Below are 410,000 nucleotides of genomic sequence, written 5' to 3'. Positions count from 1 at the left end.
CTGAGGATGTGTAGCAATACACGTGGTAGCGGAGCGTTCCGTAAGCTGATGAAGGGAGACCCGTGAGGGCTCCTGGAGGTATCGGAAGTGCGAATGTTGACATGAGTAACGATAAAGAGGGTGAGAGACCCTCTCGCCGAAAGACCAAGGGTTCCTGCTTAAAGTTAATCTGAGCAGGGTTAGCCGGCCCCTAAGGCGAGGCAGAAATGCGTAGTCGATGGGAACCACGTTAATATTCGTGGGCCTGGTGGTAGTGACGGATTGCACAAGTTGTTCATTCTTATTGGATTGGATGGGCAGCGGAGCGGTTCCAGGAAATAGCTCCACCGTATAGACCGTACCCGAAACCGACACAGGTGGTCAGGTAGAGTATACCAAGGCGCTTGAGAGAACTATGTTGAAGGAACTCGGCAAATTGCACGCGTAACTTCGGAAGAAGCGTGACCCCATGGTAGGCAACTATTATGGGGTGGCACAGACCAGGGGGTAGCGACTGTTTATCAAAAACACAGGGCTCTGCGAAGTCGCAAGACGACGTATAGGGTCTGACGCCTGCCCGGTGCTGGAAGGTTAAGAGGAGAGGTGCAAGCTTTGAATCGAAGCCCCAGTAAACGGCGGCCGTAACTATAACGGTCCTAAGGTAGCGAAATTCCTTGTCGGGTAAGTTCCGACCTGCACGAATGGCGTAACGACTTCCCCGCTGTCTCCAACATAGACTCAGTGAAATTGAATTCCCCGTGAAGATGCGGGGTTCCTGCGGTCAGACGGAAAGACCCCGTGCACCTTTACTATAGCTTTACACTGGCATTCGTGTCGGCATGTGTAGGATAGGTGGTAGGCTTTGAAGCGGGGACGCCAGTTTCCGTGGAGCCATCCTTGAAATACCACCCTTATCGTCATGGATGTCTAACCGCGGCCCGTCATCCGGGTCCGGGACAGTGTATGGTGGGTAGTTTGACTGGGGCGGTCGCCTCCGAAAGAGTAACGGAGGCGCGCGATGGTGGGCTCAGACCGGTCGGAAATCGGTCGTCGAGTGCAATGGCATAAGCCCGCCTGACTGCGAGACTGACAAGTCGAGCAGAGACGAAAGTCGGTCATAGTGATCCGGTGGTCCCGCGTGGAAGGGCCATCGCTCAACGGATAAAAGGTACGCCGGGGATAACAGGCTGATGACCCCCAAGAGTCCATATCGACGGGGTTGTTTGGCACCTCGATGTCGGCTCATCGCATCCTGGGGCTGGAGCAGGTCCCAAGGGTTTGGCTGTTCGCCAATTAAAGCGGTACGTGAGCTGGGTTCAGAACGTCGTGAGACAGTTCGGTCCCTATCTGCCGTGGGTGTAGGAATATTGACAGGATCTGTCCCTAGTACGAGAGGACCGGGATGGACATATCTCTGGTGGACCTGTTGTCCTGCCAAGGGCATAGCAGGGTAGCTACATATGGACGGGATAACCGCTGAAGGCATCTAAGCGGGAAACCCACCTGAAAACGAGTATTCCCTATCAGAGCCGTGGAAGACGACCACGTTGATAGGCCGGGTGTGGAAGTGCGGCAACGCATGAAGCTTACCGGTACTAATAGCTCGATTGGCTTGATCGTTCTCATTGACTATGCTCATCTCAAGGCGACCGCAAAGCGGTCGTCCTGACAAGGCGAAGGCGCCAGCCTTTGCCCGGTCCCGGCGAACACGAAGTGTTCGTCCGGTTGGAGCTCTAAAACGTGTTCAAAAACGAAGTCATAGCACTTCACCAGCTTCTCAAAACATATAGTTGCGCTTTGCCGACCTGGTGGTTATGGCGGGGTGGCTGCACCCGTTCCCTTTCCGAACACGGCCGTGAAACGCCCCTGCGCCCATGGTACTTCGTCTTAAGACGCGGGAGAGTAGGTCGCTGCCAGGTCTGCAAAACGCAACTGATGTAAAACAATCTTCTCATCACAAACTCTGCGGCCCATGCCGAACAAAAAGGGCCGCTCACAAGCGGCCTTTTGTGTTACAATACATCAGCAAATCTCAATGATTTGCTCTGGCGCGGGGTGGAGCAGCCCGGTAGCTCGTCAGGCTCATAACCTGAAGGCCGCAGGTTCAAATCCTGCCCCCGCAACCAATCCTTCCCTTAGATACTCCCAAGCCCCTGCCATGCAGGGGCTTTTTGTGTTGCCAGAAGAGAGCAATATCGCTGGCGCGAAGACTTCATCTTCGCTGGCGACGGTAGCTCCTCGTCCTGCGGACCATAACCTGAAGGCCGCAGGTTCAAATCCTGCCCCCGCAACCAAACAAATAGCCGCCTTCAGGGCGGCTTTTTGTTTGGTAACGGGTCGAGGGTTTAATGCCTAATCAGGGGCCCGCAAGAAGGCAAAGCCGACGCAGCGGGACAGAAAACTACAAAGCCTGCCCCCGAAACCAAATCCTTCCTTTTAAAGATCAGCATCTACCTTCTTATCGCTGGCGGAAAAGCTTCGCTTTCCCTGGCGATGGTAGCTCCTCGTTCGCAGAGCTCACCATAACCTGAAGGGTGAGCGGTCGATCGGGCCCGCCCGATAAAACAGTCCACTGAACTGTTTAAGACCCAACGGGGCAAAGCCTCAAACCGAAACCAAATTCCCAATAATACGCAAAAGCCCGCCTCGTGCGGGCTTTTTGCGTTTTTGCTTACCGGTAGGATGAACCATGCCTTCGCCCCGATAGGTGAAGCGTGCATAGCCTTCGGATCAACCCATTTATCGGTTCTTAAACAAAGAATGACAGCTTAGCTCCAATCGGTGGTGGGGATGCGGTCGTGGTAAGTGGTTTGATGTCGCGGGTTCGCATTCAGACGAAGGTGCTCGTACTATTGGCGCCATTCGTCTTTAGCCTATGCGCAGTGGGGCTGACGGGATACTACGCGTCCAGCCTTCTCGAGGGACGGATGGAGATCTCCAACCATGTTTTGCAATCCCTGAACGGGTTCAAACATGTTTCTTCCAGCATGACCGGCTTTCTGATGAAGCCGTCGCAGGAAGCCCGAGACACAGCACTTGCGGACGCCCGTAAGCAACTGGAAAACCTGAAGCAGACGATCGAGAGGCTAAGGCCGACGACCGATGTGGGGCTTCTTGACCAGGCGCTTGATCAGTCGCAAATCATCCCGCAAAAGATCGAAGCGATCTGGCAAATCGAAACGGGACAGCAGAAAATTCTCAGTGATGTGGACGCTGCTTCCGCGGCACTTCTTGACCTGCAAGGGCAGGTTGGCAAGCGCTCGTTCATGCTGATGGCCAGTGCGAAAAAGATGGAAAATACCAACAAGAGCGGCCTGAGCAATTCCGTCTCCATCAGCGCCGCCGCCAGTGTCGCGACAAAACTTCGCAATGACTATACGAACGCGACGACGCCGGCTGACAAAGTTGGCCTGCTAGCCAAATATGGGCCTGATTTGCAGAAGGCAAAGGAGCAGCTTTCGCCTGCTGTAGCGACCGAAGCCCTCGCCGCACAGTATGCCGCTGCTGTGGATGCCATCGCCAACGCTTCGAAGGTGTCGCCTGACACTTTGGATGTCCCAGCAACGGATACCGCCGTCGCCAATCTTGCTGCAACTGGCGACAGTCTCAAGACGATTGGCGACGATCTGATGCGGACCTCCGTGCTTGCGCTTGCTGCGTCGGACAAGGATATCTCTCAGGCCACGAATGTCGGCAACGAACTGCGCGCCATCGTTAACAGCAATAACGAGATCCGCGTCGGCTTCGCCGAGCTCGCCGGAAATCCAGACGACGCGCGAGTGAAGAAAGTCCAGCAGTCGATCTACATGTATCAGACCGAGCTCGGCCGTCTCGCCGGCGTGGTGAACGACGATCCCCTCTTTGTCGAAATTCCGAAGAAGGCTCAACCCGTCCTCGACCTGCTCGCGGCAAACGCGGCAGCGCTCTCAGAAGGTGCGGCGCGCAAGCTAGGTGAGTTCGACAGCGCTGCGGGGCAGATCGACAACACCTGGAACCTGCTTGCTCAATTCGCCGAGACGCAGAGGCAAAATGCTGGGCAGGATCGTCAACAGGCCAATAGAATATCTGGCGGCGCCATTGTCATCGGCATCCTGATTGCTATGACCGCGGGTGCCGCGCTGGTCGTCACCCTGAAGGGACCGATCACCCAGATTACCGCAGCGATGCGCAAGATCGCAGAGGGAAGGCTCGATACCGCAATCACCGGCGAGGCACGGGGCGACGAAATCGGGGAAATGGCCCGTGCACTTTCCGTCTTCAAACAAAATGCGCTATCGAATGTCGAGATGGAACAACAGGCAGAGATCGCGCGTAGCGATGCGGAATCCGAGCGCGCCCGCAACGAATTCGAGCGCCGTAGCGCCAAGGTCCAGGTTGATGCCGCAATCGAGGCGCTTGCAGAAGGGCTCACGCGGCTGTCGCGCGGGGAGTTGAATTTTTCCATCGATAAGCTCTTTGCCCCCGAACTCGACCGGATCCGCACCGATTTCAACATGTCGGTCGCAGGTCTCAGGGAGACGCTCTGTGATATTCGCGAGACCTCTTCCCTCATCAGCGACAATGGCCGCCAGATGGCGGAAGCCGTTGATGACCTAGCCAGCCGAACGGAAAAGCAGGCGGCCGCACTTGAGGAAACCGCAGCGGCAGTGGAGGAGATTTCTTCCGCCGTCAACACCTCTTCAGGACGGGCAGCAGCAGCGCTTGCGCTTGTCCAACGCGCCAAACAGGGCGCCGACGCCTCGGCTTCAGTGGTCCAAAACGCGGTTTCGGCCATGGGACGGATTGAGGACGCGTCGGGCAAGATCGTGCAGATCGTCAGCGCTATCGACTCCATCGCTTTCCAGACCAATCTCTTGGCTCTAAATGCGGGCGTCGAAGCGGCAAGAGCGGGTGAGGCCGGCAAGGGCTTCGCTGTCGTCGCACAGGAGGTGCGGGAGCTGGCGCAGCGATCGGCGCGCGCAGCCAAGGAAATCGGCGAGCTCATCAACAATTCCGTCCGCGAGGTTGCGTCCGGCTCCGAATTCGTCGGCCGCACCGGCGATGCGCTGATGGAGATTTCCAGCGAGATCGTCCACATCGTCGGTCATATCGAGCTCATCGCCTCGTCAAGCCGCGACCAAGCGACGACACTCCATTCGATCAACGCATCGGTGAACGATATTGATCGTATGACGCAGCAAAATGCAGCGATGGTGGAAGAGACGAATGCTGCCACCCGACAGCTATCGTCCGAGGCGCTTGCACTCACCGACATGATTGCACGCTTTCGGCTTGAAGGCCACGAGAGCCCGGCTTCAAGAGGGTACGAGGCTGCGGCATGACGGCAGCATGTATTCGCAGAACCTGTTAACTTGCTTTGAGATGCATGGTTTCCGATCACGAGGCTGATGAGTGATACGTTTTCCTTGATCAGTTTTCAGGCGCACGATAGTTGCTAAAATAGCAATATTCTAATATACGTGGAGCCGGCGTTTTAATATTTTCGTAGCCGCAAGCAACGTCCCTCCAATTGGCGGGCGTTTATTATCCTTTTCAGCAGGGCGTTCGATTTCATGAAGTAGATTAGAGATTTATAGGGGGGAGGAATAATGCGAAAGTGGGCATCTTCTCTACTGACGGCTCCGCATGGACGGCGTCGTCTTCTGTTTGGTATCTCGGGATTGCCAGCGCTCTGCGCAGTGGTGCTCTTTGCTGGTGTCGCGTCCGCGCAGGCGCCGACTGAAGAGCAGCGCAATGCGATCAGGGCGGAATGTCGATCCGATTTCATAGCACAATGTTCAGGGGTGACGCCGGGAGGTATCGAGGCGCTCACTTGTCTGCAACAGCATAATGCCACACTGTCAGCGGGCTGCCGGAAGGCGGTGTCGGCGGTGAGCAAACCCAAGTCGACATCCGCGGAGCCGGTCCCGGCGCCGCCCGCAACTACCGGGGTGACGGCGCCAGCGCCAGCGCCGGCGACGGGCACACCGGCGCATCAGCCGACCCAGGCGCAGCGCAACGCCGTCAAATCGGCCTGCCAACGGGATTTCATGGCGCAATGCTCCGGCGTCACACCGGGCGGCACCGAGGCACTCAGCTGCTTGCAGCAGCACAATGCCGCTCTTTCGGCGCCATGTCAGCAAGCCGTTGCGGCCTTGGGCGGATCTACCGGGGGAGGATCAGCAGGATCAACCCCAGCCGGCGGCGGTGCCGCGGCGACGGTTGCGACCACACCTGCTCCCCGGGCCATGATGCCGGCCTTCTCGCCGCGCGAGGAATTGATGGTCCTGCGTGAAACCTGCGGATCGGATTTTCGAGCCCTGTGCCGGATGGTGCCTCTGGGCGGAGGGCGGGGTATCGCTTGCCTGCGGGACAATCTGCAACGCGTGTCGCCTGCCTGTCACAGGGTGCTGACCTCGGGACTTTAGTGGCTGTTCGAATCCCCGCTGTGAAGAGCCACCCCGAACGGCAACCTGCCTGCGCACCAAACCGTAGGTGATCGCGCGACGGGCCGTCGTGACTGCCCTACTGAACCTTCGATATCTCCGTTTCCGCCAGGCCTGCGGTCTTTGTGCGCCCTTTCCAATATTCCTCGAGGCGCTGCAACAGGACGTAGAAGGACGGGACAAAGAGCACGGCGAGGCAGGTCGAGGCGATCATGCCGCTGAAGACCGATATGCCGATAGATTTGCGGGCGGATGCGCCGGCGCCAGTCGCCAGCACGAGCGGCAGGACGCCGAGGATAAAGGCGAAGGACGTCATCAAAATTGGCCGGAAACGCAAGCGGGCGGCCTCGACGGCCGCATCCAGTATTTCCATGCCTTCCGCCCGCCTTTCCCTAGCATATTCGACGATGAGGATGGCATTCTTCGATGCAAGCGCGATCAGCAGGATAAGGCCGATCTGCGTATAAAGGTTGTTGGCAACGCCGGCTGCCATAAGCGCTGCCACTGTGCCAAGGAGGGCGAGCGGCACGGCGAGAAGGACTGCCAGCGGCAAGATCCAGCTTTCATACTGGCCTGCGAGCACGAAATAGACGAGGAGCATGGCGAGCGCGAAGATGAAATAGATCTGCCCGCCCACGGCCTTCTCCTGATAGGACAGCGCCGTCCATTCGAAGCCTGTGCCCGGTGGCAGTGTCTGATCGGCAATCTGCTCCATGACGTCGAGCGACTGGCCGGAACTGAAGCCTGCGGCAGGCCCGCCAACGATCGTTGCAGACGGGTAGAGATTGTAGAGGCTGATCAGAGATGGGCCTTGTGTCGCGGTGACATCGACGACCGTGCCGAGCGGCACCATCGTGCCGTCACCGGCCTTGACCTTCAGATTGCGGATGTCTTCGGCGCTGACCCGGAAATCGGAAGCGGCTTGCGCATAGACCTGGAAGGTCCGGCCAAATTTGTTGAACTGGGTGACATAGCTCGATCCGACGTAACTGGAGAGAGCCGAGAAAACCTGGCCCACGGTAACCCCTAGCGTCTCCGCCTTGATCCGGTCGACAGAGACTGCGAGTTGCGGCACGTTCGAGCGAAAAGGCGTGCTCAGCCTTTGCAGGGATGACTGAGCACCGCCGTTCTTGACGATCGTGTCGGCAATCGATTGCAGCAGCGGGTAGTCGGAAATGCCGTTCCTGATCTCGACCTGCATGGTAAAGCCACTGGCATTGCCGACGCCCTGGATCGGAGGTGGCACGACCACCAGCGTCTTGGCGGCGAGCACGCTTTGCAGCGTGCCGTTCAAATGCTGGTAGATCGACAGCAGATCCTGCCCCTTTTCCTTGCCGCGCTCGTCCCAATCCTTCAGCACGACATAGGCGACGCCGGCATTCTGCAGACTGGCATTGTTGTCGAGAACGGAGATGCCGCTGATGGTCAGCACCTGATCGACGCCAGGCGTGGCTTCGGCGATCTTGCCGACCTCTTCCATCACCGCGTCGGTGCGCTCCTTCGATGCGCCGTCGGGCAGCTGCGCACTGATCAGCACATAGCCTTGATCCTCGATGGGCAGAAACGCAGTCGGCAGACGGGCGAGCCCCCAGACGGCGACACCGATCAGCGCAAGTGCTGCTATGACCATGATACCGCTGTGGCGGGTCATCGATCCGATCAGCCCGGCATAGCTGCGTTCACCCCTGTCGTAGACCTTGTTGAAGCCGCGATAGAAGATGTTGCGTTTCTCTGGCGGGACTGGTGGCCGCAGCCAAAGGGCACATTGCGTCGGTTTCAGCGTGACGGCATTGATGGCGCTGATCAGTGCCGTGGCGGCGATGACGAGGGCGAACTGCCGGTAGAGCTGTCCGGTCAGGCCGGGCAGGAAGGCGGCCGGAATGAAAACGGCCATCAGCACCAGCGTAATGCCGATGACCGGGCCAAGCAGCTCCTCCATCGCCTTTTCGGCCGCCTTTCGGCCGGACATGCCGGCCTCGATGTGTCGGGCGACCCCTTCGACAATGACGATGGCATCATCAACGACGATACCGATGGCGAGAACGATGGCAAACAGCGTCGACAGGTTGACGGTGAAACCCAATGCTGCCATGGCCGCGAAGGCGCCGATGATGGTGACCGGAACGGTGGTCGCCGGCACGAGCATCGCCCGCCAATCCTGCAGGAACACGAGAATGACGATGAGAACGAGAATGCCGGCCTCGATCAAGGTGACGTAAACCTCGTCGATGGAGGCCTCGACGAATTTTGTCGTGTCGAACGGCACGTGATATTCGAGGCCCGGCGGGAAGCTCTTCGAGAGCTCCTGCATTTTCGTGTTCACCACCTGCGCCACCGCGATGGCATTTGCCTCCGGCAGCTGAAAAATGCCGATGCCGGCAGCCGGCCGGCCGTTCTGCATGAAGGACTGACTGTAAGTCTGGGCGCCGAGTTCGACGCGGCCGATATCGCGGATCCGGGTAACACGGCCGCCCTGTCCGCTCTCGACCTTGACGACGATGTTTTCGTAGTCGGCCGCCTCGTTCAATCGGCCATTGACGTTCAGCGTGTATTGGAAGACCTGTCCCTTCGGTACCGGCGGAATGCCGATCTGGCCGGCGGCCACCTCCTGGCTTTGCTGCTGCACGACGCTGACCACATCCTGCGGCGTCAGGCCGCGCGCCTGCAGCAGGTTCGGATCCATCCAGATGCGCATGGCATATTGGCCGGCCCCGAACACGGTGACATTGCCGACACCCGGCAGGCGGGCGAGTTCATTCTGAAGATTGATGACGGCGTAGTTCGACAAGAACAGGCTGTCATAGCGGCTGTCGGGCGAGGTCAGGCTGACGAAGCCGAGGATCGCCGTCGACTTCTTTTGCGTCGTCACGCCCTGAAGCTGCACCGCTTCGGGAAGCGATGACATTGCTATGGCGACGCGGTTTTGCACCAGAACCTGGGCCTGGTCCGGATCCGTTCCGATGGCAAAGGTCACGGTCAGGGAATAGGTGCCGTCGCTTGCGCTCGTCGACTGCATATAGAGCATGTCCTGCACGCCGTTGACCTGTTGTTCGATCGGCAGCGCGACGGTATCGACGAGGGTCTGTGCGCTGGCGCCCGGGAAGCGCGTCGTCACCTGCACCGTTGGCGGAACGACATTCGGATATTGCGCCACAGGCAGCTGGAACAGCGCCACCGCGCCGATGAGCACGAAAACCAACGCCAGAACATTGGCGAGTATCGGTCGCTCGATGAAGAAACGCGAGATCATGCTGTTGTCCTTAGACGTTCAGATGAAGCATGGCGGCGGATTCATTGCGTGGTGGTCTTGGCCTTGGCATCGCCGGCGGAAGCTGCCGGCGGGTTCATTTCTATTTTCTCGGGCGCGATCTTGCCGCCGGGGATGGCCTGCTGGATACCTTGCGTCACGACCCAGTCGGCCGGATCGAGGCCGGAGTCGATGACACGGAGCGCACCTTCGCGCTGGCCGGTCTTGACCTGCTTCTGCTCGATGACGTCATCCTTGCCTAGAACGAGCAGGTAGCTGCCCAGCTGGTTCGTTCCGATGGCGTCGTCGCGCACCAGCAGAGCCTTGTCGTTGTGGCCGACCGGCACCCGGACGCGCACGAAGAGACCAGGCAGCATGGCGTGGTCCTTGTTATCGAAGAGGGCGCGCACCTGAAGCGTGCCTGTAGAGGCATCGAGCTGCGGCGAGACGTAGTCGAGATGTCCCTTATGCGGGTAGCCTTCCTCGGTCTGCAGGCCGAGTTCTGCCGGAATGCTCGGAAGATCCGTCTGCTTGAAGGTGCGCCCCTGCCTTGCCAGGGTTTCCTTGATCATCAGCACCTGGGTTTCGCTGACGTTGAAATAGGCATAAAGCGGATCGGTCTGAACGATGCTGGCGAGTTTGGTGGGACCGGATACGCCGACAAGCGCGCCGATATCGACGAGGTGATCGGTGACGGTGCCGTCGAACGGGGCAAGCACCTCCGTATATCCGAGGTTGATCGTCGCAAGATCGAGATTGGCCTGGGCATTGAGGATGGATGCATTCGCCTCGTCGAGCGTCGCTTTGGCGCTGTCAACCGCGGTCTGGGTGGTGACCTGTTGCTTCGACAGATTGAGCTGCCGGTCGTATTCCTGCTTCGCGCCGACCTGGGACGCTTGTTGCGAGGCGAGCGATGCCTTGGCCTGATCCAGTTGTGCCTGATAAGTGTTGCGCTCAATTCCGAAGAGCTTGGTGCCCTTCATCACCGTCATGCCGTCCTGGTAATCGATCGATTGGACGTAGCCTTGGACGCGCGCCTCGATATCGACGGAGTTGAGCGGCGCCGTGTTGCCGGTGAGTTCGAAATAGAGCGTTACCGGTTGCTGGACCGGCTGGGCGATACGAACCGGAGGTGGAGGAGGGGCAACGTAGGTGTTGCCGCTTTCCTCACAGCCAGCGAGAATTGCCATGCCGGCAAGCATCACGGACAGGTGCAGACCCTGATACAATCTCACACGCATTGCCGCCGCCCCGATGTTTACGAGCCTACTGCATAATTCATAGAATCAAATCGGTTTTTTGAATTATGCAGCAATTTCAATGATCTACTGCGTCCTTTGCGCGTCTGAAAAGACGCGCGGCGCTGTAGTCTTCATGCGTGCCTCGGTGGAGACGACCCCTCTCCGAAAAGTTCCGGCATGCGATATTATGTCGCGGCATTGCTAAAAATTGCAATAGCTGCTGGTGCACAATTAAACTGTGAGCTCGTCCATCGATGGACAAGATGACGCGGCTAGAGCCTTTCCGGGTTAGATTGAAGCATTCTGTTGGCTCAAACGGAGTCGGATGGTCGACCGGCCGGCGCGCGTCGTAGCCCAGCTCTACGGCCAAGCCGGCCGGTCGATCAGCCGGCCCGTTTCAGCCAACCCGAAGGGCCGGGCATCTTTGCGCCAGGATCAAAGGCGATCGGCTCGGACGTACCAAGGGTATGCCCTTCGCCAATCGCCTTTGCCCTGACGAAAACCTGCTCCGGCAGAATGCTTCAATCTAACCCGGAAAGGCTCTAGGGTTTCCCCAGCCGTTCGATGGCAAACTGTAATGGTGCATCCGAAACACGGATCAGCCCGACATATGGGTTGGCCATATCCGAAACCAGGAAGATGGCGCCGGCGACGGACAGGGCGCAGACGAGCAGAATTGACAGCACTGTCGGATTGGCCGGCGCCTGCAGCCCGAAGGTCGCAAAGAGCAGCGAGAGCCAACAGACGAGAACGGTCAGAAAGGCCCAGGGCAAACCCTCTTTGCCGGATTCGACCAACAGCCAGTGGGTTTCGGCCAACATGCCGCTCACTTCCAGCGCACGCGCCTGGAGAGAGTGCTGCACGGCATCCCTCGGCGCCAGGGATCGAAGGTCGGCCTGAACCGCCTCGATATCCTGATATTCCCCCGGCGCATTGCCGGATGTCTCGTCGGTGGTTTCGGCAGTCCAGCCACGGCTCAGCCGTTTCTCGATGAGTTCACGCAGCAATTGACGCGCCTTGTTGGTTTCCGGCCCGTATTGCGCCATGACGCGGTCAAGCAGGAGTACCCGTGCCGCCGCCGTTCTCATTTCCACTTCGGCGGTGTCATAGGACGACTTGGCGGATGCGATCAGAAGGCCGAGAGCCAGAGCCGACAGCGTTCCCACCACGGCGGTCGCCAGCCTGATGACGTCCTTGGATTCTGCATTGAGATGGTGATCAGGCAAGCGGCAGCGCACCAGCAATCCTATCGATGTTGCCATCGACAGAAAAACAAATACAAGCCCGCCAACCAACAGTGAGCCCAAGTCCGGTCTCCGTATTGCCACGTAAGTCCTGCAGCCACCTTGCAAGCTGCGCAATAGCTCCCGTCATCATAGCGGAAGACGGACCAAGCACGGAACTCTTTACTTTCCTGATCTTGCGCGGCCGCAATCGGGCGGGTTTCATTGCTGGAAAATGAGCAGCACGTAAGCCAGGAAAAGCACCAGATGGACAGCACCTTGCATGAGGTGCGTGCGGCCGCTGGCAAAGGTGATGATGCTGACGGCCAGAGTGAGTAGGAGCATGACCAGGTCTCCATGTTCCAGGCCGAGCGTCACCGGGTGCCCGTAAAGACGGCTGATGACAAGCATTGCCGGCACGGTTAGCCCGATCGTCGACAATACCGAACCAAGAAAGATGTTGACGGCGCGCTGAAGATTGTTGGCGACGGACGCGCGCACGGCGCTGATTGCCTCGGGTGTCGCGACAAGGATGGCCATGACGACACCGCCAAATGCGGTTGGGGCATGCAGGGTTTCGATAATGTAATCGATCGGCCGCGCAAGCTGTTCGACCAGAAAGACGACGGGACCCATATAGGCGAAAAGCAGAATGGCATGAGGCCAGACCGGCCCGCGGGGAGGAGCATGTTCACTATGATGCTCGTGGCGATTGCTGTCGTCGGCGAAATAATCATGATGGCGGCCGGCCTGAAGAAACAGAAAGGTGGCGTAAAGGCCGACCGAGATAATGCCCAGGATCAGTTGCCGCGGTGCCGATGGATGTTGTCCGTCCGGGCCTGCAAGAAATGTCGGCATCACCAGGCTCAGGGTCGCCAGCGGCACGATGACGCCGAGATAGGCGTTGGCGCCCTGCAGGTTATGCTGTTGTTCCGGTCGCCGCCACGCACCCAGCAGTAATGACAGGCCGACCATGCCGTTCAGGATGATCATGACGACCGCAAACAGCGTGTCGCGCGCAAGCGTGGGATTGTTCTCGCCATGGATCATGACGGCCGATATCGCCATCACCTCGATCGAGGTGATGGCGAGCGTCAGTATGAGCGTACCGTAAGGCTCCTTCAGCCGCTCCGCCAGATGATCCGCATGCCGCACGACCGACAGAGCGGAGCCTAGGACGACGGCAAATAGCCAGATGAAAACGACAGTGAACCAAAGCGGATCGGCAAGCCGGCCGAAGAGCTGCTCCTGGAAGGCAAGAAACGTCAGGCTGGTCACGACGCTGACGCCGAGGAACCATTCCTCGCGCACCAGGCTGGTTGCGCCGACGGCGCGCAATGCCGGACCCTCCGTCATCGAAACCATCCGCCTTCTGGCAAATGCCGCTGCAATGCGATCATCAACACCATTGTCTCCGCCCGCTGTTCCCCTGCCCGTCCCATGAGCAGGCGCAGACGAGGCTGCCTCAAGGCGAACCGAAGCTCAAGCCAGATCGTAGATCACTGATTAAAACTTGCAGGGTTCTGTCGTTCATCACCCACGGATCTAGACAAAAGAGCAGTCGCCGACGGTCGATCGCGCCGCGCCTTGCGTTATTCGCGGCCGGTCGCCGGGATTGCAGCACCGGTGACAACGGCTGCGGCCGGCGAAATCAGGAAGGCAATGAGGCGGGCGATCGATTGCGGCGATACCCAGCCGTCCGTCTTCGCATCGGGCATGGCCGCGTGGTTCTCGGGCGTGTCGATCGTCCCGGGCAGGATGCAGTTGGCGGTGATGCGATCGTCGCGGCATTCGGCAGCGATCGCCTCGGTCAGCCGGATGACGGCGGCTTTAGAGGCGGCGTAAGCGGCCTGCTTGGCGCCAGCCTTCAGGCCGGGCGCGGCGGCGACATGAACGATGCGGCCGTAGCCGGCGGCCTTCATGGTCGGGAGAACCGCGGCACTGATTGTCAGGGCAGTGCGGGCGTTTGCGGTCATCATCGTCTCCCACTGCGCGGGTGCCTCCGGCCCGACCAGCCCCATCTGGAAGCCACCGACGGTGTTGACCAATGCGCTCACGCCGCCAAAGCGCTTGACGGCCCGAGCGACGGCGGCGGCGCAGGAAGCATAATCGGTGAGATCCGTTCCGGCGATCGACAGAAACTCCGTGGAGGCAGGAAGATCGCCGGCCAAGGCTTCCAGCTCATGGCTCGAACGGTTCATGCAGACGAGTTTCGCGCCGGCGCCGGCAAGCTCGCGGACAACGGCGCTGCCGAGGTTGCCGCCGGCTCCGGTGACGATCACGGCTTTCTGGTCTTTCATGGCAATCGATCTCCTGACGGTGCCCGCGCTGGACGGTGCCGCGCATTGTTGATCCAGGCTGTGCGGCAGCGCAAGCCCGCCGCCCAGATGTTTGCAAAACGGCCCGCGAAGCTATCCGCAGGCCGTTCGTCTTTGATCGCCTGTCGGACCAGCTTTCAATGATATTTCGCCCGTTCGCGGTCGAGGATGACAGGCGCGTCGAGGCCGGCGATGGGACGGGTGACATCGGCCGGGATGTCGCCGGTGAGCTGCAGGTCGAGATAGCGGGCACAGCAGACCCGCAGGAAAGACGTGAAGTTGCCGAGATCGTGGCCGGCATCGATCGATTCATGATGCAGCCGGGTGATCAGCTGGACGACATTCATGCCGTCGCGGCGGGCGATTTCCTCCAGCTTCGCCCAGAAGAAGTTCTCCAGCCTGACGCTGGTGACCATGCCGTCGATGCGCAGCGATCGGGTGGCGCTTTCCCAGAGCCGAGCATCCGCCTTGATAAACAGTTCACACATATCGTCCTCCCCGGTGCCGCCCTCCTCAGGCGGCGTTGGTTTCGAGCAGTGCTGCGGCATCGAGCACGGCCATGAACTGGCGCAGCCACGACGGATGCGCCGGCCAAGCGGGCGCCGTGACCAGATTGCCGTCCGAGACTGCATCGCTGATAGCGATGTCGGCATAAATGCCGCCGGCAAGTTCGACCTCCGGCCGGCAGGCGGGATAGGCCGAGCAGGTGCGGCCCTTCAGCACGCCAGCGGCGGCGAGCAGTTGCGCGCCATGGCAGATGGCGGCGACGGGTTTTCCTGCGTCGAAGAAGTGCCGGACGAATTTGAGGACATCGGCATTGAGGCGAAGATATTCTGGCGCGCGGCCGCCGGGGATGACGAGGGCATCGTAATCTTCGGCCCGCACACTCTCGAAAGTGGCGTTCAGCGCAAAATTATGGCCGCGCTTTTCGGAATAGGTCTGGTCGCCTTCGAAATCGTGGATGGCGGTGGCGACGGTCTCGCCAGCGTTCTTGCCGGGGCAGACGGCATGGACCGTATAGCCGCAGGCGAGCAGTGTCTGGAACGGCACCATCGTTTCGTAATCTTCGGTGAAATCACCTGTTATCATCAGGATCTTTGAGGCTGGCATCGTTTCCTCCCTTTGAAACCAACTGGCGGAGCTTAGCAAAGAGCTGTGGAGAGCAGGTACTATGGGAATACTACAGGCGAAATTCCCACCGGTCGAACGACAGCCTCAGACCGCCCTGACCTTCACATCAGGCACTGCGCAGGCCTCGCCGCCGCCGAAGAGGCGGGAGCGGGTGAGGAAGCGCTTCTCGCGGCCATTGTCGAGCGAGAACATGCCGCCGCGGCCGGGCACGACGTCGATGATCAGCTGCGTATGCTTCCACGCCTCGAACTGGCCGGCGCTGATATAAACAGGTACGCCGCCGATCTCGCCGAGCTTGACGTCACTGTCGCCGATCATGAATTCGTTGGCCGGATAACACATCGGCGAGGAGCCGTCGCAGCAGCCGCCGGACTGGTGGAAGAGGATATCGGGATGATCGCGCTTGATTTCTGCGATCAGATCGAGAGCTGCGTCGGTTGCGAGAACACGCGGTTCGCCGTTGACGGTGGTTTCCATCACTCTTCCTCCAAAGTTTCGGGAGGAGAATTCCCCTCCCCAACCCCTCCCCACAAGGGGGAGGGACTTATAATGCCGCTCCGACAGCTCACCACGCCGAAGTTTCGGCAAGAAGATATGTCTTTTTAGAACGAGGCAGTTCAACGGGTTAAGCCCCTCCCCCTTGTGGGGAGGGGTTGGGGAGGGGGTTGAGACCCTCCCACCATGCCGAAGCATCTCAGAAGAAGCCGAGTGCCTTCGGGCTGTAGCTCACCAGCATGTTCTTGGTCTGCTGGTAGTGGTCGAGCATCATCTTATGGGTTTCACGGCCGATGCCCGACTGCTTGTAGCCGCCGAAGGCGGCATGGGCCGGGTAGGCGTGGTAGCAGTTGGTCCAGACGCGGCCGGCCTGGATCTCGCGGCCGAAACGGTAGCAGCGATTGGCATCGCGGCTCCAGACGCCGGCGCCGAGGCCGTAGAGCGTGTCGTTAGCGATTTCGAGCGCTTCCTTCTCGTTCTTGAAGGTCGTCACCGAAACCACCGGCCCGAAGATTTCCTCCTGGAACACGCGCATCTTGTTGTGACCCTTGAAGATCGTCGGCTTGACATAGTAGCCGTTCGCCAGCTCGCCGCCGAGATCGTTGCGCGAGCCGCCGGTCAGCACTTCCGCGCCTTCCTGCTTGCCGATGTCGAGATAGGCGAGGATCTTTTCCAGCTGCTCGGTCGAGGCCTGGGCGCCGATCATCGTTGCGCTATCGAGCGGGTTGCCCTGCTTGATCGCCTCAACGCGTTTGACGGCCTTTTCCATGAAACGGTCGTAGATCGATTCCTGGACGAGGGCGCGGCTCGGGCAGGTGCAGACTTCGCCCTGGTTCAAGGCAAACATCGCAAAGCCTTCGAACGCCTTGTCGAGGAAGTCGTCGTCTTCCGCCATCACGTCGGCGAAGAAGATGTTCGGCGATTTGCCGCCGAGCTCCAGCGTCACCGGAATGAGGTTCTGGCTGGCATATTGCATGATAAGCCGGCCTGTCGTCGTCTCGCCGGTGAAGGCGATCTTAGCGACGCGCGGGCTGGTCGCCAGCGGCTTGCCGGCTTCGAGGCCGAAACCGTTGACGATGTTGAGGACCCCTGCCGGCAGGAGATCGCCGACGAGTTCAGCCCAGACCAGGATCGAGGCCGGGGTCTGCTCGGCGGGTTTCAGTACGACGCAATTGCCGGCGGCAAGTGCGGGCGCCAGCTTCCAGGTGGCCATCAGGATCGGGAAGTTCCACGGAATGATCTGGCCGACGACGCCGAGCGGCTCATGGAAGTGATAGGCGACAGTGTCGTGGTCAATCTCGCCGATCGAACCTTCCTGGGCGCGAATGCAGGAGGCGAAATAACGGAAATGGTCGATCGCCAGCGGAATGTCGGCCGCCATGGTTTCACGGATCGGCTTGCCATTGTCCCAGGTCTCAGCCTGGGCGAGCAATTCAAGCTTGTCTTCCATGCGCTGGGCGATCTTCATGAGGATATTGGAGCGCTCGGCAACCGAGGTGCGACCCCATTTTTCCTTTGCCGCATGAGCGGCGTCGAGTGCGAGGTTAATGTCCTTTTCATTGGAGCGGGGAATGTCGCAGAGCTTGCCGCCGGTGACGGGCGTGAGGTTTTCGAAGTATTTTCCCTCGACCGGCTCGCGCCATTCGCCGCCGATATAGTTGCCGTATTTCAGCTTGAACGGCGACTCGACGATTTTCTGATGAAGCATGTCATCCTCCCTTGATGATCCAGGTTCCCAAGCGAACCAGTGGGAGGAAAATGAGCATGTTTTGGCGGAGGGACTAGGGCGGGTCTTCCATACCGCAGTGCACAGTGTCGCAGACCTGCGACAGCATCGGTCACGATTGCTCCAGGAGCGGGACCTTTACACCGATCAGTGGAGATCGAGCTTTTTCATCTTCCTGTGCAGCGTGGCACGGCTGATGCCGAGTGCGATCGCTGCCTGCGAGACATTGCCGCCGGCGCGCGACAACGCCCGCAAGAGTGCCGCCTTCTCCGCCTCGACGATCTCATCCTGCTGGGAGACGCCAGCCTCGTGCAGGGCATCGGCCGCCGGAATGCCGGCGGCGATGCGCTTGTCGTCCAGCTGCAACGCGATGCGGGCGGCGCGCGTTGCGCCGAGCACCAGATCGTGCCTGTCGACGGCGAGCAGGGCGGCAGCGGAATTGGCTCCGGCCGGGACCATCAGGAAACGGGCGCCGGCAAAGGCCGAGCGGAAAAGGTTGAGTTCGATGCGCATCGCCGCATCGCGCACGGTCTGCGTCAGGATCGCCAGCGTCATCTCGTTGACGTCTTCGCGGCATGCGGAGATGTCGAGGGCTGCTGCCACCTGCCCATGATGATCGCGGATCGGCGCTGTCGTGCAGCTGAGGCTGGTGTTCGAGCTGAAAAAATGCTGATCGCGGAAGATGGCGACGGCACGCTCGTCGGCAAGTGCGGTGCCGATGCCGTTGGTGCCGATGCTGGCCTCGGTCCAGACCGAGCCGGTCCAGAGGCCGAGTTCGCGGAATTCCTTGTCGTCTCCGGCAGCGCCCCGGCGTTCCAGCGCGATGCCGTTCTTGTCGGTCAGAAGCAGGCAGCAGCCGGCCCTGCCAACGGTGGTAAAGAGACGATCGAGCTCTTCCGTGGCGCTGGCAATCAGCTGTTCGGACTGCTCGCGCGCGCGGCGGAATTCCTGGTCGGTCAGGCGCAGTGGAGCCCGCTGGTCCTCGGGGGCGAGCTGGTGCATGGTCATGCACCGCCGCCATGAGGCGACGACAGGGGAACTCGCCGCCGCAGAATCGCGCTGGGCAGATGTGTAGACGTGCTCGGCGTGCGCTGAGTGTTCGTGCATCGGCTCCTCCCATCGAATTTCAGCACATTCTGATAGAAAAATGGCTGGTTTGCAATCGGCCGGCGCTGGCGGGCGTCAGCGTGCGGCGCTTCCTGACGAAAGTGACGGAAATCACATTTCGGTGTTTGGGTGGCCATGGTGTAACAAAAGACCCTCTTTCTCGTAGTTCTTTGCAGAAGCAAGGTTTGCCAGACGAGGAGATCCGACCATGCTGAACAGACGATTGTTGCTGACGGGCGCCGCTTTTGGGGCGCTCGCGGTTCACTTGGACTTAGCCGGCAAGGCGATCGCCGCCGAGACGTTTGCGGTGACCCACACCGACGAGGAATGGCGCAAGCTGCTGACGCCGGATCAATATGTCATCCTGCGCCAGGCGGGGACGGAACAGCCCTTCACCAGTGCCTTGCTGCATGAGGAGCGAAAGGGCAATTTCGTCTGCGCTGGCTGCGATCAGGACCTCTTTTCCTCGACCACCAAATTCGACAGCGGCACCGGCTGGCCGAGCTTCTGGGCGCCGCTCGAAAAAGCCGTCGGCACCACGAACGACACGACTTACGGCATGGTGCGCAACGCCGTGCACTGCAGCCGCTGCGGTGGGCATCTCGGCCATGTCTTCGATGATGGCCCGAAGCCAACCGGGCTTCGCTACTGCATGAATGGGCTCGCCATGACATTCCGTCCGGCCTCGGCCTGACTGAGGGATGATCTCACGCGGTGCTGATGACTGCCTGCGCCTAGCGCTGCAACCAGGCTTCGATACCACGGGCTGCCGTCCGGCCGGTCGCCAGGCAGGCGGTGAGGAGATAGCCGCCGGTCGGCGCTTCCCAGTCGAGCATCTCACCGGCGACGAAGGTGCCGGGCAGTGCCTTCAACATGTAGCTGTCGTTGATGCTGCTCCAGCGGATGCCGCCGGCCGAGGAGATCGCTTCGGCGATCGGGCGGGTTTCGATCACCGGCACCGGCAGGGCCTTGATCATGCCGGCGAGACGCTCCGGAACGGTTCGGTCGCGCTCGGGAGCGAGTTCGCGCAGCAGCGCCGCCTTGACGCCGTCGAGGCCGGCGCCCTTGCGCAGGCGGTTCGAAAAACTTGATTTGGCGTCCTGCCGTGCAAGGTCGCGGCTCAGCCTGTCGATGGTGCGGCCGGGTGCAAGGTCGAGCGTCAGGGCAGCGCTGCCGTGGATCAGCAGCCGATCGCGGAGGCTGGCGGTGTGGGCATAGATCAGGCTGCCCTCGATGCCGCTCTCGGTGATGACGAATTCGCCGGGAAACGTGCCGGCCTCGGATGTTGCGGTGACCGATTTTACCGGCTCGCCGGCGAAACGCTCGCTGAAGTTCCCGCTCCATCCGACGACGAAGCCGCAATTGGCGGGTTGAAAAATGTGAATTTCCACACCCCTGCCGACCAGCCAAGGCACCCAGGCAGCATCGGAGCCGAGGCGCGGCCAGCTTGCGCCGCCGAGCGCGAGCAGGGCCGCGTCGCAATGGACGATGCTGCGCCCTTCGGGCGTTTCGAAAACATAGCCGTCTTCGGCAAAACCGGTCCAGCGGTGGCGGGTGCGCAGCGTGGCGCCCTGTGCCTCCAGCCGCCTGAGCCAGGCGCGCAGCAAAGGCGAGGCCTTCATCACCTTCGGAAAAACCCGGCCGGACGAGCCGATGAAGGTTTCCGTCCCGAGCTCGCTTGCCCAATTCCTGATATCATCAGGGGTAAACGCATCAAGAGCGGGGCGCAGGCGGGCGGAAGCCGCGGCGAAGCGCGTGGTGAAACGGGCATAATCCTCGGAATGGGTAATGTTGAGACCGGACTTGCCGGCCAGCAGGAACTTGCGGGCAAAGGTCGGCATGGCGTCGTAGACCGTCACCGCATGACCGGAACGGGAAAGCAGTTCGGCAGCCGCGAGACCCGCCGGGCCGCCGCCGATGATCGCAATCCGCTTCTGGTTCATTGATGTCTTCGCCCGATTGTATCTGCGTTCAGTTTTGGCGCGGGCGCGGATCGCCTGCAAGGGCAGAGATCAGTGGTGCGGATGCGTGCACTGGCCGTGATCGGCGAGCACTTCGATGACGCGGCATTGGTCGACGCGGCCGTGGCCGCAGCCTTCCACCATGGTTTCCAGCTCGGCCTTCAGCGCCATCAGGCTGCGGATGCGCTGCTCGACCTCAATGAGGCGGGCCTTGGCGATGGCGTCGGCCGAGGCGCAGGACTGGTGAGGATCGTCCTGCAGGGTGAGCAGCGTGCGGATCGCGTCGATCTCGAAACCGAGTTCGCGGGCGTGGCGGATGAAAGCGAGACGGCTGATATCGGCGGGCTCGAAGGAGCGCTGGTTGCCCTCGCTGCGGCTCGGGGCGGCGAGCAGGCCAATGCTTTCATAATAGCGCACCGTCGGCACCTTGACGCCGCTTTGGCGCGCGGCTTCGCCAATGGTGATCTTTTTCATGATTTTCCTCTTGCACCTCTAGTCGCTAGAGGATGTAGGAGAGATGCTTCTGTTTGACAAGGAAGCGGATGATGGCTGAGAGCGAGACACGATACCGGGTTGGCGGCATGGATTGCGCCGCCTGCGCAACCAAGATCGATACGGCGGTCAGACGCGTGGCGGGTGTCGCCGATGTTTCCGTCTCGGTGATGGCGGGCACGATGACCGTGCGGCACGATGGCAGCAGCGATCTCAAGGTGATCGAGAAGAAGGTGACGGGGCTCGGCTATTCCGTCGCGCCGCTTGCCGGAAACGCTGCGCCTGCGCATACTCAGGGCTCACAGCATCGTCACGATCATGGACATGGCTGCGGCGATCACGCGGGCCATGACGACGATCATGCGGTACATGATCATGAAGGTCATAGCCATGACCATCCCCACGATCATGGCGAGAAGGAAATCGAGGGGTTGCACGGGCACGATCATGCGCCGATGGCCGGTCCCTGGTGGCAGAGCAGGAAGGGCCGGCTGACCATCCTTTCGGGTGGAGCACTCGTTGCCGCCTACACCGTCGGCCATCTCGTGCCGGCGATCGCGTCCTACGCCTTCATCGTCGCCATGCTGATCGGGCTGGTGCCGATCGCGCGGCGCGCCATCATGGCCGCCTTCTCAGGCACACCGTTTTCGATCGAGATGCTGATGACGATCGCCGCCGTCGGCGCCGTTATCATCAATGCCGGCGAAGAGGCGGCGACCGTTGTGTTCCTGTTCCTCGTTGGCGAGCTGCTGGAAGGGGTGGCAGCGGGCAAGGCGCGCGAAAGCATCCAGTCGCTGACGGCGCTGGTGCCGAAGACCTCGCTGCTCGAAGACAATGGGCAGACACGGGAGGTGCCGGCGGAAAGCCTTTCGGTCGGGGCCATCATCATGGTTCGTCCTGGCGATCGGATCTCGGCGGACGGCATCATCCTCTCAGGCGAGAGCGCGATCGACGAGGCGCCGGTGACGGGCGAGAGCACGCCAGTGCGTAAGGGCGTCGATGCCGTCGTTTTTGCCGGCACGGTGAATGGCGATGTGGTGCTTAGGGTTCGCGTTACGGCGGCCGCGGCCGACAATACCATCGCCCGCGTCGTCAAGCTGGTGGAGGAGGCGCAGGAATCGAAGGCGCCGACCGAGCGCTTCATCGATCGGTTCTCGCGCTATTACACGCCCGGCGTGGTCGTGGTCGCAGCGCTGGTTGCGGTCGTTCCGCCGCTGCTGTTCGCAGGGCCATGGGGCGAATGGGTCTATAAGGGCCTTGCGATCCTTTTGATCGGCTGCCCCTGCGCGCTCGTCATCTCAACGCCGGCGGCGATCGCTGCCTCGCTTTCATCCGGTGCGCGGCGCGGGCTGCTGATGAAGGGCGGCGCGGTGCTGGAGACGCTCGGCAAGGTGACGATGGTCGCCTTCGACAAAACAGGCACGCTGACGGAAGGCAAGCCTCAGGTGACTGACATCATTTCCTTTGGTCTGACCGAGGCGCAGGTGCTGTCGCGCGCGGCGGTGCTGGAACAGGGTTCCAGCCATCCGCTGGCGCTGGCGATCCTCAACCGCGCCAAGGCGGACGGCGTTCCCGTGCCGCCGGCCTTCGAGCTGGAAGCGCTGCCGGGCAAGGGCGTCAGCGGCAAAGTCGGTGGTGAGACGCTGGACCTCTTGTCGCCGCCCGCCGCCCGCGAGCGCGGGACGCTCAGTGCTGAACAGGATGCACGCATCTCGGCGTTGAACGACGAGGGCAACAGCGTGTCGGTGCTGCTCGTCAACGGTGTTGTGGCCGGCCTTATCGCCATGCGCGACGAGCCGCGTCAGGATGCCGAGGCCGGGCTCGCTGCCCTCAAATCAGCAGGCGTCAAGGCTATCATGCTGACCGGCGACAACAAGCGGACGGCAGCAGCCGTTGCCGGCATGCTCGGCATCGACTGGCGCGGCGAGATGATGCCGGAGGACAAGCAGCGGGTCGTCGGCGAATTGAAGCGCCAAGGCTTCATCGTCGCCAAGATCGGCGACGGCATCAACGATGCTCCGGCGCTGGCCGCTGCCGATATCGGTATCGCTATGGGCGGCGGCACCGATGTGGCGCTGGAGACGGCGGATGCCGCCGTGCTGCACGGACGCGTTGGCGACGTGGCGCGGATGATCGAACTTTCCAAACTCACGATGCGCAACATCCTGCAGAATATCACCATCGCACTCGGGCTAAAGGCGGTGTTTCTGGTGACGACGATCGCCGGCATTACCGGGCTCTGGCCAGCGATCCTCGCCGATACCGGCGCCACCGTGCTGGTGACGATCAACGCGCTCAGGCTGCTTCGAATAAAAATATGAATGTCGTTTCGGGGAGCCGGCTTCTGCCGGCTCTTTTCTGACGGGTTCTCCACAGCGCTTTTCCGTTAACGCTTCGTTATCCACATCATACACAGTCACGGCGATTCGCTGCCGCCATTGCTGCGCTGCCACAACAACTTGTTGACGTCATCAGCGATTCGCGTACCATATCTAGTGTTCGAGGTTCCGTCGATTCGTGAGGATCGGCGGCTAAGACGGGAATACGGTGCGTTTCGCCATCATGGCGCGGCAATGCCGGAGCTGCCCCCGCAACTGTAAGCGGCGAGCAACTGTCCGATTTCAGGTCACTGGAGCATGATGCTCCGGGAAGGCTGGGGCAGGGTGCTTTGACCCGTGAGCCAGGAGACCTGCCTCGAACGAAACGTCCACGGGCGGGGTGTCCGGAAGGTCGCGTTGCATGGCTGCGGGGAATCTCCGCATCGCGTTTCGCAGGCCCGAGCCTCCGCCCCCGAAACCTTCGCATTGAGCCACTTCGGGGTGAAGTCATGTCAGTATCTCAGTTCAGGCCGCCACCCGCTAGAGGTAGAGGGCGGATCACGCCCAGCGGCTGAACGAGCCGCATCGCTGCAAAATACAGAGTGTTTTCGACGGATATCGCGAGATTTCCGATCGATGTCCTGCGTCCCAATCGCGTCGTCACGAGGAATATCATGACCATCACCGTCTACAGCAAGCCTGCCTGCGTCCAATGCACTGCCACCTACCGCGCCCTCGACCGGTTGGGCGTCGATTATGACATCGTCGATATTTCGCAGAATGCCGAAGCGCTCGATCGGGTCCGCAGCCTCGGCTACATGCAGGCGCCCGTCGTCATCGCCGGCGAGCAGCATTGGGCCGGCTTCCGTCCCGACATGATCAGCGCACTTTCCTGAGGAAAGGCGATGGCTCTGATCGTCTATTATTCCAGCCGGTCCGAGAACACCCATCGGTTCGTCGCCAAGCTCGGACTGCGCGCGGCGCGCATTCCGCCAAATGGCGCAGACGCGTTCCATATCCGCGAACCCTTCGTGCTGATCGTGCCGACCTATAGCGGCGACGGCGGCAAGGGCGCCGTTCCCAAGCAGGTGATCCGTTTCCTCAACGATACGGAAAACCGAGGACACATCCGCGGCGTGATTGCCGCGGGCAACAGCAATTTCGGCGAAACATACGGGCTCGCCGGCGACGTGATCTCAAAGAAGTGCCAGGTGCCTTACCTCTACAGGTTCGAACTGCTGGGCACAGAAGCGGATGTCGCCAACGTCAAACACGGAATGGAACGGTTTTGGACACGGGAATTCTCGAACGCCCTTTGAAAGCAGCGGAAACGCTCGACTACCACGCGCTGAATGCGATGCTGAACCTCTATGACGATCAGGGGCGGATCCAGCTCGACAAGGATCGAATGGCGGCCAAGCAGTATTTCCTGCAGCATGTGAACCAGAACACGGTGTTCTTTCACAATCTCCGGGAAAAGCTCGATTACCTCGTGACCGAGGGCTATTACGAGCAGGAGGTTCTCGACCAGTATTCCTTCAATTTCGTGCGGGATCTGTTCGACCAGGCCTATGCCAAGAAGTTCCGTTTCCCGACCTTCCTCGGCGCCTTCAAATATTACACCAGCTATACGCTGAAGACCTTCGACGGAAAGCGCTATCTCGAGCGCTATGAGGACCGCATCTGCATGGTGGCCCTGGCCTTGGCGCGCGGCGACGAGAGCCTTGCCCGCGACATGGTCGACGAGATCATTTCCGGCCGCTTCCAGCCGGCGACGCCGACCTTCCTCAATGCCGGTAAGAAGCAGCGCGGCGAACTGGTTTCCTGCTTCCTGCTGCGCGTCGAGGACAATATGGAATCGATCGGCCGGTCGATCAATTCGGCGCTGCAATTGTCGAAGCGCGGCGGCGGCGTGGCGCTGTCGCTGACGAATATCCGCGAGGCAGGCGCGCCGATCAAGCATATCGAGAACCAGTCCTCGGGCATCATCCCTGTCATGAAGCTGCTCGAAGACAGTTTTTCCTATGCCAACCAGCTCGGCGCACGGCAGGGCGCGGGGGCCGTCTATCTCAATGCCCATCACCCCGACATCATGCGCTTTCTCGACACCAAGCGCGAAAATGCCGACGAGAAGATCCGCATCAAGACGCTGTCGCTCGGCGTCGTCGTGCCCGATATCACCTTCGAACTCGCGAGGAACAACGAGGACATGTACCTGTTCTCGCCCTATGACGTGGAGCGCGTCTATGGCGTGCCCTTCACCGAGATTTCGGTGACGGAAAAGTACCGCGAGATGGCTGACGACGCCCGCATCTCCAAGAAGAAGATCAAGGCACGCGAATTCTTCCAGGTGCTTGCCGAAATCCAGTTCGAGAGCGGCTATCCCTACATCATGTTCGAGGACACGGTGAACCGGGCAAACCCGATCGCCGGACGTGTTTCGATGAGCAATCTATGCTCGGAAATCCTGCAGGTGAGTGAGGCGAGCGAATATAACGACGACCTCTCCTACAAACATCTCGGCAAGGACATCTCCTGTAATCTCGGCTCGCTGAACATCGCGGCAGCGATGGATTCGGTCGATTTCGGCAAGACGATCGAGACCTCGATCCGGGCGTTGAGTGCTGTTTCCGACATGAGCCACATCTCCTCAGTCCCTTCGATCGAGAAGGGCAATGACGAGAGCCATGCGATCGGCCTCGGCCAGATGAATCTGCACGGCTACCTCGCCCGCGAACGCATCTTCTATGGCTCCGAGGAAGGCGTCGATTTCACCAACATCTATTTCTACACGGTGACCTACTACGCGATCCGCGCCTCGAATCTTTTGGCGGTCGAACGCGGCGCGAGCTTCAAGGGCTTCGAGAACTCGAAATATGCCTCCGGCGACTATTTCGACAAATATACCGACCGGCTCTGGGAGCCTGCGACGGAGAGGGTCAAGGCGCTGTTCGAGACGTCAGGCATTCACATTCCGACGCAGGAAGATTGGGTGGCGTTGAAGAAGGCGGTGATGGCCTCCGGCCTCTATAACCAGAACCTGCAAGCAGTGCCGCCGACAGGCTCGATCTCTTATATCAATCACTCGACCTCCTCGATCCATCCGATCGTCTCGAAGATCGAGATCCGCAAGGAAGGCAAGATCGGCCGCGTCTATTATCCGGCGCCGTTCATGACCAACGACAATCTCGATTATTATCAGGATGCCTACGAGATCGGGCCGGAGAAGATCATCGACACCTATGCGGCGGCGACCCAGCATGTCGACCAGGGCCTGTCACTGACCTTGTTCTTCCGCGACACGGCAACGACGCGCGACATCAACAAGGCGCAGATCCATGCCTGGAAGAAGGGCATCAAGACGATCTACTACATCCGCCTTCGCCAGATGGCGCTGTCCGGCACCGAGGTGCAGGGCTGCGTGTCTTGTACGCTGTGATTTGATATTTCGCTCCGGAGCATTTGCCCCTCACCCTAGCCCTCTCCCCGTTCTGACGGGGAGAGGGGACTTGCCACACGAACCGGCAATAAAGACGGAAAAGGGTGCGGCATATCCCCTTCGCCCCGCTGGCGGGGGTCCGAAGGACGGGTCGAGACCAGTGGCTCGACCCAGGCAACGGTGCCGGCAGGCGGATGAGGGGCAGATCCGGACACATTTCTCAAGAGGGAACACAATGAACATGCAATTGAAGCCGGCCAGCCGCGTGCGCGCCGTCAACTGGAACCGCATCGAGGACGACAAGGATCTCGAAGTCTGGAACCGGCTCACCGGCAATTTCTGGCTGCCGGAAAAGGTGCCGCTTTCCAACGACATTCCCTCCTGGGCGACGCTGACGGCGGCCGAGCAGCAGCTGACCATCCGCGTTTTCACCGGATTGACGCTGCTCGACACGATCCAGAACGGCGTCGGTTCCATCCGGCTGATGGAGGATGCAGCGACGTCGCATGAAGAGGCGGTGCTTTCCAACGTCTCCTTCATGGAGGCCGTGCATGCACGCTCCTATTCCTCGATCTTCTCGACACTGTGCTCGACGCCCGATGTCGACGATGCCTATCGCTGGTCGGAGGAGAACGAATTCCTGCAGCGGAAATCGGCGTTGATCATGGAGCAGTACCGCTCCGGCGATCCGTTGAAAAAGAAGGTCGCGAGCGTCTTCCTCGAAAGCTTCCTGTTTTATTCGGGCTTCTACCTGCCGATGTACTGGTCGAGCCGCGCCAAGCTCACCAACACGGCCGACATGATCCGGCTGATTATCCGCGACGAGGCGGTGCACGGCTATTATATCGGCTACAAGTTCCAGCGCGGGTTGGAGCGGCTCGGCGACGAGCGGAAGCAGGAGATCAAGGATTTCGCCTTCGAACTGCTGCTCGAACTCTACGACAACGAGGCGAAATATACCGAAGCGCTGTATGACGGCGTCGGGCTGACCGAGGACGTCAAGAAATTCCTGCACTACAATGCCAACAAGGCGCTGATGAATCTGGGCTATGAGGCACTTTTCCCGGCCGAGGCCTGCAAGGTCAATCCGGCGATCCTGTCGGCACTTTCGCCGAATGCCGACGAGAACCACGACTTCTTCTCCGGCTCCGGTTCCTCCTATGTGATCGGCAAGGCGGTGGCGACCGAGGACGAGGACTGGGATTTCTGAGGCTTGATCGCAGTCTGCCTCTTATCATTTGCTCCCTCATCGCCCACATTTAGCGGAAACTAAATTCGGTCCTCGCCGATGATGTGGCGTAGCGGGAGTTTTTGATGTCGTCTTTTTTGAACAAGGCCGGGACTGCCGTCGAAGCGGAAGAAGGCGTCTGGCCGATCCGCAGAAGACGGATTCTCGACTGGCTGGTGAACGATACGCGCGGCGAGCGGTTCATCGACAATATCCTGGTGGACATGTGCGAGAAGCTGCGGGCGGCAGGCGTGCCGGTGGCGCGGGTGACATTGCATTTCAGGACGAACCATCCGCAATGGATCGGCGCCCGCATCCTCTGGAAGGAAGGCCTGGCGGAGGCGAAGATCAACACTTTCGCCTATGGTGTCGAAAATACGCCGGAGTTCCTGAAGAGCCCCGTCAACGCGATCCATCAGGGTTCGGAGGAGGTGCGTAGACAGCTGGAAGGCACAGCCGACGGCGACGAGGATTCATTCTATCAGGAACTGCGCGATGACGGCCTCACAGAGTATATCGCCTGGCCCCTCGAGCATACTTTCGGCAAACGGCATGTCGCGACATTTTCGACCAGCCGGCCGGGCGGTTTTACGAGCGAGCATGTCGATTTCCTGCGTGATCTGCTGCCGGCCTTGACGCTCGTCAGCGAAATCCGGCTGAAGAACATCATGGCGCGCACGCTGCTGCAGACCTATGTCGGACCGCATGCGAGCGAACAGATCCTGTCGGGCGTCACGACGCGCGGCAGCGGCGCGACTGTCGGTGCGGCAATCATGATCTGCGACCTGCGCGACTTTACGGCGATCTCCGATCTCTGGCCGCGCGACGATGTCATCCATCTGCTCAACGATTATTTCGACGCCATGTCAGATCCCATCGAGCGGCATGGCGGAGAGATCCTGAAGTTCATGGGTGACGGATTGCTGGCGATCTTCCCGTTAGCCAAGGAAACGGCCTGCCTCGATCTGCTGCAGGCGATCCGCGAAGGGCAGGCGTTGATGGCGCAATTGAACCAGCAATATGCGGGCAACGGACGCGAACCGCTGCGCTACGGCGTCGGGGTGCATGTCGGCGACGTCATGTACGGCAATATCGGCTCGCGCCGGCGGCTGGATTTCACCGTCATCGGCCCGGCGGTCAATGTCGCCTCGCGACTGGAAACCCTGACCAAGGAGGTCAAGCGTCCGGTGCTCTTGTCGCGGGCCTTTGTCGAAATGGCGGGCTGCGCGAAGGACATGGATAGTCTCGGCACCTTCCCGCTGCGCGGGCTTGGAGAGCCCGTCGATGTTTTCGCCTTTCCGGAGCACGTCGCTGCATGATTTTCAGCGCAGGCGGGCTCATACGCCTCGCTTGTTTCCCCAGAGCAGCACGTGCAATTGCGGCAGTACGCGGACTTCAAACCATTGGTCGGCCGTCACCCTTTCGACAAGCCAGTGCATCCGATCCATCACGCCGTCGATATCAATGCGTGCGTCATCGTTATCGGGCGGCGGCGGCGTATGATTGCCTGGCTGAAGGAACAACGGAATTTGGGGATAGCGCTGACCCGCCTGTTGGGCGAATTCGTAGTCGGCATCGTCGAAGACAACAATCTTCAATGCGACCTCCGGTCCGCCGGCGGCCAGTTGCAGGCAGTTATCCACCTGATCCCAATCCGTCAGCATTCCGCTCGATGGCGGTTTGGGGCTGACGACCAGGACGTCGAGATCGCGAAACCAGCTCTGGGCTATGCTTCCCTGTGTTTCCAGGGCAAAACGATATCCTCGCGAATGGCCAAGCTCGATCAGCGGCCTTAAGGGCTGTATCGCCGGATTGCCTCCGGAAAGGGAAACCGTCAGTGGTTTGCCCCCGGAGAGTTCCGTGACCTTATGCCAGACCGCCTCAGTGGACATGGGAATCCATTGATTCCGGAAGGCGCTATCGACGGCGTGAAGGCTGTCGCACCAGGAACACCGGTAGTCACAGCCGCCTGTCCTCACGAACACCGTCGGCAGCCCGATCAAGGCGCCTTCACCCTGTATGGTCGGGCCAAAGATCTCGCTGACGCGAATGGTCCCGGCGCTCACGGCCTGTACTCCGCCCAGGTTTTCGGCGTCTCGCTTACGCGAACGGACGATGTTTCCGGGAAGTGCTGCTTGCACCAGTCGTAGAAGTGCCTCGCCAGGAACTCGGAGGTGACTTTTGAATGGCCGAAGACGTCGTTCAGGTGACGATGGTCGAAAGTTTCGTCGATGTAGCGCTTGAGCGGCGAGAGGTCGTGATAGTCACGGACGAAGCCATCATCATTCAGGCTTTCCGCAGCCAGCTCGACGACGACGACGTAGTTGTGACCGTGGAGCCGAGCACATTGATGGTCGGCAGGCAGGTGATCCAATTGATGGGAGGCGGAGAGATGAAACTCCTTGGTGATGCGGTACATCAATGCACCTCCGTGGCCGAGTATCGCGACACGGCCGCTCTCCAGAAATCCTGGTCTTCGTATTCCGTGGGATCGGGGACGCCGGCAAGATGGAAAGCTTCACGGCGTTCCACGCAGGTTCCGCAGCGCCCGCAGTGGAGCTCGCCGCCCTTGTAGCAGGACCAGGTCTCCGAGAACGGCGTGCCGTGTTTTTCGCCGTCAACCACGATCGCCGCTTTGGAAGCGTCGACATAGGGTGCAAGCAGTTTCACGTTGGCATAACCGTCCAGCGCTTCGTTTTGCATATGCTGGAAGGCATCGATGAAGCCCGGCCGGCAGTCCGGATAAATGAAGTGGTCGCCGCCATGCACAGCGACGGCAACGGCATCTGCTTTTTGCGCGGCCGCCAAACCGAACGCGATTGCCAGCATGATCGCATTGCGGTTGGGCACGACGGTGGCTTTCATGGTCTCCTCGGCGTAGTGGCCATCCGGAACCTCGACATTGTCGGTCAGGGCCGATCCGCTGAGATGACCGCCGATGCTGGCGATGTCGATAATATGATAGGGAACGGCGAGGCGTGAGGCACATCTGGCGGCGAAGTCGAGTTCCTTGCGATGCCGTTGGCCGTAGTCGAAGGATACGAGACCGATAAGCTGTTGTTCCGCTGCTACCTTGTGGGCAAGCGTAACGGAGTCCAGTCCGCCGGAGCAGACAACGATGGTTTTCATATTTTGGATCCCTTGTTTTGACCGGGTGGGCTGCGACCGGATTGCGCGGTGCTTCTAGGACAAATCACGCGCCATAGAAACAGTTTTGAAGCGTCAGCGTCATTAAGGGATGAGATGACGTTGATTTCACGCCGGTTTTCGTCGCTTCGAGGTTTGATGTCAACCCGAGGTCGTCTAACCGATCGGAAAGTTGATCTGCGGCGGCAGCAGGAGTTGCAGATCCTCGGCATCCGGATTGTTGATGCGCTGCAGCAGCATGCGTCCCAAATCCTCGCCGGCCGCCGTCAGGTCCTCGTGGATCGTGTCGACCTTCGGCTGCAGCTGGGTGAGAAGGCGGGACGTCTCCTTGGCGACGATATCGTAATCGACCGCCAGTATGCGGCCGGCATCGCTCATGCCGCTGATGACGGCGAGCGCCGAAACTTCGCCGGGACAGATGAAGCCATCCGGAGCATCTGGCGCGGCGGCGCGGCTGCGGATGAAGTCACGCAGCACGTCTGCCGGTGTATCGAGATCGACCGCCTCGGGAACCTCATAGGCGATGCCTGCCTCCCGCACCGCCGTCATGAAGCCGTGCAGGATATGCTGGCAGAAGGTCAGCCGCTTCGGCGGCAGGATCACCGCCACCTTTCTGCGGCCTTTGGCGATCAGCCGGCGCGCCGCCTCATAGGCAAAGGTGAAATTGTCGTAGTCGACATAGGGGTGCGGCGTCGAAAATTCAGTGCGGCCATGACAGATGAAGGGAAAGCCGGTTTCGAGCAGCAGGCGGACGCGCGCATCGAGCGGTTCGGTGCGCGTGAAGATCAGCCCGTCGGCGAGGTGGTTGCGGATGATATATTCGGCGGCCTCGATATCGGTCGTCGACAGGAAGTTCGGGGCGACGACCAGATGGTATGAGGTCTCCTTCAGCGCCTTGGCGATGCCGTACATGATCGAGGTGCTGAAACCGACCACTTCCTCGTGCGAATCGAGCAGTATGGCGATGACGTTGGTGCGGCCTGTCTTCAGGCGCTGCGCGGCCCGGTCAGGGAGATAGCCGATTTCGCGGGCGATGCGATGCACCCGTTGGCGGGTCTCGAGTGAAATCTGCGGCGCATCGGAAAGCGCCCGTGACACCGTCGTCACCGCAAGGCCGGCGATCGTGGCGATCGTTCGCAAGGTCGGCTTGCCGCGCTTATGCGTTATATCGAGATTTTCGCCGCGCTGCGGCCGGGACGGTTCGGTCACCCTTGGCTTTCCATGCTGGAATTGCCGATACCATAACACGATGAATCCGGCGCGCAATAAACGAATGAAAACGTTTTAAATTTTAACGTTTTGTTAATCACGAATTAAAGATGACTTATATTCAGTAGCTTAGGGGAATAGCCGTGTTTTTCTCGGGAGTCGAGAAAGGGCTTGACGACCAAAGATTTATAACGTTTTAAATTAGCAACCGCGCGGAGGAGCGCGGCCGTATGCTGACCGCTGCAATGGCGGGGAGCATCAGGCGGCAGGGAGGTCCCGCCGCCGATTTGCAAACGGGAGGAAATTCATGAACAAGTTTTTGAGCTCGGCAGCTGTTGCTGTCGTGATGATGGCTGGCCTCAGTGCTGCCCACGCAGCCGACGTCAAGGAAGTGCAGATGCTGCACTGGTGGACATCGGGCGGCGAGGCGGCGGCACTGAACGTTCTGAAGCAGGATCTTTCGAAGGAAGGTTTTGCCTGGAAGGATGTGCCGGTTGCCGGCGGTGGCGGCGATGCGGCGATGACGGCGCTGAAGGCGATGGTTGCGGCCGGCACCTATCCGACAGCCTCGCAGATGCTGGGCTATACCGTGCTCGATTATGCTCAGGCCGGGGTCATGGGCGATCTGACGGAGACGGCGAAGAAGGAAGGCTGGGACAAGTCGGTTCCGGCAGCGCTGCAGAAGTTCTCGGTCTATGACGGCAAGTGGGTCGCAGCCCCCGTCAACGTCCACTCGGTCAACTGGCTGTGGATCAACAAGGCTGTGATGGACAAGATCGGCGGCACCCAGCCGAAGACCTTCGACGAGCTGATCGCCCTGCTCGACAAGGCGAAGGCCGCAGGCGTCATCCCGCTGGCTCTCGGCGGCCAGAACTGGCAGGAGGCGACGATGTTCGATTCCATCGTGCTGTCGACCGGCGGGCCGGAGTTCTACAAGAAGGCCTTCAACGACCTCGACGAGGAATCGCTGAAGTCCGACACGATGAAGAAGTCGTTCGACAATCTGGCGACGATCATCAAATATGTCGACCCGAACTTCTCGGGCCGCGACTGGAACCTGGCAACCGCCATGGTCATCAAGGGTGACGCGCTAGTGCAGGTGATGGGCGACTGGGCCAAGGGCGAATTCGTCGCCGCCAAGAAGACGCCGGATACCGACTTCCTGTGCTACCGCTTCCCCGGCACCGACGGCAGCGTCGTCTACAACTCCGACATGTTCGGCATGTTCAACGTTCCCGACGACCGCAAGGCGGCCCAGGTGGCGCTGGCGACCGCAACGCTGTCGAAGAGCTTCCAGTCGGCCTTCAACGTCGTCAAGGGTTCGGTGCCGGCTCGTACCGACGTTCCCGATACCGACTTCGATGCTTGCGGCAAGAAGGGCATCGCCGACCTGAAGGCAGCCAACGAAGGCGGCACGCTGTTCGGCTCGCTGGCACAGGGCTACGGCGCTCCTCCGGCGATCGCCAATGCCTACAAGGATGTCGTCTCGAAGTTCGTCCACGGCCAGATCAAGACCTCCGACGAAGCCGTCAAGCAGCTCGTCCAGGCGATCGACGACGCCCGCTGAGATCACGTGTGATGACAAATGCTTCCCCGCCTGCTGGCGGGGAAGCTTCAGGCTCCACGCCGATCATGCCCCGACAATTATGCGGGGATGATCATGCGGGGCCGATTGCCCGGACGATCATGCAGGCAGGAGATGACATTCCATGAGCACCGTTGCGACCACCGATCCGGTTCTAACGCCGAGGCAATCGACGGGGATCTCGTTGAGGGGCCGGCTGCAGGATGCGCTGCCGAAGATCGTGCTGGCGCCGAGCTTCGTCATCACCATCATCTTCGTCTACGGCTTCATCGTCTGGACGGCCTATCTGTCGTTCACCAATTCCAAGACATTCCCCTCCTATGCGCTGACCGGAGCACGCGCCTATCAACGGCTGTGGCGCTGGACCTTCGAGAGCGATCCGCCGTCTTCCTGGTATACCTCGATCACCAACATGGCGATCTTCGGCTTCCTCTATATCGGCATCTGCCTGGCGCTCGGTCTGTTCCTCGCCATCCTGCTCGACCAGAAGATCCGCGGTGAGAGCGTGTTGCGGCCGATCTTCCTCTATCCGATGGCGCTCTCCTTCATCGTCACCGGCGTTGCCTGGAAATGGTTCCTCGATCCCGGCCTCGGGCTGGAACAGACGCTGCACCACTTCGGCTGGACGAGCTTCCACTTCGACTGGATCAAGAACAAGGACTTCGTCATCTACACCGTCGTCATTGCCGGCGTCTGGCAGGCGTCGGGCTTCGTCATGGCGATGTTCCTGGCGGGACTGCGCGGTATCGACGGCGAGATCATGAAGGCCGCCCAGATCGATGGCGCGTCTGCCTTCCAGCTCTATCGGCGCATCGTCATTCCGCTGCTGCGGCCGATCTTTCTCTCCGCCTTCATCGTGCTCGCCCATATGGCGATCAAGTCCTATGACCTGGTGGTGGCGCTGACCTCCGGCGGCCCCGGCGGCTCGGCCTGGCTGCCGTCCAACTTCATGTATGAATACACCTTCAAGCGCAACGAGATGGCCGTCGGCTCGGCCAGCGCCATCATCATGCTGATGACGATCTCGGCGATCATCGTTCCCTATCTCTATTCCGAACTGAAGGAGAAGGCGCGATGAGCAGCGTGACCTCTCCGACAGCAATCTCGCAGAACAGCACCAACACCCGCTGGATCGGCCGCACCGTCATCTACGGCCTGCTGCTGATCTTCGCCGTCCTCTACCTGATGCCGCTCTTCGTCATGCTGACGACCTCGTTCAAGACCATGGACGAGATCCAGAACGGCAACATGCTGGCGCTGCCGCAATCGCCGACCTTCGACCCCTGGATCAAGGCCTGGGGCGAGACCTGCGTCGGGCTCACCTGCGCCGGCATCAAGGGCTACTTCTGGAACTCGATCAAGATGGTGGTGCCGGCTGTGGCGATCTCCACCATCATGGGCGCGCTGAACGGCTATGTGCTGACCAAATGGCGCTTTCCCGGCCACACGCTGGTGTTCGGGCTGATGCTGTTTGCCTGCTTCATCCCGTTCCAGTCGGTGCTGCTGCCGATGGCAACGATCCTCGGCAGTCTCGGCCGCTTCGGCATGACGTTGCAGAATGCCACGGGCTGGAACTTCGGCTTCGGCAATCCGACCGTCAATCTGGTCTTCGTGCATGTCGTCTATGGCCTCGGCTTCACGACGCTGTTCTTCCGCAATTTCTACGAGGCCTTTCCGACCGAGCTGGTCAGGGCCGCCCAGGTCGATGGCGCCAGCTTCTTCCAGATCTTCCGCCGCATCATGCTGCCGAACTCGCTGCCGATCATCGTCGTCACGGTGATCTACCAGTTCACCAATATCTGGAACGACTTCCTGTTTGCCTCGGCTTACGCCGGCACCGGTGACACCATGCCGATGACGGTGGCGCTGAACAATGTCGTCAACACCTCGACGGGCGTCGTCGAATACAATGTCAACATGGCGGCGGCGATGATCGCCGCCGTGCCGACGCTCATCGTCTATATCCTCGCCGGCCGCTACTTCGTGCGCGGTCTGATGGCGGGCGCTGTCAAAGGGTAATCCATGGCCTTCCTCGAAATCTCCGGTCTCAAAAAGCGCTTCGGCGCAGTCGACATTCTCAAGGGGATCGACCTCGAACTCGAAAAGGGCGGCTTTCTCGTGCTGGTCGGCCCATCCGGCTGCGGCAAGTCCACCCTGCTCAACACCATTGCCGGGCTGGAGACGATCACCTCAGGCGATATCAAGATCGACGGGCGCGACATCAGCGGCCTGCATCCCTCCAAGCGCGACATCGCCATGGTGTTCCAGTCCTATGCGCTCTATCCGAACATGACGGTGGCGGGCAACATCGCCTTCGGCATGGAGATCCGCGGTGTGCCGAAGGAGGAGCGCGCCAGGGCGATCGCCCAAGTCTCCGACATGCTGCAGATCGGCCATCTGCTCGACCGCAAGCCGAGCCAGCTCTCCGGCGGCCAGCGCCAGCGTGTCGCCATGGGAAGGGCGCTGGTGCGCAATCCGCAGGTCTTCCTGTTCGACGAACCGCTCTCCAATCTCGACGCCAAGCTGCGCGTCGACATGCGCACCGAGATCAAGCGGCTGCATCAGCGCATGGGCACCACCTTCGTCTATGTCACCCACGACCAGATCGAGGCGATGACGCTGGCGACCAAGATCGCCGTACTGAAGGATGGCGTGCTGCAGCAGTTCGGCACGCCGGCCGAGATCTATAACAGCCCCTCCAACATCTTCGTCGCCGCCTTCATGGGCTCGCCGGCGATGAACCTGCTCAACGCCACCGTCGAGAACGGCGCCGGCGGCCTCGAAGTCTCGCTGGAGCGGCCGAATGCCGCCCCGCTCCGACTGCCCGTCATCTCAGGCAATGACGGCCTGACCGCCTATACCGGCAGACAGGTGATCTTCGGCATCCGGCCGGAGGCCTTGACCGATCCCGATGGCGCCGACCGCAAGGCGCGCTCGCTGACCGAGGGCGATTGCCTGATCGAGGTGGTCGAACCGGCCGGCTCCGATACCTTCGCCGTCACCAAGCTCGGCGGTAAATCCGTCGTCGCCCGCCTGCGCGCCGATACCGGCATCGCGCCAGGACAAAACACCCGCCTCGCATTCAATCTCGATAAGGCCGTCTTCTTCGATCCCAGTAGCCAGCTCAGGATCGGGTGAGGGCCGTTGGAGCGCCGCGCGTCTAGAAAGACGCACTAAGGACGCTCTAACAGTTTGAGTTTGCGCATAATTCCTTTCCGAAAATCGATTTCGATTTTCGGGGTTATGCGCTAGGCAGCCGTCACGCCGAGCGTCACCGACGCAAAACGCGTGGAAACCGCTTCGATAGTGATCTCGCCGGTGAACCCGGTCGCCTCCAGCCAGAAACCGGCGGTGCCGCCCTGCAGCGGGACATTGGTCGGGCCGACGATCCTAGCCGGGCCGTGAACCTTCAGCGAAATGCTGTCGTTCAAGAAAGGCAGGCGCTGGCCGCGCTGGTCGAGGGCGCGGATGATGACCCGCGTGCTGTCGCGTTCACGGGCCTTCAGCGTCGAGCTGTCGGCAACGACTTCCAGAGTCGTCGGCAACGGATCGGCCACCAGCGTCAGGCTGGCCACCGGCTCGCCGCCGATATAGCCGGTGAAGGTGCCGTCGATCCATTCGAGACCCCAGGTGCCGAGCTCATCGGCGGTAAAGTGCCGATGGTCGAGCACGACGGGCGGGTGCGGCAGATGCGGGTAGTTCTCGCGATCCGGACCGATGCGCTTGGAAAGCCCGCCATATTGCAGTTCCACCTCGTCGCAATTGGTCAGGATGATCAGCGGCAGCACGCCGCCGATATTGCGTTCGCCGCGCGCCCAGAAGGTCACCGGCTTCATGACGATCTCCTCGGAAGGGTCGCACTGGCTGATATAGGCATAGGCCGCGAATTTCGGCTCGCGGAACATGTCCATCACGCCGTGATAGCAGATGCGGTCGCCGGAGCCGAAATCCTTGTGGGTGTTGTAATCGAACATGCACCAGCCGATGGCGCCGGAGATATCAGGATCGCCATGGGCGGCATTCAGCACTTCCAGGTGCCGGCGCACATGCTCGGCCTGGCGCTGCTCCTGGTCATAGATCTTCGTCGGGTGCATGTGGCCGTTGAACTCGGTGATCAGGTACGGCACCTTGTGCGATAGTCCGGTATTTTCCTGCTGGGCGCGCAGGGCGGTGCGCGGTCGGTTGGCGCCCGGCAGCTCTTCATTGCCGAGGATGAAGTCGTTCATCGTGTAGACGTCTTCGAGCAGCTCGCTCTCGGTGAGATAACGCACGCCGCCGGTCTGGCGGGTACTGTCGAGTTCACGGGCGAGGCGATTGGTCTTGGCGTAGAAATCGTGATTATCCTGCGATTCGTTGATGCGCACGCCCCAGATGATGATCGAGGGGTGGTTCCAGTCGCGCTCAATCATGCGGCGGACGTTCTCGATCGATTCCTGCTGCCAGTCGGCATCGCCGATATGCTGCCAGCCGGGGATCTCCTCGAAAACCAGCAGGCCGATTGCGTCGCATCGATCGAGGAACCATTTCGACTGCGGATAATGCGAAGTGCGGACAATATTGCACTTCAGCACCGTCTTCATGATGTCGGCGTCACGCTCCTGGGCAGAGCGGCCGGCGGCATAACCGACATAAGGGAAGGCCTGGTGGCGGTTGAGGCCGCGCAGCTTCAATGGCTTGCCGTTGAGGAGGAAACCTTCCGGCGTGAATTCGGCGGTGCGGAAGCCGAACCGGGTGGAAATACGGTCGGAGCCGTGTTCGGTCCTGAGCTCGACGGTGACGTCATAGAGCGTGGGATCGGTGATGTCCCAGAGGGCGATGCCGGTGAGGCCGCCAAAGGAGAGCGTGGTGCGGCTGCCGATCGTTTCGGTCGCGGCAGTGGCGACCACCGTGCCGTCGGCCTGTTTCAGCGTGGCAGTGACGGTCGCCGAGAAGCTGCGGCCCTCGGGATTGGCGATGTCGACGCGGATGGTCGCCGATTTCTCCGGGCGAAGAACGTCAGTGGTTTCGATCTTGAGATTGCGGATCGAGACCGGGTCGGTGACCTTCAGCCAGACATCGCGGTAGATGCCGGCATAGGTCAGATAATCGATGCGGCCGCCGAAAGGCGGAATGTCAGGGTTCTCGCTGCCGTCGATCTTGACGGTGACGAGGTTCTCGCCCTTGACGAGCTTGCCGGTGAGGCGGGCCTCGAAGGGCGTGTATCCGTCCTTATAGGCAATGATTTCTTCGCCGTTCAGATAGACGACGCTGTCGGCCATGGCGGCATCGAAGACGAGCGAAACCTCGCGGCCCTCGAATTCCGGCAGCCAGCGCAGCACCTTCTGATAGGTGAAGGCGCGCTGATAGCTGGTCTCGTCGAAATAGCTGAAGGGCAGTTCGACGGCGGTATGCGGCAGGCTGACCGACTTGGCGGCATCGAAAGCTTCGAGCAAACGCTGGCCGAAGCCCTCATGGAAACTCCAGCCTTCGTTGAAGGAAACGACGGAACGCATTTCAGGCTCTCCAGGTTACGACATCAGGGACATTGCGGCGCCTCTCGGCGCGTGAAAATCTGGTCATCGGTATTCCTCCTGGACGCAATGGATGAGCGAGCCGCTAAAATACGTCACATCGAATTCGATTCATGCGACGCGCTTTAGCTTTTTTCATGCATGTCGTCACCCCGCAACCGCTGTGCACTTCCAGGCAACATGCTTCAGGCGGTCGAGCCCCAGCGGGCGGTGCAGGTGAGCGTGATGCTGTGCGGGCCTTCGATCTCGGCGTCATGCCGTTCGATCAATTCGACGACGGCATCGATGAAGGCGACGTGGTTCAGGCTCAGTGTGGTCAGGTCGTTGCAATCCCAGGCAGCCATGGCGATGCCGTCCTGGCCGACGATGGCGATATCATCAGGGGTGTTCTTGCCGAGCACCCGGCGGGCCGCATCGCGTGCGCCGATCGCCATGACGTCGTTGCCGCAGATGATGGCGTCGACCTTATCCCGGTGCAGCAGGAGCACGGCTTCCTTGAAGCCGGAATCATAGGAGTAGTCACCGAAGGCCTGTGCCTCGAAAGCAAGTCCGCGCTTGGCTAGCGCATCGACGAACCATTTTCGCCGGAGCTTGTCGATCCAGCTTGAATTGGTGCCGGAAAGGTAGGCAAAACGCTTCTTGCCGTCGCGGACGATCTTATCGACGATCTCGTCGGCCGCCTCAGCGCCGTCGATGCGGATGCTGGAGACGTTTTCGTTGTCGAGCGGCTCGAAGGAGACGATGATCGGCTTCGTCGTGTGGAAGATGTCGACCGCATCTTGCATCGACACCATGTCGGAGAAGACGACGACGTGATCGACCTGATAGGTGGATGCAAGGCGCATCAGTTGCAGCCGGTCGGAATGATCGGCGCAGCAGAGGATGATCGGCAGCAATTGTCTGGCCTGCAGGCGGTGGACGAGAAGCTGTTGCTCCTCAGCCTCGCAAGGGTTGCCGATCGCATTGACGACGAGGGCGACGAGCCGCGAGCGCTGGTTGTTCAGCGAGCGGGCGATCGCGTTCGGCTGGTAGCCATGTTCACGGGCGACGGCGAGGATGCGGTCACGCGTGGCGCTGCCGATGCGCGAATCCGGCGAGAAGGCGCGGGAAATGGTGGCGGAAGAGACGCCGGCGAGTTTCGCCAGTTCCTTCGAAGTGATCCGCCGTCTGTTCATTCCGCTCATCTTCAGCGCCTATTGGGCGACGATCCTGACGGAAGCGCCGTCGGCCGCTGCCGATTCCTTGATTGCATCCCATAGCCTAGCGAATCTGAGGCCCATTTCAACGGAGCCGGAGTTTTCCATCTTTCCCTCGCGAATGGCGAGGAAATTCTTCATCGGGTTGCCGAGAATCTCGGCTTCCTCGCGCGGCTCGGCGATCCGCCCGATACTGATCTCGCGCCAGCCACCCCAGGCGTCGATGCGCACGATCGCCTTCGAATAGAAGAAGGTGATGTAGGAAGCGCAGCCCGGAGGTCCTTCGCCGGCGGCCGTCAATGTCGCCAGCGCGCCGTTCTTCAGCCGGGCGCAGACGGCCGTGGTGATATCGACCTGTCTGCCGTGGTTGTTCATATAGGCGGACACACTGTCGAAGTCCGAATTGGCGAGCAGGCAGACGGTGTTCATCATATGGGCGCCGGTATCGAACATGAAGCCGCCGCCGGAGATGTCAGGCTGCTGCTTCCAATGGCCGTCGTAATTGGACGACCAGCTTTCCCAGATCATGCCCGATATGGCGATCAACTCGCCGAATTCGCCGGTGAGGGCCCGCCGGCGCGTGTCGAGCACCAGCGGCGACAGGCCGCCCTGGAAGGCGGTGACGATGGTGACGCCGCTATTTTTCTGTGCGGCGATCAGCCTCTCGGCCTCAGCAACCGTCGTCACCATCGGCTTTTCCAGGAAGAGATCGAGGTCAGCCTCGGCGACGGCAGTTGCCTGCTCGGCATGGAAGGCATGCGGGGTCGAGACGTAGACGATGTCGAGTTCGCCCCGGCATTCCGCGAGCATCTGGCGATAATCCTCGAAGCTCCTCGGTTCTGGTGCGCCGGCGGCGAGGCAGACGTCGATCAGGCGCTGGCGCGACGCCGCCGTGGTGTCGGCGAGAGCAGCGAATTCGATCTCCGGCATCTTGACCCAGCTCTCGGCATATTCCGCCGCCTTCAAGCCAGCGCCGATGACGCCGAGGCGCAATTTCTCAGACATGAAATTCCTCCCTGAATACATTGTGCACACGATTACACAAACTGTATGGCGATGGCAATATCTAAATAAATAAGCAATATCAGTATATTAAATCTCTTGTTCGAATCTTTTCAAAACCGTCTTGTCAGCATTTGGAATGCGTGTACATTTTCACGACCGGTGCTGGAGGGCGCCGTGTCTCTACAAAAGGGAGGACTTCCGTTGAAGAAAATGGTTCTTGGCGGCCTATGCGCCATTCTGCTGAGCGCGGTTTCGACGCTGGCACAGGCAGAAACAATCCGAATTGCAAATCATGGTCAGGCCGGCATCGACGCGATGAAGTCGACGGTCGAGCGGATCGAAAAGAAATATGGCGTCACCGTCGAGGTCATCGAATATCCGGCGCCCGACAAGGACTACCTGACGAAACTCCTGACCGAGCTCGGCGCCGGCAACGCGCCCGACCTGTTCTCCATCCCGACGACGGCTGCGGTCGCCGACATGGTGGAAGCCGGTTACCTCGCGCCTGTTACCAAGGAGTTCAAGGCCTGGGACGGCTACGCCAACCTCTATGACGTCGCCAAGGAGCTTGCCGTCAGCCCGGATGGTGAAACCTATGTGATGCCGTTCATGCTCGGCATTCAGGAAATCTATTACCGCAAGGACGTTCTCGAAAAAGCCGGCATCTCCACCGAACAGCCGAAGACCTGGCAGGAACTTCTCGACCGCGCGGCCGAGATCAAGCAGAAGACCGGCGCCTACGGCCTACTCTTTCCGGCCGGCGTTTCCTGGGGAAGCGGTGCCTTCGACGAAGGTTTCCAGCATCTGCTCGTCGGTTCCAAGACGCCGCAGTTGGTCGATGCCGACGGCAAGCTCGATCTGAATGGCGAAGGCATCAAGGATGTCTTCAACGTCTACAAGGAACTGATCGACAAGGATCTGATGCCGACGCAGCCGCTGCTCGGACCCGAGCCCTGGGTCGTGCCGAAGTACCAGATGTTCCCGGAAGGCAAGCTCGCCGCGACTACCTGCGGCTCCTGGTGCTATATTTTCGACTGGGGTCGCGAAAGCAAGAACCCGATCCCTGACGTGACGAAGGTGGTCGGCACCTGGACGGTTCCCGGCCAGAGCAGCGGCCAGTATGTGCTTGCCAATCTCGCTGCGCCGTGGGCCGTCAATTCCAAGTCGGCCAATACCGAACTGGCAATCAAGGCGCTGATGGAGATCGGCTCGATCGAGACGCAGGTTTCCTACGCCGCCCGCATCGGCAACATCCCCGCCAGCAAGGATGCGGCTGACAATGCCGAGTTCCAGAAGCTGACGGAACTGGTTCCGATCCATGCTGCGGCCGGGAACGGCGTGTTCCTGAAGCAGGCCTCTGGTTTCGGTACGGTCTCGGAAGGGGTCGCGCGGGCCACCGAAGCGCTGCTGCGCAAGGAAACCGATGCCGCCGGCGCCCAGAAGATCCTTGTCGACTACGTCAAGGAAACGCTCGGCGACGACATGGTCAAGTAAGCTCCGGCACCCTCTCTTCCGCCACGACGGGGACGCGGCGCCAACGCCCGCGTCTTCCCGCTTTCATTCGATAAGCCGGTTCCATCGATAAGGTTTGTGAGCTTCCATGGCCCGAAACTCTCATGAAAAGCGCGCCGAGCGGCAATGGCTGCTGATCCTGCTGCCCTCGCTGGTGCTGCTTCTGGCCTTCGTCATCTATCCGGCCCTCTATTCGATCTATCTGAGCTTCACCAATGAGGCGCTGACCGGGGCTGCGGCCCTTCGGCCCCGTTTCGTCGGTTTCAGGAACTATACGCGGCTCTTCAACGACGCGAAGTTCTGGAATTCGCTGTTCGTCACCTTCGTCTTCGTCATCGGTTCGGCGGTGATCGGCCAGTTCGTGCTCGGCCTGATCTCGGCAATTGCGCTGCGCCGGCCGATCCGCTTTCGGCGGGTGTTCTCGTCGATCATCCTGTTGCCGAACGCGGCCCCTGAAGTCGTCGCCGGTTTCATGTGGATCTCGATGCTGGCGGGCGGCGACAATGCCACACTCAGCCGCATCGTCAGCTTCTTCGGCATCACGCCGGCCGACTGGCTGCAGGTCTTCCCGCTGTCGATGATCATTGTCGTCAACACCTGGCGCGGCATCGCAACGGCGATGATCCTATTAACGGCCGGCCTCAGCACCATTCCAGCGGAGATCTACGAGGCGGCCCGCATGGACGGCGCGACACCGTCGCAGATGTTCCGACGCATCACCCTGCCGCTGATGATGCCGACGATCCTGCTCTATATGCTGATCTCGGCCGTCTCCACCATCGCCGTCTTCGGTCTCGTCTATGCGCTGACGCGCGGCGGGCCGGGCGGGGCGACCGAGGTCGTCAGCATCTATATCTACAACCAGTCCTTCACGGCGTTCCAGCTGGGCTATGGTGCTGCGGTCGCCGTCGTCGCGCTCGTCATCTCACTGATATTAGGTATCGCCTATGTCCGGGCCATGAAGGTGGAGGTCTGACATGGCCGTCGTTTCCCCGAGCGAAACTGCAAACAAAGGTCGGTCCGACCTCATCGCCTATGCGACGCTGTCGCTGATCTCGATCTTCTGCGCGGTACCTTTCTTCTGGGTGCTGCTTGCCTCTCTCGACGGCAATGCGCAGCTCTTCCTGCATTGGCCGGAGCAGTGGACCTTCGCCAACTATATCAGGGTCTTCACCAAGGAAGACGGGGCGAAGTGGCTGTTCAATTCGCTCTTCGTGGTCGCTAGCGCGACGCTGCTCGTCATGGTGCTTTCGGGGCTCGGCGGTTATGCGCTGTCGCGCACCCGGGCCTGGTGGAAGCTGCCTTTCCTCTACGCAATCCTGCTCATCCGGGTGCTGCCGCCGACGGCGCTGGTCGTGCCGCTCTATAAATTCCTGCTGACGTTGAACAATGCGGAAGCGGCGGTGCTCAGGCCGATCTTCGGCAGCTATACGCGTGACATCATGCGCTGGACTGGCTTCATCGACGGGTATCTTGGGCTGATCCTGGTGCTTGCGACAATGCAATTGCCGCTGGCGCTCTGGATCATGAAGACCTTCTTCGATGGGCTGCCGAGGGACTACGAGGAGGCGGCGCTGATGGATGGGGCAACACTCACCCAGCGCATCCGCCGGGTGCTGATCCCGCTGGCGCTGCCGGGGCTGGCTGCGGCCGGGCTTTTCGCCTTCATGTCGGCCTGGGGCGATTTCCTGCTGCCGCTGATCCTCCTGTCGTCGCCGGAGCTGCAGACGCTGCCGCTCGGTCTCTTCCGCGCCTTCCTGCGCATCAACGAGATCGATTACGGCCTGCTGACCGCGCTGGCATTCATCTATCTGCTGCCCGCCGTCGTCGCCTTCGGTTTTGCGCGGCGCTTCCTCGTCCAGACGTTTTCGGGCGGCGTGAAGGGCTGAGATCAAGAAAGAGAAACAGATGATCAATCTCAGAAACGTTCGCAAATTCTACGGCGCGCTCGAGGTCATCAAGGGCGTCGACATTACCGTGGAAGACGGAGAATTCGCGGTTTTCGTCGGCCCCTCCGGCTGCGGCAAGTCCACGCTGCTGCGGATGATCGCCGGCCTCGAAGGCATCGATGACGGCGACCTTATCCTCAACGGCAAACGCATCAACGACGTGCCGCCCGACAAGCGCGGCATTGCCATGGTGTTCCAGTCCTATGCGCTCTATCCGCATATGAGCGTTGCCGAAAACATTGGCTTCTCGCTCAGCCTGAAGAAGGTGCCGGAGGCGGAAATCCGCCGGCAGGTGGAAGGTGTCGCCGAAATCCTGCAGCTCACCGACTACCTCGACCGCCGCCCGGCCGCCCTTTCCGGCGGCCAGCGCCAGCGCGTGGCGATCGGCCGCGCCATCATCAAGAAACCGGCGCTGATCCTGTTCGACGAACCGCTGTCGAACCTCGATTCGGCGCTGCGCGTGCAGATGCGCGCCGAGCTGCAACGCCTGCACCGCGAGCTGAAGGCGACGGTCGTCTACGTCACGCACGACCAGGTGGAGGCGATGACGATGGCGGACCGCATCGTCGTGCTGAACAAGGGCGTCGTCGCTCAACAGGGCGCGCCGATGGATCTCTACCATCAGCCGGACAACGAATTTGTCGCAACCTTCATCGGCTCGCCAAAGATGAACGTGCTGCCGATGACGGCGACGCGCCGGGATGGCGGCAAGGTGCATCTGGAAAGCCCGCTCGGCCTTTCCATCGACCTTTCAGACGGCAATGGCGCCGTGCAGCAGGGCGAGGCGAAGCTCGGCATTCGGCCGGAACATCTGAAGCTCGCACCCCAAGGGCAGGGTGATTTTTCGGCCGAGGTCGTCATCGTCGAGCGTTTGGGCGTGGAGACCTATCTGACAGTCGGTTCGCAGCAGCAGCCGATTGTCGTACGCGCCGAAGGCGATATCGCGGTGCGGCCGGGCGATCGTGTGTCGCTGACTGCCGAGCGCGCCGGTTGCCATCTGTTTGATTCCGCCGGCCGGGTAATCCGTTCGGCAACCGCTTGAAACACATCGAGGAATGACATGACAATCAAGGTCACGATCTGGAACGAAGGGCGCCACGAGCAGGTCCACAAGGAAGTTCAGGATATCTATCCTGATCGTATCGACGGAGCGATCGCTGCCGGTATCGCCCACCCCGATTTCGAGGTCCGCCGCGGTACGCTAGACGATCCGGATGAAGGGCTGCCGGATTCCGTGCTCAATGATACCGACGTGCTGCTCTGGTGGGGGCATATGGCGCATGAGGAGGTCAGCGACGGGCTGATCGACCGCGTGCAGCAGCGCGTGCTGAAGGGCATGGGCCTGCTGGTCCTGCATTCCGGCCATCATTCCAAGCTCTTCCGCCGGCTGATGGGGACCAATGCCAACCTTTCCTGGCGCGAGACGCCTGATGGCGACCTGGAGCGCGTCTGGGTGGTCAATCCCTCGCATCCTATCGCCGAGGGGCTGCCGCCCTATTTCGAGGTCAATGCCTCGGAAATGTACGGCGAACCCTTCGACATTCCGCAGCCGGACGAGCTGGTGTTCATCTCCTGGTATTCCGGCGGCGAGGTGTTCCGCAGCGGCTGCACCTTCCAGCGCGGGCGTGGGCGCATCTTCTTCTTCAGCCCCGGCCACGAGACCTACCCGATCTATCACGACAAGACCGTGCATAAGGTGATCTCGAACGGCATCCGCTGGGCGCGGCAGAAACACACCGATGGCCGCATTCTGGAAAACTGGCACCGGGCCGAGCCGCTGCACGGGCGTCCCGACAAAGCGAAGGCCTGATCTATGGATATTGTGCGCCGGTCGTCTTGATATAGATCGAATAGACCGAACGTGTCGCGGTGATGAAGAGCCGGTTTTTCTTGGGGCCGCCGAAGGTGAGGTTGGACACCGTCTGCGGCACCCTGATCTTGCCGAGCAGGGTTCCGTCGGGCGAAAAGCAGTGCACGCCGTCGGAGGCACTCGTCCAGAGATTGCCGGCGACATCGAAACGAAAACCGTCGGGATGGCCGACATCGAGGCTACAGAAGTAGCGGCTGTTGGCAAGCCCCTTGCCGTCGGTGACGTCGAAAACGCGGATATGGCGCGGCACTTCATGTTTTGCGGAGCCGGAATCGGCAATATAAAGCTTCGTCTCATCGGGCGAGAACGCAAGGCCGTTCGGCTGGATGAAATCCTCGACGACGGCGTCGATCGCGCCGCTTGCCGGGTCGATCCGGTAGACATTGCGCGTCGACTGCTCGGGTTCGGCCTTGTGGCCCTCGTAATCCGACAGGATGCCGTAGGTCGGATCGGTGAACCAGACCCCGCCGTCGGAGTGCACGACGACGTCGTTCGGCGAGTTCAGCCGTTTGCCCTGATAGCTGTCGGCGAGAACGGTGATGGTGCCGTCCGTCTCGGTGCGGGTGACACGGCGGCCGCCATGTTCGCAGGAGACCAGCCGGCCCTGCCGGTCGCGGGTATTGCCATTGACGTAGCTGGAGGGTGAGCGGAAGACGGAGACCGTCCCATCCGGTGTCCAGCGCATCATGCGTTCATTCGGGATATCGCTCCAGAGAAGGCAGTTCAGGTCGGAAAACCAGACCGGGCCTTCCGTCCAGCGGCAGCCGGAATAAAGCTCCTCGAGGCCGGCGCTGCCGATGACCATTGCACCGAAGCGTTCGTCGCGGATCTCATAAATCGGATTGTCGCCCATGCCAGTTTCCTCCCTGAATGCTGCCGTTCTTTTCCTAGCGGCAAAAAGCTGGAGGTGCCAGAGCCCGGCGATGGAAATGCCGGGCTCCGGTTTCGTATAGCCTTTCCTGGTCAGCTTGAAGCATTCTGTTGGCTCAAACGGAGTCGAATGATCGACCGGCCGGCGCGCGTCGTAGCCAAGCTCTACGGCCAAGCCGGCCGGTCGATCAGCCGGCCCGTTTCAGCCAACCCGAAGGGCCGGGCATCTTTCCGCCAGGATCAGAGGCGATCGGCTCGGACGTACCAAGAGGTATGCCCTTCGCCAATCGCCTCTGCCCTGACGAAAACCTGCTCCGGCAGAATGCTGCAATCTGACCAGGAAAGGCTCTAGAGGGCGGCGACCGGATGCGGCGAGCCGTCGTAAGCGCCCCAGATCGACTGGTCGAAGCAGATGACCGAGCCGGTCATCAGGCCGGATTCGGAAGACGACAGGTAAGCGCAGGCGCGCGCCACCTCGTGCGGATCGACGAGACGGCCGAAGGGCTGGCTTGCCGCCGCCTTCTCCAGCCAGTCGGCCGGTGCGCCGTGATATTCGCGCTGAATGCGGTCCTCGCCTTCAGAGGCCATCCAACCGATGTTCAGACCATTGACGCGGATGCGGTTGCGCAGGAGCGCATAGGCGGTGTTCTTCGTCAGCGTTTCCAGCGCGCCCTTGGAGGCGCAATAGGCGGCGATGAAGGGCTGGCCGGCTTTGGCCGACATCGAGCCGATGTTGACGATCGTACCCTCGATCTTTTCGCGGCGCATGACCTTCACCGCTTCCTGCATCAGGAAAAACGGCGCGCGAACATTGACGGCGAACATTGCGTCGAAGAGTTCCGGGCTGGTGTCGAGGATGGTGCCGCGATCGGTGATGGCGGCGGCATTGACCAGCGCATCGACACGACCGAAGGTCTCGTCGCAGGCGCGCACGACATTCTGTGCATCCTCGACCTTGCCGAGGTCGGACTTGACGTAGACGATCCTGGTGCCGGTCGCAGCCGAAATCTCCGCCGCCTTCGCCTTGCCCTTGGCTTCGTTGCGGCCGCAGATGACGATGCCTTTTGCACCGCGTTCGGCGAAGAGGCGGGCGATCGTCGCGCCCAATCCTTGCGTGCCGCCGGTGACGATGGCGATCTTGCCGTCAAGGCGGCCGTGGTCTGTGCTCATGTGGTTCCTCCATTGCGATGATGTGCGAATGGCCTCCCGCGGGTGCGGGAGGCTTTTATGTCAGTGCGGATGCAACAGGCTCGAGCTCCAAATCAGCTCAGCTTCTTCTGCGCCTGCTCGGCAAGTGCTGCCGTAAAGAGTTCATCGCTCCAGCCTTCCTTCAGCGCCTCATGCATCAGTTGCGCTTGTGTTTTCGGCGCCAGTCCGCCAAGCGGCGGGTCGCGGTCGAGGTTGGTCGGGAAGGAGTAGCCCTCGGCGCAGGCGGCGACGGCGTTGGCGATTTCGTCAGGCGAGAGCCTGCCCAGCAAGGCCTTCAAAGCGGGAAACAGCCTGGCGCTCATCTTCTCGCGGTTGACGGTTTCCATCGCCCGGCCGAAGGCGGAGGAGACCTGCAGGAGGTTGGCGACGCGCTTGATGTCGGCCGAGCGGTTGGTGCCGGCGGCATGGAAAAGGGCGGGATTGAAGAAGACGAGGTCGCCTTTTTCGAGCGGCAGCTGGACATGGTTGGTCTCGAAATAATCCAGGAACTCCTGCCGCTTCAGCGCGAGGTAACCCGGCACATAGGTCTGGCTGTGCGGCAGGAAGAGTGTCGGGCCGCTTTCGAGAGGCATGTCGCAATGGGCGACCGCACCCTGCAATGTCAGCACCGGCGAGAGCCGGTGCACATGCGCCGGGAATTGTTCGATCACCTTCGACGACTGAAAGCCGAGATGATAGTCGCGATGCGCCGACTGCGCCGAACCGCCCGGATTGACGCGGTTGACCTGCGCCGTCATCTGGTAGCTTGGGCCGAGCCAGGCTTCGCTGGCCAGCGCGATGATGGCGTTGCCGTAATATTCGGCGAAATTTGCCGGATCGGCGAGGCAATGTTTTTCCAGCGAGTTCCAGATACGGTCGTTGGCACCAGGCTTGGCGAAGTGATCGCCGCCGCCGGTCGAAGTGCGGTGCTGTTCCTCGATGATCGCATCGAAGATCGTGCTGGCGCGGTCGATGATGCCGGTGTCTTCGTAAGCGCGCTTGAACACGACGACACCAGGACCTTCGCCGAAGGCATCGCAGATTTCCGCCAGCACGGCGCGTCGGCCTTCTGGCGTTGCGGCCGTCGTCATCACCTTGCGGCTATCATAGATCAGCACGTTTTTTTCGACCGCAGACGCCGAGGGGTAATCGGCAAGTGCCGTCGTCTTTTCCGCAAGGGCGCGAAACTCATCGAGATCGCATGCGTCTTCGCTCAGCCAGACGCGGTCGGCGCGCAGTTTCTGCTGGTTGTCGGTTTTCATGGTGGGCTCCTCCGTCTTTCCAATGGAGGCACTATACGCCGCGATGCCAGGTGATATAGATCAGAACTCCATCAAAAAACCATCAGACCGATCGCATGGCACACCTCTTTCTCGTCAAGGATATTGCCTTCCAGGCAGGGCTCAGCACTGCGACCGTCGACCGGGTGCTGAACGGCAGGCCGGGCGTGCGCCGGCAGACCGAGATGCGGGTGAAGGCGGCGATCGCGGAGCTGGAGAAGCAGCAGGCCGGGGCGATGGGCAGCGGGCGGGTGCTGGCGATCGATATCGTCATGGAGACACCGCAGCGTTTCAGCGATGCGGTGCGCGCCGCCTTCGAGGCGGAGATGGCGACCTTTCTGCCGGGCGTCTTCCGCTGTCGCTTCCATTTTGCCGAGGTGATGAAGCCGGCCGAGCTGGCGCAGCTTCTCGATCGCATCCGGCTGCGTGGCACGCACGGCATCGTACTCAAGGCGCCTGACGTCACCGAGGTGGCTGCCGCCGTCGCGCGGGCGGATGCGACCGGCATTCCGGTCGTGACGCTGGTGACCGACCTGCCGAATTCGGCCCGCATCGCCTATGCCGGCGCCGACAACCGGGCAGCGGGAGAGACCGCCGCCTATCTGATCGGCGAATTTCTCGGGGCTGGCGGCGGCAAGGTGCTGGTGACCCTGTCGAGCGGACGCTTCCGTGGCGAGGAGGAGCGCGAAATCGGCTTTCGCCGCGTCATCCGCGCCCGTTATCCCGACATCGGCATTACCGAAATCAGCGAGGGGCACGGCACCGATGCTGCGACGGGAACGCTTGCCGCGGCAGCGCTTGCCGCCGATCCCACCATCAACGCCGTCTATTCGATCGGCGGCGGCAACCGGGCGGTGCTTGCGGCCTTCGACGCGGCCAAACGCCCCGTCCGCGTTTTCGTCGCCCATGATCTCGACGCGGATAATCGCGCCCTGCTTGCGGCGCGTCGGATCGGCTTCGTGCTGCATCATGATCTCAGAACCGATGCGCGTTCGGCCTTCCGGGCGATCATGAGCCGCGCGACTGCCTTGCCGCGCGCGGTTACGCCCTCGCTTTCATCAGTCGAAATCGTCACGCCCTACAATATGCCCGCGGCCGATTGAGCCAATTGGCTTTCCTTCGATGCCGAATTCGGGCTACAGCTTTGACACGAGTGAAGGTGAGTGGGCATGGATTACAGCGACGTCAGCACGATTGCAGCCTGGATCACGGAGCAGGGACTGAAAGGCGTTTCGGAAGCCGAACTCATGACCGGTTTCTGCTCGGCTTGCCGGGACGCCGGCCTACCGCTCGACCGCGGTCTGGCGCTGATGGATACGCTGCATCCGGTGCATGAGGGCCGCGCCTTCCGCTGGGACAGCATCGAGGAAATCCAGACCGAATTCGAATATGGTCCGACAATCTCGGGGGAGGCGGCGTCGAACTGGCAGCGTTCGGCCTTCTATCATCTTTGGTCTCGCAACGAGCGGGAGATACGCCGGCGTCTCGGCTTCGGCGATCCGATCGATTTCTCCATGCTCGATACGATCGCTGAAGCCGGTCACACGGATTTCGTGGCGATGATGCATCGTTTTTCCGAGGCCGGCACGATCGGCGAGATGGATTGCTTCTTCTCGCATTTCGCGACGAAACATCCTGAGGGCTTTTCCGATCACGACCTCGCCATCCTGCGCAAGCTGGTGCCGGTGTTGGGGCTGGCGATCAAATGTATCGCGCTCGGGCGTATCGCCCGCACAATCGCCGAGGTCTATCTCGGCGAGGACGCCGCGCGCCAGGTGATGGAAGGCAAGATCAGCCGCGGCAAATCGGAACGGATTTCCGCTGCACTCTGGTTTTCCGACCTGCTGAACTACACCAAGATCTCCGACAGCGTGCCGCCGGAGGAGATCATCCCGCTGCTCAACGACTATAGCGAGGCGGTGATCACGGCGGTCCACGAGTCCGGCGGCAACGTGCTGAAGCTGATCGGCGACGGTGTGCTCGCCATCTTTAAGGGCGAGGTGCCGGCGGAGACATGTCGTGCGGCGCTGAGTGCCGAATCGTTGCTGCGGGAAAAGCTGACCACGCTGAATGCCGCGCGTGCGGCCGACGGCCGGGCGACGACCGACGTCTATATCGGCCTGCATATCGGCGATGTCTTCTACGGCAATATCGGGAGCCAGGACCGGTTGGACTTCACCGTCATCGGACCTGCCGTCAACGAGGTCAGCCGGATCGCCTCGATGTGTCGTTCCGTCGATCTCAACCTGTTGATCTCCTCCGATTTCGCCGCGGTGATACCGGAGCAGCAGCGTACCGCACTCGCCTGCGTCGGACGCTATGCGTTGCGCGGCGTGCAGCGCGCGCAGGAACTCTACACCCTCGACAGTGCCCGGCTGAACGGCTGAGTTCCTGACTGCAAGGGCTATCGCAACAGGCCCTGGCCGCCGTCGATCCAGATCGGCGTACCGGTGATGTGTCGGGCGCGCTCGGAGGCGAGGAAAAGGATTGTTTCGGCGACATCTTCGCTCTTGCCTGTCTTGCCGCCGGCAATCGGAATATCCCCCTCAAGCCAGATGACCGGAACCTCCGTCTCCTCGCGGTGGCGGCTGTCGGTATTGGCGCCGATATTGGTCTCGATCTCGCCGGGGCAGACGGCATTGACGCGGATGCCGTGTCGGCCGAGTTCGAGGGCGAGCTGCTGGACCATGGCGACCTGGCCGGCCTTGGTTGCGGTGTAGGCGGTGGCACCGGGCGTGGTGAAGGTGCGGGTGCCGTTGATCGAGGAGACGACGATGATCGAACCGCCATGGCGCTTCAGATGCGGAACCGTCAGATGCAGGGTGAGATAGGTGCCGCGCAGATTGACGGCGATGGTCTTGTCCCATTCATCCGGCTTCAGATCGTCGATCGGCGCCCAGACACCGTTGATCCCAGCATTGGCGACAACGATGTCGAGGCCGCCGAAGGTGTCGGTCAGTTGCGCGACGGCGCCCCGCATTTGAGCTTCGTCGCTGGTATCTGCCGTCAGCGCGATCGACTGGCCGCTGGCGGCCTTGATCTCGGCGCAGGTCTTTTCGACCTCGTCGGCGGTGCGGCTCAATGCTGCGACCCTTGCCCCCTCGGCAGCGAGCCGCAAAGCGGCCGCTTTGCCGATGCCGGAACCGGCGCCTGTTACCAATGCGATCTTTCCCTTCAGCTCCATGGGCGGGCTCTCCTTGCCGTTTTGCCGGTAGGCCAATGTTCGGCACGGCTCTTGGTTCCGAAGGAGAGCAGGTCGCTAGAGCGCGGTGCTAGAGCCTCCTGAGGAGGGTGTGGCTCAGCGCCCATCTCTCCGGCCCGTGGACGGCGGCAAAGAGCAGACCGGCGAGGAAGGTAAAGTGATCGATGAAGAAGCCGAACTCGGCCTGGTTCTGTTGCCAATGGGACGGACCGTGGAAGGCGAAAGCGAGGAAGATCACATAGATGGCTGCGAGCAGGCTGGCCTCGGTGAAGAAGGCTCCTGATATGAAAGCGAGCGCCAGCGCGATCTCGAAGAAGGCGGCGATCCAGGTAAGGAATGTCGCCATCGGAAAGCCCGCGGCAGTGATATAGCCCGCCGTTGCGCCGATATCGGCGAACTTGAAGCCGGCGGCCATGAAGAAGACGAAGCTGAAGATGATGCGGGCGACGATGATTGCGATTGCTCTGGCCATCCTGAAATCTCCTCTTTGAGCTTCCACTATGACGGACGGGACACGCGATATCCTACACGGGGAATGAAAAAGGGCCGCTCGCGCGACCCTATCACTTTGAGTTGCGCATAATCCTTTCCGAAAATCGGCTCCGATTTTCGGGGTTATGCGCTTTCACCACTCGGCGAAGCTGCCGTCGGCATGCCGCCAGATCGGGTTGCGCCAGCGGTGGCCCTCCTTGGCGCGTTCGATGACATAGGCCTCGTCGACCTCGATGCCGAGACCCGGACCCTGCGGGATCGAGACGAAACCATCGGCATACTGGAACACCTCCTTGTTGGAGATGTAGTCGAGGATGTCGTTGCCCTTGTTGTAGTGGATGCCGAGGCTCTGTTCCTGGATGAAGGCATTGTAGCTGACGGCATCGACCTGCAGGCAGGCGGCAAGCGCGATCGGACCCAGTGGGCAATGCGGCGCCAGCGCCACGTCATAGGCTTCGGCCATCGCCGCGATCTTGCGGCATTCGGTGATGCCGCCGGCATGGGAGAGATCCGGCTGGATGATGTCGACATAACCGTCGGAGAGAACCTGCTTGAAGTCCCAACGCGAAAAGAGGCGTTCACCCAGCGCAATCGGCGTCGAGGTGTGGTTGACGATATCGCGCAGCGCTTCCTTGTTTTCGGAAAGCACCGGCTCTTCGATGAACATCAGCTTGTAGGGATCGAGCTCCTTGGCGAGAACCTTCGCCATCGGCTTGTGGACGCGGCCGTGGAAATCGACGCCGATGCCGATATGCGGGCCGATCGCCTCGCGGATAGCGGCGATGGTCTCGACCGCCTTCTCCACCTTTTCGTTGGTGTCGACGATCTGCATTTCCTCGCAGCCATTGAGCTTGATCGCTTTGAAACCGCGGGCCACCACTTCCTTGGCATTGTTGGCGACATCCGAGGGACGGTCGCCGCCGATCCAGGAATAGACTTTGATGCGATCACGGAGCTGGCCGCCGAGCAGGGAATGGATCGGCTGGCCGAGCGCCTTGCCCTTGATGTCCCACAGCGCCTGGTCGATGCCCGAGATTGCGCTCATGTGGACGGCGCCGCCGCGATAGAAGCCGCCGCGATACATCACGGTCCAGTGGTCTTCGATCAGGAAAGGATCCTTGCCGATCAGGTAGTCTTCCAGCTCATGGACGGCGGCCTGAACGGTGAGCGCACGGCCTTCGACGACCGGCTCGCCCCAGCCGACGATGCCTTCATCGGTCTCGACCTTCAAAAACAGCCAGCGCGGGGGAACGATATAGGTGGTGAGTTTGGTGATCTTCATCGCTGTTCTTTCAGTCTCTTCCCGGGTTTGCGATCGGCGGCGCGTCCGCAGATTTGTCGTGATCGGTCATTTCGTTCTGCCGATCGCTTTTTCGGCGGCGGCAAGATCGCGCACTGCAAGATCGAGCATGCGGTTGGCGCATTCGCGGGCGCCCGCCTTGTCGCGCATGCGCAGGGCCTCGACCAGCTGGCCGTGAACGAGCACCGCATCCTCGCGATTCTCGACGCCGATATTGGAGGCATGCAGCGCATATTTCAGTGCCGCGTGAATGGCGCTCGACAGGCGGCGGAAGACCTGATTGTGGCTGGCGGTGAGCAGCACCGTGTGGAACATGACGTCGGCATCGGTAAAGCTTTCCGGGTCGCGAGCGCTGTCGCGCATCTGCCGCCAGGCATTGTCGAGATCGGCGATCTCCTGGGCGCTGGCGCGCTCGGCGGCATATTCGGCGGCTGCCGGCTCGATGGTGCGGCGGGCCTCGAGAATGCAGCCGAGCAGGTCGAAATCCTTGATATAGGGACCCATCCATTCAAGCACGTCAGCGTCCAGGATATTCCAATCGTCCTTGTCGCAAACGGTGGTTCCGATGCGTGGCTTACCGCGGACGAGGCCTTTGGATTCCAGCACTTTCAGCGATTCGCGAATGACGGTGCGGCTGACGCCGTAGAGCTCGCAGAGATCGTTCTCGCGGGGCAGCGGTGAGCCCGCGGGATAGCGGTCCGCACAGATATCCTGAGCGATCGCCGCCGTGACGTTGCGGCGTACGCGCGGGCGGCGCTCGATGCGGCGGCTTTCGGCCCCGCTCTGTCGCTCGATTGTTTCCAACTCACCTCTCCGCTCTGTCTCGCGTGCGAAGCAATCGAACCTGATTATCCGAATTCGATCCGCTTTGCGACGCTTCCTCCCGGCATCTCGTCAATAATCCTATTATTCCAATCATCATACATTGGCAATTGACTGGTATGATGATTTATCATAATTCAATGGACGTTGCCTGGGAGGCAGCTGCTCGGTTTTTGAGAGTTTAGGGAGAGAGACATGCGCTTGTTCAAAGCAGCCATTCTGGCTGGCACTTTCGCCATTCTGGCGGCCGGCTCGGCATTTTCCGCGGACGTCAAGATAGGGTTCATCGTCAAGCAGCCCGAGGAGCCTTGGTTCCAGGACGAATGGAAATTCGCCGACCAGGCCGCCAAGGAAAAAGGCTTCACCGTCGTCAAGATCGGCGCCGAAGACGGCGAGAAGGTCCAGTCGGCGATCGATAATCTCGGTGCCCAGGGTGCGCAGGGCTTCATCATCTGCACGCCCGATGTCAAGCTCGGCCCCGGCATTGTCGCCAAGGCCGAAGCCAACCAGCTGAAGCTGATGACGGTCGACGACCGCCTCGTCAGCGCCGACGGCAAGCCGCTGGAAGACGTGCCGCATATGGGCATTTCAGCCACCAAGATCGGCGAGACCGTCGGCCAGGCGATCGTCGACGAAATCAAGAAGCGCGGCTGGGACATGAAGAATGTCGGCGCCGTGCGGGTCTCCTATGACCAGCTGCCGACCGCCGTCGACCGCGTCGAAGGCGCGATGTCGGTGCTGAAGGCCGCCGGCTTCCCGGCCGAAAACATCTATGATGCGCCACAGGCGAAGACGGATACGGAAGCGGCGCTCAACGCGGCAACCACCGTTTTCAACAAACATGCCGACGTGAAATACTGGGTCGCCTTCGGCCTCAACGACGAAGCCGTCCTCGGCGCCGTCCGTGCTTCCGAATCGGTCGGCATTCCGGCGGCCAACGTCATCGGTGTCGGCATCGGCGGTGCGGAATCGGCGATCAACGAGTTCAAGAAGCCGGCGGCGACGGGCTTCTTCGGCACCGTCATCATCTCGCCGAAGCGTCACGGCTATGAGACGGCGCTCAACATGTATGACTGGATCGCCAACGACAAGGAGCCGGCAAAGCTGACGTTGACCTCCGGTTCCCTGGCACTGCGCGGCGATTTTGAAAAGGTCCGCAAGGATCTTGGCATCGAGTGATCGTCCTTCCAAGATGATGTCGTCCGGCGGCCGCCTAGCGTGCCGCCGGGTCCTTCTCGGTGGAGCAATGATGGCTTTCCTCGAATTCAGCAATATCTCCAAGGGTTATCCCGGCGTGCAGGCGCTGGCGAATGTGTCCTTCACTGTCGAGAAGGGTGCCGTCCACGGCTTGATGGGTGAAAACGGCGCCGGTAAATCGACGCTGATCCGGGTACTGTCCGGCGATCAGGCCGCCGATGCCGGCAACATCCTCATCGACGGCGAGGAGCAGAGATACGGGTCCGTCCGCGACGCCTTCCATGCCGGCGTCATCGTCATCCATCAGGAACTGCAACTCGTTCCGGAGTTGACCGTCGCCGAAAATCTCTGGCTCGGACGCTTTCCGGCCAAGGGCGGCGTCATCCATACGAAAGTGCTGATCGAGACGGTGCGGTCGAAGCTCGAGGAGATAGGCATCGATGTCGATCCGTCGGCCAAGGTCGCCTCGCTTTCGATCGGTGCGCGGCAGATGGTCGAGATCGCCAAGGCCGTCATGCTCGATGCACGGGTGATCGCGCTCGACGAGCCGACCTCCTCGCTTTCCTCGCGCGAAAGCGAAATCCTGTTTTCGCTCATCGACAGGCTGAAGGCGCAGGGAACGGTCATTCTCTACGTCTCGCATCGTCTCGATGAGATCTTTCGTCTTTGCGACAGCCTGACGGTGCTGCGCGACGGCAAGCTTGCCGCCCACCATCCTCAGATCGCCGAAACCACGCGCGAGCAGATCATCTCGGAAATGGTCGGACGCGAGATCAGCAATGTCTGGGGATGGCGCGAACGTCCGTTCGGCGGCATTCGGCTGGAGGTCAACGGCCTGTCGGGGCCGAGGCTGCGCCATCCGATCAGCTTTTCCGTCCGCGAGGGCGAAATCCTCGGTTTCTTCGGCCTGATCGGCGCTGGCCGTAGCGAGATGGCGCGGCTGCTTTACGGCGCCGATGCCAGGCATCAGGGCCAGGTGACCATCGACGGCGTTGCCGTTTCGCCGAACAATCCGAAAGCGGCGATCAATGCCGGCATGGTGCTTTGCCCCGAGGACCGCAAGTTCGACGGCATCGTCCAGGGCCGATCGATCGAAGAAAATATCGCGATCTCGTCACGCCGGCACTTTTCGCCCTTCGGCATTCTGAGCCCGAGACAAGAGGCGGCGCTGGCAGATCGGTTCATCGCCAAGCTTCGGGTGCGAACACCGTCGCGCAAGCAGGACATCATCAATCTATCGGGCGGCAACCAGCAGAAGGTCATTCTCGGCCGCTGGCTGTCCGAGCAGGGGATCAAGGTGCTGGTCATCGACGAGCCGACGCGCGGCATCGATGTCGGGGCGAAATCGGAAATCTACGAAATTCTCTATGAGCTTGCGGCCGGCGGCATGGCGATCGTGGTGATCTCCAGCGAGTTGCCCGAAGTCATGGGCATCTCCGATCGCATCATGGTGATGTGCCAGGGCAGGGTGGCGGCCAACGTCGCCCGTCCGGATTTCGACGAGCGCAGCATCCTGACGGCAGCGCTTCCCGACAAGAATGCCGCAGGCACCCTTTAGAATTGGGAATACGGACGATGAATTCGTTGAAAAAAATTCTCCTCGGCGAACAAGGGCTGGTGGTGATCTTTGCTGCCGCCTTCGTGATCGTCTCGCTCTTCGTTCCGAACTTCCTGACCGAGCGAAACATGCTGGGGCTGCTGCAGTCGGTCGTCACGATCGGCATCGTTGCCTGCACGATGATGTTCTGCCTGGCGTCGCGCGATTTCGACCTTTCGGTCGGATCGATCGTCGCCTTCTCCGGCATGATCGCGGTGATGGTCTCGAATGCGACGGGCTCCATTCCCGTCGGGCTGCTCGCCGCCCTGCTTTGCGGCGCTATCGTTGGTTTCGTCAATGGTATCGTCATTGCCCGCTTTCGCATCAATGCGCTGATCACCACGCTTGCGACCATGCAGATCGTGCGCGGGCTGGCGCTGATCGCTTCCGATGGCCGCGCCGTCGGCATCAATGATCCCGCTTTCTACCAGCTTGCCCTGTCGCGATTTCTCACCGTGCCGACGCCGATCTGGATCATGCTGATCCTTTTCATTCTCTTCGGTTTCGTGCTCAACCGCACCGTCTTCGGCAAGAACACCCTGGCGATCGGCGGCAATCCCGAGGCCTCGCGGCTTGCCGGTGTCAATGTCGTCAACATGCGGGTCTGGATCTTTGCGCTGCAGGGGCTTGTCTGCGGCATAGCCGGAATTCTGCTTGCCTCCCGCATCACCTCCGGCCAGCCGAATGCGGCGACAGGGCTTGAGCTTTCGGTGATTTCGGCCTGCGTTCTTGGCGGCGTTTCGCTGGCCGGCGGCCGGGCGGCGATGAGCGGCGTCATTGTCGGCGTGCTGATTATGGGCATCGCCGAAAACGTCATGAACCTCTTGAATATCCAGGCGTTCTATCAGTATGTGGTACGCGGGCTGATCCTGCTGATCGCAGTGTTGCTCGACAATTTGAGGTCTTCGGCTGCGGGACGGCGCGGATGAACCAGGGACAAACCGGCGATGACATCGAACTGAGGCACGGCGATCTCGCCGTCCGGGTCAGCCGTCGGGGTGCTGCCGTCACCGCCGCGACCTATCGAGGCATGCCCTTTCTCGTGGCGGCCGGCGGCCCTGAAGGAATGATGGCGAATTTCGCGATGGTGCCGTTCGGCAACCGCGTGGAAGGCAATATCATGTCCTTTGCCGGACGCGACTATGCCTTCCAGCCGAATACTTCCGATCCGCTCTATCGGCACGGCGACGGCTGGCTCAGCCTCTGGCAGCTTGAAGACTCCAGCCCGGAGCATGCGCAGTTCTGCTTTTCCCGGAGCGCCGACGGGGTTTCACCCTATGCCTATCTTACCCGGCAGGAGATCCGTCTCGTCGGCGATGCGTTGGTGCTGACACTTTCCGTGGAAAACCGCGGCGAAACCGCTCTTCCCTTCGGGCTCGGTCAGCATCCCTTCTTCGCGCGCACGCCAAAGACGCGACTGACGATTGCGGCCGATCGCTATTGGAGCGAGCGGCCGGACCATCTTCCGGAGATGCCTGGCCCTGTGCCGCACTATTTCGATTTCAGATCCGAAAAGCTTTTGCCGCAGAGATGGATGAACAATGCCTTCGAGGGTTGGAATGGGCGGGCTGCAATGGCCTGGCCGGAACTTGGAATCCAGGCGGCGCTGGAAGCCGACGGTGCGCTCGATCGCTTCATGCTGTATATGCCGGTCAACCGGAGCGACTTCTTCTGCCTCGAACCGATGAGCCATCTGCCGAACGGCCACCATCTGCCTGATTTCGGTGGGCTCGCGCCGCTTGCGCCGGGGGAGGCGCTTGCCGGCACGGTGACGATCCTGATGTCGGCGCTGCCGGTTCGGTCGGAGGAGGGATAGATGGGCGGCCGTCTGCAAGGCAAGAACATCCTGATAACAGGTGCTGCGCAGGGTATCGGGCTTGCGATGGCGAAGGCTTTCATGCGGGAGGATGCCGCCGTCTTCCTCGTTGATCGCGATGCGGCGCTGCTGGCGCGGGCGGCGAAAGAGCTCCAGAGCAGTGGTGGCCGGCTTGGTTATCTGCCGGCCGATATTACCGATGCCGGGACGATCACGACATTGGTCGCTCAGGCGAATGAAGAAATCGGACAGCTGAACGCGCTCGTCAACAATGCCGGGGTGAATGTCTTTGCCGAACCGCTCGAGACGACGGACGAGGAATGGAACCGCTGCTTCGACATCAATTTGAAGGGCGCATGGAACTGCTGCAAGGCGGTGCTGCCGGGCCTGATCGAACAGGGCGGCGGCGTTATCCTCAACATCGCCTCGACGCACGCTTTCACCATCATCCCGCACACATTTCCCTATCCGCTGGCAAAACACGCCCTGCTCGGAATGACGAAATCCTTGGGGCTCGAATATGCCGCCCGCAATATCCGCGTGAACGCGCTGGCGCCGGGCTATGTCTCGACGCAGAAGGTGATCGATTACTGGAACGGCTTTCCCGATCCGGAGGCGGCAAAGGCCGAAACGATGAAACTGCATCCCGGCGGTCGCATCGCGACGCCGGAGGAGATTGCCATGGCGGCCGTGTTCATGATCTCCGACGAGTGCCCGTTCATCAATGCCACCTGCCTGACGATCGACGGCGGCCTCAGCGTGCTGCAGCATCCTGCCTGAAGGGCTTCGATCCCGCTATTTTTACAAGCCTGTCGTCTTCTCGGGATAGAGCATTATATTGCCCATCGGGAAGGCTATCTGATCTCCCGCAGGCACGGAGCGGCCCCCGCCGCTTTCTGGAAACAGTTGGAGCATGATGTTGTCCGAAAACCGCGCACGCTTTTCGACATCATGCTCTGAAAGCACAATCGAAAACAGGAGGACGGCATGCAGATCAATCGCACGGCTTCGGCTCATTGGACCGGTGGCCTCAAGGACGGAAAAGGCCTGATCTCGACGCAGAGCGGCGCCCTGAAGGATTACCCCTACGGCTTTGCGAGCCGCTTCGAAGGTGTTGCCGGCACCAACCCGGAAGAACTGATCGGTGCCGCCCATGCCGGCTGCTTCACCATGGCGCTGTCGTTGATCCTCGGTGAAGCCGGCTTTACCGCCGAGCATATGGAAACCTCCGCCAAGGTGACGCTCGAAAGCGTCGAGGGCGGTTTTGCCATTACCGCCATCCATCTCTCGCTCTCCGGCCGTATTCCCGGTGCCGATGAGGCGACCTTCACCGAACTCGCCAACAAGGCAAAGGCCGGCTGCCCGGTTTCGAAGGCGCTCGCCTCCGTTCCGATCACACTCGACGTCAAGGTCGTCTGACCCGTCACTCCATTGACGAAGTGCCGCGCGCTTCTCGCCGCGGCACTTTCCATTTTGCTGCCCCCATCGTCAGGGTCCGCCTATTCCGACGTCATCGGCTGTCGGACAGGCCTTCTCACCATTCATCGAGTTATCGCTTCCGCCGGGCTCGTCCGGCGAGACCTTGTGCTGCGCCTCAGTATATTGACAAGTAACGTCTGATATTTTATGACTGACGAAATTCGAAAATCGTCAGTCATAATTCGGGTCTCGAAAATCATGAACGACATCGCGGAAAATACGCTCGACATCACGCGGCAGGAGAATGTCACGCGCATTCTGGATGCAGCCGAGCGGCTGTTTCGGCACTATGGCTACAGCAAGACGACGGTGGCCGACATTGCCCGCGATCTCGGCATGTCGCCGGCCAATATTTATCGTTTCTTCGCCTCCAAGGTCGAAATTCACCAGGCGCTCTGCGGGCGCATGCTCGCCACCGCCTATCAAATCGCTTACGACATCCGCCATCAGCCGATCAGCGCCAGCGAGCGGCTGCGCCGCTATGTCGAGACCCAGCACCAGTTGACGCTGGATCTGATGCTCGACGAGATGAAGGTGCACGAGATGATCATCGTCGCGATCGATCGCGACTGGCACGTCATCGAAAAACACATCGATCGCATTCATGATCTCATCGCCGAAATCATTGCCGAAGGCATTGCAGCCGGCGAGTTCGCCGAGCAGGACCCGGTCGTTGCGTCGCGCTGCTTCGGCGCGGCGACGAACACGCTCTGCCATCCGCAGATGGTGGCGCAATGTCTTGCCAAAACGAACCGCGCGAGCGTCGACGAACTGATCGACTACGTGATCAGGGCGCTGAAGAAATAATGGACGGCAGCCGCCGCCGAAACCCCAAACGATCCAGGAGTGCGGAAGATGTTTTCGCTCAAGACCCTCAGCCATCGCATGCCGTCCGTCTCCACTCTCGTGCTCTTCGGCGCCATCGGCATCGGCGTTTCCGCCTGCTCGGAAGAGAAGGCCGAGGTCAAGCAAGTCATCCGGCCGGTGAAGGTCGTCGAGATCGCCAAGGCCGGCGACACCCGCAAGCTCGACTATTCGGGCTCGGTCAAGGCGCGCACCGAGATGAACCTCGGATTTCGCGTCGCCGGCAAGATCACCGAACGCCTCGTCGATATCGGAGACAAGGTGAAGCCAGGCGACGTGCTCGCTCGGATGGACTCCACCGATTACCAGCTGGCGGTCAAGACGGCGGAAGCCAATCTCGCAGCCGCTGAAAAGGGCGTCGAAACCGCCGATCTCGTGAACAAGCGCAATCAGCAGCTGTTCGACAAGAATGTTTCGCCGAAATCCCAGCTCGAGCAAGCGTCGCTCAGTTACGATCAGGCCGTTTCAAGCCGCGATGCCGCCGTCTCGGCGCTCGATCAGGCGAAGAACCAGGTGAGTTATGCGGAGCTGAAGGCCGACCACAACGGGATTGTCACGACGATCAATGCCGATGTCGGCCAGGTCGTTGCGTCGGGCACTCCCGTCGTCGCCGTTGCCGTCGACGGCGAAAAGGAAGTGCAGATTGCGGTTCCAGAAAACGACATTGCCGAATTCAAGCCGGGCAAGACAGTCAAGGCCAGCTTCTGGGCTGACGACAGGCTGGTGCTCGACGGCAAGGTGCGCGAGGTTTCCGGCAGCGCCGACCAGCAGTCGCGTACCTTTGCGGTTCGGGTGAGCCTGCCGAACGATCCGCAGGTGTTGCTCGGCATGACGGCGACGATAGAGGCCGATGTTAGCAACGGCAACAGCTATGTCTCGATCCCGCTCAGCGCCCTGGCTGAAAAGGACGGCAAGCAGATGGTCTGGACCGTCGACCGCGACACGGCGACCGTGCACGGCCGTGACATCAAGGTTGCCGACTTCACCGGCGACGGCGTGCATGTGACCGAGGGTCTCGATACCGGCGATCTCGTCGTTTCGGCCGGCGCGCAGTTCATGAGCGAAAACCTGAAGGTGAAGGTGCCGGACCAGCAATCGGCCCTGGCCGCCACGGACCAGACCGTCCGCTGATCGCGCCATAGGATAGGGACAAAGACCATGGACGCCACCACCGAGAAGCGGCCCTTCAATCTGTCGCGCTGGGCAATCGGACATCCGAGCATCGCCCGTTTCCTCTTCGGGCTAATCATCATCACCGGCGTGCTCGGCCTGATGCGCATGGGCCAGCGCGAGGACCCCGAATTCACCTTCCGCGTCATGGTCGTTCAGGCGATCTGGCCAGGTGCTTCCATCCAGGAAATGGAAGACCAGGTCGTCAACAAGATCGAGCGCAAGCTGCAGGAAACGCCGCATATCGACTGGGTCAAGTCCTATACGCGGGCGGGCAGTGCGATCATCACCCTGCAGGTCAAGGGCGACACGAATTCGCAAGAAGTGGCGGATGCCTTCTACCAGGTGCGCAAGAAGGTCGGCGACATCTCCAACGAGCTGCCGCAGGGCCTGCTCGGCCCCTATTTCAACGACGAGTTCGGCGACACCTTCATCACGCTGCATTCGATCAGCGGCGACGGCTATTCCTATCCGGAACTGAAGAAATTCGCGATCCAGGCGCGCGACATGCTGTTGACGACGCCGGGCGTCGAAAAGGCCGTCATCATCGGCGACCAGCCTGAGAAGATCTATATCGACGTCTCGTCCAAGGCGCTCTCCGAGCGCGGCCTGACGATCCTCGATCTGCAGAACGCCATCAAGGGCCAAAACAATGTCGATCCGGCAGGCTCGGTCGATACCGGCCTGCGCTCGGTGCGCATATCGGTCGAAGGCGACGTGAAGAAGGCGGCCGATATCCGCGAGCTGCGCCTTCGCGCCGGCGGCCAGGTAACGCGCCTCGGCGATATCGCCACCGTCAGTTCCGGGCTCGAAGATCCCTACCAGCGCAAGTACCGTTTCAACGGCCACGACAGCGTTCAGGTCGGCGTCGTGATGGCCAAGGGCTTCAACGTGACCGATGTCGGCAAGGGCGTGGAGGCGACCTATCAGCGCTTCGAGGAGGCGCTGCCCTATGGCGTCGCCGTCGATCAGATCGCCAACCAGCCCGACGTGGTGACGGATGCGGTCAGCGAATTCATGCATGCGCTCGGCGAAGCTCTCATCATCGTGCTCGTCGTCTCGTTCGTGTCGATCGGCTGGCGATCGGGCCTCGTCATCGCCATCGCCATTCCGCTGGTGCTGGCTGCCACCTTTGCGCTGATGTACGAACTCGGCATCGATCTGCAGCGCATCTCACTCGGCGCGCTGATCATCGCGCTCGGCCTGCTTGTCGACGATGCGATGATCGTCGTCGAGATGATGGAGCGAAAGCTGGAGGAGGGGCTCGTCAAGATCGACGCGGCAAGCTTCGCTTATTCCTCGACTGCCTTCCCGATGTTGACGGGCACGCTGATAACCACGGCCGGCTTCATTCCGGTCGGCTTCGCCGCCTCGACGGCCGGCGAATATGTGCGCTCGCTGTTCTACGTCGTCGGCATCGCGCTTGTCACCTCGTGGTTCGTCGCGGTCTACTTCACGCCGTGGCTCGGCTATATGATCCTCAAGCAGCGCCATCACGCCGGCGAGCATCACGACGCCTTCGACACCGGCTTCTATCGCCGGCTGCGCGGCACGGTCGGCTGGGCGGTGCGCCACCGCGTCATCGTGCTGCTGCTGACGCTCGGCACCTTCGTCACCAGCCTCTGGGCCTTCCAGTTCATTCCGCAGAATTTCTTCCCGCAATCCTCGCGGCCGGAAATCCTCGTCGATCTCTGGCTGCCCGAGGGCACCAGCATCAAGGAAGTCGAGGTGCAGGCAAAGGCACTCGAAACCAAGATGATGGATGATCCCGACAAGCGGTTTATCGCCACCTATATCGGCGAAGGCGCGCCGCGCTTCTTCCTGCCGCTCGACCAGCAGCTGCGCAATCCGAACTTCGCCCAGCTGCTCGTCATGGCCAATGACGAACCGGCGCGCGAGCGGCTGATCGTCAAGCTGCGGACGATCCTTGCGGAAGACTTCCCCGATATTCGCGGCAAGGTCGACCGCCTCTTCCTTGGTCCGCCGACCGGCTGGCCGGTGCAGATGCGCGTGATGGGGCCCGACCGTCAGGAAGTCAGGGAGATCGCCGATCAGGTAAAGGCGCGCTTCCAGGCCAATCCGGAGCTCGGCGCCATCCATGACGATTGGCTGGAAGAGGTGCCGGCGATGAAGCTGGTGATCGACCAGGATCGCGCCCGGGCACTCGGCGTCACCTCGCAGCGTGTCCGCCAGATGTTGCAGACCGCCATGTCAGGGACTGCGCTCGACGATTTCCGCGATGGCGAGGAGACGGTTTCGATCGTCGCCCGCGAGCCGGATGCCAACCGCTCGCTGCTGTCGGCAGTCAACTCGGTCTATGTGCCGACGGATTTCGGCGGCTTCGTACCGGTCTCGCAGGTCGCCAAGGTCGTGCCCGTCATGGAGCAGGGCATCGAATGGCGGCGCAACAGGCTGCCGACAATCACCGTGCGCGCCACGCTGCCTGACGATGTGCAGCCGAACGACGTGGTGATGAAGATGTATGCCGACATGAAGGATCTGCGCGACAGCCTGCCGGCCGGCTACAAGGTCGAAATCCAGGGCGGCGCCGAGGATGCGGCGGAAAGCCAGATGTCGATCGCCGCCAAGGCGCCGATCATGCTCGCCGTCATCATCCTACTGCTGATGGTGCAACTGCAGCATTTCGGCAAGGCGATGCTGGTGCTCGCCACCGGACCGCTCGGGATCATCGGTGCGGCGGCCGCATTGCTGATCAGCGGCGCGCCTTTCGGCTTCGTGGCGATCCTCGGCGTTATCGCGCTGCTCGGCATCATCATGCGCAATTCGATCATCCTGGTCGATCAGATCGACCAGGATATCAAGGCCGGCATGCACCGGCAGGAGGCGATTGTCGGCGCGGCCGTGCGACGTTTCCGGCCGATAATGCTGACGGCGCTGACCGCCGTTCTGGCTCTCATCCCGATCTCGCGCGGTGTTTTCTGGGGTCCGCTCGCCTACGCGATGATGGGCGGCATCCTGGTTGCGACCGTGCTCACCATTCTGGTTCTGCCCGCCGGTTACGCTCTTTTCTTCGGCCGGGAGCCGAAGGCTAAGGACGAGCCGGGCGAGCATGCCGACGCCATCCAGGAAGAGGCGGATGACAGACATCCGCCGGCGTTGGCAGCAGAGTGAGGACGGCGCGGCGAAAGCCGCGCCGTTTTCCTTGGCTACAGGTCCTCGTGCGCCGATTCCATTGCCGCCTCGAAAAAGCTAAGCTGCCAAAGCATGCCGGGATACCAACCGCGATCCCGGCCACTCAGCGACGAGGCAGAGCACGACCATGGCCGATTACCATCTGGAAGCAAGCTGGAGCCCGATCGAGGGCAGTTTCGGGCGCCTCACCTTCATGCTTTTCAATCTTTCGACCGAGCCGCTGTCCGGCTTCTCGCTCGCCTATACGTCAGAGACGCGGGTTGCCGACAAACATGTCTGCGACGGCGGCAGCCTCAAGCGGCGGGTCGCGCATTTCCATGAATTCCTGCCGCCCGAAGACCTGAGCGTGCCGCCCGGTGGGCGCTGGCGCTTCACTGTCGAGGGACTGACCAGGGAGCCGAAACATGTCACGGCCGGCGTCAAGTCGGCCTATCTGACACTTGGCGACGGACGCCACTTTCCTGTTGGTTTCGGCGATCTCATGCTCGAAGGCCGGGATGGTGGCGTGGCGCCGCCGCTTCTGCCGCCGGGCCGGGCCGAGGAACCTTATTCGCTACTGCCCTGGCCGCTGGCGCTCGGGTTGAAGGCGGGAGAGCTGCCGGTCGTGCTTTATCCGGCCGAGCGGACGCGCCCTGATGCGGTCAAGGCGCTCTCGCTGATTCTGGAGCTCTACCAGCGGCTCTACCCGGCCGACAATATGCCGTTTTCCCTCGGTGCCGTCGAAGGCGGGCGGGGCATTCGTTTCGTCACCGAATCGTCGATCGCCGCCTTCGCTTACGAATTGCGTTTTACCGCGCATGAGATCGTGCTTTCGAGTGCGGATGCCGCCGGGCGGCATTACGGGCTGATCAGCCTGGCGCAACTGCTGCACGGCGCCCGCGCCGATCCCGAGCGCTTCAAATTCCCCAATTTCGGCGCGATCGCCGACCAGCCGCGTTATGACTGGCGCGGCTGCCATCTCGATGTGTCCAGGCAGTTCTATCCGGTGGCAGACGTCGTGCGGCTGATCGATATTCTCGCCTGGAACAAGCTCAACATCTTCCACTGGCATCTGACCGATGACGAAGCGTGGCGGCTGGAGATCAAGGCCTATCCCGCGCTGACGGAGATCGGCGCCCGGCGCGGGCCGGATGAAGTGCTCGTGCCGCAGCTCGGCGACGGGGCGCAAACGCGCTCCGGTCATTACACGCAGGAGGATGCCAAGCGGATCGTTGCGCATGCAGCCTCGCTGCATATCGAGGTACTGCCGGAAATCGATATTCCGGGCCACAGCATGGCGACGCTGTTCTCGCTGCCCGAGCTCGTCGACGGCCAGGAGGCGCCGGATAGTTACCGCTCGGTGCAGGGTTATCCGAACAACGCCCTCAATCCGGCGGTGGAATTCACCTATGAATTTCTCGGTAAGGTGTTCGACGAGATGGTGACGCTGTTTCCCGGCGAATATCTCCATATCGGCGGCGACGAAGTGGCGCACGGCTCCTGGCTTTCCTCGCCGCTCTGCAAGACGCTGATGGAGAGGGAGAAACTTGCCGGCACTGCCGAGCTGCAATCCTATTTCCTGAAACGTATCAAAGCCATGCTGTCGGATCGCGGCAAGAAACTCGTCGGCTGGAACGAGGTTTCGCATGGCGGCGGCGTCGACCGCGACGGCACGCTGCTGATGGCCTGGGAAAAGCCCGCCGTCGGCATCGAGCTGGCACAGGAGGGCTACGACGTGGTGATGACGCCGGGCCAGGCCTATTATCTCGACATGGCGCAAGCGGAAGCCTGGGGCGAGCCCGGCGCGAGCTGGGCGGGCTTCAGCCTGCCGGAACACACCTACGCTTACGAGGCCGAGGGCGAGCTGCCGGCGGCGCTGCAGGAGAAGATGCGCGGCATCCAGGCCTGCATCTGGACTGAAAATTTCCTCTCGCGTGCCTATTTCAACCGGCTGGTTTTCCCGCGTCTCCCAGCGGTCGCCGAGGCTGCTTGGACGCCTTCTGCGCGCAAGGACTGGGATCGGTTCGCAGCGATCGTGCGGATGTGGCCGGTGCTTTAAGCCGCCGTCTCGGCCTTCAGCCCCAAAAGCGCTGCGCCGATCAGGCCGGGTTCGATGCGGCATTCGCTGCGCACCACCAGCGGGCGATCGAACTTGCGCAGGATGCGGGCGCGCACGGCGTGGTCGAGCTCGGCAAGCAGCGGCTCGACATTGGAAAGCCCGCCTCCGACCGGCACAATGGTCGCTCCGGTGATGTTGATCGTCAGCGCCAAGGGCGAGGCGACGAGATCGACATAGACGTCGATCGTCCTTGTCGCCTTTTCCTCCCCACGCCCCCACTGAGCGATGATCTCCTCGCTGGAAAGGTCGAGATCGTGCAGCGTCTGGTGCAGCCGCTCCAGGCCGCGGGCACCGCCGACGGTGTCGACGCAGCCCCTCTGGCCGCAGCCGCAGGCATAGGCGGGAATGGCGACGGGCGGATTGCCGGCCGCAGATGCGATGATCGGCCCATGACCCCATTCGCCGGCAAAGCCGCCGGCATCGTTGACGAGGCGCCCGTCGGCAACCAGGCCGCCGCCGACGCCGGTGCCGAGGATGGCGCCGAAGACGATGCGGTGGCCGCGGCCGGCGCCGAGACCGGCTTCGGCCATCGCGAAACAGTCGGCGTCGTTGGCGATCAGCACCGGCAGGCCGAGCTCGACTTCGAGATCGGCGCCAAGCGTACGGTGGTGGATGCAGGGAATGTTGGCGCAGATCAGGCGCTGCGTATCGGGATCGACGACGCCGGCGATGGAGAGGGCGATGCGGCTCGGCTGTTCGCCGGTTTCGGCGATGATGTCGCGCAGGGTCTCGACGAACGCGGCAAAATCATCCTTGGGCGTCGGGCGGCGGCCGAGGGGAAGGATGTCTATCTCGGAGTGGGCGATGCCGCCCTTGATAGCGGTGCCGCCGATGTCGAATGAAATGATCATTGCCACTCTGCCGTTTTTCTGGTCTCCCACCGTCTGCTTGCATTGTTGGCGGGGAATTTCAAGCGCTCATTCGGCGGTGGTGTCGCCGGCTTTAGGGTCGTGTCGTGTGCTACCCCGTCTGTTCTGCTTGACATCTCTCCCGCAGGTGGGGAGATCGGATAGGCGCGACGGTTTTCCGTCTTTCATTCCGTCATGGCAAGACGTTGGAGAAATCCGGTGAGCCCAAGCCCATCGGCTTCGATCGCGGCCGCAATTTCTAACCCCACAAGTCATTCAATTGGCATATTGCATCGCCAGAATCCGGCCCTACACTTTTATCAACTGCCGGACCCACGACCATAGATACGAGAGAAAACAGTACCATCCGAAGACCACGTCCCAAAGGCCGCCGCCTTTCATCCATTTTGCGGCAGATGGCCGCCGACCAGAGCCGCGAACGGATCTCGATAGGCGATCTGTTCGATACTATGGGTGACAGGGCGATCAGCGCGTTGATGCTGATCTTCGCGCTGCCGAATGCCTTTCCCACTCCGCCGGGCACCTCGGCAGTGCTCGGGGCGCCATTGGTCTTCCTGGCAGTGCAACTGACCTTCGGGCTGAAACCCTGGCTACCGAAGGTGATTGCCAACCGTTCGATGCGGCGGGAGGATTTCGAGACCATTGTCGGCCGCATCCATCGCTGGCTCGCCTGGGCCGAACGCATGCTGAAACCGCGGCTTGCGATCTTCGCCGAACCGCCGGCGGAATATCTTGCCGGGGCGGCATGCCTGCTGCTGTCGATCGTGCTGCTGCTGCCGGTCCCGCTCGGCAACATCCTGCCGGCGGTCACGATCTCGGTCTTCGCCTTCGGCATATTGGGCCGTGACGGGCTCTTCGCGCTCATCGGCTTCGTGATGACGGCCGTGTCGCTCGTCGTCGCCGGCGGGGTGATTTACGGTCTCGTGAAGGCGGCGATCTATCTCGTCGTGCAATGGTTTGCCTGAGCGGGTTTGCCGGAGTGATGGCGGTTATTTAGCGGTCCACTTTGCAACAGGCTCGACATTTGCCGGAATTTTGTTTTGATCTGGCGATACAGACTCAGATCATGTTCGGCGGCGGCACGCCGGCTCACTTCGCGCGGTAGGCAGTAAATGGTAAAAAGATCCGAGACCCCTGCACGGCTCGACGATGCGGCGCGTGCCGGCTGGCTCTATTACGTCGCCGGGCGCACGCAGGACGAAATCGCCGCTGCGATGGGCATCTCGCGGCAATCGGCGCAGCGGCTGGTGTCGCTGGCGGTCGCCGAGCGCCTGATCAAGGTGCGGCTCGATCATCCGATCGCCGCCTGCCTGGAGCTCGGCAGTCAGCTGCGGCGGAAATTCGGGTTGAAACATGTGGAAGTGGTGCCGAGCGATCCCGCATCGTCGTCGACGACGGTCGGTATCGCCGAGGCGGCCGCGGCCGAGATCGAGCGGTGGCTGAAACGGCCGGAGCCGATCGTGCTCGCCATCGGTACCGGCCGCACGCTGAAGGCGGCCGTCGACCAGCTTCCGGCGATCGAATGTCCCAATCACCGCATCGTTTCGCTGACCGGCAATATCGCCCCGGACGGATCGGCGGCCTATTACAACGTCATCTTCAGCATGGCCGATGCGGTGAAGGCGCGGCACTATCCGATGCCGCTGCCGGTGCTCGTCACCTCGGCGGAGGAGCGGGAGCTGCTGCATGGCCAACAGCTGGTGCGCTCGACGCTGAATATGAGTGCGCAAGCCGATGTCACCTTCGTCGGCATCGGCGAGCTCGGCATCGATGGGCCGCTCTGCGTCGACGGGTTTCTCGAGAAGGACGAGATGATGGAGCTGATGCGCGGGGGTGCTGTCGGCGAGATCTGCGGCTGGATCTTCGATGTCGATGGCAGGTTGATCGACAACCCGATCAACGAGCGCGTCGCGTCGGCGCCGATCCCGTCCCGCGACGCGTCGATGGTCATTGGGCTGGCCAAGGGCAAGCGCAAGTTCAAGGCGATCAGGGCTGCGGTTGTCGGCCATCAAATCAACGCTCTGATCACCGACGAAGAGACGGCTGAGTTTTTGCTCAGGAGCTGAGCAAAAAATATTCTCGTTAAATCAATAGGATGACCATCGCCTTCGGCACCGCAGCAACGATTGTCGATTGACATTCCTTATTGTTTATTGAGTAATTGCCCATGAGCGAAGCGAATGCTCACACCCCATCTTCTGGGAGGAAGATTATGACATTGAGAACTTTTCTGCTGGGCGCCTGCTCAGCACTGGCGTTTGCCGGTATGGCTTCGGCCGAAACGCTGACAATCGCGACCGTGAATAACGGCGACATGATCCGGATGCAGAAGCTGACGGATGATTTCAAGGCGAAGAACCCCGGTATCGACCTTGAATGGGTAACCCTGGAAGAAAACGTGCTGCGCCAGAAGGTCACGACCGATATCGCGACCAAGGGCGGCCAGTACGACGTTCTGACGATCGGCACCTATGAAGTTCCGATCTGGGCAAAACAGGACTGGTTGCTGCCGCTCGACAATCTCGGCGCCAATTACGACGTCGACGACTTGCTGCCGGCAATTCGCAGCGGCCTGACTGTGGACGGCAAGCTCTATGCTTCGCCGTTCTATGGTGAAAGCTCGATGGTCATGTACCGTAAGGACCTGTTCGAAGCTGCCGGCCTGAAAATGCCCGACGCGCCGACCTGGGACTTCGTTGCCGACGCTGCCCGCAAGATCACCAACAAGGACAAGGAAATCTACGGCATCTGCCTTCGCGGCAAGGCCGGCTGGGGCGAGAACATGGCCTTCTTGACGGCCATGTCCAATTCCTTCGGCGCACGCTGGTTTGACGAGAAGTGGAAGCCGCAGTTCGATCAGCCGGAATGGAAGGACACGCTCGACTTCTACGTCAAGCTGATGAAGGACGCCGGCCCTCCGGGCGCCTCCTCCAACGGCTTCAACGAGAACCTGGCGCTCTTCCAGACCGGTAAGTGCGGCATGTGGATCGATGCAACGGTTGCCGCTTCCTTCGTCGCCGATCCGAAGCAGTCGCAGGTCGCCGACAAGGTCGGCTTCGCGCTCGCCCCGGACAAGGGCCTCGGCAAGCGCGGCAACTGGCTCTGGGCCTGGAGCCTCGCCATCCCGGCAGGGACCCAGAAGGCCGAAGCTGCTGAGAAGTTCGTTGCCTGGGCAACCAGCAAGGAATACAGCAACCTCGTCGCCGAGAAGGAAGGTTGGCTGAACGCACCTCCGGGCACCCGCAAATCGCTCTATGCGAATGCGGACTACCAGAAGGCGGCTTCGTTCGCCAAGATGACGCTCGACTCGATCGAGTCGGCCGATCCGACCAAGCCGACCGTCAAGCCGGTTCCCTATGTCGGCGTCCAGTTCGTGGCGATCCCGGAATTCCAGGGCATCGGCACGGCGGTGGGCCAGCAGTTCTCCGCAGCTCTTGCCGGCCAGCTCTCGGTCGACCAGGCCCTGCAGGCAGCGCAGCAACTGACCACTCGCGAAATGACCAAGGCCGGCTACATAAAATAAAACCTCCTGAGCAAGAGGCGGATCCTTGACAATCCGCCTCTCTGGGCCGCCGATTGCCCGAACTGCATCGGCGGCCGCTTTTTTCCAGACAAAGCTGCCTTGCGGCCGCTCCCCGCTTCAGTCCAGATCGGTGATTGCCATGGCAACGTTACACACCCGCTCCTCCGCGCGCCTGATGATCGCGCCCTCCGTGCTGCTGCTTTTTGCGTGGATGATCGTCCCGCTGGCGATGACGATCTATTTCTCGCTGCTGAACTACAATCTGCTCAGCCCCGGCATGGAGAGCTTCGTCGGTTTCCTGAACTACGAATATTTCCTGTCGGATCCGGCCTTCTTCGCCGCGCTGATCAACACGCTGCTGCTTGTTGCCGGCGTGTTGCTGATCACCGTCATCGGCGGCATCGCCTTTGCGCTGCTGCTCGACCAGCCGATGTACGGCCAGGGCATCGTGCGCATCCTGGTGATTGCACCGTTCTTCGTCATGCCGACGGTGGCAGCACTGGTCTGGAAGAATATGTTCATGAACCCGGTCAACGGGTTGTTTGCGCATCTTGCCAAGGCGCTCGGCCTGCAGCCGATCGACTGGCTGGCGAATGCGCCGCTGTTTTCCGTCATTCTGATCGTCGCCTGGCAATGGCTGCCGTTTGCCACCCTCATCATGCTGACGGCGCTGCAGTCGCTCGACGAGGAGCAGAAGGAAGCCTCCGAGATGGACGGCGCCGGACCGATCTCGAAGTTCATCTACATCATCCTTCCGCACATGGCGCGCGCCATCACCGTGGTGATCCTGATCCAGACGATCTTCCTGCTTTCGGTCTTTGCCGAAATCCTCGTCACCACCAATGGCGGGCCGGGCACCGACAGCACCAACCTCACCTATCTCGTCTATGCCCAGGCGCTGCTGCAGTTCGATATCGGTGGGGCATCGGCCGGTGGTATCGTGGCTGTTATCCTCGCCAATATCGTCGCGATCTTCCTCGTGCGCCTCGTCGGCAAGAATCTGGAGGCTTGAGATGGCCAGAAAAGTCACAACCAAGCGCAAGCTCATCGTCACCGCGATCGCCTGGACGCTCGGCATCCTGATCTTCTTCCCGATTCTCTGGACGTTTCTCACCAGCTTCAAGTCGGAAGCCGATGCCATCGCCTCGCCGCCGCAGTTCCTGTTCTTCCACTGGACGACGGAGAACTACGCGGAGGTGCAGAGCCGGTCGAACTATCTCAGCCACTTCATGAACTCGGTGATCATCTCCTTCGGCTCGACGCTGATCGGCCTGATCATCGCCATTCCGGCCGCCTGGGCGATGGCGTTTTCGCCGACCAAGCGGACCAAGGACGTGCTGATGTGGATGCTGTCGACCAAGATGATGCCGCCGGTCGGCGCGCTGATCCCGATCTATCTGATGTTCCGCAATTTTGGCCTACTCGACACGCGCACCGGCCTGGTGATCGTGCTGACGCTGATCAACCTGCCGATTATCGTCTGGATGCTCTACACCTACTTCAAGGAAATCCCCGGCGAGATCCTCGAGGCGGCGCGTATGGATGGGGCGTCGCTGATGAAGGAGATCGTCTACGTGCTGACGCCGATGGCCGTGCCCGGCATTGCCTCGACACTGCTTTTGAACATCATCCTTGCCTGGAACGAGGCGTTCTGGACGCTCAATCTCACCGCCTCGAAGGCGGCGCCGCTGACGGCCTTCATCGCTTCCTATTCCAGCCCCGAGGGTCTGTTTTACGCCAAGCTCTCGGCGGCATCGACGATGGCGATCGCGCCGATCCTGATCCTTGGCTGGTTCAGTCAGAAACAACTCGTCCGCGGCCTGACCTTCGGCGCTGTGAAATAACATAAAAGGGAGAGAAACATGGGCAGCATTACCCTTCAGAAGGTTTCCAAGGTCTTCGGCGAAGCCAAGGTCATCCCTTCGATCGATCTCGACATCAAGGACGGCGAGTTCGTCGTCTTCGTCGGTCCGTCGGGCTGCGGCAAGTCCACGCTGCTCAGGCTGATCGCCGGGCTCGAGGACGTCTCCGGCGGCAAGATCGTCATCGACGGCAGGGACGCCACCGAAAAGGCGCCGTCCGAGCGCGGCCTTGCCATGGTGTTCCAGTCCTATGCGCTTTATCCGCATATGAGCGTGCGCAACAACATCGCTTTCCCGCTGAAGATGGCGGGCATCGACAAGGCGGAGATCGACCGCAAGGTCAGCGATGCCGCCCGGGTGCTTAACCTCACCGACTATCTCGAGCGCAAGCCGCGCCAGCTGTCGGGCGGCCAGCGCCAGCGCGTGGCGATCGGCCGCGCCATCGTGCGCCAACCTTCGGCCTTCCTGTTCGACGAACCGCTGTCGAACCTCGATGCGGCGCTACGCGTCAACATGCGCCTCGAAATCAGCGAGTTACATCAGCAACTGAAGACGACGATGGTCTACGTCACCCACGACCAGGTCGAGGCGATGACCATGGCCGACAAGATCGTCGTCCTGAACCGGGGCAATATCGAGCAGGTCGGATCGCCGCTCGAACTCTACAGCCGTCCCCTGAACCTCTTCGTCGCCGGCTTCATCGGATCGCCGAAGATGAACTTCATCACCGGCCAAAACGCCGCCGCGCTCAATGCTCATACCATCGGCGTCCGGCCCGAACATGTGCTGCTGTCGATGGAAAGCGGCGACTGGAAGGGCAGGGTCGTGGTCGCCGAACATCTTGGTTCCGACACTTTCCTGCATATCGATGCCGATGGCATCGGCATGCTGACGGCGCGCGGCAGCGGCGATTTCGCCGCCAAAGCGGGCGATACGGTCTTCCTGACGCCGGACCGTTCGCGTATTCATAAATTCAACGAAGGCGGTCTTGCCATCTGAGGCAGCCGGCCGGGCCGGAGGGCAGGCATGCGAGCCGGACGATGGCGCCCGGCCGTCTCGGCAAGACCTTCAAGAGGACTGAAACATGACGTGCAAACTATCGCTGGCAACGCTTTCGGATGTGGCGCGCACTGCTGCCATCCCTGGATATGACAGGGCGTCGCTGAAGGCCGGCATCGTGCACTTCGGCGTCGGCAATTTCCACCGTGCCCATCAGGCGATCTATCTCGACGATCTCTTCAACGCGGGCACGGATCACGACTGGGCGATCGTCGGCGCCGGCGTGCTGCCGTCGGATGCGGCGATGCGCGAAAAGCTTGCGGCGCAGGATTTCCTGACGACGGTGGTCGAACAGGACAACAACAAGACGGCGGCGCGCGTCACCGCACCGATGATCGACATCCTGCCGGTCGGCGATGCCGCTGCGATCATCGCCAGGCTTGCCGATCCCGAAATCCGCATCGTTTCGATGACGATTACCGAGGGCGGTTATTTCATCGATGCCTCAGGCACGTTCAATCCGGCCCATCCGGCCATTGCCGCAGACGGAGAGAACCCCAACGCGCCGAAGACGGTGTTCGGCCTGATCGTCGCCGGCCTGAAGGCGCGCAAGGACAAGGGCATCGGACCTTTCACCGTCATGTCCTGCGACAACATTCCCCATAATGGCATCGTCACCGCCAATGCCGTCGTCGGCACGGCGGCACTTTCGGATCCTGCCTTTGCCGACTGGATCCGGGCGAATGTCGCCTTCCCGAACGCCATGGTCGACCGAATCACGCCGGCGACCAGCCAGCGCGAGATCGATTTCCTCAGGGACAATTTCCAGATCGAGGACAGTTGGCCGGTTTATTGCGAGGAATTCAAGCAATGGGTGCTCGAGGATAAGTTCACCGCCGGCCGGCCGGCGCTGGAAAAGGTCGGCGTCACCTTCGTTGCCGATGTCACGCCTTACGAGCATATGAAGATCCGCATCCTCAACGGCGGGCATGCCGCGATCGCCTATCCGGCGGCGCTGATGGACATTCACTTCGTGCATGATTCCATGGAAGACCCGCTGATCCGCGCCTTCCTCGCCAAACTCGAGAAAGACGAGATCATTCCGATCGTGCCGCCGGTGCCGAACACGTCGCTGACGGATTATTTCGCGCTGATCGAACATCGCCTGCTCAATCCGAAGATTGCCGACACCATTCCGCGGCTGGCGCAGGACGGCTCGAACCGCCAACCGAAATTCATCCTGCCGTCGACGCTCAACAATTTGAGTCAGGGCAGGGACGTCGTCGGTCTGGCGCTGGTTTCGGCACTCTGGTGCCGTTATTTCGCCGGCAAGACCGACAGCGGCAAGGATATCGTCTTCAACGACGCGAGCGCAGAGCGCCTGCATGCGGCAGCGCTGAAAGCCAAGGACGATCCATCGGCCTTCCTCGTCTTCGACGATATTTTCGGCGAAGTGGCAAAATCCGAACTTTTCCGCAAGCGTTTTGCCCATGCTCTCAAAACCCTGTGGGAAAAGGGCACGCGGGAGACGCTGCAGCTCTATCTCGACGGCAAGCTCGCAGTGTAAGAAATTCGGTGGCGGTCTCTACTGCCGCCATTCATCCGGCCTTGCGAGTGAAGCGGGACGGTAACGCGTCCGAATTGAACTCAGGTTGGGTCTTGCATGGCTGATGCTGAAACACGGCTGGTGATCTTCGATTGCGATGGCGTACTCGTCGACAGCGAGCCGATCTCGATCAGCGTGCTCGTCGGGGCAATGAACGATCTCGGCGTCTCGATCACCGAGGACCAGGCCTATGAGCGTTTTCTCGGCCGCAGCCTGTCGACCCTCATCGATACGCTGGAAACCGAATTCAACGTCCATGCCGACGAGGAATTCCTCGAGCGTATCCGCATCGAACTCTACGCTCGTTTTCGCACGGAACTGAAGCCGATCGACGGTATCGCCGCGGCGATCGACAGGCTGGGCGTTCGCTGCTGCGTTGCCTCCTCCAGCCAGATGGAGCGAATCCGGTTGTCGCTGTCGGTGACCGGGCTTCTCGACAGGCTGCCCGACATCTTCAGCGCAACGATGGTCAAGCGCGGCAAGCCGGCGCCCGATCTCTTCCTGCATGCGGCGCGTGAAATGCAGGTCGAGCCGGCTCATTGCCTTGTCGTCGAAGACAGCCCGGCCGGCATTGCCGCCGCCAAGGCAGCAGGCATGACGGTCTTTGCCTTCACCGGCGGATCACACGCCAATTTCACCGGATATCGTGCCGAACTCGACCGCCTTTCGCCTGATGTGGTGTTTGACGCCATGCCGGATTTGATACACCTTGTCCGCAACCATAAGCTGGACGGGACCAAGACTTGATGCGTGATCATGTGGTTGCGGTGGATATCGGCACGGGCAGCGCGCGCGCCGGCGTCTTCGATGTACGCGGCCGTCTGCTCGCCAAGGCCGAGCATCCGATCGTGATGAACCGGCCACGCGAAAACCATGCCGAGCATGATTCCGAAGACATCTGGTCGGCCGCCTGCACGGCAGTGCGCAGGGCGGTGGAGCAATCCGGCATCGCCGCCGCCTCGGTCGGAGCGATTGGCTTCGACGCCACCTGCTCGCTCGTCGTCCGTGACATCGAGGGCCGGCAGCTCAGCGTTTCCACAGGCGGCGACCGGCGTTTCGACACGATCGTCTGGCTCGATCACCGGGCGCTGAAGGAAGCCGATTTCTGCACGGCGACGGAGCACAGGGTGCTCGAACATTCCGGCCACGTGATGTCGCCGGAAATGGAAATGCCGAAGCTGATGTGGCTGAAGAAAAAGCTGCCCGCCACATGGGAAACGGCCGGCTACTTCTTCGATCTCGCCGATTTCATGACGTGGAAATCGACCGGATCGGCCGCCCGTTCGCGCTGCACGCTGACGGCGAAATGGAACTATCTCGCCCATCTCGAAAAGGGCTGGCAGCAGGATTTCCTGGAGCGGATCGGCCTCGAGGACCTTCAGGCGCGCGGCCACCTGCCGGATGAGACCACGCCTGTCGGAGACAGCGTCGGCCGGCTGACTGAGGAAGCGGCAGAAGCGCTGGGGCTGACTGTGGACTGCCGTGTCGCTGCCGGGATGATCGACGCCTATGCCGGCGCACTCGGCGCGCTCGGCGGCTATGCCGCTGATCCTGTCAAACGCGAGCACCAGCTGGCGCTGATTGCCGGCACATCGAGCTGCATCGTTACGTTCTCGCGGGAGCGCAAGCCGAGCCATGGCATGTGGGGTCCCTATTACGAGGCTGTCTTCCCGCAATCCTGGCTGGTGGAGGCCGGGCAATCGGCGACCGGCGCGCTGCTCGACCACATCGTGCGCATGCATGCGGCCGGCGGCGAGCCAACGGCGGCGCTGCATCAGAGGATCGTCGCGCGGATCGCCGAATTGCGGGCCGAGGAGGGCGATGCCTTCGGTGCGCGGATCTTCGTGCTGCCGGATTTCCATGGCAACCGCTCGCCACTCGCCGATCCGCATGCGGTCGGCGTCGTCAGTGGACTGACGCTCGATACGTCCTTCGACGGGCTCTGCGCGCTTTATTGGCGCTCTGCGGTGGGCATTGCGCTCGGCATCCGCCATATTCTGGAAATGATGAAGCAATACGGTTACATGACCGATACGCTGCATATCGCCGGCGGGCATGTGAAGAACCCGGTGCTGATGGAGCTTTATAGCGATGCGACCGGCTGCAAGGTCGTGGTGCCGAAGATGAACGAGGCAGTGCTGCTCGGCACGGCGATCGCAGCATCCGTCGCCTGCGGCCTGTACAAGGATCTGGCGGCGGCCGGCGAGGCGATGTATCCGGGCGCCGACGAACGGCTTCCCGACAAGGCGAAGCAGGCGCTCTACGACCGCGACTACCGCCGACTTCTCGCCATGCACCGGCACCGCGCCGAATTGGAAACGATGCAATAGAGCGCCGCGCGGCGCTCCATCACTTTGAATCTGCGCATGATCCTTTTAAAATTAGTGGTTCGCCGTCTCGCCGAGCACGGTCGCGAACTCCATCATGCGGCGGCGGCGAAGTGCCGCCTCTTCTCCGACTTGGAGGATGACGGATTCCGACAGGCAATCGAGCAGCGCGATCAGCGGCGGAAGATTGTCGAGATCGGGTGCACGAGCGGGCGGCAGAGGCAGCATGACGTTCGACTGGTCCGCCATCCAGTCCGCTTGCTGCGGCGAAATCAGCACGACCTTATAGCCGTAGCGCCGCGCCGTTCTGGCAAGCAGCCGCGCCTTGGCGAAGCGGCGACAATCGATGATGACGAGCAGTGCGTCGTCGACCGCCAGCCGGGCGAAGAGTTCCGCAAAACGGTTGTCGGCGGCGTCGAGCGTGCGCACGCCGTCGCGGGCTTGTGTCAGCCGCTGGCAGAAATGATTGGCCAGGCTTGCGAGCCGCGCATGCGTGGCGATCGACACTTCGCGGGCAGTGCTGATCAAGCCGACGGCTTCCGACCAGTGCGGCTGCGCCGTCAGATGATAGATATGATGGAGGGCCTGGATCTGTTCGGCAACCAGCACGGCCAGCGGTTTGCCCTCCGCGGCGTCGGCATGCAGCTCGCTCATGGCGCTCTGTAATTGCGCCGGCGATGTCGTCACGGTCTCGCGAATCTCCACCTTGACGCTGTCCAATCCCTGATAACCGAGCGAGCGCAGAAAGCGCCCGACGGTCATCGGCGAGAGATCCAGCCTGTCGGCAACGGACGCAGCCGTCTCGAATGGCAGGTCGTTCAGATGTTCGGTGAAATATTTCGCGATACGGCGCTCGGCGGGTGTGCCGGTTTTTGCGTATTGCCTGAGTTTTTGCACAAAGTCTTCCACGGCAGCCTCCCCATCTTCCTCAGAGGCGTTCCGTGGATGCGCTGTTGCGACCCCTTGTCTTTGCAACTATTTCGGAAGCTGCTTCTCAGGCCCGTGCGTATTTCATGTATGCCACAATATTATATTAGTATTTGGTTTTCGACAAGTTTTCTATTACTGAATGCAATTTTATTCTCTCTTGTCGGTGGCCCGCATCTTCCCTACATCTTCGGCGCAACCGGAGACGCCTGAGACATGATTCTTGACGCCGCTCGACTTTCGCTCGCCAATCTGTTCGCATCGGAAACACGCTCTGTCTTCTGGAAGGTGCTCGGCCTGACGGTTCTCGTGCTTGTCGGCCTCTGGTTCGCGCTGCGCGGGGCCTTCATGGCCTTTCTCTTTCCCTGGCTCACGAGCTTCTTTCCCGATATGCCGGATTGGGCGGGGTGGTTCGCTCTCATCTTCGCAATTTTTGCCGGAATCGGCCTTGCTCTCATGCTGGCGCTGCTGCTGTCGCCGGTGACGGCGCTGATTGCCGGCCTGTTTCTCGACGACGTCGCCGAGGTCATCGAAAAGCGCGACTATCCCAAGGACGCGCCGGGCACCGCCATGCCGCTCGGTCCGGCGATGGTAAGCTCGATCAAGTTTCTCGGTGTGGTGATTCTCGGCAATATCCTGGCATTGCTGCTGCTGTTCATACCCGGCGTCAATCTGGTCGCGTTCTTTCTGGTGAACGGCTATCTGCTCGGACGGGAATTCTTCGAATTCGCCGCCATGCGCTTCCGTTCGCCGGATGAGGCGCGGCTCTTCCGCGCCAAGCATGCCTCCACCGTCTTTCTCGGCGGGCTGATGATCGTCCTTTTCCTGGCGATCCCGATCGTCAATCTTCTGACGCCGCTTTTTGCCGCCGGTATGATGGTGCATCTGCACAAGTTGGTTTCCGCTAAGGACACCGGTTTGCGTGCCTAAGACTCAAGCGGGCAGGGCGGAGGTGTCGTACATCGCCGCGAATTCGGCGCTCGGCGGGATCGGCTTGATGATGTCGATCAGCACGCCGTTCGGATCGGCGGTGATGAAATGCCGCTGGCCGAAATCCTCGTCGCGGATTTCTCTCAGAATTGGCAGGCCGGCGCTCCGGCAGGCTGCATAGATCGCATCGACATCGCCGACCTCGAAATTGAGGAGAAGGCCGGACACCCTGCCGCGGGCTATGGCCGGGATGGTCTCGTGGCTGCCGTCAAGGATGGCAAGCGCGATATGCTCCTCCTCTGCCGATTGCAGGTGAACATACCAGTCGCTTTCGAACAGAGCTTTGAAGCCGAAATGCGTGCAATAGAAGCTGGCGGTGCCGGCAACGTCGTCGGTCATCATGACAGGATAATAGCTCGTCGATTTCATCTCGTTTTCCTCCTTTTTTACATACAATCTGTATGTTTTTGTCTATTAACATACATTCTGTTTGTATGTAAAGAGGTGTGCATGGGCCGCAGCAATCGCGAGAGAACGGAGCAGACGAGACAGGCACTGATCGATGCCGGTCGACGTCTCTTCGTCGAAAAAGGTTATGCCGAAACCGCGACGCCGGAGATCGTCGCGGCGGCGGGAGTGACGCGTGGTGCGCTCTACCATCATTTTGAAGACAAGAAGGCGCTTTTTAGGGCGGTTATCGAATGCGAGGCGAAAGCGGTGACCGCGGCGATCGAGGCGCGTTCGGCGTCCTACGACGCGCCGCGTGCCATGCTGATCGCCGGTGCCTCGGCCTATTTCGATGCGATGATGGGGCAAGGGCGCACGCAGCTGCTGCTGATCGAGGCACCTGCCGTTCTCGGCCCGCTGGCGAGTGCGGCGATCGATGCAGAGAATGCGGAAGCGACGCTGCGGGCAGGGCTTGCAGCGATGCTTCCAGAGGCCGGCGCCATGCTCGAACCGCTGACGTCGCTGCTATCGGCGGCCTTCGATCGCGCGGCGATCGCGATCGAGGCGGGCGCTGAAAGGCGGCATTACGAGCAGGCGATCGCAGTCCTACTCGACGGCCTCGCCGATCACCTGCGGCGGTAGCTCGACCAGCGGCGCCGGCACATCCCAACTCTTCTCCGGCGATTTGCAGAGGTCGGCGATGATACAGCGCTCGCATTCGGGGCGGCGCGCCTTGCAGGTATAGCGACCGTGCAGGATCAGCCAGTGATGGGCGTGATAGAGGTAATGGCTCGGGATCACCTTCATCAGCCGCGCCTCGACCTCGTCTGGTGTCTTGCCGGGGGCAAGCCTGGTGCGATTGGCGATGCGGAAGATGTGTGTGTCGACGGCCATCGTCGCCTGGCCGAAGGCCATGGAAAGCACGACATTGGCGGTCTTGCGGCCGACGCCCGGCAACCTCACCAGTTCGTCGCGCGTTTCCGGCACCTTGCCGCCGAATTGGTCGATCAGCATCTGCGAGAGCGCGATGACGTTTTTCGCCTTGTTGCGGTAGAGGCCGATCGTCCTGATGTAATCGCGCAGCCGCTCCTCGCCGAGATCGAGCATCTTTTCCGGCGTATCGGCAACCTTGAAGAGCGCGCGCGTCGCCTTGTTGACGCCAACATCGGTCGCTTGCGCTGAAAGCGCGACGGCGACGACGAGCGTGAAGGGGTTGGTGTGCTCGAGCTCGCCCCTCGGTTGCGGCCGCTGCACCGAGAAGCGGCGGAATATCTCCTCGCGTTCGGTCAGCGAATAGGCCGTGCGCACCGCTGCCGCCGGTTTGCGGCGGGCAATCACATTCGTGCCCTGCGGCGTCTTGGTAACGGATTTGAGTTTCGGATTCGCCATGGAAACTCTATACTCAGCAGCCATGATGGAAAGCAACGCCGACAGCTTCAATGAGCAGCCTGTTTTCGCTGCCGAGCTCTTTCCCCACCGGTCGCTCGGCCGCCGGGGCTTCAAGGTGCTGCTTGCCCTATCCGGTGCCGTCTGCTTGCTTTACGGCACGTTCTTCATCGCGACGGGGGCCTGGCCGATCGGCTTCTTCTTCGGACTGGATTTCCTGCTTCTCTACGGCGCTTTCTGGCTGAATTACCGCTCCGGGAAAGCGCACGAACAGGTGACGGTGTCACGTACGGACGTGTCGGTGCGCAAGTTTGCGCCATCAGGACGGATGGTGGAGCATCATTTCAATCCGTTCTGGGCACGCTTCCTCGTTCGCCGGCACCAGGAGATCGGCATCCTTTCCATGCATATCTTCGGCGAGGGCCGGCGCACGGATATCGGCTCCTTCCTCAATCCCGACGATCGCGAAAGCTTCGCCAAAGCCTTCAAGGGAGCGCTGGCGACGGTCAAGCAGCGGATCTGAACCTATCCGGCGGATGCGCAAGAATCGGGTGGTTTGCTCACCCCCACTTGACTATCTCCTTGTTACAAGGAGAAAGACGATGAATATGATTGCCAACCTGCAGACAGACATCACGCCTGACGGCCCTGATTATGACATTGTCCGTCGGGTGATCGAACTCATCACCGAGGATTACCGCGACCAGCCTTCGCTGGAGGCGATCGCGGCGCGGCTCAACCAGTCGCCGACCCAGCTGCAGAAGACCTTCACCCGCTGGGCAGGACTATCGCCCAAGGGCTTCCTGCAAGCGGTGACGCTCGACCACGCCAAGCGGCTGCTGCGCAAGGAAGACATGCCGCTGCTCGAGACCTCGATCGAGGTCGGCCTTTCCGGGCCGAGCCGGCTGCATGATCTTTTCGTCACCCATGAGGCGATGTCGCCCGGTGAATGGAAGGCCAAGGGCGGCGGTCTCATCATCCGCTACGGCTTCCACATTTGCCCCTTCGGCGTGGCGCTGATCATGGTGACCGACCGCGGCCTTGCCGGCCTTGCCTTCAGCGATTCCGGCGACGAGAGGGCCTGCCTCGAGGATATGACCTGCCGCTGGCCGAACGCCGAATATGTCGAAGACCTGCAGGCGACGGTCCCCTATGCCGCCCGGATCTTCGAGCCCGGCAAATGGTCCTCGGACCAGCCGCTGCGTGTCGTGCTGATCGGCACGGACTTCCAGGTACGCGTCTGGCAGAGCCTGCTGAAGATCCCGTTCGGCAAGGCCGTCACCTATTCCGATATCGCCAACGATATCGGCAGCCCGACGGCGCAGCGCGCCGTGGGTGCGGCGGTCGGGGCAAACCCGATCTCCTTCGTGGTGCCCTGCCATCGGGCGCTCGGCAAGAACGGCGCACTGACGGGCTACCATTGGGGCCTCACCCGCAAGCGGGCGATGCTCGGTTGGGAATCGGCGCACGCCTGAGGGGCCTGCCGCAATTAGTCGAAGTCAAAATTGTTGATCCGGGCGATAATGTCGTCGTCCAGATTCAATAGGGCTTCGGCGATGTCGATGTGACCTTTCGCGACTGCTTGGGCTGCGCCTGCCGAGAGGAGCGTCGATCTGCTCCAGGTTTCATGGCGGTGCAAGCTGACGCAGTCAGTCATCGATGTGATCGCGTGGTGGTAGGCCTCTTCCAGATCAGCAGGTATTTCCGGTCCCCGCCCGGTCATCCGGGCAATTTCGATGCTTGCCGGCAGTTGGTAGAAAGAGAAGTCGATCGGTGCCGTCGTCGCAAGCCCGATCCTGACGATATGAGGGACCGCCGCGTATGAAGCAGTGTAGACGTCGCCTTGATGACAGAGGCTTGACCATAGGCTGAACCAAGGTTCCGCATCGGGAGACAAGTCCGGTCCGGCCGGCAAGTCCAATGCTCTCAGCAGTGCCGGAGTATCGGCTGCCGGGCCATAGCAATGGCTCAACTCACCCCAACGCTTGTTGTCAAGTGGGAGCATGTGTTTCTATTCCGCCAATTCCAGCAATGCCCGGGCAGCACTTTCATCGGTGATCAGCGTGTTGCAGCCGATGCGCTTGATCGTCGCACGGATTGCCACGGCCCGATGGGCGCCACCGGAGGAGAGCACGATGTGCTTTGCCTCCTTCAGCGTGTCGAGATCGACGGACATCACGCGCCGATTGATCGAGTGGTCGACCGAATTGCCGTCCCTGTCGAGGAAGTTGAACATGGTGTCACAGACGCAGCCGGCATCGATCAACTCCTGCAGCTCGGCCTTCGAGATCCAGCCCTCCGACAGCGAGGTCGAATGCGGGCCGATATCGCCGCAGCTGACGATCGCCAGATCAAGATTTTCGGCGAGACGGTAGATCGTGTCCAGCCCGCATTTCTCGATGAGGTTGCGCTTGGTCTCGATGGAGTCGACCAGAAGCGGCGCCAGGAACATGTAGCATTCGGCGCCGAGCTGGTTAGCCAGCCGCCAGGTGTAATCGATCGGGTTCGTCTGATGCACGGCGACGATGCCGCCCAGCAGCGAGACGACCTTGCAATTGGCGCGGCGCGGCGGCCGGAAGCTCGACAGCGAGGCGGTCATGGTACGGCCCCAGCCGACACCGATGGTGTAGTCGTCCGGAATGGCTTCGGAGAGGAACTGGCCAAGCGCCAGGCCGACATTTCTCGCCAGCGAATTGACGTCGCCATTGACCGGCGCAGGGACGACGATCGCCTCGTCGAGGCCATAGGCACGCTCCAGCTTCACCGAGAGTTCAACGCAGTCGCCGATCGAATCGTTGATCCAGATCTGGACTTCGCTGCGTTTCATCGCCTCGTCGAGCAGGCGGATCACCGTGGTGCGGCTGATGCCGAGCTGTTCGGCGACGTCCTTCTGGGTAAGGCCCTCGTTGTAATAGAGCCATGCCGCCCTGAGCCGTAGCGAGGATGCCTCCGAATAGGCCGTGTGCGTGCCGCGTTTGAGCTTGACCACATCTCCTCCGCACGATTTCCTGCCCTAGATCCCTCATGGGATGAAAGGCCTTAGCGACGCTTTTGTTGCCGGGGGATAATGACGGGTGTGACACTTATGTCAATTGAAATGCACAAATGTCCTTGACTTTTCGCAAGGCGAATGGCGATAGTCCGGGTGACACAAGTCGTTCTTGTCCGTCCGAGGAGGACATAGTGCGGGCATGCCGAAAGTCACGACCGGCCTTCCAGCCGCAAGCGGTATCGCTTGCGTTTGAGCAGCCGTTCGTTTGCGGCCGGAACACGGCCACTGTCCTTCACGTTTATGAATCATCCGTGACGGATGCGCGCATTTTCGCCTGCAGCATGCAAACAACCTGTCGGTAGATCACCTTTGCCCGGCGGAACTCGCGCCGGTCGCAGCCCAAGTTCAACAAGGATTATTGACCATGACATCCAAGCTTGACCAACTCCGCGAGATTACCACCGTGGTCGCCGATACCGGCGACATCGAAGCCGTCGCCCGCCTGAAGCCGGTCGATTGCACGACGAACCCGAGCATCGTGCTCAAGGCCCTCGGCACGCCGATGTTTGCCGACGCCATCAAGGAAGCCGTTACCTGGGGCAAGAAACAGGGCGGCAATCCCGAAGCCGTTTCTTCCGCCGTCGCCGATCGTCTCGCCATCTCCGTCGGCGCAGCCCTGGTGAAGCTCGTCCCGGGCCGCGTCTCGACCGAAGTCGACGCCGATCTTTCCTTCGATACCGAGGCTTCGCTTGCCAAGGCGCGCGCAATCATTGCCGCCTACAAGGATCGCGGTATCGACCAGGACCGCATCCTCATCAAACTCGCTTCCACCTGGGAAGGCATCCGCGCCGCCGAAGTGCTGCAGAAGGAAGGCATTGACTGCAACCTCACGCTTCTCTTCAGCAAGGCCCAGGCGATCGCCTGCGCCGACGCCAAAGTGTTCCTGATCTCGCCCTTCGTCGGCCGCATCCTCGACTGGTACAAGAAGTCGACCGGCAAGGACTATACGCCTGAGGAAGATCCGGGCGTCATCTCCGTCCGTGAAATCTACAACTACTACAAGGCAAACGACATCAAGACGATCGTCATGGGCGCCTCCTTCCGCAGCGCCGGCGAAATCGAAGCCCTTGCCGGCTGCGACCGCCTGACCATCAGCCCGAACCTGCTCGACGAGCTCGCCAAGGATGAAGGCAAGCTGGAGCGCAAGCTCTCGCCGGAGAGCCGCAAGCCGGATCCGAAGGTCTCCGTCGACGAGAAGACCTTCCGCTGGATGATGAACGAAGACGCGATGGCGACGGAAAAACTCGCCGAAGGCATCCGCGCCTTCGCCAAGGATCTCGGAACGCTGCGCACCATGGTGCAGAAGGAACTGCAGCTCGCCGCCGCCTGATAAGGCTCGGCCACAATCGGAGGCGCGGCTGCCGGCTGGCAGGCGCGCCTTTTTCATGCTGTTATCAAGGGCATATGCTGTCGGAGACCGATATGGCGGATGAGGAACGGGCAAATTCGCTTGCAGCATTTGCCTACAAGCATGCGAGCTTCATCTTTGCCGTTGTTGCCGGACTGGTGGTCTTCTTGGCGCTGACCTCACGCGAAGTCAGCGCCGGCAATATCCTGTTCGGCTGGAATGTCAGCGCCGGCGTTTTTGTCGCGCTCAGCTGGCGCAAGATGCTGCGGGCGACGGTTGAAAGCATCCGGAAACGTTCGGAGGATCTCGATTTCTCCGACACCGTCCTGCTGGCTCTGTCGATCGGTGCCGCACTTGCCAGCATTGCCGGGATCGGCCTCGAGCTTCATTCGATCAAGGAGGCGGCACCTGACGTCGCGCTGGCGCGGGCAGGTGTTGCGGTTCTGACGATCCTGATTTCCTGGATCTTCCTGCATACACTCTTCACCATCCACTATGCCCATTATTTCTATGGCGGGGCGGACGAGGAGGGTGGGCTGAAGTTTCCGGACGGGATCGAAGAGCCCGGCTACTGGGATTTCCTCTATTTCTCCTTCACCATCGGCGTTGCCGCACAGACGGCGGATGTCGCGGTCAGTTCGACCAGCATGCGCAAGCTGACGCTGCTGCATGCCGTGCTGTCGTTCCTGTTCAATACGACGATCCTGGCGCTTGCGATAAATGTCGGGGCGAGCCTGCTATAATGCGCCTTGCCTTGAGCGGGCTAACCACCTGCTCTTCAAATCGGAGGGTATGATGGAAAGCGCCTCAAGCCGGCCCCGACTGGCCGATCTCATTCTTCTCCTCGGCAGGCTTCTGCTGTCGCTGATCTTCCTGCACGAAGCTTGGTCGCTCGCGGCAGATATCACCGCGACTTTCGACATTTTCGCAAAACTGGGGCTGTCGGCGCCGGTCGCGCTTGCCACCATTGCCCTGCAGATCGGCGCCGGCCTTTCCGTCGCGACAGGCTTCCTCAGCCGGCTTGGGGCATTGGCGCTGGCGCTCTTCTGCCTGGCGACCGCCTTGCTCTTTCACACGAATTTTGCCAGCCAGAACGAACTGCTGCACTTCGAGAAGGACCTGGCGATTGCCGGCGGCATGTTCGTGCTCGCGGTTTCGGGTGCGGGATCGATATCGATCGACAAGCTGCTGAGAAAGCGAACGAACAAAATGCCTCCCTGGCTCAGGGCGGTATTGTCGTGAATGCCCCCGAAATCCGAAGACCTTCGGTGCTGAATTTGATGAATTTTGCGGGCGCTCCCTGGCGCAATAAAACCGAATAAAACCGAACAAACAGAAGCGTCGATGCGGGCTACACTTTTGGCGACAGGTCAGGAGTGTGCCAGTGATGTCTTCCGCGCAAAACAATCAGCAAAAGCCAATTCTCGTCTTTCTCGGAAAAGACGCTGCCTGCGATATCGTCTCGAAATTGAATGAGAACGGATATGTCGCGGCGGCTGTGTCCTCGGTGCCGGAACTTTTCGACGCCTTGCGTTCGGGCCGATATTTTCTGGCCGTAACGATGCGGTCGGATATCGACATGGTCCGAAACATCAAGCCGATACCGATCATCAATCTGGAGGTGTTTTTCCATGCCGTCCAGCCGGCCACGAAGGCGGTTCACTCCTCGAAGGAATTCGACAGCGATGCATTTCTGAGAAGGATCTCGGCCCTTACCGAGTCAAGGACAGGCAGAATTGCTGCAGTCCAGAGAGCCCCTGCTGCGAACGAGACGGTGATTGCAGGCACGGCGAAGGCATCCCGGTGGCGTGCCGCCACCTCCCTTCTTTTAAGCCGCCGCGCTGCGCCCAGCGCAGAACGAGCCGATTAGAGGTGACCGAATTCCCGTCGCCGACGGACCGGTCTTCGCCTGATTCAGATCCCGATGACCCGGCCCCGTCTCTCCGGCCGGCCACGCTGCGCCTCGTTCCGGACGATTCCTATGAGCATATTTCTACCGGGTTTCGGCGGCTTGAAAACGTCATTCCGAGACCGGAGCTTTTTACGTGGTGCGGATGTCTTCTCATGTTTCAGTTGCTCGGTGCAGCATCGGCAAGCGGATATATCATCACGGCATTGTTCCTGCTGGTGGCGATCGGTCGTCTCGCCAGACGCGCTCTCGATAAGCTCACCGCAGGGCTCCAGAAGCGCTCGGCGTTGAAATTTTATACGACGGCGGTCGTCTCTCTGGTGTTCTTTTGCCTGCTGGTCGTCCGGATGTGTTTCATCGCCACGGTCATCATTGACAGCGCCATCCTAGGTGACAAGGTGGAAATCAGCGGCGATCCCGAAAGCCAGTTTTGACGCCGGACTCCGCATTGGCAGTCCCGCAACATATCTCAACATTATCGAATATAGCATTGCACGATACTTGATATCCTGAAGGCGGAGACCGCGTCGGCGCGGCGACCGATATCGTGTGGTGTCTGATTGACTGCGGAGATTAGCCGCCGCGATTGACAGTCGACGAGGCCGCCTGACCGAGACACGGTGAACGTGGTAATTTCGCGCCAAGGGCATCTCCCGGCAAGAGAACGAATGACGATGGCATATGAAATGGCAGCTCCCAATCAGGCTCATATCCTCATCGTCGAAGACGATCCCGCCATCGCGGATATGCTGGTGGATCTTGTCCGAAGCAGCGGCTTCGAGGCCTCGTCGGTGGAAAGCGGCGCGGCTATGGATCGAATGATGGTGCGACAGCAATTCGATCTCATCGTCCTCGATGCGATGTTGCCGGGCGAGGACGGTTTCAGCATCTGCAGGCGGCTTCGTGCGGCGTGCTCGGTGCCAATCCTGATGTTGACGGCGCTCCAGGAGGATATCGACCGCATTCTCGGCCTGGAGCTCGGAGCCGACGACTATGTCACGAAACCATTCAACTCCCGCGAGCTTCTGGCCCGGATCAAGAGTATTCTCCGCAGGGCGTCATATGCGCATCATCAGGAGGAAGCACTTGGACCGATGATGTTCTCGGGATGGCGCATCGATCCAAAAAGCCGTCAACTCCACGACGCCGACGGCGCGCAGGTTTCCATGACAACCGCGGAGTTCGATATCCTCCTGGCCTTCTGCTGCAATCCCAACAAGGTTTTGACGCGCGAACAGCTGTTGTCGATGACACATGCCGGATCGGCGGGGCCGGTCGAGCGCAGCATCGACGCCCATATCAGCCGGGTCAGGCAAAAGATCGAACCAAATCTGAAAGATCCGACGTTCATAAAGACGGTGCGGCTGGGCGGTTATCTCTTCGCATCCAAGGTAGAGCGTCTCCCTTGAGAAATTTTCGGCGCGCTTCGATCCAAAGCCAGATCCTCATATTGGCGACCTTGCTTGTCGTGCTCGTTTCCGTCGCGGCAACCGCCATGGAGCCCTATATCTACGGCCGTCATGATCGTGGGTTTCAAAACGGCCTGTTTGCTGCCAGAGCGGCAATGGTCGCGGAGCAATTTGCCCAGGCAAGTTCAGCGCAGGACGAAGTCACCGTTCTCAAGAGAGCAGCGGCACTCGGCGTTGGGGTCGAAAAATTGTCCCTGGAGCAGCCACTTGCCGGCAAACAGCAGATGGTATCTCCCAGCGAATTGGTGGCGCGTATCAACACAATGCTTGCCGACAATATTTTTGCGGCATTTCATCGCTTCGTCATCGGTCAATCGCACCCAGATGTCCTGACTGTCGGAATTGACGACAAGCGCGCCCTCGTCTTTCAACTGCCGGTTTTTCCCAGCTATGTCTGGTTTGTTCCGGCCGCCGTGAGCGGGTTTTTGAAAATCGTCATCCCATTGGTGCTGCTTGCATATTTCAGCAGCTGGCTTATCACCGAGCCTCTGAGGCGCTTTGCCGCCGCCGCAAAGCGAGCAAGCATCGAGGGCAGTTGGGAAAAGCCTTTCGAACCGGACGGCGCAGCCGAGATTCGAAGTCTGGCGGAATCGCTGAACGTCATGAGCGATCGAATCCAGAGCATGGCGGAGGATCGAACAAGAATGCTGAGTGGCGTGGGGCATGATCTCAGGACGCCTCTGACGAGATTGCGGATGCGTGCCGAGCGTTCTGGCGAGCCCGAGCTTCGCGGCCTGATGCTGGCCGATATCGCCACCTTGAGTTTCATGATCGACGAGTGCCTGGCCTATTTCAAAGACGCGTCCACTGCGGAGACTGATCGAAAGGTCGATATCTCAAGCCTGCTGCAGACGATTGCGACAGACTTCTCCGACATGGGCGTCGATGTAGGCTTCACCGGTTCGCGGCGGCTGGCGTTTGTCTGCAAACCTCAGGCCCTGACTCGGGCAATCACGAATCTGGTCGACAATGCGTCTCGTTATGCAAAGCAAGTCGAAATCGATCTGCAAGAGAGCGACGATGGCGGGATCAAAATATCGGTGGGCGACAATGGTCCTGGTTTGACCGATGAGGCCAAGGCAAAAGTTCTGGAGCCGTTCTTCAAAGTGGATAAATCCCGCCAGATCGGTGCCCAGGGCGGCTCCGGGCTTGGGCTCGGCCTTCCGATCGCCAAAGGAATTGTCACCAAAGCGCATAATGGACAGTTGACGTTGCTGGACAGGACGCCAACCGGCCTGGTCGTCGTGATCGATCTTCCCGCCCCTCAGGCGAGCCAGCCCGAAGGCGCGCCGCCGATCCCTTCGTCACAATGACTTATTGCCCGGCCGTCGCGTCATCACGCGTCGCGCTGCCCGGAGCGAACACGGCTCACGAACATTTCCACATATCATGGCAAACACAGCAACATTCGAATTCCATAAAACCGCTGCCAGCAGATGCCATTCGGTATTTCCAAAGCTGGAGCCAAGTCATTGATAAAAACTTTGAAAGTCGGCGCCGCACTGATGCTCGCCTGTTCGAGCGTTGCCGCATGCACGGCCCCTGACCCCACGGTTTATTCCGGGCTGGCTTCGGCATCGCAGCTCCAGCCGAACAGCGAGGATAAGACCGGCCGCGTACCGTATCGCTATCAGACTAAAGTCAACTGGAGCCAGTACAGCAGGATCATCGTCGATCCCGTTGCCGTCTATAACGGTCCCGACAACCAGTTCGGCAAGGTCTTAGAAAAAGACAAAGCATTCCTTGCCAATTACATGCAGGTTCAATTCACGGAAAAATTGAAGACGCGCTTTGCTGTCGTCAGCACGCCTGCTCCAGCGACTCTCAGATTGCATCTGACGCTGACGGGCGCCAAGGCAACGACCGCGGTCCTCGGAACGGTCACGCGCATCGACGTCGCAGGCGGATTGTATAACACCGTCCAGGCCGTTCGCGGCCGGGAAGGCTCGATGATCGGCTCGGTGAATTATGCCGTGGAGATCTATGACGCTGCGAGCAATCGCCTCCTGTCTTCCTATGTCACCAAGCAATATCCCAACGCGATGAATATCGGCGCAAGCTTCACGGCGATGGATGCCTCCATGGTGGGCATCCGCAAAGGTGCCGATGCTCTGCTTGCCGAGTTGAAATAGGCCGCAGGGCTTAAAGGGCCTGTGGCGACAACAGACGGCGGGGGCCGCAAGCGCAAGGCGCAGCGGCCCCCGCGACCGCTCACAGGATCGCCTGGCCGGCCATCAGCGCAAGGACAAGGAAGATCAGGAAGATCAGCAGCGCGATGCCGAAGAGAACGCGTGCGATTGTCGCGGTCGCTGCGGAGACGCCGGAGAAACCGAAGAAGCCGGCGATGATCGAAATGACAAAAAATATCAGAGCCCATTTCAGCATGACATCATCCTTTGCGTTTGCTTGGGAAAGACGCGGCAACCGGGAAAATGTTCCAGATCGCTTGAATGGAATGGCGATCTCTGGGGAGCACCCTCCCGGTGCTACCGATGGGCATTGCGTCGAATTTCGTACCCTTGCCTTTCCTGCCGGTCAGCCGTGATTGATCATCACGTGGCGTACGGCGGTGTAGTCCTCCAGTGCGTAGACCGACATGTCCTTGCCGTAGCCCGACTGTTTGAGGCCGCCATGCGGCATCTCGTTGGTCAGCATGAAATGGGTGTTGATCCAGGTGCAGCCATATTGCAGGCGGGCGGCTGTCTTCATGCCGCGGCCGATATCCTTGGTCCAGACGGAGGAGGCCAGGCCGTAGTCGCTGTCGTTTGCCCAGGCAACGGCGTCGTCGGCATCGGAAAAGCGGGTGACCGAGACGACCGGGCCGAAGACCTCGCGCCGGACGATCTCGTCGTCCTGCAGGGCGCCTGCAATGACCGTCGGCGTGAAGAAGAAACCCTTGTCGCCGGAAACCTTGCCGCCGGCGGTGATCTCCATGTGCTTGTGTTCGGAAGCGCGGGCGACGAAGCTTTCGACGCGGTCGCGCTGGCGCTTGGAGATCAGCGGGCCGATCTCGTTTTCGGTATCGTCGGCCTGGTTGAAGCGGATACTCGAGACGGCTGAGGAGAGGTCGGCGACGAAATTGTCGTAGACCCTGGCATCGGCATAGATGCGGCAGGCGGCGGTGCAGTCCTGGCCGGCATTGTAATAGCCGAAGGTGCGGATGCCGGCGACGACCGCATCAATATCGGCATCATCGAAGACAATGACCGGGGCCTTGCCGCCGAGTTCCAGGTGGGTGCGCTTGACCGTCTTGGCCGCGGCCTGCAGTACCTTCTTGCCGGTTGCGATATCGCCGGTGATCGAGACCATGCCGATCTTGGCGTGATTGATCAGGGCGTTGCCGACACTTTCACCACGGCCGAGGATGACGTTGACGACGCCTTCGGGAAGGATTTCGGAGAGCAGCTTCGCCATTTTCAGCGCCGTCAGCGGCGTCTGCTCCGAGGGCTTGAAGACGACGGTATTGCCGCCGGCGATCGCTGGCGCCAGCTTCCAGGCCATCATCATCAGCGGATAGTTCCACGGCGCGATCGAGCCGACAATGCCGATCGGATCGCGGCGGATCATCGAGGTGTGGCCGGGCAGGTATTCGCCGGCCGCCGGTGCGTGCAGGTTGCGCACGGCGCCCGCAAAAAAGCGATAACAATCGACGATCGCCGGGATTTCGTCGTTCAGCACCGCATTGATCGGCTTGCCGCAGTTCAGCGCCTCCAGTGCGGCAAAGCCGGCGGCATCCTTTTCGATTGCATCGGCGATCTTCAACAGGTAGCCGGAGCGCTCGCCGGGCGTTGTCTGTGACCAGCTCGTGAAGGCTTTCTCGGCGGCGTCGACTGCAGCGTCAACCTGGGAAAGCGACGCTTCGGCAAGGTCCAGCACCGTCTCGCCCGTCTTGGGGTTCAGGACGTGCTCTTCCGTTTCCGTGCCTTTTTCAAAGCGGGAACCGATCAGCATTTGGATATCCATGATGTTCTCCCTTTTTATTTACCGGCGCCGGCGATCTGGTCGCCATCGCGGGTGAGGTAATAGGCTGCCAGGATCGGCAGGAAGGTGACGAGCACGACGACCATGGCGACCACATTGGTGACAGGGCGCTGGCGCGGGCGGATGAGTTCTTCGAGCATCCAGATCGGCAAGGTCGATTGCTGGCCACCGGTGAAGGTGGTGACGATGACCTCGTCGAAAGACAGCGCGAAGGCAAGCATGCCGCCGGCAAGAAGGGCGGTGCCGATATTCGGCAGGATGACATGACGGAAGGTCTGGAAGCCGTCGGCGCCGAGATCCATCGAGGCCTCGATCAGCGAACCGGAGGTGCGGCGGAAGCGGGCGACCGCATTGTTGTAGACGACGACGACGCAGAAAGTGGCGTGGCCGAGCACGATGGTCCAGACCGAAAACGGGATGTCGAACAGGCTGAAGGCGGAGCGGAGCGCAATGCCGGTGATGATGCCGGGAAGGGCGATCGGCAGGATGACCAGCAGCGAGATCGCCTCGCGGCCGAAGAACTTCGTCTGGCTGACGGCTGCAGCACAGAGCGTGCCGAGGACCAGCGCGATCGCCGTGGCGATGACGGCGACCTGCACGGAAAGCCCGAGCGCCGACCAGACGTCCGGCCGGTTCCAGGCGACCTCGAACCATTGCAGCGTCAGGCCAGGCGGCGGCCATTGATAGCTCTTCTCCTCCGTCGTGAAGGCATAGACGAAGATCAGCAGGATCGGCAGATGCAGGAAGAGCAGCCCGCCGGCTGCGGCGACCTTCAGCGCAAGTGGCGATGTCTTGAGGTCAGAGCGCATCGAAAGCTCCCTGTTTCTTGGCGAGCCAGAGATAGAGCGCCATGATGACGATCGGCACGACGGAAAAGGCGGCAGCAAGCGGCACGTTGCCGGCCGTTCCCTGCTGGGTATAGACCGCCTGGCCGATGAAGAGCCTGGACGAGCCGATGATCTGCGGGATGATATAATCGCCCAATGTCAGCGAGAAGGTGAAGATCGAGCCGGCGACGATGCCGGGCAGGGCGAGCGGCAGCAGCACCGTTCGGAAGGTCTGGCGCGGCGTGGCGCCGAGATCCGACGAGGCCTCGATCAGGTTGCCGGGCACACGCTCGAGGGCTGCCTGCGTCGGCAGGATCATATAGGGGAGCCAGATATAGACGAAGACGATGAAGGTGCCGAGGTAGCTGACCGAGAGCGAATTGCCGCCGATGACGGGCAGGTTCAGGATGCCGTCGAGCAGCCAGGAGAGATAGAGCTTCTCGAAGATCCAGGTGAGGATGCCTTCCTTGGCGAGGATCAGCTTCCAGGCGTAGATCTTGACGAGATAGCTCGACCAGAGCGGCAGCATGATGCCGAGATAGAAAAGCGCCTTCCATTTGCCTTGCGCATAACGCGCCGTGTAGTAGGCGATCGGGAAGGCGATCAAGGCGGAAGCGACGGTCACTAGTGCCGCCATGACGAAAGTGCGGATGATAATGTCGAAATTCGTCGGGCTCAGAAGCTGCGCATAGGTCGCAAGGGTGAATTCGTAATTCACCAGGCCTGAGAAATCGTCGATCGAAAAGAAACTCTGCAGAAGCAGGGCGAGCAGCGAACCGATATAGATGATGCCGAGCCAGAGCAGCGGCGGCGTCAGCATCAGGAAGAGCAGCAGTTTCGGGTGCCGCCAGAAGGCATCGGACAGCCGGCCGAAGAGGCCGCCGCGCCCCGGAAGAATCGATGTCGCCTCATTGGTGGTGATGAAGATCGCCGTCATGCCGCGTCATCCATGTAGTGGATATCGTCGGGCTGCCAGGCAAGGCGTATGCCGGCGCCGACGACAGGCACATCTGCGCCCGCCGGCAGCATCACATGCAGCCGCGCCCCCCGGAGGCCAACGGTGAGGCGCGTGGCTGCGCCGAGGAAGCTCGCATTGTCGACCTGCGCCGCGACACCGTCGCCTGCCAGCCGGATTGCTTCGGGACGGAGGCTTGCCCAGCGTCTTTCGCCGCCGAGTGAGGCCATCAGATCAGGTGCGATGACGTTCGACGAGCCGACGAAATCGGCGACGAAGCGGTTCTTCGGGCGGCGGTAGATATCCTGCGGCGTGCCCTCCTGGACGATATTGCCGTCGTTGAAGACGGCGACGCGATCGGCCATGGACAGCGCCTCACCCTGATCGTGGGTGACGAAGACGAAGGTGATGCCGAGTGCGCGCTGCAGGCTCTTCAGCTCCTCCTGCATCTGTTCGCGGAGCTTCAGGTCGAGCGCGCCGAGCGGCTCGTCGAGCAGCAGCACCTTCGGCTTGTTGACCAGTGCGCGGGCGAGCGCCACGCGCTGGCGCTGACCACCGGACAGCTGGCCGGGGCGGCGGGCGCCGTAACCCGGCAGCTTGACGAGCTCGAGGGCATCGCCTGCCGCTTTCATCCGCTCCGCCTTGCCGACGCCTTTGACCATCAGCCCGTAGGCGACATTGTCGAGGATGTTGAGATGCGGGAAGAGCGCGTAGTCCTGGAATACGGTGTTGACGTTGCGGCGATAGGGCGGAACGCCGTCGGCCGTCTCGCCGAAGATCTGGATATGGCCCGCGGTCGGCTGCTCGAAGCCGGCGATCAATCGCAGGCACGTCGTCTTGCCGGAGCCGGACGGCCCGAGCATGGCAAAGAATTCGCCGGGCGCGATCTCGAGATCGACGCCGTCGACGGCGCGAACCTGGCCGAAATGGCGTGATACCTGCTGGAAACGGACGGCGGGTGTCATGAGGGCTCCGGCTTCTTTGCTTTTAGAGAGGCTGCGGTCTTGGTTCATATGACTCCGCCCAAACCCCTCCCCACAAGGGGGAGGGGCTTAATCTGCCGTACCCCTTTCGCAAATACCTTGGCGTTTCGGCAGGAATTCGGCGGTGCCATTCAAGGCCCCTCCCCCTTGTGGGGAGGGGTTGGGGAGGGGACTTTACCCAAGCGGATCGGCCCGGTTTACCGCCCGCCGATCACGCCGATATAATCAGACACCCAACGATGGTACGGCACGCATTCGCTCTGCGTGGTGCATTTGGCGACCGGGGTCTTCCAGAACTTGATCTTGTCGAAGTGATCGAAGCCGTTGGTGGCGCAACCGCTGTCGCCTATCAGCTCGTTGCCCTTGCAGGCAGCGGGAACGGAGGGCACGGCGCCGAACCAGGCGGCGGCGTCGCCCTGGACCTTGGCCTTCAGCGAATGTTCCATCCACATATAGGCGCAGTTCGGATGTTCGCTGTCGGCATGCAGCATGGTGGTGTCGGCCCAGCCGGTGACGCCTTCATCCGGAAAAGTGGAGGCGATCTTCTGCTTGTCGGCTTGCAGCAGGTTCACCTGGAAGGGCCAGGAGCCGGAGGCGACGACGCCTTCGTTCTTGAAATCGTCGATCTGGATCATCGCGTCGTGCCAGTAGCGGGAGACGAGCTTGCGCTGGCCGCGCAGCAGGTCGAGGGCGGCCTTGTACTGGTCCTCGTTCAGCTCGTAGGGATCCTTGATGCCGAGATCCGGCTTATGGGCCATCAGATACATAGCGGCATCGGCGATGTAGATAGCGCCGTCATAGGCCTGGACGCGGCCCTTGTTGGACTTGCCGTCGGGCAGCGTCTGCTCTTCGAAGACGACGTTCCAGCTGGTCGGCGCCTTGTCCTTGAAGGCATCGGTATTGTACATCAGCACGTTCGGCCCCCAGAGATAGGGCACGCCGTAATGCACGCCGCCGACCGTATACCACGGTCCGTTCTGCAGACGCTCGTCGACGGTCTTGAAGCTCGGGATCAGGTCGGTGTTGATCGGCTGGACACGCTTGCCGGCGATAAGGCGGAGCGAGGCGTCGCCCGATGCCGTGACGAGATCGAAGCCGCCTTCGTTCATCAGCGACACCATTTCATCCGAGGTGGCGGCGGTCTTGACTGAAACCTTGCAGCCGGTCTCCTTTTCGAAATCGGTGACCCAGTCGTAGTTCTTGTCGGTTTCGCCGCGTTCGATATAGCCGGCCCAGGCGACGATGCTGACCGCACCTTCGCCTTTGCCCAGAGCCTTCAGCGGTTCGGCGGCGATTCCCTGCGTCGCGAAGCTGAGGCAAGCGAGCGCTGCCGTGCAGGATTTCAACAGATTCGTCATCATCCGTCTCCCGGTTTGCCACTTTTGTGGCGGTTTGTTCCCGGATGAAAAGGTGACGCGAAAAAGCCGCTTTCGCAAATTCATTTATCAGAAAGGCGATATCGGAAATTCCGATATCATCGGATTCGGCCGGAGCGCAAGCTTTCGGCGATGCCGACGAAGTCGCGCGCCGCCTGCGGCAGGCTGGAGCCCTTGCGCCAGACCATGCCGACCTGGACGACCGGCAGCGAACCGGAGACGTCGCGGCTCTCGATGCGGTCGCCTTCCAGCGACCATGGACGGTAGACAAGATCGGGAAGCAGGGCCACGCCGGCGCCTGTCGCAACCAAACTGCGCACCGCCTCCACCGAGCGGGTGCGGAAGGCGACATGCGGGCGGGCGCCGAGGGCTGAGAGCAGCTTGCCGGTATTCTCCTCGATTTCGTCGACCGTCAGCATGATCAGCGGTTCGCGGGCGATGTCGGCGACCGAGATGATGTCGGCCGATACCAGCGGATGGCCCATCGGCAGCCATAGTCGATAGGGCGAGGTCTCCAAGATCTCCGCCTGCAGCGCCATCCGGTCGCGCAGATTTGATATCACCATCACGGCGACATCGAGTTCGCCGCCGACCAGGAGATGTTCGAGGTAACCACCATTGTCCTCGATGGCGCTGACCTCGATATCAGGACAGGCGCGCCGGTATCGCGCCAGCAGGTCGGAGAGCACGTAGCCGGCGACAAGCGAGGTGACGCCGATGTTCAGCGTGCCGGAGAGGGCGCTTTGCTGGCCGGAAAAGCTGGTCCGCGCATCGGAGACGGAGGCCAGGATCTTCGTCGCGTGGCGCAGGAACTGGTGGCCGTTATGGGTGATGGTCAGGCCGCGCGGATGGCGCTCGAAGAGCGCGACGCCGAGGTCGGTTTCGAGCTCCTTCAGCGCTTCCGTCACCGAGGATTGAGAGATCGAAAGGTTCTGTGCGGCGCGCGTCACCGAACCTTGTTCGGCGACGGCGACGAAATATTGAACCTGGCGAAGCGTGAAGGCCATGGGGGTTTAGAGCATGGCGGAACAGGCTGTGGCAAGCGGCCCGGAAAGCGGACCTTTTTTGGTGTTTTCTCAAAATGGCGCAGGCTTCACACGCCCACTTAAACTTTCGGAAACGTCATTTCTTTAGCGTTCTTAGCACTTGTCCTGCGTTGGAGTTTCAGATGGCGGAGCAGTTGGCGTGAAGGCCTTACTGCGCATCTTCCGGCCTTCCCGGAAATTGGCAATCATCATCGGTGGAGTCGCTCTTCTCATGGGCGTTTCCGGCGGTGCGGCGGTCTATGTCGGCAAGGACAGGCTGATCGGTGCCGCCGGTGGTGGATACGGGCTCGAATGCAGCGACGTCAACCTGGTGACGATCCGGAAGCAGGACCACGTCTGGGTACGCAAATACATCAAAACCGAACCGACCGACGGGATGACGCGCGTCAAGACTGCGCTTCGTGTCGCTCAGGCCGTCTATGCCGCGCAGAAGCCGGATCTGGTCCAGGTGGTGGTGCTCGACGAAAACGGACCGACGTTACGCGCCGACATTCGCGGCCGGGCGATCGGCGCCGATGTCGTCTATATCCCGCATCCCGACAAGACCGTTCCCGGCCTCGACGACAAGGCCTATACAGCGCGCTACTATGACGGCAAGGCCAGTGAAAATGGGCTGTTCTTCGGCGAGCGGATAGAGATGCCGTTCGACGAGGTCGCCATGATCAGCGCCGCCTTCAAGGACCCCGAGGATTGCGTCGACCCGGTCGCGGTTGGCTCCACGAAGGGTGAGGGCAAGGCAGCAGGCGGTGGACACGGCGCAGCACCGGAGACCAAGGATCCGTCTGCTCAGGAGCAGGCTGCCAAGGATGCAGCCACTCCAGCGGAAGACGCTCCCGCAGAAGAACCGCAGGCCAAGAGCGGGCACTAAACCCAAAAAGCATCAGGCGGCAGGCCTGATATTTTCCCTCATCAGCGAGGCGTCGCGCGCCGGCGGCTGGCCGAAGAAACGTGCATATTCCCTGGTGAATTGCGAGACGCTTTCGTAGCCCACCGAATAGGCGACCGAGGAGGCGTTTCCGGATTGGGAAATCAGAAGCTGGCGGGCCTGCAGCAGGCGGATACGCTTTTGGAACTGGATCGGGCTCATCGCCGTCACAGCCTTGAAATGGCGATGAAAGGCCGAGACGCTCATGGCGGTGAGGGCGGCGAGTTTTTCGACCTCGACCGCTTCGGCATAATGCTCGCGAACCCAGCGAATGGCGAGCCGTATCCGCGACAGGGCGCTATCGGGTGCTGCGATATCCCGCAGCATCCAGCCCTGCGGTCCTTGCAGCACGCGATAGAGGATTTCGCGTTCGTAGGCCGGGGCAAGGGCAGGGATATCCTGCGGGCGCTCCATGAGTTGCAGCATCCTCAGCCAGGCACCCGGAAGTTCCGGCGTCATGCGACAGACGGAATAGCCACCGCTTTGTCCCTCCTGATAGGATTGCGGCGGAAGATCCAGGAGAAGCGCTGCGACCTTTACAGGATCGAGCGATAGGCTGACGCCGATATAGGGCCGGTCGGGACCTGCCTGCTGCACCATGCCCGTCGCCGGCACATCGATCGATATCACGAAGTAGCTCGCTGGATCGTAATAATAATCCTGCCCGGCGATCGTCAGCGTCTTGCTGCCATCAAGGATCAGGTTGACCATTGGCTCATAAACGGCGCCGAGCTTGTGTTCGGGGATCTCCCCCTTGACCATCAGTATGCCGGGTATGCCGGTTTCCGTCGGGCGGTTTTCAGCGTGGGCCGTCAAGCGGCGCATCTCTTCGAGCATTGTTTGCATGGCGAAATCCTGCCCCAGCAAGTGACACGGCACAAGGCAAAAGCAGGAATAGGCAAGAACGAGGCAGTTTCCGGCGGAGTGTAGGCCGGCTGTTTCCCATAGCTTCCGGCCATCGAAGCAAAGGAGACAGAGATGAAAATCGCAATCATTACCGGCGGCAGCCGTGGCATTGGTCAATCGGCAGCGCAGGAATGCGCAAGGCGCGGCATGGGTGTCATCCTCACCTATAACAGCCACAAGCCAGGTGCGGATGAAGTCATCGCCGCGATCAAGGCAGACGGTGGTCAAGCTTTTGCGCTTGCCCTCGATGTCGGTGATGCCGACAGCTTTCCGGCCTTCGTGGCGGAGGTGAAACGGCTGCTTTCCACTTATTGGGGCCGGGATGCGTTCGATTGCCTCGTCAACAATGCCGGTTTCGGCATGTTCAATCTCATGGAGATGGTGACGACGGGCCAGTTCGACGCTCTGATGAATGTCCACCTGAAAGGGCCGTTCTTCCTGACGCAGGCATTGCTGCCGCTGATGGTCGATGGCGGCGTGATCCTCAATGTAACGAGCGCTTCCGTTCGCGTCGCAACAGCAGGTGTTGCACCCTATGCAGCCCTCAAGTCCGGACTTGAGACGTTGACCCGCTATCAGGCGAAGGAGTTCGGCGATCGCAGGATCCGCGCCAATGCTATCTCGCCCGGTCCTATCCGCACCAATCTTGCCGACGCTGCGCTGGACAAGAACCCGGAATTCGCCGCGTTGCTTGCCTCACAGACGGCTCTCGGCCGTATCGGCGAAGCCGAGGATGTCGGCCGCGTCATCGCCATGCTCGCGTCCGACGACGGCGCATGGATCAATGCGCAGACAATCGAGGTCGCCGGCGGCTACATGATCTGAGTGTGACGACGAACGCGGTCATAACAAAAACCAACGAAATACCAGTCTGCTTAAAACAAAACGGAGCGTCCTTTCGGGCGCTCCGTTTCTTCATTTTAAGGAATGTGGTTCTCAGTCGGCTTTGTTGCGGCGGGCCGGGAAGAGGATGACGTCGCGGATCGACGGCGCGTTGGTCAGAAGCATGATGAGACGGTCGACGCCGATGCCGAGGCCACCTGCCGGCGGCATGCCCTGGTCGATGGCGTCGAGGAATTCCTCATCCAACTGCTTTTCCTTTTCGCCGCGGGCATGCGCCTGTTCGAGCTGCTCGACCATGCGGCGGCGCTGCTCCTCGGGATCGTTCAGCTCCGAGAAGGCGTTGCCGAGTTCCCAGGCGTTGCAATAGGTCTCGAAGCGCTCGACCAGGCGCGGCTCGCCCGGCACTTCCTTGGCGAAGGGCGAAATGTCCTTCGGGAAATGCGTGACATGCGACGGCTGGATCAGCGTGGATTCGACCTTTTCCTCGAAGATGAAGGCGAGGCATTCGCCCCAAGTCCAATCCTTCTCGACCGCAAAGCCGGCAGCCTTGGCGGCGGCGCGCGCCTCTTCATCGGTCTTGATGGCGAGGAAGTCGATGCCGGTCGCTTCCTTGACGGCGTCGGGCATCGGGACGCGCTTGAACGGACCCTTGAAGGACATGGTCTTGTCGCCGAAGGGGAATTCCGTCGCACCGTGAATGGAGAGTGCCAAGCTCTCGAACAGCCGCTCGACGAGGTCCATGATGTCCTCATAATCGGCATAGGCCCAGTAACACTCCATCATGGTGAATTCGGGATTGTGCCGGGTGGAGACTCCTTCGTTGCGGAAGTTCCGGTTGATCTCGAACACCTTGTCGGTCAGCCCCGAGACCAGCGTGCGCTTGAGGAACAGTTCCGGTGCGATGCGCAGGTACATGTCGAGTTTGAGCGTGTTGTGATGCGTCTTGAACGGCTCGGCGGTGGCGCCGCCATAGACCGAATGCAGCATCGGCGTCTCGACTTCCATGAAGCCGTCATTTTCCATGAAGCGGCGGATGCCGGAGAGGATCTTCGAGCGCTGCTGGAAGCGGAGCTTCGAATCCTCGTTGGTCATGATGTCGAGATGGCGCTTGCGATAGCGCAACTCGATGTCGGAGAGGCCGTGCCACTTTTCCGGCATCGGCAGCAGCGACTTCGTCAGCATGGTGATTGTCTGCGCGTTGATCGTCAGCTCGCCGCGCTTGGTGCGGCGCACGATGCCGGTGACGCCGATGATGTCGCCGATGTCGATCATCGGCAGCAGGGCGCGGGCTTCTTCCGGGGTCGTGTCCTTGTGACTGAAAATCTGGATCTTGCCGCCGGCATCGTGGATGTCCATGAACATGCCGGAGTTGCGCGACGAGTAGACGCGGCCGGCGACGATGACGACATCCTGCGTCTCGACGTCAGATTCCAGGTTCTCATATTTCGCGATGAGCTCGGCATTGGTCATCGTGCGGTGGAAATGCGCCGGATAGACCTCGCCGATCTGCTCGCGCAGCAGCTTCAGCTTCTGGGTGCGCACTTCCGTCGCGTCGGAGGAAAGGGTGTTTTCGGTCTTGTTGTCAGCCATTGTCGAAATCCTCTGACTGTTCTTACTTCGAGCCGACGAGGGCGGCGACCGCCTGCGAGGCGAGCTTCAGGCGCTGACGCACAACGGACCGGCCGAGGATCGCCATGGAATCGAAGAGCGGCAGCGAGCGCGACGAGCCGGACACGGCGACGAAGAGCGGCGAGACCACGACCTTCAGCTTCTTGCCCATGCGGTCGGCGATCGCGCGCAGCTCCGCCTCGATCGTCTCGACATTCCATTCCAGGATCTTTTCGAGATCCGGCTGAACGGTGTTGAGGATCTCCAGGATCTCTTCCGGCGGCGACTTGATCTTGGCGAAGTCGGAAGGCTGCAGGCCGAGATCGGACTTCAGCAGGAAGCCGGCAAGATCGGGCAACTCACCGAGCTTGGAAATGCGTGTCTGCGACAGGCGCAGACCTTCCTTCAGGCGGTCGTTTTCCATCGCCCAAGTCAGCACACGCGCCTGGAATTCCTCCTCGGAGAGCTTCTCGCGGATCCAGCGGCCGTTCAGCCAGTCGAGCTTCTGAATGTCGAAGATCGCACCGGCCTTGGAGAGGTTTGCCGGGTCGAACTTCTCGGAGAGCTCGTCCATACCAAGGAGCTCTTCGCCCTCGGCGATCTGGATGAAGAACAGGCCGAGGAAGTTCATCAGCGCTTCCGGGATATAGCCGAGCGCGGAGTAATAGGAGATCGAGGTCGGGTTCTTGCGCTTCGACAGCTTCGACTTGTCGGCATTGCGCATCAGCGACAGATGCATGAAGACCGGCTGATCCCAGTCGAAATAGCGATAAAGCAGGATGTGCTTCGGCACCGAAGCCAGCCATTCCTCGCCGCGCGCCACATGGGTGATCTTCATCAGATGGTCGTCGATGACGTTGGCCATGTGATAGGTCGGCATGCCGTCGGCCTTGACGAGCACCTGCATGTCGACCGAATCCCACGGAATGGAGACATCGCCGTAGACGCCGTCGGTGAAGTCGCATGAGCCTTCGGCAGGAATCTTCATGCGGATGACGGTCGTCTCGCCGGCGGCAATGCGCGAGGTGACTTCCTCGGCCGTGAGGTTGAGGCAGAGACCATCGTACTTCGGCGGCTTGCCGGCGGCGCGCTGGGTTTCGCGCATCTGCTCCAGCCGCGCGGGTGTGCAGAAACAGCGGAAGGCATGGCCCTTATCCAGCAATTCCTGCCCGTAAGGCTGGTACATTTCCTTGCGGTCGGACTGGCGATAGGGGCCGTAGGGGCCGCCGATATCAGGGCCTTCCTTCCATTCCAGCCCGCACCATTTCAGCGCGTCCAACACCTTCGTTTCGAATTCCGGGGTCGAGCGTGTCGCATCGGTATCCTCGATGCGCAGGATGAACTCGCCGCCATGCTTCTTGGCGAAAAGGTAGTTGAAAAGAGCGATGTAAGCGGTGCCGACATGCGGCTCGCCGGTCGGCGAGGGAGCGATGCGGACGCGGACGCCGGTGGCTGTCCCGGAAACTGTCATTGTGTGTGCCCGTCAATGAATGCCGGACGGCTTTCATGGGAAAGCGACGTACGGCCGGAAGGATGCAGATAGCTTCATCGGCAAACCGGCCGGAAAAAGGGCATAAGCCCGCACTATCCGCCGATCGTCCGTTCGGCTGGCCTTAGGCCATATTCAACCGGGCGCGTCAAGAAAAACACGCCAGGAACGGCCTGATGGCAATGCGTGAGGGCGCGCCGGTTCCGCCGCGCCCTCCTGCCCAAGCCTCAATGCGCGGCGTCGCGTTTTCGCTTGCGGGCGTTGCGCGCGAACATGTTCAGCACCTCGACCAGCGCCGAGAAGGCCATGGCGGCGTAGACGTAGCCCTTCGGCACATGGAAGCCCATGCCTTCGGCGATCAGCGTCGTGCCGATCATCAGCAGGAAGGCGAGCGCCAGCATGACGATCGTCGGGTTCCTCTCGATGAAGTTGGCAAGCGGGGTCGCGGCGACAAGCATGACGGTGACTGCGGCGACGACGGCGACCACCATGATCGGCAGATGTGGCGTCATGCCGACGGCGGTGATGATGCTGTCGACGGAGAAGACGAGGTCGAGCAGAAGGATCTGGCCGATGGCCGATGCAAAGCCTGTCGTGGCCGAACTTGCGATGAAGTCCTCGCCGTGATCTTCCGGATCGACGCTGTGGTGGATTTCCTTGGTGGCCTTCCAGACGAGGAACAGACCGCCGGCAATCAGGATCAGATCCTTCCAGGAGAAACCGTGGCCGAAGGCTTCAAACAGCGGTTCGGTCAGCTGCACGATCCAGGCGATGGTGCCGAGCAGGGCGAGACGCATGACGAGCGCAAGACCGATGCCGATCTTGCGGGCCTTCTCGCGGTGCTCGGGCGGCAGTTTGTTGGTGAGAATGGAAATGAAGATCAGGTTGTCGATCCCGAGAACGACTTCCATCACCACCAGCGTGATGAGCGCCACCCAGGCGGCCGGATCCTGAATGAGCGTCATGATTTCCTGCATCAGCATATATCCCTTTTGCGCCACATGAGTAATGACGCTCGCAATGTAATGTCGCCGGCCTGCCAGGCAAGCGCCGCAAGGGGGTATACGAAACCGATGTGACTTTTATTCCCTGGAACAGGATTTAAGGCCGGGTCGGCCTTAAAATTGAATCTTGATTAAAGAGTTAGAGCATGATGTCGTCCGAAAACCGCTCGCACTTTTCGGCATTATGCTCTGATCGGCAACCAGATTTCGGTGACGCCCATGCCGGTATAGGGGTCGAAGCGCTCGTCGTAGCGTTCGAACATGTCGGGTGTCTCGCTGTGCTCTAGGCCCGAGGTCGGCCACCATGCGCCAAAAATGCGGTTCATCGTCGCCGGAATGCCGGAGACGTGGCCGCGATGGGCAAAGACGACGTAGCGCTGGCCTGGAAGCTTGAGCGTTGCAAAATCCGCCGGCAGATCACCCGCATCGGAGATCTCGACCGCGGCCATATAGCGGAATTTCTCCGCTTCTCCGTCGATATGCGTACAGATGCCGTAGGCGACATTGCCTTTCTGACCGGAGATATGTCCGAAATGGGCATTGAATTTCTGCCAGAGAGAGGGGATGGCGGCATTGCCGCCATAGGGGTAGATCTCCTGCAGGCCGGCAAACAGCATCGGTTGGAGGGTTTCGAAACGGGGCGGTTCGAGGTCGTTGAGGTGGGCGGGGTCCATTCTGATCGGCTCCAGCAAGACAAGGTTACAGGCGTGCCCCTGTCTGCGCACCGCATCCGGCGTCATGCCGAACTGGTCGCGGAAGGCACGGGTGAAGGCCTCGTGCGAGCCGTAGCCCGCGCAAAGCGCAACCTCGAGAATGGTGGATGAGCTGCCGACCAGTGTGGGCACGGCGCGGCTGAGGCGCCGCCCTCTTATATAGCCGCTGATCGAGTAGCCGGTGACGAGCCCGAAGACGCGCGACAGATGGTAGCGCGACAATCCGGCTGCTTCCGATATCTCTTCCAGCGATATATCGCTTTCGAAATGGCTCTCGATGAACCAGATCGCCCGTCCGACAGCGCTCATCCTTATTCTCCTACAGCGCCGCGCGTCTTTTCCAGGCGCGCAAAGGACGCTGTAACACTTTGAAGTGCTGCATAATTTTATCCTTAAATCGATTCCGATTTAAGGAATTATGCAGTGTTGCGACTCTTCCTTAAAGAAAAGTCGGCAGCCGGATTTGATCGCTATTGCGGGATTTTGGCCGACGGAACGCGGCAGTCAAGGATGCGGTCAGGCGGTCTCGTGCCGGCGCGCGCCATAGGCGGCCATGAAGACCCGGATCGCGCCGCGGATGACGCGCTCGATTTCGTCACGGGACGGCGGCTCTTCCATGCTTCCGAACAGGCGGAGCTTGAAGAAACTACCGCTGGCGAGATCGAGGAACTGGCCGGCGGCCAGATCGATGTCGTCGATCTCAAACCTGCCTTCGGCGATGTGGCGTTCCAGGAAGTCGCGCATGATGGTGCGCAGGTTTTCCGGACCCTTGAAGAAGCGTTGACAGAGCACCGGCATGCGGTCGCGAACGCCGAGAACGGTGCGCATCGCGCTGATGACCTTTTCATCGGTCATATGGGTGACGAAGCTTATCCCGAATTCGTACAGGCCGGCTTCGGGATCGTCATGTTCGGCAAGCGCCGTGCGCACGGCCGCCACGAAGGCGGCGCGCTCGGTCTCGATCATCGCCGAAAACAGCTCTTCCTTGTTGGTGAAATAGACGTAGAGCGTTCCCTTGGAGACGCCGGCCTCACGCGTCACGTCGTTCATGCTGGCGGCGTCGAAACCCATCTTCATGAAAACGCGCTTGGCGCCGGCGAGGATCTGCTGGCGCTTGGCCGGATCTTCGCCTGCGGCAAATCGGCCTCCGGCAGCGGGAGGACTGAATACGGCGGCGTGGTCGGGTTTCAGCGTCATGTCCTCTTAACCGTGTTGACGGTTTCGCTTTTTCTTTAAAAGAAATCGAACCGATTGGTTCTATACATCTTGATATGACGATAAAACAGGTTTAAGTCAACTGAACCGAACCGTTCAGTTCGATTATTTACTCCAGATCGGTAAAGTGGCTATGTCGAGCAACCAGAAGAGCAACGTCGCGCGGATCGTCAGCGAAAACGCCGAGACCGAAGAGGTAAAGGCGGATGTCGCGGCCGTAGAAGCCCCGACGGCAGAAGCCCGCGAACTTCCCTCTGCTCCCGCGCAGTCGGCGCCGGCTTCGGTCGCCGCCGCACCCGCGGCTGCGAAGAAGCGCCGCAGCCCGGTGCTGCCGATCGTCGTGCTTGCCCTTCTCGCAGGCGGCGGCTGGTATGGTTACGAATGGTGGACGAACGGCCGCTTCATGGTGTCGACCGACGACGCCTATATCGAAGGCGATATCGCAACGATTTCGCCGAAGGTCACGGGCTACGTCGCGAAGGTGAACGTTGTCGCCAACCAGGAAGTCAAAGCGGGCGACGTGCTTGCCACGCTTGATAACGGCGACTATCAGAACGCCCTCGATTTGGCCCAGGCCCAGATCGTCACCGAACAGCTTTCGCTGCAGCGTATCGACGCGCAGATCGAAGGCGCGAATGCGAGCCTGGTGCAGGCGCAGGCGCAGAAGGTGGCACTCGAAGCGGCCGTTCGCGGTGCCGAGATTACTCAGAAGCGCCAGAGCGACCTTCAGGCGAAGTCGGTCGGCACCGCCGCCGATCTCGACAACGCCAATATCGCCCTCGACCAGGCCAAGGCCAATCTTGCCGGCGGCGATGCCAACATCACCGCTGCACAGGCCAACATCACCATTCTCCAGGCCCAGCGCAAGGAAGCCGAAGGCTCGGTCCGTTCGCTGGAAATCTCACGCGACAAGGCCGTTCGCGACCTTTCCTTCACCGTGCTCAAGGCGCCTTATGACGGCATTGTCGGCAACCGCTCCGTCCAGGAAGGCGACCTCGTCTCTCCCGGCCAGCGCCTGATGGCACTCGTTCCGGTGCGCCAGCTCTACATCGACGCCAATTTCAAGGAAACGCAGATCCAGCATCTGGTGCCGGGCTCGAAGGTCAACGTCCAGGTCGATGCCTATAGCGATCATCCGATCGTGGGCACCGTCGAATCGATCTCACCGGCTTCCGGCTCGGTCTTTTCGATGCTGCCGCCGGAAAACGCCACGGGCAATTTCACCAAGGTGATCCAGCGCGTGCCTGTGCGCATCGCGCTGCCGCAGGAAGCGCTCGACAGCGGGCGGCTGCGCGCGGGCCTGAGCGTCGTCGTCGACGTCGACACCCGTACGGCGCCGAGCAAGTAAGCCTTCAGGAAAGGCGGAGGTGGTCTGATGGCCGGGAGCGCGACAGCAACAGCGGGGACGATTCCGGCGGCACCCGCCCATGCCGACGAACGCATGGATCCGAAGAAGCTTATCGCCTTCTTCGCGATGGTGCTCGGCATGTTCATGTCGATCCTCGACATCCAGATCGTCTCGGCTTCTCTTGCCGAAATCCAGGCCGGCCTTTCTGCAGGCAGCGACGAGGTCGGCTGGGTGCAGACGGCCTATCTGATCGCCGAAGTGATCATGATCCCACTTTCGGGCACGTTGGCGCGCATCATCTCGACGCGTTATCTCTTCGCAATCTCGGCTGCCGGCTTCACCATGGCGAGCGCGCTGGCGGCGACGGCCACCAATATCGATCAGATGATCGTTTACCGCGTCATCCAGGGCTTCATCGGCGGCGGCATGATTCCGTCGGTCTTCGCGGCCGCCTTCACCATCTTCCCGCCGTCGAAGCGTAGCATCGTCTCGCCGATCATCGGCCTGATCGCGACGCTGGCGCCGACCATCGGCCCGACCGTCGGCGGTTATCTCAGCCATGCCTTTTCCTGGCACTGGCTGTTCCTCGTCAACATCGTTCCCGGTATCATCGTCACCATCGTCACCTGGAACTTCATCGATTTCGACAAGCCGGAACTGTCGCTCTTCAAGAAGTTCGACTGGTGGGGTCTGATCTCGATGGGCGTCTTCCTCGGCGCGCTGGAATATGTGCTCGAAGAGGGCAATTCGAACGACTGGTTCAACGACAGCTCGATCGCCATCGCAGCGGTTGCCTCCGGCGTTGCGGCCATCGTCTTTTTCTATCGCGCCTTCACGGTGGATTTCCCGGTCGTCGACCTCAAGGCCTTTTCGAACCGGAATTTCTCCTTCGGCTCGGTGTTTTCCTTCGTCATGGGCATCGGCCTTTATGGCCTCACCTATATCTATCCTGTTTATCTCGGGCGCATCCGCGGCTATGATTCATTGATGATCGGCGAGACGATGTTCGTCTCCGGGCTGGCGATGTTCTTCACCGCGCCGATCGCTGGGCGGCTGTCGACCAAGATGGACCTGCGGTTGATGATGGTGATCGGCTTCGTCAGCTTCGCCGCCGGCACCTTCATCATGATGCATCTGACGGCGGATTGGGATTTCTACGAACTCTTCATCCCGCAGATCCTGCGCGGCTTCGGGCTGATGATGTGCATGGTGCCGATCAACAACATCGCGCTCGGCACGATGCCGCCCTCGCGCATCCGCGGCGCGTCCGGCCTGTTCAACCTGACCCGAAACCTCGGCGGCGCCGTCGGCCTTGCCGTCATCAATACCGTGCTCACCAACCGGCAGGACGTGCATTATGAGCGGCTGCGGGAGAATATGGATTGGGGCAACCCGGCGGCGATCGACCAGATGAACAACATGGCCGCCAATTTCAACACCTATGGCATGGATGGCGCCTCGGTTGCGATCAAGCAGATGGTCGGGCTTGCCACCAAACAGGCGATCATCCTTTCCTTCAGCGACGTGTTCCTGATCCTGACCGCGCTTTTCCTCGCGATGATCCTCGGTGTCGCCATGATCAAGAAACCCGCGCCGCAAGGCGGGGGAGGCGGTGGCGGCCACTGACCTCCGGCCTGCCGCCCCTTGAAAAGGCCCTCTTCGGAGGGCCTTTTTGTTGCCGTCTTCCGGCCGCTGTGGCATCAGGCGGATGACTGTGGGCCGGGTCGGAAAACCGACGTGGAAACCGGCCTGTCAGATTTTTTGATTTACGTACATCAAAATTGGCGCTAATGGTCTCGTCAGGAGGAATGATGAGGCCAACCGTTCACGATATCGCCGCTGCCGCCGGTGTCAGTCTCGCGACTGTCGACCGGGTTCTCAACCAGCGGCCCGGTGTGCGCCACGTCACGCGGGAAAAGGTCGAGACCGCGATCCGCGAACTCGGTTATGTCAGAGACGTCGCCGCCGCCAATCTTGCCAAGGGGCGCACCTATCCGCTGGTCTTCATCCTTCCGGCCAGCGATAATTCCTTCATGCACGGGCTCAATGCCGAAATCCGTCAGGCGATCCTCCGCTCGTCGGCCGAGCGTACCGATATCCGCACCATCGAGGTGCCGGCCTTCGATCCCGCCGCCCTCGTCGCCGTGCTTGAAGGGCTTTCCCGGGAAAAGCCCTGCGGCATTGCGCTGGTTGCGACCGATGCGCCTGACGTGCGCGCCGCCGTCGACAGGCTGGTGCGCGAGCGCTTTCCCGTCGTCACCCTGGTTTCCGATCTCACGGGGTCGCTGCGCCATCACTATGCCGGCGTCGACAATATCGCAGCCGGCCGCACAGCCGCCCGCCTGCTCGGACGATTCCTCGGGCCGCGAAAGGGCGAAATAGCCGTGCTCGCCGGTTCCATGCTGGTGCGCGACCATCGCGAGCGGCTGGAGGGCTTCACCGCTGTCATGGCCGAGGAATTTCCGGATCTTGCGATCCTGCCGGTTCTCGAAGGCCGCGACGACCCGGAGGTCGCCCACAGGCTTGTTGCCGACGCGCTCGGGAATGCCGACATCATCGGCGTCTACAGCCTCGGCGCCGGCAATCGCGGCCTGATCCGGGCGCTGAAGGAGAAGGCCGTCGATCGCGTACTGACTGTCATTGCCCACGAGTTGACCGCCCATACGCGCGCAGCACTGATCGACAATACGATCGATGCGATCCTCAACCAGGATGCCGGCCATGAGGTGCGCAGCGCGATCCGCGTACTGAAAGCCAAGGCGGACGGGCTTGCCGTCATCGAAGCGCAGGAGCGCATCCGCCTCGACATATTCCTGAAAGACAATCTGCCGTAACGGCAAAGGGAGAAATACCACATGTATCTGGGTCTCGATCTCGGAACCTCCGGCGTCAAGGCGATGCTGATCGACGGTGATCAGAAGATCATCGGCTCTGCCAATGGTTCGCTCGACGTCTCGCGTCCGCATTCCGGCTGGTCGGAACAGGAGCCGGCCCACTGGGTACGCGCCACGGAAGAGGCTGTCGCCGGCCTCAAGGCAAAACATCCGAAGGAGTTGGCGGCGGTCAAGGGCATCGGCCTTTCCGGCCAGATGCATGGCGCAACGCTCATCGATGCCACTGATAAGGTGCTGCGCCCCTGCATCCTTTGGAACGACACCCGCAGCTACGTCGAGGCCGCGGCACTCGATGCCGATCCGCGCTTTCGCGCGCTGACCGGCAATATCGTCTTTCCCGGTTTCACGGCACCGAAGCTCGCCTGGGTCGCAAAACATGAGCCCGATGTCTTCGGCAAGATCGCCAAGGTGCTGTTGCCGAAGGACTATCTGCGTCTCTGGCTGACCGGCGACTATATCTCTGAAATGTCGGATTCGGCCGGCACCTCCTGGCTCAACACCGGCAAGCGTGCCTGGTCGTCGGAACTGCTGGCCGCCACCAAGCTTTCCGAGGAACAGATGCCGGCGCTTGTCGAAGGCACCGAGCAGGCCGGCAAGCTGCGGTCCGAACTGGCGGCGCAATGGGGCATATCAGGCGATGTCGTCATTGCCGGCGGTGCCGGCGACAATGCGGCTTCGGCCTGCGGCATGGGCACGGTCAGCGACGGCGCCGCCTTCGTCTCGCTCGGCACATCAGGTGTGCTTTTTGCTGCCAACGCTTCCTATTTGCCGAAGCCGGAAAGCGCCGTGCATGCCTTCTGCCACGCGCTGCCGAACACCTGGCACCAGATGGGCGTCATCCTGTCGGCCACCGATGCGCTGAACTGGCATTCTGGTGTAACCGGCAAGTCGGCCGCCGATCTCACCGGCGAACTCGGCGAGACGCTGAAGGCGCCCACCGGCGTCACTTTCCTGCCCTATCTCTCCGGCGAGCGCACGCCGCACAATGATGCCGTCATCCGTGGCGCCTTCATCGGCCTCGAACACGAAAGCAGCCGTGTCGTTCTTACACAAGCGGTGCTCGAAGGCGTCGCCTTCGCCATTCGCGACAATCTCGAAGCGCTGCGTTCGGCCGGCACCGGCATATCCCGGGTCACGGCGATCGGCGGCGGTTCACGCTCGCGTTACTGGCTGGCGTCGATCGCGACCGCGCTCGGCGTTCCGGTCGACCTGCCGGCTGACGGCGATTTCGGCGCGGCCTTCGGGGCAGCCCGCCTCGGCCTGATCGCAGCAACGGGGGCAGATCCCATTGCCGTCTGCACGCCGCCGGTGACGGCAGGCACGATCGAGCCTGTGGCGGCGCTAAGCGGCGCTTATGAGGATGCCTACAAGCGCTACCGAGCGCTTTACCCGGCGATCAAGTCGCTGGCGCATTGAGAACTGGAGCCAGCGGCCCCCTCATCCGCCTGCCGGAACCGACCGGGGTCGAGCCACGGGTCTCAACCCGTCCTTCGGACCCCCGAGGGGAGAAGAGGTTCGCAGCGGCGCCTCATTCCCCTTCTCCCCTGGGGGAGAAGGTGGCCCGAAGGGTCGGATGAGGGGGCTGCACGGCACGAACGATAGACTGAATTACGAACCCAAGGAGAACCAAAATGAGCACCGGATTTTTCGGCGATATCCAGAAAGTCAAATACGAGGGCCCTGACAGCACCAATCCGCTGGCCTTCCGCCATTACCAGCCGGACGAGATCGTCATGGGCAAGCGCATGGAAGACCATCTGCGCTTTGCAGTGGCCTATTGGCACACCTTCACCTGGCCGGGTGGCGATCCCTTCGGCGGGCAGACCTTCCTGCGTCCCTGGTTCGAGGACACGATGAAGGCCGCCAAGCTCAAGGCCGACGTCGCCTTCGAATTCTTCTCGCTGCTCGGCTCGCCCTACTATTGCTTCCATGACGCCGACGTGCGTCCGGAAGGCAAGACTTTTGCCGAGAACACTAAAAACCTCAACGAGATCGTCGATTATTTCGCCGAGAAGCAGGCCGCAACCGGCACCAAGCTGCTTTGGGGCACGGCGAACCTCTTCTCCCACCGCCGCTATATGTCGGGCGCTGCGACCAATCCGGATCCCGATGTCTTTGCTTTCGCAGCCGCGACGGTAAAGACCTGCATCGATGCCACGCAGAAGCTCGGCGGCGAAAACTACGTGCTCTGGGGCGGCCGCGAAGGTTACGAGACGCTGCTCAACACCGATATCGGCCGCGAGCTCGACCAGCTCGGCCGCTTCCTCAACCTCGTCGTCGAATACAAGCACAAGATCGGCTACAAGGGCACGATCCTGATCGAGCCGAAGCCGCAGGAGCCGACCAAGCACCAGTATGACTATGACGTTGCGACCGTCTATGGCTTCCTCAAGAAGCACGGCCTTGAAAACGAGGTGAAGCTCAATATCGAGCAGGGCCACGCGATCCTTGCCGGCCACTCCTTCGAGCACGAGCTGGCGCTTGCCAATGCGCTCGGCATCTTCGGCTCGATCGACATGAACCGCAACGACTACCAGTCCGGCTGGGATACCGACCAGTTCCCGAACAATGTTCCCGAAATGGCGCTCGCTTATTACCATGTTCTGGCTGGCGGCGGCTTCAAGACCGGCGGCACCAACTTCGACTCGAAGCTGCGCCGTCAGTCTCTCGACCCGGCGGATCTGCTGATCGGCCATATCGGCGGCATGGATTGCTGCGCCCGCGGCCTGAAGGCCGCTGCCAAGATGATCGAGGACAAGGCTCTGTCGCAGCCGCTCGCCGATCGGTATGCCGGCTGGGAATCCGCCGAGGCGCAGAAGCTCTTCCGCGGCGAGTATTCGCTGGATGAGATCACCCACTATGTCGAGAGCCACGACGTGAACCCGCAGCCGAGATCCGGCAAGCAGGAACTGCTGGAGAACGTCGTCAACCGTTACGTTTGATAAAGCGCGCCGGCGGCCATTGGTCGCCGGCGCATTTGCCGGCTAGAGCATGATGCCGAAAAGTGTGCGCGGTTTTCGGACGACATCATGCTCTACTTCTTTGATTTAGATCAGGATTCAGATTTTAGGCCGATCGGGCTTAAAATCATCCTGATCTAAATGCGCCTTAAGCGCTCAGTGATACGGGTTCAACGTTTCGACCAGCTGCGCGACGGCGCCGAGACGGAGTTTCGAACCACCAGATCCGGCCGCAGCAGGATTTCCGTTTCGGTTGGCCGGCCATCGGACAGAAGTTCCAGCAGCAGCGCCATCGCCTGCTTGCCGATCGCCGTTCTCGGCTGGCGGATCGTGGTCAGCGGTGGGGATATGAAGACGGCCTGCGGCACGTCGTCGAAACCGGTCACCGAGAAATCCCGCGGAATATCATAACCTCGTGCGCCGAGCCCGACCATGACGCCGATCGCCGTCTGGTCGTTGACGCACATGAAGGCGGTTGGAAGCGTGTCGCGCATGAAAAGCTGTTCGACCGCATGCCGCCCGCTTTCGATCGTGCCGTCACCTTCCAGCACGATCCTGGTGTCGGGCGGGATGCCTGCGGCATCGAGACCGGCATCGTAACCCATGCGGCGTCTCGTATAGGCAAGCCGGGTGCGTGAATCGCCGATGAAGGCGATCTTGCGATGCCCTTCAGCCAGCAGCAGGTCCACCGCTTTCCGAGCGCCTTCGGTATCGTCGACGCCGACATAGGGAATGCCGCCGTTGAAGACGGGCTCGAAAACGCCGACGCTCGGCGGCAGCCGCGCGGTCATCGTCTGATGCCCGAAGGGCAGGATGCCGGTGAAGAGGATCAATCCAGCCGCCTGGTTGGAATTGAAGAATTTCAGATATTCCAGGCCGCGCTGGGCATCGTTCTGGGTGTGGCCAATCAGGATGCCGTAGCCGTGCGCGCGCGCTTCGTTCTCCAGCCCGACGAGAATATTGGAGAAATTGGGATCGCCAATATCGGGCGCCACGACAAGGATCATATTGGAGCGGCCGAGCCTCAGGCTGCGCGCCATGGCATTGGTGGTATAGCCGGTGATGGCGATCGCCTGGTTGACCTTGAGGCGGGTGGAGTTGGCGACCTTCTCCGGCATGTGGATTGCCCGGGAAACCGTCGCGATAGAGACCTCGGCGATCCGGGCGACGTCTTCGATGGTTGCGGGCGTGGAATTCGACACTGAGCTCTGCCTTGGGCTGTCTTCGCCGCGACACTACACAGACTTGTCGAGAGGTCAAAGGCAGGCTTCAACTGATCTGTGTAAATCAACGATGTAAACCTTTACACGATGTATGTAAAGGTTTACATAAGGCTTCTGAGTGGACGGAGAGCCGCTTTGGGGAGGACCAGATGACCGTGGAGACCGCCGACACCGCACCCGTGGTGCTGTCCGCCAGGCGCATATGCAAATCCTTCAGTGGAGTGCAGGTCCTTTTCAGCGTGAACTTCGATCTCCGCGCCGGCGAAATCCATGCGCTGATGGGTGAAAACGGCGCCGGCAAATCCACGCTTGTCAAGGTATTGTCGGGTTTCGAGCAGCCCAGTTCCGGCGAAATCCTGCTTGATGGCAAGCCCGTCGTCCTGCCGCCCAACGGCGACGCCGAGGCGCTCGGCATCGTCATCATTCACCAGGAATTCAACCTCGCAGAACATCTGACCGTGACGGAGAGCCTCTTCCTCGGGCGCGAAGTCACGCATTTCGGCATGCTCGACCGTAAATATATGCGGTCGGAGACACGCAAGGTTCTCGACGTGCTCGGTTCGCATGTCGATGAGAATGCGCTGATCAGCACGCTTTCCATCGCCGACAAGCAGATGGTCGAAATCGCCAAGGCGATCAGCCGCGATGCGCGGGTGGTGTTCATGGACGAGCCGACCGCGGTGCTGTCGCGGGAAGAGACCAATATGCTGTTCAAACAGGTTCGCAAGCTTCGCGACCAGGGGACCAGCTTCGTCTTCGTGTCCCACAAGCTCGACGAGGTGATGGAGTTGACCGATCGTGTCACGGTGCTGCGCGACGGCCAGTGGATCAAGACTTCGCCGACGTCGGTTCTGGACGGGGAATCGATCGCTCAGCTGATGGTAGGCCGCGAACTCTCCAGCCTCTATCCCGCCAAGGTCGAGCCTGATGTCGACGAGGAGGTCGTCCTCAGGGTCGCTTCGGTATCAACGGGTTATGTGAAGGATGCGAGCTTCGAGGTGCGCAAGGGCGAGATCATCGGGTTTTCCGGCATGATCGGCTCCGGCCGCACCGAACTGATGGAAGCGATCGCCGGGTTGCGGACCCGTCTCGAGGGCGAGGTGGTCATCAAGGGGGAAACTGTTCCCTCCGGCGACGTCCATGCCGCCAATCGCTGCGGGCTCGCCTACATGACCAAGGACCGCAAGTCGAAAGGCCTGCTGCTGCGCTCCGGCATGGTGACCAATCTGACACTGCAATCGCTCGGAAGGCACGCTCGTCACGGCTATCTCAGCCCGGGCAGCGAGGCGGCCGCGATGGCAAAGGCCAAGCGCCGCTTCGATATCAGGGTTCGTGACGGCAATATCGTCGCCGGCCGGATGTCGGGGGGGAACCAGCAGAAGCTGCTGCTCGCCAAGGTCATGGAGACCGAACCTCAGATCATCATCATCGACGAGCCGACGCGCGGCATCGATGTCGGCACCAAGCAGCAGATCTATCATTTCATCTCGGCCCTCGCCCGGGACGGCCGGTCGATCATCGTCGTGTCCTCGGAGATGCCGGAGGTCATCGGCCTCTGCACCAGAGTGGCGGTGATGCGCGAAGGGCGTATCGTCGGCGTGCTCGAGGGAGACGAGATTTCCGAGCAGGAGATCATGCGTTACGCCGCCGGGCTCAAGAGGAAGGCGGCCGCCTGAAGGCTGAAGCAGGGCTTTGCCGATCAGGACGACAGATAAAATGCCCAGAAAATATGGGACGGGAGGTTGATTTTGGAAATGAGTGTCAACGAGGAGACCAGGGAAATCCGGCGCCGATCCTGGCGGGATGTCGACCTGCGTGCGGTCGCTCCCTTCGTCGCCCTGGCGCTGCTGCTGATCGTCGGAGCCTTGGTCAATCCCAATTTCATCGGCATCACCAACCTTGCCAATGTCGCGACGCGCAGCGCTTTCATCGCCATCATCGCGGTCGGTGCGACCTTCGTGATATCAGCAGGCGATCTCGACTTGTCTGTCGGCTCGATGGTGGCCTTCGTCGCCAGCCTGATGATCCTGCTGATGAATTCGGGCGCCATCGAAAACCCGGCTTTGATGCTGACGGTCGCCGCCGTCTTCACGATCGTCGCCGGCGCGCTTTGCGGCCTGGCGAACGGCCTGATCACGACGGTCGGCAGGATCGAGCCCTTCATTGCGACGCTCGGCACGATGGGCATCTATCGCGGCCTGACGACCTGGCTGTCGCAGGGCGGTGCGATCACGCTTCGCTCAGCCGATATCCAGACGCTCTATCGCCCTGCTTATTTCGGCAATGTCGCCGGCATACCCGTGCCGATCGTGGTGATCCTGGCAGTGACGGCGGTTGCGGCCTTCATCCTCTATCGCACCCGCTACGGGCGCCACGTTGTTGCGGTTGGATCAAACAGCGATGTCGCCCGCTATTCCGGTATCGCGGTCAACCGTGTGCGGACGATCGCCTTCGTCATCCAGGGATTGTGCGTCGCCATTGCCGTGCTGCTCTATGTTCCCCGTCTCGGCTCGACGTCGGCGACGACGGGCATCCTATGGGAGTTGCAGGCGATCACGGCCGTCGTCGTCGGCGGCACGGCCCTCAAAGGCGGCGCGGGCAGGGTCTGGGGCACGATCTGCGGCGCCTTCATTCTCGAACTGGTCGGCAACATCATGCTGCTTTCGAATTTCATCAGCGAGTATCTGATCGGCGCCATCCAGGGTGCGATCATCATCATCGCCATGTTCGTCCAGCGCTCGCTGGTGCGCAAATCATGACTTGATCGGGCTTACAGGGCGTCCGGTCCCGTATGGAAAAGTCCCTGAAATTATTGGGAGGAAATAGCATGCGTAAATTGATGTTGGGCCTGACGGTTGCGGCGGTGACGTTCGCCGGCGCCGCTCACGCCCAGGACAAGAAATTCACGATCGGCGTGTCCATTCCGGCCGCCGACCACGGTTGGACATCGGGCGTGGTGTTCCATGCCGAACGCGTCGCCAAGCTGCTGATGGCCGAACATCCCGGTCTCAACGTCATCGTCAAGACCTCGCCGGACGCCGCAAGCCAGGCCAATGCCGTGCAGGATCTCGATACGCAGGGCATCGACGCCCTCGTCATCCTGCCGTCGGATCCGGATCCGCTCGTCAACGCCATCAAGGAAGTCAAGGGCAAGGGCAAGTTCGTCGCCCTCGTCGACCGTGCGCCGAGCAACAACGACAATTCCGTGCGCGATCTCTATGTCGCCGGCAACAACCCGGCTCTCGGCGAAGTCGCCGGCAAGTACATCAAGGACACCACTCCGGACGCCGAAGTGGTCATCATCCGCGGTCTGCCGATCCCGATCGACCAGCAGCGCCAGGACGGCTTCGACAAGGGCATTGCCGGCTCGAACGTCAAGGTTCTCGACCGCCAGTACGGCAACTGGAACCGCGACGATGCCTTCAAGGTCATGCAGGACTACCTGACCAAGTATCAGAAGATCGACGTCGTATGGTGCCAGGACGACGACATGGCCGTCGGCGTTCTGCAGGCGATCGAGCAGGCCAAGCGCACCGACATCAAGTATGTCGTCGCCGGCGCCGGCTCCAAGGACATGGTCAAGAAGGTCATGGACGGCGATAAGCTGATCCCGGTCGACGTCCTCTATCCGCCGGCAATGGTCGGCACAGCGATGGAACTGACGGCGGCGGCACTTTATGATCAGGTTCCGGTTCACGGCAGCTACATCCTCGACGCGACGCTCGTCACCAAGGACAATGCCAAGGACTTCTACTTCCCGGATTCTCCGTTCTGATCCATCGACTGGAGACATGCGCCCATTCGTAAGGATGGGCGCATTTTTTATGCTTCCAATAGAGCGGGTGGCCGAAAATGCTGCACGTACCTCTTGCCCGCCAAAGCCCATCATGATTAGCTCGCCGCCATATCGCATCTGGCTTCGCGCCAAATCACGAGCCAAGGGCGAGGAGGCGCCTTGCTCCCGCCAAATTGCGTGCTACAACACTTCAGAAACGTTTACGGCCGATATTCAGGGAGGAATCTGACATGAAGACGATCAAGGGCCCCGGCCTTTTCCTTGGCCAGTTCGCGGGCGATACTGCTCCTTTCAACTCGTGGGACGCGATCACCAAATGGGCGGCCGACATCGGTTACAAGGGCGTCCAGGTGCCGACCTGGGCCAGCCAGCTGATCGATCTGAAGAAGGCTGCCACGTCCAAGGATTATTGCGACGAATTCGCCGGCAAGGCGCGTGAAAACGGCATCGAGATCACCGAACTCTCCACTCATCTGCAAGGACAGCTCGTCGCCGTTCACCCGGCCTATGACGAAGCCTTCGACGGGTTTGCTGCACCGGAGGTGCGCGGCAATCCGAAGGCGCGTCAGGAATGGGCGGTCGAGCAGGTCAAGATGGCACTGACGGCATCCAAAAACCTCGGTCTCAAGGCGCATGCGACCTTTTCCGGCGCGCTTGCCTGGCCCTTCATCTATCCCTGGCCGCAGCGTCCTGCCGGTCTGGTCGAGACTGCCTTCGACGAACTCGCCCGCCGCTGGACGCCGATCCTCAACCATGCGGACGAGAACGGTATCGACGTCTGCTACGAGATCCATCCGGGCGAGGACCTGCATGACGGCATCACCTTCGAGATGTTCCTGGAGCGGGTGAAGAACCATCCGCGCGCCAACATGCTCTACGATCCCTCGCACTACGTCCTGCAGTGCCTCGATTATCTCGACAACATCGACATCTACAAAGACCGCATCAAGATGTTCCACGTCAAGGATGCTGAGTTCAATCCGACCGGGCGCCAGGGCGTCTACGGTGGCTATCAGGGCTGGGTCGAACGCGCCGGCCGGTTCCGTTCGCTTGGCGACGGCCAGGTCGATTTCGGCGCGGTGTTCTCGAAGATGACGGCGAATAATTTCGATGGCTGGGCCGTGGTCGAATGGGAATGCGCGCTGAAGCATCCGGAGGACGGCGCCCGCGAAGGCGCCGAATTCGTTGCCGCCCATATCATCCGCGTGACCGAGAAAGCCTTCGACGATTTCGCCGGCAGCGGCACGGACCAGGCGGCGAACCGGCGGATGCTGGGGCTCTAGGTTTCTATTCCCTTCTCCCCAGCGGGGAGAAGATGCCCGTCAGGGCAGATGAGGGGGATGAGGAGCGATAGCGACGAATGCCTTGAGCGACAAGCGAAAGGCATATCTACCGCGAAGCCCCCTCATCCGACCCTTCGGGCCACCGACCGGGGTTGAGCCACGGGGCTCAACCCGTCCTTTGAACCCCCCAGGGGAGAAGGGAAGAAAAATTGAGGAGGAATCAATGGCAATCGAAGCATCATCCGAACAGACACGCGAGCCGCGCATCCGGCTCGGCATGGTGGGCGGCGGCGCGGGCGCGTTCATCGGCGCGGTGCACCGTATCGCGGCCCGCATCGACGATCAGTACGATCTCATCGCCGGCGCGCTGTCGGCTTCGCCCGAAAAGGCGATCGCATCCGGCCGCGACCTCGGCCTCGATCCGTCGCGGACCTATTCCAGCTATCGCGAGATGGCGATCCGCGAGGCGAAGCTGAAGAATGGCATCGAGGCGGTGGCGATCGTCACGCCGAACCATGTTCACTACGATGCAGCCAAGGAATTCCTGAAGCGCGGCATTCATGTCATCTGCGACAAGCCGCTGACATCCAACCTTGCCGATGCGAAGAAGCTGAAGAAGATCGCCGACGAGAGTGGGGCACTCTTCGTGCTGACGCATAATTACACCGGCTATCCGATGGTCCGCCAGGCGCGGGAGATGATCGCGAATGGTGAACTCGGCGACATCCGCGTCGTCCAGGCCGAATATCCGCAAGACTGGCTGACGGAAGCGGTCGAGCAAACCGGCCAGAAACAGGCTGCCTGGCGCACCGATCCGGCGCAGTCCGGCGTCGGCGGCTCGACCGGCGATATCGGCACCCATGCCTATAATCTCGCCGCCTTCATCACTGGCCTGGAGCTCGACAGCCTCGCCGCCGATCTCGATAGCTTCGTTCCCGGCCGCCGGCTGGACGATAATGCGCATGTCATGCTGCGCTTCAAGGCGAAGGGTTCGGAGAAGCCGGCCAAGGGCATGCTCTGGTGCAGCCAGGTTGCGCCCGGCCATGAAAACGGCCTGATGGTGCGTGTCTACGGCACCAAGGGCGGGCTGGAATGGACCCAGAAGGACCCGAACTACTTGTGGTACACGCCTTTCGGCGAGCCGAAGCGGCTGATCACCCGCGGCGGCGCCGGTTCAGGCGCGGCTGCCGGCCGTGTCACGCGCGTGCCATCAGGGCATCCGGAAGGTTATCTCGAAGCCTTTGCAACGATCTATACGGAAGCCGCGCATGCGATAAACGCCCGCAAGAAGGGCAAGGCCGTCGACAAGGCGGTGGTCTATCCCACAGTCGATGACGGCGTGAAGGGTGTGGCCTTCGTGGAAGCCTGCGTCGCGTCTTCGAAGAGGAACGGCGCCTGGATCAAAGTCTGAATTTAACGATCTCGGTTGCCCCATGAAAAACGCCGAGGCGATCTACTGCATAATTCCTTAAATCGGAATCGATTTAAGGACAAAATTATGCAGTAATTCTAAGCGCTACAGCGCCTTTGCGCGTCTGAAAAGACGCGCGGCGCTGTAGAGTCGCCTCGGCGTTTTGTTTTATTTTGATCAGACCGCAGCAGTGCGGCCACGCTTCAGCAGGTTGTCGACGCTCAACGGTCCGGCACCTGCCGCCACCAGATAAAGAAACACGAAGCAGAACAGGATCGCCGCGACGCCGCCGTTCTGGGCGGGGTAGATGCCCTTCGATGCATGTGCGATGAAATAGGCGACGGCCATCAGGCCGGAGAGCACGAAGGCGGCGATACGGGTCTGGAATCCGACAAGCACCAGGAACCCGAAGGTGAGTTCGAGCAGGCCGGCAATCCAGGGCAGCGAGCCTGCGGGCGGCACGCTTGCCGCAGCCGGAAAATGCAGGATCTTCTGTGTTCCATAGCTGAAAAGTACAAGTGACGAGACAATGCGCAACAGGCTCAGCAGATGAGGCTGCAGCGAATGGACCGAAGAGAGCATTGGATCCCTTTCATATTTGTGATGCCATTTCCCGTGTAAGGATCGCGGTCTCAACGGCCAAATCACGACTGCTGACATTGCCGTTATGAGGGCGGCAGCGCGGCGAGGGAGCGGCGCTGCAGCTGTTCTGTTTTTCCTCCTGCAACGTTGCAGTTTTTCTTCCGGCCAGCCTGTACTTTGCCTTCAGGCTTGGCTAAATCCGGCGCAAACGGCTCAACCTGAGAGATAGGATTTCCAGATGATCGATCCGAAGAAACTCGCGGAGCGCTTTCCCGGCGACTTCATTTTCGGCGTTGCCACCGCTGCCTTCCAGATCGAAGGCGCCAGCAAAGCTGATGGCCGCAAGCCATCCATCTGGGATGCTTTCTGCAATATGCCTGGCCGCGTCCATAATCGCGATAACGGCGATGTTGCCTGCGATCACTACAATCGCCTGGAACAGGACCTCGATCTCATCAAGGAGATGGGTGTCGAAGCCTACCGGTTCTCGATTGCCTGGCCGCGCATTATCCCGGACGGCACGGGTCCGGTGAACGAGGCCGGCCTCGATTTCTACGACCGGCTGGTCGACGGCTGCAAGGCGCGCGGTATCAAGACCTTCGCGACGCTCTACCACTGGGATCTGCCTCTGTTGCTCGCCGGCGAGGGCGGGTGGACCGCGCGCTCGACCGCCTATGCGTTTCAGCGCTATGCCAAGACGGTGATGAACCGCCTTGGCGATCGCCTCGACCGGGTCGCGACCTTCAACGAACCCTGGTGCATCGTCTGGCTCAGCCACCTCTACGGCATCCATGCTCCGGGCGAGCGCAACATGCAGGCTGCCCTTCACGCCATGCATTACATGAACCTTGCCCACGGCCTCGGCGTCGAGGCGATCCGCTCGGAAGCGCCCAATGTGCCGGTCGGCCTCGTGCTCAATGCCGCCTCGATCATTCCCGGCTCCGACAGCCCGGCCGACCTTGCCGCGGGCGAGCGGGCGCATCAGTTCCACAACGGCGCTTTCTTCGATCCCGTCTTCAAGGGTGAATATCCGAAGGAATTCGTCGCGGCGCTCGGCGACCGCATGCCTGTCATCGAGGATGGCGACCTGAAGCTCATCAGCCAGAAACTCGATTGGTGGGGCCTGAACTATTATAAGCCCGAACGCGTCACCGACGATGCCGAACGCAAAGGCGATTTCCCCTGGACGGTGGAGGCGCCGCCGGCAAGCGACGTCAAGACCGATATCGGCTGGGAAATCTATGCGCCGGGCCTGAAGCTCTCGATCGAGGATCTCTACCGCCGCTACGAACTGCCGGAATGCTACATCACCGAGAACGGCGCCTGCGACAACACCGATGTCATCGACGGCGAGGTCGACGATACGATGCGCCTCGACTATGTCGGAGATCACCTCGAAATCGTTGCCGGCCTCATCAAGGACGGCTATCCCCTACGCGGCTATTTCGCCTGGAGCCTGATGGATAATTTCGAATGGGCGGAAGGCTACCGCATGCGCTTCGGCCTGGTCCATGTCGATTATGAAACCCAGCTGCGCACGGTGAAGAAGAGCGGCAAGTGGTATCGCCAACTCGCGGCGCAATTCCCGAAGGGCAATCACAAGGCGGTTTAGCGCAGTTGCCTCGCGGGCACTTGAGAGAGGCACCTGTCTGACGCTTATCGCGAGCATCTGGGGGCGCGGACTTCCGGCCGGCATGGCAAGCTGACGTTGCTTGCCAGCATTTTCGCGACGACCGGAGGCAGGCAGAAAAATAGATCGCGAGAGGCCTGCAACAGGCGGTTGCTTAAACGTTTTTGAACCCTTGACTGGCAAAGTCCAACGGTCAGGGAGTCGTAATGCAGACAGCCGGAAAGTCGCAGAGCAAGGGATCGGGAATAGGCCGTCACATCACCGTCACCGGCGTGCTTTTCTCCTTCGCAGTCATCGTCGCCGTCGTCACCATCATGGTGCTGACGGCGCTGGAACGCGTGGCCGAAAATTCCAATGTTCTCGATGACGAGCGCTCGCGCGAAACGACGGTCGGTGCATTGAAGACCTTCGAGGATCAGCTCGGCGCGACGCTCGACGATTACGCCGCCTGGGATGACGCTGCCGTCAACGTCTACGCGGCCGACGGTATGGCCTGGACGGTGAGCAACTACGGCGAGATGTCGGTCAACAGCTCGCTGTTCGACATGGCGATCGTCATCGATGGCGAGAAGAAGGCGATCATGGCCTATCGCGACGGCAAACCGATGGAGGAGCCGCTCACAGATTTCTTCGCGCCTTCGCTCTGGACCCTCTTCGACACGGTAAAGGCGGCCGGCCCGGCCGATCGTCCTCAGGCGATCGGTTTCGTCACCACCAAGCGGGGCATTGCCGCCGTCGGTGTGGCATTGGTGCGGAAAAAGTCCGGTGCGCTGGATGTGCCCGCCGGCCAGCAGCGCTATCTCGTTTTCGCCCGCCATCTCGATGACGACAGGGTGACCGCTCTCGGCCAGACCTATGTCATCGGCGGGCTGAGGCTGGCGCCGCCGAGTTTTGCGGCCGACTATCTTGTGCCGATCGTCGATCCGACGGGGGCAACGCTCGGCAAGCTGGTTTGGATCTCGCGTTCACCCGGCGATATCGGCTATGCACAGGTGCGGCCGATGGTCATCCAGGCGCTCGGCCTCGTCGGGTTGTTCTTCGTCGTGCTGCTGGTCATCGGCTGGCTTGCCGGCCGCCGCCTGAAGGCGGAGGAAAACAGCGCTCGCGAGGAGGCGCTGCGCGACAGGCTGAGCGGGCTTTCCAATCGTGATGGCCTCGGGCTGGCCGTCGATCGTTTTGTCGTCGAGGCACGCCAGACCAAGCGCAACGTGCTCCTCCTCTATCTCGACCTCGATGGCTTCAAGGAAGTCAATGACAGCTATGGCCATGGCACCGGCGACCAGTTGATCCGTGCGGTCGCGGCCGGGCTCGCTGTGCTCATTCCGCAGGGTGCCGTTCTCGCCCGCATCGGCGGCGATGAATTTGCCATCGCCTTTCTCTCCGACAGTGAGAATGCCGCCGCACTACAGCTTGCCGAGCAGATTCTCGATTTTCTTGTCGAGCCGCTGGAGATCGGTCGCCGTGTCGTTGTCGTCGGGGCAAGCATCGGCATTGCCATGTCGCCTTCCGGGACGATCGGGCGTGAGGAGCTGGTGCGCCGTTCCGACCTTGCCATGTACAAGGCGAAGGAAGCCGGCCGCGCGCGCATGACCCTCTACGATCCGTCGATGGACACCGATCGAGAGCAGCGCAACGCGCTGGAGCTCGATCTCCGGATCGCCATCGAAAGCGGCGACCTGACGCTGGCCTACCAGCCGCTGATCGATGCGGCGACGCATGCGATGACCGGCGTCGAAGCACTGGTGCGCTGGAACCGTCCGGGCCATGGCCCTGTTTCGCCCGAGCTGTTCATCCCGATCGCCGAGACCAGCGGCCTCATCGAATCGCTCGGTCTGTTCGTACTGCGCAAGGCCTGTGAGACGGCCAAACAATGGCCGGAACTCAACGTCTCGGTTAACGTCTCGCCCGGCCAGTTCCGCAATCCTGCCTTTACCGACTATGTGCGCTACGTACTGAAACAGACGGAGATCGAGGCCGGCCGCATCACGCTTGAGATCACCGAAGGCTACATGATTCAGAATCCGCAGCGCACCCGCCAGTCGATCGAACGGCTGAAGGGGCTGGGGGTCAAGGTGGCGCTCGACGATTTCGGTTCCGGCTTCTCGTCGATCGGTTATCTCAGGCAGTTCGGCTTCGACCGCATCAAGATCGACCGCTCGCTGGTCATGGGCGTCAACGACAAACGCCAGCGCGAGATGCTGCAGGCGACGGTGGCGCTCGCCCGCTCGCTCGACATTCCGGTGACGGCCGAAGGCATCGAGACCGAGGAGCAGGCGATAGCCATGCGCCTCTTCGGCTGCGACTGCCTGCAGGGCTATTTGTTCGGCAAGCCCGTGATATCAGAGCTTATCACCGAGATGCTGCACGAGCGACGTGAAGCGGAGCCGGCAGCCCGGCGTCGCATCGACGCAGCCTGATCTTCAGAAAGCAAAGTTGATCCACACAGAAATCTGGCTCAGCTACCGATATGTCGTTGGCCGCGCCTTCTTGCGAGCGCGATCTGGTGCTGACGCTGACGGTAACGCAGCCGGTCTTCTTCCGTGCGGGTGTGGTAGCAGTGGCTGCAGGAAACGCCTTCCTCGTAGAGCGGCGAGATCATTTCCTCGGCGGTGATCGGGTTGCGGCAAGCGTGGCAGAGCCGGTGTTCGCCTTGCTTCAGCCCGTGCTCGACGGATACACGCTCGTCGAAGACGAAGCAGGCGCCATCCCAGAGACTCTCCTCCTGCGGCACTTCCTCCAGATATTTCAGGATGCCGCCCTTCAGATGATAGACCTCGTCGAAGCCCTCAGCCTTCATGAAGGCGGTGGCCTTCTCGCAGCGTATGCCGCCGGTGCAGTACATGGCGACCTTCGGCTTATTGTGCAGACCGGGATTTGCGCGCACCCAATCGGGAAATTCGCGGAACGTCTTGGTCTTTGGGTCGAGCGCGCCGCGAAAAGTGCCGATTGCTGTCTCGTAGTCATTGCGGGTGTCGATGACGATCGTATCGGGATCGGAAATCAGCGCGTTCCAGTCCTTGGCCGCCACATAGGTGCCGACCACCTTGTTGGGGTCGATATCTTCGACGCCCATGGTGACGATTTCCTTCTTCAGCTTCACCTTCATGCGCAGGAAGGGCATTTTCGAGGCGTGGCTTTCCTTGTGCTCGAGGCCCGAAAATTCCGGCTGGGCGCGCAGGAAGGCAAGCACGGCGTGAATGCCGGCATCCGGGCCCGCGATCGTGCCGTTGATGCCTTCATGCGCCAGAAGCAGCGTTCCCTTGACGCCGTTCTCCTCGCAAAGCGTCTGCAACGGCGCCTGCAGGTCGGCAAAGCGCGGCACAGAAACGAAATGATAGAGTGCGGCCACGAGGAACGGGCTGGTGTGTGTCGGGCTGTCGGTCATGGGGCGGAAATACAGAAAATCGGCGGGCCGCGCAATTGCCTTCGCCGGCGGCGGCCTTCTCTCAGTTTCCGGCCATCAGCCAGAGAAGCTCGATGCGCTGGGCTTCCTCGTCGGCATCATCGGCGAAGACGGCTTCGGCTTTGATCAGCGCTTGCCGCCGGTCCTCCTGCTGGCGGAAGATGATGATGTCGAGCAGATGCGCCAGGTCGTCATTGCGGGTGAAGAGCTGTGGTTCGGCCTCGACCAGTTCGGAGAGTACGGTCAGATCGTGAATGTGGCCGAGATCCTCGACGAGTTCCTTGGCCGCATCGCGCTTGGCCTTCATCGCGCCCGGCCAGACGTCGCGCAGAAGGGCATGGTAGAGCCGATAGTCGTAGGTGCGTTTGCGCAGATCGTGGAAATCGTCGGCCGATGCCCCGCCGTGGCAGGCCGCAAGCGCCGCCTTGGCCTTCCGTGCGGTGCGGCGCCAGCTTTTTGCCAGCATGCGGGCATTCTTGCGGTGTCCGCCATCAAAGGAGACGGCGTCCAAGGCGGCGATCGCCTGCTTCAGAACGCCGGAGGTTTCCGCCAGCCGCTGTTCCAGGCCGCTTTCGGCTTCCGCCATCCAGTCACGGCGCCCTTCGAGAATGGTGACGATGCGGCCGAGCGCCTCGCTCTCCTCGTTCTCGCGGGCTGCATGCTGCAGATATTGGGCGGTGCCGATAAGGGCGGCAGCGTCGCGGATCGCCGAAAGCGAGCGTGCGGCATCGCGCAGCCTTGCGTTTTCGCGGCGCTGGAAATCCGGCACGTCGCGGGCCACGAGACGGTAGAGCGAGCGTAGTCGTTTCAGATTCTTGCGGAATGAATGGATCGCCTCATGCGCGCCATCCGGGCGTTCATCGAGGATGGTGACGGCGTGTTCCAGCTGCTTGGTCGCGACGCTACGGAACGCCTCGGTGAAATCGGCGTCAGGCCGAATGCGATAGGCCATGCCTGTCGTGCCCGTATTCTGTGGCAAGGGCCTGGTTAGAGTAACGGAAATCTCCGGTCACTTCGCGTCCGAGCCAGGTGGGCAGGGCGGGATCATCGGTTTCCGACGTCATTTCCACCTCGGCGATCACCAGTCCCCGATGCTCGCCGGTAAACACGTCGACTTCCCAAACGAAGTCCTCATGCGGAACGCGGTAGCGCGTTTTCTCGATGACGACGCCGATCGCGTTGCGCAACAGCTCTTCGGCATCGGCGATCGGGATGTCGTATTCGAATTCGTCACGGGTGATGGTGCTGCGGCCGATCTTGATCGTCAGTCTCGCCTTCCTGCCGTCGAGTATGCGCACTCGCACGGAACGGTCGTCCATCGAGGCGATGTAACCCTGCCGGAGGACGGACTTCGTCTCGACAGCGGCACGCCATCCATCGCTGCGTACAAGGAACTTCCGCTCGATCTCTTTCGCCATACCAGTGAACCTTTTGTGACGATTGCGGCACGGTAGCCCAATTTCCACCCATTTCATACCCTTCTCGGCATGTGGTCCGGTTTTATCTCGACAAGGTTCCGCGAGGGCGTTATTCGGGGTCCGAATTCAATCGTTTTAAGGAGGTCGCGCGACCATGGGCGAGAAAACAGAGAAGCTCCTTTCCATCCTGAAACTCCAGCCTGTCGTTCCGGTCTTGATCGTCGACGATGCGAAATCGGCGGTTCTGCTGGCCCGGGCGCTCGTCGCGGGCGGCCTGAAGGCGATCGAGATCACCATGCGCACGCCGGCGGCACTCGAGGCCGTGCGTGCCGTCGCCGCCGAGGTCGAAGGAGCCGAAGTCGGCGCCGGCACGATCCTCAATGTCGCCCATTGGGAAGCCGCCGTCGAGGCTGGGTCGAAGTTCATCGTCAGCCCGGGCACGACGCAGGAACTGCTCGATGCCGCCGCCGATTCCGACGTGCCGCTGCTTCCGGGGGCCGCGACCGCCAGTGAAGTCATGGCGTTGCGCGAGGAAGGCTACCAGGTGCTGAAATTCTTCCCGGCGGAGCAGGCCGGCGGCGCCGCTTATCTCAAGGCGCTGTCCTCGCCGCTTGCTGGCACCTTGTTCTGCCCGACCGGCGGCATCTCGCTGAAGAACGCCAATGATTATCTCTCGCTGCCGAACGTCATCTGCGTCGGCGGTTCGTGGGTGGCGCCGAAGGAACTGGTCGCGGCCGGCGACTGGGCTGGCATCACCAGGCTCGCGGCAGAGGCTGCCGCATTGAAGGCCTGAGTTTCGGCAGGGGCGGGTGAGCCTGACGGCTCAATCCCGCTCCCCATATTTGTATTTCAGCCGTCGCAAACCTATGTTCCCTCCAGCTTCAACAGGGAGATGACGAGGAATGTTCGACGCAAAAAAGCTTCTCGACCAGTTCTTGGGTTCGCAGGTGCCAGGTCTCGGCGGTTCGGTCCGCGACAGGGCGGGCGATGCCGTGCAGACGGCCAGGAATAATCCGATGAAGACCGGCGCGATTGCCGCCGCGCTGCTCGGCACCAAGACCGGTCGTGGTATTGCCGGTAATGCACTGGCGATCGGCGGTCTTGCCGCGATTGCCGGCCTCGGCTACCAGGCCTACAAGAATTATCAGGCCGGGCAGGCGCCCGCTGCCCCTTCCGATGCACCGTCCGCCAATAATCCGGTGCTCCTGCCGCCGCCCGTCGAATCCGGTTTCGGACCAGCGTCGCCCGCCGGCAGCAATGAATTCGTGCTGGTGCTGATCCGCGCGATGATCGCCGCCGCCAAGGCCGACGGCCACATCGACGATGCCGAACGCGCCCTCATCATGGATAAGGTCAAGGCCGCCGATGTCAGCGGCGAGGCCGCGGCCTTCATCGAGCATGAACTCGCTTCGCCGACGGATATCGATGCGTTCGTTGCCGCCGCGACGACGGAAGAACAACGCGTCGAGCTTTACACCGCCTCGCGGCTCACCATCGACCCGGATTCGCGCGCCGAGCGCGGTTATCTCGATCTGCTTGCCGGCCGCCTCGGCCTTGCCGACCAGCTGGTCGACCATATCGAGGCGACGGTGTCCTCCGCCAAGGTGACCTTGTCACAGTGACATCTAAAGCATGTCGCGCAAAAGTGTGCAGCGGTTTTGCGACAACGACATGCGTGGAAATAAGGGCCTAAAGCGCGATGCGCTTTAGGCCGGTTGCCTTTGTCGGGCGGCTGGCCTATCCACTCTTCCGAAAAGGGGAGTGACCATGCGCGATCTTGCAAATTTCAAGGGCTGCCCGGCGCCGAAGCCGGTCACGCTGAAGGGCCGTTTCGTTACCGTAGAGCCCTATCGGCGCGCCGAACATCTCGAGGCGCTGTGGGACGGGCTCGGCGGCATGGGCATCAATCCCCTGCTTCTCTATTTCGCCCAGGACGATTTCTCCGGTATCGACGATTTCGCCAACTGGCTGGAAACCGTCTACACCAAGTCCGGCTGGCTTACCCACATCTTTCGCGACAACGCCACCGGCAAGATTGTCGGCATGGCGAATTACATGCGCGCCGACCCGGCAAACGGCGTCGTCGAGATCGGCGGGGTGGCGCACGGGGCCGAGATGAAGCGGTCGCCGCTGTCGACCGAGGTGCACTACCTGATGGCCAAGCATGTCTTCGAGGATCTCGGCTACCGCCGCTACGAATGGAAATGCGACAATAACAACGAGGCAAGCAAGACGACGGCTGCGCGTTACGGCTTCAGCTTCGAAGGGGTCTTCCGCCAGCACATGATCTCCAAGCATCGCAACCGCGATACCGCCTGGTTCTCGATGATCGATGCCGAATGGCCGATGATCAACGATGCCTTCGAAGCCTGGCTTTCGCCGGAGAATTTCGACGCCGAGGGCAACCAGATCCGCCGCCTGCAGGACATCCGCACCGATCTTGAAAAGGAAAGACTCGCGTGAGCCCGGAAAGCCGCTCGCAGGCGACCGCCGCCGGCATCATCCTGCTTAGCGCCGCCCTCGTCATCTATTTCCTGCCGACCATCGTGCTGTGGATCGGCAATTTCTCGCCGACGCTGGCGATTGTCGTCGGCGTCTGCCTGATCATGGCGTTTTTCGCAGTCTTCTGGCTGCGGGCGCGCTACCAGCGCCGCCGGGGAAAATAATTTTATCCCTGCAGCGAGGCCCCGAGCAGCAGGGCGCCCATCAGCATGACGAGCACGGCGCCGAGGATTTCGATGGCGTTGCCGACCCAGATCGAGGTGGTCGAGCCGCGTCCGGAGAGGCGGACGGCCGCGCTCTTGGCAGTAACGGCAAGTGTGGCAAGCAGGGAAACGGTGATCGCCGTGCCGAGCGACATGGCGGCGACCGAAAGCACGCCGCCGAGATAGAGCCCGTTCAGCAGTGAGAAGGTCATGACCAGCAATGCGCCGGAACAGGGGCGCAGACCGACGGCTACGATCGCCGACCAGGCCTCGCTGGCGCTGAACCTGTCGCCGCCGAGCAAGGCCGGATCGGGCACATGGGCATTGCCGCAGGTCTCGCAGACCATGCCGGGAACGAAGGTATGGCCGGCTTCGACAGGCTGCGCCTTGCCGTTGAAGGCATAGGCTTGGCGTTCGGCCGCATTGTCCTTCCAGTCGAGCATCATGCTGACCGGACCGGCAGGCGTCGCCATCAGCCGGCGGCGCGGCATGTTGCCCACCAGCGAGCGCAGTTTGCGGAACAGCAGCCAGCCGCCGAAAAGGATGACCATGACGAAGCTTGCGACCTCCATTGCGTGGGTCGCCGCCGTCAGCGTAATGCCGGTGCCGCGCAGCACCAGCCAGGCGCCGCCGACCAGCGCCACCGCCACCACGCCCTGAACGAAGGCAGAAATGAAGGAAATCACCACGCCGCGCTTCAGCTCGACCTCGTTGGCGATCATGTAGGAGGAGATGACCGCCTTGCCGTGTCCGGGGCCGGCGGCATGGAAGACGCCATAGGCGAAGGAGAGGCCGATCAGCGAAGCCAGCTGCCAGGGGTCTTGGCGCATCGCCTTCAAGGCGCCGGTCAGCGCCCGATAGAAAGCCTGCTGCTCGTAATTGACGTAGAGAAATAGCGGCGCAAACGGCCCGCCGGTCGGCTGGAAGCTTGGTTCCGCCGTGCCGATGCCGAGCGGCGATTGCGCATGGGCGAGGCTTGCCGCCGTCACCAGCGCGAGGACGGCGGCGGAAAAGATGAGGGGAAGGCGTTTCGTCAGCATGTGACCTCCAGCCGGGTGGCGAAGAGTTTGGACATGTTGGTGCCGGTGGGATCGTTGAAGAAGGCGTCCGTCAGCGACTGTTTGTTTTGCGAGATCACCTCGTCGGCATCCGGCCGCACCACCTGATGTTTGCAGGCCTTGAAGCCGTCTCCGACGATCGCCAGCTCGTTGTCGGTGGGAAAATCGATCGAGGTGTAGAGCGTCGGGTCGTAGACGCCGAAGGTGAGCCTGCCCTTCAGCGGCATCTTCTCCACCGGCTTCACCGCGAAGAACATCAGCAGCTGGCCATCCTTGTAGTCGACATGGATGATGTCGGGCTTCTGGACGGTGATGTTCTTCCCGTTGATCGTCAGGTTCATGTAGTAGTCGTAGTCAGCAAGAGACTTCTTGACCGTGTTGCCGACGTCGGTCAGCTCGTTCGGTTCCAGCTTCAGGTCGGTGTTCTTGTCGAAATCCATGACCACGGAGGAGGAAAAGACCTCGTCGAAGCGCCAGACATTGCGCAGTTCCTCGACACTGCCGTCCTTGCCGGCCACGACTTCGAGGCGGGCCTCGATGAAGATGTGCGGATGGGCAAAGGCGGCGGCCGGCGCCAGCGAAAGAAGCGCGGCCATCAGTATCGTTGAATGTTTCATCTATCCCGCTGCCCTGTTCGCTGCCCCAGACTTCTTGCCAGAAATTGGGACGGAATTGGGACCGGACTCCGTATCGGATTCGTGGGGCCACACGTTGAAGCGGGGCGGAATGTCGCATCGCTGCGCAGGTGCGCCGCCCTACGGATGCTTCTTGAACCAGTTGTGCAGGTAATCGACGAAGATCCTTACCTTGGCCGGCAGGTAGCGCCGGTGCGGGTAGACGGCATAGATGCCGCGGTCGGTCGGGGTGTAATCGTTGAACAGGGTCACCAGTTCGCCGCTCTCGATCGGCTTGCGGGCGATGAAATCCGGGATGAAGGCTACGCCGATGCCGGCAAGTGCCGCGCGTAATGTCGCATGCGGGCTGTTGACCTCTATCGGTCCGGAAACGGCGACGGCAAACGAGGTGTTGTCGGGATTGTGGAAGCGGATGCTCGCCTGGGTGCGCGCATTGGTATCGACGATGAAGGGGACGCTGGAAAGGGCCGTTGGGTGATCGAGATCGGGATAACGCTCGAGAAATTCAGGGGTGGCGCAGATATGGATGCGGAAATCCGAGATCTTGCGGGCGATCATGCCGGAATCTTCGAGCTTGGTGATGCGGATCGCCACGTCGAAACCTTCTTCGATCAGGTCGACGAACCGGTCGTCGGCGGCGATCTCCAGCGAAAGGTCCGGGTTCTCCTTGGCGAAATCGATCAGCGACTGGCCGACATCGGCATCGACGAAGGTGCGCGGCACGGAAATGCGAAGCCGTCCTTTGAGCTGTGCATTGTTCTCACGCACGAGATCGGCGAGGTTGTCGATCTCCTTCAGGATATCGGAGGCGGTGCGGTAATAGGTGTGGCCGGCTTCGGTCATGGAGAACTGCCGGGTGGTGCGGTTGAGCAGCAGCGCGCCGAGCTCATCCTCCAGTTCACGCACATATTTAGAGAGCAGCGCCTTTGAGCGGCCGGTGCGCCGTGCCGCGGCGGAGAAGCCTTCGGCCTCGACGACATCGATGAAGGCGCGTATGCGGGTCAAGGTATCCATGGCACCCCTCAGCTGTTTCGGAATATTGAACAAATTGCTTCCTATTGTTCAATTATTTTTTTGGCCCGAGATCAAAAAATCGCTTGATTATGAAGGCGAATATTCTTATTTCCCACTCAGCCCAAAGTCGCACGTGCCCATGGGTGTCCGCCGAACCCTCGAATTGGTGAGGAAATCGGTAAGGTACCTGGAATTAACCCCTCCAGTCGCTATTCCGGCCAACCGGAAAATGCGAGGACGCCTGAAGCAACGACGGTGCGGGCCTTTTTGTTCTCTCCCTGCTTTCCATCAGCGGGGGTTACTGAAGAGGCACACCATCATTGCCGGAAGTGCGGTTGGGATTCTCCCTCCAATCCATGGCAGACAAAGCCGAACTTACACCGCACCGCGGCGTTGGTTCACGATCTGCGCATCGAGCGCTTGCTATGGTTCCGGGGTCTCCACCGGCTGGTTCCAATGCGAGCTATCGTATGCCCTTTGTCCTCCGGTTCAAACCGGAGCTCTGGAATTGGAAGAGGGAATCGATATGACCACCCAGCGCATCCGCGACTTTCTCGCAACCCGACGTCCCGATGGTCCCTGCCTCGTGGTTGACCTCGACGTCGTTCGCGACAATTTCCACGCCTTCCGTCACGCCATGCCGGACAGCGCCATCTACTACGCCGTCAAGGCCAACCCGGCCCCGGAAGTGCTGAAGCTGCTTGCAGGCCTCGGCTCCAATTTCGATTGCGCGTCCGTTGCCGAAATCGAAATGGCGCTCGAAGCCGGTGCAACCGCCGCCCGCATCTCCTACGGCAACACGATCAAGAAGGAACGTGACGTTGCCCGCGCGCATGCGCTCGGCGTCAGCCTCTTTGCGGTCGACAGCCACGAGGAAGTCGAGAAGATCTCGCGCGCCGCTCCCGGCGCCCGTGTCTTCTGCCGCGTGCTGACCGATGGTGAAGGCGCTGAATGGCCGCTGTCGCGCAAGTTCGGCTGCGTTCCCCAGATGGCTGTCGACGTTCTCGTCTACGCCCATCAGCTTGGCCTGCAGTCCTATGGCGTCTCGTTCCATGTCGGTTCGCAGATGACCAAGGTCGATGCCTGGGATTCGGCACTCGCCGATGCCAAGCGCGTCTTCGTATCGCTTGCCAAGCAGGGCATCCACCTGCAGATGGTCAACATGGGCGGCGGCTTCCCGACCAAGTACCTGCGTGACGTTCCGTCCGCAGAAGCTTACGGCAAGTCGATCTACCAGGCGCTGCGCACGCATTTCGGCAACCAGATCCCGCAGACGATCATCGAGCCGGGCCGCGGCATGGTCGGCAATGCCGGTGTCATCAAGGCGGAAGTCGTTCTGATTTCGAAGAAGTCGGACAATGACGATGCCCGCTGGGTCTTCCTCGACATCGGCAAGTTCGGCGGTCTCGCCGAGACGATGGACGAAGCCATCCGCTATCCGATCCGCACGGAACACGATGGTGACGAGATGGAGCCCTGCGTCATTGCCGGTCCGACCTGCGATTCGGCCGACGTGCTCTACGAGAAGAACCTCTATCCGCTGCCGATCTCCCTTTCGATCGGCGACGAGGTCCTGATCGAAGGCACCGGCGCCTATACGACGACCTATTCGGCGGTCGCTTTCAACGGTTTCGACCCGTTGAAGGCCTACGTCATCTAAGGTCGTTTCCGCCGGCCCCGTAACCAGCCGGGGCGGCAACTTCACAATTTTCCTTCATCGCCGCTGATAACGGTATTGGGTACGGGAGGCCAAGATGGCCGCTGTTCTTGATTCTGTCCGCGCATTCTTTGCGCCTACCACTTTCGCCATCGACGCCGAAAATCCTTCGGATGTCGTTGCGCGTGAAAACCTGCTCGACCGCGTCATGGGACCAGATCGCCGCAAGAAGTCGTCGGAGAAGATCCGCCGCAGCCGCGTTCCGGCCGAGGGCCTTGCGCTCGTCGCGCGCGATCGCGACGGCCATGTCATCGGCACGGTGCGGCTTTGGAACATCGAGGCCGGCGTCAATGACGAAGGCACGCCGATCAATGCGCTGCTGCTCGGACCGCTCGCCATTGCGCCGCATCACGGCGGCAAGGGCATCGGCTCGGCGCTGATGCGCGCGGCGATCCTCGAAGCGAAGAAGCGTAGGCACGGTGCCGTCCTGCTCGTCGGCGATGCTGCCTATTACGAGCGCTTCGGCTTCTTTGCCGAAAAGGCTCGCCATCTTGTCATGCCGGGTCCGTTCGAACGCTCGCGCTTTCTGGCGCTCGAATTGACGGAAGGCTGGCTCGACGGCGCGGCCGGCATGATCGTCGCCTCGGGACGCATGCTGGCCGGTGCCCCGGTTCGCCGCGCAGCCTAGCGCATCGATTCTGAAAGAAGCGCGGCGCTGTAAGGCTGCGCCGACCGGCCGGCCAGGTTGGGAACTTTTCCCCCGGCTGGTAATATCCGCGCCGTTTGACCACCCAGGCAGGCGGGCTTGGTGTGGTTGCGGCGCGGATTGTATTTCTGGCATCAAGTTTCGAGAAGGCGCCGGCGCACGCGGAAACACAATCGCGTGAAAAGTGGCGCCGGCATGCGAACATATCGCGGCGATATCCTATCTTGCGCCACATGATCCGCATTCTCTCCCTTCTGCTTCTCCTCTGCCTGCCGCTTGACGCAACGGGGCCGGCTGCTGCCCAGAGCACGGCTTCCGCCGTCGGCGGGCTTGGTCCGCGTCTCGATCGCGTGGCGAGCGACCCCGCGATGCGGCCTTTGAAGACGGTCATTGTCGCTCGCGACGGACGCGTGCTCAGCGAACGTGGGTTTCGTGGTCATTCGCCCTCGGAATCGACCAATATCAAATCCGCTTCGAAGTCGATCATCTCGGCGCTGGTCGGTATCGCTATCGACAAAGGCCTGCTCATTGGGCCGGATCAGAAGATCGCGCCGATCCTGAAGGCCGATCTCCCTGTAACGCCCGACCCGCGCATCAACGACATCACCATCGGCAATCTTCTCTCGATGCAGGCTGGGCTCGATCGCATGTCGGGGCCGAACTACGGCCGCTGGGTCTCCTCGCGCAACTGGGTGCGCTTTGCGCTGTCGCAGCCTTTCGTCGATCAGCCCGGTGGTGAGATGCTCTATTCCACCGCATCCACGCATCTGCTGTCTGCCATTCTCACCAAGGTCGGCCGGCGGCCGACGCTGGTGTTGGCGCGCGAATGGCTGGGTCCTGTCGACGGTTTCCGCATTGGCGCATGGGAGCGCGATCCGCAGGGCATCTATCTCGGCGGCAATCAGATGGCGATGAGCGCCCGGTCGCTGCTTGCCTTCGGCGAACTCTACCGTAGCGGCGGCAAGACCGCCGACGGCCGCCAGATCGTCCCCGCCGACTGGATCGCCCAGTCGTGGCAGCAGCGCACCAACTCGCGCTTCTCAGGCGATGAATATGGCTATGGCTGGTTCACGCGGCAGATCGGCGGCGAGCAGGTGCATTTCGCCTGGGGTTATGGCGGGCAGATGCTCTACATCGTGCCGTCGCTCGATCTCACCGTCGTCATGACCTCGGAAGAGAGCGGTCCGTCTGCCCGAAACGGCTACAGGGACTTGCTGCACGGTCTGTTGGCGGACATCATCGGCTCGGTGCGGGCCGCTTGACGACAGCGCCGCGCGTCTTTGAGTTGCGCAAAGGGTCTGTCGCATTTTGAACTATGCAGCAGGGAAAAACCGGCGATCGTTAAATTCTTAGCGAAGGCTCCAATCAAACCGCAAAACGCTTCCTGTAAGTTCCGCGAGAATTTCGGGAAAGCGCCATGCTGCTGGATCTCAGGACAATCTATTTCATTGTTGCCGTGAGCTGTTTCGTGCTGGGCATTCTCCAGCTTGCAGCCTATGCGACCGGTCGCTTCGAGAGGTGGCCGCTCTGGTGGGGCTTGAGCAACCTTCTTGTCGGCGTCGGTTCGTTTCTCGTCGCGCTACGCAATCTCGTTCCCACCTCTGTCTCGATCGACGGCGGCAATATCGTCACCATCGCCGGCTACATGCTGATGTTCTTTGCCATACGGGTGTTTTCGGGACGAGCGCTCGACCAGCGCACTTTCTGGCTTGCCATCTTCGTCGTCAGCGTTCCTGTCGCGCTTATTGTCCGCGATCCCTCGGCAGTCTCGGCGAGGCTCCTCTACGTCTCCGTCATCTGCTGCCTCTGCGATCTTGCCGTCGCAAGGGAGGCAATCATCATTGCCCGGTGCGAGAAGCTGTATTCGGCAGCGCTGCTTGTCGGCCTCTACGCCTGCACTGCCGCGATTTTTGCGGTTCGCAGCATTCTCGCGGCGACCGGTGAGATTGGCGGGCCGGATCCTTTCGGCGGCAGTGCAGTTCACAGCTGGATGGCGGTATCGGCGGTCGCGTTCATCATGCTGCGCAGCATGGCGATGGTGCTGATGGCCGCCGAGCGCAGCCGAAATCAGCTGACGGAACTCGCTCACCACGATCCGCTGACCGGCGCCCTCAATCGCGGCGGCCTTGCCCAGCATCTGCCGGCGCTCGGCTTCCAGCCGGTATCGCTGCTGATCATCGATATCGACCATTTCAAGCAGCTGAACGACAGGCATGGCCATGCCGCCGGCGACGATATCCTGCGGCTTTTCGCCAGTGTTTCGAGAAGCATCATGCGCTCCGACGACCTGCTCGCCCGTCAAGGTGGGGATGAGTTCCTGGCGGTGCTGAAAAATGCTTCCCGGCAGGATGCGGTGATTATTGCCGAACGCATCCGTCTCGCCTTCGCCGCTGCCGTCCTGCAGCGACCGGATCTGGCGATCTTTCCGACGCTGAGCATCGGCGTTGCCGCGCGCGCGGAAAGCGGCGGAGATTTCGAACGGCTGATGCAGAAGGCGGACGAGGCGCTCTATCGTTCGAAGCGTGAAGGCCGCAACCGCGTCGAGGCCTTCAGCGAAAATCAGCAAGCCGCCTAGGATCGGGCGAATTCCCTATTCAGGACAGCTCTAGATATTCTGATCCATCGTCTCGGCCGGGATTTCGTCGACGCGGTGGACGCGCACGAGCGTCGCCGGCACGCCGGCGACCGTGCAATGCGTGGGAACCGACTTGAGCACGACGCTGCCGGCGGCGACTTTGCTGAAGGCGCCGATTTCGATATTGCCGAGGATCTTGGCGCCCGCGCCGATCATCACGCCGTGGCGGATCTTCGGGTGGCGGTCGCCGGTCTCCTTGCCGGTGCCGCCGAGCGTGACGTTCTGCAGGATCGACACTTCATCCTCGATGACCGCTGTTTCGCCGATGACGATGCCCGAACCGTGGTCGAGCATGATGGACGCGCCGATCCGCGCCGCCGGATGGATATCCGGGCCAAAGACCAGCGAAACGAGATTGGCGAGCCAACTGGCGATCTCCGGACGGCCGGCGGTCCAGAGCGCATGGGCGATGCGATGCGTCTGCAGCGCATGAAAGCCCTTGAGATTGAGAAGCGCGTGCAGAAATGTCGTGCAGGCCGGATCGCGCTCGCGCACGGCGATGAGATCGGCCTCGACCTTTCGCATGATATCGCCATCAAGTGTGGACAGGATGAGATCGAACAGATCACCCGTTTCCACCTGCGCCACGGAGAGCCGCGCGGCCAGCACGCGGGCGATGATCTCATCGTTGCCAGCGGTGTCCGTTACCTGAGCGGCAAGCAGCCGCCGCAATATCGGCTCGCGTGCGGCAAGCTCAACGGCCTCGGCGCGGATCACGGTCCAGACGGATGCGTCGCCCAAAGCCTGCGGCTGTTGTTCGGTCAAACCGAGGCCGGTCGATTTCGACATTCTCGTTTCCTCTATCAGCCAAGGTGGCGCGCAAAGCGCTTCCTGCTCGTGCTTCATGTTTCGCCCGGGCAAGGCGTTTGGCAAGCCCCGATATCCTATGGCCTTGGGTCCGATAGCATATTCTAGCCGGATGGCTGCAGGCGAGCAGTCAGCTCCGGAAGCAGGCGCCAATGATAGAGTACATCAGGCTCCCGTTCTTCGTTGTCGGCGCCATCGGTCTCCTCCTCGGCGATAAAACCGTGCCGTTCGTAGAAAGCGCGAGCGCCCGCATTGCGCTGAAACGTCCAGAGCCTGATCTCGTTCATCTCCTCCTTGGCGCAGCCAAGGAGGGAGGAGCCGATGCCCATGCCCTGGAACCCGGGGAGAACGTAAAGCTGCTCTATCCAGTTGTCGCCATAGGCGATGACACCTACGAGCCGGTTGCCCATGGCAGCGCCGAGGATCGAGCAATTCGGTAGCAGATGCATGCGCCAATACTGCTCCTCTTCCTCGGGCGTATGGACATCCGGCAGCCAGGGCAGCCGCTGCCACAGGGCGACACGTCTGATTTCGGCCGCGGCTTGCATGTGATTGGCCGTGAGCGCCACGATTTCGGATTCCGTCAAGGCGTCGTCCATCGCCGGCAACGGGCCTCAAGCCGAAATATCGACGACGCCGCAGTCGCCGGCTTCGGAGCCGAAGGCGAGCAGCTTGCCGTTTTTGCTCCAACTCATCGCCGTGATCGCGCCCTTGCCGGGTCGGCGCAGGAGCGCTTCCTTGCTGTCGGTGATGCGCACAGCCAGGATCATGCCGTCGATGAAGCCGATGGCGAGGATGTCTTCGAGCGGATGGAACTTCACCGCGGTCGCCATGATATTGGCGCGGGTGCCGAGCTCCATCGGCGCCTTGCCCATCGGCCCGTCCTTGCCCTGGAAGGGCCAGACGATTGCCGCAGGCGCGCCTGAAGACGCGAGCCACTTGCCCTTGACCGACCAGGAGAGCGATTTCACCTTGGCGGGGTAGCCGGTCATGCGCATGTGGCGAGCTTCGGTACCGGGCTTGATGTCGAGCTTCCAGCCGTGCAGTGCGTTTTCCTGCATCGAGGTGACGAGGAAATTGCCATCAGGCGAGAAGGTGACGCCGGTATGCGCACCCTTCCATTCCAGGTCGACCGGCTTGGCGTTCATACCGATCCAGTGCAGCGACACGCCGTTGTAGCGCGCCGCCGCGATGCGTAGGCCCTTCGGCGCAAAGGCAAGGCCTTCGACCGTGCGCTCTTCGGCGAATTCCTTGGTCGTGCCGTCGGCAAGGCGCACCAGTGAACTCTTGCCGTAGGAATAGGCAACGGCACCCTGCGGGCCGGCTGCGACCTGCGAAATCCACTTGCGCGGCGCGGTCGCGATCTCGCTGACGCTGCCGTCGGCGGCAATGCGCAGCACCTTGCCGTCCTCGCCGCCCGAGATCAGGCTCTCGCTATAGGGATCGCGGATCGCGGTGAGCATGCCCTGGTGGGCTTCGGAAACCCTGTCGCCGCCGTCCAGCCGGTGGAATGTACCGTTTGCGCTTGCGAAGAAGGGAACATCACCTAAAAATTCGACGGCCAGAACGTGGCCGTCGAGATCAAGCGGTGCAACTGTCGGCATCAGGCGGCTGCCTCGCAGGCCTTGAAGGAGGCTTCGAGCTTCTCGCGGTCAAGTTCGCGGCCGATGAAGACGAGACGGCTCTCGTGCTTTTCGCCTTCCTTCCACGGCCGCTGGTGGTCGCCCTCGATGATCATGTGCACGCCCTGAACGACGTAACGCTCGGGATCGTCTTTGAAGGCGATGATGCCCTTAAGACGCAGGATATTTGGCCCCTGCGTCTGGGTGACCTTCTGGATCCAGGGGAAGAAGCGCTCCGGGTTCATCTCTGCGCCGCGCAGCGACACCGACTGCACCGTCACATCGTGGATCGCCGACATCGCGCCATGTTGATGGGCGCCATGGTGATGATGGTCGTGGCCGTGGTCACCATGCTGATGATCATGGTCATGATGGTGGTGGTCGTGATCGCAATCGGGGCCGCAGACATGGTCGTCATGGCCGTGCTCGAGGAAATGCGGATCGTTTTCGAGCGCGCGCTCCAGGTTGAAGGCGCCCTGATCGAGCACGCGGGCGAGGTCGACGCCGGAGCGGCTGGTCTTGTAAACTCGGGCGGCCGGGTTGATGGCGCGGACGATATCCTCGATCACATCAAGTTCTTCCGGGGTCACCAGGTCGCTCTTGTTGATGATGACGACGTCGGCGAAGGCGATCTGGTCCTCGGCCTCGCGGCTGTCCTTCAGGCGCAGCGGCAGGTGCTTGGCATCGACGAGGGCGACGACGGCGTCGAGTTCGGTCTTGGCGCGCACATCGTCATCCATGAAGAAGGTCTGGGCGACTGGCACCGGATCGGCAAGGCCCGTCGTCTCGACGATGATGCCGTCGAAGCGGCCGGGGCGGCGCATCAGGCCTTCGACAACGCGGATCAGGTCGCCGCGCACCGTGCAGCAGACACAGCCATTGTTCATCTCGTAGATTTCTTCGTCCGACTCGACGATCAGGTCGTTGTCGATGCCGATTTCGCCGAATTCATTGACGATGACCGCATATTTCTTGCCGTGATTTTCGGAGAGAATGCGGTTGAGCAATGTCGTCTTGCCGGCGCCAAGATAACCGGTGAGCACGGTAACGGGAATGGGCTTCAGGGTGGAGATCGCGTCGGTCATGAGAACCTCTAGGATTTAGGCGTGCGGCCGAGCGGCTTGGGATCGGCTGCTTGAACGGTTGGTCTCATATAATGGCTTGAGCGCGGCAGTTCAAAGGGTTTTATAATGTTATAAGATCACGTCGTCTGGCCGGTGCAGATGCCCCCATAGTCACCGCAGTTGCGCGACATCGAATGCATCGACGTCACTCAGCAATTCCACCAGTCCTTTTACCGCATGGGCAATCAGCGCCTCGCCTTTCTCTACTGTGGCGGCGGCGGCGTTTCCCGCCACGCCTTCAGCATTGAGGTCCGACATCTTCCAGCCGAAGGCGTGCGGCCCGTAGGCGCGCAGATGCTTGAAACGCTCGGCGAATTCCGTCTGCCGCGAGGAAAAGTTCGCCGCCTTCGCCATATCAACCTTGTCGGGATGAAGCGCCAGCATCACCGATGTCTCGATATCGCCGCCATGGATGCCGATCGCCTTTTCCTCCGGCGTGACCACGCCATCCGGCAGGCCGAAACGGGTCCAGCTCGTTGCCACGGCCAGCATGGCGAAGCGGAGCCGCGCCTCGGTCGCGACAATGGTCACGATGGGCGAATTGCCGCCATGGGCGTTCAGCATCACCAATTTGCGGATGCCCTGCTTTGCCAGCCCCTCGGCGATGCCGAGCCAGCGGTTTACCGCTTCGTCGAAGGCAAGCGTCTTCGTTCCTTCAACATCCATATGCTCTATGGAATAGCCGACAGATTCGGCGGGCAGGAAGGTGACCGGCAGGCCGGCAGGCAAGGCTATCTTCAATCGTCCGGCGATGCCTTCGGCAATCAGGGTGTCGGTTTCGAAGGGCAGGTGAGGGCCGTGCTGTTCATGGGCGCCGAGCGGCAGCACGGCGATCAGATGGCGCCCGTCAGGTGTAGAGGCCGGGTTGCTGTCCTCGAAGCGCGGCGAAGGTGTCATCATCCGGTCGTTGCCTCTTGTTTATGACGAGATCCTGAGCAATGTCATATCGCAGCGGCGCCGGGGCTTAAAGATCAAAGGGATGGCTATGGGAAAGAAGCACAAGGACGGCAAAAAGAACAAGTCCAAGAAGAAGGATCAGACCGAGTATACGCTCGTCGATCTCTCTCCGGCTCTGACCCAGGCGGCACGTTCCATGCGGACGGTGCTCTCGCGCAACCTGCTCGAAAGCGGCCTCTATGCCGGCCAGGATGGCGTCATCCTCTCGCTTGCCGAGAGCGACGGCATGACGGCCGGCGGCCTTGCCCAGAAGCTCGGCGTCAAAGCGCCGACGATGACGCGCACCATCGGCCGCATGGAAGCGCAGGGCTTTCTCGAGCGTAAGCCCGATGCGGAGGATGCGCGCCTCACCAAGGTCTATCTCACCGAACTCGGCCGCGGCAGCGTGCAAGGGATCGAGATGGCGGCCTCGGCCTGCGACAAGTTGGCGACGCAGGAGTTCTCCGAGAAGGAAATTCGCAATCTCGTCCGATTGCTGAAGGCGATCGATGCCAATCTGCAGGCCGAAGCCATTCATATCGAAGAACCGGACGAAGACTGAAATTTCCCCGAAAGACGAATTGCTTCCATCGATTAAATCTTTTAATTAAACATTTTAAGGGCCGCGCCGGTGTGACGGCGGGGTCTTGACTGCCTTGCGTGCTGCCTGGAGGAGGACACGTGGTTCAGAAGATCAAGCTTTCGACAATCGCCGAAACGCTCGGCATTTCTACGGCGACCGTATCGCTTGCCTTACGCGACAGTCCGCTCGTCGCCGGCAATACCCGGGAGAAGATCAAGGAACAGGCGCGCGCGCTCGGCTATATCTACAATCGCCGTGCCGCCAGCCTTCGGACCTCGCGCTCCGGCATCATCGGCGTCGTCGTGCACGACATCATGAACCCGTTCTATGGCGAGATCCTGAAGGCGATCGAAAGCGAGCTTGATCGCAGCCGCCACACCTTCATCCTTTCCAACCATTACGACAATGTCGAGAAGCAGCGCACCTTCATCGAGACGCTGCTGCAGCTCGGTGGCGACGGCGTCATCATGTCGCCGGCGATCGGTACTCCGCCTGAAGACGTGCAGCTGGCAGAAGACAACGGCATGCCGGCGATCCTCGTCGCCCGCTCGATGGAAGGGCAGGACCTGCCGACCTATCGCGGTGACGACAGCTACGGCATCTCGCTTGCCACCAACCACCTGATCGGCCTTGGTCATCGCTCGATCGCCATGATCGGCGGCACGGACCAGACATCCACCGGCCGCGACCGTTACCAGGGCTATGTCAATTCGCTGCGCAAGGCCGGCATCGAGGTCGATCCGAACTTGCGCATTCCCGGTCCGCGCTCGAAACAGGGCGGTTTCGAGGCGGCCGTGCATTTCCTTTCGCTGCCGCAGAAGCCGACCGCGGCCGTCTGCTGGAACGATCTCGTAGCGATCGGCCTGATGAACGGCATTGCGCGCGCGGGCCTGGTGCCGGGACGCGATATTTCCGTCACCGGCTACGACGATCTCGAGGAGGCCTCGATCGCTACGCCTGCGCTAACGACCGTCTGGAACGGTCAGGCCGAGGTCGGGCGCCTGGCCGCTCGGGCGCTGCTCGATCGCCTTGCCGGCAGCCATGAGCCTGATGGCATGCATCTGATCAAACCGGAAATGCGCATTCGCCAGTCCACCAGTCCCCATCGGCCGCGCGCCTGAACCGACCGCCATATCCAAGAGGAAAAGCCATGTCCCGCATCGCCATTCTCGTTCCTGGGAAGATACACGAGCGTGTTCTCGAAAGGTTGAAGGATCGGTTTGAGATTATCGCCGTCCCACGCGAGGAGAAGCTTGCGCTGGACGGCGAGACTGCCGGCCGTATCCGCGGCGTCGCCGTGTCCGGCTCCTTCCCAGGCGCCTGGATAGACCAGCTGCCGCATGCCGAAGTGATCGCCAATTTCGGTGTCGGTTATGACGGCGTCGATGTGAAACATGCCGCCGAAAAAGGCATTGTCGTCACCAATACGCCTGATGTGCTGAACGACGAGGTCGCCGATACGGCGATCGGCCTGCTGCTGAACACGGTTCGCGAGTTGCCGCGGGCCGAAGCGTGGCTGCGTGCCGGCAACTGGAAGCCGGGAACGGCCTATCCGCTGTCGCGCTTCTCGCTCAAGGGCCGCCATATCGGGCTTTACGGCCTTGGCCGCATCGGGCTCGAAATCGCCAAGCGGCTGGAGCCGTTCAAGGTGAAGATCAGTTATCACACACGTTCGCGCCACGCCGATGTGTCCTACGATTATCACCCGACGTTGAAGGGGCTGGCGGAAGCGGTGGATACGCTGATCGCCATCGTTCCGAAGACGCCGCAGACACACAAGACGATCGATGCGGATATTCTGGCAGCACTCGGCCCAAACGGCATTCTCGTCAACGTCGGCCGTGGCTGGACGGTGGACGAGGCGGCGCTGAGTGCCGCTCTTGCCTCCGGCGCGCTCGGTGCTGCCGGCCTCGACGTTTTCTATGAAGAGCCGACCGTGCCGGCCGACCTGCTGGGGCCGACCAACGCCGTGCTGCTGCCGCACGTCGCCTCCGCGTCCGTGCCGACACGCAATGCAATGGCCGATCTCGTTGCCGACAATCTCATCGCCTGGTTCGATAAGGGTGCGGCGCTGACGCCGGTGCCGGAGACGCCGCAGAAGGTTTAGAGCGCCGTGCGTCCTTTCGGACGCACAAAGGACGCTCTAACACTTTGAAATCTGCGCATCGTGCTTTCCGAAAATCGATTCCGATTTTCGGGCCGATGCGCTAGGCGCGTCGGATAGAATTCTGCGCCTGGCTCAACCACGAACGCGACGACGATCACCGTTGATTGATGTTTCCACGCCCGGTGGGTCTGGTGGTCACGCGATCGCCTGCGCCGGGATGACCGGCCGCTTGGCGGCGGCATAGGCGCGGACGGCGTCGCCGAAAGCAGCGAACAGCTGGTTCGAAGACTTGTCGGTTTCAGCCCAATATTCCGGATGCCATTGCACGCCGACGGCGAAAGCCTTGGCGTCGATGACGGAAACGGCCTCCACCGTGCCGTCCTCGGCGATCGCTTCCACCTGCAGGCGTGGGGCGGTTCTGGCAATTGCCTGGCGATGCAGGGAATTCACGCGGATCTCGCCCGGTCCGAGAATGGCTGCGATGCAGGAGCCTTCCTTGACGTGGACGGTCTGGCGAATGGCGTACATGCCGTCCCGGTCGACGCCTTCTGGCCGGCGATGGTCCCAGATGCCGGGCTGCTCCTGAATCTCGCTTGCCAGCGAGCCGCCGAGGGCGACATTCAGCTCCTGGATGCCGCGGCAGATGGCGAGCAGCGGGATGGCGCGGTCAATGGCGCGGCGGATGAGCGGCAGGCTGGTGGCGTCGCGGGCGGGGTCGAAGGGGCCGTCCTTGTCATTCGCCTCGGCACCGTAGAGCAAGGGATGAACATTGCTGGCCGAACCGGAGACCAGCAGACCGTCGACGCGGTCGAGGATCGCGTCGGTATCGTAGCCCTCCTCGAAAGCGGGGATGATGAAGGCCATGACACCGGATGCGTTCAATGCGGCGCGCAGATATTGATGCTGCACGGCATGCCAGGTCGCGCCGTCGAAGCTACGGATATCGGCAGGAATGGCAACGATCGGTTTCGTCATATCAGCCCCGGTGAAAATCTTTATTCTCGTCGTTTCTTCCGCCTGAACGGCCGTCAAGTCAACGCTTGGCTGCATTAGGCAGCCAAATTGCGACGGAGGCGGCGCCCTGCCTTTCCGGTTTACCGCTAAGCCGCTGATTCTGATGGATACGTGCGCGTTGCCTTATTGCCGTCTTGATGCCAAAGGCTAATAGACTAAAGCTTGAATCGCGGCCCCCGCCATGCTTAGGTTTGCCCTTGCTGCGGGTGGGGGTGAAGATCGCCGCGCAGTACCATCTATACGGGAGGTTTTTGATGGATCGTCGTTCGTTTTTCAAGAAGGCGGGAACCGCCGGCGCCGGTGCGGTTGCCGCAACGGCATTGGCTGCGCCTGCGATCGCGCAGGAGAATCCGAAGATCGCGTGGCGCATGACGTCGTCGTTTCCGAAGAGCTTGGATACGATCTATGGCGGCGCCGAGGATATCGCCAAGCATGTTGCCGCGGCGACGGATGGCAATTTCACGATCCAGCCCTTTGCGGCCGGTGAAATCGTGCCGGGCCTGCAGGCCGTCGATGCCGTTGCCGCCGGCACGGTCGAGGCAGCCCATACCACCTCCTATTATTTCGTCGGCAAGGACCCGACCTATGCCATCGGGACGGCCATTCCGTTCGGGCTGAACAGCCGTCTGACCAATGCCTGGTACTATGAAGGCAACGGCAACAAGCTGATGAACGAGTTTTATGCCACACAGGGAATGTATGCGCTGCCGGCCGGCAATACCGGTGCGCAGATGGGCGGCTGGTTCCGCAAGGAAATCAACACGCTCGATGACCTTAAGGGCGTCAAGATGCGCATTGCCGGCCTTGCCGGTCGCGTCATGGAGAAGGTCGGCGTCATCCCGCAGCAGATCGCCGGCGGCGATATCTATCCGGCGTTGGAAAAAGGCACGATCGATGCGGCGGAATTCGTCGGCCCCTATGACGACCTGAAGCTCGGCTTCCACAAGGTGGCGAAGTACTACTATTATCCGGGCTGGTGGGAAGGTGGCCCGACGGTGCATGGGTTCTTCAATCTCGAAAAATGGAGCAGCCTGCCCAAGCATTATCAGGCAGCGCTGACCGACGCCTGCGCCTTCGCCAATACCAACATGCTGGCGAAGTACGACACGAAGAACCCGACGGCGCTGAAGCAGCTCGTGGCGGAAGGCGCGACGCTGCGCCCGTTCAGCCAGGAGATCATGGAAGCCTGCTTCCAGGCGGCGACGGGCATCTACAGCGAAATTTCGGGCACGAACCAGTATTTCAAGAAGATCTATGACGACCAGACCGCCTTCAAGCGGGATGCCTATCTGTGGATGCAGCTGTCGGAATACACCTTCGATACGTTCATGATGATTCAGCAGCGGGCCGGAAAGCTTTAAGCTTTCCGCCGTCGACGCTTCAGACGAGCGCAATAACAAAACCCCGGATCTCCATCCGGGGTTTTGCTTTTTGCTGGACTAGAGCCTTTCCGGGTTAGATTGCAGCATTCTGTTGGCTCAAACGGAGTCGGCCGGTCGATCAGCCGGCCCGTTTCAGCCAACCCCCCGCAGATTTGCCTCGCAAATGGGCCGGGCATCTTTCCGCCAGGGCAAAGGCGATCAGCTCGGACGTACCTTGGGGTATGCCCGTCGCCAATCGCCTTTGCCCTGACGAAAACCTGCTCCGGCAGAATGCTGCAATCTAATCCGGAAAGGCTCTATTTGGCCGGTGGCGGCGGTGCTCCCGGCAGGCCGTTCAGTGGCGGCAGGGTCAGGCCGGGGATCTGCGGTGAGCCATTGCCGCCGCCGCCCAGCGGTGGCAGGCCGAGCTGGCCGCCGAAGCCCGGGACTTCGATCTTGATCGAGTTCGGGTCGACCTTCGGGCCGTGATCCAGCCAATAGGTTACCGATTGCGGCCAGAAGATCACGATCGCCACCAGGATCAGCTGCATGCCGACCCAGGGGAGCGCGCCCATGTAGATATCCGAGGTCTTGACGTCCTTGCTGGCGATTGAGCGCAGATAGAAGAGCGCGAAGCCGAAGGGCGGATGCATGAAGCTCGTCTGCATGTTGACGCAGATCAGGACGCCGAACCAGATCAGGTCGATGCCGAGACTGGAGGCGACGGGTGCGAGCATCGGGATGACGATGAAGGCGATCTCGAAGAAATCGAGGAAGAAGGCGAGCACGAAGATGAAGATGTTGACGAAGATCAGGAAACCGACCGGCCCGCCGGGAATGCCCGACAGCATGTGCTCGATCCAGCGCGAGCCGTCCATGCCCTGGAAGACCAGGCTGAAACAGGTGGAGCCGATCAGGATCATCACCACCATGGATGTAATGTGTGTGGTCGATGCCATTGCTTCGCGGATCAGCGGCCAGGTGAGGCGGCGATTCATGGCGGCAAGCACAATGGCGCCGACGACGCCGAGCGCGCCTGCTTCCGTCGGCGTTGCAAGACCCATGAAGATCGTGCCGAGCACGAGGAAGATCAGCACGATCGAGGGCACCATGCCCATCAGCACCTTCACGAGCAGAGCCCAATTGAAATCGCCGCGCACCTCTTTCGGCAGCGGCGGCATCGATTTCGGCCGAATAATCGACATCACCAGGATGAAGAGCACGAAGATCGTCACCTGCAGGATCGAGGGGCCGATCGCGCCGAGATACATGTCGCCGACCGACCTGCCGAGCTGATCGGCGAGAACGACGAGCACGAGCGAGGGCGGGATGACCTGGGTGATCGTGCCCGAGGCGGCGATGACGCCGGTGGCAAGGCGCGGATTGTAGCCATAGCGCAGCATGATCGGCAGCGAGATCATCCCCATGGTGATCACGGAAGCGGCCACCGTGCCGGTGATCGCTCCGAGCACGGCGCCGACGAGGATGACGGCATAGGCAAGCCCGCCGGGTATACCACCGAAGAGTTTGCCGGTGCCCTCGAGCAGGTCCTCGGCCAACCCGCAGCGCTCCAGCACCGCACCCATGAAGGTGAAGAAGGGAATGGCGAGCAGAAGGTCGTTGGAAAGGATGCCGAAGAAGCGCAGCGGCAGAGCCTGCAGAAAGACCTCGCCGAAATGGCCGGTGACGATGCCGATGATGGCGAAAAACAAGCCGACGGCGGCGAGCGAAAAGGCGACCGGAAAGCCGTAGAGCATGAAGATGATCATGCCCAGGAACATGGCCGGCGGGATGATGCCGAAATCAAACAAGTCCGTTTCTCCCAGCCCGCGTTACTGCAGCGGCTTTTCGTATTTCGTATCGATGCTGATATGGCCGGTGAGGGCTGCGATCCGCTTGACCAGCTCGGAAACGCCCTGAAGGGAAAGCAGTGCGAAGCCGGCGACGAGGATCAGCTTGACGGGCCAACGGATCAGTCCGCCGGCGTTGCCCGATATTTCCCCCTGATGGTAGGAGAGCGTGAAGAAAGGCCAGCACAGCCAGGTGAGATAGAGGCATGCGGGAAGGAGGAAGACAATGAGGCCGACGATGTCGATCCAGATCTTCGCCCTGTCGGAAACCGAACCATAGATCAGGTCGACGCGGACATGCTCATTGTTGCGCAGCGCATGCGAGGCGCCGAGCATGACGACGAAGGCGAAGAGATACCACTGAATCTCCAGCCAGCCGTTCGAACTGTAGTTGAAGGCGTAGCGGACGATGGCGTTTCCGGCGCTGATCAGGCAGCAGAACAGCACCATATATTCGGAAAGTTTGCCCATGAACTGACTGATCGAGTCAATCAGCCGGCTTGCGGCCAGAAGTACCGACATTCGCCTCCCCTTGTTCTTGTCCCACCGGTTTTCCGGCAGTTTTTCCTCTTGCAATCGATGTAGACCACGGCCTTTGAAATTGGAAGGATAAATGCCTCGCGTTGGAGTATAGTCTTAGACGCATCGGCCCCGCCGTAGGGCCGTCAAATATTTCAACAACCCAGGCGTGGATAAATTATTTCGGTAATCTCGCCGGTAGGCTGCATTAACTCGCGTAAGCTGTGCGGTTCACCCTGTGGTTTTAGAAAATTTGACCAAATGTTTGATTCCATTGAAATCAATTTTTAAAAGGTTGGGCCTAGAATTCCCGCGCACAGGGAAAGTGTGGATGAAGCCAGATAACCCGAACAGGGTCCCTATAGATGTGTATCTGTCGTTTGTGAGTTCCCTTTCCGGGAACCGCATGACGCTGCTTGCTGGCGTGATCGTGCATGTCGCGACATGCCTTGCCGTTGCTGCCAAGACCCAGTCCTTCGTCTATATCCTGCTGGCGGCCGCCTTCCTCCTGGTCTTCTGCGTTCGCATGGTCATCTTCCGGCAGTTCGACCGCGTTGACAAGGAGAGCCTGTCGCACGCCGGAATCGAGCGTTGGGAGCGGATCCTGGTTGCCGGTGCTGCCTGCACCACCACCCTGCTTGGCATCGCCAGCGGCTACGCCATCTTCGTCGTCCATGATTCCTTTGCGGAACTTGCCTGCATTGCGGTTACCATGGCGACCATGGTTTCCGTTGTCGGCCGCAATTATGGTTCGCGCCTGGCGGTTGACCTCCAGACCTTTTCCTGCTGTCTGCCGATGATTGTCTGCAGCCTGTTGGCGCTCGATTTTTATCGTGGCTTGTTGTCGATCTTCCTCATTCCCTTCTGGCTGACGACGCGTGCCATGGCGAACGGCGTGCGCGAGTTCCTCTATGAGAATGTCATCGCGCGCCGGGAAATCACCATCATCGCCGACCGCTTCGATACGGCGCTCAACAACATGCCGCATGGCCTAGTCATGGTCGATGCCGAAAACCGCATCCAGGTCGTCAATCGCAAGGCCTGCGAGCTTTTGAAGATCGGTGCGCCGGATCGGTTGAAGGACCGCGATCTCGGCGCCGTGCTACGCTACGGCGCGCGCTACAGCTTCATGGACGCCTCGCAGCCGGAGCTCATCCTGCGCCAGCTCACCCAAGTCGCCGAAGGCAACCTGTCGCGCACGCTCATCCATTTCCCCGAGGGCCTGTCGCTCGAATTCTCCGCCAGCCGCAGGGCCGACGGCGGCGCCGTGCTGATCTTCGAGGACGTGTCGAGCCGGGTGAAGGCGGAGCAGAAGATCATGCACATGGTCCGCTTCGATGCGCTGACCGGCCTGCCGAACCGAGAATATTTCGGGCAGCTGGTGCAGGATTATCTCGCCAAACATCAAAGGAAGTCCGGGCCACTCGGCTTCATGGTTCTCGATATCGACGAGTTCAAACATGTCAACGACATGCGCGGCCACGTTACAGGCGACCACCTGCTTTGCGCCATCGCCGCCCGCATCAAGCAGGCGTCCGGCAACGCCATCCTCGGCCGGTTGATGGGAGACCAGTTCATCCTGTTCTTCCCGCATGCGAAGGAACAGGCCTCGCTCGACGTCGAGATCCGCCGCGTGCACGCCGCAATCCAGGGCAACTACGCAGTCGACGAGCTGACCTTCCTGGTTTCGCTCAGCGCCGGCTACGCGATCCTCGAGAGTGCTGCGTTTGCGATGGACGAATGGAGCGTCAAGGCGGATCTGGCGCTGTTCGAAAGCAAGTCGCGCTTCAAGGGCGGCATTTCCGGCTTCGAGCGGGAGATGGATGGCCGCTATATCGAGCAGCAGAAGCTGAAAGCGGATTTGCGCGACGCGGTCTCGGCGCAGGCGCTGCATCTTGCCTTCCAGCCGATGTTCCGGTCCGACGGCTCGCGGATCGAATGCGCCGAAGCGTTGGCGCGCTGGGTGCATCCGGAGAAGGGCTCGATCCCGCCCGACGTCTTCATCCGGCTCGCCGAAGATATGGGCATCATCTCCGACATCACCCGTTTCGTGTTGTTCAAGGCGTGCAGCGAATGCATGAACTGGCCGGAACATATCGCCGTCTCGGTGAACCTTTCGGCGCGGGATCTGCGCGATGCCGATATTCTCGCGGTGGTCGCCGAAGCGCTTGCCCATTCCGGTCTCGACGCGGCGCGGCTGCATCTCGAAGTCACCGAAAGCTGCCTGATCGACGAGCCGGCGGCTGTGCGCGCCATCCTGGCCGAGCTCAGGGCTCGCGGCATCACCATCGCCATCGACGATTTCGGTACCGGCTTCTCCAGCCTCAGCTACCTCGACACACTGCCGCTCGATATCGTCAAGATCGATCGCTCCTTCGTGCGCAACATCGTCGAAGATAACCGCCGCTTGAAGCTGCTGCGCGGCACGGTCCATCTCGCCCGTGAACTGGGCCTGAAGATCGTCATTGAAGGTGTCGAAACCGAGGAGCAGCTCGCACTGCTCAACAAGCACCGCAGCGCCGATCTTGTTCAGGGTTACGTTTTCTCGCCGCCGGTGCCTTCCCAGAATATCCCGCTGTTGCAGCAGGGCATCGGCCGCCGCGTCGTACAACGCCGCCGCAACAAGGTCGCCTGAGCGGTCTCAACAGACAGTTTCCCCCGTGAAAAGCGCGTGCCGCGTTAACCTTAACGATTTAAAAACAAGGGAAATTATCGGATTTCCTTGCCTAAATTTCGCTGGCGTATGATTAATGATCCGTTAACGAGCGGATCGAGAAATGTCAGAGACACTGTTCAAGCGTAGCGATTTCAGCACAAAAATTTTGGAAGTTTTGGATCATGTCGAGTATCGCCGCGTCGAAAGCAGCGAAGACATGGAGCAGGTGGAACGGTTGCGCTACAAGGCCTACAAGGCCCATGACGTGCTGGCGCTTGCCCCGAAAGGGCTGCTTGATGACAGCGATTTCGACAGCCACGCCTATATCTTCGGTCTGTATTATTATGGGGAACTGGTCAGTACGATCCGGGTTCATTATGTGACACCGGAACATCGCCTCAGTCAGTCCGGTGGCGCCTTTCCCGAGGCGATGGATGACCTTCTGGATGCGGGGCTGACCCTGATCGATCCGGCGCGTTTCGCGGCCGACCCCGAGCTCACCGCCGATCTGCCGTGGGTTCCCTATCTGACGCTGAGGCCGACCATCGTGGCGGCGGCGTATTTCCGTGCGGACCGCGTTCTTCAATTCGTTCGGCCGCCGCATGCGGCCTTCTACAAGCGGGTCTTCTATGCCGATACGGTCGTGCCCGGCCGGCTGGCGAAGAATTACGGGATCGACATGACGCTGATGGCGACGAATGTGATCGAGGTCGGGCGAAAGCTGTTGACGCGCTATCCCTTCTTCATCTCGAGCGCCAGCGAGCAGCGCATGATGTTTTCGCGCAATCCCAACGACACCCTGCCGCCGCTCACCATCATTCCGACGGCGCGTTTCGTGCCGCAAGGCGAACTCGGCACCGACCTGCCGCTGTAATTTACCCTGTTCCCGACGGAGAGACGATCTCCGCCGGGCAGAGGAGGGCGATGGACGGCAGGCGATATCAGCCGTCCTTCAGGTCCGTCCAGGCCTCTGACATCGCGGTTGCCACGCGCGCCTGCGGCATTCTCATGCATTGCGCTTTCGCCTGTCATTGTGTAATCCCTGCAAGAAGGGATTTCCCTCGCTCAGGCTAGGGAATCGAGCAGCGCAGAGGCATTTCAGGGAGACGATATTTATGGCCGAACATCATACCGGACCGGTCGAGACCGGCGCGCCGATGGATTATAAAGAACATGAACAGACCTACGACATGTTCATCGCCAGCGCGAAATACGGCTCGATGCTGCTCATCGTCCTCCTGCTTGCGATGACCGCTGGTTTCTTCGGCGGCGCCGGCCTTCTCGGTGGCCTCTTCGTCTTCATCATTCTTCTCGCAGCCGGCATCTTCCTGTTCCGCTGATCGCGTAGATTCAGAGGGTCAGAGCGGTCCTTTGTGCGTCCGAAAGGACGCACGGCACTCTGAGGGAAGGAGAGCTTCTCCGAAGCTTTTTGAATGAGGTGCTTGGCCTGCGCAGGGAAACCTGCGGCGGTCTGGCTGACCCGGAGGAGGGGGCAGTTGGGCAATATCGTTTTCGTTGCAAGGGAAGTCACGGGCGAGGAGACACGCGTCGCCGCCTCCGCCGAGACCGTGAAGAAGATGAAGAGTTTCGGCTTCGACGTCGTCGTTGAAGCCGGTGCCGGTGCGGCTTCGCGGATTCCGGATGGGGATTTCGAGGCCGCCGGTGCCAGGATCGGCAGTTTTGCGGATGCAGCCTTGGCCGATGTCGTGCTGAAGGTGCGTCGGCCCAGCGGATCGGAAATCTCCGGCTATAAAAGCGGTGCCGTGATCATTGCCATCATGGACCCCTACGGCAATGACGAAGCGATCGCGGCACTGGCAAGTGCCGGGCTTTCGGCTTTCGCGATGGAGTTGATGCCGCGCATTACCCGCGCCCAGTCCATGGACGTGCTGTCGTCCCAGGCCAATCTTGCCGGTTACCAGGCCGTCATCGAGGCGGCGGCGGTTTATGACCGCGCCATGCCGATGATGATGACGGCGGCTGGCACCGTCCCGGCCGCCAAAGTCTTCGTCATGGGCGCCGGCGTCGCCGGTCTTCAGGCGATCGCGACCGCGCGCCGTCTCGGCGCCGCGGTCTCGGCCACCGACGTTCGCCCCGCTGCCAAGGAGCAGGTCGCCTCGCTCGGCGCCAAGTTCATCGCCGTCGAGGACGAAGAGTTCAAGGCGGCGGAAACGGCCGGCGGCTATGCCAAGGAAATGTCTGCCGACTATCAGGCGAAACAGGCGGCTCTGGTTGCCGAACACATCGCCAAGCAGGATATCGTCATCACCACCGCGCTGATCCCCGGTCGTGCGGCGCCGCGGCTCGTTTCGCGCGCCATGCTTGCCTCGATGAAGTCGGGTGCGGTCGCCGTCGACCTCGCGGTCGAGCGCGGCGGCAATATCGAGGGCGTCGTCCCCGGCGAGGTCGCCGATGTCGAAGGCGTCAGCGTGATCGGTTTCGCCAACATGCCGGGCCGGGTTGCGGCCAGCGCCTCGGCGCTCTACGCCAAGAACCTCGTGACCTTCCTCGAGACCATGGTCAACAAGGAAACGCGGAGCGTCGTCGTCAATCTTGACGACGAACTCGTCAAGGCGACGATGCTGACCTATGCCGGGGACGTGGTTCATCCCGCCTTCGGCGGCGCGAAGAAGGGAGACATCTGATGGCCAGTGAAGCAATGGACAGGGCGCTGGAGCAGCTCGACCATGCGGTGACCGCCGTGATCACGGCGGCTGCCCAGGCACCGGAAGCGGCAAGTGCTGCGACTGGCGGGGCGATCGATCCCTTCGTCTTCCAGCTCGCCATCTTCGTCTTGTCGATCTTCGTCGGTTATTACGTCGTATGGTCGGTGACGCCGGCGCTGCATACGCCGCTGATGGCCGTCACCAATGCGATCTCCTCCGTCATCGTCGTCGGCGCGCTTCTGGCGGTCGGCATCTCGACCAGCGGCCTTGCGACCGGTTTCGGTTTCGTCGCCCTGGTGCTCGTCTCGGTGAACATCTTCGGCGGTTTCCTCGTCACGCAGCGGATGCTTTCGATGTACCGCAAGAAGGATCGGTGAGGGACTGATGACCAATATCGCAGCCTTCCTCTACCTCGTCTCCGGCGTGCTCTTCATCCTGGCGCTGCGCGGCCTGTCGCATCCGGCTACCAGCCGCAAGGGCAATCTCTACGGCATGATCGGCATGGGCATCGCGATCCTGACGACGCTGGTGCTGGCGACGCCTGACTTCGGCGGCTTCGTGCTGATCATCCTTGGGCTTGCCATCGGTGGCAGTGTCGGCGCCTATGTCGCCCGCACCATACCCATGACCTCGATGCCGCAGCTCGTCGCGGGTTTCCATTCGCTGGTCGGCCTTGCCGCGGTGCTGGTCGCGGCCTCCGCGCTCTACACGCCGGCTTCCTTCGGCATCGGTGAGATCGGTCACATCCACACCGAGGCGCGCGTCGAGATGGCGCTCGGCGTGGCGATCGGCGCGCTGACTTTCACCGGTTCGATCATTGCCTTTCTGAAGCTCGACGGGCGCATGTCCGGTAAGCCGATTCTGTTGCCCTACCGGCATGTGATCAATGCGAGCCTGCTGCTGCTGATCGTGCTCTTCATCATCGGGCTGGCCGCCACCGAGAGCCATTTCGACTTCTGGGCCGTCGTCGCGCTGTCGCTGGCGCTCGGCGTTCTGCTGATCGTGCCGATCGGCGGGGCCGATATGCCGGTCGTCGTGTCGATGCTGAACTCTTATTCAGGCTGGGCGGCGGCCGGCATCGGCTTCACGCTCGGCAATCTGGCGCTGATCATCACGGGCGCGCTCGTCGGCTCGTCCGGCGCGATCCTCTCCTACATCATGTGCAAGGGTATGAACCGTTCCTTCGTCTCCGTCATCCTCGGCGGTTTCGGCGGTGAGACGGCGTCCGGCGGACCAGACACGTCAGACAGGACGGTCAAGCTCGGCTCGGCCGAGGATGCGGCCTATCTGATGGCCAATGCATCGAAGGTTATCATCGTGCCGGGATATGGCATGGCGGTCGCCCAGGCCCAGCATGCGCTGCGCGAGCTCGCGGACAATCTCAAGAAGAACGGCGTCGAGGTAAAATATGCGATCCACCCGGTCGCAGGACGTATGCCTGGGCACATGAACGTGTTGCTCGCCGAAGCGAATGTTCCCTATGACGAGGTTTTCGAGCTCGAGGACATCAATTCGGAATTCGCCCAGGCCGACGTTGCCTATGTCATCGGTGCCAATGACGTGACCAATCCGGCGGCGCGCGACGACAAGACCTCGCCGATCTACGGCATGCCGATTCTCGACGTCGACCGGGCAAAGACCTGCCTCTTCGTCAAGCGCTCGCTCGGCTCGGGTTATGCCGGCATCGACAATACGCTGTTCTATAAGGACGGCACGATGATGCTGCTCGGTGATGCGAAGAAGATGACCGAGGATATCAACAAGGCGCTCGCGCACTGATCGCTGCAGCCGCCCTTCGGGCGGCTGTTTGATTCACGTAAGCAGGCAACTGCTGTCTACCTTGGCTGACGTGGCTGCTGTCGTCAGGTCTCGCCCGGCACGAGCGTCATCTTCTCGACGCCGATCGCCAGGTTCAAACCTTCCTGCGCCTGGACGTTCAACGGCTGCAGCATGAAGGCCTTGTCGGTGCCGCCGGCGATGACCTTGGCGCCGGCGCCCGCACCGATGCTCGCATCGGCGCCGATCCCGTAATATTCGCCGGCAAGGGCGAATTGCGGGATATCCGTGCCGGTCTTTGCCAGCACCTGCCAGATCATGACGCTCTTGCCGGTCTGGCCGATATCAAGGCCGAATTTCTCGATTTTGCCGGCATAGACTGCCTTGGCGCCGCCGGCCGCCGACGTATAAGTGCAGATGAGGCTCTTCTGCGAGGTGACGATCAGACCTTGGCCGCCATCCGATCCGCAGACCAGCCGGCCAAGCGTGACATAGTTTTCCGCGCCCGCCGGGCTCGCCCAGGCAACGGCCGTCAGTGCCGCGGCTGCGATCATCGTTTGCTTGAACATGGTCTTTCTCCTTTGGAACGACCTGTCCGAAACGGGTGGAGATAGCGATTGTTCCGGGCGCAGTTTCAAAGTGATAGAGCGTCCTTAGCGCGTCTTAAGAGACGCGCCGCGCTCTATTCCCGCTCCAGCGTGGCGCGCTGCGCCGTCAGTACCCATAACAGGCCTTCGGGCCGGAAATCGATCTCAACCGTGCCGCGGAAGGCGGAGGCGGCATGAGCCTTGATAACGGTCGTGCCGAAGCCCGAGCGCGATGGCTGGGTGACAGGCGGGCCGCCGCGTTCCTCCCAGGTGAAGCGGAGCAGGGCATCCGGTTTGTCTTCCTCGCTGACGTCGCGCCACTCGAAGCGGACACGGCCTTGCGGTACGGAGAGCGCCCCGTATTTCACCGAATTGGTGGCGAGTTCATGCAAGGCGAGGCCGAGATTCTGCACTGCATCCGGCTTCAGCACGAAGTTTTTGCCGCTGATGTCGATCTGTTCGCGCGATTGCGGGAATGCGTGCAAATGGATGTCGACGACCCGCCGCAGCGATACGCCTCCCCATTGTTCGCTGGTCAGGAGCTCGATCGAGCGCACCAACCCCTCAAGGCGGTCGGCGACGGCGGCGCGGAAGGTCTCGACGCTGTCCGACTGCTTGGCCAGCTGGCGCATCATTGCCTGAGCAAGCGTCAGAAGATTCTTGGTGCGGTGGACGAGCTCGTGCATGACGAAACGCAGCCGGTCTTCGGTCTGGCTGCGGTCGAAAGAGGCATTCGAAAGGGCAATCGCCACCTGGTTCGCCTCGATGACGCTGGTCTCGACCGGTGAGACGATATGACCTTCGCCCATGCGGTTTGCCATGTCGGCGATATCGCGGATGGTGGTGCGCACCTGTCTTGCGACGGCATAGGCGCCCAGCACGGCGACCAGCACCAGTGCCACGCCGCCGATGATGAGGAAACGCCAGGTGCTGAGGATCGAAGCCTGGGCAATCGGTCCCCAGATCACTGTCTTCCACGACCAACCGGGAATCTGGGCATAACCGAGGAGCATGTGCGGCAGGATCGTCTCGTCCTCGAAGACGCCGCGGGACACGGTGAGCGCCGGCAGAATGCGCGGATCGAAGGGCGTACCGGGTTCAAGATTAGCGGGGCCGCTGGCTGCGACGACGTGGCCGCTCTCGTCGATGACGGCGGCCGACCAGCCAGAGGCAAGACCTTCGGTGGTCACGAGCTTGCCCAGATCCTTCGCGTTTTGCGTGATGATAAGGGCTGCGACCGGATCATTCTTCCGTGGCAGGGTGACGTTATAGACCCATTCGCCGCTGGTCCGGCCGCGAAAGACGTCGGAGGCCTCGATGCGACCGGAAGCCATGACCGCTTCGAGGGCAGGGATGTTCGCCGTCTTGCCAAGCGGCGTGCCGAATGCCCGACGCGTGTTCAGTAGTTGCTGGCCGCTGCTGTCGACGGCGATGACGAAAAGCGTATTGTCTCTGAGGGCCGTTTCCGTGCGCTCATGGAAGGAAGCGAGATTGCCGTTTTCAAGCTCCGGCGAACTCGAAAGCAGCCGCAGTGTCGTCGCCATGTCCTGAAGCTGGCGGTCGATGATCCGTGAAAGGGCAAGCGCATCCTGGGCCGTCTCGCGCTTCAGCGTCGAACGCTGATTGTCCTCCAGCTGCAGCAGAAGCAGCGCCACGAAGGCGAAGATCGGCAGTGCGATCGCCACGGCCATGGCGACGAGGTAGGTGCCGATCGAAGCCTTGGGAAAGAACAGCGTGACGATTTTCATCTGCTACGCCACATCGGATAATTCCTTAAATCGGAATCGATTTAAGGATAAAGTCATGCAGCAACTCAAAGGGCTATAGCGTTCTTTGCGCGTCTGAAAGGACGCGCGGCGCTGCAATGCGCGTGGCCCGCAACGGTTTTCGCCTGCGGCCAGGAAAGCAAAGATCCGCATCTTTCGCAAACCGCCCTCAACACGTGTTCGAACATCCGATAGCGGACTATCGAAGCAGGTCCATGTTAGGGGGAGCAAGAGCAGGTTGCAACACACTATGACAGGCCATCGACGATGATGGACGCTTTTTCGGCTTCTCTTTGCAAGGCGGTGCGGTCGGCTTTGCGGCAGCGTCGCTTCCTCCGCCCAGGTTAGCACGCTATCACCTCGATAATATCGGGCGGCCGGAAGATTCGCTTGAATCATCAATGCTTTGGCCGACATCTCCGATGGGCGGCGCGACCGGCAAGAGGCCGTTGCGGGCCGCCCGATGATGTCCTTAGCCGGCTGGGGCGACGCCGACGCGAGCAAGGCCGTCACGGGCCGGCTGGTACTTCGGATCGAGGCCGATCGCGTGACGATAGGAGCGGGCAGCCTTCGCCTTGTCGCCGCGGCGTTCGTAGACGAGCGCCTGGTTGGCCCAGGATTCGGCGATGTTGCCGTTAAGCTCGATCGCATGGTTGAAATCGGCAAAGGCGTTGTCGTCGTCGTTCAGCGCGATATAGGAAATGCCGCGGCCATTATAGGGCTCGGCCGAATTCGGGGCGAGCGAGATCGCTTTCGAGAAATCGTCGATCGCCTTGTCCTGCTGATTGCGCTTCTGATAGATCAGGCCACGATTGTGATAGGCGCGGCCATCGGTAGTGCCGAGTTGGATCGCCTTGTCGAAATCGTTGAAAGCCTGATCATCCTGGCCGGCCATGCGATAGACATTGCCGCGGCCGATATAGGCGACGTCGTAGCTCGGATTGATCTGCAGGGCGGCATTGTAATCGGAAATCGCCTGGGCCTGCTGGCCCATGTTGCGATAAACGAGAGCGCGGTTGGCGTAAGCCTGGAAAAACCGCGGATTGATCTGTAATGCCGTGTTGAAATCGTTCAGCGCCGGGCGGAACTGGCCGGCGCGGCCATAGGCGGAACCACGGACGTTGTAACCTTCGGGATCCCTCGGATTGGCGTTGATGACCGCCGTCAGCGACGCGATGTTCTCTTCCGAGCCCTGCGCCTTGTCGATGCGGATCACGGCATCCGTGGTATTGGTCGTCTCACAGCCGGCGAGGCCGAACATTGCCGCCAGCGCCAGAGCGGGCAGGAATGCCGTTTTCTGCAAACGCAGAGCGCGGGACGGATTAAAGGTATTGACAGCCATTCGGGCTCGCTTTCCCCATACGGCATATCCGGTGCGCGGATATGCGATCTCTCAGCGGCAAACTAAAAAAGGCGGCGGCGAACCGATCGCCCCCGCCACAATGCATCTGAAAACGTCGAAATAACGACGGAAACGCTCAGCGTGCTGCGACCACACCTTCGCGTTGGGCGCGCTTGCGGGCCAGCTTGCGAACGCGACGAACAGCCTCGGCCTTTTCGCGAGCACGCTTCTGCGACGGCTTCTCGTAATAGTCGCGCATCTTCATTTCGCGGAAAATGCCTTCGCGCTGCATCTTTTTCTTGAGAGCGCGGAGAGCCTGATCAACATTGTTATCGCGGACAAGTACCTGCACGAGAATCACGTTCCTTTGGTTGGTTGATGCCGGAGGCGGCGCAGCGGCCTGAGGCAAAATAATTACGTTCGCGCGGCAGGAGCCTTGCGATTGGTGACGCGAAATAGCAGATTGGGTAGGGGAAGTCCAGATGGGGATGGGAGGCGGGCGGAAAAATCATGCTTCGCCTAATCCAGTCATGATCCGGCCGGTTCGGGCGCAGCTTCGTCCAGCGCGGCGATTGCCTCCTTGAGAGCCGTCCTGACCCTTGGGCGATCGGCGTGCTCCGGCGTCGACGATTTCGTTCACTAGCGCATAGGTTTCGTAGCTCAGGATGCTGAAAAGACAGCGCCCGGGATGCATCTGCGAATGGCGTTTGGACCGAAAGCGGCGTAGCCTGTCTGCCAGCAGGTGCGGGCCGTTCTGTCGGCCGTCGGAGGGACAGCCGGTGAGATCATGACGCGCGTGCAGCAAATCGGTGTCGTTATCGGCCTGGCGATCGTGGCTATGCTGACGCTCCTCCGGGCAGGCGATCCTGGGATTTTCAAGCTGATCCGCGGCGTGACGTTCGACGAGTATCAGCGACTGGTTCCCAGGACCTTCGAGCCGATGCCGGTCCGCGTGATCGACATCGACGAGACGTCGTTGCGCGAATTCGGCCAGTGGCCGTGGCCGCGGGACCGGATGGCTCTGCTGGTAGACCGGCTTTCGGAGATGGGTGCCTCGGCCATCGCCTTCGATGTTCTCTTCGCCGAGCCGGACCGGCTGTCGCCGCGCAATGTTGTGCGCGACGTTGCCGGTGTGGATCCGTCCTTGGCCGAGAAGCTGCCCGACAATGACGAGATATTCGCCCGTTCAATTGCCGGAAAACCCGTCGTGCTCGGCTTCGGTCTTTCCAACGAGGGCAACTATCGGCCGCCGGTCAAGGCGGGCTTCGCCTTCACCGGCGAAAGCCCCGTCTCGGCTCCGCCCTATCTCGGCGCCTCGACGCCGCTCAGACCGCAATTGGAGGCCAATGCGGCGGGGCTCGGCCATATCAGCCTCAATCCCGGCAACCCCTCGCCGGTGGTGCGGGCGGTGCCACTGTTCCTGACAGACGGCGAGCAGCTCTATCCTAATCTCGCAATCGAGGCCCTGCGCGTCGCACAGGGGGCATCGACCTATGTGCTATCGGGAGCGCCCGATCGCGTCGGCATCATGACATCGGCAAAGATCGGCGATTTCGTCGTGCCGCTGACGGCAGCAGGCGAACTCTGGCTCTATGTCAGCCCCGACCGAGCGGAACGTTATATATCCGCCCGTCAGGTGCTCGCGGCCGAAGGGGCCTCTCCCGAGGTCGCGGCCGCCATCGACGGCAGCATCGTCTTCGTCGGCACATCGGCAGCCGGCCTGCAGGACATCCGCGTCACTGCGCTTGGCGAGAACGTTCCCGGCGTTTCGCTGCATGCGCAGGCCGTCGAGCAGATCCTCTCCGGCCATTTCCTGTCGCGGCCCGACTGGGCCGACGGGCTGGAAATCCTGACGATCGCGGTGGTCGGATGCCTGCTCGTCGTGGTGACGACCTTCGTCAGCCCCGCCGTCGCTCTAATCTGTGGCCTGCTGATCACGGCCATGGCGCTGGTGGCGTCCTGGCTGTCGTTTCTTTATGCAGGACTTCTCTTCGATCCGCTGGCTCCGATCGTCAGCGGATCGATCATTCATTTTGCCGCGACCTCGTTCCGGATCCTGGTGATCGACAGGGAGCGGCGCGCGGTGCGGCGCGCCTTCGGGCATTATCTTTCTCCATCGCTGCTCCACCGCATCGAGCATACCCCCGATGCTTTGCGCCTCGGCGGCGACGATCGCGAACTGACGGTGATGTTTGTCGACGTCAGGAGCTTTACGGAGATCAGCGAGCGGCTGGCGCCGACAGATGTCGTCGCGTTCCTGAACACGTTGCTCGATGCGCTGAGCCGCCATGTGGTGGCCCATGAAGGCACGCTCGACAAGTTCATCGGCGATTCGATCATGGCGTTCTGGAATGCGCCTGTCGATGTGGCCGATCATGAAACCAAGGCCGTTCGCGCAGCACTTGCCATGCGCGAAACGCTGGCCGAATTGAACGCCGGCGACGCCTTCGGCTTCGGGCCAGGACAAGAGGTCGGGATCGGCATCGGCATCCATACCGGCCTTGCCTGCGTCGGCAATATGGGCGCCAAGACGCGCTTCAACTATTCGGCGGTTGGTGATGCCGTCAACGTCGCGGCGCGGCTGGAATCATGCTGCAAAGAGGTCGGCTTCGATATTCTGATATCCGACAGCACGGCAAGGTCGGTGCGGGGAATGGCGCTGATCGAGGCCGGTGCCATCCCGCTCAAGGGCAAGAGCAGCCGAACGCAGATCCTCGCCGTCGTCGGCGCCGAGCGCGTTGCAGCATCTGCCGAGTTTGCAGCGCTTGTTGTCGTTCACCAGCAACTGATGCAGGCCCTGCTTTCGCATTCAAAGAACACCCGCAAGCTTATCGGCACGGCAAAGCTCCGGGCGGCGCAGGTGATCGGCGGTTTGGCGGAATTCTATCAGCGGATCTCCGGCAGGACCGATCATTTTCGCGAGGTGGCTGATCGCTTCGAGAAGAGCGCGGCCGACTGAAGGCGTCAGCGGTTCCGATTGAAACTCCGGCCCTTGTCGTGGTTGCGATCCCTGCCGTGATCTCGATCACGATCCTTATCGTGATCACGATCTCCGCCATGGTCGCGGTCGTGTCCTCGATGATCCCGGTCATTCCCGTGATTCTGGCTGTGATTTCCCGGCCTGTCGTTTCCATCATGCTTGTCGGGCCTATCCGGCCTGTCGTGATGTGGCCTATCATGGTGCGGTTTGTCGTGATGCGGCTTATCGGGCTTGTGTGGCCGTTCCTTTTGCGGCTCGGCCTGTTTCGGCGGCGGATCTTGTTTCTGTGGATCGGGCGAAGCCGGAGGCGGGGGCCGGTTCCTGTCCCTTCTTTCCGGCGCGGCTGACGCCATATTGCAGCCGCCGAGCATGCCGATGCCGCCTGCAAGCCGCTGATTGCCGGAGAGGAAGGGCAGGGCGTGCTGATTTCCGAGTGTCGCGAGGATGCTGGGATCGACCCGGCGTGCCGCCGACATATCGCCGTTCGGCTTGGCCACCACACAATCGCAGCGCTGCTGCAATTGCCGGCAGCCGCCCGGGCCGCAGAAACGGGCAGCGCCATTCAACAGCACGACGGCGGTCGTGCCATCCGGGCCGACGTAGAAATCGAAAGCGGTGCCGCGCACGCCGATCGTGCCGGCCGGCGTCAGGATCTGGTAGGCCGAGGAGTTGGAATTGCCGCTGACCCAGCGGAATGTGCCCTTTGCTGCCCTGATCGTCAGTTTCTTGACCGATTGGGAATCATCGAAGACATATTTGTCGATCACGACCGACGAACCCCAGCCCACCGCGAGCTTCGTGCCGTCACGAAACACGAATTGGCCAAGCCCCGACGGTGATGTCTTGATGCGCTCGTTGCGATGGACGCTGGTGTCGACCTCGATCGGCCCGCTCTGTCCCGTCACCTGCGTCTTGATGACGACGGCCTGGCCAACCGGCTCGGCGGCGAGCGCCGGCCATGCGCCGCTTAACGCGATGCAAAGCATCGCGATTGATACTGAGCGCCAACCCCACATGATACACGTACCCCGGGAACGTGCGATTGTTAACATTTTAGCAATTGCTTGTCTTCTCACCCTCTTGGGTTAGGGGCGGTCCGGCGGCTCAGCGGAAATGCAGACGCTTGCGTCATCCGCCTGGAACGGCATTCTCGTCAGCGTGTCGAAAGCAAAGCTCTCGCGCGTCGCAAAAGAACCGTTGTGCCGCATTTGGATTTGCGATTTGTATGAGCGCGGAGAACAAGCCCTTTCCCGAAGGAGAAGAAGGCGGATGCGGAAATATTCGGTTTTTGCCGTGGCACGGGAGGCCCTTCGCGGCCACAAGGGCTGGGAGAAGCAGTGGACTTCGCCTGAGCCGCGCGCCGAATACGACGTCGTCATCATTGGCGGCGGCGGCCACGGGCTGGGCGCTGCCTACTATCTCGCCAAGGAGCACGGCATCACCAATGTGGCGGTGATCGAGAAGGGCTGGCTCGGCGGCGGCAATACCGGGCGCAACACCACCATCATCCGCTCGAACTATCTCTACGAAGAGAGCATGCACATTTACGAGCATTCGATGAAGCTCTGGGAAGGGCTTTCCCAGGAGCTCAACTACAATGTGATGTATTCGCCGCGCGGCGTGATGATGCTTTCGCACAATATTCACGACCAGCAGTCCTTCAAGCGGCATATCCATGCCAACCGGCTCTACGGCATCGACAATGAATGGCTGACGCCGGAGCAGGCGAGGGCCTATTGTCCGCCGCTCGATATCTCGGCCAGCGCGCGCTACCCGATCAACGGCGCAGCACTGCAGCGGCGCGGCGGCACGGCCAGGCACGACGCGGTCGCCTGGGGTTATGCGCGGGCGGCCTCAGACCGCGGGGTGCACATCATCCAGAATTGTGAAGTGACCGGCATCCGGCGCGGTCCGGACGGACAGGTGACCGGGGTCGAGACCTCGCGTGGCTTCATCGGCGCCAGAAAGATCGCCGTCTCGGCGGCCGGCCATACGACAACAATCATGCAGATGGCTGGTGTGCGCGTGCCGCTGCAATCGAGCCCTCTGCAGGCGCTGGTCTCCGAGCCGCTGAAGCCGATCTTTCCCTGCGTCGTCATGTCGAACACGGTGCATGCCTATATCTCCCAGTCCGACAAGGGAGAGCTGGTCATCGGCGCCGGCACCGACCAGTATAATTCCTATTCCCAGACCGGCGGGCTGCAGATCATCACGCACACGCTCGACGCTATCTGCGAGCTCTTCCCGATGTTCCGGCGCGTCAAGATGATGCGGCAATGGGGCGGCATCGTCGACAATACGCCGGATCGTTCGGCGATCCAGTCGAAGACGCCGGTTCCCGGGCTTTACGTCAATTGCGGCTGGGGCACCGGCGGCTTCAAGGCGACGCCGGGCTCGGCCAATCTCTTCGCGCATCTGATTGCCCGCGACGAGCCGCACAAATTCAATGCCGGGCTGACGCTGGATCGTTTCCGCAGTGGCCGGCTGATCGACGAGGCGGCGGCGGCGGCGGTGGCACACTGATGTGGACGGCGGCTCTCCTGACGATCGGGATCAGTGGCGCGGCAATGCCGGCCGGTGACGTCTTTCCCGGCGTCGGAGATTTCCGCCTGCAGAAGATCCACAGGGTTGCCGGCGAAAGCGAATGGCCCTTCGTTGCCGAGAGCGGCACGCTGCTTTGCGCGATGATCCTGCGCCAACCAGCCGTTTATTTCGTGCCTGAGGTCGGCGGAACGCCGGGACGTGCCTTCGTGATCGACAACGATATCGCCAAGATGGCTTTTGCGAATATCGGCATGACCGATGTGCTGGAGCCCTATGACAATTTCGAACAGCTTCTCAAGCGCCTCATTCCCTATGTGACGATGGGAAAGCGTCTCTGCAATCAACCTCCGGGAACCAATGTTTCCGGGTCGGAACTCTAAGACGGGTAACACATGCTGCTGATCTATTGCCCCTACTGTCAGGAAGAGCGCTCCGAGCTCGAATTCCGTGGCGCAGGTGACGCGCATATCGCGCGGCCCGCCGATATCGCCTCGATTTCGGACGAGGAATTCGAGTCTTATTTCTTTATCCGCGACAATCCGAAGGGGCTGATCTTCGAGCGCTGGCGGCATATTCACGGCTGCGGGCGCTTCTTCAACGCGGCGCGCGATACGGTGAGCGACAAGTTCATCATGACCTACAAGGCGGGGGAGCCAAAGCCTGAGATCGGTGCGGCGGCCAAGCAGCATGGGCCTGTCGAGACATATGAAGCCGTGGAAGGAGAGGCGCAATGAGCGGCGTGAACCGTATCGCAGGCAAGGGGCGCCTGACACCGGCCAGGACCGCGCGCTTCAGCTTCGACGGCAAGAGTTATACGGCGCTCGAAGGTGATACCGTCGCCTCGGCGCTGATCGCCAACGGCGTGCATCTCATCGGCCGTTCGTTCAAATATCACCGGGCCCGCGGTATTCTGTCGGCAGGGGCCGAAGAGCCGAACGCGCTGATCGACGTTTCCCGCGATACGGCGCGCAAGCAGCCGAACGTGCGCGCCACCGTGCAGGAAGTCTTCGACGGCATGATCGTCAGCTCGCAAAACCGCTGGCCCTCGCTTGCCTTCGACGTCGGTGCGGTCAACAACCTGATGTCGCCGTTCTTTGCCGCTGGTTTCTACTACAAGACCTTCATGTGGCCGCGCGCCGCCTGGAAACACGTCTACGAACCGCTCATCCGTCGTGCCGCCGGCCTCGGCGTCGCACCGACGGAGGAGGATCCGGACCATTATGCCAGCCGCTATGCCCATTGCGACGTGCTGGTGGTCGGCGCCGGTGTTGCCGGGCTTTCGGCGGCGCTGGCTGCGGCCGAGACCGGCGCCCGCGTGATCCTTTGCGACGAGCAGGCGGAAGCGGGCGGGGCATTGCGCTACGATGCCGGCGTGAGGATCGACGGACAGGACGGCAATAGCTGGGCACAGAAGGCCGTGGCGCGACTGAAGGCGATGGATAATGTCGAAGTGCTCACCCGCACGACCGCCTTCGGCTACTACAACCACAATTTCGTCGGTCTTGCCGAGCGCGTCACCGATCATATTGCCAAGCCTTCCCGCGATCTGCCGCGCGAGCGGCTTTGGCAGGTCCGGGCCAAGCGGGTGATCCTTGCCACCGGCGCGATCGAGCGGCACATGGTGTTTCCGAACAACGACCGGCCGGGCATCATGCTCGCCTCGGCGGGGCGGATGTATCTCAATCATTACGGCGTTGCGGTCGGGGCCAAAGTCGGCATCTACACGGCGCACGACTCGGCCTATGAGGCGGCTTTCGACCTGAAACGATCCGGTGTTTCGATCGCCGCCATCGTCGATTGCAGGCAGACGCCGGGAGCGGCGGTGCTGGAGGAGGCGCGTACGCTCGGCATCGATGTTCTGGCCGGCCAATCGGTCGTCAACACCTCGGGACGGCTGCGCATCTCGTCGATGACGGTGGCGCGCAACGGCGGCGGTTCGCCGCGCAAGATCGCGGTCGATGCGCTGCTGGTTTCGGCCGGCTGGACGCCGTCCGTCCATCTGTTCTCGCAGTCGCGCGGCAAAGTGGCCTTCGATGCCGAAAGCCAGCGTTTCCTGCCCGGCTCCTATGCGCAGGACTGCCTCTCGGTCGGCGCGTGCAACGGCACCGACGACCTGCAGCGGACGATCGAGGAGTCGCTTGCCGCCGGCGAACTGATGGCGCAGGCCACCGGCAGAAGCAGTGGCGAGAAGATCGCAATTTCGGCCGAACAGGCCTATGACTGGACGGGCGGCATGATTGGTGCTGCCGAAGGCGCCGGGCCGAAGACCAACGCCAAGGCCTTTATCGATTTCCAGCATGACGTCTGCGCCAAGGATATCCGCCTTGCCGTGCGCGAGGGCATGCATTCGATCGAGCATATCAAGCGCTTCACGACCAACGGCATGGCCTCGGACCAGGGCAAGCTCTCCAACATGCATGGCCTGGCGATTGCCGCTGAAATGCTCGGCAAGGAAATCCCGCAGGTCGGCCTCACCACCTTCCGTGCGCCCTATACGCCGGTTACCTACGGTACGCTGATCGGTCATTCGCGCGGAGAGCTGTTCGATCCGACGCGCAAGACGCCGCTGCATGCCTGGGAAGAAGCCCATGGCGCGGTCTTCGAGGATGTCGGCAACTGGAAGCGTGCCTGGTTCTATCCGCAGGCCGGCGAGACCATGCATCAGGCGGTGGCTCGCGAATGCCGGACGGCACGCGAGGCGGCCGGTATCTTCGACGCCTCGACGCTCGGCAAGATCGAGGTGGTGGGGCCGGATGCGGCGGAATTTCTCAACCTCATCTACACCAATGCCTGGGACACGCTGAAGCCCGGCAAGGCCCGCTACGGTATCATGACCCGCGAGGACGGTTTCGTTTATGACGACGGCGTTGTCGGACGCCTGGCGGACGACCGTTTCCATGTGACGACGACCACCGGCGGCGCGCCGCGTGTTCTCCATCACATGGAAGATTACCTGCAGACGGAATTCCCGCATCTGAAGGTATGGCTGACTTCGGTGACCGAACAATGGGCTGTCATCGCCGTGCAGGGACCGAAGGCGCGCGAGATCGTCGCGCCGCTGGTCGAAGGGCTCGATCTTTCGAACGAGGCCTTCCCGCATATGAGCGTTGCCGAGTGCACGGTTTGCGGCGTGCCGGCGCGGCTCTTCCGCGTCTCTTTCACCGGTGAAACCGGCTTCGAAATCAATGTGCCGGCCGATTACGGCCAGTCGGTTCTCGAAGCGGTCTGGGCCAATGCTGAGCCGCTCGGCGCCTGCGTCTACGGCACGGAGACGATGCACGTTCTTCGCGCCGAGAAGGGTTACATCATCGTCGGGCAGGATACCGATGGGACGGTGACCCCCGATGACGCCGGACTTTCCTGGGCGGTTTCGAAGAAAAAGACGGATTTCGTCGGCATCCGCGGGTTGAAGCGGCCGGATCTCGTCAAGGACGGGCGCAAACAGCTCGTCGGCCTCGTCACCAAGGACCCGAAGCTGGTGCTCGAAGAAGGCGCGCAGATCGTCGCGAGCCCGAACGAGCCGAAGCCGATGACCATGCTCGGCCACGTCACATCAGCCTATTGGTCGGACAATTGCGGCAGGTCGATTGCCTTCGCGCTCGTCGCCGGCGGCCGGGCGCGGATGGGCGAAACGCTCTATGTGCCGATGCCGGACCGGACGATCGCCGTAGACGTGACGGATCTGGTATTCTTTGACAAGGAAGGGGGGCGCATCCATGGCTGATGTCGCAATTCGCAAACCGGCGCTGGCCGGACGTCTCGGCGGCTCCGCAGCGGTGCGGTTGACGACCGCACCCACGGCCAGCCGGGTGGCGCTACGCGCGCCGGCGGAATCGCTCTCGGCACTTTCTTCTGCTCTCGGCCTGACGCTGCCGGATGCTCCGAAGACATCCGGCCGGGCCGGCGCCCGATCGGCGCTCTGGATTGGCCCGGACGAGTGGCTGGTGATCGATGAGGCCGGCGCCGGTCTGATGGCTGCACTTTCCGCCGCCGGTACGCTGCATTCGGCGACCGACGTTTCCCACCGCAATGTCGCGATCATCGTTTCGGGACCGGGTGCCGAGGCGACGCTTTCGGGCGGCTGCCCACAGGATCTGTCGCTTTCTTCCTTTCCGGTCGGCGCCGCATCGCGCACGGTCTTCGGCAAGGCGGAAATCGTGCTTTTCCGTACGGAAGAAGACACGTTCCGGGTGGAGTGCTGGCGGTCGTTTTCGGATTATGTCTTCGGGCTGCTGAACGAGGCGGCTGAAGACGCTGGGCACTGAGTCTCAGCAAATCGCGGGCGTGCGCTCATTCAAGGGGTAAGCGAATGCTGCACCATGTCTCCCTCGGTGTTTCCGATATCGAGCGGTCGGCGGCATTTTACGATGCCGCCCTTGCCGCGCTCGGCTATATCAGGGTCTGGGACGATATCAGGCCAGGGCAAACAGGGGAGGCAATCGGCTACGGCCTTCCCGGCGGCGGGGACAAGCTGGCGATCAAGCATCGCCCGGACGGCCAGCGTGCGCCCGGCCCGGGTTTTCATCTGGCGTTTGCCGCGCCGAACCGCCAGGCAGTCGATCAGTTTTATGCGGCGGCAATCGCGCATGGCGGCAGCGACAATGGCCGTCCCGGCCTGCGGTCTCATTACGGTGAGCACTATTATGCGGCGTTCGTCATGGATCCCGACGGACATGCTCTCGAAGCCGTGTTCAATTCGGCCGAATAACAAAGCGATTTTGCTCAGATGTCCGCGGGACGGTCCTTCGGGTCGAATTGGATGATGGTGATCCATTTTGCCGTCAGTGCCGGCTTCTTCTCGTTTTCGATCTCGATCGTAACGTCATAGGTGGTCATCAGCATGCCGGCGCCGCGGAAGCGGGCTTCGGAAAGCAGGAAGCGACCGCGAACGCGGGCGCCGCTTTTCACCGGCGTCATGAAGCGGACGCGATCGAAGCCGTAATTGATGCCAAGAGTCTGCTCGCGCACTTTCGGCAGGCAGTTGTAGTTCATCGTCGACAGCAGAGACAGGGTCAGGAAGCCATGGGCGATGGTGCCGCCGAAGGGGCTTTCGGCCGCCGCGCGTGCGGGATCAACGTGGATGAACTGATGGTCGTCAGTCGCCGACGCGAAGGCGTCGATCATCGTCTGGTCGACGGTGACCCAATCCGAAAGGCCCGTTTCCATGCCGATCAATCCCCGCACGTCGGAGAGTGAAATTTCCGTGACCATGAATTCCTCGTGAAATAAGCCGCCGCGGCAAAGCCTTATCGTGCATTTGTGACGATTGCGACAAGGATTTGCGTGCGGGACGGGAGGCGGTCAATTTTCTACGAAAAAGGCAATCGAGCGTGGCTCGACGGTTGCACGGCCACCGGTTTTCTTCGCTCCATCCGGGGTCAACTGGCGCCAGCCCGGTTCGCTCTGAGAAGGCAGCGTGAAAAATTGGCGGCTCCCCGAGCGATTGAAAAGCACACCAAGCCTGGTCTGCCTGCCGCGAGAGGAGCGGTCACCGGTCGATAACAGCATGCCGAGGGTGGAGAGCGACGGCGTCTCCCATTCGGCAACGCTCATCGGTTCGCCGGAAAGCGAAATCCATTCGACATCGCCATTTCCCGCCAGGAAGCCCGTTTCGGAGAAAACGGTGAAACGGCGACGTAACCCTGCAACGAAGGCGGTATGGGCGATGAGACCCTCGTCCAACGCCTTCCAGTCCAGCCAGGTGATCTCGTTGTCCTGGCAATAGGCGTTGTTGTTGCCGTGCTGGCTGCGGCCGCCCTCGTCGCCCGCCGTCAGCATGATGCTGCCGCGGGTGGCAAAAAGCGTTGAGATCAGCGCCATCACATCGTCCCGGCGACGCTTGCGGATCGTCGGATAGACGGTTTCCCCCTCGACGCCGTTGTTCCAGGAATGATTCTCGTTATGGCCGTCGCGATTGTGTTCGCCGTTGGCGTCGTTGTGCTTTGCGGCATAGGAGACGAGATCGATCAGCGTGAAGCCGTCATGGGCGGCGAGAAAATTGACGCTGCGCGTCTCGTTGCCGTCGTTGCGGGAGAAGATGTCGGAGGAGCCGGCAAGTGCGGTTGCCAGCGCGCCGGTCTTCCAATCGTCGCCGCGCCAGTAGCAGCGCAGATCATCGCGAACCCGGTCGTTCCATTCAAGGAAGGGCGGCGGGAAATTGCCGAGCTGGTAACCGCCCGGGCCGATATCCCAGGGTTCGGCGATCATGATCCGGTCGGCAAGCACATCGTCGGAGAGGATCGAGGCCAGTGTTCCGTCGCGTTCGAAGCCCGTCGCGGTGCGGCCGAGTACCGGGGCGAGATCGAAGCGAAAACCGTCGACGCCGGCGTTGAGCACGAAATGGCGTAGGCTGTCGATGACGAGGCGGCGAACCTCAGGATGATCGCAGGCGAGCGTGTTGCCGGTGCCTGTGTCGTTGACGAGTTCGCCCGGGCAATTCTGGGCGTGGCGATAATAATGCAGGTTGTCGAGGCCGCGCAGCGACAGCGTCGCGCCGTAACGGTCGCTCTCGCCGGTATGGTTGAAGACGAGGTCGAGGATGACGGCGATGCCTTCGGCATGGAGGGCCGCGACCGTCTGGCGCAACTCGGTCATGCCGCCAGGCACGAGCCGCGGGTCGAGCGCCATGAAGGCGACGGGATTGTAGCCCCAGCCGTTGGTGAGGCCGAGCGGCGGAAGGTGGCGTTCGTCGATCCAGGCGGTGATCGGCATCAGTTCGACGGCATCGACACCGATCCGCTTCAGATGTGCGACGACGGAGGGATGGGCAAGCGCTGCGACCGTGCCGCGCTCAGCCTCCGGCACGTCGGGATGGAGAATGGTGAAGGGCCGTACCGCCACCTCATAGATAAAGCCGCCCGGTTTGAAGAGCGGCTTGCTGATCGCGGCTCGGGTATCGGTGGTGACAATCGCCTTCGGCATCAGATCCTGGCTGTCCTCGCCATAGATGCCGAGGCGGGGATCGTAGCGGAACGGCCTATCGATCTCCTTGGCGTAGGGATCGATCAGCAGTTTGGAGGGATCGAACCAGAGGCCGTTATCGGGCGCATAAATACCGTCGGCGCGATAGCCGTAGCGCGCGCCCGCCTTCAATCCGTCGACAAACAGTCGATGGATGTGGTTGCTGTCGCGCGCCATCGGCAGGCGCGCGAATTCCCTGTTGCCGTCATCCTCGAAGAGGCAGAGTTCGATCTGTGCGGCATGATGCGACCATACGGCAAATTCGACGCCGGTCTCGAAGACGATCGCGCCGGCTTGCGCCGAACTGTTCCCCCGCATGTTCCCCCCGGATCAGGTGATCACGGTTGGCGCATCGCGTCCCGTGCGTTCACGAATGCTGGCTATGCTTTCGGCGGCGGCGATCAGATCGGCGAGCGCTTCTTGCGTTTCGATGTTGTGACGAGTCGAATCCGGCTCGTAGCGCTCGATATAGACGCGCAAGGTTGCGCCAGACGTGCCGGTGCCGGACAGGCGGAAGACGACGCGGGAGCCGCCTTCGAAGAGCACGCGGATGCCTTGATGCTCGCTCACCGATTTGTCGATCGGATCGTGATAGGCGAAGTCGTCGGCCTTCTCGACCTTCAGGTTGCCGAAGCTCTTGCCGGGCAGGGTGGGAAGCTGGCTGCGCAGATTGTCCACCAAGCCGTTCGCCGCATCGGTGTCGAGGCCTTCATAATCATGGCGCGAATAATAGTTGCGGCCGTAGGTCTGCCAATGCTGGGTGACGATATCGGCGACGCTCTCGCCGCGCACTGCAAGAATGTTCAGCCACAGCAGCACGGCCCAGAGGCCATCCTTTTCGCGGACGTGGCTGGAGCCGGTGCCGGAGCTTTCCTCACCACAGATCGTCGCCATGCCGGCGTCGAGTAGGTTGCCGAAGAACTTCCAGCCGGTCGGCGTTTCGTACATGCCGATGCCGCGCTTTTCGGCGACGCGGTCGGCAGCACCCGATGTCGGCATCGAGCGGGCGATGCCGGCGAGCCCGCCGGAATAGCCGGGGGCGAGATTGGCGTTGGCGGCAAGGATCGCCAGGCTGTCGGACGGCGTGACGAAGATGCCGCGGCCGATGATCAGATTGCGGTCGCCGTCGCCGTCGGAAGCTGCGCCGAAATCGGGCGCGTCATCGCCCATCATTTCATCGAAGAGTTCCTTGCAGTGCACCGGGTTCGGGTCCGGATGATGGCCGCCGAAATCCGGCAGCGGCATGAAGTTGCGCACCGAGCCCGAGGGAGCGCCGAGACGATTTTCGAAGATTTCCTTGGCATAGGGGCCAGTGACGGCGCTCATCCCATCGAAGGCAATGCGGAAGCCGAGGCTGATCAGATTGCGGATGGCGCCGAAATCGAACAGCTCTTCCATCAGCGCGGCATAGTCCTCGACCGGATCGATAACCGAGAGGATCGTGCCGCCGGGAAGCTCGTCCTTGCCGATGCGGTCGAGATTGACGTCGGCGAAATCGGCGATCTTGTAGCTGTCGATCGTCTTGGAGCGCGCATAGATAGCGTCGGTGATCTTTTCCGGCGCCGGGCCGCCATTGTTGATGTTGTATTTGATGCCGAAGTCTTCGGTCGGGCCGCCGGGGTTGTGGCTTGCGGAGAGGATGATGCCACCGAAAGCCTTGTATTTGCGGATGATGTGGGAAGCGGCCGGCGTCGACAGGATGCCGCCCTTGCCGACCATGACCTTGCCGAAGCCATTGGCCGCGGCCATCTTGACCGCCTTCTGGATGACCTCGCGATTGTAGTAGCGTCCGTCGCCGCCGATGACGAGGCACTTGCCCTGATAGCCTTCCAGCGAATCGAAGATCGACTGGATGAAGTTCTCTGCATAGTTCGGCTGCTGGAAGACCGGAACCTTCTTGCGCAGGCCCGACGTGCCGGGTTTCTGGTCCAGATAGGGCGTGGTGGAGACGGACTTGATCATTTTAGGTCACATGCCTTTCGAGACGAGGCTTGAATAGAGGGCAGCGTAGCGTTCGGCGCTCTTCTCCCAGGAGACATCCGATTTCATGCCCTGCTTTTGCAATTGGGTCCAGAGTTTTCGGTCCTGATAAAAATGCATCGCACGGCGGATTGCCTGTAGCATGCCTGTTTCTGTCACGGGGGCAAATTGTATGCCGGTTGCGACTTTCGCTGCAAGTGCGGCGTGATTGGCGTCGATCACGGTGTCATTCAACCCGCCGGTGCGGGCCACGATCGGCACGCAGCCGTAACGCAGGCCGTAAAGCTGGGTCAGGCCGCAGGGTTCGAAGCGCGAGGGGATGACGATCGCATCGCAGCCGGCCTGCATCAGGTGCGACATCGGCTCGTTGTAGCCGATCGAAACGCCGATGCGGCCGGGATGGCGGCTGGCGGAGGCGAGCAGAGCGCCTTCAAGGGCGGCTTCGCCGGAGCCGAGCACGACGAGCTTGCCGCCCATGGCGACGATCTCATCGGCGATGTTGGCGACGACATCCATGCCCTTCTGCCAGGTGAGACGGCTGATGACGCAGAAGATCGGGGCGTCGTCATTGTCGAGGTGGAAGAATTCGGCGATCGAGCGACGGTTCTCCTCGCGGTTCTTCAGCGTCGTCGAGCCGTAGTGGGTGTGGACGACAGGATCGGTCGCCGGGTTCCAGATATCGGTGTCGATGCCGTTGACGATGCCGTGCAGATCGTCGATGCGGCTGGCGATGACGCCCTCGAGCCCCATGCCGAATTCCGACGTCAGAATCTCATCGGCATAGGTCGGGCTGACTGTCGTGATCGCATGGGCGGTCTTAAGGCCGCCCTTGAGAAAGCCGATAGTGCCGTAATATTCGATGCTTTCGGTGGCGAAGGCATGGGCAGGCAGGCGCAGGCCGGCAAAGATCTCGGAACCGAACTGGCCCTGGAAGGCGATGTTGTGGATGGTCAGAACGCTCGGCAGTTCCGGCGTCGGATAATAACGCATATAGACGGACGTCAGCGCCGCCTGCCAGTCGTGAGTGTGGACGAGATCCGGCTTCCAGCCGGGCAGCAGACCGGCGGCGATCTCGGAGGCGGCGAGCGACAGGGCGGCAAAACGACGCCAGTTGTCGGGATAGTCCTTGCCGAGCGGATCGAGATAGGGTCCGCCCGGCCTGTCGTAATAGGCCGGGGCATCGAGGATGAGCAGATCGAGGCCCTCGTGCTGGACCTCGAGTACGGTCGCCCGTTCACCGAGCAGGTCGGGGAATTCGAGCCTGACGACCGCGTCGCGAATGACCTTCATGACGGCGGGATAGCCGGGTAGAAGGGTCTTGGTCTCGACCCCGAAGGCTTTCAGAGCAATCGGCAGGGCGCCGGACACATCGGCCAGACCCCCTGTCTTGATCAAAGGGAAGACTTCGGACGAAACCGAAAGAACTTTCATAAGTCAGATATCCAGCTTGTCGATCATCGGTTGCGTGATCAGGCAGATGCCGCTTTCCGTCCGCCGGAAGCGCTTGGCATCGAGCTCGGGATCCTCGCCGACGACCAGACCTTCCGGAATGACGACACCATGGTCGATCACCACATTCTTGAGCTGCGCGCGCCGTCCGACCTTCACGTTCGGCAGGACGACCGCTCCTTCCAACTTGGAGAAGGAGTTGGCCCTGACGCCCGTGAAGAGCAGGCTGTTGTTGAGCATGGCGCCTGAAATGATGCAATCGCCTGACACAACTGAGGAGGTGGCCGAGCCGCGGCGATCCTCGTCGTCATGGACGAATTTCGCCGGCGGGGTAATCTCGGCATAGGTCCAGATCGGCCAGGACTTGTCGTAGATATCGAGCTCCGGAACGATCGCTGTCAGGTCGATATTGGCCTGCCAATAGGCGTCGATCGTGCCGACGTCGCGCCAGTAGGGCTCGTGCTCGAAATCCGAACGGACGCAGGACTTGGCGAAGCGGTGGGCGACCGCCTTACCGTTCTTGACGATATAGGGGATGATGTCCTTGCCGAAGTCGCGGCTCGAGGTCGGATCGGCGGCGTCGCGGCGCAGCGCATCGAGCAGGAACTTGGTGTGGAAGACGTAGATGCCCATCGAGGCGAGGGCGAAATCCGGCTTGTCGGGAATGGGCGGCGGATCGGCCGGTTTCTCGACGAAGGCGATGATCTCGTCCTTCTCGTTGACATGCATGACGCCGAAGCCGACCGCTTCCATGCGCGGCACTTCCAAGCAGCCGATGGTGACGTCGGCGCCGGAATCGACGTGCTGCTGCAGCATCCATTCATAGTCCATCTTATAGACGTGGTCGCCGGCAAGAATGACCATGTATTCGACGCCGTAATCCTGGATGATGTCGATGTTCTGATAGACGGCATCGGCCGTGCCTTCATACCATTGCGTCTCGGAGACGCGCTGGCTGGCCGGCAGGATATCGAAGCTTTCGTTGCGCTCGGGGCGGAAGAAGTTCCAGCCGCGTTGCATGTGGCGGATCAGCGAATGCGCCTTGTATTGCGTGGCAACGCCGATACGGCGAATGCCGGAATTCAGGGCATTCGACAGGGCGAAATCGATGATGCGGGCCTTGCCGCCGAAATAGACGGCCGGCTTGGCACGCCGGTCGGTGAGTTCCTTGAGACGGCTTCCTCTACCGCCCGCCAGAACATAAGCCATTGCATCGCGGGCAAGTGGCTGAACGCGCTTTTCTACCATTTTCTCCTCCCACCAGTCACTAATTTTCAGGTTCAAGCATGATTGTCGCCAAGGGCGGCAAGGTAATCGAGCAGGTGATGTTGCCGCCGGCATCGACGGCCTGCACGCGCCCGCCATTGCCCTTGCCGCTGCCGCCGTAGATGTCGGCATCGGTGTTCAGGATTTCCCGCCAGCGACCTGCGGACGGCAGGCGGATCGAGTAATTCTCGCGATAGACAGGGGTGAAATTGGTGATGACGGCGACCGGCTTCTGGCCCGGCGCCTTGCGCAGCCAGGCAAAGACGGAATTCTGGTGGTCGTCGGCGACCAGCCATTCGAAACCTTCGCCCTCGCAGTCACGCTCATGCAGCGCCGGCTTGCTGCGATAGGTGAAATTGAGGTCACGCACCAGGCGCCGGATGCCCTCGTGCATGCGATACTGAAGCAGGTTCCAGTCGAGTGCCTTCTCTTCGCTCCACTCGCTCCACTGGGCGAATTCCTGGCCCATGAACAGCAGCTTCTTGCCGGGATAGCCCCACATATAGGCGTAGTAGGCACGCAGATTGGCGAATTTCTGCCAGTCGTCGCCCGGCATCTTGGCGATCAGCGAGCCTTTTCCATGGACAACCTCGTCATGCGAGAGCGGCAGGACGAAATTTTCCGAATAGGCGTAGAGCAGGCCGAAGGTGAGTTCGTTGTGATGGTGGCCGCGATAGATAGGATCGCGGCTCATGTAGCTCAGCGTGTCGTGCATGAAGCCCATGTTCCACTTGAAGCCAAAACCGAGGCCGCCTTCATGCACGGGCTGCGAGACTTTCGGCCAGGAGGTCGATTCCTCGGCGATGGTCATGACGTTGGAATTTTTGCCATAGATGCGGATGTTGAGATCCTGCAGAAAACGGACCGCTTCGAGGTTCTCGTTGCCGCCATATTCGTTCGGGATCCACTCGCCGTGCTTGCGCGAATAATCGAGGTAGAGCATCGAAGCGACGGCATCGACACGCAGACCGTCGAGGTGGAATTTTTCGGCCCAGTAGAGCGCGTTGTTAACGAGATAGGAAACGACCTCGGTGCGGCCGAAATTGTAGATCGCCGTGCTCCAGTCCGGGTGGAAGCCCTTGCGCGGATCTTCGTGCTCGTAGAGCGCCGTGCCGTCGAACCAGCCGAGACCGTGTTCGTCGGTCGGAAAATGCGCCGGCACCCAGTCGAGGATGACGCCGATGCCGACCTTGTGGCAGCCGTTGACGAAACGGGCAAAACCCTCCGGCTCGCCGAAACGAGCGGTCGGCGCATAGAGGCCGGTCGTCTGGTAACCCCAAGAGGGGTCGTAGGGATACTCGGTGATCGGCAGGAATTCGATATGGGTGAAGCCCATGTCGGCGCAATAGGGGATGAGGCTGGAGGCGAGCTCGTCCCAGGACAGCATCGTGCCGTCCTGCCGGCGTTGCCAGGAGGCGGCATGCACCTCGTAGATCGAGATCGGCTGGCGGCGCTTGTCGGTCTCGCGCCAGTGCTTCAGATGGGCCTCGTCTTCCCACTCCTGCTCCAGCTCGGCGGCGGTGATCGAGGCGGTCTTCGGTCGGAGCTCGCTGCGCCGCGCAAAGGGATCTGCCTTTAGCGGCAGCAATACGCCGTCCTGGCCGCGGATCTCGAACTTGTAGGCAACGCCGATCGGTACGTCAGGGGCAAAGATTTCCCAGATGCCGCTGTCGGCACGGAAGCGCATCACGTGGCGGCGGCCGTCCCAATTGTTGAAATCACCGACGACGGAGACGCGCTGTGCGTTCGGCGCCCAGACGGCAAAATGGATGCCCTGGGCGCCGTCGTGCTTGATGAGGTGGGCGCCCATCTTGTCGAACAGGCGCAGATGCGAACCCTGGCGGGCGAAATAATCGTCCATCGGTCCGAGCACCGGACCGAAGCTGTAGGGATCGGTGACTGCCCATTCGGCATCGCCGCGCCGGGCGCGGTAACGCACCGGCTGGAGCTTTGTGAGGGAAACCGGGCCGGCAAAGACGCCGTCGGCATGGAGCTGCTTCAGTTCGCCGATGACGCCGCCATCGAGCGTCATGGCGGTCACCTCTTCGGCGCCCTGGATGAAGCACCGGGCGACGAAGGTGTCGCCGGCCTGGTGCAAACCGAGGACGGCAAACGGATTGGAATGCGAGCCGGCAAGGATTGCCGTGATTTCATCTGCCGAAATTTCCCAGGAAAGCTTTACTTCAGGGACGGTCTTCGGCGTTTTCATCCGGCTCTCCAGATTTCGTCTGCATATTGCCTGATGGTACGGTCGGAAGAGAACCAGCCCATCCGCGCCGTATTGTTGATCGTCTTGGTGTACCAGGCGGACTGGTTGGTCCAGATCTGGTCGACCTCGCGCTGGGCCTGGGCGTAGGCGTCGAAATCGGCTGCGACCATGAACCAATCGTGCGAATAGATGCCATCGATCAGCGATGTATAGCGATTGCGGTCATCGGGCGAGAAGACGCCGGAGCCGATGGCGGCAAGCGCCTGGGCGAGTTCGCGCGATCCCTCGATGATGGCGCGCGGATTGTGGCCATCGCTGCGGACTTTCGACACCTCGTCGGCCTTGAGACCGAAGATGACGATGTTGTCCTCGCCAACATTGTCGCGCATCTCGACATTGGCGCCATCGAGCGTGCCGATCGTCAGCGCGCCATTGAGGCCGAATTTCATGTTGCCGGTGCCGGATGCTTCCATGCCGGCGGTCGAGATCTGCTCCGAGAGGTCGGCGGCCGGAACCATGACTTCGGCAAGCGAGACATTGTAGTTCGGGACGAAGACGATCTTCAGCAGGCCGCGCACCGACGGGTCGTTGTTGATCGTGCGGGAGACGTCGTTGATCAGCTTGATGATGAGCTTGGCATTGTAATAACTCGGCGCCGCCTTGCCGGCGAAGAGTTTCACGCGCGGCACCCAGTCGAGCTCGGGATGCGAGCGGATCTGGTCGTAGAGCGCGACGGCCTCGATGATATTAAGCAGCTGGCGCTTGTATTCATGGATGCGCTTGATCTGGATGTCGAACATCGCCGACGGATCGAGCTTCACGCCCATGCGGCTGGCGACGAGGTTGGAGAGTGCCACCTTGTTGGCGCGCTTTACCGCTGCAAACTTCTGCTGGAAAGCCGGATCGGAAGAATGCACGTCGAGCGCACGCAGCTTTTCGGCATCATCGAGGAATTCGTCGCCGATGGCCTCGCGGATCAGGCCGGTGAGACCGGGATTGCACTGCTGCAGCCAGCGGCGCGGCGTGATGCCGTTGGTCTTGTTGTTGATGCGGTTAGGATAGAGCTTGTGCAGGTCGGCGAAGACCGTGACCTTCATCAGGTCGGTGTGCAGGGCCGAAACGCCGTTGATCGAATGCGAGCCGACGAAAGCGAGGTTGCCCATGCGCACGCGGCGGTCGCCGCTTTCATCGATCAGCGAGATCGAGCGGATTTCCCCATCGGAGAAGTTCTTGCCCTTGCGGGCGTCGATCAGGATCTTGGCATTGATCGCATAGATGATCTGCATGTGGCGCGGCAGCAGACGCTCGAACAGTGGCACCGCCCAGCTTTCCAACGCTTCGGGCAGAAGCGTGTGGTTGGTGTAGGAGAAGGTTTGGCGGGTAATTTCCCAGGCCTGGTCGAAATCCATCCCGTGTACGTCACAGAGTAGACGCACGAGTTCGGCGACCGAGACGGCGGGGTGAGTGTCGTTCAGCTGGATCGCCACCTTGTCCGGCAGCGAGGTGAAATCGTCGTATTGCTGCAGATGGCGGCGCAGGATGTCCTGCAGCGAGGCCGACGAGAAGAAGAATTCCTGGCGCAGACGCAGTTCCTGGCCGGCCGGGGTGGCGTCGGCAGGATAGAGAACCCGGGTCAGGCTTTCGGCCTTGTTGCTTTCGCGCAGAGCGCCGATGTGGTCGCCGGCGTTGAAGGCATCGAGCAGGATCGGATCGATCGGTTGCGCCGACCAGAGGCGCAGCGTGTTGACGCGCTTGCCGCGCCAGCCGACGGCCGGCGTGTCGAAGGCGGCGGCGATGACGCGCTCGGCCGGTTTCCAGACGTAGCGCGGCTGGTCGTCATGGGTGGTGATGAATTCGACGGCGCCGCCGAAGCCGATTTCATAGGCGCTTTCGCGGCGTTCGAATTCCCAAGGATTGCCGTGGGCGAGCCAGTTTTCCGGCAGTTCCACCTGCCAGCCGTCGGCCAACTGCTGGCGGAAGAGGCCGTGGACATAGCGGATGCCGTAGCCGTAGGCCGGGACGTCGACCGTTGCCATGCTCTCCATGAAACAGGCAGCCAGACGGCCGAGGCCGCCGTTACCGAGTGCGGCGTCCGGCTCCAGGCCGGCGATGACGTTGACGTCGACGCCGAGCGAGGCGAGTGCATCGCGCACCTCCTCCATCAGGCCGAGGTTCGAAACGGCGTCGCGCATCAGCCGGCCGATCAGGAATTCGAGAGAAAGATAATAGACGCGCTTAGCGCCGGTCGCATAAACCTCGCGGGTGGAAGCCATCCACCTGTCGATGATGCGGTCGCGCACCACCAGGATCGTCGCGGTCAGCCAGTCATGCGGCTTTGCCACCTTGGCATCCTTGCCGATGCGGTAGGTCAGACGTTCGATAATTTCTTCAGCGAGAATTTCCGGCCTTGAACTGCGAGGGGCGGGGGAGGGGATGATCGGCTTGGAAACAGTGTTCATCGTCAGGTCTCGCCAATTTTAATTTTGTTTCAGGATGTTATGCCTGATTCAATCAATTTGTCGCTTGCGCAGCCGACAGTTTATGCATCGTTACTAAGCACTTGCAACAAAGGATTTGGACAAACGAAAAATTTGCGAAACCTTCATATTCACGCGGGTCGAGGGGCTTGATTTCAATCGCTTTTCCCGATCTGATGCGCCGAACGAGCACAACGAAAAGCCGCACCGGTTTGTTCCGGCGCGGCTTTTCGTTTCCCATTTCTCTGGGCGTTGTATCAGTTCGTCAGACGCGTGACCTGATTGGATGCTTTCATGCCGATTTCCTTGAATGCCTTCAGGAGCGCCGTCATGTCGCCAGCGGGAAAATAGTTGCCCGGCGCTGTCGCGCAATAGCTCAGCAGAGCCTGGCCACGCGCCGGCGCCATAAAGGCAATCGTATAGACCTGCATCTTGGCGTCGCGCGCCTTGTCGCACCACGTCTTCGTTTCGGTGTCGGCGGAGGTATAGTTGTTGTCTCCGTCCGTCATGAAGACGATGTATTTTGTCGGAACCTGTCCCGTCTTGTCCACGTGCGCCTTGTCTTCGGCCGCGTCGGCAAGCTTATTATAGGCCGTCTTGAATGCCTCGCCAGAGTCCGTACCGTCGGTCGCCGTCAGCTTGTTGACATATTTGGTGACGTGGGCCGTTCCCCAATCCAGCGCTTTCGCTTTCTGCATCTCGATATTGTAGGAAACGGCACCCGTGCGGACATATTCCTTTTCGGGATCGACTGCGTCGAGTTCGCCCGTCAGCGTGCCGACGGCAAGCTTTAGGGCTTCGATTTTGGTGTAGTAGTGAGGACGCGTATCGGTGCAGGTCTTCTTCTTGGTTACGTTGCCGTATCTGTCTTTTTCGCTGCAGTCGTAATTGTATTCTTCCGTAGGATCTGACGCGTTGACCGTCGCGGTATCCTCGCCCATTGAGCCGGATCTGTCGAGGACGAGGAACATCGAGACGGAGCCTTGGGTTTGCGAATTGCCGCTGGTCGTCGTGCTCGACGTTGAAATGTTCTGCGTCGTGAACCCGATCGTCTGCATCAGCGGATTGACCGCGATGTTGTAGTCGGGCGAAACCGTCACTTGATAGGATGTCGACTTGCCCGATGTCGTTGTCCGGACATCGACGCCCGTCGTGCTCTTGATATCGATGCCGCTCTGCAGGTAATTCGCCATTTGTCCGGCGACGAAATCCCGCGCGAAGGCCTCGGCCTGCGAGGTTTGGATCGTGCCGTTTGCCAGGGCGGTCGCGGTTGCCAGCGCGGCAGAATCGGCGGCTTCCTGCAATTGCTGTTTCGAGAGCAATAGGTCGCCCACCTGGATCGCCATGCCGGCAGCACCAAAGAGGACGGGCAATACGATCGCCGTCATTATACCGAAATTACCGCCACGGTCGCCAAGCATGCGACGCAGGCAGGGATGCAAAAAGGAGGTGCTCATCATGTTCACCCGTGTAGGAGGCCCTGTGCGGTGATATTAGGCACGCTCCTCCTTTCCGCTGTCCTTACGGCGTCAATACAATTTTAACGAATCGTCGGATTTTTCCAGTTTTGGGATTATTTCAGTGGGATCACGTCGACCGCCTGGACGGCGCGTTGGCCGCCATAACTTTTCAATACGCCGATGACGGGAACGACGTCGGAATAGTCCCGGCCATAGGCGACCACGATGTGGTCTGTGCCGGCGGGGATGTCGTTGGTCGGGTCGAGCTCGATCCAGCCGTTCGTCTCGCCGCACCAGATCCTGACCCAGGCATGCATGGCGTCCGCCCCTTCCAGCCGTTCCTTGCCGGGCGGCGGGATGGTGCGCAGGAAGCCGGAGACGTAGCCGGCCGGAATGCCGAGGCTTCTAAGCGCCAGGATCATGATGTGGGTGAAATCCTGGCAGACGCCGCGCTTCAATCTGAACGCCTCGAGCGGCGTCGTGTCCACCGTTGTCGCGTCAGGATCGTAGGTGAAATCCTTGTTGATCCGGCTACAGAGCGCATGGGCGATCTGCATCGCCGTCAGATCAGGCACGGCCCAGCTTTGCGCATAGTCGGCGATCTCGCGGGCTTGGGTCAGGCGCGGGCTGTCGCCAAGGAAATGGTGCGGCGAATCCGGCGCCAGCGACCAGATTCCGGCGACCTCCTCCGGCAGGTCGGCAAGCAGCGGCGAGAAATCGGCGGCGATCGGCTGGCTTTCCACCTGCACGCGGGCCTGCATGCGAATGTCGAGCGTCTCGTGCGGCGCGCGCAGCATGAAGGAGGTGGTGGGATGATGGAAGAAATCGACGAAATGCGACTGCTCGTCCGGCGTCGGCGAGATGGTGATCGAGCCGGCGACCAGGCGCTGTCGATTGGTCAGCGACAGCGGCATCAGGCGCATGACGTGGCGAGCGCCGGAGGCCGGCACGTCGTAGATGTAACCCATGCGGAGGGAGAGATCGTAGAGCATCGCCGTCACCCGAGATAGGTTTGGGCGAGCAGATCGGAAAGCTGCTCCAATTCGCGTTCTAGCCGTTGATAGACCTCGGCCCCCATACCCTCCGGCGTCATCACCGCCAGGCCGGAATGGAGCCGCATCGCTTCGCGGTAGAAGGGCGACATCTGGCCGTTGATCAGGGCATTCGGCAACTGCTCGACTTCATGGTGGATCTCGTTCACCTGGAAAAGGACCGAGCGGGGATTGAGAGGGTCGAGCGCCAGCAGGTCGGTGACGGTCAGCCGCGCCGTGTTGACGTTGTAGCGGCGGCGATGGGTCATGACGCTGTCGCCGATTTCGAGCAGCATGTCGAGCGCGCCGTCGGGCGCTTCCGGGCCGGACATGTGGCCGAGCAGGCGCGTCATGTGCAGGCCGCGCTCGATATAGCGGCCGAGCGAGAGGAAGCGCCAGCCGGTGAAGCGGTACATGTTCTCGTGCACGAGACCGGCGAAGCCCGCGAGCTTGCGCAGAAGGATCGTCATCGCATGGCTGGCGTCGTCGCCGGCAGCGACGGTGACGTGAAAGCGGCGGGCGGTTTTGGCGAGATCGTTGAGTGCCAGCCAGCCGTCCGGGGAGAAACGGTCGCGGATGTTGCTCGCCGAATAAACGGCGCTGTCGATGTTGCGCAAGAGCGTTTCCGGCACGGGTTCGGCGGTATCGATATCGACGGCCGTGAGATACTCGGAGACATCGGCGAGCAGCGGCTGGCTCGGATCGGCAGCTTCGGCGTAACGCGCATGCCAGGCGCGCAGGATGCGCAGCGCCCCTTCGGCACGTTCGATGTAACGGCCGAGCCAGAACAAATTGTCGGCTGCCCGGCTTGGCAGGCTGCCCGGCATGTTGCGGGTAAAGCTGCCCTCGGCCGGCAGCAGCGTGTGGCGCTCGACCGGCTTGTCGCTGACGATCCAGACGTCGGCGGCCGCTCCGCCCGACTGCATGGCGATCGCCGCGACATCGGCGCCGGAGCCGATACGGGCAAAGCCGCCGGGCATGATCTGCCAGCCGTTTGCCGTGCGGGCGGCAAAGACGCGCAGCGACATCGGCCGCGGCACGAGCTTGCCGTCCACCCAGGCGGGCGTCGTCGACAGCGTGACGACCTCCTGGCCGACCAGTTTCGGGCCGTCCGAACTCAGCCAGTCGGTGATGGAATCCTTGGCGGTCGCACGCAGCGACGAGCCGAGCACGGACTCGCCGTTGTCGTCGAAGAAGGGTGCTCGGGAATAGGCCGGGCCGATCACCATCTTCTCGATGTTCTTTGCGACGTGCTCGCGCTCTTCCTTCTGGCCACACCACCAGGTAGCGATCGAGGGCAATTGCAGATCTTCCCCCAGCAGACGGTGGCAGATGGTCGGCATGAAGGCCAGAAGCGCCCGGGTTTCGAGAACGCCGGTGCCGAGCGCATTGACGATGGTGAGGCTTTCGGCGCGCAGCGCTTCCACCAGGCCGGGCGTGCCGATATGCGAATTCTGGTTCAGCTCCAGCGGGTCGGCAAAGGCCGAATCGAGACGGCGCCAGAGCACCCCGATCGGCTTCAGGCCGGCAACGGTGCGCACCATGACGCGGCCCTTCACGACAGTGAGGTCCTCGCCTTCGAGCAGCATGAGACCGAGATAGCGGGCGATGTAGGCGTGCTCGTAATAGGTCTCGTTGGCCGGGCCGGGCGTCAGCACGGCGATGCGGTCGTCGCCCGAATGTTTCATACCCTGTAGTGCGTCGCGGAAGGCGCCGAAGAAGGAGGCGAGGCGGTGGACCGGGGTTTCGGCGTAGATATCCGAGAAGGCCCGGGTCGTCGCGACGCGGCTTTCCAGCGCGAAACCGGCGCCAGACGGTGCCTGCGTCCTGTCGGCCAGCACCCACCAGTTGCCGTCAGGTCCGCGGCCGATCTCGAAGGCGCAGAAATGCAGATAATGGCCGGAGCCCGGCCGGATACCGGCGAGCGGGCGCTGGAATTCGGGATTGGCGGCCATCAGCGCCGGCGGCAGGACCCCTTCCTCCACCAGCCGGTTGTCGCCGTAAATATCGGCAACGATCGCCTCCAGCAGGTCGGCGCGCTGGACGAGCCCCGCCGACAGCGTCTTCCATTCGCGCTCGTCGATCAGCACCGGGATATGCGAAATCGGCCAGGCGCGTTCGCCGGTGCCCTTGCTGCCATAGGCGCGGTAGAAGACGCCGGCATCGCGCAGGTAGCGGTCGGCGCGGGCAAAACGCTCGGCGAGATCCTTTTCCGGCATTGCGCTCAGATGCGAGAGGAAATTCTGCCAGACGGGGCGGACTGCGCCTTTGTTGTCGACCATCTCGTCAGCGGTGCCAGGAAGCGACGCATAGCCGAAGGCCGCACCCTTGGCGATGCGGACCTCTGCCTCTCCCCTGCGCTCCGCTGCCGGCCTCTTACCCATCAAAACTGAACCCCAACCCCCGGCCCTAACCCTCGGCCTTAAATTCCGGCGGGCCGCCTCAGATCCAGCGTCAGCGGGAATTCAAGCGAACCCGTCTCGGCGTGCGGGATATAACCGCCCGCCGTATGTCCCCACGGCTCGAAGCGGGCGAGCCGCCTTGCTTCCGCTTCGTTGCCGTTGACCGGGAAGGTGTCATAGGTCCGGCCGCCCGGATGGGCAACATGATAGATGCAGCCGCCGATCGAACGCTTCGACCATGTATCATAAATGTCAAACGTCAAAGGCGTGTTGATCGGCAGGACAGGATGCAGACCGGAGGATGGCTGCCACGCCTTGTAACGGACGCCGGCGACCGACACGCCAGCGGTGCCGGTCGGCGTCAGCGGCAGGGTGCGGCCATTGCAGGTGACGGTATAACGCGCGGTATTGCTGGTTTCGAGCCGCACCTGAAGGCGTTCGACGGAGCTGTCGACGTATCGGACGGTGCCGCCCGGCGCGCCTTCCTCGCCCATGACATGCCAAGGCTCCAGCGCCTGGCGCAGTTCGAGCTTCGAGCCCTCGTATTCGACTTCGCCGCAGAAGGGGAAGCGGAATTCGAGCTGGGCCTTGAACCATTCCGGGCTGACGTCGAAGCCGTTTTGGCGAAGGTCGGCGAGCACGTCGAGGAAATCGGTCCAGACGAAATGCGGCAGCATGAAACGGTCGTGCAGGGTCGTGCCCCAGCGGACGAAGTTGCCGTCGACCGGGTTGACCCAAAAACGAGCGATCAGCGCGCGCACCAGCAATTGCTGGGCAAGCGACATGCGCGCATTCGGCGGCATCTCGAAGCCGCGGAACTCGATGAGGCCGAGCCGTCCGGTCGGGCCGTCGGGCGAGAACAGCTTATCGATGCAGATCTCGGCACGGTGGGTATTGCCGGTGACGTCGGTCAAAAGGTTACGGAACAGGCGGTCAACGAGCCAGGGCAGCGGTTGCTGGCCGCTGCCGGGGGCAGCGATCTGCGCCATGGCGATCTCCAGCTCATAGAGGCTGTCGTGACGAGCCTCGTCGATGCGCGGCGCCTGGCTGGTCGGGCCGATGAACATGCCGGAGAAGAGATAGGAGAGAGAGGGATGACGCTGCCAGTGGAGGACGACGCTCTTCAACAGATCGGGACGGCGCAGGAAGGGGCTGTTGTTCGGATTGGCCGCGCCTACGACGACATGGTTGCCGCCGCCGGTGCCGGTGTGGCGACCGTCGATCATGAACTTGTCGGCGCCGAGCCGGGTGGCGCGCGCTTCCTCGTAGATCGCGGTCGTAATGTCGACGCAGTCCTTCCAGTTCGAGGCCGGATGAATGTTGACCTCAATGACGCCGGGATCCGGGGCGACGCGGATGACGTTGATGCGCTCGTCCTGCGGCGGCGGATAACCTTCGATATGGACGGGAAGCTTGAGTTCGGCTGCGGCGTTTTCGGCTGCGGCGATCAGCTCGAGATAATCCTCGATGCGCTCGACCGGCGGCATGAAGATGCAGAGCCTGCCGTCGCGCGGCTCGACCGACATGGCGGTGCGCACGGCACCGCGGAGTTCGCCGAGCGTCTGTTCGACACGGCCGCGATTGCTCTCATCGGCATGGAAAGAGGCTTCCGGCATGGCGCGGCCGGCCGGTACAAAGACATCAGGCAGCGGTTCGCGCGGGATCGTCGGATCGGCGGGGTGGATATAGGGGTAACGCGCCGGGGCAACATAGGGCAACGTGCCGAGCGGCAGGCGGTAACCGATCGGACTGTCGCCCGGGACGAGGAAGATCTTGCCGCGGCGGGTGCGCCATTTCTCGCTGACCCAGACTCGGCTTTCCGCTGCCTTGGCGTTCCATGCCTGGACCGGAAGAATGTAGCCGGTCGCGACGGTCAGGCCGCGGGCGAAGACGCGGGCGATGCGGTTGCGTTCCTCAGGATCCTTCAGCTTCGAATTCGCCGGATCGACATTTTCGGGAAGGTTGCCTTCCTTGATGATCCAGTCGGCCGGATCTTCATAGGCCGGCTGCACCATGTCAGGCTTGATCGCCAGCTCCTTGGCGATCGCCGTCAGGAGCTTTTCGGCATCCTCGGCGGTAACGCCGGTATCCTTGCCTTCGGCGGCGACCAGATCGAGGTTCTGCCAGACCGGCTTGCCGTCGCGGCGCCAGTAGAGCGAGAAGGTCCAGCGCGGCAGGCTTTCGCCCGGATACCATTTGCCCTGGCCGTAATGCAGGAAACCACCGGGGGCGAAGCGTTCTTGCAGCTTGCGGATCAGGACGTCGGCCTTTTCGCGCTTGGTCGGGCCGACGGCGGCGGTGTTCCACTCCTCGGACTGGAAATCGTCGATCGAAACGAAGGTCGGTTCGCCGCCCATCGTCAGATGCACGTCCTCGGCTTCGAGGACACGATCGACCTTCTCGCCGAGTTCGTTGAGTTCGTCCCAGCTCTCATCGGAGAAGGGCTTGGTGATGCGCGGGTGCTCGGCGACGCGCGATACCTTCATGTCGAAGGCGAATTCGGTTTCGGCCTCGCCGAAATAACCGCCGGAAATCGGAGCGGCATTTCGGAAATGCGGTGTGGCGGCAAGCGGGATGTGGCTTTCCCCGGTCAGCAGGCCGGAGGTCGGATCGAGACCGACCCAGCCGGCACCAGGCAGATAGACCTCAGCCCAGGCATGCAGGTCGGTGAAATCGACTTCGGTGCCGGAGGGTCCGTCAAGCGCCTTCAGGTCCGGCGTCAGCTGGATGAGGTAGCCGGAGACGAAGCGGGCGGCGAGGCCGAGATGGCGAAGGATCTGGACGAGCAGCCAGCTGGTGTCGCGGCAGGAACCCTTGGCGCTTTCCAGCGTCTCCTCCGGCGTCTGCACGCCGGTTTCCATGCGGATGACATAGCCGATCTGCCGCTGCAGGCGGGCATTCAGGCCGACGACCATGTCCACCGTCGGCTGGTCGGGCGACCAGTCGAGCGTCGGCAGCAGCGCCTTGAGGCGCGGACCGGCCGGCTCCGGCGTCATGTAGATCGACAGATCCTCCTGGATCGTTTCGGGGTATCCGAACGGCCACTTGGTTGCCTCTTCCTCGACGAAGAAGTCGAACGGATTGTAGACCGTCATGTCGGCGACGAGATCGACCTCGATCTTGAACTCGGTCACCGGATCCGGAAAGACGTAGCGGGCAAGGTAGTTGCCGTAGGGGTCCTGCTGCAGATTGACGAAATGGTTGGAAGGCGTGACCTTCAGCGAGTGGCTGAGCACCCGTGTCTTCGAATGCGAGGCAGGTTTCAGTCTGATGATCTGTGGGCCGAGGCGAACCGGCTTGTCATAGATGTAATGCGTCAGATGATAGATGCTGGCTTTGATCGACATATTTCTCTTTTTATCCGGCTCGCATCGTCGTGCGGCTTGCTGTTCCCGAGATCAGTGTGTGCAATGCAGCGAAAGAAAGCAAGGCGGAAAGGTCTACAGCGCCGCGCGTCGTTTTAGACGCGCAAAGGACGCAGTCGCATTTTGAATTGCCAAAGGCTTTTACGCTGCCTTGGCAAAGGTAACCGCCGCCTTCAGGCCCTTACCGCCTGTGCCCGGCTCCAGCGTCAGCGCGGCATTGAAAAGATTGGCGATTTCTTCGACGATCGGCAGGCCGAGGCCAGCACCGGGCGCACCGGACTCATTGCCGCGCGAAAAACGCCGGCGCACTGCTTCCAGCTTCTCGCGCGGAATACCGGGGCCATTGTCCTCGACTTCGAGGCGGACCGTCTCTGACGCGGCGATGATGCGGACGGTGACCTCAGCTCCCTTACCGGCATAGGCGATGGCATTGCCGGCAAGATTGCGCAGCATTTCGCCGATCAGCAGCGGCTCGGCGCGGACCATCGCCGGGCTCTCGCCCTCGAAGCCGAGATCGATGCCGGCAACAGCGGCCGTCGGGATCTGTTCGCCGGTGATCTCCTGGGCAATGGCGGCGAGATCGATGGCGGAGGCGGTGAGCGCCTCCTTGGCGGTGGCGGCGTCAATCTTGGCCATCAGGAGAAGCTGGGCGATGATGCGTTCGGCATGTGCCACCGCCTGGTCGCCCTTCAGTGCCGCCGCTTGGGCCTCGTCGAGCGAGCCGGCACGGGCGGAAAGGGCGAGCTGAGTGCGGATGATCGCCAGCGGGGTGCGCAGCTGATGGCTGGCATTGCCGGTGAAATGGCGGAGCGCATCGAGCGCCGATTGCAGGCGGACCATGAAGGAGTTCACCGTATCGACGAGCGGTTCGACCTCGCTCGGCACGGTCTGCTCAATCGGATGCAGGTCATCGGGGCTGCGTTCGCCGATGGCGTCGCCGAGCTTGTAGAGCGGGCGCAGAGCCACCGTGACCGAGATCCAGACGATGACGGCAGCGCCCGCGATCATGAAGGCGAGACGGAGTGCGGAGCGGACGAGGATCGCCTGCGCCAGCTGCCGGCGAGCGATGGTGGTTTCGGCGACCGTCACCACGAAGGGCACAGAGCGGATGCCTGTCGAGGCGGAGCGTTCGAGTGTGGCGATTCGGATCGGCTCGCCGCGGAAGCTATCGTCGGCGAAGGCGGCGGCATCGCCCGGCGTCTTCTTGAGGACCGGCAGGGACTGGTAGCCGGTGATGAATTGGCCCGGCGGGCCGTCGACGCGGTAGAAGACGCGATCCTGCGCGGCCGAGGTCAGCATCTCCAGTGCGACATAGGGGATATCGACCTGCAGCGTGCCGTCCTCGGCGACGACGACGCGCTCGGCGATCGCCAGCGCGGAACCGGCGAGCACGCGGTCGGAGACGATATTGGAGGTCTGGACCGCCTCGCGATAGGTATCGGCAAGTGCCAGCGTACCGATGACGGCTGTCGAGACGAGCAGCCAGAAGAGCAGCCGGCGCCGGAGGGAATAGGCGGCTTTCATGAGGCCTCGGGCAGCTTGTCGAGATAATAGCCGATGCCGCGCGCGGTCTTGACGGTCAGGCCGTGCGGCGACAGGCGCTTACGCAGGCGGCTGACATATTGCTCGATGGCGTTTGCGGAAATGTCGTCGTCGAAGGCGGTCAGCGATTGAATGATCGCTTCCTTGGCGACGACCTTGCCGGCCCGCATGAAGAGGATTTCGAGCAGACCGAGCTCGCGAGCAGGAATATCGAGCGGAGTGGCGCCTGCTGAAAAGGTGCGGGAATTGAGATCGAAGGAGATGCCGCCGAAGCTGACCGTCGCCGAGCGCAGCCCGGCCTGGCGGCGCAGCAGCACGCGCACCCGGGCCTCGAATTCGGCAATGTCGAAGGGCTTGATCAGATAATCGTCGGCGCCGAGATCGAGCCCCTTCACCCGCTCTTCCGGCGTGCCGCGCGCGGTCAGGATGAGAACGGCGGCCTGATTCTGCCGGGCGCGCATGGCGCGCAGCACGTCGAGACCGTCCATCTCCGGCAGGTTGAGGTCGAGGATCACCAGATCGAAATTTTCCGCGGCGATGACCGCATTGGCAGACGCACCATCATGCACGACATCAACGGCATGGCCCGTGCCGCGCAAGATCGCCGACAGGCCGTCGGCCAGCGCGATATTGTCTTCGGTGAGCAGGATGCGCACAGATGTCCCCCTGTTTTCATAGGAGATTACAGAGGTGCTGTAGCGATGTCACAGCGATTTTGAAGATTGGGTGAACGCCGGGAAAGACCGGCGTTAGCTTCCGGTCCTTTCGATCCGTTCGCGCTGCATCATTGCGGCGGTGAGCAACTTCCGGAAGCGGGGATCGTCGCGGATGTTGTCGAGATCGGAATCATTGTCGAACCATTTGATATGGTAGACGGAGCTGTTCGGCAGCAGCTTCTCCAGCAGATCGATCGCCTGGTCGACGTCGCCGAGAACGGAATAGACGCAGGCGAGATTATACTGCGCGACGATGTCGTCGGGATCGATGGCGATCGCACGCGCCGCCCAGTCGCGTGCCCTTGTCGCATCGCCCATATGGGCAAGCGCCAGCGCGCCGCGATGGGCGGGGCCGGAATTTTCCGGATTGAGGTTCAGGGCGCGTTCGGCGCGCAGCAGGCCGAGGCGCGCCCAGTTTTCCGTGTCCAACACCCGGCCGAGCGAGCGGTAGGCCGACATCAGGTGGATCGGCGAGACGTAGTCGTCCGGACGGATTGCGGCGGCGCGGGTGAAATATTGCACCGATTCGGCAAAGTTGCCGTGCATGAAGAAGAACCGGGCATAATGGAAATTCGCCTCGAAGAGGTTCGGGTCGAGCGCCAGGGCACGTTCGAAGGCCGCCGCCGCCCTATCGTCATAGCCGCTCTGATGCAAAGCGAGACCATGAGAGGCGTGGGCTTCGGGAAGGTCGGGATCAAGCGCCAGGGCACGGGCGCTCATCTCGAGGATGCGCCTCAGCGGCACGTCGTCAGGTGCCCAGTCGCGGATCGCCGCGTCGCAATCGGCGATGCCGGCATAGGCGCGGGCATAATCCGGATCGAGCTCGACCGCCTTGCAGAACATGCGCCTTGCGAGCTGGAGATAGGATTTGGTCCAGGTGTGGGAGAGCTGGCGGCCCCTGAGATAGTAGGTATAGGCCTCGACATTGGCGGTCGGCTCAGTCGCGATCGCCTTCTTCTCTTCCGGTAGCAGGCGCACCTTCAACTGGCCGACGATCGCATGGGTGATCTCGTCCTGGATGGCAAAGATGTCAGTCATATCGCGGTCGTAACGCTCGGCCCAGAGATGGTCGCCATTGGCGGTATCGATCAGCTGACCGGAAATGCGCACGCGATTGCCGACGATGCGTACACTTCCCTCGAGCACGTAGCGCACGCCAAGCTCCTGGGCGAGCCGCTTCACCTTCACCGATATGCCCTTATAGGTGAAGATGGTATTGCGCGGCACGACGTGCAGGCTGGAGATCTTGGAAAGATCGGTGATGATATCTTCGGTAATGCCGTCGGAGAAATAATCCTGATCGGCATCGCCGCTCATATTGGTGAAGGGCAGCACCGCGATGAAGCAGGTATTGCGATTCTGCGCGACCAATCTGGCGGAGGAAGGCGGCGCCAAGCTGACGGTATAGACCTGAACAGGCTGCCTGATGTTCTTCAGTATATGTTCGCCGATGAATTCGAAGCCAAGATTGAGGCGCGAGCCGACTTGGTCACGCACCGAGGCCGACACGGCGATGCCGCCCGGCGCTGCGATACGCTCAAGCCTGGCGGCGAGATTGACCCCATCTCCGAATATGTCGCCGTTCTCGACCACGACGTCGCCGAGATTGATGCCGATGCGGAATTCGACGCGCTCGTCCTTGGGCACGTTCTCGTTACGGGCGGCCATGCTGCGCTGGATCTCGGCGGCACAGGCCACCGCATTCACCACGCTCTGGAATTCGGCAAGGATGCCATCGCCGGTGAGTTTAACGATCCGGCCCTTGTAGTCTGAAATACGAATGTCGACCAGCTCGCAGCGATGGCGGTTCAGCGCCTGCAACGTGCCGGATTCATCGATGCCCATCAGCCGGCTGTAGCCGACGACGTCTGCAGCGAGAATAGCGCTCAGTCGTCGTTCCATGACCCCTCCCATGGATCTTCCCAGTTTAGTCTAACTTTTTATAGAGTTTTTGTCGCATAGAGTCGTCCCCCGAAATAAGAAATTCGGGCGGTCTCGACGTTTTAACGCGGCAGCGCGACCATATAACGTCGTCGATCTTCATCAATACTCTAAATGGGTGAAGGATGGAGCCAGTCACTAATCCTTTGTGATGAAAAGGCAATTTGCTTCGGAGAAAAACCCAGTGTTCTGCCTTGGCCGATACTTCCCGTGTCGGCATCATAAAACCGATCGCCGAACGATTTAAGGCTTGAGCCGGACCCAGGGGCATGGCTTGGAAGACGAATCGCCAGGGTATCCAACGCGGTATGCAATGTGATTCGCGGTTGCTTCGGCGATTGTCGTGAGGCCAGCGAAAGGTATTGTGGTGACGTGTCATGGCTGACGGAGATTTTGGATGACGGATTTGGCCCGGAATTTTCTGGAGTTTCACGACATTCCGGAGGCCGGGCTGCGGTCGATCATCGGTCGCGCCGGTGAGCTTGCCAAAGCCTGGGATGAGCGCACGATGCCGCAGAGCCTTGCGGGCAAACGCGTCGCGCTGATTGTCGATGACGGCGGCTGGCGCAATACGACCGCCTTCGATCTCGGCATCCAGGCGATGGGCGGTATTTGCGTGCATGTGCCGATCGGCTTCAATGCCAGGGAGGAAACCGGCGATCTCTCGGGTTATCTCGGCAACTGGTTCGACATGCTGGTGATCCGCACGAAGGAGTTTGCGACATTGAAGGCGGTGGCGGCAGCCTCGCCGGTCCCTGTCATCAACGCGCGCACACGCTCCAACCATCCCTGCGAGACGCTCGGCGACCTTGCCTATATCAACAGCCGGCGCGGCTTGATCGATGGGTTGAAGGTCGTTGGCGTGGCGGCGGACGCAAATATCCTCCGCTCCTGGGCCGAAGCGTCGATCGCATTGCCGATCGAGGTGGTGCAGGTCTATCCCGAACACTGGCACATCAGCGACGCCGCGTTGCTCAATGGACGCTTCCGCGTGAGCACCGATATGGGCGAGCTATCGAATGCCGACGTCGTCACCACCGATTCATGGCCGGGCGATGCCGCCTCGGACGCGCTCGCCGGCTACCGGATCGGGGCCGATGTGCTCGATCGTTTGCGGGAGGATGCGATCTTTCTGCCGTGCCCGCCGGTTCGGCGCGGCCAGGAGGTGACGGCGGAGGCGATGGCGCATCCGCTCTGCCAAAGCCGCGTCGCCAAGGCCTTTCTGTTGCATGCGCAAAATGCGCTGATGGAGTGGGTCGCGACCTAGAGCGATTCAGCTTTTAACGGAAGCGCAGAACCGCTCTATCCTTTTGTCTTTACGCAATTCCCGGCAAAAGCGCTTCGCGCTTTGCCTGGGAAAACCGCTACACACTTTTCCTGCCTCGTTGAGCGATGGCGTTGGATATGATTTTGCCATCTTGGCTCTTGCGTGCTGTGTTGAGAACATCCATCGGATGCGATGGCCCTTTCGGTGCGGCGTCGCAGCCAGGTCCGGACCTCGGTTTCAAGGCTGTCGCGACTGGCGATGCGGCGGTCAAGACATTGGCGGCACAGGAAGCGGATCTCGATCTCGACCATATTGAGCCAATTGGCGTGCTTGGGCGTGTAGTGGAACTCCAGACGTCGCAAAATCCGGCGCTCCTCGGCGGCTGGGAAGGTCTGATAGACGGCGGAGGTCGTGTGGGTTGATAGGTTATCCATCATGACACGAACCTTGTCGGCGCCGGGATAGTCGACGTCGACAAGGCGCGCATGCAGATGGCCAAGTCCTCATTGGCGCGGCGGCACCGCCGTCTTCTGGAGCCCATCGGCAACATTCCACCAGCCGAAGCTGAAGAACGATACTACGTCATGCTGGACGCGCCAGCCATGGCCGCATAACTTAAACCAAACGGTCTCCGGCAAACCCGGGCGGTTCCCCTTGAACGAGAGAACACACAATGCTTGGTTTCCTACGACGCAAAGCAGAGCCGGACCCATCACCCAAAATTCTGCGGGTTCCGTCGAAAAAGTTCAACGCCGCTGTGGGTGCTGCTATGGCGGCCATTCATGAGTTAGAGGAGATCACGACACGCGCAAAGTCTCGGATGAGCGATCAAAAGAGACCAATCGGGCAAGGAGACCTTGAGGAAGTCCTACGAATGCTGTCCGATGCAAAGCGGCGAATTGATAGTGAAATGGAAGATGAAATAGCAAAATCTGACGATCAAGGTGACACTGAATGGAACAAGGACGGATATGATCTACTTGTGGCTCCAACTTTTCGAATGGCCAACTCACCCCAGGAAATAATTGATCTTACGTTGAGAGCTTCAGACGGTGGCGCTAAGAGTGCCCGATTGGTGTATCAACTGGTAATTGCAGAGATGGATGTTGCTGTTGCGCGTTATTATGTGACGCTAAACACAGGCATCAAAACTGAATAGGAGCAAACCAGCTCAAATGTGGTTTGGATGCATAGGGGACACCTAGGTCGCGAAGTTGGGTCGCCTAGTAGTAAAGTGCTCCCCGACCCCAAATGCCACTCAGCCCGCCCGCGTTCGCCCAGAGAATGGCTTCCTCCGTCGGCCCAATCCCGCTCCTTGAGCTCCCGGATGGCGATGGACGCCTTGTCGGCCAATGCAGTGAGTTTGTCGATCAGGGTATCTGCTCGATCGTTTGTCGGAGGGTGCGATCTCCCTGCCGTGCCCGCCGGTTCGGCGCGGCGAGGAGGTAACGGCGGGGGCGATGGAACATCCGCTCTGCCGAAGCCGTATCGCCAAGGCTTTTCTGCTGCATGCGCAGAATGCGCTGATGGAGTGGGTCGCTGCCTAGTCCGGCGCCCTTGCTCCTCTGGGCGCGCTCAGGCATTGTTGCGGCATGAGGAGAGTTTTCATCTTGCTGCTGGCGTTCTGGCCGGGCTTCGCGCTCGCCGATCAGGCCTTCTATCCGGCGAAGTCGGGCAATGCCGATGCGCCGGTGCTGACGGTTTATTCCTCGCTCGACGAGCCCCTGGCGCAGCCGATGATCCGGGGTTTCCTGGACGCCAATCCCGATATCGCAGTCAAATATGAGGACATGCTGACCGGCGACATCTACGACCGGATCGTCAGGGAGACGGATGCCGGCAAGAAGACGGCGGATTTCGCCTTCTCCTCGGCGATGGACCTGCAGGTGAAGCTTTCCAATGACGGATATGCTCAGGTCAGCAACCTGCCGATGAGCGGTGCATGGCCGAAATGGGCGAACTGGCGCAACACCGCCTATGCGCTCACCTTCGAGCCGGCGGTGTTCGTCTATCACAAGCCGAGCTTTGCGCATGAGCCGGTGCCGAGCTCGCGGGCTGAATTCGTCGATTATCTGAAACGCAAGGGCAACGACGTCTATGGGCGGATTGGCACCTACGATATCGAGCGCTCGGGCGTCGGCTTTCTTTTCATGGCGCGCGACCAGGAGCAGTTCGGCGACATCTGGTCGGTGATCGGGGCGATGGGGGCTGCCGGCGTCAAGCTTTATTCGACGAGTTCGGCGATCCTCGAACGCGTTGCCGACGGGCGCTTCGTGCTCGGCTACAATATTCTCGGCTCCTATGCGGCCGACTGGGCGTCGCGCTATCCCGATGTCGGCATCGTGCTGCCGAAGGATTATACCGTGGTGATGTCGCGGATCGGGCTGGTGCCGCAGGCCGCCGCCGATCCGGAACTCGGTCGGCGTTACCTTACCTTCTTCATGTCGAGGGAAGGGCAGACGATCCTGGCGCGCGAGCTGCAGATCCCGGCGGTCAGCCCCGAGGTGGCAGGCGAGAATACCGCCAATACGCTGCAGGAACTGCTCGGCGCCCAACTGCGGCCGGTGCCGGTCAGCCCCGGATTGATGGTCTATCTCGACCAGGTGAAGCGGGCGCGGCTGATCGCGCATTGGAACGAGGTTCTGCGGATGCAGTGAAGGCGCTTTCGGTGGGCTTTGCCCTCCTTATAGAGCTTTGGATCGCTCCGCCTGTAGCTCTCGCCAGATGAGGCTCGCGGCCATACTTCGCGGCGACTAGAAGTACTGGCCATGCGGCAGCGAAGAACCGGGATTTAGACCGGCAACTGCCAATTACGGCAAAAAAGTGTCGTGTCCTTCTGGATATCTCACCGATGTCAGCTAAATGACAGGTTGTTGTGGTCGCTTTGGCTACTTCTTCTCCGTGGAGGCGGAGAGCTGAAGCCTTGGGAGGTATTCCGCTCGTCATTCAGGACGCTTGCGTCCGCTGGCAGCCATTCCTCCTGATTCCCTTGAGAATAACAGGCGGTCTGCTCAGCCGCCGACGGAGGACACATCGTGAAGCATACGTTCATTGCAACCCTTCTTGCAGCGACTATCGCGCTGCCGGCCTATGCGGCCGATTACACCATCATCGCGCCGGCCGCTCCCGGCGGCGGCTGGGACCAGACGGCCCGTTCGCTGCAGACCGCGCTGCAGCAGGAGAAGATCTCCGGCAACGTGCAGGTCCAGAACGTTCCGGGCGCCGGCGGCACCATCGGCCTTGCGCAGTTCAGCAGCCAGGCTGCCGGCAACCCGAATTCGCTGATTGTCGGCGGCTATGTCATGGTCGGCGCGATCCTCACTAACAAGTCGCCGGTGACGCTCAAGGATGTCACGCCGATCGCTCGTCTGACCGGCGAGTATGAGGCCGTCGTCGTTCCTGCCGCGTCCGAGATCAAAACCATGGCCGACCTGGTCGCGGCGCTGAAGAAGGATCCGGGTGCGGTTTCCTGGGGCGGCGGCTCTGCCGGCGGCACCGACCACATCGCCGTCGGCCTGATCGCCAAGGCTTCCGGCGTCGACCCGACCAAGATCAACTATGTCGCCTTTTCCGGCGGCGGTGAAGCGCTCGCCGCCATTCTCGGCGGCCAGGTCACGGCTGGCGTCTCGAGCTATAGCGAATTCGAATCGCAGGTGAAGTCGGGCACGCTCCGTCTTCTCGCCGTATCCAGCGACAAGCGTATCGACGGCGTCGATGCGCCGACGCTGAAGGAAGCCGGCACCGACGTCACCATTCAGAACTGGCGCATGGTTGCCGCTGCTCCCGGCCTGTCGGCAGAGCAGGTGGCAAGCGTCACCGCCGATTTCGAGAAACTGCACAGCTCCGCCACCTGGCAGGAAACCCTGAAGACCAAGGGCTGGGCCGACACCTATCTGTCCGGCGACGCCTTCAAGGCGCAGCTCGAAAAGGATGTCTCGGCCACTGAAGGCATTCTCAAAGATATCGGACTTGTTCAATGAGCGAGGATAGCCCCTCCTCGGCAACCGAACGCCGCCCTGATTGGGCGGCGTTCATCATTGCCGTTTTCCTCTTCGTCGTCGCCGGCGTGATGGCCTGGGATGCCTTGCATCTGAAAACGATTGCGCAGTACGACCGCATCGGTCCGGCGACTGTGCCTCAAGTGGTGGCACTCGGCCTCTTCTGTCTCGGGATCTGGACCGCCTTCGAAGCCTGGCGCGGCGATTTTCCCGAACGTGACCGGCAGGAAGTCGCACCCGTCATCTGGATCGTCGCCGGTCTTGCCTGCCAGATGCTGCTTTTGCGCGTCGCCGGCTTCTCGATCGCGACCGGCATCCTCTTCGCGCTGACGGCACGCGGCTTCGGCAAGCGTAAGCTCTGGATCTCGCTGCCGCTTGGCATCGTCCTCAGCTTTGTCGTCTGGGCGATCTTCTCGCAGCTGCTGCAACTGACGCTGCCGGCCGGCCCGCTCGAACATCTGTTCTTCTGACCGCGCGGACGCGCTGTCAGCTCTTTTGATTTTGCGCGGCGCCTGACCCCGAAATCGGATGGTCGGGAAGGCCGCTTGGGACACCAAGATGAGCACATTCGAATTCCTATGGCAGGGTATCCTGGTTGCGATGCAGCCGATGAACCTGGTTTATGCGCTGGTCGGCGTGACGCTGGGCACCGCCGTCGGCGTGCTTCCCGGCATCGGCCCGGCACTCACCGTGGCGCTGCTGTTGCCCGTCACCTACAAACTCGATCCCGGCGGCTCGCTGATCATGTTCGCCGGCATTTATTACGGCGGCATGTATGGCGGTTCGACGACCTCGATCCTGCTCAACACGCCGGGTGAAAGCGCCTCGATCGTCACCGCGCTCGAGGGCAACAAGATGGCGCGCGCCGGGCGCGGCGGACCGGCGCTGGCGACGGCGGCGATCGGCTCCTTCGTCGCCGGCCTGATCGCGACGCTCGGGCTTGCCTTCATCGCGCCTTACATCGTCAAGCTGGCGCTGGTCTTCGGGCCGCGCGAATATTTCGCGCTGATGGTGCTTGCCTTCGTTACCGTCTCCTCGGCTTTCGGCGATTCGGCGCTCAGGGGCCTGACCTCGCTGTTTATCGGCTTTGCGCTCGCCATGGTCGGCATCGACCAGCAGACGGGGCAGGCCAGGCTTTCCTTCGGCATTCCCGACCTGCTCGATGGTGTCGAGGTGACGACGCTTGCCGTGGCGATGTTTGCGATCGGCGAGACGCTTTATATCGCCGCGCAGGGCAACCGGATCGCGGAGAAGATCGAGGCGGTCAAGGGTTCGCTCTGGATGACCGCTGAGGACTGGTCGCGCTCGTGGAAGCCGTGGCTGCGCGGCACGCTGATCGGTTTCCCGATCGGCGCGATGCCGGCGGGCGGCGCCGAAATCGGCACTTTCCTCTCCTATGCGACCGAAAAGCGGCTGGCGAAAAACCCGGAAGAGTTCGGCCATGGCGCGATCGAAGGGGTGGCCGGTCCCGAGGCAGCAAACAACGCATCGGCCGCCGGCACCCTGGTGCCGCTTCTGACGCTCGGCCTGCCGACGACGGCGACAGCGGCGATCATGCTTGCCGGCTTCCAGCAGTACGGCTTGCAGCCGGGGCCGCTGCTGTTTGCCACCAATCCGCAGCTTGTCTGGGGACTGATCGCCAGCCTGCTCATCGCCAATGCGATGCTTTTGGTGCTGAACCTGCCGATGATCGGGCTCTGGGTAAAGCTGCTGACAATCCCGAAGCCATGGCTCTATGCCGGTATCCTGCTGTTTGCGACGCTTGGGACAATCGGTGCCAATCCATCCGTGTTCGAGCTCGGCATGCTGCTCACTTTTGGCCTGCTCGGCTATGTGATGCGGCTGTTCGGCTATCCGATCGCGCCTACCGTCGTCGGCCTGATCCTCGGCCCGCTTGCCGAACAGCAGCTGCGCCGAGCGCTGGCGATCAGCCAGGGCGACGTCACGACGCTTGTGATGTCGCCGATCGCGGCAGGCTTGCTCATCGTTGCAGCCGCCGCCTTCCTCATCCCGCTGATCCTGCGGCTGCGCGGCAGAGGTCAGGTGCTGTCGCAACTTGCGGCAAACGAAGACTAAAATAAGAAGACGATCCACCCCTCCCTCGGGGCCGGCCATGGAGACATGTGCCGGCCTGCTGTTTATGCATGGCTGAGGTGATTTTCTGAGCATTGTGGAGGTCTATGCGTGACGCCATCTATGGACAGTCAATCATAGAGCAAGAGGAAAAGGACAATGTCCGCACTTCGCAATTCAATCCGTACTGGCTTCTTTGGCCGCGCATTCGCCGTCCTTGGGGCTGCAAACGCTGTCAGCGCCGCTGTCGAAGCAGGCCGTCGCCCGCGCGCCAATGATCTCACGAAGCTCGGCATCGACCCGGCCTCCTTCGGTCAGGTCTCCCGCTAACACCTTCAAGCCATGCATGAATGAATTAGCCCGCAACCGGATGGTCGCGGGCTTTATTTTTATCCCTACGGATGCAGCAGCGCGGCGCGCTGTGACACCCGATGTCAGGCGTGAAGCTCCTCCTGCCTGATGCCATGACCCTCCACCTTTTCGCGCCTGTTGTGGCGGATGGATGACCAGAGGGACAGGCCGATCAAGGCCGCGCCGCCGAGGCCGGTGATGACTTCGGGGATGTGCACCATGGTCTGCGCATACATGATCACCGAGAGGATCAGGATGGCATAGAAGGCGCCATGTTCGAGATAGCGGTATTCGGCAAGTGTTCCCTTCTCCACCAGCATGATCGTCATCGAGCGCACATACATGGCGCCGATGCCGAGGCCGATGGCGATGACGAAGAGGTTCTGCGTCAGCGCAAAGGCGCCGATGACGCCGTCGAAGGAGAAGCTGGCGTCCAGCACTTCTAGATAGATGAAGGCGCCGAGGCCACCCTTGGCGGCAGCGCTCATCGTCTGCTGCGAGGCATCGAGCAGCCCGCCGACCACCTCGACCGCGAGGAAGGTGAGCAGGCCGTAGATGGCGCAATGGACGAAGACAGTGGCTTCCTCGCCGCCGATCAGCCAGGAGAAAACCAGCATCAGCGCCAGCACGAAGGCGATCTCGATACCCTTGATGGTGGCGGAACGCGCCATCATCTTTTCAAGGCCGCCGATCCAGTGCACCTGCTTCTCGTGATTGAAGAAATAGTTGAGGCCGACCATCATCAGGAAGGTGCCGCCGAAGGCTGCGATCGGCAGATGTGCGTCGTTCATGATGCGGGCATATTCGGCCGGCTCGCGTGCGGCAAGCACCAGAGCATCCCAGGGGCCGATCTGTGCCGCGATCGCGACGATCGCCAGCGGGAAGACGATGCGCATACCGAAGACGGCAATGATGATGCCCCAGGTGAGGAAGCGCTTCTGCCAGACCGGCGTCATCTCCTTCAGCTTGTTGGCGTTGACGATGGCATTGTCGAAGGAAAGCGATATCTCCAGCACTGCAAGTACCGTGCAGATGAAGAAGACGGTCGCCATGCCGCCGATCGTGCCGGTCGTCTGCCAGCCGAGCACGGCGCCGAGAACGAGGCCGAGGGCAGTGACGATGAAAGCCCAGCGAAAATAGCTGAGCGAGGATTTGGAGGTCACAGTCTGGTTCATGGCCGCACCTCGCGGCCGCAAATCGTGTCGAAGAGGGTGGACAAATTAGAAAGACGCCGCACGCCACAATGGGCACGCGGGTCAGGCATGGTGAGCTTGTTCATCGATGAAAAATCCGCCGGCTAAGCTGCAGGCGGTACCGACATCACGAGAGCGCCGTAAAAACTCTCGCCAGAGGGGCCCGGCACCAAAGTTCCCCCGTCAGCCGATGTCTGGAAGGCTGCGGGATAGGTTCTAGGTAATGGGCTTCGCGGGCCAGTCAAGGCCGACAGGCGTGCCGAGATTGGGTAATTTTTTTGGAACCATCCTGATGCCCGCCCGTTAGGCCCTGGTTGAGCTTAAAAAAGGAGGCCGATGATGCACACTTCGACCCATCTTCCCGACAAACGCACGGAGGCGTCCGACCGCATGAAGCGGTCGAAGCCGAACCGCATGCAGAAGGCGCAGGTGCTGCCGCCGCATCATGTCGACTTGACGCTTACGCCCGGCGTCTACCACGACATTCACGTGCCGGCCCATGTTACCGGCGCCGATCTTTCCAAGGGTGGCCCCGACATCAAGGGCAATGCAGAGACCAAGAAATAACGGCTATTCCGGAAGCCCTTGGGCGATGACAGTAGATTTGAAACAGGGTGAGAAACATATGACGATCAACTTTGTGCCCCGCGAAATCTTCATCCGGCACGAAAATGAATGGAAGGCCGTACGCGAGGCGGCGGACGAACGCATCAATATCGGCAAACGCCAGAAGCCGCTCTCCGCCATCGGCGGCACCGTGTCGGTTGGTAAAAGCGATCCTTCGGCTACACGCGCTGAATGGCCAACAGCCGAGTGACCCACAGAAGGGCACGCCGACAACACGAGCGCCCGGCATGATGCCGGGCGCTTTGCTTTTCTATTTCTGTTCATCGCGATCGACACGCTGTCCGGAATTAAAGCCGAACCGCTGTTCGAGTTTGCCGAAGGCGAAGAGTACGCAGATGGCGACGATCGTCGTGAAGAAGGCGAGCGGCCAATAGCCGAAGCCCATGGCGAGGCCGATCGCGCCGGAGAGCCACATGCCGGCGCCCGTCGTCAGCCCGTGCACCCGACCTCTTGCAAAGACGATCATGCCGGCGGCAAGGAAGGCGACGCCGGCAGTCACGGCTTCGATGACGCGCAGCGGATCGATGCGCACCTGCTCGTCATCGGTAAAACCCGGCATGTGCACGGCCTCGATCGAGATGATGGCGAAGAGGGCAGCGGCAAGACTAATCAGAATATGGGTGCGGAAGCCCGCCGGGCGGTCGCGTGCCTCGCGTTCGAAGCCGATCAGCCCGCCGAAGACGATGGCGCCGAAGAGGCGGGCGAAGATGACGGGATAGTGGATACGCGACGCCGGTATTATGTCGGCGATGATGAGATCCATGGATTTTTCCCCAGAATAGATGGAATTTTTCGCTGGCTAACGTCTGAGCGCGGAATTTGTTCAGCTTTTTTCCCTCATGCGTTTCGGCCGTCCCGTTGGTCTCTCCGGTCCGCGCCGGCGCTTGCATGTCATTGGAGGGAAAGTTCGGCGCACCAGGCATCATCCTGTCGCCGCGCCAACCTTTCGGAAAGGATTGGGCAGCGATAATCCCGGCCTCACGGGAATCGGACAGATGGCCAAGACAGCGACACGCGGCCGCCGCAAGGCGCCGGCCAGAGGAAAGAGCAAAGCGCGCAGCAGCGGTGGCGGATTGCTGCCCTGGGCGGTGATCGGCATTGCCGCGATCGGCGGCATCGTCGCCCACGACCATTGGAAGCGCATCCAGCCGATGCTTGCAAGGCAATCGACATCGATCACGCGGGAAACGGCGGAGCCGAGGCCCGTCGTCAGGAAGGACGTGCCGCCGAAGCAGGTGGCGCTTGCCGCACCCACGCCGAAAGTCGCAGCGCCGCTGCGACAGTCGCAATCGCTGCCGCCGGCCACGATCCCGACGCCGATGATCCAGCCGATAAAGGCAGTGCCGTCACCGGCCTCTCCGGCCGTTTCGGAAACCGGGACGGTTGCCTTCGGCTATTGCGGGCAGGGCGCCCATATCAATTGCGTCAGCGACGGCGGCGTCTTCTGGTACAAGGGCGAAAAGATCGTGATTGCCGACATGGCAAGCCCGGTGGTCGACCAAGCGCGCTGTGACGGCGAGCGCCGAGTGGCCTTTGCCGCCAAGTCGCGGCTGCTGGCGCTTCTGAACGCCGGACCCTTCACCATGAATGCCGCGGGCAAGAGCGAGCCCTCTGGCGCGCCGCGCGTCATCTCGCGCGACGGGCGCTCTTTCGGCGCGCAGCTGATCAACGAGGGACTGGCACGCAAGCCAGGGGCCGCCGGCGGCGCCTGGTGCGCCTGACAGCAATTCAAAATGCTAGAGCGTCCTTTGCGCGTCTGAAAAGACGCGCGGCGCTGTAGAGCATTTCCATTCTCGAATGCATGGAAAAGCTCTCTTTGTTTTCACGCGATTCAGGACGAAAAACCGCTGCGCAGTTTTGCAGGGATTGCTCTGGCTACTTACCCTTCTTCACCAGCTTGCCGCCGGTGCGGAAGCTGCCGGTAAACGAGGAATCTTTGCTTTCGGCGGTGCATTCGATCGCGATCGGCTTGCCGGCATAGGGATTGCCGAAGGTACAGAAGCCGGCGACCTTGACCTCTCCGGTCATCTTGTTGCCGACACCCGTGGTGACGAGGCTGAGCGGCAGGCGGGCATTACCGTTGGAGGCAGGCTTGATGCCGCTGCCGTCGCCTTGGAAGCCGAGCGCCTTGCCGTCCGAGGTGAAGATGAAGGTCACCAAGCCATTGGCCAGCGTGACGCTGGCAAGCTCGTTCTTGCAGCCCTTGGTGGCGTCGAATTTGGCAACGACCAGCTTGGCGCATTTGCCGGAAAGGGTAATGACGCCGGGCGCACCGGGAAAGGTCTCGACGGGCGCGGCCGGCGCGGCAGAGGCCGGCAAGGCAAGGGCGGCGGAAAAAATTGCGGCGGCTGCCGATGCGAAAAGTCTCATTCTCTGTCTCAACCCCATCTGTCTGCGACGGCGAATCGGCCGTGCACTGGATAGCCAGGCATTGGCACTCTTCTGTGACTTATTTTGGTCCTACCCGGCGGATGCTCGACATCAAACAAGGCGTTAGGGACTTTTGAAGTCGTCCCAGAGGATCGCTGCCCCAGCCGCAAATATCGTGATCGGGATCAGCCAAAGCTTGATGCTGATGGGCTCGACGACATGAAACTGCATATAACCGAAACCGAGGAGGCCAGCCCCAACCAGGGCGACGCCGAGGATGATGGATATCGCTTTCCGTGTCCGCGTCCTTTGCGTCATACGTCCCTCAATTTGCCACGTGTGGGGCTATCCCACAGCCAATTGAATCCGGCCCGGATCATGGCCCGGGCCAATCATGTGCAAACCCTCGCTCCGCAAAGTGCCGGATCTGGAGCGCGGGCCAGCCTCAAGAATTAGAAAATCCCCAAGGCGGGGATTTCTCAACAATGTCAGGGGGATCGGATGGTGGGCGTGACAGGGATTGAACCTGTGACCCCTACGATGTCAACGTAGTGCTCTCCCGCTGAGCTACACGCCCATCCGATGGCGGCGCATAGATCACAAAACCTTCGGAGCCGTCAATAGGCTTTTTTCAGTTTTGTGACGCGCCGCCTGACAAGCCTTACGCGGCAAGCATCTTGTTGACCTCGTCGACGAGATCGCGAAGGTGAAAAGGCTTGGAAAGCACCTTGGCATCCTTCGGCGCCTTCGAATCAGGGTTCAGCGCCACAGCGGCAAAACCGGTGATGAACATCACTTTCAGGTCGGGGTCGAGCTCGGTGGCGCGGCGCGCCAGCTCGATGCCGTCCATCTCGGGCATGACGATATCGGTGAGCAGCAAGGAAAACGGCTCCTCGCGCAGCCGGTCATAGGCGCTGGCGCCATTGTCATAGGAAAGGACCTTGTAGCCGGCCTTTTCGAGCGCCTTCACCAGGAAGCGGCGCATGTCGTTGTCGTCTTCGGCGAGAAGTATCTTCTGAGTCATCAATCCAGACCGCGATCCATAGGTTTTTGGTGGGCTGCCAGCCGTTTACACTAGTCTTTATCCGGTAAACAACCGGTGAATTGCCTGTGCGTGACCGCCATCCCTCCTACATAGTATGGACTTGCGGCCGGGCAACTGGCAACATAGGCCAAGCAGTCAGTTCATGACATGGTAAAGAGGGCCGAAAGTGCCGGAAATACGCGAATACGAGCTTTTTGAGGTTCATGAGCCCGTGTCGCAGACCATTCCCTTCGTCTACAACTCCCCCCATAGCGGCCGCATTTATCCACCGGAATTTATTGCCCAGTCCAGGCTCGAGGGCATAGCCATCCGCCGTTCCGAGGATCACTATGTCGACGAACTCTTCGGCTCGGCCGTAGCACTCGGCGCGCCGCTGCTGGCAGCCAACTTTCCGCGCGCCTATCTCGACGTCAATCGCGAGCCCTACGAGCTCGATCCGCGGATGTTCGACGGGCTGCTGCCGCCCTATGCCAACGTCAATTCGCTCAGGGTCGCCGGCGGGCTCGGTACCATTCCGCGCATCGTCGCCGAGAACATGGAGATCTATGCGCGGCGCCTGCCGGTGCAGGAGGGGCTCGACCGCGTCGAAGCGGTCTACAAGCCCTATCATTCGGCGCTTCGCCGGCTGATCGCGCGAACGCATGTGCAGTTCGGCTTCGGCGTGCTGATCGACTGCCACTCGATGCCCGGCAATGTGCGCGTTGCCGGCAGCACGGCGCGACCCGATTTCATCATCGGTGATCGCTACGGCACCAGCGCTTCGGCTGAACTCTCGCGCGCGGCCATCGCCATCCTCGAGGAAATGGGCTTTGCGGCGATACGCAACAAGCCCTATGCCGGCGGCTTCATCACCGAACATTACGGCCGACCTTCGCGCGGACTGCACGCGCTGCAGATCGAGGTGAACCGGGCGATCTATGTCGACGAGCTGACTCTGGAGAAGCGCGAGGATTTCGCCGCAGTGGCTGATGCCGTCACGGACTTCATGCAGCAAATGGCGGAATATGTCGAGAAATTTGCCGGCGAGCGGGCGCTGGCCGCCGAATAGCTCTCTTTTTCGATACCGCTGACCTCTGGCCTTCGTCTTCCCGGCCAAAAAAAACCGCGCTTGTGAGCGCGGCTAAGTCTAGGGAGGAAACACCCAAGGAGGGTATTTACAGTCAGAAGACTGTACTGAGGACGGTACTATTGCATTGCACAAATGTCAAGCAATATATTGCGCTGCGATATCTTTGGGCAGTTAGATCCAGATTGCCTACTGCGTTTGCATTCCCGTTGCTTTTCGCTATGAAAAGCGCCATTCCCGCCAGCCAAACGGATAAATCATGCTTCCTGACCGTTCGTTCTTCAACCGCCTGGCGGAGGCCGCCCGAGCCGAGACGCTGCCGCGCTTCCGTTCCGGCCTCGATGTCACGAACAAGCTTTCCTCCGGTTTCGACCCGGTGACGGAGGGCGACCGGGCGGCCGAACTCGCCATCCGGGCGCTGATCGAGGAGAGTTTCCCCGGTCACGGCATTCTCGGCGAGGAGCACGGCAATGTCGGGCTCGACCGCGAATATGTCTGGGTGATCGATCCGATCGACGGCACGCGCGCCTTCATCTCCGGCGTGCCGGTATGGGGAACGCTGATCGGCCTGCAGCAGGCGGGCCGGGCGATCATGGGCATGATCGAGCAACCCTTTACCGGCGAGCGTTATTTCGCCGACCAGAACGGCTCGATCTATACCGGGCCGGAGGGCGAGCGGCGGCTGGCGACGCGCCAGTGCGACACGCTTTCGAACGCCATCCTGTTCACTACCTCGCCGCATCTCTTTGCCGGCGAGGAGATGGAGAAATACCGCGAGATTGAGAGCCAGGTACGGCTCTTTCGCTACGGCTGCGACTGCTATGCCTATGCGCTGCTTGCCGCCGGCCATATCGATCTGGTCGTCGAAAACAGCCTGAAACCCTATGACGTCGGCGGCATCATCCCCGTCATCGAGGGGGCGGGCGGCATCATCACCACCTGGGACGGCGGACGGCCGGAAAACGGCGGCTCGATTATCGCTGCCGGCAGCCGCGCAGTCTACGAACAGGCTATCGCCATCCTGCAGCGCTGATCCCAGGGTCAGCAGCGCTGATCCCCCGGTCGGCAAAGCCGATCCGGCTCACGTGCCGAGGGCGGCGACGTCCTGGTTTTCTTCGGCATCGCTGCCGGGAATGAATGCGTGGAAGGCGGCAAGGGCGGCGGCACGGTAGATATCCCGTTCCTGGAAGATCTCGTGCCGGGCGCCGTTGATCGGCACCAGTTGGCCGGCGCGGAAATAACGTGAAAGCCGCTCCTGCGCCGTGTAGGGCACGACCCCGTCGCGCGTCGGCGCGATGACGATGGTCGGGATGGTGATCGAGAAGAGATGATAGGGGGAGGTGACCCGGTCCATCGTGCGGAAAGCCTCGATCAGCCAGCGGGCCGTCGGCGGCCCGAGCGTCAATTCCGGATGAGCCTTCATCATTGCGACATTGCGCTCGAAGCGGTGTTCGTCCGAGGTCAGCGGGTTGTCGCTGAAGTTCGGCTCCTTCGGTTTCGAGGTCAGCGGCAGGAAGCCGAGGCCGACGGCAGCCAGCGTGCCGGCCAGAGCGCGGATGACACGCGGCGAGGCCGACTGGCCGGTCAGGCCGATGAAGGGCGCCGACAGCACCATGCGATCGATACGGGTGGTGAGATAGGGCGCAGCCGACAGCGCGATCAGGCCGCCTGTGGAATGCGCGAGCAGATAGAAGGGCAGGCGGGTATCCGGAAGCACCACCTTTTCGAGGAAGGTGTCGAGATCACGCTCGTAATCGGCAAAGCGGCGGATGTGGCCATGGTTGCGGCTCTTCAGGAGCCGGGGCGAGCCGCCCTGGCCGCGCATATCGAAGGTCGCGACCCAGAGTCCTTTGGCCGTCAGATCGCGGATCGTCTCGAAATATTTCTCGATATATTCGTTTCGGCCGTGCAGGATGACGACGGTGCCCTTGGCAATCTGGCCGCTCGAGCGGAAGACGGCGTATCGCAGCTGCTGGCCGTCATGGGTTTCGAAGAACCCTTCCGTGCGGTTTTCCGGGGCGGGATTATCGGGCGTCGAATAGAGAACCTGATCCATGACTTTGCCAATGCGCCGCTGCTGACTGCTTCGCATCAGGGATAGCGCATGGCATCCGGCTTGGAAAGCGGTGGGGGAAAAGGGCCGGCAGGAGCATGAGGGTGCTCGCGGCCGGCCGAAGTTGAGGCTGAAGAAGAAGGGACGATGCACTTCAGCCATCGGGACCAGATTTCACCCGACGCCTAAATTCCTAAGTGAATGCGCCTGAACGTGCTCCGAACCTGTCGTTCATGCGGGGTTCACGGGCCGATCAAGGCGATTGCAAAAAGGTCTTGAACTCCTCGAATCCCATCACCATCTCCTTTCTGCGGGTGCCGAACAGGGCCTGCGCAACCGTCCCAAGGCCGCCAAAGATGGGGTCTCAGGGGCATTTCATCGCAACACGTCGCTTCCACAGGAGGACATCATGCGTCACGTAGACTTCTCTCCCCTTTATCGTTCGACCGTCGGTTTCGACCGGCTCTTCACCATGCTCGACAGCCTTGCCCAGCCGGAGCAGGCGCAGACCTATCCGCCCTATAATATCGAGCGCACCGGTGAAAACACCTATCGCATCACCATGGCCGTTGCCGGTTTCGACGAGACCGAACTTTCGATCGAAGCCCATGCCCTTGTGCTGTCCGTGAAGGGTGAAAAGAACGAGGAACCTGCCGAAAGCGGCGAGTTCCTCTACCGCGGCATTGCCAAGCGCGCCTTCGAGCGCCGCTTCCAGCTTGCCGATCATGTCGAGGTGACCGCCGCTTCGCTGAAGAACGGCCTGCTTCACATCGACCTTCTGCGCAATATTCCCGAGGCCATGAAGCCCCGCAAGATCGCAATTGCTGCAGAACCGGTCGAGGCTCCGAAGGCCATCGAGGCGCAGATCATCAACGGCTAATCAGATCCTTATCGGATAAAACGAACGGCGCTCCATCGGGGCGCCGTTTTCTATTTCGGCTTAAAGCGCGTCGCGATCTTTCAGATTCGCTTCTCGCGCTTTCGCATTTTATTTACGCATGTCGTTATCGCAAAACCGCTGAACAGTTTTGCGCGACATGCTTCATGCCGGGCTGGTTGCCTCGTCGATTTCCTTGTCCGTTGCACGGCGGGCCGCGGCGGCGGCGTATTTCTGGGCGATGACGGCGCAGACCATCAGCTGGATCTGGTGGAACAGCATCAGCGGCAGCACGATCGCGCCGATCGACTGGCCGGCGAAGATGACGTTCGCCATCGGCACGCCGCTTGCGAGGCTCTTCTTCGAGCCGCAGAAGGTGATGGTGATCTGGTCGGCCTTGTTGAAGCCCAGCCAGCGGCTGCCGAACATCGTCAGCACCAGGACAATCGCCAGCAGGACCATGTCGGCGACGATGACGACTGCGATATCGGCAATCGAGAAGGTGTGCCACAGGCCCTCGACCACCGCCGTGCTGAAGGCGAGATAGACGACCATCAGGATCGAGCCGCGGTCGACAGGCATCAGGATCTTCTTCTTGGCGCGGATCCAGTCGCCGATCCAGGGCTGCAAGATCTGGCCGACGATGAAGGGGGCGAGCAGCTGCAGCAGGATCTGCTGCAATGCGTCGAAGGAGAAGCCGCCATGGCCGCCGACGGAAAACAGCAGGCCGACGAGCAGTGGCGTCAGGAACATGCCGAAGATGTTGGATGCCGAGGCCGAGCAGATGGCGGCAGGCACGTTGCCGCCGGCCATCGACGTAAAGGCGATCGACGACTGCACCGTCGACGGCAGCAGGCAGAGGAAGAGGATGCCGAGATAGAGTGGTTGCGGCAGGATCGTGTCGGGGATCAGCCCGAGTGCCATGCCGAGCAACGGGAAGATGCCGAAGGTCGTCAGCAGGATGACGATATGCAGGCGCCAGTGCAGCAAGCCTGCGATGACCACGTCGCGCGACAGGCGGGCGCCATGCAGGAAGAACAGCAGCGCGATGGCAAGATCGGTGGCGATACCGAAATGATCCGCGAATGTGCCGCGCGCCGGCAACACCGAGGCGAGGATGACGGTGCAGACGAGCAGGATGGTGAATGTATCGGGCAGAAAGCGGCGCATGACGATCTCGCGGCTTGATAAAACAGTCATTGTTCTGTCGTCCATTATGATCCAGGATGCAAGAAATAACAGTTATCGAGAAGCTGGATCATGTTAGACCTTTCGCAATTGCGCAGTTTCGTCGCCGTCGAGCAGATGGGCAGTTTCACGCTCGCCGCAGAAAGGCTCGGCCTCGGGCAGTCGACGGTCAGTCAGCACATCCAGCGGCTGGAGGCAGCACTCGGGCGCAGGCTGCTGGCGCGCGACACCCATAAGGTGATGTTGACCGGCGATGGCGAGGCGCTGCTGTCGCATGCGCGCGCCATGCTTTCGATCGAGGGACAGGTGCAGTCGCTGTTTAAGAATAACAGCCTGCGTGGCAGTCTGCGGCTCGGCGTGTCGGAGGATTTCGTCACTAGCCAGTTGCCGGCGGTGCTGGAGGATTTCGTTCGTTCGCACCCCTCGGTCGACCTGGAACTGACGGTGGCGCTGTCCGGCGTTCTTTACGAGATGCAGGACAATGGCGAGATCGATCTGGTGCTTGCCAAGCGCCGGCTCGGCGATGCGCGCGGAAAACTCGTCTATCGCGAGCCACTCGTCTGGCTGGCGCGCGATCCCGAGCGTGTGCTTGCCTCCGGCCCCCTGCCGCTGATCGCCTTTCCGCCGCCGAGCGTCACACGGGTGATCGCGCTCGAAGCACTCGGGCGAAACGGGGTGCCGTGGCGGATCGTCTGTACCTGCGGCAGCCTGAGCGGGTTGACGGCGGCGGCGCGGGCCGGGATGGGCGTGCTGGTGCAGCCGCGCAGCATGGCGCCGTCCGGTCTGAAGGAGATTGCGGTGGGAAAACTGCCGGTGCTGGAGGATGTGGAATTCGTGCTGGTGCCGCGCAAGGGCGCGGACCAGGCACTGGTCTCGGCACTGTCCGAGGATATTCTGCAAAAGGTGAGGGGATTGCGGTCGGCGTGAATCCTTGCCCGTTACCGAAAGGCCTGCCGGCCCGGCAGCCCTTTCCGGCAGGCGATCAGGCGGCCAGGCACTTCAAGAAGCCATCGACATCCGCTTCGGTGGTCGCGAAGCTGGTGACGAGGCGGATCAGGGTTTCGCTTTCGGAAACGAGCTCGGGCGTTGCCGCCGGGACCGGCCATTCGTAAAACTTCGCGCCCTTTTCCTCCGCAATTTTCACGGCACTCTTGCTGACGACGGCAAAGACTTCGTTGGATGCGGTCGGCCAGGCGAGGCGGGCGGAGTTGCTCGTGCCGATGCCGGCGCGCAGCCGGTCGGCCATGCCGTTCGAATGGCGGGCGAGATCGAGCCAGAGGCCATCTTCGAAATAGGCATCGAACTGGGCGGCGATGAAACGCGACTTGGAGAAGAGCTGGGCAGCGCGTTTGCGGATGAAGGGCATTTCCCGGGCTCGATCCGGATTGAAGAAGACGATCGCTTCGGCACACCAGCAGCCGTTCTTGGTGCCGCCGAAGGACAGCATGTCGACGCCGCGCTTCCAGGTCATTTCGGCCGGGGTGGCGCCGAGTGCGACCAGGGCGTTGGCAAAGCGGGCACCATCCATGTGGAGCGGCAGATTGCGCTTCCTTGATATGGCGGCGATCTCGCCGATCTCCGGCAAGGAATAGACGGTGCCGATCTCAGTCGCCTGGGTGATGGTCACCGCGCTGGCGCGGCCATGATGGACGGCGTCTTCGGGAAAGCTTGCGATCTTCGCCGAAAGCTTCGCCGGATCGATCTTGCCGGCTTCGCCGTCAATGGCAACGAGACGGGCAGCGCCGGAGAAAAATTCCGGCGCGCCGCATTCATCCTCGATCACATGGGCCTCCGAATGGCAGAAGGTGATGCCGCCGGGCCGCTGGACGCTTGCCAGCGACAGGGAGTTGGCGGCCGTGCCGGTGGCGACGAAGAAAACCGAAACCTCGCGCTCGAAGATCTCGGAAAAACGGGCCTCGACCTTCCTGTCGAGATCGCCGGCGCCATAGGCGGCGGCAAAGCCGGTCGATTCCGTCAGCAGACGTTCGGCAATGGATTTGTGGGCGCCGGCCCAATTATCGGAAGCAAAGAACATGGGGGAAACCGTTGGAAAGGAAGGGGTTGGCAAAGTCCGCAGCGGACATTACGCCAAAGCTTCACAGGATCAAGGTTGTCGCCCGCGACACATCACGGAAATTGAACTACGCAATCAATAAACAAAATAATACGTCTCCGCGTAATTTTATTGCGCGATCGCCGCTACCCAGGCAATCTTCCGTCGCAAATTGACGTTTTTTAACGGAGCGCTCTTGCAGAGCCGAATGCTTTCTGGCATAGAACTGATGAATTAGGACAGTGTTGCTGTCCTATTTTGGCCTTTGTGACCGAAGAGACGCCGAAAGCCCTGGAACAGACCGGCTTTCACGCTATAGTTCTTCCGAGCGTCAAGCCTCAAGGGGCGGCGCGCGGAGGCGAATGGCAGGCGCGGAACGCGACGGTTTGCTTTCCTTCAAAGCAGATGTCTGCGGCCGATCTTCACAATGCAACAGCGCTGTCATGCGCCGAACCTATCTTCGGGTTGCGGCGCTGGACGAAAAGCCGCCCGCGGCTCCGCGGGCTTCGACAGGAGGAAAGATGATGACGAAGACGCCATCCATGGAAGTTGACCGGTTTGCTGCTGCTAATCTGCGCGCGACGGCCAATATGTCCAAATCCGCCTCCGGCCTGCCGAAGAAGCAGGGCCTCTACGATCCGCGCAACGAACATGATGCCTGCGGCGTCGGCTTCGTCGCCCATATGAAGGGCCAGAAGTCGCACCAGATCGTCAAGGATGGCCTGTTCATCCTCGAGAACCTGACGCATCGCGGCGCCGTCGGCGCCGATCCGCTGATGGGTGACGGGGCCGGCATCCTGGTGCAGATCCCCGACCGTTTCTTCCGCGAGGAGATGGCCGAGCAGGGCATCACCCTGCCGCCGGTCGGCGAATATGGTGTCGGCCATATCTTCATGCCGCGCGATGAAAAGCAGATCGAGCACTTCAAGAAGGTGATCAAGGACGTCATCACCGAGGAAGGTCAGGTCTTCATCGGCTTCCGCGACGTGCCGGTCGACAATTCCTCGCTCTCCAAGGCGCCGGCCATTGCCGCAACCGAGCCGCATCATGTGCAGGTCTTCATCGGCGCCGGCGAGGATGCCGAAAACAACGACGAGTTCGAGCGCCGGCTGTTCACGCTGCGCAAGGTAATCTCCAACCGCATCTATGACGAGTTCGACGGCGAGGAGAGCAATTTCTATCCGGTGTCGCTGTCGTCGGCGACGGTGGTCTACAAGGGCATGTTCCTGGCCTATCAGGTCGGCGTCTATTACAAGGACCTGTCGGATCCGCGTTTCGAAAGCGCGGTCGCTCTGGTGCATCAGCGCTTCTCGACCAACACCTTCCCGTCGTGGAAGCTCGCACATCCCTACCGCATGGTTGCCCATAACGGCGAGATCAACACGCTGCGCGGCAACGTCAACTGGATGGCGGCGCGCCAGGCGTCGGTCTCCTCGCCGCTGTTTGGCGAGGACATCTCCAAGCTCTGGCCGATCTCCTACGAGGGACAGTCGGACACGGCCTGCTTCGACAATGCGCTCGAATTCCTGGTGCGCGGCGGTTATTCGATGGCGCATGCGGTAATGATGCTGATCCCGGAAGCCTGGGCCGGCAACCAGTCGATGGCCACCGAACGCAAGGCTTTCTACGAATATCATGCGGCGCTGATGGAGCCGTGGGACGGGCCGGCCGCGGTCGCCTTCACCGACGGCAAGCAGATCGGCGCGACGCTCGACCGCAACGGACTGCGGCCGGCGCGCTACCTCGTCACCAATGACGATCGCGTCATCATGGCGTCCGAAGCCGGCGTGCTGCCGGTTCCGGAAGAGATCATCATCCAGAAGTGGCGCCTGCAGCCGGGCAAGATGCTGCTGATCGACATGGAAGAAGGCCGTATCATCTCAGACGACGAGGTGAAGTCGCAACTGGCGACGGCCCATCCCTATCGCAGCTGGCTCAACCGCACGCAGCTCATCCTCGAAGACTTGAAGCCGGTGGAACCGCGGGCGCTGCGCCGCGACGTGTCGCTGCTCGACCGCCAGCAGGCCTTCGGCTACACGCTCGAGGATACCCGCATCCTGATGTCGCCGATGGCGACGACGGGCCAGGAGGCGATCGGTTCGATGGGCACGGATACGCCGATCTCGGCCATGTCGGAAAAGTCGAAGCTGCTCTACACCTATTTCAAGCAGAACTTCGCGCAGGTCACCAACCCGCCGATCGACCCGATCCGCGAGGAACTGGTGATGAGCCTGGTTTCCTTCATCGGGCCGCGGCCGAACATTCTCGACCATGAGGGCGCGGCCAACGCCAAGCGGCTCGAAGTGCGCCAGCCGATCCTGACCAATGGCGATCTCGAAAAGATCCGCTCGATCGGCCATACGGAAGACCGTTTCGACACCAAGACGCTCGATTTCACCTATGATATCGAGCGCGGCGCCGAAGGTATGCCCGAGATGCTCGACCGGCTCTGCGAGCGCGCGGAAGCGGCCGTCAAGGGCGGCTATAACATCATCGTGCTCTCCGACCGCCAGATCGGGCCGGACCGGATCGCGATTCCCGCATTGCTCGCTACAGCTGCCGTGCATCACCACCTGATCCGCAAGGGGCTTCGTACCTCGGTCGGTCTCGTCGTCGAGACCGGCGAACCGCGCGAGGTCCATCATTTCTGCCTACTCGCCGGCTACGGCGCCGAGGCGATCAACCCGTATCTCGCCTTCGACACGCTGCTCGACATGCATGCCAAGGGCGAATTCCCGAAGGAAGTGGATGCCACCGAAATCGTCTACCGCTACATCAAGGCGGTCGGCAAAGGCATCCTCAAGGTAATGTCGAAGATGGGTATCTCGACCTATCAGTCCTATTGCGGCGCACAGATCTTCGATGCGATCGGCCTGCAGTCGGAGTTCATCGACAAGTATTTCTTCGGAACCGCGACCATGATCGAAGGCGTTGGCCTCGAGGCAATCGCCGCTGAGACCGTCGCCCGCCACACCGCGGCCTTCGGCGCCGACCCGATCCTGGCGACGACGCTCGATATCGGCGGCGAGTATGCCTATCGCATGCGCGGCGAAAGCCATGCCTGGACGCCCGATGCGGTCGCCGCCCTTCAGCATGCCGTGCGCGGCAATGCCGAGGACCGTTACCAGGAATTCGCCGAGATGGTGAACAACTCGGCGCTGCGCATGAACACGATCCGCGGGCTCTTCAAGATGAAGAGCGCCGAGGCACTCGGCCGCACACCAGTATCGATCGACGAGGTCGAGCCGGCGGTCGATATCGTCAAGCGTTTCTCGACGGGGGCGATGTCCTTCGGCTCGATTTCCAGGGAGGCGCATACGACCCTGGCGATCGCCATGAACCGGATCGGCGGCAAGTCGAACACCGGTGAGGGCGGCGAGGAATCCGACCGCTATATGCCGCTGGCCGATGGTTCGATGAACCCGGAACGTTCGGCGATCAAGCAGATCGCCTCGGGCCGCTTCGGCGTCACCACCGAATATCTCGTCAATGCCGACGTGCTGCAGATCAAGGTCGCGCAAGGCGCCAAGCCTGGTGAAGGCGGCCAGCTGCCGGGTCACAAGGTTGACGCGACGGTTGCCAAGACCCGCCATTCGACACCTGGTGTCGGCCTCATTTCGCCGCCGCCGCATCACGACATCTATTCGATCGAAGATCTGGCGCAGCTGATCTACGATCTGAAGAACGTCAACCCGACCGCGGATGTCTCGGTCAAGCTGGTCTCGGAAGTCGGCGTCGGCACGGTCGCCGCCGGCGTCGCCAAGGCGCGCGCCGACCATATCACGGTCGCCGGCTTCGACGGCGGTACGGGTGCGTCGCCGCTGACGTCGCTCAAACATGCCGGCAGCCCTTGGGAAATCGGCCTTGCCGAGACTCAGCAGACGCTGGTGCTGAACGGGCTGCGTTCGCGCGTCGCCCTGCAGGTGGACGGCGGGCTGAAGACAGGCCGCGACGTCATCATCGGGGCGCTGCTTGGAGCCGACGAGTTCGGCTTTGCCACCGCGCCGCTGATTGCCGCCGGCTGCATCATGATGCGCAAGTGCCATCTCAACACCTGTCCTGTTGGTGTGGCGACCCAGGATCCGGTGCTGCGCAAGCGCTTCAAAGGCGCGCCGGAGCATGTCATCAACTATTTCTTCTTCGTCGCGAACGAGGTGCGCGAAATCCTCGCCTCGCTCGGCTTCACCCGGCTTGACGAGATCATCGGCGCCTCGGAGCTGCTGGAGAAGGACGAGATGCTGTCGCACTGGAAGGCCAAGGGCCTCGACTTCAGCCGCATCTTCCACAAGGTTGACGCTCCCAAGGAAGAGACCTTCTGGACGAGCCGGCAGAAGCACCCGATCGACGACATTCTCGACCGCGTGCTGATCGAACAGGCGCAGCCGGCACTGACGGCCAAGACACCCGTCGCCTTCGAGGTCGGCATCAAGAACGTCGACCGTTCGGTGGGCGCGATGCTTTCTGGCGAGGTCGCCAAGCGTTATCGCCATCGCGGTCTGAAGGAAGACACGATCAACGTGACACTTCGCGGCACCGCAGGTCAGAGCTTCGGCGCCTTCCTGGCGCGCGGCGTCACCTTCAACCTGATCGGCGACGGCAACGACTATGTCGGCAAGGGGCTTTCAGGCGGCAAGATCATCATCCGGCCGCCGGAGAATTCGAGGATCGTGGCCGAGGACTCCATCATCGTCGGCAACACCGTGCTTTATGGTGCGACCGAGGGCGAGTGCTATTTCCGCGGTGTGGCGGGCGAACGTTTCGCCGTGCGCAATTCGGGCGCGATCGCCATCGTCGAGGGTGTCGGCGACCATGGCTGCGAATACATGACCGGCGGCGTCGTCGTCGTGCTCGGCGCCACGGGCCGCAACTTTGCAGCCGGCATGTCCGGCGGTGTCGCCTACGTGCTCGATGAAACCGGTGATTTCGCCAGCCGCTGCAACATGGCAATGGTCGAGCTCGAGCCGGTGCCTGAGGAGGACGACATGCTGGAAAAGCTGCATCATCACGGCGGTGATCTCATGCACAAGGGACGCGTCGACGTCTCTGGCGACATGACGCGCCATGACGAGGAGCGCCTTTACCAGCTGATCTCCAACCATCTGCATTATACGGGCTCGGCCCGCGCCACTGAGATCCTCGACAACTGGGCCGACTACCGCCCGAAATTCCGCAAGGTCATGCCGGTTGAATACCGGCGTGCGCTCGAGGAAATGGAGCGCAGCCGGATGGGCATCGCGGCGGAATGAATTGCACCGGGACATCCGTCACCAGCTGACTGCAGGTGACGGGTGACGAAAATATCTCGATGACTTGTGACGATTACGCCGACGGCGAAAGCTGTTCAGATCGCCGGATGTCTTCCAGGGGATATGGTCCAATGACGGTCAAGACAAGCAACTTGCCCCGGGTACCGGGACTGACGATAGACAGATTGGCTGCGGTGAGGCGGTCATGAGGGTAAGGGACGAAGATATGGGTAAGGTAACAGGGTTTCTGGAAATCGACCGGCAGGTGGCGAAGTACCAGCCGGCGTCGGATCGTATCCGTCATTTCCGTGAGTTCACGATCCCGATGTCGGACCCGGAAGTGCAGAAACAGGCAGCCCGCTGCATGGACTGTGGCATCCCCTATTGCCACGGCCCGACCGGCTGTCCTGTTCACAACCAGATTCCCGATTGGAATGACCTCGTCTACAACAACAACTGGGAAGCGGCGATCCAGAACCTACACTCGACCAACAACTTTCCTGAGTTCACCGGTCGTGTCTGCCCGGCGCCCTGCGAGGAAGCCTGCACGTTGAATCTCGAGGATGCGCCGGTCGCCATCAAGACGGTCGAACAGGCAATTGCCGACAAGGCCTATGAACTCGGCTTCATCCGGCCGCAGCCGGCCACGGTCCATACCGGCAAGAAGGTTGCCGTCATCGGCTCCGGCCCCGCCGGCATGGCGGCCGCCCAGCAGCTCGGCCGCGCCGGCCACGAGGTGCATCTCTACGAGCGCGAGACCAAGCCGGGCGGACTGCTGCGTTACGGCATTCCCGATTTCAAGATGGAGAAGAACTTCATCGACCGCCGCGTCGAGCAGATGAAGGGTGAGGGCGTCACCTTCCATTGCGGCGTCAATATCGGCGTCGACGTCAAGGTCGAGCAGTTGCTCGCCGATCACGACGCCGTGCTTTACTGCGGCGGCTCCGAGACGCCGCGCGAGGCGGGCATTCCGGGCACCGACCTTGCGGGCGTGCATGATGCGATGCCCTATCTGGTGCAGCAGAACCGCCGGGTCGGGCGTGAAAACATCGACAGCGTCGGCTGGCCGTCGGATCCGATCCTTGCCGGCGCCAAACATATCGTCGTCGTCGGCGGCGGCGATACGGCTTCGGACTGCGTCGGCACGGCGTTCCGCCAGGGGGCCGTCAGGGTCACCCAGCTCGACATCCGGCCGCAGCCGCCGGAAAAGGAAGACAAACTTGCCGTCTGGCCCTTCTGGGCGACGAAGATGCGCACCTCCTCCTCGCAGGCCGAGGGCGCGGTGCGTGAATTCCAGGTGGCCACTCTTGAATTCGTCGGCGAAGACGGCGTGCTGACCGGCGTCAAGTGCTGTGAGGTCGACGAGCGCCGGCGGCCGGTTCCGGGCACGGAATTCGTCATCCGGGCCGATCTCGCCTTCATCGCCATCGGCTTCCGTGGCCCGTTCACCGGCAGCGTGCTGAAGGAGCTCGACGGCAAGCTGACGCTCAACACCGACAAGCGCGGCTCGACCAACGTCGTCGCCAACGACCGCGACTACAAGACTTCGATCGACAAGTTCTGGACGGCGGGTGACGTGCGCCGCGGCCAGTCGCTGGTGGTCTGGGCGATCCGTGAAGGCCGGCAGGCAGCGCGCGCCATCGACGAGGATCTAATGGGCTCGACCGTCCTGCCGAACTGACCGTCGGCTGCACACCCTCTCGAAGACACGAAACTCCGCCCCTCCGGCGGAGTTTTTTCTTGGCGCGCCGCGCTGTGGTGCGACCGCTTGACGCGGAGGCCTTGCGCCGCAAGCCTCAGGCAATGTCGGGAAGCGAGATTTTCGCCGGACGCGGGCTGAGAAGCAGCCAGCGGCGACCGAAGCGGAGGTGCCCCGCCGTTTTGGCCACAGCGCATTTCACCGTCGGCCGCGACGCAAGGCCGCGAATGATCGACAAGGATTTTCAAATGGTTTCCGCACTTGACAGCACGCGGCTGGTTTCGGCCCAATATGCCCTGAAAAACCTTCGCGGCTCCGACGACAGCGCGCAGGATATGCAGAGTTCGTCGGCCGCCAGCATTCTGAGCAGCTACGGGCTCGATCCGAGCTCTTCCTCGCTTCTTTCCAACCAGGCCCTTTCCGGGCTGCTCGATACGCTTTCGGCCCAAAGCGACACGTCTGATGAGTCCGACACAACGGGTGATGGCGCCGACGTCACCAGCGCCTCCTTCATGTCTATGCTGAAGCAGCAGCTGCAGGATGCGGCTGCGGCCGAGGGCGAGAGCGGCAAGGCCCATGACATGCTGGCCGCCCTCGAAGCGGGCACGCTGACCATCACCGATCCGACACAGGGCGTATCGATCAACGCCTGGGATGTCGCCGATGTCGACGAGGCGGACACGGAGAGCAAGGCCGGCCAGGATATCGATGTCAGCGGCTGGAGCGACTTCCTCGATGCGCATCTGGAGCGTGGCGCCAACGGCGCCTTCGTCAAGGAAAACGGCAGCTACGTCGACCAGACGAACGACAGCAATGCTTTTTTTGGCTTGATCGGCGCGAACTACTATTATCTGAGCTGGCCGCAGGCGACGGCGACGGCGAAGTAAACGGGACGAAGTGGAGGGCAGCCTCGCGCAGCCTTTATTTGACCGAGACTTCGGCCGGCGCCTTTGCGGCAGGCAGGCGGTAATCGTCAACGCGGCCGGGAGGTGCTGGCGTCATTTCGCCCTGCTCGACCAGCTGGTCGCGCGGCGACCGCGTCAAAGCCACAGGCGGCGGCCTGGCGCCGAGAAGCTCGGCGCCGCCGTCGAGATTGGGATCGGAGAGGCTGATCGGCACGGTATGTTCGACCGGATTGGCGGGAAGGCCGAGGCCGGGCAGATTGCTGGAGTCGAGGCGGACCAGATCCGGGCTCGCCTGGGTGCCGAGAAGACGCCGGGCCGGTTTTTCCACATAGAAGGCAAGCTTGCGCCGGCCAGCCTGAGTAAGGTTGATGCCATCGGAGGTGCGCAGGCGCACCTGCTGGCCGTTCACATCCGAACCGGTGACGATGAAGTTGCCGTTTTCGTCGACGAAACCATCCCAGATATCGACGAATTCACCGCCGACGCTTTCGACCTGGTTGCGGTAGAGCTGGTTCATCTGAACGGCATCGGCCGTCATCGAATCGGATTCGAAGGCGGGAAGACCGACCCAGAGCAGCGGGATCTTGCGGTCGGTGACCTCCTTGCCGAAGGAAAGCACGCGGCGGCGGTATTCGGTGAACCAGCCATCGGTGCGGAATTTTTCCTTGGCGGTGTCGGTCACCATCTGCTGGCGGTCGTTGGCACCGATCATGACGACGACCATTGCCGGCTTCAGCTCGTCGATCATCTTCGGCAGCTGTTCCGGCCAGTCATAATAATCGTCGCGGACAAGACCCGATGAGACGTTGCCGCGGGCTTCGACGACGACACCCGGCGAGGTCTCGAAGGCGGCCGTGAGGCCGTCGCCGAGGCCGCTGGCCAGAAAATCGCCGACGATCAGGATCTTTCGGGCGTCGCCAAGTTTCTGTACGGCCGGCTCCTCCTCGACGGGAGCGCGGACCGGCGGCGCAGTGCGGGTATTGACGATGGCTTTCTGCGCTGGCGGGCGTTTGCGCTGCTGGCGTCGCGGCTGCTGGACGTCAGGGGCCTGCGGGCCGTCGTCGAGATAGCGCCGGCCAAGGAAGAAATCGAAGATCGACCGGCGCTGATAGCGCTGCTCCTGGGCTTCGGCGACATGCACCGGCGCAGACACGCCAAGGCATAGCGAAGCCGCCGCCAAGGCGAGCACGAGCCAACGGATTTTACGGGTCCGATCAATTTTCTTCGTCATGGGCAGTTCCGCATCTGCCGGCATCTTGCACGCAGGGCAGGCCAGCGTCCACTCCCACTAATATCTAGGTCACGGTTCTGCCGCTTCCAATGCTGGTTCGCCAAAACCGTGCGCCAGGACGGGGCGACCTGCATGAGACAAAGACTTGAAGCGCCCTGCATGATTCCCGAACCGACGCAAACTCTAGAGCATGATGCCGAAAAGTGTGCGCGGTTTTCGGACGACATCATGCTCTACTTCTTTGATTTAGATCAGGATTCAGATTTTAGGCCGATCGGGCCTAAAATCATCCTGATCTAGCGACGAAGTGCGTTCAGAAGCGGCAGCGAGGGCTCGCCGTCCGGCTGCATGCCGATGCGAGACTGCACGGCTGATATCGCCGCCTTCGAACCCGAGCCGAAATTGCCGTCCACCTCGCCATTGTAATAGCCGAGCGTCTTGAGACGCGTCTGCAGCTCGAATTTCTCGGTGATGTCGAGTGCGCCGTTCGGGCGCGGCCAACGCTGCTGCATCCCGCCGTAGCCGGCGATCTGGTCGGCAAGCAGGCCGACGGCAAGCGCGTAGCTGTCCGAGGCATTGTAGTTCTTGATGGTGAAGAAGTTGGCGGTCATCAGGAAGCCTGGGCCGCCAGCTCCGGCCGGCATCTTCAGCATGGCCTTGGTGGCGCTCTCGCGGAAGGCCTTGCCGTTCGGGCGGGTCAGGCCGAGTGCCGCCCATTGGGCCAGTGTATGGGTCTTGCCGGCCTGCTTGGCGGCCGCTGCGGGAACGACGACCTCATAGCCCCAGGTCTTGCCGGTATCCCAGCCGTTCTTCATCAGGAGATTGGCCGAGGTCGCCAGTGCGTCGGGGATCGAGTTCCAGATATCGCGATGGCCGTTGCCGTCGGCATCGACAGCATAAAGCAGGTAGCTTGTCGGGATGAACTGGGTGTGGCCCATGGCGCCGGCCCAGGAGCCGGTCATCTTGCGTGCCGGCACATCGCCGTTCTGCAGGATCTTCAGCGCGGCGACCAACTGCTTCTTGGCGAATTTGGCGCGGCTCGGATCGGCATAGGCAAGCGTGGCCAGGGCGCGCGGCACGTAGTGCAGCCGGTCGTCCTTGTCGAGAACCGCGCCGTAATTCGATTCCATCGACCAGATGGCCAGCAAAATGGTCTTGTCGACGCCGAAACGCTGCTCGATCGCAGCGAGCGTCCTTGCGTGTTTGGCGGCCATCTCGCGGCCGATTTTGACCGTATAGGGGTTGACGCGGGAATCGACATAGTCCCAGATCTTCGAGGTGAATTCCGGCTGGTAGGCCGCCTTTTCGAGCACGGTCGGATCGGGCTCGCTCACCCCGGAAAAGGCCTTTTGATAGGTTGCCTTACTGATGCCACTCTGAGCGGCAGTCTGGTAAAAATCCGCGATCCATTTCTGGAAGCGGGAATCAGCTTTCGCGTTGTCGGGGACCAGTGCCACCTGGGCAGCGACAATGAGGGCGAGAGCAAGACCACGAAGGGAGTTTTTGTGATTCTGGGTCATCGACAGTCGTATCCGTCATCTTCAGTTTCTGGTGCAGCGGGGCATCATTTCCGCCCAGACCCGAGACTACAGGAACGGAGTCAACAAATTCTTTACCATGGCGATCCGCTGCGGTCACCATTTGCAAAACAGTAGCAATTCTATACTAGTTAAAGCTAAAAAAACTCCATTTCCAAAGCGATATGATCGAAGCAGGAGGCCGGGTGTGGCTCAACACAACAAAGTTCGTAAAGCAGTATTTCCGGTTGCCGGGTTGGGAACGCGATTCCTTCCGGCGACAAAGGCTGTTCCGAAGGAAATGTTGACCGTCGTCGACAAGCCAATCATTCAATATGTCGTCGACGAGGCGATCGAAGCCGGGATCGAACATCTGGTCTTCGTCACCGGACGCAACAAGCACGTCATCGAAGATTATTTCGACATTCATTTCGAGCTGGAACAGACGCTGCGCGAGCGCGCCAAGAAGGCGGAAATTACCCTTCTCGCCCAGCAATTGCCGAAGGCCGGCACGGTGAGCTTCACTCGTCAGCAGGAGCCTCTCGGCCTCGGCCACGCCGTGTGGTGCGCCCGCGAGATCGTCGGCGACGAGCCCTTCGCACTGCTGCTGCCCGATATGATCATGAAGGGCGACAAGGGCTGCATGAAGGGCATGATCGACCTCTATGCCCAGAGCGGCGGCAATATCATCGCCGTCGAGGAATGCGCGCCGGACCAGGCGCATAAATACGGCATCGTCGGCGTCGGCGAGGCGATCGGCGACGGCTTTCGCATCACCGGAATGGTGGAAAAGCCTGCCAAGGGGACGGCGCCTTCCAACTTCTTCATCAACGGCCGCTATATCCTGCAGCCGGAGATCTTCAAGATCCTCGAAACCCAGGAGCGCGGCGCCGGCAACGAGATCCAGCTCACCGACGGCATGCTGAAGCTGCTGAAGGAACAGGATTTCGCCGGTTACCACTTCCGCGGCGCGACTTACGACTGCGGCGCCAAGGACGGCTTCATCCTGGCAAACGTCGCCTTCGCCCTCGAACGCGACGATATCCGCCCCTCCGTCGAAGGCGGCTTCAGGGAATTGCTTGCGGGCCTGAAATAAGTCGTAGATTCAATGTGATAGAGCGCCGCGTGTCCTAAGGGATACGCGGCGCTCTATTTTCCGACATTCTTAGCGTTTCAGCTTGAGACCGACGCCGGCTCGCCATTGCTGCGAGTCGCTGCCTTCCTTGCGCGTCGTCAACTCGTAGCCGAGCGTGCTGGTCAGATCGAGATAGCGGTTGATGTTCCAGGTCAGGCCGGTCGCGGCGGTATAGACGAGCTCGTCGTTGATGGTGCTGTCCGTGGGATAATCGCGCCATATCACCCCGCCGATCATCGTCCCGACCAGGTTGTCGCGCAGCTGGTGGGTGACCGTCGTCGTCAGCGCGTGTGAGACGTAGCCGCTTTCGCCTGCCGTGGTCGAGGGTTGGATGCTCGTCTGCAGGTCGAGATTGACATCGGTGCCGCGGATCGGCGACCAGAGCAGGCTCGCATCGAGCGTGGCGGTATCGATCGAGGACAGGCGGCTGTCTTCGAAATCTGCCATCTCGTAGCCGACGCCGACTTCACCCTTCAGCTTTTCACCGAGATCGACCTCGACGCCTGCCTTGGCGCCATAGCTATGGCCGGAGCGCTCGTAACCGGCGGAGTCGCGGGTTTCGTCATAGACCGAACGGCCGATCGTCGCCTCGATGAAGGGGATGAGCGCGGGAGACAGTTCGTAGCCGACGCGGCCGCGCAGCGTGCCCGTCGTCTGGTTACGGTCGCTGAGGGCGACGGTGGTGCCGTTGGCAAGTTTGGCATCCGAATAGATCGAGCGGGTCAGTGCCAGTGCCGTCGTGCCGCGCAGGATGCCGAAATCGCGTTGGACGGAGGCGCCGGCCGAAAATTCCTGCACGTCCGACTGTTGCGCGGCGTCGGCGATGGCGTCGGGATCGTCCGTATCCTCACGGTAGAAATTATAACCGGCGGTCAGGTGCGCGGTCGTATCGTCGGGAAGATCCAGCCTGAGATCGCCGTTGACTTTAAAGGAAGGCTGCTCCTCGCCCTCGCCGCTGATATTCCTCTGCCAGGCGCCTTCCGAGGTGACGGTCAGTTGGTGCCGGCCCCAGTCGGAAGTCAGTGTCGCTGCCGCATCCGTTTCGAGAAAGGCGCGCCGTTGCCTGGTATTGCCGTCCTTGGTGGTCTCCGTATTGATGCTCTGGGTGACGCTCGGGCGGAGCACGAAAGTGCCGATCGGAATTCCTGGCGTTTCCTCCGTCGAGGCGCTCTCGGCAGCCCTGCGGCGCGGCAGCGTCTCATCGCTCGGCGCCTCGCGGGTGTTCAGCCGGCGTATGTCCTCGTCGAGGATGGAGCCGGTAATGTCGTCGCCGGCTTGTGTATCCGGTATGGCCGGCCGCTGCTGGGCATCGTCCGCGTTCGCGGTCGCGCCGTTTGCCGCAGGAGTGGCGTTATCGCTGGTCTCGTCATCGAAACCGGCGGCGGATGCGGCATTGTTAGTGGCGCGGTTATCCTGGGAGGCAGCGGAGCGACCGGTTGCCGGCTGCGACGAGGCGGACTGCGCGAAGGCTGCTGTCTGGCTGAGAAGCAGGCCACCCAGCACGGCAAAGGAGACGGCACGGCTCATGGCGCGGAGCGGCGTCACACTGCTCGTCTGTTTTGGCTGGCCCATGCAATTCGCGCCTGACATGCTTTCGGTTCTTACCCAAAGGTAAAGCCTTGTGGTTAACCATTCGTTGCCGGCGGCGGGCGCTGTTCACAATTCGGAAAGAGTGCGGGTCGGAAAGACTGCGGGTCGGAAAGAGTGCGGGGTGGACTTGGAAAGTGAAAAGGTCTAACGCAACTTCATGAACAGAAGAGCGATCAACCTCGTTGAAAACAGCGTGCTCGAATCGGCAAAACGCACGATAGAGACCGAAAGACGCGGTCTTGAAGCGCTCGAACAGGCTTTTGACAATGGCTTGGCCGGTCCTTTCACACGGGCGGTCGAAGTGATCAGCGACATCTCCGGGCGCGTCATCGTCACCGGCGTCGGCAAGAGCGGGCATATCGGCGCCAAGCTCGCGGCGACATTCGCTTCGACCGGAACGCCTGCCTTTTTCGTGCATGCGGCGGAGGCCAATCACGGCGATCTCGGCATGATCGCGCGCGACGACGTCGTGCTGGCGATTTCCAAAGGTGGCGAAAGCGCCGAGCTCAAGAGCATCATTTCCTTCACGCGGCGCTTCTCCATTCCGCTGATCGCGATCACCTGCAGCGAAGGCTCCTCGCTCGCCGCCGCCGCCGATATCGTCCTTCTGATGCCGAATGAACAGGAGGCCTGCCCCAATGGGCTGGCGCCGACGACCTCGACGCTGATGCAGCTTGCCATCGGCGACGCGCTGGCGGTGGCGCTCCTGGAGGCGCGCGGCTTTACCGCCACGGATTTCCACGTCTTCCATCCGGGCGGCAAGCTGGGCGCGAGCCTGATGCATGTCGCCGATGTCATGCATACCGGCGAGCGGCTGCCGCTCGTTGCCAAGGGTACACCGATGCCGGAGGCGATCACGGTGCTGTCGCGCAAGCACTTCGGCTGCGTCGGCGTGCTTGATGAGGATGGGCGGCTCTGCGGCATCGTCACCGAAGGCGACATGGCGCGCAACCTGACGCGCAATCTTGCCGAGCTTACCGTCGACGACATCATGACGCGGACGCCGAAGACGGTGAAGCCGACGGTGCTGGCGACCGCGGCCCTGGCGCTGCTCAACCAGCATCATATCGGCGCGCTGATCGTCATCGACGACGACCGCCGGCCGGTCGGGCTGGTGCATTTCCACGACCTGCTGCGGATCGGCGTCGCCTGATCAGGTTCGTTTGTTCAGAGTTATTTGATCAGACCGGCTCGACCGTCAGGTCGCGGCCGTTGCTCGAAACCACTTTCACCTGTGTTCCGACGGGCAGGTCGGGTCCCATCACCTGCCATAGCGTATCGTCGAGACGGATGCGGCCGCGGCCTTCGCGGATCGGTTCGTGCAGTGTTGCGGTGCGGCCGACGAGGCTGGCGCCGCGCTGATTGAGAAAGGGCTCGTCGGTCGTGGCATTGCGCAGTGTCAGCCGGCGGCCGGCGAAGGTCGCGGCAACGGCGAAAAGCGCAAAAAGGATTGCCTGCAACTCCCAGACCCAGAAGGCGCTGTCCCAGAAAAGCAGCGACAGCGCGCCGACGATCAAGGCGGCAAGGCCAATCCAAACCAGGAAGAAGCCGGGAACGATCATTTCCGCGGCGAGCAGCACGAGGCCCGCGACCCACCAGCTCCACGGACCGAGTTCGGCGACGATCTTCGCCAGCATGGCTTAACGCTCCTGCTCGGGATTGAAGGGATTGGGGGTCGATGGATTGATCGGCGGTGTCGAGCGCGCCGGTGCGGGACGTGGACGCGGCGGCACAGGCAGCGGCGTTGACGGGCCGTTACCGGCATCGCCGAAGACTTCGCGGGCAATGGCGCCGATACCACCGAGCGAGCTCAGGATGGAAGAGGCTTCCATTGGCATCATCACGATCTTGGAATTGGGCGCCGAACCGATCGAGGTGAGCGCCTCGGTATATTTCTGAGCGACGAAATAGTTGATCGCCTGAATATCGCCGGCGGCGATCGCTTCCGAAACCATCTTCGTCGCCTTGGCTTCGGCCTCGGCCAGGCGTTCGCGGGCTTCGGCGTTGCGGAAGGCAGCCTCGCGCTGGCCTTCGGCCTGCAGGATGGCGGATTGCTTTGCGCCTTCGGCCCTCAGAATCTGCGCATTGCGCGAGCCTTCGGCCTCCAGTACCTGGGCGCGCTTCTCGCGCTCGGCCTTCATCTGGCGGGCCATCGCATCGACGAGGTCGCGCGGCGGCTGAATGTCCTTGATCTCGACGCGGGTGACCTTGATGCCCCAGGGATGCACGGCTTCGTCGACGACGCGCAACAGCCGGTCGTTGATCGCATCGCGGTTGGAGAGCAGTTCGTCGAGATCCATCGAACCCATGACCGAGCGGATGTTGGTCATGGTGAGATTGAGGATGGCGTTTTCGAGGTTGGAGACCTGATAGGCAGCCTGGGCGGCGTTCAGCACCTGATAGAAGGAGACCGCATCGGCCGAAACCGAGGCATTATCCTTGGTGATCACCTCCTGGGTCGGCACGTTCAGCACCTGCTCCATCACATTCAACTTGGCGCCGACGCGCTCGATGAAGGGGGTGATGAGGTTGAGGCCTGGCTCCAGCGTGCGGGTATAACGCCCGAAGCGCTCGATCGTATAGCGGTAGCCCTGCGGCACGGTCTTGATCCCGGCAAAGAGCACCAGGATGACGAAGATGACCAGCACGATCACGACGATGTCGAAGCCGCCGAACAGCATGAAAAATTCCTCCTATCGGCGCATTCGCGCCCACCTACACCACTGATGTGGTGAGTTAGCATGTTCTTTGCGAGGAGGAAATGACGCACGCCTGCCGCACCTTCCAAGCGAAAGGAGGGTAAGGTCCGTCGGGTCGTCGCCGACTATCCGTGCGGCGTAATTTTCTGAAGATGGTTTCCTAGATCCAGCCCTGCAATTCGCGGCGGACGACCTTTTCCAGCACCTTCATGCCGTCCTCGCCATCGTTGAGGCAGGGGATATGCGCGAACTTCTCGCCGCCGTTTTCGTGGAAGGAGTGGGCGGCCTGTTCGGCGATCTCCTCCAGCGTCTCCAGACAGTCGGAGACGAAGCCGGGATTGATGACGGCGATGCGTTTGACGCCGTCCTTGGCGAGCTTCTCCACCGTCTTGTCGGTGTAAGGCTGCAGCCATTCCTCCGGCCCGAAGCGGGACTGGAAGGTCACCATGAAGTTTTCTTTGGTGAGCCCGAGCCGCTCGCGCAGCAGCCGGCCGGTCTTCTGGCATTGACAGTAGTAGGGATCGCCCTGCTTGAAATAGGACATCGGTATGCCGTGGAAGGAGGCGAGCAGCATCTCGGGCTTCCAGTCGAGGGTCGAAAGATGCCTCTCGACGGATGTGGCGAGCGCTTCGATATAAGTCTCGTCGTCATGATAGGCGGGAACGGTGCGTAGCGCCGGCTGCCAGCGCATCGAGAGCAGCTTCTGGAAGGCCTTGTCGTTGACGGTGGCGGTCGTCGCCGCCGCATATTGCGGATAGAGCGGGAAGAGCACAATCCGGTCGCAGCCTTCTTCTTTCAGCGCGTCGATGCGCGAGGCGATCGACGGCGTGCCGTAGCGCATCGCCCAGTCTACCTTGACGTTATCAAGATCCTTCAGGCGCTCGGCTATCAGTTCCGACTGGTTGCGGGTGTAGGTGCGCAGATAACTTTCGTTCTTCTCCTTGTTCCAGATCAGCTCATAGGCCTTACCGACCTTCTGCGGGCGGGTGTTGAGCACGATGCCGAACAGGATCGGATACCACTTCCAGGGCGACCATTCGATGACGCGGCGATCGGTCAGGAATTCCCTGAGATAGCGGCGCATCGAGGTATAATCAGTGCCGTCAGGCGTGCCGAGATTGACCAGCAGCACACCGACCTTACCAAATTTGACGGCCGGATGATCGGCCGGGCGGAGTGAAATATCTGCTGTCATTCTGGCCCCAACGTTCATTTGTCCCGTCGGCTCATACGCAGCCTGGAGATCGTGGTTCACCCTATAGAAAGAAAAGCCGGCCCGGGAAACCCCGGACCGGCCAGTGGCATCGAGACAAATCGTCTTACTTGGCGGGGACTTCGATCTCCTTGCCGACCGTCAAGTGCCGCGGGTTCGGCTTGCCATTGGCATCCGAAAGCTTCCGCCACAGCGTGCCGTCGCCATAGAAGGTCACGGCGAGATCCCAGAAGGTGTCGCCCGCGGCGATGACGTGGGTGGAAGGCGTCGTCGCGGCAGGTGTGGAGGCTGCCGGTGCGGGTGCCGGTTCCGCAGTGGGTGCAGGAGCCGGTGCTGTTGGGGCCGGGGCAGCAGGTGCGGGAGCCGGCTCGGTGGATGGAGCAGGAGCAGCCGGTGCAGGGCTGGGTTCGGTAGATGGGGTCGGAGCAGCAGGTGCGGCAGGCGCCGACTCGGAAGCGGAGGGTGCAGGCGCTGCCTGCGCCAGTTCCGTGACGCGGCCATCCGTGTAGGGCTTGTAGGGTGAATGCGCGGCGACGTATTCGGCCGTCACGTCGGCAAGATCCGGGCCGAAATCATAGGCGTTCTGGCCTTCCTTGAAGATCGTATAGCCGTCGCCGCCGCCCCGCATGAAGTTGTTGGTGGCGACCTTGTAGGTCTTAGCCGGGTCGATCGGAGCGAAATTGTCGCCGTCCTTCACCTGAACGTCGCTGACACGGCTGTCGACGGGCTTCGACTGGTCGAAGGAGAACTTCAGGCCGGCGACCTGCGGGAAGCGGCCGGCGCCCTGGTCGATCTGGCTGACGCCGTTTTCGAGCGCCTTGACGACGTTTGCGCCGGTCAGCTCAAACGTAGCGAGCGTGTTCTGGAAAGGCAGGACGGTGATGACCTCGCCCTGGGTGATCTCGCCGCCGTCGATCGACGCACGCAGGCCGCCGCCGTTCTGAACGGCAATGGTGACGCCCTGGTTTTTAGTGCGATCGAGCATGGCGTCTGCCACCAGATTGCCCATCGAGCATTCCTTGACGCGGCAGACCTTGCGGTCGCCTTCGATCGGGCTTTCGGAAGAGCCGATCACCTTTTTGCGCAGGTCCTCGATCGGTTTTGCCAGTTCGGCGATACGGGTGAGGACGGCCGGATCGGGGGTGAAGGTGGAATCGATCACGATCGGATCGCCCTTGGCATCCTTGACGACGCCGCTATCGTCGAAATTGACGACGAGATCGCCGAGATACTTGCTGTAGGAGGCAGCCTGGACGACCGGCACCTTGTAGCCGCCGGGATTGTCGACCATCGTCGGATACGGACCTTCAGCCTTGGGGTCGGTATTGGAGAGCAGGCTGTGGGAGTGGCCTCCGACGACGACATCGACATCGGGGATCTTGGCGATCAGGGCGAGATCGCGGGGATAACCGACATGGGTCAGCGCGATGATCTTGTTGACGCCCTGACCCTTCAGATCCTGAACGGCTGAAGTAATGCTCTGGACGTCATCTGCGATCGTGACGTTCGGGCCGGGGGAGGAAAGCTCTGCCGTATCATTGGTGACGGCGCCGACGATGCCGATCTTCTGGCCGCCGACATCGAGCACCAGCGAGGGCTTGATGCGGTCGCCGAGCTTGGAGGCTGCGGTCGCCTTGACGTTCGCCGTCACGACAGGGAACTGCACCTTGTCAAGGAAGGTCGCGAGCCCGTCTTCGCTGTCGTCGAATTCATGGTTGCCGACGGTCATGGCGTCGAACTTCATCAGGTTCAGGAATTCGGCTTCGGCTGCCCCCTTGTAGGTCGTGTAGAAGAGCGAGCCCTGGAAATTGTCGCCGGCATTGAGGAGGAGGACGTTCTTGCCGGATAGCGCCTGACGGCGCTGGTCGATCGCGGTCTTCAGGCGGGCCGCACCACCGAAGCATTCCTTCTTGCCTTCCTCCTCGGCCGAGCAGGTGGAGTCGAATTTGTTGATCGATTCGATGCGCGAATGGAAATCGTTGATATGAAGAATATTGAGTTCGTAATCCGCAAAGGCGGCGCCCGCGCTCAGCGCTAGCATGGACGCGGTCAAAAGACCGAAGCTGAAAGACTTCGTCATCCCTGTTCTCCTGATTGAGGCGAAAGATCCCCCTGATCCTCGCCGATCCCTTTTATCGTGCGCCGGGGCGGTTTCCCGGCCTGCGGATGTTCCATCAGACGATGCACGACCGCAAGAGAAAGCTGGGCCAGGCGAGGCGCTTTCCAAGGGGGCAGGGGAAAAAAGCCGAGTTCCTATCCCAGGCATTCGCCGTCGGCGGCGTTTCGATAAAGTTCGTGCACGGCCTCGGCAATATTCGGAACCGTGGCGAGCGCGATGATCAAGCAGAGAACGGAAACGAGGCGATGAAAGCGCCGGCCGGCCCGATAGGCAAGGAGCGCGCCTGCGCCATAGATCAGGACGGCAGGCACGGCGAAGATCAGCACCTGCAGCGGCCCGTCGCAATCGGGAGCGGCGATGCCCTGGGCACGATAGACATTGGCCGGCGAAACGACCGCAAGTGCCGCAAGCGGCATGGCGAGCAGCAGGACGAGATAAGAGGCGAGGGCCCGCATGGTGTGCTTAGTCTAGCCTATCGCCGCATCTTTCAGCCGCGGCGGGAAAGCGTGAACTGTGCGCCGGAATCGGAGGTGCAATTGAGCTGGCTCGGGTTGACGAGGGCGCAATTGACCTTGGACTGGGTCTTGCGCACCAGCGAGGTCATGTTGATCTCGACCAGGGTCGGTGAGGTATTGATATAGGTGCCCGAGGCAAGAAGCTGGTTGCTATCGGTGGTGCGGGTGGTGAAGCTACCGCCCTGGAAGGTGGAAACGATGCCGTTCGGATCGCTCCAGTTGCCTTCGACGCCAGTGGCGGCGGGCGCGGTTGCAACCGGCAAGCGACGCGGCTCTGATGAAACGCAGGCGGCAAGAGCGGCCGCTGCACCGACAAGAACGAGACCAGTTCTGATTTTCATAAGGCTACTCCCGGCGAATCGGCGCGGCGGACAGCCGCCAAGTTCGGGCAAAACATGGCGCGCGCCCGGCGTGAAGGCAAGCCTTGGTGGGGCGGCGAGCGGCATTTAGACAGCCGGCGTTACAAAAATGCCCGCCTTGCGGCGGGCATTGTCAAAGCCGTGCAGACAATCTCAGCGAACGAGAATGTTCCTGAACTGCCACGGATCCTTGGTGTCGATATCCTCGGGGAAGAGGCCCGGGCGGCCGTCCAGCGGAGTCCAATCGGTATAGTGGCCCTCGACCGGGCCGAGATAGGGCATCTGCACTTCGAGGCAGCGCTTGTAATCGATCTCGTCGGCTTCGACGATGCCGGCATTCGGGTTTTCCAGCGCCCAGACCATGCCGGCGAGAACGGCGGAGGTCACCTGCAGGCCGGTGGCGTTCTGATAGGGCGCGATGCTGCGGGTTTCTTCCAGCGACAGGCGCGAGCCATACCAGTAGGCATTCCTCTCGTGGCCGTAGAGCAGGACGCCGAGTTCGTCGATGCCATCTTCTAATTCGTCCTCGTCGAGAACGTGATGGACCGGCTGCGGCGTACCGCCATTGCCGAACATCTCGTGCAGCGAGAGCACGGCGTCGTTGGCCGGATGGTAGGCATAGTGGCAGGTCGGGCGGAAGGTCACTTCGCCGTCCTTGTCGCGGACCGTGAAAAAGTCGGCGATCGAGATCGACTCGTTGTGGGTGACGAGGAAGCCATATTGCGGGCCGGGCGTCGGGCACCAGGTGCGCACGCGGGTGTTGGCGCCCGGCTGCTCCAGGTAGATCGCCGCCTTGTTGCCCTTCTTGTGCTTCTTGGCGTTTTTCGGCATCCACTCTTCATGCGTGCCCCAGCCGAGTTCAGCCGGCTGCAGGCCTTCAGAGATGAAGCCTTCGACAGACCAGGTGTTCCAGAAGACGTTGAGCGGCTTCGGATGCTTGGTGCGCTGGGTGTCGCGCTCGGCGATGTGAATGCCCTTGACGCCGACCTTCTTCATCAGCTTTGCCCAGCCTTCGCGATCATGCTGGTCCGGCTCCTCGAACTTGAGGCCGATGTCGTTGGCGAGGTTGACGAGCGCCTGCTTGACGAACCAGGAGACCATGCCCGGATTGGCGCCGCAGGTGGAGACGGCGGTGGCGCCGCCCGGGTTCTTCGCCTTTTCCTTGCGCATGGTTTCGCGCAGCGCATAGTTGGTGCGGTCGGCATTGCTCATGCCCTTGTCGAAATAGAAGCCGAGCCAGGGCTCGACGACGGTGTCGACATAGGGAACGTCGAGTTTACGGCAGAGCTTGATGATGTCGAGCGAGGAGGTGTCGACCGAGAGGTTGACGCAGAAACCCTGACCTTCGCCTTCCGTCAGCAGCGGCTTCAGCAGTTCCTTGTAATTGTCCTTGGTGACATATTCCTTGATATGGCGAACGCCGTGCTTCTTCAGGATCTCCATGTCGGAGGGCTCTTCACGAGGGTCGATGACGACCATCCGGCTCTTGTCGAATTTGAAATGGCGCTCGATCAGGGGCAGGGTGCCGCGGCCGATGGAGCCAAAGCCGATCATTACGATCGGACCGGTAATTTCGGCATATACCGGATAATTCTGTTCCGTCATTCTTTTCTCCTGTGGAAGGCGACGAAGGCGTTCAGCCCGAAGAATTGTTTTGAAATTGCCGCAGAGAGTGCGAGGTGACCGGCTCTAACCATAAAACGACGTCACAATAAAGAGCATTGACGGGGAAAGGCCAAATATCGAGCGGCGATAGGGCCGGCGAGGCTGCCCTGGGATCGGCAGCCCGCATCGATTGGCTTAACCAATGACGGTGCCCTGGTGGAAGAGCATGCGCCAGTGCCCCTCCTCTTCCAGCCGCCAGATGGAACTGCGCAGCGTCCGCCTTTTGCTTCCGTCGGTGTCTGTGTAAATGGCGCGGTAGGTGACGAGCGCGATGTGCTCCGCAAGTCTTTGGGTTTCGAAATGCTCGCCGCGGGACGTTCCCGTCCGTTGCTCGGCCAAAAGACTGGGCACAATGACGTCGAAGGTATAGAGCCGTCCGGAACTGCCGATTTCACGGAAATCGCGCGAGAGCAGCGTAGTCAGCATCTCCCGCGAGGCGCGAACCGATGGCTCGAAGAGTTTTTCCTCGAGCTCTTTCAGATGGGCGGCGAGATCATTCATGATCGGCTCCTGTCAATTCAGCGCTTCAGGGTTTCCAGCCCTTCGACCGCGGTCGTTACGGCAAGCTCGGTGATGTCGTATTCGGCGACGCCGTGGATGGTGAAGGGATCGGCGGCGACATAGGTCTCGATCGCAGCGCGATCGCCGATTGCGAGGATCACGCCGCCGGTGCGCGGCACCTTGCGGCCGGAAGCGAGGAACCAGCCCTTGGCAAACCCTCCTTCACCCAGGCCATGTGCGGTTCCATGTGCCTGTCGGCTTCATCGTTGGGTTTCACATAGGTGAGCGAGAGAATGAACATGGTCAGCTCCTGATGAGGTTTGCGCGGATCAGGCCGCGCAGCGAATTGCCGATATAGAGCGTGCCGGCATTGAGATCGGCAGGCGTGATGCGGCCGACGCGGGCCTTGCGGTTGCAGATCAATTCGGTGCGCAGCACACCGGCGAGCAGGCCGCAGGAGATCGGCGGAGTGCGCAGAACGCCGGTTCCGTCGTCCAGGAAGATCGAGGTGATGGTGCCATCGCAGACTTCATTGCGTTCATTCAAAAGGATGACTTCATCGGCCTCATCAGGCCTATATTCGGCCCGTGCGGCCTCGTAGACGGCACGGCGCGTGGTCTTGACGCGCAGCAGCCTGTCGGCGGAATTCAGACGGGTTTCGGCGAGGCGGACGGTCCAGGTGGTATCGGGCGCCAGGGGCACGAAAGCGGCGCTCGTCACCTCGATGCGGCCTTGCGCGTCGAAGGTCAGGCGGACGCGCAGCGGACCGGCAGCACCCGCAACGGCTTCGTCGAGCCTTGCTACCGCCTCGACCGGTTGCGGGAAGCCAAGGCGACGGGCGGAGCGGGAAAGCCGGGCGAGATGCAGACGCAGTCGGATGAAACCCTCGCCGGGCTGCCAGCGCAGCGTCTCGATCAACGAAAAATCGATCATCGCGCAATCCATTGGTCGCCGACAGCGAAGCGGGCTTTGAGCAGGCATTCCTCATATTCGGCCTCGGCGGTCGAATCGAAGACGATGCCGCCGCCGACATTGAAGACGGCCCTGCCGCCCTGAAAAAGCGTGATCGTGCGGATGGCGACGGAAAAACGCATGGCGCCGGTGGGTGAGATCATGCCGATCGCGCCGCAATAGGCGTCGCGCGGGACATCCTCGAGCGCATGGAGGATTTCCATTGCCCGCATCTTTGGCGCGCCGGTGATCGAACCACAGGGGAAGAGCGCGGAGAAGATGTCGCAGATCGAAAGATCGGGACGGAGCCTTGCCTGGACATGGCTCACCATCTGGTGGACGGTCGGATAGGTCTCGATGTCGAAGAGCTTCGGGACGTCGAGTGTGCCGACCTCGGTGATGCGGGAGATATCGTTGCGCAGGAGATCGACGATCATACGGTTTTCCGCTTGCGTCTTGATATCGCTGCGCATGGCCTCGATGATTTCGGCATCCTCGGCGGCAGTGGTGCCGCGTTTTGCCGTGCCCTTCATCGGATGGGTCTCGATCCAGCCCTCTTCATCGGTGCGGAAGAAAAGTTCGGGCGACCGCGAAAGGATGACCGGGCCGCCGAGATCGACCAGCGCGCCGTATTTGACCGGCTGGCGTTCGATCAGCGACCAAAAGGCGGCACGAGGGTCGCCGTTCCAGTGAGCCTCGACCGGCATGGTGAGGTTCGCCTGATAGGCGTCGCCGAGCCGCAGGTGCTGGTGGAGGCGGTCGAAGCGCTCTTTATATATAGGGAAATCCCAGGCAGCTTTCGGGGCGGTGAGGAATTCCTCGTTTTCGAGGCGCTGTTTTGGCTGGGCAAGCGGATGCGTATCGGCCTGCGGAGCGTCGAAGACGCCGAAACAGATGAGCGGGGTCTCGCGATGTTCCCCGGCGAAGGGAGCAAGTTTTTCCTCGAAGAGGTATCCGGCCTCATAGGCCATGTAACCGGCAAGCCATTTGCCTGCGGCCTTGGCCTCTTCCATCCGGGCAAGGCCTGCAAAGAACTCGGCGCGCGTCCTGGCAACGATGATCTCAGCCGGCTCTGCGAAAAGCATCACCTGTCCGGTCGCGTCGTCGCGGAAGAGAATATAGGGGTCAGACATGGTCGCGCCGCATCTTGCCTGGTTATCCGATGCTTGCGCCGGTTTTGTTCTCTGCGGTGCCGGGTGATGCGAAACTCGTGTTCTCGCGGCGGCAAGCCGAGACCTCGGCAATATCCGCCCTCATTCCTGTGCTTGTCAGAGGAATCCAGCCACGGCGCGTACGCGCCGTGAATAACTCATTTCCGACCGATAAACAGTCCCCGGCGCCCAAGGACTTGGGCGCGCTGGACTCCTGTGACAAGCACAGGAATGAGGGAGAGGGGGCTGCCGTCATGGTTCCTCATGGACGTTGCAGAATGCGGTTGGTAGATCAAACGTTACAATGCCGATCATGCCCCCCGCTTGTTTCAAGTCTTGGCCGGGGCGTCAGCCCCTATCCAACGCTTCCAACTCATCGATCAGCCCTTCGATCATCGACAGGCCCTGGCTCCAGAACGACGGATCGGTGGCGTCGAGGCCAAAAGGCTTCAGCAGTTCCGAGTGATGCTTGGTGCCGCCGGCCCTCAGCAGTTCGAAATACTTCTCCTGAAAGCCCTTCTCGGCTTTCTGGTAGACGGCATAGAGCGAATTTACCAGGCAATCGCCAAAGGCATAGGCGTAGACATAGAAGGGCGAGTGGATGAAATGGGGGATATAGGCCCAATAGGTCTCGTACCCTTCAGAAATGCTGATCGCCGGCCCGAGGCTTTCCGACTGGACGGAGAGCCAGAGTTCGCCGATGTCGTCAGCTGTGAGTTCGCCAGCTTTACGAGCGGTGTGGAGCTTGCGCTCGAATTCGTAGAAGGCGATCTGGCGCACGACCGTGTTGATCATATCCTCGACCTTCTGGGCGAGCATCGCCTTGCGCTCGCGCGTATCGGTGGTCTTTTGCAGAAGCGCGCGGAAGGTCAGCATCTCGCCGAAGACGGAAGCGGTTTCGGCAAGCGTCAGCGGCGTCTGGCACATCAGCGCTCCCTGCGCGCCGGCGAGAACCTGATGCACGCCGTGCCCGAGTTCATGGGCAAGCGTCATTACATCGCGCGGCTTGCCCATATAATTGACGAGCACATAGGGATGGGCCGAGGGAACCGTCGGATGCGCGAAGGCGCCGGGCGCCTTGCCGGCACGAACCGGAGCATCGATCCACTGTTCGTCGAAGAACCGCCTGGCGATATCAGCCATCTCGGGGGAAAAATTGCCATAGGCCGATAGCACGGTGTCCTTCGCCTCCGGCCACGAGATGATGGCGCTGGAGGTTTCCGGAAGCGGCGCGTTGCGGTCCCAGAAATTCATCTGCTCCATGCCAAGCCATTTCGCCTTCATCTTGTAATAGCGATGCGAAAGGCGGGGATAGGCTTCGCGGACGGCTGCGGCCAGCGCATCGACGACCTCGCGCTCGACGCGGTTTGCCAGGTGTCGGCTGTCGGCGATGTCCTCGAAGCCGCGCCAGCGGTCGGCGATCTCCTTATCCTTGGCAAGCGTGTTGGTGATCAGCGTAAAGGTGCGGATACTCGCCTTGAAGGTTTCGGCGAGCGCCATGGCTGCCTTGCGGCGCACTTCCGGATCCTTTTCCTGCAGCTTGTTCAGCGCCACTTCGAGCGGCACTTTCTCGCCATCGATCTCGTAGCGAAGTTCCGCCATGGTTTCGTCGAAGAGGCGGTTGAAGGCTGCGGCTGATGTCATCGACTTCTCAAGGAAGAGCTGTTCCAGCCTATCGTCGAGCTGGTAGGGCTTGTCCTTCCTGAGGTCGAGCAGCCAAGGGCGATAATGTCCGGCGGCGGGATCATTCGCCATGCAGGCGTCGATCACCGCGTCGTCGATGCGGTTGAGTTCCAGCGCGAAGAACAGGAGATGACCGGAAAATTCGGTGATCTTGGCCTGTACGTCGCCGTAGAGCTTGCCGTTTGTCGGGTTGGTGGTATCGGAGAAATAAGTGAGGCCGGCAAAGGAGCCGAGGCGGCCGATGATGTCGTCCAGCGCCTCATATTCCTTCAGGGCCGCGCCGATGCCCTCGGCGCCGGTCTTCGCCGTCGCCTCCGTGAGTGTGCCCTTCCACTTTTCTTCAAAGGCGATCGCGGCCTTGCCGGCTTTTTCCATGTCGGCGACGAAGGCGGTGGAGGTGGCGGAGGGATAAAGATCCTGCAGCTTCCAGACCGGCAGAACGCCGAGCGCCGGATCGGCGGCCCCAGCTGGCGCTGCTGCCGATAGAAGAAGGCCGGCGTGCGGGAGCTTGATTTTCATGGGCGCATTCCTCTCCACATTCATAACAGACTGCTTGTCTAAGCGCGCTAAGGCCCGGCATCAAGGGGCTTTCGGCGCATGAAAGGCCTCGCTTCGGCACGAAATCGACCCGTTGCAATCGTTAAAATGCAATTATTTCTCAAAACTGGATGTTCAAGCCTTGCTGTCAGAGTGCGCTTTATGGTTTCGCATGAAGTGAGGCGACAATGACCGGTTACAATGAGCTCAAGGGAGCAGGGCAAATCCTCGTGGTCGAGGACGACCCCGTGCAGCGCCGCCTGCTCAAGAACGCAATCGAGCGTCACGGCCATGTCGTGCACCAGGCGGAAAATGGCCGTATCGGCCTGGAAATGGTCAAACGCGACAGCGGCCTTTTCAACGTCATCGTGCTCGACCTGATGATGCCGGAGATGACCGGCCTCGAATTCCTCGATGCGCTTCACGAATTCGGCACGCAGATCCCTGTCATCGTGCAGACGGGGCAGGGCGGCATCGAAACGGTGGTGCAGGCCATGCGCGCCGGCGCCTTCGATTTCGTCGTCAAGCCGGTCTCGCCCGAACGCATCGCCACTTCGATCTCGAACGCGATGAAGCTCGACCAGCGCGAAGTCAAGGCGCGCGCCGGACGCCGGTCGCGCTCAGGTTCGGTTGGCTTCGACGATATCGTCTCGGCAAGCCCGGCGATGCTCCGCGTCATCGATCTCGCCCAGCGGGCGGCTCAGTCCAACATTCCCGTCGTGCTCGAAGGCGAATCCGGCGTCGGCAAGGAGCTGGTGGCGCGCGCCATCCAATCGGGCGGCGACCGCTCGAACAAGCCCTTCGTCACCGTCAATTGCGGGGCGATCCCGCATAATCTGGTCGAGAGCATTCTCTTCGGTCACGAGAAGGGCGCGTTTACCGGCGCGACCGAGCGCCACATCGGCAAATTCATGGAAGCCGACGGCGGCACCATCTTCCTTGACGAGATCGGCGACCTGCCGCTCGAAGTGCAGGTGAAACTCTTGCGCGCCGTCCAGCAGGGCGAGATTGAGACCGTCGGTGCGCGCACCGCGCACAAGGTCAATGTCCGGCTGATCTCGGCGACCAACAAGGATCTGATCGAGGAGGTCAAGAACGGCCATTTCCGCGAGGATCTCTACTATCGCCTCAACGTCTTCCCGATCACCATTCCGGCGTTGCGCAAACGCAAGGAAGATATTCCGCATCTGGTGCGCGTCTTTGCCGACCGCTTCTCCAGCGATCAGAAGAACGGCCGCCGCATGACGGTGAATGCCGGCACGCTGGCTTTGCTGACCGCCTATGACTGGCCGGGCAATATCCGCCAGCTCGAAAACGCGATCTTCCGCGCAGTCGTCCTGGCCGAAGGGCCGGAGCTGACCGAGGCTGATTTCCCGCAGATCGCCGCCCAGCTTCCGGAATATGACGTGGTGGATCACCTGGCCCTCGTTGCCGACAATACCGGCCTCGATCCCGACAACGGCTATGGCGAGGACTTCAGGGCGTCGATGTCGGGGGAGGTACACCACCACCGCCTGTCCGAGGCCTCGGAAAACGCGATTGCCAGCGTCAATCCTGCCGGAGACGTGCGCAAACTTGCCGATGTCGAGGAGGAACTCATCCGATTCGCACTCAAATTCTATCGCGGGCAGATGAGTCAAGTAGCGCGCAAGCTCGGTATCGGCCGATCCACACTTTATCGCAAGCTCAAGGACTACGGCATAGACCCTGACAATCCCCAGAAAGATGCGGCTTAAGCGCTTTTCATTAAGATTAAGGCAACCACGTTTTGTTACTAGTCATAAACCACTTGTTAGTGGCGCGTTCACTATGTAAAGAAAAGGTTGATCATGTGTGGCATTTTTGCCATCGTGTGACCGCATTTGACAGTCATCTGAGACAGTACGGGACATTGTCTGTCTGACGGGGATCGAGTTGCCGAATCTGAATGGGAATTCCAAGCCTTCGCGCTTGAGCTGGCGTTTGTTGTGCGCCGACATTTGCGGAAAGGCAATAAGGACGGTAGCGGCCGCCCTTCTTGCGCTCGCGGTTTCCTCACCGGTATTCGTTGGTACGCCTTCGCAGGCAGCGGGCGACACCCGCAGCCTCAAGCTCTATTTCATTCATACCGGCGAAAAAGCCGTCATCACCTATAAGCGTAACGGCAAGTTCGACCCCAAGGGTCTAGAGCAGCTGAACCGCTTCCTGCGCGACTGGCGCAAGAACCAGCCGACGAAGATGGACCCGCGCCTGTTCGACCTGATCTGGGAAGTCTATCGCCAGAGCGGTTCGAGGGACTACATCAACGTTGTCTGCGGTTTCCGTTCGCCAGGAACCAACGAGCTGCTGCGCGGCCGCTCGCGCAATTCCGGCGTCGCCGAAAAGAGCCAGCATATGCTTGGCAAGGCGATGGACTTCTTCATTCCCGACGTTAAGCTGGCGACGTTGCGCGGCATCGGCATGAAGATGCAGGTCGGCGGCGTCGGCTTCTATCCGAAATCGGGCTCGCCCTTCGTGCATATGGATGTCGGTGGCGTTCGCGCCTGGCCGCGCATGAGCCGCGACGAGCTTGTCCGGCTCTTCCCGAACGGTAATACCATCCATATTCCGGCCGATGGCAAGCCGCTACCGGGCTACCAGCAGGCGATGGCCGACTATAAGCGCCGCGCCAGCGGCACGCAGATCCAGATCGCCAGCGCTTCCGAATCGGCGCCAAAGCACAAGACGTTGTTTGCCGCGCTCTTTGGCGGCGGAGCGGACGAGCAAGAAGACGAGTCGGATGATTCCACCCCTGTTGCCGTCGCCAAGGCGACGCCGCCGAAGGCCGAGCCTGCTCCCGCCGAGCCGCAACAGACCGAAGTCGCCGATCTGAACGCGCCGGTGCCGCAGGTTCGCCCCGCATTCAGCAACCAGCCGGCGGCCAGCGAAGTGGCGAGTGCACTCGTCGCGCCGCCTTCGGGTAATGCCGCACAGCAGGCTCTTGCGGCGGCCCTTCCGGCCGATCAGGCCCAGCCGCAGCAGTTCGCCGATCTCAGCGCCTACAGCATTCCGGTTCCCTCGCTTCTCGGCCAGCGCCGCGCGCCTGGCGACGCCGAGGTTGCAGCGACCGATCCCGTGCTGACGGGTGCGAATGGACTGCCGGTTCCGACGCCGATCGAACGCCCTTCCGTTGCCGAGAACCTTCTTGCCGCGGCCGATGCCGATCCGGAAGCAGAGGCCGACGAAGCCGATCAGGACGCGCTGTCTCCTGCCGTTGCCGATGCGCTCGACCAGCAGCGGAACGAGGGGGAAAGCCAGATCGCGTCGAAGGCTCCGCCGCAGACGGTCGAGCAGGCGATCAACGCCGCGATGACGCAAAAGGCGCCTGCCGCAACAAAGCCGCCGCTCGAACTCGCGGCATTGGCGCCGATGACCAAATCGGCAAGCTTTGGCGACGGCTTCGACGAACCGGCTGTCGAAAGCGCCGTGGCGCAGGGGCTTCCCGCCAAGGGTGGTCGCCCGACGCATAAGGAAGCCGCGGCAGCGGATGCCAGCCGCACGACGGTGCGCACCGAGCCGAAGCTGACGGAAAAGATGATCTCGCAGTGGGCGCTCACCAATGCGCGCCTCGAAATGGCCTCCAAGCTGGTCAAGGCGCCGCGGTTCGTCAGCCAGACGATGCGCGCCCAGCCGACCGCCGTCTATGCCGAGGGCTTCAACGTCAAAACCGCTTCGGTCGACCCGGCCCGCTTCAGCGGCACGGCTGTGAACTTCATGGAAGTGCGCAAGTTCAACACGAACTGAGCCTGCCAATCGAGGAAATGTCGAAAACCGCGGGAGGGAGCGATCCGGCGGTTTTTCTTTTTTATTTCGATCCGGCAAGCTGGCTGTTTAGGCAGTTGTTTTCACCGCAAAAGAAAAGCCGCCGGGAGGCCGGCGGCTTGTCGACATCGGTAATGCCGGAAGGATCAGCCTTCCGGCGGCGACTCGATCATGCCGAGCGCGAGCAGGTAGGTGTCGAGGATTGCTTCCTCTTCCATGCGCTCCTGCTCGTCCTTCTTGCGCAGCGCCACGACCTTCTTCAGGATCTTGGTATCGAAGCCCATTCCCTTGGCTTCGCCATAGACGTCCTTGATGTCGTCGGCGATGGTCTTCTTTTCTTCTTCCAGCCGTTCAATGCGCTCGATGAAAGCGCGAAGCTGATCGCGGGCGACGCCATGAGCATCAGACATCGTGTTCTCCTGGTTTTTTGGTGATCAATTTTGGATGCCAGTGACTGCCGCGAAGCGGCGTCACGGTCAAGCCTGTTCGGGGCCAGCCAAGCTATTTGTGTGGGTTGTTCAGTTCAAAAGCAGCCTTTTGCACAGGCGAGGCTTCGTTCTGGTGAAGATTCTTCCAATCCTCATAGGACATGCCATAGACCATTTCGCGCGATTCGTCCCTGGTAACCGGGACACCTTCGGCCTCTGCGGCTTCGCGATACCAGTTCGACAGGCAGTTGCGGCAGAACCCGGCCAGATTCATCAGATCGATGTTCTGAACGTCGCTGCGTTCGCGAAGATGTGCGACGAGGCGGCGGAAGGCGGCAGCTTCGAATTCGGTCTGTTGTTCCTTGCTGAGCGCGGTCATCTTGCTTCCTTTCTTTCAATAGGGGCCGGTGCGTGACAGATGAACGTCGTATCCGTGCAAGGCGGGATCGGCATTCATCGCCGCAAAGATCGGCGCCAGGCGTTCGGCCCATGCTGATATGCCGGTCTCGTCTCCGATCAGGTCTTGGCGCACCTCGAGCAGCGCATGCGGAATGCCTTTGATCATGCAATGGCGGTACATGGTATCGCCCTTCAGTGCGCCGTCATAGGGTTCGTTGTCGCCGACGGCGAGATCGGGGTCGGCGCGCAGCATGTCGAGCAGCGGGCCGACGGCGCGATGGTCGCTGTCCCAGAGCACGGCGGCGTGCCAGGGACGGGGAATGCCTTTCCAGGCCGGCGTGAAGGAATGCAGCGACAGCACCAGCGGCGCTCTGCCGGTGGCATTCGCCACGCTGTCGATCGTTGCGGCCACAGCGTCGTGATAGGGGCGATGGAAGGTTTCGATGCGGTAGTCCCATTCCTGCGGCGTGATCGGATGATTGCCTGATATGACGGCGCCGTCGGAGATCTTCATGATCAGCGTCGGATCGTCTTCGCCGCGATTCGGATCGATCAGCAGACGCGAAAAGCTGCCGAGCACGGCTGGAACGCCGAGTTTCGCCGAAAGCTGTCGCGTCAGGCCCTCGATGCCGATGTCATAGGCGATGTGGCGGTCGAAGGCCGCGTCGGGCAGTCCGAGCCGGCCATATCGCGCGGGAAGGCGGTTCATCGCGTGATCTGCGAGGATCACCATGCCTTTGTCATGTTTGCCGGATAGGATTTCGAAGGATTGGAAGTCGTCCATCAGGGAATTGCCGTTTGTCATTGCGCCGTTGGGCGCAGTGATCGCATGCACCTGCGGCAGGTTCAAGCGCGGCAGGGTGGGGAGAGGTTGAGTCGGACCCTCGACGGTGGTTATGAAAGGAAATATAATCGATTAGCATTGCGTTGACTTTCGCTTGACGGCGGCGCAAGAAGACACGGATACGAATAACCGTGGAGCTATTTGGGAGCCGTGTTGATCCAAGCCGCGCCAAGTTTCCTCACGCGGTCCGGACCGCTGGTCCGTCTCGCTCTGTTCGCTCTTGCAGCCGCCATGCCGTTTTTCATCGCAGATGCCGCACGCGCCGATTTTCGCGTCTGCAATGGAACACAAAATCTCGTCGGCGTCGCGATCGGATACCGGGCCAAGGATGGCTGGGTGACGGAGGGCTGGTGGCAGGTGCCGGCAACGACCTGCGCTACGCTGATCGAGGGAGAATTGCAGTCGCGTTATTATTACCTCTACGCAGAGGACGCCGCCCGGGGAGGACGATGGACGGGTGACGTGCAGATGTGCGTGGCGGAAAATGAATTCAAGATCTCGGGTGTGCAGGATTGTTATGCCCGCGGTTACCAGAAGATGGGATTCAAGGAATATGATACGGGCCGCCAGGGTAGCTGGATGGTTCAACTCTCCGACACCCCAGGGACGCAAGAAAGCCAGAATTGATGAAGCGTAATCGCAAAGTTAAAATCCTCGCCACCCTCGGGCCAGCCTCCTCCGAGGAATCGATGATCGAGAAGCTGCACCAGGCTGGTGCCGATGTCTTCCGCATCAACATGAGCCATGCGAGCCACGACATGATGCGTATGCTCATCCAGCGCATCCGCTCGGTCGAGGCGCGCTCCGGCCGGCCGATCGGCATTCTCGCCGACCTGCAGGGACCGAAACTGCGTGTCGGCAAGTTCGTCGACGGCAAGGTGGATCTGAAGCCCGGCCAGACCTTCACGCTCGACAACAACGAAGCCCTCGGCGACCAGAACCGCGTCTATCTGCCGCACCCCGAGATCCTAGAGTCGGTACAGCCCGGCCACCGCCTACTGATCGATGACGGCAAGCTCGCCCTGCGCGCAGAAAAATGCGACGGCAAGAGCATCGTCACGACTGTTATTTCGGGCACGCGCATCTCCGACCGCAAGGGCGTCAGCCTTCCCGACACGCTGCTCGGCGTCGGCGCGCTGACGGACAAGGACCGCGCCGATCTCGACGCAGTGCTTGCCACCGACGATGTCGACTGGGTGGCGCTTTCCTTCGTCCAGCGTCCCGACGACCTTGCCGAAGTGCGCAAGATCGCCCGCGGCCGCGTCGGCCTGATGTCGAAGATCGAAAAGCCGCAAGCTCTTGAGCGCATCGAGGAAATCATCGAGCTTTCCGATGCATTGATGGTCGCGCGCGGTGATCTCGGCGTCGAAATGCCGCTCGAATCGGTTCCTGGCATCCAGAAGCAGCTGATCCGTGCCTGCCGCCGTTCGGGCAAGCCGGTGGTCGTTGCCACGCAGATGCTGGAATCGATGATTTCAGCGCCGGTGCCGACACGCGCCGAAGTTTCCGACGTCGCGACCGCCGTTTTTGAAGGTGCGGATGCCGTCATGCTCTCGGCCGAATCGGCCTCGGGCGACTATCCCGTCGAAGCTGTGACGACGATGGCGTCGATTGCCACCGCCATCGAGCGCGAGCCGCATTATCCCGGCATCATCTATGCCCAGCGTGCCCAGCCGGAAGCGACCGGCGCCGATGCGATCTCGCTGGCCGCCCGTCAGATCGCCGAAACGCTGAAGCTGTCGGCGATCGTCTGTTACACCTCGTCGGGCACGACAGGCCTTCGTGCCTCGCGCGAGCGTCCGCAGGTGCCGATCCTGGCGCTGTCGCCGATCATCAAGACGGCGCGCCGTCTTGCCGTTGTCTGGGGCCTGCATTGCGTCGTCACCCATGACGCGACCGATCTCGACGATATGGTCAACCGCGCCTGCCGGATCGTCGCGGACGAAGGCTTCGGCAAGCCGGGCGATCGCATCATCATCTCGGCCGGTGTGCCGCTCGGCACGCCCGGCGCCACCAACATGATCCGCATCGCCTATATCGGCTCCGACGGCCAGAGCGGCGTCTGATCCAATCGCATGCCTTCGAAAGTCCGCTGCCCGAAGAGGCGGCGGGCTTTTTCGTTGACGGACTGGCATTGCCAAGCTTGGCGACGCATGCAAGTTTCGCTCCCTGGAGCTGGACATGCTCCGGGTTCGGAGGAGCATCATGGATATCGTCACGCTTCTGGCTTTTGCAGCCGTTTCTTTTGTCGGCATCGCGACGCCCGGGCCAACGGTGCTGTTGGCGCTGACCAACGGTTCTCGGCATGGCCTGCGCCGGGCAGTTGCCGGCATGATCGGCGCGGTGCTGTCCGATTTCGTGCTGATCGGCGCCGTCGCGATCGGGCTCGGTGCGCTGCTCGCTGCATCGGAATTCTGGTTCTCGATGCTGAAATGGGCGGGTGCCGCCTATCTCGCTTTTCTCGGCATCATGCTGCTGCGTTCGAAGGGCACGATCGATGCGGCTTTGAAGTCCGGAGCGCCTGCGGGCGCGACTTCGCCCTTCTCGATCGGGCTGAAGAGCTTCATGGTCGCGGCGACCAATCCGAAGGGCTACCTGTTCTTCTCGGCCTTTCTGCCGCAGTTCATCGACCCGACCCTGCCGCAGGCAACGCAATACACGTTGCTCGCGCTGGTCTTTGCCGCGCTCGATTTCCTCATCATGTTCGGCTACGCCTTCTTCGGTTCGCAGGCCGTGCGTTTCCTCAAAACCTCCAGCGCCATGTGGCTGGAGCGGGCCTGCGGTGGCGCGCTGCTGGCGCTTGCCGGCTCGCTTGCATTCTATCGCCGGGCAACCGCTTGAGGTCAGGGTCGAGCCAGGGATAGATGGCCGACGCGATAGGCCTGCGTCTGCTCGCCGATCTCGGGAATTTCTCGCCACAGTCTGAAGCGTACCCGCGTCCAGGTCGTAGGTTCGAAGCCGGAGACGGAGGCGAGTGCCCTGCCCGTCGCAACGTCGGCTCCAGCCTCCGCGCTTTCGGCCTGGCGGATGTCGGCGAGCGGCGCATAAGGCTCTGTCTGCAGGACATCGCGTGTGGCGAACTTGGCTGAGGCGATATCAGGCGAGATTTCTGCCTGCCAGACGATCCAGGTCCTCACCTGTGGCCAGCCGAAGGCGCTGGTGAGAGCCTCGAAACCTGGGCCGCAGAGGAATTCGCTTGCTCCTTCCGGCCTCTGCCAGAGATAGAAGGGCGCATAGAGATTGTCGCGGTTGCCGAACTCCCCCTTGCGGGCGCTGAGATAGGCTTTGAAGCCGAGATCGGGGAAGCCGTCGAGCAGCGGACCCTTGTCGCGGATGCGGCGGTCGATGATCGACATGTCGTAGTCCGCGGGCAGGGGGAAGCTGTACTGCATGGTCATCATGACCGTGTCTCCACCGGTTGCAGCCATTCGACGACGCTGCCGTTTTCCTTCGGCTGGATACTGATATAGCTGAAGGGGCTGTCATCGGCCGCGCCATGCCAGTGACGCTCGCCGAGCGCAAACCAGACGGCATCGCCGGGACGCAATGCTTCGATCGGGCCGCCCTCGGTCTGCGCCAACCCATGGCCCGAAAGCACATAGAGCAACTGGCCTCTGGGATGGGTGTGCCAACGGGTGATGGTGCCGGGTTCGAGCGTGGCGCGCATTGCGGTGTTCTCACCATCGGCGCTGCCTTCGAGCAGCATCTCGACCCAGAAAGGCGAGGTTGCGACGCCCTCCGGCGAGCGGACCGCCCTGCCAGGGCGTCTGATGGTCATGGTCTTCGGGTTCGAAGCGATCATTGCCGGCCTCCAGCCACACGAAGCCGCCAGTCTGGGTCTGTCATCTGGGCAATGCCATTGCCGAAGGACCAGTCTTCCGGTGTGCTGGTGCTGATGACGATCATTACGTCCTCCGGCCGGAGGCCCGGCGATTGCGCCAGGAGATCGGCGTGCCGCCGATAGAGCGCTGCCTTCATCTCGCCGGTGCGAGGCCTGCCGATCGTGATCGAGATGTAGACGAAGTCGTCCGAGCGCGGGCCGGCAAGATAGCTGCGATCGAAGATCAACTCGCGCTCGTCATGCTGGTGGATGGCCTGGAAGCGGTCGTTTTCGGGCACGTCGAAGGTCTCGACCAGGGCGTGCTGGATGTTGTCGGCCAGTGCCATGAGGTAGTCCGGCGACTTGCCTTTACGAAGGGAAATGCGAACGAAGGGCATCGGAATCTCCATGGTTCAGGCCGTCGGTCGGCCTTGACAGCAGAACCATCGCACGGCACGATGATGCTGAAAATCAGAATTTTATGGATGAATGATCCTGAAAAATAGGACTATTTAATGCGACGGACGATCTTCGATCTCGAAGTGCTTCGAACCTTTTCGACCGGCATGGAACTCGGCAATTTCGCCAAGGCGGCCGAGCGGCTCGGGCGTTCGACCTCTGCAGTGAGTGCGCAGCTGAAGAAGCTGGAGGAGCAGGCGGGCACGCCGATCTTCCGCAAGGCGGGGCGCGGGCTGGCGCTGACCGATGCCGGCGAGACGATGCTCGGTTATGCCAGGCGGCTGCTGGAGCTCAACGACGAGGCGGCTGCCGCCGTTAACAGCGTCGAGCTGGAAGGCTGGGTGCGGCTCGGCCTGCAGGAGGATTTCGGCGAAACCCTGCTGCCTGATGTGCTCGGCCGCTTTGCGCGTGCCCACCCGAAGGTTCGGATCGAAGCGCGGGTGGTACGCAATGCCGAACTGCTGGAGCGCGTCACATCGGGCAAGCTCGATCTGGCGCTTGCCTGGAGCGACGGCACGCTGACGGCGCATTGCGAGCGGATCGGCGAAGTGCCGATGCGCTGGATCGGACCTGCCGAGGGGCAGCCGGCCTGGCAAGCCGCAAGCGGCGAGCCGATGCCGCTCGCTTCGCTGGAGGCGCCATGCCTGCTGCGCAGTGCAGCGACCAAGGCACTTGATGAGGCGGGCATTTCCTGGCGGCTCGCCTTCGTCAGTCCCAGTCTCGGCGGTCTTTGGGCTGCGACGGCGGCTGGCCTCGGTCTCACCATCCGCACGCCGGTTGGCCTGCCGGCGAAGGTCCGGCCGCTGGCGCCGGGGGCGATCGGCTTGCCGGATTTGCCGAAGCTCGGCCTGGTCCTGCATCGGGCGGAAGCCGAACCGCAGCCGGCTGCGGCCCGGCTTGCCGAACTCGTGCTGCAGTCGGTGCATGGCGCGTTGCGCGGGGTGGTGGCCTGACATCTCCGCATTGACCCGTCGGACGCGTGGCTGTAGCTTTGGGCCGCTATGAAGACGTTCACCCTCAATATCGCTTCGGTCTTCTTCTTGAGCCGCTGAGGCTCTGCCTTCGGGCATCAGAAGATGGGGCCGCTGACCAGCCTTTGCGGCTGGCGCGTTGCCGTGAAACGTAACCACCCTGCGTCTGGCCAAGGAAAGAGCCGGCAGGATTGGCGATAGAGAGAGATTTCATGACATCAGATGTTTATCCGGCGGCACTGAGTGCTGCGCAGATCGAGCAATTCATCGACGACGGTTTCGTCAGGATCGACGACGCTTTTCCCCTCGCATTGGCCAAGGAAGCTCGAGCCATCATGTGGCGCGACATTCCCTTCGATGCGGATGATCCAAGGACGTGGACGCAGCCAGTCGTGCGGCTTGCCGGCTATGGCGGCGGGCCATTCGAGAAAGCCGTCAATACGCCGGTGTTGCATTCGGCCTTCGACCAGCTCGTCGGCAAGGGTCGCTGGGAGCCGCGCAGCGGGCTTGGCAGTTTCCCGGTCCGCTTTCCCCATCCCGATGATCCCGGCGATGCCGGTTGGCATGTCGATCTGAGCTTTGCCGGCGAGGATTCCAATCGGGATGAGCAGCGGGACTTTTCCGCCTGGCGGGTGAATATCACCTCGCGCGGGCGGGCGTTGCTGATGCTCTTCCTGTTCTCGGATGTCGGGGAACAGGATGCGCCGACCCGCATCCGCGTCGGTTCGCACAAGGATATTGCCCGCCTTCTTGAGCCAGCGGGCGAGTCGGGAATGGCCTATCTTAGGTTGGAGCACGTCGGGGAAGACCGGCCGCTGGCCTTGGCGACAGGGCGGGCGGGTACCGTCTATCTATGCCATCCGTTTCTCATCCACGCAGCGCAGATGCATCGCGGCAAGCAGCCGCGTTTCATGGCGCAGCCCGGCCTTGCACCTTCCGAACCCATTCGGCTCGAACGGGAGGACGGTGCCTATTCAGCGGTCGAGACGGCAATACGCCGGGCGCTTCAGGAGCGGTAACGAGAACAGGATGCATCCTGCCGCCTACAGCGCTGCGCGTCTTTTCAGACGCGCAAAGGACGCTGTAGCACTTTGAATTGCTGCATAATTTTACCCTTAAATCGATTCCGATTTAAGGAATTATGCAGCAGGCCGGGTGCATCACATCTGCAGTTCCTGCAGGGCGGCGCGCCGAATTGCCTGCGGCGGCTGACCGAAAGCGCGAAGGAAGGCGCGGCGCATGCGCTCGCGATCGGCAAAGCCGGTTTCGCGGGCAACGACATCGATCGGGTGGCGGCCCTGCTCCATCATCAGCCGGGCCGCTTCCAGCCTCAGGTTCTCGACGGCCTTCGCCGGCGACTGCCCGGTTTCGTCGCGGAAGGCGCGGCTGAACTGACGGGGGCTGAGATGGGCGACTTCCGCCAACTCCTCCACCGAAAGCGCCGATTTCAGATTGCTGCGGGCGTGGGCGAGCGCCTTTTGGATCCGGTCCGATTTTGGCTCCAGTTCCAGAAGGGCTGAGAATTGCGACTGGCCGCCGGCGCGGCGATGATAGACGACGAGCTTGCGGGAAACGGCGCGCGCCACCTCGAAACCATGATCCTTCTCGACCATCGCCAAAGCCAGGTCGAGACCGGCCGTCATGCCTGCCGAGGTCCAGATGGAACCGTCGATGATGAAGATCCGGTCCTCTTCCATCTTTATCTTGGGATAGCGGCTTTGCAGCTCGCGAGAGACATACCAGTGCGTCGTCGCGCGGCGGCCGTCGAGGATGCCGGCTTCGGCAAGAAAGAAGGCGCCGGTGCAGATCGACGCCAAGCGACGTGTGGCGGGCAGGGCGGCACGAATGAAGTCGGCTTCTGCGGCATTCGGCAGCCTGATATCGGGCGCGCCCGCCACGATCAGGGTGTCGAGGGCCGGGGTGCCGAAGGCCTCCGTCTCCATCATCATGCCAAGCGAGTTGGCAACCGGCCCGCCATTTTCGGAGAGGTAGCGGATCTCGTAAACCTTTTCCTCGAGTTCGAGATTGGCGAATTCGAAGGCGGAGACGGCCGCCAGGCTCATTATCTGAAAGCCGGGATAGAGCAGAAAGCCGATTTGCTGCATGATCGTCGCGTCCTGAAAAGGAATGTCCTGAAAGGTGGTATATATGGCATTCAGGACGCGCACAATCGCGCGTAAGACTCTCCTCAAGCGCAAGGCATTGGGCCGGCGCGCACGCAAGGAGACGGATCATGACACAGGACCATAAGGGTACGGCACTGGTAACAGGCGCATCCTCGGGCATCGGCGCAGTCTATGCCCACAGGCTGGCGAAGCAGGGCTACAATCTCATTCTCGTTGCCCGCAACGGCGAACGGTTGAAGACGCTGGCAAGCCGGCTGACCGATGAGACCGGCCGGACGGTCGAGACTGTCGTTGCCGATCTCGGCAACCGGGCCGATCTCGGCCGCATCGAAGGGGTGTTGAAGGAAGACCGGAGCATCACGCTGCTGGTCAACAATGCCGGTGTCGGTGGAACGGCGCCGCTGCTTTCCGCCGATGTCGACAAGATGCAGGAGATGATCGAGCTCAACGTCACGGCGCTGACGCGGCTGACCTATGCCGCCGTGCCGGGTTTCGCTACACGCGGCGGCGGCACGATCATCAATATTGCGTCCATCGTCGCGATCGCGCCGGAGCTGCTGAACGGTGTTTACGGCGGTACGAAGGCCTTCGTGCTCGCCTTCAGCCAGTCGCTGAAGCACGAATTGGCGGAGAAGAACATTCGCGTGCAGGCCGTGCTGCCCGGCGCCACCGCCACGGAATTCTGGGACATCGCCGGCACGCCGGTTGAACATTTGCCGAATGAGATCGTAATGTCGGCAGAAAATATGGTCGATGCGTCGCTCGCAGGTCTTGAGCAGGGCGAATTTGCAACGATCCCCTCGCTTGAGGATGCAGGCCTGCTTGCCGCCTACGAGCAGGCGCGTCAGGCATTGATGCCGAATCTCTCGCGCACCGCGCCGGCGAAACGCTACAAGGTCGCGTAATTGTAAAAGATAGAAACCATCCGCGGCTGCTGCTGCGGATGGTCGACGGCGTTCACTTGCACGATGTTCAGCCGAAACGTTCCAGAGCCATGGCGAAGATATCGGGATCGACATTGCCGCCGGAGGTGACCACGACGGCTGTGTCGCTTTCCAGGGCATCGCCATGGAAGAGGGCGGCGGCGAGCGCCACGGCGCCGCCGGGCTCGACGACGATCTTCAATCGCGAGAAGGCAAGCGCCATGGCCCGCAGCGCCTCCTCGTCGGTGACGACGATGCCGGCGCCGGCGAGGCGCTTGAGGATCGGGAAGGTGATGTTGCCCGGCTGCGGCGTGACGATCGCATCGCAGATCGAGCCCGATACCGCCGCGTTGCGTTCGATCTTGCCGGAGGCGAGCGAGCGGGTCGTGTCGTCGAAATCCCTGGGCTCGCAGGGACGGACGCGAAAGCCGGGGGAGCTGGCTTCGAGGGCCAGCGCAATGCCGGAGGTCAATCCGCCGCCGCCGCAGGGAACGAGGACTTCGGCGGATGTCACGCCTTCCTCCCCAGCCTGCTCGGAGATTTCGAGACCGGTCGTGCCCTGACCGGCGATGACGAGCGGTTCGTCGAAGGGCTTGATCAGCGTCAGGCCGCGCTCGGCCGAAAGTCTCGCGCCGATCTCGTCGCGATCCTCGTTGACGCGGTCGTAGAGCACCACTTCAGCGCCGAAGGCGCGGGTGTTGGCGATCTTCAGCTTCGGCGCATCGCTCGGCATGATGATGACGGAGGGCACGCCGTGCAGCTTGGCCGCAAGCGCAACGCCCTGGGCGTGGTTGCCGGAGGAAAAGGCGATGACGCCCTTCGAGCGTACCGCAGCATCGAGGCCGGAGACGGCCGACCAGCCGCCGCGAAACTTGAACGAGCCGGAATGCTGCAGGCATTCCGCTTTCACGAACAGACGCCGGCCGGCAATCTCATTCAAAAAAGGAGAGGAGAGAAGCGGCGTGCGCCTTGCATGACCGCGCAGACGGGCGCGAGCTGCGACAATCATTTCAATGCTAGCCATCCGGGAATCTTTCTGCTTGCGGGTTCGCCCATGCATAGGGCGCGGCAAGCCAATTGTGAACGGCGACTTTGTCACGGTGACATGAATGGTGCCACCGCTGCTTCTTGAGCCGCGTTGCGCTTTCCGCCGACTGTTTGATCAGGCGATCTCGAAGCGTCAGTAGCCGCTTGCCGACCCTTCCGCTGCGCGGCTATCCATGGCGCCATTGTAGCGGGCGCCACCGCCCTTTTCGATTGCCGCAAGGCTTTTGCCGCCGACGAGGATGCCTGCGGCCTGGCCCCATTGCGGCGCGTCATTGCCGCCATCGAAGCTGTAGCCCATGGCGGCAAGCGTCTTTTCGGTATCGGGCGAGAGTGCATAGGGTTCGAGAAAGACCTTGTCGGGCTGCCATTGGTGGTGGACACGCGGGGCGTTGACCGCCTGACTGATATCCATGCCGAAATCGACGACATTGAGGATCGCTTCCAATGTGATGGTGATGATGCGCGAGCCGCCGGGGCTGCCGATCACCATGAATGGTTTGCCGTCCCGGGTGACGATCGTCGGGCTCATCGAGGAAAGCGGCGTCTTCTTCGGGGCGATGGCATTGGCTTCGCCCTGCACCAATCCGTAGAGGTTCGGCACACCGGGCTTGGAGGTGAAATCGTCCATCTCGTTGTTGAGTAGGACACCCGTGCCGGGCGCGACGACCGCGGCGCCGAAGGAGCCGTTCAGCGTATAGGTGACGGCGACCGCATTGCCCTCGTCGTCGACGATCGAATAATGCGTCGTCTCGGTGCTTTCCTTGCCGCCGAGCGGTTTCAGGTTCGCCGAGGCGCCGGCCCTGTAGGGATCGATCTTGGCGGCAATTTCCGAGGCATATTTCTTGTCGAGCAGTTTCTCGACCGGGTTCTCGACGAAATCAGGATCGCCGAGCGCTGCATTGCGGTCGACATAGGCGTAGCGCATGGCCTCGACCATGATGTGCACGGTTTCGGCCGAGTTATAGCCGAGATAGGAGAGCGGATAACCTTCGAGAACGTTGAGGATCTCGCAGATGATGACGCCGCCGGAAGACGGCGGTGGCGAGGAAATGATGTCGTAGCCGCGGTAATTGCACTCGATCGGCTTCAATTCCCGCACGGCATATTGCTCGAAATCCTCCTTGGCGAGGATGCCGCCCTTGGCCTGGCTCGCCTTGACGATCGCCTCGGCGGGGGCGGCCTTGTAGAAGGCGTCGGGGCCTTTTTCGGAAATGCCTGCCAGGACTGCGGCAAGGTCCGGCTGCTGGAGTTTTTCGCCGGATGCATAGGGTTTACCATCAGGTTTCAGGAAGATCTTCGCCGCCGCCTCATCCTTGGCGAGGCGCTTGGCGTTGCCGGCGAAACTTGCGGCGTCGCCCTGTTCCAGCGTGAAACCTTCCTTGGCGAAGCGAAGTGCCGGCGCGATCAGTTCTTCGCGCGACTTGCTGCCGTATTTCTCGCGCGCGGTCTCGAAGCCCATGACGGAGCCCGGCACGCCAACGGCAAGATAGCCGTCGAGGCTGGCGCGCGGCACGATATCGCCCTTGGCATCGAGATACATAGTCTTCGTTGCGGCAAGCGGCGCGCGTTCGCGAAAATCGAGGAAGGTCTTCGTGCCGTCCTTCAGGCGGATGGTCATGAAGCCGCCACCGCCGAGATTGCCGGCCGAGGGATAGACCACCGCCAGCGCATAACCGACGGCGACCGCCGCATCGACGGCGTTACCGCCGCTTTTCAGCACGTCGACGCCGACATCGGTCGCCAGATGCTGGGCGGTGACGACCATGCCGTGCTCGGCTTCGACGGGCGCAGGCGAGGCGGCGAAAGCCGAGGTCAGGCTCAGCGACAAAGCTGATATGACGGAGATCGTCCCGATATGCAGGCGGCCCATGATTTCCCCTCCTATGGACAATGATGGAAAAACATATGGGACTGCGGCAGCCCGAGGCAATGCAAGGGGTTGGCTTTTATGTGAGGAGCTCGGCGAGTTTCCGGTTGGTGTCGTCGTCATCGAGCGGCGTATAGACGATGAGTTTCATTTCCGGCCGGCTGGTCAGTGTTAGGCCGGTATGTTCGAAGGACATGCGGCCCTTGACGGGATGGTTGATGCGCTTGATGCCGGATAGCGGACTGACGACCTCATGGCGCTGCCACCAATCACGAAATTCAGGGCTTGACTGTTTCAGCAGCGTGATCAGCCGATCGAAATCCGGATCGCCGGCATAACGCGCACTGTCGGCGCGAAACATCGCCAGCGAGACGCGGGCAACTGCTTCCCAGTCGACGAGCAGCTTGCGATGCGCGGGGTCGGCAAAGAGGCGATGCATGGTATTGCGCTCGTCGCGGTCGAGCGTGTCGTAACCGCCGAACAGCACCTCGGCGGCACGGTTCCAGGCGAGCACGTCCCACCGGCGGCCGAGCACATAGGCCGGCTGGTGTGTCAGGTTGGCGAGCATGCGCTGCAGCGGCTCGTCGACACATTCGGGTGCGGACGAGATTGCCTGAGGCACTTGCCGATTGTTGAGGATGAAGAGATGCCGGCGCTCGGCCTCGTCGAGGCGCAGCGCATCGGCAAGGGCGTTGAGCACCTGAATGGAGGGCCGGATGTCGCGGCCCTGTTCCAGCCAGGTGTACCAGGTGGTGCCGACGCCGGCGAGCATGGCGAGCTCCTCGCGGCGGAGACCCGGCGTGCGTCGGCGAAACCCCTCCGGCAGGCCAACTTCGGAGGGCGTCAGCCGCTCGCGACGGGAACGCAGAAAGGCTGCGAATTCACGGCGGCGGGCATCGAATGTATCGGGTCTCTGGTCCATGGGAGCGATTATATCAGTATCAATACCAGGATAAAACTGGAACTGTTTGCCGTTTCCAGGCCGCGCATGATGCCGGTGCCGCGGGTGATTGAAACGCCCGCGGCTCGATCAATTCAAGGAGCAGCATCATGTCTTCGCAGCATGTGGTCGTCATCGGCGGTTCTTCCGGCATCGGCCTTGCCACGGCGAAATTACTGTTGAAACAGGGGTATACCGTTACCATTGCGGGCCGCGACGGCGAAAAGCTTGCCGCGGCGACGGCATCGCTCGCGGGCGAACTGCGCAGCCTCGTGCTCGATGCGGCGGAGCTCTCCGGTCTCGGGGAGGCTTTTTCCCAGATCGGCGCATTCGGTCATCTCGTGCTGGCGATGGGCAGCGGTCACGGTGCCGGACCCTTCGTGACGCTCGACATGGCGGATCTGCTTGCCGGGTTTCAGACCAAGCTCATCCCGCATGCCGCGGCAGCCCAGGCGGCACTGCCGCTGCTGCAGCCGGGCGGCAGCATCACCTTCGTTTCGGCGGTCAGCGCGCAAGCTGCGATGCCTGGCACGGCTGGACTTGCGGCCGTCAATGCCGGCATCGAGGCGATGGTGCCGGTGCTTGCCGCCGAATTGAAGCCGCTGCGCGTCAACGGCGTTTCCCCCGGGGTCGTCGATACGCCGTGGTGGAATTTCCTGCCGCCCGAGCAGCGCGACAGCGTCTTTGCGGATTTCGCCGGCCGCACGCCGGTCGGCCGTGTCGGCAGGCCGGAGGATATCGCGGAGGCGATTGCCTTCCTGATCGGAAACGGATTTATGAGTGGCCATGTCATCACCTGCGATGGTGGCGTCAGTCTCGGCGCCTGAGGCAGGTTTCGGACGATGCTGACAAAATTATGCAGCATTCAAAGTGCTACGGCGTCCTCGGCGCCTCTGAAAAGACGTGGGGTCCTGTCGGCCCCAACGATGGTACGGCTGCGGCCGTCCGATCGCGTGAGGCCGCGGCAAGCCTCTCTTCGGCCCTGCGGGCGATCGCCTGCAGGTCGCGCGGCTTGCCTGATATCTTCTCCATGGCGGCGATGGCGACATCGGTTGCGAGGTAATCCGGCTTGTGGCCGACGCCGCGAACGGTGATGAGTTCGGAGCCTGATATATCGCGGGCAAGGCCGCGCGAGTGCAGGTGTTCCCAGACGATCTCGTCGCTGTCGCCTGTTATGATGACGGTCGGAGCGGTGATCTGCGAATAGAGCAGCGACTGCTCCTTCACATAGGCAAGCAGTCGTTTGAAATCGTCGGCATTGTTCTGGAACGCGCTGGGACGCAGTACCAGCGACGGACCGGTTTTTTCGATGTAGTCGGCCGGGCGCGGATTGGGGCGGAATACATTCAGCGTGCCCCGCTCCAGCCGGCTGAGCCCAAGCGGCACGACGATTGCGTGGTTGAAGAGCCAGCCGACGATCGGCACGGTTGCCAGGTGATAGTACCAGTCGATGCCGCCTGGCCATGGATGAGTGGCGGGCGCGAGGAAGAGCAGGCCGGCGGTTTTGTCAGGATGGCGCAGGCCGAAGGCGGCGGTGATCGCGCCGCCGAAGGAATGGCCGACGATGATCGCCTTTTCGATGCCGCGCTTCTCCATCAGTCTGGCGATTGCATCGGCCTGGCCGGAGGGGACGGCGTTCTCAGGACCGCCGCGTTCGGAATAGCCATGACCGGGGCGATCGACGAACAGCATTTCCGCCCGGCCTTCGAGTGCGGCGCGGAAGGCCACGACCTGGTCGAGCAGATTGCCGCTGGCGCCGTGAATGAAGACCAGAGCCGGCAGATCCGAATTTTCTGGCGGCGGGACGTGGACCGCATTCATGCGGTAGCCGCCGATATCGGTCAGTTCGCCGATATTCGGATAGGCGTGTTCAAATTGCCGCGCCTTATAAGTGGAGTAACCGATGGCGGCGGCGAGCGGGGCGAGAAGAGCGGAAACTTCTGCAAGCATGATCTCAACAAGCGGTAATTGCGGGATGACCTGCGAGCGGGCACCGCATCGTTCCCGCTCTATTCTAAAATTGCGCGGCACGATCCGACGTCAAGGCCGCCGTCCGGAATCAGGTGCGGTTGCCGGCGAGTTTTTCCGCAAGTGTGTTGGCCTGTTCTTGCGCGGTGCGTTCGGCGGGATAGATATCGAGAAAACGCTCCCACGCCTTCAAGGTCAGCTGATCGTTACCGGAATTGCTGAGGATCGCCGCCATGCCGGAGAGCGCGCCGAAATGACGCGGCTCGAGATCGAGTACACGTTCGATGTCGGACATCGACTTGCGATAATTTCCCATGACGAAATTCAGCGTGGCGCGGCGGTTCCAGCTTTCGGCATAATCGGGCTTCAGCGCGATCGCCTCGTCGAGGAAATCGAGGGCGGCGGGGTTGCGCTTTTCCTCGATCGCCTTGTCGGCCCACTGCATCAGCAGATTGACGGTGGCACTGCCCGAATCGTTCCATTCCATGCGGATTTCATTGGCGATGCCACTGGCTTTTTCGGGATCGCGTTCACGCTTCAGCTGGCTGAAGAGCTGGTCGAGGTGCTGCTTCGGCGAATTGTTGGCATCCGCCTGCTCGACGATGACGTCCTTTTTCGCGACGGCAGCCGACTTTTCCGCGGCGGCGGCCGGAAAGGAGGGGGTAAGGAGAATGAGGGCGAGCGGCAGCGCCGCTGATGTCAAAGCAAAAAAGCGCATGGCGGACATATTAGCCCGCCAGCGCCGAAGATCAAACAAATTTGACGTGATCACCGCAGCGACCCACCGGATATATCTGCCGGCGCAAGCGCACGCGGCAGGGCGATCCGGACGCGCGAAATCAGCCCTGACGAGCCTTGAAGCGCGGGTTCAGCTTGTTGATGATGTACATGCGGCCCTTGCGGCGAACCAGACGGTTGTCACGGTGACGAGCCTTGAGCGACTTGAGCGAATTCTTAATCTTCATTTTTTTGATCCGCGATCTCTATGGGGAATTCACATTCGCCCGTATCTTTAACAATCAAAAGCGCGCCATCGGGCGCGCTGTTTAGGTGGGGGAGCAGATACCCCGTCACCTTTTCCGTGTCAACCACATGAAGGTGTTTTTCCCAAGGCGCAGAGGTGTTTTCTCAGGTCCAAACCGGCGATTTCGGCGTCACGGTGGTGACATGACCCATCTTGCGGCCGGGGCGCCACTCGGTCTTGCCGTAGAGATGAACCAGCGTGTCGGGGCGCCGCAGCCAGTCGGGAACGGCAAGGATATCGTCGCCGATCAGGTTCTGCATGACGCAGTCGGAATGTCGCTCGGCATTGCCAAGCGGCAGGCCGGTGACGGCGCGGATATGCTGCTCGAACTGGCTGACGACGCAGGCGGCTTCCGTCCAGTGACCGGAGTTGTGGACGCGCGGCGCCATCTCGTTGGCGATCAGACCGCCATCGGCAAGCACAAAGAATTCGATGCCGATGACGCCGACATAGTTCAATGCGGCAAGGATTTTCTCGGCCGATTTCCGCGCGGCGTCCGCCGTCGGCGCCGAGATCGCGGCGGGAACCGTCGAGGTGTGGAGGATGCCGTTGCGGTGGACATTCTCGGCGGGATCGAAGCAGACGACCGTACCGTCGGTGGCGCGGGCGGCGATGATCGAGACTTCACGCTCGAAGGCGACGAAGCTTTCGAGAATGAGCGGCACGCCGCCAAGTGCTGCATAGGTGCCATCCGGGCTGTCGGCCGCCGAGCGGAAAACCTTCTGGCCCTTGCCGTCATAACCGAGACGGCGGGTCTTCAGCACGCCCTGGCCGCCGAAATCCTTCAGCGCCGTTTCGAGATCGGCCTGGCTGTGGATCGCATGGAAGCGTGCAGTGGTTATGCCGCAGCCGTTGAGAAAGCGTTTTTCGACGAGACGGTCCTGGGCGGCTTCCAGCGCCTTCGGCGGCGGATAGACCGACACGCTCGCCGAGAGCTTTTCGGCGGCTGCGACAGGCACGTTTTCGAATTCGTAGGTGACGACATCGCAGATATCGGCGAGTTCGGCGAGTGCCGCCGGATCGTCATAGGCAGCGGTAATCTGCCGGTTGGCGAGCTGGGCGGCCGGGCAGTCCGCCTGCGGCTCGAGGATGACCGTGCGAAAATTCAACCTGGCGGCGGCAATCGCCAGCATGCGGCCGAGCTGGCCGCCGCCGATAATGCCGATCGTTGTTGCCGTCATAGGTCGTCCATCGGGTATTCGGCGACGGCAGCACTCTGGCGCTCGCGCCATTCGTCGAGCCGGTCGGCAATTTCTTCGTCGGAAAGGGCAAGTACGGCGGCAGCGAGAAGGGCGGCGTTGACCGCACCAGCCTTGCCGATGGCGAGCGTGCCGACCGGAATACCGGCCGGCATCTGTACGATGGAAAGGAGGCTGTCCTGGCCGGACAGGGCTTTCGACTGGACCGGCACGCCGAAAACTGGCAGCGGTGTCAGCGAGGCGGTCATGCCCGGCAGATGGGCAGCGCCGCCGGCGCCGGCGATGATGACCTTGAAGCCCTCCGCGCGTGCGCCCTTGGCGAAATTGACCAGCCGGTCGACTGTACGGTGCGCCGAAATGATGCGCGCGTCATAGGGAATTTCCAGCGCCTCCAGCGTGTCGGCGGCGTTTTTCATGGTCTCCCAGTCGGACTGGCTGCCCATGATGATGGCGACGGGTGGTCTGTCTGTCATCGTTGCTGCTATTCCCTCTCAGGCGATGATGTCAGGGATGATCTGATCTTCCAGCCTGGAGAGCCTGTCCTTGATGACGAGCTTCTTCTTTTTCATGCGCTGGATCCGCAGAGCGTCGCATCCGGTCTGGATCATGGCGTTGATCGCGGCGTCGAAATCCTCGTGCTCCTGGCGCAAGCGCGCCACTATGAGCCTGATTTCCGCCTGTTCCTGATCGGCCATATACATTCCCCGTTATCGTCCCTGGACCTTGTCCGATCTGCCGATGATTTCCGCAAGCTCCTATCATCAAATACAGGTAACGGCTAGTTAGTCTTGATCATGAAATTGCCATCCAGTCTTCATCTTTTGGCCTTCGACAAGCCTTCAAAAATGTGTCACAGTCCCGCCCGTTGACACCTTGATCCCCGACGATGTTGGCCGGGGAGGGTAAGAGGAAGGAAGGGTCATATGACTGTTCAAGCTCATCTTGAGTCACTCCAGAAAAAGCATGTCGCTCTCGAGGAGGAGTTGCACGCGCTCAGAACATCTCCCTCTATTTCCGATACGGCACTTGCCGATTGCAAGCGTCGCAAGTTGCGCATCAAGGACGAGATTCAGCGTCTTAAGTCATCCGTCCACTAATCTTCCCAAGGATCGCCGGACGATCATCTTGCGCAACAAGGTAAATCCATCCATTCCACCAAAAATCAGCAAGAACCGGTGATTTGACACCAGATTTGCGCCAGCCCGATGCATCCGGCATCGTGGCTGGCGCTTTTGGGTCCGCCACGTCTCACATCGCGTTCTTATGATTCACATCGTATTCCCAGATCGCATGGGAACATGCATCAGGCCCAGAACTGATCCAGCCACAAATTGAGCTTGTCGAAGCCGCGGTTGTTGACCGCGTAGATACGTTTGGTGCCTTCCGAGGTCACGGAGACGAGATTGCTGTCGAGAAGCGCCTTCAGGTGCTGCGAAACAGCAGGACGGCTGATCGGCAGGCCTTCGGCGAGCTCATTGACGGTCCGGGGCGCGCGACGCAATTCCTCCAGCAGAAACCGCCGGTTCGGATCGGCAATCGCAGAGAAGGGGTCCGTGTTCGACATGGCGGGAACGCTACGTCAAACCGGCCGCGCCAGCAAGGAAATTGTGCATTGCAGCGTGTCACTGCATAATTCCTAAAATCGGAGTCGATTTCAGGAATTATGCAGCCGTTCAAAGTGCCACAGCGTCCTTTGCGCCTCTCGAAAGATGTGCGGCGCTGTATGGCTTCTACCAGCCAAGGCCCTCGCCTACGATCAGGAAGGCGGCGATCAGCGCCATCGCATACATGAAGGGATAGAAGATCTGTGGCCTCATCCGGCGCACGCACCAGGCGCCGGCGATGGTGGCGAGCGGGGCGAAGGGCAGAAGCGTCGCGGAGGTCGCAAGGTTCTGGGTGTCGAGCTGGCCGAGCGCGAAATAGGGGATCAGCTTGATGGCGTTGAGGATTGCGAAGAAGCGCACGCTGGTGCCGGTATATTCGCGCGGCTGCAATTTGAGCGGCAGGGCATAGATCTGGAAGGGCGCACCGCCGGCATGAGCGACGAAGCTGCCGTAACCGGAAAATGTCCCCCAGAGGCCGGCGGCCACCGGCCGCTGGCCGCGCGGCGGGATCACCTTGCCGGCGCCCGGGCCGAAACTGTTCCAGAAATAGCGCAGGCAGAAGAGGATGGTCACCGCGCCGATGACGATGCGCAGCATGTTGCCCGGAACCAGCGCCGAGGTCGCCCAGCCCAGCGCGATACCGAAGATCGCGCCCGGCAGCATGATTTTCAGCGTCGCCCAGTCGCCATGTTTGCGCCAGATGACGAGCGAGATCATGTCCATGAAGACCAGGATCGGCAGCAGGATGGCCGCTGCCTCGACGGGCGAGACGACGAGGGCGAGAAAGGGCAGGCCGATCAGCGACAAAGCGTCGCCCATGCCGCCCTTTGCGAGGCCCACCAGCAGAACGGCGGGCACGGCGGCGTAGTAGAATGACAGATCCTGCGGCATGCTTTCGACGTCCTCCTCTTGCCAGCCTCGTCTAACGGAACTACTCACACAAAACGAGTGCGGATCCCTCATTTCGAAGGGGAATTCGCAGGAAACGGAAAGACCCCATGACCGAACCGGAAAACCGCTGCCGCCTTGTGCTCATCGTGCCCGATATCGCCGATGCAGATGAACAGGCAAAGATCGTCGCCGACGCGCTGAAGGGCGGCGATGTCGCCTCGGTGATCGTGCCGCAATACGGGCTCGACGACGGCACCTTCCAGAAACATGCGGAAAAGCTGGTGCCATTGATCCAGGATGCTGGAGCAGCCGCGCTGATATCAGGCGACAGCCGTGTCGCAGGCCGGGCAAAGGCCGATGGCCTGCACCTTTCCAGCAATGCAGAGGCGCTTTCGGAAGCGATCGACAAACATGCGCCGAAGCTGATCGTCGGCGGCGGCAACGCGGCCGACCGGCACCATGCGCTGGAGATCGGCGAAGTCAGGCCGGACTATATCTTCTTCGGCAAGCTCGACGGCGATATCAAGCCGGAGGCGCATCCGAAGAACCTTGCGCTCGGCGAATGGTGGGCCTCGATGATCGAGATTCCCTGCATCGTCATGGGCGGCACCGATCCGGCCTCGGCGCTCGCCGTCGCCGAAACCGGAGCGGAGTTTGTGGCGCTGCGGCTGGCGGTCTTCGCCGAGCCTGCCCGGGCGCCGTCTGTCGTTGCCGAAATCAATGCGTTGCTTGACGAAAAAGCGCCACGGTTTGAGGATTGAAATCGCGCTCATGCCGATCCCGCCCGCCCGCCTTTTGAAATATATCCTTGCCAGCATGGCCGCCCTCGTTGCGGCCGGGCCGAATGTTGCCTTGGCGCAGGCGCCGGACAGCGTCATCAGCCAGCCGGGCACGGGGCCGGCTACGACCTTCCGCACCGACCGGCCTTCCAGGCCGGGTGTGCAACCCTCCGATGGTGTCGGCGTATTCGACCGCATGGGCGCGAACCTGCCGGATCTGCCGCCGGAGAAGGATTACAAGGGGCCGATCGACGAGGCCTATGGCGCCTTCCAGCGCGGTTATTACCTGACGGCGATGGACAAGGCGCTGCCGCGCGCCCAGCTCGGCGATCCGGCGGCGCAGACGCTGATCGGCGAAATCCTCTCGCAGGGCCTCGGCGTCAAGAAGGACGTCAAGAACGCCGCCTTCTGGTACGGCAAGGCGGCCGAAGGCGGCGACGGGGCGGCGATGTTCAAATATGCACTGATCCTGATGGAAGGCGAGGGCGTGCCGCGTGACAAGGTCAAGGCCGACGACTACATGCACAAGGCGGCCGAGGCCGGCAATCCTTCGGCGGAATTCAACTGGGCGCAGCTTCTCATCGCCGACAATCCCGGCGAGAAGGGACTGAAGCTCGCGCTGCCGTTCTACGAGAAATCGGCCGAGCAGGGCATTGCCGATTCGCAATATGCCGTGGCGCAGATCTATGCGACGCTGAAGGACCTGCCGGAAGAAAAGACGAAGCTCGCCCGCGAGTGGATGGCGCGCGCGGCGCGCGCCGGTTTCGACACGGCCCAGCTCGATCTCGGCATCTGGCTCGTCAACGGCGTCGGCGGGCCGAAGGATTACGTCAAGGGCTTCGAATGGCTGAAACTTGCCGCCAATGGCGGCAATGTCGCCGCGCAGAACAAGCTCGCCCATCTCTATATCAACGCGATCGGCACGGCGCCCAATCCGATCGAGGCGGCGAAGTGGTACGTGCTGTCGCGCCGGGCCGGGCTCGCCGATCCGGCGCTCGAGGATTTCTATCTCGGCATCGAGGACAATCAGCAAAAGGCGGCGATCGATGCCGCCAACAAATTCCGACGGCGATAGCGGCCGTATTCTAATTTAGAAAAGCGCGTCGGCGAAGAGGTCTTCATCGTTTTCGGCTTTGACGTTTTCGGCGGGAGCGGAGGTGCTGTCCTCGCTTGCCGGAATGATGCCGCGATGAATGCTGCGCTCCTGGACCATCGTATAGTGCTTGAAGATCTTGCGGTCGAGCGGCGCGATCGTCTCAGCGAGATCGGAGATATCGGCGACATCGGTGCCGGCGACGCCTTCGAGCAGATCGGCGCAGCCGGCAAGGACTTCGCCCAGATTATGCTGGAAATCGAGCTTGCCGATCAGCAGGCTGATCTTGGTGGCGACCTCGCGACCGTTCTCGGCGAGCACCTTCAACTCGTTTTCCATCACGTTGGCTGCAGAGCGGATGTTGCCGACGGCCGAGGTCAGGCTTTCTCCGAGATTTCCGGCTCCGGCATCGGTGGCGGGGGCGACGCGCCCGGCCGCGGCTTCGAGCGCCGGCAGGCCGTTGACGATGGCGTCGGCGGAATCGTCGAGCTTGCCGGCGAAGATGCGCAGCTCGGCGGTGACGACGTTGATCGACTTGCCTTCCTCGCCGAGCCGGCTGCAGCGCAGGTTGGTATTCAAAGCCATATAGTGAATGTCGGTCTTGACGGCGCGGATGTTGCCGATCGCTTCGGAGAGCTTGGCCGCCGTGCCGATCGTGGACTGGCTCACCTGATCGGCCTGGCGGCTTGCCGTATCGACCTGCTTGACGATTTCATGGGCGGCCGAAACGCTGGATTCCAGCGCGCGCATGAAGTTGCCGCCGGCCTCGCCGCTCTGACCGCTCATCTGATCGCGCAGCTTGAGAATCTCCCGCATGTCGTGATCGAAACTTGCGATCGTCTTGACGACGTTCTCGGAATCCCGCTGGAAATTTGCACACATGTCGCTCATCTGCGCCGCCGTCAGATGGTGAATGACGTTCTGGAGGCGCTGGCGCGCGCCGGCGTCGAGTCTGGCGCCATCCTCACCGGCAAAGAAATCTTCAAGCAGCGAAAAAGTAGCCTGCACATGCTCGATGCGCTGGCGAGTGATATCGCCGATCTGCAGGGCAGACAGGGTCGAGGCGACCTTGCTCTGGACGGCGCGGGCAATCGCGCCGACCTCGCGGGCGATGACGCCGAGATCCTTGCGATGGCCGGCGATCTTGGCGGCATCATCGCGCAGGGCTCCGGCGACGGCAGGAACGGTATCGGCATAGCCCTTCGAAACGCTGGCGCCAAAGGAGGCGGCGAGCTTGACCTCCTTGTCGAGACTGTCGAGATGCGTGGCAAAACGGTTGACCTCATCGGTACCGGAATAGATGCGCTCTAGGATCTCCTGGGCGAAGCCGGCGAATTCGGCAAGGCCGGCACCGGTAATCTTCACGGTCACCGCGAAGGTTCTGAGATAACGCATCGTCTCCTGCATGTCGGCGACGTGCTTGCGCAGTTCCCTGCCGGTATGCGCCAGCGAGACGAGCGCCTGCTGCCGGTTTTCCTCGGTGACGGGCAGCGCCATCAGGCTCTCCACCGTGGCGCGGAGATCGGCGCTGGTGTCGCTCGCCTCCTTGTTGTCGAGCGTCGTGGTGACGCTCTCGAGCGAGTTCAACAGACGGTTGAGCACATCCATCACCGAGAGCAGCACGGTGCCGCCTTCGAGGAAACGTTCCTCGACCTGGCTACGAGCAGATTCCAGGGTCTGGCTTATGTCCCGTCCTGATGAGTAGGCTGCAGCGTTCGGCGATACCAGAGCGTGTGCCACTTTTATACCTTTTCTTAAAATCCAGGCAATTCGAACTCTATTTTTACGGGCAGGATGGAAACGTCCGGTAAACGCGCCGGACTCGCCAGCGTTGTGATTAACGAAAGATGTTGATGGCCTGTCGGGGAAAGCCTAACGCTCGGATTGATGATTCAACTTATTGTTTTAATTTTACTTATTTCTAAATTTTGAGAAAAAAATACAACTTATCCCGGATGAGAATTGGGAGTCTGGGAATGCGCTATACGGCAGTTTCCTACAACCGCTGTTTACCCCGCATTAACGCTGCCGTGAGAGTCCTTTTAGGGTCGTCAAGTATTTTCTGGCCCAGGAGGCTGCATTGGATACTCAGAAACAATATTACGAATCTATAAATTTGCCGGACGTGCTCAGCATTCGCAACGTGTCCGAACTATATTCCAAGTTTACCGATGAATTTCATAGCAATGATACAATCATCATCAGCATTCCCGAGGGCGCAGAAGCGGATCTTAGTTTTGTTCAACTCATCGAATCCTCGCGCCGCCAAGCAAAGGCCAAGGGAAAGACCTTCAAGCTTTCTTCGCCGGCCAGTGGCTCGGTCCTGAAGGTACTTGAGCGTGCAGGTTTCATCGAATCCTTCGATCACGAAGACGCAAATTTCTGGTTGCATAAAGAGGTGACGTTATGAGTGCAAAGATCCTGACTGTCGACGATTCCGCCAGCATTCGTCTGACCACCAAGGTCACGCTGACCAATGCTGGCTATAGCGTCACCGAGGCGGTCAACGGGGCAGAGGGCCTCGCGACAGCCAAGGGCAGCAGCTTCGATCTGATCGTGACCGATCTCAACATGCCTGTCATGGATGGTCTGACGATGATCGAGGAACTGCGCAAGCTGCCGGCGCAGGCCGGCGTTCCGATCATCTTCCTGACGACGGAATCGGACGCCGATCTCAAGGCGCGCGCCAAGGCCGCCGGCGCGACGGGCTGGTTGACCAAGCCGTTCGACCCGGAAAGCCTGGTGAAGATCGTGAAGAAGGTTCTCGGACGATGAGTACGCTCGATCCGGTCGCCGTCTTCCGCACGGAAGCTGCCGAATGCCTCGAAGCGATCGAGGCTGGTCTTCTCGACCTGACCCACCAGCTCGACAACAAGGATCTCGTCGATGCCGTGTTCCGCGGCCTCCACACGCTCAAGGGCTCCGGTGCGATGTTCGGTTTCGAGGCGCTCGCCGCCTTCACCCATCATTGCGAAACAGCCTTCGATCGCGTCCGCAAGGGCGAGGTCGCGGCGACCAGCGAACTCGTCGCCGCCGTTCTCGCCGCCCAGGACCATATGCGAGCCCTGGTCGATCAGCCGGACGCCGATCACGGCGATACCGGGCATAAGCTTCTGGCACAGTTGCAAGCTGCCGTCGGCGGCAAGGAAGCAGTGCCGGCCGCTGTTGCCGCACCCGCGGCCGTGCGCGAGACCCCGGCGAAGAAGAAGAGCAGCTGGCGCATCCGCTTCAGCCTGCCTGCCAATTCGATGGCCAACGGCACCAACCCGCTCGGCCTGCTGGACGAGCTGCGCGATCTCGGCGAATGCACCGTGCGCGCCAACTCCTCGGCCATTCCGCCCCTCGACGCGCTGGCTCCGACGGAACTCCACATTTCCTGGGACGTGACGCTGACCAGCGAGCAAGACCGCTCAGCGATCGACGACGTCTTCATCTTCGTGCTTGATGATATGGAACTCAGCGTCGAGGAGATCGGCGGTACGGCAGCGGCAACCGCCGCTCCGGTTGAGGAAAAGGCCGCAACTGCCCCTGTCGCCGCGGTATCGGCGGCTTCGCCGACCAGCGTCCCGGAATTCCGTCCTGTCGAGGCGGTTCCGGCCAAGCGCGAGGCGCCCGCCGCCATCAGCCAGGCGAAGGCGGCCGAGAATGTCCGCGTTCCGGCCGAACGTCTCGATGAGCTGATGGACCGTGTCGGCGAGCTCGTCATCGCGCAATCGCGCCTCAGCCAGCTGGCCAGTGCCAGCGCCGATATCGCGCTGCGCTCCGTCTCGGAAGAAATCGAACGCCTCTCCGGCGAATTGCGCGACACGATGATGGTGCTGCGCATGGTGCCGGTCGCCACCCTGTTCTCCCGTTTTCGCCGCCTCATTCACGATCTCGCCCGCGAAACCGGCAAGGTGATCGAACTGGTGACGGAGGGCGAGAGCACCGAAGTCGACAAAACCGTCATCGAGCGTCTGGCCGATCCGCTTGTGCATCTGGTGCGCAACTCGATCGATCACGGCCTCGAAACGCCCGCCGACCGCCTTGCCTCCGGCAAGACCGAAGCCGGCACGGTGACGCTTTCGGCCCGCCAGGCCGGCGGCGAGGTGATCATCTCGATCAAGGATGACGGCCGCGGCATCAATCGTGAACGCGTTCGCGCCAAAGCGGAATCCTCCGGTCTCATCCAGCCCGGTCAGCCGCTTTCCGACTCCGAGCTGCTGCAACTAATCTTCGCCCCCGGCTTCTCGACGGCCGCGGCAATCACCAATCTCTCCGGCCGCGGGGTCGGCATGGACGTGGTGAAGAAGACGGTCGAAGCGCTCCGCGGCGCGATCGATATCGTCAGCCTGCCGGGACAAGGTTCGGAAGTGTCGCTGCGCATTCCGCTGACGCTCGCCATCATCGACGGCCTGCTGGTGCGGGTCGGCTCCGGCCGCTACGTCATCCCGCTCTCGGCAGTCGAGGAATGCCTCGAACTGTCGCTCGAGGAAGATCTCCGCTCGCGCGGCCGCAGCTTCATCTCGCTGCGCGACAGCCTGGTGCCGTTCCTGCGCCTGCGCGACCTCTTCCGCACCGGCACTAAGCCCGACGTGCATCAGAAGGTCGTCGTCATCTCGACCGGCACGGAGCGCGTCGGCCTCGTCGTCGACCAGATCATCGGCGACCACCAGACGGTCATCAAGTCGATGTCGAAACTGCACAATAACGTCGCGACCTTTTCGGGCGCCACCATTCTCGGCGACGGCAGCGTCGCTCTCATTCTCGACGTTGGGCACCTGGTTGCCGCGGGTCAGCAACAGGAGGCGCAATTGCGTGTAGCAGGATGAGTGCAACAGCAGCAGCCGAACGGTTCGACAAGCACTGGAGCTATGCCGAGGAAGTCGAGGTCCTGACCTTCGATCTCAACGGCGAAACCTTCGCGCTGGAAGCGGTTATCGTCCAGGAAATCCTGGACCTGCTTCCTGAGACCGCGGTGCCGGGCAGTCAGCCCTTCGTCGCCAGCGTCATCAACTTCCGCGGTAAGGTCATTCCGCTCGCCGATCTGCGTCTCGCCTTCGGGATGGAAGCAGCAGAGGCGACGATCGACAGCCGCTTCATCGTCATCGAGATCGACCTACAGGGCGAGCAGACGCTCGTCGGCCTCAGAACCGACAAGGTGAACGAGGTGACGACACTTGCAAAGTCCGCGAGCGAAGCCCCGCCCAGCATCGGCATGCGTTGGCGCGCCGACTACATCAACTGCCTGGTGAAGAGGGGCGGAGAATTCATCATTCTCCCCAATCTGCAGGCGATCTTTTCATCGAGGCACGATGCGGCGGGAGCCGTCAATTGACGCTGGATGAATTCAACGAGGGGTTTGGACGATGCGACTGACAATAAAGACGAAACTGGTGACCGCGTTCACCTTCATCATTCTGATGCTCGTAGGCACCGCCGCTTACGGTATCTTCAGCCTTGGATCGCTGAACGACACGATCGATAAGCTTCTTGCCGGCCCGGCAGCCCGCCTCGATCTCGCGCAGCAGATCAACATTGCCCAGCTCGAGGCCATCCGCCAGCAGAAGAACCTGCTCACCGCCCGCAGCGCAGACGAGACGGCCGGCGCGGTCGCGAAGGGCAATCAGGCCCGCAAGGAGTTCACCGACGCCTTCAACCAGGTGCTGGCGCTGGCGACGGAAGAAGGCAAGGCGCGCTGGGCGCGCATCGCCGAACTTTCCAAGACCTTCAATGCGGCCGACGATCAGATCCGTGACTATGTGAAGGCCGGTAATGCCGAAGGCGCAAATACCGTCTCTGTTACGACGGCGCGGGCCGCTGCCAACGATATCGACGCGACGCTCAGCGAAATCCTGGCACTTGAAAAGCAGCGCATGAAGGCTGCCGACGACGGCGCCGAAGCGCAGTACACGACGACACGCACAATGATGGTTGCGGTCGCAGCCGTCGCCCTGCTGATTGCCGCCCTCACCGCCTTCTGGATCGCCAGCACGATCAGCAAGGGCCTCGGCCGTGCCAACACCGTGGTGCGCGAAGTGTCGGAAGGCGATCTGACCAAGATGGCCGACATCACCAGCCATGACGAAATCGGCGAACTTCTGGGCAACGTCAATATCATGATCGAACGTCTGCGCGGCGTCGTTGCCGACGCACTGTCGGCCGCCGACAACGTCTCTTCCGGAAGCCAGCAACTTTCGGCGAGTTCGGAACAGGTATCGCAGGGCGCCACCGAACAGGCGGCGTCGGCCGAAGAGGCTTCCGCCTCGATGGAGCAGATGGCCGCCAACATCAAGCAGAACGCCGATAACGCCGCCCAGACCGAAAAGATCGCCCGCCAGTCCGCCAAGGACGCGGAGATGAGCGGTGAAGCGGTGACGCGTGCTGTCGACGCCATGCGCACGATCGCCCAGAAGATCGGCATCGTCCAGGAAATCGCCCGCCAGACCGATCTCTTGGCTCTCAACGCTGCCGTGGAAGCGGCTCGTGCGGGAGAACACGGCAAGGGCTTTGCGGTGGTCGCTTCGGAAGTGCGCAAGCTTGCCGAACGCAGCCAGTCGGCGGCTGCCGAAATCAGCTCGATGTCGAGCGACACGGTCAAAGCTGCCGCCGATGCCGGCGATATGCTCGGCCGGCTGGTGCCCGATATCCGCAAGACGGCGGAACTGGTCTCCGAGATCAGTGCGGCCTGCCGCGAACAGGATATCGGCGCCTCGCAGATCAATGAAGCGATCCAGCAGCTCGACAAGGTGACGCAACAGAATGCCGGCGCTTCCGAGCAGATGTCGGCAACCTCCGAGGAGCTCGCCTCCCAGGCAGAGGAACTGCAGACGTCAATCGCCTTCTTCAAGGTCGATACGGCAGGCAACGGACGGTCCGGCGCCCACAAAGCGCAGCCAAAGGCTTCGGCCAAGGCGCTCAAGGCCCCGGCCGCTGGCCGCAAGCCCGGCCTGCAGGCTCACAGCCAAGGCCGCGGCCAGACGGTTTCGGCTCAACAGCAGCGCCTCAAGGGCTTTGCTCTCGATATGTCGATGGGCGGTCCAGACGCCAGCGACGACGACTTTAGGGAGAGCGCATAAGCGCTCCCCCGGGGAAAGCGCGTGAGCGTTTCGCCTCAATGTGATCCCTCGGGCTGCTCCGGCGGCCTGAGGCGAGAACATCCCCCAACGCATGTAGGCGTTGGCGCTGCGATGGATAGATGTCCGGCTGCCGGGAAGTGAATTTAGTCGCTTTTCCCCGTTTCAGCACATCACTTTCCAAGCTTGACGTCCCGCCAAGGGGACATGTCTCTCCATTCGTTTTGACCGCAAATCGGGGGTATCACATGCGTTTCACCATTAAACTCAAACTGGGTCTTGCCTTTGGCATCATGACGCTGCTGCTGATCGGCATCGCGGTTTATGGAAGCCTGAGCCTCGGCACCTTGAACGAGGCGAGCGGCAAGATGATCGACGGCTCTGTGCGCCGCCTGGAACTGGCGCTGAACGCCAATATTGCCGAAGTCAACGCCATCCGCGCTCAGAAGAACGCTCTGCTTTCCACCGATCCTGACGCGGCTGCCGGCTTCTACAAGGAAGCCGACCAGAATTTGCAGGTCATGTTCGATGCCGTCGATGCCGGCCTTGCGATCGCCTTGCCGGAAGGCAAACCCCATTGGGAGAAGCTGCGGACGGTCGGCGGGAAATTCCGTGAAAAATCCGCCGAGCTGCAGCAGCTTGACGCCAAGGGCGACAAGGCCGGCGCGCTGGCGCTTTCACTCGGCGACCTCCGGGCGATGACCGGCGACATGGGCGATGCGATCTCCGCCCTTACCGAGATCCAGCGCAAGGGCATGCAGGCGACCAACCAATCGAACACCAATCTCTACACCTCAACGAAGCTGATCCTCACCACTGCTTCCGGCATCGCAGTGCTCATCGCGCTCGGTGCTGCGCTCTGGATCACGCTTGGAATCAACAATGGCTTGAGGAAGATCACGACCGTCGTAAACGCCGTCGCAATCGGCGATCTCAACCAGAAGGTCGATGTCAAGACCAATGACGAGATCAAGGATCTCATCAATACGGTCAATGCCATGACTGCCAATCTGCGTGCCACGGCAGCACTTGCCGACCAGATCGCCATGGGTGACCTCAGCACCGATGCCAAGCCGCTTTCGGACAAGGATGCGCTCGGCATCGCGATGCAGAGCATGATCTCCAACCTGCGGACCACCGCCGGCATCGCCGATCAGATCGCAAACGGTGACCTGACGGTGTCTCCAAAGCCGCTCTCCGACAAGGATGCGCTGGGCATCGCGCTCGAACAGATGGTCGAACGCCTGCGCGGCGTCGTTGCCGATGCGATATCGGCCGCCGAGAACGTCTCTTCCGGCAGCCAGGAACTTTCGGCAAGCTCCGAGCAGGTGTCGCAGGGCGCCACGGAGCAGGCGGCTTCCGCCGAAGAGGCTTCCGCCTCGATGGAAGAGATGGCCTCCAACATCAAGCAGAACGCCGACAATGCCGCCCAGACCGAAAAGATCGCCCGTCAGTCGGCGAAGGATGCGGAAGCCAGCGGCGAGGCTGTCTCCCGCGCTGTCGACGCGATGCGCACGATTGCCCAGAAGATCGGCATCGTCCAGGAAATCGCCCGCCAGACCGATCTTCTCGCCCTCAACGCTGCCGTGGAAGCGGCTCGTGCGGGTGAGCACGGCAAGGGTTTCGCAGTCGTTGCATCCGAAGTGCGCAAGCTTGCTGAACGCAGCCAGTCGGCTGCCGCCGAGATCAGCTCGATGTCGAGCGATACGGTGACGGCGGCCCAGGAAGCGGGCGAAATGCTCGGCCGGCTGGTGCCCGATATCCGCAAGACGGCCGAGCTGGTTTCCGAGATCAGTGCCGCCTGCCGCGAACAGGATATCGGGGCGGCCCAGATCAACGAGGCGATCCAGCAGCTCGACAAGGTGACGCAGCAGAATGCCGGCGCCTCCGAGCAGATGTCGGCAACCTCGGAGGAACTCGCCTCCCAGGCTGAAGAGCTGCAGACGTCGATTGCCTTCTTCAGGGTCGACATGGCAGGCGGTCGCCGCGAGCGTGCGCCGGCTGCAAAACTCACCGTCCGCAACCGGCCTCCCGCCGCACCTCGCAAACCGGCTGGCAAGGCGCCGGCCAATACGGTGGCCGGCCAGCAGGCCCGCGTGAAGGGTTTTGCCCTCGACATGTCGATGGGCGGTCCCGACACGGTCGACGAGGAATTCCGGGAGAGCGCATAGCGCTCCCCTGGGGAAAGCGCTTAAGCGCTATCGCGTCGCACTCGTCGCGGGCCAGCTAATGCGCCCGCGAGGCATGCTTCCGGCGCCTGCGGTTGTCGGCACGGAGATCCGTGGGCAGTCTTCGTCCGCCGGAAGGTTTTGCTGCATGACGCAGCGCCAAGGAATAGCCGGTTCACACTTATTACGTCGCTCTCACAAAGGATATTGAGATGCGTATCACGATCAAGCTTAAGCTCGCGGCCGCGTTCGGCTTCGTCATTTTGTTGCTGGTGGGCAGCGCGGTGTATGGGATCATCAGCCTCAGCACACTGAACGACGCCGTCGGCAACCTTGTCGCGGGTCCTGCAAAAAGCCTGGAACTGGCCCTGGAAGCAAAAGCTGCGGAGCTCAGTGCCATTCGCTGGCAGAAGAATGCCCTTCTGGAAATGGATCCCGAAGTGGCCAGGAAGAACTACCAGAACTCGGCGAAGAGCATGGACGAAATGCTGGCCTATGCGGTGAGTGGCCAACAGCTTGCAACTGTCGACGGCAAGCCCACGTGGGATAGGCTGATCGAACTGGCCAAGCGTTTCACCGAGGGCTCCCACAAAGTCGCCTCCATCCAGGAAAGTGGTGACAGGGCAGGGGCCAATGCCCTGTCGTCGGGAGAGGTTCGCGCCCTCGTTACGGAACTGGAAGACGTCTTCGCGGCGCTCGTTGCGCAGCAGCAGAAGTCAATGGCGCAGGCCGATGACGATACCGAAACCCTTTATGGTTCCACCAGGAACCTGCTGATCGGCATCGCCGTCGGCGCCTCCGTCATCGCTTTTGCCGCCGCATTGTGGATCGCCCTCGGCATCAACAGCGGCCTGCGTAAGATCATGAACGTCGCCAACGCCGTCGCCACCGGCGACCTGAACCAGAAGGCCGAGATCAACAGCAACGACGAGATCAAGGACCTGGTGAACACGATCAACGTCATGACGGATAATCTTCGCAGCACTGCTGGTATCGCCAGCCAGATCTCGAACGGCGACTTGACCGTGTCGCCGAAGCCGCTTTCTGACAAGGACATGCTGGGCATTGCGCTCGAGCAGATGGTCGAGCGTCTGCGCGGTGTCGTCTCTGATGCGGCGGCTGCCGCAGAAAATGTTTCGGCCGGCAGCCAGGAACTGTCCTCGAGCTCCGAGCAGGTATCGCAGGGCGCCACCGAACAGGCGGCTTCGGCCGAAGAGGCTTCCGCCTCGATGGAAGAGATGGCCGCCAACATCAAGCAGAACGCCGATAACGCCGCCCAGACCGAAAAGATCGCCCGCCAGTCGGCCAAGGATGCTGAAGCCAGCGGGGACGCGGTGACGCGCGCCGTACAGGCGATGCGGACCATTGCCGAGAAGATCGGTATCGTCCAGGAAATCGCCCGCCAAACCGATCTCTTGGCTCTCAATGCCGCCGTCGAAGCTGCTCGTGCAGGCGAACACGGCAAGGGCTTTGCGGTGGTGGCTTCGGAAGTGCGCAAGCTTGCCGAACGCAGCCAGTCGGCTGCTGCCGAAATCAGCTCGATGTCGGGCGATACCGTCAAGGCCGCTCAGGAAGCGGGCGACATGCTTGGCCGGCTGGTGCCGGATATCCGCAAGACGGCGGAACTGGTCTCCGAGATCAGCGCCGCCTGCCGCGAACAGGATGTCGGCGCTTCGCAGATCAACGAAGCGATCCAGCAGCTCGACAAGGTGACGCAGCAGAATGCCGGCGCCTCCGAGCAGATGTCCGCAACCTCGGAAGAGCTCGCGACTCAAGCGGAAGAATTGCAGGCCTCGATCGCCTTCTTCAAGGTCGATACTGCAGGCAACCGCCAGTCCCGCACGCCGGCCGCCAGGATGACGGTTCGCAGCCCGGCTCCGGCCGCCGGCCGCAAGCCTGCACCCAAGAAGCCGGCCGCCAACAGCGTCGCCGGCCAGCAGGCGCGGGCGAAAGGCTTCGCTCTCGATCTCTCCATGGGCGGTCCCGATGACGGAGACGCCGAATTCAAGGAAAGCGCATGATCATGGCCACGACATCTTTGGAAGCGCAATTCGTGACCTTCAGCCTCGGCGAGGAGATTTTCGCCGTGCCGGTTGAGGTGGTACGGGAAATCCTCGACTATGCGGAAGCTTTCAAGATTCCGAATGGTCCCGACTATCTGCTCGGCCTGCGCGACGTGCGCGGGCAGGGCGTGCCGACGATCGATCTTCGCTTGAAGCTCGGCATGACGAAGACCGTGCCGACGCCGCACACGCGGGTGCTCGTCCTCGACGTGCCGATGGAAAACCGGCTGCTGACGCTTGGCCTCGTCGCCGATCGCGTCTTCGAAGTCACGCCATTCCGGCACGAGCAGATCGAGGCGGCGCCTGATATCGGCGTGCGCTGGCGCTCGGACTATATCGCCGGCGTCGTTCGCCGTGAAAACGGCTTCGTCGTCATCATCGACCTTGCACGGTTGCTGTCGCGCGAGGACGCCTCGGTACTGCAATCGGCGGCCTGACCCGCGCATCAACTCGGAGTACTGCATTCTATGAGTATGGCAGCAGCGGTGGAAACCCAATTGCCGGGCGACCGGATCAGCAAGCGCAATTTCGATAAGCTTGCCCGGTTCATCTACGATTATAGCGGCATCAAGATGCCGCCGACCAAGCTGACGATGCTCGAAGGGCGGTTGAGGCGCCGCCTTCGCGCAACCAACCATGCGACCTTCGACGATTATTGCGATTTCCTGTTCAATCATGACGGCCTCGACCAGGAAACCGTCTACCTGATCGACGTGGTGACGACGAATAAGACCGACTTCTTCCGCGAAGCCAAGCATTTCGACTATCTGCAGACGGTAGCGCTGCCAATGATTGTCAATAGCGGCGTTCGGACCATCCGCACCTGGAGTTCGGCCTGCTCGACGGGAGCGGAACCCTACACGATGGCGATGGTGCTGGCGGAATTCGCCGAAGGCCGCAACGACGTCTCCTACAGCGTTCTGGCGACCGACCTTTCCACTGATGTGCTGCAGACGGCGCGCCGGGGCATCTACCCGGAAGATTTGATCGCGCCTGTGCCGCGCGATCTGCAGCGCAAATACGTGCTGACAGCCAAGCAGCCGGGTCGGCGGGAGGTGCGTATCACGCCGAAACTGCGCAGCAAGATCGGTTTTGCCCGCATGAATCTGATGGACGAGAAATACGCGATCGGCGAGTTGATGAACGTCATCTTCTGCCGCAACGTGCTAATCTACTTTGACAAGCAGACTCAGGCCGGTGTTCTCAACCGCCTCTGTGCCTGCCTGGCGAAGGGCGGCTACATGTTCATCGGCCATTCTGAATCAATCACCGGCTTCGATCTGCCGTTGAAGCAGGTCTCGAATACGGTGTTTCAGCGTATCTAAAGCGCATTGCGTCATCCCAAAACCGCTGCGCACTTCTGGACGGCATGCATTAGGGGCATTCATGGCTAAGAAAATCCGCGTTCTCATCATCGACGATTCCGCCAGTATCCGCCAAACGCTGACCCATGTGCTGGAGCAGGATCCCGATATCGAGATCATGGCGGTGGCATCCGACCCCTTCATGGCGGCGCGGAAACTGCAGGAGGAGATCCCCGATGTCATCACGCTCGATGTGGAGATGCCGCGCATGGACGGCATCACCTTCCTGCGCAAGCTGATGTCGCAGCGGCCGATCCCCGTCGTGATGTGCTCGTCGCTGACGGAGGCGGGATCGGAAACGCTGCTCCAGGCGCTGGAGGCCGGCGCCGTCGACGTCATCCTGAAATCGAAGATCGGGGCTGCCGACAGCCTTTCCGACGATGCGATGCGTATTCGCGAAGTCGTCAAGAGCGCCTCGCATGCACGGCTTTCCAACGTGCGCCGCGCCGCCGGAACCATTCGCTCGGCTTCGGCGGAAGGGCCGGCCAAGAAGCTGACGGCGGATGTGATGCTGCCGCCACCGACGGGGCGGGCCATGGCGAAGACAACGGAGATGGTCGTCTGCGTCGGCGCCTCCACCGGTGGCACCGAAGCGCTGCGCGAGTTCCTGGAGGAACTGCCGGCCAACGCGCCTGGCATGGTGATCGTCCAGCATATGCCGGAGAAATTCACCGCCGCCTTCGCCAAGCGGCTGAACGGGCTTTGCGAAGTCGAGGTCAAGGAAGCCGTCGATGGCGATCCGGTGCTGCGCGGCCATGTGCTGATCGCACCAGGCGACAAGCACATGCTGCTCGAGCGCCAGGGTGCGCGCTACTATGTCAGCGTCAAGACCGGGCCGCTGGTGTCGCGACACCGGCCTTCCGTCGACGTGCTCTTCCGCTCGGCGGCGCGCTCGGCCGGCTCGAACGCCATGGGTATCATCATGACCGGCATGGGCGACGACGGCGCGCGCGGCATGCTGGAAATGCATCAGGCCGGCGCCTACACGGTGGCGCAGGACGAGGCGAGTTCAGTCGTTTTCGGCATGCCGAAGGAGGCGATCGCCAAAGGCGGCGTCGACCGTATCCTGCCGCTCGATCAGATCGCTCGCGAAGTTTTGATAACGCAGCAGAAGTTTTAAGTCGGTTTCAACGGAACCGGCTGAAGCCGGCGGTATCGCAGGATGCCGCCGGTTTTTGGTTACAGCCCTGCAAATTCCCTATTCAGGCGAGATAACCGCCGTCGATCGTCAGGCTGGCGCCGGTGACGAAAGCGGCCTCGGCACTGGCGAGATAGGCGGCGAGGCCGGCGATCTCGCGGTCCTCACCCAGGCGGCCAAGTGCCATCAGCGGCTTGAGGCGCTGATGATCGTCCTCATTGGGGTTCATGTCGGTCGCCGTCGGGCCGGGCTGGATGTTGTTGACGGTGATGCCGCGTGGGCCGAGATCGCGGGCGAGGCCGCGGGTCATCGAGGCGATTGCGCCCTTCGTCATGCTGTAGACTGCGGAGGTTGGAAAGCCGCTGCGATCGGCGGTGACGCTGCCGATGGTGATGACGCGGCCGCCTTCCTTCATGTGTCTTGCCGCTGCCTGGATGCCGACGAAGGCAGCGCGGACGTTGACGGCGAACATCCGGTCGAAATCTTCGAGCGAATAGTCGTCGAGCGGGTTGAGGATGAGAATGCCGGCATTGCTGACGAGAATGTCGAGACCGCCAAAATGCCCGGCTGTCAACGCGACGGCATCCTGTACGGCCTTCGCATCGGCACTGTCGGCCCGGATCGCCAGCGCCCTGCCGCCAGCAGCCTCCAGCTCGGCGACGATCGCCTTCGCCTTGTGCTCCGAGCTGGAATAGGTGAAGGCGACGGCGGCGCCATCAGCGGCGAGCCTTCGGACGATAGCGGCACCGATGCCGCGCGAGCCGCCGGTGACGAGGGCGATCTTGGTGGAAAGGGGTTGAGACATGCAGGTTTCCTTTGTTTCTGGATTGATCAGTCTAGAATTGCTCATGGAAAGGTCAGTTCGGAGTTGTCCGTTCGTCAGCGGAGGCTTCTGATTGCCATGTGTGCGATACCGCGGAGCGTCTCGGATTGGGCGCCGTTTCGGGCGCTGACTTTCATGCCCGACAGCGTAGCGCCGAGAAACGGAATGGCGTCGGCGATATCGATCTCTGTTGCGAGTTCTCCGCTCCTGCGAGCCTCAGCGAGAAGGCTTTCGATCGCCGCGTGAAGCGCGCGGCCGGCGCTGTCCGTAAGAGCTGCGACCTCGGCATCGGAGCGGCCGAATTCACAGATGGCGCTGACACCGAGGCAGCCGCGCCGGGCCTCGGCAGCGGGACGCGAGGCGAAAGCGACAAGAGCACCTTCCAGCGCCTCGATCGGCCGACCGTCGTGGCGAAGATCGGCGATGATCTTATCGATGCTCTCCACATTGTAGCGCTTCAGCGCTTCCAGATAGAGACCGCGCTTGTCGCCGAAGGTGTCGTACATGCTTTGGCGGCTGATCTTCATCGCCGTCAGCAATTCCTCGGTTGAGGTGCCTTCATAGCCATGCTCGGTAAATACGCCGATGGCGGCATGAAGGGCGGTGTCGCGATCGAATTCCTTGTGTCGTGCCATGACCAGGCTTCTACTCTTATTGGACTGGTCTGTCCAGAATAAAATGAATAGTTTCCGACGCCGCAGGGCAGCCATGCGTGCGTCCCCTTGAAATTTCCCTGATTTTGTGGTCTTGAGGCCGCCAATCTTCGCAGCGCTGCCTGTCATGCATGGTCAGGGACACTTCCCGCCCCTGGCAGCGCGCGCGCCCCGTATCAGTCCCAAGGAAAAATGCGCCGATGGCCCGTTCAGCTCTTCTCAATGTCATGGTTCAGGCTGCCCTCAAGGCAGGAAAGTCGCTGGGGCGTGATTTCGGCGAAGTGCAGAACCTGCAGGTTTCCGTGAAAGGACCGGGCGACTTCGTTTCCACCGCCGACCGCAAGGCCGAAAAGATCGTCAGGGAAGAGCTGCTCAAGGCGCGTCCGACCTATGGCTTCCTCGGCGAGGAAAGCGAGGAAATCAAGGGCACCGACGGCGCGCATCGCTGGATCGTCGACCCGCTCGACGGCACGACGAACTTTTTGCACGGCATCCCGGCCTTCGCTGTCTCGATCGCGCTCGAACGCAATGGCGAGATCGTCGCCGCCGTCGTCTTCAATCCGGCGACCGACGAACTCTATACCGCCGAGCGCGGCGGCGGCGCCTTCCTCAATGACCGGCGCCTGCGCGTCGCTGCGCGCCGGGCGCTGTCGGATTGCGTCATCGGCTGTGGCGTGCCGGCGCTTGGCAAGCGCAATCACGGCAAGTTCCTGGTCGAGCTTCGTCACGTGATGGGCGAAGTGGCAGGCATCCGCCGCCTGGGTTCGCCGACGCTTGATCTCGCCTATGTCGCGGCCGGGCGTTTCGACGGTTTCTGGGAAGCGGAACTGGCGCCCTGGGACGTGGCGGCCGGCATCCTGCTCATCCGTGAAGCCGGCGGTTTCGCGACCGACTGGGAGGGTGGCGCGACGATGCTGGAGAGCGGCACAATCGTCGCCGGCAACGAGATCATCCACAAGGCGCTGATCGAAGTCGTCAAGCGGCCGGTTCCCGCCAAGTGACCGAACGAAAATCTGGCTGTTGTAAAGTCACGGTTTTCTCCCCGGCATACTTCAATTCGGCACAATGTTGTTCTAGTCTCCGCCAGCAGGGAATCCGGAGGCTGCGTAACCTATGGAAAATGTGAATGTGGCGGAGATCGGCTCCACCGAAAAGACGACGGGCATTTATGCCAACAGGCTTTCGAGCCCCATGCCCTTCCTCTGGACGATGCTGCTTTTCCTCGTGATCGTCGGTTTTATCGCCGCTATCCTCTTCCGCCAGACGCAGACCGCCTTCATGCACAATCCGGGCCTCAACGGCCTGATCGTCGGCGTTCTCGCGGTCGGAATCATCCTTGTTTTCAACCATGTACTGGCGCTTCGCCCCGAGGTGCGTTGGTTTAATTCCTTCCGCGCCGCCGGCAGCGTCGACAAGGTCAACCGCAATCCGCGGCTGCTTGCGCCCATGCGGGCGCTGCTCGGCAGCCGCAAGTCCTCAGCGTCGCTGTCGACGACGGCGCTGCGCTCGATCCTCGATTCGATTGCCAGCCGCCTCGACGAATCGCGCGACGTTTCACGCTACCTGATCGGCCTCTTGGTCTTCCTCGGCCTGCTCGGCACCTTCTGGGGCCTCATCGGCACGATTGGTTCGATCAGCATTGTCATCCAGTCGCTCGATGCCGGCTCGAACGGCACGGGGGACGTGCTCTCGGCGCTGAAGGAAGGGCTTTCCACGCCGCTTTCGGGCATGGGCCAGGCCTTCTCCTCCTCGCTGCTCGGCCTTTCCGGTTCGCTCATTCTCGGCTTCCTCGACCTGCAGGCCGGCCGCGCGCAAAACCGCTTCTATATGGAGCTGGAAAACTGGCTCTCCTCGGTCACGGATGTCGGCTCCGATCATCTTGCCCCGGCTCTCGACGCCGTTGCCGGCGCTTCGTCGGACGACATGCGCGCGCTCTCCGATTATCTGCGCAAGGTCTCGGAAGAGGGTGGTGCCGGCAGCCAGCGCTCCGTCGCCGCCATGGCGAGCCTTGCCGAAGGCATTCAAGGCCTCGTCAAGAACATGCGCAACGAGCAGCAGATGCTGCGCGACTGGATCGAGGCACAGCAGGACGAGGCGAAGGCGATGCGCCGCACGCTCGACCGGCTTGCCGAACGCATCGGCGTGCAGGAGCGCGCAGGCGAGAGGGGCGAGCGTTTGCGCGACCGCGCCAGCCAGGCAGAAAAGAGCGAGGGCAAGTAAGCCATGGCTCTAGCCCGCAACCGGCGCCGCGAACGCACGGTCGATTATTGGCCGGGCTTCGTCGACGCGCTGTCGACGCTGCTCATCTCCATCATGTTCCTGCTGACGGTCTTCGTCGTCGGGCAGTTCATACTCAGCCGTGAGATCACCGGACGCGATGAGGTGCTCAATCGTCTTAACAGCCAGATCAACGAGCTGACGCAGCTTCTTGCGCTGGAAAAGGGCAGCAACCAGGATCTCCAGGATTCGGTCGCCAATCTGCAGGCCTCGCTTGCCAGCGCCGAAGGCGACCGGTCGCGGCTGCAAGCGCTGCTGAGTGCCGGTTCGGGCGGTCAGGATGCGGCGCAGAAGCGGATCGGCTCGATGACGCAGGAGCTCGACGAGCAGAAGCAGGTGAGCGAACGAGCGCTCAGCCAGGTCGAACTGCTAAACCAGCAGATCGCAGCGCTTCGCAGCCAGATTGCCGCCGTCGAAGCAGCCCTTCAGGCGTCGGAGGATAAAGACCGGGTCTCGCAGACCAAGATCGCCGACCTCGGCAGCCGCCTCAACGTGGCGCTTGCCGCCCGTGTCCAGGAGCTGAACCGTTACCGTTCCGACTTCTTCGGCCGTCTGCGGGAGATCCTCTCGGACCGCGAAAATATCCGCATCGTCGGCGACCGGTTCGTCTTCCAGTCGGAAGTGCTGTTTCCCTCGGGCGGCGCCGATCTCAACCCGGAAGGGCAGACCGAGATGGCGAAGCTTGCTAGCGCCCTTCTCGATCTCGCCAAGGAAATTCCGCCCGAGATCAACTGGGTGCTGCGCGTCGATGGCCATACCGACAATGTGCCGCTTGGCGGAACGGGCCGCTATCGCGACAATTGGGAACTCTCCTCGGCGCGCGCGATTTCGGTCGTCAAATTCCTGATTGCACAGGGCGTACCGGCCGACCGGCTGGTTGCCGCAGGCTTCGGCGAGTTCCAACCAATCGCGCCTGGCGATACGCCGGATGCGCGCTCTACCAACCGCCGCATCGAGCTGAAGCTGACCGAGAAGTGATTAACTTGATATCGCCTGCCGCGCGTCCCTTAGCCGGACGGCGAGAAAATCGCGCACGGCGGCGCTGTCGCTGAGGCCGATCGCCGTCATATAGCTATCGGCTGCCGCGGTATGATCACCGGCCTGAGCCAGGAGAAAGGCACGCACCGCCCAGTAGGGCTGGTAGCTTGCGATGTCTCGCGGATCGAGCTTGTCGAGCCGCTCCAGGCCGGCAGTGGCGCTGAACGCCCTGCCGATCACCGCAGCCTGGCTGACATGCGCACCCAGCGTCGGCTTCATCATCACCAGCGCCGCGTAGAGTGTCGTCAGCGCCTGCCAGTCGGTCGTTCCCGACAGCCGGCGCGCCGCATGCACGGATTGGATCGCTGCCTGGCACTGGAAGGGACCGAAACGGTCGAAGCTGCCGGCCTTGCGCAGCAGCGCATCCGCCTCGGCAATCATGATCGCGTTCCACGCGGTCGTATCCTGCTCGTCCAGCGGCACATATCGGCCGCTATCGTCGCGCCGGGCGCTGCGGCGGGCTTCGCAGTGAAGCATCAGCGAGAGCAGGCCGATCGCTTCCGGTTCGTCCGGCAGCACTGCCAGAAGCGCACGGCCGAGCCAGATCGCCTCGCCGGCGAGCGAATGGCGTTCGTTCTCTCCGTCAAGACCGTCCCAGCCGAGACCGTAAGCCGCGTAGATCGCCGAAAGCACCGCGGCCAGCCGCCCGGGTAAGGCGGGGCGAGGCGGGACGGCGAAGGGAATGCCGGCATCGCGGATCTTCACCTTGGCCCGCACCAGCCGCTGGCTCATCGTTTCTGGCGAAACGACGAAGGTCCGTGCGATGGTTCTCGCCTCGATGCCGAGAACGGTCTGCAGCATCAGCGCCGTATGCACGGAGCTGTCGATGGCTGGGTGAGTGCAGGCAAAGAGCAGCTTCAGCCGCTCATCGGGAAAGACGGCGTTGCCGGCCGCGTTCATGCGTTCCTCCGCCTCCTCGAAGGCGACCGATATCGTCGTTTGCGCATTGGCCTCGACGGTGCGGTGGCGGGCAGCCTGCATGAGGTTGCGGCGGGCAGCCACCAACAGCCAGGCTTCCGGATTGCCGGGAACGCCGCGCTCCGGCCAGACGCGAAGCGCCGAAGCCAGCGCTTCCGACAATGCGTCTTCTGCCGCCGGCACGTCGCGCGAGCGGGCGGCGAGAAAGGCGATCAGCTTGCCGTAGGACTGACGCGCCACCTTTTCGGCAGCGCGTCTGGCATCGGGCGGCATGACTGCCTCACATCTGCAGGCGCGGGCGCACCTCGACCGACCCCTTGTCGGAGATCGGAACGCGGATTGCCCATTCGAGCGCGGTGTCCATGTCGGGGACGTCGATCAGATAGAAGCCGCCGAGCTGTTGCTTGCCGTCCGGATATGGCCCGTCCTGCACATCATGGTCCTCGCCTTTGCGGCGCACGATCGTGCCGGTCTCCGGGCCTGTCAGCCCGGCGCCGCCAGTCATGATCCCTGCCTGGGCGAGTGCCTGGCTGTAGGCGACCCAGCCGTCGCGATAGGCGGGATCGCTACGGCGGGCGAAATCCTCGGCGGCTTCGCGAATGATGAGAGCATATTGCATGGAAAACTCCTGATCTCGTTGCTGACGTTGATCCGGGCATCCCGATGTCGGGGATCGAGATCCCGAAAGCCATGAAGCCCGGCGGAGCGGCGCGGCCGTTCCGAAACAATGAGGCGCGGCCACCGGTCGTTTCGACATGGCTTTCAAAAAAATATGCTAAAAAGAAAAATGGCGCCCGAAATCGCAAGCAAGCGAGCCGAGCTCAAGGGCGCCGGCGCTGCTTACGGGCGCGAAAGGGCAGGGCGGCAATCACGCCGCCGCTGCCGGTCTGCTCAGGATTCGGCCTTCGTCTGATCGACGATTTCGGCACTTGGCGTGTTCTTCTTGATGGATTCGATTGCACTCATGGCGGACGCCTTCGCCTTGTAGCCCTCTGACGAGAACATAGCTTCCCCGTTCGATGCTTTGAAGCGGAAGCGGAACTCGCCGGCCTTATCCTTATAGACTTCGAATTTATACATAGATGTCTCCCGAAATCCCAAAACGCTGAATTGCAACCATCAGCTTAGCGGAGGCTAGATCAAAATGGCGAGCTTTTCCACTGCCTTAATCAGGATTGGGTTGCTTAGCGTCCAATTGTCACCGTTTCCATTGGACGCAAGCGAATGAGGGGGCGCCAGCGCCTATGCCGAGAACAGGATGATTTCAGCCCGGGTCGGCCTAAAATCTGAATCCTGTTCTCATTTAAAGAATAGAGCATGATGTCATCCGAAAGCCGCTCACACTTTTCGGCATCATGCTCGGCATCACTCCATCTGGATGTTGGCGCCCTTGACGACCGGTCCCCATTTGGCGAGTTCGGCCTTCACATGGGCGGCGAGTTCTTCCGGCGTCGAGCCGACGATGGTGGCGCTGAATTCCTTCATGCGTTCAGCGACAGCTGGGTCGGCGAGAGCCTTTTTAGCCGAGGCGTTGAGGCGCATCACCACTTCGTTCGGCGTCTTGGCCGGGGCGAAAAGCGCGTTCCAGGTATAGGTCTCGTAACCTGGAATGCCTGACTCGGCGACGGTCGGCACGTCGGGGAAGGACGGCGCACGCTCGGCCGTGGTCACCGCCAGCGCCCGCAGAGTACCGGCCTTGATGTGGCTCGACGAGGAGGGCAGGTTGTCGAACATGATCGACACCTGGTTGCCGATGACGTCGTTCAATGCCGGACCGGCGCCCTTATAGGGGATGTGCTGCATGCTGACGCCGGCCATGGACTTGAAGAGTTCACCGGAAAGATGCAACGGCGTGCCGTTGCCCGATGAGGCGTAGCTGTATTTGTCTGGCTCGGCCTTCAGCAGCGCGACCAGCTCCTGCACGGTCTTTGCCGGCAGTTCCGGATTGACGACCAGCACATTCGGCACGACGACGAGCAGCGAGATCGGTGCGAAATCCTTTTCTGCATCATATGGCGTCGATTTCAGGATCAGCGGATTGAGGGCGTGGGTCGCGACTGTGCCCATCAGGATGGTGTAACCGTCCGGTTCTGCGCGGGCGACGTTACCGGCGCCGAGATTGCCGCCGGCGCCGGCGACGTTCTGGACGATCACTTGTTGGCCGAGATCCTCCGACATCTTCTGCGCGACGATGCGGGCGACGACATCGGTCGAGCCGCCGGCCGCGAAGGGGACGACCATGGTGATCGTACGATCGGGAAAATCCGCAGCGGTGGCAGACGCGCCGACGGCAAGGGCCGCAAGCACACCGAAACCGAGCGCAAGGCCCGCACGTCGCGTCATATCGGAAAGCGCCATTCCTATCTCCTCCCAAGGATTTCAGCAGCAATATCCCCACCCCGGGGAATGAAGAGGTTAGGGCAGGACGCGCGAAAGACAACCGCAGAGAGGCGCGGCGGGTTCAGACTTTAGTCGCTGTTGGCTGGAGAAGTGCGCCCTGGCTATTTCGCGGCGGCGAGCACGTCCTCATTGGCGGCGTCGAATTGCAGCCGCGCCAGCCGCGCATAGATGCCGCCATGGCGGATCAGGCTCTGATGCGTGCCCTCTTCGACGACCCGGCCCTGATCCATGACGAGAATGCGGTCGGCCTTCAGCACGGTTGCCAGGCGATGAGCGATGACGAGCGTCGTGCGGCCGTCCACCAGGCCGTCGAGCGCCTTCTGCACCAGGGTCTCGCTTTCGGCGTCAAGCGCCGAGGTCGCCTCGTCGAGCAGCAGCACCGGCGCGTTCTTCAGGATGGCGCGGGCGATGGCGATGCGCTGGCGCTGGCCGCCTGACAGAGTGATGCCGCGTTCGCCGACCTCGGTCTCGTAGCCCTGGTCCAGCCGGGCGATGAATTCGTCGGCCTGCGCGGCAAGGGCTGCGGCGCGGACTTCGTCACGCGAGGCACCGGGACGGCCGAAGGCGATGTTGTCATGGATCGAGGCGGCAAAGATGGTGACGTCCTGCGGCACGATGGCGATGCGCTGGCGCAGTTCGTCGGGCGTCGTCAGCTGGGCATCGACACCATCGATCTTCACGCTGCCCTGCTGCGGATCGTAGAAGCGCAGCAGCAGTGAAAAGACGGTGCTTTTACCGGCACCGGAAGGGCCGACGATGGCGACGGTCTCACCCGGCGTGATCGCGAAGCTTAAGGCATGCAGCGCCGATTTTCCGGGGCGCGAGGGATAGGCAAAATGCACGCCTGAGAATTCGACGCGGCCGCGGCTGGGCGAAGGAAGCGGCTCAGGGCTGGCGGGGGCGGTGATCGGCGAGACCTCGTCGAGAAGCTCGGTCAGCCGGTCGGCAGCGCCGGCTGCCTGCGAGAGTTCACCCCAGACCTCCGACAGCGCGCCCAGCGAACCGGCGGAGATGACGGCATAGAGCAGGAATTGGCCGAGCGTGCCGGCCGAGAGCGTGCCGGCAAGCACGCTGTGGGCGCCCACCCAGAGAACGGCGACGACGCTGCCGAAGATCAGCGTGATGGCGATCCCCGTCAGCAGCGCGCGCGAGCGGATGGCGGCGCGGGCGGCCTCATAGGCGGATTCGACGGCGGTGCCGTAACGCGTTGCTGCGGCGTCTTCGCCGTTGAAGGCCTGGACGGTGCGGGTCGCGGCGATCGTCTCGTTGGCGAAGGCGGAGGCCTCGGCGAGCGTGTCCTGGGCTGCGCGTGAGCGTTTGCGCACCGAGCGGCCGAAGGCGACCAGCGGGAAGACGATCAGCGGGATCGCTCCGATGACGAGGCTCGAAAGCTTCGGCGAGGTGACGATCATCATGCCCATGGCGCCGATACAGAGGATGAGGTTCCTCAGCGCCACCGAGGCGGTGGCGCCGACGGCGGACTTGATCTGCGTCGTATCGGCGGTCAGCCGCGAGACGATCTCGCCGGACTGGTTGACGTCGAAGAAGGAGGGCGACAGCCGCGTCACATGGGCAAAGACGTCGCGGCGAAGATCGGCGACGATGCGCTCGCCGATGGTGATGACGAAATAATAGCGCAGCGCGCTGGCGACCGCGAGTACGATGGCCATGACCATCAGCATGGCGAAGTAGCTGTTGATGAAGCGGCCGTCCGACTGGGTGAAGCCGTGGTCGATCATGCGGCGCACGGCGAGCGGCAGCGCCAGCGAGGTGATGGCGGCAAGCGCCAGCGACATCAGCGCACCAGCCACCAGGCCGCGGTAACGCATGACATAGGGTGTCAGCCTGCCGAGCGGTCGCAGCGATCGCTTCTTGTTTACCTCAGCCCGTGCCTGCTCTGCCAAATCGTCTCCGATCGCCCGCAGGACCCGCGCAATGCGGCCTGTTGGCTCTTGTTATCTAGGCGTCCTTCATGTATAGGCACCGCATCCTAATGGGAAGCCGTAGCCATCCGACTGCGGCTTCATTTATTCAATCGGTTCGTTGGCCGCAACTGCATGCGGCAAATTGAACTCCGGTATCGCAGGAAGATTGTTATGAAGGCAGGCATCCATCCCGAATATCACATGATCAAGGTGGTCATGACCGATGGCACTGAGTACGAAACCCGCTCGACCTGGGGTTCGGAAGGCGCTGTCATGAACCTCGAAATCGATTCCAAGTCGCATCCGGCCTGGACCGGCGGCAACCAGCAGCTCATGGACCGCGGTGGCCGCGTTTCCAAGTTCAACAAGCGTTTCGGCGGCCTCGGCCTCTAATCGCTTCTGCTCGACGGAATTCGAAGAGAGCCCGGTTTTGCCGGGCTTTTTTGCGTTGGCAATGGCTTACAGTGCCGCGCGTCTTTTCGTACGCGCAAAGGACGTTTCAGCAATGCCGATGTTCAGCGGCAAACAAAAAACCGGCCGCGTAAGACGCAGCCGGTTCATATCGAATTCTTGCAGATCTGGTCAGTTGTTGCCGAAGGCGGTCTGCAGCAGGGACAGCTGGGCCTGGACGCTGTTCTGATTATCATGAACGATCACTGCTTCGGACGGGCGGTAGATCTCGCGGTCAAGCAGGGCAATGCGGTTCTGCAGACGCAACGAGCGTTCGACCAAGTCGCGGAAGGATTCCGGCAGATCACCCCAGCCGGGTGCGGCGCGGTCGACGTTAAAGCCGTCGAGGCGAACCTTGTTCTTTTCGGCCAGCACCTGGTCACGGGACATTTCGCCATTGTTGACGGCGCGCTGCAACAGCAGCCAGGAAGCCATCTGCATCAGGCGGGTGGTGAGACGCATCGATTCCGCGGCGTAGAGAACCGAGGCCATCCGCGGCAGAACCTTGGAGGCGGCGCGGCCCTGGCCGTCGAGATAGGCGGCAGTCTCTTCGACCAGCGACATGCCTTCCGCGTAAAGTGCCTTGAACTGCGAGGATGCAGCGGCGCGGCCTGCAAAACTGATCGTGTTCAATCCAACTTCCGACATCGCAATAGTCCCTGTTCGCACGCAGCTACATATATTCAGGTAACGCCGGCACCGACGGAAAAGTTTCCAGGCCCGGTCTTTATGACTTTAAGATGGTATCATTAGCCCAAATGCGCAAGCCGTTTCTTAAGAAAGGGTTAATCTCCACAGTTTCGTGGAAGTGCGCCGGCCATAGGAAAAAGAAGAGCCGCAAACGCGGCTCTCAAGGTAAAACAGGGAGAAAAATCAGACCAATTCACCGCTTGGAAAACTGTCTGAGATCCAGAGGAAATCCGGATAAATATAGTAATACCTTATAAAGCTTAATATTTTATTAACATTGTGCTGAATTAAGACTTGGGGCTAGCTGTTTTATCCGCCCATAGCCTTGTTTTTCGGAGTTTTTAGCGGATCACGAGCGGAAGAAGCTTTCCGCTGCCTGCCGCCCGGAGGCCTTGCGACCGGCCTCGGCCTCGAGGCGTGCGATCTCCGTCTTCAGCAATTCCACCCGCCCCTTCAATTCGTCGACCGAAAGCATGGAGAGATCCGCGCCGATCTCATGGGCGACTTTCTTCTGCGGCCGCTCGTCATCGATGAAGCTCATGGTTCGTCCTCCGTTCGCTGCGCACTTTTGCTGGAATTGTTCTAGCCGAACTTTACAGCAGGATCGCCGCTTTCGGGAGACTTTTCCGTTTCGGGAGGTTTGCCGGCGCCGCGATCGGCAAGCGACATGCTTTGCGGTGTCAGCATCTGCGAGGTGCCGGTCGGGATCGTCGTGTAGGCGTCGCGGTCGCTGGCCGGCACGGCGGCGCGGATGCGGCTCCTGATGATGGCGTAAACGGTGATCAGCACATGGGCGATGGCGGTGACGAGGAAAAGCGCATGCGGGGTGATCGCCGACATGACGGGACCGCTGAGCGTCGGGCCGATCATCGTGCCGATGCCGTAAAGCAGCAGCAAGCCGCCGGAGACCTTGACGAAATCCTCCGAGGCCGCGAAGTCGTTCGCGTGGGCGACGGCGATCGGATAGAGCGTATTCGCCACCGCGCCGTAGAGGACCACAAGCCCGATCAGCAAGGCGGGGGACGTCGGGTGGAGCAGAAAGATCAGCAAGCCGGCAAGGGCGGCGATGCCCGACATGGCGGCGAGCACGTAGCGCCGGTCGATGCGGTCGGAAAGCCGGCCGGCCGGCAGCTGCATCACCGCCCCGGCGAAGATGGTGGCGCTCATCATGACGGCGATGTTGGTGTCGGACAGGCCGGCGCCGGCGCCGAAGACGGCGCCGAGCGTGCCGTAGGCGCCGTTGGCGATGCCGACGAGCAGGATGCCGAGGCAGGAGACCGGCGAGTTGCGATAGAGCGCCGGCAGGTCGAGGCGCACCGCCTTCAGCGGCTGCGGCGAAGCAGCGGTCGACAGCGTCGTCGGCAGCATGGCGATGCAATAGAAGATGCCGCAGATCATGAACAGAACCGGCGTGCGCACATCCTCGAGCGGGATCATCATCTGGCCGCCGACGACGCCAAGTAGTGTGATGCCGATATAGAGCGAGAAGATCATGCCGCGGCTCTCGTTGCTGGCGCGCTCGTTCAGCCAGCTTTCGATGATCATCGACGTACCGGCAGTGGAGAAGCCGGTGACGGCGCGCAGGACCACCCACCAGACCGGATCGATGATGATACCGCTGACCAGCGCGATGATGGCGATGATCGAGATGAAGCCCGAAAAGGCACGCACATGGCCGACGCGGCGCACGATCTTCGGCGCAACCAGGCAACCGATGACGAAGCCCCCGGCCCATGAGGTGCCGAGCAGGCCGAGCGTCGTCGTTGCGTAGCCTTCGAGATTGCCGCGGACGGGGAGCAGGATGCCCTGCAGGCCGTTGCCCATGAAAAGGAAGAGCGTGCCAAAGAGCAACGCGGCGACGGACAGCAGATTTCTCTTCATTTCCCCAGACTCGGTCTTAGCGATTTGCAATGGACATAAGGCAAGACCTGCCTCAGCCCAGCCTCAAGATGATTGATTGTGCCCCGGAATATCTTTACGGCGTGTCGAGATCCTCTTGTTCGCGCGGAAAAATGTCCGTCCTGTGACATTCCGAAAAACGGAAAAAATAAAGCATGACAAAGCTGATAGCCTTGCTGCTCATCCTTGCCATGGCGATACAGGTGATCAAGCCGCTCGGGCTTCCCGGCCTCAGGCGGCGGATGGATTTCTGGAAGCTCGCGCTGATCGCTTTCGCGGTCTGGGCAGTGGCTCTGCTTTCGCGCGATTTCCTGATGTAATCCTTGGATTATATGTAACCCGGGGATTACGGCCGACCTGCGACCGTCAGTCCTGCAAACTGATTTCTCCGCGCATGACGGAAACGCAGCCTCCCGAGATGACCACATCGGTGACGATGCCGTCGGATTTCGCGACATCAAGAGTGATGACGCTGCGGCGGCCCATTTCGACGCCCTGTTCAATGGTGATGCGGGCGTTCATGTCGGCCTCCGGCGCAAGCGAGACGAGATAGGCGCCAAGCGCAGCTGACGCGCTGCCCGTTGCCGGATCTTCGGGCACGTTATCGAGTGGCGCGAACATGCGGGCGCGAATACTCCATGGATTTTCGGCTGTCCTCACGTAGACGAAGAGCGAGAAGTCGTGGCCGCTGGTCGTCTGGCGGCCGGCAGCTGCCTGAAACCCGGCAAGGTTGGGGCGGGCGGCGGCCAGCGCTCCAAGCCCGTTCAACTCGGCGACGGCGAAGTTCAGCCCGACCGAGACAAAGACCGGTGCATGGGTGGTGTTGACGATGGCGCCGGGGTCGAGCGAGACACAGCCGGCGACGGTTTCCGCGGCTATGGTGTCGCCGATCGTCAGCGGCTGCGGCGCGCGGATGGCGGCAGCAGCAACCCTTCCGCCCTCGCGTTTCAGGCTGACTTCGACGATGCCGGCCTTTTCCTCGAAACGCAGCGTATCGCCGACTGGCTTGCCGAAGATCTCCGCCTGTTGGCCGATCACATAGGCTGTGCCGACATTCGGATGGCCGGCAAAGGGTATTTCCATCGTCGGGGTGAAGATGCGCACGCGGGCGGAATTTTGCGGGTCTTCCGGCGGCAGGACGAAGGTGACTTCGGAATAATTGAACTCGGTGGCGATCTTTTGCATCGCCGCGTCGCTCAGACCGCGCGCATCGGAAATGACGGCAAGCGGATTGCCCTCGAAGCGGGTGGAGGTGAAGACATCGACGGTGACGTAGGAGAGGGTGTTCATGGCGGCTCCTGTTGTGACAGGGCGCTATGAGTAGTCACGGTTTTCGAGGGAACGAAGCGGTTTCTTGTCGCCGTGACAATCGGAGGAAAAGAAACGGCGGAGAGGGCAGGAAGCTGCGTTCGCCGCTCCCTGCCCAACGTTCAAGGCTCCAAAAACTCAGGCGGCCTTTTCCAGGTCCTTCTTCCAGTTGCCCTTGGCGGCGAGGCTGTTCATCTCGGCGCGGTGGGTGAATTCGCGCTGGCCGGCAGCGACGTTTTCCTGCTTGCCGTTCCAGGCCTTGAGCGCGCTGTCCTGCAGGGCGCGGCCGTAGGAGAAGGTGACGAACCAGGGCAGGTCGCCGCTGGCATTGATCGCCGAAAGATGGGCTGTCGCTTCTTCGGTCGTCTGGCCGCCGGATAGGAAGGCGATGCCCGGAACAGCGGGCGGAACGGTCGCCTTCAGCACCTTGACGGTGCGCTCGGCAACTTCCGCGACCGAGGCCTTGCGGGCGTTCTTGCCGTCGATCACCATGTTCGGCTTCAGGATCATGCCTTCGAGGTTGACGCGGGCATCGGCCAGTTCTTCGAAGACGATGCGCAGCGTGGATTCGGTCACTTCGGCGCAGCGGTCGATATTGTGGTCGCCCGGTTTGCCGTCCATCAGGCATTCCGGCTCGACGATCGGAACGATCCCGGCCTCTTGGCAAAGTGCGGCATAACGAGCAAGCGCCTGAGCGTTGGCGCGGACGGAGCCGCGGGTCGGCAAGGTTGACGAGATGGCGATGACGCCGCGCCACTTGGCGAAGCGGGCGCCGGCTTCATAATATCTGGCAAGGCGCTCGCCGAGACCGTCGAGGCCCTCAGTGATGGTTTCAGCCGGATATTTGGCCATCGGCTTGGCGCCGGTATCGACCTTGATGCCGGGAATGGCGCCGGCGGCGCGGATGATATCGACGAAGGGCGTACCGTCCGCCGCCTTCTGGAACAGCGTCTCCTCGAAGAGGATGACGCCGGAGATATATTTCTTCATCGCCTCGTCGGAGCGGAAGAGCATTTCGCGATAGTCGCGCCGGCTGGTTTCGGTCGATTCGAGATTGATCGCGTCGAAACGCTTCTTGATGGTGGAGGTCGATTCATCGGCGGCGAGCAGCCCCCGGCCGCCCGTAACCATCTGCACTGCAATGTCTTCCAGTCGTTCGCTCATTTCGTTCTCTCCACAACAATAAATATCGGCACTTCAGGAATATAGAACGCGGATAACAGAAGTTTATAGGGAGGAAAATGGAAGGCTAAGTCATTGAAACGATTGAATTCAATTCAATCGTTTGAAAGTTGGGATTTTTTTCGTCCTCTGAGCAAAAGACCGCGGAAGCTGTTTTTTCTTCCACGGTCTATCCACATGTAAAATCTGCGAAATCAATCTTGGCAACTATCTAGCAGCGTTGAGGACGGCGACACCGGGAAGCTCTTTGCCTTCCATCCATTCGAGGAAGGCGCCGCCGGCGGTCGAGACGTAGGTGAAATCGTCGGCAACGCCGGCATGGTTGAGCGCCGAGACGGTGTCGCCACCGCCGGCAACGGAGGTGAGCTTGCCGGCTACCGTGCGCCCAGCGGCGTATTTCGCAGCAGCGACCGTTGCGGCATCGAAGGGTTCGATCTCGAAGGCGCCGAGCGGGCCGTTCCAGACCAGGGTTGCGGCACGCTCGATCCAGGCGTTGATGGCCTCGATGGATTTCGGGCCGACATCGAGCACCATGGCATCGGCGGGAATGGCGTTGATATCGACAGTCTCGTTGGCGGCGCCCGCCTTGAACTCGCGGGCAATCACGCCATCCTCGGGCAGGATGATGGCGCAGCCGGCGGTGGCGGCCTCGATCATGATCTGCTTGGCGGTTTCGGCGAGATCATGTTCGCAGAGCGACTTGCCGACATTGGTGCCGCGGGCGGCGATGAAGGTATTGGCCATGCCACCACCGATAACGAGCGCATCGACCTTCTTCACGAGGTTCATCAACAGGTCGATCTTGGTGGAGACCTTGGCGCCGCCGACGATCGCAACAACAGGGCGAGCCGGTTCGCCGAGGCCCTTTTCCAGCGCCTCCAGCTCGGCCTGCATGGTGCGGCCGGCATAGGCCGGCAGGTGGTGGGCAAGGCCTTCGGTCGAGGCATGGGCGCGGTGGGCGGCCGAAAAGGCGTCGTTGACGTAGATATCGCCGTTGGCGGCAAGCGTCTTGGTGAAGTTGGAGTCGTTGTTTTCCTCGCCCTTGTGGAAGCGGGTGTTTTCCAAAAGCAGAATATCGCCGTCATTCATCGCGGCAACGGCGGAGGCGGCGGCTTCGCCGATGCAGTCGGAGGCCGTCAGCACGGCATGATCAAGCACTTCCTCGACGGAAGGGGCGATCAGCGACAGCGACAGATCCGGCGACGGGCCATCCTTCGGCCGGCCGAAATGGGCCAGCAGGATCACCTTGGCACCCTTTTCGGACAATTCGAGGATGGTCGGCGCCACACGTTCGATGCGCGTCACATCGGTGACCTTGCCGTCTTTCACCGGGACGTTGAGGTCGACGCGGACGAGAACGCGCTTGCCGCGGATGTCGGAGAGATCGTCGAGGGTCTTGAAAGAAGGCATGGGGAGGATCCTGTCGTGGTTGGCGAAAGTTGCGCCGAACATAGCAAGGATCATTCGAGACGCAAGGCGTTCAGCGGCCGTTTTCGCGTGTGCCTTCGTCGCGTCCGGCCGGTGGTTTCGGGGGGCTTTCGGAGGCTGCGGTTTCCCGGTTCCGGCGTCCATTCAGCCGGTCGCGGATGCGCTGGGTAATGTCCTTGAGATTGAGGAAGATCGGCAGCGTAATTGCCGGTTCGACTGCTTCGAGCGACATGCCGACGGAGGTGATGTGATCGTGCTCGTCGAGATCGCGGACGATGAGGATGATCGAGCCGAGGCGGACGCGGTCGGCATAGTCGGCCTTGCCGCCGAGGCGCTGCCGCATCAATTCGGCGATCGTCAGGCCCCTTTCGGATTCGTTGAGCAGGCCGGGGCCATAGGCAGCATCGAGATCGGCGGCGGGGCGGGCGGGGGAGAGCGCGAAGGCCCCGAAGAATTCGGCATCGTCGTCATCGACAGGCGCCCGGCTGGCGAAGAGCCGGTCAAGCAGGCGGGAATAGCTCGGCACGATGAAGAGATAGACGAGATCGTGCTCGCGCAGCCGCCCGGCATATTGGTAGCGCATGGACTTGCCGTCGCGGATGACGAGCGACGGGGTCGCCCAGCGCGGAATGCGCTCGCCGCGCAGTACCGGGCTATCCTTGATGACGCGGTAGGAGAGCAGTTCGTGGTTGGCCGCGCCCGGCAGGTCGACCTCGACCTTGTCGACGGCGCCGATGCGCGGCGGAATGATGAGGCCGAGCTTCTTGGCGACGGGCTTGATTGTCCAGCCCTGGAGGAGCAGCGAGACCAGCACGATGATGAAGGCGGTATTGAAATAGATCTGGCCGTTCTCAAGCCCGCCGAGGATCGGCATGATGGCAAGCAGGATGGAGACGGCGCCGCGCAGGCCGACCCAGGCAACGAAGCCGATTTCCTGCTGCGTGTAATCGAAGGGAAGCAGCGACAGCCAGATCGCCAACGGCCGGGCGACGAAGATCAGGAAGAGGGCGAGCAGGATGGCCGGCACGATGATGACAGGAAATTGCGATGGCGTGGCGAGCAGGCCGAGCACCAGGAACATGATGATCTGCGCCAGCCAGGTCATGCCGTCCTGGAAGCGCTTGATGGTGCCGATCGCCTGCATCTTGCGGTTTCCGGCGTAGATGCCGGCGACATAGACGGCGAGGAAGCCGCTGCCGCCAACCGCGCCGGTGAAGGAAAAGACGAGAAGAGCGAGCGCCAGCACAAAGATCGGTGTCAGGCCGCGATCGGTATCGAGCCTGCTGACGATCAGCACGATCATCATGCCGCCGAGCAGGCCGAGAATGACGCCGAGGCCCATCTGCTGCACGAACATGGCGAGCATGCCGATATTGATGCCGGCATAACGCTCGCCGCTCGCCAGCACCTCGACGAGGGCGATGGTGAGGAAGATCGCCATCGGGTCGTTGGTGCCGGATTCGACCTCCAGCGTCGAGCGCACCTTGTCGCGGATGTTGATGCCGCCGATGCGCAGCAGGAAGAAGACGGCGGCGGCATCGGTCGATGCGACGATCGAGCCGAGCAACAGGCCTTCCAGCCAGGTGAAATTCAAAAGCCACATGGCGGCGAAGGCAAAGAGCGAGGCGGTGATCAGCACGCCGACCGAGGCGAGCGCCAGAGAGGGCACGGCCGCGAGCCGAAAGGCCTGCATCGGCGTGCCGAAGCCGGAATCGAAGAGGATCACGGCCAGCGCAATGGAGCCGAGAATATAGGCGAGATAATTATTGCTGAACTCGATGCCGAGACCATCGACGCCGGCAGCAAGGCCGATCATCAGGAAGAGCAGCAGCAGGGGGGCGCCGAAGCGGAAGGCGAGCAGGCTCGAAAAAGCGGCAAGAAGCACGAGCGCCGTCGAAACCAGCACCACGATATAGAACGCTTCCATGCCCACCCCTTTCAATCGACTGCTTCGCGAACACAGCCACCCCCGGCCGATCCGCCTTTATTCAACCCCTCCATCAGGCGCTGCGATCCGTCAGTAAACGGCAAAACGTCAGAGAAGGGTAGGCCTTGCGGCTTAACCTCGTCGCGATGCTGCTTCATGCTGCTGAACGGCTGCCGGACGGCCAACCGACACGGAATGCTACGGGAGAAATTCTCTATAAAGAATGTATAGGAAAATCAGGCGAGAGCAGGGCAAAAGAGACAGGCACGGATTTTTCCTGCCCGTATCTGCGAATGGCAACAGAATAAGACACCCTCCTCCTTTCATGCGGCCCGTTTGCCTTGTCCAATGACGGGAAGAATGGATTGCAGGCGCCTATGCGAAGAGCGTGGAAATGAACGCTGAGATTTTTCGATATCGGGTGGAAATGCCGGCCGCCTAGCGAGAGCAGCCGGCTGTAGTTTTGTGCCAGAAGCGGCCGGCCCTTGCTCTGCTATCCCAACACTGCCTGAAATATGACGATGGCGAGAAACGAGAGGCCAATGAGGGCGGCGACCCAGATGACCAGACGATTGGCCTTCGCCAACACGGCAGGTCTGACGTCCCGCTTGGGGTGAAACCGTTGCCGCCGTTTGAGGGTGGTGTGGGACAAGCGTTTTTGTGCCTCTGCCATTTATCACCTCCACTTGGCTCACTTTGGCCATTGTGCAGCGCTGCGTATTTGCTCAATCTAGCACGCTTGGCCAGCGGATTACCAATCCGTGCAGAGACGCCGATCGAATTCGAACCCCGAGGCAGCCTCAACTGCACCGCCATCCTGTCCTGAGAACGGCGCCATATCGAACCCGGTGCGGATCGTTAGTCAGTCTTCTGTGTCCTCGCCCTCGTCGGTCAGATCCGCGACCGGGACCAGGAAAACGACGAACTCGTCCTCGATGGTCCGTTCGGGATCGTCGTCGAATTCATAGGCATGCTCGACTTCGCTTGCTTCCTCGGTGGTCGCCTTGCGCAGGCTCAGGGCCGCTTTGCGGTCCCAGAGAGGCTTGCCTTCGGATTCCAGGACGGTCAGATCGTCGCGAAAGTCTTCCGCCTCGAAGAAATGCGTCGCTTCCTCGTGATTTTCCGAGCGGAAACTGGCAACGGCGCGGCCGGCGATTTCAACAGTAAAGTAATCCATCCATCTCTCTCATTTTCATGCGGGCGTCAGTGCTGCCGCACGGTATTGGCGTGGCCGCGCCTGGCCGGTGGCCAATGCGCGAGGAAACTGGGCATTTCGAATGTCCAGGGTGACGTATTCTAGCAGATCTCATCCGGGCAATGGACGAAAAGATGCCAGAGTGGGGAAAGCTGGTTTCGTTCGGAAGGCACGGCAACAAAAAGCGGCCCGGTTTCCCGGGCCGCTAGCATGTCGATGCCTCAAGAGCGCTCAGATGAGCTTGGCGAAAGCGACTGCCGTGTCGGACATGCGGCTGGAGAAGCCCCACTCGTTGTCGTACCAGGACAGGACGCGCACGAAGTTGCCTTCCATGACCTTGGTCTGATCGGTCGCGAGGATCGAGGAGTGGCTGTCGTGGTTGAAGTCACGGGAGACGAGCGGCTCGTCGGTGTAGCCGAGGATGCCCTTCAGCTTGCCGTTGGCAGCAGCCATGATGGCTTCGTTGATTTCACCAACGCTGGTCGCCTTCTTGGCGACGAACTTGAAGTCGACGACGGAAACGTTCGGAGTCGGAACGCGGATCGAGGTGCCGTCGAGTTTACCCTTCAGATGCGGCAGAACGAGGCCGACTGCCTTGGCTGCACCCGTCGAGGTCGGGATCATGGAAAGGGCGGCCGCGCGGGCGCGATACAAGTCCTTGTGCATCGTGTCGAGCGTCGGCTGGTCGCCGGTGTAGGAGTGGATGGTCGTCATGAAGCCGTGGTCAATGCCGACGGCGTCGTCGAGAACCTTCACAACCGGCACCAGGCAGTTGGTGGTGCAGGACGCGTTGGAGATGACCAAGTGCTCCTTGGTGAGCTGATCATGGTTGACGCCGAAGACGACCGTCAGGTCAGCGCCGTCGGCGGGCGCCGAGACGATGACGCGCTTGGCGCCGGCCGTCAGGTGAGCGGCAGCCTTGTCGCGGGCGGTGAAGATGCCGGTGCATTCCATCGCGATGTCGACGCCGAGTTCGCGGTGCGGGAGGGTGGCCGGATCCTTGATCGCCGTGACCTTGATCGGCTTGCCGTTGCCGACGATGATCGAGTCACCCTCGACCTTCACCGTTGCCGGGAACCGGCCGTGGATCGAGTCATAGCGCAGCAGGTGGGCGTTGGTTTCAACCGGGCCGAGATCGTTGATGGCGACGACTTCGATGTCGGTGCGGCCGGATTCGACGATGGCGCGAAGGACGTTGCGGCCGATGCGGCCGAAACCGTTGATGGCAACCTTGACTGTCATGTTCATTCACTCCCGATAGAGTAGGGCCCGATAGTGAGGGCCTGGAATTGAGGAGATGGAGAGCGCCTCATGGCGCCCTCATTAAAGCTTTGCTTCCGCGGCTGCAACGACGGCGTCGGCGGTGATGCCGAAATGCTTATAAACTTCCTTGACCGGGCCGGAAGCGCCGAAGCTCTTCATGCCGATGAAGGTGCCTTCCGGTCCGATGAACGCATCCCAGCCTTCGCGAACGGCGGCTTCGACGGCGATCTTGACTGGCGAGTTGCCGAGGATTTCCTTGCGATAGGCTTCCGGCTGCTCGAAGAACAGTTCGGTGCAGGGAACCGATACGACGCGGACGGTGACGCCCTTGGCTTCGAGTGCCGTACGGGCTGCAACGGCGATTTCGACTTCGGAGCCGGAGGCGAAGATCGTCACCTTGGCGTCGGCATTGCCGGCGAGCACATAGGCACCCTGTTCGCACAGGTTCTTTTCGCTGTATTCGGTACGGGCTGCGAGCAGGTTCTGGCGCGTCAGAGCAAGGCCCGAAGGACGGTTGTGCGTCTTGATGGCGATCTGCCAGCATTCCGCCGTTTCCGTGGCGTCGGCCGGACGGAAGACCATCAGGTTCGGGATGGCGCGCAGGCCGGCGAGCTGTTCGACCGGCTGGTGCGTCGGGCCATCTTCGCCGACGCCGATCGAGTCATGCGTCAGGACGTGAATGACGCGGATGCCCATCAGCGAGGCGAGACGGATCGGCGGGCGGCAATAATCCGAGAAGATCAGGAAGCCGCCGCTGTAGGGGATGAGGCCGCCATGCAGCGCAATGCCGTTCATGGCAGACGCCATGCCATGCTCGCGAATGCCCCAATGCATGTAACGACCGGCGAAATCCGTCGGGGTGATCGAATGCATCTGGCTGGTCTTGGTGTTGTTCGACGGCGTCAGGTCGGCGGAGCCCCCGAGCGTTTCCGGTAGGAAGCCGTTGATGACCTCGAGCGCGTCTTCCGAGGCCTTGCGGGTCGCAACCGTCGGCTTGGTCTCGGCGAGCTTCTTCTTATATGCGCTGATCGCGGCGTCGAAGCCTTCCGGCAGCCCGCCTGCCATGCGGCGGGTGAACTCGGCCCTGGCCGGAGCCTTGGCGAGGCCGTCTTCCCAGCTCTTGACGAGGTCGACGGAGCGGGCGCCGGCAGCACGCCAGCTATCAAGCACGTCCGACGGGATGACGAAGGCTTCGGCTTCCCAGTTCAGCGCCTTGCGGGTGGCTGCGATTTCTTCGGCGCCGAGCGGGTTGCCGTGGACCTTGTGGGTGCCCTGCTTGTTCGGGGCGCCGAAGCCGATGATCGTCTTGCAGGCGATGAAGGTCGGGCGGTCGGACTTGTGAGCAGCTTCGATCGCGTCGGCGATCGCGGCCTGATCGTGACCGTCGATCTCGATCGTGTTCCAGTGTACGGCCTTGAAGCGGGCGATCTGATCGGTGGAATCCGACAGCGACACGGCGCCGTCGATGGTGATCGAGTTGTTGTCCCAAAACAGAACGAGCTTGTTGAGCTTCAGGTGGCCGGCGAGCGCGATGGCTTCGTGGCTGATGCCCTCCATCAGGCAGCCGTCGCCGCAGATAGCATAGGTATAGTGATCCTGGAGATCGGAGCCGAACTCCTCGCGCAGCTTGCGTTCGGCAATCGCCATGCCGACGGAATTGGCAATGCCCTGGCCGAGCGGACCGGTCGTCGTTTCGATGCCGGTGGCATGACCGTATTCCGGGTGGCCGGCGGTCTTCGAACCGAGCTGGCGGAACTGCTTCAGATCTTCGATCGTCATGTCAGGATAGCCGGTCAGATACAGCACCGAATAGAGCAGCATCGAGCCATGGCCGGCCGACAGCACGAAGCGATCGCGGTTCGGCCAGTGCGGCTTCTTCGGATCGAACTTCAGATATTTGGTGAACAGGACCGTTGCCACGTCGGCCATGCCCATCGGCATGCCCGGGTGGCCGGAGTTCGCCTTTTCAACGGCGTCCATGGCAAGAAAACGGATCGCATTCGCCATCCGGTCGTGTTGTTCGGGAGAGGTCATGGCTTTTCCGCAAGTTCCGGGTGTCGGGGGATGGCCTCGAGCCTCCAAGACCATCGAGTGAAAGCGGCAGAGACATAGCAGTTGGGACGGGCAAGTCAATAAATGGCAGGTCAAATCCGGGCGGGAAGCGGCGATTTTTGACATTTGATCACGCGATTGTACAAATGACGAAATCGATGTGTAAAACGCTCATCCACAGGATAGGCCGGTGGGCAAGTGACAGGATTTATTGACGGGCCGTTAGCGAGCTGCATATCCTTTTGAAATCGCAGGATCGGCGCGGCGTGCCGATTCGCGGATCCTGCGCGGGAATCGGAAAGACATGATGCCCACAGGCAAAACCATGGAAGCAGCGCTCAACGAATTGAGACAGGCGATATCGAGCCTCGAAAACGCCGTCGACATGCGCGTCGAACGGCAGCGCGAGCAGGGCGAGATCGAGGGCGAGGTGCGGCGTGTGCACGCCGACCGCTCGCGCCTGGCGCAGGAGCTCGACCAGGCCGAATTCCGCGCCAACCGGCTGGAAGAGGTTAATCGCGAGGTATCGCGGCGGCTGGTGACGGCCATGGAAACGATCCGCGCAGTTCTGGATCGCTGATAGGAAGAGTTTGGCATGGCGCAGGTGACGGTAACGATCGACGGCAAGGCCTATCGCATGGCCTGCGAGGAAGGGCAGGAGGATCACCTGACCGATCTCGCCACCCGTTTCGACCGCTATGTCGGCCATCTCAAGGATCAGTTCGGCGAAATCGGCGATCTGAGGATCACCGTCATGGCCGGCATCATGATCACGGACGAGATTGCCGAGTTGACGCGCCGCGTCGCCGGATTGGAGTCCGAGCTCGAGACGCTGCGCGGCAATCGCGATACGGTGCTTGCAGCCACCGCCCGGACCGAGGAAAATCTTGCCGCAGCGCTGAGCGAAGTGTCGAGCCGCATCCGCGGCATCACCGACAAGCTGAATGGCCGGTCCGCCCCCGAACTCAATTGATCCTAGAGCCTTTCCTGGTCAGATTGAAGCATTCTGTTGGCTCAAACGGAGTCGGATGGTCGACCGGCCGGCGCGTGTCGTAGCCCGGCTCTACGGCCAAGCCGGCCGGTCGATCAGCCGGCCCGTTTCAGCCAACCCGAAGGGCCGGGCATCTTTCCGCCAGGCCAAAGGCGATCGGCTCGGACGTACCAAGAGGTATGCCCTTCGCCAATCGCCTCTGCCCTGACGAAAACCTGCTCCGGCAGAATGCTTCAATCTGACCAGGAAAGGCTCTAATTAAATAGGGGCGGCCTTCCGTCGCCACTGGCGCGGCAGCGCAAACAACCTTATATATCGCCATGCGGTCTGCGCCTCTCGACAGGAACCACAATCCCTGGGGCCATACTCGATCCAAAGGGAGCTGTCCCTGGCCAGGCCCGTGGGCCTGGACACACGGCGCCCACCTACGTTTGTAGGCACCCAGGATCGTAAACATCCATCGGTGGTCGTGGATCGCACCCTTTCCTTCCATTTTCAGCGAAGACGCCGGATATGGCGGGCGAACGCGGGTTGCCCGTTCGCCCTTCTTCAGCGCGTCCGTTACTTCTTCAGACCTGGAAGGGTGACCTGGAAGACCTGGAACATTGTGTCGACGTCGGCACCGCCGTCGGCCTTGTAGGCGGCACCCACCTGGAAACCATCCTGCGTCAAAAAGTCGTTGTCATTGGCGACGAACAGGAAGTAGTCGTCCGGCAGGTTCGGGTTGAGAACGCTCGCCAGACCCATGGCTTCCCATTTTTCCGACAGATTGTTCTTGTCGTTCGGCGCGCCGTTGTGCAGGCCGAAGCGGGCGAGGTCGACCTTGTCGTTGAGGTCGATGAAGGGTATCAGCGTCGCCGGCGTCAGCGAGGGATCGATGACGCCCTTCGGCGCGATCGGCTTGCCGTCATCGAAATTGCTGCCGGCAATGTCGGTCGCGGCGGAAACGTCGACGATGTCGACCTTGCGGTAGAGCGAGGTGTCGCCCTTCAGGCCCTGGCCGTTGCCGCTGTCACGGGCGAGCATCAGGAAGGTCTTGTCGGACAGGGCGACGATTTCGCTCTCGGCGGCGATCATCGTCTTGTCCTTGGCGTCCTTGAAGACCGGCAGCGGCACGACATATTCGTGCATCAGTTTCAGGTGATCGGGATCGGCGGCGTCATAGATCAGCGCGCGGGTATTCTGCCGGGTCGAGCCGGAATCGCCGCCGTCCTGGCGGGCAGCCGATTGCAGCACAGCGATGATGAACTTACCATCAGGCGTCATCGCCATGCCTTCGAGACCCTGGTTGTTCTGGCGGCCGGTCTCCGGATCTTTCGGGTCCGGAGCGGAGGCGCCGGGGCCGGGATTGTTGGAGGCAAAGCTCAACGCGCCCTTGCGCATCGGCAAAAGCGCCTTCGGCGGCTGGGTGGCGGAGAGCAGGTGGCCGTCAGCGGAGAAGTGATAGATATAAGGACCATATTCGTCGCTGACGAACATGCTGCCGTCGGCCATGCGGATGATGGCTTCATTGTCGAGCGCGATCTTGCCGTTCGTCGCCTGCGGCAGCGGCGGAAAATCACCGGCAGCGGGGCGGACGCCGGATTCCGGGTCGAGACCGGTCATGTCGCCGCCCCTGTCGTCGACGAAGAGTGTGGAATCGACGAGCCTTGCGTCGACGCCCGACTGTTCCTTGCCAACCTCGGGTGCCGCACCCGGAGCGGTCGGCGTCAGGCCGATCGAGATGGTGTTCAGACGTGGCCGGTAATCAACGGTGCCGACGGCGTTGTAACCGCGGTCGGGCAACAGGTAGAGCGTGCCCTTGTAGCCGGCGCCGTCGCGGCTCCAGGCGGCGGGATCGATCGCCATGCCCGAGCCGGAACCGAAGGTCTCGCCGAATTTGTCACGCTGGTTGGCCGGAATGCGGCCGATGCCCACCAGGCCCTTGTTGACGAAGGTGAGGCCGCCGACGGTGGCGGAATTCTCGGCCATTGCGACGACTGGCACGGCGGCGGATGCCGCGAGAACCGCGGCGAAAAGCCGCGCTGTGTAAGGTCTGACATTCTTCATGGAAATACCCTCTCGGTCAAAAGCGCTCTCGAAACGGCTTCCGCCCGCAGGCTGGACACCGCTTCAAATGACACCCCGGCCTGGATTCGATTTCCCGATGGCGCAACACGCCCTGGATTTCGTCGCCCATATCCCCGGCAGACGGTCTATGACGGGATCGTGATATCTGGATGACACTTCTCAGCGAAAGCGTCATGCTGGAGAGGAAGTCGGGCTTTCGCGTGTCCGCATTGCAGCTCGCTGCTCTATCCGACCGGGTAAGGCCCTTCGGCGAAGACCTCATCGTGGTAGCCCTTGGAGCCGACATTCAGCGCCAAAGGGCTTCGCCACTCCCTGTTGTCGCGCAGGCAATCGAGCACGAAACGGAAATCATATCGCGGCTGCCAGCCGAGTTCCCGCCTTGCGCGTTCGTTGACATAGACACGGTCGAGCGAAGGAAACATCTTCCAGCCGCGTGATGCGTAAAGGGCGCCTGCACCCTGGAACAGTCGTTCGACGACGTGAGGCGCGTCGCGCCGGATCGCGGCGAGATCATTTGCCGAAAACGGCGTCGTGGCGGAGATGATGTAGCGGCCAAAGCCGATCGCCGGCGCCTTTTCGAGCGCCAGCAGATGGGCGCCGACCACGTCGCTGATATCGACGCGGCGGTGAAGAAGCTCATTGGCCTGGGCGTTCTCTGCCAAATAGCCGTTGCGAATGTCAGGATCGTCGTCATTTTCGGGAAAGAAACGCGAAGTCCTGAGAATGGCGACCGGCAGGCCGGATTTGCGGGCGAAGAGTTCGCACAGACCTTCGGCGGCGAGTTTCGTCACGCCGTAGATGTTTTTCGCGACGGGAAGCACGTCCTCGGTCACCCATGCCGCCGGTTCGCCGGCAGCCGGCGTCAATGCCGCACCGAAGGTGCTGGTGGTGCTGGTGAAGACGAAGCTTGCGACGCCTGCGGTGGTCGCCTCTTCGAGCAGGTGCAGAGTGCCGGCGATATTGGTGTCGAGGAAATCATAATTGCCGTGGGTCGCCACATGCGGTTTGTGCAGCGTCGCGGCATGGATGACGTGGCTGATGCCCGACATCACCTGGCGGACGAAGGCGCGATCACTGATCGAGCCGACCATGTCGGTAAAAGCCGAGGGCTTGATATCGATGCCGCGCACCCAGCGGCTTTCCGCCCTCAAGGTCTGCATCAGCGCCTCGCCGAGATGGCCGGCACTTCCCGTCACCAGTATCGTCATCACATCGTCTCCTGACCGTTCGGCGGCGGACGCTATAAAGACTAAGGTTTTCAGGCAACGCATAAATTATGCATGGGCGTGCAGGAAAGCTTGAGGCTCAGCCGATGGTCGTGACGAGGCGGCCGGCGCTGCCATCGGAAAGCATGATCCTTTCCCAGGTCATGCGGCCGGCGGCGATCGGCAGCAGCGCATTGCCGTTGGCGCCGGTATCAAGCGTCAGCGACGAGAGCCTGCCCGCATGCCAGCCGCGCTCCTCCAGCGACTGCTCGGCGGCGGCGATCTCGGCGGAGGCGTAGGAGAATAGAGAGCGGCCGAGAAAGGCGCCGAGCGGCGCCCGCCACTCCGCGTGCCGCGGGCGAGAGGTGGCGAGCAGCCGGTGGGTGCGGTCGCAGATCAGATGCACCGGCCGGACGGAATCCTCGACCAGCCGCTTCAGCGCCGCATCGACTGCTGCATGTGGCGGCGAGGCGAAAATCCGTTCCAGCTTGATAGCCTGTTCGGGCGAAAGGGCGAGCTTATCGCGCTCCCAGCGTGAGATCGTCGCCTGGTTGACGCCGAGGAGTTCGGCGAGATGTTCCTGCTTCATGCTCCGCAGCAGCCGCATGCGGCGTATGCCGGCTCCGGATATCGTCATCCGTCTGATCCCGTGTCGTTTTTTGCAGCATAGGGCTTCGGCGGGGCGGGCGGCAAGGCGGTTTGACGCCGGGTCATTATTCGGGCTGACCTTCCAGGTCGCCTTTCAGCCGGTCGAGGATAGAGAGCGCATGGCCGGCATAGGCGCTGATCCAGCGGTCATAGATGTGCTTGATCGGCAGGCTGTTCAGATGGTTCCAGCGCTCGCGGCCTTCCTTCCTGGCGATGACCAGATCGGCCTCTTCCAGTACCTTCAGATGCAGCATCACCGTGCAGCGATCCATCTCCGGAAACATCTCGCAAAGGGTCCCTGTGGTTCGGGGGCCATCCTTGAGCAGATCGAGGATTTCGCGGCGGCGATGATGCGCCAGCGCCTTGAAGACTGGGTCGTCGGTTGATTCGCTTGACATGTTATGTTTTTATAACATAATGACGCCAAGTACAACGGAACAGGCACAATGGAGAAGAGGAGAAGTGTCATGTCTCTCGGAATCCGCGTTTCCGGCCGCATCGGCCGTCCCGTCGCAGAGGTGTTCGATGCCGTCGTCAATCCGAAGAAGCTCAGCAGCTATTTCACCACGATCGGCGGAGCGAGCGCGCCGCTCGTGAAGGGCACGACGGTGACCTGGTGGAAGGATGCGCCGGTCGAGGTCGTCGAACTGGTGCCGGAAAGCCGCATCGTGCTGCGCTGGGATGGCGGCACTGGCGAAGACGAGGCGAAGTACAAGACGCTGGTCGAGATGAACTTCAAGCCGCTGGAAGACGGCGGCACGCTGGTGACGATCGCCGAGACCGGCTGGCGCGAAGACGATTCCGGCCGGCGCGGCACCTATCTCAACTGCGAAGGCTGGACGCAGATGCTTTGCTGCATGAAGGCTTTCGTCGAATACGGCATCAATCTGCGCGAGGGCATGTTCCTCAGCGAGATGAAGGGTGAGCCGGCCAGCGCGCCTGATATTTAACGATACGTCGATCTCGGGGAGGTCGGCGGTGCAATCGTCGCATTCGCCGAAATCACCGAGACTTTGCTTGCCTGTCACACTGCGGGTGCTAATTTCCGGATTCGATACTTCATTTCGGTTTCCAGGAGATTCATTATGCAGCTTGGCATGGTTGGTTTGGGCCGCATGGGCAATTATATGGTCCAGCGCCTGATGCGGGGCGGTCACGAATGCGTCGTTTACGACGCCAGGCCGGAAAGCGTTGCCGAGCTCGCGGGCCTCGGTGCGACCGGCAGCGCTTCGCTCGCGGAATTCGTCTCGAAGCTCACCCATCCACGCGCGATCTGGCTGATGCTGCCGGCGGCGATCGTCGACAAGGTGCTGGCGAGCCTAGTGCCGCTGCTTGAGAATGGCGATATCATCATCGACGGCGGAAACTCCTATTACCATGACGACATCCGCCGCGGCGCCGACCTCATCACCAAGGGCATCCACTATGTCGATGTCGGCACAAGCGGCGGCGTCTTCGGCCTCGAGCGCGGTTATTGCCTGATGATCGGCGGCGAGAAGGGCATCGTCGAACACCTTTCCCCGATCTTCGCGACGCTGGCGCCCGGCGTCGGCAAGACGGAAGCCTCGCCCAACCGGAGCGTCGAAGCGGCTGCGGCCAGCACCGCCGAGCAGGGTTACCTGCATTGCGGCCCGCATGGCGCCGGGCATTTCGTCAAGATGGTGCATAACGGCATCGAATACGGCCTGATGGCCGCCTATGCCGAAGGTATCAATATTCTGAAACATGCCAATATCGGCGCCGCCTCGCACGAGGCCGATGCGGAAACCGCACCGCTCGCCCATCCGGAACATTTCCAATATGATTTCAACCTGCAGGATGTCGCCGAAGTCTGGCGCCGCGGCAGTGTCATCACCTCCTGGCTGCTCGATCTTACGGCCGATGCGCTACATGCCGATCCCGCACTTTCGAAATATGCAGGCCGCGTCTCGGACAGCGGCGAAGGCCGCTGGACGATCATGGCGGCAATCGACGAAAGCGTGCCGACGCCGGTGCTGAGCGCTGCGCTCTACGGTCGCTTCTCCTCGCGCGACAATGACGAATTCGCCAACAAGGTGCTGTCGGCGATGCGCGCGGGCTTCGGCGGCCACGTGGAAAAACCGGCCGTGAAATCCTGAAGGCGAGCGACTTCACTCACCGTTCCGACAAAGCCATCATTCTGAAATCGAGCGCGGCGTTTCGTTTCGAAGAGGCGGCGACGTTGACCTTTCCTAGCCATCAGTATGGTTTTCCTACTGCTTGCTGGCGGCAACGGTCGCGAGTATCCATTGCAAAATGTCGGCGCTGCTCTGCACAAGCGACCGACATTTCATTGGAGGCGGTCATGGAGCGTGGCATGGCAAGGGGCTTGAAGGCCGTCATATTCGGCATGCTGACATTGCTCGCGCTTTTTTCGGCGGTTTCGCCTGGCTTTGCCCAGACGTCGCCGGCGCAGGTGTCGGCCGCGGCCGCCCCGCCGGCCGAGGTGCGTCAGATGATGGAGCTGATGCAGACTCCTCAGGTCAAACAATGGATGTCGACGCAAATGGCGGCAGCACCCGCGAGCGATTCGGCGGCCGGCGACCAGATGTCGGTGCTGTCAGGTCTGCTCCAGCATGCCCGTCGGCACGTCTCGATGGTCTCCGATGCAGCGATGACACTGCCCTCGCAGGTCGGCCATGCTTCTTCGCTGTTTTTCGGCGAGATCGCCGCCATCGGCTGGCCACGCATGATAGCGCAGTTTCTGGCGATTTTCCTGCTCGGCACCATCGTCGAGCGCATTGCCCGCTATGCCTTCCGCCGCCGTCGCCAGGCGGCGCAGATGGCGGGCATGCATCTCGCCCCGCGCGTCATTCCGGCGCTGATCTTTGCGATGGCGACGGCACTTGCTCTTCTCAGCGTCAGCTGGCCGCCGGTCAGCCAGAGCATCGCGATCGTTTGCGTTGTCGCGCTCGTGGTCCAGCGCTTCACCATCTGCCTTGGTGGCGTGCTGGTCGATCTCATCGGGCTGGCGCGAGCCGAGGAAGAACGACAGGAGATCACCGCTCCGATCATGCCGGCGCGTGACGTCGCATTCTTCTGGTATCGGCGCTGTGCAACCTTCGTCATCTATTTCATTTTCGGCTGGGCGGTGATCCAGTCGATGGAGCCGCTCGGCTATTCTGCGAGCGTGCGGCTCCTCGTCGGCTATATCCTTGGCATCGGCCTATTGTTGATTGCGATCGAGGCGGTCTGGTCGCGGCCGCACAAGGACGAGAAGCGTGGTCACGGGACCTCCTGGGCGCTCACCGTCTATTTCCTGTTGCTCTGGAGCCTCTGGGTCGCAGGCTTCAACTGGCTGCTCTGGCTCGGCATTTACGTGTTGCTGCTGCCGCGCGTGCTTGCCGTCTCGACGATTGCGGTAAAATCGCTGCAGCAGACCGAAGCGAGCTTCCTTGCCACGCGGCCCATTGCAGCCGTGCTGCTCGACCGTGGCGTGCGGGCGCTGATCATTGCCGTTGCCGCCATCTGGCTTGGGCATATGCTCGGCGTCGGTGCCGATACGATGGCGGCCGGCGAAACGATGATCGACAAGATCGCGCGCGGCGTGATCGGCGGCATCGTCATCCTGCTTGCCGCCGATCTGCTCTGGCATGTCGTCAAGGCCTATATCGACGGCAAGCTGCTTGAATCATCCGTGGATGGCGGAGCAACGGATGAGGAGAAGGCCAAACGCGCGCGGATACAGACGCTGTTGCCGATCTTCCGCAATATCCTTGCCGTCGTCATTGCCGTCATCGCCGTTCTGATGGTGCTCTCCGGCCTCGGTATCGAAATCGGGCCGCTGATTGCCGGCGCCGGTGTCGTCGGCGTTGCGGTCGGTTTCGGCGCGCAGACGATCGTCAAGGACGTCATCAGCGGCATGTTCTATCTCTGGGACGATGCCTTCCGCATCGGCGAATATATCGAAAGCGGCAGCCACAAGGGCGTGGTCGAGGCCTTCAGCCTGCGTTCGGTGAAGCTCAGACATCATCGCGGGCCGCTGACGACGGTGCCGTTCGGTGAACTCGGCGCAGTGAAGAACCTCAATCGCGACTGGACGATCGACAAGATCAGCCTCAACGTCAAATACGACACCGATCTCGTCAAGGCGAAGAAGGTGATCAAGCAGATCGGCCAGACGCTGCTCGAAAATCCGGAATTCGGCCCTCATATCATCGAGACTCTGAAGATGAAGGGTGTCGAGCAGTTCGGCGAATTCGCCATCGAAATCCGGCTGTCGATGATGACGAAGCCCGGCGAGCAATTCGTCATCCGCCGCAATGCGCTGGCGATGATTCGTAATGCCTTCCAGGAAAACGGTATCGAATTCGCCGTGCCGACGGTGCAGGTGGCGGGCGACCGCGACGCGGAGGTGGATGCTGCCGTCGCACGATACGCCGCGCATGCGCGGGCGGGCGCCGAACCGGCGGCATGAACCGCTTCACATCGCGCCGGCTGCTGCTATCAGCAGGCCGCCGATGATCGCCAGGTTGGTTTTCCAGGTATTGATCGCGCTGTCGCGCGCCGTTCCCTGCATGTCCCAGAAATTCAGCAGCATGACGGTGGCCGCCAGCGTGAAGACGATGAGACCGAATGCCGCTGCCGCGACAAAAAGGCCGAGCATCAGCAGGATGCCGGCGACGATCTGGAACATGCTGCCCAAGACCAGCACCCATTTCGCAAAAGGGAGGCCGCGGGCTTCGATCGCCTCGGTCAGCGGCACGATGACGAAAAAATGATGAACGCCGCCAGCGACATAGAGGCCGCCGAGCAGCAGGCGGCCGAGAGCAAGCATCACCAAGGCCGAACCATCCTGCATATCGAACCTTTCTCTCGCGTCTCAACTCTCCATCGAGCGCAAGGCTCTGCCGAAGCTTACGAAAATGCAATGTGCTGCGCCGCTCGCCTGCGCAAATTCGCCCCAATTGAGGATGATTGAGGCGCAGGCGGCGGGGCTGGGGTAGCAGCGGCATAGCTTCATAGAGCTTATATGCCTTTCATGTTACGTCATCTGAAATGATTCCCGCCAAGCTGGCAGTTGCAGCAGGGTACGAGAATGTCGGGGCACGGCAATTTGGAAGAGATTGAAGAAGCGGACGGGTTTTCTTTTGGCGGTCTATTCAGACGGTACAGAACGCCGCTGCTGGCAGCCGCATCACTGGTGGTCTTCTGCCTCGTCGGTTACGCCATCATGCAGCTCACCAACGAGGTGCGCTATGACGACGTCGTCGGTGCGCTCGCCGCCACCAGGCCGAGCTCGATCCTGCTTGCGTTGTTCTTCACGGCGCTCAGTTTCCTCGCACTGATCTTCTACGATCTCAACGCCATCGAATATATCGGCAAGAAGCTGCCCTTTCCGCATGTCGCGCTGACGGCGTTCAGTGCCTATGCCGTCGGCAATACCGCCGGTTTCGGCGCCCTGTCTGGGGGGGCGATTCGCTACCGCGCCTATACGCGCCTCGGGCTCTCGCCGGAGGATATCGGACGCATCATCGCCTTCGTCACGCTGTCCTTCGGATTGGGGCTTGCGGGCGTCGCGGCAATCGCCCTCATCGTCATCGCCGACGAGATCGGCCCGCTCGTCGGCATCAGCCCCTTCCTTCTTCGGCTGATCGCCGGTTCGATCGTCGCCATTCTGGGCGCGGTGATGATCATCGGCCGTGACGGGCGCGTGCTCGATCTTGGCCCTGTGGCAATCCGCCTGCCGGATTCGCGTACCTGGTCGCGGCAGTTCCTCGTCACAGCCTTCGATATCGCCGCCTCGGCGTCGGTGCTCTATGTGCTGCTGCCGCAGACAGCCATCGGCTGGCCGGTCTTCCTCGCCGTCTATGCGATCGCCGTCGGTCTCGGCGTGCTCAGCCATGTTCCGGCCGGGCTCGGCGTGTTCGAGACCGTGATCATCGCCTCGCTCGGCAGCGCGGTGAACATCGATGCCGTGCTCGGATCGCTGGTGCTCTACCGGCTGGTCTACCATGTGCTGCCGCTGCTGATCGCCGTGCTCGCGGTCTCGGCGGCGGAGCTGCGTCGTTTCGTCGACCATCCGGCGGCCTCCAGCATGCGGCGCATCGGCGGACGGCTGATGCCGCAGCTGCTGTCGGCTCTCGCGCTGCTGCTCGGCGTCATGCTGGTGTTTTCGAGCGTCACGCCGACGCCGGACCAGAACCTCGAATTCCTCTCCAACTATCTGCCACTGCCGATGGTCGAAGGGGCGCATTTCCTCTCCAGCCTGTTGGGGCTGGCACTCGTCGTCGCCGCGCGCGGCCTCGGCCAGCGGCTCGACGGCGCCTGGTGGGTCGCCGTGTTCTCGGCGCTTGCCGCGCTGACCTTGTCGCTGCTGAAGGCGATCGCGCTTGTCGAAGCGGCTTTTCTTGCCTTCCTCATCTTCGGGCTCTTCGTCAGCCGCCGGCTCTTTACCCGCCAGGCCTCGCTGCTCAACCAGGCGCTGACGGCGTCCTGGCTGATGGCGATCGCCGTGATCGTCGTCGGGGCTGTCGTCATCCTGCTCTTCGTCTATCGCGACGTCGAATACAGCAACCAGCTCTGGTGGCAGTTCGAATTCACCGCCGAGGCGCCGCGCGGGCTGCGCGCCGTGCTCGGCATCACCATCATTTCGTCGGCGATCGCCGTCTTCAGCCTGCTCCGACCGGCGAGCTTCCGGCCGGAGCAGGCGACGGACGAGGCGCTGGCGCGTGCCGTCGAGATCGTCATGAAGCAGGGCAATGCCGATGCCAATCTTGTGCGCATGGGCGACAAGAGCATCATGTTCTCGGAAAACGGCGATGCCTTCATCATGTATGGCCGGCAGGGCCGCTCCTGGATCGCGCTGTTCGATCCGGTCGGCGACCATCGCGCCGTGCAGGAACTCGTCTGGCGTTTCGTCGAAGCGGCGCGCGCCGCCGGCTGCCGGGCCGTGTTCTATCAGATATCGCCGGCGCTGCTGTCCCATTGCGCCGATGCCGGCCTGCGCGCCTTCAAGCTCGGCGAACTGGCGGTGGCCGATCTCAGGACCTTCGAGATGAAGGGCGGCAAATGGGCAAACCTTCGCCAGACGGCAAGCCGCGCCCAGCGCGACGGGCTGGAATTCGCCGTCGTCGAACCGCAGGACTTGTCTTCGGTCATCGATGATCTTGCCGCGGTTTCGACGGCCTGGCTCGAGCATCACAATGCCAAGGAAAAGGGCTTCTCGCTCGGCGCGTTCGATTTCGATTATGTCTCCTCGCAGCCGGTCGGCATCCTGAAAAAGGACGGCAGGATCGTCGCCTTCGCCAATATCCTCGTGACCGAATCCAGACAGGAGGGCACGATCGATCTCATGCGCTTCTCGCCGGACGCGCCGAAGGGCTCGATGGACTTTCTCTTCGTGCAGATCATGGAATATCTGCGAGGGCAGGGTTTCACCCACTTCAATCTCGGCATGGCGCCTCTCTCCGGCATGTCGAAACGCGAGGCGGCGCCCGTCTGGGACCGCATCGGCAGCACCGTCTTCGAACACGGCGAGCGCTTCTATAACTTCAAAGGCCTTCGGGCATTCAAATCCAAGTTTCATCCGCACTGGCAACCGCGCTATCTTGCGGTCTCAGGAGGGGGCAATCCGATGATCGCGTTGATGGACGCGACATTTCTGATTGGGGGCGGATTGAAAGGGGTAGTGAGAAAATGATCAGAACAATCCTTCTTGCCACGGCATGCGCCTGCATGCTCGCGGCCGCACCGGCTGACGCCGCCGAAGAGACCACGCAGAGTTTCGAAACCGGGCTCATCCCGTCGCCGCACATCTTCCTGCCGGAAGGGGAGGTGAAGGGCACGGTGATGCTGATCTCGGATGCCGCCGGCTGGGGCGATTATGAGAAGGGCGAAGCCGACAGGTTGGTCGCCGAAGGCGCCGTTGTCATCGGCGTCGACTTTCCATCCTATATCCAGGCGCTCGGCCAGTACGACGTCAGCCTCAACGACGGCTGTGTCTACATGGTGTCGGACATCGAATCGCTGAGCCAGCAGGTGCAGCGCGCGACCGGCAACAACGCCTATCACCTGCCGATCGTCGCCGGTATCGGCGAGGGCGGGGCCTTGGCGCTGGCGATCGCCGCGCAAACGCCGGATGCGACGATCGGCCAGACACTTGCCGTTAATCCGGCCGCCGGCATTCCGCTTGCCAAGGAGCTTTGCACGCCGGCGTCCAAGCAGGTGGTCGGCGAACGCACGGTCTATGGCCTCAGCGACGGCATCCTGCCGGACCCGATCGTTACCGTCTTCACGCCTGAGGCCAACAAGGATGGTCGGGCGCATGCCGAGGCGCTGAAGAAGGCCCATGACGCGATCGAGATCCGCGATTCCACCGACGATGCGCAGACGGCGTTTGCCGATACGCTCGACGATCTCGTCACCGCCTCCGGCGCCTTCGGCAACCCGCTCGGCCTGCCGCTGGCGGTGCTCGAGGCAACGCCGGCCTTCGATACGATGGCGGTGATCTATTCCGGCGACGGCGGCTGGCGCGACATCGACAAGGAGGTCGGCGGCACGCTGCAGAAGGAAGGTATTCCGGTCGTCGGCGTCGATTCGCTCCACTATTTCTGGAAGGAGCGCAAGCCGGAGGAGACAGCTGCCGATCTTTCGAAGATCATCGATTTCTACCGCAAGCAGTGGAAGGTGAAGCATGTCCTGCTCGTCGGTTATTCCTTCGGCGCCGATGTCGTGCCCGCCACCTACCAGCTCCTCAAGCCAGCCGAAAAGTCGGCGGTGGCGCAATTGTCGCTGCTGTCGCTTTCGCACCAAGTCGACTACGTCATCTCTGTTCTCGGCTGGCTCGGCCAGAAGACGGAAGGGGCGGGAGGCGATCCTGTCGGCGATCTGAAGAACATCGATCCGAAGCTCGTGCAATGCATCTACGGCAAGGACGACGATGACGATGTTGCCTGTCCGGCGCTGAAGGATAGCGGCGCCGAGGTCATCGAACTGCCCGGCGATCATCACTTCGACGAGAATTACGATCTTCTCACCAAGACAATCATCGACGGGCTGAAGAAGCGGCTGCAGAATTAATGCATGTCGCCCAAAACTGTGCAGCGGTTTTGGGACCACGACAGGCATCAAATAGAGACTTAAAACACTCGCGGCCCGCAGGACGCGCTAACGCATCAGCGTTTCTTCGCTCCAGCCGAGCGTGGCGAGTTCGCCGCCACGGAACCGGGCATCGTCGGCAACGATGAATTCGTCGAGTTGCGGCGGAGCGACGCTGGTGCCGGAGAGCATCGCATGCACCTGCCCGCGATGATGGGTCTGATGCTGGAAGAGGTGGCCGAGCACGTCCTCCATCCGCTCTTCTTGAATGCGGTCGCCGCGATGGAGGCTGATGGTCGAGATGAGTCTCTCCGGCGTCAGGGCCTCGCAAAGTGCCGTCAGGCGCTGATCGACCTTCGCCTGCGCCTCTGTCAGCGAGGAAACGTCATCGAACGGTTCGTCGACCTCGAAGGCCTTGAGCCCGAGCGTGCCGCCTTCCAGGCCGTCGACATAGAACCAGTCGACCGTGATGATATGGTTCAAGGTTTCCTTGATCGAGGGGAAGAAACTGGTGCGCGGCGCTTCGAATTCGCTGGGCTTCAGTGTCGCGCAGGCCTGAAGCAGCCGGCGGTTGGCAAGGGCGTTGTTGTAGGCAAGTTTGCGAAATGGCCTGACAGGATCGAAGGTCGGCATCGGCGCATCTCCTCTTTAAAGGCTTTTGGCGACAGCACCGCCACCTTTTAAGGCGCGCAAAGGGCGCTGTAACACCTTGAATTGCCTGCGTCAGTCTTTGCCGTCGAGATCGCCGTCCCGCCAGACGAGATGACGCGGCACAACGGGAAGGGTTTCGATTTCATCGGCGATGAAATAGGGCGGGATGTCGAGTGCGGACAGGGCATTACGCGTTGCCGGCACCCATTTGAACTCGAGATGGTTGTCGCCGTCCTCGACCCGATGGATGATCTCGCCGGACAAGAAGGGGAATTCTGGCGGAATCTCCATCAGATAATAGAGGCCGAGTTCATGCCAGTCGCGCTGTTCGTAGCGGAAAAAATTCTCGACGATCCAGAGCAGGCGATGGACGGTCACCTCTACGCCCAGTTCCTCCACTATCTCCCGTTTCAGCGTTTGCTCCGACGTCTCGCCGATTTCCGCCCTGCCGCCCGGAAAGGTCCAGAAGGGCTCATGCACGGCGCGATGGACGAGCACGTGGCCGTCACGAAAGCCGAGGCCGGCGATGCGATAGTTGAAACGCTCAGCGCCCGCATTCAGGCGGATGAGAGTGCGCTTGGCCATGCCATTCTATCCAAGATCGATCACGACAATTTCCGGCGGCACGCCGAAGCGCACCGGCGCGATGGAGCAGCCGAGGCCACCGGAGACGATGATATTACGCCCCTCCTCGATCATATGACCATAGGCGTAGCGGTTGCCGTAGCGCGAGGGCACGATAGGCGAACGGCCGAGCAAACGGATCTGTCCGCCATGCGTGTGACCCGATAGCGTCAGCGACACACGCTCCGGCACGCGCGGAAAGATATCGGGTTCATGGGCAAGCAGGATGACCGGCGCATCGTCCGTCACCTGAGCCATCGTTCCCTCGAGATCGTCGAGGCCGAGCATCTGCGTGCGGCCCCACTTCCGGCCCGGCAGAAGCGCTAGCTGATCTTCGAGGCCTGCGAGCCAAAAGCCGCTGCCATCCTTTTCGAGCCGGACGGCGCGGTTGCCATAGACCGGGATGCCGACGTCGGCGAAGGCTCGGTGTCCGAATGTTTCCATCCCGCCGTTCTTCTGGGCGGTCCTGTCCTCCCACCAATCGTGGTTGCCCATGACCGCATGGACGCCGAGAGGGGCCTGCAAGGTGGCGAGCGCCTTCGACCATTGGCTCGAATGCACGTACTGCGTCACCATGTTCATGCCGGCGGCGTAATCGCCGAGCAGGACGGTGACGTCGCCTTCGAGTTCATTCGCCGTGTGGCAGATCGCGGCAATGCGGCTTGCCGACATCCAGGGTTCGCAGGCATGGAGATCGGCGAGCGCGACGACGCGTAGCTTGAGCCCTGGCGTCCATCCCGGCGGCGTCAGCTGGTAGCGGGTGATGGCGAGCCGCGCGAGCGGTTCATAAGCAAAGGCATAACCACCGAGCGACATGACGCCGGCGAAACCGCCGCCGAGAACCTTCAAAAATCCGCGGCGGGTGATCACTCAGTTGTCCTCCTGGAACAGCCGGAACTGCGCAGCCTCCATATCCTTTGGCGGTTGCATTCCCAGATGTTTCCACGCGATTGCGGTCAGAACACGGCCGCGTGGCGTGCGCTGAATGAAACCCTGCTGGATCATGTAGGGCTCGATGATGTCCTCGATCGCGTCGCGCGGCTCGGAAAGGCCGGCGGCAATGGTTTCGATGCCGACCGGGCCGCCGCCGAAATTGACCGCGATCATGTTGAGGTAACGTTTGTCGAGCTGGTCGAAGCCGACATTGTCGACCAGCAGGCGGGTCAGCGCCTCGTCGGCGATCTCGCGGGTGACGGCTTCTGCCCTTGCCACCTCGGCAAAGTCGCGCACGCGCCGCAACAGCCGGCCGGCGATGCGCGGAGTGCCACGGGCGCGTCTTGCGATCTCGCGGGCGCCCTCCTCGGTGATCGGCAGGTTCATCAGCCGCGCGCCGCGGCGCACGATCAGCTCCAGCTCCTCGACGGTATAGAAACTCAGGCGCACCGGAATGCCAAAGCGGTCGCGCAGCGGCGTCGTCAACAGGCCGAGGCGGGTTGTGGCCGCCACCAGCGTGAATTTCGACAGGTCGATCTTCACCGAGCGAGCGGCAGGGCCTTCCCCGATGATGAGGTCGAGCTGGAAATCTTCCATGGCCGGATAGAGGATTTCCTCGACGGCGGGATTGAGGCGATGGATTTCGTCGATGAAGAGCACGTCGCGCTCCTCGAGATTGGTGAGCAGGGCAGCGAGATCGCCGGCCTTGGCGATCACCGGGCCCGACGTCGAGCGAAAGTTGACGCCGAGCTCTTTGGCCATAATCTGCGCCAGCGTCGTCTTGCCGAGGCCGGGCGGACCGACGAAGAGCACATGGTCCAGCGCTTCGCCGCGGTTTTTCGCCGCCTCGATGAAGACCTTGAGATTGGCGCGCGCCTCCGCCTGGCCGGTGAACTCGTCCAGCGATTGCGGGCGCAACGTGATATCAAGGTCTTCGCCCCGCTTTTCCGGCGATATCAGGCGGGCGGGTTCGCTCATGCTCTCATTCCGTTTTGAATCCTGTCACACCAATACACCAAAAAACGGCTGCCTCGACATCCCATCATCGGTTTTGCGGCTTTTCACCGCGCCAGTTCCTTCAATCCCAGCCTGATCAGCTTGGCGCTGTCGGCGTTATCACCCGCCGTCTTCATTGCCGCGGCAACCGCATTGGCGGCCTGGTCGCGGGAATAGCCGAGGTTGGTCAATGCGGACACCGCATCGGCGACCGGTGCTGCCGCGACGCCTTCACCGAGTTCCTGCTTGAGAGCGATATTGATTGCTTCCCCGGCAAAGGCAGGCGCCCGGTTCTTGAGCTCGGTGACGAGGCGCATCGCCACTTTCGGACCGACGCCCGGCGCGCGGGAGACGGCAGTGCGGTCCTGCAGGGCGATCGCATTAGCCAGTTCGCCTGGGGTCAACGTCGAGAGCACGGCGAGCGCCACCTTGGCGCCGACGCCCTGGACGCTTTGGAGCAGGTTGAACCATTCCCGCTCTAGCGCGGTCATGAAGCCAAAGAGCTTCAACTGATCCTCGCGCACATAGGTCTCGATGAACAGCACGCAGGCCTCGCCAGCCGAGCCAAGCTTCGACAGGGTGCGGGCCGAGCAATGGGCGACGTAGCAGACGCCGTGCACATCGACGAGCACATAGTCTTCGCCGATCTCGTCTATGGTGCCTTTCAGCTTGCCGATCATGGGTCGCGGTCTCTCAAGGATGCGTTTCGGGAGAAATGATGTCCAACTCAGGGAAATAGGAGCGGTAGCGCGCGCCATCGCGCGTCAGAAGGCGGTGCGATCGAACGAGGGCGTGCGCCCCGATGAAAAAATCCGGCAGGGTGCGATCGCGCAGGCCGCCGTTTCTCCGGTACTGCGCGTGGGCCATGCCGGCCCGGTACGCGGCGGGAAACGGCAGGGCCTCGCGGATCAGGTTCAGCCGCGACAGGAGAAATGCAAGGGTTTCCTCGCGCGGGGTCATGCTTGCCAACTCCGCCCAGACGACCGGTGTCATGATGAATTGCGAATCCGGACGCAGTATGCTCAACGCCCGTGCGGACCATTCCCTGAAAGGATTATCCGGCCCGAAAATATCGATGAAGATGTTCGTATCAACGAGGACTGAGGTCATCACGTGGTCCCCTCAACCATTCCATGAATTCATCGGTCGTCATGCCGCTGGTGTCGAGGGTCCCGCTCATACTGCCGAGCCAGGATTCAAAATCGTCCTGTGATGGCTCTATCCTGCTGGATAGGACAACGAGGCGGGCACCCTTTTCATCGGCAACGAAATCCACCTCGGATCCCGGGCCGATCTTCAAACGGTCTCGGATGTCCTTGGGAATGGTCACCTGGCCTTTTTCCGTCACGCGCATGGTAATACCTCCGAGGTATTACTTATCATCGAATGGGAACAAGTCAAGAACAGATTAGCCAGCCAGCGCCTGCCGCATCCGGTTGCTGCCGCGATTATGCGCATGGCAGATGGCGATCGCCAGGGCGTCGGCGGCGTCGTTGCCCTTGAATTCGACCTTCGGCATCAGGATCTTCAACATCATGTGGATCTGCTGCTTTTCGCCATGGCCGACGCCGATGACGGCCTTCTTCACGGCGTTCGGGGCATATTCGGAGACCGGCAACCCGGCGCGCGCCGGCACCAGCATGGCGATGCCGCGGGCCTGGCCAAGCTTCAGGGTCGCCACCGCATCCTTGTTGACGAAGGTTTGCTCGACGGCGGCCTCATCCGGCTTATAGCTGTGGACGATCTCCGCCAGGCCGTCGTGCAATTGGCAAAGGCGGGAGGCAAGGTCCATGTCTCCATCGGAGGTCACGGTTCCGGATGCCACAAACCGCAGGGAATTGCCTGATGTCTCGATGATTCCCCAGCCGGTGCGGCGAAGACCGGGATCGATGCCGACGATGCGAATCGTATTTTGCATGGTTCAACCTATAGCGATTGCGAAATAACTGCCATCGATATGTGAACAAAACAAAAACATTCCTGGATTTCGGCCCCGCCATTTACCGCGAATTAAAACAGATGCCTGAATTCTAGTCACCGAATACGAGAGAGGCTGCTTTTCGCGAAGATTTAAGCCTCCGATGTTCTGTTTATAGGTCAGTTGATCAGGCATGCGCTGCGTGCCCGCGCTTGGCAGGCGCGTTCAGAAGGGGTTCGTCGTACATGGCTCGGAGATTTCAATCCCTTTCCTTTAAGGTCATCGCCACATTCATTCTGCTGACCGTGCTGTCGATCGCGGTCATCGATGTGCTTGCCTATTTCGCCAGCAGCCGCATTTCCGACGAGCAGGCGCTGAAGGCCAAGGAAAGCGTGCTGATCTTTCGCGGCGACATGCTGCAGGACCAGCTGACGCAGCTTGAAAACCAGGCCAACTCCATCGCGCGCATCGAGGCGCTGCAGATGTCGATCACCAACCTGAAGAGCGGCTGGAAGACCATCGAGAAGACCGCGGGCGATGCCCGTGCCGAGCTGAAGAAGGTTTTCATAGTAGGCAACCCCAACCCCGCCGACCAACGCGAGAAGCTCATCAAGCCGGAAGGGCCGAGCGGCTTTTATTATTCGAGCCACGAGAAGACGCAGGGTGAAGTTGCCCGCGACCTCGAGGATACCGCCTTCAGCGATCTGCTGATCGTCGATCTCGAAGGTACCGTGCTCTATTCCTATAAGAAGGAAGACGATTTCGCCGAAAACCTGAAGTCGGACGCCTGGAAGGCGACCGGTGCCGGCATCGCTTTCGCCAAGGCGATCGAGAATACCGCCAGGGCGACCGATGACGCCGCGCCGACAGGCTTTTCCGGCCTTCGCGTCGATGCCGGCAGCGGCAAGTCGGCGATCTTCTATGCCGTGCCGATCGTCAAGCTTGGAGCGGCCAAGGGCATCATTCTCTTCAAGGTGCGGGACGAGATCGTCACCGGCATCCTTGCCAAGGGCATCGTCCAGGGCAGCACGGCACGGGCGGCGATCGTCTCCGGCGATGGCTCCGCCGTCGGCCTCGACGCGAGCGGCAAGCTTGCAACGCTCGATGCGACACCCTTCACCTTCATCAAGAGCGCGCTTGCCAGTTCGGCGATGACGGTGGCCGACTTCGGCCGGACGGACGGCGCGGCCCGCGCCTATGTCCGCGGCATCGACTATCGCGGCGATCGCTTCCTCGTGGTCGAAAGCGTGCTTCTGAGCGAGCTTAATGCCGGCTCGATCGAGATCGCCACTCTGCTGACGATGATCGGCATCGGTGTGCTCGTCGTCATGGCGATCGCGACCGGCCTCATCACCAATTTCTTGTTTTCGCCGCTTGCACGGCTTGCCGGCGTCACCCGCGATGTCGCCGACGGCAAGCTCGACAGCGAGATCGGCAGCCTGAACCGCAAGGACGAGATCGGCACGATGGCCAACGCGCTCGACCGCTTCCGCCACTCGCTGATCGAAAGCCGCGAGCTCGAAGCCGCGAGCGAAGAGACGCGCCTGCAGGCCGAGCACGACCGCCAGCAGAATCTGGCCGAGCGTGAGGCCGAGGCGAAGACGCTGCAGCAGGTGGTCGAGGCGCTCGACGAGGGTCTGCATCATCTGGCGAATGGCGATCTCGCCTATCAGATCGATACCCGCTTCCCGAACGAGCTTGAAAGCCTGCGCGTCAATTTCAACGAGGCGCTGGCGACGCTCAGCGAAACCATGACGGCGATCGGCGGTAACTCGATGGCGGTGCGCGCCGGCTCCGAGGAGATGCGCACCGGTGCCGACGAACTTGCCGGGCGCACCGAGCGCCAGGCCGGCTCGATCACCGAGACCGCGAATGCGATCAGCGCCATCACCCAGTCGGTCCGCCAGCAGATCGCGCGGGCCGAACAGGCCGAGCGCATCGCCCGCGACGCCAAGAAGGAGACGACCGGCTCCGGCCAGATCATGCGCGAGACGATCGCGGCGATGGAGGCGATCCAGGCCTCCTCGCGCCAGATCAACACGATCATCTCGGTCATCGACGACATCGCCTTCCAGACCAACCTCCTGGCACTTAATGCAGGCGTCGAGGCGGCGCGCGCCGGTGAATCCGGCAAGGGCTTCGCCGTCGTCGCCATGGAAGTGCGCGAGCTGGCCCAGCGTTCGTCGAGTGCCGCAAAGGAAATCTCCAGCCTGCTGCAGAAATCGACGCATGAGGTCGAAAGCGGCGTTACGCTTGTGGAAAAAGCGGGCGTTGCGCTGACGGGCATCGGTGCCCATGTCGAGGCGATCAACGGGCAGATCAACGAGATCATGAGTGCGACCCGCGAGGAGGCCAATACGCTGCGCGAGATCAATAGCGCCGTTGCCGAACTCGACGCGATGACGCAGCAGAACGCCTCGATGGTCGAAGAGACGACGGCGGCGATCCACCGGCTGGCGACGGAAGCCCTGGAAATGGACCGCCAGCTCGGCAATTTCACGCTGCCGCCCGGCCACCACCAGCCGATCGCCGAGGTGCATGTGCTGCGCCGTCACCGATAAATTATCGCTTGTGACATTGCAGAAGGGTCGCGCTCGCGCGACCTTTTTGTTTGCGCGGATGGTTTGGAATGGCGCGGGCGCGAACCTACATAGACGGCATCGTTCAACTGCCCGGCAGGTTTCCCATGGTTCCCTTCTCCATACTCGACCTTTCCCCCGTTGCCGAAGGCAGCACCGTGCGCCAGTCCCTCGAGGCCTCGGCGCGGATGGCTCTAAAGGCCGAGGAATTTGGTTACAAGCGCTTCTGGCTTGCCGAACATCACGGCATGCCGGGGATCGCCAGTGCTGCCACATCAGTCGTCATCGGCCATGTCGGAGCTGCGACGAAGCGCATCCGCATCGGCTCCGGCGGCATCATGCTGCCCAATCATTCGCCACTGGTCATCGCCGAGCAGTTCGGCACGCTGGAGGCGCTCTTCCCCGGCCGCATCGATCTCGGCCTCGGGCGCGCGCCGGGAACGGATATGCGTACGGCACAGGCGCTGCGGCGTAATCTCGAGGCCGGTGCAAACAGCTTCCCGAACGACGTGGTGGAACTGCAGCAACTCCTCGATACGCCGGTCGAGAACCAGGCGATCCTCGCGGTTCCCGGCAATGGCTCGCATATCCCGATCTGGCTACTCGGCTCCAGTCTCTACAGCGCTCAGCTCGCCGGCATGCTGGGACTTCCCTATGCCTTCGCCTCGCATTTCGCGCCCGACATGCTGCTCGATGCGATCGCGATCTACCGCGACCGCTTCCAGCCCTCGGCGACGCTCGCCAAGCCGCATGTGATGGTCGGCGTGATGGGCGCGGTGGCGGCGACGGACGAGGAGGCACGCTATCATTTCACCTCTGCCCAGCAGCAGTTCGTCAATCTGCGCCGCAATGTCCGCGGGCCGTTCCCGCGTCCGGTGGCCGATATGGGGGACTTCTGGTCGCCGATGGAGAAGATGAATGTCGAACACACGCTGCGTTATGCCGTGGTAGGGTCGCCGAAGACGGCGGAGGCGAAACTGACGGAGTTTCTACAGGAAACGCAGACCGACGAGGTGATCATCTCGATGCCGATCCACGACATCGAGGCGCGGCTGACATCGGTGGAACTTTTCGCGGGGCTGGGAAATTTCATGCGAGCCGCCGCGTAAGGCGTCACTCTGACGCGCCACCTTTCCGGCAAGAAAAAACCCGGCGCTGCCGCCGGGTTTTTATTGGACACCTACCTGCGGAGATCAGGCCGAGAGCTTTGCCAGCACTTCTTCCGAGACCTCGAAGTTGGAATAGACGTTCTGAACGTCGTCATCATCTTCCAAGCTGTCGATAAGTTTCAGCAGCGACTGAGCTTTTTCCTCGTCTACCGGCACGTTGTTCTGGGCGCGCCAGACGGCCTTGACGGTTTCGGCTTCGCCGAGGCTCGATTCCAGCGCTTTCGCCACTTCGCCGAGGGCTTCGAAGCCGCAGGTGATGTAGTGGCCGTCTTCGTCGGTCTCGACGTCATCGGCGCCGGCTTCGATCGCGGCTTCCATCACCTTGTCGGCATCGCCGACGGAAAGCTTGTAGGTGATTTCGCCGACATGGTCGAAGGAGAAGGAAACAGAACCGGTTTCGCCGAGAGCGCCGCCGGCCTTGGTGAAGCTCGAGCGGACGTTGGAGGCGGTGCGGTTGCGATTGTCGGTCAGGGCCTCGACGATGATCGCCGTGCCGCCGGGGCCGTAGCCTTCGTAACGGACTGCGTCGTAGTTCTCGCCGTCGGCGCCGGCTGCCTTCTTGATGGCGCGGTCGATATTGTCCTTCGGCATGGACTGGGCCTTGGCGTTCTGGATCGCCAGGCGAAGGCGGGCGTTCATCGTCGGGTCGGGCAGGCCGGCCTTGGCGGCAACGGTGATTTCGCGCGCAAGCTTGGAGAACATTTTCGACCGCACGGCATCCTGACGGCCTTTGCGGTGCATGATGTTTTTAAACTGTGAATGGCCAGCCATGGCACCCCTGTTCACGTCTCATTGTTCGGAATGGGCCGCCTTATAAGAGCGAAACGGCACCCGTTCAAGGAAAAAGCAGTTCGGAACAAAGGCGAGGGGATGACGTTTCAACCGAACTCCATCCAACGGAAAGGAACGATCATGGCAAGTCTCAGCGAGGCGCAGGAACATCCAGCACGTCAGCTCTGGGATCAGGTCAACGATGTTCATGCCGGCATGCTCGGAATTTCCGGACTGGACATGCACATGCAGCCGATGGCGCCGCATGCCGATCCCACCACCAACACCATCTGGTTCTACACCAAGACCGACGCCGACATCGTGCGCGCCATCAAGCCCGGCAGCCGCGCGCATTTCTGCGTTATCGGCAAGGATCACGACTATCACGCCTGCCTCGCCGGTGTGATCGAGGTGCATCCTGACCCCTCCAAGATCGAGGAATATTGGAGTTCGATCGTCGCGGCCTGGTATGACGGCGGCAAGAAGGACCCCAAGCTCACCATGCTGTCCCTCCATGTCGACGATGCCGAGATCTGGGTTTCCACAGGCAACAAGCTGAAATTCGGCTGGGAGATCGCCAAAGCCAATCTCGACGACGACAAGATGCCGGATGTCGGCATCAAGCGTCACCTGCAGTTCGCTTGACGTGCAGTGCCCCTGCATAATTCGTTAAATCGGAATCGATTTAAGGATAAAATTATGCAGCAATTCAAAGTGCTACAGCGTCCTTTGCGCGCCTGAAAAGACGCGCGGCGCTGTAGAAGGAAAACCTCCGGGCCTTTTTACCGCAAACCCTTCATCACATAGATCAGCGGTTTTTTCGGCAGCGTGCGCATCGAGACGGTGATACTGTCATCGGGCGCATTGGCGACGTCGAAATCCTTGCCGAACATCGAGACGAAGGCTTCGACTGGCGGGCCGCGCCGGTGCATTGGTAGGATCAACGACGAGCGTAGCCGCTTGATGACGCGGCTCATGCTGTCGGCGCCCATCGTCAGGCCACCATCGACGGGGACCATGACAACGTCGAGGCGGCCGATCTCGGTATAATGGGCGTCCGTCAGCTCGTAATGCAGGTGGCCGAGATGGCCGATGCAGAGGCCGGCGATCTCGAAGATGAAGATGGAATTGCCGTTCTCATGCGCGCCGCCGAGGCCATAGCTGAAGCGGATATCCGTGGGGACGTTGCGGATATAAGCATCGCCGACGACGAGATTGATGTTGGCCTTCTCTCCCGAAACATCGCTCCACTCATGCAGCATGTGCTTGATGCCGGGATCGGGGGTCAGGGTGTAGTGGGTCGTGTGCGCCTTGTTCATGGTCACGACATCGGGCGGCGTCGCCGGCCGGTACCAGCCATTATAGTCGGTTGCGATAACGATGCCGCCGGGCGTATCGATCTCGAAGGTGGAGTGGCCGAGGAAGGTGAGTTTGACGTCCTCGCCCTCGGAGACGGCAGGCATCAGCGGCGGAGCGCCGGAAAAGCTTGCGAAGGTCACCTTGGGGATGGTTTGCGCGATCGCCTGGCACTGGCTGACCGGTGGCCGCTGCTCTTGTGCCCCGGCAAGATTCGGCGCGGCGAAGGTCGCAAGGCATGCGATAGCGAGGACAAGATATCGCGGCTTCATGCCACCCCTCCGGCGCTCTATCACTTTTAACCCTGAAATCGATCCGATTTCAGGGTTATGCGCGTGTGGCCGGAGGATGCGGCATGAGGTCGCATCGGTCCAGACGGATGATGCTCACAATTGCGTGTTGGTGGGGTGGGCTACCGCCAAAACTCCGGCACGGTCTCAGCCAGCCGCGGTCCGAGCCGGAGCGGTGCGATCTTTTCTGCAAGTCCTGTCGTATCCGAGATCTCCACGCCGACACCACAGATCGTCGCCGGTCCGTTCGCGGCTTCCATACGGCCCTTCGGCATCTTGGAGATGAAGCGGTTCAGCGGCTCCTCCTTGTCCATGCCGAGAGAGGAGTCGTAGTCGCCGCACATGCCGGCATCCGACATATAGGCGGTGCCGCCGTTCAGGATCTGTGCGTCGGCCGTCGGCACATGCGTGTGGGTGCCGACGACGAAGCTGGCGCGGCCGTCGACGAAATGGCCGAAACATTGCTTCTCGCTGGTCGCCTCCGCATGAAAATCGAAGATGATCGCATCGGCCTGTTCCTTCAGCGGGCAGGCGGCGAGGATGACCTCTGCCGATTTGAAGGGGTCGTCGAGTTCGGGATGCATGAAAACCCGGCCCATGACGTTGGCGACGAGCACGCGCGCACCATTCCTGGCATAGAAAAGACCGGATCCGCGGCCGGGCGTGCCTTGCGGATAGTTGGCGGGACGCAGGAACTGATCGTGCCGGCCGGCAAAAGCGACGGCTTCCTTCTGGTCCCAGACGTGATTGCCTGTCGTCACCACATCGGCGCCGGCATTGATCGTTTCCAGAAAAATGTCCTCGGTGATGCCGAAGCCGCCGGCGGCATTCTCGCCGTTGACGATGACGAAATCCAGCTTGAGGTCTGAAACCAGGCCGGGAAGACGGTCCCAGACCGCCGTGCGTCCCGTCTTGCCGACCATGTCACCCAGAAAAAGCAGCCGCATTCCCTATCCAATCCAAGAGGCAAAAAAGCGAAGGCCGCTTTCTGTCAGGATGGCATCCAGGCTTATGTCGTGCGGCTCAGCGGGCACATGTGCCACTTCCTGGCAGTCGAATGCAATGCCGATCAGCTTCGGATGCAGGCCTTTTTGCCTTAGCCGGCTGATGGCACGGTCGTAGTGGCCGGCGCCGTAGCCGATGCGGTGGCCGCGGGCATCGAAGGCCGAAAGCGGCACCAGCATGATCTCGGGGTCAAGAATGGCGGCATCGGCGCCGGGGCCGACCGTCCCGAAGCCGGTATCGACCAGCGGCGCACCTTCCGCCAGCTCGCGAAAGACGATGGTCTGCCGATCGAGGATCGCCGGCACGCAGAGCCGCGCCCCGCGCACGGCAAAGCGCGCCATCAGCGGCCTGAGATCGGCTTCCGAACGGATCGGCAGAAAGCCGGAGATGATCGTACCCAGTGCAAAACCGACGGCCTCGCCGGCATGTTCGGCCATTGCGAGACTTTTGGAGGCGCGTTTCTCGGCGGGGATGGCGTCGCGTGCGGACAGCCGTTCGTTGCGCAACTGCGCTTTCAATTCTCTAGAGGTCATTCGATCTGCCGGTTCTGAGATATTTACCCGAGCATAGACGGCTGGATGTCCGATGCAAATGCCGGATGCGACGGTATCACGCGCGTTTGACGCCTCGGCCGCCGGCGGCTGCGAGCGTCAGACGACGATGCTTGTCGGTATTGTCGCCGTGGCGATGGAGAAGCCTGCCATATCAGGAATGGCATTGGCTCCGGGCTGCCGGTCCTGCTGCCGCAACTCGCGCATCGCCTTGTCGAGCACTTGCTTGAGTTCGCGCACCACCGCCTTGAACTCTTCCATCGTTTCGCGATCATCGGCCGAAATGCCCGAGAATTTCGGGGCATCCTCGGCGACGCTCGCATAGGCGTTGCGGGCGTTGGTGGCGGCGTCCGGTTCCTGCGAGCCGGTCTCGCCGGCCGCAGTTTCTCCTGCGGTATCCGTCAGCGCCGCATCGGCCCCGCTGATTGCGACGGCCGCTGCACCCGTGGTTGCATCCATCGAAACCGCTGTTGCCGGGCTGCCGGTCGCGACTGATGATGCGAATTCGGAGGCGGCGGTGCCGACCTTGCGCGCCAGTTCGGCGGCCAGACGGGCGACCACCTCAGGAGCCATGTTGGAGCTGCGCAGCATCTCCAACTGCTGCTTTGCCTCTTCGAGCTTGCGTTGCGCCTTCGCCTTGGCCTCGTCTCCCGAGTTCGCCAAGGTCTGGCGCATCTGCTGCAGCGCCTGGGTGGCGCGTTGCAGCTTCAGCACGCCTTGATCGGTCTCGCTTCCGGCGGCTGAAATGGCTGCCGTCGAAGACGTGCCGCGCAAGATGATGGAGGCAGACGTGGTTGCGACCTGCATGGACAATCCCCCGATTTTTGATTCGGGCCCCCGATTGCAATTCGGGGCATTCTGCAACGTCAGGCTTGCGTGGACCTGTGTCTTGGGGATTTAGGCAGCGCAGCGGCCAGCTGCTGCATCGTCTCCTCGAATAGAGGCGCTCCGCCGGGTGCCCAGCCGAGCGTGCGGATTTTAGCAGTGCTCATGGGATTGAGTGCGGCCCTGTCGGGAGGGGGCGGCAGCGCGTGCCGACAGCCCGTCTCGCGACGGATGGGTGAAAGGATATCGCGCGTGTCGACCGAGATGTCCGAGACGTTGAAGACCTCGCCGGAGATGCGGGTGCTTTCCGTTTCCAGCATCAGCCTCACCGCCCGACCGAGGTCGCGGCCGTGAACTTCCGTTCCCCGACGGGCAACAACCGGCCGGCCGGCGAGGTAATCGGCGATGAGGCCGTCCCATTTGTTCGGCGAGAGATCGCCATAGACGCCGGTTGCCCTCAGGCTGACGCCGGCAAAACCCGGCGTGGAGAGGTGGTCAAGCGCGCGTTCGGCATCGAGCTTGACCTGGCCGTAAAGTGTTTCGGGCTTGGCCAGCATCGTCTCCGTCAGTTCGGTTCCCTCGGGATGTTCGCCATAGGCGGCGCGGCTGGACAGAAAGACGCAGCGGCGTGTGCCGGCGCGTTTGGCAGCTTCGAAAAGCCGGACGGTGCCGTCGAGGTTCAACCTGTGGAAGGTCTTCGGATCGTCGCCCTCGCCGCCACGATATTTGCCCGGAACATGGCTGAAGGCGGCGTGGACGAAGAAATAGGCGTCGTCGAAGACGTCGATCTGATCCTTGTCGGGGTCGAGCGAAAGCGCTGCGAACTCGACCGGGCGGGAGAAGAGGCGCGGCAGCGGCGCGCGGCGCCCGCCGACGATCACCTGATATCCGGCGGCCAGCAGTTCCTCGACGACATACCGGCCGACGAGACCCGTTCCACCCGATACCAGTACCTTCATGCTGTCCCTTCCGGATTGTCCAGCGCCGTGATCTCAGGCACATCGCCGCCATCGTGGAAACGGTGCCACAGATCGATCAAAGGTTGTAGTCGCGCTGCCTTGGGATGATCCTTTTCCCACGGTTTTTCATACTGGTAATGCAGGATCGAAATGCTCTTCCAGTCCCAAAGGTCCGGCATGGTGAACCATACATATTGCAGCATGTTGAAATAAACCGGCAGGCCGTGCCAATCCGGGAAGAACGTCTCGAGAAAGGTCTGATCGGTGCGCCGCCAGAAGGCGTCCGGCCTGTCGAGCCTTTCGAGCATGTGCCGGAATGTGTCATGCGAGGGCGTGGCGACGAAGACGCCGGAATTCATGCGGCGGAAGTCGGCGAGGCTTTCGTAGACATTGGGGGCGGCGGAAAATTCCGGATAGAGGAAGAGCCTGTCGACGTTCTTCAGCACGAGGGCGTCGGCATCGATGAAGACGCAGCGCTGGTATTCGACGAGCTGCCAGAGCCTGAGTTTGCAGAAATTGTCGAGCGGCGAATGGAAATCCGGCTTGCGGCCCTTGGTGAAAGGGGCTGCCGAATGGAGCTGGCCACGCGCATGGCGTTCGTTGAAGGCCGCAGACAGCGGCAGGTGCTCGACCTCAATCAGGCGGCAGTCGAGCGCCTTCAGGGGCACGAGTGCGGCTGCATCGACGCCGCCGGTGTGGAGAATGATGATGTCAGCCCCGGTGCCGGTTCGGCGCAGGGAGCGGGCAAGTGCAGTCGCGCCCATGGCATAGTCGGCATTGGTGACAAGGGTGACGTAGGCGAAGCGATGAGGCGTTTGCGTGGTTACGTTCGCCATTGCCGCACTTCCTTGTTCCTGTCCTTGGTCAGGCCCAAGGACAGGGCAGAGGGGGGCTCACACTGTATGCCCTCTCCTTCCCACATAAACTGACTTGGTAAGGGAGTCTCTATGGAGCCTTCCATTATGAACACGCCCGCGCTCACGAGACGGATTTCAGCCGCTTGCCTTCCGGATCGTGATTGATCGTCGCGGCGATGTCCTTAGTCCAGGCGGAGACGGCCGGAACGCGCGCGCGGTCGACGCGATAGGCGAATTTCTTGGCGACGTCGACGATTTCGCCGAGCAGGCCTGCTTCCAGCGTGATCGGCTCGAGGCCGAGATCGCGGAACTTTTCGTTCCGGACGATCAGCTCGTTCTCGGCGGCTTCCTTGCGCGGGTTGGGCAGCCAGGCAATCTTGGCGCCGCTCATCCTGGCGATCATCTCGGCGAGGTCGCGCACCCGGTGGGTTTCGGTCATCTGGTTGAAGATCTCGACGCGGGCGCCGCGGGCCGGCGGGTTTTTCAGCGCCAGCTCGATGCAGCGCACCGAATCCTGGATGTGGATGAAGGCGCGGGTCTGGCCGCCGGTACCGTGCACCGTCAACGGATAGCCGATCGCCGCCTGGATGAGAAAGCGGTTGAGCACCGTGCCGTAGTCGCCGTCATAGTCGAAACGGTTGATCAGCTGCGCATGGCGGCGCGTCTGCTCGGTATGCGTGCCCCAGACGATGCCCTGGTGCAGGTCGGTGACCCTCAGGCCGTCATTCCTAGCATAGAACTGGAAGAGAAGCTGATCCAGGCACTTGGTCATGTGATAGATCGAGCCGGGATTGGAGGGGTAGAGGATCTCCTGGTTGACCGTCTCGCCGCCTGCGGTTTCGATGCCGACCGGCAGGTAACCTTCGGGAATCGCGGCGCCGACCGTCGAATAGCCGTAGACGCCCATGGTGCCGAGATGGATGAGATGGGCATCGAGATTGAGTTCCGTCAGCGCGTTCAGCAGGTTGTGCGTGGCGCTGACATTGTTGTTGACGGTGTAGTTCTTGTGGCGGTCGCTCTTCATCGAATAGGGCGCGGCCCGCTGCTCGGCGAAATGGATGACGGCATCCGGGCGATGTTCGGAAAGCCAGTTCTTCAGGAGTTCGTAATCCTTGGCGAGATCGATCAGATTGAAGTGGATGCGGCGTCCGGTTTCGGCATGCCAGATGCGGGTGCGCTCCTGGATCGAATCCATCGGAGTCAGCGACTGAACGCCGAGTTCGGTGTCGATCCAGCGGCGCGAGAGATTGTCGAGGATATGGATGTCGTGCCCGGCATCGGAGAGATGCAGCGACGTTGGCCAGCCAATGAAACCGTCTCCGCCCATAACCGCAATCTTCATCGCATCGTCTCCTGATTGGTCGCTCGTTGTCGGGAATAGTTAGGAATTGTGACAGTTATTCAATGCTTGCCTGCCGGGCATTCAATGCTTGCCTGCCGGGAAGCGTTGCGCCAAAGAGGGCACCTCAGTTTGGAGAAAATTATGACGGAACGCCCTTTTTCCATTTCGGGAGAGCTGACGGAGGCCGGACACCGGCTCGTGCAGCGGGTCTATTATGAAGATACGGACTTTTCCGGCCTGGTCTATCACGCCCGCTACCTGCATTTCCTGGAGCGTGGCCGTACCGATTATCTGCGCTGCCTCGGCGTTGAGCAGCGCGAGCTCGTCAGCGCCGACGAGGAGGGGCTGGTTTTCGTCGTCCACCGCATGGAGATCGACTTCAAGAGCCCGGCGCGCATGGACGATGTGCTGACGATCCTGACGCATACGGAAAAAGCCGGCGGCGCCAAGATGGTGCTCAATCAGCAGATCCGCTCGGGCGAGACGCTGCTGATCGCCGCCAAGGTGATCATCGCCGTCATCAACGCCCGGGGGCGACCGAGGCGGCTACCGGAAACATTGGCGGTGAAATTCCTGGAGGGCAGCACGCCGTTGTAGTCAGAATCGCCTGAAATTCAGGTCTTGTCAGAACTTGAGTTTTATGTGAAGGAATTCTCGCGCCGCAGGATGAGCGCTCTTTCGGCAGCCGGACCTTGCTCCGGTCAAGTAATCCATGGAACGAAATCTTCCAAACACAGGCTTACTGTCACAGTCCGGCACTAACGATCTATTAACCATAATAGTGTCTTACTGGGAAAGTCAGAGTTTGTGCGGTGCACGCCTTCCTTTGACCAAATTTGACGGCAAGAAGGCGGAAGATGAGCTTGGAAGTTTGACCAGGGCTTTGGGCGGCGGCCGCCGGACACTTCTTGCGAGATCAGTTTGTGCCGCCCGGTCTAGCGCCGGGCGTTTGGATTCGGGGATTTTGGACCAATGGAACAAGTAGGATTGGCAGCAGCAACGACGGACGTCAGCCTCTGGTCGCTTTTCATGCAGGCCGGCATTGTCGTCAAGCTCGTCATGCTCGGGCTCATCGCAGCCTCGGTATGGACGTGGGCGATCGTCATCGACAAATACCTTGCCTATGGCCGCGCGCGGCGCCAGTTCGACAAGTTCGAGCAGGTGTTCTGGTCGGGCCAGTCGCTGGAAGAACTCTATCGCTCGCTGTCGGAACGCAGCAATACCGGGCTGGCGGCAATCTTCGTGGCCGCGATGCGCGAGTGGAAGAAATCCTTCGAACGCGGCGCCCGCTCGCCGATCGGCCTGCAGATGCGTATCGATCGTGCGATGGACGTGACGCTCGCCCGTGAAACCGAATTTCTCGGCGCCCGCCTTGGATCGCTCGCGACCATCGGCTCGGCCGGGCCGTTCATCGGTCTCTTCGGCACGGTCGTCGGCATCATGACTTCGTTCCAGGCGATCGCCGGTTCGAAGTCGACCAACCTTGCGGTGGTTGCGCCCGGTATCGCCGAAGCGCTGCTTGCCACCGCGATCGGCCTCGTCGCCGCTATCCCGGCAGTTATCGCCTATAACAAGTTCTCTGCCGATGCCGGCAAGCTTTCGGGCCGCATGGAAGGTTTCGCGGATGAATTCTCCGCCATACTTTCGCGCCAGATCGACGAGAAACTGCAGCCGCGCGCTGCCGCTCAGTAACCAACGGAGTATTCTGACATGGGTATGGCTGTTGGAGGCAATGGCGGCGGGGGCGGCGGACGCCGCCGTCGTGGCGGTCGGAACAGGGCCGTAATTTCCGAAATCAACGTGACGCCGCTCGTCGACGTCATGCTGGTGCTTTTGATCATCTTCATGGTCGCGGCACCGATGATGACCGTCGGCGTGCCGATCGACCTGCCGGAAACGCAGGCCAAGGCGCTGAATTCCGAGACACAGCCGATCACCATTTCCGTCAAGAATGACGGCGAGGTGTTCCTGCAGGAAACGCCGATCCCGGCCGCGGAGATCGCCGCCAAGCTCGAGGCGATCGCCACGACCGGCTATAACGAACGTATCTTCGTGCGCGGCGATGCGACCGCGCCTTATGGCGTCATCGCCGATGTCATGGCCCGTATTCAGGGCGCAGGCTTCAAGAATATCGGCCTCGTGACGCAGCAGAAGAAGGACCAATAGCGCGCAAAATGAAGGCCAGTGTCATCACATCTGCTGTTTTGCACGGCCTGGTGCTCACCTGGGCGATGGTATCGCTCGGCGCTCCGGAATCCTTCAAGGTAGAGGATTTCGAGGCGATGCCGGTCGATCTGGTGCCGGTGGAATCCATTACCCAGATGCAGCAAGGCGACAAGAAGGCTCCGAAGAAGGAGATTTCCGCGCCCGTGCCGACGACGCGGCCGCCGATCGCGCAACCGGCGGAGAACGCCGGAGACAACAATGTCGACCTGAAGACGCCGCCGGTGCCGAACGCCAAGCCGAGCAATAGCGAAGCTGCCGCGGCGAATTCGAGCGAAAAGCCGATGCCGAAGACCGATCCGAAGCCGAATGATGTCAAGGACATCGTCAAGGAGGAAACGGAAGTCGAGCAGCCGAAAGAAGTGGCTTCCATTCCGCCGCCGAAGCCCGTCGAAGTGACGCCGCCGAAGCCGGAGGAAAAACCGCCGGAAGAGCAGGCCAAGCCGGAGGAACCGCCGAAGCCCGACGCCGAGGCGTTGCCGGACAATGTGCCGACCCCAGTCGCCAAGCCACAGGTAAAGCCGCCGGAACCGCAGAAGCCCGCCGAAAAGCCTCCGGAAAAGACCCCGGACCAGCCGAAGACCGCCGACGTGCCGACCGACAAGAAGAAGGCGGACAAGAAGCAGGAAACGGCGAAATCTGCTTCGGCGATGAAGAGCGACTTCAATGCCGACGAGGTTGCGGCGTTGCTGAACAAGACCGACCCTTCCGCTGGCGGCGCCAAGCGTTCGACGCAGGAGGCATCGCTCGGTGCGAAGAAGAGCAACGGTGGTTCCAAGCTCAGCCAGAGCGAAGAAGATGCGGTGCGCGGCTTGATCGAGGGCAATTGGCTTGTCACCCCGGGGATGGAAGGCCTTTCCGGCATGGTCATCAAGGTGCACATGAAACTCGACAAGGATGGTAATATTATTGGTCAGCCAGAAGTCGAATCATCGGGCGGCAGTAGCAGCGATGCCACACGCCGTGCGTTGGAAGGCGGGGCCTATAGAGCTGTCATGAAGTCCGCCCCTTTCTCGATGCTTCCGAAGGACAAGTATGAGGCTTGGAATGAGTTCGACCTGAATTTCGATCCGAGTTCTATGGGAATCTAGATGCTGACGGATCTGTCCCATGGCAACAAGTCTTTTGCAGCCGCCAGCATGCTTGGAGCGATTCTGGCTTGTGCGCCTGAGGCGTTAGCACAGTCGGTCGACGCGGCGACCTACAAGAAGTCAGCCATGGATTTACAGCACGCAATTGCTTCCTCCTTCAATGTTCCTCCCGGGCAGGCGAGGGGCGGCAGAGTTGTGATCACCGTCCATCTGCGGCTCGACAAGAATGGGGCGATCGTTGGTTCACCCGAGGTAACAGCCTCGGGCGGCAAAGAAGCTGCTCGAGAAGGCCTGTCGGCTGCGGCTCTCCGGGCGGTACAGCGCTCGTCGCCATTCCCGATGCCCCCGAAAGAAAAATACGAATCCTGGAACGAGGTCGTCCTGCACTTTGAATCCGGCGATCCGACTCCATAGATGCTGAAAGGCTGTTTGGTATGACAAAGTGTTCCTTTTTCCGCGCCATTTTGGTTGCAGTGGGTCTGATGACCGCTGCCGTCTTTGCAACGCCGGCCAACGCGCTGGTCACCCTCGACATCCGAAAAGGCAATGTCCAGCCGATGCCGATTGCGGTGACTGACTTCCAGGGCGACATGGGGGCGCAGGTCTCGCAAGTCATCGCCGCCGACTTGCAGCGGTCCGGTCTCTTCGCACCCATCAACAAAACCGCCTTCATCGAGAAGATTTCTAATCCCGACGCTTCGCCGCGCTTCGAGGACTGGAAGGTCATCAACGCACAGGCGCTGGTTACCGGCCGGGTTACCAAGGAAGCGGATGGCCGTCTTCGCGCCGAATTCCGGCTGTGGGACCCGTTCGCCGGGCAGCAGATGACCGGTCAGCAGTTCTATACGCAGCCGGAGAACTGGCGCCGTGTGGCTCACATCATCGCCGATGCGATCTACAAGCAGATCACTGGTGAGGAAGGTTATTTCGACACCCGTGTCGTCTTCGTCTCCGAATCCGGCACCAAGCAGCAGCGCAAGCGCCAGCTGGCGATCATGGATCAGGATGGCTTCAACGTGCGGATGCTGACGGATGGCAGCGATCTCGTGCTGACGCCGCGCTTCTCGCCGAGCCGGCAGGAAGTCACTTACATGTCCTTTGCCAACCAGCAGCCGCGGGTCTATCTGCTTCAGCTGGAAACCGGGCAGCGCGAGGTCGTCGGCAATTTCCCCGGCATGACATTCTCGCCGCGCTTTTCGCCTGATGGTCAAAAGGTGATCATGAGCCTGCAGCAGGATGCCAATTCCAACATCTATACGATGGACCTGCGCTCGCGCACGACGACGCGGTTGACCTCGACGGCGGCGATCGACACGTCGCCCTCCTATTCGCCTGACGGCGCACGCGTCAGCTTCGAAAGCGACCGCGGCGGAAAGCCGCAGATCTACGTGATGAATGCCGATGGCTCGGGCCAGACCCGTATTTCCTTCGGCGACGGCTCTTATTCGACGCCGGTCTGGTCGCCGCGCGGCGATCTCATCGCCTTCACCAAACAGGCTGGCGGCAAGTTCTCGATCGGCGTAATGAAGCCGGATGGGTCCGGCGAGCGCATCCTGACGACCGGCTTCCATAATGAGGGCCCGACCTGGGCGCCGAACGGCCGTGTGCTGATGTTCTTCCGCCAGGCGGCGGGGTCGGGCGGTCCGCAGCTCTATTCGATCGATCTGACCGGTTACAACGAGCAGCTCGTGAAGACGCCGACCTACGGCTCCGACCCCGCCTGGTCGCCGCTTATGGAGTAGGCGATGCGCTGCTGCCTTCTTGTCGCCCCAAAGTCATGAAACCGAGCGGCCAAGGGACAAAGTAGCAAATTGTTAACCATAATCTTTGAGGGGCGGTTAACCGAGTGCGGTTACTGTCCGGAAACCCTGATGAAATCGCAAGGAGACCGGCCATGAGCCGAATTCATACCCCGGCAATGAGCCGCATGCAGAATTTCGCCCGCAACCCCGTCATGATCGCGCTTATCGCCGGCCTCGCGCTCGCAAGCTGCGCCAAGAAGCCGCCGAACAGCGCCGGCGACCTCGGCCTCGGCAGCGGTGCTGGCGGCGCTGCAACGCCGGGCTCGGCCCAGGACTTCACGGTCAATGTCGGCGACCGCATCTTCTTCGATACCGACTCCTCGTCGATCCGCGCCGATGCCTCGCAGACGCTCGACCGTCAGGCCCAGTGGCTCGGCCGCTACCCGAATTACCAGATCACCGTCGAAGGCCATGCCGACGAACGCGGCACGCGCGAATACAATCTCGCGCTCGGCGCCCGCCGTGCGGCTGCCGCCAAGGACTATCTCGCTTCGCGCGGCGTCCCGGCGCAGCGCCTGAAGACGATTTCCTACGGCAAGGAACGTCCGGTCGCCGTCTGCGACGATATTTCCTGCTGGTCGCAGAACCGCCGCGCGGTTACCGTGCTTGGCGGCGCCGGCATGTAATTGCCGAGCAACAATTCGCTTTTTCGAAAGGCGGTCCCGCGTGGGGCCGCCTTTTCTTTTTGACCACACTTTGGCCAGACTCCGTTGCTTTTTGAAAGCAATTGGAAAAATCTCCTGTTCGTGCCATCGAGGTGCGAAGAATCACTGGGACAGGACGATACATATGAAGAAATTTGTCGTGGCAGGCATGCTCTGCCTCGCGGCTGTGACCGGAAGCGAACGGGTGGCCTATTCGGCCTCCTTCTTCGGGCTACATCTCGGCGGCCGATCCGCGGAAAACCAGGCGGCGGCGCCCGTCATCAAGGTGCAGAGCGGCGATGCAGAGGTCCGCGTGCAGCAGCTCGAAGAGCAGTTGCGGCAGCTGAACGGCCGGATCGAAGAGATGAGCTTTCAGCTTCTGCAGATGCAGGAGACGATCCGCAAGCAGCAGGAAGACAATGAATTCCGCTTCCAGCAGCTCGAAAAGACCGGTGCCGGCGGCGGCGCCAAGGCCCCTGTCAAGAAGAGCGAGACCGATGCCGCTCCGGCAGCCTCCGGCGGCGACGATATCGCCAAGGTGATCCAAGCACCGCAGGGAGCCGAAACGGCTCCCTCCACCAGCGTGCCTGAGAATAGCGGTCTTGGCCAGCCGCCGAAGGAGCTCGGCTCGATCGATTTCGATCAGAACGGCAATCCGATCGGCGGAAGTGTCGACGAAAATGCCACGATCGGTTCCGGGCCGATCCCCGATGCCAACACCAAAACGCCGCAGCAGACCGCCTCGCTCGGCAGCGAGGCCGACCAGTACAAGGCCGCTTATGGCCACGTGCTATCCGGTGATTACAGCACGGCCGAGCAGGAATTCACGCAGTACATCACCCACTACCCGAGCAGCGCGCGGGCAGCGGACGCCAATTTCTGGCTCGGCGAAGCGCTCTATTCGCAGGGCAAGTACAATGAGGCGGCCAAGACCTTCCTCAATGCGCATCAGAAATACGGCACATCGGAAAAGGCGCCGGAAATGCTGTTGAAGCTCGGCATGTCGCTTGCCGCCCTCGACAATACCGAGACGGCCTGCGCGACGCTGCGCGAAGTGTCGAAGCGTTATCCGAAGGCCTCTCGCGCCGTCATAAGCAAGGTTGCGAGCGAACAGAAGCGCCTCGCCTGCTAAGGTCTTCCGGAATGTCTCCGGAAGCCGCATCGCCTCAACTGGCGATCCTCCAGTTTCTCACGTCGCTTCAAAGCCCCGCGCGCATTCTCGTCGCGATATCAGGCGGCAGCGATTCCACCGGCCTGCTTCTCCTCCTCGATGAAGCCGTGAAGGCCGCGCCCCATCTCAAGATTTCCCTTTACGCTGCAACCGTCGATCATGCGTTGCGCGCCGGTTCCGCAGACGAGGCGCGCGAAGTCGCAGCCCTCTGTGCATCGCTCGGTATTGCCCACACCATCATGATCTGGCAGGGCGACAAGCCGAAAACCGGCATCATGGCTGCGGCCCGCGAGGCACGTTATGGCTTGCTTGCCACCGCCGCCAAAGAGTTCAAAGCCGATCTCATCGTCACGGGGCATACGTTCGACGATCAGCGCGAAACGCTGCAGATGCGTGGGATGCGAACAGAGCAGGTTTCGACCGGTATTGCGGATGCGGTGCTCTTTGACCGGAGTTTCTGGATTTTACGGCCGCTTCTTTTTTCCACCCGGGCAGATATCCGCGCTTTCCTGAAAGAGCGGGGCGTGCCGTGGATCGACGATCCCAGCAACGAGGATACGACGTACGAGCGCGTGCGGATGCGCCGGCAGCTTTCGGTCGATGCAGGTGTCGAGAGGACTATCCAAGCGGCCTGCGAAGAGCGACCGGCTCTATCGTCAAAAGGAGCCGAATGGCTGGATCGTCATTTCCGGCTTCACGGCGGCCTGCTCGGGCAGGTGATGCCTGACGGGTTGAGGCAGGATCGGGCAGTTCTCAATTATGCACTCGGCCGTCTGGCAGCTGTTTTCGGTGGGCAGCCGTTTGCGCCGGGGAGGGTGCAAATGGAGCGTGTCCTCGCATTTGTCACCGGCAGTGAGCCCGGACGGATGACCGCTGGCAGGGTGGTGTTCGATCTCAGGCGTGACGGGCTTTATCTGGCGCGCGAGAGCCGGGGGATATTGCCTTTGCTATTGCAGCCGGGAGAGGCTGGGGTTTGGGACGGAAGGTTTTATGCGCGCAATGGTTTGTCCACATCGATAGCGGTCGAGGCCGCCACTCTATACGCCCCCTCATTCCTGTCCTCGGACTTGACCCGAGAGTTGTCAGAGGAATCCAGCGCGCCCAAGTCCTTGGGCGCGAACGACACTTCACGTTTTATTGAGTCAATCACCGCGCAGACGCGCGGTGGCTGGATTCCTGTGACAAGCACAGGAATGAGAGGGCGTATGCATCACCTTCCCAAGGCGGCATGGAAGCGCGCCGTCGCCTCCGCGCCAGTTTTATCTGCCGAAGGAAACCTTTTAACTGAGGAATGCGCCCGCATGGTCGAACTAACACCCTATTTCGCACCCTTCGACCGCTTTTTGACACGATTTGACTTCATCTTTGCCAACAGGCTTTCGGCGGTTTTCGCGACGGCGCCCTATGCGAGGCTGCCTTTAAGAAGTATTGACGGAAAAACCATCTGACCTGGGGTGTTGCCTTGGCAATCGCACGGCGCAACCCTATGTTAGATACGAATAAGACGGTCGCCATGAGGCGGCCGTTCCATGCTGGGGAGTTCAATGAACCCTAACTTACGTAATTTCGCCTTGTGGGCGATCATAGCGCTTCTGCTGATCGCCCTTTTCAGTATGTTTCAGACGGCGCCGGCGCAGACGGGCTCCCGCGAAATCCCTTATTCGCAGTTTCTGCGTGAGGTCGATGCGGGCCGCGTGAAGGATGTCGTGGTCACGGGCAACCGTCTCTCCGGAAGCTATGTTGAAAATGGCACCACCTTTCAGACCTATTCGCCTGTGATCGACGACAGTCTGCTCGATCGCCTGCAGTCGAAGAACGTCCTGGTTTCCGCCCGTCCTGAAACGGACGGCTCTTCGGGTTTCCTCAGCTATCTCGGCACGCTTTTGCCGATGCTTCTGATTCTCGGCGTCTGGCTGTTCTTCATGCGGCAGATGCAGGGCGGCTCACGCGGGGCGATGGGCTTCGGCAAGTCCAAGGCCAAGCTGCTCACCGAAGCGCATGGCCGCGTGACTTTCGAAGACGTTGCCGGTGTCGACGAGGCCAAGCAGGATCTCGAGGAAATCGTCGAATTCCTGCGTGATCCGCAGAAGTTCCAGCGTCTCGGTGGCAAGATCCCGCGCGGCGTGCTGCTCGTCGGTCCTCCGGGCACCGGCAAGACGCTGCTCGCCCGCTCGGTCGCCGGCGAAGCCAACGTGCCCTTCTTCACCATTTCGGGCTCCGACTTTGTCGAAATGTTCGTCGGCGTCGGCGCAAGCCGGGTGCGCGATATGTTCGAGCAGGCGAAGAAGAACGCGCCCTGCATCATCTTCATCGACGAAATCGATGCCGTCGGCCGCCATCGCGGCGCCGGTCTCGGCGGCGGCAATGACGAACGCGAGCAGACGCTGAACCAGTTGCTGGTCGAAATGGACGGCTTCGAGGCGAATGAAGGCGTGATCCTGATCGCCGCTACCAACCGTCCCGACGTTCTCGACCCGGCGCTGCTGCGTCCCGGCCGTTTCGACCGTCAGGTCGTGGTGCCGAACCCCGACATCGTCGGCCGCGAACGCATTCTCAAGGTGCATGCCCGCAACGTTCCGCTGGCGCCGAATGTCGATCTCAAGATCCTCGCCCGCGGTACGCCCGGTTTCTCCGGCGCCGACCTGATGAACCTCGTCAACGAAGCCGCCCTCATGGCGGCCCGCCGCAACAAGCGCGTCGTCACCATGCAGGAATTCGAGGACGCCAAGGACAAGATCATGATGGGCGCCGAGCGCCGTTCCTCGGCGATGACCGAGGCGGAAAAGAAGCTCACCGCTTACCATGAGGCCGGACACGCCATGACCGCGCTCAATGTGGCCGTCGCCGATCCGCTGCACAAGGCGACGATCATTCCGCGCGGCCGTGCGCTCGGCATGGTCATGCAGCTTCCCGAGGGCGACCGCTACTCGATGAGCTACAAGTGGATGGTCTCACGCCTCTGCATCATGATGGGCGGCCGCGTTGCCGAAGAGCTCACCTTCGGCAAGGAAAACATCACTTCGGGTGCCTCTTCCGACATCGAACAGGCCACGAAGCTTGCCCGCGCCATGGTCACGCAGTGGGGCTTTTCCGATCAGCTCGGTCAGGTCGCCTATGGCGAGAACCAGCAGGAAGTCTTCCTCGGCCACTCGGTTTCGCAGTCGAAGAATGTTTCGGAAGCAACCGCGCAGAAGATCGACAATGAAGTGCGCCGCCTGATCGACGAAGCCTATACGCAGGCCCGCACGATCCTGACGGAAAAGCACGACGAATTCGTCGCGCTTGCCGAAGGTCTGCTCGAATACGAGACACTGACCGGCGAAGAGATCAAGGCGCTGATCCGCGGCGAAAAGCCTTCCCGCGATCTCGGTGATGATTCGCCGCCAAGCCGCGGCTCAGCCGTTCCGAAGGCCGGCGCACGGCCTGCCACCAAGGGTGACGAGCCCGAAGGCGGCCTCGAACCGCAGCCGCATTGAACAGCGGCACTACCTTGAACAAGGCCGGATTTCCGAAGTGGGAGATCCGGCCTTTTCCATTGGTAACGGGATATAATCATTTTTCTTGCTAATTTACGTGCCGTTCGCCGCATTTTGTGGCATTCCGCTGAATTGAGGCAAGCATGAATCACGCTGCTGGATTGACGACATTCCACTGAAGCCGGATTCGCTTGGAACGGTGCGCTGCCTTGAATGGCGCGCGGAAAGCACAGGAGTGCAGATGAAAAGACGCTATTTCGGTACGGACGGCATTCGCGGCCAATCCAACGTCTTCCCGATGACGCCGGATCTCGCCATGCGGGTCGGCATTGCCGCCGGCACGATCTTCCGCCGCGGCAACCACCGCCACCGCGTCGTCATCGGCAAGGATACGCGCCTTTCCGGCTATATGCTGGAGAACGCCATGGTCGCCGGCTTCACGGCCGCAGGCCTCGATGCCTTTATTCTCGGCCCGATCCCGACACCAGCTGTTGCCATGCTGACACGCTCGCTGCGTGCCGATCTCGGCGTGATGATCTCCGCTTCGCACAATCCTTACGAGGATAACGGCATCAAGCTCTTCGGCCCTGACGGCTACAAGCTTTCAGACGACATCGAGGCCGAGATCGAGGATCTGCTCGAAAAGGACCTGAACGCGCAGCTTGCCAAATCCGACGATATCGGCCGCGCCAAGCGCGTCGACGGCGTGCATGACCGCTATATAGAACATGCCAAGCGCACGCTGCCGCGCGACGTGACGCTGCAGGGCCTGAGGATCGCCATCGATTGCGCCAATGGGGCTGCCTACAAGGTGGCACCGGCCGTGCTCTGGGAGCTCGGCGCCGAGGTCGTCACCATCGGCAACGAGCCGAACGGCACCAACATCAATCTCAATTGCGGTTCCACCAGCCCCGTCGCGTTGCAGAAGAAGGTCGACGAGGTGCGCGCCGATATCGGCATCGCCCTCGATGGCGATGCGGACCGCGTCATCATCGTCGACGAGAACGGCTCGATCGTCGACGGCGACCAGCTGATGGCCGTCATCGCCGAGAGCTGGGCCGAGAGCCAGCAGCTGCGCGGCAATGGTATCGTTGCGACCGTCATGTCCAATCTCGGCCTCGAGCGTTTCCTCGATGACAAGGGTCTCGGCCTTGCCCGGACTAAGGTCGGTGACCGCTACGTCGTCGAGCATATGCGCCAGCACAACTACAATGTCGGCGGCGAGCAGTCCGGCCACATCGTGCTTTCGGATTACGGCACGACCGGCGACGGTCTTGTCGCGGCGCTGCAGATCCTGGCCGCGGTCAAGCGCACCGGAAGAACTGTCAGCGAGGTCTGCCGCCGCTTCGAGCCGGTGCCGCAGCTGCTGCGCAATGTCCGCATCAGCGGTGGAAAGCCGCTGGAGGATATCCAGGTGCAGAAGGCGATCGCCGACGCCGAAGCTGAACTCGCCAGGAACGGCCGCCTCGTCATCCGCCCCTCGGGCACCGAGCCGCTGATCCGCGTCATGGCCGAGGGTGACGACCGAGCCCAGATCGAGCGCATCGTCAACGAACTGATCGGCACGATCTCGAACGTCCGGACCGCCGCCTGATTTTTTCGGGACGAAACGTCAAAAGCCGGTACGCAAGTGCCGGCTTTTCGTTATTGGCGCCTTCGGTTAGAAGATCCACTCCGGATCGACTTCCCGCCGGAACCGTTTCCGCCGTTTCGAAGACAAGAGGTCAGTGACTTGCCAGCTTGGCTTCCGGTAGGGAGCGAGCCTCGGCAGCCGCAGCATCTCGGCGCGCAGTGAGCACTGAGACGGCATCCACGGAAATTTGCCGATGCCTCGGTGACAGCGCTGTCAACCTCCACACGCGGATGCTACACGGCGGCGTTTGCATTCAAAGGAAATATCATGAAAAAATTGGTGCGCCTGCTGCTGACGATCGCTCTCGCATCCGTCGTCTTTACCGGTTTCCGCTGGTATCGCTACATTACGAATACCGACAGCCCTTACGATGAAGTCGGCATCACGCTCAACAATGCCATGCCAGGCCCGATCAATGCCTGGGGCTGCGCCAAGCTCAAAACGACCTTTGGCACTTCCTTGCCACCGTACGGCTGCGCCGCCGAAAACGCGACGCAATGGAAGTAACGGCAGGATTCGCCGAGTGAAGCCGACCGACTTGATGGCGAAGGAAACCGACTTGGCGATTTGACGGGGCGGGGTTGTTGGCGTTGCGGCTGGCGGTCTTCGGCAATTCCGGGGCTGCCAGCCTTTGGCCGAGCTTCACTATATCGAGGAACTTGCCGCCAATCTCTCTCTTAACGTTTCTTCCTATTTATAGTTAAGCAGCTTTTAACGTTTCCAATTCATTATCCATACGAAGCGTACCAGATTGGCGGCGATTGAGCCTGCCGACGCAACGAGATTTTGGAGTGGGATCCATGAAAAGAAGCTTGTCCGGCATCTTCGCCGCATTGTTGATCGCGACAAACGCCTATTCCGCGGACCTCGCCCCTGCCGAGCCTATCCCGGAGCAGCCGCCTGAGGTGACGGTCACCGAAGCGACCGGCTGGTACCTGCGCGGCGATGTCGGCTATGCCTTCACCGATCTGCGCGGCGCCCGCTATTTCCAGGGCAGCAACGCCACGGAAGTCGATTTCGACGACGCCGACCTGGACGACGCATGGACAGTCGGCGGCGGTGTCGGTTATCAGATCAACAGCTATCTGCGCACCGATCTGACCTTCGACTATCTTACCCAGGCGGATTTCAAGGGCTCGACAGTCGGGCAGTGCGGCTTCCCGCTGGTGGATTGCACCTCGAGCGACCGCTCCTCGCTGACCGCCTATACGCTGCTCGCCAACGCCTATGTCGATCTCGGCACCTACGGCTACGTCACGCCTTATGTCGGCGCCGGTATCGGCGGTTCCTACGTCAAGTGGAAGAACCTGCGCAACGTCGCCTGCGCCGATGACGGCAGCTTCTGCGACGACCAGGTCACCCATGGCGGCAAGGGCAACTGGCGCTTCACTTACGCCCTGATGGCCGGCGCCTCAATCGACGTGACCTGCAACATCAAGGCCGATGTCGGCTACCGCTACCTGCATATCGATGGCGGCAACATGTTCGGCTATGCCGAAAATGGCGGCCCGGGCCGCGACAAGGGTCTCACCGCCCACGAAGCCCGAGTCGGCGCCCGCTATCTCTTCGGCGGCTGCGCCCAGGCGAGCTACGAACCGCCGCCGGAAATCCCGCTGCAGCAGCCGATCTACAAGTAAGTCCGATCTCACTTACATCAGAAGCCGCCCTCCACAGGGCGGCTTTTCGTATTGCGGCCCTACCGCCCTGCGTCAAAATATGTTCCCCCCGCGACACTTCGATCTTGACTATGACGCGCCGGATCCATACACACGGCGGCGGGACACCCTTCCCCAACGAAGGGCTTTCTATCTGAGAGGATAGCATCATGGCGAAGACCGCAAAGCCGGACATCCGTCCGCACAATACCCATTTTTCTTCTGGCCCCTGCTCGAAGCGCCCCGGTTGGTCGCTCGAAGCCCTTTCCGACGCGGCCCTTGGCCGTTCGCACCGCGCGAAGGTCGGCAAGGCCAAGCTCAAGCAGGCCATCGACCTTACCCGTGAAATTCTCGAAGTGCCGGCGGATTACCGAATCGGCATCGTTCCGGCATCCGACACCGGCGCCGTCGAAATGGCGCTCTGGTCGCTGCTCGGCGAACGCGGCGTCGATATGCTCGCCTGGGAAAGCTTCGGCGCCGGCTGGGTCACCGATGTCGTCAAGCAGCTGAAGCTCAAGGATGTGCGCAAGCTCGAAGCCGGTTACGGCGAGCTTCCCGATCTCTCCGCCGTCGATTTCGACCGTGATGTCGTCTTCACCTGGAACGGCACCACCTCGGGCGTGCGCGTGCCGAACGCCGATTTCATCCCTGATAACCGCAAGGGCCTGACGATCTGCGACGCCACCTCGGCCGCTTTCGCACAGGAACTCGATTTCGCCAAGCTCGACGTCGTCACCTTCTCCTGGCAGAAGGTTCTGGGCGGCGAGGGTGCCCACGGTGTCATCATTCTTTCGCCGCGCGCCGTCGAGCGTCTGGTCACCTACACCCCGGCCTGGCCGCTGCCGAAGATCTTCCGCATGACCTCGGGCGGCAAGCTGACGGAAGGCATCTTCCAGGGCGAGACGATCAACACGCCGTCGATGCTCTGCGTCGAAGACTATATCGATGCGCTTGTCTGGGCCAAGCAACTCGGCGGCCTCAAGGGGCTGATCGCGCGTGCCGATGCCAATGCCAAGGTCATCCACGATTTCGTTGCGGCAAACGACTGGATCGCCAATCTCGCCGTCAAGGCGGAGACGGCCTCCAACACCTCCGTCTGCCTGAAGATCGTCGACAAGGACATCGCAGCGCTTGACGACGACGGCCAGGCGAATTTCGCCAAGGGTCTGGTCGGCCTGCTGGAAAAGGAAGGTGTCGCCTATGACGTCGGCCATTACCGCGACGCGCCATCCGGCCTGCGCATCTGGGCCGGCGCCACGATCGAGGCATCCGACATGCAGAAGCTGATGCCCTGGCTTTCCTGGGCCTTCGAAACGCAGAAGGCGCAGTTGACCCAGGCTGCTGCCTGAGGCGATCGCATCCGGCTCCGCCACAGGGCGGAGCCCAGCATTCCCGATTTTATTCATCGCTGAACACTTTTGAAGGAGGCCCTCATGGCACCTCGCGTTCTCGTATCCGACGAATTGTCGGAAACCGCCGTCCAGATTTTTCGCGACCGCGGCGTCGAAGTCGATTTCGAACCGCAGCTCGGCAAGGACAAAGACCGTCTGCTCGAAGTCATCGGCAAGTATGATGGCCTGGCCATCCGCTCCGCCACCAAGGTGACGGAAAAGATCATCGAGGGGGCGACGAACCTCAAGGTCGTCGGCCGTGCCGGCATAGGCGTCGACAATGTCGATATCCCGGCCGCCTCGCGCCGCGGCATCATCGTCATGAACACGCCCTTCGGCAACTCGATCACTACGGCCGAACACGCGATCGCGCTGATGTTCGCCGTCGCCCGCCAGCTACCGGCAGCCGATACCTCGACGCAGGCCGGCAAGTGGGAGAAGTCGAAGTTCATGGGTGTCGAGATCACGGGCAAGACGCTCGGCGTCATCGGCGCCGGCAATATCGGCTCGATCGTCTGCGCCCGCGCCATCGGCCTGAAGATGCACGTCGTCGCCTACGATCCGTTCCTCTCCAAGGAGCGCGCCGAGGAGATGGGCGTCACCAAGGTCGAGCTGGAAGAGCTTTTCGCCCGCGCCGACTTCATCACGCTGCATGTGCCGATGACCGACAAGACGCGGGGCATCCTCAACAAGGAAGCGCTGGCAAAGACCAAGCCCGGCGTGCGCATCATCAACTGCGCCCGCGGCGGCCTGGTCGATGAGGCAGCGCTTGCCGAAGCGATCAAGTCCGGCCATGTCGCGGGTGCCGCCTTCGACGTGTTCGAGGTCGAGCCCGCCAAGGAAAGCCCGCTCTTCGGCCTGCCGAACGTCGTCTGCACGCCGCATCTCGGCGCCTCGACGACCGAGGCGCAGGAGAACGTCGCTTTGCAGGTGGCCGAACAGATGGCGGATTACCTCGTCAATGGTGCGGTTTCCAACGCCATCAACATGCCGTCGATCACGGCTGAGGAAGCGCCGATCCTGAAGCCCTTCATCCGTCTTGCCGACGTTCTCGGCGCCTTCGTCGGCCAAGTCACCGAAGAGCCGATCAAGGAAATCGAAATCCTCTATGACGGCATCACCGCCAACATGAACACCCGGGCGCTGACGAGCGCCGCGCTCGCCGGCCTCATCCGCCCGCAGGTCGCCGACGTCAACATGGTTTCGGCGCCGATCATGATCAAGGAAAAGGGCATCGTGCTTTCCGAGGTCAAGCGCGACAAGACAGGCGTCTTCGACGGCTATATCAAGCTGACGGTGACCACCGAAAGCATGACACGCTCGGTCGCCGGCACGGTGTTTTCGGACGGCAAGCCGCGCTTCATCCAGATCAAGGGTATCAACCTTGATGCCGATGTCGGCTCGCACATGATCTACATCACCAATACCGATGTTCCCGGCATGATCGGCTTCATCGGCACGACGCTTGGTGCTGCCGGCGTCAACATCGCCAACTTCCAGCTCGGCCGTGACAAGCAGGGCGGCGACGCCATCGCGCTGCTCTATGTCGATGGTAAGGTTGATGACGCCGTGCTTGCTGAGTTGACCGCCCACCAGGCGGTTCGCCAGGCAAAGCCGCTGACCTTCAATATCGACTGAGTTTCCTTCTCTGGATCTCGATCAAGGAAGAACGAAAAACCCGGCGCGGGAAACGGCGCCGGGTTTTTTCCGTGTCAGGAACCAATGAATTTAATGGTGCCGTCGTTTCCGGCGGAGGATTTTGCCGAAACGGGCGACATCGTCTTCAGCCTTCGTGCGGTGAAGGAAGGCGAGCCTGCTGCCGTCGAGACCCTGGAAGAATTCGTCCCAGGAAATCTCTTCCTGCGTTTCAGAGGAAAAATCGACGCGGACGGTTTCGCTGTCCGGTGCGTTCTTGATCCGGGCGGGATGGCCGCCGCGCTCCTCGATCCAGTGTCTGATCCTGCTGTAATCCGTCGTCGTGCCGAACCTGCCCATGAAACCCTCCTCAGCAATTCGATTGCGACTTCGATGCCCAAGAACGTACGATCGAGCGAATTGTTCCATGGTGCCTCAAATATTTTATCGAGGACCGAGATCGCGATGGCAAACCGCCGCTTTTGCACATTCTGAAGGCGAAAGCCTAAAGTTTAACCCTGAGTATGATTCTGATTTTATTCAACTTTTCCCAGTATATCCCTGTCATCGGCATCAACCGCACGCGAATTTCCATGGCCCCCTTGCAGAAGACCGAGCAGACCGAAGCACCGAATGACGACTTCCGGTCATTGTTTGCAACGCATCCGTCGCCGATGTGGGTCTATGATCCGGTATCGCTGCGCTTTCTCATCGTCAACGAAGCGGCGGCAGCACTTTACGGCTATGGCGCGGACGAGTACCGGCGCATGACGGTTCTGGATATCCGCCCTGAGCATGAGCGGGAACGGATGAGTGACGCCGTCAGCGGCCGTACCGACATGGAAAAGGCGGAACGCTGGGTTCACCTCAAGGCAAGCGGCGAGACCTTCGAAGTGCTGACCTATGGCCGAGAAGTGCGTTTCGAGGGCCGGGCCGCAATCCTGGCGATCGTGCAGGATCGCAGCGAGGTCAACGCCGCCAGACGCCAGATGAGCGATACGCGCTCGCTTCTCGACAGCATCGTCGACAACCTGCCGGTCGGCGTCTTCGTCAAGGACATGGAAGCGGACGGGCTTTACGTTCTCTTCAACGAGGCCTGCGGCGACATCGTCGGCATGAGGGCGGAACACGTGGTCGGCCGAACCGATCGGTCGCTGTTTCCCCCCAGTCAGACAGACGCCTTTCGCGAGCAGGACCGCCGGGCCTTCGAAGCCAATGCGGCGATCAGCTTCGAGGAGACGATGCAGCGCGCCGATGGCGTGCCGCGCATCCTGCGCACCGTCAAACGCGCCCTGCCGACGCCGGAGGGCCATGCGCCGCGTTATCTGCTCGGCATCTCGCAGGACGTGACGGAGGAGCGCGCCGTCGAGGCAAAGCTTGCCCATCTCGCCACGCGTGATCCGCTCACCGGCCTGCCGAACCGGGCGGCATTTTCCGAACATATCAACCAGCGGGCGGTCGAAGCGACCGCCGACAGCGCGATCGCGCTGCTCTATATCGACGTCGATCACTTCAAGCATATCAACGACAGCAAGGGACATGCCGCCGGCGACGCGCTGCTTTGTCAGGTGTCGGAGCGGCTGCTTCAGCTGGCGGGGGAGGGTGATCTCGTCGCCCGCCTCGGCGGCGACGAATTCGCCGTCGTACTGGAGCTCGACGAACCGGAGCGGGCAGGGCGTTTTGCGCAGCGGCTGCTGCAAACTCTTAGCCATGCCTTCGATCTCGACGGTGCCCGGGAGCATGTCACCTGTAGCGTCGGCATTGCCTTGGCGCCCGACCATGCCGGCGACGCGGATGTGCTGATGCGGCATGCGGATCTGGCGCTCTATGCCGCCAAGGAGAGCGGACGCTCGATTTACCGTTTCTACGAGACGGAGATGCGGCTTGCCGCCCAACGCCGGCACGTCATGACCGCCGAGCTGTGGGAAGCGCTGGAGAAGCGCCAGTTCGAGCTGCACTATCAGCCGATCGTGCAGCTCGACAATGACGGCATCGGCGGCTTCGAGGCGTTGATCCGCTGGCGCCATCCCGAGCGCGGGCTGGTGGCGCCGATGGAATTCATTCCGCTCGCCGAGGAAACCGGCCTTATCGTGCCGATCGGCGACTGGGTGATCCGGGAAGCCTGCCGCGCGGCGGGCGGCTGGCCCGTGCATCTGAGGATCGCCGTCAATCTCTCCGTCAGCCAGTTTCGGCATGCGAGCCTGCTTTCGACAGTGGTCGCGGCGCTCGACGAGACGGGTCTCACTGCCGACCGCCTTGAAATCGAAATCACCGAGTCCGTATTCTTGACTGATGCCGACCAAAGCTTGCCGCGGCTCCGCGCATTGAAGGCGCTCGGCGTCCGCATCGCCATCGATGATTTCGGCACCGGTTATTCGTCGCTGAGTTATCTCAGGTCCTTCCCCTTCGACAAGATCAAGCTCGACCGCAGTTTCGTTTCGGGCATCGAGACTGATGCCGGCAATCTCGCCATCGTGCGCGCCGTCGTCGGCATCGGCTCCGGCTTTAACGCGACGACGCTGGCCGAAGGGATCGAGACGGAAGAGCAGTTGCAGAAGCTGCGCGCGGAGGGCTTCAGTGAGGTGCAGGGTTATCTGCTCGGCCGGCCGATGCCGCAGCACGAGGCGGAGGCGCTGATCGACGGCCGTGCGCTGAAGGCCGCTTCGTCTCGCAGATAGAAGCGCTTAAGCGACAGCTGGGAGTGGCGTCCGAGGAAAGGCATGCCGCCGGATGCCATCAAGCATTCGTCATTTTGAGAAAGGCGGGCGAAGCCGCATAATTGTCGTGGGCTGGAAAGGAGGATGTTTTATGAAACGCTTTTCATTCTCGATGATCGGACTGGCGCTCGTAACCGCCATCATCGCCAATCCGGGCATTGCATTCGCCTGCAACAAGCTGATCGGCACCTGAGCCGCACCCCCGCTCGAGGGCGCGGCCTCGGCTGCGCCTTCTCTTCACGCGGGAATGCGAAATATTGCTGCCTGAATGCTGCCCCTTGCGCCCAAGGGCAATCCTTTCTATATCGGTGCCTCATCGAGAGACGGCGGCCGATCCCGCCGGAGATCAGCAATCCGCCGCAATTGCAGCGCAAGGGCGGATCGTGACCGCGCAGAATTGGCACCATCGTTGAACACACTGGATTTTGACAAGAAGCCGGAAGAGACCCGCGTCGTCGTCGCCATGTCGGGCGGCGTCGATTCATCCGTCGTCGCCGGCCTTCTCAAACAGCAGGGTTATGATGTGCTCGGCATTACGCTGCAGCTTTACGATCATGGCGCCGCCGTTCACCGTGCCGGCTCCTGCTGCGCCGGCCAGGATATCGACGATGCGCGCCGCGTCTGTGAAACGCTCGGCATCCCGCATTACGTGCTCGATTACGAAAAGCGTTTCCGCGAGACGGTGATCAACCCCTTCGCCGAAAGCTATGTGGCGGGCGAAACGCCGATCCCTTGCGTTTCCTGCAACCAGACCGTCAAATTCGCCGATCTTCTGGCGACCGCCAAGGAGCTTGGCGCCGATGCGCTGGCGACCGGCCACTATATCCGCTCGGGACGGAATCCTTCGCCGGACAATCCCGGCCGCCGCGCGCTTTTTCGCCCGGCCGATGCCGACCGCGACCAGAGCTATTTCCTCTTTGCCACGACACAGGAACAGATCGATTATCTCCGCTTTCCTCTGGGCGGTCTGCCGAAGGCCGAGACCCGCAGGCTCGCCGAAGAGATGGGCCTCGTCGTTGCCAAGAAGGCCGACAGCCAGGACATCTGCTTCGTGCCGCAGGGCAAATATTCCGACGTCATCACCAAGCTGAAGCCGAATGCGGCGCTTGCCGGTGAGATCGTCCATCTCGATGGCCGCGTGCTCGGTAGCCATGAAGGCATCCTGCACTTTACGATTGGCCAGCGTCGCGGCATCGGCATCGCCACCGGCGAGCCGCTCTACGTCGTCTTTCTCGACGCCCGCTCGCGCCGCGTCATCGTCGGGCCGAAAGAGGCGCTGGAAACGCACCGCGTCTACCTGCGTGATGTCAACTGGCTGGGCGACGAGACGCTTGCGGAAGCCGCCGCCGGCAAGGGCTTTGCCTGCTACGCCAAGGTCCGCTCGACACGGGCGCCGGCGCCCGCCGTCCTGCATATTGATGCAATAGGCACCTATGTCGACCTGACGGTCGGCGAGGCGGGTATCGCGCCCGGCCAGGCCTGCGCGCTTTATTCGGCGCCCGGCGACAACGCCCGCGTCTTCGGCGGCGGTTTCATCGAACGCTCCGAGCGTGAACCTTCGGCGGAAGCCTGCCTGAAGGCCCTTTTGGCCAGCCCCGTCGCCGCCTGAAACCCATAGGTAACGACGGCCGGCAAAGCCCACCGTTTTTCTCGATTCATGCGCTTGACACAAAGCCGAAGCGCACCTTATAAGCCGCTCATCCCACGAACCGGCATCGCTTCGCGAGCGGGTATCGTTGACCAGTGGCGGAGTAGCTCAGTAGGTCAGAGCAGAGGAATCATAATCCTTGTGTCGGGGGTTCAAATCCCTCCTCCGCTACCATCTTCTCATTGCAGAATTGGCGATTTTTCCGGCTCGATTTTGAGCTGGTCCCGACGACCGTGATAGCACATTGGTGGCAGCGCCAAACGTCGCGGCGAGGGGACAAAACCAGTTCGTCCCTGATCTGCGGCATTTCCGCCAACGCCGAGGACAGGCCTATCTGTAGAGCGTCAGGAGCAACAGAGGCATCTTCGTCGCCCAAAGGTGGGATGCGACAGCGATAATAATAGCCCATACGGCGAGCGAGAACATGACCGCCGCTAACCTCATCCCGACTGGCTGCATCATTTCCTCCATCCCAGCATAACCGTGCCTCCTCGCACGATCCAATGCTAGCAAGATCCAGGCCCGTCAGCTATCGCAAGAAATTGGTACCCAGATAGGCGCCGCAGAGCGCAGTCGGTGAAGGCGCACAGATTTCGGTGATGCGGCGCCCTTTCCCCATCCATCAAACGATGAAATGAAAGTTGTCGTATTGCGCGCCGTAATAATCCGGGCCGCTCGTTTCGTTGATGACGGGTTCGGTGTCGAGCACGAGAGAGTCGATTTCGCCGTAGGCGCTGAGATCGATCACTTGCGGGTCATGAATGCTGTCGGCGGTGACGTTGACCGTGACCAAGAATACGGTATCGCCGTCCAGCTTACCTTCGATCGTCAGAACGTTGTCATAGTCCGATGTGCCGTTTGCGACACTGAATTGCTCGATCTGAAAGTTGCCGCCATCGGCGGCTTGGATGGGTGTCCAGAACACGCCTCCTCCCAGATAGTGGTTGCCATCCGCTTCCTCCCGCACAGAAGCGTCGTCACCATCGTACCAGGCGCCCCAATCGAAGCCTTTGTAACCAGTTGGGAAGTCACTTTGGCCAACATCCTCGAAGTTGGCGAACACATCGTCGCGTTCCGGCAGATCTATTGCGATACTGAACGCGCCGACGTCGGTGGCGCCTTTGCCGTCTGATATCTTGAAGGTGAATTTTTCGACCAGCTCATCTCCCGGTCCGAGCGCTGCGACCACCGGGTTGGAGTGATCGAGCGCGTAGGTGTAGCTGCCGTCGGAGTAAACGGTGAGCGTACCATACTCTCCTTCGATCGTCGTGCTTGTGGCCGGGGATCCATTGGCCGGTTGCGGAATGCGCTGTCCATTCACGAAATTGAGGCGTACTGCATCTCCGTCGATATCGGTGGAACTGGTATTTTCGAGGATGTCACCGCTAATCGGGTCGTTGATATCGAAAACAGGCAAGTATACGTCACCTGCGACCGGCTTGTGGTTTGCCATTTCTACCTCCCGTGTGATGTTCAATTCGACTATGCAACCCTATCGGGTATCTGGCAACCGAAATTGATGCAGCGGTAGAGCAATTCCGCCCGTCAATCCAACAGATTTCGATCGGGTACACCTCAAGCATTCAAGTAAAGAAAGCGGCTCGGACGTCGATCCTGTTTATGAACCAGGATTTGCGTCTGGTCTTACGTTGCTGCCGCTTCATCGATCATGGTGTTTCTCGCCTTTTCAGGCGATCCATCAATTCGGCCAGCGGAAAACTTTCGGGCATGATAATAATGACCGCTCAATCATGACGTCGTCATGACGATATACTGCATGAATTGCTCGGCGCGCCAAGAGCAACCTTGAAGACGGAATGGGACCGATCAGCAGAGCCTGAGCTTCTGCCGACCATCCCATCAATGCAGGCCGCCGACCCCGAGCAGGCTTTCGACAGCCTCGTGATCCCTGGTGAGATTTTCCGGCGTTCCGGTCCAGGCCAGTCTGCCGCGTTCGAGAATGACGACTTGATCGGCGAAATCGAGCGCGCTCTGGATGCGCTGCTCGACCAGCAGGATGGTCATGTCTCCCGTCTTGGCGAGGTCGGTGAAGGCCGCCATCAGTTCCTCGCAGATAACGGGTGCCAGGCCCTCCAGCGGTTCGTCGAGCAGCAGGACGGAGGGGCGACCGAGAATGGTGCGAGCCGTGGAGAGCATCTGCTGCTCGCCGCCGGAAAGCTGGCTGCTGAGGTTGCGGCGGCGCTCCTTCAGGCGCGGGAACATCGAATAGGCTTCCTCCAGCGCCGTCTTCGGTCGCGCCTTCAAGCCGACGAAGAGATTTTCTTCGACCGTCAGCGTCGGGAAGACGCAGCGTGCCTGCGGCACATATCCGAGGCCTTTATGCGCGCGTGCAGCGCTCGGTGCCGTCGTGACATCCGAATCGCCGAGGCGGATGCTGCCCTCGTATCGCCTGGTCTGCCCGGCAAGCGTCGCGAGCAGCGTGGTCTTGCCCATGCCATTGCGGCCGAGCACGGCAAGCCGGGCGCCTGCCGGCACGGAGAAGGAAATGCCTTCGAGCACTCTCGTCGGCCCATATCCGGCCGACAGATTCTCGACCTCAAGCGACAGGGCTGGCATTGGCATAGCTCCCGAGATAGGCCTCGCGCACGCGCGCATCCTTGGTGACGTCTTCCGGCAGGCCATCGAAGATGATCGTGCCTGATGCAAGCACGATGACGCGTTTGGCAAAACGGAAGACGAGATCCATGTCGTGTTCGATCATCAGCACAGCGAGATCGGCGGGCAGATCGGCGAGCGCCTGCTCGATGCGGCCGGTATCGCTCTGCGGCACGCCGGCTGCCGGCTCGTCGAGCAACAGCACTTTCGGCTTCAGCGCCAGCGCCACGGCGATCTCGAGAAGTCGCTGCTGGCCATAGGCGATTTCGCTGACCTTGCGATGCATCAGGAAAGCCAGTCCGAGTTTTCCAAGGAGATCATCGACCTCGGCCATGACATCGGGCATGCGCAGGAAATTGCCGAACATGTGCCCGGTCTTTCCATCGCGCTGAAGGACGGCAAGTCCCACATGTTCGGCCGGCGTCATGTCCTGGAAGAGCCGCGTCACCTGAAAGGAGCGGACAAGGCCGCGTCTGACCCTGCCGATCGCATCGACCTTCGTCACCACCTCGCCGCCGAGACGAACCTCGCCGGAATCGGGCGATAGATTGCCGGTCACGAGGTTGACGAAGGTGGTCTTGCCGGCGCCGTTCGGGCCGATCAGCGCGATGCGATCGCCAGGCGACATCGTGAGCGAGACATTATTGGTGACGGCCAGGCCGCCGAAGGCTTTCTTGAGATTGGCGACTTCGAAGACCGGGCTCATCAGCGCTGCTCCCTGCGGCGGCCAACGAAGGCTGCGGCCGTGCCATAGAGACCTTTCGGCGCAAAGAGCACGACGGCGATCAGCAGCGCGCCGACCATGGTCAGCCAATGGAAGGGATTGGCGGCGGAGACATAGTCCTCGAAGAGCATGAAGATGAGAGTGCCGGAAAGTGCTCCGAAGAGAGAACCGGTGCCGCCGAGCACTAGCATGACCAGCGCTTCGGCCGACTGCGTGAAAGACAGGCTGTCGAGGCCGACGACCTGTGTCGAAATCGCGTTCAAGGCGCCGCCGACACCGGCAACGGCGCCGGAGATCGCGTACATCCTGATGAGAGCTGCCTTCGGCGAGGCGCCCATGGCGCGGATGCGCAGCGGGTCCTGCTTGATGGCGCGGCAGAGCATGCCGAAGGGCGAGCGAACCAGGACCCTCAGCAGCACGAAGACGATCAGCAGCAGCGCCATTCCGAAGAAGAAGGCGGTGTGACCGTAGAGATCGAATTCGAAGAGACCGAAGACCGGGTCCGGCGCGATGCCGGAAAGTCCGTCGCTGCCGCCTGTCCATGACGAGGCCTTGTTGGCGAATTCATGGAAGAGGTTGATCAGCGCAATCGACAGCACCAGCTGCGGCAGTCCATGCGCACGCAGGATGATGGCGCCGCAGAGCAACCCGGCAACCGCGCCACCGGCAATGCCGGCCAGCATCATCAACAGCGGGTCATTGATGCCGTAATGCGCCGACAGGATCCCGGCGGCATAGGCGCCGGAGCCGAAAAGTGCTGCATGGCCGAGCGTTGCGACGCCGCAATAACCGGTCACGAGATCGAGAGACAGGACGAGCAGCGCGATCGTGATCATCCGGGTCAAAAGTGCGAGATTATCGGGGAAGGCGAAATAGCCGATCGCGGCAACGGCTAAGATGACCGCTATTCCGATAAGATCGCGGCCGATAAACCCGCGCCGATGCTGGAAACCTTCGTTTTCGTTGTTCATGACAAGCGCCATCTTATTTCGCCCTTCCGGCAAGGCCGCGCGGGAAGACGCAGATGATTGCGATCACGGCGAGATAGAAGAAGAATTCGCCGAATTCAGGCATCAGATACCGTCCTGTGGTATCGATCGCGCCCAGCAGCAGACAGGCGATCAGTGCACCTGGAATGGAGCCCGCGCCGCCGACGGAGACGACGACCAGGAAGGTCACCATGTAGCGCAGCGCGTAATAGGGTTCGACGGGCAGGAGTTCGGCGCCGACCACGCCACCGAAGGCGGCAAGCCCGACGGCAACGGCAAAGCTCACCGCATAGATGATCTCGGTGCGCACACCGAGTGCCGCAGCCATTGCCGCATCATCGACGGAGGCGCGCAGCTTGACGCCGAAGCTGGTCCTGTCGATCGCAAACCAGAGGGCGAGCGCCACGACCAAGCCGCAGAGGATGACGAAAAGCCGGTGAACGGGAATGGTGCGGAAGCCGAGATCGGCTGACCCCTGCAGTGCACCGGCAAGCGGTATGGTCTTCAGCGTCGGCCCCATGACATAATTGGCGATGCCGATGACGCAGAAGGTGATGCCGATGGTCATCAGCACCTGGGTCAGTTCCGGCGCGCCATAGATCCGGCGGTAGAGAAAACGCTCGATCGGAATGGCGACGATGATGGTGATGACAACGGCGGCGATGACCGCCGCGGCATAACCAAGGCCAAGGTCGCGGGCGACATAGGAGGCGATATAGCCGCCGATCATCGCGAAAGCGCCATGGGCGAGGTTGACGACACGCATCAGCCCCATGGTCACCGAAAGGCCAATCGAGATCACGAACAGCACCATGCCATAGGCAAGAGCGTCGACGGCTATGCTGAAGACTGTCTGCATGGAAATACCTTGCTTCCAAGCGACGGGCTCGGCCTGATCGCAGGCCAAGCCCGTCACCTGTCTTGACACTCGATGTTACTTGACGGCCGCCAGGCCCGGATCGCCCTGCTTCTCGAAAGTCTGGATCTCCTTGTTGATGTAGGTCCCGTCATCGGCTTTCGTCACTTCGCGCAGATAGATGTTCTGCGTGATGTGACGGCTTTCCGGATCGATCGAAACCGGGCCGCGCGGGCTCGTCCAGGCAAGGCCCTTGACCGCATCGACGGCCTTCTCAGCATCCTGTTTGCCGCCCGTCGCCTCGATCATCTTGTAGATGACATACATGCCGTCATAGGCGCTGACTGAGGGGAAGGAAAGTTCGGCCTTGTTGCCGATCGCTTTGGTCGCCGCCTCGACGAAAGCCTTGTTCTCAGGAGAATCGTGCGACACGGCATAGTGGAAGGTCGTCTGGATGCCGAGTGCGGCATCGCCGAGCGCCGGCAGATCGGATTCCTGCGTCAGGTCACCCGGCGCGAAGAACTTGATGCCGGCAGCCTTCAGGCCATTGTCGTTGTAAGCCTTGACGAAGCCGAGCGTCGTCGGACCGGAGGGCAGGAAGGCGAACACGCCCTCCGCTCCGGAATCCATGATGCGCTGCATGATCGGGCTGAAGTCGTTGGTCGCAAGCGGCATGCGGATCGCCTCGACCACCTGGCCGCCGGCCTTTTCGAAGCCGGCCTTGAAAGCGTTCTCGGCGTCGATGCCGGGGCCGTAATCGCTGACGACGGAAATCACCTTCTTGACGCCGGCGTCGAAGGCGACCTTGGCAATCGGCGTCGAAGTTTGCCAGGTGGTAAACGAGGTGCGGACGACGAGCGGGCTCTTGGTGACGATCGCCGAGGTGGCGGCGTTCATGATGACCATCGGCACATTGCCCTGTTTCAGGATCGGCGTGACCGCCATGGCATCGGGCGTGAAGTAGAAGCCGGCAAGATACTGGACCTTTTCCTTGACGATCAGTTCCTGCGCCAGCGCCTTGGATTGGGCGGGGTCGGCCTGCGGCACGTCGCGATAGACGATCTCGACCGTATCGCTGCCGACCGTGTTGCCGTTGACCGCCATATAGGCGTCGATGCCGGCCTTGAAGTTCTTGCCCTGCAGCGCGAACGGACCGGAGAACGGGCCGATGACGCCGACCTTGATGGTGTCTGCATAGGCCGTGCCGCTGAGCACGACGGCCGCAACGGCGGCCAGAAATAGCTTCTTCATTCTCTCTCTCCCTTTTTGGCGCACTCCCGCGCCGTATTCGCTAGCCGCTCAAAATTGAGCGTTAGCTTGTCATGCGAAATGGTGATGTAAAATGAAATAAATGCCGTAATCCATGGCCAAACGATTATGAGTGTGGGATGCGGAACTATCCTCGTCTCAGAATGGCAATCCCACATAATTCTCCGCGAGCGCTGTCGAGGCGGCGCGGGAATGGGTGAGATAGTCGAGTTCCGCCTCCTGGATCTTCTGGTCGAAATCACCGGTATCCGGAAAACGATGCATCATCGTCGTCATCCACCAGGAAAACCGCACGGCTTTCCATACACGCGCGAGCGCCTTCTGCGAGTAAGCGTCGATGCCACTATTCGAGCCTTCACGGTAATGCTCGATCAGCCCGGAGAAAAGATAATGGACGTCGCTGGCGGCGAGGTTCAATCCCTTGGCGCCGGTCGGCGGGACGATATGGGCGGCGTCGCCGACCAGGAAAAGCCGGCCGAAACGCATCGGTTCGGCGACGAAGGAGCGCAGCGGCGCAATCGATTTCTCGAAGGACGGCGCGGTCGCCAATGCTTCGGCATGATGCGTCGGCAGCCGCCGTCTCAACTCGTCCCAGAAACGGTCGTCGCTCCAGTCCCCGATCTTCTCGTCGAGCGCACATTGGATGTAGTAGCGGCTGCGGGTGGCCGAGCGCATCGAACAAAGCGCAAAGCCCCTTGGATGGTTGGCGTAGATCAGCTCATGGCTGACAGGCGCCACGTCGGCAAGGACCCCCAGCCAGCCGAAGGGATAGACCTTCTCGAAACTCCTGATCGCCCGCTCCGGAACGGTCTTGCGGCTGGCGCCGTGAAACCCGTCGCAGCCGGCGATGAAGTCACAATCGATGCGCTTGGCAACGCCGTCTTTCACATAGGTGACGAAAGGAGAATGGCCGTCGAAGTCATGCGGCGCGACATCGACGGCATCGTAGATCGACGGGGAGCCGCTTTCTTCGCGCCGCTCCATGAGATCGCGCGTCACTTCGGTCTGTCCGTAGACGGTGACACGCCTGCCGCCGGTCAATTCGTGAAGGTCGATGCGATGGTCGCGTCCGTCGAAGGTCAGTGAGAAGCCGTCATGCGGCAGGCCTTCGGAATGCAGCCTCGCGCCTGATTTGGCCTGATCCAGCAGCCCGACGGTGCCTTCCTCCAGAACGCCGGCGCGAACCCGGCTGAGGATGTAATCCTTGTTCACACGATCGAGAATGACATTGTCGACGCCGGCTTCGGTCAGAAGCTGGCCGAGCAGCAGGCCGGATGGTCCCGAACCGATGATGGCGACCTGAGTTCGCAAATGCTTCCTCCCTGCATTTTTGCGTTTTGCCAGATTCTGCCTTGCCGCGCTTGCCGCAGCAATGGACATTCCAACCTAAAAATTGCACTAATCGAACATTGGATCGGGAGAATTCTCACGGAGCCCCATGAGCAAACATATCCCTACCTATGAACTCTACGGCGAAAAGACCGGGCGAGAGCCGGATTTTTGGGTGCATTGCGAAACTATTCGCTCCCGCAGCAGTTTGCATCAATGGGAGATTAGCCCGCATCGTCACGAGAGTTTCTTTCAGATATTGTACATCGAAAGCGGTTCGGGCGATGCGATCTTCGGCGAAAAGAGCCATGCCATCCTTCCGCCGGCGATCATCACCGTGCCGCCCGGGCTCAATCACGGCTTTCGTTTTTCACGCGATATCGACGGCCTGGTGATCACCCTGTTGAGATCCCATCTCAGCCATCCGCCCGGCGATCGAAGCCAGCTCGGCGAATGGCTGGCGGGGCCGCATCTGACGCCGCTCGATCCCGATCATGCCGAGGCCGTCTATGTGATGCAGACGTTGAAGCGGCTGGGCGACGAATTCGAAAATCGCCGCAGCGGCCGCAACGAGGCCTTGGCCGCCTATGTCGCCCTGGCGCTGCGGCTGACGGCGAGGATTTCCCATGAGGGGAATGCGCACGAACTTCCGCCCAACGAGAACGAGCGGCGGATGGACATGCTGAGCGAGCTCATTCAGCAACATTTCCGATCACACAAACCCGCGTCCTTCTACGCCAGGGAGCTTGGGCTTTCGCCGACGCATCTCACCCGCATCGTCCGGACGATGACCGGCAACACGCCGCATGAATTGATCGCCGGCAAACTCGTCGAAGAGGCGAAACGCCAACTGGTTTTTACACTGGGCAGCGTTCAGGAGATCGGATTTCGACTCGGCTTTGCCGACCCAGGCTATTTCTCGCGCTTCTTCGTTAAATACACCGGAGAAACGCCGCGGGTCTGGCGCATGAAGGAAAAAGTCCGGCTCGAACGTGCATAGGGTTCCGGCACTCCAGGTGCGACACGTTCGCGGACAGGCATCCGCGAGGACGCCCGGAGGGCATCGTCTTACCAGGCTTCGACGCCGTCTTCCGTGTTACGGGCGCGTTCGCCGGCGCGGGTCTCGTATGCGTCTCGTTGCTCAGCTGATTTGACGGCATCGTCTGAGCCATCGCGCTGGGCTTCGGGCGTCATGTAGAAGGCGAGCGCCTTTTCCAGCCGGGCGGCGGTAAGCGTGGCAGCGAAACTTTTCATGTCGTTTCCTCGGTCGACGGCCTTGAAGCTTGCCCGAGACACATAGCCTACGATGCGGTCTTGCAGGAACAGTGCGCCGAGGGTTTTCACCAACTTTAGACTTCGCTTGACCATCGCTTCCGCCGGATGATCTCCGCCGACCAGTTCCGTGCGATTCCGTTTGGTTTTCGCTTCACGCCATCGGCCATGTCCAGTTCCGTACCTCCGGCATGTCCTCACCATATTCGCGGACATAGTCGTGATGTTCCGCAAGCTTGCCACGGAAGGCGGCGAGCGCTTCTCCTGCTTTTTCCTTCAGGCCCGGCACGCGCTCGATCGCTTCGATGGCGAGGTGGAAGCGGTCGAGTTCGTTGAGGACGGTCATGTCGAAGGGTGTGGTCGTCGTGCCTTCCTCGATGAAGCCGCGGACGTGGAAGTTGCGGTGGTTGGTGCGTTTATAAGTCAGGCGGTGGATGAGATAGGGATAGCCGTGATAGGCGAAAATGACTGGCTTGTCGGCGGTGAAGATCGCATCGAATGCCTCGTCGGTCAGGCCGTGCGGATGCTGATCCCTGGATTGCAGTGCGAGGAGATCGACGACGTTGACGGCGCGGATCTTCAGTTCCGGAATTGCCTTACGCAGCAGGTCGACGGCAGCAAGCGTCTCCATGGTCGGCACGTCGCCGGCGCAGGCCATGACGAGATCAGGCAGGATGGTGTCGTCCTCGTTGCTCGCCCAGTGCCAGATGCCGATGCCGGCCTCGCAATGTTTCACCGCCTCGTCCATCGATAGCCATTGCGGCTCCGGCTGCTTGCCGGCGACGATGACATTGATGCGGTCATAGGTGCGCAGGCAATGGTCGCCGACCCAAAGCAGGGTGTTGGCATCCGGCGGCAGGTAGATGCGGACGATATCGGCCTTCTTATTGGCGACGAGGTCGACGAAACCGGGGTCCTGATGGCTGAAGCCGTTGTGGTCCTGACGCCAGACATGCGAGGTCAGCAGGTAATTCAGCGACGAGATCGGCTTTCTCCACTCAAGTTCCCGCGTCACCTTCAGCCATTTGGCGTGCTGGTTGAACATGGAATCGATGATGTGGATGAAGGCCTCGTAGCAGGAGAACAGGCCGTGCCGGCCAGTCAGCAGGTAGCCTTCCAGCCAGCCCTGGCAAAGATGTTCGCTCAGCACCTCCATCACACGTCCATCCCGGGACAAGTGGACGTCGTAGGGTTCGATACCCTCCATCCAGACACGGTCGGTGACTTCGAAGACGCTGCCGAGGCGGTTCGATTCCGTCTCGTCGGGGCCGAAGATGCGGAAGTTGGCGGCATCGGCGTTGCGCTTCATCGTGTCGCGCAAGTAGTGACCGAGGATTTCCGTCGACTGCACCATGGCGCTACCGTGCTTGCCGATATCGACCGCATAGTCGCGGATATCGGGAACATCGAGTTCCTTGCGCAGCAAACCGCCATTGGCGTGCGGATTGGCGCCCATGCGGCGCTCGCCGACAGGGGCGAGCGCCCGCAGCTCGGGTTTCAGCCGGCCGTCGCTGCCGAACAGGTCTTTCGGATCATAGCTGCGCATCCAGTCCTCGAGGATCTTGCGATGCCCTTCATTCTCGCGGCAGTTGGAGACCGGCACCTGGTGGGCGCGCCAGAAGCCTTCGACCTTCTTGCCGTCGACTTCCTTCGGTCCTGTCCAGCCCTTCGGGCTGCGTAGCACGATCATCGGCCAGCGCGGGCAGATATCGGGCGCCTTGCCATTGCGGGCTTCCTCCTGGATTTCGCGAATGCGGTCGAAGACCCTGTCGAAGGTTGCGGCCATCTGCTGGTGCATATCGCGTGGCTCGTGACCCTCGACGAAGAAGGGCTCATAGCCGTAGCCTTCAAAGAGGCTCTGCAAATCCTCGTGACTGGCGCGGCCAAGAATGGTCGGATTGGCGATCTTGTAGCCGTTCAGATGCAGGATCGGCAGCACGGCGCCATCGCGGGCAGGGTTCAGAAACTTGTTGGAATGCCAGCTCGCAGCCAGTGGCCCGGTTTCGGCTTCGCCGTCGCCGATGACGCAGGCAACGATCAGATCGGGATTGTCGAAGGCGGCGCCATAGGCATGGACGAGGGCGTAACCGAGTTCGCCGCCCTCGTGGATCGAGCCCGGTGTCTCGGGTGCCGCGTGGCTCGGAATGCCGCCGGGGAAGGAGAATTGCCGGAAGAGCTTGCGCATGCCCTCTGCATCCTCGGAAATATCGGGATAGATCTCGCTGTAGATGCCTTCGAGATAGGTGTTGGCGACCATGCCCGGCCCGCCATGGCCGGGGCCGCACATATAGATGATGTCGAGATCGCGGGCGCGGATGAGACGGTTCAGATGTGCATAGATAAAGTTGAGGCCGGGTGTCGTGCCCCAATGGCCGAGCAGGCGGGGCTTGATGTGCTCTGGTTTCAGCGGCTCGCGCAACAGCGGATTGGTCAGCAGATAGATTTGGCCGATGGAGAGATAATTGGCGGCGCGCCAATAGCGGTCGATCAGGGTGAGTTCGGCATCGGTAAGGGCAGCGGTCGAGACATGCTTTTCCATGGGTTTCTCCCGTTCGAGAACGTCTTCAACGTCAATTCTACCGGCGGATGCCGGAATGCTGTTGATCTGGATCAGTCACTGCGAAGAACGGACAGCGCCTCCTCGGCGATGGTCTGTTCCTCATCGGTGGCGATGACATGGGCGGCGATGCGGCTTTCCCGCGTGCTGATGGTGAAATCATTGGCAGCATTGGCCTTTTCGTCGGTTGCAAGGCCAAGCCAGGACAGCCGCTTGGTCACACCTGCGCGGATCTCCGGTTGATGCTCGCCGATGCCGGCGGTGAAGACGATGGCGTCAAGGCCACCAAGCGTTGCCGCCATGCGGCCGATTTCGCCGGCAATGCGCAGCGTGAATAGCTCGATCGCCTGGCGCGCCTCCGGCCGGCTGTCCTTCAACAGCTCGCGCGTATCGGCAGTGATGCCGGAGACGCCGAGCAGGCCGCTGCGATGATAGAGCAGGTCTTCGATCTCCTCGAAGGACTGCTTCCTCTGACCGGCCAGATGCAGGATGACGCCGGGATCGAGCCAGCCCGGACGCGTCGCCATCGGGATGCCATCCAGCGTCGAAAAGCCCATGCTGCAATCGCGGCTGACGCCGTTATCCAATGCGCAGAGGCTGGCGCCGCTGCCGAGATGGGCGACGACCACCTTTGCCGGGTGCGGCGCCTTGCGGCGAAGCTCGCCGGCGATGAATTTGTAGGAGAGGCCGTGGAAGCCGTAGCGCTTGATGCCCTCGTCATGCAGCGCGCGGGGAATGGCGAAGCGGCGAACGAGATCGTCCTGCGTGGCATGGAAGGCGGTATCGAAGGAGGCGATATGGGCAAGATGCGGTTTCAGATGCTTGAGGGCGCGGATGAAACGCAGCGCCCGCGGCTGGTGCAAGGGCGCAAGCGGGGTCAGCGCATCGATGGCATCGATTGCGGCGGCGTCGAGCGCGATCGCTTTGGTAAACCGGTCGCCGCCATGGACGACGCGGTGGCCGGCGGCGCGCGCGGCGGTCATGTCGAAATGATCGGCGAGAAGCGCGAAGGTCTCATCGATGACGCCGTGCAGATCTTCGGTCACCGCGGCCTTCAACGGCATCTCGACTATCTGCGATGCTTTCGTCAGGCCGAGCGACAGCGGTTCGGCGCGGAAATCGATCACGCCCTTGCCGATGCGCCGCGCCTTGGGGCCGTCTATCGCGAAGATGCCGATCTTAACGGTCGAGGAGCCGGTGTTGAAGGTCAGCAGCAGGTCGGTCGATGACATGTCTTCCAAGACTCCGCGCGGGTGTGAGATGACCGAACTTAGCGTCGGATGTCCAGGCGGGAAGGATTTATTCGCTCGGGGCGCGCTTTTGTCATTGCGTAGACAACCATCGTCAGCCGCTTGGGATCGCAACGCGGCATCTATTATGGAGGCGACGGTACCAGGCGCATCACCGTCAATATCGCCCAGCATCAGTGGCTTACGGGCGGTTCAGTCGGGGCGTCATGAGAGCTTCACGCGGCGGATTTATTAACAAAAGGCAAATTGCAAAACGGAATAAGGAACTATGCCATGGCCGATATTGCCCCCAGCCAGGTTCATAGCGACGCTTCCCACCCGCTCCACAGTTCGAATTCGGCCAACAAGTGGTTCTTGCCGCTGTTCGCGCTCGTTCTGGTCTGCGGCCTTGGATATGTCGCTTATGCACTCGGCCGCGACCTGACAACCGCAGTCGCCGTTCCCTGGATTCTCCTAGGCCTTGCACTGCTCATCGCGCTCGGCTTCGAGTTCGTCAACGGTTTCCATGATACGGCCAATGCCGTCGCCACGGTGATCTACACCCGTTCCATGCCGGCGGAATTCGCCGTTATCTGGTCCGGCTTCTTCAACTTCCTCGGCGTGCTGACCTCGAGCGGCGCCGTCGCCTTTGGTATCCTGGCGCTGCTGCCGGTGGAATTGATCCTGCAGGTCGGTTCCGGCTCCGGCCTTGCCATGGTCTTCGCGCTGCTGATTGCCGCGATCGTCTGGAATCTCGGCACCTGGTATCTCGGCCTGCCGTCGTCGAGTTCGCATACGCTGGTCGGCTCGATCATCGGCGTCGGCCTTGCCAACCAGTTCCTGGCGCCGGCAGGCACAGCGACCAGCGGTGTCGACTGGTCGCAAGCGACCAATATCGGCCTGTCGCTTTTGATCTCGCCGCTCATCGGCTTCGGTCTTTCCGCTGTCCTCCTGCTGGTCATGAAGCTTCTGGTGCGCAACAAGGCGCTCTACGCAGAGCCGAAGGGCAACCAGCCGCCGCCGCCCTGGATCCGTGCGATCCTGATCTTCACCTGCACCGGCGTCAGCTTCGCCCACGGCTCCAACGACGGGCAGAAGGGCATGGGCCTCATCATGCTGATCCTGATCGGCCTGGTGCCGACGGCTTTCGCGCTGAACCGCACGCCGGATGTCAACTATCTCGAAGCCTACAAGTCAGCATCAGCCCATGTGGAAACCGCACTCGGCAAATATGTGAAGCCGGGCGTTACGGTTGCGGACTACAAGGCCGAAGTCGGCAACGCCGTCAAGAACAAGACCTGGACGGATGCGACGACGCCGGCCCTGCAGCAATATATCCACCAGACAAGTGCTGAAGTCGCCGGCTTCCCGACGCTCGAAGCGGTGCCGACCAATCTCGTCGGCAACGTCCGCAACGACATCTATCTGATCGGCGAGGCGCTGAAGTTGATCGACAAGCAGAAGCTGCTGCCGATGGATGCCGGCGACCTCAGCGCGGTGACGAGCTACCACAAGGCGGTCGACAACGCGACGAAGTTCATCCCGCTCTGGGTGAAAGTGGCGGTCGCGATCGCGCTCGGCCTCGGTACGATGGTGGGCTGGAAGCGCATCGTCGTCACCGTCGGCGAAAAGATCGGCAAGACGCATCTGACCTATGGTCAGGGCGCGGCAGCCGAAGTCGTGGCGATGGTCACTATCGCCTCGGCCGACCATCTCGGCCTGCCGGTCTCGACCACCCATGTGCTGTCATCAGGCGTTGCCGGCACTATGGCGGCCAACGGTTCCGGCCTGCAATGGTCGACCGTGCGTAACATGCTGATGGCCTGGGTGCTGACGCTGCCGGCCTCGATCGCGATCGCCTTCGTGCTGTTCGTGATCATGCGCCAGGTTTTTTAAAGCAAATTCCCGGCAAAGCGCGAAGCGGTTTTGCCGGGAATTGCGTCAAAACAAAAGGTAGAGCGTTCCGTCAGCCCGTCGAGGCCAATTTGGTATTGCGATCGCTGATGAAGATGCCCGCCTCGGCGGCGGGCATCGCCTTGCCGAAAAGATAGCCCTGGCCGATGTCGCAGCCAAGCTGCAGCAGGAAGGCGAGCTGGCCGTGCTCCTCGATACCTTCCGCCGTCGTCTTGATGTTGAGGCTCCTGCCGAGGCCGAGCATGGCGCGGACGATCTTTTCCTGCCGCTCGTCGTCGCGATAGGTGGCGATGAAGCTTTTGTCGATCTTGATCTTGTCGAAACGATAGCGGGAAAGCTGGGCGAGGCTCGAATAGCCCGTGCCGAAATCGTCGAGTGCGATCTGGATGCCGGCGGCGTGCAGCTCGTCGAGAATGAGGGCGGCGATGGCGGGATCCTGGATCAGCGCGTTTTCGGTGATCTCCACTTCCAGGCGCTGCGGCGGCAGCCGGCTTGCCGAAAGGACCTTGAGAATACGCGATGTCAGCAATCTGTCTTCCATCTGCACCGGCGAGACGTTGAAGGACAACGTCACATGATCCGGCCAGGCGAGTGCGTCGCTGCAGGCCTGGGTGAGGAGATCCTCGAATAATGCCGTGATCATGCCGGTTTCCTCGGCGATATCGATGAAGACCGGCGGCGGGATGTTGACGCCGTCGTCGCCGATCCAGCGCGCTAAGGCCTCGAAGCCGCAGAGCTGGCCGGTCTTGAGGTCGATCAGCGGCTGATAGAAGGGCTTGATCGCCTTGTTGGAGATCGCGGCGCGCAGCCTGGTTTCCAGCGCGGCGCGTTCCGTTACCTTGTCCTGCATCGAAGGTTCGAAGACGAAATAGTGGTTGGGTCCGCGTGATTTCGCCTCGTACATGGCGAGGTCGGCACGGTGGGCGGCATCTTCCAGCGGCTCGGCTCCCTCGGCCCAGCGGTCATAGCCGACGCTGGCGCCGACTTCGACGGCAAAGCCATCGATATGGATCGGCCGGGTGACGGCCTGGATCAGCAGCTTGGCAAAACGCTCCTCGCGCTGCGCCGTCAGGGCGAAGGCGACGATGATGAATTCGTCGCCGCCGAAGCGATAGACGCAATCGGCATTGCCGAGCGCGCAGATGCGTCTGGCAACCTCGATCAACAGGATGTCGCCGCCCTTGTGGCCGACGAGGTCATTGACCTTCTTGAAGCCGTCGAGGTCAACGGAGAAGATGGTGACGTTGCGGTCCCACTCCTCGATCTCGGCCTCGTCGTCCTTGATCGGCCGGGAGAGGATCTTGCGCTCGAAGGCGTAGCGGTTCGGCAGCTTGGTGAGATGGTCGTGGGTTGCGGTCCAATCGGCTTTTGCCTGGGCGGCCGCGCGCAGTTCCATTTCCTTACGCAGGTCGGCGATGCGCAGCACCGAATAGACGAAGCTCATGGCGCCGGCGATGCCGAGCGCCAGAACGAGCTTGTCGGCGCCGTACTCGCCGAAGCCGGTCATGAAGGCGACCAGGCTGTCGTCGAGCTGTAGCAGCGTGCCGAGAAGCCAGAGGGTCACTCCAGACACCACGATCGACACGCATTGCCGTCCGGCCCTGCTTTGGAAAAACACCGGCATTATGCCTTCTCCATCTCCACCTTCGCGGAAATATCACGAAAGTCTGAAATGTTTGTTGAAACCAGAAGGCGAATTATCAGAGGCGGCAGCCTGTTGCTGTGCCGCAGAGAGACCCGACGGGGCCTGTGGGGAACCAGGGCGTCGTTATCAGCGCGATCGCCTTCGTGGTTCGGGAGACCGGCTGATGCGGGAAAAGAACGAAGGCGAGCGTGCTAATGCATCGCTCGCCCTTTCTCGTGCTTCAGGCGGTGACGATCAGCAGCGGAACGCTGAAGATGAGACCGACCAGAACCGTGACTGTGGCGACACGCATAAAACGCAGGCGTCGCGTGCGCTCGCCACTCCAATCATATGTCATTCTTCCATCTCCTTGGGACAAGGAAGTAGTCCCCGCAAAGCCGGGTTCAACATAGATGACGCGATTTGCTTGTGCAAAGCTGGATAAGATCAGCAGTCTCTAATGCTGGAAGCGCAGAGACCAGCGCTGTCCGTTGCTGGTCATGCGGATGACGGAAAGCGGCTCGACGTCGCTCAGCCAGAAGGAGGAGAGCGGCGCCTGCAGTACATGCACGATCGCTGCCCGGATGACGGCCGCGTGGCTAACGGCGATCACATGGCCGCCGAGGCTCGATTGCTCATCCATCCAGCCGGCGATGCGCGTGCGCAGATCAACAAGGCTCTCGCCGCCATGCGGGGCCCCTTCCGGATCGCTCATCCAGCCCATGAGGTTTTCCGGCTCTTCGGTCCCGATCGTCGTGATCGACCTGCCGGCCCAGCGGCCATGGTCGCAGTCGCGAAGTGCGAGGTCTATGCGGGCTTCGAGGCGGAGCGCTTCCGCGGTCTGGCGGGCACGCAAAGCCGGGCTCATGGCAATTCGATCGGCGCGGGGCGGGGGGATCATCCTGCCGGCCTCCTCCACTGCCTTATCCTCGAGCGGTTCGTCGAGCGGGAACAGGGCCTTGCGGCTTGCTGCCGTCGCGCCGTGGCAGATCCAGGTGAGGCGCGTGTTCACGGTCGTTCTTGTCTCCCGGAATGCGGCGACAGCGTCCTTCGCCGGCTTGTGAAGTTTCGTTGACAGTCTCTTCGGCGTGCAGATATAACCGTGCAGTTGCGGGTTTGGAAGCCGGTGTAAGTCCGGCGCGGTCGCGCCACTGTGACCAGCGTGTCGAAAGCTCTTCGCGCTGGAAGTCAGACCCTACTGCACAAGCACTCTTTCGACTGAACGCGTCATTCCCGGAGGAATACATGTCTGACACCACTTTCGCGCCCGTTGCGGTACCGGCGCCGATCCCTGTAGGCGAGATCCTGCCCTGGGCGATCTTCGGCGGCCTGCTGATGCTCATCGTCCTCTATTTCGTCGGCACCGAGGAAGGCGCAATGGCGCTGTTCAACGGCATGTATGTGCACGAATTCGTGCATGACGGCCGCCATCTCCTCGGCTTTCCCTGCCACTAAAGCGCGTCGCGATCTTTCAGATTCGCTCATCGCGCTATAGGTTTTTGTTTTACGCATGTCTTTATCGCAAAACCGCGGCACACTTTTGCGCGACGTGCCTTAAGGGAGTTCCGGACATGGTTGGAAACCTCTTGCTTCGCGGCATGCTCGCGGGCCTGATTGCTGGCATCCTGGTTTTCGCTTTCGCCCATACGTTCGGCGAGCCGCTGGTCGATGCGGCGATCGCCTTCGAGGAGGCGAGCGCCCAGGCGGCCGGCGAAGCTGCCGAACCCGAAATCGTCAGCCGCGCCACACAGGCCGGTCTCGGCCTTTTCACCGGCGTCATGGCCTACAGCGCCGCCGTCGGCGGGCTCTTCGCGCTCGCTTTCGCTTTCGTGCACGGCCGCTTCAGCAGCCTTTCGCCGCGCGGCACCTCGGCCGTCATCGCCATTGCCGCCTTCGTGGCGGTCGTCCTCGTTCCCGGGATCAAGTATCCGGCCAACCCGCCGGCAGTCGGCAATCCCGATACGATCGGCGCCAGGACCGAGCTGTTCTTCCTGATGATCGTCGTCTCGCTTGCGGCGCTGATTGCCGCAGTGGCGCTGTCGCGCCGCCTGTCCGAGCGTTTCGGTCTCTGGAACGGCGCGATCATCGCCGGCATCGCCTATCTCGTCTTCATCGGCGTGGTGCTCTATCTGCTGCCGCCGATCAACGAGGTGCCGGAGAACTTCTCGGCGATGGTGCTCTGGCGTTTCCGCACCACTTCGCTCGGAATGCATGTGATCCTCTGGGCAACGCTCGGCCTCGGCTTCGGAGCGCTGGCGGAAAAGCGGCTTGCGGTCGGGGGCGGGGAACGCGGCCGGCCGGCCACGGCATTGCACTGAACGCATCGAAGGACGCCGCTTTGCCGGCGCCCTGAACTTTTCGGGCGAGTATGAAAAACGACAGAGCCAGACCACTGCTGTTGACGGCGTTCTCTGCCGTCGCGTTTTTTTGTGTGGTCGCTGGAAGCGCTTTTGCCCATAGCCGCAGCGACGGCGGCAGCCATGCGGGTCTGGATATCCCGCAAATTTCCCACGGCGAGATGGCTGTCATGTCTGACTATCGCAGTGGGATTGTCGATCTTGCATCCCGTGCTGTCGATACGAACGAGCCGTTCCGCCGCGTGCTGAACTATGCAGAGATCCAGTATTCCTACTGTCTGTGGGGCCGGATGCCGGGCAGCGTGACGGATGAGGAAAGCCCGTTCAACGAATGCGCTCATGCCTATCTCGCCGCGACCAAGGCGGTCTTGCTTTCGATGCGCGAGATGCCGCGGGAGGCTGCCGCGGCGGGTGAAATCATTTCCGCGGTCGACGCCGACATGGTGCGGCGCGGGCTTGCGCTGATCAGCTGCCGGTTCAGCGACGAAGCCTTCAACACCGCCGATATCGTCAAGCCGCGCTGGAGCGAGATCCCATTCCATGCCGCCAGCATGGCGTCGCTGACGGGGCTTGCCGCGTTGTTCGGACTTGGCGTGTTTGCGCTTCGTCGCTTCTCGCGACCGAAAGCTCAGTCGTCGGAATAGCGCTGCTCGCGCCACGGATCGCCGTAGATGTGGTAGCCGTTCTTTTCCCAGAAGCCGGCCTGGTCGGCAGGCATCAGCTCGATGCGGCGCAGCCATTTGGCGCTTTTCCAGAAATAGAGATGCGGCACGACGAGGCGCATCGGGCCGCCGTGCTCCGGTGTCAGCGGCAGGCCTTCCCAGGCGGTGGCGAGGATCGCATCCTCGGCAGCGAAATCGGAGAGCGGCAGGTTGGTGGTATAGCCGTCATAACTCGTCAGCATGACGTAAGCGGCTTCAGGCTTCGGCATGGCGAGGTCGAGCAGATTGCGCGTCGAAACGCCCTTCCATTTGTTGTCGTAGCGCGACCAGGTGGTGACGCAGTGGATATCGCTCACCCCCGTGCTCTGTTCGATCGCCTGGAAGTCGGCCCAGGTGAGGGTGCGCGTCGTTTCGACGAGGCCGCGCACCTCGAGCCGCCAGGTCTCGGTCGAGATGACAGGCTGCTGGCCGAGATCGAGCACCGGCCAGTTCTTGACGAGGTGCTGGCCGGGCGGCAGGCGCTCGGCTTCGGGACGGCTGATACGGCCGGTCAGGAACTTGCCCTCTGCCGCCCAGCGGCGCTTGGATGTGGTGAGTTTGTTATCGGCGGGCGTCTGGTCGTCGCTCATGGGCGGGGGCCTCCTTGCGGTGCAGCAATAGGACATCCACCCCTGCCGGGTGTCAAGTTTCGACGGCCCCTTGGAAATCCCTACCCACCCCTCTAAACTCGGTCCGTCGGGTATGCCTCGCTGGGGAGTGGAGGCAGAAAGGGGAGGAGCCGGTTCTGTCTTCGAAATATCGTGCGATAGCGGCGTTGCTGGTGGTGCCGCTGATCATCTTCTCCTTCTTCACCTATGGGAGCGCGATTGCGACGCGCGCCTATATGGAGGAAGCCTCGGCGCAGGCAGGAACGGCGTTGCGCCTTGCCGTTTCGGCACTCAGCGGCCATCTCAACCGCTACGAGGCGCTGCCGGCGCTGATCGCCGATCACGACGACATCAAGGAACTGGTGAGCGCGCCTGAGGATGTGGCGCTGCGCGATGCGGCCAATCTCTATCTCAAGGAGATCAACGGACTGCTGAAATCCTCCGATATCTATGTGGTCAAGCCAGACGGAGAGACGATCGCGGCCAGCAATTACGATGGGCCTGCAAGCTTCGTCGGACAAAATTTCAGCTACAGGCCCTATTTCCAGGATGCAATCGAAGGCCGGCAGGCACGGTTTTACGCGCTCGGCACCACCTCGCTGAAGCGCGGCTACTATTTTGCCGCACCGATCCGGACCGGCGCGGATATTCGTGGCGTCATCGTCTTCAAGGTCGATATCGATATGATCGAGTCCTCCTGGGGCGGCGGCGAATACAGGATTTTCGTCTCCGATCCGGAGGGCATCATCTTCATGTCCGGCAGCCCGGAATGGCTCTATGGCGCGATCCTGCCGCTGACGGCCGACCGCGTCGCCCGCACCGAGGCGTCGCGACGCTATGCCAATGCCAGGCTGGCGGCGCTGCCGGTGACGCGTCACCACTTCGAGCAGCATGAGCTGATGACGCTGGCCAGCGAGCGCGGTTCGAGCGAATATCTGGTGCTCTCGCATTACATGCCGGCCGAGGACTGGACGGTGAACGTGCTGATGGAGACGAGTTCCATCCGCGCCCAGGCACGCACGGCGCTTGCTGCCGTGTTTCTCATTCTTTGCATTGCCGGGCTTACGGTGGCCGTCCTTCGCCAGCGGCGGGCGCGGCTTGCCGAGCGCATGCAGATGCAGGCCGAGGCCCGCAACGAGCTGGAGCGGCGCGTCGAGGAGCGCACGGCCGATCTTGCCCGCGTCAACAGCCGCATCGAAGAGGAGATTGCCGAGCGGCGGCTGACCGAGCAACAACTCCGACAGACGCAGGCCGATCTGATCCAGGCGGGCAAGCTTGCCGGGCTGGGGCAGATGTCGGCTGCGCTTTCGCACGAATTCAACCAGCCGCTCGCCGCCGCCAAGACCTACACGGACAGCGCCTCCGTTCTCATCGACCGCGGTCGGACGGAGGAGGCGCGGGACAATATCCGGCGTATCGGCGGGCTGATCGACCGTATGGCTGCGATCAGCCGGCACCTGCGCAACTTCGCCCGCAAGCCGAACGAGAAGCTCGGCCTCGTTTCCCTCGACGAGGCGATGCGCGATACGCTGGAGATCGTCGCCTGGCGGTTGAAGGCGGCGGATGCCGAACTGCTGCTCGCTCTCGGCCCGCGTCCGCCGGTGGTGCGCGCCGGTTCGGTGCGTCTGCAGCAGGTGCTGGTGAACGTGATCTCGAATGCGGCCGATGCGGTGGAAGGGCTGGATGATCGGCGCATCGAGGTTTCGGCCTTCGAGGAGGCCGGAAAGGTGGTGCTGACGGTGCGGGATCATGGACCGGGCGTGCCGGCGGCGATCGCCGAGCGTATCTTCGATCCGTTCTTCACGACGAAGGGCGTCGGCAAGGGGCTCGGCCTCGGGCTTTCGATTTCCTACAACATCATCAAGGATTTCGGCGGCAGCCTGACTGCTGCCAATCATCCCGAAGGAGGCGCGGTGTTCCGCATCGAGCTGCAATCGGCGGCAGGGCTGATGCCGGAGGCAGCGGAATGAACGATGCAAAGATCCTGCTGGTCGACGACGAGGAGGAACTGCGCCGCTCGACGGCGCAGGCGCTGGAGCTCTCCGGCTTCAGCGTCGAGACCTATTCGAACGGCGACCACGTGCTGGAGCTGATCGGCTACAGCTTTCCCGGCGTCGTTGTCAGCGATATTCGCATGCCCGGCATCGACGGCATGACGCTGATGCAGAAGATCCGCGAGCTCGACCCGGAGGTACCGGTCATTCTCGTCACCGGCCACGGCGACGTTCAGCTTGCGGTGAAGGCGATGCGCGAAGGCGCCTATGATTTCATCGAGAAGCCGTTCACGCCGGAGATGCTTGCCGGCGTCATCCGCCGGGCGATGGAGCGGCGCGGCCTGGTGCTCGAAAACCGGCTGCTGAAGGCGGTCGCCGGCAAGCGCGACGATATCGAGGCGCGGCTGCCGGGGCGCACGCAGGTGATGGTGGATCTGCGCTACCGCATCCGGGCGATCGGGGCGAGCGATGCCGATACGCTGATCGTCGGCGAGACCGGGGCCGGCAAGGAGGTGGTGGCGCGGGCGCTCCACGACATCAGCGCCCGGGCGAGCCGGCCGTTCATCGCGATCAATTGTGCCGCACTGCCGGCGAACCTGATCGAGAGCGAGCTCTTCGGCCATGAGGTGGGGGCATTTCCGGGTGCGGTAAGGCCGCGTTATGGAAAGTTCGAACACGGGCGCGGCGGCACGATCCTGCTCGACGAGATCGGCTCCATGCCCTTCGACCTGCAGGCGAAGTTCCTGCGGGTGCTGCAGGAGCGGGTGATCTCCAGGCTCGGATCGAACGAGGTCGTGGCGCTCGACGTGCGCTTCATCGCGACAAGCAAGGTCGATCTGGAAGCGGAGGTGGCGGCCGGGCGTTTCCGCGCCGACCTCTTCTATCGGCTGAACGTCGCGACGCTGCACGTGCCGTCTCTGTCGCAGCGGCGGGCGGATGTTCCGCTGCTTTTCCTGCAGCTGGTGCGGGAAGCGGCTGCTCGCTACGGCCGCGACGAGATGGTCGTTCCGCCGGACGTGACTTCCGACATCGCTCAGCGCGACTGGCCCGGCAATGTGCGTGAATTGAGGAATGCCGCCGATCGTCTGGTCCTCGGGCTCGACAATGGCGGGCGCCAAGCCGAGGAAGCGACCGGGCTTGCTGAGCGTGTCGCCGAATTCGAACGAGGGGTCATTGCCAGCGCGCTGGTGGCGCATGGCGGCAGCCTCAGACCGGTCTATGAGTCGCTCGGCATTTCCCGGAAGACACTCTACGAAAAGATGCAGAAATACGGTCTCGACAAGCGGATGCTGACCACCGAAGGCTAGCTCGGAGCTGGGGCGGCGCTGCAATCTCGCGGTGCGATGGGTGGATTTCCACCCACCGCCAGAGCCGTTTGTTTCCGAATCGACCCATGCTGCATCGCACTCTGGCAAAATCGTCTTTCGAAAGCGGCTGCAATGATTGCGGGTCGATTTTTCCCGGCGGCAAATAGGTGATCCGAACCGGCGCGGAGGATGTGTCGGCGGGCTTGCTTATTTCATCAGGGAGGAAACGATGAAAATTCTAAAGGCCATGCTCGGCCTGACCGCGGCTGCTGCGGTCTCACTTCTCGCCAGCGTCGCTTCGGCGCAGACCTATCCCGAACGCACCATCACCATGGTCGTGCCGTTTGCGGCCGGCGGCCCGACGGATACCGTTGCGCGCCTGGTCGCCGAATCCATGTCAAAGGATCTCGGCCAGCAGATCGTCGTCGAAAATGTCGGCGGCGCCGGCGGCACGCTCGGCGCCGGCCGCGTGGCGAGTGCCGATCCCGACGGCTACACCATCCTGCTGCACCATATCGGCATGGCGACCAGCGCCACGCTCTACCGCAAGCTCGCCTACGACACGCTCGGCGCCTTCGATTATGTCGGCCTCGTCACCGAGGTGCCGATGACGATCGTTGCCCGCAAGGACATGGAGCCGACCGACCTCAAGGGGCTGATCGACTACATCAAGGCCAACAAGGACAAGGTGACGGTCGCCAATGCCGGCATCGGTGCGGCTTCGCACCTCTGCGGCATGATGTTCATGAGCGCCATCCAGACGCCGCTGACGACCGTTCCCTATAAGGGCACCGGCCCTGCCATGACCGATCTGCTCGGCGGTCAGGTCGACGTCATGTGCGACCAGACGACCAACACGACGAAGCAGATCCAGGGCGGCACGATCAAGGCCTATGCCGTGACCTCGCCCAAACGGCTCGACGTTATGAAGGACATTCCGACGGCCGTCGAAGCCGGGCTGCCGGGTTTTGAAGTCGGAATCTGGCACGGCATCTATACGCCGAAGGGCACGCCGCCTGAGATCAACGAACGTCTGTCGAAGTCGCTGCAGGTGGCGCTGAAGGATCCGAATGTCGGCGCCCGCTTCGCCGAGCTCGGTACGGCGCCATCCTCTGACGCCGATGCGACGCCGGCGGCGCTGAAGGCCAAGCTCGAAAGCGAGATCACCCGCTGGAAAACGGTGATCGAGGCCGCCGGCGAATATGCTGACTGAGGCTTGTCCTCGTCCAGGATATGCCGAAAGAGCCCCTCACCCCAACCCTCTCCCCGTGAACGGGAGAGGGGACTTGCGTCACCCAACGGCGGCAAGGGGCGAAGGGCTTGCAGCATTTTCCCTTCTGCCCGTTTATGGGGAGAAGGTGCCGGCAGGCGGATGAGGGGCTAGCTCCTTTGTGACGGCGTTACACGAACAATCTCCAACCCCAGGAGACACCATGAAGTCCATCAGTTTCGATACGACCAATGCGATCTGCGGCGCGCTTTTCGTCGCGACCGGTGCTTTCTTCGCCATCCAGTCGCTGGGGCTCGACCTCGGCACGGCAGTGCGCATGGGCCCCGGTTATTTTCCGCTGGTGCTTGCCGGCGTGCTCGTGCTTCTCGGCGCGATCATCTTCATTCAGGCGCTGCGGGTCGAGGGCGAGCCGATCGACCCGTTTGCCTGGCGCGGCATGCTCTTCATCCTGCCGGCACCGGTATTCTTCGGGCTGACGGTGCGCGGTCTCGGATTTGCACCGTCACTGTTCCTCACCGCCTTCATCGCCTGCTTCGCATCGCAAAAGATGAACGTGTTCCTCGCGATCGTGCTGTCGCTGCTGCTGACGATCTTTTCGGTTGGGGTCTTCAGCTACGGGCTCGGCCTGCCTTTCGAGCGCTTCGGCCCCTGGGTCCGGTTCTAGGAGACGATGATGGATCTTTTCAGCAATCTCGCGCTCGGCTTTGCAACAGCCGGCACTCCGGAAAACCTGTTCTTCTGCCTGATCGGCGTGCTGCTCGGCACGCTGATCGGCGTGCTGCCCGGGATCGGCGCCACGGCGACGATCGCCATGCTTTTGCCGATCACCTTCCAGCTTGAACCGGTCTCCTCGCTGATCATGCTCGCCGGCATCTATTATGGCGCCCAGTATGGCGGCTCGACGACGGCGATCCTGATCAACATGCCGGGCGAATCCTCCTCTGCCGTCACCGCGATCGACGGCTACCAGATGGCCCGCAAGGGCAGGGCAGGCGCAGCGCTTGCCATCGCAGCATTGGGTTCGTTCTTTGCCGGCACTGTGTCAACCTTTCTCGTGGCGATCTTCGCACCGCCGCTGACCGCAATCGCGCTGCAATTTGGTTCGGCGGAATATTTCTCGCTGATGATCGTCGGTCTCGTTTCCTCGATCGCTCTCGCGCACGGTTCTGTCGTGAAGGCGCTGGCGATGGTGGCGCTGGGGCTGCTGCTCGGTCTCGTCGGCACCGACATCTATACCGGCACGCCGCGCTTCACGCTCGGCATCCGCGAATATGCTGACGGGCTGAACTTCGTGGCGCTTGCCGTCGGCGTGTTCGGAGTGGCGGAAATCCTGCGCAACCTCGAAGGCGAGTCGACACGCACGGTGCTGATGGCCAAGGTCACCGGCCTTTTGCCGTCCCGCCAGGAATTCAAGGAGATGATCGCACCGGTCATTCGCGGTACGGCGATCGGTTCGGCGCTTGGCATCCTGCCGGGCGGTGGCGCCATCCTTGCCTCCTTCGCCTCCTATACGGTGGAAAAGCGGATGTCGAAGACGCCGGAGGAGTTCGGAAAGGGCGCGGTTGCCGGCGTCGCAGGACCGGAATCGGCCAACAATGCCGGTGCGCAGACCTCGTTCATTCCGCTCTTGACGCTCGGCATTCCCGCCAACCCCGTCATGGCGCTGATGGTCGGGGCGATGATCATCCAGGGTATCGTGCCCGGTCCGAACGTCGCCACCGAGCAGCCGGCGCTGTTCTGGGGCATCATCGCCTCCATGTGGATCGGCAACCTGATGCTGGTCATCCTCAACCTGCCGCTGATCGGGCTCTGGGTGAAACTCCTGACCGTGCCTTACTACGTACTCTTCCCGATCATCATGGCCTTCTGCTCGATCGGGGTCTACAGCGTCAACGCCAACGTCTACGATCTCTACGCCGTCGCCTTCTTCGGGCTCATCGGCTATGTGCTGGCAAAGCTTCGTTGCGAGCCGGCGCCGCTTCTGCTCGGTTTCGTGCTCGGGCCGCTGCTCGAGGAAAACCTCCGGCGCGCCATGATCCTGTCGCGCGGCGATCCGACGACCTTCGTCACGCGGCCGATCAGCGCCACTCTTCTCGCCATTGCTGTCGCCGTGCTGATCGTCGTCTTCCTGCCGAGCGTCAAGAAGAAGCGCGAGGAGGTGTTCGTCGAAGAAACCTAGAGCATGATGCCGAAAAGTGTGCGCGGTTTTCGGACGACATCATGCTCTAACTCCTTAATTGAGAACAGGATTCAGATTTTAGTCCTAGCCAAAAATCATCCTGTTCCGGGGGTTGAACTTACGGTCTGGTTGATGAACAACAGATAATCTGACGCGGGCGCCAGTTGGGCGCCCGTTTCGCTTGACAGGATATCCAGGCCCCAGGAGCATTGCCCAATGAGCATTCCCGCCCGGATCAGCGACGATCTGCCGTTTCTCACTGCCCTGCGCCGCGACCTGCACGCCTATCCCGAACTCGGTTTCGAGGAGGAGCGCACCGCCGGTATCGTCGCGACGCTTCTCGAAGAGGCTGGTATTGCGGTGCATCGCGGGCTTGGCGGCAGCGGCGTGGTCGGTACGCTGCAGATCGGCAACGGCACGCGCAGGATCGGGCTGCGCGCCGACATGGATGCGCTCGCCATGCCTGAAACGGCGGAGCGATCCTATAAATCGACCGTGCCCGGAAAGATGCATGCCTGCGGCCATGACGGCCATACGGCGATGCTGCTTGGCGCCGCGCGACATCTTGCGGCAACGCGGGATTTTTCCGGCACGGTGCATTTCATCTTCCAGCCGGCCGAAGAAGGGCGAGGCGGAGCAAGGCGCATGGTCGAGGAGGGGCTGTTCACGCTTTTTCCCTGCGATGCCGTCTACGGGCTGCATAACATGCCTGGGCTTGCGGTGGATGAGATCGCCGTGGTCGAGGGACCGCAGCTTGCCTCCTCCGACAGCTGGCGCATGACCTTCCGCGGGGCCGGCACGCATGGCGCCAAGCCGCATCTCGGCCGCGATCCGATCACAGCCGCCGGCACCTTCCTGTCATCGCTGCAGACGATCGTCGGACGGGTGGTCGATCCGCTGCAGCCGGCCGTCGTCAGCGCCTGTTTCCTGCAGGCGGGCGACCCGAAGGCTCTGAACGTCATTCCTGACATCGTCGAGATCGGTGGCACGGCGCGGGCCTATTCGCCCGATGTGCGCGACCAGTTGGAGACCGAGATCGGACGATTGGCGCATGGCACGGCGGCCATGTACAGTATCGCTGTGGACTATGCATTCGAACGGCGGATTCCGCCTGTCATCAACGACGCGGATGCGACCGCACGGGCGTTGGCAGTGGCCGGCTCGGTCTTCGGCGGGAAGGTGCAGACAAGCTTTCCGCCGTCGATGGCAGGCGACGATTTTGCCTTCTTCGCCCAGAATGCGCCGGGTTGCTACGTCTGGCTCGGCAACGGTCCGGCGGTGGATGGGGCGCTGCATCACAACACGGCCTATGACTTCAACGATGAAGCGCTTGGATATGGGGCGGCCTATTGGGTGGCGTTGGTCGAGCGGGAGTTGAAGGTTTGATTATCTGCTGCCTAATTGCCCAAACCGGAATCGATTTTAGGAATTAGGCAGCAATTCAAAAGCGCCCGTTGCGCGCCTCTCTGCATTCTGCGTTGGTCAACAACTGCCTTCCGTGCAGCGACATTCGCCAATGTCCATCAGTCTACCGGCGATTCTTCAACCCGGGCCGTCCCGCGCGTGGCATGGATGAAGGCGAGCACGAAGCCGATCGCCAGCACAAGCACGATGGTCGGCGCCGGCGCGCTGTCGATGAAGAAGGACAGGTAGACGCCGACAAAGGAACCGATCACGGCGATGGCGACGGAGAGGAGCAGCATCGTGCTGAACTTGCGGGTGAGCAGGAAGGCGATGGCTCCCGGCGCAATCAGCATGGCGATCGAAAGGATGATGCCTACCGCCTGCAAAGCACCGACGATCGTCAGCGAGATGAGGGCGAGAAGGCCGTAATGCAGTAGGTTGATCCTGAGGCCCACCGCTCTCGCCTGGGCGGGGTCGAAGGCGTGCAGCAGGAAGTCCTTCCATTTCACACCAAGAATGGCGGCCGTGATCGCAGCGATGACGGCCGATTGCCCGATGTCGCGCCAGGAGACACCGAGCATGTCGCCGAACAGGATGTGGTCGAGATGCACGTCGGACTGGATCCTGACATAAAGAACCAGGCCGAGCCCGAACATGCCGGAGAAAACGATGCCCATCACCGTATCCTGTTTGATACGGCTGTTATCTTTCAGGAAACCGGTGGCGACAGCGCAAAACATGCCGGCCGCGAAGGCGCCGACCGCGAAGGGTATGCCGACGATATAGGCGATGACCACGCCGGGGAAGACGGCGTGGCTGATGGCGTCTCCCATCAGAGACCAGCCTTTCAGAACCAGGAAGCAGGACAACAGCGCCATCGGAATTGCGACCAGCACCGAGATCACTAGCGCATTGACCATGAAGCCGAACTGGAAAGGCAAAAGAAGCGTCTCGACCATGTTCATGGCGCTGCCTCCAGCGCCTGCGCAGCGCGTCTACGTGCCGCCAGCATGCCGTGTTTGGGTGCGAAGAAGAACGCGATCAGGAAGATTGCCGTCTGCAGCACGACGATGATGCCGCCGGTTGCGCCATCGAGGAAGTAACTTGCATAAGCGCCGACGAAACTGGTCATCGATCCGATGATGACCGCGATCACAAGCAGCCGCGGGAAGCGGTCGGTCAGCAGATAGGCAGTTGCCCCGGGCGTTACCACCATGCAGATGACGAGGAATGCACCGACGGTCTGCAGCGCCGCGACGGTTGAGGCCGACAGCAGCGTGAAGAAAATGACCTTGAGAACGGTCGGATTGAGACCGATCGATCGGGCATGGCTCTCATCGAAGAAAGTGACCATCAGGTCCTTCCATTTGACGAGCAGGACGGCGAGCGACACGAAGCCGATGATGGCGAGTTGCAGCGTATCCTCGGGCGTGATGGCGAGAATGTTGCCGAGTACGATCGTCTGGATGTTGACCGCCATAGGCTTGAGCGAAACCATGAACAGGCCCAGCCCGAAGAAGGAGGAGAAGATCAGGCCGATGATGGCATCTTCCTTCAGCTTGGTGCGCTGGTTGAGGAAAAGCATCGCTGCGGCAGCGAGCCCTCCGGAAAAGAAGGCTCCGATCGAAAAGGGAAGTCCGAGCATATAGGCGCCGGCAACGCCGGGAACGATCGCGTGCGAGAGCGCGTCGCCGATCAGCGACCAGCCTTTCAGCATCAGATAACAGGAGAGGAAAGCGCAGACGCCGCCGACAAGGGCGGACACCCACATGGCATTGAGCATGTATTCATAGGTGAAGGGCTGCAGGAGGTCGTCTATCATTCCCGGCCCCCGTTGCCACTATCGGGCCTCCGGGCAGTCGCTCTGCCACCCTGCAGAATCAGGGGGCGCTCATCATCAGTTATGACGCCGATCGACGTTGGCCTGCCGTTCTGCGCTTCGCTCAACACGAAATGTCGCAGCACGCCGCCAAATGCCTTTTCCAGATTTTCCTGCGTAAAAGTCTCGACGGTCGGGCCGTAGGCGAGCACCGTGCCCTTGATCAGGATGGTCCGGTCGCAGAACTCCGGCACGGAGCCGAGATTGTGGGTGGAGACCAGCATGACGCGGCCTTCATCCCGCAGTTCGCGCAGGAGCTTGATGATCTGGTCCTCGGTCTTTACGTCGACGCCGGTAAAGGGTTCATCGAGCAGAATGACCCGGCCGTCCTGCGCCAGTGCTCGCGCCAAGAAGACCCGCTTCCGCTGGCCGCCGGAGAGTTCGCCGATCTGGCGCTTGCGGAACTCGCTCATGGCGACGCGGGCGAGCGCGGCCGCCACTGCCTCGTGGTCTGCGGCCTTCGGGATGCGCATCATGCCCATGTGGCCGTAGCGGCCCATCATCACAACATCCTCGACCAGCACCGGGAAGTTCCAGTCGACTTCTTCCGATTGCGGCACATAAGTGACGAGGTTCTTGCGCAGCGCCTCTTCGACCGGGATGCCAAGCACGCGAATGTGGCCCCTGGCGAGACGCACGAAACCCATGATCGACTTGAAGAGCGTCGACTTGCCGGAACCGTTGACACCGACCAGCGCGGCGATCGTGCCCGTGGGGATCTGGAAACTCGCGTCCCTCAGGGCTGTATGTCCGTTGCGGTAAGTGACGGTTGCGTCCTTCACCGTGATCCCCGATCCCGCATCCGAGGATGCGGGCCGGACAAGATTGCTAAGCTCAATCATTGCGACAACCCATCGGCAAGACCCTTCGCAACGGTATCGGAGGTCACGCGCAGAAGATCGATATAGGTTGGCACCGGGCCGTCGGCTTCGCTCAACGAGTCGACATAGAGGACGCCGCCATAATGCGCGCCGGTTTCGCGCGCCACCTGCCGGGCCGGTTTATCGGAAACGGTGCTTTCGCTGAAGACGGTTGGAATCTTGTTTTCCTCGACCGCATCGATCACCTTGCGGACCTGCTGGGGCGTGCCCTGCTGGTCGGCGTTGATCGGCCAGAGATAGAGTTCCTTCAGCCCGAAATCGCGTGCAAGATAGGAAAAGGCGCCCTCGCTCGAGACCAGCCAGCGCTTGTCCTCGGGAATTTTGTCGAGGGTGGCGCGGATCGGAGTGATCGTCGCTTCGATCTTCTGCTTGTAGGCCTCGGCGTTAGCGTTGTAGGTCTCCGCATTCGCCGGATCATATTTTGCGAAAGCATCGCGGATATTGTCGACGTAAATCAGGGCGTTCTTCGGCGACATCCAGGCGTGGGGATTGGGCTTGCCTTGGTAGGGGCCTTCCGAGATGCCCATCGGTTCGATGCCATCGGAGACGACGGCACCGGGGACGTCGTGCAGGTTCTGGAAGAACTTTTCGAACCAGCGCTCCAGATTGAGGCCGTTCCAGAGAATGAGCTGTGCACCTTGGGCCCGCTGGATGTCACCCGGCGTTGGCGCATAGTTGTGGATCTCCGCGCCCGGCTTGGTGATCGATTCCACGATCGCGGCATCACCGGCCACGTTTTTTACCATGTCGGCAATCACCGTGAAGGTCGTCACCACCTTGAACTTCGAATTGGTTGTCTGTTGGGCAGCGGCGGGAAAGGCAACCAGCACGGCCGCGAATGCCACCCCTATCATTCCGGCCAGGACCGACCGTCTTTCCCTATAGAGCATATATTTCTCCTCTTGCTGCTATTACGACCGAATTGCAAAAGCTGTTGAGGGTCGAACAAGTTGCGATTCAGAATGATTTGCAAAAAATGCTTGACGACCCTTGCTTCGACTATTGTGCAATTAAGAATGATTTGCAACAATCATCCGAACCGGGGGCCGAAAATGCCGGTAGCAGGACCCGACGGGCTGGCTGCGATCAACCTCATCGAACACCCATACCGGGATTTGCCGTAACGGTGCATGGTTCGATCGGTTAGGCGTTTGGGGGCACACGGCACGCTTGCTGGCGGAGCCGCGCTTTCCTCGGCTTACAAGATCTCAGAGCATGATGCCGAAAGGGAAAGCGGTTTTCGGACGGCATATGCTCTCACTATCTAACTTAGAACAGGATTTTCCAGCACCTTGCCGGTCACCACATCGGCAATCCCACGATCGGTCTGGTGCGGGCCGATATTGCAGGCGAGTGTTGCGCCGAAACAGGCCTTGAAGACCCGATAGGGCGGCTTCCAGTTGACGATTTTTTCCATCGCCTTGCGGATGCCGGCGAAGGCCAGGGCGGTGTCCTGCAGCGATGCATCCGTCACCAGGCCGGAGAGCGGCAGCGGCAGGAGTGCCTCGATCCTACCGTCCTTGGCGACCGCCATGCCGCCGCCGGCTGATATGACGGCGTTGGCGGCGAGCGCCATGTCGTGCGCATTGTCGCCGAAGACGGTGAGGTTGTGGCTGTCATGCGAAACGGTAGTACAGAAGGCGCCGCGCCATTCACCCCAGCCGGTGAGGAAGCCGATGCGCGGGGTACCATCTGCTTTGCCGTGGCGATGGACGACTGAAATCATGGCGCTGCCGGCCGGCGGCACGACGAAGCCGTCCCTGACCTCGGTTTCGGCCTCGCCCCATTGCGTGAAGCGCGGGCGGTCGATGGTGGCGACGCGGACGCGCTCGCCCTGCGCCGGAATGCGGAAATCATTCTCGGTCAGCCGCGGCAGCTTCACCGAATTGACAAGCGGCGCCGTATCAATCTGCTTGACGGCCACCTGCATGCTGCCGTTGCGGGCGACGAGGCGGCCGCCTGATATCACCTGCCGCGCCCGGAATTCCGCGAGGTCTTCGAAGAGCACGATATCGGCGCGGCGGCCGGCAGCGAGGAGGCCGAGATCGGAGCGCTTCAGACGTTGTGCAGCGTTGAAGGTCGCGGCACGGATGGCCCATTCCGGCTTCATGCCGTAACGCACCAGGCGCCTGATGACGTCGTCGAGGCCGCCGCCTTCCTGGAGTTCGTCCGGAAAGACGTCGTCGGTGCAGAGCGTGACGGTCGGAGGCAGGTGGCCGAGACCGTTCAGCACCTCGACGAACTCCCGCAGCAGATGGTCGTGAGAGCCGCGCAGCTCGATCGCAAGGCCGGCGAAAAGCTTGGCGAGGAGATCGGCGCCGGAGGTAAGTTCGTGGTCGGAGGTGATACCCGATGCCATGAAGGCGTTGAGATCGGCGCCTTCGAGGCCGCGGGCATGGCCGCAGACGAGCTTGCCGGCGGCAAGGCCGGCATTGACGATGGCAGTCATGCGCGGATCGCCGTCGATGACGCCGCGCATGTTCATGACTTCGGCGACGCCGCCGATGGCGGAGGAGTGCAGCATCTCGGTGATCATGGAGGCATCGAAATCGGCGCCGGCAAGTTCCAGGCCTGGCGCGGAGGGCACGCAGGAGGGCGCGAGAAGGATCATCCGCAGAGGCAGAGAGCGTGCCGCCTCGATCGCCCAGCGCACGCCGTCGAGCCCATGGACGTTGCCGAATTCATGCGGATCCCAGACGATCGTGGTGACGCCGCGTGGCAAGACAGCGCTCGCATATTCGGCCGGTGTCACCATCGAACTTTCGATGTGCATGTGCGTGTCGATCAGGCCGGGCGTCAGGATGCTGCCCGCCGCATCGATGATCTCGACGGCATCCGTGCGGCTTGCCGGCGCATGAACGCTTGATATCAGCGCGCCGACGAGGCCGATATCGGCTTGCCGGATCAGGCCCGTCACCGCATCGAGCAGCCGGCCGCCGGTGATCAGCATGTCGAAAGGGGCGTCGCCGCGCGCAGCGGTGACGGCGCGGGCCCGCAAGGCAGGATCGTTGAGATCGGCGGGTTCTTGGCGAGCGGGGACGTTCATTTGCGGGCCTCGTTGACCAGGGCAGCGAGAATGATGACACGCGCCATGTCGGCATCGATGTCGGCGGCGAATTGCGCATTGAAGGTCGCATGCGTGGCGCGGGTCTCGACGACGGTACGGCCGCGGGTCAAGGCGCCCTGCAGCTCGACGTCGATACGGGCGGGGCGGAAGTTGACGATATCCGGAGCGACGAAGGCGACGGCGGCGCAAGGATCGTAAATCGCCATGGCCGGGCGGCCGCGACTGGTGCCGATGCGGATATAGCCCGAAAACATATCGGCGATCAGCTCGGCATTGGCGCCGCCGGCATTGCGCACCGGCTCGGCGTCTTCGGGCCTGGCCAGTACCTTGCGGCATAGGTCGAGATCGACCATGCGCAGCGGCAGGCCATGGGCGATGATGATCGACAGGGCCTCGGGATCGGCGAGCGCGTTGAACTCGGCGGAGGCCGTATGGTTGCCTGACGTGACACCGCCACCCATCCAGACGAGTTCGGTGATGCGGGCAGCAAGATCCGGCCGGGCAAGCGCCACAGCGGCGATGTTGGTCAGCGGGCCAAGCGCCAGGATGCGGTGCTCGCCTTGGCGCTCCAGCCAGCGGCAGAGTGCCGCGAAGGCATCGCTTTCGGCAAGGGCGGGAGCCTTGGGCAGGCTCCTACCTAATGTCGGGATGCCGGTTTCGCCGAGGATCGCCTGAGCAGTTTCGAGCTTGCCGAGCACGGGCGTGGCGCGGCCAGTGTGAATGGGGAATTTCCAGCCGAAGGCGCTGGCGGCGCCGGCGGCGTTTATCCTCACCTGCGCCAGCGGCGTATTGCCGAAGACCAGCGATAAGCCGTCGATCTCGAATTCAGACTGTGCCACCACCATAATGGCGGCGATGTCGTCGAAGCCCATGTCCGTGTCGATCCAGACGCCCATGATTTCACCCGAACTGTTTGAGGCTTGCCGCGCCGGCAACCGGCAGATCGAAGGCGAGCGCCGTATCGAGGAGGGGGGCTGCCCAGGCAATGAAAGCTTTTTTCATCTTACATGTTCTCCATCTCTGAAGTCTTTTGTGCCGGTTTCGCAGGCCCGGATGATTGGCGGACGACTAGCTGCATGGCGACGCGTTCGATCTTCGCGGTAACGAGCACGCCCTCCCGGATGCTGCTTGTTCTTATGGTATCCACCAGCGCGGACACCGCAATTTCGGCAATTCTATCCATGTCCATCCGGACCGTCGTCAGCGACGGCGTAACAACAGGCGACCAGATGAGGTCATCGAAGCCGGCGACACTGACGTCAGTGGGAATGTTGATGCCCGCCTGCTGCAACTCCGTCAGCGCCCGCAGCGCCTGCAGGTCGGAGAGGGCTGCGAAGGCGGTGAAACCTTGGCCGACTTTTTCGGCGAGGCCGAGCGGGCAGCCGCTGCCGTTCTCCTGCTCCAACCTGTCGATCCACAGCGTTTCCGAATGCATGCCCGGGCGCATGCCGGAGCGAATGCCGCCGGCACGGTCGTTCTGGACGTTGGATTCCTGATTGTTGCCGATGATGAGGATACGGCGATGGCCGAGGCCTGCGAGATGGCCGGCGATTTCATGGCCGCCCTGCCAATGGTCGGCGGCAACGGTGTTGCCGGGCGTCGAGGGAGTGTCGATGACGGCGACCGGACAGGCGGCGGACGAAATGCGGGTGGCGCGGCGGGGAATGACGACCATGCCATCGACGCCGCGCTCGACCAGCCGGTTGATAGCCTCGGTCTGGGCGGCGACATCACCGCGGGAATCGGCGATCAGCACGCCGTAACCTGCGGCGGAGGCAGCGAATTCGATCGCCTGCGCAATCTTCGGGAACAGCGGATTGGCGATATCGGGCAGCACCAGGCCGAGAACGCCGCTGCGGCCGGTCCGCAGCGCCCGCCCGGCCTGGCTCGGGACGTAACCGAGCTCGGCTGCATGCTCGCGGATTCTTTCAACCAGTTGGCCGGAAACCCGGCCCTTGCCGGAAAGCGCATTGGAGACGGTGGCGACGGAGACGCCGAGCGACGTTGCTATCCTGCTGAGGTTCGGTCCCGGGCGCGGTGCTGCCATGATTGACGATCACCTTGATTAATCGTTTAATCAAAGTGATAGCTCAGCTTATCCCGCCTGTCGAATCCGAATTCATCTTATCCGCAGTTATTCGGCTACGGCACGCGGCGGATAAGAAAAAGCCCCGCGAGACAATCGCGAGGCCTTGTACTTTCAGATCGATTGAAGAAGTTGTCAGCCCTTGACAGCCACAACCTTCACCGCCGGTGCGGTGGTCTTGCCGCCGGGGGCGAAGCCGCCGCCGACTGCGATGTTCAGCGACACGTAGTCCTTGGCCATCTGCTGGACGGCTGCGGCAAGGCTTGCCTGGGCGAGCGAAACCTGGCGCTGGGCGTCTAGAACGTCGAGCAGCGAAGAAGCGCCGTCCTTGTAGGATGCGGTCGAAAGTTCGAGCGTTTCCTGTGTGGTCTTCACCTGGGCTTGAAGCGCCGAAACCGTGCGGGCGTCGCGCCGGACAGCCGAAAGTGCATTCTCGACCTGTTCGATCGCGGTCAGTACCGTCGACTTCCAGTTGAGATAGGCCGCTGCGGCATTGGACTGCGCCGTCTTGACGCCGGCGCGCAGGGTACCGCCATCGAAGATCGGCAGGTTGAGGGTGGGGCCGAAGGACCAGGGCGTCAGGCCGCCGTGGATGCCACGCTGGTTGATGTAGGCCGGCGAGATCGAGCCGCTGAGCGAGATGCTCGGATAGAGCTGCGCCTGGGCGACGCCGATCTGGGCCGTTGCAGCTGCGAGGTCGCGTTCCGCCACACGGATGTCGGGACGGTTGCGGATCAGGTCGGCCGGGATGCCGGAGGTGATGCCGCCGCGGAATACCGGCTGGCCATAGCCCTTCAGCAGATCATCGACAAGGGTTGCAGCCGGCAGGCCGAGCAGCGTGGCGATGTGATGGGCCGAAATGCGGATGTTGGTTTCGAGGCCGGGAATTTCGGCGAGCGTCGACTGCACCAGGCCCTCGGCCTGAACGACGTCGAGCCGCGAGGCGGCGCCGGCTTCCAGCTGGAACTTGGTCAGTTCGTAGGTTTCCTGACGGGACTTCAGGTTGGCCTTCGAAAGCGCCAGGCGCTGCTGATAATAACGAACGTCGATATAGCTGGAGACGAGGTCCTGCACGAGGGTCAGCTTGGCAACGTCTGCCGATGCGTAAGCAGAATCGAGCGAAGCGAGAGCGCTCTCGGTGTTGCGCTTGTAGAGGCCGAAAATATCGAGCAGCCAGGTCAGCTGTGCTTCGCCGCCGCTGGTGTTGCGCGTGTCGAACTGCGTGCGCAGCTCGCCCTTCTGGCCGCTGACCGTGTGCGAGGCGCCGACGGTCAGGTTCGGCAGGGCGCCGGCTCCTGCGACGGTGACGTTGGCGGAAGCCGCATTGATGCGTTCGATCGCCTGCTGGACTGACAGGTTCTGGTCGAGGCCGGACTGGACGAGGCCGTCCAGCTTGCGGTCTCTGAAGGCGCTCCACCAGGCTACGGTGGTAACATCGCCATCACTCTTGGTTCCACCCTCTCCGAATTTGGCGGGCAGCGGCATCTCAGGAGGAACATGATCCGGGCCCACAACGCAGCCCGACAACAATAACAATAATGCCGGTGTGGCAAAACGAAGAGATACCATTCATTTCATCCTGTACTCGAGCAAGTCAATTCTTGTCCAAAGCTTCATGCTTCACTATCGGCCGCCGCGCCTCGTTCTACCAAAAACACCATTCCGAAGCAGTCGGGCGCAATGTAGCAACGGCAACAGCATTATCACAGTGCATTTATATCACAGTCCTGCCGCATTTTTGCCGCGTGTGGCAAAGATGCGTCGGATGACGACGAAAAACGACGGCACGAAGAAAATTCCGAGCATTGTCGCCGCCAGCATGCCGCCGAGAACGCCGATGCCGATGGCATTCTGTGCCGCCGAGCCCGCGCCTGTCGCGATCGCCAGCGGCACGACGCCGAGAATGAAGGCAAGCGAGGTCATAATGATCGGCCGCAGGCGCAATCTCGCCGCTTCCAATGTCGCCTCGTAGAGCCCCATGCCGCTTTCCATGCGGTCCTTGGCGAATTCGACGATCAGGATGGCGTTCTTCGCCGCCAGCCCGATAGTGGTCAGCAAGCCGACCTTGAAATAGACGTCGTTCGCCTGGCCGAAGAGGGTTGCCGCCGTCAGCGCCCCGAGGATGCCGACAGGCACCGCCATGATCACCGAGAAGGGGATCGACCAGCTTTCGTAAAGCGCTGCCAGGCAGAGGAAGACGACCAGTACCGAGATCGCGTAGAGCATCGGCGCCTGCGAACCGGACAGCCGCTCCTGATAGGAGATGCCCTGCCAGGCGACCGTATAACCGCCGCCGAGCTGATTGGTCAGTGCTTCCATTTCGTTCATCGCATCGCCGGAAGAAACCCCGGGTGCGGAAGCGCCGTCGAGCGGAATGGCGCTGACGGCGTTGAAGCGGGCAAGCGAGGGCGCGCCCTTCACCCATTCCGTGCGGGTAAAGGCGGAGAAGGGCACCATTTCGCCGTCATTGTTGCGGGCGTACCAGTGGTTGAGGTCGCTCGGCTGCATGCGGAAGGGCGCATCGCCCTCGACGTAGACCGGCTTGATCTCGCCGTTCAGCGTGAAGTCGTTGACGTCACGGCCGGTGAAGATGATCGACAGCATCGAATTGACCGAGGCGATGTCGACGCCCATGGCGCCAATCTTTTCCTGATCGAGCACGATGCGCATCTGCGGCTCGACTTCCTTGTTGCTGCTGCGCAGCGCCACGATCTTGCCTGAGCTATTGCCCATCTGGATCAGCCGCTTGGAGGCGGCCGTCAGGGCGTCATTGCCGTGGCCGCCGGTGTCGACGAGATACATGGAGAAGCCGCTCGACACCCCGAGACCCTGGATCGCCGGCGGCAGCAACGCGAAGACCTGCGCCTCGCGGATCGCAAAGAAATTGCCAAGCGCACGGTTGACGACTGACTGGGCGCTCAGCGTCGGATCGGTGCGCAGCGAGAAATCCTTGAGTTTGGTGAAGACGATGGCGCTGTTCTGGCCGGAACCGCTGAAGCCGAAGCCGAGCGCGCCGAACACGGAATCGACGGCGTCCTTCTCGTTTTCACGATAGTATTTCTCGACCTTTTCGACGACTGCCTGGGTCTGCTGCGTGGTCGAGCCCGGCGGCGTGGTGACGATGGTCAGCAGCACGCCCTGGTCTTCCTGCGGCAGGAAGGAGCTCGGCAGGCGGGTGAAGAGATAGGCGCAGCCGGCGCCGACCAGAAGGAAGACCAGCATGACGCGGATCGGACGCTTCAGCAGATAGCCGATGGTGGTGATATAGCCGTTGGTCGAGCGCGTGAAGTTGCGGTTGAACCAGTCGCCGACGCGGTGCTTCCTGTGTTCGCCGACCGGCTTCAGCATCGTGGCGCAAAGTGCGGGCGTCAGCACGAGGGCGACGAGCGCCGACAGCAGCATGGCCGAGACGATGGTGATCGAGAACTGGCGATAGATGATGCCGGTCGAACCGCCGAAGAAGGCCATCGGAATGAAGACGGCGGTGAGGACGAGCGCGATGCCGACGATGGCGCCGGTGATCTCGCCCATCGATTTTTCCGTTGCCTCGAGCGGCGAAAGCTTTTCTTCGGACATGATGCGTTCGACGTTTTCGACGACGACGATGGCATCGTCGACGAGAAGGCCGATCGCCAGCACCATGGCGAACATCGTCAAGGTATTGATCGAATAGCCGGTGACCGCCAGCACCCCGAAGGTGCCGAGCAGCACCACGGGAACCGCAATCGTCGGGATCAGCGTCGCCCGGAGATTCTGCAGGAAGACGAGCAGCACCACGAAGACGAGCACGATCGCCTCGATCAGCGTGTGCACGACCTTCTCGATCGACAGTTCCACGAAGGGCGTGGTGTCGTAGGGATAGGTGATCTCGACACCTGCCGGCAGGCCGCGGCCGATAACCTCGAGCGCGGAGCGCACACGGGCGGCGGTATCGATGGCGTTGGCGCCAATTGCAAGATTGACGGCGAAACCGGTCGACGGCTGGCCGTTGTAGCGCGAACTGCCGCCGTAGCTTTCCTGCCCGATCTCGATGCGCGAGACGTCGCTCAAGCGCACCGTCGCGCCGTCCTTTTCGACCTTCAGGATGATGTGCTCGAAATCGGCGACGGTGGTCAGCTGGCTTTGGGCGGTGATGGTGACGTTGATCTGCTGGCCGGGGATCGTCGGCTGGGCACCGAGCGAACCGACGGAGACCTGGGTGTTCTGCGCCTGGATGGCTGACGTCACGTCGCTCGGCGTCAACTGGTATTTCAGCAGCTTGAACGGATCGAGCCAGACGCGCATGGCGTATCCTGAACCGAAGACATTGATGCTGCCGACGCCTTCCAGGCGCTGGATCTGATCCTCGATCGAGGTCGACATGATATTGCCGAGGTCGACAGAATTGCGCTTGCCGTCGGTCGAAACGAGCGAGCCGACGAGAAGGATGCTCGAGGTCGAGCGGGTGACGCTGATGCCGGCATCGATGACGTCGCTTGGAAGCTGCGACTGAACCAGCTGCAGCTTGTTCTGCACCTGCACCTGGGCGATATCGGGGTCGGCGCTCGTTCCGAAGGTGAGCTGGATGCTGGCCGAACCCGTCGATGAGGTCGAGGTCATGTAGGTGAGGTCGTCGAGGCCGGTCATGCCGTCCTCGATGATCGTCGTCACCGATTTCTCGACAGTCTCGGCGCTGGCGCCGCGATAGGTGGCGTTGATGCGAACCGTCGTCGGGGCGATGTCGGGATATTGCGAGATCGACAGCGTGAAAATCGCCAGCAGGCCGGCGAGCATGATGGTGATCGCAATGACCCAAGCGAAAATCGGACGTCGGATGAAAAACTTGGCCATCGGTTATTCCTGTGCGGCTGAGACGGTGACGATGCGGGCCTGCAGCGATTACTTCGCTGCCGGCTTCTGCGCGTCACCGGCCGCGGGCTGCTCGGCAGGCATGACCACGCCGGTGTCGTTGATCTTCATCGGGACCGGCTTCACCGGCATGCCTGAAGTGATCGATTGCAGGCCGCTGACGATCAGCTGATCGCCGTCCTTGATGCCTTCGGTCACGAGCCAGGAATTGTTGGAGGGCGAGCTGTTCTCGAAGGCGCGGGTTTCGACCTTGCCGTCGGCGGAAACGAATTGTGCCGTCAGCCGGCCGTTGGCGTCACGGCTCGTCGCCAGCTGCGGCAGCGCATAACCGGCCTCGGCGCCGAGCTCGACGGTTGCGCGGACATACATACCGGGCAGCACGATACGGTCGGGATTGGGAAAGAGCACGCGGATGATGAAGGTGCCTGTGGTCTCACTGACCACCTGCTTCGACATGTCGAGCTTGCCCTGCTGGTTGTATTCCTTGCCGTTTTCGAGGATCAGATGGAAGACGACATTGGCTTCACCCTTGATGTCGCCGGCGGCCATCGCATCGCGCAGCTTCAAGAGGTTGGTGCTCGATTCCGTCAGCGAGATGTAGATCGGATCGAGCTGGCGGATCGTCGTCAGCGCCGTCGTCTGGTTGGCAGAGACGACATTGCCGACATTAACGGCCGTCTGGTCGATGATGCCATCGAAAGGGGCGACGATCCTGGTGTGGTCGAGGTCGATCTGTGCAGCGGACAGCGCGGCCTTCGCCGACTCGACTTCGGCCTTGGCCTGGAGCAGCGTCGTCTTGGCCGTTTCGAATTCGATCTGGGTGGCGCCGCTGCCGACGAGGCGCTGGTAGCGGTCGAGATTGCTTTCAGCGCTCGGCACGCTCGCCTGCGCCTTGGAAATCGCCGCCTTGGCCTGCTCGACGGCAGCGATATAGGGAGCATCCTCGATCTGGTAGAGAAGATCGCCCTTCTTGATTTCGCCGCCTTCCTTAAAGGCGATCTCGCGGATCAGGCCGCTCACCTGCGGCCGAATATCGGCGGTCTGAAAGGTCTCGGCGCGGCCGGGCAGGATCGTGGTGATCGGGAAGGTGCCCTTCGTCAGCGCGATGACGCCGACGGGGGCAGCCTGCTGCGCCGCGCCTGCACCCGCATTGCCGGCGGGCTTGGAGCCACTGTCGCTGCAGGCGGCGAGAAGGGCTGCGAATGCCAGGGCCGAGGAGATGAGGAGGGCACGCCGTATCATGCTGAATTCCTGTGCGGTGGCAATCGCCGTTCAATCCACGAGCTCGGCCCACGGGCTCGGCTTGATCGAGCGCAGGCTTTTATAAGCATCAGGATTGGGTTGGCTTCAAATGCCGTTATCCGAATTTAAGAAAAGCTTTACGAAGTGACGTAATTCAGCAATCATCACTTAGCAAGCGCTATTTTGCAGTGCGGCATGGACGAAACACACGATTTTTTCGGCGCGGTGCACGAGCGTCTCCTTGTCGTCGCGAGCGATCAGGACAGGGTGCAGCACGCAGGCCAGGACATCTGCCACCGTATGCGCCGCGCTTTCGGGATCGCGGCAATGATAACTTCCCTCCGCCATGCCTTCGCGGATGATCTCGCCGAGCTTTGCCTCGATGCGGGCGCGATAACGATTGCCGGCCTCGAGTTTGGCTTCGATCGTCGAAAGCACCATTTCGAAGATATAAGGGTTCTTCTGGATGTCCTGCAGGTGGCTTTCCAGCAGGCGCAGGATGAAGCGGAGCAGTTGTTCCTTCGGCGGCAGCTTCTCATCGAAGGCGGCGAAGCGCTCGGCAGCATCGTCGAGATGGCGTCCTGCGATCGCATCGACGAGCGCCACCTTGGAACGGAAATGCTTGAAGACATTGGCGGGCGACATGTGGAGCGCACCGGCGATATCGGCGATCGACACCGCAACGAAGCCGCGCTCGCGAAACAGCATCTCCGCCATGGAGAGAATGTCTTCCCGCGTTTCCTCGGCCTTGCGTCTTGGCCTTCTTACCATCTGTTCCCCGCCGGGCTGAGCCCGATACCCCTTTTTTTCGATGCTAGCGCATAACCCCGAAAATCGGAATCGATTTTCGGAAAGGATTATGCGCCAATTCAAAGTGATAGAGCGTCCTTAGCGCGTCCTGTTGGACGCTCGGCGCTCTAGCGCGATTGGGCGAAACGCCGCAAGCCGGTGAACAGCTTGGCGGCCCTCGCGTTCGCCTTTTCAGGGAAAATAGCGGGTGAGGTTGGTTCGGACACGGGCAAGCGGCGTCTCGCCGCTATCGTCGGGAACGAAGCGCTCACCGGTGATCGCCTCGTAGGCCTTGATGTAGACGGCCGATGTCTGCTCGATCAGTTCGGCGGGGATTTCCGGGATCTCGTCCTTATAGGGATCGCAGCGCTCCGCCACCCAGGCGCGGACGAAATCCTTGTCGAAACTCTCCGGGCGTTTTCCGGCGACAAAGCTTGCCGGATAGCTTTCGGCAAGCCAGTAGCGGCTGCTGTCCGGCGTGTGGATCTCGTCGGCGAGGATAATGTTGCCGTCACCATCGGTGCCGAACTCGTATTTGGTATCGACCAGGATCAGCCCGTTGTTCGCCGCCATCTCCTGGCCACGGGCAAAGAGGGCGAGCGCATATGTCGACAGCGTCTGCCATTGTTCATTGGTGAGAAGGCCACGCGTGACGATTTCGGTGGGTGTCAGCGGTTCATCGTGGCCGCCGTCGAATTCCTTGCTGGTCGGCGTGATGACGGGTTCCGGCAGGATCTGGTTGTCGCGCATACCGTCGGGCAGACGCATGCCGTACATCTCGCGTTCGCCCTTTTTATAAAGCGTCAGGATCGAGGTGCCGGTGGTGCCGGCGAGATAACCGCGCACGACGATCTCGACCGGCAGGATGTCGAGCCGCTTGCCGATGACGACATTCGGGTCGGGATAGTCGAGAACGTGGTTCGGGCAGATGTCCTTCGTCGCCTCGAACCAGTAGCGCGCCGTCTGCGTCAGCACCTCGCCCTTATAGGGGATGCAGGTGAGGATGCGGTCGAAAGCGCTCAGCCGGTCGGTGCTGATAATAATGCGTCGTCCGTCCGGAAGATCGTAATTCTCGCGCACCTTGCCGCGATAATAGTTCGGCAATTCCGGGAAATGGGCTTCGGAGAGAATTCGCACGGCGCTCGACTGTCCTTAATTATTGGGTGAAGACTTCCTGCTCTAGTTTCATTGCTGGGGAAGTCAAGCCGATCGGGTATCGCATCACAGCCAGAACAGACCGGTAAGAAGCAGGGCGAGGCCGTAACTTGCGACGGCAAGCGGCCAGCCGGCGCGCAGGAAATCGCCGAAGCGGTAACCGCCGATGCCCATTGCCAGCGTGTTGTTGTGATGGCCGAAGGGCGTCAGGAAATCGAGCGACGCACCGGCGGCGACCGCGATCAGATAGGCGTCCGGCGCATGCCTGCCGGCTCTTGCGAATTCCAGTGCGATCGGGGTCAGGACGATTGCGACCGTCGCGTTGTTGACAAAAGGCGTCAATGCCATGGCCAGGAAAAGGATGAGGGCGATGCCGAAGAGCGGATGGGTGATCGGCACGACGAGGCTGAGCCAGCCGGCAATGGTTTCGGCCGCTCCGGTGGTCGCCACCGCTTGGCCGATCGGGATCATCGCCGCCAGCATGATGATGATCGGCCAGTTGAGATCGGCCATCGCCTGACGGATGTTGAGGTGATTGAGCAGAGCGAGCACGAGCACGACGCCGGCAAAAGCGACGTCGGGACGCAGGCCGGACGCCGAGGCGGCGACGCCGCAGGCAAAGAGCGCGAAGGGCCGCCAGGATAGGAGCGGCGCCGGTTCGCTCGGTGCTGTCGAGGCGAGCGGCAGGCACTCGCTTTCCTCTAACGCTTCGCCGATTGCAATGCGCGGCCCCTCCAGCGTCAATATATCGCCGATCGACAATTGCAGGTCGAGGAAGCGGCCCTCGATGCGTAGCGCGCGCATGGAAAGGGCGGCGACCGCGATGCCGCGATGGTGGAAGACTTCGAGCGAGCCGACGCGCGAACCGACCAACGTGCTCTCCGGCATCACGACGGCTTCGACACGGGTGAAATCCGGCTGCAGGCCATGCGGATGGGCATCGGCGATCAGCGCCTGCGTGGCGGCAAGGCCGGCAAAGACCGCATCGGCGCCTTCGGCAAGCAGCACGTCGCCGGGTTCGATCACCGACTGGTCGAGCGGACCGAAGACGAAACTGTCGCCGCGGATCAGCGCATGCGGCTTGATGCCGAAACGCACCGGGCAATCGGAAAGTCGCACACCGATCAGCGGCGAGACGTCAGGGATGCGACGCTCGACGACGATGCGGCGCGCGGCCGGAGAGATTTTTACCGGTGTTTCGTCGGGTTCCGGAAACAGGCGCTGCACGCGAAAGGCGATGAGCAGAATGCCGGCGATGGCGATCGGCAGGCCGACATAGGCGAAATCGAAGAAGTGAAAGCCGGTTCCGGTCGCCTTGGCGAGCGCATCGCTGACGAGCAGGTTGGCCGGCGTGCCGATCAGCGAAACGAGGCCGCCGAGCAGGGCCGCGAACGAGACCGGCATGACGAGCTGGCGGCGGGGGATCGTCAGGACCGTGCCGAGACGTAGCGCGACCGGTAAGGTGATCGCAAAGGCGCCGATATTGTTCATGAAGATCGACATGAAGCCGGCAAGCGCGGACGTGCAGGCGATGACGGTGAAGTCCCTGGGTCTTGCTGCCGCGAAACGGGCAGCGAGACTGTCGAAGAGCTTGGCGCGCGCCAGCACCTGGACGATCAGCAGGATCTCGACGACGGTGATGACGACGGGACTGGCGAAGCCCGTGAAGATCTGATCGGCGGGATAAAGGCCGAGCGCATAACCGCCAAGCAGGCCGGCGATCGAGACGACTTCGATGCGGATGCGATTGAGCGAGAAGAGAATGAGCATCGCCAGCAGAAGGATCAGCAGGGATGCTTGCTCGAACGACATGGGCAGATCCGTTGTTTCATCGATCAGGCGGGACTGTAATCGTTCCTCATGCGCTGTACAGAGGCGCCTTCAGGCAAAGATTGAACAATCCTCATATCTCGCGTCAGGCTGGTGGTGCCTGCCACCGGCCCGCCGCGTTCCGCTCCAGAATGGGGGTTGCGAAGACGCCGACGGTGCGCGCGCTCCATTGCGGCCCGGCGGCTGCGAGGCTTTCGCGCCAGCGCTCCGATTGCAGCATGGCCGCACCGATGACGACGGGTTCGATGCCGCAGGCCATCAGCAGATGGAGGCCGGCAACGATCGAGGCGCCGCTGGAAATGACGTCATCGATGAGGGCGACACGCCGTCCCTGAAGCAGCGGCAGCATGCGCGGATCGATATAGAGGCGTTTCTGCTGTGTCGGCGTGGTGATCGAAGACAGGGCGACGGAGAGCTCGTCGCGATACCAGAATTTGCGCGAGGTGCCGAGCGGAACATAGCGGCCATGGCCGAGCTTCTGCGCCACGGCGGCGGCCAGCGTCAGGCCGAGCGTCGGCAGGCCGGCGACGACGTCGATGCGCATGGGCCTGATCTTTTCGGCGAGGCTTTCGGCGAGCGCATCGAGCACGGCGAAGCTCGCCTGGTTGACGATCAGCGAGGCGAGGGCGCGGTCGCCATCCGCCAGCTCACGGATCGGCAGGCGAAGCTGGCGGCCGTCTTCGAGCGTGGCGACATAGAAGGAGGTGAATTCACCATTGCCGGCAAAGGTGCCGGGCGGGTGAAGCTCCTGCCAGAAATCATGCGGCGCCATCTCCGTCACAGCGGTCAATTGCGTCTCGTCCTTTCCATGCCGGTTTTCCGGCGCAGTGCCTGCAATTCCGGTTCGGTCAGCGCACGCACGGCGCCTTTCGGCAATTCGCCGAGTTCGAGCCCGCCGATTGCGACGCGCACGAGGCGCAGGCATTCGGTTCCGAGCGCCTCCAGCATGCGGCGGATCTGGCGGTTGCGGCCCTCGTCGAGCTCGACCTCGATCCATGAATTCCTGTCGCCCTGGCGCAGGCGCCGCGCGGCGGTCGCCGTCAGCAGCTCGCCGTCGTGGCGGATGCCCGCTGTCATCGCGGCAATGTCCTCGTCGTCCATGATGCGGTCGATCTGGACATGATAGGTCTTCGTCACATGCGTGACCGGATCGAGCAGGATCTGGGCGAATTCGGTGTCGTTGGTGAAAAGCAGCAGGCCCTCGCTCGCCTTGTCGAGCCGGCCGACCGGAGAGAGATGCGGGATGTCGAAATCCCTGAGGCAATCATAGACCGTCGGCCTGCCTTCCGGATCGTGGCGGGTGGTGACGAGACCGCGGGGCTTGTTGAGCATCAGATAGATTTTCGCTTCGGCAGCGATGACAAGGCCGTCGATGCTGATGCTTGCCGTGGCAAGATCGACCCATGCGGAGGCATCGCTGACGGTTCGGCCGTCAACCGCAACACGATTTTCGGCGATCAGGCGTTCGGCCTGCGTGCGGGAGCAATAACCGAGCTTGGAAAGGGCACGGGGAAGGGTGACCCGTTTGGCCGCGGCGTTATCGGCGGGCTTTGTCCGTTCACGCGTCTTGTGCGGTGGGCGCCGCTCCCTCATCTGCCATCCTTATCCTGCTTTTGATGCCGTTTTCTTGGCATGAACGACAGAAGGATGCCAGCAGCGTGAATAAAAAACGAGGGGAATAACAGGCGCTGCAAAAAGGGCTCAGCGCTTTGGATAAAGCGCCGTCGCGGCTTTGTTAGGGTGGCGCTGCCTCAGCGGCAGACCATGAAGCCGGCCAGTTCCTTGCGGCTGACGACGATACCGGCGGCGGCCTTGACTGGGTCCGGATGTGTGTAGGACAGACTAGGCATTTCCGGCAGATCGAGTGCCTGGCGCATATTCATAATGCCGACCGCATAGCGGCCATCGGCGCTGTCGACACTGACTTCGATAATGCAGTTGGCCCTCTTGTTTTCCATGGTAGTCCTCCCTTCGTTTTTTATGTTCCCATAGCTGGCATTAAAAATTGGTTTTTCTAAGACATAAGCATTTACGCACCCTGCCGAAAAACGGATCGGCGGGTGCGCAAAAGACTGGTTTATGGGTGGATATGGCGTGTTCAGCGCCACCAATGGCGAGGCTGCGGCTGCGGACTGCCGGAAAGCAGGTATCCGGCAAGGAAGC

Annotated in this window: 366 protein-coding genes, 3 tRNA genes, 2 rRNA genes, 1 other RNA gene, 2 pseudogenes and 2 riboswitches (2 of these 376 cut by a window edge); of the genes and pseudogenes, 180 read left to right on the top strand and 194 right to left on the bottom strand. The window is 61.6% G+C overall.

From position 1 onward, the window contains the following. The 5 genes from AC2444_RS19260 to AC2444_RS19240 all read left to right on the top strand — a co-directional run. A 23S ribosomal RNA gene (locus AC2444_RS19260) occupies nt 1-1,599 on the top strand (it extends 1,305 nt beyond the left edge of the window). A gap of 184 nt (nt 1,600-1,783) precedes the next feature. Beyond that, nucleotides 1,784-1,898 (top strand): 5S ribosomal RNA (gene rrf, locus AC2444_RS19255). A gap of 130 nt (nt 1,899-2,028) precedes the next feature. Next, nucleotides 2,029-2,105 (top strand) — tRNA-Met (locus tag AC2444_RS19250). Between the two features lie 672 nt (nt 2,106-2,777). Further along, a complete protein-coding gene (locus tag AC2444_RS19245; protein WP_128450429.1) occupies nt 2,778-5,300 on the top strand; it encodes a methyl-accepting chemotaxis protein in 2,523 nt (840 codons plus the stop codon). A gap of 267 nt (nt 5,301-5,567) precedes the next feature. Next, nucleotides 5,568-6,386: a hypothetical protein gene (locus tag AC2444_RS19240; protein WP_012759125.1), complete on the top strand. Its 819-nt coding sequence runs from the start codon at nt 5,568-5,570 to the stop codon at nt 6,384-6,386. A 97-nt stretch (nt 6,387-6,483) separates the two neighbouring features. Here the strand turns inward: AC2444_RS19240 and AC2444_RS19235 are convergent, their stop codons facing one another. The 10 genes from AC2444_RS19235 to AC2444_RS19190 all read right to left on the bottom strand — a co-directional run bounded on the left by AC2444_RS19235 (nt 6,484) and on the right by AC2444_RS19190 (nt 18,892). Continuing rightward, nucleotides 6,484-9,654 (bottom strand): efflux RND transporter permease subunit, encoded by a 3,171-nt coding sequence (locus AC2444_RS19235; RefSeq protein WP_128450430.1) that lies wholly within the window; start codon nt 9,652-9,654, stop codon nt 6,484-6,486. A gap of 41 nt (nt 9,655-9,695) precedes the next feature. Continuing rightward, entirely contained in the window at nt 9,696-10,892 is a 1,197-nt protein-coding gene (locus AC2444_RS19230; protein ID WP_012759123.1) for an efflux RND transporter periplasmic adaptor subunit, read from the bottom strand. Nucleotides 10,893-11,434: 542 nt separating this feature from the next. Continuing rightward, the gene (locus AC2444_RS19225) at nt 11,435-12,199 is read right to left on the bottom strand and encodes a bestrophin-like domain (protein WP_012759122.1); all 765 of its coding nucleotides are present in this window, start codon (nt 12,197-12,199) and stop codon (nt 11,435-11,437) included. A 138-nt stretch (nt 12,200-12,337) separates the two neighbouring features. Further along, nucleotides 12,338-13,471, bottom strand: coding sequence for a calcium:cation antiporter (locus AC2444_RS19220; RefSeq protein ID WP_012759121.1), 1,134 nt, complete (start codon nt 13,469-13,471; stop codon nt 12,338-12,340). A 236-nt stretch (nt 13,472-13,707) separates the two neighbouring features. After that, nucleotides 13,708-14,415 (bottom strand): SDR family NAD(P)-dependent oxidoreductase, encoded by a 708-nt coding sequence (locus AC2444_RS19215; protein ID WP_012759120.1) that lies wholly within the window; start codon nt 14,413-14,415, stop codon nt 13,708-13,710. Between the two features lie 155 nt (nt 14,416-14,570). Next, nucleotides 14,571-14,921: a ribbon-helix-helix domain-containing protein gene (locus AC2444_RS19210; RefSeq protein ID WP_012759119.1), complete on the bottom strand. Its 351-nt coding sequence runs from the start codon at nt 14,919-14,921 to the stop codon at nt 14,571-14,573. Between the two features lie 25 nt (nt 14,922-14,946). After that, the gene (locus AC2444_RS19205) at nt 14,947-15,543 is read right to left on the bottom strand and encodes a DJ-1/PfpI family protein (RefSeq protein WP_012759118.1); all 597 of its coding nucleotides are present in this window, start codon (nt 15,541-15,543) and stop codon (nt 14,947-14,949) included. A 105-nt stretch (nt 15,544-15,648) separates the two neighbouring features. Next, the gene (locus AC2444_RS19200; RefSeq protein WP_012759117.1) at nt 15,649-16,041 is read right to left on the bottom strand and encodes a DUF779 domain-containing protein; all 393 of its coding nucleotides are present in this window, start codon (nt 16,039-16,041) and stop codon (nt 15,649-15,651) included. Nucleotides 16,042-16,258: 217 nt separating this feature from the next. Then, nucleotides 16,259-17,767 carry an aldehyde dehydrogenase gene (gene adh / locus AC2444_RS19195; RefSeq protein WP_012759116.1) on the bottom strand — a complete coding sequence of 503 codons (1,509 nt, stop codon included), beginning with the start codon at nt 17,765-17,767 and terminating at the stop codon, nt 16,259-16,261. Between the two features lie 165 nt (nt 17,768-17,932). Continuing rightward, on the bottom strand, nt 17,933-18,892 hold the full coding sequence (locus tag AC2444_RS19190; RefSeq protein ID WP_012759115.1) for a helix-turn-helix domain-containing protein: 960 nt from the start codon (nt 18,890-18,892) through the stop codon (nt 17,933-17,935). Nucleotides 18,893-19,100: 208 nt separating this feature from the next. Here AC2444_RS19190 and msrB point away from each other — a divergent pair, with 208 nt between their 5' ends. Continuing rightward, a complete protein-coding gene (msrB, locus tag AC2444_RS19185; RefSeq protein ID WP_012759114.1) occupies nt 19,101-19,586 on the top strand; it encodes a peptide-methionine (R)-S-oxide reductase MsrB in 486 nt (161 codons plus the stop codon). Nucleotides 19,587-19,626: 40 nt separating this feature from the next. On the opposite strand, the gene AC2444_RS19180 is transcribed toward msrB, so the two are convergent. Both AC2444_RS19180 and AC2444_RS19175 read right to left on the bottom strand, forming a co-directional pair. Beyond that, entirely contained in the window at nt 19,627-20,835 is a 1,209-nt protein-coding gene (locus AC2444_RS19180; protein ID WP_012759113.1) for a TIGR03862 family flavoprotein, read from the bottom strand. Between the two features lie 69 nt (nt 20,836-20,904). Beyond that, complete coding sequence (locus AC2444_RS19175; protein WP_012759112.1) at nt 20,905-21,327, bottom strand: MerR family transcriptional regulator; 423 nt, start codon at nt 21,325-21,327, stop codon at nt 20,905-20,907. Nucleotides 21,328-21,398: 71 nt separating this feature from the next. Between AC2444_RS19175 and AC2444_RS19170 the strand changes: the two genes are divergently transcribed. The 6 genes from AC2444_RS19170 to AC2444_RS19145 all read left to right on the top strand — a co-directional run bounded on the left by AC2444_RS19170 (nt 21,399) and on the right by AC2444_RS19145 (nt 29,649). Next, nucleotides 21,399-23,666 (top strand): heavy metal translocating P-type ATPase, encoded by a 2,268-nt coding sequence (locus tag AC2444_RS19170; RefSeq protein ID WP_041935580.1) that lies wholly within the window; start codon nt 21,399-21,401, stop codon nt 23,664-23,666. A 164-nt stretch (nt 23,667-23,830) separates the two neighbouring features. Further along, nucleotides 23,831-24,056: riboswitch (cobalamin riboswitch) on the top strand. A 281-nt stretch (nt 24,057-24,337) separates the two neighbouring features. Beyond that, nucleotides 24,338-24,559, top strand: coding sequence for a glutaredoxin-like protein NrdH (gene nrdH, locus AC2444_RS19165; protein WP_012759110.1), 222 nt, complete (start codon nt 24,338-24,340; stop codon nt 24,557-24,559). 9 nt (nt 24,560-24,568) lie between these two features. Next, nucleotides 24,569-24,982, top strand: a complete 414-nt coding sequence (gene nrdI, locus AC2444_RS19160) for a class Ib ribonucleoside-diphosphate reductase assembly flavoprotein NrdI (protein ID WP_012759109.1) — start codon at nt 24,569-24,571, stop codon at nt 24,980-24,982. A gap of 38 nt (nt 24,983-25,020) precedes the next feature. Further along, nucleotides 25,021-27,102, top strand: coding sequence for a class 1b ribonucleoside-diphosphate reductase subunit alpha (nrdE, locus tag AC2444_RS19155; RefSeq protein WP_244432260.1), 2,082 nt, complete (start codon nt 25,021-25,023; stop codon nt 27,100-27,102). Nucleotides 27,103-27,337: 235 nt separating this feature from the next. Beyond that, nucleotides 27,338-28,312, top strand: coding sequence for a class 1b ribonucleoside-diphosphate reductase subunit beta (gene nrdF, locus AC2444_RS19150; protein ID WP_012759107.1), 975 nt, complete (start codon nt 27,338-27,340; stop codon nt 28,310-28,312). 104 nt (nt 28,313-28,416) lie between these two features. Then, the gene (locus AC2444_RS19145) at nt 28,417-29,649 is read left to right on the top strand and encodes an adenylate/guanylate cyclase domain-containing protein (RefSeq protein ID WP_012759106.1); all 1,233 of its coding nucleotides are present in this window, start codon (nt 28,417-28,419) and stop codon (nt 29,647-29,649) included. 18 nt (nt 29,650-29,667) lie between these two features. On the opposite strand, the gene queE is transcribed toward AC2444_RS19145, so the two are convergent. The 4 genes from queE to AC2444_RS19125 form a co-directional block, all read right to left on the bottom strand. Continuing rightward, on the bottom strand, nt 29,668-30,396 hold the full coding sequence (gene queE, locus AC2444_RS19140; RefSeq protein WP_012759105.1) for a 7-carboxy-7-deazaguanine synthase QueE: 729 nt from the start codon (nt 30,394-30,396) through the stop codon (nt 29,668-29,670). Continuing rightward, on the bottom strand, nt 30,393-30,749 hold the full coding sequence (gene queD / locus AC2444_RS19135) for a 6-carboxytetrahydropterin synthase QueD (RefSeq protein WP_012759104.1): 357 nt from the start codon (nt 30,747-30,749) through the stop codon (nt 30,393-30,395). Before queD ends, queE begins: the two co-directional genes overlap by 4 nt. After that, nucleotides 30,749-31,459, bottom strand: a complete 711-nt coding sequence (gene queC / locus AC2444_RS19130; protein ID WP_012759103.1) for a 7-cyano-7-deazaguanine synthase QueC — start codon at nt 31,457-31,459, stop codon at nt 30,749-30,751. Before queC ends, queD begins: the two co-directional genes overlap by 1 nt. Nucleotides 31,460-31,633: 174 nt before the next feature. Then, nucleotides 31,634-32,686, bottom strand: a complete 1,053-nt coding sequence (locus AC2444_RS19125) for a LacI family transcriptional regulator (RefSeq protein WP_012759102.1) — start codon at nt 32,684-32,686, stop codon at nt 31,634-31,636. Nucleotides 32,687-32,993: 307 nt separating this feature from the next. Between AC2444_RS19125 and AC2444_RS19120 the strand changes: the two genes are divergently transcribed. The 4 genes from AC2444_RS19120 to AC2444_RS19105 all read left to right on the top strand — a co-directional run bounded on the left by AC2444_RS19120 (nt 32,994) and on the right by AC2444_RS19105 (nt 37,409). Continuing rightward, a complete protein-coding gene (locus tag AC2444_RS19120; RefSeq protein ID WP_011653647.1) occupies nt 32,994-34,253 on the top strand; it encodes an ABC transporter substrate-binding protein in 1,260 nt (419 codons plus the stop codon). A 142-nt stretch (nt 34,254-34,395) separates the two neighbouring features. After that, nucleotides 34,396-35,349, top strand: a complete 954-nt coding sequence (locus AC2444_RS19115) for a carbohydrate ABC transporter permease (RefSeq protein WP_012759101.1) — start codon at nt 34,396-34,398, stop codon at nt 35,347-35,349. Further along, nucleotides 35,346-36,290 carry a carbohydrate ABC transporter permease gene (locus tag AC2444_RS19110; protein WP_012757052.1) on the top strand — a complete coding sequence of 315 codons (945 nt, stop codon included), beginning with the start codon at nt 35,346-35,348 and terminating at the stop codon, nt 36,288-36,290. The genes AC2444_RS19115 and AC2444_RS19110 overlap by 4 nt, the downstream gene beginning before the upstream one ends. Nucleotides 36,291-36,293: 3 nt before the next feature. Beyond that, the gene (locus AC2444_RS19105) at nt 36,294-37,409 is read left to right on the top strand and encodes an ABC transporter ATP-binding protein (RefSeq protein ID WP_487762898.1); all 1,116 of its coding nucleotides are present in this window, start codon (nt 36,294-36,296) and stop codon (nt 37,407-37,409) included. Nucleotides 37,410-37,519: 110 nt separating this feature from the next. Here AC2444_RS19105 and AC2444_RS19100 read toward each other — a convergent pair whose 3' ends face one another. From AC2444_RS19100 to AC2444_RS19090, 3 genes are all read right to left on the bottom strand, one after another. Next, a complete protein-coding gene (locus AC2444_RS19100; protein ID WP_012759099.1) occupies nt 37,520-39,763 on the bottom strand; it encodes a glycoside hydrolase family 2 protein in 2,244 nt (747 codons plus the stop codon). Between the two features lie 203 nt (nt 39,764-39,966). Beyond that, nucleotides 39,967-40,965, bottom strand: coding sequence for a LacI family DNA-binding transcriptional regulator (locus AC2444_RS19095; protein WP_012759098.1), 999 nt, complete (start codon nt 40,963-40,965; stop codon nt 39,967-39,969). A gap of 9 nt (nt 40,966-40,974) precedes the next feature. Beyond that, a complete protein-coding gene (locus tag AC2444_RS19090) occupies nt 40,975-41,982 on the bottom strand; it encodes a Gfo/Idh/MocA family protein (RefSeq protein ID WP_128449212.1) in 1,008 nt (335 codons plus the stop codon). Nucleotides 41,983-42,183: 201 nt separating this feature from the next. On the opposite strand from AC2444_RS19090, the gene AC2444_RS19085 reads away from it, so the two are divergent. The 5 genes from AC2444_RS19085 (at nt 42,184) to AC2444_RS19065 (ending at nt 47,253) form a co-directional block, all read left to right on the top strand. Next, nucleotides 42,184-43,476: an ABC transporter substrate-binding protein gene (locus AC2444_RS19085; RefSeq protein ID WP_012759096.1), complete on the top strand. Its 1,293-nt coding sequence runs from the start codon at nt 42,184-42,186 to the stop codon at nt 43,474-43,476. A gap of 106 nt (nt 43,477-43,582) precedes the next feature. Continuing rightward, nucleotides 43,583-44,470, top strand: a complete 888-nt coding sequence (locus AC2444_RS19080; RefSeq protein ID WP_012759095.1) for a carbohydrate ABC transporter permease — start codon at nt 43,583-43,585, stop codon at nt 44,468-44,470. Nucleotide 44,471: 1 nt separating this feature from the next. Continuing rightward, nucleotides 44,472-45,383, top strand: coding sequence for a carbohydrate ABC transporter permease (locus AC2444_RS19075; protein ID WP_012759094.1), 912 nt, complete (start codon nt 44,472-44,474; stop codon nt 45,381-45,383). A gap of 19 nt (nt 45,384-45,402) precedes the next feature. Next, nucleotides 45,403-46,485: an ABC transporter ATP-binding protein gene (locus tag AC2444_RS19070; RefSeq protein ID WP_012759093.1), complete on the top strand. Its 1,083-nt coding sequence runs from the start codon at nt 45,403-45,405 to the stop codon at nt 46,483-46,485. A gap of 18 nt (nt 46,486-46,503) precedes the next feature. Then, on the top strand, nt 46,504-47,253 hold the full coding sequence (locus AC2444_RS19065; RefSeq protein WP_012759092.1) for a ThuA domain-containing protein: 750 nt from the start codon (nt 46,504-46,506) through the stop codon (nt 47,251-47,253). A 1-nt stretch (nt 47,254) separates the two neighbouring features. Here the strand turns inward: AC2444_RS19065 and AC2444_RS19060 are convergent, their stop codons facing one another. From AC2444_RS19060 to AC2444_RS19050, 3 genes are all read right to left on the bottom strand, one after another. Continuing rightward, nucleotides 47,255-48,166, bottom strand: coding sequence for an SMP-30/gluconolactonase/LRE family protein (locus AC2444_RS19060; protein ID WP_012759091.1), 912 nt, complete (start codon nt 48,164-48,166; stop codon nt 47,255-47,257). A 365-nt stretch (nt 48,167-48,531) separates the two neighbouring features. Continuing rightward, nucleotides 48,532-49,353 carry an SDR family oxidoreductase gene (locus AC2444_RS19055; RefSeq protein ID WP_012759090.1) on the bottom strand — a complete coding sequence of 274 codons (822 nt, stop codon included), beginning with the start codon at nt 49,351-49,353 and terminating at the stop codon, nt 48,532-48,534. Between the two features lie 92 nt (nt 49,354-49,445). Beyond that, complete coding sequence (locus AC2444_RS19050) at nt 49,446-50,633, bottom strand: phytanoyl-CoA dioxygenase family protein (protein ID WP_012759089.1); 1,188 nt, start codon at nt 50,631-50,633, stop codon at nt 49,446-49,448. A gap of 95 nt (nt 50,634-50,728) precedes the next feature. On the opposite strand from AC2444_RS19050, the gene AC2444_RS19045 reads away from it, so the two are divergent. Together AC2444_RS19045 and AC2444_RS19040 are read left to right on the top strand one after the other, a co-directional pair. After that, nucleotides 50,729-51,754, top strand: a complete 1,026-nt coding sequence (locus AC2444_RS19045) for a LacI family DNA-binding transcriptional regulator (protein WP_012759088.1) — start codon at nt 50,729-50,731, stop codon at nt 51,752-51,754. A gap of 66 nt (nt 51,755-51,820) precedes the next feature. After that, nucleotides 51,821-53,038: an adenylate/guanylate cyclase domain-containing protein gene (locus AC2444_RS19040; RefSeq protein ID WP_012759087.1), complete on the top strand. Its 1,218-nt coding sequence runs from the start codon at nt 51,821-51,823 to the stop codon at nt 53,036-53,038. A gap of 17 nt (nt 53,039-53,055) precedes the next feature. Here the strand turns inward: AC2444_RS19040 and AC2444_RS19035 are convergent, their stop codons facing one another. From AC2444_RS19035 to AC2444_RS19020, 4 genes are all read right to left on the bottom strand, one after another. Then, nucleotides 53,056-53,835, bottom strand: a complete 780-nt coding sequence (locus AC2444_RS19035) for an SDR family oxidoreductase (protein ID WP_012759086.1) — start codon at nt 53,833-53,835, stop codon at nt 53,056-53,058. A gap of 88 nt (nt 53,836-53,923) precedes the next feature. After that, nucleotides 53,924-54,325 carry a DoxX family protein gene (locus tag AC2444_RS19030; protein WP_012759085.1) on the bottom strand — a complete coding sequence of 134 codons (402 nt, stop codon included), beginning with the start codon at nt 54,323-54,325 and terminating at the stop codon, nt 53,924-53,926. A gap of 153 nt (nt 54,326-54,478) precedes the next feature. Continuing rightward, nucleotides 54,479-55,627, bottom strand: coding sequence for a galactonate dehydratase (dgoD, locus tag AC2444_RS19025; RefSeq protein ID WP_011653629.1), 1,149 nt, complete (start codon nt 55,625-55,627; stop codon nt 54,479-54,481). A 66-nt stretch (nt 55,628-55,693) separates the two neighbouring features. Next, on the bottom strand, nt 55,694-56,449 hold the full coding sequence (locus AC2444_RS19020; RefSeq protein WP_003543153.1) for a FadR/GntR family transcriptional regulator: 756 nt from the start codon (nt 56,447-56,449) through the stop codon (nt 55,694-55,696). Nucleotides 56,450-56,662: 213 nt separating this feature from the next. Here AC2444_RS19020 and AC2444_RS19015 point away from each other — a divergent pair, with 213 nt between their 5' ends. From AC2444_RS19015 to AC2444_RS18970, 10 genes are all read left to right on the top strand, one after another. Next, nucleotides 56,663-57,646 (top strand): arabinose ABC transporter substrate-binding protein, encoded by a 984-nt coding sequence (locus AC2444_RS19015; protein WP_012759084.1) that lies wholly within the window; start codon nt 56,663-56,665, stop codon nt 57,644-57,646. A gap of 70 nt (nt 57,647-57,716) precedes the next feature. Further along, the gene (gene araG / locus AC2444_RS19010) at nt 57,717-59,222 is read left to right on the top strand and encodes an L-arabinose ABC transporter ATP-binding protein AraG (protein ID WP_012759083.1); all 1,506 of its coding nucleotides are present in this window, start codon (nt 57,717-57,719) and stop codon (nt 59,220-59,222) included. A gap of 17 nt (nt 59,223-59,239) precedes the next feature. Next, nucleotides 59,240-60,190 carry an L-arabinose ABC transporter permease AraH gene (gene araH, locus AC2444_RS19005; protein ID WP_012759082.1) on the top strand — a complete coding sequence of 317 codons (951 nt, stop codon included), beginning with the start codon at nt 59,240-59,242 and terminating at the stop codon, nt 60,188-60,190. Continuing rightward, entirely contained in the window at nt 60,187-61,077 is an 891-nt protein-coding gene (locus AC2444_RS19000; RefSeq protein WP_012759081.1) for an aldose 1-epimerase, read from the top strand. Before araH ends, AC2444_RS19000 begins: the two co-directional genes overlap by 4 nt. Beyond that, nucleotides 61,078-61,857 carry an SDR family oxidoreductase gene (locus AC2444_RS18995; protein ID WP_012759080.1) on the top strand — a complete coding sequence of 260 codons (780 nt, stop codon included), beginning with the start codon at nt 61,078-61,080 and terminating at the stop codon, nt 61,855-61,857. 207 nt (nt 61,858-62,064) lie between these two features. Further along, nucleotides 62,065-62,496, top strand: a complete 432-nt coding sequence (locus tag AC2444_RS18990; protein ID WP_003543147.1) for an OsmC family protein — start codon at nt 62,065-62,067, stop codon at nt 62,494-62,496. Nucleotides 62,497-62,754: 258 nt separating this feature from the next. Beyond that, nucleotides 62,755-63,363: a TetR/AcrR family transcriptional regulator gene (locus AC2444_RS18985; protein WP_012759079.1), complete on the top strand. Its 609-nt coding sequence runs from the start codon at nt 62,755-62,757 to the stop codon at nt 63,361-63,363. 48 nt (nt 63,364-63,411) lie between these two features. Further along, on the top strand, nt 63,412-64,551 hold the full coding sequence (locus AC2444_RS18980; protein WP_012759078.1) for an efflux RND transporter periplasmic adaptor subunit: 1,140 nt from the start codon (nt 63,412-63,414) through the stop codon (nt 64,549-64,551). A gap of 27 nt (nt 64,552-64,578) precedes the next feature. After that, the gene (locus tag AC2444_RS18975) at nt 64,579-67,722 is read left to right on the top strand and encodes an efflux RND transporter permease subunit (protein WP_012759077.1); all 3,144 of its coding nucleotides are present in this window, start codon (nt 64,579-64,581) and stop codon (nt 67,720-67,722) included. 148 nt (nt 67,723-67,870) lie between these two features. Next, nucleotides 67,871-69,781, top strand: coding sequence for a beta-N-acetylhexosaminidase (locus AC2444_RS18970; RefSeq protein WP_128438551.1), 1,911 nt, complete (start codon nt 67,871-67,873; stop codon nt 69,779-69,781). Here the strand turns inward: AC2444_RS18970 and AC2444_RS18965 are convergent. Beyond that, nucleotides 69,778-70,692, bottom strand: coding sequence for an ROK family protein (locus tag AC2444_RS18965; protein ID WP_487762897.1), 915 nt, complete (start codon nt 70,690-70,692; stop codon nt 69,778-69,780). The two genes, AC2444_RS18970 and AC2444_RS18965, sit on opposite strands and share 4 nt — an antisense overlap. Nucleotides 70,693-71,105: 413 nt before the next feature. On the opposite strand from AC2444_RS18965, the gene AC2444_RS18960 reads away from it, so the two are divergent. From AC2444_RS18960 to AC2444_RS18920, 9 genes are all read left to right on the top strand, one after another. Continuing rightward, nucleotides 71,106-71,675 carry an exopolysaccharide biosynthesis protein gene (locus AC2444_RS18960; protein WP_012759074.1) on the top strand — a complete coding sequence of 190 codons (570 nt, stop codon included), beginning with the start codon at nt 71,106-71,108 and terminating at the stop codon, nt 71,673-71,675. 147 nt (nt 71,676-71,822) lie between these two features. Next, a complete protein-coding gene (locus AC2444_RS18955; protein ID WP_012759073.1) occupies nt 71,823-72,776 on the top strand; it encodes a sugar-binding transcriptional regulator in 954 nt (317 codons plus the stop codon). 146 nt (nt 72,777-72,922) lie between these two features. Beyond that, nucleotides 72,923-74,233 carry an ABC transporter substrate-binding protein gene (locus AC2444_RS18950; RefSeq protein ID WP_012759072.1) on the top strand — a complete coding sequence of 437 codons (1,311 nt, stop codon included), beginning with the start codon at nt 72,923-72,925 and terminating at the stop codon, nt 74,231-74,233. A 139-nt stretch (nt 74,234-74,372) separates the two neighbouring features. Then, the gene (locus tag AC2444_RS18945; RefSeq protein WP_020487036.1) at nt 74,373-75,245 is read left to right on the top strand and encodes a carbohydrate ABC transporter permease; all 873 of its coding nucleotides are present in this window, start codon (nt 74,373-74,375) and stop codon (nt 75,243-75,245) included. A gap of 1 nt (nt 75,246) precedes the next feature. Then, the gene (locus AC2444_RS18940) at nt 75,247-76,077 is read left to right on the top strand and encodes a carbohydrate ABC transporter permease (RefSeq protein ID WP_012759070.1); all 831 of its coding nucleotides are present in this window, start codon (nt 75,247-75,249) and stop codon (nt 76,075-76,077) included. Between the two features lie 18 nt (nt 76,078-76,095). Further along, nucleotides 76,096-77,094 carry an ABC transporter ATP-binding protein gene (locus tag AC2444_RS18935; protein WP_012759069.1) on the top strand — a complete coding sequence of 333 codons (999 nt, stop codon included), beginning with the start codon at nt 76,096-76,098 and terminating at the stop codon, nt 77,092-77,094. A gap of 85 nt (nt 77,095-77,179) precedes the next feature. Next, nucleotides 77,180-78,661: a mannitol dehydrogenase family protein gene (locus AC2444_RS18930; protein ID WP_012759068.1), complete on the top strand. Its 1,482-nt coding sequence runs from the start codon at nt 77,180-77,182 to the stop codon at nt 78,659-78,661. A 96-nt stretch (nt 78,662-78,757) separates the two neighbouring features. Beyond that, on the top strand, nt 78,758-79,447 hold the full coding sequence (locus AC2444_RS18925) for an HAD family hydrolase (protein WP_012759067.1): 690 nt from the start codon (nt 78,758-78,760) through the stop codon (nt 79,445-79,447). After that, complete coding sequence (locus AC2444_RS18920; RefSeq protein ID WP_012759066.1) at nt 79,447-81,030, top strand: FGGY-family carbohydrate kinase; 1,584 nt, start codon at nt 79,447-79,449, stop codon at nt 81,028-81,030. The genes AC2444_RS18925 and AC2444_RS18920 overlap by 1 nt, the downstream gene beginning before the upstream one ends. 51 nt (nt 81,031-81,081) lie before the next feature. Here the strand turns inward: AC2444_RS18920 and AC2444_RS18915 are convergent, their stop codons facing one another. Beyond that, nucleotides 81,082-81,936: a MurR/RpiR family transcriptional regulator gene (locus tag AC2444_RS18915; RefSeq protein ID WP_003543085.1), complete on the bottom strand. Its 855-nt coding sequence runs from the start codon at nt 81,934-81,936 to the stop codon at nt 81,082-81,084. Nucleotides 81,937-82,170: 234 nt separating this feature from the next. Between AC2444_RS18915 and AC2444_RS18910 the strand changes: the two genes are divergently transcribed. Continuing rightward, a complete protein-coding gene (locus AC2444_RS18910; protein ID WP_128449215.1) occupies nt 82,171-82,884 on the top strand; it encodes a sulfate transporter family protein in 714 nt (237 codons plus the stop codon). 3 nt (nt 82,885-82,887) lie between these two features. On the opposite strand, the gene AC2444_RS18905 is transcribed toward AC2444_RS18910, so the two are convergent. Next, a complete protein-coding gene (locus tag AC2444_RS18905) occupies nt 82,888-83,313 on the bottom strand; it encodes a VOC family protein (protein WP_011653606.1) in 426 nt (141 codons plus the stop codon). A gap of 81 nt (nt 83,314-83,394) precedes the next feature. Here AC2444_RS18905 and AC2444_RS18900 point away from each other — a divergent pair, with 81 nt between their 5' ends. Beyond that, nucleotides 83,395-83,973, top strand: coding sequence for a TetR/AcrR family transcriptional regulator (locus tag AC2444_RS18900; RefSeq protein WP_012759064.1), 579 nt, complete (start codon nt 83,395-83,397; stop codon nt 83,971-83,973). Here AC2444_RS18900 and nth read toward each other — a convergent pair. After that, nucleotides 83,938-84,744, bottom strand: coding sequence for an endonuclease III (gene nth, locus AC2444_RS18895; protein ID WP_171815700.1), 807 nt, complete (start codon nt 84,742-84,744; stop codon nt 83,938-83,940). The two genes, AC2444_RS18900 and nth, sit on opposite strands and share 36 nt — an antisense overlap. Between nth and AC2444_RS18890 the strand changes: the two genes are divergently transcribed. After that, nucleotides 84,743-85,240, top strand: a complete 498-nt coding sequence (locus tag AC2444_RS18890) for a DUF2244 domain-containing protein (protein WP_017995238.1) — start codon at nt 84,743-84,745, stop codon at nt 85,238-85,240. The two genes, nth and AC2444_RS18890, sit on opposite strands and share 2 nt — an antisense overlap. Before the next feature lie 79 nt (nt 85,241-85,319). After that, nucleotides 85,320-86,192 (top strand): methylated-DNA--[protein]-cysteine S-methyltransferase, encoded by an 873-nt coding sequence (locus AC2444_RS18885; RefSeq protein ID WP_012759061.1) that lies wholly within the window; start codon nt 85,320-85,322, stop codon nt 86,190-86,192. A gap of 14 nt (nt 86,193-86,206) precedes the next feature. Here the strand turns inward: AC2444_RS18885 and AC2444_RS18880 are convergent, their stop codons facing one another. Further along, nucleotides 86,207-86,722: a hypothetical protein gene (locus AC2444_RS18880; protein ID WP_012759060.1), complete on the bottom strand. Its 516-nt coding sequence runs from the start codon at nt 86,720-86,722 to the stop codon at nt 86,207-86,209. A 6-nt stretch (nt 86,723-86,728) separates the two neighbouring features. Next, nucleotides 86,729-87,706 carry a sugar-binding transcriptional regulator gene (locus AC2444_RS18875; RefSeq protein ID WP_012759059.1) on the bottom strand — a complete coding sequence of 326 codons (978 nt, stop codon included), beginning with the start codon at nt 87,704-87,706 and terminating at the stop codon, nt 86,729-86,731. Nucleotides 87,707-88,133: 427 nt separating this feature from the next. Here AC2444_RS18875 and tal point away from each other — a divergent pair, with 427 nt between their 5' ends. From tal to AC2444_RS18835, 8 genes are all read left to right on the top strand, one after another. Next, nucleotides 88,134-89,099: a transaldolase gene (tal, locus tag AC2444_RS18870; RefSeq protein ID WP_012759058.1), complete on the top strand. Its 966-nt coding sequence runs from the start codon at nt 88,134-88,136 to the stop codon at nt 89,097-89,099. 92 nt (nt 89,100-89,191) lie between these two features. Then, entirely contained in the window at nt 89,192-89,860 is a 669-nt protein-coding gene (locus AC2444_RS18865; protein WP_012759057.1) for a DUF1345 domain-containing protein, read from the top strand. Between the two features lie 49 nt (nt 89,861-89,909). Then, nucleotides 89,910-90,359, top strand: a complete 450-nt coding sequence (locus AC2444_RS18860; RefSeq protein WP_041935578.1) for a DoxX family protein — start codon at nt 89,910-89,912, stop codon at nt 90,357-90,359. Nucleotides 90,360-90,495: 136 nt separating this feature from the next. Next, nucleotides 90,496-90,987 (top strand): hypothetical protein, encoded by a 492-nt coding sequence (locus AC2444_RS18855; protein WP_041935577.1) that lies wholly within the window; start codon nt 90,496-90,498, stop codon nt 90,985-90,987. A gap of 194 nt (nt 90,988-91,181) precedes the next feature. Further along, nucleotides 91,182-91,460 carry a hypothetical protein gene (locus tag AC2444_RS18850; protein ID WP_012759054.1) on the top strand — a complete coding sequence of 93 codons (279 nt, stop codon included), beginning with the start codon at nt 91,182-91,184 and terminating at the stop codon, nt 91,458-91,460. A gap of 234 nt (nt 91,461-91,694) precedes the next feature. Next, nucleotides 91,695-92,435 (top strand): response regulator, encoded by a 741-nt coding sequence (locus AC2444_RS18845; protein WP_012759053.1) that lies wholly within the window; start codon nt 91,695-91,697, stop codon nt 92,433-92,435. After that, entirely contained in the window at nt 92,432-93,808 is a 1,377-nt protein-coding gene (locus AC2444_RS18840) for a sensor histidine kinase (RefSeq protein ID WP_012759052.1), read from the top strand. The genes AC2444_RS18845 and AC2444_RS18840 overlap by 4 nt, the downstream gene beginning before the upstream one ends. Nucleotides 93,809-93,967: 159 nt before the next feature. Then, the gene (locus tag AC2444_RS18835; RefSeq protein ID WP_012759051.1) at nt 93,968-94,627 is read left to right on the top strand and encodes a DUF3313 domain-containing protein; all 660 of its coding nucleotides are present in this window, start codon (nt 93,968-93,970) and stop codon (nt 94,625-94,627) included. A gap of 79 nt (nt 94,628-94,706) precedes the next feature. Here AC2444_RS18835 and AC2444_RS18830 read toward each other — a convergent pair whose 3' ends face one another. From AC2444_RS18830 to AC2444_RS18800, 7 genes are all read right to left on the bottom strand, one after another. Further along, on the bottom strand, nt 94,707-94,880 hold the full coding sequence (locus tag AC2444_RS18830; protein ID WP_012759050.1) for a DUF1328 domain-containing protein: 174 nt from the start codon (nt 94,878-94,880) through the stop codon (nt 94,707-94,709). Nucleotides 94,881-95,030: 150 nt separating this feature from the next. Then, the gene (locus AC2444_RS18825) at nt 95,031-96,458 is read right to left on the bottom strand and encodes a gamma-aminobutyraldehyde dehydrogenase (RefSeq protein WP_012759049.1); all 1,428 of its coding nucleotides are present in this window, start codon (nt 96,456-96,458) and stop codon (nt 95,031-95,033) included. A gap of 14 nt (nt 96,459-96,472) precedes the next feature. Continuing rightward, nucleotides 96,473-97,285, bottom strand: coding sequence for an ABC transporter permease (locus AC2444_RS18820; RefSeq protein WP_012759048.1), 813 nt, complete (start codon nt 97,283-97,285; stop codon nt 96,473-96,475). Beyond that, on the bottom strand, nt 97,275-98,240 hold the full coding sequence (locus AC2444_RS18815; RefSeq protein WP_012759047.1) for an ABC transporter permease: 966 nt from the start codon (nt 98,238-98,240) through the stop codon (nt 97,275-97,277). The genes AC2444_RS18820 and AC2444_RS18815 overlap by 11 nt, the downstream gene beginning before the upstream one ends. Next, entirely contained in the window at nt 98,237-99,223 is a 987-nt protein-coding gene (locus tag AC2444_RS18810) for an ABC transporter ATP-binding protein (RefSeq protein WP_012759046.1), read from the bottom strand. Before AC2444_RS18810 ends, AC2444_RS18815 begins: the two co-directional genes overlap by 4 nt. A gap of 215 nt (nt 99,224-99,438) precedes the next feature. Then, nucleotides 99,439-100,599 (bottom strand): ABC transporter substrate-binding protein, encoded by a 1,161-nt coding sequence (locus AC2444_RS18805; protein ID WP_012759045.1) that lies wholly within the window; start codon nt 100,597-100,599, stop codon nt 99,439-99,441. Between the two features lie 116 nt (nt 100,600-100,715). Further along, a complete protein-coding gene (locus AC2444_RS18800; protein WP_003552957.1) occupies nt 100,716-101,624 on the bottom strand; it encodes a LysR family transcriptional regulator in 909 nt (302 codons plus the stop codon). 178 nt (nt 101,625-101,802) lie between these two features. Here AC2444_RS18800 and AC2444_RS18795 point away from each other — a divergent pair, with 178 nt between their 5' ends. Beyond that, nucleotides 101,803-102,531, top strand: coding sequence for a hypothetical protein (locus AC2444_RS18795; protein ID WP_012759044.1), 729 nt, complete (start codon nt 101,803-101,805; stop codon nt 102,529-102,531). Nucleotides 102,532-102,543: 12 nt separating this feature from the next. Here AC2444_RS18795 and AC2444_RS18790 read toward each other — a convergent pair whose 3' ends face one another. Beyond that, the gene (locus AC2444_RS18790; RefSeq protein WP_012759043.1) at nt 102,544-103,434 is read right to left on the bottom strand and encodes an AraC family transcriptional regulator; all 891 of its coding nucleotides are present in this window, start codon (nt 103,432-103,434) and stop codon (nt 102,544-102,546) included. 132 nt (nt 103,435-103,566) lie between these two features. On the opposite strand from AC2444_RS18790, the gene AC2444_RS18785 reads away from it, so the two are divergent. Then, nucleotides 103,567-104,319, top strand: coding sequence for an SDR family NAD(P)-dependent oxidoreductase (locus tag AC2444_RS18785; RefSeq protein ID WP_012759042.1), 753 nt, complete (start codon nt 103,567-103,569; stop codon nt 104,317-104,319). Nucleotides 104,320-104,430: 111 nt separating this feature from the next. Here the strand turns inward: AC2444_RS18785 and lysS are convergent, their stop codons facing one another. From lysS to AC2444_RS18760, 5 genes are all read right to left on the bottom strand, one after another. Beyond that, nucleotides 104,431-105,927: a lysine--tRNA ligase gene (gene lysS / locus AC2444_RS18780; RefSeq protein ID WP_012759041.1), complete on the bottom strand. Its 1,497-nt coding sequence runs from the start codon at nt 105,925-105,927 to the stop codon at nt 104,431-104,433. A 22-nt stretch (nt 105,928-105,949) separates the two neighbouring features. Next, the gene (gltX, locus tag AC2444_RS18775; RefSeq protein ID WP_012759040.1) at nt 105,950-107,416 is read right to left on the bottom strand and encodes a glutamate--tRNA ligase; all 1,467 of its coding nucleotides are present in this window, start codon (nt 107,414-107,416) and stop codon (nt 105,950-105,952) included. A 245-nt stretch (nt 107,417-107,661) separates the two neighbouring features. Next, the gene (locus AC2444_RS18770) at nt 107,662-108,411 is read right to left on the bottom strand and encodes a TerC family protein (protein ID WP_018072717.1); all 750 of its coding nucleotides are present in this window, start codon (nt 108,409-108,411) and stop codon (nt 107,662-107,664) included. A gap of 209 nt (nt 108,412-108,620) precedes the next feature. Then, entirely contained in the window at nt 108,621-109,460 is an 840-nt protein-coding gene (locus AC2444_RS18765) for an AraC family transcriptional regulator (protein WP_012759038.1), read from the bottom strand. Nucleotides 109,461-109,667: 207 nt separating this feature from the next. Beyond that, nucleotides 109,668-110,348, bottom strand: a complete 681-nt coding sequence (locus AC2444_RS18760; protein WP_012759037.1) for a TetR/AcrR family transcriptional regulator — start codon at nt 110,346-110,348, stop codon at nt 109,668-109,670. Between the two features lie 151 nt (nt 110,349-110,499). Between AC2444_RS18760 and AC2444_RS18755 the strand changes: the two genes are divergently transcribed. The 5 genes from AC2444_RS18755 to xylA all read left to right on the top strand — a co-directional run bounded on the left by AC2444_RS18755 (nt 110,500) and on the right by xylA (nt 117,550). After that, complete coding sequence (locus AC2444_RS18755) at nt 110,500-111,714, top strand: HlyD family secretion protein (RefSeq protein WP_012759036.1); 1,215 nt, start codon at nt 110,500-110,502, stop codon at nt 111,712-111,714. A 27-nt stretch (nt 111,715-111,741) separates the two neighbouring features. Continuing rightward, nucleotides 111,742-113,340 (top strand): DHA2 family efflux MFS transporter permease subunit, encoded by a 1,599-nt coding sequence (locus AC2444_RS18750; RefSeq protein WP_012759035.1) that lies wholly within the window; start codon nt 111,742-111,744, stop codon nt 113,338-113,340. A 185-nt stretch (nt 113,341-113,525) separates the two neighbouring features. Then, nucleotides 113,526-114,548 carry a LacI family DNA-binding transcriptional regulator gene (locus AC2444_RS18745; RefSeq protein WP_012759034.1) on the top strand — a complete coding sequence of 341 codons (1,023 nt, stop codon included), beginning with the start codon at nt 113,526-113,528 and terminating at the stop codon, nt 114,546-114,548. 21 nt (nt 114,549-114,569) lie between these two features. Beyond that, nucleotides 114,570-116,024, top strand: coding sequence for a xylulokinase (gene xylB / locus AC2444_RS18740; protein WP_012759033.1), 1,455 nt, complete (start codon nt 114,570-114,572; stop codon nt 116,022-116,024). A gap of 215 nt (nt 116,025-116,239) precedes the next feature. Further along, nucleotides 116,240-117,550, top strand: coding sequence for a xylose isomerase (xylA, locus tag AC2444_RS18735; RefSeq protein WP_003552938.1), 1,311 nt, complete (start codon nt 116,240-116,242; stop codon nt 117,548-117,550). Nucleotides 117,551-117,738: 188 nt separating this feature from the next. Here the strand turns inward: xylA and AC2444_RS18730 are convergent, their stop codons facing one another. Next, complete coding sequence (locus tag AC2444_RS18730) at nt 117,739-118,770, bottom strand: LacI family DNA-binding transcriptional regulator (protein WP_012759032.1); 1,032 nt, start codon at nt 118,768-118,770, stop codon at nt 117,739-117,741. Nucleotides 118,771-118,940: 170 nt separating this feature from the next. Between AC2444_RS18730 and AC2444_RS18725 the strand changes: the two genes are divergently transcribed. The 5 genes from AC2444_RS18725 (at nt 118,941) to AC2444_RS18705 (ending at nt 125,281) form a co-directional block, all read left to right on the top strand. Further along, nucleotides 118,941-120,467 (top strand): sugar ABC transporter ATP-binding protein, encoded by a 1,527-nt coding sequence (locus tag AC2444_RS18725; protein WP_012759031.1) that lies wholly within the window; start codon nt 118,941-118,943, stop codon nt 120,465-120,467. A gap of 78 nt (nt 120,468-120,545) precedes the next feature. After that, entirely contained in the window at nt 120,546-121,550 is a 1,005-nt protein-coding gene (locus tag AC2444_RS18720) for an ABC transporter permease (protein ID WP_003552935.1), read from the top strand. 68 nt (nt 121,551-121,618) lie between these two features. After that, the gene (locus AC2444_RS18715; RefSeq protein WP_012759030.1) at nt 121,619-122,566 is read left to right on the top strand and encodes a substrate-binding domain-containing protein; all 948 of its coding nucleotides are present in this window, start codon (nt 121,619-121,621) and stop codon (nt 122,564-122,566) included. A 251-nt stretch (nt 122,567-122,817) separates the two neighbouring features. Next, nucleotides 122,818-123,870 carry a sugar phosphate isomerase/epimerase family protein gene (locus tag AC2444_RS18710; protein ID WP_012759029.1) on the top strand — a complete coding sequence of 351 codons (1,053 nt, stop codon included), beginning with the start codon at nt 122,818-122,820 and terminating at the stop codon, nt 123,868-123,870. 223 nt (nt 123,871-124,093) lie between these two features. After that, complete coding sequence (locus AC2444_RS18705; protein WP_012759028.1) at nt 124,094-125,281, top strand: Gfo/Idh/MocA family protein; 1,188 nt, start codon at nt 124,094-124,096, stop codon at nt 125,279-125,281. 177 nt (nt 125,282-125,458) lie between these two features. Here AC2444_RS18705 and AC2444_RS18700 read toward each other — a convergent pair whose 3' ends face one another. Then, complete coding sequence (locus AC2444_RS18700; RefSeq protein ID WP_012759027.1) at nt 125,459-125,863, bottom strand: DoxX family protein; 405 nt, start codon at nt 125,861-125,863, stop codon at nt 125,459-125,461. Between the two features lie 238 nt (nt 125,864-126,101). Here AC2444_RS18700 and AC2444_RS18695 point away from each other — a divergent pair, with 238 nt between their 5' ends. After that, the gene (locus tag AC2444_RS18695; RefSeq protein ID WP_012759026.1) at nt 126,102-127,475 is read left to right on the top strand and encodes a GH1 family beta-glucosidase; all 1,374 of its coding nucleotides are present in this window, start codon (nt 126,102-126,104) and stop codon (nt 127,473-127,475) included. Nucleotides 127,476-127,699: 224 nt separating this feature from the next. Continuing rightward, nucleotides 127,700-129,910: a putative bifunctional diguanylate cyclase/phosphodiesterase gene (locus AC2444_RS18690; RefSeq protein WP_012759025.1), complete on the top strand. Its 2,211-nt coding sequence runs from the start codon at nt 127,700-127,702 to the stop codon at nt 129,908-129,910. A gap of 38 nt (nt 129,911-129,948) precedes the next feature. Here AC2444_RS18690 and trhO read toward each other — a convergent pair whose 3' ends face one another. From trhO to AC2444_RS18675, 3 genes are all read right to left on the bottom strand, one after another. Further along, nucleotides 129,949-130,878: an oxygen-dependent tRNA uridine(34) hydroxylase TrhO gene (gene trhO, locus AC2444_RS18685; RefSeq protein WP_012759024.1), complete on the bottom strand. Its 930-nt coding sequence runs from the start codon at nt 130,876-130,878 to the stop codon at nt 129,949-129,951. Nucleotides 130,879-130,939: 61 nt separating this feature from the next. Beyond that, nucleotides 130,940-131,848, bottom strand: coding sequence for a CHAD domain-containing protein (locus AC2444_RS18680; RefSeq protein WP_012759023.1), 909 nt, complete (start codon nt 131,846-131,848; stop codon nt 130,940-130,942). After that, entirely contained in the window at nt 131,826-132,314 is a 489-nt protein-coding gene (locus AC2444_RS18675; RefSeq protein WP_012759022.1) for a CYTH domain-containing protein, read from the bottom strand. Before AC2444_RS18675 ends, AC2444_RS18680 begins: the two co-directional genes overlap by 23 nt. Nucleotides 132,315-132,468: 154 nt before the next feature. Between AC2444_RS18675 and AC2444_RS18670 the strand changes: the two genes are divergently transcribed. From AC2444_RS18670 to AC2444_RS18655, 4 genes are all read left to right on the top strand, one after another. Then, entirely contained in the window at nt 132,469-133,107 is a 639-nt protein-coding gene (locus AC2444_RS18670; RefSeq protein ID WP_012759021.1) for a 2-dehydro-3-deoxy-phosphogluconate aldolase, read from the top strand. 109 nt (nt 133,108-133,216) lie between these two features. After that, nucleotides 133,217-133,936 carry a tellurite resistance TerB family protein gene (locus AC2444_RS18665; RefSeq protein WP_012759020.1) on the top strand — a complete coding sequence of 240 codons (720 nt, stop codon included), beginning with the start codon at nt 133,217-133,219 and terminating at the stop codon, nt 133,934-133,936. 145 nt (nt 133,937-134,081) lie between these two features. Continuing rightward, on the top strand, nt 134,082-134,777 hold the full coding sequence (locus AC2444_RS18660) for a GNAT family N-acetyltransferase (RefSeq protein ID WP_012759019.1): 696 nt from the start codon (nt 134,082-134,084) through the stop codon (nt 134,775-134,777). Continuing rightward, a complete protein-coding gene (locus tag AC2444_RS18655; RefSeq protein WP_012759018.1) occupies nt 134,774-134,980 on the top strand; it encodes a hypothetical protein in 207 nt (68 codons plus the stop codon). Before AC2444_RS18660 ends, AC2444_RS18655 begins: the two co-directional genes overlap by 4 nt. Before the next feature lie 2 nt (nt 134,981-134,982). Here AC2444_RS18655 and AC2444_RS18650 read toward each other — a convergent pair whose 3' ends face one another. The 3 genes from AC2444_RS18650 to AC2444_RS18640 form a co-directional block, all read right to left on the bottom strand. Beyond that, nucleotides 134,983-136,059, bottom strand: coding sequence for a nickel/cobalt transporter (locus AC2444_RS18650; RefSeq protein WP_012759017.1), 1,077 nt, complete (start codon nt 136,057-136,059; stop codon nt 134,983-134,985). Next, nucleotides 136,053-136,694, bottom strand: a complete 642-nt coding sequence (locus AC2444_RS18645; protein ID WP_012759016.1) for a DUF1007 family protein — start codon at nt 136,692-136,694, stop codon at nt 136,053-136,055. Before AC2444_RS18645 ends, AC2444_RS18650 begins: the two co-directional genes overlap by 7 nt. A gap of 138 nt (nt 136,695-136,832) precedes the next feature. Further along, complete coding sequence (locus tag AC2444_RS18640; protein WP_003542994.1) at nt 136,833-137,726, bottom strand: LysR family transcriptional regulator; 894 nt, start codon at nt 137,724-137,726, stop codon at nt 136,833-136,835. 526 nt (nt 137,727-138,252) lie between these two features. Between AC2444_RS18640 and odc2 the strand changes: the two genes are divergently transcribed. From odc2 to AC2444_RS18620, 4 genes are all read left to right on the top strand, one after another. Further along, entirely contained in the window at nt 138,253-139,386 is a 1,134-nt protein-coding gene (gene odc2, locus AC2444_RS18635; RefSeq protein ID WP_003542992.1) for an ornithine/lysine decarboxylase, read from the top strand. 94 nt (nt 139,387-139,480) lie between these two features. After that, entirely contained in the window at nt 139,481-140,071 is a 591-nt protein-coding gene (locus AC2444_RS18630; RefSeq protein WP_012759015.1) for a GNAT family N-acetyltransferase, read from the top strand. 251 nt (nt 140,072-140,322) lie between these two features. Then, nucleotides 140,323-141,351 carry a serine hydrolase domain-containing protein gene (locus tag AC2444_RS18625; RefSeq protein ID WP_012759014.1) on the top strand — a complete coding sequence of 343 codons (1,029 nt, stop codon included), beginning with the start codon at nt 140,323-140,325 and terminating at the stop codon, nt 141,349-141,351. Nucleotides 141,352-141,506: 155 nt separating this feature from the next. Further along, nucleotides 141,507-142,664 (top strand): GGDEF domain-containing protein, encoded by a 1,158-nt coding sequence (locus AC2444_RS18620; RefSeq protein WP_012759013.1) that lies wholly within the window; start codon nt 141,507-141,509, stop codon nt 142,662-142,664. A gap of 30 nt (nt 142,665-142,694) precedes the next feature. Here the strand turns inward: AC2444_RS18620 and cysE are convergent, their stop codons facing one another. The 5 genes from cysE to AC2444_RS18595 form a co-directional block, all read right to left on the bottom strand. After that, complete coding sequence (gene cysE / locus AC2444_RS18615; protein ID WP_012759012.1) at nt 142,695-143,513, bottom strand: serine O-acetyltransferase; 819 nt, start codon at nt 143,511-143,513, stop codon at nt 142,695-142,697. Nucleotides 143,514-143,635: 122 nt separating this feature from the next. Next, nucleotides 143,636-144,130, bottom strand: a complete 495-nt coding sequence (locus AC2444_RS18610; protein ID WP_012759011.1) for a GNAT family N-acetyltransferase — start codon at nt 144,128-144,130, stop codon at nt 143,636-143,638. A gap of 15 nt (nt 144,131-144,145) precedes the next feature. Continuing rightward, on the bottom strand, nt 144,146-145,135 hold the full coding sequence (locus AC2444_RS18605; RefSeq protein WP_012759010.1) for a WD40 repeat domain-containing protein: 990 nt from the start codon (nt 145,133-145,135) through the stop codon (nt 144,146-144,148). Then, nucleotides 145,135-146,238, bottom strand: coding sequence for a CobW family GTP-binding protein (locus AC2444_RS18600; RefSeq protein ID WP_012759009.1), 1,104 nt, complete (start codon nt 146,236-146,238; stop codon nt 145,135-145,137). Before AC2444_RS18600 ends, AC2444_RS18605 begins: the two co-directional genes overlap by 1 nt. A 150-nt stretch (nt 146,239-146,388) precedes the next feature. Continuing rightward, complete coding sequence (locus AC2444_RS18595; RefSeq protein ID WP_012759008.1) at nt 146,389-147,177, bottom strand: creatininase family protein; 789 nt, start codon at nt 147,175-147,177, stop codon at nt 146,389-146,391. 85 nt (nt 147,178-147,262) lie between these two features. On the opposite strand from AC2444_RS18595, the gene AC2444_RS18590 reads away from it, so the two are divergent. The 3 genes from AC2444_RS18590 (at nt 147,263) to AC2444_RS18580 (ending at nt 149,903) form a co-directional block, all read left to right on the top strand. Further along, a complete protein-coding gene (locus AC2444_RS18590; RefSeq protein WP_012759007.1) occupies nt 147,263-147,775 on the top strand; it encodes a MarR family winged helix-turn-helix transcriptional regulator in 513 nt (170 codons plus the stop codon). A 119-nt stretch (nt 147,776-147,894) separates the two neighbouring features. Beyond that, on the top strand, nt 147,895-148,917 hold the full coding sequence (locus AC2444_RS18585) for a LacI family DNA-binding transcriptional regulator (RefSeq protein WP_003542973.1): 1,023 nt from the start codon (nt 147,895-147,897) through the stop codon (nt 148,915-148,917). Between the two features lie 29 nt (nt 148,918-148,946). Beyond that, nucleotides 148,947-149,903 (top strand): 2-hydroxyacid dehydrogenase, encoded by a 957-nt coding sequence (locus AC2444_RS18580; protein ID WP_012759006.1) that lies wholly within the window; start codon nt 148,947-148,949, stop codon nt 149,901-149,903. 195 nt (nt 149,904-150,098) lie between these two features. Here AC2444_RS18580 and AC2444_RS18575 read toward each other — a convergent pair whose 3' ends face one another. After that, nucleotides 150,099-150,878 carry a gamma-glutamyl-gamma-aminobutyrate hydrolase family protein gene (locus AC2444_RS18575; protein ID WP_012759005.1) on the bottom strand — a complete coding sequence of 260 codons (780 nt, stop codon included), beginning with the start codon at nt 150,876-150,878 and terminating at the stop codon, nt 150,099-150,101. A gap of 293 nt (nt 150,879-151,171) precedes the next feature. Here AC2444_RS18575 and AC2444_RS18570 point away from each other — a divergent pair, with 293 nt between their 5' ends. Then, nucleotides 151,172-152,278, top strand: a complete 1,107-nt coding sequence (locus tag AC2444_RS18570) for a TRAP transporter substrate-binding protein (RefSeq protein WP_003552852.1) — start codon at nt 151,172-151,174, stop codon at nt 152,276-152,278. A 317-nt stretch (nt 152,279-152,595) separates the two neighbouring features. On the opposite strand, the gene AC2444_RS18565 is transcribed toward AC2444_RS18570, so the two are convergent. Both AC2444_RS18565 and AC2444_RS18560 read right to left on the bottom strand, forming a co-directional pair. Next, the gene (locus tag AC2444_RS18565) at nt 152,596-154,089 is read right to left on the bottom strand and encodes a TRAP transporter large permease (protein ID WP_017995199.1); all 1,494 of its coding nucleotides are present in this window, start codon (nt 154,087-154,089) and stop codon (nt 152,596-152,598) included. 21 nt (nt 154,090-154,110) lie between these two features. Next, nucleotides 154,111-154,650 (bottom strand): TRAP transporter small permease subunit, encoded by a 540-nt coding sequence (locus AC2444_RS18560; RefSeq protein WP_012759003.1) that lies wholly within the window; start codon nt 154,648-154,650, stop codon nt 154,111-154,113. Between the two features lie 328 nt (nt 154,651-154,978). Here AC2444_RS18560 and AC2444_RS18555 point away from each other — a divergent pair, with 328 nt between their 5' ends. The 6 genes from AC2444_RS18555 (at nt 154,979) to AC2444_RS18530 (ending at nt 161,748) form a co-directional block, all read left to right on the top strand. Then, entirely contained in the window at nt 154,979-157,282 is a 2,304-nt protein-coding gene (locus tag AC2444_RS18555; RefSeq protein WP_012759002.1) for a putative bifunctional diguanylate cyclase/phosphodiesterase, read from the top strand. Between the two features lie 142 nt (nt 157,283-157,424). After that, nucleotides 157,425-158,177, top strand: a complete 753-nt coding sequence (locus tag AC2444_RS18550; RefSeq protein ID WP_012759001.1) for an N-acyl amino acid synthase FeeM domain-containing protein — start codon at nt 157,425-157,427, stop codon at nt 158,175-158,177. Between the two features lie 241 nt (nt 158,178-158,418). Beyond that, on the top strand, nt 158,419-158,643 hold the full coding sequence (locus AC2444_RS18545) for an aa3-type cytochrome c oxidase subunit IV (RefSeq protein ID WP_012759000.1): 225 nt from the start codon (nt 158,419-158,421) through the stop codon (nt 158,641-158,643). 156 nt (nt 158,644-158,799) lie between these two features. Continuing rightward, entirely contained in the window at nt 158,800-159,948 is a 1,149-nt protein-coding gene (locus AC2444_RS18540; RefSeq protein WP_012758999.1) for a Re/Si-specific NAD(P)(+) transhydrogenase subunit alpha, read from the top strand. Then, nucleotides 159,948-160,346: a proton-translocating transhydrogenase family protein gene (locus tag AC2444_RS18535; RefSeq protein ID WP_003552830.1), complete on the top strand. Its 399-nt coding sequence runs from the start codon at nt 159,948-159,950 to the stop codon at nt 160,344-160,346. Before AC2444_RS18540 ends, AC2444_RS18535 begins: the two co-directional genes overlap by 1 nt. A gap of 7 nt (nt 160,347-160,353) precedes the next feature. Further along, nucleotides 160,354-161,748: an NAD(P)(+) transhydrogenase (Re/Si-specific) subunit beta gene (locus AC2444_RS18530; RefSeq protein WP_012758998.1), complete on the top strand. Its 1,395-nt coding sequence runs from the start codon at nt 160,354-160,356 to the stop codon at nt 161,746-161,748. 83 nt (nt 161,749-161,831) lie between these two features. Here the strand turns inward: AC2444_RS18530 and AC2444_RS18525 are convergent, their stop codons facing one another. The 4 genes from AC2444_RS18525 to rpsU form a co-directional block, all read right to left on the bottom strand. Next, nucleotides 161,832-162,314, bottom strand: a complete 483-nt coding sequence (locus tag AC2444_RS18525; RefSeq protein ID WP_012758997.1) for a DUF992 domain-containing protein — start codon at nt 162,312-162,314, stop codon at nt 161,832-161,834. Between the two features lie 113 nt (nt 162,315-162,427). After that, the gene (locus tag AC2444_RS18520) at nt 162,428-164,080 is read right to left on the bottom strand and encodes a sensor histidine kinase (RefSeq protein WP_012758996.1); all 1,653 of its coding nucleotides are present in this window, start codon (nt 164,078-164,080) and stop codon (nt 162,428-162,430) included. A gap of 490 nt (nt 164,081-164,570) precedes the next feature. Further along, complete coding sequence (locus AC2444_RS18515) at nt 164,571-165,440, bottom strand: tetratricopeptide repeat protein (RefSeq protein WP_012758995.1); 870 nt, start codon at nt 165,438-165,440, stop codon at nt 164,571-164,573. A 136-nt stretch (nt 165,441-165,576) separates the two neighbouring features. Continuing rightward, nucleotides 165,577-165,792 (bottom strand): 30S ribosomal protein S21, encoded by a 216-nt coding sequence (rpsU, locus tag AC2444_RS18510; RefSeq protein WP_012758994.1) that lies wholly within the window; start codon nt 165,790-165,792, stop codon nt 165,577-165,579. A 435-nt stretch (nt 165,793-166,227) separates the two neighbouring features. Here rpsU and AC2444_RS18505 point away from each other — a divergent pair, with 435 nt between their 5' ends. After that, nucleotides 166,228-168,399 (top strand): CHASE2 domain-containing protein, encoded by a 2,172-nt coding sequence (locus tag AC2444_RS18505; RefSeq protein WP_026157478.1) that lies wholly within the window; start codon nt 166,228-166,230, stop codon nt 168,397-168,399. A gap of 5 nt (nt 168,400-168,404) precedes the next feature. Here the strand turns inward: AC2444_RS18505 and AC2444_RS18500 are convergent, their stop codons facing one another. Continuing rightward, nucleotides 168,405-169,436: a FecR family protein gene (locus AC2444_RS18500; RefSeq protein WP_026157477.1), complete on the bottom strand. Its 1,032-nt coding sequence runs from the start codon at nt 169,434-169,436 to the stop codon at nt 168,405-168,407. A gap of 253 nt (nt 169,437-169,689) precedes the next feature. Between AC2444_RS18500 and AC2444_RS18495 the strand changes: the two genes are divergently transcribed. Genes AC2444_RS18495 through AC2444_RS18470 form a run of 6 tightly spaced genes read left to right on the top strand, consistent with a single transcriptional unit; the run spans nt 169,690 to nt 175,672 of the window. Continuing rightward, on the top strand, nt 169,690-170,943 hold the full coding sequence (locus tag AC2444_RS18495) for a sarcosine oxidase subunit beta family protein (RefSeq protein WP_012758991.1): 1,254 nt from the start codon (nt 169,690-169,692) through the stop codon (nt 170,941-170,943). After that, nucleotides 170,943-171,344, top strand: coding sequence for a hypothetical protein (locus AC2444_RS18490; protein WP_012758990.1), 402 nt, complete (start codon nt 170,943-170,945; stop codon nt 171,342-171,344). The genes AC2444_RS18495 and AC2444_RS18490 overlap by 1 nt, the downstream gene beginning before the upstream one ends. Before the next feature lie 12 nt (nt 171,345-171,356). Further along, on the top strand, nt 171,357-171,698 hold the full coding sequence (locus AC2444_RS18485; RefSeq protein WP_012758989.1) for a sarcosine oxidase subunit delta: 342 nt from the start codon (nt 171,357-171,359) through the stop codon (nt 171,696-171,698). Further along, entirely contained in the window at nt 171,695-174,688 is a 2,994-nt protein-coding gene (locus AC2444_RS18480; RefSeq protein ID WP_012758988.1) for a sarcosine oxidase subunit alpha, read from the top strand. The genes AC2444_RS18485 and AC2444_RS18480 overlap by 4 nt, the downstream gene beginning before the upstream one ends. After that, on the top strand, nt 174,681-175,229 hold the full coding sequence (locus AC2444_RS18475; protein WP_012758987.1) for a sarcosine oxidase subunit gamma: 549 nt from the start codon (nt 174,681-174,683) through the stop codon (nt 175,227-175,229). Before AC2444_RS18480 ends, AC2444_RS18475 begins: the two co-directional genes overlap by 8 nt. Before the next feature lie 44 nt (nt 175,230-175,273). Continuing rightward, nucleotides 175,274-175,672, top strand: a complete 399-nt coding sequence (locus AC2444_RS18470; RefSeq protein WP_012758986.1) for a VOC family protein — start codon at nt 175,274-175,276, stop codon at nt 175,670-175,672. Nucleotides 175,673-175,686: 14 nt separating this feature from the next. Here the strand turns inward: AC2444_RS18470 and AC2444_RS18465 are convergent, their stop codons facing one another. The 14 genes from AC2444_RS18465 to AC2444_RS18400 all read right to left on the bottom strand — a co-directional run bounded on the left by AC2444_RS18465 (nt 175,687) and on the right by AC2444_RS18400 (nt 199,723). After that, complete coding sequence (locus AC2444_RS18465) at nt 175,687-176,175, bottom strand: MaoC family dehydratase (protein WP_012758985.1); 489 nt, start codon at nt 176,173-176,175, stop codon at nt 175,687-175,689. A gap of 90 nt (nt 176,176-176,265) precedes the next feature. Next, nucleotides 176,266-178,242 (bottom strand): glycogen debranching protein GlgX, encoded by a 1,977-nt coding sequence (gene glgX / locus AC2444_RS18460; protein ID WP_012758984.1) that lies wholly within the window; start codon nt 178,240-178,242, stop codon nt 176,266-176,268. A gap of 12 nt (nt 178,243-178,254) precedes the next feature. Next, nucleotides 178,255-179,886, bottom strand: coding sequence for an alpha-D-glucose phosphate-specific phosphoglucomutase (locus AC2444_RS18455; protein ID WP_003552790.1), 1,632 nt, complete (start codon nt 179,884-179,886; stop codon nt 178,255-178,257). A gap of 6 nt (nt 179,887-179,892) precedes the next feature. Next, nucleotides 179,893-181,335, bottom strand: coding sequence for a glycogen synthase GlgA (glgA, locus tag AC2444_RS18450; protein ID WP_012758983.1), 1,443 nt, complete (start codon nt 181,333-181,335; stop codon nt 179,893-179,895). Nucleotides 181,336-181,338: 3 nt separating this feature from the next. Then, nucleotides 181,339-182,601, bottom strand: coding sequence for a glucose-1-phosphate adenylyltransferase (glgC, locus tag AC2444_RS18445; RefSeq protein ID WP_012758982.1), 1,263 nt, complete (start codon nt 182,599-182,601; stop codon nt 181,339-181,341). 19 nt (nt 182,602-182,620) lie between these two features. Next, entirely contained in the window at nt 182,621-184,828 is a 2,208-nt protein-coding gene (gene glgB, locus AC2444_RS18440; protein ID WP_012758981.1) for a 1,4-alpha-glucan branching protein GlgB, read from the bottom strand. Further along, on the bottom strand, nt 184,825-187,287 hold the full coding sequence (locus tag AC2444_RS18435) for a glycogen/starch/alpha-glucan phosphorylase (RefSeq protein WP_012758980.1): 2,463 nt from the start codon (nt 187,285-187,287) through the stop codon (nt 184,825-184,827). Before AC2444_RS18435 ends, glgB begins: the two co-directional genes overlap by 4 nt. Before the next feature lie 275 nt (nt 187,288-187,562). Next, entirely contained in the window at nt 187,563-188,762 is a 1,200-nt protein-coding gene (locus tag AC2444_RS18430; protein WP_017995186.1) for a pilus assembly protein, read from the bottom strand. Between the two features lie 116 nt (nt 188,763-188,878). Continuing rightward, on the bottom strand, nt 188,879-189,757 hold the full coding sequence (locus AC2444_RS18425; protein ID WP_012758978.1) for a transglutaminase family protein: 879 nt from the start codon (nt 189,755-189,757) through the stop codon (nt 188,879-188,881). A gap of 5 nt (nt 189,758-189,762) precedes the next feature. Continuing rightward, on the bottom strand, nt 189,763-192,180 hold the full coding sequence (locus AC2444_RS18420) for a circularly permuted type 2 ATP-grasp protein (protein WP_012758977.1): 2,418 nt from the start codon (nt 192,178-192,180) through the stop codon (nt 189,763-189,765). 38 nt (nt 192,181-192,218) lie between these two features. Continuing rightward, nucleotides 192,219-195,545 (bottom strand): transglutaminase family protein, encoded by a 3,327-nt coding sequence (locus tag AC2444_RS18415; protein ID WP_017995183.1) that lies wholly within the window; start codon nt 195,543-195,545, stop codon nt 192,219-192,221. Nucleotides 195,546-195,704: 159 nt separating this feature from the next. After that, entirely contained in the window at nt 195,705-197,087 is a 1,383-nt protein-coding gene (locus AC2444_RS18410) for a sensor histidine kinase (RefSeq protein ID WP_012758975.1), read from the bottom strand. Next, the gene (locus AC2444_RS18405) at nt 197,084-197,761 is read right to left on the bottom strand and encodes a response regulator (RefSeq protein WP_012758974.1); all 678 of its coding nucleotides are present in this window, start codon (nt 197,759-197,761) and stop codon (nt 197,084-197,086) included. Before AC2444_RS18405 ends, AC2444_RS18410 begins: the two co-directional genes overlap by 4 nt. A gap of 93 nt (nt 197,762-197,854) precedes the next feature. Then, on the bottom strand, nt 197,855-199,723 hold the full coding sequence (locus AC2444_RS18400) for an adenylate/guanylate cyclase domain-containing protein (RefSeq protein WP_012758973.1): 1,869 nt from the start codon (nt 199,721-199,723) through the stop codon (nt 197,855-197,857). A 436-nt stretch (nt 199,724-200,159) separates the two neighbouring features. On the opposite strand from AC2444_RS18400, the gene AC2444_RS18395 reads away from it, so the two are divergent. Then, nucleotides 200,160-201,029: an ornithine carbamoyltransferase gene (locus AC2444_RS18395; RefSeq protein WP_012758972.1), complete on the top strand. Its 870-nt coding sequence runs from the start codon at nt 200,160-200,162 to the stop codon at nt 201,027-201,029. Between the two features lie 35 nt (nt 201,030-201,064). On the opposite strand, the gene AC2444_RS18390 is transcribed toward AC2444_RS18395, so the two are convergent. Then, the gene (locus AC2444_RS18390; RefSeq protein ID WP_409565988.1) at nt 201,065-201,463 is read right to left on the bottom strand and encodes a transposase; all 399 of its coding nucleotides are present in this window, start codon (nt 201,461-201,463) and stop codon (nt 201,065-201,067) included. A 239-nt stretch (nt 201,464-201,702) separates the two neighbouring features. On the opposite strand from AC2444_RS18390, the gene AC2444_RS18385 reads away from it, so the two are divergent. The 7 genes and pseudogenes from AC2444_RS18385 to AC2444_RS18355 all read left to right on the top strand — a co-directional run bounded on the left by AC2444_RS18385 (nt 201,703) and on the right by AC2444_RS18355 (nt 207,430). Next, nucleotides 201,703-202,188 carry a hypothetical protein gene (locus AC2444_RS18385; protein WP_020487030.1) on the top strand — a complete coding sequence of 162 codons (486 nt, stop codon included), beginning with the start codon at nt 201,703-201,705 and terminating at the stop codon, nt 202,186-202,188. 220 nt (nt 202,189-202,408) lie between these two features. Then, nucleotides 202,409-202,576 (top strand): annotated as a pseudogene (locus AC2444_RS18380) (ornithine carbamoyltransferase); the annotation flags it as partial. 63 nt (nt 202,577-202,639) lie between these two features. After that, complete coding sequence (locus AC2444_RS18375) at nt 202,640-203,686, top strand: ABC transporter substrate-binding protein (protein ID WP_012758970.1); 1,047 nt, start codon at nt 202,640-202,642, stop codon at nt 203,684-203,686. A gap of 378 nt (nt 203,687-204,064) precedes the next feature. Further along, complete coding sequence (locus AC2444_RS18370) at nt 204,065-205,009, top strand: Bug family tripartite tricarboxylate transporter substrate binding protein (RefSeq protein WP_012758969.1); 945 nt, start codon at nt 204,065-204,067, stop codon at nt 205,007-205,009. Next, nucleotides 205,006-205,497, top strand: a complete 492-nt coding sequence (locus AC2444_RS18365; RefSeq protein ID WP_012758968.1) for a tripartite tricarboxylate transporter TctB family protein — start codon at nt 205,006-205,008, stop codon at nt 205,495-205,497. Before AC2444_RS18370 ends, AC2444_RS18365 begins: the two co-directional genes overlap by 4 nt. An 88-nt stretch (nt 205,498-205,585) precedes the next feature. Beyond that, nucleotides 205,586-207,103, top strand: a complete 1,518-nt coding sequence (locus AC2444_RS18360; RefSeq protein ID WP_012758967.1) for a tripartite tricarboxylate transporter permease — start codon at nt 205,586-205,588, stop codon at nt 207,101-207,103. A 156-nt stretch (nt 207,104-207,259) separates the two neighbouring features. Beyond that, nucleotides 207,260-207,430, top strand: coding sequence for a hypothetical protein (locus AC2444_RS18355; protein ID WP_012758966.1), 171 nt, complete (start codon nt 207,260-207,262; stop codon nt 207,428-207,430). A 104-nt stretch (nt 207,431-207,534) separates the two neighbouring features. On the opposite strand, the gene AC2444_RS18350 is transcribed toward AC2444_RS18355, so the two are convergent. Continuing rightward, a complete protein-coding gene (locus AC2444_RS18350; protein ID WP_012758965.1) occupies nt 207,535-208,626 on the bottom strand; it encodes a DUF475 domain-containing protein in 1,092 nt (363 codons plus the stop codon). Nucleotides 208,627-208,980: 354 nt separating this feature from the next. Here AC2444_RS18350 and AC2444_RS18345 point away from each other — a divergent pair, with 354 nt between their 5' ends. After that, nucleotides 208,981-209,211 (top strand): hypothetical protein, encoded by a 231-nt coding sequence (locus AC2444_RS18345; protein ID WP_017995173.1) that lies wholly within the window; start codon nt 208,981-208,983, stop codon nt 209,209-209,211. Between the two features lie 58 nt (nt 209,212-209,269). Then, nucleotides 209,270-209,461 carry a hypothetical protein gene (locus AC2444_RS18340; RefSeq protein WP_017995172.1) on the top strand — a complete coding sequence of 64 codons (192 nt, stop codon included), beginning with the start codon at nt 209,270-209,272 and terminating at the stop codon, nt 209,459-209,461. A 60-nt stretch (nt 209,462-209,521) separates the two neighbouring features. On the opposite strand, the gene AC2444_RS18335 is transcribed toward AC2444_RS18340, so the two are convergent. Continuing rightward, complete coding sequence (locus tag AC2444_RS18335) at nt 209,522-210,034, bottom strand: MgtC/SapB family protein (protein ID WP_012758961.1); 513 nt, start codon at nt 210,032-210,034, stop codon at nt 209,522-209,524. A gap of 232 nt (nt 210,035-210,266) precedes the next feature. On the opposite strand from AC2444_RS18335, the gene AC2444_RS18330 reads away from it, so the two are divergent. Further along, nucleotides 210,267-210,992, top strand: a complete 726-nt coding sequence (locus AC2444_RS18330) for a hypothetical protein (RefSeq protein ID WP_012758960.1) — start codon at nt 210,267-210,269, stop codon at nt 210,990-210,992. Nucleotides 210,993-211,146: 154 nt separating this feature from the next. On the opposite strand, the gene AC2444_RS18325 is transcribed toward AC2444_RS18330, so the two are convergent. The 4 genes from AC2444_RS18325 to cpdR1 all read right to left on the bottom strand — a co-directional run bounded on the left by AC2444_RS18325 (nt 211,147) and on the right by cpdR1 (nt 212,665). Continuing rightward, a complete protein-coding gene (locus AC2444_RS18325) occupies nt 211,147-211,641 on the bottom strand; it encodes a hypothetical protein (protein WP_012758959.1) in 495 nt (164 codons plus the stop codon). A gap of 123 nt (nt 211,642-211,764) precedes the next feature. Next, a complete protein-coding gene (locus AC2444_RS18320) occupies nt 211,765-211,959 on the bottom strand; it encodes a hypothetical protein (RefSeq protein ID WP_012758958.1) in 195 nt (64 codons plus the stop codon). A 184-nt stretch (nt 211,960-212,143) separates the two neighbouring features. Next, nucleotides 212,144-212,218: transfer RNA gene (locus AC2444_RS18315), tRNA-Val, on the bottom strand. Between the two features lie 84 nt (nt 212,219-212,302). Beyond that, nucleotides 212,303-212,665 (bottom strand): response regulator CpdR1, encoded by a 363-nt coding sequence (gene cpdR1, locus AC2444_RS18310; protein WP_003542883.1) that lies wholly within the window; start codon nt 212,663-212,665, stop codon nt 212,303-212,305. Between the two features lie 187 nt (nt 212,666-212,852). Here cpdR1 and AC2444_RS18305 point away from each other — a divergent pair, with 187 nt between their 5' ends. Both AC2444_RS18305 and hisN read left to right on the top strand, forming a co-directional pair. Beyond that, nucleotides 212,853-213,734, top strand: a complete 882-nt coding sequence (locus AC2444_RS18305) for an N-formylglutamate amidohydrolase (protein ID WP_012758957.1) — start codon at nt 212,853-212,855, stop codon at nt 213,732-213,734. A 277-nt stretch (nt 213,735-214,011) separates the two neighbouring features. Further along, nucleotides 214,012-214,785, top strand: coding sequence for a histidinol-phosphatase (gene hisN / locus AC2444_RS18300; RefSeq protein WP_012758956.1), 774 nt, complete (start codon nt 214,012-214,014; stop codon nt 214,783-214,785). A 48-nt stretch (nt 214,786-214,833) separates the two neighbouring features. On the opposite strand, the gene AC2444_RS18295 is transcribed toward hisN, so the two are convergent. Then, nucleotides 214,834-215,808, bottom strand: coding sequence for an alpha/beta fold hydrolase (locus tag AC2444_RS18295; RefSeq protein WP_012758955.1), 975 nt, complete (start codon nt 215,806-215,808; stop codon nt 214,834-214,836). 406 nt (nt 215,809-216,214) lie between these two features. Between AC2444_RS18295 and AC2444_RS18290 the strand changes: the two genes are divergently transcribed. Then, nucleotides 216,215-216,685 carry an Hsp20 family protein gene (locus tag AC2444_RS18290; protein ID WP_012758954.1) on the top strand — a complete coding sequence of 157 codons (471 nt, stop codon included), beginning with the start codon at nt 216,215-216,217 and terminating at the stop codon, nt 216,683-216,685. 162 nt (nt 216,686-216,847) lie between these two features. On the opposite strand, the gene AC2444_RS18285 is transcribed toward AC2444_RS18290, so the two are convergent. Then, nucleotides 216,848-217,897, bottom strand: a complete 1,050-nt coding sequence (locus AC2444_RS18285; RefSeq protein ID WP_041935575.1) for a bile acid:sodium symporter family protein — start codon at nt 217,895-217,897, stop codon at nt 216,848-216,850. Nucleotides 217,898-217,942: 45 nt separating this feature from the next. Between AC2444_RS18285 and AC2444_RS18280 the strand changes: the two genes are divergently transcribed. Further along, nucleotides 217,943-218,797, top strand: coding sequence for a LysR substrate-binding domain-containing protein (locus AC2444_RS18280; RefSeq protein WP_012758952.1), 855 nt, complete (start codon nt 217,943-217,945; stop codon nt 218,795-218,797). Nucleotides 218,798-218,852: 55 nt separating this feature from the next. Here AC2444_RS18280 and AC2444_RS18275 read toward each other — a convergent pair whose 3' ends face one another. After that, nucleotides 218,853-219,905, bottom strand: coding sequence for a threonine aldolase family protein (locus tag AC2444_RS18275; RefSeq protein WP_012758951.1), 1,053 nt, complete (start codon nt 219,903-219,905; stop codon nt 218,853-218,855). 539 nt (nt 219,906-220,444) lie between these two features. Here AC2444_RS18275 and gltB point away from each other — a divergent pair. The 3 genes from gltB to AC2444_RS18260 all read left to right on the top strand — a co-directional run bounded on the left by gltB (nt 220,445) and on the right by AC2444_RS18260 (nt 227,755). Beyond that, nucleotides 220,445-225,169 carry a glutamate synthase large subunit gene (gltB, locus tag AC2444_RS18270; protein WP_012758950.1) on the top strand — a complete coding sequence of 1,575 codons (4,725 nt, stop codon included), beginning with the start codon at nt 220,445-220,447 and terminating at the stop codon, nt 225,167-225,169. Nucleotides 225,170-225,395: 226 nt separating this feature from the next. Beyond that, a complete protein-coding gene (locus AC2444_RS18265) occupies nt 225,396-226,850 on the top strand; it encodes a glutamate synthase subunit beta (RefSeq protein ID WP_026157470.1) in 1,455 nt (484 codons plus the stop codon). 266 nt (nt 226,851-227,116) lie between these two features. Continuing rightward, the gene (locus AC2444_RS18260; RefSeq protein WP_041935695.1) at nt 227,117-227,755 is read left to right on the top strand and encodes a hypothetical protein; all 639 of its coding nucleotides are present in this window, start codon (nt 227,117-227,119) and stop codon (nt 227,753-227,755) included. A gap of 34 nt (nt 227,756-227,789) precedes the next feature. On the opposite strand, the gene AC2444_RS18255 is transcribed toward AC2444_RS18260, so the two are convergent. Together AC2444_RS18255 and AC2444_RS18250 are read right to left on the bottom strand one after the other, a co-directional pair. Beyond that, a complete protein-coding gene (locus AC2444_RS18255) occupies nt 227,790-229,028 on the bottom strand; it encodes an SGNH/GDSL hydrolase family protein (RefSeq protein WP_171815698.1) in 1,239 nt (412 codons plus the stop codon). A 272-nt stretch (nt 229,029-229,300) separates the two neighbouring features. Beyond that, on the bottom strand, nt 229,301-230,524 hold the full coding sequence (locus AC2444_RS18250; protein WP_012758946.1) for a lytic murein transglycosylase: 1,224 nt from the start codon (nt 230,522-230,524) through the stop codon (nt 229,301-229,303). 205 nt (nt 230,525-230,729) lie between these two features. Between AC2444_RS18250 and galU the strand changes: the two genes are divergently transcribed. After that, nucleotides 230,730-231,617, top strand: a complete 888-nt coding sequence (gene galU, locus AC2444_RS18245) for a UTP--glucose-1-phosphate uridylyltransferase GalU (RefSeq protein ID WP_012758945.1) — start codon at nt 230,730-230,732, stop codon at nt 231,615-231,617. 69 nt (nt 231,618-231,686) lie between these two features. Here the strand turns inward: galU and AC2444_RS18240 are convergent, their stop codons facing one another. After that, nucleotides 231,687-233,228, bottom strand: a complete 1,542-nt coding sequence (locus AC2444_RS18240) for an outer membrane beta-barrel protein (RefSeq protein WP_012758944.1) — start codon at nt 233,226-233,228, stop codon at nt 231,687-231,689. 175 nt (nt 233,229-233,403) lie between these two features. Here AC2444_RS18240 and AC2444_RS18235 point away from each other — a divergent pair, with 175 nt between their 5' ends. Beyond that, the gene (locus AC2444_RS18235) at nt 233,404-234,399 is read left to right on the top strand and encodes a KpsF/GutQ family sugar-phosphate isomerase (protein WP_012758943.1); all 996 of its coding nucleotides are present in this window, start codon (nt 233,404-233,406) and stop codon (nt 234,397-234,399) included. A 28-nt stretch (nt 234,400-234,427) separates the two neighbouring features. Here AC2444_RS18235 and AC2444_RS18230 read toward each other — a convergent pair whose 3' ends face one another. The 12 genes and pseudogenes from AC2444_RS18230 to AC2444_RS18175 form a co-directional block, all read right to left on the bottom strand. After that, a complete protein-coding gene (locus AC2444_RS18230) occupies nt 234,428-234,883 on the bottom strand; it encodes an NfeD family protein (protein ID WP_012758942.1) in 456 nt (151 codons plus the stop codon). Nucleotides 234,884-234,886: 3 nt separating this feature from the next. After that, nucleotides 234,887-235,927 (bottom strand): SPFH domain-containing protein, encoded by a 1,041-nt coding sequence (locus AC2444_RS18225; RefSeq protein WP_012758941.1) that lies wholly within the window; start codon nt 235,925-235,927, stop codon nt 234,887-234,889. A 178-nt stretch (nt 235,928-236,105) separates the two neighbouring features. Then, on the bottom strand, nt 236,106-237,140 hold the full coding sequence (hemH, locus tag AC2444_RS18220; protein ID WP_041935574.1) for a ferrochelatase: 1,035 nt from the start codon (nt 237,138-237,140) through the stop codon (nt 236,106-236,108). Between the two features lie 124 nt (nt 237,141-237,264). Continuing rightward, the gene (locus tag AC2444_RS18215) at nt 237,265-239,238 is read right to left on the bottom strand and encodes a bifunctional metallophosphatase/5'-nucleotidase (protein WP_012758939.1); all 1,974 of its coding nucleotides are present in this window, start codon (nt 239,236-239,238) and stop codon (nt 237,265-237,267) included. Nucleotides 239,239-239,411: 173 nt separating this feature from the next. Further along, on the bottom strand, nt 239,412-239,732 hold the full coding sequence (locus tag AC2444_RS18210) for a hypothetical protein (RefSeq protein ID WP_012758938.1): 321 nt from the start codon (nt 239,730-239,732) through the stop codon (nt 239,412-239,414). Between the two features lie 32 nt (nt 239,733-239,764). Further along, nucleotides 239,765-240,133, bottom strand: a complete 369-nt coding sequence (gene omp10 / locus AC2444_RS18205) for an outer membrane lipoprotein Omp10 (protein ID WP_012758937.1) — start codon at nt 240,131-240,133, stop codon at nt 239,765-239,767. 171 nt (nt 240,134-240,304) lie between these two features. After that, on the bottom strand, nt 240,305-241,756 hold the full coding sequence (locus AC2444_RS18200) for a homospermidine synthase (protein ID WP_012758936.1): 1,452 nt from the start codon (nt 241,754-241,756) through the stop codon (nt 240,305-240,307). 195 nt (nt 241,757-241,951) lie between these two features. Continuing rightward, nucleotides 241,952-242,317: a nuclear transport factor 2 family protein gene (locus AC2444_RS18195; protein ID WP_012758935.1), complete on the bottom strand. Its 366-nt coding sequence runs from the start codon at nt 242,315-242,317 to the stop codon at nt 241,952-241,954. Between the two features lie 17 nt (nt 242,318-242,334). Then, a pseudogene (locus AC2444_RS18190) lies at nt 242,335-242,618 on the bottom strand (YciI family protein). A gap of 2 nt (nt 242,619-242,620) precedes the next feature. Continuing rightward, entirely contained in the window at nt 242,621-243,250 is a 630-nt protein-coding gene (locus tag AC2444_RS18185; protein WP_012758934.1) for an aminotransferase class IV family protein, read from the bottom strand. Further along, nucleotides 243,247-244,401, bottom strand: coding sequence for an aminodeoxychorismate synthase component I (locus AC2444_RS18180; protein ID WP_012758933.1), 1,155 nt, complete (start codon nt 244,399-244,401; stop codon nt 243,247-243,249). Before AC2444_RS18180 ends, AC2444_RS18185 begins: the two co-directional genes overlap by 4 nt. Nucleotides 244,402-244,767: 366 nt before the next feature. Next, nucleotides 244,768-246,621, bottom strand: a complete 1,854-nt coding sequence (locus AC2444_RS18175; RefSeq protein ID WP_128449218.1) for a M3 family oligoendopeptidase — start codon at nt 246,619-246,621, stop codon at nt 244,768-244,770. 206 nt (nt 246,622-246,827) lie between these two features. On the opposite strand from AC2444_RS18175, the gene AC2444_RS18170 reads away from it, so the two are divergent. Further along, entirely contained in the window at nt 246,828-248,375 is a 1,548-nt protein-coding gene (locus AC2444_RS18170) for a sigma-54-dependent transcriptional regulator (RefSeq protein WP_128449220.1), read from the top strand. A gap of 178 nt (nt 248,376-248,553) precedes the next feature. Continuing rightward, nucleotides 248,554-250,401, top strand: a complete 1,848-nt coding sequence (locus tag AC2444_RS18165) for a peptidoglycan L,D-endopeptidase MepK (protein ID WP_041935573.1) — start codon at nt 248,554-248,556, stop codon at nt 250,399-250,401. Between the two features lie 164 nt (nt 250,402-250,565). Here AC2444_RS18165 and AC2444_RS18160 read toward each other — a convergent pair whose 3' ends face one another. The 3 genes from AC2444_RS18160 to AC2444_RS18150 all read right to left on the bottom strand — a co-directional run bounded on the left by AC2444_RS18160 (nt 250,566) and on the right by AC2444_RS18150 (nt 252,030). After that, the gene (locus AC2444_RS18160) at nt 250,566-250,829 is read right to left on the bottom strand and encodes a DUF2312 domain-containing protein (RefSeq protein ID WP_003542853.1); all 264 of its coding nucleotides are present in this window, start codon (nt 250,827-250,829) and stop codon (nt 250,566-250,568) included. A gap of 91 nt (nt 250,830-250,920) precedes the next feature. Further along, complete coding sequence (locus AC2444_RS18155) at nt 250,921-251,226, bottom strand: DUF1244 domain-containing protein (RefSeq protein ID WP_003542852.1); 306 nt, start codon at nt 251,224-251,226, stop codon at nt 250,921-250,923. A gap of 15 nt (nt 251,227-251,241) precedes the next feature. Continuing rightward, complete coding sequence (locus AC2444_RS18150; RefSeq protein ID WP_128449223.1) at nt 251,242-252,030, bottom strand: N-formylglutamate amidohydrolase; 789 nt, start codon at nt 252,028-252,030, stop codon at nt 251,242-251,244. 201 nt (nt 252,031-252,231) lie between these two features. Here AC2444_RS18150 and AC2444_RS18145 point away from each other — a divergent pair, with 201 nt between their 5' ends. The 3 genes from AC2444_RS18145 (at nt 252,232) to AC2444_RS18135 (ending at nt 254,931) form a co-directional block, all read left to right on the top strand. Next, complete coding sequence (locus tag AC2444_RS18145) at nt 252,232-252,717, top strand: DUF1036 domain-containing protein (RefSeq protein ID WP_011653476.1); 486 nt, start codon at nt 252,232-252,234, stop codon at nt 252,715-252,717. Further along, on the top strand, nt 252,717-254,156 hold the full coding sequence (gene pyk / locus AC2444_RS18140; RefSeq protein WP_003542849.1) for a pyruvate kinase: 1,440 nt from the start codon (nt 252,717-252,719) through the stop codon (nt 254,154-254,156). Before AC2444_RS18145 ends, pyk begins: the two co-directional genes overlap by 1 nt. Nucleotides 254,157-254,295: 139 nt before the next feature. Further along, nucleotides 254,296-254,931, top strand: a complete 636-nt coding sequence (locus AC2444_RS18135; RefSeq protein WP_012758927.1) for a LysE family translocator — start codon at nt 254,296-254,298, stop codon at nt 254,929-254,931. Nucleotides 254,932-254,933: 2 nt separating this feature from the next. Here the strand turns inward: AC2444_RS18135 and AC2444_RS18130 are convergent, their stop codons facing one another. From AC2444_RS18130 to AC2444_RS18120, 3 genes are read right to left on the bottom strand one after another with little or no spacing between them, the layout of a single operon-like run. Continuing rightward, on the bottom strand, nt 254,934-255,491 hold the full coding sequence (locus AC2444_RS18130; RefSeq protein WP_012758926.1) for a DUF4865 family protein: 558 nt from the start codon (nt 255,489-255,491) through the stop codon (nt 254,934-254,936). Further along, complete coding sequence (locus AC2444_RS18125; protein ID WP_012758925.1) at nt 255,488-255,892, bottom strand: cupin domain-containing protein; 405 nt, start codon at nt 255,890-255,892, stop codon at nt 255,488-255,490. The genes AC2444_RS18130 and AC2444_RS18125 overlap by 4 nt, the downstream gene beginning before the upstream one ends. Next, a complete protein-coding gene (locus AC2444_RS18120) occupies nt 255,889-256,308 on the bottom strand; it encodes a tautomerase family protein (RefSeq protein ID WP_012758924.1) in 420 nt (139 codons plus the stop codon). The genes AC2444_RS18125 and AC2444_RS18120 overlap by 4 nt, the downstream gene beginning before the upstream one ends. Before the next feature lie 117 nt (nt 256,309-256,425). Between AC2444_RS18120 and AC2444_RS18115 the strand changes: the two genes are divergently transcribed. Then, nucleotides 256,426-257,322, top strand: coding sequence for a LysR substrate-binding domain-containing protein (locus tag AC2444_RS18115; RefSeq protein WP_012758923.1), 897 nt, complete (start codon nt 256,426-256,428; stop codon nt 257,320-257,322). Between the two features lie 230 nt (nt 257,323-257,552). Then, nucleotides 257,553-258,359, top strand: a complete 807-nt coding sequence (locus AC2444_RS18110) for a phytanoyl-CoA dioxygenase family protein (RefSeq protein ID WP_012758922.1) — start codon at nt 257,553-257,555, stop codon at nt 258,357-258,359. A 141-nt stretch (nt 258,360-258,500) separates the two neighbouring features. Here AC2444_RS18110 and AC2444_RS18105 read toward each other — a convergent pair whose 3' ends face one another. After that, nucleotides 258,501-259,445 carry a GlxA family transcriptional regulator gene (locus tag AC2444_RS18105; RefSeq protein WP_012758921.1) on the bottom strand — a complete coding sequence of 315 codons (945 nt, stop codon included), beginning with the start codon at nt 259,443-259,445 and terminating at the stop codon, nt 258,501-258,503. A gap of 128 nt (nt 259,446-259,573) precedes the next feature. Between AC2444_RS18105 and AC2444_RS18100 the strand changes: the two genes are divergently transcribed. Then, nucleotides 259,574-260,371 carry an SDR family NAD(P)-dependent oxidoreductase gene (locus tag AC2444_RS18100; RefSeq protein WP_012758920.1) on the top strand — a complete coding sequence of 266 codons (798 nt, stop codon included), beginning with the start codon at nt 259,574-259,576 and terminating at the stop codon, nt 260,369-260,371. A gap of 67 nt (nt 260,372-260,438) precedes the next feature. Here the strand turns inward: AC2444_RS18100 and AC2444_RS18095 are convergent, their stop codons facing one another. The 3 genes from AC2444_RS18095 to AC2444_RS18085 all read right to left on the bottom strand — a co-directional run bounded on the left by AC2444_RS18095 (nt 260,439) and on the right by AC2444_RS18085 (nt 264,237). Continuing rightward, complete coding sequence (locus AC2444_RS18095) at nt 260,439-261,413, bottom strand: threonine ammonia-lyase (protein ID WP_041935572.1); 975 nt, start codon at nt 261,411-261,413, stop codon at nt 260,439-260,441. A gap of 156 nt (nt 261,414-261,569) precedes the next feature. After that, on the bottom strand, nt 261,570-263,306 hold the full coding sequence (ggt, locus tag AC2444_RS18090; RefSeq protein WP_012758918.1) for a gamma-glutamyltransferase: 1,737 nt from the start codon (nt 263,304-263,306) through the stop codon (nt 261,570-261,572). A gap of 76 nt (nt 263,307-263,382) precedes the next feature. Continuing rightward, on the bottom strand, nt 263,383-264,237 hold the full coding sequence (locus AC2444_RS18085) for a helix-turn-helix transcriptional regulator (RefSeq protein WP_113548009.1): 855 nt from the start codon (nt 264,235-264,237) through the stop codon (nt 263,383-263,385). 116 nt (nt 264,238-264,353) lie between these two features. Between AC2444_RS18085 and AC2444_RS18080 the strand changes: the two genes are divergently transcribed. After that, nucleotides 264,354-265,070, top strand: coding sequence for an SDR family oxidoreductase (locus AC2444_RS18080; protein WP_012758916.1), 717 nt, complete (start codon nt 264,354-264,356; stop codon nt 265,068-265,070). A gap of 46 nt (nt 265,071-265,116) precedes the next feature. On the opposite strand, the gene AC2444_RS18075 is transcribed toward AC2444_RS18080, so the two are convergent. The 6 genes from AC2444_RS18075 to AC2444_RS18050 form a co-directional block, all read right to left on the bottom strand. Then, complete coding sequence (locus AC2444_RS18075) at nt 265,117-266,193, bottom strand: alpha/beta fold hydrolase (protein ID WP_012758915.1); 1,077 nt, start codon at nt 266,191-266,193, stop codon at nt 265,117-265,119. A gap of 109 nt (nt 266,194-266,302) precedes the next feature. Further along, nucleotides 266,303-266,938 (bottom strand): tetratricopeptide repeat protein, encoded by a 636-nt coding sequence (locus AC2444_RS18070; RefSeq protein WP_012758914.1) that lies wholly within the window; start codon nt 266,936-266,938, stop codon nt 266,303-266,305. A 112-nt stretch (nt 266,939-267,050) separates the two neighbouring features. Continuing rightward, complete coding sequence (ykgO, locus tag AC2444_RS18065) at nt 267,051-267,176, bottom strand: type B 50S ribosomal protein L36 (protein ID WP_003542835.1); 126 nt, start codon at nt 267,174-267,176, stop codon at nt 267,051-267,053. 163 nt (nt 267,177-267,339) lie between these two features. Continuing rightward, complete coding sequence (locus AC2444_RS18060) at nt 267,340-268,416, bottom strand: 5-(carboxyamino)imidazole ribonucleotide synthase (RefSeq protein WP_012758913.1); 1,077 nt, start codon at nt 268,414-268,416, stop codon at nt 267,340-267,342. Further along, nucleotides 268,413-268,907, bottom strand: coding sequence for a 5-(carboxyamino)imidazole ribonucleotide mutase (gene purE, locus AC2444_RS18055; RefSeq protein WP_003552651.1), 495 nt, complete (start codon nt 268,905-268,907; stop codon nt 268,413-268,415). The genes AC2444_RS18060 and purE overlap by 4 nt, the downstream gene beginning before the upstream one ends. 18 nt (nt 268,908-268,925) lie before the next feature. Further along, complete coding sequence (locus AC2444_RS18050; protein ID WP_003552650.1) at nt 268,926-269,129, bottom strand: YdcH family protein; 204 nt, start codon at nt 269,127-269,129, stop codon at nt 268,926-268,928. 228 nt (nt 269,130-269,357) lie between these two features. Here AC2444_RS18050 and AC2444_RS18045 point away from each other — a divergent pair, with 228 nt between their 5' ends. Then, entirely contained in the window at nt 269,358-269,531 is a 174-nt protein-coding gene (locus AC2444_RS18045; protein ID WP_003552648.1) for a YdcH family protein, read from the top strand. A gap of 206 nt (nt 269,532-269,737) precedes the next feature. Here the strand turns inward: AC2444_RS18045 and AC2444_RS18040 are convergent, their stop codons facing one another. Beyond that, complete coding sequence (locus tag AC2444_RS18040; protein ID WP_003552646.1) at nt 269,738-269,998, bottom strand: ArsR/SmtB family transcription factor; 261 nt, start codon at nt 269,996-269,998, stop codon at nt 269,738-269,740. Nucleotides 269,999-270,164: 166 nt separating this feature from the next. Continuing rightward, the gene (locus AC2444_RS18035) at nt 270,165-270,929 is read right to left on the bottom strand and encodes a sulfite exporter TauE/SafE family protein (RefSeq protein WP_012758912.1); all 765 of its coding nucleotides are present in this window, start codon (nt 270,927-270,929) and stop codon (nt 270,165-270,167) included. A 107-nt stretch (nt 270,930-271,036) separates the two neighbouring features. Between AC2444_RS18035 and AC2444_RS18030 the strand changes: the two genes are divergently transcribed. Continuing rightward, complete coding sequence (locus AC2444_RS18030; protein ID WP_012758911.1) at nt 271,037-271,690, top strand: thiamine phosphate synthase; 654 nt, start codon at nt 271,037-271,039, stop codon at nt 271,688-271,690. Nucleotides 271,691-271,700: 10 nt separating this feature from the next. Further along, nucleotides 271,701-272,783: a tetratricopeptide repeat protein gene (locus AC2444_RS18025; RefSeq protein ID WP_012758910.1), complete on the top strand. Its 1,083-nt coding sequence runs from the start codon at nt 271,701-271,703 to the stop codon at nt 272,781-272,783. A 15-nt stretch (nt 272,784-272,798) separates the two neighbouring features. On the opposite strand, the gene AC2444_RS18020 is transcribed toward AC2444_RS18025, so the two are convergent. Next, nucleotides 272,799-274,541: a hypothetical protein gene (locus AC2444_RS18020; RefSeq protein ID WP_012758909.1), complete on the bottom strand. Its 1,743-nt coding sequence runs from the start codon at nt 274,539-274,541 to the stop codon at nt 272,799-272,801. Between the two features lie 340 nt (nt 274,542-274,881). On the opposite strand from AC2444_RS18020, the gene AC2444_RS18015 reads away from it, so the two are divergent. The 10 genes from AC2444_RS18015 (at nt 274,882) to AC2444_RS17970 (ending at nt 286,571) form a co-directional block, all read left to right on the top strand. After that, nucleotides 274,882-275,211 (top strand): STAS domain-containing protein, encoded by a 330-nt coding sequence (locus AC2444_RS18015; protein ID WP_012758908.1) that lies wholly within the window; start codon nt 274,882-274,884, stop codon nt 275,209-275,211. Then, nucleotides 275,208-275,576 (top strand): response regulator, encoded by a 369-nt coding sequence (locus AC2444_RS18010; RefSeq protein ID WP_012758907.1) that lies wholly within the window; start codon nt 275,208-275,210, stop codon nt 275,574-275,576. Before AC2444_RS18015 ends, AC2444_RS18010 begins: the two co-directional genes overlap by 4 nt. Continuing rightward, entirely contained in the window at nt 275,573-277,612 is a 2,040-nt protein-coding gene (locus tag AC2444_RS18005; RefSeq protein WP_012758906.1) for a chemotaxis protein CheA, read from the top strand. The genes AC2444_RS18010 and AC2444_RS18005 overlap by 4 nt, the downstream gene beginning before the upstream one ends. Further along, nucleotides 277,609-278,118 (top strand): chemotaxis protein CheW, encoded by a 510-nt coding sequence (locus tag AC2444_RS18000; RefSeq protein WP_012758905.1) that lies wholly within the window; start codon nt 277,609-277,611, stop codon nt 278,116-278,118. The genes AC2444_RS18005 and AC2444_RS18000 overlap by 4 nt, the downstream gene beginning before the upstream one ends. A 31-nt stretch (nt 278,119-278,149) precedes the next feature. After that, the gene (locus tag AC2444_RS17995; RefSeq protein ID WP_012758904.1) at nt 278,150-279,859 is read left to right on the top strand and encodes a methyl-accepting chemotaxis protein; all 1,710 of its coding nucleotides are present in this window, start codon (nt 278,150-278,152) and stop codon (nt 279,857-279,859) included. Between the two features lie 245 nt (nt 279,860-280,104). Next, a complete protein-coding gene (locus AC2444_RS17990) occupies nt 280,105-282,027 on the top strand; it encodes a HAMP domain-containing methyl-accepting chemotaxis protein (protein WP_012758903.1) in 1,923 nt (640 codons plus the stop codon). Nucleotides 282,028-282,236: 209 nt separating this feature from the next. Continuing rightward, nucleotides 282,237-284,045 carry a methyl-accepting chemotaxis protein gene (locus AC2444_RS17985; RefSeq protein ID WP_012758902.1) on the top strand — a complete coding sequence of 603 codons (1,809 nt, stop codon included), beginning with the start codon at nt 282,237-282,239 and terminating at the stop codon, nt 284,043-284,045. Then, nucleotides 284,042-284,524: a chemotaxis protein CheW gene (locus tag AC2444_RS17980; protein WP_012758901.1), complete on the top strand. Its 483-nt coding sequence runs from the start codon at nt 284,042-284,044 to the stop codon at nt 284,522-284,524. Before AC2444_RS17985 ends, AC2444_RS17980 begins: the two co-directional genes overlap by 4 nt. Before the next feature lie 30 nt (nt 284,525-284,554). Next, nucleotides 284,555-285,412: a CheR family methyltransferase gene (locus AC2444_RS17975; RefSeq protein ID WP_012758900.1), complete on the top strand. Its 858-nt coding sequence runs from the start codon at nt 284,555-284,557 to the stop codon at nt 285,410-285,412. A 61-nt stretch (nt 285,413-285,473) separates the two neighbouring features. Beyond that, nucleotides 285,474-286,571 (top strand): protein-glutamate methylesterase/protein-glutamine glutaminase, encoded by a 1,098-nt coding sequence (locus AC2444_RS17970; protein ID WP_012758899.1) that lies wholly within the window; start codon nt 285,474-285,476, stop codon nt 286,569-286,571. A gap of 82 nt (nt 286,572-286,653) precedes the next feature. On the opposite strand, the gene AC2444_RS17965 is transcribed toward AC2444_RS17970, so the two are convergent. Continuing rightward, nucleotides 286,654-287,394, bottom strand: a complete 741-nt coding sequence (locus AC2444_RS17965) for a 3-oxoacyl-ACP reductase family protein (protein WP_012758898.1) — start codon at nt 287,392-287,394, stop codon at nt 286,654-286,656. A gap of 74 nt (nt 287,395-287,468) precedes the next feature. Continuing rightward, complete coding sequence (locus AC2444_RS17960; RefSeq protein WP_041935571.1) at nt 287,469-288,047, bottom strand: TetR/AcrR family transcriptional regulator; 579 nt, start codon at nt 288,045-288,047, stop codon at nt 287,469-287,471. Nucleotides 288,048-288,265: 218 nt separating this feature from the next. Here AC2444_RS17960 and AC2444_RS17955 point away from each other — a divergent pair, with 218 nt between their 5' ends. The 3 genes from AC2444_RS17955 to AC2444_RS17945 all read left to right on the top strand — a co-directional run bounded on the left by AC2444_RS17955 (nt 288,266) and on the right by AC2444_RS17945 (nt 291,320). Continuing rightward, entirely contained in the window at nt 288,266-289,066 is an 801-nt protein-coding gene (locus AC2444_RS17955; RefSeq protein WP_012758896.1) for an inositol monophosphatase family protein, read from the top strand. Nucleotides 289,067-289,178: 112 nt separating this feature from the next. Continuing rightward, entirely contained in the window at nt 289,179-290,285 is a 1,107-nt protein-coding gene (locus AC2444_RS17950; protein WP_012758895.1) for a MotA/TolQ/ExbB proton channel family protein, read from the top strand. A gap of 3 nt (nt 290,286-290,288) precedes the next feature. After that, entirely contained in the window at nt 290,289-291,320 is a 1,032-nt protein-coding gene (locus AC2444_RS17945) for a peptidoglycan -binding protein (protein ID WP_012758894.1), read from the top strand. Here the strand turns inward: AC2444_RS17945 and AC2444_RS17940 are convergent, their stop codons facing one another. The 5 genes from AC2444_RS17940 to AC2444_RS17920 form a co-directional block, all read right to left on the bottom strand. Continuing rightward, on the bottom strand, nt 291,321-292,571 hold the full coding sequence (locus AC2444_RS17940) for an RNA polymerase sigma factor (protein WP_012758893.1): 1,251 nt from the start codon (nt 292,569-292,571) through the stop codon (nt 291,321-291,323). Between the two features lie 7 nt (nt 292,572-292,578). Further along, entirely contained in the window at nt 292,579-292,917 is a 339-nt protein-coding gene (locus AC2444_RS17935; protein ID WP_128449225.1) for a YciI family protein, read from the bottom strand. Nucleotides 292,918-293,189: 272 nt separating this feature from the next. Further along, the gene (locus tag AC2444_RS17930; RefSeq protein WP_003552601.1) at nt 293,190-293,378 is read right to left on the bottom strand and encodes a YegP family protein; all 189 of its coding nucleotides are present in this window, start codon (nt 293,376-293,378) and stop codon (nt 293,190-293,192) included. Between the two features lie 285 nt (nt 293,379-293,663). Further along, nucleotides 293,664-294,656, bottom strand: coding sequence for a Bug family tripartite tricarboxylate transporter substrate binding protein (locus tag AC2444_RS17925; RefSeq protein ID WP_012758891.1), 993 nt, complete (start codon nt 294,654-294,656; stop codon nt 293,664-293,666). A gap of 143 nt (nt 294,657-294,799) precedes the next feature. After that, complete coding sequence (locus AC2444_RS17920) at nt 294,800-296,602, bottom strand: ABC transporter transmembrane domain-containing protein (protein ID WP_012758890.1); 1,803 nt, start codon at nt 296,600-296,602, stop codon at nt 294,800-294,802. A gap of 192 nt (nt 296,603-296,794) precedes the next feature. Between AC2444_RS17920 and rpmE the strand changes: the two genes are divergently transcribed. Beyond that, nucleotides 296,795-297,016 carry a 50S ribosomal protein L31 gene (gene rpmE / locus AC2444_RS17915; RefSeq protein WP_003542805.1) on the top strand — a complete coding sequence of 74 codons (222 nt, stop codon included), beginning with the start codon at nt 296,795-296,797 and terminating at the stop codon, nt 297,014-297,016. A 189-nt stretch (nt 297,017-297,205) separates the two neighbouring features. On the opposite strand, the gene rcdA is transcribed toward rpmE, so the two are convergent. The 3 genes from rcdA to AC2444_RS17900 form a co-directional block, all read right to left on the bottom strand. Continuing rightward, the gene (gene rcdA / locus AC2444_RS17910) at nt 297,206-297,721 is read right to left on the bottom strand and encodes a protease adaptor protein RcdA (RefSeq protein ID WP_003542804.1); all 516 of its coding nucleotides are present in this window, start codon (nt 297,719-297,721) and stop codon (nt 297,206-297,208) included. A gap of 391 nt (nt 297,722-298,112) precedes the next feature. Continuing rightward, nucleotides 298,113-298,304 (bottom strand): DUF1192 domain-containing protein, encoded by a 192-nt coding sequence (locus AC2444_RS17905; protein WP_012758889.1) that lies wholly within the window; start codon nt 298,302-298,304, stop codon nt 298,113-298,115. 41 nt (nt 298,305-298,345) lie between these two features. After that, a complete protein-coding gene (locus AC2444_RS17900) occupies nt 298,346-299,644 on the bottom strand; it encodes an MFS transporter (RefSeq protein ID WP_012758888.1) in 1,299 nt (432 codons plus the stop codon). A 173-nt stretch (nt 299,645-299,817) separates the two neighbouring features. Here AC2444_RS17900 and AC2444_RS17895 point away from each other — a divergent pair, with 173 nt between their 5' ends. Then, entirely contained in the window at nt 299,818-299,982 is a 165-nt protein-coding gene (locus AC2444_RS17895; RefSeq protein WP_003542801.1) for a hypothetical protein, read from the top strand. Between the two features lie 46 nt (nt 299,983-300,028). Here AC2444_RS17895 and AC2444_RS17890 read toward each other — a convergent pair whose 3' ends face one another. The 8 genes from AC2444_RS17890 to tkt all read right to left on the bottom strand — a co-directional run bounded on the left by AC2444_RS17890 (nt 300,029) and on the right by tkt (nt 309,999). Next, nucleotides 300,029-300,952, bottom strand: coding sequence for a PhzF family phenazine biosynthesis protein (locus AC2444_RS17890; RefSeq protein ID WP_012758887.1), 924 nt, complete (start codon nt 300,950-300,952; stop codon nt 300,029-300,031). A gap of 156 nt (nt 300,953-301,108) precedes the next feature. Next, nucleotides 301,109-302,134, bottom strand: coding sequence for a class I fructose-bisphosphate aldolase (locus tag AC2444_RS17885; RefSeq protein ID WP_012758886.1), 1,026 nt, complete (start codon nt 302,132-302,134; stop codon nt 301,109-301,111). Between the two features lie 225 nt (nt 302,135-302,359). Next, nucleotides 302,360-303,562: a phosphoglycerate kinase gene (locus tag AC2444_RS17880; RefSeq protein WP_012758885.1), complete on the bottom strand. Its 1,203-nt coding sequence runs from the start codon at nt 303,560-303,562 to the stop codon at nt 302,360-302,362. A gap of 70 nt (nt 303,563-303,632) precedes the next feature. Further along, nucleotides 303,633-305,507 carry a potassium/proton antiporter gene (locus AC2444_RS17875; RefSeq protein ID WP_012758884.1) on the bottom strand — a complete coding sequence of 625 codons (1,875 nt, stop codon included), beginning with the start codon at nt 305,505-305,507 and terminating at the stop codon, nt 303,633-303,635. Between the two features lie 493 nt (nt 305,508-306,000). Further along, entirely contained in the window at nt 306,001-306,180 is a 180-nt protein-coding gene (locus tag AC2444_RS17870) for a hypothetical protein (RefSeq protein WP_012758883.1), read from the bottom strand. Between the two features lie 189 nt (nt 306,181-306,369). Continuing rightward, nucleotides 306,370-306,684, bottom strand: coding sequence for a hypothetical protein (locus AC2444_RS17865; protein ID WP_003552580.1), 315 nt, complete (start codon nt 306,682-306,684; stop codon nt 306,370-306,372). A gap of 249 nt (nt 306,685-306,933) precedes the next feature. Beyond that, nucleotides 306,934-307,944: a type I glyceraldehyde-3-phosphate dehydrogenase gene (gene gap / locus AC2444_RS17860; RefSeq protein ID WP_012758881.1), complete on the bottom strand. Its 1,011-nt coding sequence runs from the start codon at nt 307,942-307,944 to the stop codon at nt 306,934-306,936. Between the two features lie 81 nt (nt 307,945-308,025). Beyond that, the gene (gene tkt / locus AC2444_RS17855) at nt 308,026-309,999 is read right to left on the bottom strand and encodes a transketolase (protein WP_012758880.1); all 1,974 of its coding nucleotides are present in this window, start codon (nt 309,997-309,999) and stop codon (nt 308,026-308,028) included. A gap of 322 nt (nt 310,000-310,321) precedes the next feature. On the opposite strand from tkt, the gene AC2444_RS17850 reads away from it, so the two are divergent. From AC2444_RS17850 to ssrS, 3 genes are all read left to right on the top strand, one after another. Beyond that, a complete protein-coding gene (locus AC2444_RS17850) occupies nt 310,322-310,597 on the top strand; it encodes a DUF4164 domain-containing protein (protein WP_012758879.1) in 276 nt (91 codons plus the stop codon). 15 nt (nt 310,598-310,612) lie between these two features. Beyond that, a complete protein-coding gene (locus tag AC2444_RS17845; protein WP_003542783.1) occupies nt 310,613-310,990 on the top strand; it encodes a cell division protein ZapA in 378 nt (125 codons plus the stop codon). Nucleotides 310,991-311,329: 339 nt separating this feature from the next. Beyond that, a non-coding RNA gene (gene ssrS / locus AC2444_RS17840) (6S RNA) lies at nt 311,330-311,488 on the top strand. A gap of 81 nt (nt 311,489-311,569) precedes the next feature. Here ssrS and AC2444_RS17835 read toward each other — a convergent pair. From AC2444_RS17835 to AC2444_RS17820, 4 genes are all read right to left on the bottom strand, one after another. Beyond that, nucleotides 311,570-313,057, bottom strand: a complete 1,488-nt coding sequence (locus tag AC2444_RS17835) for an esterase-like activity of phytase family protein (protein WP_012758878.1) — start codon at nt 313,055-313,057, stop codon at nt 311,570-311,572. 245 nt (nt 313,058-313,302) lie between these two features. Further along, nucleotides 313,303-314,286, bottom strand: a complete 984-nt coding sequence (locus AC2444_RS17830; protein ID WP_012758877.1) for an NAD-dependent epimerase/dehydratase family protein — start codon at nt 314,284-314,286, stop codon at nt 313,303-313,305. A 97-nt stretch (nt 314,287-314,383) separates the two neighbouring features. Further along, nucleotides 314,384-314,920, bottom strand: a complete 537-nt coding sequence (locus AC2444_RS17825; RefSeq protein ID WP_012758876.1) for a helix-turn-helix transcriptional regulator — start codon at nt 314,918-314,920, stop codon at nt 314,384-314,386. 76 nt (nt 314,921-314,996) lie between these two features. Then, entirely contained in the window at nt 314,997-315,329 is a 333-nt protein-coding gene (locus tag AC2444_RS17820; RefSeq protein ID WP_012758875.1) for an ArsR/SmtB family transcription factor, read from the bottom strand. A gap of 69 nt (nt 315,330-315,398) precedes the next feature. Between AC2444_RS17820 and AC2444_RS17815 the strand changes: the two genes are divergently transcribed. The 3 genes from AC2444_RS17815 (at nt 315,399) to AC2444_RS17805 (ending at nt 319,366) form a co-directional block, all read left to right on the top strand. Further along, the gene (locus AC2444_RS17815) at nt 315,399-315,881 is read left to right on the top strand and encodes an SRPBCC domain-containing protein (RefSeq protein ID WP_012758874.1); all 483 of its coding nucleotides are present in this window, start codon (nt 315,399-315,401) and stop codon (nt 315,879-315,881) included. Between the two features lie 135 nt (nt 315,882-316,016). After that, the gene (gnd, locus tag AC2444_RS17810; RefSeq protein WP_012758873.1) at nt 316,017-317,048 is read left to right on the top strand and encodes a phosphogluconate dehydrogenase (NAD(+)-dependent, decarboxylating); all 1,032 of its coding nucleotides are present in this window, start codon (nt 316,017-316,019) and stop codon (nt 317,046-317,048) included. Nucleotides 317,049-317,254: 206 nt separating this feature from the next. Next, nucleotides 317,255-319,366 (top strand): mechanosensitive ion channel family protein, encoded by a 2,112-nt coding sequence (locus AC2444_RS17805; protein ID WP_012758872.1) that lies wholly within the window; start codon nt 317,255-317,257, stop codon nt 319,364-319,366. Between the two features lie 6 nt (nt 319,367-319,372). On the opposite strand, the gene AC2444_RS17800 is transcribed toward AC2444_RS17805, so the two are convergent. Then, entirely contained in the window at nt 319,373-319,750 is a 378-nt protein-coding gene (locus AC2444_RS17800; protein ID WP_012758871.1) for a DoxX family protein, read from the bottom strand. 237 nt (nt 319,751-319,987) lie between these two features. Here AC2444_RS17800 and mprF point away from each other — a divergent pair, with 237 nt between their 5' ends. Both mprF and AC2444_RS17790 read left to right on the top strand, forming a co-directional pair. Further along, nucleotides 319,988-322,591 carry a bifunctional lysylphosphatidylglycerol flippase/synthetase MprF gene (gene mprF / locus AC2444_RS17795; protein WP_012758870.1) on the top strand — a complete coding sequence of 868 codons (2,604 nt, stop codon included), beginning with the start codon at nt 319,988-319,990 and terminating at the stop codon, nt 322,589-322,591. Continuing rightward, a complete protein-coding gene (locus AC2444_RS17790; protein ID WP_012758869.1) occupies nt 322,588-323,970 on the top strand; it encodes a virulence factor family protein in 1,383 nt (460 codons plus the stop codon). The genes mprF and AC2444_RS17790 overlap by 4 nt, the downstream gene beginning before the upstream one ends. 87 nt (nt 323,971-324,057) lie before the next feature. Here AC2444_RS17790 and AC2444_RS17785 read toward each other — a convergent pair whose 3' ends face one another. The 8 genes from AC2444_RS17785 to ruvC all read right to left on the bottom strand — a co-directional run bounded on the left by AC2444_RS17785 (nt 324,058) and on the right by ruvC (nt 329,110). Beyond that, nucleotides 324,058-324,621: a DinB family protein gene (locus AC2444_RS17785; protein ID WP_012758868.1), complete on the bottom strand. Its 564-nt coding sequence runs from the start codon at nt 324,619-324,621 to the stop codon at nt 324,058-324,060. A gap of 90 nt (nt 324,622-324,711) precedes the next feature. Then, the gene (locus AC2444_RS17780; protein WP_012758867.1) at nt 324,712-325,224 is read right to left on the bottom strand and encodes an NUDIX hydrolase; all 513 of its coding nucleotides are present in this window, start codon (nt 325,222-325,224) and stop codon (nt 324,712-324,714) included. A gap of 6 nt (nt 325,225-325,230) precedes the next feature. Continuing rightward, nucleotides 325,231-326,133 carry a metallophosphoesterase gene (locus tag AC2444_RS17775; protein ID WP_012758866.1) on the bottom strand — a complete coding sequence of 301 codons (903 nt, stop codon included), beginning with the start codon at nt 326,131-326,133 and terminating at the stop codon, nt 325,231-325,233. Then, nucleotides 326,134-327,174 (bottom strand): Holliday junction branch migration DNA helicase RuvB, encoded by a 1,041-nt coding sequence (gene ruvB, locus AC2444_RS17770; protein ID WP_003552548.1) that lies wholly within the window; start codon nt 327,172-327,174, stop codon nt 326,134-326,136. Between the two features lie 83 nt (nt 327,175-327,257). After that, complete coding sequence (gene ruvA / locus AC2444_RS17765; protein WP_012758865.1) at nt 327,258-327,872, bottom strand: Holliday junction branch migration protein RuvA; 615 nt, start codon at nt 327,870-327,872, stop codon at nt 327,258-327,260. Between the two features lie 13 nt (nt 327,873-327,885). Then, nucleotides 327,886-328,302, bottom strand: a complete 417-nt coding sequence (locus AC2444_RS17760) for a type II toxin-antitoxin system VapC family toxin (RefSeq protein ID WP_012758864.1) — start codon at nt 328,300-328,302, stop codon at nt 327,886-327,888. Continuing rightward, nucleotides 328,283-328,546, bottom strand: a complete 264-nt coding sequence (locus AC2444_RS17755; protein ID WP_003552542.1) for an AbrB/MazE/SpoVT family DNA-binding domain-containing protein — start codon at nt 328,544-328,546, stop codon at nt 328,283-328,285. Before AC2444_RS17755 ends, AC2444_RS17760 begins: the two co-directional genes overlap by 20 nt. 54 nt (nt 328,547-328,600) lie before the next feature. Further along, on the bottom strand, nt 328,601-329,110 hold the full coding sequence (gene ruvC / locus AC2444_RS17750; protein WP_003542749.1) for a crossover junction endodeoxyribonuclease RuvC: 510 nt from the start codon (nt 329,108-329,110) through the stop codon (nt 328,601-328,603). Between the two features lie 245 nt (nt 329,111-329,355). Here ruvC and AC2444_RS17745 point away from each other — a divergent pair, with 245 nt between their 5' ends. Together AC2444_RS17745 and AC2444_RS17740 are read left to right on the top strand one after the other, a co-directional pair. Then, nucleotides 329,356-331,671 carry a methyl-accepting chemotaxis protein gene (locus AC2444_RS17745; protein ID WP_012758863.1) on the top strand — a complete coding sequence of 772 codons (2,316 nt, stop codon included), beginning with the start codon at nt 329,356-329,358 and terminating at the stop codon, nt 331,669-331,671. A 125-nt stretch (nt 331,672-331,796) separates the two neighbouring features. Next, the gene (locus tag AC2444_RS17740) at nt 331,797-332,798 is read left to right on the top strand and encodes an LLM class flavin-dependent oxidoreductase (protein WP_012758862.1); all 1,002 of its coding nucleotides are present in this window, start codon (nt 331,797-331,799) and stop codon (nt 332,796-332,798) included. 84 nt (nt 332,799-332,882) lie between these two features. Here the strand turns inward: AC2444_RS17740 and AC2444_RS17735 are convergent, their stop codons facing one another. Beyond that, on the bottom strand, nt 332,883-333,629 hold the full coding sequence (locus AC2444_RS17735; RefSeq protein WP_012758861.1) for a YebC/PmpR family DNA-binding transcriptional regulator: 747 nt from the start codon (nt 333,627-333,629) through the stop codon (nt 332,883-332,885). Between the two features lie 141 nt (nt 333,630-333,770). Here AC2444_RS17735 and AC2444_RS17730 point away from each other — a divergent pair, with 141 nt between their 5' ends. Further along, nucleotides 333,771-334,274: a pyridoxamine 5'-phosphate oxidase family protein gene (locus tag AC2444_RS17730; RefSeq protein ID WP_012758860.1), complete on the top strand. Its 504-nt coding sequence runs from the start codon at nt 333,771-333,773 to the stop codon at nt 334,272-334,274. A gap of 137 nt (nt 334,275-334,411) precedes the next feature. On the opposite strand, the gene AC2444_RS17725 is transcribed toward AC2444_RS17730, so the two are convergent. From AC2444_RS17725 to AC2444_RS17695, 7 genes are all read right to left on the bottom strand, one after another. After that, complete coding sequence (locus tag AC2444_RS17725; protein ID WP_128449227.1) at nt 334,412-335,257, bottom strand: MBL fold metallo-hydrolase; 846 nt, start codon at nt 335,255-335,257, stop codon at nt 334,412-334,414. A 140-nt stretch (nt 335,258-335,397) separates the two neighbouring features. Then, nucleotides 335,398-336,222 carry a TIGR00282 family metallophosphoesterase gene (locus AC2444_RS17720; RefSeq protein WP_003552528.1) on the bottom strand — a complete coding sequence of 275 codons (825 nt, stop codon included), beginning with the start codon at nt 336,220-336,222 and terminating at the stop codon, nt 335,398-335,400. Nucleotides 336,223-336,225: 3 nt separating this feature from the next. Next, nucleotides 336,226-336,813, bottom strand: coding sequence for a 5-formyltetrahydrofolate cyclo-ligase (locus tag AC2444_RS17715; RefSeq protein WP_012758858.1), 588 nt, complete (start codon nt 336,811-336,813; stop codon nt 336,226-336,228). 117 nt (nt 336,814-336,930) lie between these two features. Next, entirely contained in the window at nt 336,931-337,638 is a 708-nt protein-coding gene (locus AC2444_RS17710; RefSeq protein WP_012758857.1) for an AAA family ATPase, read from the bottom strand. A gap of 59 nt (nt 337,639-337,697) precedes the next feature. Then, the gene (locus AC2444_RS17705; protein ID WP_012758856.1) at nt 337,698-338,615 is read right to left on the bottom strand and encodes an NAD-dependent epimerase/dehydratase family protein; all 918 of its coding nucleotides are present in this window, start codon (nt 338,613-338,615) and stop codon (nt 337,698-337,700) included. Beyond that, nucleotides 338,612-339,451, bottom strand: a complete 840-nt coding sequence (locus tag AC2444_RS17700) for a glycosyltransferase (RefSeq protein WP_012758855.1) — start codon at nt 339,449-339,451, stop codon at nt 338,612-338,614. The genes AC2444_RS17705 and AC2444_RS17700 overlap by 4 nt, the downstream gene beginning before the upstream one ends. A gap of 142 nt (nt 339,452-339,593) precedes the next feature. After that, nucleotides 339,594-340,814 (bottom strand): NAD-dependent epimerase/dehydratase family protein, encoded by a 1,221-nt coding sequence (locus AC2444_RS17695; RefSeq protein WP_012758854.1) that lies wholly within the window; start codon nt 340,812-340,814, stop codon nt 339,594-339,596. A gap of 141 nt (nt 340,815-340,955) precedes the next feature. Between AC2444_RS17695 and ybgC the strand changes: the two genes are divergently transcribed. From ybgC to serA, 15 genes are all read left to right on the top strand, one after another. After that, nucleotides 340,956-341,411: a tol-pal system-associated acyl-CoA thioesterase gene (gene ybgC, locus AC2444_RS17690; protein WP_012758853.1), complete on the top strand. Its 456-nt coding sequence runs from the start codon at nt 340,956-340,958 to the stop codon at nt 341,409-341,411. 375 nt (nt 341,412-341,786) lie between these two features. Beyond that, nucleotides 341,787-342,506 (top strand): protein TolQ, encoded by a 720-nt coding sequence (gene tolQ / locus AC2444_RS17685; protein ID WP_003552507.1) that lies wholly within the window; start codon nt 341,787-341,789, stop codon nt 342,504-342,506. An 18-nt stretch (nt 342,507-342,524) separates the two neighbouring features. After that, nucleotides 342,525-342,980, top strand: a complete 456-nt coding sequence (tolR, locus tag AC2444_RS17680; RefSeq protein WP_003542730.1) for a protein TolR — start codon at nt 342,525-342,527, stop codon at nt 342,978-342,980. A gap of 8 nt (nt 342,981-342,988) precedes the next feature. Next, on the top strand, nt 342,989-344,128 hold the full coding sequence (locus tag AC2444_RS17675; protein WP_012758852.1) for a hypothetical protein: 1,140 nt from the start codon (nt 342,989-342,991) through the stop codon (nt 344,126-344,128). Beyond that, nucleotides 344,129-344,542 (top strand): TonB C-terminal domain-containing protein, encoded by a 414-nt coding sequence (locus tag AC2444_RS17670; protein ID WP_017995084.1) that lies wholly within the window; start codon nt 344,129-344,131, stop codon nt 344,540-344,542. It begins immediately after the preceding gene. A gap of 20 nt (nt 344,543-344,562) precedes the next feature. Continuing rightward, nucleotides 344,563-345,870: a Tol-Pal system beta propeller repeat protein TolB gene (gene tolB, locus AC2444_RS17665; RefSeq protein ID WP_012758850.1), complete on the top strand. Its 1,308-nt coding sequence runs from the start codon at nt 344,563-344,565 to the stop codon at nt 345,868-345,870. A 152-nt stretch (nt 345,871-346,022) separates the two neighbouring features. Further along, on the top strand, nt 346,023-346,556 hold the full coding sequence (gene pal, locus AC2444_RS17660) for a peptidoglycan-associated lipoprotein Pal (protein WP_012758849.1): 534 nt from the start codon (nt 346,023-346,025) through the stop codon (nt 346,554-346,556). A 163-nt stretch (nt 346,557-346,719) separates the two neighbouring features. After that, nucleotides 346,720-347,706 (top strand): tol-pal system protein YbgF, encoded by a 987-nt coding sequence (ybgF, locus tag AC2444_RS17655; RefSeq protein WP_012758848.1) that lies wholly within the window; start codon nt 346,720-346,722, stop codon nt 347,704-347,706. An 11-nt stretch (nt 347,707-347,717) separates the two neighbouring features. Next, a complete protein-coding gene (gene tilS / locus AC2444_RS17650; protein WP_012758847.1) occupies nt 347,718-349,193 on the top strand; it encodes a tRNA lysidine(34) synthetase TilS in 1,476 nt (491 codons plus the stop codon). A 96-nt stretch (nt 349,194-349,289) separates the two neighbouring features. Then, nucleotides 349,290-351,221 carry an ATP-dependent zinc metalloprotease FtsH gene (ftsH, locus tag AC2444_RS17645; RefSeq protein WP_041935570.1) on the top strand — a complete coding sequence of 644 codons (1,932 nt, stop codon included), beginning with the start codon at nt 349,290-349,292 and terminating at the stop codon, nt 351,219-351,221. 241 nt (nt 351,222-351,462) lie between these two features. Beyond that, nucleotides 351,463-352,815: a phosphoglucosamine mutase gene (glmM, locus tag AC2444_RS17640; RefSeq protein ID WP_003542705.1), complete on the top strand. Its 1,353-nt coding sequence runs from the start codon at nt 351,463-351,465 to the stop codon at nt 352,813-352,815. 306 nt (nt 352,816-353,121) lie between these two features. After that, a complete protein-coding gene (locus tag AC2444_RS17635) occupies nt 353,122-353,361 on the top strand; it encodes a hypothetical protein (protein WP_012758845.1) in 240 nt (79 codons plus the stop codon). A 293-nt stretch (nt 353,362-353,654) separates the two neighbouring features. Then, entirely contained in the window at nt 353,655-354,491 is an 837-nt protein-coding gene (locus tag AC2444_RS17630) for an outer membrane protein (protein WP_012758844.1), read from the top strand. 188 nt (nt 354,492-354,679) lie between these two features. Further along, the gene (locus AC2444_RS17625) at nt 354,680-355,858 is read left to right on the top strand and encodes a phosphoserine transaminase (protein WP_012758843.1); all 1,179 of its coding nucleotides are present in this window, start codon (nt 354,680-354,682) and stop codon (nt 355,856-355,858) included. An 84-nt stretch (nt 355,859-355,942) separates the two neighbouring features. After that, nucleotides 355,943-357,538: a phosphoglycerate dehydrogenase gene (gene serA / locus AC2444_RS17620; protein WP_012758842.1), complete on the top strand. Its 1,596-nt coding sequence runs from the start codon at nt 355,943-355,945 to the stop codon at nt 357,536-357,538. Between the two features lie 90 nt (nt 357,539-357,628). Here the strand turns inward: serA and AC2444_RS17615 are convergent, their stop codons facing one another. Beyond that, nucleotides 357,629-357,895 carry a hypothetical protein gene (locus AC2444_RS17615; protein WP_011653392.1) on the bottom strand — a complete coding sequence of 89 codons (267 nt, stop codon included), beginning with the start codon at nt 357,893-357,895 and terminating at the stop codon, nt 357,629-357,631. A 164-nt stretch (nt 357,896-358,059) separates the two neighbouring features. Between AC2444_RS17615 and AC2444_RS17610 the strand changes: the two genes are divergently transcribed. The 3 genes from AC2444_RS17610 to AC2444_RS17600 all read left to right on the top strand — a co-directional run bounded on the left by AC2444_RS17610 (nt 358,060) and on the right by AC2444_RS17600 (nt 362,074). Continuing rightward, nucleotides 358,060-360,213 (top strand): putative bifunctional diguanylate cyclase/phosphodiesterase, encoded by a 2,154-nt coding sequence (locus AC2444_RS17610; RefSeq protein ID WP_012758841.1) that lies wholly within the window; start codon nt 358,060-358,062, stop codon nt 360,211-360,213. Between the two features lie 448 nt (nt 360,214-360,661). Beyond that, the gene (gene mnmA, locus AC2444_RS17605; RefSeq protein WP_041935691.1) at nt 360,662-361,861 is read left to right on the top strand and encodes a tRNA 2-thiouridine(34) synthase MnmA; all 1,200 of its coding nucleotides are present in this window, start codon (nt 360,662-360,664) and stop codon (nt 361,859-361,861) included. Nucleotides 361,862-361,997: 136 nt separating this feature from the next. Further along, nucleotides 361,998-362,074 (top strand) — tRNA-Met (locus AC2444_RS17600). A 448-nt stretch (nt 362,075-362,522) separates the two neighbouring features. Here AC2444_RS17600 and AC2444_RS17595 read toward each other — a convergent pair. From AC2444_RS17595 to pobA, 7 genes are all read right to left on the bottom strand, one after another. Continuing rightward, a complete protein-coding gene (locus AC2444_RS17595) occupies nt 362,523-363,353 on the bottom strand; it encodes a VCBS domain-containing protein (RefSeq protein ID WP_012758837.1) in 831 nt (276 codons plus the stop codon). Between the two features lie 407 nt (nt 363,354-363,760). Beyond that, nucleotides 363,761-364,477, bottom strand: coding sequence for an ABC transporter ATP-binding protein (locus AC2444_RS17590; RefSeq protein WP_012758836.1), 717 nt, complete (start codon nt 364,475-364,477; stop codon nt 363,761-363,763). Next, nucleotides 364,458-365,222, bottom strand: a complete 765-nt coding sequence (locus tag AC2444_RS17585; protein WP_012758835.1) for an ABC transporter ATP-binding protein — start codon at nt 365,220-365,222, stop codon at nt 364,458-364,460. The genes AC2444_RS17590 and AC2444_RS17585 overlap by 20 nt, the downstream gene beginning before the upstream one ends. Further along, complete coding sequence (locus AC2444_RS17580) at nt 365,222-366,223, bottom strand: branched-chain amino acid ABC transporter permease (protein WP_012758834.1); 1,002 nt, start codon at nt 366,221-366,223, stop codon at nt 365,222-365,224. The genes AC2444_RS17585 and AC2444_RS17580 overlap by 1 nt, the downstream gene beginning before the upstream one ends. A gap of 1 nt (nt 366,224) precedes the next feature. Further along, nucleotides 366,225-367,088, bottom strand: a complete 864-nt coding sequence (locus AC2444_RS17575) for a branched-chain amino acid ABC transporter permease (protein WP_012758833.1) — start codon at nt 367,086-367,088, stop codon at nt 366,225-366,227. 75 nt (nt 367,089-367,163) lie between these two features. Continuing rightward, nucleotides 367,164-368,336 (bottom strand): ABC transporter substrate-binding protein, encoded by a 1,173-nt coding sequence (locus AC2444_RS17570; protein ID WP_012758832.1) that lies wholly within the window; start codon nt 368,334-368,336, stop codon nt 367,164-367,166. A gap of 156 nt (nt 368,337-368,492) precedes the next feature. Continuing rightward, nucleotides 368,493-369,665 (bottom strand): 4-hydroxybenzoate 3-monooxygenase, encoded by a 1,173-nt coding sequence (pobA, locus tag AC2444_RS17565; protein ID WP_012758831.1) that lies wholly within the window; start codon nt 369,663-369,665, stop codon nt 368,493-368,495. Nucleotides 369,666-369,792: 127 nt separating this feature from the next. On the opposite strand from pobA, the gene AC2444_RS17560 reads away from it, so the two are divergent. Further along, nucleotides 369,793-370,683, top strand: a complete 891-nt coding sequence (locus AC2444_RS17560; protein ID WP_012758830.1) for a helix-turn-helix domain-containing protein — start codon at nt 369,793-369,795, stop codon at nt 370,681-370,683. A gap of 68 nt (nt 370,684-370,751) precedes the next feature. Here AC2444_RS17560 and AC2444_RS17555 read toward each other — a convergent pair whose 3' ends face one another. The 3 genes from AC2444_RS17555 to AC2444_RS17545 all read right to left on the bottom strand — a co-directional run bounded on the left by AC2444_RS17555 (nt 370,752) and on the right by AC2444_RS17545 (nt 374,744). Next, nucleotides 370,752-371,051 (bottom strand): hypothetical protein, encoded by a 300-nt coding sequence (locus AC2444_RS17555; protein ID WP_012758829.1) that lies wholly within the window; start codon nt 371,049-371,051, stop codon nt 370,752-370,754. Between the two features lie 58 nt (nt 371,052-371,109). Beyond that, entirely contained in the window at nt 371,110-373,494 is a 2,385-nt protein-coding gene (locus tag AC2444_RS17550; protein WP_012758828.1) for a phosphoketolase family protein, read from the bottom strand. A 71-nt stretch (nt 373,495-373,565) separates the two neighbouring features. Beyond that, on the bottom strand, nt 373,566-374,744 hold the full coding sequence (locus AC2444_RS17545) for an acetate/propionate family kinase (RefSeq protein ID WP_012758827.1): 1,179 nt from the start codon (nt 374,742-374,744) through the stop codon (nt 373,566-373,568). A 291-nt stretch (nt 374,745-375,035) separates the two neighbouring features. On the opposite strand from AC2444_RS17545, the gene AC2444_RS17540 reads away from it, so the two are divergent. After that, the gene (locus tag AC2444_RS17540; protein WP_012758826.1) at nt 375,036-376,637 is read left to right on the top strand and encodes an inorganic phosphate transporter; all 1,602 of its coding nucleotides are present in this window, start codon (nt 375,036-375,038) and stop codon (nt 376,635-376,637) included. A gap of 70 nt (nt 376,638-376,707) precedes the next feature. Here AC2444_RS17540 and AC2444_RS17535 read toward each other — a convergent pair whose 3' ends face one another. Both AC2444_RS17535 and AC2444_RS17530 read right to left on the bottom strand, forming a co-directional pair. After that, entirely contained in the window at nt 376,708-378,279 is a 1,572-nt protein-coding gene (locus AC2444_RS17535) for a putative bifunctional diguanylate cyclase/phosphodiesterase (RefSeq protein ID WP_012758825.1), read from the bottom strand. Nucleotides 378,280-378,736: 457 nt separating this feature from the next. Beyond that, entirely contained in the window at nt 378,737-379,291 is a 555-nt protein-coding gene (locus tag AC2444_RS17530) for a histidine phosphatase family protein (RefSeq protein WP_012758823.1), read from the bottom strand. A gap of 77 nt (nt 379,292-379,368) precedes the next feature. Continuing rightward, nucleotides 379,369-379,523: riboswitch (adenosylcobalamin (AdoCbl) riboswitch) on the top strand. Between the two features lies 1 nt (nt 379,524). Between AC2444_RS17530 and AC2444_RS17525 the strand changes: the two genes are divergently transcribed. From AC2444_RS17525 to AC2444_RS17515, 3 genes are all read left to right on the top strand, one after another. Beyond that, entirely contained in the window at nt 379,525-379,734 is a 210-nt protein-coding gene (locus tag AC2444_RS17525; RefSeq protein WP_003542661.1) for a CbtB domain-containing protein, read from the top strand. A gap of 116 nt (nt 379,735-379,850) precedes the next feature. Next, entirely contained in the window at nt 379,851-380,597 is a 747-nt protein-coding gene (locus AC2444_RS17520; protein ID WP_128438522.1) for a CbtA family protein, read from the top strand. Between the two features lie 50 nt (nt 380,598-380,647). Continuing rightward, nucleotides 380,648-381,280 (top strand): hypothetical protein, encoded by a 633-nt coding sequence (locus AC2444_RS17515; RefSeq protein WP_012758821.1) that lies wholly within the window; start codon nt 380,648-380,650, stop codon nt 381,278-381,280. Here the strand turns inward: AC2444_RS17515 and AC2444_RS17510 are convergent. Continuing rightward, nucleotides 381,265-381,927, bottom strand: coding sequence for a sulfite oxidase-like oxidoreductase (locus tag AC2444_RS17510; RefSeq protein ID WP_012758820.1), 663 nt, complete (start codon nt 381,925-381,927; stop codon nt 381,265-381,267). The two genes, AC2444_RS17515 and AC2444_RS17510, sit on opposite strands and share 16 nt — an antisense overlap. A gap of 191 nt (nt 381,928-382,118) precedes the next feature. Here AC2444_RS17510 and AC2444_RS17505 point away from each other — a divergent pair, with 191 nt between their 5' ends. From AC2444_RS17505 to AC2444_RS17480, 6 genes are all read left to right on the top strand, one after another. Then, the gene (locus AC2444_RS17505) at nt 382,119-383,915 is read left to right on the top strand and encodes a sensor histidine kinase (RefSeq protein WP_348629770.1); all 1,797 of its coding nucleotides are present in this window, start codon (nt 382,119-382,121) and stop codon (nt 383,913-383,915) included. Then, the gene (locus AC2444_RS17500) at nt 383,912-385,246 is read left to right on the top strand and encodes a sigma-54-dependent transcriptional regulator (RefSeq protein WP_012758818.1); all 1,335 of its coding nucleotides are present in this window, start codon (nt 383,912-383,914) and stop codon (nt 385,244-385,246) included. Before AC2444_RS17505 ends, AC2444_RS17500 begins: the two co-directional genes overlap by 4 nt. A gap of 229 nt (nt 385,247-385,475) precedes the next feature. After that, nucleotides 385,476-386,459, top strand: coding sequence for a tripartite tricarboxylate transporter substrate-binding protein (locus AC2444_RS17495; protein WP_012758817.1), 984 nt, complete (start codon nt 385,476-385,478; stop codon nt 386,457-386,459). Nucleotides 386,460-386,679: 220 nt separating this feature from the next. Beyond that, entirely contained in the window at nt 386,680-387,141 is a 462-nt protein-coding gene (locus AC2444_RS17490; RefSeq protein ID WP_012758816.1) for a tripartite tricarboxylate transporter TctB family protein, read from the top strand. A 9-nt stretch (nt 387,142-387,150) separates the two neighbouring features. Beyond that, nucleotides 387,151-388,656 carry a tripartite tricarboxylate transporter permease gene (locus AC2444_RS17485; RefSeq protein WP_012758815.1) on the top strand — a complete coding sequence of 502 codons (1,506 nt, stop codon included), beginning with the start codon at nt 387,151-387,153 and terminating at the stop codon, nt 388,654-388,656. A 216-nt stretch (nt 388,657-388,872) separates the two neighbouring features. Then, a complete protein-coding gene (locus AC2444_RS17480) occupies nt 388,873-390,042 on the top strand; it encodes a M20 aminoacylase family protein (RefSeq protein ID WP_012758814.1) in 1,170 nt (389 codons plus the stop codon). A gap of 137 nt (nt 390,043-390,179) precedes the next feature. Here the strand turns inward: AC2444_RS17480 and AC2444_RS17475 are convergent, their stop codons facing one another. From AC2444_RS17475 to AC2444_RS17395, 17 genes are all read right to left on the bottom strand, one after another. Then, complete coding sequence (locus AC2444_RS17475) at nt 390,180-391,025, bottom strand: metal ABC transporter permease (protein WP_012758813.1); 846 nt, start codon at nt 391,023-391,025, stop codon at nt 390,180-390,182. Further along, complete coding sequence (gene sitC, locus AC2444_RS17470; protein WP_012758812.1) at nt 391,022-391,882, bottom strand: iron/manganese ABC transporter permease subunit SitC; 861 nt, start codon at nt 391,880-391,882, stop codon at nt 391,022-391,024. The genes AC2444_RS17475 and sitC overlap by 4 nt, the downstream gene beginning before the upstream one ends. Continuing rightward, complete coding sequence (locus AC2444_RS17465; RefSeq protein WP_012758811.1) at nt 391,879-392,781, bottom strand: manganese/iron ABC transporter ATP-binding protein; 903 nt, start codon at nt 392,779-392,781, stop codon at nt 391,879-391,881. The genes sitC and AC2444_RS17465 overlap by 4 nt, the downstream gene beginning before the upstream one ends. Next, nucleotides 392,778-393,710, bottom strand: coding sequence for a metal ABC transporter substrate-binding protein (locus tag AC2444_RS17460; protein ID WP_012758810.1), 933 nt, complete (start codon nt 393,708-393,710; stop codon nt 392,778-392,780). The genes AC2444_RS17465 and AC2444_RS17460 overlap by 4 nt, the downstream gene beginning before the upstream one ends. Nucleotides 393,711-394,084: 374 nt before the next feature. Further along, a complete protein-coding gene (locus AC2444_RS17455; protein ID WP_012758809.1) occupies nt 394,085-395,866 on the bottom strand; it encodes an adenine deaminase in 1,782 nt (593 codons plus the stop codon). Next, a complete protein-coding gene (locus AC2444_RS17450) occupies nt 395,863-396,783 on the bottom strand; it encodes a nucleoside hydrolase (RefSeq protein WP_012758808.1) in 921 nt (306 codons plus the stop codon). The genes AC2444_RS17455 and AC2444_RS17450 overlap by 4 nt, the downstream gene beginning before the upstream one ends. Nucleotides 396,784-396,890: 107 nt before the next feature. Then, nucleotides 396,891-397,934, bottom strand: coding sequence for a LacI family DNA-binding transcriptional regulator (locus AC2444_RS17445; RefSeq protein WP_012758806.1), 1,044 nt, complete (start codon nt 397,932-397,934; stop codon nt 396,891-396,893). A gap of 174 nt (nt 397,935-398,108) precedes the next feature. Beyond that, entirely contained in the window at nt 398,109-399,542 is a 1,434-nt protein-coding gene (locus tag AC2444_RS17440) for an efflux transporter outer membrane subunit (RefSeq protein WP_012758805.1), read from the bottom strand. Between the two features lie 150 nt (nt 399,543-399,692). Then, nucleotides 399,693-402,803 carry an efflux RND transporter permease subunit gene (locus AC2444_RS17435; RefSeq protein WP_012758804.1) on the bottom strand — a complete coding sequence of 1,037 codons (3,111 nt, stop codon included), beginning with the start codon at nt 402,801-402,803 and terminating at the stop codon, nt 399,693-399,695. 48 nt (nt 402,804-402,851) lie between these two features. Next, nucleotides 402,852-404,063: an efflux RND transporter periplasmic adaptor subunit gene (locus AC2444_RS17430; protein ID WP_012758803.1), complete on the bottom strand. Its 1,212-nt coding sequence runs from the start codon at nt 404,061-404,063 to the stop codon at nt 402,852-402,854. Between the two features lie 168 nt (nt 404,064-404,231). After that, complete coding sequence (locus AC2444_RS17425) at nt 404,232-404,834, bottom strand: TetR/AcrR family transcriptional regulator (RefSeq protein WP_012758802.1); 603 nt, start codon at nt 404,832-404,834, stop codon at nt 404,232-404,234. 210 nt (nt 404,835-405,044) lie between these two features. Further along, nucleotides 405,045-405,989: a phosphoribosylaminoimidazolesuccinocarboxamide synthase gene (locus AC2444_RS17420; protein WP_012758801.1), complete on the bottom strand. Its 945-nt coding sequence runs from the start codon at nt 405,987-405,989 to the stop codon at nt 405,045-405,047. Between the two features lie 84 nt (nt 405,990-406,073). Then, nucleotides 406,074-407,819, bottom strand: coding sequence for an SLC13 family permease (locus AC2444_RS17415; protein WP_012758800.1), 1,746 nt, complete (start codon nt 407,817-407,819; stop codon nt 406,074-406,076). Between the two features lie 103 nt (nt 407,820-407,922). Beyond that, nucleotides 407,923-408,609: a phosphoribosyltransferase gene (locus AC2444_RS17410; protein WP_041935689.1), complete on the bottom strand. Its 687-nt coding sequence runs from the start codon at nt 408,607-408,609 to the stop codon at nt 407,923-407,925. 14 nt (nt 408,610-408,623) lie between these two features. After that, nucleotides 408,624-409,430, bottom strand: a complete 807-nt coding sequence (locus AC2444_RS17405) for a pseudouridine synthase (protein ID WP_012758798.1) — start codon at nt 409,428-409,430, stop codon at nt 408,624-408,626. Nucleotides 409,431-409,588: 158 nt separating this feature from the next. Next, a complete protein-coding gene (locus tag AC2444_RS17400) occupies nt 409,589-409,795 on the bottom strand; it encodes a hypothetical protein (RefSeq protein ID WP_012758797.1) in 207 nt (68 codons plus the stop codon). A gap of 140 nt (nt 409,796-409,935) precedes the next feature. Further along, nucleotides 409,936-410,000: the end of a hypothetical protein gene (locus AC2444_RS17395; RefSeq protein WP_011653302.1), read on the bottom strand. The gene runs 274 nt beyond the window's last position; only the last 65 of its 339 coding nucleotides appear in the window; its start codon lies beyond the right edge, outside the window; its stop codon occupies nt 409,936-409,938.

Source organism: Rhizobium sp. WSM1328, from assembly GCF_057653715.1.
Note: the sequence above shows the minus strand (reverse complement) of the source record. Positions and strands in the feature narration are given on the sequence as shown.

Coding starts and splice junctions, on each gene's coding strand:
- AC2444_RS17835 (WP_012758878.1), bottom strand. CDS start 313,057: ATGAAGAATGTCAGACCTTACACAGCGCGGCTTTTCGCCGCGGTTCTC.
- AC2444_RS18715 (WP_012759030.1), top strand. CDS start 121,619: ATGCGTAAATTGATGTTGGGCCTGACGGTTGCGGCGGTGACGTTCGCC.
- AC2444_RS18860 (WP_041935578.1), top strand. CDS start 89,910: ATGATGGAAAGCGCCTCAAGCCGGCCCCGACTGGCCGATCTCATTCTT.
- omp10 (WP_012758937.1), bottom strand. CDS start 240,133: ATGAAAATCAGAACTGGTCTCGTTCTTGTCGGTGCAGCGGCCGCTCTT.
- ybgF (WP_012758848.1), top strand. CDS start 346,720: ATGAAGAAATTTGTCGTGGCAGGCATGCTCTGCCTCGCGGCTGTGACC.
- rpmE (WP_003542805.1), top strand. CDS start 296,795: ATGAAGGCAGGCATCCATCCCGAATATCACATGATCAAGGTGGTCATG.
- AC2444_RS18155 (WP_003542852.1), bottom strand. CDS start 251,226: ATGACCGCGCTCAGCAAGGAACAACAGACCGAATTCGAAGCTGCCGCC.
- AC2444_RS18610 (WP_012759011.1), bottom strand. CDS start 144,130: ATGGACGACGCCTTGACGGAATCCGAAATCGTGGCGCTCACGGCCAAT.
- AC2444_RS18210 (WP_012758938.1), bottom strand. CDS start 239,732: ATGCGGGCCCTCGCCTCTTATCTCGTCCTGCTGCTCGCCATGCCGCTT.
- AC2444_RS18720 (WP_003552935.1), top strand. CDS start 120,546: ATGAGTGTCAACGAGGAGACCAGGGAAATCCGGCGCCGATCCTGGCGG.
- AC2444_RS17525 (WP_003542661.1), top strand. CDS start 379,525: ATGTCTGACACCACTTTCGCGCCCGTTGCGGTACCGGCGCCGATCCCT.
- AC2444_RS18475 (WP_012758987.1), top strand. CDS start 174,681: ATGGCTGATGTCGCAATTCGCAAACCGGCGCTGGCCGGACGTCTCGGC.
- AC2444_RS19145 (WP_012759106.1), top strand. CDS start 28,417: ATGTCGTCTTTTTTGAACAAGGCCGGGACTGCCGTCGAAGCGGAAGAA.
- cpdR1 (WP_003542883.1), bottom strand. CDS start 212,665: ATGACTCAGAAGATACTTCTCGCCGAAGACGACAACGACATGCGCCGC.
- AC2444_RS17935 (WP_128449225.1), bottom strand. CDS start 292,917: ATGCAATATGCTCTCATCATTCGCGAAGCCGCCGAGGATTTCGCCCGC.
- AC2444_RS19000 (WP_012759081.1), top strand. CDS start 60,187: ATGAACCAGGGACAAACCGGCGATGACATCGAACTGAGGCACGGCGAT.
- AC2444_RS18710 (WP_012759029.1), top strand. CDS start 122,818: ATGAAGACGATCAAGGGCCCCGGCCTTTTCCTTGGCCAGTTCGCGGGC.
- AC2444_RS17675 (WP_012758852.1), top strand. CDS start 342,989: ATGAAGGCCAGTGTCATCACATCTGCTGTTTTGCACGGCCTGGTGCTC.
- AC2444_RS18880 (WP_012759060.1), bottom strand. CDS start 86,722: ATGCTCCCACTTGACAACAAGCGTTGGGGTGAGTTGAGCCATTGCTAT.
- AC2444_RS18240 (WP_012758944.1), bottom strand. CDS start 233,228: ATGGGCCAGCCAAAACAGACGAGCAGTGTGACGCCGCTCCGCGCCATG.
- AC2444_RS19235 (WP_128450430.1), bottom strand. CDS start 9,654: ATGATCTCGCGTTTCTTCATCGAGCGACCGATACTCGCCAATGTTCTG.
- AC2444_RS18060 (WP_012758913.1), bottom strand. CDS start 268,416: ATGACGGCAACAACGATCGGCATTATCGGCGGCGGCCAGCTCGGCCGC.
- AC2444_RS19200 (WP_012759117.1), bottom strand. CDS start 16,041: ATGGAAACCACCGTCAACGGCGAACCGCGTGTTCTCGCAACCGACGCA.
- AC2444_RS18415 (WP_017995183.1), bottom strand. CDS start 195,545: ATGTCGATCAAAGCCAGCATCTATCATCTGACGCATTACATCTATGAC.
- hemH (WP_041935574.1), bottom strand. CDS start 237,140: ATGACAGCAGATATTTCACTCCGCCCGGCCGATCATCCGGCCGTCAAA.
- AC2444_RS18625 (WP_012759014.1), top strand. CDS start 140,323: ATGATCCGCATTCTCTCCCTTCTGCTTCTCCTCTGCCTGCCGCTTGAC.
- AC2444_RS17405 (WP_012758798.1), bottom strand. CDS start 409,430: ATGAGGGAGCGGCGCCCACCGCACAAGACGCGTGAACGGACAAAGCCC.
- AC2444_RS17595 (WP_012758837.1), bottom strand. CDS start 363,353: ATGGCAAACCACAAGCCGGTCGCAGGTGACGTATACTTGCCTGTTTTC.
- AC2444_RS17495 (WP_012758817.1), top strand. CDS start 385,476: ATGAAAATTCTAAAGGCCATGCTCGGCCTGACCGCGGCTGCTGCGGTC.
- AC2444_RS18215 (WP_012758939.1), bottom strand. CDS start 239,238: ATGACGAAGTCTTTCAGCTTCGGTCTTTTGACCGCGTCCATGCTAGCG.
- queD (WP_012759104.1), bottom strand. CDS start 30,749: ATGTACCGCATCACCAAGGAGTTTCATCTCTCCGCCTCCCATCAATTG.
- AC2444_RS17925 (WP_012758891.1), bottom strand. CDS start 294,656: ATGGCGCTTTCCGATATGACGCGACGTGCGGGCCTTGCGCTCGGTTTC.
- AC2444_RS17635 (WP_012758845.1), top strand. CDS start 353,122: ATGAAAAAATTGGTGCGCCTGCTGCTGACGATCGCTCTCGCATCCGTC.
- AC2444_RS17695 (WP_012758854.1), bottom strand. CDS start 340,814: ATGAAGATTGCGGTTATGGGCGGAGACGGTTTCATTGGCTGGCCAACG.
- AC2444_RS17735 (WP_012758861.1), bottom strand. CDS start 333,629: ATGGCTGGCCATTCACAGTTTAAAAACATCATGCACCGCAAAGGCCGT.
- AC2444_RS18425 (WP_012758978.1), bottom strand. CDS start 189,757: ATGCTCTACGATCTCTCCCTCCGCATGGGTTACATCTACGACGTGCCG.
- AC2444_RS18745 (WP_012759034.1), top strand. CDS start 113,526: ATGAGGCCAACCGTTCACGATATCGCCGCTGCCGCCGGTGTCAGTCTC.
- AC2444_RS17715 (WP_012758858.1), bottom strand. CDS start 336,813: ATGACCTCTAGAGAATTGAAAGCGCAGTTGCGCAACGAACGGCTGTCC.
- AC2444_RS18420 (WP_012758977.1), bottom strand. CDS start 192,180: ATGGGTAAGAGGCCGGCAGCGGAGCGCAGGGGAGAGGCAGAGGTCCGC.
- AC2444_RS17535 (WP_012758825.1), bottom strand. CDS start 378,279: ATGCCGGTGTTTTTCCAAAGCAGGGCCGGACGGCAATGCGTGTCGATC.
- trhO (WP_012759024.1), bottom strand. CDS start 130,878: ATGACCGACAGCCCGACACACACCAGCCCGTTCCTCGTGGCCGCACTC.
- AC2444_RS18595 (WP_012759008.1), bottom strand. CDS start 147,177: ATGATGACACCTTCGCCGCGCTTCGAGGACAGCAACCCGGCCTCTACA.
- AC2444_RS18905 (WP_011653606.1), bottom strand. CDS start 83,313: ATGAAATCGACGAGCTATTATCCTGTCATGATGACCGACGACGTTGCC.
- AC2444_RS18670 (WP_012759021.1), top strand. CDS start 132,469: ATGGGCGAGAAAACAGAGAAGCTCCTTTCCATCCTGAAACTCCAGCCT.
- AC2444_RS18705 (WP_012759028.1), top strand. CDS start 124,094: ATGGCAATCGAAGCATCATCCGAACAGACACGCGAGCCGCGCATCCGG.
- AC2444_RS18285 (WP_041935575.1), bottom strand. CDS start 217,897: ATGGACGACAGAACAATGACTGTTTTATCAAGCCGCGAGATCGTCATG.
- AC2444_RS18495 (WP_012758991.1), top strand. CDS start 169,690: ATGCGGAAATATTCGGTTTTTGCCGTGGCACGGGAGGCCCTTCGCGGC.
- AC2444_RS18820 (WP_012759048.1), bottom strand. CDS start 97,285: ATGCGCTCTGACCTCAAGACATCGCCACTTGCGCTGAAGGTCGCCGCA.
- AC2444_RS18150 (WP_128449223.1), bottom strand. CDS start 252,030: ATGGACGACTTCCAATCCTTCGAAATCCTATCCGGCAAACATGACAAA.
- AC2444_RS18520 (WP_012758996.1), bottom strand. CDS start 164,080: ATGAAAATCGTCACGCTGTTCTTTCCCAAGGCTTCGATCGGCACCTAC.
- AC2444_RS18645 (WP_012759016.1), bottom strand. CDS start 136,694: ATGAAACATTCAACGATACTGATGGCCGCGCTTCTTTCGCTGGCGCCG.
- AC2444_RS19015 (WP_012759084.1), top strand. CDS start 56,663: ATGCGCTTGTTCAAAGCAGCCATTCTGGCTGGCACTTTCGCCATTCTG.
- AC2444_RS17450 (WP_012758808.1), bottom strand. CDS start 396,783: ATGGGCGTCTGGATCGACACGGACATGGGCTTCGACGACATCGCCGCC.
- AC2444_RS17895 (WP_003542801.1), top strand. CDS start 299,818: ATGACAAAGCTGATAGCCTTGCTGCTCATCCTTGCCATGGCGATACAG.
- AC2444_RS17435 (WP_012758804.1), bottom strand. CDS start 402,803: ATGGCCAAGTTTTTCATCCGACGTCCGATTTTCGCTTGGGTCATTGCG.
- AC2444_RS18200 (WP_012758936.1), bottom strand. CDS start 241,756: ATGACGGAACAGAATTATCCGGTATATGCCGAAATTACCGGTCCGATC.
- msrB (WP_012759114.1), top strand. CDS start 19,101: ATGCTGAACAGACGATTGTTGCTGACGGGCGCCGCTTTTGGGGCGCTC.
- AC2444_RS17415 (WP_012758800.1), bottom strand. CDS start 407,819: ATGTCGTTCGAGCAAGCATCCCTGCTGATCCTTCTGCTGGCGATGCTC.
- AC2444_RS18480 (WP_012758988.1), top strand. CDS start 171,695: ATGAGCGGCGTGAACCGTATCGCAGGCAAGGGGCGCCTGACACCGGCC.
- AC2444_RS17760 (WP_012758864.1), bottom strand. CDS start 328,302: ATGACCTCAGTCCTCGTTGATACGAACATCTTCATCGATATTTTCGGG.
- tkt (WP_012758880.1), bottom strand. CDS start 309,999: ATGACCTCTCCCGAACAACACGACCGGATGGCGAATGCGATCCGTTTT.
- AC2444_RS18555 (WP_012759002.1), top strand. CDS start 154,979: ATGAAGCCAGATAACCCGAACAGGGTCCCTATAGATGTGTATCTGTCG.
- AC2444_RS17880 (WP_012758885.1), bottom strand. CDS start 303,562: ATGCCTTCTTTCAAGACCCTCGACGATCTCTCCGACATCCGCGGCAAG.
- tilS (WP_012758847.1), top strand. CDS start 347,718: ATGTCTCCGGAAGCCGCATCGCCTCAACTGGCGATCCTCCAGTTTCTC.
- AC2444_RS18175 (WP_128449218.1), bottom strand. CDS start 246,621: ATGAAAATCAAGCTCCCGCACGCCGGCCTTCTTCTATCGGCAGCAGCG.
- ftsH (WP_041935570.1), top strand. CDS start 349,290: ATGAACCCTAACTTACGTAATTTCGCCTTGTGGGCGATCATAGCGCTT.
- AC2444_RS18570 (WP_003552852.1), top strand. CDS start 151,172: ATGGATCGTCGTTCGTTTTTCAAGAAGGCGGGAACCGCCGGCGCCGGT.
- AC2444_RS18170 (WP_128449220.1), top strand. CDS start 246,828: ATGACCGGTTACAATGAGCTCAAGGGAGCAGGGCAAATCCTCGTGGTC.
- tolB (WP_012758850.1), top strand. CDS start 344,563: ATGACAAAGTGTTCCTTTTTCCGCGCCATTTTGGTTGCAGTGGGTCTG.
- cysE (WP_012759012.1), bottom strand. CDS start 143,513: ATGTCGAAATCGACCGGCCTCGGTTTGACCGAACAACAGCCGCAGGCT.
- AC2444_RS17805 (WP_012758872.1), top strand. CDS start 317,255: ATGGAGCGTGGCATGGCAAGGGGCTTGAAGGCCGTCATATTCGGCATG.
- AC2444_RS18885 (WP_012759061.1), top strand. CDS start 85,320: ATGAATATGATTGCCAACCTGCAGACAGACATCACGCCTGACGGCCCT.
- AC2444_RS19040 (WP_012759087.1), top strand. CDS start 51,821: ATGGATTACAGCGACGTCAGCACGATTGCAGCCTGGATCACGGAGCAG.
- AC2444_RS19065 (WP_012759092.1), top strand. CDS start 46,504: ATGACAATCAAGGTCACGATCTGGAACGAAGGGCGCCACGAGCAGGTC.
- AC2444_RS18235 (WP_012758943.1), top strand. CDS start 233,404: ATGAACAGAAGAGCGATCAACCTCGTTGAAAACAGCGTGCTCGAATCG.
- AC2444_RS19115 (WP_012759101.1), top strand. CDS start 34,396: ATGAGCACCGTTGCGACCACCGATCCGGTTCTAACGCCGAGGCAATCG.
- AC2444_RS17865 (WP_003552580.1), bottom strand. CDS start 306,684: ATGGATTACTTTACTGTTGAAATCGCCGGCCGCGCCGTTGCCAGTTTC.
- AC2444_RS18960 (WP_012759074.1), top strand. CDS start 71,106: ATGGCCGCCGACCAGAGCCGCGAACGGATCTCGATAGGCGATCTGTTC.
- AC2444_RS18485 (WP_012758989.1), top strand. CDS start 171,357: ATGCTGCTGATCTATTGCCCCTACTGTCAGGAAGAGCGCTCCGAGCTC.
- AC2444_RS18620 (WP_012759013.1), top strand. CDS start 141,507: ATGCTGCTGGATCTCAGGACAATCTATTTCATTGTTGCCGTGAGCTGT.
- AC2444_RS18100 (WP_012758920.1), top strand. CDS start 259,574: ATGACACAGGACCATAAGGGTACGGCACTGGTAACAGGCGCATCCTCG.
- AC2444_RS19220 (WP_012759121.1), bottom strand. CDS start 13,471: ATGACGGAGGGTCCGGCATTGCGCGCCGTCGGCGCAACCAGCCTGGTG.
- AC2444_RS17820 (WP_012758875.1), bottom strand. CDS start 315,329: ATGTCAAGCGAATCAACCGACGACCCAGTCTTCAAGGCGCTGGCGCAT.
- AC2444_RS18490 (WP_012758990.1), top strand. CDS start 170,943: ATGTGGACGGCGGCTCTCCTGACGATCGGGATCAGTGGCGCGGCAATG.
- AC2444_RS18395 (WP_012758972.1), top strand. CDS start 200,160: ATGACGGATTTGGCCCGGAATTTTCTGGAGTTTCACGACATTCCGGAG.
- AC2444_RS19035 (WP_012759086.1), bottom strand. CDS start 53,835: ATGGAGCTGAAGGGAAAGATCGCATTGGTAACAGGCGCCGGTTCCGGC.
- AC2444_RS18010 (WP_012758907.1), top strand. CDS start 275,208: ATGAGTGCAAAGATCCTGACTGTCGACGATTCCGCCAGCATTCGTCTG.
- AC2444_RS17885 (WP_012758886.1), bottom strand. CDS start 302,134: ATGAGCGAACGACTGGAAGACATTGCAGTGCAGATGGTTACGGGCGGC.
- AC2444_RS17755 (WP_003552542.1), bottom strand. CDS start 328,546: ATGCGCGTGACGGAAAAAGGCCAGGTGACCATTCCCAAGGACATCCGA.
- AC2444_RS19060 (WP_012759091.1), bottom strand. CDS start 48,166: ATGGGCGACAATCCGATTTATGAGATCCGCGACGAACGCTTCGGTGCA.
- AC2444_RS18000 (WP_012758905.1), top strand. CDS start 277,609: ATGAGTGCAACAGCAGCAGCCGAACGGTTCGACAAGCACTGGAGCTAT.
- AC2444_RS19205 (WP_012759118.1), bottom strand. CDS start 15,543: ATGCCAGCCTCAAAGATCCTGATGATAACAGGTGATTTCACCGAAGAT.
- AC2444_RS18505 (WP_026157478.1), top strand. CDS start 166,228: ATGACGCGCGTGCAGCAAATCGGTGTCGTTATCGGCCTGGCGATCGTG.
- AC2444_RS18225 (WP_012758941.1), bottom strand. CDS start 235,927: ATGCTGTTCGGCGGCTTCGACATCGTCGTGATCGTGCTGGTCATCTTC.
- AC2444_RS18025 (WP_012758910.1), top strand. CDS start 271,701: ATGCCGATCCCGCCCGCCCGCCTTTTGAAATATATCCTTGCCAGCATG.
- AC2444_RS18360 (WP_012758967.1), top strand. CDS start 205,586: ATGAGCACATTCGAATTCCTATGGCAGGGTATCCTGGTTGCGATGCAG.
- AC2444_RS17540 (WP_012758826.1), top strand. CDS start 375,036: ATGGCCGATATTGCCCCCAGCCAGGTTCATAGCGACGCTTCCCACCCG.
- odc2 (WP_003542992.1), top strand. CDS start 138,253: ATGACCACCCAGCGCATCCGCGACTTTCTCGCAACCCGACGTCCCGAT.
- AC2444_RS19055 (WP_012759090.1), bottom strand. CDS start 49,353: ATGAGCACAGACCACGGCCGCCTTGACGGCAAGATCGCCATCGTCACC.
- AC2444_RS18465 (WP_012758985.1), bottom strand. CDS start 176,175: ATGGTCACGGAAATTTCACTCTCCGACGTGCGGGGATTGATCGGCATG.
- AC2444_RS18975 (WP_012759077.1), top strand. CDS start 64,579: ATGGACGCCACCACCGAGAAGCGGCCCTTCAATCTGTCGCGCTGGGCA.
- glmM (WP_003542705.1), top strand. CDS start 351,463: ATGAAAAGACGCTATTTCGGTACGGACGGCATTCGCGGCCAATCCAAC.
- AC2444_RS18105 (WP_012758921.1), bottom strand. CDS start 259,445: ATGCAGCAAATCGGCTTTCTGCTCTATCCCGGCTTTCAGATAATGAGC.
- AC2444_RS17425 (WP_012758802.1), bottom strand. CDS start 404,834: ATGGTAAGAAGGCCAAGACGCAAGGCCGAGGAAACGCGGGAAGACATT.
- AC2444_RS17725 (WP_128449227.1), bottom strand. CDS start 335,257: ATGAAGCCGCGATATCTTGTCCTCGCTATCGCATGCCTTGCGACCTTC.
- AC2444_RS18800 (WP_003552957.1), bottom strand. CDS start 101,624: ATGGCCTTCACGCTTCGCCAGGTTCAATATTTCGTCGCCGTCGCCGAA.
- AC2444_RS17480 (WP_012758814.1), top strand. CDS start 388,873: ATGAGCATTCCCGCCCGGATCAGCGACGATCTGCCGTTTCTCACTGCC.
- AC2444_RS18455 (WP_003552790.1), bottom strand. CDS start 179,886: ATGATCAAGTCCGTCTCCACCACGCCCTATCTGGACCAGAAACCCGGC.
- AC2444_RS18180 (WP_012758933.1), bottom strand. CDS start 244,401: ATGTCTGACCCCTATATTCTCTTCCGCGACGACGCGACCGGACAGGTG.
- ruvA (WP_012758865.1), bottom strand. CDS start 327,872: ATGATCGGCAAGCTGAAAGGCACCATAGACGAGATCGGCGAAGACTAT.
- AC2444_RS18340 (WP_017995172.1), top strand. CDS start 209,270: ATGACGATCAACTTTGTGCCCCGCGAAATCTTCATCCGGCACGAAAAT.
- AC2444_RS18770 (WP_018072717.1), bottom strand. CDS start 108,411: ATGCAGGAAATCATGACGCTCATTCAGGATCCGGCCGCCTGGGTGGCG.
- AC2444_RS18675 (WP_012759022.1), bottom strand. CDS start 132,314: ATGGCGAAAGAGATCGAGCGGAAGTTCCTTGTACGCAGCGATGGATGG.
- AC2444_RS18115 (WP_012758923.1), top strand. CDS start 256,426: ATGCGACGGACGATCTTCGATCTCGAAGTGCTTCGAACCTTTTCGACC.
- AC2444_RS18290 (WP_012758954.1), top strand. CDS start 216,215: ATGCGTCACGTAGACTTCTCTCCCCTTTATCGTTCGACCGTCGGTTTC.
- AC2444_RS17850 (WP_012758879.1), top strand. CDS start 310,322: ATGATGCCCACAGGCAAAACCATGGAAGCAGCGCTCAACGAATTGAGA.
- AC2444_RS18130 (WP_012758926.1), bottom strand. CDS start 255,491: ATGATGACCATGCAGTACAGCTTCCCCCTGCCCGCGGACTACGACATG.
- AC2444_RS18350 (WP_012758965.1), bottom strand. CDS start 208,626: ATGAACCAGACTGTGACCTCCAAATCCTCGCTCAGCTATTTTCGCTGG.
- AC2444_RS18335 (WP_012758961.1), bottom strand. CDS start 210,034: ATGGATCTCATCATCGCCGACATAATACCGGCGTCGCGTATCCACTAT.
- AC2444_RS18325 (WP_012758959.1), bottom strand. CDS start 211,641: ATGAGACTTTTCGCATCGGCAGCCGCCGCAATTTTTTCCGCCGCCCTT.
- AC2444_RS18990 (WP_003543147.1), top strand. CDS start 62,065: ATGCAGATCAATCGCACGGCTTCGGCTCATTGGACCGGTGGCCTCAAG.
- AC2444_RS17975 (WP_012758900.1), top strand. CDS start 284,555: ATGAGTATGGCAGCAGCGGTGGAAACCCAATTGCCGGGCGACCGGATC.
- AC2444_RS19075 (WP_012759094.1), top strand. CDS start 44,472: ATGGCCGTCGTTTCCCCGAGCGAAACTGCAAACAAAGGTCGGTCCGAC.
- AC2444_RS18700 (WP_012759027.1), bottom strand. CDS start 125,863: ATGCTCTCTTCGGTCCATTCGCTGCAGCCTCATCTGCTGAGCCTGTTG.
- gltX (WP_012759040.1), bottom strand. CDS start 107,416: ATGACAGTTTCCGGGACAGCCACCGGCGTCCGCGTCCGCATCGCTCCC.
- AC2444_RS18035 (WP_012758912.1), bottom strand. CDS start 270,929: ATGCCGCAGGATCTGTCATTCTACTACGCCGCCGTGCCCGCCGTTCTG.
- AC2444_RS19175 (WP_012759112.1), bottom strand. CDS start 21,327: ATGAAAAAGATCACCATTGGCGAAGCCGCGCGCCAAAGCGGCGTCAAG.
- AC2444_RS17460 (WP_012758810.1), bottom strand. CDS start 393,710: ATGCTCTATAGGGAAAGACGGTCGGTCCTGGCCGGAATGATAGGGGTG.
- AC2444_RS17825 (WP_012758876.1), bottom strand. CDS start 314,920: ATGACGATATCCGGAGCCGGCATACGCCGCATGCGGCTGCTGCGGAGC.
- AC2444_RS18255 (WP_171815698.1), bottom strand. CDS start 229,028: ATGCCGGCAGATGCGGAACTGCCCATGACGAAGAAAATTGATCGGACC.
- AC2444_RS19110 (WP_012757052.1), top strand. CDS start 35,346: ATGAGCAGCGTGACCTCTCCGACAGCAATCTCGCAGAACAGCACCAAC.
- AC2444_RS18660 (WP_012759019.1), top strand. CDS start 134,082: ATGCGCGATCTTGCAAATTTCAAGGGCTGCCCGGCGCCGAAGCCGGTC.
- AC2444_RS17800 (WP_012758871.1), bottom strand. CDS start 319,750: ATGCAGGATGGTTCGGCCTTGGTGATGCTTGCTCTCGGCCGCCTGCTG.
- AC2444_RS18815 (WP_012759047.1), bottom strand. CDS start 98,240: ATGACGGCGATCTTCATCACCACCAATGAGGCGACATCGATTCTTCCG.
- AC2444_RS18920 (WP_012759066.1), top strand. CDS start 79,447: ATGCGTGATCATGTGGTTGCGGTGGATATCGGCACGGGCAGCGCGCGC.
- AC2444_RS17995 (WP_012758904.1), top strand. CDS start 278,150: ATGCGACTGACAATAAAGACGAAACTGGTGACCGCGTTCACCTTCATC.
- AC2444_RS19190 (WP_012759115.1), bottom strand. CDS start 18,892: ATGCACGAACACTCAGCGCACGCCGAGCACGTCTACACATCTGCCCAG.
- hisN (WP_012758956.1), top strand. CDS start 214,012: ATGCTTCCTGACCGTTCGTTCTTCAACCGCCTGGCGGAGGCCGCCCGA.
- pyk (WP_003542849.1), top strand. CDS start 252,717: ATGAAGCGTAATCGCAAAGTTAAAATCCTCGCCACCCTCGGGCCAGCC.
- AC2444_RS18575 (WP_012759005.1), bottom strand. CDS start 150,878: ATGACGAAACCGATCGTTGCCATTCCTGCCGATATCCGTAGCTTCGAC.
- AC2444_RS18900 (WP_012759064.1), top strand. CDS start 83,395: ATGGGCCGCAGCAATCGCGAGAGAACGGAGCAGACGAGACAGGCACTG.
- AC2444_RS18865 (WP_012759057.1), top strand. CDS start 89,192: ATGGCGGATGAGGAACGGGCAAATTCGCTTGCAGCATTTGCCTACAAG.
- AC2444_RS19170 (WP_041935580.1), top strand. CDS start 21,399: ATGGCTGAGAGCGAGACACGATACCGGGTTGGCGGCATGGATTGCGCC.
- tolR (WP_003542730.1), top strand. CDS start 342,525: ATGGGTATGGCTGTTGGAGGCAATGGCGGCGGGGGCGGCGGACGCCGC.
- glgB (WP_012758981.1), bottom strand. CDS start 184,828: ATGAAAACGCCGAAGACCGTCCCTGAAGTAAAGCTTTCCTGGGAAATT.
- serA (WP_012758842.1), top strand. CDS start 355,943: ATGGCACCTCGCGTTCTCGTATCCGACGAATTGTCGGAAACCGCCGTC.
- AC2444_RS19080 (WP_012759095.1), top strand. CDS start 43,583: ATGGCCCGAAACTCTCATGAAAAGCGCGCCGAGCGGCAATGGCTGCTG.
- nth (WP_171815700.1), bottom strand. CDS start 84,744: ATGGCTGCTGAGTATAGAGTTTCCATGGCGAATCCGAAACTCAAATCC.
- AC2444_RS17440 (WP_012758805.1), bottom strand. CDS start 399,542: ATGGTATCTCTTCGTTTTGCCACACCGGCATTATTGTTATTGTTGTCG.
- AC2444_RS19030 (WP_012759085.1), bottom strand. CDS start 54,325: ATGGCCAGAGCAATCGCAATCATCGTCGCCCGCATCATCTTCAGCTTC.
- AC2444_RS18970 (WP_128438551.1), top strand. CDS start 67,871: ATGGCCGATTACCATCTGGAAGCAAGCTGGAGCCCGATCGAGGGCAGT.
- AC2444_RS17960 (WP_041935571.1), bottom strand. CDS start 288,047: ATGGCACGACACAAGGAATTCGATCGCGACACCGCCCTTCATGCCGCC.
- AC2444_RS17790 (WP_012758869.1), top strand. CDS start 322,588: ATGATCAGAACAATCCTTCTTGCCACGGCATGCGCCTGCATGCTCGCG.
- AC2444_RS18760 (WP_012759037.1), bottom strand. CDS start 110,348: ATGACGCTGAAACCCGACCACGCCGCCGTATTCAGTCCTCCCGCTGCC.
- AC2444_RS17845 (WP_003542783.1), top strand. CDS start 310,613: ATGGCGCAGGTGACGGTAACGATCGACGGCAAGGCCTATCGCATGGCC.
- AC2444_RS18470 (WP_012758986.1), top strand. CDS start 175,274: ATGCTGCACCATGTCTCCCTCGGTGTTTCCGATATCGAGCGGTCGGCG.
- queC (WP_012759103.1), bottom strand. CDS start 31,459: ATGAAAACCATCGTTGTCTGCTCCGGCGGACTGGACTCCGTTACGCTT.
- AC2444_RS18515 (WP_012758995.1), bottom strand. CDS start 165,440: ATGGCTGTCAATACCTTTAATCCGTCCCGCGCTCTGCGTTTGCAGAAA.
- AC2444_RS18810 (WP_012759046.1), bottom strand. CDS start 99,223: ATGACACCCGCCGTCCGTTTCCAGCAGGTATCACGCCATTTCGGCCAG.
- AC2444_RS19210 (WP_012759119.1), bottom strand. CDS start 14,921: ATGTGTGAACTGTTTATCAAGGCGGATGCTCGGCTCTGGGAAAGCGCC.
- ruvB (WP_003552548.1), bottom strand. CDS start 327,174: ATGAGCGAACCCGCCCGCCTGATATCGCCGGAAAAGCGGGGCGAAGAC.
- AC2444_RS18580 (WP_012759006.1), top strand. CDS start 148,947: ATGTCCCGCATCGCCATTCTCGTTCCTGGGAAGATACACGAGCGTGTT.
- AC2444_RS19180 (WP_012759113.1), bottom strand. CDS start 20,835: ATGAACCAGAAGCGGATTGCGATCATCGGCGGCGGCCCGGCGGGTCTC.
- AC2444_RS17990 (WP_012758903.1), top strand. CDS start 280,105: ATGCGTTTCACCATTAAACTCAAACTGGGTCTTGCCTTTGGCATCATG.
- AC2444_RS18410 (WP_012758975.1), bottom strand. CDS start 197,087: ATGAAAGCCGCCTATTCCCTCCGGCGCCGGCTGCTCTTCTGGCTGCTC.
- AC2444_RS18910 (WP_128449215.1), top strand. CDS start 82,171: ATGATTCTTGACGCCGCTCGACTTTCGCTCGCCAATCTGTTCGCATCG.
- xylA (WP_003552938.1), top strand. CDS start 116,240: ATGAGCACCGGATTTTTCGGCGATATCCAGAAAGTCAAATACGAGGGC.
- AC2444_RS17710 (WP_012758857.1), bottom strand. CDS start 337,638: ATGCAGGTCGCAACCACGTCTGCCTCCATCATCTTGCGCGGCACGTCT.
- AC2444_RS17900 (WP_012758888.1), bottom strand. CDS start 299,644: ATGAAGAGAAATCTGCTGTCCGTCGCCGCGTTGCTCTTTGGCACGCTC.
- AC2444_RS18005 (WP_012758906.1), top strand. CDS start 275,573: ATGAGTACGCTCGATCCGGTCGCCGTCTTCCGCACGGAAGCTGCCGAA.
- ruvC (WP_003542749.1), bottom strand. CDS start 329,110: ATGCAAAATACGATTCGCATCGTCGGCATCGATCCCGGTCTTCGCCGC.
- AC2444_RS17515 (WP_012758821.1), top strand. CDS start 380,648: ATGAAAAACGACAGAGCCAGACCACTGCTGTTGACGGCGTTCTCTGCC.
- AC2444_RS17485 (WP_012758815.1), top strand. CDS start 387,151: ATGGATCTTTTCAGCAATCTCGCGCTCGGCTTTGCAACAGCCGGCACT.
- AC2444_RS17400 (WP_012758797.1), bottom strand. CDS start 409,795: ATGGAAAACAAGAGGGCCAACTGCATTATCGAAGTCAGTGTCGACAGC.
- AC2444_RS18965 (WP_487762897.1), bottom strand. CDS start 70,692: ATGATCATTTCATTCGACATCGGCGGCACCGCTATCAAGGGCGGCATC.
- AC2444_RS18850 (WP_012759054.1), top strand. CDS start 91,182: ATGTTTCAGTTGCTCGGTGCAGCATCGGCAAGCGGATATATCATCACG.
- rcdA (WP_003542804.1), bottom strand. CDS start 297,721: ATGTCGGAAGTTGGATTGAACACGATCAGTTTTGCAGGCCGCGCCGCT.
- AC2444_RS17965 (WP_012758898.1), bottom strand. CDS start 287,394: ATGTCTCAACCCCTTTCCACCAAGATCGCCCTCGTCACCGGCGGCTCG.
- AC2444_RS18330 (WP_012758960.1), top strand. CDS start 210,267: ATGGCCAAGACAGCGACACGCGGCCGCCGCAAGGCGCCGGCCAGAGGA.
- glgX (WP_012758984.1), bottom strand. CDS start 178,242: ATGCGGGGGAACAGTTCGGCGCAAGCCGGCGCGATCGTCTTCGAGACC.
- AC2444_RS18755 (WP_012759036.1), top strand. CDS start 110,500: ATGTCGAGCAACCAGAAGAGCAACGTCGCGCGGATCGTCAGCGAAAAC.
- nrdE (WP_244432260.1), top strand. CDS start 25,021: ATGCTGAACCTCTATGACGATCAGGGGCGGATCCAGCTCGACAAGGAT.
- ybgC (WP_012758853.1), top strand. CDS start 340,956: ATGACGGAACGCCCTTTTTCCATTTCGGGAGAGCTGACGGAGGCCGGA.
- AC2444_RS17625 (WP_012758843.1), top strand. CDS start 354,680: ATGGCGAAGACCGCAAAGCCGGACATCCGTCCGCACAATACCCATTTT.
- AC2444_RS17955 (WP_012758896.1), top strand. CDS start 288,266: ATGGCCCGTTCAGCTCTTCTCAATGTCATGGTTCAGGCTGCCCTCAAG.
- AC2444_RS18070 (WP_012758914.1), bottom strand. CDS start 266,938: ATGTCCGCCATGCGCTTTTTTGCTTTGACATCAGCGGCGCTGCCGCTC.
- AC2444_RS17890 (WP_012758887.1), bottom strand. CDS start 300,952: ATGAACACCCTCTCCTACGTCACCGTCGATGTCTTCACCTCCACCCGC.
- AC2444_RS18825 (WP_012759049.1), bottom strand. CDS start 96,458: ATGGATATCCAAATGCTGATCGGTTCCCGCTTTGAAAAAGGCACGGAA.
- AC2444_RS18295 (WP_012758955.1), bottom strand. CDS start 215,808: ATGGATCAGGTTCTCTATTCGACGCCCGATAATCCCGCCCCGGAAAAC.
- adh (WP_012759116.1), bottom strand. CDS start 17,767: ATGCTTCATCAGAAAATCGTCGAGTCGCCGTTCAAGCTGAAATACGGC.
- AC2444_RS17570 (WP_012758832.1), bottom strand. CDS start 368,336: ATGAAGAAGCTATTTCTGGCCGCCGTTGCGGCCGTCGTGCTCAGCGGC.
- AC2444_RS18805 (WP_012759045.1), bottom strand. CDS start 100,599: ATGACGAATCTGTTGAAATCCTGCACGGCAGCGCTCGCTTGCCTCAGC.
- tolQ (WP_003552507.1), top strand. CDS start 341,787: ATGGAACAAGTAGGATTGGCAGCAGCAACGACGGACGTCAGCCTCTGG.
- AC2444_RS18195 (WP_012758935.1), bottom strand. CDS start 242,317: ATGAATGATCTCGCCGCCCATCTGAAAGAGCTCGAGGAAAAACTCTTC.
- AC2444_RS19095 (WP_012759098.1), bottom strand. CDS start 40,965: ATGAGCGGAATGAACAGACGGCGGATCACTTCGAAGGAACTGGCGAAA.
- AC2444_RS17520 (WP_128438522.1), top strand. CDS start 379,851: ATGGTTGGAAACCTCTTGCTTCGCGGCATGCTCGCGGGCCTGATTGCT.
- AC2444_RS18680 (WP_012759023.1), bottom strand. CDS start 131,848: ATGGCCTATCGCATTCGGCCTGACGCCGATTTCACCGAGGCGTTCCGT.
- AC2444_RS17980 (WP_012758901.1), top strand. CDS start 284,042: ATGATCATGGCCACGACATCTTTGGAAGCGCAATTCGTGACCTTCAGC.
- araG (WP_012759083.1), top strand. CDS start 57,717: ATGGCTTTCCTCGAATTCAGCAATATCTCCAAGGGTTATCCCGGCGTG.
- AC2444_RS17705 (WP_012758856.1), bottom strand. CDS start 338,615: ATGAAGGTACTGGTATCGGGTGGAACGGGTCTCGTCGGCCGGTATGTC.
- AC2444_RS18110 (WP_012758922.1), top strand. CDS start 257,553: ATGACATCAGATGTTTATCCGGCGGCACTGAGTGCTGCGCAGATCGAG.
- AC2444_RS18980 (WP_012759078.1), top strand. CDS start 63,412: ATGTTTTCGCTCAAGACCCTCAGCCATCGCATGCCGTCCGTCTCCACT.
- AC2444_RS17615 (WP_011653392.1), bottom strand. CDS start 357,895: ATGGGCAGGTTCGGCACGACGACGGATTACAGCAGGATCAGACACTGG.
- AC2444_RS18280 (WP_012758952.1), top strand. CDS start 217,943: ATGTTAGACCTTTCGCAATTGCGCAGTTTCGTCGCCGTCGAGCAGATG.
- glgA (WP_012758983.1), bottom strand. CDS start 181,335: ATGAAAGTTCTTTCGGTTTCGTCCGAAGTCTTCCCTTTGATCAAGACA.
- AC2444_RS18560 (WP_012759003.1), bottom strand. CDS start 154,650: ATGTCGGTACTTCTGGCCGCAAGCCGGCTGATTGACTCGATCAGTCAG.
- AC2444_RS17575 (WP_012758833.1), bottom strand. CDS start 367,088: ATGCAGACAGTCTTCAGCATAGCCGTCGACGCTCTTGCCTATGGCATG.
- glgC (WP_012758982.1), bottom strand. CDS start 182,601: ATGGTAGAAAAGCGCGTTCAGCCACTTGCCCGCGATGCAATGGCTTAT.
- AC2444_RS18185 (WP_012758934.1), bottom strand. CDS start 243,250: ATGATCGATTTTTCGTTGATCGAGACGCTGCGCTGGCAGCCCGGCGAG.
- AC2444_RS18690 (WP_012759025.1), top strand. CDS start 127,700: ATGCAGACAGCCGGAAAGTCGCAGAGCAAGGGATCGGGAATAGGCCGT.
- AC2444_RS17830 (WP_012758877.1), bottom strand. CDS start 314,286: ATGACGATACTGGTGACGGGAAGTGCCGGCCATCTCGGCGAGGCGCTG.
- sitC (WP_012758812.1), bottom strand. CDS start 391,882: ATGATAGACGACCTCCTGCAGCCCTTCACCTATGAATACATGCTCAAT.
- AC2444_RS17875 (WP_012758884.1), bottom strand. CDS start 305,507: ATGGAAGCGTTCTATATCGTGGTGCTGGTTTCGACGGCGCTCGTGCTT.
- AC2444_RS18790 (WP_012759043.1), bottom strand. CDS start 103,434: ATGCAAACAATGCTCGAAGAGATGCGCCGCTTGACGGCCCACGCTGAA.
- AC2444_RS18365 (WP_012758968.1), top strand. CDS start 205,006: ATGAGCGAGGATAGCCCCTCCTCGGCAACCGAACGCCGCCCTGATTGG.
- purE (WP_003552651.1), bottom strand. CDS start 268,907: ATGACAGACAGACCACCCGTCGCCATCATCATGGGCAGCCAGTCCGAC.
- pal (WP_012758849.1), top strand. CDS start 346,023: ATGAGCCGAATTCATACCCCGGCAATGAGCCGCATGCAGAATTTCGCC.
- AC2444_RS18050 (WP_003552650.1), bottom strand. CDS start 269,129: ATGGCCGATCAGGAACAGGCGGAAATCAGGCTCATAGTGGCGCGCTTG.
- AC2444_RS18955 (WP_012759073.1), top strand. CDS start 71,823: ATGGTAAAAAGATCCGAGACCCCTGCACGGCTCGACGATGCGGCGCGT.
- AC2444_RS17815 (WP_012758874.1), top strand. CDS start 315,399: ATGTCTCTCGGAATCCGCGTTTCCGGCCGCATCGGCCGTCCCGTCGCA.
- gnd (WP_012758873.1), top strand. CDS start 316,017: ATGCAGCTTGGCATGGTTGGTTTGGGCCGCATGGGCAATTATATGGTC.
- AC2444_RS18765 (WP_012759038.1), bottom strand. CDS start 109,460: ATGAGCGCTGTCGGACGGGCGATCTGGTTCATCGAGAGCCATTTCGAA.
- AC2444_RS17670 (WP_017995084.1), top strand. CDS start 344,129: ATGCTGACGGATCTGTCCCATGGCAACAAGTCTTTTGCAGCCGCCAGC.
- AC2444_RS18040 (WP_003552646.1), bottom strand. CDS start 269,998: ATGTCGAACACGGACCCCTTCTCTGCGATTGCCGATCCGAACCGGCGG.
- AC2444_RS18125 (WP_012758925.1), bottom strand. CDS start 255,892: ATGATCGCTTCGAACCCGAAGACCATGACCATCAGACGCCCTGGCAGG.
- AC2444_RS17550 (WP_012758828.1), bottom strand. CDS start 373,494: ATGGAAAAGCATGTCTCGACCGCTGCCCTTACCGATGCCGAACTCACC.
- AC2444_RS17780 (WP_012758867.1), bottom strand. CDS start 325,224: ATGGCCAAGCGCACTCTCATCCGCCTGAATGCGGGCGCTGAGCGTTTC.
- nrdI (WP_012759109.1), top strand. CDS start 24,569: ATGGCTCTGATCGTCTATTATTCCAGCCGGTCCGAGAACACCCATCGG.
- AC2444_RS17430 (WP_012758803.1), bottom strand. CDS start 404,063: ATGATACGGCGTGCCCTCCTCATCTCCTCGGCCCTGGCATTCGCAGCC.
- nrdH (WP_012759110.1), top strand. CDS start 24,338: ATGACCATCACCGTCTACAGCAAGCCTGCCTGCGTCCAATGCACTGCC.
- AC2444_RS17730 (WP_012758860.1), top strand. CDS start 333,771: ATGGCAAGTCTCAGCGAGGCGCAGGAACATCCAGCACGTCAGCTCTGG.
- AC2444_RS18030 (WP_012758911.1), top strand. CDS start 271,037: ATGACCGAACCGGAAAACCGCTGCCGCCTTGTGCTCATCGTGCCCGAT.
- AC2444_RS17455 (WP_012758809.1), bottom strand. CDS start 395,866: ATGAACGTCCCCGCTCGCCAAGAACCCGCCGATCTCAACGATCCTGCC.
- AC2444_RS18355 (WP_012758966.1), top strand. CDS start 207,260: ATGTCCGCACTTCGCAATTCAATCCGTACTGGCTTCTTTGGCCGCGCA.
- AC2444_RS17940 (WP_012758893.1), bottom strand. CDS start 292,571: ATGCCGCCCGATGCCAGACGCGCTGCCGAAAAGGTGGCGCGTCAGTCC.
- AC2444_RS18830 (WP_012759050.1), bottom strand. CDS start 94,880: ATGCTGAAATGGGCTCTGATATTTTTTGTCATTTCGATCATCGCCGGC.
- AC2444_RS19105 (WP_487762898.1), top strand. CDS start 36,294: ATGGCCTTCCTCGAAATCTCCGGTCTCAAAAAGCGCTTCGGCGCAGTC.
- gap (WP_012758881.1), bottom strand. CDS start 307,944: ATGACAGTCAAGGTTGCCATCAACGGTTTCGGCCGCATCGGCCGCAAC.
- AC2444_RS18950 (WP_012759072.1), top strand. CDS start 72,923: ATGACATTGAGAACTTTTCTGCTGGGCGCCTGCTCAGCACTGGCGTTT.
- AC2444_RS18075 (WP_012758915.1), bottom strand. CDS start 266,193: ATGCTTGCAGAAGTTTCCGCTCTTCTCGCCCCGCTCGCCGCCGCCATC.
- AC2444_RS17970 (WP_012758899.1), top strand. CDS start 285,474: ATGGCTAAGAAAATCCGCGTTCTCATCATCGACGATTCCGCCAGTATC.
- AC2444_RS18135 (WP_012758927.1), top strand. CDS start 254,296: ATGGATATCGTCACGCTTCTGGCTTTTGCAGCCGTTTCTTTTGTCGGC.
- AC2444_RS18935 (WP_012759069.1), top strand. CDS start 76,096: ATGGGCAGCATTACCCTTCAGAAGGTTTCCAAGGTCTTCGGCGAAGCC.
- AC2444_RS17945 (WP_012758894.1), top strand. CDS start 290,289: ATGGCTCTAGCCCGCAACCGGCGCCGCGAACGCACGGTCGATTATTGG.
- mprF (WP_012758870.1), top strand. CDS start 319,988: ATGTCGGGGCACGGCAATTTGGAAGAGATTGAAGAAGCGGACGGGTTT.
- AC2444_RS18945 (WP_020487036.1), top strand. CDS start 74,373: ATGGCAACGTTACACACCCGCTCCTCCGCGCGCCTGATGATCGCGCCC.
- AC2444_RS18435 (WP_012758980.1), bottom strand. CDS start 187,287: ATGAACACTGTTTCCAAGCCGATCATCCCCTCCCCCGCCCCTCGCAGT.
- AC2444_RS19090 (WP_128449212.1), bottom strand. CDS start 41,982: ATGTCTGAGAAATTGCGCCTCGGCGTCATCGGCGCTGGCTTGAAGGCG.
- AC2444_RS18665 (WP_012759020.1), top strand. CDS start 133,217: ATGTTCGACGCAAAAAAGCTTCTCGACCAGTTCTTGGGTTCGCAGGTG.
- AC2444_RS17580 (WP_012758834.1), bottom strand. CDS start 366,223: ATGGCGCTTGTCATGAACAACGAAAACGAAGGTTTCCAGCATCGGCGC.
- ykgO (WP_003542835.1), bottom strand. CDS start 267,176: ATGAAGATTAAGAATTCGCTCAAGTCGCTCAAGGCTCGTCACCGTGAC.
- AC2444_RS18640 (WP_003542994.1), bottom strand. CDS start 137,726: ATGGATACCTTGACCCGCATACGCGCCTTCATCGATGTCGTCGAGGCC.
- AC2444_RS17870 (WP_012758883.1), bottom strand. CDS start 306,180: ATGGCAGAGGCACAAAAACGCTTGTCCCACACCACCCTCAAACGGCGG.
- AC2444_RS18250 (WP_012758946.1), bottom strand. CDS start 230,524: ATGACCCAGAATCACAAAAACTCCCTTCGTGGTCTTGCTCTCGCCCTC.
- AC2444_RS18400 (WP_012758973.1), bottom strand. CDS start 199,723: ATGGAACGACGACTGAGCGCTATTCTCGCTGCAGACGTCGTCGGCTAC.
- AC2444_RS18535 (WP_003552830.1), top strand. CDS start 159,948: ATGGCCAGTGAAGCAATGGACAGGGCGCTGGAGCAGCTCGACCATGCG.
- AC2444_RS18940 (WP_012759070.1), top strand. CDS start 75,247: ATGGCCAGAAAAGTCACAACCAAGCGCAAGCTCATCGTCACCGCGATC.
- AC2444_RS17740 (WP_012758862.1), top strand. CDS start 331,797: ATGGTTCCCTTCTCCATACTCGACCTTTCCCCCGTTGCCGAAGGCAGC.
- AC2444_RS19050 (WP_012759089.1), bottom strand. CDS start 50,633: ATGAAAACCGACAACCAGCAGAAACTGCGCGCCGACCGCGTCTGGCTG.
- dgoD (WP_011653629.1), bottom strand. CDS start 55,627: ATGAAGATCACCAAACTCACCACCTATATCGTTCCCCCGCGCTGGCTG.
- gltB (WP_012758950.1), top strand. CDS start 220,445: ATGATGACGAAGACGCCATCCATGGAAGTTGACCGGTTTGCTGCTGCT.
- AC2444_RS17950 (WP_012758895.1), top strand. CDS start 289,179: ATGGAAAATGTGAATGTGGCGGAGATCGGCTCCACCGAAAAGACGACG.
- AC2444_RS18725 (WP_012759031.1), top strand. CDS start 118,941: ATGACCGTGGAGACCGCCGACACCGCACCCGTGGTGCTGTCCGCCAGG.
- AC2444_RS18845 (WP_012759053.1), top strand. CDS start 91,695: ATGACGATGGCATATGAAATGGCAGCTCCCAATCAGGCTCATATCCTC.
- AC2444_RS18345 (WP_017995173.1), top strand. CDS start 208,981: ATGATGCACACTTCGACCCATCTTCCCGACAAACGCACGGAGGCGTCC.
- AC2444_RS17475 (WP_012758813.1), bottom strand. CDS start 391,025: ATGAACATGGTCGAGACGCTTCTTTTGCCTTTCCAGTTCGGCTTCATG.
- AC2444_RS18985 (WP_012759079.1), top strand. CDS start 62,755: ATGAACGACATCGCGGAAAATACGCTCGACATCACGCGGCAGGAGAAT.
- AC2444_RS18045 (WP_003552648.1), top strand. CDS start 269,358: ATGACTGTTCAAGCTCATCTTGAGTCACTCCAGAAAAAGCATGTCGCT.
- AC2444_RS17465 (WP_012758811.1), bottom strand. CDS start 392,781: ATGATTGAGCTTAGCAATCTTGTCCGGCCCGCATCCTCGGATGCGGGA.
- nrdF (WP_012759107.1), top strand. CDS start 27,338: ATGAACATGCAATTGAAGCCGGCCAGCCGCGTGCGCGCCGTCAACTGG.
- AC2444_RS19070 (WP_012759093.1), top strand. CDS start 45,403: ATGATCAATCTCAGAAACGTTCGCAAATTCTACGGCGCGCTCGAGGTC.
- AC2444_RS18545 (WP_012759000.1), top strand. CDS start 158,419: ATGGCCGAACATCATACCGGACCGGTCGAGACCGGCGCGCCGATGGAT.
- AC2444_RS19120 (WP_011653647.1), top strand. CDS start 32,994: ATGAACAAGTTTTTGAGCTCGGCAGCTGTTGCTGTCGTGATGATGGCT.
- araH (WP_012759082.1), top strand. CDS start 59,240: ATGAATTCGTTGAAAAAAATTCTCCTCGGCGAACAAGGGCTGGTGGTG.
- AC2444_RS18260 (WP_041935695.1), top strand. CDS start 227,117: ATGGTTTCCGCACTTGACAGCACGCGGCTGGTTTCGGCCCAATATGCC.
- AC2444_RS18550 (WP_012759001.1), top strand. CDS start 157,425: ATGTCAGAGACACTGTTCAAGCGTAGCGATTTCAGCACAAAAATTTTG.
- AC2444_RS18600 (WP_012759009.1), bottom strand. CDS start 146,238: ATGACCGACGCGATCTCCACCCTGAAGCCCATTCCCGTTACCGTGCTC.
- AC2444_RS18500 (WP_026157477.1), bottom strand. CDS start 169,436: ATGTGGGGTTGGCGCTCAGTATCAATCGCGATGCTTTGCATCGCGTTA.
- AC2444_RS17500 (WP_012758818.1), top strand. CDS start 383,912: ATGAACGATGCAAAGATCCTGCTGGTCGACGACGAGGAGGAACTGCGC.
- AC2444_RS17585 (WP_012758835.1), bottom strand. CDS start 365,222: ATGAGCCCGGTCTTCGAAGTCGCCAATCTCAAGAAAGCCTTCGGCGGC.
- AC2444_RS19240 (WP_012759125.1), top strand. CDS start 5,568: ATGCGAAAGTGGGCATCTTCTCTACTGACGGCTCCGCATGGACGGCGT.
- AC2444_RS18695 (WP_012759026.1), top strand. CDS start 126,102: ATGATCGATCCGAAGAAACTCGCGGAGCGCTTTCCCGGCGACTTCATT.
- tal (WP_012759058.1), top strand. CDS start 88,134: ATGACATCCAAGCTTGACCAACTCCGCGAGATTACCACCGTGGTCGCC.
- AC2444_RS17720 (WP_003552528.1), bottom strand. CDS start 336,222: ATGCGGCTGCTTTTTCTGGGTGACATGGTCGGCAAGACGGGACGCACG.
- AC2444_RS17555 (WP_012758829.1), bottom strand. CDS start 371,051: ATGGTCAAGCGAAGTCTAAAGTTGGTGAAAACCCTCGGCGCACTGTTC.
- AC2444_RS17445 (WP_012758806.1), bottom strand. CDS start 397,934: ATGGCAGCACCGCGCCCGGGACCGAACCTCAGCAGGATAGCAACGTCG.
- AC2444_RS18930 (WP_012759068.1), top strand. CDS start 77,180: ATGACGTGCAAACTATCGCTGGCAACGCTTTCGGATGTGGCGCGCACT.
- AC2444_RS18390 (WP_409565988.1), bottom strand. CDS start 201,463: ATGGATAACCTATCAACCCACACGACCTCCGCCGTCTATCAGACCTTC.
- AC2444_RS18430 (WP_017995186.1), bottom strand. CDS start 188,762: ATGAGCACCTCCTTTTTGCATCCCTGCCTGCGTCGCATGCTTGGCGAC.
- AC2444_RS17905 (WP_012758889.1), bottom strand. CDS start 298,304: ATGAGCTTCATCGATGACGAGCGGCCGCAGAAGAAAGTCGCCCATGAG.
- AC2444_RS18265 (WP_026157470.1), top strand. CDS start 225,396: ATGGGTAAGGTAACAGGGTTTCTGGAAATCGACCGGCAGGTGGCGAAG.
- AC2444_RS18890 (WP_017995238.1), top strand. CDS start 84,743: ATGATGGAAAGCAACGCCGACAGCTTCAATGAGCAGCCTGTTTTCGCT.
- AC2444_RS18650 (WP_012759017.1), bottom strand. CDS start 136,059: ATGCTGACGAAACGCCTTCCCCTCATCTTTTCCGCCGCCGTCCTCGCG.
- AC2444_RS17745 (WP_012758863.1), top strand. CDS start 329,356: ATGGCTCGGAGATTTCAATCCCTTTCCTTTAAGGTCATCGCCACATTC.
- AC2444_RS19230 (WP_012759123.1), bottom strand. CDS start 10,892: ATGCGTGTGAGATTGTATCAGGGTCTGCACCTGTCCGTGATGCTTGCC.
- AC2444_RS18080 (WP_012758916.1), top strand. CDS start 264,354: ATGTCTTCGCAGCATGTGGTCGTCATCGGCGGTTCTTCCGGCATCGGC.
- AC2444_RS18750 (WP_012759035.1), top strand. CDS start 111,742: ATGGCCGGGAGCGCGACAGCAACAGCGGGGACGATTCCGGCGGCACCC.
- AC2444_RS18095 (WP_041935572.1), bottom strand. CDS start 261,413: ATGGCTAGCATTGAAATGATTGTCGCAGCTCGCGCCCGTCTGCGCGGT.
- AC2444_RS18275 (WP_012758951.1), bottom strand. CDS start 219,905: ATGTTCTTTGCTTCCGATAATTGGGCCGGCGCCCACAAATCCATTGCC.
- AC2444_RS17410 (WP_041935689.1), bottom strand. CDS start 408,609: ATGGCGCCGCATGATTTCTGGCAGGAGCTTCACCCGCCCGGCACCTTT.
- AC2444_RS18120 (WP_012758924.1), bottom strand. CDS start 256,308: ATGCCCTTCGTTCGCATTTCCCTTCGTAAAGGCAAGTCGCCGGACTAC.
- AC2444_RS18385 (WP_020487030.1), top strand. CDS start 201,703: ATGCTTGGTTTCCTACGACGCAAAGCAGAGCCGGACCCATCACCCAAA.
- AC2444_RS18530 (WP_012758998.1), top strand. CDS start 160,354: ATGACCAATATCGCAGCCTTCCTCTACCTCGTCTCCGGCGTGCTCTTC.
- AC2444_RS19215 (WP_012759120.1), bottom strand. CDS start 14,415: ATGAAAGACCAGAAAGCCGTGATCGTCACCGGAGCCGGCGGCAACCTC.
- AC2444_RS17700 (WP_012758855.1), bottom strand. CDS start 339,451: ATGGCGAACGTAACCACGCAAACGCCTCATCGCTTCGCCTACGTCACC.
- lysS (WP_012759041.1), bottom strand. CDS start 105,927: ATGGCTGACAACAAGACCGAAAACACCCTTTCCTCCGACGCGACGGAA.
- AC2444_RS18925 (WP_012759067.1), top strand. CDS start 78,758: ATGGCTGATGCTGAAACACGGCTGGTGATCTTCGATTGCGATGGCGTA.
- AC2444_RS18230 (WP_012758942.1), bottom strand. CDS start 234,883: ATGCTGGCGAAGATCGTCGCCGAACTCGGTCCGTGGAGCTGGTGGGTC.
- AC2444_RS18605 (WP_012759010.1), bottom strand. CDS start 145,135: ATGCCGACAGTTGCACCGCTTGATCTCGACGGCCACGTTCTGGCCGTC.
- AC2444_RS17490 (WP_012758816.1), top strand. CDS start 386,680: ATGAAGTCCATCAGTTTCGATACGACCAATGCGATCTGCGGCGCGCTT.
- AC2444_RS18995 (WP_012759080.1), top strand. CDS start 61,078: ATGGGCGGCCGTCTGCAAGGCAAGAACATCCTGATAACAGGTGCTGCG.
- AC2444_RS18590 (WP_012759007.1), top strand. CDS start 147,263: ATGGGAAAGAAGCACAAGGACGGCAAAAAGAACAAGTCCAAGAAGAAG.
- xylB (WP_012759033.1), top strand. CDS start 114,570: ATGTATCTGGGTCTCGATCTCGGAACCTCCGGCGTCAAGGCGATGCTG.
- AC2444_RS17630 (WP_012758844.1), top strand. CDS start 353,655: ATGAAAAGAAGCTTGTCCGGCATCTTCGCCGCATTGTTGATCGCGACA.
- AC2444_RS17560 (WP_012758830.1), top strand. CDS start 369,793: ATGAGCAAACATATCCCTACCTATGAACTCTACGGCGAAAAGACCGGG.
- AC2444_RS17510 (WP_012758820.1), bottom strand. CDS start 381,927: ATGAGCGACGACCAGACGCCCGCCGATAACAAACTCACCACATCCAAG.
- AC2444_RS17930 (WP_003552601.1), bottom strand. CDS start 293,378: ATGTATAAATTCGAAGTCTATAAGGATAAGGCCGGCGAGTTCCGCTTC.
- AC2444_RS18160 (WP_003542853.1), bottom strand. CDS start 250,829: ATGTCTGATGCTCATGGCGTCGCCCGCGATCAGCTTCGCGCTTTCATC.
- AC2444_RS18785 (WP_012759042.1), top strand. CDS start 103,567: ATGAAAATCGCAATCATTACCGGCGGCAGCCGTGGCATTGGTCAATCG.
- ggt (WP_012758918.1), bottom strand. CDS start 263,306: ATGGGCCGCCTGCATATCGGGACGATCTCCGTCATATCAGCTTTGTCG.
- AC2444_RS17610 (WP_012758841.1), top strand. CDS start 358,060: ATGATTCTGATTTTATTCAACTTTTCCCAGTATATCCCTGTCATCGGC.
- AC2444_RS19045 (WP_012759088.1), top strand. CDS start 50,729: ATGGCACACCTCTTTCTCGTCAAGGATATTGCCTTCCAGGCAGGGCTC.
- AC2444_RS17985 (WP_012758902.1), top strand. CDS start 282,237: ATGCGTATCACGATCAAGCTTAAGCTCGCGGCCGCGTTCGGCTTCGTC.
- AC2444_RS18320 (WP_012758958.1), bottom strand. CDS start 211,959: ATGACGCAAAGGACGCGGACACGGAAAGCGATATCCATCATCCTCGGC.
- AC2444_RS17545 (WP_012758827.1), bottom strand. CDS start 374,744: ATGTCATCGACCGACCTGCTGCTGACCTTCAACACCGGCTCCTCGACC.
- AC2444_RS17785 (WP_012758868.1), bottom strand. CDS start 324,621: ATGCCGACCTTCGATCCTGTCAGGCCATTTCGCAAACTTGCCTACAAC.
- AC2444_RS18630 (WP_012759015.1), top strand. CDS start 139,481: ATGGCCGCTGTTCTTGATTCTGTCCGCGCATTCTTTGCGCCTACCACT.
- AC2444_RS18525 (WP_012758997.1), bottom strand. CDS start 162,314: ATGTTCAAGCAAACGATGATCGCAGCCGCGGCACTGACGGCCGTTGCC.
- AC2444_RS19100 (WP_012759099.1), bottom strand. CDS start 39,763: ATGCGTTCCGTCGTTTCCTTCAACGAAGGCTGGAGTTTCCATGAGGGC.
- AC2444_RS17590 (WP_012758836.1), bottom strand. CDS start 364,477: ATGCCAGCCCTGTCGCTTGAGGTCGAGAATCTGTCGGCCGGATATGGG.